The sequence below is a fragment of the Phnomibacter sp. genome, assembly GCF_036803085.1.
In the GTDB taxonomy this organism is placed as follows: Bacteria; Bacteroidota; Bacteroidia; order Chitinophagales; family Chitinophagaceae; genus Phnomibacter.
This window is the reverse complement of sequence record NZ_DAIRUZ010000003.1, coordinates 230,686-559,393: the sequence shown is the minus strand read 5'-3', so window position 1 is coordinate 559,393 and position 328,708 is coordinate 230,686. Positions and strand designations below refer to the sequence as shown.

The 328,708-nt window shown below is 46.1% G+C and carries 273 protein-coding genes, 3 tRNA genes and 1 pseudogene (1 of these 277 cut by a window edge); 140 read left to right on the top strand and 137 right to left on the bottom strand.

The features are described 5' to 3' along the window. Nucleotides 1–3 precede the first annotated feature (3 nt). Nucleotides 4–77, top strand: a tRNA-Asn gene (locus V7Q13_RS09365). A 477-nt stretch (nt 78–554) separates the two neighbouring features. Here V7Q13_RS09365 and V7Q13_RS09360 read toward each other — a convergent pair. The 4 genes from V7Q13_RS09360 to V7Q13_RS09345 form a co-directional block, all read right to left on the bottom strand. Next, nucleotides 555–1,544: a DUF3871 family protein gene (locus tag V7Q13_RS09360; protein ID WP_333800418.1), complete on the bottom strand. Its 990-nt coding sequence runs from the start codon at nt 1,542–1,544 to the stop codon at nt 555–557. Further along, nucleotides 1,537–2,409 carry an ATP-binding protein gene (locus V7Q13_RS09355; protein WP_333800417.1) on the bottom strand — a complete coding sequence of 291 codons (873 nt, stop codon included), beginning with the start codon at nt 2,407–2,409 and terminating at the stop codon, nt 1,537–1,539. The genes V7Q13_RS09360 and V7Q13_RS09355 overlap by 8 nt, the downstream gene beginning before the upstream one ends. A gap of 83 nt (nt 2,410–2,492) precedes the next feature. Continuing rightward, complete coding sequence (locus V7Q13_RS09350) at nt 2,493–3,041, bottom strand: hypothetical protein (protein ID WP_333800416.1); 549 nt, start codon at nt 3,039–3,041, stop codon at nt 2,493–2,495. Nucleotides 3,042–3,173: 132 nt separating this feature from the next. Beyond that, nucleotides 3,174–3,521 carry a hypothetical protein gene (locus V7Q13_RS09345; protein ID WP_333800415.1) on the bottom strand — a complete coding sequence of 116 codons (348 nt, stop codon included), beginning with the start codon at nt 3,519–3,521 and terminating at the stop codon, nt 3,174–3,176. Between the two features lie 318 nt (nt 3,522–3,839). On the opposite strand from V7Q13_RS09345, the gene V7Q13_RS09340 reads away from it, so the two are divergent. Continuing rightward, the gene (locus V7Q13_RS09340) at nt 3,840–4,301 is read left to right on the top strand and encodes a hypothetical protein (RefSeq protein ID WP_333800414.1); all 462 of its coding nucleotides are present in this window, start codon (nt 3,840–3,842) and stop codon (nt 4,299–4,301) included. 45 nt (nt 4,302–4,346) lie between these two features. Here V7Q13_RS09340 and V7Q13_RS09335 read toward each other — a convergent pair whose 3' ends face one another. The 10 genes from V7Q13_RS09335 to V7Q13_RS09295 form a co-directional block, all read right to left on the bottom strand. Next, the gene (locus tag V7Q13_RS09335; RefSeq protein WP_333800413.1) at nt 4,347–7,394 is read right to left on the bottom strand and encodes a type I restriction endonuclease subunit R; all 3,048 of its coding nucleotides are present in this window, start codon (nt 7,392–7,394) and stop codon (nt 4,347–4,349) included. A gap of 122 nt (nt 7,395–7,516) precedes the next feature. After that, nucleotides 7,517–9,187, bottom strand: a complete 1,671-nt coding sequence (locus V7Q13_RS09330) for an ATP-binding protein (RefSeq protein WP_333800412.1) — start codon at nt 9,185–9,187, stop codon at nt 7,517–7,519. 37 nt (nt 9,188–9,224) lie between these two features. Continuing rightward, nucleotides 9,225–10,625, bottom strand: coding sequence for a DUF2971 domain-containing protein (locus V7Q13_RS09325; RefSeq protein WP_333800411.1), 1,401 nt, complete (start codon nt 10,623–10,625; stop codon nt 9,225–9,227). Nucleotides 10,626–10,628: 3 nt separating this feature from the next. Further along, a complete protein-coding gene (locus tag V7Q13_RS09320) occupies nt 10,629–11,957 on the bottom strand; it encodes a restriction endonuclease subunit S (protein WP_333800410.1) in 1,329 nt (442 codons plus the stop codon). Beyond that, a complete protein-coding gene (locus tag V7Q13_RS09315) occupies nt 11,954–14,200 on the bottom strand; it encodes a type I restriction-modification system subunit M (RefSeq protein ID WP_333800409.1) in 2,247 nt (748 codons plus the stop codon). The genes V7Q13_RS09320 and V7Q13_RS09315 overlap by 4 nt, the downstream gene beginning before the upstream one ends. Before the next feature lie 563 nt (nt 14,201–14,763). Then, nucleotides 14,764–16,026 (bottom strand): hypothetical protein, encoded by a 1,263-nt coding sequence (locus V7Q13_RS09310; protein ID WP_333800408.1) that lies wholly within the window; start codon nt 16,024–16,026, stop codon nt 14,764–14,766. A 261-nt stretch (nt 16,027–16,287) separates the two neighbouring features. Further along, nucleotides 16,288–16,608 (bottom strand): phage antirepressor KilAC domain-containing protein, encoded by a 321-nt coding sequence (locus tag V7Q13_RS17425; protein WP_442958253.1) that lies wholly within the window; start codon nt 16,606–16,608, stop codon nt 16,288–16,290. Then, the gene (locus V7Q13_RS09305; RefSeq protein WP_333800407.1) at nt 16,605–16,937 is read right to left on the bottom strand and encodes a helix-turn-helix domain-containing protein; all 333 of its coding nucleotides are present in this window, start codon (nt 16,935–16,937) and stop codon (nt 16,605–16,607) included. Before V7Q13_RS09305 ends, V7Q13_RS17425 begins: the two co-directional genes overlap by 4 nt. 393 nt (nt 16,938–17,330) lie before the next feature. Beyond that, nucleotides 17,331–18,566, bottom strand: a complete 1,236-nt coding sequence (locus V7Q13_RS09300; RefSeq protein WP_333800406.1) for a site-specific integrase — start codon at nt 18,564–18,566, stop codon at nt 17,331–17,333. Nucleotides 18,567–18,925: 359 nt separating this feature from the next. Beyond that, nucleotides 18,926–19,114: a hypothetical protein gene (locus tag V7Q13_RS09295; protein ID WP_333800405.1), complete on the bottom strand. Its 189-nt coding sequence runs from the start codon at nt 19,112–19,114 to the stop codon at nt 18,926–18,928. Between the two features lie 204 nt (nt 19,115–19,318). On the opposite strand from V7Q13_RS09295, the gene V7Q13_RS09290 reads away from it, so the two are divergent. Next, nucleotides 19,319–20,074 (top strand): hypothetical protein, encoded by a 756-nt coding sequence (locus V7Q13_RS09290; protein ID WP_333800404.1) that lies wholly within the window; start codon nt 19,319–19,321, stop codon nt 20,072–20,074. 91 nt (nt 20,075–20,165) lie between these two features. On the opposite strand, the gene V7Q13_RS09285 is transcribed toward V7Q13_RS09290, so the two are convergent. Next, nucleotides 20,166–20,516, bottom strand: a complete 351-nt coding sequence (locus V7Q13_RS09285; RefSeq protein ID WP_333800403.1) for a DUF6876 family protein — start codon at nt 20,514–20,516, stop codon at nt 20,166–20,168. A gap of 1,194 nt (nt 20,517–21,710) precedes the next feature. Continuing rightward, on the bottom strand, nt 21,711–24,479 hold the full coding sequence (locus V7Q13_RS09280; RefSeq protein ID WP_333800402.1) for a substrate-binding domain-containing protein: 2,769 nt from the start codon (nt 24,477–24,479) through the stop codon (nt 21,711–21,713). A gap of 506 nt (nt 24,480–24,985) precedes the next feature. On the opposite strand from V7Q13_RS09280, the gene V7Q13_RS09275 reads away from it, so the two are divergent. Genes V7Q13_RS09275 through V7Q13_RS09245 form a run of 7 tightly spaced genes read left to right on the top strand, consistent with a single transcriptional unit; the run spans nt 24,986 to nt 35,698 of the window. Beyond that, complete coding sequence (locus V7Q13_RS09275; RefSeq protein WP_333800401.1) at nt 24,986–25,909, top strand: carbohydrate kinase family protein; 924 nt, start codon at nt 24,986–24,988, stop codon at nt 25,907–25,909. 12 nt (nt 25,910–25,921) lie between these two features. Then, complete coding sequence (locus V7Q13_RS09270; protein WP_333800400.1) at nt 25,922–29,041, top strand: SusC/RagA family TonB-linked outer membrane protein; 3,120 nt, start codon at nt 25,922–25,924, stop codon at nt 29,039–29,041. A gap of 29 nt (nt 29,042–29,070) precedes the next feature. Next, entirely contained in the window at nt 29,071–30,750 is a 1,680-nt protein-coding gene (locus tag V7Q13_RS09265; protein ID WP_333800399.1) for a RagB/SusD family nutrient uptake outer membrane protein, read from the top strand. 19 nt (nt 30,751–30,769) lie between these two features. Next, nucleotides 30,770–32,176: a DUF4960 domain-containing protein gene (locus V7Q13_RS09260; RefSeq protein WP_333800398.1), complete on the top strand. Its 1,407-nt coding sequence runs from the start codon at nt 30,770–30,772 to the stop codon at nt 32,174–32,176. Between the two features lie 52 nt (nt 32,177–32,228). Further along, a complete protein-coding gene (locus V7Q13_RS09255; RefSeq protein WP_333800397.1) occupies nt 32,229–33,794 on the top strand; it encodes a glycoside hydrolase family 32 protein in 1,566 nt (521 codons plus the stop codon). Between the two features lie 9 nt (nt 33,795–33,803). Then, on the top strand, nt 33,804–34,295 hold the full coding sequence (locus V7Q13_RS09250; protein ID WP_333800396.1) for a hypothetical protein: 492 nt from the start codon (nt 33,804–33,806) through the stop codon (nt 34,293–34,295). Then, nucleotides 34,292–35,698 (top strand): sugar porter family MFS transporter, encoded by a 1,407-nt coding sequence (locus tag V7Q13_RS09245; protein ID WP_333800395.1) that lies wholly within the window; start codon nt 34,292–34,294, stop codon nt 35,696–35,698. The genes V7Q13_RS09250 and V7Q13_RS09245 overlap by 4 nt, the downstream gene beginning before the upstream one ends. A gap of 248 nt (nt 35,699–35,946) precedes the next feature. Here the strand turns inward: V7Q13_RS09245 and V7Q13_RS09240 are convergent, their stop codons facing one another. The 14 genes from V7Q13_RS09240 to V7Q13_RS09175 form a co-directional block, all read right to left on the bottom strand. Continuing rightward, a complete protein-coding gene (locus tag V7Q13_RS09240) occupies nt 35,947–36,723 on the bottom strand; it encodes a hypothetical protein (RefSeq protein WP_333800394.1) in 777 nt (258 codons plus the stop codon). A 3-nt stretch (nt 36,724–36,726) separates the two neighbouring features. After that, complete coding sequence (locus V7Q13_RS09235; RefSeq protein ID WP_333800393.1) at nt 36,727–37,158, bottom strand: DUF2911 domain-containing protein; 432 nt, start codon at nt 37,156–37,158, stop codon at nt 36,727–36,729. A 182-nt stretch (nt 37,159–37,340) separates the two neighbouring features. Then, nucleotides 37,341–38,537 carry an efflux RND transporter periplasmic adaptor subunit gene (locus V7Q13_RS09230; protein WP_333800392.1) on the bottom strand — a complete coding sequence of 399 codons (1,197 nt, stop codon included), beginning with the start codon at nt 38,535–38,537 and terminating at the stop codon, nt 37,341–37,343. A 2-nt stretch (nt 38,538–38,539) separates the two neighbouring features. Further along, nucleotides 38,540–40,024 carry an efflux RND transporter periplasmic adaptor subunit gene (locus V7Q13_RS09225; RefSeq protein WP_333800391.1) on the bottom strand — a complete coding sequence of 495 codons (1,485 nt, stop codon included), beginning with the start codon at nt 40,022–40,024 and terminating at the stop codon, nt 38,540–38,542. Between the two features lie 10 nt (nt 40,025–40,034). Beyond that, nucleotides 40,035–41,537, bottom strand: a complete 1,503-nt coding sequence (locus V7Q13_RS09220; protein WP_333800390.1) for a multicopper oxidase family protein — start codon at nt 41,535–41,537, stop codon at nt 40,035–40,037. 10 nt (nt 41,538–41,547) lie between these two features. Beyond that, a complete protein-coding gene (locus V7Q13_RS09215; protein WP_333800389.1) occupies nt 41,548–42,801 on the bottom strand; it encodes a TolC family protein in 1,254 nt (417 codons plus the stop codon). Then, complete coding sequence (locus V7Q13_RS09210; RefSeq protein WP_333800388.1) at nt 42,788–44,713, bottom strand: efflux RND transporter permease subunit; 1,926 nt, start codon at nt 44,711–44,713, stop codon at nt 42,788–42,790. The genes V7Q13_RS09215 and V7Q13_RS09210 overlap by 14 nt, the downstream gene beginning before the upstream one ends. 2 nt (nt 44,714–44,715) lie before the next feature. Continuing rightward, complete coding sequence (locus tag V7Q13_RS09205) at nt 44,716–46,005, bottom strand: efflux RND transporter permease subunit (protein WP_333800387.1); 1,290 nt, start codon at nt 46,003–46,005, stop codon at nt 44,716–44,718. Nucleotides 46,006–46,021: 16 nt separating this feature from the next. Beyond that, nucleotides 46,022–46,552 carry a DUF3347 domain-containing protein gene (locus V7Q13_RS09200; RefSeq protein ID WP_333800386.1) on the bottom strand — a complete coding sequence of 177 codons (531 nt, stop codon included), beginning with the start codon at nt 46,550–46,552 and terminating at the stop codon, nt 46,022–46,024. 117 nt (nt 46,553–46,669) lie between these two features. Beyond that, on the bottom strand, nt 46,670–47,128 hold the full coding sequence (locus V7Q13_RS09195) for a heavy metal-binding domain-containing protein (RefSeq protein ID WP_333800385.1): 459 nt from the start codon (nt 47,126–47,128) through the stop codon (nt 46,670–46,672). A gap of 96 nt (nt 47,129–47,224) precedes the next feature. After that, nucleotides 47,225–47,626 carry an HYC_CC_PP family protein gene (locus V7Q13_RS09190; protein WP_333800384.1) on the bottom strand — a complete coding sequence of 134 codons (402 nt, stop codon included), beginning with the start codon at nt 47,624–47,626 and terminating at the stop codon, nt 47,225–47,227. A 431-nt stretch (nt 47,627–48,057) separates the two neighbouring features. Continuing rightward, entirely contained in the window at nt 48,058–50,112 is a 2,055-nt protein-coding gene (locus V7Q13_RS09185; protein ID WP_333800383.1) for a Piwi domain-containing protein, read from the bottom strand. Nucleotides 50,113–50,255: 143 nt separating this feature from the next. Continuing rightward, the gene (locus tag V7Q13_RS09180) at nt 50,256–50,849 is read right to left on the bottom strand and encodes a mobile mystery protein B (protein WP_333800382.1); all 594 of its coding nucleotides are present in this window, start codon (nt 50,847–50,849) and stop codon (nt 50,256–50,258) included. Then, the gene (locus tag V7Q13_RS09175; RefSeq protein WP_333800381.1) at nt 50,840–51,298 is read right to left on the bottom strand and encodes a mobile mystery protein A; all 459 of its coding nucleotides are present in this window, start codon (nt 51,296–51,298) and stop codon (nt 50,840–50,842) included. Before V7Q13_RS09175 ends, V7Q13_RS09180 begins: the two co-directional genes overlap by 10 nt. Before the next feature lie 270 nt (nt 51,299–51,568). On the opposite strand from V7Q13_RS09175, the gene V7Q13_RS09170 reads away from it, so the two are divergent. From V7Q13_RS09170 to V7Q13_RS09160, 3 genes are read left to right on the top strand one after another with little or no spacing between them, the layout of a single operon-like run. After that, nucleotides 51,569–52,018, top strand: a complete 450-nt coding sequence (locus tag V7Q13_RS09170) for a Panacea domain-containing protein (RefSeq protein WP_333800380.1) — start codon at nt 51,569–51,571, stop codon at nt 52,016–52,018. Beyond that, complete coding sequence (locus V7Q13_RS09165) at nt 52,011–52,406, top strand: hypothetical protein (RefSeq protein WP_333800379.1); 396 nt, start codon at nt 52,011–52,013, stop codon at nt 52,404–52,406. Before V7Q13_RS09170 ends, V7Q13_RS09165 begins: the two co-directional genes overlap by 8 nt. Before the next feature lie 23 nt (nt 52,407–52,429). Continuing rightward, nucleotides 52,430–52,654, top strand: a complete 225-nt coding sequence (locus V7Q13_RS09160) for a hypothetical protein (protein ID WP_333800378.1) — start codon at nt 52,430–52,432, stop codon at nt 52,652–52,654. On the opposite strand, the gene V7Q13_RS09155 is transcribed toward V7Q13_RS09160, so the two are convergent. The 11 genes from V7Q13_RS09155 to V7Q13_RS09110 form a co-directional block, all read right to left on the bottom strand. Continuing rightward, a complete protein-coding gene (locus tag V7Q13_RS09155; RefSeq protein WP_333800377.1) occupies nt 52,655–53,008 on the bottom strand; it encodes a DUF3987 domain-containing protein in 354 nt (117 codons plus the stop codon). Continuing rightward, nucleotides 52,998–55,034 (bottom strand): heavy metal translocating P-type ATPase, encoded by a 2,037-nt coding sequence (locus tag V7Q13_RS09150; RefSeq protein ID WP_333800376.1) that lies wholly within the window; start codon nt 55,032–55,034, stop codon nt 52,998–53,000. Before V7Q13_RS09150 ends, V7Q13_RS09155 begins: the two co-directional genes overlap by 11 nt. Continuing rightward, complete coding sequence (locus V7Q13_RS09145) at nt 55,031–55,255, bottom strand: hypothetical protein (RefSeq protein WP_333800375.1); 225 nt, start codon at nt 55,253–55,255, stop codon at nt 55,031–55,033. Before V7Q13_RS09145 ends, V7Q13_RS09150 begins: the two co-directional genes overlap by 4 nt. Before the next feature lie 90 nt (nt 55,256–55,345). Then, nucleotides 55,346–56,587, bottom strand: a complete 1,242-nt coding sequence (locus V7Q13_RS09140) for an efflux RND transporter periplasmic adaptor subunit (RefSeq protein ID WP_333800374.1) — start codon at nt 56,585–56,587, stop codon at nt 55,346–55,348. A 1-nt stretch (nt 56,588) separates the two neighbouring features. Then, complete coding sequence (locus V7Q13_RS09135) at nt 56,589–60,986, bottom strand: CusA/CzcA family heavy metal efflux RND transporter (RefSeq protein ID WP_333800373.1); 4,398 nt, start codon at nt 60,984–60,986, stop codon at nt 56,589–56,591. 237 nt (nt 60,987–61,223) lie between these two features. After that, nucleotides 61,224–61,541, bottom strand: a complete 318-nt coding sequence (locus V7Q13_RS17420) for a DUF6660 family protein (RefSeq protein ID WP_416440049.1) — start codon at nt 61,539–61,541, stop codon at nt 61,224–61,226. Between the two features lie 45 nt (nt 61,542–61,586). Next, nucleotides 61,587–63,848: a DUF3987 domain-containing protein gene (locus V7Q13_RS09130; protein ID WP_333800372.1), complete on the bottom strand. Its 2,262-nt coding sequence runs from the start codon at nt 63,846–63,848 to the stop codon at nt 61,587–61,589. 29 nt (nt 63,849–63,877) lie between these two features. After that, the gene (locus V7Q13_RS09125; protein WP_333800371.1) at nt 63,878–64,177 is read right to left on the bottom strand and encodes a helix-turn-helix domain-containing protein; all 300 of its coding nucleotides are present in this window, start codon (nt 64,175–64,177) and stop codon (nt 63,878–63,880) included. A gap of 87 nt (nt 64,178–64,264) precedes the next feature. Next, nucleotides 64,265–65,743 (bottom strand): hypothetical protein, encoded by a 1,479-nt coding sequence (locus tag V7Q13_RS09120; RefSeq protein WP_333800370.1) that lies wholly within the window; start codon nt 65,741–65,743, stop codon nt 64,265–64,267. After that, the gene (locus tag V7Q13_RS09115) at nt 65,740–66,963 is read right to left on the bottom strand and encodes a site-specific integrase (RefSeq protein WP_333800369.1); all 1,224 of its coding nucleotides are present in this window, start codon (nt 66,961–66,963) and stop codon (nt 65,740–65,742) included. The genes V7Q13_RS09120 and V7Q13_RS09115 overlap by 4 nt, the downstream gene beginning before the upstream one ends. A gap of 265 nt (nt 66,964–67,228) precedes the next feature. Further along, nucleotides 67,229–67,921 (bottom strand): GNAT family N-acetyltransferase, encoded by a 693-nt coding sequence (locus V7Q13_RS09110; protein WP_333800368.1) that lies wholly within the window; start codon nt 67,919–67,921, stop codon nt 67,229–67,231. Between the two features lie 465 nt (nt 67,922–68,386). Between V7Q13_RS09110 and V7Q13_RS09105 the strand changes: the two genes are divergently transcribed. Together V7Q13_RS09105 and V7Q13_RS09100 are read left to right on the top strand one after the other, a co-directional pair. After that, a complete protein-coding gene (locus V7Q13_RS09105; RefSeq protein ID WP_333800367.1) occupies nt 68,387–69,919 on the top strand; it encodes a carboxypeptidase-like regulatory domain-containing protein in 1,533 nt (510 codons plus the stop codon). A gap of 126 nt (nt 69,920–70,045) precedes the next feature. After that, entirely contained in the window at nt 70,046–70,447 is a 402-nt protein-coding gene (locus V7Q13_RS09100) for a PPC domain-containing DNA-binding protein (RefSeq protein ID WP_333800366.1), read from the top strand. Nucleotides 70,448–70,453: 6 nt separating this feature from the next. Here the strand turns inward: V7Q13_RS09100 and V7Q13_RS09095 are convergent, their stop codons facing one another. The 3 genes from V7Q13_RS09095 to V7Q13_RS09085 are packed head-to-tail and all read right to left on the bottom strand — an operon-like array spanning nt 70,454 to nt 73,023. Beyond that, on the bottom strand, nt 70,454–71,119 hold the full coding sequence (locus V7Q13_RS09095; RefSeq protein WP_333800365.1) for an SGNH/GDSL hydrolase family protein: 666 nt from the start codon (nt 71,117–71,119) through the stop codon (nt 70,454–70,456). Nucleotides 71,120–71,161: 42 nt separating this feature from the next. After that, entirely contained in the window at nt 71,162–71,605 is a 444-nt protein-coding gene (locus V7Q13_RS09090) for a hypothetical protein (protein WP_333800364.1), read from the bottom strand. A gap of 50 nt (nt 71,606–71,655) precedes the next feature. Beyond that, entirely contained in the window at nt 71,656–73,023 is a 1,368-nt protein-coding gene (locus V7Q13_RS09085; RefSeq protein WP_333800363.1) for a phage tail sheath family protein, read from the bottom strand. A 193-nt stretch (nt 73,024–73,216) separates the two neighbouring features. Between V7Q13_RS09085 and V7Q13_RS09080 the strand changes: the two genes are divergently transcribed. Continuing rightward, complete coding sequence (locus V7Q13_RS09080; protein ID WP_333800362.1) at nt 73,217–73,660, top strand: SRPBCC family protein; 444 nt, start codon at nt 73,217–73,219, stop codon at nt 73,658–73,660. 52 nt (nt 73,661–73,712) lie between these two features. Next, nucleotides 73,713–74,735 (top strand): NYN domain-containing protein, encoded by a 1,023-nt coding sequence (locus V7Q13_RS09075; protein WP_333800361.1) that lies wholly within the window; start codon nt 73,713–73,715, stop codon nt 74,733–74,735. Between the two features lie 71 nt (nt 74,736–74,806). On the opposite strand, the gene V7Q13_RS09070 is transcribed toward V7Q13_RS09075, so the two are convergent. Then, nucleotides 74,807–76,342, bottom strand: coding sequence for a lipopolysaccharide biosynthesis protein (locus tag V7Q13_RS09070; protein WP_333800360.1), 1,536 nt, complete (start codon nt 76,340–76,342; stop codon nt 74,807–74,809). A 118-nt stretch (nt 76,343–76,460) separates the two neighbouring features. Here V7Q13_RS09070 and V7Q13_RS09065 point away from each other — a divergent pair, with 118 nt between their 5' ends. Further along, nucleotides 76,461–77,168, top strand: a complete 708-nt coding sequence (locus V7Q13_RS09065; RefSeq protein WP_333800359.1) for a hypothetical protein — start codon at nt 76,461–76,463, stop codon at nt 77,166–77,168. A gap of 4 nt (nt 77,169–77,172) precedes the next feature. Here the strand turns inward: V7Q13_RS09065 and V7Q13_RS09060 are convergent, their stop codons facing one another. The 3 genes and pseudogenes from V7Q13_RS09060 to arfB all read right to left on the bottom strand — a co-directional run. Next, on the bottom strand, nt 77,173–78,201 hold the full coding sequence (locus V7Q13_RS09060) for a cytochrome-c peroxidase (RefSeq protein WP_333800358.1): 1,029 nt from the start codon (nt 78,199–78,201) through the stop codon (nt 77,173–77,175). 4 nt (nt 78,202–78,205) lie between these two features. Continuing rightward, entirely contained in the window at nt 78,206–78,952 is a 747-nt protein-coding gene (locus V7Q13_RS09055) for an MbnP family protein (RefSeq protein WP_333800357.1), read from the bottom strand. Between the two features lie 12 nt (nt 78,953–78,964). Beyond that, nucleotides 78,965–79,369: pseudogene (gene arfB, locus V7Q13_RS09050) on the bottom strand (alternative ribosome rescue aminoacyl-tRNA hydrolase ArfB); the annotation flags it as partial. A gap of 291 nt (nt 79,370–79,660) precedes the next feature. Here arfB and V7Q13_RS09045 point away from each other — a divergent pair. Both V7Q13_RS09045 and dcm (V7Q13_RS09040) read left to right on the top strand, forming a co-directional pair. After that, a complete protein-coding gene (locus V7Q13_RS09045; RefSeq protein WP_333800356.1) occupies nt 79,661–79,996 on the top strand; it encodes a helix-turn-helix domain-containing protein in 336 nt (111 codons plus the stop codon). Continuing rightward, the gene (gene dcm, locus V7Q13_RS09040; protein WP_333800355.1) at nt 79,980–81,299 is read left to right on the top strand and encodes a DNA (cytosine-5-)-methyltransferase; all 1,320 of its coding nucleotides are present in this window, start codon (nt 79,980–79,982) and stop codon (nt 81,297–81,299) included. The genes V7Q13_RS09045 and dcm (V7Q13_RS09040) overlap by 17 nt, the downstream gene beginning before the upstream one ends. 17 nt (nt 81,300–81,316) lie before the next feature. Here dcm (V7Q13_RS09040) and V7Q13_RS09035 read toward each other — a convergent pair whose 3' ends face one another. Genes V7Q13_RS09035 through V7Q13_RS09025 form a run of 3 tightly spaced genes read right to left on the bottom strand, consistent with a single transcriptional unit; the run spans nt 81,317 to nt 84,261 of the window. Beyond that, nucleotides 81,317–81,931 carry a BglII/BstYI family type II restriction endonuclease gene (locus V7Q13_RS09035; protein WP_333800354.1) on the bottom strand — a complete coding sequence of 205 codons (615 nt, stop codon included), beginning with the start codon at nt 81,929–81,931 and terminating at the stop codon, nt 81,317–81,319. A 38-nt stretch (nt 81,932–81,969) separates the two neighbouring features. Next, entirely contained in the window at nt 81,970–83,010 is a 1,041-nt protein-coding gene (lpxD, locus tag V7Q13_RS09030) for a UDP-3-O-(3-hydroxymyristoyl)glucosamine N-acyltransferase (protein ID WP_157475860.1), read from the bottom strand. A gap of 48 nt (nt 83,011–83,058) precedes the next feature. After that, nucleotides 83,059–84,261, bottom strand: coding sequence for an HD domain-containing protein (locus V7Q13_RS09025; protein WP_333800353.1), 1,203 nt, complete (start codon nt 84,259–84,261; stop codon nt 83,059–83,061). 309 nt (nt 84,262–84,570) lie between these two features. Between V7Q13_RS09025 and V7Q13_RS09020 the strand changes: the two genes are divergently transcribed. From V7Q13_RS09020 to hypE, 7 genes are all read left to right on the top strand, one after another. Further along, nucleotides 84,571–85,029 carry a nucleoside deaminase gene (locus V7Q13_RS09020; protein WP_333800352.1) on the top strand — a complete coding sequence of 153 codons (459 nt, stop codon included), beginning with the start codon at nt 84,571–84,573 and terminating at the stop codon, nt 85,027–85,029. Continuing rightward, nucleotides 85,026–86,240, top strand: coding sequence for a hypothetical protein (locus V7Q13_RS09015; RefSeq protein WP_333800351.1), 1,215 nt, complete (start codon nt 85,026–85,028; stop codon nt 86,238–86,240). The genes V7Q13_RS09020 and V7Q13_RS09015 overlap by 4 nt, the downstream gene beginning before the upstream one ends. Nucleotides 86,241–86,340: 100 nt before the next feature. Continuing rightward, nucleotides 86,341–86,952, top strand: coding sequence for a superoxide dismutase (locus V7Q13_RS09010; protein WP_333800350.1), 612 nt, complete (start codon nt 86,341–86,343; stop codon nt 86,950–86,952). Between the two features lie 168 nt (nt 86,953–87,120). Continuing rightward, nucleotides 87,121–88,110: an alpha/beta fold hydrolase gene (locus V7Q13_RS09005; RefSeq protein WP_333800349.1), complete on the top strand. Its 990-nt coding sequence runs from the start codon at nt 87,121–87,123 to the stop codon at nt 88,108–88,110. A 105-nt stretch (nt 88,111–88,215) separates the two neighbouring features. After that, entirely contained in the window at nt 88,216–90,507 is a 2,292-nt protein-coding gene (hypF, locus tag V7Q13_RS09000; protein WP_333800348.1) for a carbamoyltransferase HypF, read from the top strand. A 73-nt stretch (nt 90,508–90,580) separates the two neighbouring features. After that, entirely contained in the window at nt 90,581–91,675 is a 1,095-nt protein-coding gene (hypD, locus tag V7Q13_RS08995; RefSeq protein WP_333800347.1) for a hydrogenase formation protein HypD, read from the top strand. 20 nt (nt 91,676–91,695) lie between these two features. After that, nucleotides 91,696–92,742, top strand: coding sequence for a hydrogenase expression/formation protein HypE (gene hypE / locus V7Q13_RS08990; RefSeq protein ID WP_333800346.1), 1,047 nt, complete (start codon nt 91,696–91,698; stop codon nt 92,740–92,742). Here the strand turns inward: hypE and V7Q13_RS08985 are convergent. The 4 genes from V7Q13_RS08985 to V7Q13_RS08970 form a co-directional block, all read right to left on the bottom strand. Beyond that, entirely contained in the window at nt 92,739–93,266 is a 528-nt protein-coding gene (locus tag V7Q13_RS08985; RefSeq protein ID WP_333800345.1) for a hypothetical protein, read from the bottom strand. The genes hypE and V7Q13_RS08985 overlap by 4 nt on opposite strands. 200 nt (nt 93,267–93,466) lie before the next feature. After that, nucleotides 93,467–94,051, bottom strand: a complete 585-nt coding sequence (locus tag V7Q13_RS08980; protein WP_333800344.1) for a glutathione peroxidase — start codon at nt 94,049–94,051, stop codon at nt 93,467–93,469. Between the two features lie 188 nt (nt 94,052–94,239). Next, on the bottom strand, nt 94,240–97,212 hold the full coding sequence (locus V7Q13_RS08975; protein ID WP_333800343.1) for an FAD-binding and (Fe-S)-binding domain-containing protein: 2,973 nt from the start codon (nt 97,210–97,212) through the stop codon (nt 94,240–94,242). Between the two features lie 4 nt (nt 97,213–97,216). Next, nucleotides 97,217–97,462 carry a hypothetical protein gene (locus V7Q13_RS08970; protein WP_333800342.1) on the bottom strand — a complete coding sequence of 82 codons (246 nt, stop codon included), beginning with the start codon at nt 97,460–97,462 and terminating at the stop codon, nt 97,217–97,219. A 172-nt stretch (nt 97,463–97,634) separates the two neighbouring features. Here V7Q13_RS08970 and V7Q13_RS08965 point away from each other — a divergent pair, with 172 nt between their 5' ends. Further along, complete coding sequence (locus tag V7Q13_RS08965; protein WP_333800341.1) at nt 97,635–98,543, top strand: OmpA family protein; 909 nt, start codon at nt 97,635–97,637, stop codon at nt 98,541–98,543. Between the two features lie 411 nt (nt 98,544–98,954). On the opposite strand, the gene V7Q13_RS08960 is transcribed toward V7Q13_RS08965, so the two are convergent. Then, on the bottom strand, nt 98,955–99,809 hold the full coding sequence (locus tag V7Q13_RS08960; protein WP_333800340.1) for a dienelactone hydrolase family protein: 855 nt from the start codon (nt 99,807–99,809) through the stop codon (nt 98,955–98,957). A 235-nt stretch (nt 99,810–100,044) separates the two neighbouring features. Here V7Q13_RS08960 and V7Q13_RS08955 point away from each other — a divergent pair, with 235 nt between their 5' ends. The 3 genes from V7Q13_RS08955 (at nt 100,045) to V7Q13_RS08945 (ending at nt 106,014) form a co-directional block, all read left to right on the top strand. Next, nucleotides 100,045–101,079, top strand: coding sequence for a hypothetical protein (locus V7Q13_RS08955; RefSeq protein WP_333800339.1), 1,035 nt, complete (start codon nt 100,045–100,047; stop codon nt 101,077–101,079). A gap of 29 nt (nt 101,080–101,108) precedes the next feature. Further along, nucleotides 101,109–102,656 carry a hypothetical protein gene (locus V7Q13_RS08950; protein ID WP_333800338.1) on the top strand — a complete coding sequence of 516 codons (1,548 nt, stop codon included), beginning with the start codon at nt 101,109–101,111 and terminating at the stop codon, nt 102,654–102,656. A 139-nt stretch (nt 102,657–102,795) separates the two neighbouring features. Next, nucleotides 102,796–106,014 carry a S41 family peptidase gene (locus tag V7Q13_RS08945; protein ID WP_333800337.1) on the top strand — a complete coding sequence of 1,073 codons (3,219 nt, stop codon included), beginning with the start codon at nt 102,796–102,798 and terminating at the stop codon, nt 106,012–106,014. 272 nt (nt 106,015–106,286) lie between these two features. On the opposite strand, the gene V7Q13_RS08940 is transcribed toward V7Q13_RS08945, so the two are convergent. The 7 genes from V7Q13_RS08940 to V7Q13_RS08910 form a co-directional block, all read right to left on the bottom strand. Continuing rightward, nucleotides 106,287–106,811, bottom strand: a complete 525-nt coding sequence (locus tag V7Q13_RS08940; RefSeq protein ID WP_333800336.1) for a hypothetical protein — start codon at nt 106,809–106,811, stop codon at nt 106,287–106,289. 60 nt (nt 106,812–106,871) lie between these two features. Then, complete coding sequence (locus tag V7Q13_RS08935; protein WP_333800335.1) at nt 106,872–107,528, bottom strand: hypothetical protein; 657 nt, start codon at nt 107,526–107,528, stop codon at nt 106,872–106,874. Between the two features lie 57 nt (nt 107,529–107,585). Continuing rightward, nucleotides 107,586–107,987: an HNH endonuclease gene (locus tag V7Q13_RS08930; protein WP_333800334.1), complete on the bottom strand. Its 402-nt coding sequence runs from the start codon at nt 107,985–107,987 to the stop codon at nt 107,586–107,588. Between the two features lie 90 nt (nt 107,988–108,077). Further along, complete coding sequence (locus V7Q13_RS08925) at nt 108,078–108,974, bottom strand: GYF domain-containing protein (RefSeq protein ID WP_333800333.1); 897 nt, start codon at nt 108,972–108,974, stop codon at nt 108,078–108,080. A gap of 54 nt (nt 108,975–109,028) precedes the next feature. Next, nucleotides 109,029–111,449, bottom strand: a complete 2,421-nt coding sequence (locus tag V7Q13_RS08920) for a zinc metalloprotease (RefSeq protein ID WP_333800332.1) — start codon at nt 111,447–111,449, stop codon at nt 109,029–109,031. A gap of 37 nt (nt 111,450–111,486) precedes the next feature. Further along, complete coding sequence (locus V7Q13_RS08915; protein WP_333800331.1) at nt 111,487–114,483, bottom strand: type ISP restriction/modification enzyme; 2,997 nt, start codon at nt 114,481–114,483, stop codon at nt 111,487–111,489. 212 nt (nt 114,484–114,695) lie between these two features. Beyond that, nucleotides 114,696–115,715, bottom strand: coding sequence for an alpha/beta hydrolase (locus tag V7Q13_RS08910; protein ID WP_333800330.1), 1,020 nt, complete (start codon nt 115,713–115,715; stop codon nt 114,696–114,698). A gap of 328 nt (nt 115,716–116,043) precedes the next feature. On the opposite strand from V7Q13_RS08910, the gene V7Q13_RS08905 reads away from it, so the two are divergent. The 14 genes from V7Q13_RS08905 to V7Q13_RS08840 all read left to right on the top strand — a co-directional run bounded on the left by V7Q13_RS08905 (nt 116,044) and on the right by V7Q13_RS08840 (nt 133,018). Then, on the top strand, nt 116,044–116,799 hold the full coding sequence (locus tag V7Q13_RS08905; RefSeq protein WP_333800329.1) for a LytR/AlgR family response regulator transcription factor: 756 nt from the start codon (nt 116,044–116,046) through the stop codon (nt 116,797–116,799). A 9-nt stretch (nt 116,800–116,808) separates the two neighbouring features. Continuing rightward, nucleotides 116,809–118,701 carry a tetratricopeptide repeat-containing sensor histidine kinase gene (locus tag V7Q13_RS08900; protein WP_333800328.1) on the top strand — a complete coding sequence of 631 codons (1,893 nt, stop codon included), beginning with the start codon at nt 116,809–116,811 and terminating at the stop codon, nt 118,699–118,701. A gap of 165 nt (nt 118,702–118,866) precedes the next feature. Next, a complete protein-coding gene (locus V7Q13_RS08895; RefSeq protein WP_157475885.1) occupies nt 118,867–119,316 on the top strand; it encodes a cold-shock protein in 450 nt (149 codons plus the stop codon). 222 nt (nt 119,317–119,538) lie between these two features. Then, the gene (gene typA, locus V7Q13_RS08890) at nt 119,539–121,347 is read left to right on the top strand and encodes a translational GTPase TypA (RefSeq protein WP_333800327.1); all 1,809 of its coding nucleotides are present in this window, start codon (nt 119,539–119,541) and stop codon (nt 121,345–121,347) included. Nucleotides 121,348–121,529: 182 nt separating this feature from the next. After that, on the top strand, nt 121,530–121,907 hold the full coding sequence (locus V7Q13_RS08885) for a hypothetical protein (protein WP_333800326.1): 378 nt from the start codon (nt 121,530–121,532) through the stop codon (nt 121,905–121,907). A gap of 14 nt (nt 121,908–121,921) precedes the next feature. Beyond that, nucleotides 121,922–122,422, top strand: a complete 501-nt coding sequence (locus tag V7Q13_RS08880) for a hypothetical protein (RefSeq protein ID WP_333800325.1) — start codon at nt 121,922–121,924, stop codon at nt 122,420–122,422. Beyond that, nucleotides 122,398–122,550: a hypothetical protein gene (locus V7Q13_RS08875; RefSeq protein WP_333800324.1), complete on the top strand. Its 153-nt coding sequence runs from the start codon at nt 122,398–122,400 to the stop codon at nt 122,548–122,550. Before V7Q13_RS08880 ends, V7Q13_RS08875 begins: the two co-directional genes overlap by 25 nt. Nucleotides 122,551–122,636: 86 nt before the next feature. Then, nucleotides 122,637–123,218, top strand: a complete 582-nt coding sequence (locus tag V7Q13_RS08870; RefSeq protein WP_333800323.1) for an RNA polymerase sigma-70 factor — start codon at nt 122,637–122,639, stop codon at nt 123,216–123,218. Nucleotides 123,219–123,271: 53 nt separating this feature from the next. Continuing rightward, the gene (locus tag V7Q13_RS08865) at nt 123,272–124,408 is read left to right on the top strand and encodes a FecR family protein (RefSeq protein WP_333800322.1); all 1,137 of its coding nucleotides are present in this window, start codon (nt 123,272–123,274) and stop codon (nt 124,406–124,408) included. Nucleotides 124,409–124,630: 222 nt separating this feature from the next. Then, nucleotides 124,631–127,873 carry a TonB-dependent receptor gene (locus V7Q13_RS08860; RefSeq protein ID WP_333800321.1) on the top strand — a complete coding sequence of 1,081 codons (3,243 nt, stop codon included), beginning with the start codon at nt 124,631–124,633 and terminating at the stop codon, nt 127,871–127,873. Nucleotides 127,874–127,897: 24 nt separating this feature from the next. After that, nucleotides 127,898–129,424, top strand: coding sequence for a RagB/SusD family nutrient uptake outer membrane protein (locus tag V7Q13_RS08855; protein ID WP_333800320.1), 1,527 nt, complete (start codon nt 127,898–127,900; stop codon nt 129,422–129,424). Nucleotides 129,425–129,487: 63 nt separating this feature from the next. Beyond that, nucleotides 129,488–131,539 (top strand): glycoside hydrolase family 65 protein, encoded by a 2,052-nt coding sequence (locus V7Q13_RS08850; RefSeq protein WP_333800319.1) that lies wholly within the window; start codon nt 129,488–129,490, stop codon nt 131,537–131,539. Then, a complete protein-coding gene (locus tag V7Q13_RS08845) occupies nt 131,536–132,432 on the top strand; it encodes a hypothetical protein (RefSeq protein ID WP_157475894.1) in 897 nt (298 codons plus the stop codon). The genes V7Q13_RS08850 and V7Q13_RS08845 overlap by 4 nt, the downstream gene beginning before the upstream one ends. Before the next feature lie 88 nt (nt 132,433–132,520). Next, a complete protein-coding gene (locus V7Q13_RS08840) occupies nt 132,521–133,018 on the top strand; it encodes a DinB family protein (RefSeq protein WP_333800318.1) in 498 nt (165 codons plus the stop codon). 51 nt (nt 133,019–133,069) lie between these two features. Here V7Q13_RS08840 and V7Q13_RS08835 read toward each other — a convergent pair whose 3' ends face one another. Next, nucleotides 133,070–133,366 carry a hypothetical protein gene (locus V7Q13_RS08835; protein WP_157475895.1) on the bottom strand — a complete coding sequence of 99 codons (297 nt, stop codon included), beginning with the start codon at nt 133,364–133,366 and terminating at the stop codon, nt 133,070–133,072. 5 nt (nt 133,367–133,371) lie between these two features. Between V7Q13_RS08835 and V7Q13_RS08830 the strand changes: the two genes are divergently transcribed. The 4 genes from V7Q13_RS08830 (at nt 133,372) to V7Q13_RS08815 (ending at nt 138,275) form a co-directional block, all read left to right on the top strand. After that, nucleotides 133,372–133,545, top strand: coding sequence for a hypothetical protein (locus V7Q13_RS08830; protein WP_157475896.1), 174 nt, complete (start codon nt 133,372–133,374; stop codon nt 133,543–133,545). A 135-nt stretch (nt 133,546–133,680) separates the two neighbouring features. Further along, entirely contained in the window at nt 133,681–135,570 is a 1,890-nt protein-coding gene (locus V7Q13_RS08825; protein WP_333800317.1) for a hypothetical protein, read from the top strand. Nucleotides 135,571–135,696: 126 nt separating this feature from the next. Then, nucleotides 135,697–137,262, top strand: a complete 1,566-nt coding sequence (locus V7Q13_RS08820) for a SulP family inorganic anion transporter (RefSeq protein WP_333800316.1) — start codon at nt 135,697–135,699, stop codon at nt 137,260–137,262. 65 nt (nt 137,263–137,327) lie between these two features. Next, complete coding sequence (locus tag V7Q13_RS08815; protein ID WP_333800315.1) at nt 137,328–138,275, top strand: polyphosphate kinase 2 family protein; 948 nt, start codon at nt 137,328–137,330, stop codon at nt 138,273–138,275. Here V7Q13_RS08815 and V7Q13_RS08810 read toward each other — a convergent pair whose 3' ends face one another. Beyond that, the gene (locus tag V7Q13_RS08810) at nt 138,276–139,085 is read right to left on the bottom strand and encodes a DUF2490 domain-containing protein (protein WP_333800314.1); all 810 of its coding nucleotides are present in this window, start codon (nt 139,083–139,085) and stop codon (nt 138,276–138,278) included. 355 nt (nt 139,086–139,440) lie between these two features. Here V7Q13_RS08810 and V7Q13_RS08805 point away from each other — a divergent pair, with 355 nt between their 5' ends. Then, a complete protein-coding gene (locus V7Q13_RS08805) occupies nt 139,441–141,006 on the top strand; it encodes a hypothetical protein (RefSeq protein WP_333800313.1) in 1,566 nt (521 codons plus the stop codon). Here V7Q13_RS08805 and V7Q13_RS08800 read toward each other — a convergent pair. The 5 genes from V7Q13_RS08800 to V7Q13_RS08780 form a co-directional block, all read right to left on the bottom strand. Continuing rightward, nucleotides 140,990–141,961 carry an alpha/beta hydrolase family protein gene (locus V7Q13_RS08800; protein WP_333800312.1) on the bottom strand — a complete coding sequence of 324 codons (972 nt, stop codon included), beginning with the start codon at nt 141,959–141,961 and terminating at the stop codon, nt 140,990–140,992. The two genes, V7Q13_RS08805 and V7Q13_RS08800, sit on opposite strands and share 17 nt — an antisense overlap. Before the next feature lie 30 nt (nt 141,962–141,991). After that, nucleotides 141,992–142,543 (bottom strand): 1-acyl-sn-glycerol-3-phosphate acyltransferase, encoded by a 552-nt coding sequence (locus V7Q13_RS08795; protein ID WP_333800311.1) that lies wholly within the window; start codon nt 142,541–142,543, stop codon nt 141,992–141,994. A gap of 98 nt (nt 142,544–142,641) precedes the next feature. Next, nucleotides 142,642–142,723 (bottom strand) — tRNA-Leu (locus V7Q13_RS08790). A gap of 50 nt (nt 142,724–142,773) precedes the next feature. Then, nucleotides 142,774–143,115 carry a gliding motility protein GldC gene (gldC, locus tag V7Q13_RS08785; protein ID WP_333800310.1) on the bottom strand — a complete coding sequence of 114 codons (342 nt, stop codon included), beginning with the start codon at nt 143,113–143,115 and terminating at the stop codon, nt 142,774–142,776. Between the two features lie 72 nt (nt 143,116–143,187). Beyond that, nucleotides 143,188–144,225, bottom strand: coding sequence for a hypothetical protein (locus V7Q13_RS08780; protein ID WP_333800309.1), 1,038 nt, complete (start codon nt 144,223–144,225; stop codon nt 143,188–143,190). Nucleotides 144,226–144,398: 173 nt separating this feature from the next. Here V7Q13_RS08780 and V7Q13_RS08775 point away from each other — a divergent pair, with 173 nt between their 5' ends. Further along, the gene (locus V7Q13_RS08775) at nt 144,399–145,124 is read left to right on the top strand and encodes a DUF4290 domain-containing protein (protein ID WP_333800308.1); all 726 of its coding nucleotides are present in this window, start codon (nt 144,399–144,401) and stop codon (nt 145,122–145,124) included. Between the two features lie 188 nt (nt 145,125–145,312). On the opposite strand, the gene V7Q13_RS08770 is transcribed toward V7Q13_RS08775, so the two are convergent. The 4 genes from V7Q13_RS08770 to V7Q13_RS08755 all read right to left on the bottom strand — a co-directional run bounded on the left by V7Q13_RS08770 (nt 145,313) and on the right by V7Q13_RS08755 (nt 149,746). Beyond that, nucleotides 145,313–145,666 (bottom strand): hypothetical protein, encoded by a 354-nt coding sequence (locus tag V7Q13_RS08770; protein ID WP_333800307.1) that lies wholly within the window; start codon nt 145,664–145,666, stop codon nt 145,313–145,315. Between the two features lie 424 nt (nt 145,667–146,090). Beyond that, a complete protein-coding gene (locus V7Q13_RS08765) occupies nt 146,091–147,455 on the bottom strand; it encodes a Gfo/Idh/MocA family protein (RefSeq protein ID WP_333800306.1) in 1,365 nt (454 codons plus the stop codon). Nucleotides 147,456–147,516: 61 nt separating this feature from the next. Continuing rightward, complete coding sequence (locus V7Q13_RS08760) at nt 147,517–148,077, bottom strand: REP-associated tyrosine transposase (RefSeq protein ID WP_333800305.1); 561 nt, start codon at nt 148,075–148,077, stop codon at nt 147,517–147,519. Between the two features lie 316 nt (nt 148,078–148,393). Beyond that, on the bottom strand, nt 148,394–149,746 hold the full coding sequence (locus V7Q13_RS08755; RefSeq protein ID WP_333800304.1) for a 3-keto-disaccharide hydrolase: 1,353 nt from the start codon (nt 149,744–149,746) through the stop codon (nt 148,394–148,396). A gap of 775 nt (nt 149,747–150,521) precedes the next feature. Here V7Q13_RS08755 and V7Q13_RS08750 point away from each other — a divergent pair. From V7Q13_RS08750 to V7Q13_RS08730, 5 genes are all read left to right on the top strand, one after another. After that, the gene (locus V7Q13_RS08750) at nt 150,522–152,864 is read left to right on the top strand and encodes a glycoside hydrolase family 3 C-terminal domain-containing protein (RefSeq protein ID WP_333800303.1); all 2,343 of its coding nucleotides are present in this window, start codon (nt 150,522–150,524) and stop codon (nt 152,862–152,864) included. Between the two features lie 14 nt (nt 152,865–152,878). After that, entirely contained in the window at nt 152,879–153,364 is a 486-nt protein-coding gene (locus V7Q13_RS08745) for a very short patch repair endonuclease (protein ID WP_333800302.1), read from the top strand. Between the two features lie 72 nt (nt 153,365–153,436). Next, nucleotides 153,437–153,679 carry a helix-turn-helix domain-containing protein gene (locus V7Q13_RS08740; RefSeq protein WP_333800301.1) on the top strand — a complete coding sequence of 81 codons (243 nt, stop codon included), beginning with the start codon at nt 153,437–153,439 and terminating at the stop codon, nt 153,677–153,679. Then, the gene (gene dcm / locus V7Q13_RS08735; protein WP_333800300.1) at nt 153,676–154,971 is read left to right on the top strand and encodes a DNA (cytosine-5-)-methyltransferase; all 1,296 of its coding nucleotides are present in this window, start codon (nt 153,676–153,678) and stop codon (nt 154,969–154,971) included. Before V7Q13_RS08740 ends, dcm (V7Q13_RS08735) begins: the two co-directional genes overlap by 4 nt. Then, complete coding sequence (locus V7Q13_RS08730; protein WP_333800299.1) at nt 154,943–156,154, top strand: type II restriction endonuclease; 1,212 nt, start codon at nt 154,943–154,945, stop codon at nt 156,152–156,154. Before dcm (V7Q13_RS08735) ends, V7Q13_RS08730 begins: the two co-directional genes overlap by 29 nt. A gap of 29 nt (nt 156,155–156,183) precedes the next feature. On the opposite strand, the gene V7Q13_RS08725 is transcribed toward V7Q13_RS08730, so the two are convergent. Next, nucleotides 156,184–157,497: a Gfo/Idh/MocA family protein gene (locus tag V7Q13_RS08725; RefSeq protein ID WP_333800298.1), complete on the bottom strand. Its 1,314-nt coding sequence runs from the start codon at nt 157,495–157,497 to the stop codon at nt 156,184–156,186. 419 nt (nt 157,498–157,916) lie between these two features. Here V7Q13_RS08725 and V7Q13_RS08720 point away from each other — a divergent pair, with 419 nt between their 5' ends. The 6 genes from V7Q13_RS08720 to V7Q13_RS08695 all read left to right on the top strand — a co-directional run bounded on the left by V7Q13_RS08720 (nt 157,917) and on the right by V7Q13_RS08695 (nt 161,476). Then, nucleotides 157,917–158,873 carry a CPBP family intramembrane glutamic endopeptidase gene (locus tag V7Q13_RS08720; RefSeq protein WP_333800297.1) on the top strand — a complete coding sequence of 319 codons (957 nt, stop codon included), beginning with the start codon at nt 157,917–157,919 and terminating at the stop codon, nt 158,871–158,873. Between the two features lie 2 nt (nt 158,874–158,875). After that, a complete protein-coding gene (locus V7Q13_RS08715; protein ID WP_333800296.1) occupies nt 158,876–159,085 on the top strand; it encodes a putative signal transducing protein in 210 nt (69 codons plus the stop codon). A gap of 33 nt (nt 159,086–159,118) precedes the next feature. Beyond that, complete coding sequence (locus V7Q13_RS08710; protein ID WP_333800295.1) at nt 159,119–159,979, top strand: phosphatidate cytidylyltransferase; 861 nt, start codon at nt 159,119–159,121, stop codon at nt 159,977–159,979. An 18-nt stretch (nt 159,980–159,997) separates the two neighbouring features. Continuing rightward, nucleotides 159,998–160,222: a DUF433 domain-containing protein gene (locus V7Q13_RS08705; RefSeq protein WP_157475928.1), complete on the top strand. Its 225-nt coding sequence runs from the start codon at nt 159,998–160,000 to the stop codon at nt 160,220–160,222. Further along, the gene (locus V7Q13_RS08700) at nt 160,222–160,587 is read left to right on the top strand and encodes a DUF5615 family PIN-like protein (RefSeq protein ID WP_333800294.1); all 366 of its coding nucleotides are present in this window, start codon (nt 160,222–160,224) and stop codon (nt 160,585–160,587) included. The genes V7Q13_RS08705 and V7Q13_RS08700 overlap by 1 nt, the downstream gene beginning before the upstream one ends. Before the next feature lie 232 nt (nt 160,588–160,819). Further along, nucleotides 160,820–161,476 carry a phosphatidylserine decarboxylase family protein gene (locus V7Q13_RS08695; RefSeq protein WP_157475926.1) on the top strand — a complete coding sequence of 219 codons (657 nt, stop codon included), beginning with the start codon at nt 160,820–160,822 and terminating at the stop codon, nt 161,474–161,476. A gap of 102 nt (nt 161,477–161,578) precedes the next feature. On the opposite strand, the gene V7Q13_RS08690 is transcribed toward V7Q13_RS08695, so the two are convergent. The 3 genes from V7Q13_RS08690 to V7Q13_RS08680 all read right to left on the bottom strand — a co-directional run bounded on the left by V7Q13_RS08690 (nt 161,579) and on the right by V7Q13_RS08680 (nt 165,486). After that, nucleotides 161,579–163,135: a DEAD/DEAH box helicase gene (locus V7Q13_RS08690; RefSeq protein WP_333800293.1), complete on the bottom strand. Its 1,557-nt coding sequence runs from the start codon at nt 163,133–163,135 to the stop codon at nt 161,579–161,581. Nucleotides 163,136–163,890: 755 nt separating this feature from the next. Continuing rightward, entirely contained in the window at nt 163,891–164,586 is a 696-nt protein-coding gene (locus tag V7Q13_RS08685) for a YjjG family noncanonical pyrimidine nucleotidase (RefSeq protein WP_333800292.1), read from the bottom strand. Between the two features lie 156 nt (nt 164,587–164,742). Next, nucleotides 164,743–165,486 carry a hypothetical protein gene (locus V7Q13_RS08680; protein ID WP_333800291.1) on the bottom strand — a complete coding sequence of 248 codons (744 nt, stop codon included), beginning with the start codon at nt 165,484–165,486 and terminating at the stop codon, nt 164,743–164,745. 93 nt (nt 165,487–165,579) lie between these two features. Here V7Q13_RS08680 and V7Q13_RS08675 point away from each other — a divergent pair, with 93 nt between their 5' ends. From V7Q13_RS08675 to V7Q13_RS08660, 4 genes are all read left to right on the top strand, one after another. Then, on the top strand, nt 165,580–166,287 hold the full coding sequence (locus V7Q13_RS08675; protein ID WP_333800290.1) for an SDR family oxidoreductase: 708 nt from the start codon (nt 165,580–165,582) through the stop codon (nt 166,285–166,287). A 90-nt stretch (nt 166,288–166,377) separates the two neighbouring features. Then, nucleotides 166,378–167,544 (top strand): Pycsar system effector family protein, encoded by a 1,167-nt coding sequence (locus V7Q13_RS08670; protein ID WP_333800289.1) that lies wholly within the window; start codon nt 166,378–166,380, stop codon nt 167,542–167,544. Between the two features lie 127 nt (nt 167,545–167,671). Next, the gene (locus tag V7Q13_RS08665) at nt 167,672–168,841 is read left to right on the top strand and encodes an amidohydrolase family protein (protein ID WP_333800288.1); all 1,170 of its coding nucleotides are present in this window, start codon (nt 167,672–167,674) and stop codon (nt 168,839–168,841) included. A 54-nt stretch (nt 168,842–168,895) separates the two neighbouring features. Next, on the top strand, nt 168,896–169,777 hold the full coding sequence (locus V7Q13_RS08660) for a flavin reductase family protein (RefSeq protein ID WP_333800287.1): 882 nt from the start codon (nt 168,896–168,898) through the stop codon (nt 169,775–169,777). 78 nt (nt 169,778–169,855) lie between these two features. Here V7Q13_RS08660 and V7Q13_RS08655 read toward each other — a convergent pair whose 3' ends face one another. Together V7Q13_RS08655 and V7Q13_RS08650 are read right to left on the bottom strand one after the other, a co-directional pair. After that, nucleotides 169,856–170,869 carry a glycosyltransferase family protein gene (locus V7Q13_RS08655; RefSeq protein ID WP_333800286.1) on the bottom strand — a complete coding sequence of 338 codons (1,014 nt, stop codon included), beginning with the start codon at nt 170,867–170,869 and terminating at the stop codon, nt 169,856–169,858. Between the two features lie 5 nt (nt 170,870–170,874). Continuing rightward, a complete protein-coding gene (locus V7Q13_RS08650) occupies nt 170,875–171,726 on the bottom strand; it encodes a UDP-2,3-diacylglucosamine diphosphatase (RefSeq protein ID WP_333800285.1) in 852 nt (283 codons plus the stop codon). Between the two features lie 215 nt (nt 171,727–171,941). On the opposite strand from V7Q13_RS08650, the gene lysS reads away from it, so the two are divergent. Next, entirely contained in the window at nt 171,942–173,465 is a 1,524-nt protein-coding gene (gene lysS, locus V7Q13_RS08645) for a lysine--tRNA ligase (RefSeq protein WP_333800284.1), read from the top strand. 87 nt (nt 173,466–173,552) lie between these two features. On the opposite strand, the gene V7Q13_RS08640 is transcribed toward lysS, so the two are convergent. Next, nucleotides 173,553–176,972: a hypothetical protein gene (locus tag V7Q13_RS08640; RefSeq protein ID WP_333800283.1), complete on the bottom strand. Its 3,420-nt coding sequence runs from the start codon at nt 176,970–176,972 to the stop codon at nt 173,553–173,555. A 130-nt stretch (nt 176,973–177,102) separates the two neighbouring features. Between V7Q13_RS08640 and V7Q13_RS08635 the strand changes: the two genes are divergently transcribed. After that, nucleotides 177,103–177,741, top strand: coding sequence for an MBL fold metallo-hydrolase (locus V7Q13_RS08635; RefSeq protein ID WP_333800282.1), 639 nt, complete (start codon nt 177,103–177,105; stop codon nt 177,739–177,741). Between the two features lie 6 nt (nt 177,742–177,747). Here the strand turns inward: V7Q13_RS08635 and V7Q13_RS08630 are convergent, their stop codons facing one another. After that, nucleotides 177,748–178,794 (bottom strand): right-handed parallel beta-helix repeat-containing protein, encoded by a 1,047-nt coding sequence (locus tag V7Q13_RS08630; protein ID WP_333800281.1) that lies wholly within the window; start codon nt 178,792–178,794, stop codon nt 177,748–177,750. A 102-nt stretch (nt 178,795–178,896) separates the two neighbouring features. Between V7Q13_RS08630 and V7Q13_RS08625 the strand changes: the two genes are divergently transcribed. After that, nucleotides 178,897–179,682 (top strand): amidohydrolase, encoded by a 786-nt coding sequence (locus V7Q13_RS08625; RefSeq protein ID WP_333800280.1) that lies wholly within the window; start codon nt 178,897–178,899, stop codon nt 179,680–179,682. 366 nt (nt 179,683–180,048) lie between these two features. Then, a complete protein-coding gene (locus V7Q13_RS08620; RefSeq protein WP_333800279.1) occupies nt 180,049–180,720 on the top strand; it encodes a hypothetical protein in 672 nt (223 codons plus the stop codon). Nucleotides 180,721–180,987: 267 nt separating this feature from the next. Here V7Q13_RS08620 and V7Q13_RS08615 read toward each other — a convergent pair whose 3' ends face one another. After that, on the bottom strand, nt 180,988–181,506 hold the full coding sequence (locus V7Q13_RS08615; RefSeq protein ID WP_333800278.1) for a GNAT family N-acetyltransferase: 519 nt from the start codon (nt 181,504–181,506) through the stop codon (nt 180,988–180,990). Nucleotides 181,507–181,572: 66 nt separating this feature from the next. Here V7Q13_RS08615 and V7Q13_RS08610 point away from each other — a divergent pair, with 66 nt between their 5' ends. Then, complete coding sequence (locus tag V7Q13_RS08610; RefSeq protein WP_333800277.1) at nt 181,573–182,148, top strand: Crp/Fnr family transcriptional regulator; 576 nt, start codon at nt 181,573–181,575, stop codon at nt 182,146–182,148. Between the two features lie 135 nt (nt 182,149–182,283). Continuing rightward, complete coding sequence (gene dusB, locus V7Q13_RS08605) at nt 182,284–183,321, top strand: tRNA dihydrouridine synthase DusB (RefSeq protein WP_333800276.1); 1,038 nt, start codon at nt 182,284–182,286, stop codon at nt 183,319–183,321. Between the two features lie 16 nt (nt 183,322–183,337). Here dusB and V7Q13_RS08600 read toward each other — a convergent pair whose 3' ends face one another. Beyond that, on the bottom strand, nt 183,338–183,979 hold the full coding sequence (locus V7Q13_RS08600; RefSeq protein WP_333800275.1) for a hypothetical protein: 642 nt from the start codon (nt 183,977–183,979) through the stop codon (nt 183,338–183,340). Nucleotides 183,980–184,163: 184 nt separating this feature from the next. On the opposite strand from V7Q13_RS08600, the gene V7Q13_RS08595 reads away from it, so the two are divergent. Together V7Q13_RS08595 and V7Q13_RS08590 are read left to right on the top strand one after the other, a co-directional pair. Further along, nucleotides 184,164–184,619, top strand: a complete 456-nt coding sequence (locus tag V7Q13_RS08595; protein ID WP_333800274.1) for a DUF1801 domain-containing protein — start codon at nt 184,164–184,166, stop codon at nt 184,617–184,619. Between the two features lie 54 nt (nt 184,620–184,673). Next, entirely contained in the window at nt 184,674–186,680 is a 2,007-nt protein-coding gene (locus tag V7Q13_RS08590) for a gliding motility-associated C-terminal domain-containing protein (RefSeq protein WP_333800273.1), read from the top strand. 250 nt (nt 186,681–186,930) lie between these two features. Here the strand turns inward: V7Q13_RS08590 and uvrB are convergent, their stop codons facing one another. Continuing rightward, complete coding sequence (gene uvrB, locus V7Q13_RS08585) at nt 186,931–188,976, bottom strand: excinuclease ABC subunit UvrB (RefSeq protein WP_333800272.1); 2,046 nt, start codon at nt 188,974–188,976, stop codon at nt 186,931–186,933. A 566-nt stretch (nt 188,977–189,542) separates the two neighbouring features. Here uvrB and V7Q13_RS08580 point away from each other — a divergent pair. Beyond that, the gene (locus V7Q13_RS08580) at nt 189,543–189,968 is read left to right on the top strand and encodes a hypothetical protein (RefSeq protein WP_333800271.1); all 426 of its coding nucleotides are present in this window, start codon (nt 189,543–189,545) and stop codon (nt 189,966–189,968) included. A gap of 154 nt (nt 189,969–190,122) precedes the next feature. Here V7Q13_RS08580 and V7Q13_RS08575 read toward each other — a convergent pair whose 3' ends face one another. Beyond that, nucleotides 190,123–191,841 (bottom strand): M3 family oligoendopeptidase, encoded by a 1,719-nt coding sequence (locus V7Q13_RS08575; RefSeq protein ID WP_333800270.1) that lies wholly within the window; start codon nt 191,839–191,841, stop codon nt 190,123–190,125. A gap of 650 nt (nt 191,842–192,491) precedes the next feature. Here V7Q13_RS08575 and V7Q13_RS08570 point away from each other — a divergent pair. The 8 genes from V7Q13_RS08570 to trpA all read left to right on the top strand — a co-directional run bounded on the left by V7Q13_RS08570 (nt 192,492) and on the right by trpA (nt 200,550). Next, on the top strand, nt 192,492–193,142 hold the full coding sequence (locus tag V7Q13_RS08570) for an AAA family ATPase (protein WP_333800269.1): 651 nt from the start codon (nt 192,492–192,494) through the stop codon (nt 193,140–193,142). Nucleotides 193,143–193,774: 632 nt separating this feature from the next. Further along, entirely contained in the window at nt 193,775–195,187 is a 1,413-nt protein-coding gene (locus V7Q13_RS08565; protein WP_333800268.1) for an anthranilate synthase component I family protein, read from the top strand. A gap of 14 nt (nt 195,188–195,201) precedes the next feature. Continuing rightward, complete coding sequence (locus V7Q13_RS08560; RefSeq protein ID WP_333800267.1) at nt 195,202–195,798, top strand: anthranilate synthase component II; 597 nt, start codon at nt 195,202–195,204, stop codon at nt 195,796–195,798. Nucleotides 195,799–195,896: 98 nt separating this feature from the next. Further along, on the top strand, nt 195,897–196,889 hold the full coding sequence (trpD, locus tag V7Q13_RS08555; protein ID WP_333800266.1) for an anthranilate phosphoribosyltransferase: 993 nt from the start codon (nt 195,897–195,899) through the stop codon (nt 196,887–196,889). After that, a complete protein-coding gene (gene trpC / locus V7Q13_RS08550; protein ID WP_333800265.1) occupies nt 196,890–197,693 on the top strand; it encodes an indole-3-glycerol phosphate synthase TrpC in 804 nt (267 codons plus the stop codon). Beyond that, nucleotides 197,690–198,343, top strand: coding sequence for a phosphoribosylanthranilate isomerase (locus V7Q13_RS08545; RefSeq protein ID WP_333800264.1), 654 nt, complete (start codon nt 197,690–197,692; stop codon nt 198,341–198,343). Before trpC ends, V7Q13_RS08545 begins: the two co-directional genes overlap by 4 nt. 157 nt (nt 198,344–198,500) lie before the next feature. Further along, nucleotides 198,501–199,685 (top strand): tryptophan synthase subunit beta, encoded by a 1,185-nt coding sequence (trpB, locus tag V7Q13_RS08540; protein ID WP_333800263.1) that lies wholly within the window; start codon nt 198,501–198,503, stop codon nt 199,683–199,685. A 94-nt stretch (nt 199,686–199,779) separates the two neighbouring features. Next, nucleotides 199,780–200,550, top strand: coding sequence for a tryptophan synthase subunit alpha (gene trpA / locus V7Q13_RS08535; protein WP_333800262.1), 771 nt, complete (start codon nt 199,780–199,782; stop codon nt 200,548–200,550). Here the strand turns inward: trpA and V7Q13_RS08530 are convergent, their stop codons facing one another. The 4 genes from V7Q13_RS08530 to V7Q13_RS08515 form a co-directional block, all read right to left on the bottom strand. Continuing rightward, entirely contained in the window at nt 200,551–200,961 is a 411-nt protein-coding gene (locus tag V7Q13_RS08530) for a hypothetical protein (protein WP_333800261.1), read from the bottom strand. Between the two features lie 30 nt (nt 200,962–200,991). Further along, the gene (thiL, locus tag V7Q13_RS08525) at nt 200,992–202,014 is read right to left on the bottom strand and encodes a thiamine-phosphate kinase (RefSeq protein WP_333800260.1); all 1,023 of its coding nucleotides are present in this window, start codon (nt 202,012–202,014) and stop codon (nt 200,992–200,994) included. 87 nt (nt 202,015–202,101) lie between these two features. Continuing rightward, nucleotides 202,102–202,467, bottom strand: a complete 366-nt coding sequence (locus V7Q13_RS08520) for a four helix bundle protein (protein WP_333800259.1) — start codon at nt 202,465–202,467, stop codon at nt 202,102–202,104. A gap of 93 nt (nt 202,468–202,560) precedes the next feature. After that, the gene (locus V7Q13_RS08515; protein ID WP_333800258.1) at nt 202,561–203,346 is read right to left on the bottom strand and encodes an inositol monophosphatase family protein; all 786 of its coding nucleotides are present in this window, start codon (nt 203,344–203,346) and stop codon (nt 202,561–202,563) included. A 91-nt stretch (nt 203,347–203,437) separates the two neighbouring features. Between V7Q13_RS08515 and V7Q13_RS08510 the strand changes: the two genes are divergently transcribed. Next, nucleotides 203,438–204,619 (top strand): glycosyltransferase family 2 protein, encoded by a 1,182-nt coding sequence (locus tag V7Q13_RS08510; protein ID WP_333800257.1) that lies wholly within the window; start codon nt 203,438–203,440, stop codon nt 204,617–204,619. Here V7Q13_RS08510 and hflX read toward each other — a convergent pair. From hflX to V7Q13_RS08490, 4 genes are all read right to left on the bottom strand, one after another. Beyond that, nucleotides 204,616–205,800 (bottom strand): GTPase HflX, encoded by a 1,185-nt coding sequence (hflX, locus tag V7Q13_RS08505; protein ID WP_333800256.1) that lies wholly within the window; start codon nt 205,798–205,800, stop codon nt 204,616–204,618. The two genes, V7Q13_RS08510 and hflX, sit on opposite strands and share 4 nt — an antisense overlap. Nucleotides 205,801–205,884: 84 nt before the next feature. Beyond that, the gene (locus V7Q13_RS08500) at nt 205,885–206,625 is read right to left on the bottom strand and encodes an outer membrane beta-barrel protein (RefSeq protein ID WP_333800255.1); all 741 of its coding nucleotides are present in this window, start codon (nt 206,623–206,625) and stop codon (nt 205,885–205,887) included. A 250-nt stretch (nt 206,626–206,875) separates the two neighbouring features. After that, a tRNA-Ile gene (locus V7Q13_RS08495) sits at nt 206,876–206,952 on the bottom strand. Nucleotides 206,953–206,989: 37 nt separating this feature from the next. After that, a complete protein-coding gene (locus tag V7Q13_RS08490) occupies nt 206,990–207,277 on the bottom strand; it encodes a GIY-YIG nuclease family protein (protein ID WP_333800254.1) in 288 nt (95 codons plus the stop codon). Between the two features lie 495 nt (nt 207,278–207,772). On the opposite strand from V7Q13_RS08490, the gene V7Q13_RS08485 reads away from it, so the two are divergent. The 18 genes from V7Q13_RS08485 to V7Q13_RS08400 all read left to right on the top strand — a co-directional run bounded on the left by V7Q13_RS08485 (nt 207,773) and on the right by V7Q13_RS08400 (nt 235,434). Continuing rightward, complete coding sequence (locus tag V7Q13_RS08485) at nt 207,773–208,360, top strand: RNA polymerase sigma-70 factor (RefSeq protein ID WP_333800253.1); 588 nt, start codon at nt 207,773–207,775, stop codon at nt 208,358–208,360. A 110-nt stretch (nt 208,361–208,470) separates the two neighbouring features. Then, complete coding sequence (locus V7Q13_RS08480) at nt 208,471–209,610, top strand: FecR family protein (protein ID WP_333800252.1); 1,140 nt, start codon at nt 208,471–208,473, stop codon at nt 209,608–209,610. A 244-nt stretch (nt 209,611–209,854) separates the two neighbouring features. Then, nucleotides 209,855–213,127 (top strand): TonB-dependent receptor, encoded by a 3,273-nt coding sequence (locus V7Q13_RS08475; protein ID WP_333800251.1) that lies wholly within the window; start codon nt 209,855–209,857, stop codon nt 213,125–213,127. Nucleotides 213,128–213,149: 22 nt separating this feature from the next. Beyond that, nucleotides 213,150–214,667, top strand: coding sequence for a RagB/SusD family nutrient uptake outer membrane protein (locus V7Q13_RS08470; RefSeq protein ID WP_333800250.1), 1,518 nt, complete (start codon nt 213,150–213,152; stop codon nt 214,665–214,667). A gap of 86 nt (nt 214,668–214,753) precedes the next feature. Then, nucleotides 214,754–215,623, top strand: coding sequence for a LamG domain-containing protein (locus tag V7Q13_RS08465; RefSeq protein ID WP_333800249.1), 870 nt, complete (start codon nt 214,754–214,756; stop codon nt 215,621–215,623). A gap of 193 nt (nt 215,624–215,816) precedes the next feature. Continuing rightward, on the top strand, nt 215,817–219,029 hold the full coding sequence (locus V7Q13_RS08460; protein ID WP_333800248.1) for a VCBS repeat-containing protein: 3,213 nt from the start codon (nt 215,817–215,819) through the stop codon (nt 219,027–219,029). 47 nt (nt 219,030–219,076) lie between these two features. Beyond that, nucleotides 219,077–220,543, top strand: coding sequence for a glycoside hydrolase family 30 protein (locus V7Q13_RS08455; protein ID WP_333800247.1), 1,467 nt, complete (start codon nt 219,077–219,079; stop codon nt 220,541–220,543). A 56-nt stretch (nt 220,544–220,599) separates the two neighbouring features. Next, the gene (locus V7Q13_RS08450) at nt 220,600–222,057 is read left to right on the top strand and encodes a glycoside hydrolase family 30 protein (RefSeq protein WP_333800246.1); all 1,458 of its coding nucleotides are present in this window, start codon (nt 220,600–220,602) and stop codon (nt 222,055–222,057) included. A gap of 9 nt (nt 222,058–222,066) precedes the next feature. After that, nucleotides 222,067–223,737: a glucoamylase family protein gene (locus V7Q13_RS08445; RefSeq protein ID WP_333800245.1), complete on the top strand. Its 1,671-nt coding sequence runs from the start codon at nt 222,067–222,069 to the stop codon at nt 223,735–223,737. Between the two features lie 39 nt (nt 223,738–223,776). Further along, on the top strand, nt 223,777–225,501 hold the full coding sequence (locus tag V7Q13_RS08440; protein ID WP_333800244.1) for a GMC family oxidoreductase: 1,725 nt from the start codon (nt 223,777–223,779) through the stop codon (nt 225,499–225,501). A gap of 133 nt (nt 225,502–225,634) precedes the next feature. Continuing rightward, nucleotides 225,635–226,030, top strand: coding sequence for a GxxExxY protein (locus V7Q13_RS08435; protein ID WP_333800243.1), 396 nt, complete (start codon nt 225,635–225,637; stop codon nt 226,028–226,030). 12 nt (nt 226,031–226,042) lie between these two features. Then, complete coding sequence (locus V7Q13_RS08430) at nt 226,043–227,842, top strand: family 43 glycosylhydrolase (protein ID WP_333800242.1); 1,800 nt, start codon at nt 226,043–226,045, stop codon at nt 227,840–227,842. A gap of 68 nt (nt 227,843–227,910) precedes the next feature. Continuing rightward, on the top strand, nt 227,911–228,618 hold the full coding sequence (locus tag V7Q13_RS08425) for a GDSL-type esterase/lipase family protein (protein ID WP_333800241.1): 708 nt from the start codon (nt 227,911–227,913) through the stop codon (nt 228,616–228,618). Nucleotides 228,619–228,630: 12 nt separating this feature from the next. Continuing rightward, complete coding sequence (bglX, locus tag V7Q13_RS08420) at nt 228,631–230,934, top strand: beta-glucosidase BglX (RefSeq protein ID WP_333800240.1); 2,304 nt, start codon at nt 228,631–228,633, stop codon at nt 230,932–230,934. A gap of 10 nt (nt 230,935–230,944) precedes the next feature. After that, entirely contained in the window at nt 230,945–231,742 is a 798-nt protein-coding gene (locus tag V7Q13_RS08415; RefSeq protein ID WP_333800239.1) for a glycerophosphodiester phosphodiesterase, read from the top strand. A 23-nt stretch (nt 231,743–231,765) separates the two neighbouring features. Then, a complete protein-coding gene (locus tag V7Q13_RS08410) occupies nt 231,766–234,000 on the top strand; it encodes a glycoside hydrolase family 3 N-terminal domain-containing protein (RefSeq protein ID WP_333800238.1) in 2,235 nt (744 codons plus the stop codon). 20 nt (nt 234,001–234,020) lie between these two features. Next, the gene (locus V7Q13_RS08405; protein ID WP_333800237.1) at nt 234,021–234,815 is read left to right on the top strand and encodes an alpha/beta hydrolase-fold protein; all 795 of its coding nucleotides are present in this window, start codon (nt 234,021–234,023) and stop codon (nt 234,813–234,815) included. A gap of 1 nt (nt 234,816) precedes the next feature. Next, nucleotides 234,817–235,434, top strand: coding sequence for an HAD family hydrolase (locus V7Q13_RS08400; protein ID WP_333800236.1), 618 nt, complete (start codon nt 234,817–234,819; stop codon nt 235,432–235,434). A gap of 111 nt (nt 235,435–235,545) precedes the next feature. On the opposite strand, the gene V7Q13_RS08395 is transcribed toward V7Q13_RS08400, so the two are convergent. After that, nucleotides 235,546–235,800, bottom strand: a complete 255-nt coding sequence (locus tag V7Q13_RS08395; RefSeq protein WP_333800235.1) for a DUF4834 family protein — start codon at nt 235,798–235,800, stop codon at nt 235,546–235,548. A 190-nt stretch (nt 235,801–235,990) separates the two neighbouring features. Here V7Q13_RS08395 and rimP point away from each other — a divergent pair, with 190 nt between their 5' ends. The 7 genes from rimP to rpiB all read left to right on the top strand — a co-directional run bounded on the left by rimP (nt 235,991) and on the right by rpiB (nt 244,267). Continuing rightward, the gene (gene rimP / locus V7Q13_RS08390) at nt 235,991–236,461 is read left to right on the top strand and encodes a ribosome assembly cofactor RimP (RefSeq protein WP_333800234.1); all 471 of its coding nucleotides are present in this window, start codon (nt 235,991–235,993) and stop codon (nt 236,459–236,461) included. Nucleotides 236,462–236,505: 44 nt separating this feature from the next. Further along, a complete protein-coding gene (gene nusA / locus V7Q13_RS08385; RefSeq protein ID WP_333800233.1) occupies nt 236,506–237,753 on the top strand; it encodes a transcription termination factor NusA in 1,248 nt (415 codons plus the stop codon). Nucleotides 237,754–237,864: 111 nt separating this feature from the next. Then, complete coding sequence (gene infB, locus V7Q13_RS08380) at nt 237,865–240,894, top strand: translation initiation factor IF-2 (RefSeq protein WP_333800232.1); 3,030 nt, start codon at nt 237,865–237,867, stop codon at nt 240,892–240,894. 124 nt (nt 240,895–241,018) lie between these two features. Further along, nucleotides 241,019–242,272: a hemolysin family protein gene (locus V7Q13_RS08375; RefSeq protein ID WP_333800231.1), complete on the top strand. Its 1,254-nt coding sequence runs from the start codon at nt 241,019–241,021 to the stop codon at nt 242,270–242,272. Nucleotides 242,273–242,281: 9 nt separating this feature from the next. Then, nucleotides 242,282–242,836 carry a DNA-3-methyladenine glycosylase I gene (locus V7Q13_RS08370; RefSeq protein ID WP_333800230.1) on the top strand — a complete coding sequence of 185 codons (555 nt, stop codon included), beginning with the start codon at nt 242,282–242,284 and terminating at the stop codon, nt 242,834–242,836. A 60-nt stretch (nt 242,837–242,896) separates the two neighbouring features. Further along, complete coding sequence (gene tatC, locus V7Q13_RS08365) at nt 242,897–243,763, top strand: twin-arginine translocase subunit TatC (protein ID WP_246186102.1); 867 nt, start codon at nt 242,897–242,899, stop codon at nt 243,761–243,763. 54 nt (nt 243,764–243,817) lie between these two features. After that, entirely contained in the window at nt 243,818–244,267 is a 450-nt protein-coding gene (rpiB, locus tag V7Q13_RS08360) for a ribose 5-phosphate isomerase B (protein ID WP_333800229.1), read from the top strand. A gap of 259 nt (nt 244,268–244,526) precedes the next feature. Here rpiB and V7Q13_RS08355 read toward each other — a convergent pair whose 3' ends face one another. Together V7Q13_RS08355 and V7Q13_RS08350 are read right to left on the bottom strand one after the other, a co-directional pair. Continuing rightward, complete coding sequence (locus V7Q13_RS08355; protein WP_333800228.1) at nt 244,527–245,051, bottom strand: tetratricopeptide repeat protein; 525 nt, start codon at nt 245,049–245,051, stop codon at nt 244,527–244,529. A 157-nt stretch (nt 245,052–245,208) separates the two neighbouring features. Beyond that, on the bottom strand, nt 245,209–246,492 hold the full coding sequence (locus tag V7Q13_RS08350) for an acetyl-CoA hydrolase/transferase family protein (RefSeq protein WP_333800227.1): 1,284 nt from the start codon (nt 246,490–246,492) through the stop codon (nt 245,209–245,211). A 68-nt stretch (nt 246,493–246,560) separates the two neighbouring features. Between V7Q13_RS08350 and V7Q13_RS08345 the strand changes: the two genes are divergently transcribed. Next, nucleotides 246,561–247,124: a DUF2911 domain-containing protein gene (locus V7Q13_RS08345; protein ID WP_333800226.1), complete on the top strand. Its 564-nt coding sequence runs from the start codon at nt 246,561–246,563 to the stop codon at nt 247,122–247,124. 10 nt (nt 247,125–247,134) lie between these two features. Here V7Q13_RS08345 and V7Q13_RS08340 read toward each other — a convergent pair whose 3' ends face one another. Continuing rightward, on the bottom strand, nt 247,135–247,794 hold the full coding sequence (locus V7Q13_RS08340) for a carbonic anhydrase (protein ID WP_333800225.1): 660 nt from the start codon (nt 247,792–247,794) through the stop codon (nt 247,135–247,137). A 106-nt stretch (nt 247,795–247,900) separates the two neighbouring features. On the opposite strand from V7Q13_RS08340, the gene V7Q13_RS08335 reads away from it, so the two are divergent. The 7 genes from V7Q13_RS08335 (at nt 247,901) to V7Q13_RS08305 (ending at nt 253,593) form a co-directional block, all read left to right on the top strand. Next, complete coding sequence (locus V7Q13_RS08335; RefSeq protein ID WP_333800224.1) at nt 247,901–249,109, top strand: cystathionine gamma-synthase; 1,209 nt, start codon at nt 247,901–247,903, stop codon at nt 249,107–249,109. 73 nt (nt 249,110–249,182) lie between these two features. Next, nucleotides 249,183–249,452 carry a CBU_0592 family membrane protein gene (locus V7Q13_RS08330; protein ID WP_333800223.1) on the top strand — a complete coding sequence of 90 codons (270 nt, stop codon included), beginning with the start codon at nt 249,183–249,185 and terminating at the stop codon, nt 249,450–249,452. A gap of 289 nt (nt 249,453–249,741) precedes the next feature. Further along, nucleotides 249,742–250,317, top strand: coding sequence for a YceI family protein (locus tag V7Q13_RS08325; RefSeq protein WP_333800222.1), 576 nt, complete (start codon nt 249,742–249,744; stop codon nt 250,315–250,317). Between the two features lie 70 nt (nt 250,318–250,387). Continuing rightward, complete coding sequence (locus tag V7Q13_RS08320) at nt 250,388–251,770, top strand: hypothetical protein (protein ID WP_333800221.1); 1,383 nt, start codon at nt 250,388–250,390, stop codon at nt 251,768–251,770. An 82-nt stretch (nt 251,771–251,852) separates the two neighbouring features. Further along, a complete protein-coding gene (locus V7Q13_RS08315; RefSeq protein WP_333800220.1) occupies nt 251,853–252,470 on the top strand; it encodes a hypothetical protein in 618 nt (205 codons plus the stop codon). 23 nt (nt 252,471–252,493) lie between these two features. Then, complete coding sequence (locus tag V7Q13_RS08310; RefSeq protein ID WP_333800219.1) at nt 252,494–253,267, top strand: TIGR02757 family protein; 774 nt, start codon at nt 252,494–252,496, stop codon at nt 253,265–253,267. Between the two features lie 2 nt (nt 253,268–253,269). Next, nucleotides 253,270–253,593: a hypothetical protein gene (locus V7Q13_RS08305; protein WP_333800218.1), complete on the top strand. Its 324-nt coding sequence runs from the start codon at nt 253,270–253,272 to the stop codon at nt 253,591–253,593. 32 nt (nt 253,594–253,625) lie between these two features. Here the strand turns inward: V7Q13_RS08305 and V7Q13_RS08300 are convergent, their stop codons facing one another. Then, a complete protein-coding gene (locus V7Q13_RS08300; RefSeq protein ID WP_333800217.1) occupies nt 253,626–254,288 on the bottom strand; it encodes a sterol desaturase family protein in 663 nt (220 codons plus the stop codon). A 63-nt stretch (nt 254,289–254,351) separates the two neighbouring features. After that, nucleotides 254,352–256,943, bottom strand: a complete 2,592-nt coding sequence (locus V7Q13_RS08295; RefSeq protein ID WP_333800216.1) for a glycoside hydrolase family 9 protein — start codon at nt 256,941–256,943, stop codon at nt 254,352–254,354. A 118-nt stretch (nt 256,944–257,061) separates the two neighbouring features. Here V7Q13_RS08295 and V7Q13_RS08290 point away from each other — a divergent pair, with 118 nt between their 5' ends. Next, on the top strand, nt 257,062–258,069 hold the full coding sequence (locus tag V7Q13_RS08290) for a fumarylacetoacetate hydrolase family protein (protein ID WP_333800215.1): 1,008 nt from the start codon (nt 257,062–257,064) through the stop codon (nt 258,067–258,069). Between the two features lie 144 nt (nt 258,070–258,213). Here the strand turns inward: V7Q13_RS08290 and recO are convergent, their stop codons facing one another. Next, nucleotides 258,214–258,951, bottom strand: a complete 738-nt coding sequence (gene recO / locus V7Q13_RS08285) for a DNA repair protein RecO (RefSeq protein ID WP_333800214.1) — start codon at nt 258,949–258,951, stop codon at nt 258,214–258,216. A 159-nt stretch (nt 258,952–259,110) separates the two neighbouring features. Here recO and V7Q13_RS08280 point away from each other — a divergent pair, with 159 nt between their 5' ends. The 5 genes from V7Q13_RS08280 to V7Q13_RS08260 all read left to right on the top strand — a co-directional run bounded on the left by V7Q13_RS08280 (nt 259,111) and on the right by V7Q13_RS08260 (nt 271,285). After that, entirely contained in the window at nt 259,111–261,540 is a 2,430-nt protein-coding gene (locus V7Q13_RS08280; protein ID WP_333800213.1) for an efflux RND transporter permease subunit, read from the top strand. Nucleotides 261,541–261,801: 261 nt separating this feature from the next. Further along, nucleotides 261,802–264,771 carry a SusC/RagA family TonB-linked outer membrane protein gene (locus tag V7Q13_RS08275; protein ID WP_333800212.1) on the top strand — a complete coding sequence of 990 codons (2,970 nt, stop codon included), beginning with the start codon at nt 261,802–261,804 and terminating at the stop codon, nt 264,769–264,771. 42 nt (nt 264,772–264,813) lie between these two features. Continuing rightward, entirely contained in the window at nt 264,814–266,325 is a 1,512-nt protein-coding gene (locus tag V7Q13_RS08270) for a RagB/SusD family nutrient uptake outer membrane protein (protein WP_333800211.1), read from the top strand. 350 nt (nt 266,326–266,675) lie between these two features. Then, on the top strand, nt 266,676–269,804 hold the full coding sequence (locus V7Q13_RS08265) for a SusC/RagA family TonB-linked outer membrane protein (protein WP_333800210.1): 3,129 nt from the start codon (nt 266,676–266,678) through the stop codon (nt 269,802–269,804). A 23-nt stretch (nt 269,805–269,827) separates the two neighbouring features. After that, complete coding sequence (locus V7Q13_RS08260; RefSeq protein ID WP_333800209.1) at nt 269,828–271,285, top strand: RagB/SusD family nutrient uptake outer membrane protein; 1,458 nt, start codon at nt 269,828–269,830, stop codon at nt 271,283–271,285. Between the two features lie 80 nt (nt 271,286–271,365). Here V7Q13_RS08260 and V7Q13_RS08255 read toward each other — a convergent pair whose 3' ends face one another. From V7Q13_RS08255 to lptB, 5 genes are all read right to left on the bottom strand, one after another. Beyond that, nucleotides 271,366–272,505: a TlpA disulfide reductase family protein gene (locus V7Q13_RS08255; RefSeq protein ID WP_333800208.1), complete on the bottom strand. Its 1,140-nt coding sequence runs from the start codon at nt 272,503–272,505 to the stop codon at nt 271,366–271,368. A gap of 22 nt (nt 272,506–272,527) precedes the next feature. Then, on the bottom strand, nt 272,528–273,958 hold the full coding sequence (gene gatB / locus V7Q13_RS08250; RefSeq protein ID WP_333800207.1) for an Asp-tRNA(Asn)/Glu-tRNA(Gln) amidotransferase subunit GatB: 1,431 nt from the start codon (nt 273,956–273,958) through the stop codon (nt 272,528–272,530). A gap of 89 nt (nt 273,959–274,047) precedes the next feature. Then, nucleotides 274,048–275,034, bottom strand: coding sequence for a PDZ domain-containing protein (locus V7Q13_RS08245; RefSeq protein WP_333800206.1), 987 nt, complete (start codon nt 275,032–275,034; stop codon nt 274,048–274,050). A gap of 293 nt (nt 275,035–275,327) precedes the next feature. Then, nucleotides 275,328–275,897 (bottom strand): Crp/Fnr family transcriptional regulator, encoded by a 570-nt coding sequence (locus V7Q13_RS08240; protein WP_333800205.1) that lies wholly within the window; start codon nt 275,895–275,897, stop codon nt 275,328–275,330. A gap of 118 nt (nt 275,898–276,015) precedes the next feature. After that, entirely contained in the window at nt 276,016–276,858 is an 843-nt protein-coding gene (gene lptB, locus V7Q13_RS08235; RefSeq protein ID WP_333800204.1) for an LPS export ABC transporter ATP-binding protein, read from the bottom strand. 129 nt (nt 276,859–276,987) lie between these two features. On the opposite strand from lptB, the gene V7Q13_RS08230 reads away from it, so the two are divergent. Beyond that, the gene (locus V7Q13_RS08230) at nt 276,988–277,944 is read left to right on the top strand and encodes a methylenetetrahydrofolate reductase (protein ID WP_333800203.1); all 957 of its coding nucleotides are present in this window, start codon (nt 276,988–276,990) and stop codon (nt 277,942–277,944) included. Between the two features lie 12 nt (nt 277,945–277,956). Here V7Q13_RS08230 and V7Q13_RS08225 read toward each other — a convergent pair whose 3' ends face one another. After that, the gene (locus V7Q13_RS08225) at nt 277,957–278,208 is read right to left on the bottom strand and encodes a hypothetical protein (RefSeq protein ID WP_333800202.1); all 252 of its coding nucleotides are present in this window, start codon (nt 278,206–278,208) and stop codon (nt 277,957–277,959) included. Between V7Q13_RS08225 and V7Q13_RS08220 the strand changes: the two genes are divergently transcribed. The 3 genes from V7Q13_RS08220 to V7Q13_RS08210 all read left to right on the top strand — a co-directional run bounded on the left by V7Q13_RS08220 (nt 278,207) and on the right by V7Q13_RS08210 (nt 280,645). After that, nucleotides 278,207–278,362 carry a hypothetical protein gene (locus V7Q13_RS08220; protein WP_333800201.1) on the top strand — a complete coding sequence of 52 codons (156 nt, stop codon included), beginning with the start codon at nt 278,207–278,209 and terminating at the stop codon, nt 278,360–278,362. The two genes, V7Q13_RS08225 and V7Q13_RS08220, sit on opposite strands and share 2 nt — an antisense overlap. Nucleotides 278,363–278,493: 131 nt before the next feature. After that, nucleotides 278,494–279,600 (top strand): glycosyltransferase, encoded by a 1,107-nt coding sequence (locus V7Q13_RS08215; protein WP_333800200.1) that lies wholly within the window; start codon nt 278,494–278,496, stop codon nt 279,598–279,600. A 166-nt stretch (nt 279,601–279,766) separates the two neighbouring features. After that, the gene (locus V7Q13_RS08210) at nt 279,767–280,645 is read left to right on the top strand and encodes a DMT family transporter (protein ID WP_333800199.1); all 879 of its coding nucleotides are present in this window, start codon (nt 279,767–279,769) and stop codon (nt 280,643–280,645) included. Between the two features lie 150 nt (nt 280,646–280,795). On the opposite strand, the gene V7Q13_RS08205 is transcribed toward V7Q13_RS08210, so the two are convergent. From V7Q13_RS08205 to V7Q13_RS08190, 4 genes are all read right to left on the bottom strand, one after another. Further along, a complete protein-coding gene (locus tag V7Q13_RS08205; protein WP_333800198.1) occupies nt 280,796–281,287 on the bottom strand; it encodes a SixA phosphatase family protein in 492 nt (163 codons plus the stop codon). 298 nt (nt 281,288–281,585) lie between these two features. Next, the gene (locus V7Q13_RS08200; RefSeq protein ID WP_246186098.1) at nt 281,586–283,343 is read right to left on the bottom strand and encodes an amidophosphoribosyltransferase; all 1,758 of its coding nucleotides are present in this window, start codon (nt 283,341–283,343) and stop codon (nt 281,586–281,588) included. A gap of 256 nt (nt 283,344–283,599) precedes the next feature. Beyond that, on the bottom strand, nt 283,600–283,905 hold the full coding sequence (locus V7Q13_RS08195) for a hypothetical protein (protein WP_333800197.1): 306 nt from the start codon (nt 283,903–283,905) through the stop codon (nt 283,600–283,602). Nucleotides 283,906–283,922: 17 nt separating this feature from the next. Continuing rightward, entirely contained in the window at nt 283,923–284,582 is a 660-nt protein-coding gene (locus V7Q13_RS08190) for a hypothetical protein (protein ID WP_333800196.1), read from the bottom strand. Between the two features lie 445 nt (nt 284,583–285,027). Here V7Q13_RS08190 and V7Q13_RS08185 point away from each other — a divergent pair, with 445 nt between their 5' ends. Beyond that, a complete protein-coding gene (locus V7Q13_RS08185) occupies nt 285,028–285,255 on the top strand; it encodes a helix-turn-helix domain-containing protein (protein ID WP_333800195.1) in 228 nt (75 codons plus the stop codon). A 114-nt stretch (nt 285,256–285,369) separates the two neighbouring features. Here the strand turns inward: V7Q13_RS08185 and V7Q13_RS08180 are convergent, their stop codons facing one another. The 10 genes from V7Q13_RS08180 to V7Q13_RS08135 form a co-directional block, all read right to left on the bottom strand. Beyond that, entirely contained in the window at nt 285,370–285,927 is a 558-nt protein-coding gene (locus V7Q13_RS08180; protein ID WP_333800194.1) for an NADPH-dependent FMN reductase, read from the bottom strand. Nucleotides 285,928–285,936: 9 nt separating this feature from the next. Beyond that, the gene (locus tag V7Q13_RS08175; protein WP_333800193.1) at nt 285,937–286,335 is read right to left on the bottom strand and encodes an OsmC family protein; all 399 of its coding nucleotides are present in this window, start codon (nt 286,333–286,335) and stop codon (nt 285,937–285,939) included. Nucleotides 286,336–286,338: 3 nt separating this feature from the next. Further along, nucleotides 286,339–287,049, bottom strand: a complete 711-nt coding sequence (locus tag V7Q13_RS08170; RefSeq protein ID WP_333800192.1) for a pirin family protein — start codon at nt 287,047–287,049, stop codon at nt 286,339–286,341. Nucleotides 287,050–287,108: 59 nt separating this feature from the next. After that, nucleotides 287,109–287,633: a YceI family protein gene (locus V7Q13_RS08165; protein WP_333800191.1), complete on the bottom strand. Its 525-nt coding sequence runs from the start codon at nt 287,631–287,633 to the stop codon at nt 287,109–287,111. A 173-nt stretch (nt 287,634–287,806) separates the two neighbouring features. Next, complete coding sequence (locus tag V7Q13_RS08160) at nt 287,807–288,676, bottom strand: pirin family protein (protein WP_333800190.1); 870 nt, start codon at nt 288,674–288,676, stop codon at nt 287,807–287,809. A gap of 125 nt (nt 288,677–288,801) precedes the next feature. Beyond that, nucleotides 288,802–289,533 (bottom strand): pirin family protein, encoded by a 732-nt coding sequence (locus V7Q13_RS08155; RefSeq protein ID WP_333800189.1) that lies wholly within the window; start codon nt 289,531–289,533, stop codon nt 288,802–288,804. A 116-nt stretch (nt 289,534–289,649) separates the two neighbouring features. Continuing rightward, nucleotides 289,650–290,102, bottom strand: a complete 453-nt coding sequence (locus V7Q13_RS08150) for a MarR family winged helix-turn-helix transcriptional regulator (RefSeq protein WP_333800188.1) — start codon at nt 290,100–290,102, stop codon at nt 289,650–289,652. Nucleotides 290,103–290,190: 88 nt separating this feature from the next. Beyond that, on the bottom strand, nt 290,191–291,567 hold the full coding sequence (locus tag V7Q13_RS08145; RefSeq protein WP_333800187.1) for a peptidylprolyl isomerase: 1,377 nt from the start codon (nt 291,565–291,567) through the stop codon (nt 290,191–290,193). 161 nt (nt 291,568–291,728) lie between these two features. Beyond that, the gene (gene purH / locus V7Q13_RS08140) at nt 291,729–293,234 is read right to left on the bottom strand and encodes a bifunctional phosphoribosylaminoimidazolecarboxamide formyltransferase/IMP cyclohydrolase (RefSeq protein WP_333800186.1); all 1,506 of its coding nucleotides are present in this window, start codon (nt 293,232–293,234) and stop codon (nt 291,729–291,731) included. A 48-nt stretch (nt 293,235–293,282) separates the two neighbouring features. After that, nucleotides 293,283–295,382: a ComEC/Rec2 family competence protein gene (locus V7Q13_RS08135; RefSeq protein ID WP_333800185.1), complete on the bottom strand. Its 2,100-nt coding sequence runs from the start codon at nt 295,380–295,382 to the stop codon at nt 293,283–293,285. A 114-nt stretch (nt 295,383–295,496) separates the two neighbouring features. Here V7Q13_RS08135 and V7Q13_RS08130 point away from each other — a divergent pair, with 114 nt between their 5' ends. Beyond that, entirely contained in the window at nt 295,497–296,000 is a 504-nt protein-coding gene (locus tag V7Q13_RS08130) for a SixA phosphatase family protein (protein WP_333800184.1), read from the top strand. Between the two features lie 14 nt (nt 296,001–296,014). On the opposite strand, the gene V7Q13_RS08125 is transcribed toward V7Q13_RS08130, so the two are convergent. Next, nucleotides 296,015–297,289 (bottom strand): hypothetical protein, encoded by a 1,275-nt coding sequence (locus tag V7Q13_RS08125; protein ID WP_333800183.1) that lies wholly within the window; start codon nt 297,287–297,289, stop codon nt 296,015–296,017. Nucleotides 297,290–297,381: 92 nt separating this feature from the next. Further along, the gene (locus tag V7Q13_RS08120; protein ID WP_333800182.1) at nt 297,382–298,590 is read right to left on the bottom strand and encodes a carbamoyl phosphate synthase preATP-grasp domain-containing protein; all 1,209 of its coding nucleotides are present in this window, start codon (nt 298,588–298,590) and stop codon (nt 297,382–297,384) included. 124 nt (nt 298,591–298,714) lie between these two features. Between V7Q13_RS08120 and V7Q13_RS08115 the strand changes: the two genes are divergently transcribed. Both V7Q13_RS08115 and V7Q13_RS08110 read left to right on the top strand, forming a co-directional pair. Continuing rightward, complete coding sequence (locus tag V7Q13_RS08115; protein WP_333800181.1) at nt 298,715–298,894, top strand: hypothetical protein; 180 nt, start codon at nt 298,715–298,717, stop codon at nt 298,892–298,894. 400 nt (nt 298,895–299,294) lie between these two features. Further along, a complete protein-coding gene (locus tag V7Q13_RS08110; RefSeq protein ID WP_333800180.1) occupies nt 299,295–299,888 on the top strand; it encodes a porin family protein in 594 nt (197 codons plus the stop codon). A gap of 36 nt (nt 299,889–299,924) precedes the next feature. Here the strand turns inward: V7Q13_RS08110 and V7Q13_RS08105 are convergent, their stop codons facing one another. From V7Q13_RS08105 to V7Q13_RS08080, 6 genes are all read right to left on the bottom strand, one after another. Beyond that, complete coding sequence (locus V7Q13_RS08105; RefSeq protein WP_333800179.1) at nt 299,925–300,668, bottom strand: MBL fold metallo-hydrolase; 744 nt, start codon at nt 300,666–300,668, stop codon at nt 299,925–299,927. Nucleotides 300,669–300,743: 75 nt separating this feature from the next. Further along, a complete protein-coding gene (gene rodA / locus V7Q13_RS08100; protein WP_333800178.1) occupies nt 300,744–302,105 on the bottom strand; it encodes a rod shape-determining protein RodA in 1,362 nt (453 codons plus the stop codon). Nucleotides 302,106–302,116: 11 nt separating this feature from the next. Further along, nucleotides 302,117–304,219, bottom strand: coding sequence for a penicillin-binding protein 2 (gene mrdA / locus V7Q13_RS08095; protein ID WP_333800177.1), 2,103 nt, complete (start codon nt 304,217–304,219; stop codon nt 302,117–302,119). 90 nt (nt 304,220–304,309) lie between these two features. After that, nucleotides 304,310–304,843 (bottom strand): rod shape-determining protein MreD, encoded by a 534-nt coding sequence (locus tag V7Q13_RS08090; RefSeq protein ID WP_333800176.1) that lies wholly within the window; start codon nt 304,841–304,843, stop codon nt 304,310–304,312. Nucleotides 304,844–304,863: 20 nt separating this feature from the next. Continuing rightward, a complete protein-coding gene (gene mreC, locus V7Q13_RS08085) occupies nt 304,864–305,721 on the bottom strand; it encodes a rod shape-determining protein MreC (protein ID WP_333800175.1) in 858 nt (285 codons plus the stop codon). Between the two features lie 93 nt (nt 305,722–305,814). After that, nucleotides 305,815–306,840: a rod shape-determining protein gene (locus tag V7Q13_RS08080; RefSeq protein ID WP_333800174.1), complete on the bottom strand. Its 1,026-nt coding sequence runs from the start codon at nt 306,838–306,840 to the stop codon at nt 305,815–305,817. 372 nt (nt 306,841–307,212) lie between these two features. Here V7Q13_RS08080 and V7Q13_RS08075 point away from each other — a divergent pair, with 372 nt between their 5' ends. From V7Q13_RS08075 to V7Q13_RS08045, 7 genes are all read left to right on the top strand, one after another. Beyond that, nucleotides 307,213–308,454 (top strand): ROK family protein, encoded by a 1,242-nt coding sequence (locus V7Q13_RS08075; RefSeq protein ID WP_333800173.1) that lies wholly within the window; start codon nt 307,213–307,215, stop codon nt 308,452–308,454. Nucleotides 308,455–308,491: 37 nt separating this feature from the next. Further along, complete coding sequence (locus V7Q13_RS08070) at nt 308,492–311,623, top strand: SusC/RagA family TonB-linked outer membrane protein (protein WP_333800172.1); 3,132 nt, start codon at nt 308,492–308,494, stop codon at nt 311,621–311,623. A gap of 22 nt (nt 311,624–311,645) precedes the next feature. Next, on the top strand, nt 311,646–313,553 hold the full coding sequence (locus tag V7Q13_RS08065) for a SusD/RagB family nutrient-binding outer membrane lipoprotein (protein WP_333800171.1): 1,908 nt from the start codon (nt 311,646–311,648) through the stop codon (nt 313,551–313,553). Nucleotides 313,554–313,661: 108 nt separating this feature from the next. Then, complete coding sequence (locus tag V7Q13_RS08060; RefSeq protein WP_333800170.1) at nt 313,662–316,592, top strand: GH92 family glycosyl hydrolase; 2,931 nt, start codon at nt 313,662–313,664, stop codon at nt 316,590–316,592. 133 nt (nt 316,593–316,725) lie between these two features. Continuing rightward, nucleotides 316,726–317,577: an endonuclease/exonuclease/phosphatase family protein gene (locus V7Q13_RS08055; protein WP_333800169.1), complete on the top strand. Its 852-nt coding sequence runs from the start codon at nt 316,726–316,728 to the stop codon at nt 317,575–317,577. Between the two features lie 30 nt (nt 317,578–317,607). Then, complete coding sequence (locus V7Q13_RS08050) at nt 317,608–318,318, top strand: peptidoglycan DD-metalloendopeptidase family protein (RefSeq protein WP_333800168.1); 711 nt, start codon at nt 317,608–317,610, stop codon at nt 318,316–318,318. A 57-nt stretch (nt 318,319–318,375) separates the two neighbouring features. Then, nucleotides 318,376–318,690, top strand: coding sequence for a hypothetical protein (locus V7Q13_RS08045; protein WP_333800167.1), 315 nt, complete (start codon nt 318,376–318,378; stop codon nt 318,688–318,690). Between the two features lie 157 nt (nt 318,691–318,847). On the opposite strand, the gene V7Q13_RS08040 is transcribed toward V7Q13_RS08045, so the two are convergent. Both V7Q13_RS08040 and V7Q13_RS08035 read right to left on the bottom strand, forming a co-directional pair. Then, entirely contained in the window at nt 318,848–319,867 is a 1,020-nt protein-coding gene (locus tag V7Q13_RS08040; protein WP_333800166.1) for an aldo/keto reductase, read from the bottom strand. Between the two features lie 98 nt (nt 319,868–319,965). Then, on the bottom strand, nt 319,966–320,394 hold the full coding sequence (locus tag V7Q13_RS08035) for a MarR family winged helix-turn-helix transcriptional regulator (protein ID WP_333800165.1): 429 nt from the start codon (nt 320,392–320,394) through the stop codon (nt 319,966–319,968). A 114-nt stretch (nt 320,395–320,508) separates the two neighbouring features. Between V7Q13_RS08035 and ruvB the strand changes: the two genes are divergently transcribed. Then, a complete protein-coding gene (gene ruvB, locus V7Q13_RS08030; protein WP_157479894.1) occupies nt 320,509–321,543 on the top strand; it encodes a Holliday junction branch migration DNA helicase RuvB in 1,035 nt (344 codons plus the stop codon). 3 nt (nt 321,544–321,546) lie between these two features. Here the strand turns inward: ruvB and V7Q13_RS08025 are convergent, their stop codons facing one another. The 6 genes from V7Q13_RS08025 to V7Q13_RS08000 all read right to left on the bottom strand — a co-directional run bounded on the left by V7Q13_RS08025 (nt 321,547) and on the right by V7Q13_RS08000 (nt 328,447). Further along, nucleotides 321,547–321,894 carry a cupin domain-containing protein gene (locus V7Q13_RS08025; protein ID WP_333800164.1) on the bottom strand — a complete coding sequence of 116 codons (348 nt, stop codon included), beginning with the start codon at nt 321,892–321,894 and terminating at the stop codon, nt 321,547–321,549. Between the two features lie 57 nt (nt 321,895–321,951). Then, on the bottom strand, nt 321,952–322,572 hold the full coding sequence (locus V7Q13_RS08020) for an ABC transporter ATP-binding protein (protein ID WP_333800163.1): 621 nt from the start codon (nt 322,570–322,572) through the stop codon (nt 321,952–321,954). A 42-nt stretch (nt 322,573–322,614) separates the two neighbouring features. Next, nucleotides 322,615–323,409, bottom strand: a complete 795-nt coding sequence (gene lpxA, locus V7Q13_RS08015; protein WP_333800162.1) for an acyl-ACP--UDP-N-acetylglucosamine O-acyltransferase — start codon at nt 323,407–323,409, stop codon at nt 322,615–322,617. Nucleotides 323,410–323,536: 127 nt separating this feature from the next. Next, entirely contained in the window at nt 323,537–324,940 is a 1,404-nt protein-coding gene (locus V7Q13_RS08010) for a bifunctional UDP-3-O-[3-hydroxymyristoyl] N-acetylglucosamine deacetylase/3-hydroxyacyl-ACP dehydratase (protein WP_333800161.1), read from the bottom strand. A gap of 116 nt (nt 324,941–325,056) precedes the next feature. Then, nucleotides 325,057–327,597, bottom strand: a complete 2,541-nt coding sequence (locus tag V7Q13_RS08005; protein ID WP_333800160.1) for a helix-turn-helix domain-containing protein — start codon at nt 327,595–327,597, stop codon at nt 325,057–325,059. A gap of 22 nt (nt 327,598–327,619) precedes the next feature. After that, the gene (locus V7Q13_RS08000; RefSeq protein WP_333800159.1) at nt 327,620–328,447 is read right to left on the bottom strand and encodes an SDR family oxidoreductase; all 828 of its coding nucleotides are present in this window, start codon (nt 328,445–328,447) and stop codon (nt 327,620–327,622) included. 100 nt (nt 328,448–328,547) lie between these two features. On the opposite strand from V7Q13_RS08000, the gene parS reads away from it, so the two are divergent. Beyond that, a protein-coding gene (gene parS / locus V7Q13_RS07995; protein ID WP_333800158.1) for a type II RES/Xre toxin-antitoxin system antitoxin crosses the window boundary here: on the top strand, nt 328,548–328,708 show its beginning. It continues 274 nt past the right edge of the window; the window shows 161 of its 435 coding nt (coding positions 1–161); its start codon is at nt 328,548–328,550; its stop codon lies off the right edge, out of view.

Genomic DNA, 328,708 nt, shown 5'->3' with positions numbered 1-328,708 from the left:
CATTCCTCCTTAGCTCAGTTGGTTAGAGCATCTGACTGTTAATCAGAGGGTCGCTGGTTCAAGTCCAGCAGGGGGAGCTTGATAATCAAGCGGTTACAAACGAAAGTTAGTAGCCGCTTTTTTATTTGCAGTAAGATTTGCAGTAAAACTCTCACGGAATTCAAAGCATATTATGGTCGTATGGAAGTCAAACTGGTTTACCATACTTACTCTGCATTTGTTACAGTTCACAAGGTAGCTACTATTTCATTGGCCCGAATTCTATTAGCTCGAATACGCTGTAAGGTATCCAGAGATGAAATACCCTAAACAGTATTCTTTCCTTTACATCCGGTTTTACTGCCTCTACAAATACAGAACATCCTTTTTGTACGTGAAGGATATCCGAATCAATTACGATTACTCGGAATGGAACAAACAATTGTCTTAGTTCCCCGCTAGAATTAATTACCAGTAAAGAATTACTGCTTTGGTATTCAAGTTTTTGCATTTCAAGGGATTAACACCCCTACTACCGATTACTGGTAGCAGGGGGTATAAGTGAATCAATACGGTTAATTCAGGTACCAACTGGATGAACTGGTTTCTAAGTGGGATGTGATTTCATCCACAAACTCAAAGCTGTTTACCGACCTGTCTAGAAACTGGTCGATGTAACTGCTTTTGTTGGCCTCGGTAAACAGGTTGTAAAGCTTCCACATGTTGATGTTTCCTTGGGCATCACGGCAGAAGCTTTTGTCTCTGTAGTAATCCCGAACCACCATGTTCATTTGTGTGTCTGTCAGCAACAGGTTTGGTATTTCTTTCCTGAGATTGGCAGGCAGGTTGGGATACATTCTGCATCGCCCAATGAGCTGAGCAAACTGCTGCTCGGTTAGGCTATACTGACTCAGTTTGTTCAGGTTTTCTAAGTGCCATTTGTGGTTGTAGTTTTCAATCATACCGTAAATACTGGCCTTCAATTGGGATAGACTACCCACTTTCAGGTCGCTTACAAATCCATCAGACCATACACAGAGGTTGGTACATACCTTGTTTTGAAAGCCAATGAACATTTTGAAATGCTCATCAGCTCCTTTTCTGCTGTACAGGTTGTCCAGGCTATAAGATTTTACTCCACCAATGGTGAGTGACAGCGAATTGCCCATTATATCAGACTGAATGGAAGGCACTTCAATGACGAATGCCATCCGTTCGTAGTAAATGGTCTTCTCGTGCTCATACAGCTCATTCGCAGACTTGTCTTTGGCAGAAGGTATTCTGCCTTTGATTGGGTGTGATAACCTGATAGCGGGCTTCATGATGATTTCACCATGGAAGAGGTCGGATGCTACATCGAAAGCTGTATCAATGAACTCTACATGACTGATGAGCGTCTGGTTATCTTTCACGAACACCGGTATGATATGGTTCTTTCTGATATCAGCCAGTGATGCTTGTATCGTATTTGCCTCTATGAAGGGTCGGCTCGTGCTTTGGTGCTCATCTTCAAATGCTGTTGAGTATTGGCGGCTATCCAATACGGGCAAGTGGTTGTTATTCATGTTTTCCATTGTTGCTGATTTGTTGGGTTGCTAATTGTGCGGTTACTTCTTTGCCAATGAGAATTTGGCGTTTACGGTTTTCGAATTCTGGCTGTAATGCAGCGTTGAATTGAGGGTAGTGCTTGTACAGCTCTAACAGTTCTCCAATACTTTGGGAATCGTTTATCCGAGCTGTGATATCATCGGCAGTTATTTCCTGACCGCTTTCACACCACTTGCGAATGGTTATACCAGTTTCGGGAGATATTTTCTGTTCTGGCTTAGCAAAGAACAAACCGGTTCGGTCCTTTGAAGCCGATGCGTAATTCTTGATATCCAAATCGAATACCAATGTGAACTCGTAATCAAGGCCATCACGCTGGACGGCTTTCAGCCCAACCTTTTCCGGTACCATCTTGCCATTCTTCTCATTGAGTACATAATCCTGTTTGGTACGCAGGGTAGCAATGATGTGGCATGGAGACTGCAGGATGCGTTGTACAAACTCATTGTGCCTTGGCGTAATCTTTCCCCAGTTGGTAAATGAGTTGCCAGGCAGAGAGGAATGGTAGTCGAGCAGGTTGTCCCATTCATGCGAAATGGAGTCAATGATTATTACTTCCATTCCAGCCTTTTCACAGGTAGCCAATGCTTCCATATAACGCTCAGGGTTATACGGAGCTTTCAGGGTGAGTACATTATAATCACCAAGATGAGCGTAGAGGTCGGCTGAGTGGTTCTCTGTATCAATTACAGCGACCTTGTTGTAATTACCACAAAGGCCAAAAGCTAGCAGCAGAGAGGAATAGGTTTTACCTGAGCCAGATGGGCCTTGAAGTGCCATGCGGATTTTTGCACGTTTGCGTTGTGCTTTTTGCAGTTGCATAAACGGAGATTTGATTGTTGAAAATGAAAAAGGGCCGGTAGTGTGTACTACCGACCCTTTGCTAATTCGATGACTTGACCTAACTATCGTTTGATGGGGATATTTGAAAATTGACCAACTAAGTTGACAGAGCGATTTGCATAATCAGGATTATTCTTCCATTCTGAAATGGTCATGCTGAAAGTGCCGGTAGCCTTTCCGTTTTCAATCTTAGTAATGATGAATTCATTGGTATTTCCAGTGCTTGATTGATAATAAACACCATTAAGCGTCAGTTCGCCAACCCAACCTCCACTTGAGCTACAGGGTGTAGGGTCGCCGTGTCTGAATCTGTAAGTACCTACAATTAAGCTACCTCCTACTTGAGAGAAGTAAAGATGTGAGTAGATAGAAAGCGGGCCATTAGTTTTACGAACTGTGAGCACTTGCCCGCAAAATACACTAGTGCTGGAGCCAAATTGAGGACTGAATTCTAGTTCCCTATCTCCTTCATTAAACTCGAATGTTGTGCCGTTTGCCACCACCTTGAGATATGCTTTTGTATTTGTTGGCTGCGAGTTATTACTTGTATCCTTATTACAAGCGAATAGCGTAATCAAACAAAGAAGAACGATCGAATGTGTGATTTTCATGATTCTACGATTTTGGGATTGAACAATGTGATGTATAAAGATATGATTTTGCGAACTTTGTAAGTGGGCTATTAATTGTATAAACGAATAAAAACGCATCCCAATAAAGGGATGCGTCTGGTTTGATGACATTTAGGTCAGTTGTAATTCTTGAACCTGAGTCTGCCCAATCAATTCTACAGAACCTTTTGGCCGGTATGCATAGCTGTGTGCTAATACCATAACCTCACCAGTACGTTTGTTTACGTACTCGTAAGGCTCTACCTGTACCCGTACAATGTCGCCTTCAATTTGCTGGCCAACCATCATTTGGGCTAAAGATTCATCGAAAGTGCTTGGGATACTACACTTACGTACGGTAGCATAAAAGTTGCCGGTTGTTTGGGATTGAACCAATTCAAGACCACCTGTCAATTCGAGCGTAGTGAAGCTGGTGCCATCCTTTCTTTGGCGGACAGCAAAGTTTGTAACCTGTACCATGATTTTAATTTTTTGAATGAAAAATGAAATGACCTACAGCCGTAATCCTGGTAGTGCACATACCAACATTTGCTATAGGGGGGGCTTTCGACCCTGAAGTGTGGAGGGGTAGGTTTTTTCGGGTTGGTACTAGGGGGATACACTTGTGGTTTGAAATACGCACAGCTCTTAAAAATGTATATATTGTGTACAGGATTAGGAAGGCAAAGCCTTTAGATGTTCCCCTTTAACCCATATACATGAGAGCTATACTCTCATATGGAGATATTCGAACCCAGTAAACAAGGGATAAGTATAACCTCAATAATCCAGTTCACTATGAAACAGGTGTCCATTTTAACCATGATTCTGCTAATGTTCGCTTGTAATGTTATAGGTAGCAAAGACGATGCTGATAGCGGCAGCAAAGAAGATACCAGTAAGCTTGAAATGCTTCAAGGTAAGTGGAAGGGCACCTATAAGTATATGATGCGTAGTGGCGATGGATATGGAAATTTGATAATGGTTGCTGCCAAAGAGGGCACTGCGGAGTTTGAGTTTTATAATAAAACGTATAGAATGAAAAAGGTGCAGTTGATTGGTGGTAAGGATGACTTCGATTTCACTAATGACTTTGAATTCATACGGAATGACTCCATCATAACAATGGAACGGTCATCAACAGGACCTTGGGCCTCTGTCCATTTCAGAATAGAATTTTTGACTCCTAACAGCCTGGTGCTTATTAATGGAGAGAAAAATGATTTTCACACCATTTATGATTTGGAAAGAATAAAGTAGCATTCAGTTGTTCACTGCTAAACCGATATCCAAGCAAAACTTGTGTTATTTGAAGGTTCTATTTACAAAATTAGCATGCATCAATTTGAACATTGAACCAACAAGAAGTGTCCTGAATTCTGGGTTTTCGTTATATTCTTTGAATACTTCAAAGTTGCTGTCGATGTGATTAATCATTTTTTCTTTCAAAGTTTCTGCGAACGTTATATGTGCATTTTGAATGTCATTCTTGTCAAGTGAAGCAGAGATGTTATCCATTGCAGCCTTATCATCTTGTACGTCTTGTAAAAGGTCTGCAGCCATTTTGCGGACTTTGTCTTCATTAGTAAACTGTGTCCCAAAACGGTCATTAAATGCTTTTACAATATTTGATAGTAGCTCCAATTCAGGTTCTGCGACTCCGCTGCCCATTTCTGATGCTGGCATTAGTTCATCACCTTGCTGTAGGGTGATGGTGAATTCTCCTTGTTTCAGCAATCGGTAACTATCAAGGTCGATGGTGTTTGTAACGCCACTTGCCAAATCTTCATCCTGCTCTTTTTGAATTTTGTTTTGCAAGTGATTCAGAAAAACGTACAGCCGTTCTAAATAGGGATTGGTAAACGGCAAAATTTGTACAAGGAACACATATAGCCGAATGTACGATTTGCATTTTGCTCGAAAATCTTCTTGTGATATTTCATCAAGCGTTGTTCTGAACACATCGGCTGCTGCATCTAAAATAATATGCAGTTGGTCAACAGAAACATTCTGAACAATTTTATCCGAGAAGTCATGGACTTGTCTATTGGTGTAAACTTGATATGCATCTAATGCATTTTGTAGGTCAAACAACTTATTGGGGTCAGTGGCTTCACCCAGAATAGTTGTTTCGTAATATGGTTCAAATGCATCTTTTATTTCATCAGTAGAGTTAGCAAAGTCCAATACAAAAGTGTCTGTTTTGCCAGCTGTGGTTCTGTTCAATCGAGAAAGAGTTTGTACAGCATTTACACCTCCCAGTTTCTTGTCTACATACATAGTATGTAGCAGGGGCTGGTCAAAACCCGTTTGATATTTATTTGCCACAATCAAAAATCTGTTGTTGGCTTTCTTGAACTCATCTGGAATTGCCTCACTTGCGAAACCGTTTAATGAAGATTCGGTTTGCCCATCTATCTCACCAGAAAATGCGACAATAGCATTGTAAGGTATATTGTTGTCTTTCAGGTAAGTATCAAATGCCCGCTTGTATTTGACCGCATTTCTTCGGCTACTGGTTACAACCATTGCTTTAGCAAGCCCTTTGATTTTCATTTTACCAGCGACCTCGTTGGTAAAATGTTCTATCATTACTGCCGTTTTGCGGGCAATATTCAGTTCATGACTTTCTACATAAACCCTCAGTTTCTTCTGCGCTTTCTTTTTGTCAAATAAAGGGTCGTCTACAATTTTTTTGAGTAGTGCAAAATGGCTGTTGTATGTGATGCAGTTCCGTAGCACATCTACAATAAAGTGCTCCTGGATGGCTTGTTTCATCGAATACAAGTGAAATGCACGGAATTTGTCTTTGTTTTCTTCTGTGAATTTGACACCAAACAATTCAAGCGTTTTTGGTTTTGGTGTAGCGGTGAAGGCGAAGTAGCTGGCATTGGTTAGCATTTTCTTGCTTTCAACCAAATATGCGATGATATCTTCTCCTGTTAATTCTTCACCGGTTTTTCTGTTGATGTATACAATTTCTCCGCCACCTAAATCTTTTATTTCAAAGTCCTTATTTAGTGTGGCATTCAATTTGCCTGCGGTGTTTCCACTTTGGCCACTGTGTGCTTCGTCTATAATGAGGGCAAATTTGTTTCCTGGTAGTTCGCCAATGTCATTGACGATATATGGGAACTTCTGAATAGTGGTAATAATGATTTTCTTGCCTTCTTCCAACGCTTCTTTCAGGTGTTTTGAACCCTTGTCAATATGTTCCACTAAGCCCGAAACTTGCTCAAATTGCTTGATGTTTCGTTGAATTTGTGAATCCAACACCACACGATCGGTTACTACAATGACAGAATCGAAAACGGCTGAAGTATTGGTTTTGTCAAACAACCCTACCAACTGATGTGCCAGCCAACTGATAGAATTACTTTTACCCGAACCAGCCGAATGTTGTATCAAATATTTTTTCCCAGCTCCGTTTTCTTTAGCATCTGCTAATAGACCACGCACTGCATCTAATTGGTGATAGCGTGGAAATATGAGCTTTTTGGTTTTTTCTTTTTTGATTTTGCCATCGGGCAAAATCTTCTCCGATTCCTCTTCTATCAGTTGAACATAGTTTTGAATAATGTTCGTGATGCTGTCTTTGGTTAAAATTTCTTTCCAGAGGTAATCCGTTTTGATGCCTGACGGATTGGGTGGGTTTCCTGCACCGTTGTTATTGCCTTTGTTGAATGGAAGGAAAAATGAGCTCTCGCCTTTGAGCTGAGTGCACATCCACACTTGTTCTGTATCTACTGCAAAATGAACCAAACAGCGGGCAAGACGAAACAACTCTTCTTTCGGGTCACGGGTGGTTTTGTATTGCTTGATAGCATCTTTCACATCTTGCTTGGTAAGTTCGTTTTTGAGCTCAAACGTTATAACAGGCAAACCATTGATGAATACCACCAAATCCAGTGACTTTTCATTTTGTGTGCTGAAATGCACCTGACGGGTCACAGAAAAAATGTTCTTCTCGTAGAGTTCAGCGTTTTTGGGGTTTAAACTGGAAACTGGTTTATCGTAAAACAGCTTGAGCTTGATACCTGTGTTGCCGTCTGTAATGTCGGTGCGAAGCAGGTTGATGATACCACCCAAGCATTTTTCATTGACTACTTTATCGTCTTTTATTTTGCGGTTTACCAAGTATAAAATCCGTTGTCTGAAATTACTGCCGTGGCTTTGCTTTAGTTTGGCTACTTCTTGGGGTTGGGTATCATCCAAGAACTTAAACAGCAGTTCCTCATCTACACATTCAGTGCGATTGTAGTGGTTGAAATGGCGCTCTTCAAAGCCATTCACTAAACACAAATACTGTGTGATGTGTGCTTCTAATCCTTTTTCTGATGTATCTACAGCCATAAGTCTAAGTTTCATCTATTTCTTTCAATATTCTTCTACTTTTCAGAAAAAAATTGATTGATTATCAATGAGTTGTGTTGATTATTTGTCTAAAGTTCATCTAATTTTTCATCTAAGTTCATCTAATTTTTTATCCATTTAGGATAGCGGGAAGTGCCAGAGTTTTTAATCGTTTTATCTCGTTTCGACATGGCGTAGACCAGATTGCGCACCTTGTTGGCACGCTGTTCTTCGTTTAAAACCTTTGGCAGTAAATCGAGCACAAGTTTATTAATGTCCTCTTTGGATGCAGTACCATACTTTTCAATGAACTCCAGAATCATGGCCTTGTAGTGGTCATCTTTAAAACCACGAGTTTTGATATAGTCTGCCTTCTGTTCTGTTTTTTCAGCAACGGAAACTGAAATATGAAAATTTGGTTTTCGCCCTTCAATAAAGTGTTTGGCCTTTAACACCCTCACCTCCGCATCATTGAGTTCCTTTTTCTTTTGCACCTTATCCAATAAGATGATTTCGTCCAAGCTAAGTTCAGGGTTGCGGGCAAGCACCCGGGCATATTCCATATCCAGAACTTTACCAATCAGAGTCACTTTTACTTTATTGCCCGTAAAGTCGTAATCCGGCATAGGGAAAAATCTATCACGCTGAACCCTGAACATTCGTTTGATACCGCTACCAATGGAGTCAATCATATTGAAAGATTCCATTGTTTTAGCCAATAGTGTATTGCGATAAAACGAAGGAGGGTCCTCACTTTTTAATACATCTTCTACACTACCTGGTAAAAACGTGCCGGGATTGGTAAAAGAGATATATCCATCTTCATTTTCAGCAACAGTAATACGGCCGCCAAGCGTAAAATCCATGTGGGCGATGCAATTGCTTAATGCTTCTTTGATATTCTTGGCATCGTATTGTTCTATTTCTTCTGGAAATAGAGTACCATCTTTCAGGTAGCGATATTTCAGGTTACGTATTTTGGCATAAACATCATCTACCGCAAGAATATAAGGAGGCTCGAAGTGCTGATAATCCCTCTCTACTTTGTCTTTGGTGTATAAAACCCAACTAATTTGAGGCTGTAAGGGATTAAGATGCACAACAGCCTCGGGCTTGCCCAATAATAAAATGGCTGTGCGGGTAACATGACCGTTGACCAATAATTTGGTTTTTGTAAGAAAAGTAACACTATCCCACTGCTCTATTTCAACGGCCAATCGTGGGTTTTTAACCTTAAAGTTTAGACGGGCTATCGCTATTGCCGTTTCATCTAGTTCCTGCACTGTGGCGTCTGGACAAACCGCAGCACTCCAATCATCTATGGTATGCAAGGGCTCAATCAAAATGTTTTCCTTACGGCTGGCGGTAAGTTCAATCAGACTATCGCCACTGCGTTGCCAGGCTTTCTTGTGGGCAATTACCGGCTGCCGGGCCGCATGCTTAGGAATGTGCAAAACCCAAATGGTTTTGTGGCTATCGCTTGTGGTAAAGGATTCCACTTTTAACCCCTCGCTTGGTAAGTGGGTACAATTACCCAAAATACGATAAGGAAAATTTTCCGGAGTATAATCGTGCAACTGCTGAATACCTAAGATGGACAAGGTTTTATCTTCTACGCCCATTACTAAATGCCCGCCTTCCATATTGGCAATGGCCGACACATAAGAAATTACATCATCACCTGCACGACCCGATACGTCAGACCGCAGATTGCGGAATGCCTTCCATTCGCAATGCTCATTTTCTTTGGGAAAATGCGATTTGAGGTATTGATGTAATTCTGCTTCTGTCATTTAATATCCATTTGCTTTATTGGGTGTCTGTTAGCTACTACCTATAATGGTTAATCTTTGATAACTCAACTTTCAAATTTCTTAAGTTTGAGTCGTAGCCTTTGACTTTTATTTCTTTTCTTTTCCTACGAATCATCTCATCAATCTGAACAAAATTTGTTTCCTGCTCAGGGCATTTCGGCCCTAATAAAATGCACTTCAATTGAATGGGAAACAACTTGCTGTTTAGTCTGAAATCAATGACTGGGTTTATAATTGAATGGGTGTATGTCATTACCCAGTCTGTTTTTAGCTTAACCAGACTATCATTATCAATGATTAAAAGCCTTACTTCTTCTTCGATAGCATAATCGTTGGCTTTGAAGAAATGCTTCCAATAACCCAATTTCCGAAATTCAAACTTGAATCCTGTTAGCCGTTCAACTTCAACTTTAATTTGTTTCAAAAAGTCTAACTCTTTGTGGTTGCCGTTTTCGTCTGCATACTTTACTTTTTGTAAAAGAACGTGCTTGTTCAAATTACTTTTCTTTACATCAAAGACAAGGCAAACGCCTTTGGCATCATCTGAATACAAACGCCATAGCGTTAAATCATCTTTGCGTTCAATTTTGGAGCAAGATGTAATGTATCGGTTATTGATAGCGATAATGGTGTTGTGATGTTCCTTGATGAGTGGCTTTTCAATGCTGATGGTTCCATTATCCCGATTCAAATAGTTTTCCACATAATTCACTTCCGATTTGTCATTCATTCCTACTAAACCACTCATTCGGAATGACAAGTAACTCAGCATATCGAAAATGGTTTTCAGTCCAGTGTATCGGCAAATTTGCGTGTCTTTAAACTCACCAAACATTTTATTGAAGAACTGATTTTCAAATGAAGTGATTCCACCATCATCATCAGAAAAAAAGTAAGTGTTTGAATTTTGGTCAAACTGGATTCTGCTTAAAAATGATTTACTTTTAATGAAAGTGAGAAATTCAGTATTATCCTGTAAGTGTTGGTTTGCTGCTTGTATAATGATATTTAAAACATCTTCTCTGTCCTTCTTTTGTATCTTGACTTTTTCAGGATTTGAAAGCCGTTTGATGATGTCATCAAATGAAAGCTGAAAAAAATCAAGCTCTTTTTCGTTTCTATCGTAGAAATAAAATGTTTCGTTATCGGTAGCAATACCAAATCTTGCATTGGTAATTGATAGGGCGGAACGTAAAGTATCAGTGGCACGAGCAAAAAAATCTTTATTTTGAAGAGTTGTTTTTACTTCGATTACAGCAAGCGGATGAACATTTTTATAAATAACAATATCGAATCGCCTTTTAAGAGTTGGGGTTTCCCACCTATCCTGAAGACGAACTTCCAAACCACTTTGTTGAAGTGCGGCTGTAAAGCGGTTAAAAACCAACATTTCTAATTCATTACCCTTCGTTTCCATTTTTTACAATTTTATTCGTCCCGTTACCGCCTCAGCTATCATGGCTTCCCGGTATTCTTTGATGAGTTCGATTTCTCTTTCGGCTTTGCTGATGGCAATATCAAGGGTTTTGGTTTCAGATTTTATGTGTTCTAAAATCCTTTTTTGTTCTTCTACAGGGGGCAATGTCACTAATAAATTAGCGTATTTGTCTGCTGATATATTTTCAATTGTTGCCTTAATGAAAATTGAATTTTTCCAGTTTTCATAGTTGCTTGAAAGTGTGTAATTGTATAAGAAATCAGATAAAATGATTTCTTCATTTGGCGATGCTTTAATTAAATAACCTGCGTAGCTGCATCTTTCGTCTCTATCAACCAAACGGAATTGAAAAGATTTACCAACTGTTGCACCACTTCTTGCGAGCAATATGTCTCCATCTTTCAGTTCGTAATCTTTGCCGTTTTCGGGCGATAATGATAGTTTGTTGTTTTCGTCTAAGGTTCCATCAGCAGTAAAGTCGGTTATTCTTATGTAACGATACCAACTTGGATTATAGTAATCACCCGAAGCATTTGCACCATATTTTAATCTTTCATTCAAGCAAAACTTCAACCTTCTCACTTCCCAGTGTTCAGGAATTTCGCCCAACACCGTTTCCTTGATCTTCACCCCATCATCAATGCCTTTGGTAACGGCATTGGTAATAATACTTTGCCGCTGCTCTTTCAGCAATTCAATAAAGCGTTGCTTGGTTTGGATGAAACGGGTGATTTTGGCTGATTCTTTTTCCAAAATCCTAGCTATCGCTTTTTGTTCTTCAAGTGATTCTGGAAATGGGATAAAGACACTTGATATATCATCATAGCTTAGCCCGCACCTTGTTACGCCCTTTGCAGCAATCGTAAAATGATGGTTAACAACTCTTGACTGCAAAACTCGATAAAGAAAATTACTATCAATAATGTGTTCGTTTACTCTTACTTGTGCAAGGTGGTAACCACAGACAAGATTCTCAATATCATCGACAACAAATGCAGGTACTGCTATATCATTAAAGGTTTCCGAATCTTTTGTAAGTAGTATGTCGCCCTTCTTAACTGAAAACCTCTTTATCTCATCATCAGTTGCCGAAGCCTCCATAAACTCCAAATCATTAGTGATGTATTCGTTTTTATAAACATCAACATAATTACAAAGCCTAACTTTCATCTCCTCTTTGTGCGAATGCTTGTCTACTGTGCTAAATTTTACATCAGAAATGAATTTCAAACGTATCAATTTCCAATGTGTTGGGACTTCCGGCATCCATGCTATTCCTGTTTTTTTATATTTCACATTTGTTGCTATCATGCCACAATCTCTTTTAACAGGTTTTCAGTTTCGTGTTCAATGGCAAAGAGGTCGGCTGCAATGGCTTCTTTGCTGCGGGGCGGGGTGTATTGGTAGAAATACTTGTTGAAGTTGATTTCGTAGCCCACTTTGGTTTCGTCTTCGTTCCACCAGGCATCATCGGCAAAGGGTATTACTTCCCGTTCAAAGAAGGATTGTATGTTTTCTTTCAGTGGTATGTTTTCGTAATCTTTCAAGGCAGGGTCGCTTACATATTCTATGCTGCCGTCTTTATGCTTTTTCTTTATTACGGCTGCTGCTTTCGGATCTGTCCAACCTACGGCACTCAACAAATCTTTTTTGTCTTTGGCTGCCAGTTTGATGCTTTGCTTTTTCAACGCCTTATCCAGCAATTCTTCAAACACATTGAAGTCGTCAAACAATTTGTCGCCAATGGTTTCTGCCAATGTTTTGGCGTGGTTCATCAGGCCAAGGTCACGTTGCCACACAGCCGTATCCAGCAATTGTTTTACAATTTTCTGTTTCTTCTTAGGCAATGAAGCAATGGTAAGTTCGCTTGCTTCCTCTTCGGTTTCTTCTTCGTCACTGTCCTGCATAAAGTAATTGAGCAGCCATTGTTCTAATTTGGCAGTGGCTTTTTTGTCATACACTTCGTTGCCAAATTCTTTAAACAGTTCTTCACGCAAGGCAGCATTATTGCTCACAAAGCGAAGCGCTGCAATGCGTTTGGCAGTAAACTGCACCATCAGTCGCAACGGGCGGTGCACAATAATTTGGCTGTAGCCAAACTCGTTGTTGTCAAACAATTTACTGTGTTCGGTTTCTTTAAATTCCAGATAGAGTTTGGTAATGTCGTTGATGTTTTTAGGTACCAACTCATTGCGTTTGCTACCCAATGATTTTTTCATTTTGCCAAAGAAGTTTTCTCCATTGGCATTGATGAGTTGTACTTGACCTTGCCGGTGCTTTGGTTTTCGATTAGTAATGATGAATATGTAAGTCGGAATGCCCGTGTTGTAAAAAATATCGTTGGGCAAAGCAATGATGGCTTCCAGCATATCGCTTTCAATGATGTGCTTGCGGATTTCGCTTTCACCTTGTCCTGCATCGCCTGTAAACAAGGCAGAACCATTGTGAACTGTAGCAATGCGGCTGCCTTGCTCTGTTTCTTTCATCTTACTGAGCATATGCAGTACAAACATCAACTGCCCGTCATTCACTCGGGTAATAGCCGGTTCAGCAAATTGTGCATAGCGTTGTTTGATTTGAAAGCGAGAGTCAATGATTTTGCCTTTGTCGCCAATGCTCAATGCTTTTTTATCGTCAGCCCAGCTCGTGCCATAAGGAGGGTTGGTCAGCATAAAATCAAAGCGAAGGTCTTTTGGGAATCCGTATTGGCTTAGGGTGCTGCCATACACAATCTTTTCAGGGTCTTCGCCTTTCAGTAGCATATCTGATTTCGATATGGCGTAAATGGTTGGCGTATTTTCCTGTCCGTAAACATGAACCGTAGCTTTCGATTTTATTTCGCCATCTTCATCGGTAATGTATTTCTTACTCTCGGTAAGCATCGCCCCCGATCCGGCACAAGGGTCGTAAATCAAAAATGTTCCGTTTTGGATTTGCTCTTTTACGGGCAGAAACAAAACGTGTGTCATCAGCTCAATGATTTCACGAGGCGTAAAGTGTCGACCTGCTTCGGCATTAGTGGCTTCATTAAACCTGCGGAGCAAATCTTCAAACACATAACCCATTGCCAAAGGAGGTAAACTCTCTGGCCGTAAGTCGATTTTTGGCGAAACAAACTTTTCAATGGTTGAAAAAAGTTTGCCTGCTTCGTCCAGGGTTTCAATCTCGTTACGAAACTTAAACTTACTGATGATGTCCTGAACATTATTTGAAAAGCCGTTCAGGTAATTTTCAAAATTGCTGCGCAGGTTTTTGGGGTCTTCCAATAGCTTTTTCAGCGTGTATGGCGAAGTATTGTAAAAAGCCTGTCCGCTACCGTTTTGCTTGCTGGAGAGCAAAGCAGTCATGTCGTTCAGTTTGTCTTTATATTTTTCGTGAGTTTCCAACACCTTGTCTTTGGTTGGCTCCAACACAGCATCCAATCGCCTGATAACGGTCATTGGCAGGATTACATCTTTGTATTTACTCGGCTCGTAAGTATTAATCAATATCTGGTCAGCAACCGAGTATATGAAGTTGATAAGTGGCTGAAGCGACTGTGTATTTATGCTCATGGTTTTTGTATTCTCCGTTGGTTTCTTTGGTTCAGAAAAGCAGAATAACCATGATAGTTGATGCAAACTGATCTATTTCAGTATGCAAGAAGCATCATGGCTATTCTCATCACTTTTACAGGGGCCAATGGCGCCCTTTCTGTTGACTAAATTAAGTGATTGCCCAGATGTAATGCTTGCTAATTTCTGTTTATTAGAGAGCAAGGAATCAGTACCTATTCAAGTAGGATACTCTTTCATGTATTTTGCACACTCCAAAAAATTATTTCTGCGTGTAACCTTTGAGTTGTTATGTACTTGATGATGTTGTTTTATGGGGCTCGAAGGCAAAGAATTTGGCCTGAAATGAGTTAAAAGTAGACATGAATTGTAAAGAATATGTGGATAAAGTAGAAAAGGAATAATATAAGGAGAGTTCATTAAGTCAGAAGTATGGTGTCAAACCCTTTGCTGTATTGAGTTTCGAGCAATCCGTTTTACGATACCCTATAAGGTTGGCAGCACTTGACGATGAACGCTGCCAAACCTTACAGGTGTCGTTTTTCAGCAAAACCATTAACAAATTAGGCTGCCAATTTCATTGATTGCATTTCTGGTGTCCAGATTTCGATGCTTGTTGCAGGAAGGAAGCCGGTAGCTTGCAAGCACTCTTCCAACAGCACGTTGTTCACATAGTCCTGATTTCCTAATGTAGTGACAATGCTGTCATGTATGGTAAACAGGGGAAGGTTAGGCCTTTCCCAGGCAATACGTGTAGCTACCCTGTGTAGGATGATATTTGACTCCATGCTCTGTAACAGGCAGGCCAGATAATTTTTGTACATCATTTTAGACATCTCTATCACCTGGAATATCGAAGGAAACATCTTGCTCATTATCGCTTTGCCAGACTCAAGATTGTTGACGCCCCATCTTGGTGAGCTAAACAGGGTTTTCAGGAAGAATAGTTTAGCCTGAGGTTTTTCGATTATCAATCCTGTCTCCATGGTGTATCGCTGAATAAACATCTCGTAAAGAGTGCCGCCTAATGCAGCCGATTTGTAATCCATCATTTCCTGCTCTGGTATGGAAGCTACTGATTGCTGGATGTTTTCATACAGCTTCTTTGCCTGTTGTTGAGCCTGCTTCATCGACCTCAATTTATCGGGGGTATTTTTGCATTTGCCCTTTTTCTTTTTAGTGGCGATAGCCTTTCGCTGTTTGGTTTCCAGCATTGCTATATCTGCTATGCTAGCATACAATAAACCACTCTTAATGAGCTGCCTAGCAGCCTTATCAAAAAAGTTTGGCTGCAGTATTCTGGTTAATAAGTATGGTTGGCTGTTCTTTATATCCACGCATACCAATGGCTGTTTGTCATAAGTGACATAGGGCCTGAATATTTTGGGCAGATTGCTCAGGTTGCTGTGGATTCGTCCGGCAAACTCATCCTGCTGGAAATAAAAACTTTGGTTGCTGAATTCAGTGAGCTTGTACTTATTATGCTCGTACTTGCTTAATAATTTCGGTTCATGTATGTCCCAGTTTTCATGATAAAACTGCTCGTTACGCTCAACTGCCTTGGTGTAATTCAACCTCAGTTTATAATTGAACCAACGAGCAAGCTCCGGATGTGCTTTTCTTCCACTGAAGTATTCAGCATCCAATTTTTTGCAAATAGCTGGTTTGGTAATTTTTATCTGTTGAAGGTCGGAGTTACGGTACTGTGCCGTAAAGCGATAACCCTTGCTTTTCTGCTCAGGTATGTATTGGTTGTCGCACTCTAAGATGCCCTTTTGTACAAGGTATTTCAGATAAGCCGCATACTCATGATTAAAGGATTGCATGATATTAGAGTGCATACAGGTAAATCCAGCCTTGGTCAAACTCTCCTTGCTGTGAGCTGGGATGCTATTAACCAAATGAAGCAGATGGTAAAATTTGTAAATGTCACGATAGTTATACCTAAATGATGGTGGATTTTGGCTGATGACTTTTGGGAGGTCAAGGTTGACCGGTATGTAAAAGCTGTAATTATACATATAGTAAAATTTGGTGCAGCACCAGGCAGCACCCCGAGTTGGGATGCCGCATTGGTCTGCTGATGATTAAATGGATTTGTTATTTGCTAGTGCCTGTCTGTGGCGTTTTAAAATCGCTCGCCTGAGATAGTTCAACCCTTCAATCCTAACAAGGGTGACAGGTACAGAAAGTCTGATGTTGTTGCAGGTTATTCCCTTCAGTTTGTGAACCATGTAGCCTTTATTCAGCATGGGTTGCGAAGGCGTATTATTCTTCAACAGCCAACCCTGATTGCGTAGGATTCGCATGAAATGGTGGTGTCCAATACCGAACAGTAGCTTACCTGTTTGATTTAGGTCAAATAAGGGTGCACCCGTTGCATCCCGATATACTTTTATTGAATTCATGCTGCCCCCTTTTGATTGTGTACGTGAAGAAAACGGGTGACAGCACTGGTGGCTACAGAAGCCGCAGTAGGAACCAAACCGGCGTACTGATAATCAATGAGTACACTTTTCGGAATGGTGATTTTGCCCTTTGCTTTGGGCTGGCAGAAGGAAATCTCCCTTTGGGCAATCATCTTCTGCAGTTTGGAAATCGAGATTCTTAAAAAAGCAGCGGCCTCTGGTATAGTCAGGAACTCAACGTCTGCTTGATTTTGTTTTACTGTGGGGGCGGGAACTCCGTTGCCACCAGCCACTAAATAAGTAGGATTTTTACATTTTTGTGTTATCATTTTTTTGGTATTTACTCTGCAGCGTTAAGAAATAATTGCTGGGCACCCTAGCTGCGCTGCAGTTATCGCAGATAGAATTTTTGCCCAAGTGAACTGTCTTCATAATTGTCATACTTTAAAAATTGCCTTATTTTCTATTGATGTTATTACCACCTTTTGCCCAGGTAGCTAGGGCCATAATGTATGGGTGAGCAGCCCGTGTGTTAGCTCTTGCTTTCATTGTGCAGTATTTTCAAGCAAAGGTAATGCCATGCGTACGCTTTGCTGAAATCGTCAGTTTTTCTAAGAGATTATTGAGTATCTGCATGCTAAATGAACGTTTAAAATGGTTAATTGAAAGAGCGGCAATTTTGACCTGTTTTTCTGGCAGCTGAAATGACAGACTGCCTGATTTCAAAATTTCAATAGTGCCTCCGTAAATACTTTCGCCTGCTCATCACCGAAATCGGATAGGTAGTTTTCGGTGGTTATGATGCTGGTGTGGCCAAGACTTTCTTTGATGAACTGTGTGGGTGCACCGCTACGCATGAGCCTGGTAGAGAATGAGTGTCGTGCTGCATAGGTAGTGGGTGGTATTTCCAGCTCCAGTGTGTTTGCTATCGCCTTAAGCCCCTCATTTACCTTTTTAATAAATCGTTGGCATCGCTGCTTTTTTGTTTTGGGGCTATCAGTACCTTCTAATAACGGAAACAAGAATACCGATCCCGGATTAGGCGAACGATACTTGTTGATGATTTCGATGGCTTCGGGTGACAGATAAACTTTGATGGGCCGTAAGTCTTTCTTCTTGGTTCGTTTTGTTTTCTGCCTAAAGAACTGCAGTTGGGTACCACTGATGTCGGTGTGCTTCAGGTTTAGTATATCGGTCATGTTCATGCCGTTACACAGATAAGACAGCTTCCAGAAATCAAGTGCCTTTGCAATTGCATTGTCCGTGGGTGTATAGGCAAGTAGTTTCTTAAGGTCGCTGTCTGTCAGGGCCTTTTTTACGTTTCTGGCCGCAGGCACAGTGAAACCTTTGAACGGGTATTGGTCTCGTGACATAACATTGGCGTTGATGGCCTGATTGATAACAGCCCGTAGCTGACGCAGGTAGATACCCTGTGTTGAAGGTGACTTACCGGCTGCTGCCATCCATTTCTCATAATCAATAAGGAACTGCGTGGTGATGTCTTGCAACCTAATCGACTCGTCCTTATTAAATTCAAGAATGGAGTTGAGCGTGGTTTGATATGATGCCCGGGTGCCTTCTCTGCCTTCTTGCTCCAACTGTTTGATGTATTTGTCGAACCATTGTTTCAGGGTGAGCGTGGCTACCGCTGGCGCTTCATCTTTTTGTTTGAACATGAGCCGTTCGAACTCCGGAAAAGAGAAAGCGTCCATCTCTTGCAGGATGCTTTCAGCTGCCTGAACTATTGCGAGCTTTTTTAATCTGAGTTCTTTTATGCGTTCATCTTTAATCCGGTCTCCCTTACTGCGATTCCACTCTTCATTGGTCGCATCAATACCTGTTGCGTAGGCCATGGACTTGCCATTGAAGTATACCTGAAGCTTCACCGGATACTTACCGGATTGCTTCGCCCTCCTTGTGTCGAGGAAAACAGTTGCTGTGGGTTTGAGGGTATTCATTTGCAGTAAATTTGCAGTAAAAGGAATGTGTAAAGGTAAAAGAGAAGGATGCAGAATGCAAAACGGAAAACACACAATACATTGTTAATCAATGAATTATGATATAAAATGCAAAAGAATGCTACAGAATGAAATGAATAAAAACCGTGACTGTTAATCAGAGGGTCGCTGGTTCAAGTCCAGCAGGGGGAGCCTGAAAATCAAAGCGTTACGAATAAAATCGTGACGCTTTTTTCATTATGTGACCTCAAATGTGACCTGAGACTCGGGTAACATCAATAACCACATCACAAAGAAGAGAAAACAACTTGAAGTGTTATGGCAATGCGCAGCCATTGCCATCATTTAGTATTGAATGGCTACCGGATGATTTGGTTCACCGTATTCGGACAAAGGCCCAGATATTGGCAAAACTCTTCGATGGTTACCACCTGATGCGGCTGCTTCTGGAAGTGCTCCTTGATCTTTTTAATCAAGTCTCTGCCATAGCGTTCACTTTTGCCTGTTACTAACTGGATGTCCTTAGGATATATGCAAATTCTTTGCATGGTTCAATACTCTATCTATACTTTATCTATACTGTAATTACCTGTTTGGTATTGTAAAAATACTAAATAGTTTACCATGATAAATAGGTTTAATATGGAAAAATCGGCAAGGATGCCGAAAGCTGGAAGTGCTTAATTGGTAAGGCTTTGAACGTGTGGTAAATTCGGATTGCAATTCGCATCAATCACTAAAATCGTTATCAAATGGCACGTCAAAAAGGTATTATCAAACTCGATGGCACTATTGGTGGCATCACATTCTACAAATCGCAGGACGGGTACCTGGCCCGTGAAAAGGGCGGGGTTGAAGGCGACCGCATTGCCAACGATCCATCGTTTGCCCGTACACGGGAAAATGGGGCAGAATTTGGCCGGGCCGGTAAGGCGGGCAAATTGCTTCGCACTGCATTCCGGGCACTGCTCCAAAACACTGCAGACCCTCGTATGGTAAGCCGTATGACGGCTGACTTTGTGAAGGTGATTCAGGCCGATGAAACCAACGACCGTGGTCAGCGCAACGTGATTGACGGGGAAGCCGAACTGTTGGAGGGCTTTGATTTCAATATCAGGGGCAAGCTGGGCACTACGCTGTATGCACCATTTACCGCCAGCATCAACCGCACCAGCGGTGCGTTGGAAGTGGTTATCCCGCCTTTTGTTCCCATCAACATGATTGCGGCGCCAGGTGGCAGCACTCACTTCAAACTGATTTCAGCAGGTGCTGAGGTTGACTTTGAGTCAGAGAGCTATGTATCTGACTCGACCGAGAGTGCTGTGCTGGCCCTTGATTCAACCACAACCACTGCACTCACCCTGTCGAACACAGTAACAGCCGCCAGCACCAAACCACTGTTCCTCGTGTTGGGTATTGAGTTTTATCAGGAAGTAAACGGCAGTATGTACTCGTTGAAGAATGGTACATACAACGCACTGGCACTGGTGAAAGTGAGCGGTTCTTAATAGCAGCTGAGTTCTTGAGTACAATAGGCCCTGCCGGTTCCGGCGGGGCTTTTTTGTTGTAGGGCCCTTGCAATAGCAAGGGCCCTACGTTTTAGTATTCGGATGGCAGCAGCAGTACGCCATCAACGAGGTACAGGGTACACTGGTCGGCTGCGAAATCGCTGAACGGAATTTCTTGCCGGGCAATCTCTTTGCCATTGCCATCATCAGCCACGGCTACAAAGCGATGGCCGGTAAGCCGCTGCAGCAGCCATTGTTGAAAGCCTTCCTTGCGGACGCTGGCCGTGAGCTGGTGGCTAAATACCAGGTCTATTAACCAATAAGCCTGAAAGGTTTCTGCCATAGCACATACGCCATCGGTGTAGAGCAACCGGCTGAGCGGATGGCGGTAATAATTTTCGGTGCAGGTGTAGGCTCTCAGTTCGTCGTTTGCGTTTTTCATAAAAATTGCTTTTAAAAGAAAAAGAGAAAAAAGAAAGCCCTTGGGGTGCTGCGGGCATTCGTATTTCCAAACCGTAATGATGGCTTTGTGCGTTGGCCTTGCGTTCGGTTTGGAAATACGAGGATGGCTTTGTGCGGTGGGGGCCGCAGCTAACTTTGCTGGCCTTTTTTCTCTTCTTTTAAAAGGAATCGGCAAACGATGCTGAATAGGATATGCCGAAAAATTCCATTGCCCAAATGCAAGCCCGTTGCGTGGATGCTGATTATTGATTCAGTATTTGAGGGATGTCAGAAAAACGGATTAATGAATAGAAACGAAATCGTCAATCAGCGACGGTATCACACCCAAAACCGTAGTACTGCAGCTACAAAGGCTTCAAATGGCTGGGATATGTACTGCAGTTCAGCGCCGCCAGCGCCGAGCCACCCGAAGGCTGGGGCCGGGAGCCGCAACGGCGGAGCGGAATGAGGAACGAATGCAGCGACAAAGTGAGGCGAAGGCACCAGTCCGTATACGCAAGGGCCTGGCACGGTTTTTTGCTTTTCACTGCTTCTTTTTATTACGACTGTATCAATACAAATAGCAGTTGAACAGCGCAACGATGCAAAAACCGTGACCGCAGGCTGTAGGGCAGGTAAAGCGGAGCTGTGTCAGCGGAGCGACTGCCCGGAAGCCGGAGGGTACAGGCCCGCAGCTGAGGGTGGCCAGCCGGCGGCGCACAAGAAAGTGGTGGAGGCCCGATGGCTGTAGCCGTGCCTATCCTGCAGTGCAGCGACCGCTGACTGTAGCTGTAGTGAGTGGAGCCAATGAAGCCTGGCCAATGAATGGGTATTGTGCGGTGGGCTTGGCAGGCGCAGTGCAGCGAAACGGAACGGAAGCGAAAGGAAGTAAGGGAGCCAACCAAGGTAGGCTGGGCTGCAGCCAGTAAAGGGCCGGACGGCGGCGACCTGAGGGCGGCCGAAAACCATGACAGCCTGCGGAGCTTGCGGAGCACCCGCAGGGCGGTATGGCTCTGCTGCACAAAGCTGCGTGTGTTGGCCTGCAGCAGTGCCATGCCGGGCTGGCGAGGTTTTTGTTGGCCGACCGATGGAAGACCGCCGACCTTTTGTTAGGTCACACTCATGCCCACACAAACCGGAGTTGACAGATGGAATTATTTAGATCATTAATAACTTAAGGAACAGGCATAGTTTTCTATTGCTCCTTAAATGCTGTTGGTGTTAATCCAAATTTCGATTTGAATACTGTAGAAAAATAAGCAGGCGAGGAGAAGCCAACACTATAGGAAACTTCACTAATAGTTAGTTCTTCATGCTGTAGTAAAAACTTTGCTTTTTGCAAACGTACATTCATGATATAGTCATTTACGTTTATGTTCATTAAGGCCTTAACTTTTCTGTACAACTGCATTCGAGAAATCCCTAAGGCCTTTGCTATATCTTCTGCATTTAAAGATTCATTTCCAATGTTGCTTTCAACAATCGAAGAAAATTCGCTGATAAATTTTCGATCAATTTTTCCAACTGATTGATTTTTGAGAGAGGATGGTATTTCGGAGGTATAATGGTCCTTCAGTTTAACTCTGTTTGCAATGAGACTCTTAACTGTTTGTTCTAAGAACTGAACATTAAATGGTTTAGTGATGTATACATCTGCCATATTTTTCATCCCTTCAATCTTCTGCTGCAAATTAGTTTGCCCGCTGAGAAGAATAATGGGTATATGTGAAGTACGAATATCGTTCTTCAAAATATTTACTAAGCTCATCCCGTCTTTGCTTGGCATTACAATATCACAAATTATCAAATCTGGAACTATGTCAAATGCTTGTTGTATACCAACCTGACCATTATCAGCTTGGTGCATTTCGTATTCATCTTCAAATGTTGAACAAATAAAATCCCTCAAGTCTTTGTTATCGTCAATAACGAGTATTGAATTATTCTTTGGTTTTTGAATACGCTCGGGTTCATCATTCTGTTTTGCCACAGTTTGTGTTGTATAAACTTTCTCATCTTCATAAAACATAAATGGAACAGTTGGCTCATCGGTCATTTCAATTTGACGTAGATGTGCATTGCCTATTGGAAGGGATATTTCAAAAGTGCTTCCTTTCCACTTCTCGCTTTTTAAAGATATAGTACCGTGATGCAACTCAATTAATTGCTTTGAAAGCGCCAGCCCTAAACCTGTGCCATTTTCTGGTTTGTAATCACCTTGATAGAACAAGTCAAATGCTTTTTTTACAGCCTCTTCACTCATACCTACACCATTGTCTTCAATACTAATCAGCGCATTCTTTTGCGACTCATCTAATTTAAGATAGACATAGATGTAGCCATTGTCCGATGTAAATTTAAAAGCATTGGAAAGCACATTAAATACTACTTTGTCAAGCATGTTCACATCGAACCATACCTGCAGTTGCCTTTCGTTTGTAATTAGTCTTAAGTCAATTTTTCTTTTTGAGGCTATACTTTGAAAGGATTCAATTATATCCTGCAAAAACTCAACGATATCATTATCTGATGCTTTAATATGCATCTTATCTACTTCAATTTTTCGGAAGTCCATTAGCTGGTTAATCAATCTCAGCAGACGAAGGACGTTTTTATGGATCAGGGTTAAGTTTCGAGATTGCACATAGTTACTTTTAGCAGATGCAGCTAAGGCCTCGAGAGGTGCAAGTATTAAAGTGAGAGGAGTTCTGAATTCGTGGCTGATGCTAGTAAAAAAATTTACTTTAGCATCATAAGCTGCCTGAGCTTTCGCAGATAAAACTTCCAACTGATCTTTTTGTTCTTTTATCTCATGATTTTGGTGTTCCAAAATTTTATTTATCCTTCTTTTTTCACGAAAAGCATAGAAGGCCATACTAGCAAGAACTATACACACGATGAGCGAAGCGACAAGGATATATGTAAATATTCTAAGGTTACTGTAGACGGTTTTTAAACTGGTGAGGTTTGATTGTTGCTTTTCAATTGCTTGCTGCAAACTATTCGTTTTGGCAGCCTGCATTTGCATATAATGAACATTTGTTGAGTCAATTACAGTGGTCTGTAGCTTCGTTTCCCTACTAAACTGTTGTTTATTTAAAATTTTAAGACCTGTACGAATAGCTTCTTCACCGCCAGTAGGGTAAAGTAATGTTGCCGTAATTTCTCCATTTGAAACTAATTCTAGACCTTCTGATTTACCGGGCAACCCGTCTACACCAATAATGTGTGGTTTTTGTAAATGATTCCTTTTATAGTATTCGGATAGTTTAAGAGCAAGAAAGTCGTTTTGTGCGAAAATGACGTCAGCATCTAAGTTTGATTGTATAATACTATCTAAATGATTGTTTGCGGAATCTTTGAGCCATTCCCCATTTACTACTGCAGAAAGTGATAGAGATGGAAATCTGCTTATAGCATCTTTAAAACCTTTTGAACGTTCAAAAGCGGGGGACGAACCGGGTAAGACAATAAATTCAAGCACCTTACCTTTTTGTTTCAAAAGACTGGCAATGTATTCGCCTGCGGCAAAACCTACCTGATAATTATCACCGCCAACGTAGGCTGAATAATAAGTGGAAGATATTTTTCTATCAATAACGATTACGGGTATGCCTTTGGAATATGCAGCTTCAACAACGGGCCGCAATGGTTCTGCTTCATTTGGCGAAATGATGAGTAGGTCGATATTTTCTTTTAGCAATTTTTGGACCTGCTGAATTTGCTTTTGCGTAGCACCGTCTGCTTGTTCATATAATAAGGTGACGTCGGGATGAAAGGAAATCTCTCGTTTCATCTCATCTAACATGTTGTTACGCCAATTGCCTCCGGTGCACTGCGAAAAGCCTATTGTCCATTTTGGCTGCTTGTTATTGAAGCCACAACTTGTTATACCTATAATAAATAGCAGGTATAAACAACTCAGTGATAATAAACGAACGGATTCCGGAAAGTCTTTTTTCATGAGCCAGCGTTAAAATGTTACACGGTCTCCCAAAAGCAATTTACACATACTTAAGCATCAGCACGGTTGACAAAAATGGGAGTTGTTTTTAGTTGTACAAATGAAAATAAGCAGCGCATTTTTATTATTGTAACGAGCCGTTTTGAAAACCTCAGCAATATGTTACAATAACAGAAAAGGTAGTTACAAAATCCAAATTCCTTGTCTGAGCAAATTCGTAACTATCTGATTATGAATATCTAATTGAGTTCCCCCTTTTTTTATAAAGTTATTAAAGAAAGATACAAAAACGAAATGCTGGCCGAAGAGTAGTTATGGAACTTGCTTCCAAATTGCGAGCCACATGAAATTTTTTGGATTCATTTCGGGATCTATTTTATTACTGCTTTACAAGCATTTCAGCTTGACCGATTTTTTGCCAATAACTACCGGGAGCCAGGTAAACAATTACAGTAAAAGCTCCAATTACGGTATCTGGCTGGCTAATCACAAAATCTTTTTATAGGATGAATAAACATGAAGTAGTGTGCTTTGGCGAAGCGCTATGGGATATACTGCCTGATGCGGCAATGCCCGGGGGAGCACCGATGAATGTGGCGTATCATTTGAAAAAACTTGGGTTAAACCCCGCAGTGATAACGAGGATTGGGATAGACAAGTATGGAGAAGGGCTGGTTAATATCTTGGCCAAGCATGGTGTATGTACCGACTTTTTCCATGCTGATAATGTTCATCCCACGGGGCTTGTATATGCTAAAATAAATGAACAGCGTGACGTGGTTTACGATATCGTTTACCCTTCGGCTTGGGATTTTATTGAATGGAAAAACGAGTTTGCCGGATTGGTCCAATCTTCAAAATTTTTCGTATTCGGCAGCCTAGCTAGTCGCAATAAAGTAAGTCGTGACACACTGTATAAATGTCTGGAAGTGGGAAGTACAAATGTAATGGATGTCAATCTGCGTCCACCACACTTCAATCGAAACAGCATGGAACACCTGCTTCGGAAGGCAGACATTCTAAAAATGAATCTTGATGAGTTAGAGCTTGTGACTGGCTGGTTTAGCCATTTTAAGCACAAGGAAGACCGCATGAAGTTGATACAAGAGCGATTCAATATTGAAAAGCTATTGGTAACAATGGGTGCAGACGGATCTGTCTTAAGTGACGGAGGTGATTTTTATTATCAACATGCTTACCGTGTACAGGTACAAGATACAATAGGGAGTGGTGATTCTTTTTTTGCAGCATTTATACAAAGTATTTATAAAGGATTAGCCCCTCAGGAATCTCTTGCGTTTGCTTCCGCAGTGGGGGCTTTTGTTGCAAGTAAAGCTGGCGCTTGCCCCGAATATGAAGTGTCTGAGTTAAAGACACTATTTCAAAGCGATGTAGATGAAAAACTTAAAGAACCATTACTAAAACAATAAAAACAACAGTTTATGCGAAAGCTTGTCTATGTCTTGGTATGCCTCGTAATGGCATTACCAAGTTGGTCGCAGCAAAAAGCGGTAAGTGGGGTGGTTACAGATACCGCCAACGTCGCCGTTATTGGTGCGTCTGTTTCTATTAAAGGCAAAAACATAGGTACAAATACCGATGCAAAAGGCCGATTTTCTATAACTGTACCTGATGGCAGCAATGTGCTTGTTATCAGTCATATAGGTATGATTTCACAGGAAGTTAATGTTGCTGGACGTACTGAAATTGAAGTAAGTCTCAGGCCAATTTCGAGTCTTCTAAGCGATGTCGTTGTTACTGGCTATCAAACTCAACGAAAAGCTGACCTTACTGGAGCTGTTTCAGTAGTAGATGTAAAAGAGTTGAAGAAACTGCCCAATAACAATCCGATTCAAGCATTACAGGGACGTGTACCAGGTATGATTATTTATACAGACGGACAGCCTAGTGGATCCAACGTAAACATCTTAATCAGAGGTTTAAGTTCCATCAACGGAAACTCTCCTTTGTATGTAATTGATGGAGTTGCAACAACAGCCGGAATGCATGAATTAAATCCGAATGATATTGAAACGATTCAGGTTCTAAAAGATGCATCAGCGGCTTCTATATATGGTTCGAGAGCAGCCAGTGGTGTTATTATTATTACTACCAAGAAAGCTAAAAAAGGAGAGTTCTCCATCACTGCTAATGCTCGTACTTCTGCTTCTTTTTATCAAAACAGGATGAAAGTCTTGAATGCTGAGCAATATGGCTTAGCCAATTGGCAGGCAAGTGCAAATGATGCTCAATTGTTTGGCGGCGATCCGATTAATAGTAAGTATGGCTACAGCTTCGACTGGACCAAAAATGGCAATGGAGGCTACACGCTTAATGGTATTACACTTCCAGAATACATCGATGCACCCAATAATACGATGAAGACTGCCAATACTGATTGGTTTAAAGAAATTAGCCAGACAGCTATTATGCAGAACTACGATATATCTGTAGCACGAGGTACAGAGAAGGGAAGCACCATGTTTTCTTTAGATTACACAAATAATGACGGTATAGTTAAAACGACAAATTTCAGACGCATTACTACCCGACTGAATAGTGATTATCGAATGCTCAATGACCGTCTTGTTATTGGTGAAAACTTTACTGTAAGCACCACAAAGGAAGTACAAGGCAATGTTTTGAATGCTGCTTTGCAAGCACTACCTATTATTCCTGTGCGTACAGCGGATGGAAACGGTTGGGGCGGACCATGGGGTGGAATGAATGACAGACAAAACCCCGTTCGTTTGTTAGAAGATAACAAACAGAATCATTACAATTATCTACGGATGTTTGGTAATGCCTATGCAACGCTTGAAGTAATTAAGCACCTTTATTTGAGAACAAGTATTGGTTTAGATTATGGTAATTTCTCTAAACGAGATATGCAATTGGCATACAGGTCTGGTTACTTAAACAATCCTTTGAATAAGGTAACCATGAGCAATTGGTATACAACAAAGCTCACCTGGACGAATACACTTAATTATAAGCGCATAATTGGAGACCACAATATTGATGCTATTGCAGGTATGGAAACATACAAAGAGCAAGGTGTGAGTACATGGGCCAGCAGGCAAAGTTTTGCCAGTGAGGATATTAATTATATGTATTTAGATGCAGGTACTGGCCTTAAGGATAATGGAGGTGGTGCGGGAGAATATAGACTCCTGTCATATTTCGGGAAATTGAACTATGCTTTCAAAGACAAATATCTTGCTTCAGCCACCTTGCGTTATGATGGTTCTTCAAAGTTTGGCAAGAACAATCAGTTCGGTTTATTTCCGGCATTTAGTTTCGGCTGGCGCTTGAATAATGAAAACTTCATTAAAGACAATTTTCAATTTATCAGTGACTTGAAAATTCGTTATGGCTGGGGTAAAAATGGTAACCAAGACTACATCAGTAATACTGCCAACGTTACGTTGTATCAAACCAATTACACTGGTGGCGATCCTACCTGGCGTTCACCTGATGCAACTTCTTACGACCTGAATGGAACCGGAAGCGGGACTCTTCCTTCGGGGTATCAGCTTACGCAACGGGCCAATGATGATGTAAGATGGGAAACAACTACTCAATCCAACTTTGGCCTTGACTTCGGATTATTCAATCAAAAGATTTATGGTTCTGTAGATTATTTCGTGAAGAAGACGAAAGACATGCTAATCAGACCAGCGTATATAGCTGTGATTGGTGAGGGTGGTGATCGTTGGGTAAATGGCGCAAGTCTTCAAAATAAGGGTATCGAATTTTTGGTTGGATATAAAGGTAAAATCGGTCGTAAACTGAATTTCGATATTACAGGCAATATTGCTACTTACCGCAACAAAGTGACGTCATTACCAGAAGAAGTAGTGAACACCTACGGTGGCAATGGAACAACAGATAACATACTAAATCAGCCTTGGGGAAGTGGCTATGGTTATGTCGCTGATGGTATTTTCAAAACCACAGACGAAGTATTGAAGTCTGCTGAACAATTGGGCAAAGGACTTGGACGTATTCGCTACAAAGATCTAAATGGTGATGGTATGATTAATGAGAAAGACAGGACCTGGATTTTCAATCCTACACCTGACTTTACTTATGGTATCAACTTCAATTTTGAATACAAAGGTTTTGATCTTACCATTTTCTTTCAAGGAGTTGGACACCAGCAAATTAATGTGTATGATGTAAAATCAGCGTCAGATTTCTGGAGCATTAGTGAAACTGGTTCAAATAAGGGTACAAGATTGTTGGATGCTTGGTCAACTACTAACCAATCATCAAACATCCCTGCTTTAACATTAACGGACAGGAATAATGAAAGCCGGTTTAGCACTTATTTTATTGAAAATGGCGGATATGCCAAATTGAGAAATTTGCAGTTGGGGTATACCTTGCCTAAGGCGTTATCACAGCGTTTTCATATTAACAGTTTGAACTTGTATGTGAGTGGACAAAATTTGTTCATCATCAAATCAAAGTCTTTTACCGGAATCGACCCTGAAATGCCCAATTACGGCTATCCGATTCCTACTATGCTTACAGCTGGTGTTCGTATCGGCCTATAACGTGTTACTTCTTTCAAAAGCAATTTATCATGAAAAAGATATTTTCAATTCTACTAATAGCCGCTCTTTCGGCATGCTCCAAATCTTACTTAGATGTAGCACCTAAAGCGACGCTCAGCCAAATACAAGTATCCGGTGACTATGAAGGTTTGGTTACTGCAGCATACGCCTCGTTGGGCAATGACCATTACAACACACCTTGGAGTCTTTGGCCATATGGAGATGTAAGAGCAGGCGATGCATATAAGGGCGGACGGGATGAAGCTGACATTCAGAATTTTTATTTTCTTGAAATCTTCAAGCAGGTTCGTAGTGATATCGGCGAATTTGATGGACTTTGGTTTCAGTACTATGTAGCAATATCTCGGGTAAATGCTGCGCTGACCAGTCTCAACGCATTGGGTGATACAGCAGCCAAGAAAAAAGTACGTCAGGCTGAAATGCGGTTTCTTCGGGGGCACTGGTATTTTCAATTGAAAGTGCTGTTCAAGAACATTCCATTTATCGACGAAACTGTACCAACCAATGAGTATGCAAATGTTTTAAATACTGCACTTACCAATGATGCCTTGTGGCAAAGGATAGCAGATGATTTTAAATTTGCTGCAGACAATCTGCCAACTACACAGCCTCAAATAGGACGTGCAAATAAATATGCGGCTCTTGCTTATTTAGCCAAAACAAAACTGTATCAGGCCTATGAGCAAGATGAAAAACACAATGTCACTAAAATCAATACTACAAGACTAAACGAAGTAGTTGCTTTATGTGATCAGGTAATAGCCGGACCATATGCCCTTGAGAGTGACTTTGCCAACAACTTCATGCTTGGAACTGAAAATGGGCCAGAGGCTATCTTCTCTGTTCAGTATTCTAAAGATGACGGAACCATGTTTGGCCGGCTAAACTTTGGCGATGTACTGGGAACGCCGCAGGGTATTGGTTGCTGTGATTTTCGTAAGCCCTCTCAAAATTTGGTTAACTCTTTCAAGACAAGTGCTGATGGACTACCAGAATTCAACTCCTTCAACAATAGTGATTACGTAGCAGCAAACACTGTGGATCCAAGATTGAACCACACTGTTGCTATGCCAGGCCATCCATGGAAATATGATGCAGGTCTTTTGTATCAAGAAAGTTGGAATAGAACGCCCGATGTGTATGGTGTATATGCATCACTAAAAGAAAACGTAAAGAAAAGTCAGTATGTACAAGTAGGCCCATTTTATGCAAGTGCAAAAAACAGGATACTCCTTCGTTTTGCAGATGTAATGCTTTGGAAGGCTGAAGCATTGATTGAACTTGGCAGACAGAATGAAGCATTGCCCCTAATCAATGCATTGAGAAATCGTTCAAAAAATAGTACAAACCTGCTTAAGCTTGCCAATGGTGATTATGAATCGAAGTTTGCAATTGATGTATACAAACCAGGTGTAAACTGTGATTGGACAAAAGACTTTGCAAGACAAGCAATGCGCTTCGAAAGAAGGCTTGAGTTTGCCATGGAAGGCATGCATTTCTTTGACCTTGTACGTTGGGGCATTGCAGAATCTTACATGAATGCCTATTTCGCAAAGGAAAAGGACAAGCGGAAGTACTTAAAAGACGCTTCTTTCCAGAAGAATCGTGATGAGTATTTGCCCATACCACTGAATCAGATTCGTTTTAGCCGTAACCAATATGTTCAAAATCCTGGCTATCTCCAGTAACTCATTAAAAACAGAAAACATGAAATCAAAATATCTGGTAATTATGGGGCTGGCAATGAGTGTTTTTGCCTGCCAGAAAAGAGACTTAGTAATACAATCGGCACAGATTCCTCCAATTAGTGATTTGAGTTATACGCTGAATGGCGATACCGTATTGCTTAGCTGGAAGATGCCTGCAGGCTTGGATGGACTAATTCCAATTGTTAGCGAAGGCGCTTCTTCAAAAGAGCTTGCTTCTAACAGCACAACTTACAAGTACGGAATTATTGAAACCAATAAAGAATACACCTATTTAGTAAAGTTAAAAGATGGTAAAGGAAATCTTTCATTAGGAGAATTGGTAAAATTCAGAAGAGAGGGCGCAGCTCCAATAAAAGATGCTTTCGGCGAACAAAATGATAATGGCGTTTTGTTGAAATGGACTTTACCTGCTTCTCCCGTAGCAAAAATTATTATTAAGATTGGTGGTCAAACTATAGAATTGGCTGGTACCGCAACCTCTTATCAAGTTAATAATGTACCTATTGGAACATACAACATCAGCTTTGTAACGTACAATAGTGCTGGCCAAAGTTCTAATACTGTTTACCTGCCATTTAAAGTTGGCGCAACTGCTGTTGGTTACATTGGTAAATACGCCGACTCATTATCACTATTATCAACCGGTGATGATGACGAAGTCGCTGCAGCAAAATGGCTTTTTGCTAATTATAGCAAGTCGCGTTACATCTCATTTGATAACGTGAAAAACGGGGTAGTCGACTTATCTCAATTTCGGGTGATATGGTGGAACTATGACCTTGAATCCACTAAAGATCTTCCTTCAGTAGCAACAGATGCCACTGTTGTGAGCAGGCTCAAAGCATATTATCAGAATGGTGGTGGATTGTTGTTGAACCAGTTTGCTGTTCAATACTTCTGGACACTTGGACGTATGACAGAACCCTATTTTATGGGCTTTGATCAAGGTACGGGTTTTAATAATCCTGACACGTGGGGTATCGGAGTTAAGATTAATCGTAAGCATGATTTCAGCACACACCCGCTATATAAAGGCATTGCCATGACAACGCAAGGTGATGGCCGCGTAACATTCCCCATCATTGGGCCTGGCTGGAAAGAAAATCACAATGCCGTCATTCTTCGTATACCTGAATACCTGAAACTAGAGCCCAATGATAATGAGGCTGCATACAATAAATTTATCTCTGATAATAATATTGAATGGCTTGGACAATGGGATGGTATAGGAGATTACTGGATGGCTGGAGTAATGGAACTTAAACCAAAGGGCAGCTATCAAGGATCGGCTATTTACATTGGCATCGGCGGTATTGAATGGAAGCAGAATTTTACCACTAATGTTTACCAATCTAACATTGAGAAGATGTATAAGAATGCAATTGACTATCTGAAAACAAAATAGTAATTCATAATCGGTCCCGGTAGGGTATACCGGGACCATTCAAATGTATGTTATGACATTTTATAAGATTGGACTGGTTGTGTGTATGTTTTTGACAGCAGCCTGTTCTTGTTCTAAAAAAAATGACGGAGGAGGAATACTTACAGTGATAACAGACTCTTCTGCATCATTAGTGCCAATGAAAGAAAGTGATTATCGACCAGTATATCATTTTACACCTCCTTCCAACTGGATGAATGATCCCAATGGACTGGTTTATTACAATGGCACTTATCATTTATTCTACCAGTATAATCCTTCGGCTAGCGTTTGGGGGCCTATGCATTGGGGACATGCAACAAGCAAAGATTTGTTTAGCTGGAAAGACAAACCCGTTGCCATTGCACCGGATGCATCAGGAACGATTTTTTCTGGCAGTACAGTTGTAGACGTCGATAATACATCAGGCTTTAAGTCGGGCTCAAATGATCCACTTGTAGCTGTTTATACTCTTGCGGGGTCTCAACAACATCAGGCAATTGCTTACAGCGTTGATGGTGGAGACTCTTGGACAAAGTATAGCGCCAATCCAGTGTTACCTAATCCGGGTATACCTGATTTTAGGGATCCTAAAGTAAGTTGGAATGCAGAATTGCGGAAATGGCTGATGGTGCTTGCGGTTGGACAAAAGGTGAATTTTTATACCTCTACAGACCTTAAAAAGTGGACCTATGAAAGTAGCTTTGGTGAAGGGGTTGGAGCTCACGGAGGTGTGTGGGAATGTCCTGACTTGTTTGAGTTGCCAGTGGCAGGAACCACGCAAAAAAAATGGGTGTTGCTGGTAAGCATAAATCCTGGTGCTCCTAATGGTGGTTCGGGCACGCAATATTTTGTGGGCAATTTTTCTGGCGGAAAATTTACTTCCGAATCAACAGAAATTCATTGGCTTGACTATGGCACGGATAATTATGCAGGCGTAACCTATAATAATGTACCTGTTAGTGATGGGAGAAGAATTTTTATTGGTTGGATGAGTAACTGGCAATATGCAGAAAAGGTTCCTACAAATACCTGGAGAAGTACCAATACTGTACCCCGCGAACTATCACTCGTGAACAATGGTGCTGCTTATATCTTGAAATCAGTGCCAGTGAAGGAATTAGACAACTACAAAGCCGGCGGACCAGATACATCTGTAATAGGAAGTCATAAATCTATTGAGATTGTCAATAACAGTACTATCAAAACAGGAAGTTATGAGCTGAGTTTTACAGCTGATTTTAGCAATTCCGGAAACATGATATTGAATGTTGGCAACTCTAAAGAGAAAATTTTAATCACCGTTGATAAGGGAAGTAAATTAATGACGATTGATCGATCTGCATCTGGTAATACGGACTTCAATAACAGTTTCAAAAACAAAATTGTATGCCCTTTTGTACCCAAAGCAGGCGACAACCATTTTCGGATTTTAATTGATAAAACATCTGCTGAGGTTTTTGTAAATGATGGTGAAAGCGTAATTACCTTTTTATACTTCCCTACATATCAATACAATGGATTAAAGCTATCAGGAGATGGCAGTACGGCAATGTTTAAAAATCTGTCACTAACTGCTATTAAAAAGAGTTTGCGATAATAGTTGCTTATGCTTTTTAATATTTATAGTAAAGGCTTTTTAGTATTGCTCTTTTTTGCTAAGCATGGTACAACCCTTTCGCAAAGCAATAAATTACCGCCTTTTAAAATGGTTACTGAGAACGGGAAATTTTTTACAGCTTCGCAACTGCCGTATAACAAACCAATTTTACTCATCTATTTTGATCCCAGTTGTGATCATTGCCAAGACCTTACAAACAAGCTGATTGTACATGAAGGAAGTTTGAAAACAACATCTATTGCGATGATTACCTATGTAAGTGTAGCAGAAGTAAAAAAGTTTGTTGTTCAATCTAAACTGCAGCAATACAAAAATTACTTTGTAGGTACAGAGGGTAATACGTTCTTTTTACGTGATTATTTCAGGTTGGTAAAGATGCCTTTTGTGGCACTGTACGATAAAGATGGAAACTTCATTCGTTCATGGTATCATCCGGTAGAAGTTAACCATATCGTTTCCACATTGAAACAACAGCATTGATTATTTCATTATTCAAAACATTCCATGTGATTGCAGAAGCATCAACAACGTTACATAAGGGACAGGATAAAATGCCTGTGAAAGCAGCATTGTATGCTGTAAGAATTTCGCTAATTGCAGCAATAGGAGGTTTCCTGTTTGGATTTGAAACTGCGGTTATTTCCGGGGCGGAAAATACAATCCAGGAACTGTGGCAATTATCATCGGGCTGGCTAGGCTTCACAGTTGCATCAAGTCTTATTGGTACAGTAATAGGCTCGATAATAGTGGGCTATCCTGCTCAACGATATGGCAGAAAAAAAATGCTTGTAGGGGTTGCTATCTTGTATTTGTTTTCAGCAATCGGATGTGCTTTAACTCCAATGTGGAGCATGTTCATTTTCTTCAGGTTTATTGGGGGCTTAGCAGTTGGGGCTTCCTCAGTTGTAGGGCCTATGTATATTTCTGAAGTAGCACCTTCTCAAATGCGTGGAAGGTTGGCCGGTTCATTTCAGTTGATGATTGTAACGGGCATTTTTGTTGCTTACATCACAAACTTCCTTTTTGCAGGTTTTGGTGATTCTAGTTGGAGATGGATGTTTGGTATTATGATAGTACCATCAGTACTTTTTACCCTCCTGCTTGCTATGATACCAGAAAGCCCCCGCTGGCTTGTATTGCAAGGCAGAGATGATGAGGCAAAAAAGATCTTTGATAAGACAGGTGTGCATGGTGCGGTTGACCTGATAAAGCAAGAGCATGCATTATCGCAAGGAGGTAAACAGGAAAAGTTGTTTCAGGCTAAATTTCGAAAGCCGATTTTTTATGCGGTTTTACTTGCCATGTTTAATCAGCTTTCTGGTATAAATGCCATCTTGTATTATGCACCAAGGATTTTTGAAATGGCAGGATTTGATAAGGCCGAAGCCTATCTGCAACCTGTTTACATTGGTGGAGCCAATCTTTTATTTACCCTGATTGCGATGACATTGATTGACAAGTTTGGCAGAAAAACGTTACTACTGGTGGGCAGTGTTGGTTTGATTGTTTTTCTTTCCTTAACCGCTTATGCATTTAATAGTGAAGGAATGTTGGGCAGTCAAGTTCTATTTTACCTGCTAGGTTATATTGCCTTTTTTGCCTTTTCGCAAGGTGCAACACTTTGGGTGTTTATATCAGAAATCTTCCCAAATTCAGTTCGGTCGCAAGGTGGATCATTGGGCAGCTTTACCCACTGGATTATGGCCGCAGTAATTTCATGGACTTTTCCTATGATAGTGGAAGGAAGTGAAAATGGTGCTGTGTACTCATTTTCATTTTATGCTGTAATGATGTTATTGGCATTCATTTTCACTTGGAAATGGCTGCCTGAAACTAAAGGCCGCAGTCTTGAACAAATACAAGAAGATCTGGGAATCAGGTAACAATAGTATCATAAGCAAGAACAATTGATAGAACAATCAATTAAGGGTGCGTGTCTACGCACCCTTTTTGCTTAAATGGTAAAACAGATAATGGTAACAAGTAATTTGACTTACAATGTGATGGATTTGCGACAGGACCCCATTGAACATTTCCAATCAAAAGGAAGGAAACTAATAATTACATTTTGTTAGGTCACACTCTTGCCCACACTATTCATTTACAAATGAAAGCTCGATACAATGTAATGCTAGTTGATGAAGCGAACCCACTTTTTAAATGAGCGGGAGCTATACATGAATAATAAAAAGCCACTTAGTATTGTGACAAGACCTAGCATTGAAAAGCCACGCAGCAACCAATTGCCAAAATTATCTCGGCTTTCATAATCCATTGTATGAAGCATCCAAAGAAAGTCGAATGTACGCCATCGGTTGTTACGGAATTTTTGTACCGTACCAAGTTCTGTTGACACGTACACTGTTGTATGTGTGGGATGTTTAAATGAAACTGCATAGGCAGGTAATGGGCTCTCCCGATATTCGTGATGATTATCCGTACTTGTGAGATAGGTAACTGATGTCACTATTGGAGAACCATTAAACACTCTTTTCGATACTTGTATAGCTTCTGCTTTTGTAAGTTGACCACGCAACTGACCAGTTGATGCATTGGCCAGGAATGTTAGCACTTGAGGTTTGTGTTGATGACCAGCCTGAATATTGTGTGTATTTGTACCTCGAATTTGATAATAAGTAATGCCTAACACATCCACCAACTGAATAGATATCAATGAATCAAACTGATGTGATTGTTTTATTGCATTTAACACGAATGAGGGACTAATCAAGGGAATAGTTGATGGTATAAGTGGTGTCTGTTTTTTCATAGGATCACCATGAACTTCATCGATATTACTCCAGCTAAAATACAACCCCCCAATTGTCCAAAATAGAAATTGTATACCTAATAGTAAGCCGAGCCAACGATGGCTTTTGCGTATGTAATAGTGTTTACTTTTCGCCATGTATTATTTTAGTTGAAAGGGTAATTGAATTTTAATTCTTTCCCATGCAACTGTTATGGTTCCGGCATTGTTGTTATTGACATCGATGTAGTACTGTAAGCGTTCCGTATGCTGTGTGTAGATTGGTTTGACTGTTAGCCGCACAATATCCTCTTTTTGGTCGTATTCTGTGGCCAAATGCTGGTTCCAGTTTTTGTTGATAATGATGGTCCATTGTTTCTCTCCAGGTATGGTAAAAAAGGCAAACTTACCGGCTGGAATTTCTTTTCCATTTACTACAAAAGCCTGTGGCATTTCTAATGTTGTGGCATCGTGGGCTCCAGTAACCCAAACTTCATCCAATGGAACCAGTCCTCCCCAAATAATTCTTTTGCGTACGCCGGGAGAATGGTAATTAATTTTAATACTATCACCTTTCACAATGGCAAAAGCCATTGACTTGATGCTTTTTTTGGTAGTATCCTTCACCAGATTCGGATTGTAGCAGACTTCTGATGAAGGTTGTGCTATGACCGATTGAGTAAAGGAAAATATAAGGAAGGAGATTGCAGCGAATACAGTGGGCTTTATCATATAACTTAGATTTGTTTTTATGTATTGACAAGGTGAAGGAATGTTTAGTGATTATGTCCAGCCATTGGGTCGGCTCCTTTTTTAAATACATACTCGCTATGTAACAGGTATGCACCACTGAGTACGACAACATCGCCTTCTTTCAAACCTGATTTTATTTCAATTCTATCTCCGCTTTCGAGACCGGGTTGCACCATTACACTTTTGAATGTATTTTTTCCTGACTGAATCCATACTGTTGCGCCTTTACCATCTCTGATGACAGCATCAATTGGCAGTGAAAGTGAAGTCCGTTGAGGGCTTTTTACTATTACATATGCAGGCATGCCGGGTTTCAACTGATTGCCTGGATTGGGTATTGATACCCTGATAAGATTAATTCTTGTATCGGGATTGATTTCGGGGTTTACAAATTCAATGCGTCCTTGGATTTCCAAGTTATCAAACTCTGGAATCTGGACTATTGTCATACTATTATTATCTATAGCTGACAGCTGCGATGTAAATACCTGTGCTTCTGCCCACAGTGTGCTAAGGTTGGCCAGTTTTACAATTGTGCCGCCCTCCATAACATAATCACCTTCGCGAATATCGAGCTGTGTAATAAAGCCGGTTGCTGTGCTGTAAAATGTGGTAGTGGGGGCTGCTTTTCTTGATTTTGCCAGTTCTGCTATCTGTGCTTCACTTAAACCCCAAAGTGACAGTTTGGTTTTGGCACTTTGAATTAGTTGGTCGAAGTCAATTACAGTTTCAGCAACAAATGTTTTTTTCTTTTCAAGTGCTAGAATATACTCTTGTTTTGCATTGTTTAGATCCTCGCTGTATATCTCATATAGAGGAGTGCCTTGCTTGACGTAATCGCCAACATTCTTATAAAACAACCTTTCAACCCTACCCATGACTCTTGAACTTACCGAGGTTGATTTCAGCTGATTGAAGTTTAAGGTAGCAGTTAGCACTAATTGGTCGCCGATAGTCCCATTGCGTATTGTATCTGTGTAAATATTGCCCATTTGAATTTGCTGTTCGCTCAATTGCAATTCGTCTTTATTTTCTCCTTTTTTTTTCTTTACCGGTGTTAAATCCATTTTACATATAGGGCATTTGCCCGGTTTGTACTCCACCACCTGCGGGTCCATAGAACAGGTGTAATAGGTGTCGGGGTCTGTTGCCAATTGTTCATTGTTACTGCAAGATGTTATGACAAGCAGCAGGAATGCAATGAATGTGATATACCGCATAATCAATTTTTTATTTTAATGAAACTTTCGCTGTCCATCAGGAACTGCGCATTTGATGCTATTGAGTCCTGTGATGTTAAACCGCTTAAGACCTGAACATGATTGCGATGTGTCATGCCTGTAGTGATTTTCTTTGCCACGAAGCCTCCTTCTGATTTTTGAAAAACCACTTTATCTAAACCCAATGATAGAATTGACTCTTTGGGGAGCCACCATGCTTTTTTGGAGTTCGCAAAAATGGTTGCCTTAACCTGACTTCCGATTGGAATTTTGAAGACACGGTTATCGAAATACACTCTCGCTGTAAGTGTTTTGCTTACCTTACGGTAGAAGGGTTCGATAAAATCTATGCTGGCACGGAAGTCTTTATCAGGAGCGGTTTCGGGCACTACCCTTACGGTATTTCCTTTTTCTATCATCGACTGGTTTTCGCCATACAGGTTAAGTATAGCCCAGGCCTTATCAGGATTGAAAACTGAGAAAACAGATTGTCCTTTTTGAAGATACATTCCTTCTTTCAATGAAAGTTCTTCTGTGATTTGTGAAATGTCTTTCATTTTGCCGGGGTCTGGATTCATAGACCCGTCGTTTGAAGACTCGTGGATATGGCCACTGTAATTACTGTAAACAGTAGTTGTGAATGATGGCTGGCCGCTTTTCATGACCTGCTTTAACTGTTCATTGCTCATGCCCAATAACAGTAGCTTTTCTTTAGCTGCCTCAATGAATGCGGTATTTTCTGAATCATTCTTTACAAGGAACAGCAGATTCTGTTGGGCAGTAAGGAGTTCAGGGCTGTAGATATCTAGTATTCGTTGCCCTTTGGTTATTTTTTGGTAGCGATAGCGGACATACAATTTTTCAATTCTGCCTGATACTCTTGCAGAGATACTACCAACTTGTCTTGTATCGTAAGCAATATAGCCCAAGGCGTCCATTTCAATTTGTTCTGATCGCAAATCGATTGAAGTAACCGGGATGGACGATACGACGAATTCGTTTGTTGGTTTTAGCAATGTTGCCATTTCAATATCGTTGGACTTTTCGTTGTTTGCATTTACTTTCACCAATGTCATTCCGCATTTTGGACAAGTGCCTGGCTTATCGCTAAAGACAGAATCTTCTGGCATAGGGCATGTATACTGAGCATTGTTCTGTGGATGATTATGCTTTTCCATCTTTACCAATGTCATCCCGCATTTTGGACAAGTACCCGGCTTATCGCTAAAGACAGAATCTTCTGGCATGGGACATGTATACTGAGCGTTGTTCTGTGCATGATTATGCGCTTCCATTTTTACCAATGTCATCCCGCATTTTGGACAAGTGCCCGGCTTATCGCTAAAAACTGAATCCTCTGGCATGGGACAGGTGTACATTTCTTTTACAACAGCCGCCTGATGGCCTGCATGAGGATTCTTATCATTTTTGCATGCAATAAGTGCTATAGCTATAGCAAGGATGCATCCTAAGTATGTTCTTTTCATAGTGTTCCAATTAACTCAATTGATATTGCAGCATCATGCCATCGTCTTCATGTTCCAGGTTATGGCAGTGGAATACAAATTTGCCTTTGTTGTTTTCAAAGGGTACCAGCACTCTTACGGTTTCGCCCGGCATTACCAGCACTGTATCTTTCCAGCCACTTTCGGAAGCAATTTTGTCTCCCCTGCCACCGGTTCTGTCGAGCACCTGAAAGAATACTCCATGCAGGTGCATCGGGTGTGGTTCATCACCTTTGCTGTTGTCAAATACCCATATTTCGGTTGTATTGGCAGAAACATTTTCGTCAATACGGCTGCTGTCAAATAATTTTCCATTGATTCGGTGCCGCATTTGCATTCCATTATTCATTGGCACACCGTGATGCTCCATTGCATTGGAAATATCAAATAATCTGGTCTTTACGGCTGAGGAGGCGGGAATTGAATTGATGACCGAAAGACTTGCAGGAACTGTAAAGGAATCTGTAAGTGCGACGGCCACTTTGAATTTAAGTATGTTGAAAGATTGTTTGCCTTGTGCAGTACCTCCATGAGCAAATTCTTTACTGACAAGAAAGAGTTCTGTGCCGACTGGTACTCCGCTAAAGTTTACCAATACGTCCAATCTTTCTCCAGGTGCAATTAAAATATCTTTTACGGTAACCGGATTTTTCAATAAACCTCCATCATTTCCAATAATAATCATGTCGGTATTGTTGCTGAACGCAAGGTTGTACAGCCGGGCATTTGAACCGTTGAGCATGCGTAGTCGATAATAACGAGTGGCTACTTCAGCAAAAGGGGAATGAATACCGTTGACTACAATTGATTCTCCCATATAGCCTGCCATTACTTCCTCCATAGAAGGATTGTAGGCGATGCCAGTGGTAGTGATTCGTTTGTCTTGTATGACTAATGGTATTTCGTATTGACCTGACGGCAGATTGAGTGCGGCTTCTTCAGCATCGTTAATGATGAATAAGCCAGCTAAACCCTGAAAAACCTGCTTGCCTGTATTTTCGTGCGGGTGGGGATGATACCAACTTAGCCCTGCCCTTTGGTTTATGGTGAATTGGTAGCGAAATGTACCCCCAGCCATAGCGAGCTGGTCAGGATGGCCGTCCATGAGAGCTGGTATTTTCAAACCGTGCCAATGAATATTGGTGTGTTCGGATAGATTGTTTTGCAAAAAGATATTTACAGCGCTGCCATTGTTCACTCTGAAAGTTGGGCCAAGCAAACTGTTTGGTTGATATCCTAATACCGGAATAGTGGAGCCATTCAGGTTGGCTGCCGTGGCCTGGGCTGTAAGGGTTTGGTTGATACCTGCCTGTGCAGGAAAGGAAAGCGGTTTGGAAAAATTACCTTCTGTAACTGTTACCGGACTTGTCATCAACCCTATGTGGTGTTCTTTTTTGCAACTGGTGGTGCTGACCAATAAGCCAGCAATGGAAGAGCCTGAAACTGCTGCACCAACACTTAATCCTGACAGTTTTAAAAAGTTTCGTCTTTGCATATGAGGCGAATTAGTTTTTTTCTATAATTCTTTCAATCGTTACCTGAAGTTTTAGTGCCTGGTTGAGTAATTCGACATATTCGAGCTGCTTCATGTTCAATGATTCCCAGGCATCGTATAACATGAATAGTTCTTCAGTGTTTTGCTCATACCCCAGCTGCATTGTTCTATAATTATTCCGCAAAGCAGGAATAATAGTTTCTTCATAGAGTTTTAATTGCTTCTTTTTTAACTCTAGTTCATTCCGCATTCCATAGGCCATTCCGCTGAGTTCATTTACCATCATTTCCTTTTGCGACTGAATGGCATAGTTTTTCCATTTCAGGCTTTCAATATTTGCTTTGTTCATTTTAGAGGACCATTTGGCCATAGGAATGCGGACCATGCCCATGATGGTGTATTGCAAAGGCTGACCTCCGAAGCCAATCATATTGTCATAACGAATACCGAATTGAGGTTTTAGTGCAGCCCTTTCTGTCTCTTGCTTCAGTAGAGTGAGATTAATTTCTTTGTCCAATGATTTCAGGTCGCTGCGGTTAGTGTAGAATAATGTGCTGTCGAAAACAAGGCCTGAATAATCGTTTAAAGCATAGGCTGTGTCAATGTCAAAATAAATCATGGCATTTCTGCCCATCAGTGAATTAATACGGATACGTTTTTCTTTTATATCGTTTTCAAACATGAGCTGCATATTCTTTACATCACCCAAAGCAGCTTTGGCTTTGAAATAGGCGCTGATTTTCTCTAACCCGTTCTTATATCGTATCTCAGCATTCTTTATCATGAAATCCAGAATCTTTTCATTCTCTTCAATGATCACGAGCTTCTTTTCCAGAATTATCCATTCATAATAAAATTGCTTTGCATCATTTATTAATTCATTCAGTGTTGCGTTTTTTCTTTCCTTCTCCACTGATGACATGGCTTTCATGTAGCTTTCATCTGCATCAAGCTTTTTTTTGTTCGGAAACATTTGTTCACCTGATACCATGACAGAGCCCATTCCCGGAATATCACCTTCCTTGTGCCAGAGCCGAACATCATACGGCGTCATAAACTGGCCAATGCCGACTTGCGGAGGCATCCAGCTTCTTGCACCTTTTGCGGCTTCATCCATGGAGCGGATTTCATTGTCATACATTTTCACTACAGGATGTGAGGCTTTGATACTGTCAATAACAGCATCAAGATGTAATGTTTGCGAACTGCTGCTTAAAGCAACCGTTACTGCAAATAATGCCAGGAGTAGTTTATTCTTTAACATCTATCAATTCAATTTTGCCGTTGCGTTTAAGTTCTCTCTCCTTCACGATTTCAAAAATGACCGGAGTAATTAGGAGTACATAAATGGTGGATGAAATAGTGCCGCCAATTAAAGGGATGGTGATAGGACGCATAATATCGCTGCCTACACCTGTGGCCCATAATATAGGAATGAGGCCAAATAAGCCTACGGATACAGTCATTAGTTTGGGTCTCAGCCGCTTTGCAGAGCCTTCAACCACAAATTCACGAATAATGGCAGGGGTTAGTGTTGCTTTTGAGTTGCCATGTTTAGCCACCATATTATTCATGGCCTCATTTAGGTAAATGGTCATGAGCATGGCTGTTTCGATTGCCATTCCGAATAGGGCGATAAAGCCCACTGCAACCGCAACCGATAAATTGATGCCATAGAAGTATACCATGAAAACGCCGCCAATTAATGCAAAGGGAACTGTTATCATGGTAATAGCTGCTTCTTTAAAGGAATGATAGGTGAAATACAATACCATGAAAATGATGACGATTACGATTGGAAGAATCATTTGTAAGGTTTGATTTGCCCTTATTTGATTTTCCCATTGGCCACTCCATTCGAGAAAATATCCTTTAGGGAGTTTTGTGATCATTTTATTTAACCTTTCTTGTGCTTCTTTTACGGTGCTGCCCAAATCTCTCTCACGAACATTGAACAATACAGTACCCCTCAACATAGCATTCTCTGAATTAATCATTGGAGGTCCATCGCTGAGTTTAATGGTTGCTACAGCTTCCAGTGGAATGGGACCAAAGTCCATGGTTTGTACTTGCAAGCGTTTCAATGCTTCAAGGTTATTTCGGAAATCCTGACCATACCTTGCATTCACTGAGAAGCGTTGGCGGCCTTCTATAGTAGTGGTTAGTTTCATGCCGCCCAAAGCACTTTCGATAACTGTATTTACATCATCGACACTTAGTCCATAGCGGCCAATTTCTTCCCGCTTGATGACAATGTCTACATACTTTCCACCGGTGATGGGTTCTACATACAAATCTTTGATACCGTCGATACCTACGAGTTGTTTTTTGATGGTTTGGGCAAATGCATAAATGCTGTCGAGATTTTGCCCGTATACTTTCAACCCTACATCGGTACGAATACCGGTAGACAGCATATTGATTCGATTAATGATTGGCTGAGTCCACCCGTTGGTGACACCTGGTATTTGCATTTTGGCATTAAGTTCATTGATAATACCATCTTTGGTCATTCCTTCTCTCCACTCATTTTTGGGTTTAAGAAGTATGATAGTTTCAATCATACTGATAGGCGAATTATCGGTAGCAGTGTTTGCTCTTCCGGCTTTGCCTAAGACGTGTGCAACTTCAGGAACAGACCGGATAAGTTTGTCTTGTACCTGAAGGAGGCGTTTTGCTTCGGCATTGGAAACATCGGGTAGTGTAACCGGCATAAACAATAAAGAACCTTCATCTAAAGGAGGCATAAATTCCGATCCGAGCTTTGTCAGCATAATGACACCGGATGCTAATGCAATAATGTTTAATGCGATGGTAGTTTTGCGCCACTTCAAACACCACTTGAGAATTGGTGTATAAATCTTCTCCAATGTTTTTGTAATTGGATTAGCAGATTCGGGCTTCAATCTTCCTTTCAGAAAAAAAGAAATTAATACCGGGGTTAGCGTAATTGCGAGAAAAGCATCGATTAGTAGGATAAAGGTTTTGGTCCATGCCAATGGATGAAAGAGTTTTCCCTCCATGCCTGTGAGAAGGAAAACAGGAAGAAAGGACGCCACTACTATGATGGTAGAATAGAATACACCCGGGCCAACCTGTTTGGATGATAATTCGATGATGCTGTCTCTTTCTGCAGCCGTCAGCGGGTCTATATTTCGTTTGAACCACTTTGCCATATTTACGCTTTGTCGGATGAGTTAATTTTTGCTATTTGTGCTTCACTAATGTGCCGGTAGGCATTTTCAACCATTACAATGCCATCATCAACTACTACACCAATAGCTAATGCAATACCGGTTAAGGACATGATGTTAGACGAAATGCCAAACATTTCCAGAAAAATGAAGCCTGCAGCCACAGATATGGGCAACTGAATAAGAATGATAACGGCGCTGCGCCAATGGAACAGGAAAATGAGTACAATAACTGAAACGGCTATCATTTCTTCAATCAATGTTCCCTTTACAGAGTCAATAGCTTCCTGAATCAGAGTGCTGCGGTCGTAGGAGGTTTTGAAAGTGACTCCTTCGGGCAATCCCTTCTCAACTTCTTTTATTTTTGCTTTTACTGCTTCAATGACTTTGTTGGCATTTTCATTGTAACGCATCACTACGATGCCACCTACTACCTCACCTTTTCCATCCATATCAAAAATGCCTAAGCGCAAATCGCCACCCATTTGTACTGATCCGATGTCTTTTACCCTTACAGGAATGCCGTTGTAATTGGCCAGAGCAATGTTTTCGACATCTTCTTTGTTTTTAATGTAGCCAAGGCCACGAATGATATAGGCCATATCTGCCATTTCAAATTTTCGGCCCCCTACGTCGTTGTTGTTCGCCTTGACCTTGTTCATTACATCCATCAGTGAGATGTTGTAATACTGCAGTTTCACAGGGTCTACTACTAATTGGTATTGTTTTTCAAAACCTCCAAAGGATGCTACTTCGGCCACACCGGTTACTGTTTGCAAGGCAAACTTGATGTACCAGTCCTGTAAGGCTCTTTGTTCGCCTAAGTCCATTTTGGGTGCATCAAGGTGATACCAGAAGACGTGACCTACACCTGTGCCATCTGGGCCTAAGGTTGGAGTAACGCCCTGGGGCAGTAATCGTTGAGCAAAATTTAATCGTTCCAACACCCGTGTTCTTGCCCAATAGATGTCGACGTTCTCTTCAAAAATCACATACACAAAACTCATCCCGAACATGGATGATCCCCGGATGTTTTTTATTTTAGGAATACCCTGCAGGTTGCTTACCAAGGGATAGGTTACCTGATCTTCTATTACCTGCGGACTTCGTCCCATCCACTCCGTAAATACAATGACTTGATTTTCACTCAGGTCAGGAATAGCGTCGATAGGGTTTTGCTTTACGGAGTAAAGGCCGTACGCAAACAGGCCGCCTGCAAAGAGCAAGACAATCAGCCTGTTGCGTAACGCCAGTTCAATTAATTTTTGAACCATGATTTTTGATTAATCATTAATGAATGATTTCTTCTACCGTGCCGCATTTGAGCATTTGGGCACCGAAATAGGGGTTATTGATTTCTTTGGTTTCACTCAACCACATAGCACCCTGGTTGTCCCTTGCCATTGGACAATGGTCGTGGTAGAGCGGCCTGCCTGCACCGAAATTTTTTACCAGCAGGTAAATTACTTCGCTCAATTGAATAAAGTGGAAGCGTTGGTGCTTTATGTTGTCGGCATTTTTGGCAATATGCTCAGCGTGTTCGCTTAGTTCTGCTTCGTTGGCATCGTAGGCGGTTTTTTGCTCGGCAGTCAATAATGATTTATCGAGCTTACCAATTGCATTTTCCAATGCTTTTGCTGCGGTGGCGGCGTCGGCTGCATTGTCATTGGCCAATGCGTTTTTGATGTGGAGATAGTGGTTTACCATTTCTTTGATGCTTGCTGCTGCTTGTGCATCTATGTTGGTAAAAGCTGCTGTAACTGTTTTAACATCAGCGGTATCGGTTGATGAAACATGCTGAGTAGTAGTATCATTATTCATGCTATGGCCTTCATGCTCGTTTTTGGGTGCGCTGCCATTACATGCTGAAAAGAGGATCGCTGAAAAAACTACTATCGAAAAGAATATTGCTTTCATTGTTTCTAAGTTTTCTGGTGATTAATGATTGTGATTTGAATGATCTTCCTTTTTTTCCTTTAAACCCATTCCGCATTTGGGACATTTGCCGGGGTTATCGTAGGTTTTGTCAGCTTCGCATTTCATGGGGCAGGTATAGGCTTTAACTGCTTCCATTTTCATTTTTTCTTTGGGGGACAAGGTTAGGTCTGCCCCACATTTGTTGCATTTACCCGCCTTATTGCTTTGTACTGTAAGGTGAGTGGGGCATGTATATTGCCTGGTAATCTCCGCTTTCATTTGTTCTTTAGTTGAAGTTTGCAACTTCATTCCACAAACGGGACAATTGCCTGGTTTTTTCATTGCTACGGTATCGTGCATCGTGCATGAATAAAACGTGGAATGAGTATTGGTATCTTTTTTGCCGGCTTTTTCCTGTGCAATGGCAGATATAGAAATGATGGTTAAAGCTGCCATCATCAGCATTTTAAATGATTTCATTGTTTTGTTTTTTGAAGTGTACAAAAGGAAGGTTGGGCATACAGAAATGCCGATAGCCCGGCATATTCATGCCCGGCAGAAAGAAAATAGCCAGTCTTAAATCAGGAAAGTACGGTTGAGGATGTAAACGGCAATGCTATTACTTCGGGGAGGAGCATTGCTTACAGGGTGGATTTCACAAATTGAAACTACCGCTACATTGTGGAGCGGTGGGAAACTAACGGGGAGGTCGATTGCCTGTGCAGAAAGATTGCTTATAAATGATTCAACGGCTTTTTGGTCGTTGTCATTTTTGATGAATTTGTGTTCGTCTTTGCAGCAACCGTTATCATTTTTTGCTGACTTTTCCATGCCGCAGTTGCTGCATGTATCCTCGTCATTGTGCATCAACACGCCCCAATTGGCCAACTCGCCCATGCAATAGTGCATGTGCACTGTAGCACCCGAAGCGGTGCTCAGGTACAGCAAGGCTAAAATGGCTGTTATGAACTTTTTCATGTGTAGATGCACAAACAAAAGTATATGCATTTGTTCGATAGAAATATATAAAAAAACTGGAGCACTGCTTATCTGTTGATTATCAATGTGTTGTAATTGGCATGCGGATGGTCTTGTCATTTGAGGATTTGACTGCTTTAAAGCGAACAGATGTTTTACAACCTGATAAGCATGGAGGCTCTCATACCAATCATGAGTGCATCTTCAATTGCCTTACGCTAATAAGCATCGATTGCAAACTATATTTTTAAAATGTTGTGCTGGTATCCACCGAAAGTCATGCATGGTGCAGCTTTCGATAAGCTCAGACCGGTAGCTTCCTTTTATGTTTGGCATGGCGAAACATTTATTGGAAAAGAGGTTCCGAGTGAATCTGTTTTTTAATAGCACAGCATCTTTTATTCTTATAGTGAAGGTTTATCGCTAATTGTTTAGAGGAACCATAATGATTCTTTGCCAAAATCGGTAAGGACGGGATTCTTGAAGTAAGGAAAAATTTCTGCTACCATTTCGGGGTACATAATGGTAACAGGCATGTTTTGCTGGCTGATGCTTTTCCAATACATGCGACTAAATTGGTACACCTGATCGAGGAGCAATTTTATCAGCTCAGGGTCGTTCAGTAACTCCAATTGGGTACTGGTGATTTTGATTTTCACCGGAAACTTATAGTCCTTTTTACCAGGTACGGAATCTTCTTTGTAACGGGCGTTGTTGAAGAGTAAATATTGCCGTTCGGCAATTTGTACATAGGTGCCGCTATAGGGCATTAAGTTTTTAGAAGGGTCGGAGATATCGAAAGCCAATATGTTTTTACTGGCGGTACGGTTGATGGTTAATACAATGACTGGTATAGAAACATCGAGTGCATACAATGTATCGAGGATGGGTTTTAGCTCTGCTTTGCTTATGACTTTGTAGAAATGAATAATGAGCCGGGTAGCATTTGGATTTCGATTGGTAAAGTTGACGACGGCATCGTGAATAGAGCCTGCAAGGGATTTGGTATTGTCTGCCGGGAAGGCATTGAAGTGTTGGAACTTGCCTTCGTTATCGAAGCAGAATGCAGAGCCAAGCATTCTTGATTTGGCATGTTTTACATAGGCTGCTCCAATGCCTACAATGAGCTCATTGGCAGGGGTACGATTGAGCCGCCAGGGTACGCCACCTAATTTTGCCAGCATGGCTACCATAATGTTTGGCAGGAAATATTGGAAGTTAGATTTTACGATGTTGTTTTTGAAAATGACCTGCGACTGGTATTCGTAAAACAGGAACATATCCTTCAGCCTGTAATAGGTACGCAGGTGCTCGGGATTGTGTTTTTCCATTTTTCCGATAGGGCTTATATAGATAATCAGGTATTTCACCCCCAGCTCTTTTTGTCTATTTTTTAATGCATCTAAGCATGTTTTTACTGCATCGGAAACATGTGTGAAGCTGATGTTCCATTCGTCTTTGTAGGTATACACTACCTTGATGTATTCCTTAATGCCTTTGGCAGCGCCAATTCCATTATCGAAGGCATCTTTCAGGCGTTGTACATAGGGTTCGTCGCCCTTTTGATAGATGAAAAACAGTTTTACATTCTGTGGCTTTGGTATGGTGGCATAAGGGCCATAAGATTTCAGGTCATACTTGGGCTCCAACCCAAGGTTTTTTTCACCGTATTCTAACATGCCTGCTTCGCCGGAAATTATTTCATGTTCTTGTCTTGTTTTGATGATGAAACCTTTTGGGGAAAGCGGAATGATGTTAAGAAAATCGGGCTGATTGAGGTATTTGGCATAAAAGCCCTGGATGAGCTTGTAGTAAAGCGGATAGCGGTTGATTGTTTCTCGAGCAGGAAAAACTATTTCGAGTTCTGTACCCAGTTGGTTGCTGAGCAGTGGATACACTTCCTCTAAGTGAAGCATAGCCTCATCGGGTAATGATGTACCCCACTTATAGAGGAAGCCTTTGTAGAGCATCCAAGGATTGAGCAGTGTATCAATATTACAATCCTGCATTGATTTTTTCAGGATTCTTGAACGACCATCATAGGCAATGGTGAGCATAGGTAAGCCCTCTGTGTTGTGCTGTACTATCAGTGTGAACAGGTAATATTGATCATACTCCGGGTGATGGGAAGTGGTATCGAGAAGCCATACTTCTACATCTTTTGTGAAACTGCGCCGCATAACAGGGGCAACGGAACGGAAATAGGTGCTGATGAGATAGCGGTAGTAATGCTCTGCAAACTGGATGTGCTCTGTAAGGTTGATGCTGGCAAGAATGGCGCCTTCTCTGGGTTGCTGAAAGTCTGTATACAGCCAACGAGACTCTGGGATAGAGGGGTCGGGCCTGTAGCCGTTTAAAAGAGGAATGAGCTCATCTGAAATGTAGATGGAGGAAAAGCCCTCTTGGCGATTGGTGTAGAATGAGCAAGTAAGTGAGGTTGTGGGTGTGGAAAATGGAATGCTGTTGAGCATGAGTGTTTGTTCCATGCGTGGGTGTTTGGTTTTGAGTGAATGTGAAATAATGTAATACCCTAACGGTTATTACGTTCTCTAAATTAGGGGAAAAACATATTCATAATAATTGGGTTAAACTGGTCGTTGAGTTGTCTTTGGCTATATTCTTTTGTTTTTCAGGCTCTGGCAAAGATTAGTAAAGGTTGAATATCGTGTAAATCGGCTGATTTCATGGCTTGGAGGTATGCAGTACGGGCAGCGGTGGTGGCGGGATAGCTACGGCCCCATGTGAATACCGGGAGCCCGGCCACTTTTTCGATGAGTACATCGGCCATGAGGCGGCTGTGGCGGCCATTGCCATTGCTAAAGCAGTGGATGCTTACGAGCCTGTGCTTGAAGCGTATTGCCCACTCATCGGGCGGGTAGGTGTTGTTTTGAATCCAATACCCGGCATCGTCGAGCAGGTTTTTGAGTTCGGTGGCGATTAGCCATTTGTCTACGCCAATGTTTTTGTTGCTGTGGCGAAACTCGCCTGCCCAGGCCCATACTTCGCCAAACATGCGTTTGTGCATGGCTTTTATGAAGTCTTCGGACAAGATGGTGTCCACCCGTAGGCGCCTGCCAAAGGTCCACTGGATGGCATGTTCGATGTTTTGCTGTTCAAATTCATCGAGTTCGGCCCGGGTGGCAATGGTCGGAATGAGCAAGCCTTCTTTTTCGTCTTCATCGAGGGGTGTTTGCCCATCTTCATAGTCGAGTATTAATCCCATAGTGCTTTCGGCATTTCGGCAATGAGTAATGCAGTACGTTCTTCGATGGCTTGCTGAATGCGCAGGTTGCTGTTTTCCTGGTCTTCGAGGCGCATGGATTGAGAGGTGCGGGCAACGATTTGGGAGGCCAGTTCACGGGCTCTGCGTTCGATGAGGGCATCGAGGGAGCCATCTTTGGGTACCAGACCGTATACCAGCTGCATATCGAGGGCAGCGGCAGCTTCTCTGAGGGCTTTGAGGGTGATAGCACCTTCTTTCTCCCGGTTTTCAACCTCCTGCATGCTTTGTTTGGTAATGCCCATTTTGGAGGCCAGCTGCTGGAGGGACATGCCAAGGGCCAGCCGGGTGGCTTTGAGCCATCCGGTGGGTGGTGGTACTACTTGTGCAGCCGTTGAAAACTGGCTGAGCTTATAGTTGAGCTGTTGTAACTGGAGCTTTTGTTTGTCCATACTGTAAGGTTAAAGCCTGACTTTGTACGGGCAAAAGTAAGGTTAAAGCCTGACAATAGTTGTTTATTCGTCAGGTTTTAGTATGACAAAAGTGTAAGGAAAGTAAGGGTATAGGCTGACGGGGGGAGAAGGCAGGCCCATTGCAGGGCTATATAATTGCAAGGATTGCAAAGTTTGCAAAGAGTGCAAAGGGGTTAACAAGATTTGAATCTTCTGCTATGTACTATAAATTTAGTACAAGTTTGTTACCTTCGCTAGCTGCTACCGTTAATGAGTATACCTGCCATCAATATTGCCCAAAAAATTGTTGCCACTTTAAGTGACCCTGAAAAGGGGGAAATAGTTACTAACTTAAAGGTTCAAAAGTTGCTGTACTATGTACAAGGGTATCATTTGGCCTTTTTTGATCAGCCACTTTTTGAAGAAACAATTGAGGCATGGATGTACGGCCCAGTAGTTCCTGAGGTTTACCATCAATATAAAGACTTTGGTAGCGGTCCAATAACATTTGAAAGTACTGATGCCTCTATTATCCAACTAGATAATGCAACAGAGGACATGTTTAATCAGGTAATGCATGAATATGGTAAGTTCAGTGCGATTAGGCTCATGGAAATGACTCATGCAGAGCGTCCTTGGACTGAAGCGTTCAACACTGCACACAAGGTGATCGATTTGAGTTTGATGCGAGATTATTTCAAAGGCTTGGTTGATGAGTAAAAAGATTAAAAAAGTTGAGGATAAGCCCAATATGAAACAACCGGAGCATCGCTATCCGGTTTTTTGTTTTAAGTACCTACAGCCTTGTTCTTATCTTAAATGTAACGATGCCTCTTTTTTTATCGAGTTTTTGGAAAGGATGCAAAAACTAGGTGAACTTGGATGGAAGGAAATCGATAAGTCAGGGAGACATTCCTTTGGCACAGAAAAGATTCCTGTAAAGCAGATAAAGCCGCAACTTAAGCCCAGTATTTTGACTCCAGATGTCACCGAGCTCACTGTGTTTAGAGCCACAGGGAATAATCTACCTTTCTTAGGCATACGGTTGAATGATACATTTCAGGTGATTTACATTGAAACGCAGTTTGGTGATATATACAATCACTAGGAAAATAGCTTTACTTTCCTGTAGTGTCCAGCTTTCAGTTTTTCTACTCCATTCCCCAATACATTTTTAAGTATGTCGTCGACAGTGCGGGGAGCCAATTTGAATTGGGTGCCCAGCTCGGTGGCTTGTTGTCGGGTAAATTCGGCCGGCAAGGCTTCAAAGAACCGGCGCTTATTGTCGCCACCCTTGAAGTGAATGGTTTCGGCCTGTTTGGGCAGGTTGTTGAACATGAGCAGGCTGTGGTGTAGTTAGATTTCTGCCAACCGCAGGGCGGTAATAAAATCTTCATCGGTGCAAACAAGCCGAGTGGCTGCTTCATCGTACTCGAACTTGCGGAGGGAAGTAAAAATCATGAACATGCGATACAGAGTCAAGCCCAGGCGTTTACCAATACTGGCGGCTTCCTCGACTGTGAACATGGTCACTTGGTTCAGCCGTACCTCACAATGTTGGTTCAATTGCTGCCATTGTTCGGTAGTTAACTCTATAACGGTTTCCTTTCGTTGCTGGAACTTGACCATGTTAAACATCTTTCCTGAAAGGACTTTGAAAAGTTCCGTAAGGTTGAAGTTGTTGGCATTGGAGGAAGTATTATAAAACAAATTTCATTCTTTGTATTCTTACTGCATTTAGTATTGCCATCAAGGCTACACCTACATCAGCAAACACAGCTTCCCACATGGTGGCTATACCACCTGCGCCCAAAGCCAATACAATAATTTTTACGGCAAATGCCAGAACGATATTCTGAATAACAATGCTGCGGGTGGCTTTGCCAATTTTAATGGCGGTGGCTATTTTTGAAGGCTGATCGGTTTGTATTACCACATCAGCTGTTTCAATGGCTGCATCGCTGCCCATTGCCCCCATTGCAATACCAAGATCGCTTAATGCCAATACGGGAGCATCGTTGATACCATCACCCACAAAGGCAATAATTTTTGTTGTGTCCTGCTTTAATTCCTCTACTTTCTGCACTTTGTTTTCGGGTAATAAATCGCCAAAGGCTGTATCAATACCAATGTGCTTTGCCACTTTTTGAGTGATTGCATTTTTGTCGCCACTGAGCATTACAATCTGAGTAATGCCGTTCAAATGCATTTGCTTAATGGCTTCCTGTGCATCTTCTTTTACTTCATCGGCAATGAGCACATAACCTGTATATTCATTATTTATGGCGACTACCACTATGCTTTCTACAATTTCATCCAATTTCGTATCGTACCAAATACCGAATTTATTTAACAGCCTGGTATTGCCCGCCAACACTTCTTTGCCATTTACTTTTCCTTTTAAACCATGCCCGGAAATTTCTACTACATCCTCTGCCTGATAAATCTGTGTTTCGTTCTTTTCATATTCGGCTATGGCTTTGGCAATAGGGTGTGTGGATTTGCTTTCTAATGCAGCCAACGTTTTTATGAACGCTGTTTTATCCATACCATTGGTAACAATTTCCTGCACTTTAAATACACCTGCTGTGAGTGTGCCTGTTTTATCCAGTACAACGGTATTTACTTTTGTCATTAGCTCCAGATAATTTGAGCCTTTAAATAAAATACCGTTTTTGGAAGCTGCACCAATGCCGCCAAAATAGCCCAACGGAATTGAGATAACCAATGCACATGGGCAACTGATAACCAAGAAAATTAAAGCCCTGTATAGCCATTGGGTAAATACATAATCGCTTACAACGAAGTAGGGAATTATGACCAACGCTACCGCTAAAAAGAAAACAATGGGTGTATAAATTTTTGCAAACTTCCTTATCAGCAGTTCTGTTTTTGCTTTTCGGGCTGTTGCATTTTGTACCATTTCTAAAATTCGTGCAAGAGAACTGTCGGCAAATTTTTTGGTTACTTTCAGTTCAACAACTTTATCAAGGTTTAGCATACCTGCCAATACCTGTTCGCCTTTATAAATGGATTTTGGTTTGCTTTCTCCTGTAAGTGCTGCTGTATTAAAGCTGCTTCCATCACTCAACATTTCGCCATCCAATGGTACTTTTTCACCAGCTTTAATTTGTATGGTTTCGTTTATTTGAACTTCTTCGGGCTTTGTTTCTTCATACTTACTATTTCGTAAAACACTGGCAGAAGATGGTCTTACATCCAGTAGGGCTTTGATGTTGCTCTTTGCTCTATTTACTGCTGCACTTTGAAACAATTCACCAATGGCATAGAATAACATTACCGCCACGCCTTCGGGATATTGTCCGATGGCGAAAGCACCAACAGTTGCCAATACCATGAGTGTGAACTCTGTAAAGAACTCCTTTTTAAGAATAGCTTCCCAACCTTCTTTTATTACAGGAAAGCCAACTGGCAGGTAGGCCATTGCATACCAAACAAGGCGAACATAGCCCGTAAAGAATGCAGGTTTGAAATAATTATCTGCGGCAATGCCAATAAGCAGCATACTAAAACTGATGATAGCCGGAAGATATTGTTTGAGTATACTACTTTCAGCTATTTCTGTTTTTTGAACAGGCTTACTGTCATCTGGATTTACTCCATGTAACAAATTATCTGCACCGGCTTTACCGTACACTCTATCTTCTAAAGTACAGCAAGTAATCTTTCCTTCTGCATTGTAGGTATGAACATGATTTGGATCTGTATTTATCATTTTATCCCATTTATTTTATTATGCGAGGAAATGTAATCCTTAAGTTGTTCCTTAAGGGTTTTAAGGTATTCTTCTAAATCTGAAATACAGATTTCATTTTTATTGGTTTCACAAATCTTGAAGGGAGTTTCATCCAAATATTTGTATAGTTCAGGATAATCTGATTCAATCGTTGAAGAGATTGAGATTATTTCTTGCATAAGTTGATTTACATTTTTCATTGATTTTTATTTTTTTATGTTTAAAACTTCATTTTTCGGTATTCTTTGAACAACGGAGAATTGTGTTGTGTTTGTCATAATATACTTTTATTATTCTTCTTCGCCCCCTGCTGCTTTTGATAGAACATAGAAAGCACCTTTGGTAACTATCATCGCATCTTTAGGCATTTCTTCAAGCGGTGTTATTTCTACATAGCCTAATTCTGTTACGCCTGTAATTACTTCAACCTTTTTAAACCGGATACTTTTTTCAGGATTGGCACCGATAGCTTTTTCACTCTTTTCATTAGGCCCTTTTTCTTCTGTGTTTTCTTCCTCCCCACTTACTATAAAGATGAAGGTTTTACCTTCTGCATTTACCACTGCATCAACAGGAACAGCCTGTACTGTTTGATTACCTACATTAATCAATGCAGATACATACATGCCGGGCAATAATTTGATGCTGCCTGCATTGCTAATTTTGGCGTGTACAATTACGGATTTATTTTCGTTTTCAAATGATTGGTTGATGCCGTATATAGTACCTGTGATTTGCTTGTTGTTTTGATTGGTAAGAATAAATTCAACTTTTTGTCCATCCTTTACTTTAAACAAATCTTTCTCGTACACCTGCAAATCGCAATGCACCTGCGAATTATCTACAATATCCATCAGGGAGGTTTGCATATCTACATAGCTGCCGGTCTTAATTCGTATATGACCTATGACACCACTGATGGGTGCATTAATTGGAATTTGGCTTACAAATTTACCATTTACTACGGATGCAGGGCTGATGTTCAATTGCTGTAATTGTGTTTCCATTCCTTGCAGTCTTGCTTTATCTGTTTCATATTTTGATGCCGCCTGTTGAAATACCTTACCAGTACCAGCACTTTCGGTATTGAGATCTTTTTGACGTTGATACTCCTGCTGTGTATAAACAAATTCTTTTTTGAGTGTAAGATAATCTTGTTGCATCCTCACTATATCTGTGTTTTCCAATACTGCCAATGTTTGCCCCTGGCGAACATAGCTACCTTCCAGCACCATTATTTTTTTAATGATACCCGGCACCAAAGAGTTTACATCAGCTTTGTTTTGTGGCGGTACTTCTAATTGACCGCTTGATTTTACCACACTGTTCAGGTTTTTCATTTCTATTGTACCTAACTCAATGCCTACGGCTTTCATTTGCTCCTCCGAAATCTCTATTGCCGCTTTGTGTTCTTCTTCTGTCTTAGCCGCTTCCTTTGTTTCCGTTTTATTCCCCTGCTTGCAGGAAGAAAAACTGATTGCACTTACAAATACTGCAAATGCTATGATTGATTTTATATTACTTGACTTCATTTTATTGGTTTCCTTTTAAGTAGTTTAACAATATGATGGACTGATTGAACTGGTTTATGGCATCTGTGTATTGCAGTTTTGTATTGATAGCGGTCTGTAGATTTTGGATATACTCCATGTAACCTATTTCACCTTTGTTATATGCCGTATTTGAAATACGGATAATATCATCTGCCTGTTTCAAACCTGTGGTTTCGTAGTATTGCAGTCCCTCTTTTGCTTTGAGATATTCATTGTACTGCATAAGATAATTGCTTTGCAGGTATAGCAGCGTTTGCTGTTTCTCTGTTTCAATAGCTGTAGTGTTTATTTGTGCTGCTTTTATTTTTGCCTTTTGAGCACCAAAAAATAAAGGCACGCCAATGCCTACCTGAAAACCTGCTATCCGTGTACCATTGAAATAATCACGGTTGATTTTTGCAGGGTCAAAACTTTTGATTAGCATTTGATGAAAATAACCCACATTCAAATCGGGTAATAGTTTGCTTTTTTCAACTTTAACCTGTGCTGTATTTACATTCAGTTTTTGATTGTAATACTGTATTAAAGGATTTGATTGTAAAGCAGCCGTATCAGCCATAAAAACATCAGGCAGTTTTGCCAACTCATTTTCTTTGGGGATAATTTGTTCCGTAGTGTTCACCCATTTTTGCAATGCCAGTTGATAACTGTTTACGGAAGTGTTTGCCTGTTTTAACTGCAACTGGTTTTCTTTATACCTGCTTTCAGCCTGCATCTTTTCCAACTGGTTTGTTTCACCGGTATTGAAACGCAGTGTAGCCCTTTTTAAGAAATTGCTGTATATGCTATCCTGCTGCTGTAACAGTTTTACTTTTTGCAAGCCATACACAAGATTGTAGTATGCTTCGGTTACTTCTTTTATTATTTCATTCTGTGATAGCGTCTTTGATTTTTGTGCTAATAAAGTTTCCTGTTTCAGTAATTTGTTTTGATTGGCATATACTGTAGGAAATGCTATGGTTTGAGTAATGCCGATGCTGTTGTCAATGTTGCCTCCACTGGTGGGGTCTTGTGTGAGTTGCAGGTTTGTTTTATCAGGATTGAAGCCTGTTTTTTGCAGTGCTTGCGATTGCAGAATATTTAGGTCTGCCACTTTCATTTGCAGGTTATTCTTTAATGCTACATCAATGCACTCCTGCAATGTTTTTTGATTGCCTTGTGCATAAGATTTTTCTGCAAACAAACTGATGAATATAAACAGCAACAGTACAGCCGTTGTATTGCCGGGTAGTTTTACCTTCTTCATTTTATTTAATTTGAAATTGATTTTAGTATTGAATAGGATGTATAGTGCCGGCAATACCAATAAGGTTAAAAATGTGGCTGTTATTAAACCGCCAATAACTACGGTTGCTAATGGCTTTTGCACTTCGCCACCTGCACCTGTAGAAAGTGCCATAGGCAGAAAGCCTAATGAAGCAACTGCTGCCGTCATTATTACCGGACGCAACCTTACTGCTGTTCCTTTTCTTACTCTTTCGTATATGTCGGTAATGCCTTCCTCTTTTAACTGGTTGAAATAACCTATCAGTACAATACCATTTAACACTGCAACACCAAATAAGGCAATGAAACCAACACCTGCAGAAATACTGAATGGCATTCCCCTTAACCACAATGCGATGATGCCACCAATGGCAGATAATGGTACGGCTGTAAATATGAGGAAGGATTGTTTTACACTTTTGAATGTGATGTAGAGCAATACTAAAATGAGCAATAAGGCTACAGGAACTGCAATGCCTAATCTTGCTTTTGCTTCATTCAGATTTTGAAACTGACCGCCATAAGAGTAATAATAACCAGCAGGAAGTTTAAGATTTGCATCTAAAATAGGTTGTATTTCTTCTACTGTACTTTCAACATCACGACCATGCACATTGAAGCCTACAAAAATTCTGCGTTGCCCATCTTCATGACTTATTTGTGCCGGAGCCGTTTTAAATGAAATATCTGCTACCTGGTTAATAGGCACTTTATTTCCAGATGGCAATGGCACATAGAGATTTTCAATGTTACTGAAATCTTTACGCAAATCTTTTTGTAACCGCACCACCATATCAAATCGTTTATCCCCTTCAAACACCACACCTGCAACATTTCCTGCAAAAGCAGTTTTCAGCACCATGTTTACATCGCTGATGGTTAACCCGTATTGGGCAATTTTATCACGATTGTATTCCACCTGTATTTGAGGCAGTCCACTTACTTTTTCTACGAAGGGCTCACTTACTCCTTTTACATTTTTGATAAGCCCTGCCACTTTATTTGCCTGTGCACTCAGGATTTCCAAATCGGAACCATAAATTTTTATTGCCACATCCTGTTTGATGCCTGTAATGAGTTCATTAAAACGCATCTGCATAGGCTGTGTTATTTCAACATTAACCCCCGGCAAAATACTTAGGGCTTCTTCCATTTTTTCCATCATTGCCTCACGGGTATTTGCCGATGTCCATTCTTCTTTCGGCTTCATGGAAAGCATCATATCGCCTCTTTCGATGGGCATAGGGTCGGTAGGTATTTCTGCACTTCCTATCCTTGTTACCGCCTGTCTTATTTCGGGGAATTTATCCTTTAATATTTTTTCTGCCTTGCTGAATGTTTCTACCACCTGTGTTAATGATGTACCTTGTTCCATCCTTATTTCAACAGTGAGGTCGCCTTCTTCCAATGTGGGTATAAACTCACCACCTAAGCTGTTAAAGAGTATTAAGCTCCCTGTAAACAGTACAACCATTACAAGCACTATAGTTTTCTTCCACCGTAAAGCCCAATTAAGCATTGGTGCATAAAGTTTTTGACAGAAGGCAATTATTCTGTCAGAAATATTTTTTTTATGTGCAGTCTTTTTACTTAGAAATAAGGCACTCATCATGGGTACATACGTTAATGAAAGTATGAATGCTCCTAAAATTGCAAAAGCAACTGTTTGAGCCATTGGCTTAAACATTTTACCTTCGATACCTACTAATGCAAACAGTGGCAGGTAAACGATTAAAATGATAATTTCCCCAAATGCAGCACTACTTCTAATTTTTGATGCTGCTTCAAACACTTCATCATCCATTTGTGATTGAGAAAGTTTAGGTACACCGATATGGTGATGCTTGCTCATATAAATTCTGTGAACGATTGCTTCTACTATGATTACTGCACCATCTACAATTAACCCAAAGTCAATAGCTCCTAAACTCATCAAGTTGCCACTTATACCAAAAAGATTCATAAGTATAACAGCAAAAAGCATGGCTAAAGGAATTACAGAAGCTACAATAAGACCCGCCCTTAAATTACCTAAGAGCAATACCAGTATAAATATTACAATCAATCCTCCTTCAATCAGGTTCTTTTCTACCGTACCCATTGCCCTGTTTACTAATTCTGTACGGTCAATAAATGGTTCTATTACTACACCTTCAGGTAATGATTTTTGTATTTGTACCATTCGCTGTTTTACGTTGGCAATTACCTGTGCAAAGTTTTCGCCTTTGAGCATGAGTGTAATACCTGCCACTACCTCGCCCTCACCGTTTCTTGTAACTGCTCCGTAACGGGTGGCAGTACCAAACTGTACTGTTGCTACATCACGGATTAAAACGGGTATTCCGTTTACATTCTTCACCACAATTTTCTCAATATCACTCAACGATTTTACCAATCCCAAACCACGAATGAAGTAGGCATTGCTTCGTTGCTCTATGTAGCTGCCTCCGGTGTTTTCGTTGTTGCTCTCTAATGCTTTATAAATTTCAGGAATGGTAATATTCATTGCATTGAGCTTTTCGTTATCCAAAGCAATTTCATACTGCTTTACATAGCCACCCCAGCCGCTCACTTCTGCTAAACCCTCTGTACCAGCTAACTGCCTGCGGACAATCCAATCCTGAATAGTACGCAAATCAGTAGCGGTGTATTTGTTTTCATATCCTTTTTTTGCATGAATGATGTAGTGGTATATTTCGCCTAATCCAGTAGTGATAGGTGCTAACGAGGGTTCACCCAATCCTTTCGGAATTTGTGCTTCTGCTTCTTTAAGCCGTTCATTTATCTGCTGTCTTGCCCAGTAGATGTCGGCATTGTCTTTAAACACAATAGTGATTACCGAAATACCACTACGACTAATGCTCCGCTTTTCAATTACATTGGGAATGTTGGCCATTGCCAACTCAACCGGAGTGGTAATGAATTGTTCTACTTCCTGAGCACCCAATGTTGGGGCTTGTGTAATTACCTGTACCTGGTTGTTTGTGATGTCGGGCACTGCATCAATAGGCAACTGTATAGCGGATATAACGCCCCAAATAATGAGAGCCAATGTAAAAGCTCCCACTACTAATTTGTTTTTTATGGAGAACTGAATTACTTTTTGAAACATTGATTTTTTCTATTTGGTTATATACCTGAAATAATGAACAATCCTCTCCGCAATGGCTGCTAAAAGAATGACACAACACAGGACTATAACAATGAACTTAATTACTCTTATTGCCAATGGCTGCTTAGCCTTTTTGGACTTTTTTACTTATGCCATTATGGAATGGGAAAAGGATAAATTAAAAATGCAGCACAGGCCTATTCAACGGCAATGCAGAAAATTCAATAAAAGATGTAATTAGGCTATTTTAGGCGGTTGCCAAATAGAAAAAGAAACCTCTGTAGAAAAGGAAGAATTATAAATAGGATATTTCAGGGATTGAAATACCGCTGTGGCTATATTGTTATGAGCAACAGGCTGGTAAAAAGCGGATGGCGGACAATGGGAGCAACTGCAAAAAGGAGTACACGCTTCGTCTGTATCTTGTGGATGTTGATGCTGTGAAGTAACAGAAAATTTTTGCTCAGCCTTTATATTACACTCCTGTCTATCAATGCACGGAAGGCATGACAGCACCAAAAGGTAAATGCTCATTATAAAGGCAAAAAATTTCATTGCGGCGAAAGTAAGCAAAGAAATGAAAGGTTGTTGCCCTTACTTTCAAAATTGCAAACTACACTTTTGATATGAACCAGCCTTTAGTTTATACAAGGTTTTACCAGTGGCATTGTGCAGGATTTCATCCACTGTACGGGCAGAAAGCTGAAAGAGTTTGGCAGTTTCAACGGCTTGCTGACGGCTAAAGCCCTGGGGCAAAGCCTCAAAAAATTTGCGTTTACTATCGCCTTTTTTGAACTGGGTGGCTTCGCTTTTTTTGGGCAGGTTGTTGAACATGAGGAGGCTGTGCTGCAGGTAGGTTTGTACTATGGCCAACGCATTCTGAAAGTCTTGGTCGGCGCAGTACATTGTCGGCGTTATTTCGGCGTTTTCCGCTTTGCGCATGGCCGTGAAAATCATGCACAGCCTGAAAAGTACCAGGCCCAACCTGAACACCACGCCTGCTGCATCTTCACCTGTGAAAGTGGCGACATCGGCCAGAATACCTGCGAAAGCAGTATTGAGCTGCTGCCACTGCTGGGGAGAAAGCTGCACTTCGGTGGGCGATAGTTCGAGGAACCCAATCATGGCCAACACGTCATCGGCCAGTTGGTCGAAGTGATCATTATATACAATGGTTTGGTTGTTGGGCGAAGGGTCCTGCCAAACCAGTTCATTTTTGAACGCATAGAATAAAAAGCGGCTAAAGAGACCGTCTTCGGCCGAAGCGATGAGCCGGGGTGCCTGGGCTGGTGTGCCTGATAGGGCCACAGCCAGTCGAGGGTCGTTTATTTCAATGTATTCGTTGTTGGTTTTGCGAGTGAGGGTGATTTTCTCGTGATGAAATGCTGACCTAAGGGCGGGGGAATAGTCGCCCCAATCCTGTTTTTTGGCTCCACTCATGGTGTCGGCCTCGGTTTCGCAAATGATACCCTGCCCGCCATTGTTTTGGAGGTGTTCAATCATGCGGGCATGTGAACTGTCGGCCGGAATGAAAACAATGCGAAATGGCGGTGTGACAGGTTTTTCTGGTGGCGGATCGCCTTTGCGTCGCTTATTGAGCTGGAGCTTGTAATCGGCCATCTCGGCTTCATGGCGGGATTGTTTCTCCCGGCTTGCCGCCAGTACCTGCTGGTGGTATTTGTCGGCCAGGCGTTTGGCATTTTTCAGCACGCCTTTACCACTGGCAGCCGGTGCTATGATGAAGGTAAAAAGGTGCGGGTGTACTCTCTCCTGATGGTAGATGCCGGTGACTTTGGGCAAACAACCGCTGAGGATGGCGATAGCACCCGTAAAGAATACATCACGTTTGCGCCGATCGCAGAATGCAGCTGCGCCCGCCGCCAGAATGCCAGGTAGTGTGTCGAAGATTTCATCCGGCAATGTTGGGGTTGATTTCAGGTAGTCCTCATTGACATCATTCTCTGGAACATGTGTATTAGTTTGCTGAGTTTGCAGCTTTGCAGTGTTTGCATAACGGGCAAATTCGGCACTATGGTGCGCATAGGCGCTTTTTACGGCTTTCTGAATTTCCTGATCAGGTAGATCAAAATGTTCAGCAATAAGATCAGCAGCATCCAGCTGAGGTATGCCTGCACGGTTACAGTTGGAAGCAAGTAGATAGACATAATTATTACGGTTGCCATCCTGGTAAGTGGCTTTTTGATTGGTGAATAGAATTTGTTGTTGGAAAATGAGCAGGTATTGATCAGATGAACATGGAGTGTTTGGCTTCATAGCTGGAGGCTCGAAATGCTTTTCAGGCAAGGCTTTACTTTCAGACAATCGAAATTTCTGGTTGTAGATATTGTGGTACAAGCCAGGGTCCCAGCTTACAAAGCAGAGGCGGGTGATGTCTTTGCATTTTTCGTCGGCTTTGAGGCCTGTTAATTTTTCATAGTAATGCAGGACATACTGGTAGGTGGTCTCATGTTGTTCGGGGCCGGTATCCACTTCGGCAAACACTTTGAGGCCATTGCCACTGGGGCTGATAAAAGACAGATAGGTATGAGGGTCTGCTATCAGGACCTCAAAGGCTTTGGAAAGGGTGTCGGGGGATAGTTTGTCGAAGTCGAGATGGATGTACCCCGAATACATGTCGAGCTGTGTGCTCAGTCTTTTTTCGTTGAAAACACCGGAGGGCGTGAAGGCGGGCAGTTTTTGCTTGAGGCGTTGCGCTTCTTCTTTTTTGCCCTCTGCTATGCGCATACGGATTTGTGATACCTCTTGTTTGTAGGTATCTGCGGAGAGGCGTTTTGCCAGCATGATAAGCGATACTTTCTCGACGGGTTCGCTGAAGTTTTTCCAGACGGTACAAGTAGCCATGTTGAAGATTTGAGTGAGTGAACAATGGATTACTTGCGGCCACGGATAACGAGGTCGGAGGCGTCTGATTCGGGATCGTCGGGAGTAGCCTGGCGATTGCGCTGGAGCCAGTTGTCGAGCTCCATGCGTTTGAAGTACAGCTTTTTGCCCTGCGGGCAGAAGTGAGGCACCTGCTTGGTAGAGGTTAGCTTATAGAGATGAGAAGGGCTAACGTCGAGGTACTTACAAGCCTCATTGAAGTTGAGGACTGTTTTCTGGAGGAGGTTCTGCTCGTCGAGCTTGGAAGCGATTTCGGTGAGCTTTTCGAGGATTTGAGCATTGTCTGTCATTGCTATCAATTTTTTGCGGTGAAGAATTGATAGCAAAAAGAGCAAACAAGAAGAGGGTGAAATAGAGGTGACGTCACCTCACCAAAATCACCATTTCATTTTGGAGATATCATCATCGTAATTGGGCGGTTTTTTAGAGAATTTCTTTTTGGTTGTACTTGTACTTGCATCCTTGAATTGAGTAAATAATAAGTGAAGGCATTGTATCCAAGAATCATGAATGGGACGTGTGCCTAATAAATTTGAATGAAGCAAGTAAAATGTGTATCTGATAAACTCAGCCGAGATATTGGTATAAGGAATTGGATTGATTTCACTTGGTAAAAAATCCTTCTCTACAAGGAAAAAAACGACGTCAATCATGTACTGGAATTGTACATCACTCATTATTTTATCGCCTTTGCGATTTACACCTTTAAGTATGCGTAGGTGCTCATATGCGATTTGCTTTTTCTGTTCGATTGTCTTTTGCGGTTTTTCTTTTTTGGGACCTGTTACGGCACTGTCGGTTGCAAACAACTGACTAGCATTTAACAAATAGACCTTCTGTTGATTTTTTAGCCAGGACTTAATCTGTGCCGGAATAGATTGTATGTGTGTATCTTCTTCCAAAATATATTCGAGGTTAGACAGAGCCATATTGATAACCTCTAGTTTTTCAAATCCATAAGCATGGGCGTTGATGCTCTTTGAAAGTTCACTTTTCTTTTTTTCAATGGCAGCAGCAATTAAATCCTGATTGTTGATGGTCTCATTGATGATCGTAGAAGATTCGGTTTCGTTTAAGAAAATCGCATTGTGAATTTTCGAGAGTACCTCAATCACTTTTTTGGGAGCTGTATGGTATTCTTTTAGCAGCGATAAGTAATCATCTTTTGTTGCTGTACCGCAATTGATCAATATCGAAAGTTTGTGCTCAAAGTATTGGGCTGCCGGAATGAGCAAGTTTTGATTGTATTCTTCCCGCAGGATGTTCTGAAAAAAGAACTTGGGGTTTATTCTATCCGTCAGCTCATGTCGAAATACATTTTGCAACTCAAAGAACAAGACTACCATTAAGTACTTGGCCACATATAAGGCATAATGCATTGGATTCTCAGAGGCGTTTGGAATGCCATGCATGCCTTGCTCTTTCAGCTCTTCAGATAACCTAATTGTGTTCGATTTAATGCTATCGAGTAACAACTGAACTTTATACTCCCGATGAACAGGATTTAAGGGCATGAATTTGATAATCGCCACATTAAATATCCTAAGTGTTTCCTGCAAGTACAGCAGGTAATAAAAATGCGAATAGGTGTTTTTATGGTTGGGTAAATCTATCTGATAAAAATGGGGGATAAGCGGATTTGCAGTTGAGAGCTTTTCTTCATTGAGATACTTTAACAACTCAGGAAAATGACGTAAAAGTGTTGTGAGCTGTTGGTAAAGCTCAAGGGTATTTTTTGGGGTATACTGCGTTGCTTTCTGTAATGCATGGACCGTTAAATCATCGAAACCTTCATTTGTATTGAATGCGGGTCTAAGATTTCCATTCAATATGCTGGTGAGTATGGTAATTTTCATGTGAGGTCTGTGAGTAGGTTGGCGTATTGAAGTTTCACATCGTCAGTAAAGCTATCAAGATAACTCTCAGTTGTTACTAATGAACTGTGCCCCAGCGATTCTTTGATGAACTCAGTAGAAACGCCTTTGCGTTTGAGGACCGTGGAGAATGAGTGACGAGCTGCATAGGTGCCGATTTTCTGGTCTATTTCGAGTTCTATGCGGATGAGGTCCATGTGCTTGTTTACCCACTTGATGAAACGCTGGCACCGGTGTTTGATGGTTACTGGTGATAAGCCTTCTTCCAGTACCGGGAACAGGTAAGGGTTTGCCGGGTTTTCATTGCGTTGGCGCTGGATGATCTCCACTGCTTTTGGATTGAGGCCAACCCGAATGGGGCGGAGGTCTTTCTTCTTGGTGCGTTTTGTTTTGGCTCGTATGAAGTGCAGGTAATCGCCTGAAATGTTTTCTGGTTTGAGCTCAATAATGTCGGCAAAGTTCATGCCGTTGCAGAGGTATGAAAAGAGCCAAAAATCGATGGCTTTCTGCTTATCGGGTGAAGTGGCCTGATAGGTCAGCAGCTTGTTGAGGTCTTTTTCTGACAGGGCTTTCTTGACATTTCGGCCGGCAGGTACCTGGTACTTTTTGAAGGGGTAGCGTTCGGCAGGAAATACATTGGCATCAATAGCCTGGTTAATGATTGCCCTCAGCTGCCGCATGTAAATGCCCACCGTGCTGATGGACTTGCCATCTTTGAGCAAATAGCTTTCATAATCGTGCAGAAAGGCTGGCGTTACATCGTGCAGGCTGAGGTGTTTGCGGTAGCCCTCGATAGAATTGAGCGTGGTTTTGTAAGAAACTGCAGTGCCGATTTGCCCTTTGGCTTTGAGTAGGTCGATGTAGTTGTCAAACCATGCTTTTAAAGCGGTGGAATGTCGGCCTGCAGTTTTGTCGAAGAAAGCCTCCTCGAATGCCACGAATGAGAATGGCTCCAGGCGGGCAATGACTTTTTCTGCTTTGGCTAAGATGTCGGCCAGCCCTTTCTTAACCTTCTTGAGTTCTTCATCCCGCAGGTTTGGGCTGTTGATTTTCTCCCACTCCGCTTTGGTGGCATGGAAGCGGGTAGCATAGCGCTTCTTATTGGGTTTGTGGTAAAGGTTGAGTTTGATGAGGCATTTGCCGTCATCGTTGGGTCGGGAGGCGTCGAGGAAGAAGCTGACGGAGGTGTTGAGTGTAGGCATAGCTGAGGTCACATTTGGGTAATGTGACCTCAAATGTGACCTGAAAGATACGAAATAATGCTAAATAATGTAGTAATAAAGGAAAGAAAGGGGAAGATAAATATTGATAATCAATATGTTAGAAAATAACAGAAAACAAGAGAAGGGATAATGCTGTGACTGTTAATCAGAGGGTCGCTGGTTCAAGTCCAGCAGGGGGAGCGAAAAGAAAAAAGGTCGTACAAGCTTGTACGACCTTTTTTGTTGCCCGTTTCAGAGGGCAATTTTAGCCGGACTGTTTTTCTACAATCGCAAAAAAGATATGTCTGTTGAGGCGGTAGCCCAGTTGCTGATACACTTTGAGTGCTGGTACGTTGGTAGTAAGGCTGTGCAAAAAAGGCACTTCGCCACGATGAATAATTTGCTGACTTACCTGCGATAAAATATACCTGGCCAAGTGCCTGCCGCGATAATCGGGATGGGTGCAAATGGCACTCACTTCTGTATAGCCCGGTACTTTCAGGCGTTCGCCGCCCATGGCAATGAGCTGGTCGCCATCAAACACGCCTACATAACCACCAAACTGTATGGTTTGTGCCAAAAAAGGACCCGGCTTGGTGAGAGCTGTTAGTGCCAGCATTTGTGGTATATGCTCTTCGGTAAGTGGTATCAATGTATGTTCTTGAAAGGTGGGTTGAAAATCCACACAAATCATTTGGTACAAGGGCACAGTTAAATGAACCTGCAAAGTAGCAGGAATGATGACTGGGGTTTCTTGCATGAGGTACATGCGCCGCTGTGCAGGAATGTTTGCTTCAAAATGATGCAGCGCCGCTGCATCCCAGTTTTCCATGCCTGCAAATGGGGCTACATCCGGCGCAAAAAAACGAAGCTGTTGGCTACCTGCATTCAAATGCTGCTGCACGGTGCCAAGAGCATGCCATACGGGGTTGGCCAAACTATTGCCGAGTGGATGCATGTAGAGGTATTGAAGAATTCAGATGATTGGATGCTTGCACAAAGCGTCCTTTTTTTGTTGCCATTGGCATGCAATCTTCGTTTGCAAGCTACTGGAATTGCCTGTTTATTTGGTAACGGTTTCTATATTACTTTATTCGCTTTTACTAAATGCTGCTTGTGTTGCTTTGCGCTGTAGCATGTACTATTTACAACAAAATAAAGTGCAATTTTTTGATGGTGTGCTTGCAAAAGCACAACCCTGAATACTTCTCTTTTTTTACAAGGGAATACAGTGCCGTTTACAATGAATTTTTCGCTTTGTAGTACATGTACTACAAGCCCGTAAACATGAGCTTTGCCAGCTTATACCTGCAAAAGTTTTAATATATTTATACAGTCTTACAACAGACTTGATTACCTCCTTATCTGCATCAGTTCTTAAGGGATATTCAGGTTTATTTCCTGGTGAAATAAAACGACTGAAATGAGAACGACAATGGTTAAGCCCGGCACATTTTTGCTGGCAGTATTGCAACTTTTTTTCTTCCTTTTTTGGGCAAAGCCAAACAGTTATGCAAGCATTACCATAACCGTAAACGGACTGGCCAATGGTGCTTCAATGGCACAAGGAGCTCCGTTTACCTGGAATATTGGTGGCCTGCAAAACGGCGCCGTTGTGTACAATGAATTGTGGGTAGATGTAAACAGCAACGGTGTAATAGATGCCGGCACCGACTTTTTGTTTGTGGGCTTTCCACAGCGGGATGGCGATCCGGGATCAGATGGACCCGGCGATGATGATGCTATTGCCAACGGCATCATTACTACAACCATTGCTGGTATGTACTTTCCCGTGTCTTACTATGTGTTTAAAGTAAAATCAGGAACCGATTCGGCAACCTCTTCTTATCAGGAAACAGCTATGTCGGCGCCAACGTATAGCGTAAGCGGAAGGGTAACGCAAGGAGGTGTAGGCAAAGCCAACGTAGCAGTAGCTGTACAAACAGACAACAACGGCGAATTTTATGCATTCACTACGGCTACCGGTTATTATACTGTCAATACGAATCTTGTAGCGGGTACCAATGTAAACGTTCGTATTCCTGTTGATGCTTTTAATAGCCAGCTAATGGGCCTAATTGTTACACCCGGAGAAGTGCAATTCAACCTGTCGGGCAATTTATTCAACGTCAATTTTACAGTGCGAACCGGAACGGTTGTAACAGGTAGAGTTGTAGATGCACAAAGCAATCCCATAGCAGACATGCAAGTACAGATTTATCCTGACGGTGGCGGAAATGGATACGATGGAAGAACAGATGGCAATGGACGCTATTACATTAGCGTAGACGTTGGTAATTATGTAGTGCAGTTTGGGAGTAATGAGGATCCGAAAGGATACATCAAAACTTATTACAACCAAAAGCATGTAGGTTGGATGACCGATTTAGTGCAGGTAGCATCTGGTGTGGATACCGTTAGAAACATTAATGCAACGTTGCACAGAGGTGGAGTTATCATGGGTACGTTTATAAAAGACGGTGTACCAGTAAGAGGAAACATTACCGTATTCGATTACAATAATCCTGGCAACGCTCTATACGAAACCTGGCACGACAATACCAATCCCTATTATTATCTCATAGTGCCACCCGGTACTTACAGTGTGCAGTTTAATTTGGAGAACGGGCAATCGCAGTGTTACTACAATCAAACATGGTTTTCACCCGGCAACTCCGTAACCGTAACCTCTATATCAGATACGGCTAAAAATATTGATGTCAACTTTTCTACCCTGCCAAAAGTGTATCAATTTTTAGGCTGGGGCGATTGGAACAATCCTGGCAATTGGCAAAACAATCAGCTGCCACCGGCTACATTGCCTAAGGGCGATTACATCATCATCAATGGTGGTCAGTGTACACTTAACGGATCACAAACAATTTCTATCGGCGCTTACCTGGTAGTAAGGCCAGGTGCAACATTGCAAGTCAACGGAAATTTGATACGACAATAAACTATCATGTTTGTACAAAGCGGTCGCCACTCAAAAAGGCGACCGTTCTTTTTGATAGCTGCTGCTGTAGTCTGCGTTTTCAGCAGTAGCTTGCTGCAGCATTTTTTCTACCAATACTTATGGCGTATGTTACAAATACATCCTTTTCGATTGAAACCCGGCGAAGATTTAAAGGCAGGTATTGAGGCCTATGTGCAACAGCATCAGCTCAAAGCTGCATTTGTGATCACCTGTGTAGGCAGCCTTACGCAGTACCATCTCCGCATGGCCGATCAGCCAAAAGGAGAAAAGAAAAACGGCCATTTTGAAATTGTAAGTCTTGTAGGCACCTGCAGCATAAATGGATCGCATGTACACCTCAGTATCAGCAACGAAACAGGTACTACCATTGGTGGCCACTTGCTACATGAATGCTTTGTATACACCACTGCAGAAATAGTATTGGGCGAAAGCACCGAACACGTATTTGTGCGGGAAAATGATGGCACTACCGCATGGGAAGAACTGCAAGTGAAAACAAGGCAATAGCAGCGTTTACAAACCCAGTGCTTTCATCATGGCTTCGGCTACCAGTTGGTTGCCGGTATCATTCAGGTGCACCCGGTCGTAGCTGAGCTGGCCTTTCTCCTGATTGTTGGGGTTGTTGGCTTCATTGTACGATTGCCAAAATGCACGAAGATCCACAAGCTTCAATTGGTGCGCAGCAGCCAGTTGACGAATAGCATCTGAATACTTGTTCAAATCAGCATCCTGCGGATTGGCATTGCCCTTGAGCTCACCAATACCCGCTGGTGTTACCAGTATCACTTCAATGTTTTTTGCTTTCAGCTTGTTGATGATGGCAGTATAAAATTTGCCAAACTTATCATAGTCGGTACCTGTTTGGCTGGTGGCTTTGTGCCACACATCGTTTACACCTATGTAAATGAAAACGATATCCGGATTTTTGTCGAGCACATCTTTTTCCATACGCAGGTACAGATCGTATACCTTGTTGCCGCCAATGCCGGCGCCAATCAATTCATATTGGTTGCTCAGTTTTTTTTGCTCCAGCATTTGCTGCATGCGCCAAATGTAGCCGCCATTGTTTACGCCCATTTGGGTGATGGAATCACCAAAAAAAACAACCTTCTTTTTGGTTGCGGGCAGCCAGCTAATCATCATACACAACAAGGCAAATAAGGCAACAATGCGTTTCATAGTACTAGTAAATTAGAATGGAGCAAGCTACCGAAAAATGCATCAACCTTTGCTGTCTTTTAGCACCAGTAGTTTGTAAAAACGCAGCAGCTCATCCAGCTCTTGTTTGCTGAGTGGTGTATGCGTTTCATATTTTGCTTTGAACAACAACACAGGTTTGTGTGTCGGATATTTTTCGAGTATGCTGGCAATCACAATGCGTACCGGCAGGCTTTCTTCATGAATGGGTGCCGAAGTGGGTGCTTCCGATTTTTGGCGCACCGGCATTTTTTGAATGATGGCTTGCAAAGTGGCCAATTTGCCTTCGGGCATGTTGTGCACTTTCGAGGCTTTGTGCATCAGGCCTTCCAGCTGCTTGCGGGTAAGAAAGCCCCGCTCCTGATACTGCTGCAGCAGGCTGGCCGCAAATGGCGAATGCGGAAATGTACGCACCGTGATGCGTAAAATATCCAGTATAACATCCACTCCTTGTTTCTGCTTGTCCATGTGTATGCGGCAAATAACATATAAACTGGTGCAATCTGTTTGATATTTTATTACACAGCCATTTTTTGCTGAAACGACAGCACTAAAAACTCAGCAGGCCTTACTACAGATATCATAATTTGTACACGAAGCATTCCTTCCAACAAATCTGTATTAGTCATGGTTTTACCCAAACCAATTTGCACTGCAAAAGCATGTTCCGGTTTAGCGCCTTGCAATGCTCCTTGCTTCCACAGTTCCGTCAAATAGTTTTCTATCAACGCTTGAATGTTTATCCAGGTGTTGGCATCGTTTGGTTCAAATATAAATTGCTGCAACGCAGCGGCAACGGCAGTTTCAATCATGATGCAGGTTCTTCTGACTGGTATGTAACGCCAGTCTGTGGAGTTACCATCTAAGGAGCGGGCACCCCAAACCAGTACACCTTTTCCTGTAAATGAACGAATGGCATTAATGCTTTTACCATCAATCGGAGCGTTCAATTCAGCCTGTTCGTTATTGTTGATTTGTATCACCGGTGATATCACGTTATTGATACTTACATTGGCTGGTGCATTCCATACACCACGAGTGTTGTCTACCAAACAATACAAACCGGCTACGGCACAGGAGGGGGGCAAAGTAACTCGTAATGAACGCAGGGCTAAAGACATGTCAATCGTCGTTTTTGCTGGTTCATCAGCCATGGTAAGCCCATGCAGTGAACCATTATTGCTGCTATCAGCTTTGCCAGCTTCTTTAATCAAGGTGTTATGATTAATGCTCACCTTTTCGGGTGCATAGCAGGCTGCAATTCCCGTTTGCAAATAAGGATAGTAGGCAGCGCCATACCGCAATCCCTCTGCTTTACCACCCGTTATCATCTTTCTGAAAAACGAAACATCATTGCCTTCCGGCACAGGTTGGTTGCTTACATCACAGAGCACAAAACGGTCTTGTGTGCTGGCAGCTTGTTGCATGGCGGTATTGTATAAGGCATACAACTCAGCAGGATTTTGCATGGCGCCCCCTTCGGGAAAAACAAGTAATGTAATTCCCTTTTGCTGCTGCGCTGCCTGCAAACCACGCAGCAAGTCATGGGCATAAAGGTTTCCTGTCGTTCTTCCAACAGAAATGATGTAACACGGCCCACCTCCATTGGCAAAATATATTTGTAGCTGATACCAAAAAATGTGCGGTGAAAAGCTACTGATAACAGCATCCACTTTTCGTTGTATCAGCTTTTCTGTTGCCCCGGTTTTTTCTATTACATCATCAATCGTCAATGTAATTATTTCAGCAGGCATGCTGCCAAAATATTGTTCAAACTCATGTAGACCATTGATGCGGAACGGCGTAAAATCCAAATCATCAGCTGTTGTTTTTTTCGCCATTTGCGTGTACCCGATAAATGCAGGCACAGCCGTGGAAATATCCATCGGTAAGGAGTTTGGAAAAGCAGAAACCTCCTGAATATAAACGCCGGGTGTTTTGTATGAAGTAGCCATACTTGCTGAATACGGTTGATGTGAGTAGATATGTTGCGCTGCAGGCACAACAAGGTAGCTGTACTGCTACGCAATGCCAACAGTTGATGCATTATTTTTACAACTGTTTCATTCAACTCCACTTATGCTGGTTACTGCACAAATTATTATTCATCGGCCTTCTTTAGAAGTGCTGCAATCTTTTTTGCATACCCAACATACACAGGCATGGTGGCAGGGTTGTCACACATTTGCCGATGTGGCTGCTGGCTACATCAGCTGGCAATGGCGAGATGCAGGCGGGCGTTTTCAGTACATCAGCAGTGGCGAAATACAGCAGTACGAACCGGGTTTATTTTTGCAACTGCGCAATATGTGGCAATACGATTTTGAGAAAGCCAACCCATTAGGCCCTATTGATTTGCTGATAGAATGTACGCCACAATCGGGGCAAACTTTGCTACATATACAGCATGGGCCATTTGCCACACACAGTGCCGAATGGCAGGCGTATGCGGCGGCGGTAGAAAGCGGCTGGCAACAAGTATTGCCACAGCTAAAACAATATTTGGAAAGGGCTACGATATAGCAACATCACAACGCCCCATTTTGCAGAGTGTATTCTTGTGTACTTTTACTGTATGAAAATGGAATCGCCCAATCATGCAGCAGTATTTATCGATTACGAAAATATTTTGTATCACCTGAAGGCTGAGTATGCACAACCACCTCAGCTTACAGATGTCATCACCGGCATTCTTCGTAATCTCAGAAGCTACCTGAGTAACGAATTAAAACTCGATGTGATTATTACCAAAGCCTATGCCGATTTTGAACGTCAGGCAAGTGCGCTGGGGTCATTATACCTCATGGGTATAGATACACACAATGTGCTGGGCACTGAACATAAAAATGCTGCTGATATGCGGTTGTGTATAGATTTAATGGAAGTGCTGTACACCCGGCAAGATGTGCAACATTTCGTACTCGTAGCCGGCGACAGAGATTATATACCCATTGTACAACAATTGCGCCGCCAGGGGCGTAGTGTAAAAGCGGTTGCCTTCAGGGCAAACCTTTCCGGCGATTTATTGCAGATTTTGGGTGAACAAAATTTGATTGAAGCTGATCAGTTTATTGTGAATGCTGATAAGAAAGAACTGCTGATTCACAAAAACGCTCAGGTGGGTAGTATCGGTCTAAAAATTGTAGATAAAATTGACCTCAGCGAAATTGAAGCCAGAACAAAAAAGAAACCAACCAGCCTCCTTGCCGATCAGCAAAATACTGCAAGTACTACTACGGCAAAAGAGCTTCCCAAAAAATCTACCGCTCTCCAGTATGCTTCGGCCTACGACACGGCTGAAGTACAAAACATGTTTGAAACCACCAGAAGCATTACTCATGCTAACACCAAAGAGTGTCTGGAAATTTTAGTGCAGTTTGCAGTAGACAGAAACTTGCGGGAAGTATGGCTGGCTCCTTTTTTGCGCCACATAACCGATGTAATGCCCATGCTGGCTGATTATGAACGGAAAGAACTCATTACCAACATGCGTATTTATGGTGCAATTGCCATTGAAAAACGCCCCGGCGAGGTAAATGATTTTTCTGTTATTCTCATCAACTACAATCACCCCAACGTAAAAGCCTGCATACCGTAAAGGGTGATGATTGGTAAAGGAACATTATTCAATGAAAATTGAGCTGCAAGTAGTGCGGCTAATAAGGTTGTTTACAAACGAGCCACCAAGCGGCCAACCAGTGGAAGTTTCACCAGCTCTCTTTTTTCCATTTTTGCAATAAAGAGAGCATAGCCTGCAAACAATGCCGCTGCAATTAAACCCTTGCCCCATAGCGATGAAATAAATGGATTGATGCCCCAATTGTGGAAAGCATACAAACCAACGGCTATCAACAAATAGGCAAGGTATTTTTTCCAGGCATAGGGTACCGGATAATAGCGCTGCCCCATGCGGTAGCTCACCAGCATCATGGCAGCATAACAAATAAACGTGGCCCATGCACTGCCAGTATAACCAAACAGTGGAATCCACCACACGTTCAGCAATACGGTTACCAATGCGCCACCCAATGTAATCCACGCACCGGCCCAGGTTTGGTTGGTGAGTTTGTACCAAATGCTGAGGTTGTAATAAATACCGAGAAACACACTGGCCATGGCCAATATGGGAATAATAGCAGAGCCTTCGTTGTAGGCTGCAAAATTTTCGCCATAAGCCAAACGCGTAATCAGCGGCAGGCCCAGCGCAATACCCAGCCACATGAGGCTGCAGGCAATTACAAAAAACTTCATTACACGGGCATAAGTACGTGGTGCGTTATCGCCGGTGCTTTGTTTGAAAAAGAAGGGCTCGGCGGCCATTTTAAACACCTGAATAAACATGGTAATGAGTACCGCCACTTTGTAGCTGGCACCAAAAATGCCCAGTTGTCGTTTCTCTTCTTCTAATGGCAAATCGAGCACATGGCTGTACACCAGGCGGCTCAGCATTTCATTAATCATGCCGCCAAAGCCAACAATGATTAACGGATATGCATACTGCATTACCTGCTTCCACAGTTTGGCATCAAACTCAATGCGCAGTGCTTTCCACTCTTCCCACAGCAGCAAGAGTGATATGGCACTGGCTATTGCATTGGCCACTATGTAATAGCCAATACCAAAGGAGGGATTGTAAAACAGGAGCAAAGAATCGTTGGGGTCTTGCGCATAGCGCAGCGGACAAAAACGAAGGAAGTAAAAGCTGAGCAACACTGTAAGGCCAATGTTCATCACTTTTACAAAAGCATACTTGCGGGGCCGCTCCTGGTGCCGCAGCCGGGCAAAAGGAATAGTGGAAAGAGTATCAAAAAACAGGATGTACACCATCCACCTGAAGTACTCGGGCTTTGCTTCCAATGAAGTGAAGCGGGCTAATGGCTCGGTAAACAACAACAACAAAACGGAAAACACAATGCTGCTGCTGATGATGGAAACACTGAGTGTGTTGAATAGTTTCTTTTCTTCGGTATGTTGTACAAAGCGGAAGTAAGCTGTTTCTAACCCGTATGTAAACAAGATGTTCAGAAACGGTATGAGGGCATACACCTGTGTAATATCCGCAGTAACCGTAGGGCCATACCACCTGAACAAAAAGATGGATAAAAGATAGCCCAAAAATCGGGTAGCAATGGTGGGTACTCCGTACCACAAGGTTTGTCCGGCTAACTTTTTTACACTACCCAATTGGTCTGTTTTATGCTGCAATTTATTGAACTGTATAGCAATGCAGGTGCCAAAAATGTGGCCTACCGTTATTTATGTTTATTTTTAACGGAGTAGCCCGATGCATGCATCTACAGGCCACCTGCAAAAAACAACAACTATGAAAAAGCAACTCTCTTTTGTAATGGCCATTTTGCTGGCCTGCACCGTATTTGCACAAAATCCGGCTGCTGTAGCCATCACGCCAGCTCACCCAACCCATATTGGTCAGGTTACATTTAATGGCATCGATTATCCCTGTACCATTACCGATTACGATGCAGCAACAGCTGTAGTGGAAGATGCCATCAAAACGTACATGCAATCGCTTGGGTACAAGCCCGACAGCCGCAAAGGTTTTATGGTGTACCGAAATGTACGATTAACCAATGTGAACAATGGCCAACCGGCAGACTTATTCATTTTGGTTGAAAGCAAAAGCCGTCAGGAAAAAGATAAATCCACCGTGTACAGCATTACCAGCGAGCCGGGTAAAATACCCGATAAGAAAGCAGACAAGGGTAGCATCAATCCGTCAGCCGTGGCAATAGCTACCGGTGCAGGTATGCTGTTAGCAGATCTCAACCAGCATGTGGTGGCTAAGGAATTTACACGCCAGCTGGGGGTGCAGCAAGAGCTGGTAGCCAAAACTGAACGCAAACTGAAAGACCTGCAGTCAGATTACTCCACTATGCAAAAGAAAGTAGAACAATTGCAAAAAGACATGTCGCAAAACCAAAAAGATCAGGAAGCAACCAGCAAACTCATTGAAGAAGAAAGGAAGAAACTGGCTGAGCTGGAAGCGAGAAAACCCGGCACCGGCAATTGATATTTTAGGGCTGTGCCAGTTTTTTGTTTTTCAGAAATGCAGAGTCCGTTAGTGCTGTAAAAAAAGCCACCAACTGCCCCTTTTCAAAATTGGAAAGGGGTATTTTATTTTTCACCAGCGGGTCGGTGGTGGGCCCGTTGATAACGCCGCTGTTGTAGTGCTCCAGCACTTGGTACACATCAAAAAAGCGGCCATCGTGCCCGTAGTAACTGCTCACCATAATGTTGCGCAACGAAGGCACCCGAAACTTGAGGCTATCGGCCGGGTTTTGGGTAATGCGCATCCGGCCTTTGTCTTGCAGCACTGCATCCATCGGTATGCCGGTGTTGCGGTAGCTGAGGTCGGTAAACAAAGGCTCTTTGTGGCAGCTGGCACATTTCTGTTTAAAAATGTCGTAGCCCAAACTTTCGGGGAGATTGAACGTCGATTCACCCCGCATTACTTTATCGTATTTGCTATCGGCACTTACCATGGTAAGCATAAACTGGCTGAGGGCCTGCGTCATGCGTTTGGTGTTGATCTCTTCACTACCGAAGGCTGCTGTAAACATCATTCTATACGTAGCATCGGCCCGCAGTTTGTTCAGCACATTGTCGATGGTTTCAGCCATTTCTACCGGGTTGGTTATGGGTGCCAGCGGTTGCAAATCGAGGTGGGTAATGCCACCATCATGATGAAACTCGCTGTACCAGGCTAGGTTTTGCAAGGGTGGTGCATTGCGTAGCGTATGGCTATTGTTGAAGCCGTGGCTGAGGTCGTGGGCAAAAGTGCCAAAAGCTGCATCTTGCTGATGGCAACTGGCGCAGGGAAATTGTCCGTCTTTGCTGAGGCGGCCATCGTAAAACAATTTTTTACCCAGCGCAATGCCTTCTTCTGTCAATGGATTCTCCGCAAAATTGTACACGGCATTGGGCCAGCCAGCCGGTTGCGTAAAGCTGACAGGCGTTACAGGCTTCACCGTTGTCGAATCATTTTTATTGCAACTCAACAGCAGCAGTACACCAAGGCTTAATATGGAAAGAAAACCTCGCATCGAATCAATACTGTACTTCTTTGAGTGAAAACATGTTGGCGTAGTTGTTGGCTATTTTCAACGCCAACGCACCCGGCTCCATGGTAGTACTTTCTGTAGCAATAGAAATATTTGCGGCATCGGTAAACCATTTTAGTGCATCGGCCTGCAAAATAATATTGAAGCGACTGCCAGCAGTAATGGGTAATGAAGTGCTGAAAGGAATGCTCACCTGCCGCAATGCATTTTGCCCGGTACGGAAACCACCAATGTGGTAAGTAACCGCTTGCAGCGGCGCCGTGCTCACAAACGAACGGCCTTCGAGCTTGGCAAAAATGTAGCCGCTGTTCCAGGTCCAAAACATACCATTGGCAGGATCGAGGGCACCGGTTTGTACGCCGCTTACATTGCGGGCACTGTCTACACCAATCCAAAAGCGTAGGGTTTTTACCTGACCGGCTTTTAAGGGTATGCTGAATGACTTGGATGTAGCATTGGCTTCATCTACCAAAAAATAACTGTCCGGTATTTTTTGCTCTTCATTATTATCGTACACCACCGAAAAGTTGGAGAGATAATATTTGAACACATTGATGGTAACCGGATCGCCAGAGGCAATGGTCACCTGTGTGCCCAATTGCAATGGTGCTGCACCGGCTGCATGTTGTATGCTGATGGTTACCGGAACATCAGTAGCCGCAGTGTCCGATTTTTTTCGGCAACCCAGGGCTACAACTATTATTATCAAAAAGAGTGAAGCAAGTTGTTTCATACGTCAGGTGTGTTAATCGGTGATGTTCACTTTACCACGACTCTTTTTAATATCGCTGCGCTGCTTTTTGCTGGCAATGCGTTTTTCTTTGGCGGCCTTGCTGGGCTTGGAGGCTATCCTTGCTTTTTTCGGCGTCAATGCTTTCGCCACCAACTCCTGCATTTTGCGCAGCACTTCGGCTTTGTTGGATAGCTGGGTGCGGTGCGTTTGTGCTTTTACATGTAGCACTTGCTCAGCCGTGAGCCGGTGTGCCAGTTTTTGCAGCAGCAGCTTCCGCTGGGCATCGCTGAGCACAGCAGAGTTGGCCAGCGACCAAAAGCCGGTTACTGCCGTTTCTACCTTGTTGACGTTTTGACCACCTTTGCCACCACTGCGGCTAAACTGGTATTGTATTTCGTGTGCAAAATCGGGCTGCATAAGAGGCTAAAGATAACACGCATGGCCCGTAACTGATGGTGCTGTACAGTTTTAGGAGAAAATTGGAGCGGCGATGGGAGGTAACCACAAAGGCGCAAAGGAGGCACAAGGAGCACGAAGTTTTTACCACAGAGGCGAAGGAGGGAACACAGTGGGTATGGAGATTTTTTGATTCAGCAAACACTACATGCTTCAGGTTCATTATACTTTCTAACAGGTATAGAAAAAAGGTTTAAAGGACACTTGTTGTATTGCAAATTTCATTTTATGTTTGGACAAATATTGTCCCAAATGGCATATTCAAAGAAAAAAATAGCAACCGTTGGTGAACAACTCAGGTCTGAAAGAGAGGTAGCGAAACTTTCACTAAGAGAAGTTGGAATGCATACGGGAATAGACACATCACTTCTAGGTAAAATCGAGAGAAATGAAAGACACCCAACGAAGGAACAGATTAAGCAGTTAGCTGCATTTTTTAAAATAAATGAGAAAGAATTGATAAAAGAGCTGATTAGTGACCAACTAGCTTTTAAAATTTTATCAGAGGATATTGATATTGATACTTTCAGAGTAGCAGAGGATAAAGTTGAATATTTAAAATCTAATTACGATGGGAAAAAAAATTAGAGTTGTTGAGCTTTTTGCGGGAGTTGGTGGATTTAGATTAGGTCTAGAAGGTTGGAGAAATAAATCAGCTTGCTCTGGATATACAAAAAATTTAAAGCAAACCTATGAAGTCATTTGGAGCAATCAATGGGAGCCATCTACAAAAGCCCAACATGCATCTTATGTTTATGAACATCGATTTGGAAAAGAGGGACATTGTAATAAGGATATATCGACTGTTGATGTAAGTGAGATTCCAGATCATGACTTACTTGTTGGTGGCTTTCCATGTCAAGATTATTCTGTTGCAACTACTCTCAAAAACTCAAAAGGTTTGATCGGAAAAAAAGGAGTTCTTTGGTGGTCAATACATAAAATTCTGAGTGAGAAACTTAATAAGCCAAAATATGTATTCCTTGAAAATGTTGATAGACTCATTAATTCACCATCAAATCAACGTGGCAGAGATTTCGCAATAATATTAAAGAGCTTAGGTGACTTGGGGTATGCAGTTGAGTGGAGGATAATAAACGCAGCGGATTATGGAATGCCACAAAGAAGAAGAAGGATTTTCATTTTAGCGTATTTGAAGTCAACTTCAATTTACAATTCCATTAAAAAACAACGCCCACTGGATTGGATACTATATGATGGTACGCTTGCTACAGCATTTCCTATTACTTCGGTTCAAACGTTATTCCCAAAAGAATTTGAACTAAAAGTAGATATTGTGGACATATCGTCTAAATTCAATATTGATGGTGGGGAATCAATTTTTGAAAACTCTGGACTTTTTATAAATGGAGTTGTAACGACATTAAAATCTTCTCCTGTATTTAATGGCAATTCAACGGTTCTAGGAGATATAATTCTTAATGGTGAAGTAACTGACGAGTTTTATATTGACGAATGTGATTTGCAAAAATGGCGTATTCTTAAAGGACCTAAAAATCAGGTACGTATTAATGCTGACGGTCATGAATATAAGTATAGTGAAGGAGGAATGGTTTTTCCTGATCCGTTAGACAGACCTTCAAGAACTATAATAACGGGCGAAGGTGGAGCATCTCCCTCTAGATTCAAACACGTTATTAAAACTATTAAAGGGTTTAGAAGACTTTCACCTATTGAGCTAGAAAGACTAAATATGTTTCCTGATAATCATACTAAATTGGATGGCATATCAAATTCAAAAAGAGCATTCTTTATGGGTAATGCTTTAGTTGTTGGTGTTATTGAAAAAATTGGAATTGCTCTTAACGAAAAAGTTCAAGAAGTAGCAAACGTTCGATTAAAGAATCAAATTGAATCTTTAATCGATTAAAATAGATTTGAGTTACACTATTGAATTCGTTTGACAACACCCGAATGTCTTTTAGTAATTGGGTCTTTTATCTTCTCAATGATAAAGCCTTCAGGTGGAAGCAGTCCAATCAATACCATTGGAGTTGTAAGCTGATTTTGCATTGGTAGAAGGTAATCAAGATATTTTTCAAATTCGCCAACGGCACTATCGAATGCTCCTGCTTGCTTTAGCTCACTTGTTGCAGTAATTACTACAGCAAGTTCAGTTTGAATTGCTTTACTAATATGGTTTAGCTCACTTGCCATTACAGGCTTAAGCAAATTCCATGAAATTGCTTCACCATGATTAAATCCTACTTCAATTGATACTGGTGCTTTTGCAAAGTCAAGTCTCCATTTATCACCTTGATAATTATCATTTTGGAAAATTGGAGACTCTGGAATCCAGCCTTCAGAAATAAACCGTTCTTTTAGTAAGTGATTTATAGCATGAGACAAACTCATTTTGCCAACATATTTGTTATGCTGTATTATTAAATCTTCATCTGTTATGCTGGTTATTACATCATGTATATTGTCCCAAATGTCTTTATAGCTTGGGTCTTGAAAAATTATTTGCCCATTTCTGTGTGAATGAGTGATGTATTTCATTTTGCTTTAATTTCTTGATGTAAAAGAAAGAGTAAAAACTATCCGCCTGCTTTCAATGCAGCAATAGCGGCTTCCAGTTCTTTCACTTTCTTTTCCAGTTCGGGCAGGCGACGGCTCACAGCCTGGCTGCGCAGGGCAGAAGTATAATCGTAAGCAGGCGAGCCGGTCACAGCCTTACCATTGTCCAGCGATTTGCTGACCCCGCTTTGTGCATTGATTTTGGCACCATCACCAATTTTGATGTGGCCCACAATGCCTACCTGTCCGCCAATCATTACGCCCTTGCCCACTTTGGTACTACCGCTAATGCCGGTTTGCGCCGCTATCACGGTATGGCTGCCAATTTCTACGTTGTGAGCTATCTGTACGAGGTTGTCAATTTTAGCACCGGCATGCACCATGGTGCTGCCAATGGTAGCCCGGTCGATGGTGCTGTTGCTGCCCACTTCCACATCATCTTCCAACACCACATTACCCATTTGGGGCACTTTTTTAAACGTGCCATCGGCCTGTGGCGCAAAGCCAAAACCATCACTGCCAATGACGGTGCCGGCATGCACAATTACGTTTTTACCCAGCACACAGCGGTGATACACTTTTACGCCGGGGTTCAGCACGGTGTTGTCGCCAATGGTTACATCATCGCCAATAAATACCTGCGGGTAAATTTTTACGTTGTTGCCAATGCGAACATTCTTGCCGATGTAGGCAAATGCACCAATGTACACGTCGTTACCCATCGTGGCGGTATCATGTACAAAAGAAGGTTCTTCGCGGCCACTCAGCATTTGGCGTTGCATGGCTTCGTACTGGCTCAGCAGCGCAGCAAAAGCACTGTACGCATCGGGCACCCGTATGAGGGTAGCCTGCACAGCCTGCTTCAGCTCCAGCGATTCATTCACGATGACAACAGATGCCTGCGTGGTATAGAGGTATTCTTCGTATTTCGGGTTGGCTAAAAAAGCTAACTGTCCGGCCTGGGCTTCTTCAATTTTGCCAAAGCCACTTACGGCTGCCTGTGCGTTGCCTTCAACACGGCCACCGGCCAGCTGGGCAATTGTTGCTGCTGAAAACGTCATAAATCTAAAGTAGTGTTGTAGCGATGAAGGATGGACGATTCCACGGCCTTACACGCTGAGGTAGCAAATATACTGTTTGCCCACCGTGGCGGCGAGGCTCTGCTGTATCAAGGCATTGTCGACCTGCGAAATATCCCGCACATGGCCATCCTTAAACAGGATGTTGATGCGTTCATCATCGGTTTTGTAGGTGGTGTTGCGGGCTTCGCCGGTAAACACCAGGTAGCCAAGTTCCTCCTCCGTTACATCGGGATGCGCCTGTCGGATAGCAGCTTTTTTCTGCTCGATAACTTGTGGCGCAATGGGCTCCGATTGCAGTTTGATTTTAAACAGGTTGCGGTTGAGCAGGCAGGTACACATGGTAGCCAGCACCCGGTCGGGGTGTTGCTGCCACTCTTTAATGGCCATCATCACATCCACATCGTCGAGCATGGTAAAGCGGCGCAGCAGTTCAGCAGCGTCTTCGGTATCGGGGCGGTTGTGCAGCACATAGTGCAGGTTGGGGTGGCAGCCGGCGCCAATTTCACGGGCACGGCGAACAATACGTACCAACATTTGCTCGGCCGCCAGTACGGTTTTGTGCAGGTACACCTGCCAGTACATGAGGCGGCGGGCCACCAAAAATTTTTCGATGCTGTACACGGCTTTCTCTTCCACCATCAATTGGCCGTTGTGCACGGTCAGCATTTTGATGATGCGGTCGTAGCCAATTACCCCTTCGCTTACGCCGGTAAAAAAGCTGTCGCGGTTGAGGTAGTCCATGCGGTCAACATCCAGCTGCCCGCTTACCAGTTGGTGCAAAAAAGGTTTGTGGTAAGTATTGTTGAAAATGGCCAACGCAATTTCCAGCGCACCATTCAGCTCGGCATTGAGGTGCTCCATGATGAGGCGGCTCATGGTTTCGTGGTGTACGCCCTGTACCAGTGTGCCTTCGAGGGCATGGCTAAACGGCCCGTGGCCAACATCGTGCAGCAATATGGCTACTTTGGCGGCGGTGGCTTCTTCGGGGGTAATGTCAATGCCCTTGCGTTGCAGTTCGCCCAGCGCCTGACACATGAGGTGGTAGGCACCCAGGCTGTGGGCCATGCGGGTGTGCACGGCACCGGGGTACACCAGGTGGGCAAAAGCCATTTGGTAAATACGCCGCAGCCGCTGGTAATAAGGATGACTGACTACCCGAAACACCACCGGATCGTCGATGCTGATGAAACCGTAAATCGGATCGTTGATGATTTTGCCTTTGAAACTCATGTGGGGCAAAAGTCGGTCATTAGGGGGAAATGAAAGAGGCTTGAGAATTTTTGAACCACAGAGGTAAGGGAGGTAGGCACAGAGGAACATGGAGATTTTTTAACCACAAAGGCACAAGAGTGTCACAAAGGAGCACTAAGTTTTCAGGAAGCATTACTGGAAAATAATCCGTGAAACTGTGGCCAATACAAAACTTGGTGGTTGATAGATGATGGTTGGTGGTAAAATCCGTGCACATCCAAACTCATCCTGCACATCCGCGTCCCATTATCCGTGTCCCATTCTTCAAAGGCTTCGTATTTTGTGCTGGTGGAACCACTTTTCGACGACGAATATTTTATGCGCAGGGCGCTGCAAGAGGCACAGATTGCTTTCGACAAGGATGAAATTCCGGTGGGGGCGTTAGTGGTGCAAGACAATAAAATCATTGGCCGCGGCCACAACCAAACCGAGCTGCTGCACGATGTAACGGCTCATGCCGAAATCATTGCGCTTACAGCAGCCTTCAATCATTTGGGTGCCAAGTACCTGCCCGATGCAACCTTGTATGTAACACTGGAACCCTGCCACATGTGTGCAGGCGCTTTGTACTGGAGCAAAATTGGCCGCATAGTATATGGTGCTTCCGATGAGAAGCATGGCTACCGGAAATTTTATGGACATCAGTCGCCCTTTCACCCCAAAACGGTGGTGGAAAGTGGCCTGCTGGCCACCGCCGGTGCCGAACTCATGAAAACATTTTTTCAGCGAAAAAGAACCGCCAAATGAAACAACTGAAAATATGTATGCTATTGGTTTTGCTGGCAAGTGCAGGAAATAGGGCATTAGCACAGCAATCAGCTTTTAGAGTCATCATCAACAGTGATTATCTGGAAGCTGGCGATACTCTCGAAATTAATGCTGAGTATGCTGTGGGCGACCGGCAACTACCTCCCGCTACTTTGGCCGTAACGCTGATGAAAGAAGGTGAGCCCGAAAAGTTTTGGCAAATGCGCTGGCCGTTGGTGAAAGGCAAGGCTACCGCAGCTGTAGTGCTGCCAGATAGTATGCCTGTTGGCCTGTACAATATGGCCTTTGCTGTTCAGCCCAGGTTTTTAAAGTTCTATTGCGATTATATCTATCCGCAAAAGCCTACCCATTTACAGGCTGTTTTTTCGCACCTGGGAGGCATTCAGCGCCTTCCGTTTAAAGCTACACCCAATCGGCGTTTTGTAATGGAGGATATATTAATTACCGGAGATGTAACACTTAGTTTTCAGCAGCCAAACGATGGAGATGGAACCCCTGTGATGATGCGGGTGGATGCCTGGCTCGATTCCAGTTTTACGCCAGCGGCCTACGGGGTAAAACAATTAGCAGTGAACACACGCAACGATTCTTCCTACAAGCCGCAGCGGTTGTACAAGGAAACTTTTTTCAAAAGCGATTTCAGTTGCTTTCAGGGCAATTACGGGGCTAAGCTGAAAGCTGAAAAAGTAGCAGGTTTGCCACTTGCTAAACAGTTCGACAGCTTGTACATTCCGGCCGCTTTAAAAGAAGGGGCCAGCCATGTGTACGATTGTTTGGAAGACAGTGTTGCTACTGCGGCGAGTACTGTGTACGACTTGCTGCAGCAACGCCTGAAGGGTTTCGACATCAATTATTGGGGTTCAGTAGAAAATGTGCGGATATATAATCAATCATCATCCGACCTTCAGCTTTTGCAAAATGAATTGATGCTGGTTTGGAAAGATCAGTTGTACCGCTTGTATTTCGATGGGGTGTATGGAGATGCCAGTATAATGATATTACCACCCAATGCCTTTGGCAGCATCCGCATTTTCGATCCGCCTTTTTACACAGAGCCTTCTACAAAAAAGCAATTTGGCACCATTGCCGTTTTTAGTAAGCGGTATCCGTTTCCGCAGCCGTTTCCGTACCGCAGCCATTTTCAAATTCGGGGCTACACGCCGGTGGTGTTCGATTTGCCCTTGCAATAGCTGTTATCATTTCCTGAAATCGCATCCTTGGCCAACAATGCTTGTTTACCTTTGTTAGCTCTTCAGTTATTTATTTTCAAACAATTAAAAACTCAATAGCATGGCTTTTACATTAGATCCGCTGCCTTACGCCAGCAATGCGCTGGAACCTTACTTCGATCAGCAAACCATGGAAATACATCATGGCAAACACCATCAGGCCTATGTAACCAACCTGAACAATGCCATTGCCGGTACCCCCAACGAAGGCAAGAGCCTCGAGGAACTGGTAGCCAACGCTGGCGCTATCGGTGGTCCCGTTCGCAACAACGGTGGTGGCCACTGGAACCACGCTTTCTTTTGGGCACAACTGAAAGTAAACAACGGCGCAGCACCCACTGGTAAGCTGGCTGCCGCCATAGAAGCCGACCTGGGTGGCTACGACAAACTGAAAGAAGAATTTAAAAAAGCTGGTATCGGTCGCTTTGGTAGTGGCTGGGCCTGGTTGATTGTGAAAGACGGCAAACTGGTCATCAGCAGCACGCCTAACCAAGACAACCCGCTGATGGATGTAGCCGAAGTAAAAGGTACGCCTATCCTCGGCCTCGATGTGTGGGAGCATGCTTACTACCTGAAGTATCAAAACCGTCGCCCCGACTTTATTGATGCTTTCTGGAATGTGGTAAACTGGGATGTAGTAGCAGAACGCTACGAAAAAGCCCTCGGTGCTTAATACCAAATACAAGCATAAACAATAAAGCCGGTCATGTACCGGCTTTATTGTTTTGTGAAATGATGTGTGGAGGAGATTTGAACTACAGCGGTTCTTAAAATCTTATGGCATTTTTACAACCGTTTGTTCAACCACTTCGTAACTAGAGATGTTTGGTTCCCACTTTCTATGCAACATTTTCGCCCACAATTACAACGCACACTCCGCCGGCTCGGCCGCACCCTGCTGGCATTGTATCTGTTGGCCATTATCGGTGGCCTCATTGCCGATCAGTACGTGCAGTTCAGGCAAAGCGATGCGGAAACGCAACAGTTTTTTGCCAACCGCCAACAGCCCATTTACATCGGCTATTACAACACCCAGCAAAGACAGATGCGGTACATCTATACCGAAGATGATGCCAGCAAACCTGTGATATTATTCATACATGGTGCCCCGAGTAGCAGCAGTTATTTCCGCGATTATCTGAGCGATACCAACCTGCGCAAAGCTGCCAACCTGTTTGCCGTAGACCGCCCGGGTTATGGCTACTCTGGCTTTGGTGAGCCCGAGCCTTCCATTGCCAAACAGGCAGCCATGATTGCCCCCATTTTGTATCAACTGCACAAGCAATCGAGGCCGGTGCTGTTGGTGGCCGCTTCGTATGGCACAAGCATTGCAGCCCGCATGGCCATGGATTATCCGCAACTGGTAGATGGCCTTGTACTCTTGGCCCCCTCACTGGCCCCGGGGCAGGAAAAAACCTACGACGTGAGTTATGTACTCGAATCAACTTTCTTTTCGTGGGCACAACCCCGCATGATCCATTCAGCCAATGTAGAAAAGCTAACGCACCGCCAACAGCTGGAAGCCATGCTGCCCTATTGGAAAAACATCACCGTGCCAGTCACTTATTTTCAGGGGGCGGATGATGAACTCATTTACACCAGCAACGCAGCCTTTGCCAAACAACAACTCATCAATGCCAGCGAATTGAATGTGCACATGCTGCCGGGACTGGGCCACCTCATTGCCTTTAAAGCAAGACCAATCATTGTGCCTGCCATTGTAAACATGCTGCCCAAAGCAGCGCAGTATTTTGCGCAGCGAAAGCAAGATGTAGTGCAACCGCAACTTACAGCTGTGCTGCCTGCTGCAACATCAACCAATCGCCAGTAGTTACTATTTTTCATCAGTTTTTTTACCCGCATTAGCCATTAACTTGTTGGCCTAAACAAGCTATTGGCATCGTCTACACAAATACAAGCAGTTGACACCTGGCACATGCACCTCAGTGGGTTGGTGCAGGGCGTGGGCTTTCGGCCACTGGTATACCAGCTGGCTAATGCTGCAAGTATGCAAGGTGCTGTGTGCAACGATGCAGATGGATTACACATTTGGGTAAATGCATCAGCACAGGCAGCAGCTCATTTTTTACAAGCAATATTGGAGGCTGCACCGCCCCGTTCGGTGGTTACCAATAGTACGTTGGTAAAAGCCGAACCACAAACGTTCAACGGATTTACGATTGTGCTGGCTGATACCCCGAAAGCACCCCGCTTATGGATACCACCCGACTTTGCATTGTGTGAAGATTGTAAACGGGAGTTGCATGAAGCCGGTAACCGAAGGGAGCATTATCCATTCATTACCTGCACTACCTGCGGGCCGCGGTATTCCATCATACAGCAATTGCCTTTTGAAAGAGCTTTCACTACGATGGAGCCTTTCACCTTGTGCGACAGCTGCGCCGCAGAATACAACGATGTAAACGACCGCCGCTTTTTTGCACAAACTACTTCCTGCCACAGCTGTGGTGTGCAAATGACTTTGGCCATGCCGGATGGCAGCGTCATCACCGATACGGCCGCCGTATTGGAGCAACTGCTCACCACTTTACAGGCAGGAAAAATACTGGCCATTAAAGGTATTGGCGGCTTTTTATTGCTTACCGATGCGGGCAATGCCACGGCCATCGACAGGCTCCGTAACCGTAAAAAACGACCAGCCAAACCACTGGCAGTCATGTATCCATCTTTGCAGATGTTGGAGCAGCAAACCAGCTTAACAGAACTGCAAAGAACCTGGCTTACATCGCCCGTTGCACCCATTGTATTGCTGCCGATAACTGCACAAATGCAATATGAGTTAGCTACAGAACAATTGGCTCCGGGCTTGCAGAAGCTGGGCATAATGCTGCCCTATGCGCCGCTGTTTGAATGGCTGTTGACAGCCTACAAAAAACCAGTGGTGGCTACCAGTGCCAACCTGAGTGGTTCGCCTATCATTTACCAAAATGAACAAGCACAGCAGCACCTGCTGCAGGTGGCTGATGTGTTGCTATATCACAACCGGAATATCGTGATGCCGCAGGATGATAGTGTGCTCAGCATTGCTGCACAAAGCCAAACACCGGTATGGCTGCGCCGGAGCCGTGGCCTGGCGCCGGCATGCTCATTTTATACCCCACAACGCCAAGAGCCCATGCTGGCTACCGGGGCGTTGATGAAAAGCAGTTTTGCCATTGCACAAGATGGGATGACTTACATCAGCCAGTACATGGGCAGCACCGAAAGCTACGATGCACAACTCATGTACAGAGAGGGTTTGGTGCATGTGCAACAACTCTTGCAGCACCGGCCTTCGGTGATGATTACTGATAAACATCCTGCGTATTTCAGCCATGAGCTGGCTCTGGAGTTGGCTGCTGAACACAAGTGTCCCTTGTTGCTGATACAGCACCACAAAGCCCATGCTGCGGCGGTATTGGCCGAAAATTATTTACTGCATCAATCTGAACCCGTGCTGGCAGTGGTGATGGATGGCACAGGACTGGGCGATGATGGTAACAGTTGGGGCGGTGAGTTTTTCATGTACCACAACCACTGCATGGAAAGAGTAGCGCATTGGCAACCCTTCCCGTATTTGCTGGGCGATAAAATGGCCCGTGAACCACGGCTGTCGTTGCTGAGTGCATTGCCAGCCGGCATGCGGCATGTGTGCAAGCAATGGTTTACCGAAACGGAATGGACGCTCTACCAAAAAATGCTGCAATCGTACAAAGGCATAAATACCACAGCGGTTGGACGGTTGTTTGATGCGGCGGCCTGTTGGCTGTTGCAAATGCCGGGGCAGCAGTACGAAGGCCATGCTGCGATGCGGTTGGAAGCAATGGCAAATGAGTACGTGGAAACACATGGCATACCCGCTGCGTTTGACCTGAGTATTGAGGACAATACATTACCCGGTAGTCGCTTGTTGGCCATGCTCATACATGCAGAATCTGTGGGGGCCACTGCTCCCGAACTGGCGGCTCGTTTTCATGCCAGCATCAGCCAGGCTGTTTGTCAAATGGCCCGCCATTTGCAAGTGCAACAGGTGGCTTGCAGCGGCGGCGTTTTTCAAAACAGTTTGCTCATTGATATGCTGCACCTGCATGCCGGCAATGGCCTGCAATTGTATTTCCATCAGCAGCTATCGCCTAATGATGAAAATGTTTCGTTTGGCCAACTGGTATATGCCGATTGCAACATCGACGATGTGTGGGCTTCCGCTTTACATCAGGTGGCCGATTGATTTTTATCATACTTGCTCCGCAGGCTTTGTGTCATATTGCAGAGAACAGCCATCTGTATATACGCCTGCCATCATGAAGTATTTATCGGAGTACCGCGACCCGGAGCTGGTCGATCATTTACTGAAAGAAATACATGCCATTGTTACCCGCGACTGGACCATTATGGAAGTATGTGGCGGGCAAACGCATAGCCTGGTGAAAAACGGCATTTTGAACATGTTGCCCGATAAAGTGCACATGGTGCACGGGCCGGGCTGCCCGGTGTGCGTTACGCCGCAAAGCCTCATTGATAAAGCTGTGTATCTGGCCGATGAAGCAGGCGTGATATTGTGCTCTTATGGCGATATGCTGCGGGTGCCCGGCACTAAAAAAAGTTTGCTGGAAGCAAAAGCCGGCGGTGCCGATGTACGTATTTTGTACTCGCCACTGGAAGCGGTAAACATTGCCAAAGACAATCCGGATAAGGAAGTGGTGTTTTTTGCAGTAGGCTTTGAAACCACGGCACCGGCCAATGCGTTGAGTGTGATTCATGCACAAAAGGCAGGCATTAAGAATTACAGCATCTTAACGTCACATGTATTGGTGCCACCGGCTATCGAAGCCATTGTAAATGATCCGGGTAATGTAGTACAGGGCTTTTTGGCCGCAGGCCATGTGTGCACTATTATGGGTATGCAAGAGTATGTGCCCATTGTAGAAAAATACAAACTGCCGATAGTGGTAACGGGCTTTGAACCGGTGGATTTGTTGCAGGGCATTTACATGTTGCTGTTGCAATTGGAAAACGGCGAATACAAACTCGAAAATCAATACAGCCGGGTGGTGAGTGAAGAAGGAAATCCGGCGGCGCAGCAAACCATTGCCGAAGTGTTTGAAGTAAGCGACCGCGAATGGCGGGGCATTGCTACCATTCCGAAAAGTGGGTATGAATTGAAAGCCGACTACAGCCGGTTTGATGCCAATGTAAAATTTCAAATTCCGGATTTGCAATCCATGAAAGACAATGGTTGTATTGCCGGCGAAATATTGCGGGGTAAAAAGAAACCTTTTGAGTGCCCGCAGTTTAGCAAGCAATGCACACCGCTCAATCCATTGGGTGCACCCATGGTGAGTAGCGAAGGTGCCTGTGCTGCTTATTATCATTTCAGCAATATTGCTGTAGTGTAACACACAAATACCTGTTCGTGATGAGTGATACTTTTCAACTCCAATGCCCCATGCCAACATTCGATTTTGATGCCATCAACCTCGGGCATGGCAGTGGTGGTATTCTATCGCAGCGGTTGCTGAACAGTGGCGTGTTTGATGTACTCAAAAACGACAAGCTGAATGAACGCCATGATGGAGCAGTGTTTGAGCTGCCCGGCAAACTGGCTTTTAGTACCGACAGCTATGTGGTGTCGCCCATCATTTTTCCCGGTGGCAATATTGGCGATTTGGCGGTGAATGGCACCGTGAATGATTTGGCCATGTGTGGCGCCAAAGCAAAGTATTTATCGCTGTCGTTCATTTTGGAAGAAGGCCTGCCCATGACCACTTTCTGGCAAATACTCAGCAGTATTAAAACGGCCTGCGATGCAGCAGGCGTACAGGTGGTAACCGGCGATACCAAAGTGGTAGAGCGGGGTAAAGGCGATCAAATTTTTATCAATACATCAGGCATAGGACAGGTGCATGCAAAAGCGGCGCTTGGTTGGTCATCCATTCAGCCCGGAGATGTGGTGCTCATCAATGCACCCATAGCGGCGCATGGCATTGCCATCATGAGTTTGCGTAGAGGTCTCGAGTTTGAAACGAGCATCACCAGCGATACCTGTGCTCTGCATCACACCGTGCTGCAACTGCTGGATGAGTACGGCGATGCCCTTCATTTTTTGCGGGACGCTACCCGTGGCGGTTTGGCCAGTGTGCTCAACGAAATAGCCAAAGACGGCTCGCATGGCATTGAGCTGTTGCAAAAAAATATTCCGGTGGATGAGCAGGTATCGGGTGCCTGCGAAATGCTCGGACTAGACCCATTGTATGTAGCCAACGAAGGCGTATTTGTGCTATTGGCAAAAGCTGATGCGGCAGCAAACATTTTGCGCAGCATGCAATCAAACGGCTGGCCGCAGGCAGCTATTGTAGGCAAGGTAGTAGCCGAACACGCAGGTCAGGTAATTATGCAAAGCAGCATTGGTGGCCGCAGAGTGGTGAACATGCTGCCGGGTGAGCAGCTGCCCCGCATTTGCTAGGGCATGCGTTTGGTTTGTTGTACAAAATCTTTCAATCCATTCAGGTAGATGGCACCTCTTTTTTCTGCTGTATAATCTGCTGCTAGTGAAATAGCTGCTTGAACCGCCAAGCCTAATGCTATGCCATAGAGCATCAATTTATCGGGTTGGTTTTTGAGTAAAAAAATACCAACCAATGCTACCACCAGCAATACAATTTCCGTCCAGCGATAGACCACAAAATTGCGCATCACTTTTTCCATGCGGGGAATTTCCTGTGTGGCAATGGCATCGGGATTAAGATCCATTTTGTATACGATGTCTTTGCGTTGCGCATCGCTGCGGGAGTATACGGTGTAGCCAACCGTCAATTGCAATAAGCCAACAACGATAAGAGGTACGGCTGCGCCTTTATGCAACGGCGTTTTCAGCCAAAACCAAAAGACTACAGCCACTACTATAGCAGTGATGCCGAGCAACACAAAAACAAGGCTTTCTATTTTTTCACCAGTGAAATACGCTTCGGCATCGGCTTTGGTAAACATGCTATTACAATAAAGGGTGATACAATCTGTATGCCTTAAGAGACTGTTTAAAATCCATCCACTGCTATCCCCATGGGTCTTTTTGGCTGCAACTGCGTTGGATTTTTCGCCGTAGGCCTCCAGCTACGACTGCAAAATCCGCCTTGTTTCGCTCAAAAATTACCCGATGGGTATTTCCAGTAATGAAAATTAAACAGTCTCTAAGATAAATGTTTTGTAATGGCAGCATCTAATGGATCTACACCAGCCGGAAAAAATTGAATGAGTTGCCCTTCGGGGCTCACCAGGTATTTGCAAAAATTCCAGGTAGGTATTTGTTTGTTCCAGCCATTTTGTTCGGGTTGTGTGAGCCACTTGTACACGGGTTGCATGCTGCCACCTGTTACGGGTGCTTTTTGCATCAGCGGAAAGCTCACCCCAAAATTCACCTGACAAAATTGAGCAATCTGTGCATCATCGGCTGGCTCTTGACCGCCAAAATCATTAGCCGGAAAACCCAACACCACCAGCTTTTCCGGGTATTGCTGTTGCAATGCTTCCAGCCCGTTGTACTGTGCGGTGTAGCCACATTCGGAAGCAGTGTTCACCAGCAATACATGCTTGCCTTGCAATGTTTGAAATGGCAATGGTTCCAGATTGTTTCGGATGGCTTGCAATGAGTAAAACGATACGGCAGCCGTTTGTTTTTGAGCAGGCGCTGCAGCCGCTGCTTTATTGCCGGTAAGCTTGTGCATGAACATGAGTACAGGGTACAAGCTTTTGAGTAAACGTTGTTTAACGGTCATAGGGGTTCTATTACAATTTATCGTAATAATAATTGAAGATAAGGGTTAGGCAAATTTCTGTTTGTTGGAATAGCAAAGGACTTTGTTCAACCAATGGTATAGCATGATACAAATAGCCCACGGTTGAAACCGTGGGCTATGCATATTGTCTAAATCACTGAACATGGATTCATCCATTTGTCTAACAATTATTGGAAGGCTTCCCACAGCACTTCTATGGGATGCAGGGCTTTGCGGCCCGTGCCATCTTTTACCTGATGGCGGCAGCTGGTGCCGGGTGCGGCTATAATCACTTCTTCCGCGGCCGACCGCACCGCAGGAAACAAGACGAGTTCACCAATCTTCATGCTCAGTTCGTAGTGTTCTTTTTCGTAGCCAAAACTACCCGCCATGCCACAGCAACCGCTGGGTATGGTTTGCACGGTATAGTTGGCCGGCAGCGACAAAACTTTTACGGTAGGTGCTACCGAAGCCACGGCTTTTTGCTGGCAATGGCCATGCAGTTTGATGCTGCGGGGTGCTTGTGTAAACTGCGCTGCTGTGATATTTCCTTTGTCGATTTCTTGTGCTAAAAATTCATCTATCAGCAAGGCATGTTTGGCCAGCTCTTTTGAAGCTGCCAGGTTTTCATCAGTCGCCAAATCGGGATACTCATCGCGGAAGGCAAGGATGGCTGATGGCTCAATGCCAATGAGAGGCGTGTCGGCAGTAACCAGCGGCGACAACATTTCGATGTTCGTATTGGCAATCACTTTGGCTTGTCGCAGCAAACCCTTACTCAGCCAGGTTCTGCCGCTTTCTATGTGTTGCGGAATGATGACTTCATAACCCAGCTTTTCCAACAGCTCAATGGCTTTGATGCCAATGTGCGTGTCGTTGTAGTTGGTGAATTCATCGCAAAACAAATAAACAGTTGGCAGTTGGCGGTTGGCAGTTTGCAGGGCTTCAATCTTCTCCCGACTCCCGACTCCCGACTCCCGTCTTTCCGTCTTCCTGTCTTTCCGTCTTTCATACCATGCTCTCAATGTCTGCTGCTGCAAAGTGGGCATGCTTCTTTCTGTAGCAAAGCCACTAAATTTTTTCACCAGTGTACTAATGCCCGGAGCGGTCATCACAACATTGTAAGCACTGGGCCAAATGGCACCCAGCTTAGCCATGCGGGTAAAGTTGGCAATCATACGACTGCGCAGTGGCACACCGTTGGCATCGTAGTAGTGCTGTAAAAATTCAGCTTTCAACTTGGCTACGTCTACGTTGCTGGGGCATTCGCCTTTGCAACCCTTACAGCTCAGGCACAGGTCCATCACTTCTTTTATTTCCTTGTGGTCGAAGCGGTTGACCTTGTTGCTGTGCGTCAAAAATTCCCGCAGAATATTGGCTCTTGCACGGGTCGTATCTTTTTCATTTCTCGTAGCCATAAACGAGGGACACATGGTGCCGCCGCTCAGGTGTGTTTTGCGGCAATCGCCACTGCCATTGCACTGCTCGGCATGCTGCAGTACATCCTGATTGTGGTAACGGAAAATGGTATTGAACGTTGGCGTTTGCTGCCCCGGCTCATAACGCAGCATGCTGTTCATGCTGGGGGTATCTACAATTTTGTTGGGGTTGAAAATGTTGTGCGGATCCCAGGTGTATTTGAGCTGGCGCAGCAGTGCATAGTTTTTGGCACCAATCATTTGTGGTATGAATTCGCCCCGCAGTCGGCCATCGCCATGCTCGCCACTCAATGAGCCCTTGTATTGTTTTACCAGCGTAGCTATTTCTTCGGCTATGATGCGGAAGAGTTTGTTGCCCTCAGCGGTTTTGAGATTGATGATGGGGCGCAGGTGAATTTCGCCACTACCGGCATGGGCATAGTGCACACTGTACAAGCCGTGCTTTTTCAAAATCACGTTGAAGTCGCGGATGAATTCGGGCAGGTCGTTTACATCCACACTTGTGTCTTCAATTACGGCCACGGCTTTTTCATCGCCGGGCAGGTTGCCCAGCAAACCAAGACCGGCTTTGCGCAGGGCCCATATTTTTTTGCAATCATCGCCATACAACACGGGGAAATGATAGCCCAGTCCTGCAGCCCGCATTTCCGCTTCCATGGCGGCAAAAACGGGGGCAATGTCTTCGCGGTTATTGCGCAATATTTCTACTACCAATATGGCGCCGGGGTCGCCCTGTACAAAAAAGCGGTTTTTGCGCTGCTCAATATTGTCTTTGGTGCATTCGAGTATGTAGTGGTCAATCAGTTCGCTGGCGCTGGGCTGGTATTTCAGCGCAATCAGGTTGGCCCGCAGGCTTTCGTCTACCGAGTTGAAATGAATGCACATCAGTCCGCCTTCTTTGGGTGGCAGGTCGTTTACATGCAGTACAATTTCGGTAATGAAACACAGCGTACCCTCGCTGCCCGCAATGAGGCTGCAGAAATTAAAATCGGGTCCGCCGGCGGTAAAAGGCGCCATGTCTACCAGCAGATCGATGGCATAGCCGGTGTTGCGGCGTTCCACCGTTTTTTTCGGAAACTGGCTGCGTATTTCTTCCTGATGTGCTTCCACACTCAGCATGCTGCGTACCTGTTGGTACACTTTGCCTTCGAGGGTAGGCAGTTCACATTTGGCATGAAAATCATCGAGGCTCAGGGCTTTAAAAACCACTTCGCTGCCATCGCTTAAAAAGCCTTTTACTTCCAGCAAATGCTCCCGGGTGCTTTTGTACACCACGCTGTTGCTACCGCAGCTGTTGTTGCCCACCATGCCACCAATCATGGCCCGGTTGGCGGTGCTGGTTTCGGGGCCAAAAAAAAGGCCGTGGGGTTTTAAAAACATATTGAGCTCATCGCGGATGACGCCAGGCTGCACCCGTACCCAATGTTCGTCTTTGTTCAGTTCCAGTATTTGGGTAAAATGCTTGCTCACATCTACCACAATGCCATTGCCCACCACCTGACCCGCCAGGCTGGTGCCGGCCGTGCGGGGGATGAGCGACGTTTTGTGCTCGTTGGCAAAACGAATGAGTGTTTGCAGGTCTTGGTTGTGTTTGGGGATGGCGACGGCCAGAGGCATTTCGCGGTAGGCCGATGCATCGGTGGCATACAGCACCCGCATGGCCTGATCGGTATATAATTCGCCTTGCAGTTGGGTGGCCAACTGGCGCAATGGTTCAGTCATGGTTCTAGTTTCCTTGTAAAAGAAAATCAGGCAGCACTGCGAATGTAAGACCTGCCGCCGGCATTGCATCCGGTACTGTGGAAGAGCTGCATGCTGTAGGGTTGTTTTTCAAAAACAATCCGTGGATGACAGGTGAAAATAAATAGCCTGAAGGAGCATTGTTCTTTCTTATTTCAAATGAATAAGTCCAAACAGGCCAATCCGTTTTGCCTCTATTTTCCGCAGCATCATTTTTAAAAATTCTTTGCAACTACCGCTTGTTTTGTATGACCAAATACAGCTGCCACATAGCAGGTAATTTTTACATTTGACAGCATGAATATTAACAGGAATTTGCCCGCCGTCAGTGGATTATAGCATTCCTTTACCACTCCACATTTCGTTGCTCACACACCAACTTTTTATAACCGTAAAAAATTGATATGAAGAAATTGATGATGCCGGTAGCAGGCCTCGTGGTATTGCTCAGCAGCTGTGTCAGCAGTAAAAAATTTAAGCAGGCACAAGATGATTACACCGTACTGAATAATAAGTACACACAACTGCAGGAAGACCTGAAGAGTTGCGAAAAAGACCTGGTAAAAGCCAGCAATTTTTTGCAAACATCTGAGAACAACAATGCCAATTTGAAAGAACAACTCAAAACGTATAAGGACCAGGCTTCTAACCTGCAAAGTACAAATACGCAGGTACTGGGCCGCCTCGAAGACCTGAGTGTGCTGAGCAGTAAGCAGGCCGAAAGTGTACAGCAAAGCCTGGCCAAACTGGCCGAGCGGGATATTTACATCAAAGACCTGCAAGGTGCCATGGCCCGAAAGGATAGCCTGAACATGGCGCTGGTGATGAACCTGAAAGGATCACTCGGCCCCATTGCTGACGACGACATCAATATTGAAGTGGACAAGGGTGTAGTGTACATCAACATCAGCGACAAGCTGTTGTTTACCACCGGTAGCTACGATGTAAACCCCAAGGCCATGAATGTGTTGGAGAAAGTAGCCACTGTGCTCAAGAACCAACCCAACATTGAGTTTATGGTAGAAGGCCATACCGATAATGTGCCCATTAAAGGTGGTGCCCTCCGCGATAACTGGGACCTGAGTGTGCTGCGGGCTACTTCAGTGGTACGCACTTTGCAAACCAAATTCGGCATCGACCCCAAGCGGATGACCGCCGGTGGCCGTGCAGAATATGTACCGGTAATGAGCAACAGCAGCGCCAGTGGAAAAGCCGCCAACCGCCGTACCCGCATTGTGGTACTGCCCGAACTCGATCAGTTTTTCCAACTGCTGAACCCCGGCACTACGGCCGAAAAACCAGCAGGCAAATAAGCCTTACGAAAGTGTAGTAATGAAAAGGGCACCGAAATAATTCGGTGCCCTTTTTTGTTGATTTTGAGAAGCTATTCTAGATAAAAAGTTGTCCTTGAATGCTAAACATGAAGTGAGCAAAACGGTATAATAACAAATCACACAGGGGGAGGCGCAGGCCAGGCAATCCCGATTGCTATCGGGAGGCCGGAGGCATCGGGTTTGCCTTGATCCCGATAGCTATCGGGATTCTTTGTACGCAAGCTCCCATTCCGCTTGCCTTTCTTTTTTTCAAGAAAAAGAAAGTAACAATGCTGAACCAACACGCTTTTCAAATGATGAAAGGATTCCTTGCAAAAAATAGATTGGCAGGTAGCTTCCGACATTCAATTCTAGATAGCTAACGGCAGCCGATTTGTGGCAATCGAATTCCTACTTCAAATACTTTTCCCAAAACGCCAACGTACGGCTCCACGAAAGTTTGGCCGCGGCTTCGTTGTAGCGGGCTGCAGAAGTATCGTTGTGAAAAGCATGATTCACGCCTTCGTACATGTATTGTTCATACACTTTGTTGTTGGCTTTCAGGGCATCTTCGTAAGCTTTGGCACCAGCGTTGATGCGTTCGTCCAGCGCCGCATAGTGCAGCTGCACGGCGGCTTGTATGTTGGGCACTTCGCTCAGCTCGGGCTGGCGGCCATAGTATGCTACAGCTGCTTTAAGGGCTGGCACACTCACCGCCAAACTATTGGCCATGGCACCACCCCAGCAAAAGCCTCCGCAACCAATCTTGCCCGTACAATCTTTGCGGCTTTGCAGGTACGGTACGGCACCGGCAAAGTTGAGCACGTTTTGTTTGGCATCCAGTTTGGCAAACAAGCCACGGGCTTCATCTTCATTGGCCGGTGTACCACCCAGCAGCGATAAGCCATCTACCGCTATGGCTACATAACCCGCCTTGGCAGCTCTGCGGGCCACATCTTCGATATGGGCATTGAGGCCGCGGTTTTCATGAATGATAATTACTCCCGGATACTTTCCCTTTTTGTTGGGCTTGGCCAGATAGCCTTTCATGGTGCCGGCGGTTACGGTGTAGGTTACCTGCTCTGTGGCAATGTCTTCGTCGAGCTCTACGGTTTGCGCCATGGCATAGTTGCCTTCCAGCTGTGGCAGTATGGCCAGTGCAGCAGCGGTGCTGCCGGTAAGCATGGCCAGGCGTTTTAAAAATACCGTGCGGCTAAGTGGCTTGTGCGTGTACTCGTCGTACAGGTTGATGATTTGTTGATCCATGGGATTCTTAATTATAGTAATCAGACTCTAAAAATGCGCAATTCTTTTTATGAATCTTGTATTCGTTCGCATACCCGCTACAATGAATAGACGATTGTCAAGACGAAACGCCTGATTATCTGACAAACGCTATTAGAAAATGAAAAGCTGCGTTCAAAAAATCTAATCACTTTTTAAAACAGGTTATGCGGTTGGAGAAAAAATCTGAACTATATTGAAGAAAAATACCTCACTTATGAAATCAATCCTACCCTTAATGATGGCCATCCTTATTGTGTCTACAGCCGAAGCTCGTGTACTTCGCTATGGCTTTGCTGGAAGCAGTTACTATGCCGGAACAGCGGTTACCAATTTTGATTACACTACAGCCAGTGCCTTATTAGCCGCCGCAAACAATGGTGATACTGTTCAAGTGTATCCCGGTGCTCCGCAAGTTACACTTACCAAACGTTTAGTTTTTATTGGAAGTGGCTACTATACCAGTGGAAGTTCAAGTAATACTAACTTACAGGTAGTGCCGCAGGCATCACTCAACGTAATATTGCAAGCTGGCGGCAATGGCTCTGTTTTTATTGCTCTCTTAATAACTACTTCTACACCCACCAGTGCTACAGTTGAAAACATTGTATTTAGAAATTGCAGGTTTAGCACAAGCGGTCTTAGCCTTGGTACCAGCAGTATAGCCCGCAATTGGCAGATACTCCGCTGCGCAGAAGTAGATTTCGGCGGCAGTACAGGTAGCCGTTTCGAAAACCTGATTATTGAAAATTCTTTAATAGAAAACTCCAGCTTCATCAATAATACAAGTACGGGCACTATCACCAACTGTGTATTTAATGGTACCATCAATTTTGCCAATGCAGCAGTAGTAGTAAGAAATAGTGTTTTTACTGTTGCTTCCACAACAACACCTGCAAATTATATTGCTTGCAGTTTTACCAATTGTCTTTTTGAACGTACCGCAGCAAGTTTGCCCGGTCTTACAGGTACAGCTAACCAGTTTTCTATCAATCCTAATGATGTGTTTGTCGCATTTTCAAGCAATCCTAATAATTTGGCATTAGATAATCGCTTTGTACTTAAGCAAAATTCTCCTGCAATAGGTGCTGGTATTGGTGGGGTAGACTGCGGTATTTTTGGCGGACCTAATCCATATAAGTTATCCGGATTGTCTACTGCACCTACCATTTATAAGCTAACATCTTCAAGCCCTCAGGCCTCAGGTTCTACTTATACCATTACATTTTCTGCCCGTAGCAACGGCCAATAAAACACACTTTTTTCCTTCAATTTTTAGCCATGATAAGATATTTATTATTGGCTTGTGTTTGGCTTATGCCCATACGGCAGCTGTCTGCACAATCCAACTTGGTTCAAGCCGAATATTTTATAAACAATGATCCGGGCACAGGTCTTGGCACACCAGTGAGTATAGTACCTGGGAATCATTTGCAAGATGTAAACTTTCAGGTCAATACCGCTTCACTGCCCACGGGCATTCATTATTTATACCTGAGAGTAAAAGACGCTAACGGAGTTTGGAGTCATGCCGGACAATGGATTTTTGCAAGACCCTTTGCAGGTGCACCCGTGCTTCCTGCCTTGCCAGCTGCGGAAAATATTGTACAGGCAGAATATTTTATCAATAACGATCCGGGCATAGGTTTGGCAACGCAAATACCTGTGGTAAGCGCCTTAAACCTACAGGATATAAACGTTACTGTAAATACTGAACCGCTACCAACCGGCATCCATTATTTGTACCTGAGAGTTCGCACAGCCAATGGATTGTGGAGCCATGCAGGGCAGTGGATTTTTGCAAGGCCCTTTGCTGGGGCGCCCATTCTACCTGCACAGCCTGTAGCTACTTCTGTTAGCAAGGCGGAATACTATATAGACAATGATCCTGGTTTGGGCTTGGGTAAACCTGTGGTGTTACCCCCATCTCAAGTACAATTGGCAGATTGGTTGATAGATGTAAATGTGACAGGGCTTAGCACCGGAGGCCATTTTTTATACTTGCGTACACAAGATGCCAATGGCGTTTGGAGCCATTTAGGTAAATGGGATTTTGGGGTAACTGCTGCTGCCGCGGCGCCTGCAATCAATATCAATAGCTTATTGAATACGCCTCAATTTTGTGCAGCAGATAGTTTATACCTGAGTTTTGATGCTTCGGGTCAGTATAACGCTGGCAACATCTTTCAGGTACAATTAAGCGATGCCAACGGAAGCTTTGCAAATCCTGTCCAAATGTTTGCTGTTTCTGGTACTACAAGTAGCATTTTAGGTATGCGATTACCCAGCCAGGTGCCTGACGGTACAGGGTATAAAGTGAGGGTACTAAGTACGAATCCATCAGTGACAGGACAAGCAAGTAGTCAAACTTTATTGATAAGAAACAGACCCTACCTCGGACCAGATACACTTGCAGCAATTGTTTGTTTAGGTGAAATCGTAAACCTCAATCCTTTATACAATACCACCGGCCTTACAGCCCAATGGAATACATCCAATACAGTGACGGCCCCACAAGGCATATATCAGTTGATAGCCACAAATTCATTTGGATGTAAAGACACGGCAGTGGCAACCGTAGGCCAGGAAATAAACCTGTGGAGCGGAGCATCTGATAACAATTGGCACAATCCTGCCAATTGGAGCCGTAATAGAGTGCCGGGAGAAAAAACCCATGTAATTGTGAACACCGCAACAAATTCACCGGTAATATCACAGGCTGATGCCCAGGCTGCAAGTATACAAATTCGAAACAATAGAAACATTCAATTGAGCAACAACCGAAAACTTACCATCACTGCCAAGTGCACAACACTGCCTACACAATAATAATAATGATATTTAGAGGTTTCCTCTTTTGGGCGTAGGAATGATTTCCTACGCCTTCTTATTGATAAAAAAGGCATACCAATAATCTCAGCGTCTAATAAATAGCTTCCGTATTTTCAACGCCCCATTTCTTAAAATTATGATTCGCAAAAAATTCATTGCATCCGCTTTATTCTTGACTGCAGGTATGGCAGCATTTGCTCAGCAAGCAGTTCCTTCATGGCTTCGCTATCCTTCCATCAGCCCCGATGGCAGCAGCATCGTTTTTACCTACAAAGGCGATTTGTACAAAGTACCTGCCAGCGGTGGTACCGCTTCGCTGCTCACCATGCACGAAGCCCACGACTACAATGCCATCTGGAGCCCCGATGGCAAATACATTGCTTTTGCCAGCGACCGCTATGGCAACTTTGATGTGTTTGTAATGCCCGCCACCGGTGGCGAAGCCAAGCGCCTCACCTTCCACAGTGCCGGCGAAGTGCCATTTTCTTTTACGCCCGATGGCAAAAACATTTTGTTTGGTGCCGCCCGTATGGATGCTGCCGGCAACCGACAGTTTCCTACCGGTAGCATGCCCGAGTTGTACAGCGTGTCGGTCAATGGTGGCCGGGTGCAACAGGTACTCACTACACCGGCAGAAGATGTGAAATACAGTGCGGATGGCAAACGCATTTTTTACCACGATAAAAAGGGCGGCGAAAACACCTGGCGCAAACACCATACCAGTGCCATTGCCCGTGATATCTGGATGTACGACGTAACCACGGGCACACACAAACGCCTCACCGGTTTTGCCGGCGAAGACCGTAGCCCCGTGCTGGCCGATGGCGATAAAACCGTGTATTACCTCAGCGAAGCCAGCGGTAGTTTCAACGTGTACAAGATGAATGCGGATGGCAGCAATGCAACAGCTGTTACCAATTTTAAAACGCACCCTGTCCGCTTTTTAAGTGCGGCTAATAATGGTACGCTTTGCTTTGGGTACGATGGACAGCTGTACACGCATGCCAATGGTAAGACCAACAAACTCAACATCAGCATTGTGGCCGATGCCCGCAGCACCAATGAAAAGACTGTGGCAGTAGGTGGCGGTGTAGGCGGTATGAAAGTATCGCCCAATGGTAAAGAAGTAGCATACCTCTTTCGGGGCGATGTGTTTGTAAGCAATGCCGATGGCAGTGGCACCAAGCAGGTAACCAAAACAGCAGAAGCCGAAGAAGACATCAGCTGGCACAGCGATGGCCGCATGCTGGTGTACAGCAGCGAACGCAATGGCAAGTGGAGCATTTACAAAAGTGAAATCGTTCGTAAGGAAGAGCCCTATTTCTATGCCAGCACGCTGGTAAAAGAAACGGTGCTGCTAACGGGCGATAAAAGTGTACTCAACCCCGACATGAGCCCCAACGGCAAAGAGCTGGCCTACGTAGAAAACTACAACACCCTCAAAGTGCTGAACCTCGCCAGCAATCAGAGCCGCACTTTGGTAACCCAAAAAGAATGGCTGAGCTGGGGCGATGGTGGCCATGGTGTAAGCTGGAGCCCCGATAGCAAATGGTTGCTGGTGAGCTTTTCGGAGCAAACCATTGGCAATGGCGAGATTGGCATTTTGAGTGCTGATGGCAAGCAAAAAATCAAGAACATTACCCAAAGCGGTTTTGGCGATAGCGGCCCCAAGTGGATGATGAATGGTAAGATGATGCTGTGGTTTAGCGACCGCGATGGCTTGGCTGCTAAGGCCAACAGTGGCGGTGCCCAGCGGGATGCTTACGGCTTGTTTTTTACACAAGATGCCTGGGACAATTTTAAGCTGAGCAAAGACGAAGCCGCATTGGCCAAAGAGCTGAAAGAGAAAGCCGAAAAAGCCGATACTACTAAAAAAGCAAAGCCCGCCAAAGACAGCGTCATGATTGATTGGGCTGGCTTGGACATGCGCAAAGCCCGCCTTACCATTCACAGCAGTAGCATGAGCGATGCCTTGGTAGACAATGCTGGTGAAAACCTGTATTACCTCACCCGTTTTGAGCGGGGTGTAAACCTGTGGAGCACCAACCTGCGTACCCGCGAAACCAAAATACTGGCGCCACTGGGTGCCAACGGTGCGGGCAATATGCAGTGGGATAAAGAAGGCAAAAAAATATACCTGCAAACCGATGGTGGCATTGCCAAAATAGACCCTGCCAGCGGCAAGGTTGACCGCATTGGCATTGGTGGCGAAATGCTGCTGGATGTGGCGGCAGAACGCCAGATTATGTTTGAGCATGTAGTGCGTCGTACGGCAGATATTTTTTACAAGCAAGGCTTTCATGGTATTGATTGGAACAGCATGAGTGCAGCCTACCGCAAGCAACTGCCACACGTGGGCAATGGTTACGAGTTTAGCGAACTGCTGAGCGAACTGCTGGGCGAACTCAACGTGAGCCATTGTGGTAGCAGTTACTCTTCCATGGCGGCCATGGCAGATGCCACCGCTTCATTGGGTGTGTTTTACGATTATCAGCACAAAGGCAATGGCGTTAAAATTGAAGAAGTGATTGCCGGTGGTCCGTTGGATAAGGCGGGTTTCAATATTGCAGCGGGTACCATCATCGAAAGCATTGATGGCGAAACCATCACTGCCGATAAAGACCTGGCGCAATACCTCAACCGCAAAGCGGGTAAAAATGTGCTGTTGGTATTGAACGAAAATGGTAAAAGCCGTGAGCTGGTGGTAAAGCCCATTAGCACGGGCGAAGAAAACGGCCTGTTGTACAAGCGTTGGGTAAAACGCAATGCCGATGAAGTAGACCGCCTCAGCAACGGGCAGTTGGGCTACATTCATGTACCCGGCATGAACGATGGTGCCTACCGTACCGCTATTGAAGAAGCCATGGGTAAATATGCCGGCCGCAAAGCCCTGGTGGTAGATACCCGCAACAATGGCGGTGGCGATTTGGTGGCCGACCTTACTATGTGGTTGAGCGGCAAACGGTTTATGGAATACAGCAACGACAAAGAAGTGTCTAACTACGAACCTACTTTCCGTTGGAACAAACCCAGCATCAGCCTGGCCAATGAGGCCAACTACAGCGATGGTCATTGCTATGCATTTGCTTACAAATACCTACAGCTGGGCAAGCTGGTGGGCATGCCGGTACCAGGTACTTGCTCCTTTGCCGGTTGGGAAATGCTGCAAGACGGACAAACCCGCTGGGGTACCGTACCCATGGGCGTTCGCATGATGGATGGCAGTGGTAAATATTTGGAGAACTTCCAAACCGAACCCGACATCAAACTGATGAACGAATACACGCAGGTAAACAAAGGCAAAGACCAGCAGCTGGAAGCAGCGGTTGCAGAGTTGATGAAGGAAGTGAAATAAATATTTGCCTATGCAATAAAAAAATGCCACCTGTTGAGGTGGCATTTTTTTTATGAGCAGCAGCCTGAAACACAAGCCACAAAAAAAGAGCCTATCAAATAAAGCACCGATAACCAACTCGGGATTAATGAAAGGCTCAGGTACAAAAGTAAGCAAGGTAATGAATACGCAGGGCGACTTTTTTCAACGCAAAGGCGCAAAGCCGCGAAGGCGTTTTTACCGCAGGGAAAGGAGGAGCGGAGAATTGAGTTGTGTCCATTCAAATACATTCGTTATTCAAAACTCAAATCAGCTTCAAAGCGTTGCATGTTGGGGGTGCAATATGCTTTGCAGCGAAGTACATCCTCTACAAACTCCGAAAGTGGCCCGGACATGTAGCCAACGTACATGCCTTCGGCTTGCTGCTGGTTGCTAAAAAAAGCGTGATAATATCTGGCATCCACGCTGGGGTAGCCGGTGGTTGCATCATCTTCCGATTCGGCAACAATATATATGTGCTGCTGCTCGAAACTTACATACCACCACCTGTTGTAAATGCCCGGCGGTATTTCGGCACCATTCCAAACATCTTCGTGGTAAAGGCGCAATTCAATTTGCCAATTACAATTTGGCGCTACGGCCGGCGGCGTAGCATTGGCCAACCATTGTTGTAGGGCTGCTGCTGCATGTTTCAGCTTGGTATCATACGGATGCATGTCAACAATCAACGATACAAAAGCACTCAGCGGCTGCAGCCATGCATGTAGCTGCGGGTAGGTAAAAAGTTGGGGTTGTGTTTCGTTGTTAAGTTTGCTCATTGCAGAATGATTGCTGATGGATTAGCATATTAGCGACAGCTATACAAAATCATATTCTTCTTACTGTGAATGAGACAATAAACGTACATCTTCTATCATCATGAATTGGTGAAAAGCATAATCATATTCCGAAAGATTGTCGGGAACAGTGCCCGAGATGGTGGTTCTTGTGGCTATATCCCATATGACTAAGTTTTCAGCTTTTCCTCTTTCAACCAGGGTTTCCACGGTATCCTTATAATCCCAATCAAAAATTTGGTTCATGAGCTTATCGCCCATGTACAGTACATTGTTATGGCCGAGCAATTTAGCCGCTGCCAGTGTTGCGTTTCTGTATGTACCAAAAAAATCCTTTTCACCAGTATCAAATACAACATCTGTAGCAAAAGATGTCCATTCGTAAGACTGTTCGAGATACAGTTGTACCAGCTTGGGGAAAATGGTAATGGTAAGATCAGATTCTTGTTCGCTCTGGTAGTATCGCAAATCAAAAGATTGATTGTGCAACCATGTAATGTCAGGATCATCTACCCAATCTCCACTGTTGTCCGACAACAGACTCACACACCATTGTTTGGTTGGAAAAAACTCCTTATGCTCCCTTTTCCGCTGAAAAATATTGATGGATAAACGGTCTGCCACCTGTGCAAGAATGGAAGCACCACCTTGCTCAACATCAATTGTATGATTGGATAATGCGCAAATATTGGTACCCATGTGTTGGTGCTTTTTTTTCTTATCGATTGGTATCCTTACCTACCAAAACGGTAGCGATTATTTTTTGCGCTGCTCCTGTTTCATAAAGCTTTCAGCAAGTGCAATGCCAACCATTGTTTCTTTTTCAATTTGTGTTTTGGCATAAACACCTAGCTTCATTACCCACTGTATTTCTTCGGGTAAATAGTGCCAGCGATAATTGTTGCAGGTTGCACAAGCAGGCAAGTAATTGTCAACCGAATGTTTGCCACCGGCTACATGTGGTACTACGTGGTCTGCATGAAAATTATCTGCCGTAAGCTTGCCGCCACATACATGACAACGCTTGCTGGTTTTTTGCAGCACCGCCAATCGTTGCGCTGGTGTTAGCCTGCCTGTTCTGGCATGTTGCTGCTTTCCTGCTTTTCTTTTTTGGTGTAAGTAGGCCAGTCTTCGGCTGAGTTGCTTGGCGGATTGCATGAGGCGGATTTTACCAATAGAAATGGTTGAACAACCATTATGTGTGTGGGGCGGAAGGATTCCTTTGACCAACATGCGAACAAAAATTGCTTATTGACATTTCCATGGATCAAATACAACATCACCTGTACCACCAACAACTGAATCTACCACTCCATAGGGAGAGGATGAAACATCGTAGCAAAAACTGAATTTTCGGGCAGTGATTTTTACAATGTCAATCGTAAGTCTAACCCCTCTTGTACTGTTTGGCGCCGATACAATATCACTCGATTTAGGGGCTATATCTGCAACGGTTATTGCTTCTGTTTTGTAAAGACCTCCCCCTTCTTTCCAGTAGGAAACCTCTAGTACTAATAAATCGATTGGATACTCAGATTTATTACTCACTTTAAGTAATATATTTTCAAAACCACCAAATGAAACCGGTGTGTAGGACTCGATTTCTGCTTGCAAAAAACTTGTCCAATTATTCCGTAAGTACATTTGACGTTCCGAAATTTCTCGAATCCTTTTCTGTTGATCTGCTTGCTTTTTTGCTAATGTGCTATCATTTATTTGCATCTGTTGTTGAGTGGACTGAAGTGAATTTGCTAAGGATTCATTTTCTTTTTGAACCTTTTCTTTTTCTTGTCGAAGTTGAAGAGTAAACACAACAAGAGCAATTATAGCTACAACTGAAATGGCAATTAATAAAGGTTTTTTATATGGTCCTTTTCTTTTTGCAATTACAGCCGACTCTTTATCGGTTTGGAAAAATGGGGGCGGAGCAATCGGTAACGGCTGATTTGAATTTGATTGATACGAAAAGGGAGGTGGTTGTAATTGAACAACAATTGATGCAAGCTCAGGCAAATGTTTTGCCTGCATCCATTCTTGTAAACCCTCCCGCCAAATCATGGTTTCTGAATTTATTTTGCCGGAAAGTTGGTCAATATTGAATGGTCCTTCTTGGCGACTGCCATCATGGATAAAATATTGATGCATAAAAGGTTTTTATTGTTTTAGGAAAAAGAGGATTAAAGAAAATAAGCAATCAACTTATTGGCTGGTAACGTTCAAACGGCCACCTGTTGCAACATTTACTGAAGCCCCGGTTTCCGCTTTAATACTTCTACATATGCCTGTTACTCCATTTGCTATAATGGGTGAAAAGGGCGTTCCTGCCTTTATAATGATATCATCGGTATTGGTGGGTAATCTACCAGCCGACCAGTTGTTTACATTATTCCAGTCACTATTAAATTCACCAGTCCACAAAAATTGATATGGTGTTCTTGTTATTTGTACATCAAGTAAGTATGTGCCAGTCATGCCTTCGAAAAACCCACCGACCTTAAAGTAGAGCGTACTGCCACCACTCACCACCAAGTTTTTGGGCATGGTATCATCGTAATTGCCAAACCAGTTAGTGCCAGCATTCTTTGAATAACTAAATAATACATCTGCTGAATATACATTGCCATTTGAGGCGTTGTATGAATCGTGAGCCCTTGCCCGAATGCTGTAATTGTAGCCTGCCGGCAAATTAATTTTATAAAAATCAGAATCCGTAGCTACATGTAGATTGGCACCTGTGGTGAGTACAGCTGCATTGTTGCTACTAAAAGCAAGTGGCAAACTATAGGCTTGTGCTACACCATTATTAGCTTCATATATGTCTGGGTTCGGCCCTTGTATAGTCACCTTTATGGGATTGGGATAATAGCTTGCCCCTGCAATTATCCAACTACCATTAGTTTTTTTTGTTTGAACTACCAACAAATAGGAGCCAGGCTTAGACACGATTGCATTCGTAGTAAAATTTAGGTAGGGTGAACTATAATGATAACCAGACCCGAGGCCTGTAGATTCTGAAATGGTTCCGATTGTTTCGGCAAACAAGCCATCTAATTGGTACAAATTCACCTGATACTGACCAACAAAAGTTGTGGCACCTGTATTAGCAATGTCAAGATTAACGGTTGCGGTTTGTCCTTGTTTTAATACTCCTCCGTTGGTGATGGTTATGGGTGAATACAACTCCATGTCTGCTTCATTTACCACCGAAAGCGGCACCAGGTTTTTAAAGTTTACATTATCACTTACGAGTGTCCAGGTGCCTCCTGGGGGCCTAGAAAAAATGCCTATGAAGTAATTGCCCGGCACCATTTCTAAAATACCAGGGTTGGTAAATTGAAGATTGCTACTGTAGGCATAGCCCGCAGCCAAGGCGTTGTTCGATTTTATTTCTACAAAATCTACAAACTGATATGTATTATCAAATACGGCAGCGCAATAGTCGCCGCTAAATGCCCCTGTGCCAAAGTTTGCAATATTGGTAGAAACAGAAAAAGCACTGCCGTAGTTGATAGAAGTAGCCGATGGCGTTACATAGTCGTACAGTTTTAAATTAAATGCCGGGGTACTGTTTGCTGCATCACAGGCATTGGAGAATGGCAGGGTAGAACGATAAGTACCATTTTGCATGGCCGTTTGCATTCGGGTCATTTGATCCCGGGTGAACATATTTTTACAATCATCGCTTGTGTAATCCATGTAATTCATGAACATTTCTCCAGTAGTATTGCCCTGACAAAAACCAAGATTATGAGGATGAGTGGGGCAACCAAAATTCTTATCATAAGCTGGAGGTGTATCACCACAATAATCGGTTTTGCAGGTGCCGTCACCCCAAATGTGCCGTAGCCCAAGCCAATGTCCAACTTCATGAGTTGCAACTCTACCTTTATTATAAGGGGGAATTGCAGTTCCAATGTTGCCAAATGCATTTTGATTCATTACTACTCCAGAGGTTGTAGCTGTTTCGCCAGTAAACATTCCAGATAGATTACTTCCAGCTGGAAAAGTTGCGTAGCCCAGCAAGCCTTCTGCATCCATGTCTACAACCCATATATTCATATATTTTTTGGGGTCCCAAATTGTATTTGGTTTTACTGTATTCTCCATGAATGATTTAAAACTGGCTATTGTATAAAATGAATTCGGATTCTGCCAGCCCCTTGCCTGCCAGTTTATTCTATCCACCCCAACTTCACTTAATGTGGCTCCACTCGGATTTACCTTGGCCAAACAAAATGAAATGCCCGTGTTGCCTGCTTTTGCTGCTGCAAACACAGCTGGCACATTACCTATGTCTGCATTCGTACCCGAAAAATCTGCATTCAGAATATTGATTTGTGATTGTACCTGCGCCAACGAAATGTTTTCATTGCTACCAACCGCATCTCCGTTATGGAGTATATGCACTACTAAAGGAATATTGTAGTTGGCCATTTGGGTGATACCACTTGCTTTATTCTTTGTGTATTCCACCACTTTTTGGCTAAACCAATCTTCCCACGCAGCTTCTGGCACTTCGGTAGCACAGATCCTTTTGGGTGTTGTGCCCTGACCATGAACTTGCATTGAACAAAAAAGCAGTGTGATAATGTAAACAAAGAGTTGTAGTGTTTTTTTCATAAGTGTGTTTCTAAAAATGTTTGAATTTTTAATCCCCTCACTCCTCCGGCATCTCACCCACCACCTTCATCGTTTCCACACTTACCCGGCACACCCGGTCGAGTAGGTCTATCACTTGTGTTTTGTAATCGGCAAACTTGTAGGTGTTGAAATGTTCGGCAATGGTGGGGTCGCTGGGTTTCTTTTCTTTGTATTGGTCGAGTATCCATTCGAGGGCACTGCGGTTGCCGAGTTTGTAGGCCCAGGCGCTGGGTGGTATGCCGTGTAGCTCGGTGTTGTCGTCCAGCAGAATGATGCCCCTGTCTTTATCGGCTTTCAACTTGGCTTTGGGCTCAGCCTTCGCCTCCATCTCTTTTCTGATTAGGCCCCAAGGTGCTACGGTTTCATAATGCAAATGCAACTCCATGAGCTGCTGGCCCCAGGCGGCCCATTGAAAAAAGTTGTTGTACAACGGTATGCGGGGAAACTCCCGTTTCAAATTCAGCGCATACTTGCTGCGGTACGCCGGATGGTGCAACACCGCATAGACGTAATGAAAAATGTCCTCCTTCTGAATGGCTGATGTACGATGTACGATGTCTGATTGGTAATGCGTGGTAAATAAATCGAGGGCCCAATCGGTGATGTTGTCGAGTCTTTTGTTTTGGGGGAAATGAAATAATGGGACGACTTTAGTGTCTCCAGTGAAATGCCAATCGGAAAAGGTTTCTGATGCAAGAAATCTTAAATCCAACCCATTGACATTAAAACAAATCGACTTGTTTTCAGCTGAGAAATAATCTTTATTGCCGCTAATTACATCTTGAAGAATTGGATGAATTGCAGCATGAACTTTCACAAATGGGCGATAATTAACTTGACTAAAAGTGATATCGGAAAAATCAATTTGCATTCTTCTCTTTGCTTTTAGCTTCAGATCACGACTCCATTTTATTGATTGATCCAGTTTTTGTGCGTCAGTTTCGCCACATGACAAATTGAATCTCTCTGCGAAAAGTTTCACTTTATCCTTCAATTGCAATTCATCAAAGTCATATACCCATTCATCACGTGCCGTATTTATTCCATTTGAAAATTCAACGCAAATACAATTTGTTTCCTTCTTATCAATGAAAGGAATCAATTCTTCCCAATCATTGTCAGTTTGTCCTAACCAATTATTATTCTTGTCCGGCACCACATGTGCAAACTCAATTTTCTCTATCGGGTGTTCGGCTATCCATTGCAGTTTTTCTTCTTTGCGCATCTCATCTTCCAGGGCAGCGTATTCTATGCGGCAGTCGTGGGGCTTTAGCTTGCCGGCACTGGTTTTTACCAAAAACAAAATAGCTACACCAGCTTGTATGCCAAATACATTGTGCGTGGTGCCAGCTATTTTGGGGTTGGCCCGTACATCGCTTTTGGTATCGAGTATGTAGGCGTAGTCAAATTCGGTTTGCACTATTTTCCGAAAGCCATCAAAAGTGCGGCTGTCTATAAAGCTGCGGTTGGTAATAAACGCAATCACGCCATTGTCGTTCAGCCGGTCCATGGCCCAGCGGTAAAAGCGGCTGTACATATCGTACAGTTTTGTTTTTTGCGCCGTGCTTTGTTTGATGAATGTGTCTTTTATGCGTTTGTCTATTTCGGTATAGTTGCGGTTTTTGTTGTTGTCGTTTTCGTTTTGCTGGTTGGCATTGTACGGTGGGTTGCCAATGATGACGCTGATTTTGCGTTGGTTTTGTTTTTTAATACGGGCGGCGTTTTCGGCACTTACGCCAAAGAGGTCGCCCTGTTTGCCTATCCAGTTAAAGCCGGTATTGTCTAGCGTATCTACCAGGCAAAGGTTTTCGTACTCGGCGTATTCGCCCGTTTTTTGCTTGTAGGTGTATTCAATGTTGAGGTTGGCTATGTAGTAGGGCAGTATGGCCAGTTCGTTGGCGTGTATTTCGTGCAGGTATTTATGCTGCAGTTTGTTTTTGGGCAGGTAGTCTATAATGTCGCAAATAAAAGTGCCGGTGCCGGTGGCGGGGTCCAGTATGTCTACGTTTTTATCGGCCAGTGTTTTGCCAAAGTGTTTGTGCAGCAGCCAGTCGGTGCTTTTAATCATAAACTGCACTATCTCGTTGGGTGTGTACACTATGCCCAGTCGGTCGGCCGCTTTGGGGTTGTAGGCTTTGTAAAAGTTTTCGTACACCACTTTCAAAAACTTTTGTTTCTCGTGGTGGTCGGCTATGCCAGCGGCGGCAGCATTGATGGTTTGGTAGTAGTGCTGAATGCCGCTGAGTGTATTGCGGCGGGTGGCACCGGTAAAAAAAGTTTCTACCACCTGGTTGAGCTGGCGGGCTATGTTGTTGTCCTGATGAAAATGTGGTTCATCAAAAATGGTATTGAAGATATCGGCACTGAGGATGTGCTGAATCATCATTTCCCGGATGTCTTCGGTACTAATGTCGGGGTTGATGCTGCTTTGGCAGCTTTCGTGAAAGAGTTTGAATTCGCGGTGGTAGGCTTCGTTGCTGCCAGCATCTTGTTCGGCTATCAGCTGGCGCAGGGTGTCGGTTACCTTGGGTATGTCTTGTTTAAACAGGTCGATGGCCTTGCGGAAGTCGCTGATTTCTTTGCGTTGGTAGGCAATAAAGCGGTCGAGTATTTTATCGAGCTTGTCTTCGTCTTGCATGGGCACCCGCATTACTTCGTGTCCATCTTGTATGAGCACGGCCGTTTGCGAGTCTTCAAATAAAATGTTGTCGTTGGGATAGCCCTTGTCAAATTTCTTGCGGATTTCTTCGTCTATGTTATCGGCTTCGTCTTTGCTTTCCCAATAGCCATGGTCGAGGCGCAGGGCATCTTTCATGGTGCCATCGGGCGTTACATTTTTGCCATTGCGGTTTTTAATGGTGAGTTCGGGCACCAGTACGAGGTTGACTGTGCTGGCGTATTGGTTCAGCAGGTTGTAAAAAGCATTGCGGATGGCGGTTTCTTTTTTGCTGCCGCCGTAGGTAATGATTTTCTCTAGTTCGCGGTGGTAATTGCGGATGGCGTAAATAGACATGCGTGGTGATGTATAAGATGGGGCAAATTAAGGAATGCCCGCCGTACATAGCCACGGAGTTTGTTGTTGCAGCTGTTATCACCCGCAACTAATTATTTCAACGCAAAGGCGCCAAGCCGCGAAGGATTTTTTACCGCTGGGAAAGGAGCAGCGGAGAAGAAAGCACTGTTTTGCCTTGTGAATAAGTATCCCTATCCACCAAACAATTCGTGTCATTCGTGACCATTCGCATCAATCTGTGCTAGTGTTATCCCCATCACTTCCTGCAAAAAGCGTTTCACTTCGCGTTGTACAGCAGCTACATCTTTGCTTTTGATGGGAGAGCCCTGCACATGGTCTCCTGTTGTAGCTAATTCAACCAATTGTTTTTTATCAGCAGCAGTGCCCAGCGAAGTATGCATCTCCCGCATGGCACTCACTTTTACCACGGGGTCTTGTTCTTGTTCGTTTTTGTAATAGGCGAGAGTGAGTACGGGTTGCTTCACTTTCGCAAATGTTTCGGGCACCATGGCAGTTTCTAAATATTCCTGCAAGGCCACCAAACTTTCTATGCGGTACTCGTAGTTCCAGTACTGCTTGTAAATAGGCCGGTTGTCTGTCACGGTACGTGTATTGCTGCCAATGACCAGCTCGGCTATTTGCTGGCCCCAGTGGTTGTTGAGCAGCCATGCATTGGCATCGTTAATGCGGATATTGGGCGATATCAAAATAAGCCCTGCAATTTCCGGATACGTGGCAGCCAGTTGCAATGCCACCGAGCCGCCGGTGCTGGTACCCATTAGAATAACTTTTTTACCCAACTGCTTGCCAATGGCATACGCCATTTGTGCCGATTGCCACAGGCCTTCGGGGCTGTAGTGCAGTAGCGGTGCGGCGGTATCTACTCCATGCTGGTCGAGGCGGGCCAGGTACAGGTTGGCTCCCAGTGCTTTGGCGATGTCGCGGTGCGTAGGGTTGCCTTCTTCCTGGCTGGCACTAAACCCGTGCAGGTACACCAGTGCATACTCGGTTGGTTGCTGCAGGCTATCGTTGTACCAAACAATGCGGGCTTCATTGTTGGGTTTTAGTTTGTGTTGTGCTTCTGTTTGCTGCACAAATGCAGGCAGTGCAGCAGCAGTGGGTACATTGGGCAAAGCAGTGTTGTACACCGGTTGTTTGGGCGAAGGCCCGGCTACATACAATACCATTACTACAGACAGCACAACCAGGGTGCGGGTAATCCAGCTACGCATAGCACAGATAATTTTTTACGAATGATGAAACAAACAGGTTGAGGCGGGAAGATAATATGCAAAGCCTACACCAGCCGGCACAAAAAAGCTGCTACAAGAATGCAGCAGCCTTAAAATAGCCCATGGGGCCAGAGTGGGGGGAAGATCGTTTAAGGGTTTTTCAGATGCTTCAGCGTGTTGGTGAGTGGAAACAGTTGATGGGTGATGTTTGGACTTCGAAAATAGCCGCCAGCATGTATTTTTGGAAGCGCCATTCTATTAAACCAGTAAATGGATATGTAAATGACGGTGTATAATATGCCGACATTGTTCATTAAAACCGTGAAGCATGAGCCAGAAGCCAATGACCATAGTGATAGCCGACGACGATCCTGTATTTCGGGAGTATTTGCGGTTGATACTTTCGCCCATGACGGATGTGCATATTGCCGCCGTGTTTGAAGATGCTTTTGAAACCCTGAAATATTTGCAAACAAATGCGGTAGACCTGGCACTGCTCGATGTAGAAATGCCGGGCCTTACCGGGCTTGAGCTGGCCCGCAGCCTGCAGGTAAAACCCATGTTCATGTTCATTACATCGCACCCCGGTTATGCACTTGAAGGGTTTGATGTAGAAGCCATTGATTACATTTTAAAACCCATTCAAAAAGAACGGGTGTACAAGGCCATTCAAAAAGCACAACAGCTCATGCAACTGAAGCAGGCCGCCGCCGCACCCCTGCCCGCACCTGCCGGTACCGACGATGGAGCTTTCATTTTTGTAAAAGAAAAAAATGATTACATCAAACTGGAGCTGGCCCATATTGTGTATGTAGAAGCCCTCAGCGATTTTGTACAAATACATCTACAAAACGGCCATAAGCATTTGGTATTAGTTAATTTGAAAAACCTCGAACCACAACTGAAAGCTGATTATTTTTTGCGCATCTCCCGTACGCACCTCATCAACATTAAAAAAGTAACAGCCCTGCGCAATCATCAGGTAGAACTGGAGGGCATGAGTTTGTCCATCGGTAAGTCGTATCTCGATGCGGTGGAAGCCAGCTTGCTGAAGGACAGAACGATTAGGCGGTTTGCTGATTAACTTCACCGCATGAAATCAATCATTGGCAGCTTATTCCTGTGTATGCTACTGTGCTGGCAGCAACCGTTGGCGGCACAGGCCATTCAAACCATCGATAGCCTGGCGGCCGTGTTGGAAAAGCATCCCGATGCCGACAGTATTCGCCAGCAAGCCCTGCAAGATTTGGGGGCAGTGTATCAGGATGTAGACAATAAACGAGCGGCGCAGTATTACCTGCAAGCTGCAGAGCTGGCGCAGCAATTAGGCTTGGCCCTGCCCGAATGGCGGGCTTGGTATAACCTGGGCTACAGCCACTTTTCATCGGGTAATTACAAAGAGGCTATTGAGTATTACCTTAAAGCCATTCGCATAGCCGAAAAAGAACAATACAAAAGCCGGCTGGCCAACTCATACATGTCGCTGGGCAATGTGTTTATGGAAATGGGCGACTTCAAAAAGGCCAAATCCTACCACGACCAATCCGCAGCAGTTTACATCCGCAACAACGACACACTGGGCCTTGCCAGTTATTACAACGAAATAGGCCTCGGCTTTAGCCGTACCAAACAGTTCGACTCTGCCGCTTTTTATTTCAACAAAGGCCTGTTGCTGGCCCGCCAAATAAATGATGGGTTGATGCAGGCCGACCTGCTGAGCAATCTGGGCCTCAATTACAAAAAACAACAACGCTACCCCGAAGCGCTGGCCCTGCTGAAAGAAGCCTGGTGGCTGGGCCCGCAGCACTACAACACGCCGGATTACAAAGCCGCCCTGCTCAACAATTTGGGTGCCGGCTATATGGTCAACCGCATGTACGATTCGGCCAAAGCCGCCTACTTTGCCAGCATAGCTTACAGCAAGGAGTCGGGTAGTAAAGCTTCGGAAATGGAGAACTACCGCAACCTCGGCGAACTCTTTAGCATGATGAACCAGCCCGATAGCCAGCTGGCCTACATGCAACAATATTATGCCCTCAAAGACAGCCTGCTCAATGCCGACATCAAAACGGCCATTACTCAAAAAGAAGCCGACTATCGGATAGATAAAAAGCAAGCCGAAATAGATACCGAGAAACGCAACCGAAACTGGTTGCTGGCCCTGGTAGCCCTGAGCCTGCTGGCTGGTGGTGCTGTATATGTGGCCTGGCGGCAAACAAACCGTAGCAACAAGCAACTGCTCGAACTCAACGAACGCATTTCGGCACAAAAAAACCAACTCGAAAAACTAAATGCCCTCAAAGACCGGTTGATGAGCATCATCAGCCACGACCTGCGCAATCCGCTGGCCACCATTCAAACCTTTTTCGACATGAGCACCAGCGGCGACCTGAGTGCCGAGCAGCTAAAGCCTTTGCAACAGCACACCAGCAATGTGGTACAAAACACCAGCCACATGCTCGACAACCTGCTGCTGTGGGCCAACCTGCAGGTGCGGCAGGAGCAGCCGGTGCTCAAGCCCATTGCCATCAACCACCTGCCGGCCGAAGTAGCCGCTCAGGTGCAGCCCCAGGCCGATAAAAAAGACATTCAGATTGAAGTACACGTGCCTGCCCAAACCATACAGGTATTGGCACAGGAAGAAATGCTGCGCATTGTGCTGCGCAACCTACTCACCAATGCAGTCAAATTTTCCCGCCCCAATTCTGCCATACAGCTGCTGCTGAAAGAAGAAAATGGAGCCGCAGTGCTGTCGGTAAAAGACAATGGCGTAGGCATGACGCCCGACCAATTGAATGCCCTGATTCAGCAGACCAACAATAGCACCACGGCAGGTACCGGCAACGAAAAGGGGAGCGGCCTCGGCGTATTTCTGGTGCACGAACTGCTCAAGCCCATGCAGGGTCGCCTCGAAATAGAAAGTGCTCAACATGAAGGGTCTGTTTTCAGCGTACGCATACCGCTGTTGCAAACGGCTGAAGGGTAAGCTGCAGCAGGCCTGTTTGTAGAAGCCCGGCCGGCTAAAAACACGGCAGTCTGAACATTAACAGGCACCTCCGCCCGAAAACAACTACCTTCAACGCATTCTGAAGAACCATCACCGGATAAAGAAACCGGTAGTAAATTCTTACAAAACACAGAATGACCGTACATGAGCAGATCACAAGATTCCTGGAACAAAAGAGAAAGAGAGAAAAAGAAGCAGAAAGAAAAGCAAGACAAAGCGGAAAAGAAAGCTGAACGCAAACAGCAGGGTACCCGTGGTATTGATGAAATGATGGCCTACATTGATGAAAATGGCAACATCGTAGACACACCACCCGATCCTACCCGCAAAGTAGAAGTGAAGCTGGAAGACATCGTAATCGGTGTGCCCAAAAAGTCGGAGCTGGATGAGGCAGAAGCCGTTCGTACTGGTATCGTTTCTTTCTTTAATGAAGCCAAGGGTTTTGGATTTATCCGCGATTTACAGTCTGGCGAAAGCATTTTCGTACACATCAATGCCTGCCAGGATCGCATTGGCGAAGGCAATAAAGTACAATTTGACGTAGAAAAAGGTCCCCGTGGTTTGCAGGCCGCACAGGTAAAACTGGCACCCTAAACCATTCATTCATACATCATTGGCAGCAGCCGGAGCTTCTTGCTTCCGGCTGTTTGCTTGATACCAACGGGCAAGGCAACACAATCTTCACAAGCCATTTCGGCCAAATGGCTGTACCTTCGCCGCCATTTTACACCGGGCCCTTCATCGAAGGACAAATCCGGGTCATTTTTTGAACCATAACCAAGCATCCCTGTCAGGGGGACGAGAAAGGTTACTTTTATGCAAATCCGCAACATCGCCATTATTGCCCACGTAGACCATGGCAAAACAACACTGGTAGACAACATCATCCGCAGCTCCAAGGTTTTCCGCGACAATCAGGAAGCCGGTGAACTCATCATGGACAGCAACGATCTTGAAAAAGAACGGGGCATTACCATTTTTTCGAAAAACATGAGTGTAGTGTACAAAGACGTGAAAATCAACGTGATTGACACGCCTGGTCACGCCGACTTTGGTGGCGAAGTAGAGCGGGTACTCAAAATGGCCGACGGTGTTATCCTGCTGGTGGATGCCTTTGAAGGCCCCATGCCACAAACACGTTTTGTACTGCAAAAGGCCCTGCAGCTCAACCTGCACCCCATTGTAGTTATCAATAAAGTAGACAAGCCCAACTGCCGCCCCGACGAAGTACATGATGCGGTGTTTGAACTCTTCTTCAACCTCGACGCTACCGAAGAGCAGCTCAACTTCCCTACCTTCTATGGTAGTGGTAAAAACGGCTGGTTCAACGATAGTCTGACCCCAACCGACAACATATTGCCGCTGATGGATGGCATTCTGAAGCACGTGCCCGAACCAAAAATTCAGGAAGGCACTTTGCAAATGCAGATTACCAGCCTCGATTACAGCAGCTTCCTCGGTCGTATTGCCATTGGCAAAGTAGCCCGTGGTATCATTAAAGAAAACCAACCCTTCAGCCTGGTGCAGGCCGATGGCAGCATTAAAAAACAACGTATTCGTGAGCTCTATGTGTTTGAAGGCATGGGCAAGCGAAAAGTGACCGAAGTATATCCCGGCGACCTTTGCGCTGTGGTAGGTGTAGAAGGTTTCAACATTGGCGATACCATTGCCGATTTTGAAAACCCCGAAGCCCTGCCCATCATTAGCGTGGATGAGCCTACCATGAGCATGCTGTTCAGCATCAACAACTCACCCTTCTTTGGTAAAGACGGCAAGTTTGTAACCAGCCGCCACCTGCGTGACCGCCTGATGAAGGAAACCGAAAAGAACCTGGCCCTGCGGGTAAAAGATACCGATAGTGCCGACTCTTTCCTGGTATACGGTCGTGGTATTCTGCATCTGGGTGTACTCATCGAAACCATGCGCCGCGAAGGCTACGAACTCACCGTAGGCCAGCCGCAGGTATTGGTAAAAGAAATTGATGGCCACAAAAATGAACCTTACGAATCGCTGGTAGTGGATGTGCCCGAAGAGTTTGCTTCTAAAGTAATTGACCTGGTTACCCGTCGCAAAGGCGAACTGCATGTGATGGAAACCAAGGGCGAAATGCAGCACCTCGAATTTGAAATTCCCAGCCGCGGTTTGATAGGCCTGCGTACCAACATGCTGACCGCTACTGCCGGCGAAGCTGTAATGGCGCACCGCTTTCTCGATTACAAGCCTTGGAAAGGACCCATCCCCGGTCGTAACAACGGTGTGATGCTGGCCAAAGAAGCTGGTTCTACCACTGCCTACTCGCTGGATAAACTGCAGGATCGTGGTTTCTTCTTTGTAGACCCCGGTGAAGATGTATACGCCGGTATGATTATTGGCGAAAACAACAAGCCTGGCGATTTGATTGTAAACCCCAATGAAGGCAAAAAGCTCACCAACCACCGTGCCAGCGGTAGCGATGCCGCTACCAGCATTGCCCCCAAAACGCTGCTCACTTTGGAAGAGTGTATGGAATACATTCAGCAGGATGAGTGCATTGAAGTAACACCCAACTTCATAAGGATGCGCAAAGTGATTTTGGATGAACACGAACGCAACCGCATTGCCAAGCAAATGAAGAGCGAAGCATAAGCCCTCATGGCCTTTCTGAATAAAGGCCGTGAGATTGAGAATATACCATACAGTCCCGGTAGTGCAAACTGCCGGGATTTTTTTATTGGCATATACCGTTACCTGCAACAGCCAACCCTCTCTTCAGCTGGTTGTAGTCACCTGCCTATATTTGTTTCAGGCTTTTGACAGCCCGCAATTGCATGGTACACCTTCAAATTGAAATACCCACCTGGACAGAGTTTGAAAACCAGCTTTTATACAGTGCCCGGCACTTAGCTGAATCCGGCACCATCAAATTCACCTACCGATTCAACACCAGCCTCAGGCCAGCCACCTCTTTGTTGCACATCAACGGCAAAACCTGTTTTATGGATTGCGCCGACCAGGTTCAATTCATGGAGGACCCCAACCGTTACCATTGCTATTTCAAACGATCGCTGTTGCCGGAAGATTTCAGGGGAAATGTGCACCCCTTGAATCTCATGGTCAATTTTTCTTACAAGCCTTTTAAGATGCTGGCCAAAATTGGGCCGGAAGGCAGCCTGCACCTCATCAGGAAAAACAAGTGTCGGAAATAGTGCGGATACTGGATGTGACAGCCAAAAAAACCAACCAGTCGCACCACGCTATGGACATTCGCCACTTCCCTACCAGTGTGGCGGACAACGGTGGCAAAATTTTATACCTCGCCCGCCTGTGGGACCCTGCCCGCCACACCAATCCGGAAGAGAAGGAAAGAAGAAGGATTCAATCAGAAACCCGTATTGCCATATGCCGCACCATTCGCCGTCATTTTCCAGGCAGCATAGTAGGCCTCGCCAACGAACCCTACACCCAGGCAATGGCGCCCGACCTGGTACTGGACAATTCTTTCACTTCGAAGCTGGCATTTATGAAGGCCTTGCGCAGTACCGACATTTGTTTGGCCGACGATGGCCTGGGTGATACACCGGGTTGGAAAATTGGGGAATACCTGAAGCATGGCAAAGCCATCATTACCACACCCATCCGCACGGTAGTGCAGGATTTCAACAAGGAAGGAATTACCTGGAACTGGAGAAAAACAGGGTGGAAAATGACCTGCTCGACCTGATCAACCAACTGCTGATCAACAAACGCTATACAGCAATGGGCAACGAAAACCTGGCCTGGAGCCAACGCTATTTATACACCGACAATTACCTCAAAAACCTCTTGCACCTTGCCGGTGAAATGCCATAGACTTATGATACCCAAAAGCAGCCGGTTTCACAATTTGTAGTTTGTATATATTTGGCCTTCGGGAACATTACCAAACCATTTGTTACATGCCCATACCGGAGGATGACAATGACAAAAGCCTTCTGCTGAAGGTTGCAGCTGATGATACTGCAGCCTTTGACCAGCTCTATAAGGCACATTGGCAGCCGATGTACAAACTGGCTTTGTATTTTTTGAAAGATGAGGCCGCCGCCATGGACATCGTACAGGATGTATTTGTATGGATTTGGCAGCAGCGGCAACAAATTAAAGTACACACCTCCGTTCAGGCCTACCTGAAAACCGCAGTCAAGTACAAATTGGCCAATTATATTCGGTCGGGAAAAGTACGGCAAGACCTGCTGGACAACTGGGTGATGGAAACCACCTATACCCACACCGGGCAGGATAGCGCCGAACTGCGGGAATTGAAAGCCATCATACAACAAACTATTGAGGGCCTTCCAGAAAAATGCCGCGAAGTATTTACACTGAGCCGGAACCATGGTCTTACCAACCAGCAAATAGCTGAGAAGTTGGGCATTTCTGTGAAAACAGTGGAAAACCAAATGACCATTGCCCTGCGCCGGCTGAGGGCACATACCAGGGAATACATGGTGCTGTTACTGGTAGCTATTCTCTCCCGATAATTTTTTTTGAATGGCTTAGGGGTTAGGGGGCACTTGAGTGCCTTATATGCGTAATGAGTGAAAACAGCACACCAAGCAGGCTGGAAGAAATAGCCGCCAGGATAGCGGATGGCAGCGCCTCCGATGAGCAGATGCAACGCTATCTCCACTGGATGGAGGCAGCAGAGACCAGTGCCAGCCAGACCGACATTCCCGATCCTTACGAAATTGAATTCCTGCTCCAACAACGTATTTGGCAGGCTGCCGGCATTACCCCGGTTCGCCAGGTTCGTCGACCGGTATTGCACTGGCTGGCCGCAGCTGCCATTTTGCTGGTGATTGTAACTGGCACCTGGTGGTACCTGCAGCCCGGCAAGCCATCCGGAGACCAGTTGACCAATCAATCGCAACCAAAGCATGACCGCATGCCCGGTGGCAACAAAGCCATGCTGCGGCTGGCAGACGGCACCTTGGTGCCGCTCGACAGCAGTGCCAACCTAAGCTTTTTACAGCAAGCCGATGCACGGCTCGATGCCGGCGAGGGTCAGCTATCCTATTCCGGCCATGATGCCACTATTGAAAACCATGAACTGATAACTCCGGCGGGTGGTCAGTTCCAGCTTACCCTACCCGATGGGAGTAATGTATGGCTCAATGCCGCCTCTTCCATCAGCTTTCCCACAGCTTTTGGTGGCCAGGAACGCAGGGTGCGCATAAGCGGAGAAGCTTACTTCGAAGTAGCCCATGATGCCGCCAAACCATTTAAAGTAGATATAGAAGGTAAAGCCACAGTCACCGTATTAGGCACACATTTCAACATCAATGCCTATGCCGACGATAATGCCATTCGCACCACTTTGCTGGAAGGGAAAGTGCAGGTGGAAACCGGAAGCAGCCAGCGACAACTGCTGCCCGGCGACCAGGGCATAGTACGCGGGGCCGAGCCTGTGCAAGTACGCCAGGTGAATACGGAAGGAGTAATGGCATGGATGAACCAGCAGTTCTATTTTGACAATGCCGATATACACCTGCTCATGAAAGAATTGTCGCGGTGGTATGGTGTGCAGGTGGAATACAGGAACCAGAAAACCCTGAATCATTTTAGCGGGTACCTGCCACGCCAGGCCAGGCTGAGTGAGATAATTAAGATATTAAAGCTCAGTGGTATACAACTTGAGCTGGATGAGAAAACACTTATCGTAAATGACTAAAAAAGCCACATTGCCTATGCTGAAAAACAAATGCTGAAAAGCTATGAGGCCAAAAAAAACCGGAAATGCTGCAACACTTCCGGCGATAAAAATGGCCACCGCAAAGACTGTCTGATCCAACCTTTTTTGATGAAACCAAAATCAACCAAAACTATGCAAAACGAAGTTTTTTGCAGTAGGAGAAATGCTATTCCAACCTCTCTGATCAAAAAATTACTGGTAATGAAATTATTCGCTGTATTCATGCTCGCTTTTTGCCTCCAGGCCGGAGCCTTCGGCTATGGGCAAAAAGTAACGCTTACAGCTAAGAATGCCTCCCTGAAAAGTGTATTGACGGAGCTCAAAAAACAAACCGGTTACCTTTTCTTTTATAACGATGCCTGGCTCACTAAGGCAAAGCTGGTATCCATTCAAGCCAAAGACCTTCCGCTTACCGCTGTATTGGAACAGTGTTTCAGCGATCAGCCTTTCAACTATGCTATAGTAGAAAAAACGATCGTCATCTCCGAAAAGCCAGAACAGCCAAAGCAGGAAGAAGTGGCGGACTCTACCATCACCATTACCGGTACGGTATTGTCGGCCACCACGGGTCAGCCGTTGAATGGGGCTACAGTGACCTCCAAAAACGGAGGAAACAGCACTACTACCAATGCAGATGGTCATTTCAAAATCCAGGTGACTGAGGGCGACCAATTGCTGATTTCCTTTGTAGGTCACGAAAATTTCAGCGTAGCCATTGGCAAGAACCACCAGTTGAGTATCAGCCTGCAGGAAAAACCGAATGAGCTGAACGCTACAGTGGTGGTAGGCTACCGCACCGTGAAAAAAGGCGACCTCACGGGAGCCATTACTGCCATTGGCACAAAAGACTTTAACGTGGGCGTAGTTACCTCTCCCACAGAATTGATGCAAGGCCGCCTGGCCGGTGTTTCTACCATGGCAAATGGAGGCGAACCCGGTGCAGGCATTGCAGTAAGGGTGCGTGGCTCCAACTCTGTACGTTCGGGCCAGGATCCACTGTATGTGGTAGACGGTGTGCCACTCGACATTACCGACCTGCAGCCTGAAGGTGGTAGCGTAGGCGGCGTGGGTGGTTCAGCCCGCAAAAACCCGCTCAACTTTCTGAACCCCGATGATATTGAAAGTATCGCCATCCTGAAAGATGCCAGTGCTGCCGCCATTTATGGTTCTCGTGGTTCAAACGGGGTCATCATGATCACCACCAAAAAAGGTAAAAAAGGAAAAGGACAACTGGCCTATTCCGGCTATGTAGGATTCTCCGAACTGCCCAAGCAACTACCCATGCTGAGTGCTGAAGAGTTCCGCACCTTCCGCAAAGCCAATGGTGCCACCACCGGCGATATGGGTGCTAACACCAACTGGCAGGATGAAATTTTCCGTACCGCAGTTTCTCAAAACCATAGCCTGTCTTTTGGCGGCGGCTCAGACAATACAAGCTACCGTGCATCGCTCAGCTATATGAACCAGGAAGGTATCATTCGCAAAACTGGTTTGGATAAAGTAACGGCAAGGGTGAACGTAGCTCATGCAGCATTCAACAACAAACTGAAACTTGAAGCCAACCTCACTACAGCCCGCACCAACGACCAACGAGTACCCATTGGCGAAACGGGTGGCTATGAGGGCGACGTGTTGCTTAGTGCCCTCAAGGTGAACCCTACCTTCCCGGTATACAACACCGACGGTTCTTTCTACCAGTATAGCAAAGATGTGCGCAACCCGGTAGCCATGATTGAGCTTACCAACGATAAAACGCAAACCGACCGCATACTTGGGAATATCAGCGCTACATTAAATCTCTTCAAAGGCTTCAGCTATAAAGTAAATGTGGGTGTAAGCAATTCGAAAGCCACCCGTAAGGTTACTCAAAACAAACAGCTGATTTACCTCACCAACTATGGCACCGCCAATGTGAATGACGTTACCATGAACAGCAGCCTCATTGAAAACTTCATCACCTATGATTTCAATGCAGGTAAGTCCAGCAAATTAAATGTGCTGGCTGGTCACAGTTACCAAAAGTTCAACAATTACGTGCATACGCTGAGTGTAGACGGTTTTACAGTGGAAGGCATTGACTACCTCAATGAACTTTCGTTTGGAAACTACACCCGCGCCATTGTTTCATCAGACATCTCTGAAAACGCACTGCAGTCATTTTTCGGCCGTGTGAACTATGACCTGGCTGATAAATATTTGTTTACTGCTACCCTGCGTGCTGATGGTTCTACCAAGTTTGGTGAAAACAATAAGTATGGTTTCTTTCCCTCTGCTTCATTTGCGTGGAAACTGAGTAAGGAAAAATTCATGGAAAACTTCACGGCCCTCAGCGACCTGAAAGTGCGCCTGAGCTGGGGTATCACCGGTAACCAGGAAATCCCCAACAAGATCTCCCAAGTATTGCTGGGTACAACCGGCGGCGCCATCCTGGATGGTTCTACAGGCAATGTAGTAGCAGGGATTACGCTCAACCGTACACCCAACCCTGATATCCGTTGGGAAAAAACGGAGCAGCTGAACCTGGGTGTGGACTTCAGCTTCCTGCGCAACCGCTTTACCGGTTCTATCGATGTGTTCAACAAAAAAACCACCGACGTGCTCTTGCAGGTGTATAGCATAGCACCCGCTCCTACCACTTCAGTATGGACCAATGTGGACAATATGAGCATCATCAACAAAGGCCTTGAAATGGTGCTGAATGGAACACTTATCAACAACAGGAACTTTACCTGGGATGCCGGTGTAAACTTCACTACCATTCGCAATGAAGTGAAGAACCTGCCTATGAGCCGCATTACCACCGGTAGCCCCAGCGGCCCAGGCATCACTGGTTATTCTTCACAAGTGATCATGAGCGGTGAACCCATCGGCACTTTCTGGGGACGTAAGTTTTTGGGCTTTGATGCCAGCGGCAACAGCCTTTTCGAGAAGGACAAGGATGGCAAAGAATTCGACCAGGTTTTGGGCAATGCCATGCCGAAATTCAACTATGGCTTCAACACGTCACTGCGCTACAAGCAGCTCGACCTGGCTATGTTCTTCAACGGCGTGTATGGCAACAAGGTATACAACAACACCGGCAACATCCTGGACCAGCGCACCCTCATCATGAAGGAATGGAATGCAACCAAGGATGCCATTACGCTTCCTGAAAACCTGAATGGAACGCTCACCTACAGTAGCCGCTTTATTGAGCCTGGTTCATTCTTCCGACTGGGAAGCGCCTCCCTGGGATACCGCTTCAATACAGCTGGCATCAGCTGGATGAAGAGCCTGAAAGCTTATGTATCTGCCAACAACCTGTTTGTAATAACGAAGTACAAAGGATACGACCCCGAAGTAAATGCGGACCATGCTTCAAACGGAGTGCCCAGTATTGGTATCGACTGGACCACTTATCCGAAGGCTCGCACCATTACGGCCGGAGTAAACGTAGAATTCTAATCCTCATAACAACGCAAGTTCACCATGAAGAAAATAGCTTTTTATATAGTTTTCGCTGCCGGCCTTTTGGGCATGGCAGGATGTTCGGTAAAAGAAAAAATTCTTGACGAACAGGATGGAACCCAGGCAGTGCTGGATCCGAAGAACATGGAATCGCTGGTGTCGCCGGCGTATGCTTACCTCCGCGACCTGCAAAACCGCAGTGGTGTATGGGGCACGCTGGAAGGCACCACCGATGAACTGGCATGGCCTGCCCGCGGCAGCGACTGGGTGAGTCCCGATTTGCAGACACTGTATACCCATGAGTATACGCCAACCAATTCTTACATCCGCAACACCTTCAACAGCTTCATGCTGGGCATCACCCGTTGCAATGTGGCACTCATGTACCTCACCAAATTTCCAAGTGATGACAAAGTGAATACCTACATCGCAGAAGTGAAATTCATTCGTGCATTGTGTATGTATCGCCTGGCAGACAACTTCGGTCATTTCCCTTTCCGCGAGGCTGAAGAATATGATTATTCATCGTACCCACAGATCCTCGATCGCCAGCAGGCTGTTACCCGAATCATTGCGGAGCTGAATGAGATCATTCCCCAGTTGAAAACAAAATCACAGCTGCCTTACGGTCGTGTGTCGAAGGCCGCTGCGCAAATGTTGCTGGCCAATGTATACCTCAACCACCAGGTGCTTACCGGCACCGCCAAGTGGACTGAAGCTGTCGCACAATGCGATGCCATCATCAGCAGCGGCGATTACAAACTGGCCGATGATTACTGGGCTATGTTCCAGTACAACAATGGCGCATACCTGCATTCCACAGAATCGATCTTGTCGGTTATTTACGATGAAACCATTGCATTGACGGGTGCCGATTGGGTACGCATCACGCTGCACTACAACCAAAAGTTTGGCAATTTCGCCAGCCTCTTCAATGGCTGTTGTACTTCGCCCGAATTTGTAGACACCTGGGACACTACTGATGTGCGTTTCAAAGACACCCGTAACAAAGCTGCTCTTGGCTTCAACCAGGGATTGCTTATTGGTCAGCAGTATTCACCAGCTGGTGTAGCACTCAAAACAAGAACCGGCGAAGACCTCATCTTCACTAAAGATTTTAGCATCAGCAACTCAAAAGAACAGCAGGGTGTTCGTGTATTGAAGTTTGCGCCAAACCCCCGCACCACCAACACCGGTGCTGCCGGCAACGACTTTCCTTACTATCGTTTGGCCGACACTTACCTCATGAGGGCTGAAGCGAAATTGCGCAATGGCGATAACGCCGGCGCATTGTCCGACATCAATACGCTGCGTACCAAGCGTAATCGCCCTGCACTGGCAGCAGTAGCGCTTTCAGATATTTTGAAAGAGCGTGGCTACGAATTTTACTGGGAAGGCAATCGTCGTACCGATATGATCCGCTTCGGCACCTATACTGCAGCACGCAGCCAAAAAGCGTCGGTAACGCCTGATTACAAAATCCTGTTGCCGATCCCGATCAGCGCCATGGAGGCCAACCCCAATCTCAAACAAAATCCAGGATATTAGCAGTCGTTTTAACTACAGGGATTCGGGCTTAGGCCCGGATCCTTTTTTTATTCCCTTCAATCTATGTGTAGCAGAAAAATGCTCATCGCCCTGCTGATGAGTGGCGTGAGTGTATTAGCAACAGCGCAGGATGCCTGGCGCATTGCAGCAGATTCAATCGGTACCGGGTACTACGGCATTACTTCAGGTAACGGTATGATCGGTATCATTTCATCATCCGAACCGTTCAAGGTAAACAACGTGGTATTGGCCGGTGCTTACGACAGCTATGGCCGTGGCAGGGTCAGCAATTTCATCAACAGCTTCAACCTGTTGCAGGCAGACCTGCGTATTGATGGAAGGTCACCCAACCCAAAGGAAATCATCAACTATCGGCAACAGCTAAATGCCAGGAATGGCGGTTTTGAGGTAAGTTTTCAATACCCCGGCAAAGCGGAAGTGAAGTATACCTATTATGCGCTACGCCACTTGCCGTATTGTGTGCTGATGGATGTGGAAGTAAAAGCCCTCAGAAATATTTCGCTGGGTGCATCCAGCATTTTGCAGGCACCGGCAGAGCTGCGAAATACGCAACAATACTTCCAGGAAATTGATCGCAGTCATGTCGGGTTCCCTTTGCAAACCAGTTTGGCGCAAAGCCCAACCGGTGCGTTGCAATTATGTGCTACCACCAGCTTTTTATTTGAAGGAAGCAAAGCATCACAACCCGATATCATTCACCAGACACCCGATGATGGCCGCCATTTCATGCGGTTTCAAACAACGGTGGATTCAGGCAAAACTTACCGTTTTGGTATTGTTGGTGCTTCCATTACTTCGGCCCATCATCCCGATCCACGCAATGAAGCAGAACGCCTCACCATTTATGCCCGCCTCGAAGGTTTCAACCGTTTGCTGAACGGGCACAACAAAGCCTGGGATGAAATCTGGAAAAGTGACATTACCATCGAAGGCGATCCACAAAGCCAGCAGGATATCCGAAACATGCTGTACCACCTGTATGCCAGCATTCGGCCCGGTACTGGTTATTCTCTTTCTCCAATGGGGCTTAGTGGGCAAGGCTACAACGGCCATGTGTTTTGGGATGCGGATGTGTGGATGTTCCCCGTGCTTGCGCTGCTGCAGCCTTCCATGGCCGGGTCGATGATCGAGTATCGTTTTCAGCGATTGCCACAGGCTAAGCAAAATGCTTTATCCCATGGCTACAAAGGAGCTATGTACCCTTGGGAAAGTGCAGTGTCGGGATATGAAGAAACGCCTGTGTGGGCCTTATCTGGCCCATTCGAGCACCATATAACCGCCTGTGTGGCGCTAGCCGCCTGGCAATATTATTGTGTGACACAAGACAAAGACTGGCTGCATGAAAAAGGGTGGCCAATTATTGAAGCTACCGCAGCATTCTGGTGCAGCAGGGTGGAAAGGAACGGGCCCGGCAAGTACGACATCAACAATGTGGTGGCTGCCGATGAATGGGCCGAGAATGTAGACAATGATGCCTTCACAAATGCAGCCGCCAAAGCCAACCTGCAGATTGCAACGGAAGCCGCCTCGCTGCTTGGAAAGTCGGCTGACCCCGATTGGGCATTGGTGGCAAAAAACATCCCGGTGCTGCAGTTTGAAAATGGGGTAACCAAAGAACATTCCACCTACAATGGCGGTGGTATCAAGCAGGGCGATGTAAACCTGCTGGCATTCCCGCTGAAAGAAATAACACAGCCTGCACAGATTCGAAAAGACCTCGAGTATTATGAAACCCGTGTGCCGGTTTCAGGCACTCCTGCCATGACGCAGGCCATCTTTTCGCTGCTCTACAGCAGGCTGGGCGATAGTGCAAAGGCATGGCATTTCTTCCAGGATGCTTATCGTCCCAATCTCAACCCGCCCTTCAGGGTGATGGCAGAATTCAAAGGCGGCACCAACCCCTATTTTCTAACCGGAGCAGGCGGCGTATTACAAGCCGTGCTGTTCGGTTTTGGAGGTCTCGACATTACTGGTAAAGGCGTTACGCAAATGCCTTCCACCCTGCCTGCCCACTGGAAAAAGCTAACCATATCAGGTGTCGGCAAAAACAAACAAACCATAATAGCAGAACAAGCAAAAAGTATAAGAAAATGAAGCGAATCATCATCATGGCAATGCTCATCGCCTTCTCCATGAGTGCCAATGCCATTTCATACGATACCAGCTATAGGTCTGGCAGAAATTATGACAAAGCCATGTTTCGAATGTGGCATGCTGATACAGCCAGGCAGCTGAAAGCATGGCTGGTACTGATGCCCGGAAGTAACAGCGACGGACGACCAGAAGTGGATGACCCGCAATGGCAGGCCTTTGCCGCCAAAAATCAACTCGCATTGGTTGGTTGTTATTTTACCGATAAGCCACACGAATTCATGATGGCTGAAGAGTACATGTATGTGCCTGCAGGCAGTGGCGACACTTTACTGAAAGCACTCAGGCAATTGGCTGTAAAAAGCGGCCATCCTGCATTGGCAAATGCGCCCATGCTGCTTTGGGGCATGAGTGCCGGTGGGCAGTTTAACTATGAAATGGCCTGCTGGAAACCCAACCGCATCATTGGGTTTGTAGTAAACAAAGGCGGGTTTTACTACACCGCCATGTCGCCGGTGGCTACCCGCAATGTGCCAGCGCTGTTCTTTACCGGTGAGAAGGACATGGAATACCGCTCCACCGTAGTAAAAGGCGTGTATGCGCTCAACAGGCGTATTGGCGCCTGCTGGGCATGGGCGCAGGAAACAGGGATTGGCCATGACGTAGGCCGATCGAAAGAAATGGCCCTTCAATGGTTCGATGCTATACTAAGAACTCGCTTTGCCAATGGTCAGCTACAACCCATCAACCAGCAGCAGGGTTATATAGGCCTCCAGCCTTCATTGAACATTGAGCCTGCGGAGAGCTGGAAAAAAACCGATCAATTCATCAGCAGCTGGCTCCCCAATAAAGCGCTGGCTGACCTGTGGCAATCGGTACAGCAGCCTTCCAAATAAACTTACTACAACCATTCATCATTTTGGCGTTGAAAGGGTTTCAGGTGACTCCTGTGTTTTGTATTTTACTGCACTAAACCCTTTTACTATGTCAATGAAAGAAGCCTTTCTTGCCGAGCTCAAATACGAAGCTGGCAACACCCGCAAATTACTGGAAGCGATGACCGATGAATCGCTGGGATACAAACCTGATCATAAGAACTGGAGCATGGCGCAATTAGCCAGTCATATTGCCGAAACCTACAACTGGTACACCGACACATTTTCTACCAACAATTTTGACATGGGCACTTACAAATACGATAAAGGAGACATAAGCAAAGCCTCCAATATTGTAGCCAAATTTGAAGAAAACCTTCCCAAGGCAATTGCTGCGTTGGAAAGTGTACCCGATGATAGCGTTTTCATGGAAACCTGGGCCATGAGTATGGGTGGCCAGGTTTTGATGCAAATGCCCCGGGTGCAGGCCATCAGAACCTTCCTGATGAATCACTTGTACCACCACCGCGGACAGTTTACGGTATACCTGAGGGCAGCAGGCTGTAAAGTACCGGGCACTTACGGTCCATCGCAGGATGAAATGTAACCACCAAATGAAGTATAAGTCGATAGCCGTAGTAATTGCTTGCTGCGGCTATTATTTTTTAGAGAAATACAGGTACAGGTTGATGACTGATAAGAGGAATCCAACCAGCGAAATAACCAGGGTAATCCAAAATCCAACCAAGCGGTAATGAGTGAGTTTAAGCCGGGCTTCCAGGAGCTCTACCTTTTGCTGGTCTTTTTCATTAGCAGGAGGCTTCTCTTTTAAAACATGCTGATCGCTGAGAAATGAAGTATACCCTCCTCGAAGTATCCAAAATTTTCCATAGTTGGTGATGTTCAACACGGTATGTTCAGGATCGCAGTAACTCGCCAGTTTGTCGCGTACCAACTGATGTGCCCAAAGCCTGCATTGCCCCCAAAACGCTGCTCACTTTGGAAGAGTGTATGGAATACATTCAGCAGGATGAGTGCATTGAAGTAACACCCAACTTCATAAGGATGCGCAAAGTGATTTTGGATGAACACGAACGCAACCGCATTGCTAAGTCGATGAAGAGTGAAGCGTAAGCTGTTGAGTAAATAAGTGAATCCCGGTAGTGAAAGCTGCCGGGATTTTTTTGTGCATGATGGAATAGGGCAGTAGCATTCATAGAACTCCCTTTCTTTGCGCCACCTTATTTCAGAAAGTTCAACTCATTTTGCATGAAGCAATTTTTTACACTCTGCTGCGGGCTGCTGGCCATGCAGGCATCCGCACAGTGGAACAACGATCCATCCCTCAACAATCCCATTTCAGTTCAAACCAATTTGCAGTACGCTGCATCCATTACTACCGATGGCGCAGGTGGTGCCATCATTGTATGGAGTGATTGGCGCAGTGGCGAAGGCGATGTGTATGCACAACGGATCAATGCAGCCGGCCAAGTACTGTGGGATGCTGATGGCAAAGCCGTTTGTACCGCTACAGGCAACCAAAATTTTCCAACAATATACAGTGATGCTGCCGGTGGTGCTTTTATTGTATGGCAAGACAATCGTGGCGCTAATCAGGATATTTACATGCAACGTATGGATGCCAATGGCAATGCACTGTGGACAGCCAATGGCATTGCTGTTTGCAATGCTGCAGGTACGCAATACAACCCCAATGTACTCAACCTTGGTGGTGGTGCCTGCATGGTAGCCTGGCACGATGACCGAACCAGTGCAAATAGCGATGTGTACATGCAAAAAATAAACAATGATGGTACTGCAGCATGGGCTGCCAATGGCGTACTCATCAGCAATGCATCGGGGTATCAGCTATATCCAAAAATGACAACAGATGCAGCAGGTGGTGCCATAGTGGTGTGGCAAGACAGCCGCAGTGGTGGCAGCAACTACGACATTTACGCACAACGGATTGATGCAACCGGCGCTGTGCAATGGACAGCCAATGGCGTGGCGGTGTGCACAGCTTCGGGTATGCAGGGCGATGCTGAACTGCTGGCCGATGGTGCAGGCGGCGCATTGATTGTATGGGAAGATTATCGCCCCGGCACCAGCAGCGATGTGTACATGCAGCGCATCAACAACAATGGCGTAGCTCAATGGAACAGCAATGGCAACGCCATTTGCACAGCGGCCAATTATCAGAATGACCCTAAACTGGTAAGCGACGGTAATGGCGGTGCCATCATCACCTGGTTCGACTATCGCAGTGATGGCGGCTCATTTACAAACTTTGATATTTACGCCCAGCGGGTAAACAGTGCCGGTGCATTTGAGTGGACGAGCTACACAACGGGCTTGCCTGTATGTACTTCGGCAGGTCGCCAGCAACTGCCACAAATTGTAACCGATGGTACAGGTGGTGCCATCATTGCATGGCAAGACAACCGCAACGGCAACAACGATGTGTATGCTGCAAGAGTAAGTGCAGATGGCAGCACACCCTGGACAACCAACGGTGTGGTGGTAGCCAATGCGGCTAACGGACAAGACAATCCGGTGTTGGTAAGCGATGGTAGCAATGGTGCTATTGTAGCTTGGGCCGACAACCGCAATAGCAATTATGATTTGTATGCCAGCCGCATATTTGCCGGTGGTACATTACCTGTTGTACTCAATAGCTTCACCGGGAAAAAAGCGGGGGCCACTAACGAACTCAATTGGGTACTTGATGCTACAGCTGCTCACTACCAGGTAGTGTTGCAAGTGAGTACAGATGGTATTCGGTTTAATGATTTGTACAAGCATAGCGTGGCGGTTGCATCTTCCCGTAAGCAATACCAGCACTCAAACGTTGCAGGCACTTTGTACTATCGATTAAAAATGATACAGCCCAATGCTGCTGTTTCTTTCAGCCATGTATTGGTGTTGGGCGCACCTGTATCAGGCACATTTAAATTGTACCCGACTGTAGCACAAAACCAACTGACTGTGCAAGCACCCACCGCTGGCGAACTGCGCATAGTACAAGCCAACGGACAAGTAGTTTACCGCATGATGGTAGCTGCCAATAGCCAGGTGCAAATTCCGGTAACGCAATTAACACCCGGAACCTACTACTGTGTGCTGGGCAATGCACAACAAGCATTCATCAAGCAGTAAAATATTATACAACCGCTGTACAATCCCGGTAGCAACAGCTATCGGGATTTTTTTGTGTATGAAAGATATCATATCACAACAGGTAGAGAGTATATACCTTGCTGCATCCATCAATCCTATTGGCACATGTCCGTTTTTTCTATCAGCCGCCGCAATAAGTTTTTGTTGCATTCTGTGCTGCGTCACGATGTAAAAGCCAGCGTCACTGTTTTTTTTGTAGCACTGCCTTTGTGTATGGGCGTTGCATTGGCGTCGGGTACGCCGGTGTATGCGGGCATTGCAGCGGGCATCATTGGTGGTATCGTGGTGTCTTTGTTTAGTAAGTCGGAGCTCAGTGTGAGTGGCCCTGCTGCCGGTCTTACGGCCATTTGTGCTTCGGCCATTACCGATTTGGGTGCTCCTGAAATCTTTTTTTTATCTGTAGCGGTAGCAGGTGTATTACAATTTTTACTGGGCGTACTCAAGTTGGGTGGCTTCACCCATTTTATTCCTTCTGCCGTTATCAAAGGTATGCTCAGCGCCATTGGCGTGTTGCTCATAGCCAAGCAGGTGCCCTTGCTTATAGGGTATGATAAACCCGATTTCTGGACCAACGAATTGTTTAACCTGCTCACATTTACGCATGGCTTTTCCAAGGTCAAATCTTTTTACGAAGCATTGACTCCCGGTGCCATGGTAATTGCTGCCGGTTCGTTTTTCATGATGTGGGCCTGGCAAAAATGGGCGGCTAAGAAAGTATCGTTTCTGCCATCTTCATTTGTGGTGGTGGTACTGGGCAGTTTGCTGGCGTTGTTGCTCAACAACAGCATTCCATACCTGCAGTTGCAGCCTGCGCAATACGTGCAGTTGCCTGCCAGCATTACCGATGAAATTCGTTTTCCCAACTTCAGTGCCTTGCTTTCCGATGCCAAAATTTGGCGCTATGCAGTGGTTATTTGTTTTGTGGCTTCGCTGGAAACATTGCTGAGCATTGAAGCCATTGATAAGCTGGACCCTTACAACCGGCTGACGCCACAAAACAGGGAGCTGATGGCACAAGGCACAGGCAATATGCTCAGCGGGCTGGTAGGTGGCTTGCCCATTACAGCTGTAATAGTACGCAGCTCGGCCAATGCCGAAGCCGGGGCCCGCAGCCGCATGTCGGCTATTTTGCATGGAGTGTGGTTGCTACTGGCAGTATTGTTGTTGGTGCCACTCATCAACAATATTCCGTATACCGTTCTGGCTGTCATACTCATTCGCACCGGTTACAACCTGGCCAAACCATCTATGATAAAAGCGGTGTACAAGCAGGGCCGCGAACAGTTTTTGCCCTTCATCTTTACCATTGTCGCCATCCTCTTTACCGACCTCTTGATTGGTGTACTGATTGGCATGGTGTATGCGGTGTACTTCATCATCAAGCATACTTACAGGGCAGGTTTTACCATGCAGCATTTACATCACAACGGCCTGCATGAAATACACATTGAATTGGCTTCGAATGTGAGTTTTCTCAACAAGAAAAAGCTACTCGAAACACTCGATGGTATTCCTGAATACGCAGAGCTTACTATCAACGGCGGCGGCAGTGTATATATCGATCAGGATGTGTTGGAGATCATTCAATCTTTCAAACCCAAGGCGCACAAAAAACACATTGCCTTGCACCTTATTAATATACCGGAAGTAGCCACTATCGAACTGCATTAGTGCAGAGTGTGCAGCATTTGCTGTAGTTTTAAAAGGCATTAAGCGATGCATCTTAAAACTACCCTATGAAAAAACGTACAGACAAGCGTCAGTGGTTTGAGCAATACCTGCAAACCCTTCGGGTAAAGCCCGGTAAAAAAGTAAATCTCCGCAAAGACTTTGCTACAGATTACGACCACAAAGCACTCACCAAAGAAGAAGGCGAAATACTGCTGAAAGAAGGGCTGGAGCATGTGTCACAAATGCAGGATAAGTTGTATGCGCAGGATAAGTACAGTGTGCTCATTGTACTGCAAGCCATGGATGCAGCCGGTAAAGACGGCGCTGTAAAACATGTGCTGAGCGGCCTAAACCCCAGCGGTGTAAAAGTGACCAGCTTTAAAACGCCATCGAAGGAAGAGCTCGACCACGACTACCTGTGGCGGCACTACAAAGCCTTGCCTGCCCGTGGCGAAATCGGCATTTTCAACCGCAGCCATTATGAAAATGTATTGGTGACGAGGGTGCATCCGGAGTACATTCTCAACGAGCATATTCCCGGCATTAATTCGGTAAAAGACATTAAGTCATCTTTTTGGGAAGAACGCTACAAGCAAATCAACCGCTTCGAAAAAAATTTGATTGATAACGGCACCATTATCCTGAAAATCTTTTTGCATGTATCGAAAGATGAACAGCGCAAACGCTTTATTGAACGCATCGACAACCCCGAAAAAAACTGGAAGTTTTCTGTAGCCGATGCACAAGAGCGGCAGCATTGGGATGCGTACATGCAAGCCTACGAAGAAATGCTGGCGGCCACATCTACCAAAGAAGCGCCATGGTTTGTACTGCCTGCCGATGACAAATGGTTTACCCGCTTGTGTTTGGGTGCAGTGCTCACTTTTGAATTTGAAAAATTACACCTCGCTTATCCTGCTGTAAGCGATGCTACCCGCAAGCAATTGCAGGAAATAAAAACCGCTTTGTTGGCAGAAGAGCAACCCGCTAAAAAGAAAAGCAAGCAATCCTGATTACTCGTCGGATAAATTGGGTACATGCATGGCAACCGATTTAGATTTTCTGAAATCGGGCGTGTAGTAAAAAAACAACCGGAACGTATGATTCATATCGTACTGGTAGCCGCTGTATTTCTGTTGGTATACATTCATGTAGCCGGCATCGTAGCTCCACGCATGGCCAAGGTTTTGGCGAATGCCAATGAAAATGCGGTTTTGATCGAGTGAGTTGTACACCACTTCTTTGCCTTGGTGCATCATGATTTCATCGGCCAGCACCAGCGACAAACGATGCGGTTTATTGTTGAGCGGAATATTGAAATTGATAAGGTACCGAAGGCGATTGGTAAACCGCCATTTGCCGGTGGGTTGATCGTTGGCTATTTTTTCTACCCAGCGTTGTTCATTGCGAATGCGTTGTAGCATACCAACTTTTCCCAGAGCTCCTGCATACTGTGCTTGCTGATGGATGCGATGCTCATCGCCAAATGTTTTCCAGCCTGCTGTGCTCGGAGCCAGCCAAAGATGGCCATATGCCAATGAAAAAGTGATCTTCTCATTCAGCCAATAGTTGGCACCAATTCGGGCAAAGTAAAAGCTGGCATCTTTCACGCCATTGTTTCTGCGAACATGTACATCGGCCATCATACCCCAGCGGTTGGTAAACCGCATGGTACTATTGATGCTTGTCCATGTATGAAAATTATGCTTTACCTGACGTGCAGGTATTTGTGCAAATGAAGTTGTAGCAAATATCAGTACCGCAAGGCCAGCAAAAAATAGCCGGATGTGATGAAAGGAAGAACGCTTTTTAGAGAAATGCATACTGCAAAGCAACAACATTGCGGGTACTGCTGACGATGATATTCATCAGCTGTAAAAGGAATTTAGGAGCAGGACGGGCAGGATGGTTGACATGGCTGAAAAAAGAAGGTCTCCTGTAGAAACAGGAGACCTCAACGATTGCTTGCCATATGAAAAAAAAGTTCGAAATCTACTTTGTAGGTGTCTGTGCTCTTTCGATTTTCACTCCGGTGTTACCCGTTGTTCACATTCACAATGCAATATTACTACCCCGAAATGCCTGCTACAAGCTAATTTTGGCTGCATTTGATGATGTCAAACCAACACGAAACGGCTGAAAAACCTTGCAGCACAAGGGTTTCGGCCTAAATAGCACATGATGCCCAACCGCCAAACCGACATATTATTTCAATTGATACAAGCTATGGAAAAGGCGGAAAAACGTCATTTCAAGCTGTATATCAAAAAAAACTCCAGCCGCGAAGACCTTAAAATCGTCCGGCTGTTTGATGCGCTGGATAAAATGACCGAGTACGATGAGCGGCAATTATTGAAGAAACTGGCAGGGGTAGAAAAGCCACAACTGGCCAACCTGAAAACGCATTTGTATAAGCAAATCATGGCCAGCCTGCGAGATCTCAAAAGCAAGGATAGTGTAGAACTTCAGCTGAACGAAATGCTGGATTATGGCCGCATTTTGTACAATAAAGGCCTCTTTGCCCAAAGCCTTAAGTTTTTAGATAAAGCCAAAGAGATTGGCTTTACACATGGCAAGTATAATTTTCTGAGCCAGGTTATATCGCTGGAAAAAAAGATAGAGGGTTTGTACATTACCCGCAGTATGCACGAAAGGGCAGAGCAATTATCAAAGGAAGCGATAGAAGTAAGTGCCCATATTTATCAGGTATTTCAGCTCAGTAACCTTGCAGTACGGTTGTATAGTTTTTACATTCAACACGGGCATGCACTCAACCTGGAAGAAGAAGAAAAAATAAAGCAGTTTTTTGAAGAAAATCTGCCTGCCAATGCCCACAGCCTCGATGGTTTTTATGAGCGGTTGTATTTGTACCAGAGCTATTGCTGGTACTCTTTTATACGGCAAGATTTTTTGATGTATTACCGCTACGCCAAAAAATGGGTAAGCCTTTTCGATCAGGATCCGGTGAGGAGAAAAGTAGAAACAGGCCACTACATCAAAGGCTTGCACAACCTGCTGAATGCACATTTCGATTTGCGTAATTTCAAAGCATTCGAAACATCACTCAAAGAGTTTGAAGACTTTTATAAATCGCCGCTTTGTCAGCAGCACGACAACTTTCGCATTCATACTTTCATATACCTTACCAGTGCCCGCCTCAACTGGCACCTGATGTGTGGTACATTTAAAGAAGGCTTGCAACAAGTACCTATTATTGAAGAAAACATCCGCAAGTTTGAGCTGCACCTCGATAAGCACCGGGTGCTGGTGTTCAATTACAAAATTGCATCGCTGCACTTTGGCTATGGCAACTTCAAAGCGGCCATCGATTACCTGCAAAACATCATACACGAACCATTAGACCTGCGTTACGACCTGCACAGTTATGCAAGGCTTATGCACCTCATGGCGCATTATGAGTTGGGTAATGATATGATTATTGAATCGCTGGCAAAATCGGTGTATCGCTTCATGGCCAAAATGAAAAACCTGACAGCGGTAGAAGAAGCCATTTTTACTTTCCTCCGTAAGAATATTCACCTCTCTCCAAGGCAATTAAAACCCGAGTTGGAAAAGTTGCTGGCGCAAATCAAGCAGTTTGAAAAAGACCGGCATCAAACCCGGGCTTTTGCATACCTCGATATCATCAGCTGGCTGGAGGGCAAGGTATCTGGCAAGCCAATGGGGGTGATACTGCAAGAAAAATTCAAGAAGAGCAAACACCGCACTATTGTGCCGCAGTAGTTGCTTTATATGTAAAAACATCTCCCTTTTGTAAGCTGTTGCTATACTGCTGTTGCAACCATTGTAGTTGCTGTTTATCATTTTTTAAATAGGCATCGAAAAACGCAATAGCACCGGTAGTAATGGCCGATAGATGCCGCGTATTGGCAGCACCAAACCTGGGCCTGCTACCACCGCCAAACGTAGCATGAGTGGCTCCGTTGAGCACCAGTAAATACTGAGGACTGCTGCTGATATGTTGATACGGCAACTGCCGTTGTGCCGGATCAAAATTGCCGGTTCTGTCCAGCGGATAATCGTCTTTGGTGCCCGTCATGTGAAAGAGCGGAATGCGAATGTTGGCATAATAATCTTTCAAATTGCCATTCACTTTTTCTGGCGTGTTGGGGCTTAGCACAAGCCCTGCTTTTATTTGTGGCACAGTATATTGATCAATGCGGCCACCCAACAATTCGCCGGCAGCAATCATGGTACTGCGGGCACCGTAAGAGTGACCAGCCATACCAATACTTTCCAAATCCAGATGGCCTTTCAATAGGGCATTTTGCTGTTGCAGTTGTTGCAATGCTTGCACAATAAATGGAATATCTGCAGCACGGTTGGTGAAGTTGGCAGGCTCTTTCAAAGAGTTTTTCAACGCTGCCCCTGCCTGTGTAAGTGGTTTTCCTTTCCACACGGTTTCATCGCTGCCATGGTGTTGTATAAAAAAACATACATACCCATGCGTGGCCAATGCTTCGCCGAGGTAGCCGGCAGCTTCTCTTGAGCCACCCAAACCATGCGAAAAAATGATGACCGGATGAAGCCCGGTAAGCGTAGCTGGCCGGTATAGTTTTACCGGAATGCTGCGCTGGCGGCTATTGTCAGTAAGGGTAAATGTATCTGTAACAAAAGACTGTGCCAGCACCTGCAAAGAAAAGAAGGCACAGCAAAGTGAGGTGAGCAGTGATTTCATGCGGGTGAGACGAGTAAGACTGCTGCAGGTTTAAAAATGCATCAATCCCTGCTCCGGAATTTTGCCTTCAATGGGCCTGTAGAAGTTGGTGATTCTTTCGAAGTCAGCAGCTTCGTTTTCGGTGGTCATAAAGGGTTCATCAAAAATGACTTTGTGATTTTTGAAATCGAAACCCACTATCATAATAGGCACGCCTGCCTGCCGGGCTATGTGGTAAAAACCGGTACGCAGTTTCTCTACTTTTTTGCGGGTGCCTTCGGGGGATAATGCAATCACCAGACTTTCACTGTCATTAAACTTTTGCACCACGGCATCTACCAGATTATTGTTATTGCGACGGTCTACCGGGGTGCCGCCAAGCCAGCGGAAAATGAAACCAAATGGGGGCTTAAATAACTCTTGCTTCCCCAGAAACTTTACATATGTAAAACGATAAGCACTGCGGACAGCTACACCTAAAATAAAATCTTTCCAATGTGTATGCGGTGCCACAATAATCACCATTTTTTTGAGGTGATACGGAAAGTTGCCTTCCACTTTCCAGCCTTCGCTCCAGAGATACCATTTCCAAAACCAGCGCATGCAATCGTATTTATGTCAAATAAATTTGAACGCCTAAATGTAAGGGCCACGCCAATGCGTAAATTAAAAAAGCACCAACTACTGTTGATGCTTTTTTGTCCGGGCGGAGGGACTCGAACCCCCATGCCTCGCGGCGTCAGATCCTAAGTCTGATATGTCTACCAATTTCACCACGCCCGGATTTGGGCTGGCAAAAATAGGGGAACCAGCCTAAAAACGGTGAGTAGCCTTTATCCTTGCTGCCGCAGGTTCTCCTGAAACTTCTTGAAAAAGTCTTGTGCAAAGTGTTTCATTTCATGCGCCAGTGCATGCTGGCCCGTGCTACGGTCGAAGGTATCGGCCATACCCATCATGCTTTGGTAAAAGAAATCGCCCATTTCATCTACCATCATGTCTTTGGTCCAGAGGTCTATGCGCAGGGCTGCTTTGTCGGCGCCATCCCAAAAACTCACCATCATGGCTTTGGCCGGCTGGCTATCGGTGGCGGTGCTGTCGGTGGCGTTCCACAAAATATTTTCAGGTACTTTCTGCTCATCGAGTTGTACGCCTATCGTAATGGTTGATTGTTTCATGTATGTAGTTGATTAAAATGTTGCAGGTATTTTTTGCGGCAGCAAATATCCGTTGGTAGCGGCAAACGCTGTCTAGTTTTCGCAGGTCGTTTGGAAAGCTTGCATTAGCCTGTCTGCCATCAGCGGCAGCGGGTGCCTTGCCAGCCAGTGTTGCGCATTGGCCAGCAGGGTGTTGCGGTAGGTTTCGTCTTTGTATAGCAGCATCAGTGCCTGTGCCAGTTGGGCCTCTTCCCAGCCGGGCAGCAGGTAGGCAGCGGGGCCACAGGCGGCTTCACTCACAGCGCTGCGGGGGGTAAGCAGGGCAGTGCCCGTTTTCAGTACACTCAGCATGTACCAGGCAGGCACAGCCGGATTGAGGAGCACCGCATAGGCAGCAGCACTCAGGCTCCACAGTTGTTGGCTGGTACATTGGGGCAGCACCTGCACATCGCTGCGGTATTTGTAGGTAGATAGTTTGTCGGCAAAATCAGCCGGCGCATTTTCCGGCAGTGCTATCAGCAGGGGCATGCTGCTTTGCTGGCGTTTTCTAAATTGAGAATACGCTTTCAGCAAGGCCAGCAGTTCATCACCCGAGGCTTTGCCATAGCTCAAAAAATACTCCAGCCCGCCGGCATTTGTTTGCTTCAACTGCTCCCGTTGTGCCCAGGCCAGGGCCTGCGCCGCAGGGTGTGCTGCCAGCCCAATGTAATGGGCTTTTACCCCTGCAGGCAATACCCGCTGGCCCAGCTGAAACGCAGCACTCAGCGCCACAGTGCAGGGTGTAGGCCATTTGGCAGGCAGGCCGTTTACAGCACTATAACCGGGCTGTAACCATAGTTGCGGGCAGCTAAGTCCGGGTATCCAGTCATCGCATTGCAACACGATGTTTACCTGCTGTTGCTGAATGATGTGCTGCAGTTGGCGTTTGTATTGAACCGCCCCCAACAGCGGCAACCTCGATTGCTTCAGCGGCAGCCATTGTACCTCAGCGGCCAGCGCCTGTGGCAGGGCTGTAGTACCTGCCAGCAACCATGTGGTTTGCTCAAACTGAGTGCTGAGTTGCAGCAGCAATGCCTCCAGCATGGGCTGCTGTTGTAGTGCTATACTTCCGGTATGAATGAGGATGCGCATGGGGCAGCAAAGGTAAGGGCCACATTTGCAGTCATTTTTAGTACTGCATGCTCAAATGCCCTATTTTTGACCCACGGCCGCAAACATAACGGGCCGTTTTACATCTGACAGGCCAGCGGGCACTTGCCCTCACACACATTAGCGCCTTCAGCAATTACACAGCAATACTTAGTATGGAATACAATACCGGCAGAGGATCTCTGCAAATGAAGGAGTATGGTCGCCATGTGAAAAAGATGGTGGAGTATGTACTTACCGTAGAAGACAAAGAGCAACGCCAACGCAATGCCGAAGCCATCGTAGAACTCATGGGTTTTCTAAACCCACAAATGAAACAGGTAGAAGACTACAAACACAAACTGTGGGATCACCTGTTTGTGATCAGCGATTTTAAACTGGATGTGGAAAGCCCCTACGGCAAGCCTACCCCCGAAGAATACCATGCCAAGCCCGACCCGCTGCCTTACCCCAAGTCGCGGCTCAAATACAACCACCTTGGCAAAAACCTCGAACGCCTTATTGACAAGGCCATGGTAGAAACCGACCCCGAAAAAAAGAGCGGCTTTGCCCATACCATTGCTCACTACATGAAGCTGGCTTACAGCACCTGGCACAAAGAGCTGGTGCACGACGATGGTATTCGCCAGGAGCTCGATGCCATTACCAAAGGCGAACTTACTTTTACCAATACGCCATTTGTACGGCACCGTCCCGCCCCTTTCCGCGACGAAGATTCTTACGCCCCCATCAAACGCAACAACAACAAGTACAAGAAAAACCGACCCGGTGGCGGCGGTGGCGGTGGCAACAACCGCAACAATGGTGGCGGTGGCGGCAACCGCAACAACAATGGCGGCGGCGGCAATCGCGGCAAATTCGTACCCAAAAAACGCTACTAAGTCAAACCGCTTTACATCAATACAAAGCCCGATAGCAATTACTATCGGGCTTTATTATTGGGGGCAATCAGCAGTGGTACATAAATGAGCTACCGTTGGGGCTATCACTTGTAGTGGCCTTCGTGCCTCAGGCCAGCTACCCGTTCTATCCCCCTGCCTTTGTGCAGCAGTGCAGGTAGCAGCATAGACTATTTTACTACTTCAATACTTCTGTATTTGAAAACAGTAGCCGCTTCGGGATTACCTTTTGCTGGAGCAAAACCTGTTGGATAACCTGCATTGGAAACCACTTGCCCTTTTACTTTTATCGTTAGTGGTAAATGTACTCCATCAAACAAATCATCTGCAACTGTCAAGCGATTGTTGGCCGGCTCCAAATAGTAGTATTCTTTTTCTTTCTTAATGCCTGTAGCGTTTACCGCAGACCATTGTGCACAGGTGCAACTAATGGCATTGAAAGTAAAAGTCATCACGGTATCTTCAGCTGGAAGAAAAGGAATTTCATCTTTTTCGGCAATTCGGACACTGGTAAAACGAAACACTTTTGCTCTGTCAAGTTTCTCTTCTCCTTGAATGGTTCCTTTTGGGTAATCCGGCTTTTCATAAAACTGACCTACCACCGTGGCTTTATGTCGTGAAGCATCAAAAAAAATTCAATAACCGCGACAGTGAATCATTAGCAGGCTCCAAAAAGATACAATGTGATGCCAAGTCACTGTTCTCGTATTTACGATAGTCTGCAGCTGTAATCCATTGGGCACATGCACAACCCCATGCTATGTATCGCAAGTCTAAAGTTGTAACCTGTGGCAATAATGTATTGGAAGGATCAGAAATGTCTTTTTCTACAATCTGATCCATCGTCATTTTGGCCTGCTCATAAGCCTGCTTTGACTTACAAGCAAAGCCAATACAACACATCATCAACATCACCACTTGCCTCATTGGTAAAGAGTTGAATGCACGTTACAATTCAAACACTTTTCCACCCACCATCACTTCCTGCCGCTGGCTGTCGAAGCTGGCTTTTTGGCCGGTACGCACCGCTGCATTGGTCATGATGCTGGCAATGGAGTGGTAGTAACCTGCTTCTACAGGGGCGTTGGGTTGCTGCCGGCTGCGAACGCATTCCATCCAGTTGAGCATGTGCATGCTGGTAAGCGGGTCGGCACCCATATTGGCTGCTGTAGCTACGGATACGGCTGCAGCCTGTGCATTCAAATCGCTTTCTGGCAGCAGGTTGGGCGCCATACCCATGGCCGCTGCTTCTGCTTTTTGCAACCCACCCTTCGGCGATACTTTATTGGTGAGCATGTTGAGTTCGCCACCGTTGCTGTAATAAATTTCGCTCATGCCACCTGTACTGTTGTGCATGCGGCTGGTAAACACCACCTGAAAACCATTGCGCATGTCATCCGCCGGACCGTAGTCAAAAACGGCCGTCATGGTATCCCAGTTTTGGCGGCCATCTTTCCAGGCATAAATGCCGCCGTTGGCCACCACACTCCTTGGGTGTTGCAAATCAGTAAACCAATGCACGGTGTCTATCTGGTGGCACATCCACTGGCCGGGCATACCCGATGAGTAGGGCCAAAACAAACGGTACTCGAGGTACTTGCGGGGGTCCCATTTTTCAAAAGGACGATTCATGAGGTAGCGTTTCCAATCGGTATCTCTTTCCTGGCATTGGGCTACCAGCGATGGGCGGCGCCAGCGGCCGGGCTGGTTTACATTCCACACCAGCTCTACCGTGGTAATGGGCCCAAACTGGCCGCTGCGGATAAACCGGTTGGCCGCATGATAGTTGGGCCCGCTGCGCCGCTGCGAACCCACCTGTACAATTTGCTGGCTGGCCTTAATGGCTTTGAGTGCTGCCCGGTTATCGGCCATGGTTTCGGCAAATGGTTTTTCTACATACGCATCGCAGCCGGCCTGTACGGCTTCTATGGCATGCAGGGCATGCTGAAAGTCGGCGGTGCTTACAATCACTGCATCCACACTCTTGCTGCTGTACAAGGCTTCGTTGTTGGCAAATGCTTGGATTGTGGCGTCGTTGTTGTTGGCTTTCAGCCAGGCCACGCCTTGCTCCCGGCGCAGCTTCCACAAATCGCTGACGGCTACGAGTTCAAAGTTTTGTGCCTGCTGGTGTTGCATAAAGCAGGGGCCCAGCGTGTCTTTGAATCGGTCAGAAAAGCCCACTACGCCCACCCGCACCCGATCGTTGGCACCGATGATGCGGCGATAGCTGCGGGCACTAAAACCGGCGGCACCCAGCATCAGCGAGGCACTGGCCATAGAAGAAGCTTTGATAAATTGGCGACGAGATGACATGTGGTAGAGGTTTTTCTGTCGCAGGCCTCCCGGCCTGTGACAAGCTGGTTACTAATCGTTTTTATTCATTCAAAAATGAAATGGATAAAGGTCCTTGTTGGCGTGACCGACAATAATCGGCTGCACTGCTATACAGCCACTCTTGTGGTTCCGCCACAAACCCTGCTTTCACAGGATTTGAATGTACATAGTTTAGTCGTGATACATACATGGCTGCATTCTCCAATTGAATGGGGTGATTTTCATGTTGCCAAAACTGAAATCGATGTGTACTCCTGTTTTGCTCTCCATATTTCTCGAACTCATTCAACATCCAATGCTTTCGGCTTTCCTGCGGATGATTGACAATTGCATCGATGATTTTCATGGCTGTATAGCTTTTTATTTCTTTCAGCACAGCAGCAGGCTTATGCGGCTCAGTACATGAAAAAATTAAATGCAGGTGGTTGGTCATGAGTACCCAGCCATGAATTTGCATGCCTTTGTTTTGCTGGCTGAACCGAATGCTGTCCAGCAGTATGTTTCTATAGATATCTCTGGTAAAAACATCTATCCAGCCAACTACAGTACTAGTGCTGAAATAAATGGCATTTGCATTCCGGAATTTGTATTGCTGACTCATGTGTTGGTGTGTTATGTGTTATGGGTGAAAATGGTACGTTTCTATCGCAGGCCTCCCGGCCTGTGATAGCCTGTTACTAGAGCTATATTTTGTTGCGGTTGCATAACTGTGAAGGGGTTGAATGAGTAAGCTGAGTAACGTGTTGTCACTGGCCGGGAGGCCAGCGACAGTTATTGCAATTCTGGTTCTATCGCAGGCCTCCGTGCCTGTGATGGCCTGTTACTAGAGCTATATTTTGATGCGGTTGCATAACTGTAAAGGGGTTGAATGAGTAAGCTGAGTAACGTGTTGTCACTGGCCGGGAGGCCAGCGACAGTTATTGCAATTCCTGCACTTTCAAACTGCGGTAACTCACTTTGTTGCCGTGGTCTTGCAGCAGCAGGCGGCCATAGGCTGCCATGCCAAACTGGGGCCAAGCGGCATACTTGCTGCGGGCTACCAAGGCGTAGTAGTAAGGCGTGCCTCGTTGGTACTCCAGCAGCTTCCAGCCATTGAGCCAGTGTTCTACGCGGTTGTCGGGGTGTACCACAATCATGCCGCGGTTCCACTCACCAATGTTGCGGCGGGCACGGGTCTCCCGCAACGATGGAATCAGATCGTACAAAGAAGCCAACGTGCGGTTGCCAATGCTGCCCATTTTGGCATCGGGATGTTTGTCATCATCCAAAATCTGATACTCCAAACCAATGGCCGAGCCACTGTTGTTTTCTCTTTCGGTCACAAAATATTTTACGCCACTATTGGCACCTTCACTCAGTTTAAAATCAAACTGGAAAATGAATGCTTTGAACGTATCGATGCTGACAATGTCGCCACCGTTGGTGCTTTCGCCACCATCAGAGGGCAGCACAGTGAGTTCGCCGTTGGCTATTTGCCAGCCCTTTTCAGGAAAAGCATTTTTGTAGGCGCCCCGCCAGCCATTGTTGGTTTGCCCATCCCACAGCAGGCGAACCCCATTCTTTTTTTCGGCTGCACTCAATTGGTTGGGCAGCAGGTTTACCACAAACACATTTCCAAGTGGGGTAGGTTGCAGGTTTTTTTCGCGGATGCGAATGTTGCGCCACATGATTTTTTTACCAGCATCGGCAGGCTTGTTGATGCTGTGCACCTGAAGCGCAATAAAGCCCCGCAACGTTACATCGTCTACAATGCTGGCCGCTTCTTTGCCGTTCACAAATGTGCGGATGTTGGTACCAATACATTCGATGCGGCACTTGTTCCAGCTGCCATGTTTGTACTGCGGTTTGGCGGCAGGATTGAGGTCGAGTGGATAGAGCCAGTCGCGGCGGGCTTCATCATAAATACCGCCGGTCCATGCCCGTGGCGATGGATCAATTTCAAACTGGTAACCATGCACCCTTCCATTCATGTAGTCGGGTTTGCTTTCGCTGCGAAACTGTACCCCCGAGTTCATTTGACTGTCGAGTTTGAATTCGAATTCGAGGATAAAATCGCTATAGGTTTTGCCGGTGATTAAAAAAGAGTTGGGTTCGCCATACACGGTTTCGCCCACAATCACTCCATTGTGCACCGTGTATTTTGCCTTGCCATTGAGTTGTTGCCAGCCTTGTAAATTGTTGCCATTGAAGAGGGGCGTCCAGCCATCTTGCTGCGCCAAACTACTCAGCATAAAAGAGGTGCTGAGCAGCAGTAAAAAAAGTTGTTTCATACGGGTTGCTTGTGCGGAGGAAAAGTACCGAACAAATTTGAGAATGAGCTCATGAAGGGGGGATGTCAGAAGAGGGGAGTTATTTGCCTTTGGCAAATGAGGTAATAAGTTTCGCACAACTTGTCCCGCAGCAGGCGGGAGAGGACACAGAACTCTCGGAGATATATTAATACATCAGCGAAAATCCTGTGTATTCATCTGTGCAAATCCGCGTACAATAGACAACATTTTTTAAGCCACAAATGCACAGATTACAATGACAGTTTTTTCTCATGAATCTGTGTATATGCGGCGAGTAATCAAATACAATAAAGTAACGGGTACTCACAGGCCGGGAGGCCTGCGAGAGAAGTGATATTTTAATACATCAGCGAAAACCCTGTGTATTTATCAGTGCAAATCCGCGTACAATAGACAACATTTTTTAAGCCACAAATGCACAGATTACAATGACAGTTTTTTCTCATGAATCTGTGTATATGCGGCGAGTAATCAAATACAATAAAGTAACGGGTACTCACAGGCCGGGAGGCCTGCGAGAGAAGTGATATTTTAATACATCAGCGAAACTCCTTTATTCATCTGTGCAAATCCGCGTCCCATAAAATGGTTGGTGGTAGATGGTTGGTAGTTGATAGAAATACATCCGTGAAAATCCGTTTTCATCCTTTCAATCTGTGTCCTGTCGACTTTGCGTTGTAAGACATTTATTGACATACATCAATCCAACCCACCGGCTTTGCCTGCTAATTTGTGCAGCTAAACAACACAACACATGCGATTGATTGCAATGGCCGGCTGCCTGCTGCTGTCGGCACTGGTGGCACAGGCACAGCCCGCTGTTTCGGCCAAAGCCGCTGCACTGGTAGCCCAAATGAGCCTCGAAGAAAAAGCCCGCCTGGTAGTAGGCATGGGCATGAACATTCCCGGCTTACCCAACATGAGCAACGGCCCTACTGTAGGCCAAACCATGGACAAAGTGCCCGGTGCTGCCGGTACTACTTTTGCCATTCCCCGCCTCGGTTTGCGCACCACCGTGGTAGCCGATGGACCTGCCGGTGTACGCATTGCCCCTATACGTGAGGGTGATAAAAACAAAACCTACTACTGCACGGCTTTTCCTATCGCTACGCTGATTGCCAGCAGTTGGGATACCACACTGGCAGCCAATATTGGCAAGGCCATGGGCAATGAACTCAAAAGCTATGGCATGGATGTGTTGCTGGCGCCAGCCCTCAACATACACCGCAACCCACTCGGTGGCCGCAACTTTGAATACTACAGCGAAGACCCTATCGTCAGCGGATTTATGACGTCGGCAATGGTGAATGGTATTGAAAGCAATGGCGTAGGTACCAGCATCAAACATTATGCCGCCAACAATCAGGAAACCAACCGCAACCAGGTAAATACCATTGTGAGTGAACGGGCCCTGCGGGAAATATACCTGCGGGGTTTTGAAATAGCCGTGAAGCAAGCACAACCCTGGACGGTGATGAGCAGCTACAACCGTATCAATGGTGTGTCGGCGTCGCACAGCTACGAACTGCTCACCAGTATTTTGCGCAAAGAGTGGGGCTTTAAAGGCATGGTAATGACCGACTGGTTTGGCGGCTACGATGCGGTAGCACAAATGCAAGCAGGTAACGATCTGCTGATGCCCGGCACACCCAATCAGGTAAAAGACATAATAACCGCTGTTGAAAACGGCAAACTCTCTATGGCTGTGCTCAATGAAAATGCCGGCCGTATCACCGATTATATTTTGCGGACGCCATCGCAGCAAGGCTTTGCTTTCAACAATGCGCCTGATTTAACAACCCACGCAGCTATTGCCCGACAGGCTGCTGCCGAAGGCATGGTGCTCTTGCAAAACAAAGCACAAGCTTTGCCCCTGCCTGCAAGCGTGAAAAGCATTGCAGCCTTTGGCAATACCTCATACGATTTTATAGCCGGTGGTACCGGTAGCGGCGATGTAAACGAAGCCTACACCGTAAGCCTGGCCGAAGGATTGCGCAATGCAGGCTATACTTTGGATGCCACGCTGCAACAGCAATACACACAATACATTGCCGATGCCAAAGCCAAACAACCCGCCAAGAAATTCTTTTTTGAACTGCCGCCACCCATTGCCGAAATGCCCATCGACCATGCCCTGCTGGAAGCAAAAGCCAACAGCTGCGATGTAGCATTTGTAACCATCGGCCGCAATGCCGGTGAGTTTCAAGACCGGCAGCAGCCCAACGATTTTGACCTCACCACTGCAGAGCAAAACCTACTGCAGCAGGTAGCCACAGCCTTTCATGCCAAGGGTAAAAAAATGATTGTGATACTCAACATTGGTGGGGTGATTGAAACGGCCAGCTGGCGCCAACATGCCGATGCCATTTTGCTGGCCTGGCAGGGCGGGCAAGAAGGCGGCAATGCCGTAGCCGATATTCTCAAAGGCAAAGTGAATCCATCGGGCAAGCTCACCACTTCGTTTCCGTTGCAATATGCCGATGTGCCTTCGGCCAAGAACTTTCCTGGCATAGAGCTGAGTCAGGAAGAAGTGAAAAGTTCCTTTGGCATGAGCATGGGCAAGCCTTCGGAAGTAACCTACGAAGAAGGTATTTATGTAGGCTACCGCTACTATCAAACCTTTGGCAAGCCGGTAGCTTTTCCCTTTGGTTTTGGACTGTCGTACAGCCAGTTTCACATCAGCAAGCTGGTGCTGAGCCAATCACAATTTAAAGGCAGCATTACCGCTACTGTAACGGTTACCAACACGGGCAAAGTATCGGGCAAAGAAGTGGTGCAGCTGTACCTGAGTGCTCCGGCCCGTGCCATGCACAAGCCCGGTATGGAGCTGAAAACATTTGCCAAAACCAAACTGCTGCAACCCGGCGAAACGCAAACGCTGCGGTTTACCCTGCAGCCCAAAGACCTGGCTAGTTTTGATACGCAGCAAACCGCCTGGGTGGCCGAGCAAGGCACGTACATTGTGCATGCGGGCAATGCGGTGAACAGCATACACCAGCGGGTAAGTTTTACCTTGCCCACCAGCTTGCTGGTAGAGCAATGCCAAAAAGTATTGGTACCTCAGCGGGCCATCAACGAATTGCAACCGCCCCGGTAAACCTAATTGCAGGTGTGTATTTTCTACAACGGCTGTTGCGCAGGCAATGGCCGTTTTTTGTTGGTGTGGTGGTTAACTTTGGTGGTATGGCAGATGTGCATGATGCACTTACCCGCAGTAAAAACATGCGGGCAATCAAAAACAAAAACACAAAGCCGGAAATACTAGTCCGCAAATTTTTGCATGCACATGGCTATCGGTTTCGCCTGCATGTAACCAACCTGCCGGGGAAACCGGATATAGTGCTGCCTAAATACAAAACAGCCATTTTCATCCAAGGATGTTTCTGGCACAGGCATCAGCCTTGTAAGTATTACAGCCTGCCGAAAACCCGCACCGATTGGTGGGCGAAAAAAATAGGCCGCAACCAAACCAACGACAGCCAAAAGCAAGCCGCTTTATCAGCACTGGGCTGGAAAGTACTCGTTGTGTGGGAATGTGAACTCAAGCCGGTGCATCTCACCAACACATTCGCCAAACTTCTTTGGACGCTTTCCTGATGTCGGAAAGCAATTTCTGCAACGTGACTTAAAAGCCAACGGACTTTAAGTCACATATTCCAATTTGCCTGGATGGAAATTCAGGAAAAAATCGGAGCCCGGATTAAGGAGTTGCGGACAGAAAAAAATCTGACGCAAGAGGCTGTAGCATGGCGTTCTGAACTCGACAGAACATTCATGAACCATGTAGAAAACGGGCGTCGCAATGTTTCAATTCAAAGTTTAGAGAAGATTATAGTGAATGGACTGGATAGTTCATTTAAGGACTTTTTTTCCGCTGATGCTTTTTCAAAAAAAGGGAGGGCAAAAGCATGAAAAAACGTAATGGTGCAATTTTAGAAGAGAGTAAAATAATTGCAGTAGCTGAAAGGCTTTGGAAAGTTGCAGTGTTTGGGCCTGATAATTACAAGACGGCATTAATCAGTCATTATTTACGAACTAAGAATAGAAAGCAAAAGAAGGAAGCAATAGAGTTTGCTATTGATTTGCTGGAAGGATATTTTGAAGGCCCTATCTCTAATGAACTGGCTGAACAAGCATTACAGCAAATAATCAAGTTTGATGATGATGTCCTTTTCCCAAAACCAGCAAATCCAAAATTCACTTTCATTGATTTGTTTGCTGGCATCGGCGGATTCAGAATAGCTATGCAACGCTTGCAAGGAGAGTGTGTGTTTTCTTCTGAGTGGGACAAAATGGCACAACGAACCTACTACGCAAACTTTGGTGAGATACCGTTTGGAGATATCACGAAGGATAAAACGAAAGAATACATTCCCGATAGCTTCGATATTATTTGTGGTGGATTTCCATGTCAACCATTTTCAATTGCTGGGGTGAGTAAGAAAAACAGCCTTGGGCGTAAACATGGTTTTGACGATGAAAAGCAAGGAAACTTATTCTTCCATATTGCGGAGATAATTGAGAAACACAGACCGAAAGCTTTTTTTCTTGAGAACGTAAAGAATCTTGTTTCTCATGATAAAGGCAACACTTTTAAAGTGATAAAGGAAACGCTTGAAAGTCTGGACTATTCATTTCATTCAAAGGTGATGAATGGAAAGCATTTTGTGCCTCAACACCGAGAGAGAACCTTCATGGTTGGATTTGATAAAAGACGATTTAACGGCAACGAAGATTTTAGATTTCCTGAATTACCAGAGCCGACAAAGAAGGTGAAAGATATACTTGAAAAGAGAGTAGATAAGAAGTATACTTTGACCGATAAGCTGTGGCAATATCTTCAAGACTACGCCATCAAGCATAAAGAGAAAGGGAATGGTTTTGGATTTGGTCTTGTTGATCTCAATGGCATCAGTAGAACCATTAGTGCCAGATATTATAAAGACGGCTCTGAAATTTTGATTCCTCAAAAAGATAAAAATCCACGGCGACTGTCTGTAAGAGAAGCAGCGAGGCTGCAAGGATATCCTGATCATTTTATTGTTGAAGCCGTTTCGATGAATCAGGCCTATAAGCAATTTGGAAATTCTGTTGTAGTTCCATTGATAGAAGCTATCGGCGAAAACATTGTTGATCAGCTTTATCGCATAAAAACAAACATTCACACGTACACATATGAATCAGTCAATAAGGAAGTATTTTAAGGGTATTGCAGCTAAAAGGCTAAGTGAAGTTGAAATAAGACCAAGTAGATCTAATCAACATGAATTCAACGGCACTTCAATGATGAGGGAGCTATTAGGTTCTGAGCGTAGAGTATTAGAAACGACATTTCTTTTTATTAGTGACGATGAAAACTCAAAAGCTAGCGAAGATAGTACTACAACCTGGTATGATGCTAGAGAGAAACACTCAACACGAATAGAATATCGACTATACTATAAGGATGTCGCTGTTTTATCAAAAGTGAACAAAGATGACCTTTTAGTATTTTGCTTACTAGAATCAGGTAAAGCACTAGTGATATTAGCACCGAAGGATTCAACTATTGAGAAACAAGTATTATGGCTGTTTGGCTTACTTGAGGTAGATAGAAAGTTTATAGTTAAGAACTTTGATACAGAAAATCTCGAAATTTCATTTGCTCGAAATTATATATTGGAATCGATAGGATTCGAAGTCCAAGTAGAAGAAAGCAATTTTATAGATTTGATATTGGCAAAATTTGGAGGGACATTTCCGAGTACCGAAGTGTTCTCTACTTTCTCAAGGAGTACACTAACTGGAGTGTCAGCCATAGATGATCCAGATCTTGCATTAATACTTTGGATGCAACAGGAAGAAAAACTTTTTAAGGTTTTAGAAAAGTATTTAGTCGAAGAAAAACTGAAAAAGGGTTTTGGGAATGATGGTGTTGATGTCGATGATTTTATTAACTATTCACTATCGATTCATCAGAGAAGAAAATCAAGAGCCGGTTGGGCTTTTGATCATCATGTTGCAGAAGTATTAAGACAAAACGGGGTGTTGTTTTCACGACAAAGCTCTACAGAAGGGAAAAATAAACCTGACTACATATTTCCAAGTATTCAGCATTATAAAGACCCAGCTTATTTAGATGGCTTATTAACTATGCTTGCTTTAAAAACTACAGCAAAGGATAGATGGCGGCAAATACTTCCTGAAGCAAATAGAATTAAAGTAAAGAACTTACTAACATTAGAGCCTTCAATTTCTATTGATCAAACAAACGAAATGAAGAATGCTTCAGTAAAATTAGTAGTGCCTAAAGAAGTGAAACTTTCATACACTCAAGATCAACAAGATGAAATTTTAGACATGAGGATGTTTATTTCTGAAGTGTTATTAAAACAGAACTCGGTTTGAATTATTCTGTGTATTGTAATCTAAACCCCTCACCCCAACTTCCACCCATTCGCATACTTCGGTAGCAGCAGTTTGTTCGCGGCTTTTTCGGCAAAGCGTTGTTGGGTGGCGTTCCAGTGCAGGCTTTGGTGGGTGCGGAGGGCGGCATTGCCCATGTGGCACACCTGTGCTACCAGTGCACCCGCTTCTATGGGGCAGTTGAGGCTGGCGGCATCGCGGCTTTTCACCGCCGCTACAAAATTGGCCGTGTGTAAGTCCAGCCCGTTGTCTACTCTTTTTTGCCAGGCAATGGCTTCCATTTTCGGTTGCTTCTTGTCCATTTCGGGGCGTACTTCCCAGCCATCGCGGTTGAGCAGCAGGGTGCCTTTGTCGCCGGTAAAGGCAATGCCGTGATTGAGGCCATACAAGCCGTATTGCCGGCCCATGGTGTGCTCCCATGTCAATTGGAAATGCGCAAACTCATACAAGGCCGTTTGTGTATCGGGGGTTTCCCGTGCATCGGTGGGGTAAGCCAGGTGGCCACCAAAACTGCTGATGCGTTCGGGCATTTGTGCTTTCATGCCCAGCAGCACCATATCTATGAGGTGCACGCCCCAATCGGTCATGAGGCCGCCGGCATAATCCCAGTACCAGCGAAAGTTGTAATGAAAGCGGTTGGGGTTGAAAGTACGGTTGGGAGCGGGGCCCAGCCACATATTGTAATCTACCCCCGCAGGCACCGGCGCATCGGCGGCAGGCGGCAGTATGCCGTGGCCATTGTACATCCAGGCTTTGGTTTGGGCAATGGTGCCCAACTTACCACTGTGCACAAAAGCTATGGCATCTTTAAAATGCTGCTGGCTGCGTTGCCATTGGTTTACCTGCACCATGCGCTGGTGTTGGTTGGCCGCGGCTACCATCAGGGTGGCTTCGCCAATGCTGTTGCTGGCAGGTTTTTCTACATACACATCTTTGCCGGCGGCACAAGCATCGGCCAGCATGAGGCAGTGCCAGTGATCGGGTGTGGCAATGATGACGATGTCCACGTCTTTATTGGCCAGCATTTGCCGGTAGTCTTTGTACAAGGCAGGCTGCTGCTGTAGTTTTTCGAGTTCGCTTTTGCGGCGCTGCAATACGGCGTCGTCTACATCGCACAAAGCCACGCAGGTTACTTCGGGCAGCTTGAGCATGCTGGTAAGGTTGGCCCAGCCCATGCCGTTGGCACCAATGAGGGCCACGCCAATTGTATCGTTGGCACTTACCCGCTTGCGGTAAGCAGCCAGCAAATCCATGGGTATACCTGCCAGCAGGGCCATGCCGGCGCCAAGGGTGGCACCTTGTTGCAAAAACGAACGACGTTTCATACAGCGGAAAATTTTAGAGAGCTAAATATAAGGAAGGGAAGAGCCAATGAGCCAATGATTTCGCACAGAGCACCCGGAGGGTTATTTGCCTTCGGCAAATGAGGATTATTTCGCACAGAGGTTAGGAGGGCCCGGAGAAATGAAAATAGCATCCGTGAAAATCTGTTGGCATCAGTTTTATCTGCGTCCCATGTTTTCGCACAGCTTGTGCCGCAGCAGGTGGGAGCGGTTAGGGGGCGGAGAAATGAGAACAGTATCCGTGAAAATCCGTTTTTCATCCTGCCAATCCGCGTCCCTTGTTTTCTCCGTTACCTCCGTTTCTCTGCGGTAAAATAATCTTAGCGGCTTCGTGTCTTCGCGTTGAAACACTTTTGTGTCGCTTAGTGCCTTCGGGTTGAAACGCTTTTCTTTGCAGCTGTATGAATAATCCAATACTCAACAAGGGGTACAGCCATCTGGGTCAGCTGGGCATTTTGCTCGGCCTTATTGGTATCGGGCTGGTGGCCGGCAGTTTTGTATCTATGGGCGTGTGGACCGGCATGACCGGCCAGGGTATGGCCACCATGCTCACTGATATGCAGCAGCCCCGCTTTGCCAACGCTGCCAAAGTGGTGCAACTCATGGGCACATTGTTTGGTTTCTTTTTACCTGCTGTTGGCTATGCTTTCATTTGCTTTCGCAATGGATGGGATGCATTGGGCTTTGCCAACAACTGGAACTGGAAACTGATGGGCCTGAGCCTGCTGCTCATATTGTGCAGCGGCCCACTGATTGATGCTCTTACCAGCATCAACAAAGCCATTCCTATTTCAAAAGCCATGCGTACCTATTTCGATAACATGGAGCAGAACTATGAAAAGCAGGTGAAAGCTATTGCCGATATCCGCAACGGCGGCCAGCTGCTCATGAGCCTGCTGATGCTGGCCCTGCTGCCTGCCGTGTTTGAAGAAGTATTGTTTCGGGGTGGCTTGCAAAGCCTGCTGCTGCGCTGGTGGAAACAACCTTGGGTGGCCATTGTGGTGGCGAGTATTGTATTTAGTGCCATACATGGCAGCTGGTATGGCTTTTTGCCCCGCATTGTACTGGGCATGTTGCTCGGCGGTATTTTTTATTACACCCGCAATATTTGGTACGCCATATTGGTTCATTTTGTAAACAATGCTATGGTAACCCTGTACATGTATTACCTGCATGCACAGCAAAAACCAGTAACACTGGCCAATGAAAGCAGCCTGCCTTTGTGGGCGGGAGGTATTTCGCTGGTGATTGTGGTGGCTGTTTTTTTCGCCATGAAAAAAACACAGGAAGGCATCGTGCCACGGGAAGTATTTTACGACCGATTCAACCCTTTTGACGAAAGAAATAACGTAGCATAAATATGAACTGGGTACTACTGCACAAAACCGCCATTTATACCGAAGCGGCCATATTAAAAGGCAAGCTGGAAGACAACAATATTCCGGTACAAATACTCAATAAGCAAGACAGCATGTATATGCTTGCACTGCCGGGCTTGCACGAAATATATGTGCCGGGACAACTGAAAGAGTTGGCGCTGTCTGTTTTGCAGGAGGCACTCAGCAATTAAACGACCGATCCTTTCATTACAACCCATTTTAGTATGGCACTCAATGCAGCAGTTTTCAGAACCCGGGCACTTAGTGCCATTGTGTTTGTCATCATTATGCTCGGTGGTTTGCTTTGGAACCACTGGAGTTTTCTCTTGCTCTTCAGCATCATTCATGTAGGGTGCTGGTGGGAGTATTTCAATCTGCAGGAAAAAATTCAGCAGACTACTTATAGTTTTTTAAGCCGTGTGGGTATGATATTGGTGGGCTACAGTGTAGTACTGTTGCAATGTGGTGATGCGTTTCAAATCAACGGGTACCATCTTTCGGGTAGCAGCATTGGTGTCACCATCATAGCAGGGCAAGTACTGTTTCTGTATGGATTGTTTACCGATCGAAAGAACAAATCTACCGGCACCATTGTATCCGCTTTTTTGGGTGTTTTTTACATCAGCCTCAGCATTGGTTTTATGTTGTCATTGCGGCAGCAAAACATGAACAGTTTTCTGGGCGATTTTGGCTGGCTCTACCCTATGCTACTCATTGCTTCCATCTGGATTAATGATACCATGGCCTACATTGTTGGATCGATGATTGGCAAAACACCACTCAGTAAAATTTCGCCGAAGAAAACCTGGGAAGGCACTATTGGCGGGGCGCTGCTGGCGGTGGTAGTGGTTACAGGTGTAGCTGTGTGGTGGCTGAAAGCCGATTGGAAAATAACAGCCGCCATTGCTGCTACGGCTGCAGTAATGGGCACGTTGGGCGATTTATTTGAAAGCTACCTGAAACGCCGTGCAGGTGTAAAAGACAGCGGTAATATGATGCCCGGTCATGGTGGCTTTCTCGACCGCTTCGACAGCCTGCTGATAGCTACACCGTTTGTGTGGTTGGTGGTGAAAATATTTGAGTAATTTTAAAAAAAGAATGCCATGGACTGGAACACATACATTGAACATAATCCGGAAATCATGTTTGGTAAACCAGTGATTAAAGGAACCCGGATTCCTGTTGCCCTCATCTTGGAAAAACTAGGTCATGGCATTTCAGAAGAAGAACTATTGAAAGCCTACCCAAGGCTTTCCGTTGAAGCTATAAGAGCTGCACTACTGTATGCAGCAGACAATGCTACGCATGAAAAAGTAATGGTTTTTTGATGACTAACAGCATTGCCATTGTTACCGATGAATGCGTGGATTACGCCATTACCACAACGCTCAGAAACGCTGGTTTTGAGGTATATGCCATCAGCGAACAAAACCCCGCTATCAAAGACAAAGATGTTTTAGCCATTGCATTTGCACAGCAAGCTTTGCTCATAACCGAGGATAAGGATTTTGGAGAATTGGTGATTCGTTTGCAGCTTCCAAACAATGGCATTTTATTGGTGAAAATGATGGAAGCACACTCACAAATAAAAGCAGCGTTGGTGCACCAAATTCTTCAACAATACAATACAACCTTGCTGAAAGCCTTTTCTGTATTGGATGCAAACAAGTTCAGAACAAGAAGCACCACGTAGCTGTTCGATGTGTAATTCGGTTTTTTGTTTCGGGTTTGTCGTTTTTGGTTTGATGTTTTAGGCAGCGTATGATTTTGCTACAACAAAGTCTGTAAAACCGTTCACACGTGTACAGGCCGCCGGACAAATGAACAATAAACACCAAACCAACAACCAAAAACAGCATTCGCAATCATTCAGGTTCAACGGTGCAAACCATTACTTTTGCCGTTCACAATAACCAGTACTTTTCATGACCATTCATAAAGAAGGATTTGCCAGCATTGGCATTGCCACCCTCATTTTAGGCGCCATCAACGGTTTATCGGTGTGGTTTCTCAGCCAGCAATACCCCGTGTTGTCGCTCCTCATTTTCATTGTTACGTTTGGCTTGTGGCTCTTCATCATTTCTTTTTTCCGCCTGCCCAGCCGCCAGCTCACCATCGACGATAAAAAAATCATTTGCCCCGCCGATGGCAAAGTAGTGGTGATAGAAGAAACCGTGGATGAAGAATACTTCAAAGGCAAACGCTTGCAGGTAAGCATCTTCATGAGCCCGTTGAATGTGCATGTAAACCGCAATGCCGTAACCGGCGAAGTGGTGTACAGCAAATACCACAAAGGCAAATACCTGGCTGCCTGGCATCCCAAATCGAGCACCGAAAACGAACGCCACAGTGTGGTGTATCAGGTGGGCCACAACGAAATTTTGGTGAAACAAATAGCCGGTGCCCTGGCCCGCCGCATTGTCAATTACCTGAGCGAAGGCATGCAGGTAAAGCAAGGCGACGAAATGGGCTTCATCAAATTTGGCAGCCGTGTAGACTTACTGCTGCCATTGAATGCACGGGTAAAAGTGAAGATGGGTGAAATGGTAAAAGGCGGTGTAACCGTGCTGGCCGAATGGTAACGCTCTTGTATTGCAGTTTATCATTTTTACGAATAAAAAAACCTCACAGCATGCTGTGAGGTTTTTTGTTTTCAGTGATGTGGGTACAACACTGCGGTGTATTTACCAACGATCATCGTCGTTAAACAGTGGCGTTACAGGTGCCACATGCTTGCTGTTGAAATCGTCTTTCACTACTTCCTTTTTGGGCGGCATGGTGAGAGCACCAGTTGGCTTTTTAAACTTACGTGCCGGTGGCTGCGCATTGCTTTGCTGTACCTGTCCGTTGCCTGCCATTGGCTGCTGTGCCGGGCGTGGCTGCGGCCGCTGGTGCTGCTGCTTCGGCTTTTGCACGGGTGCTTGCTGAGCAGCTACAGGTTTTTCCTTCTGGGCTGCAGCAGGTTGCTGTTGCTGCGGTCTTGGCGGACGTTGCTGTTGTTGCCTTTGACCTTGTTGCTGGTTACGTGCTGGCTGTTGTTGGCGGCGCTGTTGATGCTGCTGACGTGGCTGTTCTGCTTTTACATGCACCGCATTGGCGTTGCCCACAAACGGATGATCTTGCACCACCGGTATTTGCTTGCCAATGAGTTTCTGAATGTCTTTCAGGTAAGCTCTTTCTTCTGCTTCGCAAAAAGAAAATGCCACACCACTGGCACCTGCACGACCGGTACGGCCAATGCGATGGACATAGCTTTCGGGAATGTTTGGTAATTCAAAGTTGATGACATGACCGAGATCGTCGATGTCGATACCACGGGCAGCAATATCTGTAGCTACCAACACCCGTATCACGCCTTTCTTAAAATTTTGCAAGGCCAGCTGACGGGCATTCTGGCTTTTGTTGCCATGAATGGCGGCAGCTGTTTCACCAACCCGCATCAGGTCTTTTACCACCCGGTCGGCGCCATGCTTGGTGCGGGTAAATACCAGCACACTTTTTATTTCAGCATGTTGCTTCAGCAAGTGTTGCAGCAATGCAGGCTTGTCTTTTTTACTCACGTTGTAAATGAACTGCTCAATGGTATCGGCCGTTGAGCTGGCAGGCGTTACTTCCACTTTTACCGGGTTGGTCAAAATGGTATTGGCCAGTGCCTGAATATCGGGCGGCATGGTAGCGCTGAAAAACAAACTCTGTCTTTTTTCAGGTAGTTTGGTAATCACTCTTTTTACGTCGTGAATAAAACCCATGTCGAGCATGCGGTCGGCTTCGTCCAGCACAAATACTTCCAGTTGGTGCAGGCTCACGAAACCCTGCTGCATCAAATCGAGCAGACGGCCCGGTGTAGCTACGAGAATATCTACACCACGCTGCAATGCATTTACCTGTGGTTGCTGGCCCACACCACCAAATATAACGAGGTGCTGCAGGGGCAGGTTTCGGCCATAGGCCTGCAGGCTTTCTTCAATTTGAATGGCCAGCTCACGGGTAGGTGTTAATATGAGGGCACGAATTTTTTTTTTGTGCGACGCCTTTGCCGGCTGTTGATGCAGGTATTGCAAAATGGGCAGCGAAAAAGCGGCTGTTTTTCCGGTACCTGTTTGGGCACAACCGAGCAGGTCGCGGCCTTCGAGCAAGTGCGGAATGGCTTGTGCCTGAATGGGTGTGGGCGTTGTGTAGCCTTCGTGTTGCAAGGCTTTCAATAGTGGGTCTATCAAACCCATTTGGTCAAATGTTTTCATAACCAGGTAGGCAGGTGGAGCATGCACAAAGCATGTTTCACTTGTCGTTTCTTGTTTAAATAATGTGAGATAATCGGCGTTGCCAATGATGAAATGGGAGCTGTTTGGATGGCACATCCACTGGAGAAGTGGTGAATGAAAATTTGCCAAAAACGCTGCCAGGCTACACCTTAACAACAGGAGTTAGCTTTTGCTAATCCGCGGCGAAGATGCAGCTTTTAATGTTAATGCGCTGAGAAAGAAAGATTGATACCGATTTTCAGTCATCAATGCCATCTTATTGCCCAAGGTGGGCTTGCTGTATCTATATCGATTTGATATACTTGCCTATTGCACAAACCCGAAGTAGTGAAAATGTTTAAACCATTGGTCGTAGTCATTGCCATTTCATAGCCCACGGTTTAAACCGTGGGCTAGCAGCAAACCATCAACAGCTTAAACCGTTTTAACGGTTTACAATAGATGAAATAGCTATATCGATTGGTATTGGGAGGTAATCTGTCACCCCTTCGGGGTTCAACCAATCGTTACATGTAACTGCGCTATAATAATGCCATCCCTTCGGGATTGGGTGTTCTGCATTGTTTATGTCTTCTGGTTATCAAAACAATTAAGGGGTGAAGCTTGTAAGAATTAAAAATCAAAAGCACAAAACCCCGAAGGGGTGAAATGATTATAGCAGCATCCAAAACCAACTGCATTGCTAACTCCGGAGGGGTGGCATAAAATTGTACATAAAGCAGCTGTTGCACCGCTTATAAAATATCCTCCAACTCTTTCAAATGATGAATGATATAGGTGGGTTGCAGGTCGGTTTTTTCATGAATGTGGTTGACAAAAATGGTATCCAATCCGGCATCCATGGCGCCTTTGATATCGGCATCGAGATTGTCACCAATCATAATGCTGTTGTGCGTGGCAGCACCGGTTTGCTGCATGGCATAGTCAAAAATTTCTTTGTGCGGTTTTAGCGACATGGCTCTTTCGCTGGTAATCACTTCGCCAAAAAAATGCTCGATTTGACTATTGCGCAATTTGCCCAACTGCACTTCTTCAAATCCGTTGGTGATGAGGTGCAGCTGATAGCCTTTCCCTTTCAGGTACTCAATAATTTCAATCGTGTACGGAAAGAGTTTGGTTTTGGTAGGCAGTATTTCCAGGTACTGCTGGCTCATGAGTTTGGAGAGTTTTTCATCGCCCAGTTTAAACTCCAACAAGGCATGCCACATGCGTTTCCAGCGCAGTTCTTCTTGCTTAATGAAGCCATGATGATAGCGATCCCACAAGCGTTTGTTGTGGTAGGAGTAGCGTTCAAAAAAAGCATTGAAATCGGGGGTGAGTGTTTCGTGCAGGCGGTTGTGGTGATACACTTCGTGCAGCGTGTCGTGGCTGTTGGCTTCAAAATCCCACAGGGTATGATCGAGGTCGAAAAACAGGTGCTGGTATTTCATAGATGGAAGAGGTGCTTATGGTTTTCGGCTTTGGTATGTGGCTGATTTTTAGGACAAATACTCAATAGAATTACAACTCTTGAGCCTTGCACAAATGTGCATAGAAGAACTTCAACCGCCATATTATCAAGTCGATATTACCTGCTATGGTGGTCTTTATCGCATCCATCCTTCTATTTTATAATTCTTGCTAAATAACTTTCTTTCTTGTCCGCCATTGCCGGGCTTAAACCAAATTTCAAATCTAGCGGCATATGGCTGTCCCCAATCTCCTTCGTAAATAGTAAAATGCGAAGTTGTTCCAAATTTTTTAATGCTATCTGTTGGGTTATAAACTTTAACCAAACTTGTCATTGGAAGCCTGTCAGTTGATAAAGCATACTCTTGTGTGATTTCAAACGCCTTCAAATAAATTGTTCCACTTTCTATTTTGTTAGTCCAAAAGTCAAATTCATACAAACCTGGTTGAAATGAATTGTATAACTGAAAGTCTGTTTGCTTTACGGCTCTATTTGTAATGCTGTCTGGTTTATTTTTTCCGAAATCAAGATCAACGGGTTCGTTAAGCTGGATGTTTGTGGGAATTTGTAGATTATTTGCCCATTCGTCAGGTCGTCCTTGTTCAATAAAAAACATTGCTATTGCATAAAAAATAAAAGCAGCAATTGTCCCACCGAAAATTGCTAAACTCAATAAACCTGTCCACCACTTTTTTCTTGTAAAAAGATAAATCGCAGAAATGAAAACAGTGAGTAATCCAAGGCCAAATAATGGGAAAGCTATGCTTCCCAATATCCTTTTTCTAAAAATTTCAGAAAGTCCAAATGTCAAACAACACGCAAACCAAAATAATATTGGTCGCCACCATTTGTCAAAACAGAACCTTAGAAATTTTCTCATTTGCTTTAAGTTAGTGGTATGTCGTCCGACCATAGCAGGTATCACCGATATTTGCGCAAGCTACATTGCTTCCATCAAACTGTTTCATTTCGCATGATTATCCTCATCACCGGTGCCAGCCGCGGCATTGGTTTCGCCATCGCCGAACAATTTGCTGCCGCCAGCGAACCGAACCTGCTGGTGCTTGTATCCAAACAAGCAGAGCCCTTGGCCAATGCGGCTGATACCTTGCGCAACCGCTATCCTGCACAAACCATTGTACACTATGCCTGCAATCTGGCCGATGCACAAGCGGTGCAAGCCTTGGGCGATTGGTTGCCGGCACATGTAGGCATACCCGATGTGTTGGTGAACAATGCGGGTTATTTTTTGCCCGGCAGTATTCACAACGAACCTGCCGGCACACTCGAAGAAATGTTGCAGGTAAATCTGCTATCAGCTTATCATCTTACCCGTGCTCTTTTGCCCGGTATGATGGAGCGAAAAAGCGGCCACATTTTCAACATGTGTTCCATTGCCTCATTGCAGGCATACAGCAATGGTGGCAGCTACAGCATCAGCAAGTTTGCCCTGCTGGGTTTTGGTCAAAACCTGCGGGAAGAAATGAAGTCCTTCGGCATTAAAGTAACCAACATTATGCCCGGTGCCGTATGGACGGATAGCTGGGCGGGCAGCGGTGTGTCGCCCGACCGCATTATGGAAGCCAACGATATTGCCAAGCTGGTGGTAACAGCGTCGCAACTGAGTCCGCAGGCTTGCATAGAAGACCTGGTAATACGACCGCAGCTCGGCGATTTGTAAAGAAATCTTTATCAAACTTCAGAACCTGACGAATGGCATAGTTGCCCGTTCGCATTCAACTTAATTTCGGGGCCAATCAATCATTTGTGTATGGAGTTGGAAGCCCTGAGGCAGGCTACTGCGGCTCACATTCAGCAGTTGTATCAGCAGCAACAAACTGCAGATTTATGCTACCACCACCACGGGTACCTTACCCAAACGGTGGAGCGTATCCGCCTCATTGCGGCAGCCAATCATACAGCGTATGAAACAATGTTGATAGCAGAGCTGGCGGCCTGGTTTCATGCCCTCGGTTTTTTGCAACGGCAAACAGAACACCCCGAATCGTTTGGGGCCATGCTGGCCAAAGAATGGTTGCACCAACAGCAAGTACCCGAAGCCACTACCCAACAAATAACGCAATGCATTCTGGCCGCTTACGATTTGCCCGTACAGCCAACTGAAGCTCAACTGTTGCTGCACGATGCTATTCACTTCGACTATGGCAGCGCCGATTGGGATATCAAAAGCAAACTGCTGCAGCAAGAAATGGAATGGTTGCAACACCGCAGCATCAGCAGCCGTGAGTGGAAAATGCTGCAGCTGGGCATGCTGGAAAAACATCAGTACCATACGCCTTTTGCACAGCAAACACTGGAGCCGGTCAAACGCTTTCACCTGGAGCAGTTGCACAAATCGCTGGGCAAAAAAAGCCTGAAAAAAGAAGAAGAGCAACAACAACTGCCCTATGCCAATGTAAGCCGTGGGGTAGAAACCATGTTTCGCTTGCTCATTCGTACCAACTTCGATTTAACCGGCCGCGCCGATACCAAGGCCAACATTCTTATCTCCATCAACACCATCATTGTGTCGGTGCTGTTTACCACGGTAGCGGCCCGTATTGATGAATTTCCGTATCTGCGCATTCCGGTGATAGTAATGACGGTGTGCAACCTCAGCACCATTGTGCTGGCATTGCTGGCTACCATTCCGCGGCGTGGCCGCAAACCGTATTGGGACATGCACAACGAACCCAAAACCGACCTCTTGTATTTTGGCAACTACACCCGCATGACCCGTGAAGAATACCACGCTGAAATGTTCAAGATGATTGCCAACCCCGAAGCAGTGTACACCTACATGATGGACATGAACCACGACATGGGCCATGCCCTCAACAAAACTTACCGCTACCTCAATGCAGCGTATTATGTATTCCTGTTTGGCTTTGTGGTATCGGTGATTCTGTTTGGTGTAGCATTGTTGTATTTTAAGTAGGGTTGAAGTTGATGAGTAAAATGGTTGACAGGTTCCAATCATCAACAACCATCTGCAGAACTATCTGTTGCCCATACCTTCGGCTGTCGTTTTTTTGTGCCTCATTCATTTGCCCAAAACCAGCTGCATGCAATACCAGCGTTTTACTGCCGATGTCGTTTTTACCGGTGAAGCCGTGCTTACCCAACACGCCGTTATTGCCAATGCACAAGGCACCATTATTGACGTAGTGCCACTGAAGCAGGCCGGCAGCGAGGTGCAACACTTCAAGGGTTGGCTTTGCCCCGGTTTTGTAAATGCGCATTGCCACCTCGAACTCAGCCACATGTTGGGGCGCATACCCGAGCATACAGGCATGGTCGATTTTTTGCTGCAGGTCATGTTTAACCGGCAAGCCGATGCAGAGCTCATACAATACGCTATGCACAATGCGGTCGAGCAAATGCTGGGGCATGGCATCGTGGCCGTGGGCGACATTTGTAATACCGCCAACAGTGCCGCCATCAAACAACACAGTTCTCTTTATTGGCATAGCCTCGTAGAAATATCAGGCTTTGTACCAGCAGCTGCGTTGCAACGTTTTGAGCAAGGCATCGCCGTCATGCAGGCATTGCAGCAACACCAGCCCGCTGCGCAACTGAGTGTGGTGCCCCATGCTCCCTATTCAGTATCGGGCAAGTTGTACGAGTTGATTGCACAACAAACACAAACGGTGGTGAGCATGCACAATCAGGAAAGTGTGGCGGAAGAAATGTTGCTCACCCAAGGCAATGGAGATCTCTTGCGTTTGTATGAAGCCATTGGCGTCAACATCGATTTTTTTACACCAAAAGGCAACAGCAGTTTGCAGCATGTAGCCGATTGGTTGCCGCAGCAGGGCAACCTGTTGCTGGTACATAATTGCCACAGCACCGCCGATGATATTGCACTCATGCAACAACGGCAACAAGCTGTGTATTGGTGCTTTTGCCCAAGGGCCAATCAATACATTGGCAACCCGCTGCCCAATGTGCCGTTGTTTATAGAAAAAGATGCCCGCATTTGCCTCGGCACCGATAGCCTGGCCAGCAACCACAGCCTGAGCATACTGGCCGAAATGCAAACGCTGCAAGCGGCGTTTCCGCAGCTCCAACTGGCGCAACTGTTGCAATGGGCAACGTACAATGGTGCTGCTGCGCTGGGCATTCAGCAGCAGTACGGCCAGCTGAAACCCGGCATGAAACCCGGCTTGCTGTTGTTGGAAAATGTGGCTGCCAATGGCGACATCAGTCACAGCAGCATACAGCGTTTGTGCTGATATTTGCGCCGTTCTTTTGCTATCGCAACAATGTTATCTTTTTAAATCGCTGCTATGAAAATTATACCCGGTGAAGTTCCAGTAATGCAATTGCATCAATACATGGTGGGTGCTGTATCGCCACGCCCTATTTGTTTTGCCAGCACGGTAGACAAGGACGGTAACGTGAACCTTAGCCCGTATAGTTTCTTCAACATGTTTGGCAGCAATCCGGCTACGTTAATTTTTGGTGCTACCCGCAGACTGCGCAACAATACCAATAAAAACACCTTGGAAAATGTGCTTGAAACAAACGAGGTAGTGATTAATGTGGTGAACTACAACATGGTGCAGCAAATGAGCCTGAGCAGTTGCGAGTATCCTAAGGGTGTAGATGAATTTGTGAAAGCAGGTTTTACAAAACTGCCCTCGGAAAAAGTGAAACCACCACGGGTAGCAGAAAGCCCGGTACAAATGGAATGCCGGGTAAAGCAAGTGATTGAAACTGGCAGCGAAGGTGGCGCCGGCAACCTCATCATTTGCGAAATACTGGTGATGCACATCAACGATGCCGTGCTGAATGTACAACAACAAATAGACCCCCACAAAATAGATTTGGTAGCCCGCATGGGTGGCGATTACTACTGCCGTGCCAGTGGCGATGCCGTGTTTGCCGTACCCAAGCCCAACACCGCTTTGGGTATTGGCATCGATCAACTACCCGAAAGCATCCGCAGCAGCAACATACTTACCGGCAATCATTTGGGCATGCTGGCCAATGTGCAGCAACTACCCGAAGCCGATCCGGCTTTTACTGATGATACCTGCAAAAACATTGTGCAGTATTATGCCAACAATCCGGAAGAGATGGAAAAAGAATGCCATCGCTACGCGGCTCAATTGCTGCATCAAGGGCATGTAAATAATGCCTGGCAGGTATTGCTACTAACGATGTAATTTTTTACTGCAAACTGCGCATTGCAAACTGCAAACTTTTTAAAGGTTCTGTAAACGCTTAGCGAACAATTTATATTGCTACGCAACCATCATGGGTTGCTGCTGTAGTGCCAATGCAAGCACATGCTCCACTGTCTGTGCTACGTTATTGGCTTGCTGCGCAATAGCAGGCTGTGGTTGTTGCAACCAGTTGGCTATGTCCTGATGAAAATGTGGCGTGTCCGCATCGTCCAACACTTGTACACCCATTTGCTGCAGTGCTGCTGCATTGCAGCGTTGCTCATACTGCCCACGAATGGGAATGCTGAGCAACCGTTTGCCGAGATACAACGCTTCGGCTGGTGTTTCAAAACCACCGCCGGTGATGAGCCCGTGGCAGTGAATCAAACTCTTGTTGAACAATTCCTGATCCACCGGGAAATAGGTAATATTTTCTACCCGTTCAATTGCTTCAACGTCCTTCAAAAACCAATGAAAGTGTACATGTTTCATTTGCTTAAAATGGCGAAGCAGGCAGTGCTGTTCGTAGGCAGGTAAGTACACAGTTACGTGTCCGTTATCCAACGGATCGGCGTTCAAAAAAGATTCTTTAATGACTGGCGGAAGGATAAAAGAATCGTACTGCTGAAAGTGAAGGCCCACATAATGCGTGGCAGGTGCGTACTGTTTTAAAATGAGTTCGCCCATGAGGCTGCGCTGCGCAGGGCGTGGTGTTTGTGCACTCATAAAACTGGCCTGATGTCCAAATTGCACCGAAGGCAACCCTTTCATTTTGCAAGCTTTGGCAGTGATAAAATCAAAGTCGTTCAGGATGACATCGTACTGTTCCAGTGGTAGGTCTCTGGCTTCGCGGGTAGCCCTGAACAAACTGTTTTCACGCCACATTTTTTTATAATCCAAACCACCACAGGCGCTGTAAAACAAACTCATGCCTTTGCTGCTGTATCGTACAGGCAGTTGTGCAGGAAGCGTTGCATTGGCGCCACTCAAAAACACATCTACCTTACCATGCTGTTGCAGGTAAGGCAGCAATTGCGTAGCCCTGCTAATGTGCCCGTTGCCCGTGGCTTGTACGGCATAAAATATTTTCATGTATATCAGGTTGTATAGTCCAGCACCAGTGAGTGGATGTACAGCATCACTTCCTCACTCATTACATTAAGGCGGGGTTTTTCTTTGCTGATGAATGTGGGGGCAAGTGGCGTTCTTTCATCGTATTGATAGAGGTGCCAATCGTTGTTGTAGTATTCCAGCGCTGTCAGGTTTTCTACCCAATCGCCGCTGTTGAGGTATTGCACCGATCCTTTGCCCGTAGTAATGGTGCGTTGTTGTGGCTGGTGTATGTGACCACAAATCACATAGTCATATTTCTTTTCGATGGCAAGTTCTGCAGCGGTTTGTTCAAAGTTGTCTATCCATGCTACCGCCTTCTTAACACTGGCTTTAATTTTTTTGCTGAAGCTCATTTTTTCTTTGCCAAAAAGTTTGAGCGTCCAGTTGATAAAACTGTTGATGAGGATGAGCAGGTCGTAGCCTTTGCCGCCCAGTTTGGCCAATATTTTAGCACTACCCTTGGTGCTGGCATCAAACACATCGCCATGAAAAATCCAGCACATCTGGCCGTTTATTTCCATCACCAGCTTGTCGGTGATTTGAAAATTGCCGAGGCTTAGATCGCTGTATTTGCGCAGCAGTTCATCGTGATTGCCGGTGATGTACACCACACGGGTACCACTGCTGGCCAGCCGGCATATTTCACTTATCACTTCGAGGTGTGCAGCAGGAAAATAACGTTTGCTGAAATTCCAGATGTCAATAATATCACCGTTGAGAATGAGCAGCCGTGGCTGAATGCTGCGGAGATAATGCAGCAATTCCGCTGCGTGACATCCGTAAGTGCCTAAATGTACATCGCTGATGACGGCCACATCTACCGGACGTTTTTGCATGGCGGCTTGTGTTTCTCAAATGTTGCCTTTACATGTTACCCTGCCGTTACCGCCGTGTTACGAAATATTGACGTTGGCATTAAGAAAACATGAACAGTAACGTTGCTCTGGTTGCTGTTTCGAACGGGCTTTTACAAAACCATGGCTTGTTACATGCGGCTTCAATGGGCGAAAGCTTACCTTTGCCGCCCTCCAAACCAGCAAAGGTTTTTATTATGAGTCAACAACTGAGTGAACAGGAAATCATCCGTCGGGAAAAACTGGACGCCCTCAAGGCTGCCGGCATTGAGCCTTATCCCGCCGCCCTTTATCCGGTCAATAGCTATTCTACCGATATCAAAGATGGCTTTTCCGAAGAACAGAAAGATGCGTATGCCAACGTATGTGTGGCCGGTCGCATCATGAGCATCAACGATAAGGGCAAGGTGTTTTTCATTAAAATACAAGACAGCAAAGGCATCATTCAACTCTACGTTCGCCGCGATGACCTCTACCCCGGCGAAGACAAAAACGAGTGGGAAGTGCTGGTAAAGCGGGGCCTCGACTTGGGCGATTATATTGGTGTAACCGGCTTTGTGTTTGTGACCAAAACCGGCGAAACCAGCATTCATGCCCAAAGCCTGACCCTGCTGGCCAAAAGCCTGAAGCCCCTGCCCGTAGTAAAGCGGGATGAAGAAGGCAATGTGTTTGACGAAGTAACCGACCCCGAATTCAAATACCGCCAGCGCTATGCCGACCTGGTGGTAAACCCCGACGTAAAAGAGGTGTTCTTAAAACGCACCAAACTGGTAAATACCATCCGTGAGTTCCTGAATGAAAAAGGCGCTATTGAAGTAGATACGCCGGTGTTGCAAGCCATTCCCGGTGGTGCTGCAGCCCGCCCGTTCATTACACATCACAATGCGTTGGATGTGCCCATGTACATGCGTATTGCCAATGAGCTGTACCTGAAACGCCTCATTGTGGGCGGTTTCGATTGGGTGTATGAGTTCAGCCGCAACTTCCGCAACGAGGGCATGGACCGCACCCACAACCCTGAGTTTACAGTGCTGGAATGGTACACGGCCTACAAAGATTATTTCTGGATGATGGAAGTAACCGAGCAGTTGTTCGAAAAAATTGCGCTGGCATTGCATGGCACTACCGAAGTGGTACTGGGCGATAAAATCATCAACTACAAAGCACCGTTTAAGCGCATCAGCATTTTTGATGCCATTAAAGAAAATACCGGCATCGACATCAGCGGCATGGATGAAAACCAACTGCGGGATGTGTGTAAACAACTGCACATTGATGTAGCACCCAGCATGGGCAAGGGCAAGTTAATTGATGAAATTTTCGGCAGTACCAGTGAGCACACGTTTATTCAGCCTACGTTCATCATCGACTATCCGGTGGAAATGAGCCCGCTGACCAAGAAGCACCGCAGCAAGCCCGGATTGGTGGAGCGTTTTGAGCTCATGGTGAATGGTAAAGAACTGGCCAATGCTTACACTGAGCTGAACGACCCCATTGATCAGCGTCAGCGTTTTGAAGATCAGGTAAAACTGATGCAGCGTGGCGATGATGAAGCCATGTTTATCGACTACGATTTTCTCCGTGCCCTGGAATATGGCATGCCGCCAACCTCTGGCATCGGCATTGGCATCGACCGCCTCTGCATGTTCATGATGAATCAGGTGAGCATTCAGGATGTACTGTTTTTCCCCATGATGCGTCCGGAAAAGTTTGACGAATAATACAAGTACATTTTTTCTTCGGGGAAAAGAAAAAGGCACGGCGGTCAAATGATCGTCGTGCCTTTTTATTGGGAGAAATGTTATGTATTAAAAATCGAAGCCGAGGGCAAAATACCATGCTGGCTTGCCTTTGAAGAAGCCACCCATGGGCCAGCCGGCATCCACCTTCAGGAAGTAGCCGAGCAAGGTACTGCGGGCACCAAAACCATAGCCACCAATGAAGGGGCCAACGCCACCGGCTTTGATGTTGATGCGAACCGGATTGTTGGGGTCGCCGGCGCCATACACCACATTGGGGCGGGAGATGCCTTTGAACGTTCCTTCCCAAGCACTACCTAAATCAAAAAACTGAATCAACTGAAAGTTGCGGAGGAAGGCATTGTTGATGGGCTTATTGAAGAAAGTGCTGAACACGGGCAGCCTGAATTCGCTGTTGATGACAACGGCGTTGTTGCCATTAGCCACATTTTGCTGGTAGCCACGCAGGTTTACGGCCAAGGTTTGATAGAGGTAGTTTACCCCTTGTGTTGGGCGGTTAGCGTTGTTGAACTTGGGCGATATCCAACCATCGGCACCACCCAGGTAGTAAATGAGTTTTTGGTTACCCCAGCTAATGTCGGCAGCACCACGCACTGCCCAAATAAAGTTGCGGTAAATGGGTACGTAGTAGCGGAAGTCGGCCCCCATGTTGTAGGTAAACTGGTTGGTGGCTTTTTGGCCGGCCAGCAGGGCAGATTTTTGCAAGCCCATGATGGTTTCCATGTACACTTTCCAGCGGAGACCATTCCAGATATTGGTGGTTTTCAGCAGTGAGTTATCGTGCACATATTCGGCCCGAAGGTTGGCGTATTCCAGGTTTTCGTCTTCTTGCTTCAGCGATAACGGATCCACGGCACTCACAATTACCCGGTCGAAACGAACACCACCAATCAGGCGTACACTCCGCACTTTATCCAGCGGATAGGTAACATTGCCCTGATACAGGTTGGTGATGATTTTGCCGGGATAAATAAAGGATGCATTGGGGAAAGTAACGCCCACATTGCTGTTTTTGGAGCGGTAGTACATGGCACCCCAGTCAATGCGTTTGCGGCGGTTTTGGAAATCGATAAAAAACTCATTGTCGGCAAGATTTGCACCCGGCTTCATACCACCGCTGATGCGGTAGTCTTCCATTACATCGCTCAGGCTGGCCATGAGCAACCAGCTCAGGTTGTTGCCATTGTTGAGCTGTACGGGGCCACTGCCACCCTGGTAGGGCTGGTAGCGGGTGAGTACCATAGTATTGGTTACACCAACCGATGCCAAATCGTTGCTGAAACGGAGTTTGTATTTATACAGTTTGGCCGATTCCAGCAGGCGTTTTCTTTCCAGTGTTTTATCTACTTCTACCGGGCCGGTTATTTTGGTGATGCTGTCATTCTTCTTTACAAACTCCCCAAGGAAAGACATATCGCCGGTGCTGTCTTCTTTGGCGGTTTGGGTTTGGTATAGGGTGCCTGTTCCTTTCTCCCGCCGTAGTTCGGTTTGTACTTCTTTTACGTAGTCGGTGGGTCGGGCACTTACGTTGCGTTTCCGCAGGGTTACACTATCTACCCTCAGGCGGTACAGCATTTTCAGGCCGCTTTGCTGGGTTACTTCGGTTACCTGTCCTTTATCGCCGGCTATGCGGCTTTCGAGCAGGCTGCTTTGGTAGTTGGTGAGGGGGAAGGTGTAGGTAGAATCTTTGGTGAGAGCAATGAGGCCAATAGAATCGGGCTCGGAGCGGTCCCATGCTTTCAGCGTACTGTCTACTTCTTTGAGTGAAGGGTTGCGTAGTATTTCATCGCCAATAATCACCAGTGTATCGAGGCCTTCGGCTTTGGTGGTAAAAAAGCCGGCGTAGCGGTTAGCCACCCCACTTTCGTCACTCACAAATGTGAAGTGGTTCATGTTGTACTGCGTGGGGTAGCGGGCATTGCCAAACTGCAGGTTGGAGAGTTGCGTAATCTGGCGGAAGCCACCTTTGTCATCTACATCGGCCAAAAACACATTGTATCGGTAATCGCTGGGCAATGATGTATCGGCACCCACAGTGGTTGCAGTAGGGCGGTTGCTGCTGAAAATGATGCCATATTTATTGGGGAATGAAACAAAAGAAGCGTCTACATCATCCCACACATCGTTGGTAATCTGCTCTACTTTGGCCGTTTCTATGTTGTACACAAAAATGTCCGTATGGCCATTTTTCACGGCACTCAAAATCAGGCGTTTGTGGTCGAGGAAATACTGGGCATCCTGTACCTGGTCAAAAGGCAGGTCTACTTTTTTGGTTACGCTGGCATTCACCAGATCGTAAATCATCAGTTTCACTTTATCCTTTTCCCAGTAAATAACGGCGAGCCGGCTGCCCTTGCCATCCCAACTCATTACGGGGTACACAGGGTTGCGTTCGTGCTTGTACGTACGAATGCCGCTTTTGATGAGCACTTTGCGGTTTACAAAATTTTCGTACAGCGATACATTGTAAAAGCCTTTTTTGTACTCAGCTACGGCGTACGTGTACGACCGTGCATTGGGGTTGGCAGCAAAGTGGTAAAAATCCTGATCCTTGTTGATGTCTTCTGTAACGGCAATGCTACCCTTGGGGTAGTTGCGGCGGCCACGGATATCGGCATAGTACTTTTCCGTTTCCTGCTCCATCATATCTTTCAGTACATCTTTCAGCTTTTTGCGGCAAATGCGTAGCGAAGCATTGTTGGTGTTTTTGTACAAAATGGAGAGGTACAAAAAGTAGGTGACGTTTTCTTTTTTGTAATTATTGGCCAGGTAATGAAAAAACGCCTGCCCTGCCAATTGAGGCCTGTCGAAAGCCAAGGCATAAAAGTTTTTGTACTCATTGGCCAGCAAGGCATTTTTCAGTTCATCATCTCTTTCAATGCTCCAGTTTTCGGCAGCGTAGGCCACGTAGCCATCGGTGAGCCATTTGGGCAAATCAAGCAGGGCGGCGTTGCTGGCTACTTCGCCCAGGTTTTCGCCAAACAGGCGGTTGTCTACCAATATGCGGGCAATGCCCTGCCGAATCTGGCGACGCAGGTCGGCGTGGTTGCCGTTGAAGTAGAGAATCATTTTATTGTTCACCAGCCGTGTCATACCACCGGGGTCGGCTTCGGCATTTTCCAATCCAATGTTGGTGGCTTCGGCATCGTCGTAGCTGTTGTACAATACCACATTGGCCCGGCGTTGCAGGGCTATTTCTGTAAAAGCTTCCAGCTGCGGCAGTTCTTCTTCGGCCACTTGCAGCACATATTTGGCCAGCTCCAAACCACCTTCGGTAAAATGAATATTGAAATTGTCGGTTTGATAAAAACGCCAGTTGTACTTGCGGTACTGAATACGGTTTTTGCCAAACTGTACCGCCGATACCTGTGCCATGCCTTCGGCAACAGATACCAGTGTGAGCAACAGCAGGGCAAAACGCAGGAACAGCGAATGATATTTGGGCATACGATTGTTGGATATAAGCATGATAATGAACGAATTTTAAAGGTAGCAGAATATTGCTATTGGCATGGGCTACCGTTTAAGGGTTAGTTGTTTTAACAGTACGCTGACAGCCAAAAGAGTGCATTTTTGCCGGCAGTAAAACGTATCAACCATGCTGCACATTGCGAAGTTTACTTTCAGCCCCATTCAAGAAAACACTTACGTGCTCTACACCCCCGATGGTTTGGCTGCCATCATCGATCCGGGCTGCTACTTCGACCATGAAAAAACAGCATTGGACAACTTCATTGCAGAAAAGACACTCAATGTGCAGTTTTTGTTGCAAACACACTGCCACCTCGACCATGTATTTGGCCTGCAATGGGCTGCCGAAACCTATCAGCTGCAGCCACACATGCACCCCATAGAAGAGCAGGTGTTGCAGTTTGCACCCATATCTGGTCAGCGCTGGAACCTGCCTTTTACCAACTACAGCGGCCCCATTCATTACCTCAACGATAACGATACCCTGCAACTGGGCAACAATACCCTGCAAGCCATTTTTGCCCCCGGCCATTCGCCCGGCCACTTGTGCTACTACTGCGCCGAGCAAGATTTCATCGTGGCCGGCGATGTGCTGTTTGAACGCAGCATTGGCCGTACCGACCTGCCCGGCGGCGACCACGACACGTTGCTGAACAGCATTCGCACCCGCCTGTTTACCCTGCCTGAGAGCACCGTGGTGCACCCCGGCCACGGCGATGCCACCAAGATTGGGTTGGAAAAAAGACACAATCCTTTTTTGCAATAACTGGCATCACTTGGCTGCCACTACCACCGGCCCAAATGTTTTGGCCTTCCCTGCTTTGCTAATCTGCACCCGAATGAGGCGTACTGATTTGGCCAGCACATTATGAACGCCATACCGGTTAGCCCCGTTTATCTGCACATCGGTCAGGGTAATATTCGCCACACCGGTTTTCGATTGCTTTTGATCAATATATACCGCATCCTGATCGGCGGCGGTGGCCGTTTGCATAAACACACATTGCGATACCTTTTGCACACCCGCACTAAAAATACTCAGTGCCGGTCCGGTACCTGTGCTGATGCTGCTATGCTGCAACTGCAAGGCCACATGTGGCCCCACCACAATGCCGCCATTTTGAAAAGGCAATCCGGCTTTGCCAAATGAATCAATACGCACATCTTCTATCAATGTGTTGCGTGTACCTACTACCTGTATGCCTACCCCATCAATACCCGATAACGCACAATGGGCGATATGCACCGAGCGGTAACCTACGGTATCGGCCATTGCCACATTGGTGGCACCAATATGCATGGCCTGACTTTTGCCTGCTGTACGGGCTCCTTTTATTTGCGTTATGCTGCAGTTGGTGATGCGTACATCGCCATGCGTGGAACTATCGGCCGGCAGGGCAAAAATGCCCACCTGACCATTGCGGAGCGAAACACTATCAATGCTGAAAAAACGGCTGTTGCCCACATTGAACAATACGTTTAATGTGTAATCGGGATTGTACACAGTGGTATGCCCGGCACCTAAAAATTTCCAATGACGGCCCTGTATCATGATGCCATAGTTGCTGGCACCAGCACCTATCGTTACAGGATGCCAAGCATAAATCACAATGGGTTTTTCTGCTGTGCCGTTTACCTCATTCAGGTTTATGATTTTGTATTTGCCCGACAGTAAAATGGTATCGCCGGGCTTTACTGTGGCCGATACATTGGGTATGTACAACTCGCCATTGGAGCGGGGCGGCATGCGATGACTGCGCTGCGCCAACAGCAATGTTGCAGTAGCCAGCAACAGAAGGATGCACAAAAAATATTTCATTGTTCAGGTTTTTGGAGGCAGCCATTGTACAATGGGTAAAGCTACAGTACACAAAAAGGCTACACAAGTTTTAGCCGTTTGGATGCCCGTACATTTGTAAGCATGAGTCAATTGCATCTGTCGCTGATACAAACCCAGTTGCATTGGGAAGACAAAGCTGCCAACCTGCACATGCTGCAGCAAAAAATTGACAGCATCGGTTTTACCGAAGTAGTGGTGCTGCCCGAAATGTTTAGCACGGGTTTTAGCATGCGGCCACAGCAACTGGCTGAAACCATGCAGGGCCCCACCGTGCAATGGATGCAAGCAACAGCAGCCCGCAAAAAAATCATTCTTACCGGCAGCCTCATGATTGAAGAAGAGGGCCGCTACTACAACCGCCTGATATGGATGCTGCCCAACGGGCAATATGGCTATTACGATAAACGGCACCTGTTTGCTTTTGCCGGCGAAGACCAGCATTATGCTGCAGGCAACAAAAGACTTATTGCTTCGGTCAAAGGGTTTCGCATTAACCTGATGGTGTGCTATGATTTGCGTTTTCCTGTTTGGGCCCGCCAGCAAGGCGATAGCAGCAGTACAGAGTACGATATACTGATGTATGTAGCCAACTGGCCCGAACGCCGCAGCCATGCCTGGCGTACCTTACTGCAAGCCCGTGCCATCGAAAACCAATGCTATGTAGTGGGTGTAAACAGGGTAGGCCACGATGGCAACAATATATACCACAGTGGCAACAGCATGCTGGTAGATGCCATGGGTGAAGTTCAATTTGAACAGGCACACGATGAGTGCATACATACCTGTGTGTTATCAAAAAATACCTTGGATGACGTACGCAGCAAACTGCCTTTTTTGAAAGACAGAGACAGCTTTAGCATAGTATAGTTTTTTCAACGCGAAGGCGCTAAGACGCAAAGCATATTTTACCGCAGAAAAACAGTTGTAACGGAGAATGCCATGGCTGGTGAGGCCACACCATTCACGAAACGAAAAAAACAGGACGCGGATAAAACGGATTTGTACAGATGTTCTAAGAATTTCTCCGAGCTCTCTGTGACCTCTCCCGCCTGCTGCGGGACAAGTTGTGCGAAAAAAATACCTCATTTGCCGAAGGCAAATAGCTCTCCATATCTTTCAACAAACTGTTAATTACTCAGCAATTGTCTGTCGTTAACATTGCAGCAACAGCAATCCGTTTTCTTGCAGTATAGATTGCAGCATCAATCACTGACTATCACCAAAAATAACTGCATGAAAAACAGCTTTACACTCGCTTTGCTGCTACTGTGTGGCGGCACTTTACACGCTCAACTGAATAAGGGCACACAACTACTTACGGGAAGCTTCAACATTGGCGCCGGTAATCAGGAGAGCAGCAACAACAATGAAACACTTAAGAACAACAACTTTGGTGCTGGCATTGGCGTTGGCCGCCAATGGGTGCACAAAGAAAACCGCATCCGTGGCTTTCAGATTGGCTACAATTACAACAGCAACACACAGAATTACCAAAGCGTAGCCGGTGAAACCAAACGCACTTCCAATACATTCAATGTGGGGTATGTATCGCAATACTTGCTGCCTTTCGGCAAAAAGTTTTATGGTACTGCTACCATTCTGTCGCAGTTTGCTTTCAGTAAGCAAAAAGAGCAATATGAAAACAATAACAACTTTGCTACCAATGGCGAAAATTATGGCCTGAGTGTGGGTATACAACCCGGGCTTGCGTATCAGCTCAACAAACGTTGGATAGCCGATGTAACCTTAGGTAATTTGGTGGGTGCCAACCTCAATCATAGTCGCTATCGCTCCACATCTACAACTACCAACTTTAAAGACCGCTCCACCAGCTTCAATCTCAATTCGATGTTTTCCGGCAACAGTACCTATCTCGGTATTGGTTTCCGTTATATTCTTCGATAGTCGAAAAGAACTACATCCACACACCCAATCGTTTTTACCAAATTACCCGCACCATCTGTCGGCCGCAGCTTGTCTGTAGCTGACAGATTTTTTTATGCAAAAATGATAGGATGCGGATAAAATGGATTTTCACGGATTGTATCATTTCTCCGAGTCCTTTGTGCCCTCTCCCGCCTGCTGCGGGACAAGTTGTGGGAAAAATAAACCCTCATTTGCCGAAGGCAAATAAAGATCTGCGTCCTCTGTTCCCTATGTGCGAAACAACCCTCATGACCCGATCTCCTTCTCCAATATCATAAACTCCAGCGGCTGCAGTGGTGTACCAAACACCGGGTTGTCGGGGAAAGGTTTACGTTCGCCGGTATCGTTGTAGCCGCGGCGATTATACCATGCAATGAGTTCGGTACGTGCTGTAATCACACTCATAAAAATGCGGTGTACTTGTTGGCTGCGGGCAAAGTCTTCCGCTGCCTGCATCAATCTTTTGCCCGTACCCTGTGCCTGCTGCTGTGGCCACACACTCAGCATACCCAGATACATGCCCTGCGGTTGCTGCTGCAGGTACACGCAACCCTCCAAAGTACCTTCGGTATTGCGTAGCAGCAATACAGTCTCGTTATTACTTTCGAGCATAGCCTGTAATGATGCCACATCTATGCGTTGGGTACCGGCAATAAGGTTGGCTTCGGTGGTCCAACCGGCACGGCTGGCATCACCGCGGTAAGCAGCATTTACCAGGGCTTGCACTTCGGCTATGTCGGCGGCGGTCATACAGGTAACAGGCATGGCGCAAAAGTAAATGGCAACGCTGTTGGTTGGGTATAGAAAACATGGCTATTTTCAATGCAACGAATGCAACCCTCCACAAACATTTTACAACAACACATTCAGCGGCTTCATCCACTCAGCGAAGCGCCGCTACAGGTGATGCTGCAAGCATGGCAGCACTGGCAATATCCACGTGAGTATCCATTACTCCGCGAAGGCAGCGTATCAGATTATCTCTATTTTGTAGAGCAGGGTGCGGTACGCATCTTTTACCACAAGCATGGCAAAGACATCACTGAATGGCTGGCGCTGGATGAACAATTCTTTTTTTCCATCACCAGTTTTTTTAACCGTCAACCCAGCAAGCTTATCATCCATACATTGGAGCCATCGTTGGTATGGGGGCTTCACCAACGCCAATTGATGCAGCTGGCCGACGAATATCATGAAATAGAAAAATGGTTGCGCAAAGCAGTAACGGGTTCCCTCATTTTATCGCAGCAGCGGATGGAGTCTATCCAGTTTGAATCGGCGCAGGAACGCTACCAAAAATTGCTGCAGCAATTTCCCGACATCATTACCCGTGTGCCGGGCATTTACATTGCTTCCTTTCTGGGCATCACCAAAGAAACGCTGAGCCGAATCAGATCGCAACGCTGAGTAAGGTTTATTGTAACCCAACTGGAGCGTATCACTCATCTGGAAATTCAAATAGTTGTACTCTGAAATCCGTGTGTTGTGCCAGGCTACACACATTTTCACACATGCCAATTGCAGCTGTTATCTTTGCGCCCTGTGCCAACCATCGGAAACATACAACTACCCCACTTCCCGCTACTGCTGGCGCCTATGGAAGATGTAAGCGACCCGCCTTTCAGGGCCGTGTGCAAACTCAATGGTGCCGACCTGATGTATACAGAATTCATCAGCAGTGAGGGCCTCATTCGGGATGCCATCCGCAGCCGCAAGAAGCTCGACATTTTTGAAGCCGAACGCCCTGTAGGCATTCAGATTTTTGGCGGCGATGAAGAAGCCATGGCCATGAGTGCCCGCATTGTAGATACAGTGAACCCTGATCTGCTCGACATCAACTTTGGCTGCCCTGTAAAAAAAGTGGTGAGCAAAGGCGCCGGTGCCGGTGTGCTCAAAAACATTGACCTGATGGTGCGGCTTACCGAAGCCTGTGTAAAAAGCACCCGCCTGCCGGTAACTGTGAAAACCCGCCTCGGCTGGGATGATAACAGCAAGAACATTGTAGAAGTAGCCGAACGCCTGCAGGATGTAGGCATTAAAGCGCTTAGCATACATGGCCGTACAAGAGCACAACTCTACAAGGGCCAGGCCGACTGGTCGTTGATAGCGGAGGTGAAAAACAATCCCCGCATACAGATTCCCATTTTTGGTAATGGCGATATTGATAGTCCTGAAAAAGCGGTGGAGTATAAAAAACGCTACGGGGTAGATGGCATTATGATTGGCCGTGCCGCCATTGGCTATCCGTGGATTTTTAATGAGATTAAACATTACATCCAAACAGGTGAACACCTGCCGCCGCCGACCATTGAGCAACGGGTGGATGTGATACGCCAGCACCTGCATGGCAGTGTACAATGGAAGGGTGAAGTGCTGGGCATTTTGGAAATGCGCCGCCATTACACCAACTACCTCAAGGGCTTGCCGAATATTCGTGACTACCGCCTCAAGCTGGTTACCCTCAAATCATTGGAAGAAATAGAACCCGTGCTGCAGGAAATTGTAGAGGTGTATCATGGCTTCCAGTTTGAACGCCGCAAGGTAGATATGGATGCCATGGCGTATAGTTGTGATGGGTGATGAGAGACTTCCTGAATTATTTTTTTGGAGCAGGCTTTAATGAAAATCTCAATCCGGCGAAAAGACCAAACTGAAGAGGAATTACTTTTTCAACGTCTCCGTATTGCGTATCACTAATGGGAAAGCCGATTTGTGCTTCTGAAAAGATTTGAAACTTGTTGTAGGTATAGGCAATACCGGGACCAAAATTGGCCAGCCATCCAGATTCATTGGTTTTGGGGGTCATGTTAATGGGTGTAAAACCACTGGGTGGTGTTTGTTTCAGCCGTTCTTCAAATTCAACCATTTGATAGGTAATACCTACCGGCAAGTAAAATTGAAAATGTTTGTCAGTAGGTTTTTGAAGATAGAAATTAGCATTGAGATGAATGGAGCTGAATTTGTATGTCATAGTAGATGGGGCTAATCCAATAGGACTAAGCAATGTGTTGGTTTCAAATTTCATAGGATTGCTGAAACTGTAACCTACACCGATTTTTACCTTTTCAGCTACCGGAACCAATATTTTAAATCTGCCTCCGTAAGCATTTTGCTGTAATTGACTTTTGTAAAAGGTGTAGTTAACTGCTGTTTCAAGTTGCGATTGGCTAAATGAAACCTGAGCGTTGATCTTTAAAGTGCAAAAAGCGAGAAAACAAAAAGTGTAAATGATTTTCATAAGCTGATGAATTGGTTACCACAAAATAGATAGCAATTGTAACAATAAGTATTTGAGTGTTTATTACGAGCAGGTATTAACATAAAAAATAGCAAAGTCATTCTTGGAAATATTTACGATAAGTAACATCAGCCCTTTTTGATTTTAAGTCATTTTCCGATACTTTGTAAAACATAGATAAAACATGACCAGCACCGCTACCACCCCCGAAGCCTACCTGGCTGAACTGCCCGACGATCGCCGCGAAGCTGTAACGCAATTGCATGCTACCATTGTGCAGCACTTGCCCAAAGGTTTTGAAACCATTATGAACTATGGCATGATTGGCTATGTGGTGCCACACAGCCTTTACCCCGATGGCTATCATTGCGATAAAAAACTGCCTTTACCATTTGCGGGTCTGGCTTCGCAAAAAGCGTCCATCAACTTTTATCACATGGGTATTTATGCAAAACCAGCTTTGCTGGATTGGTTTGTGCAAGTGTATCCCAAGCATACCACAGCCAAACTGGATATGGGCAAGAGTTGTATCCGCTTTAAAAAGCCGGAGCACATTCCATATACCCTTATTGCTGAGCTCATGCAAAAAATGACCGTGCAGCAATGGATTGATACGTATGAGTCCAACTACAAACGTTGAGCAAGCCGTTCTCTAAAAGCATTGTATTTTTACGCAACTCCCAACCGGCTTGATATGAGAAAATGGCTGAGCTTACTGCTGCTGACGTTGTTCGCCTCCACCATGCTGTGGGCGCAACCCGTATGCAATACACCCGGCCAAAATCCTTCCACCGCATTCCCCGTGTGTGGTACATCTGTGTTCAATCAGGCATCGGTAAATCTTTGCGGTGGAAGAACGGTACCCAATCCCAAATGCAGTACTGTGCCGCTGAGTGATGTTAATCCGTACTGGTATAAGTTCACCTGCTTCAAGTCGGGCAAACTGTCGTTTTTAATTTCACCCAACAGCGCCACCAGCGATTACGACTGGCAATTGTATGATGTAACCAACCGCAATGCTGCTGACGTATACACCGATGCTTCAATGGTGGTGGGTGCAAACTGGAGTGGCTATTATGGACCAACGGGTACTTCGGCCACAGCCATTAATCTGCTGGAATGCGATGGAAATGTGCCGCAGTTTAGCAAAGAGCCCGACCTCATTGAGGGCCACAACTACCTGTTGCTGGTGAGTCATTTTTCCAATTCGCAGGCTGGTTACAAATTAGAATTCAGCGGCGGCACTGCTGTAATTACAGATACCGCCAACCTGAGTATGAAAGAATTGAAAGTTGGTTGCGGCGGAACGCAATTTTACCTCAAGCTGAGCAAAAAAATCCGTTGCAGCAGCATTGCCGCCAATGGTTCCGATTGGGAATTTGTAACCGGCAACGTACCCATTATTGGGGCTACAGGTGTGGGTTGTGCCAATGGGTTTGATACCGATTCCATTATCATTACCACTACCGGCCCGGTACCGGCAGGCAATTTTGCCTTGCGTTCCAAAAAAGGCAGCGACGGCAACACGGTGTTGGATGTATGCAACAACGCATTGCCCGATAGCCAAACACTGGTGGTAAATGTACTGCCAGCAGTACCAACTGTTATTGATAGCATTTCGCCAGTGGCGTGTATGCCTGCTGAAATTGAAGTGGTGCTGAAAGATCCGGTGTTGTGTAGCAGCATTGCTCCCAATGGCAGCGATTTTACCATTACAGGTCCTGCAGCAGTGAGCATAACCGGTGCACAGGTTACCTGTACCAACAATGTCAGCAAAGTTATCCGGTTGCAATTGGCTGCCCCAATACGCTTGGGTGGTGTGTACACGGTGGCAGTAAAACAAGGCACTGATGGCAACACGCTCACCACAGAATGCAGCCAACAAACGCTGGTGGGCAATAGCCAAACATTTACAGCTTACGATACGGTTGCTGCCATTATCAATGTCAGCATCAATAGCAGTTGCGTTACTGATACCATCCGGTACAGCAATCCTGGCAACAATGGCATCAACAGCTGGCAGTGGAGTGTAAAAGATGATCCAACCACCGGCTCTCTTCCCAACTTTACCATGTTGTATACCACTTCGGGTGTAAAAGAAGTAACACTAAAAGTATCCAACGGGGTGTGCAGCATGACGGGCGTAGCCGTTACCGATTTGGCACAAATTCGATTGAAAGCCGGGTTTGAATATCCCAACTTTGCCTGCCCCGGCGATAGCATTGTTTTTACTGATAAAAGTACCGGCCCCATCTCTACCTGGCAGTGGGATTTTGGTAACGGTCAACGGAGTGCTGCACAAGCACCGCCGGCACAATTGTTTAATAGTTCCACTGCGCTCAGCAGCGTACCTGTGCGGTTGATTGTGGGCCATATCAATGGTTGTAAAGACACGGTGGTGCATCGCATACAGGTGCCTAACAATTGCTATATCGCCGTACCCACCGGCTTTACACCCAATGGGGATGGGCTCAACGATTATCTCTATCCGCTGAATGCGTGGAAAGCTACCGAATTACACTTTAGGGTGTACAACCGCTTAGGCGAACTCGTGTTTGAAACCCGCGACTGGACCCGCAAATGGGATGGCCGCTTCAATGGTCAGCCTGTGCCCACCGGCACCTACGTATGGATGCTACAATACACCGACGACAAAGGCAAAAAGGTATTTACAAAAGGCACCACAGTCGTCATTCGATAGCACATTTTTTTTTCAAAGCAAAGACACGAAGGCGCAAAGGACAATTTGCAGTTTGCAGTGAGCTCCCGAAAACTTTCGGGATTGCAGGGAGTTTGAACCACAAAGACGAAAAGAAATTTTACCGCAGAGAAAACATGGGACGCGGATTGGAAGGATGAATGAGGATTTTCACGGATCCAATGCCCATTTCTCTGCGCCCTCCTATCCTCTGTGCGAAACATTCCTCATGTGCCGCAGGCAAATACTCACATCAACTCTTCATTTCCTCCAACTCCTTCTGCAATCTGAACATCTCATCCCTTAATCGGGCCGCTTCAATAAAGTCCATATCACGGGCTGCTTTCTCCATTTGCTTTTTCACCTTGGCTACATCTTTCTCCATTTGCGGAATGGTGCGGTACACTTCACCATCATCGGCCGCAACATTGCCCGGCACAATGCTGGCTTCGTTGGGTATGGCATAAGGCTTGGTTTCATCAAAGCCTTTGATGTCGAGCACACTGGTTTGCTTCATCACATCTTCAATGCTCTTCTTTACCGTTGTAGGCGTAATGCCATGCAAAGTGTTGTAGGCAATTTGTTTTTCCCGGCGGCGCAAGGTTTCGTCCATGGTTTTTTGCATGCTGTCGGTTATCGTGTCGGCATAAAAAATCACCAGGCCTTCTGCATTGCGGGCAGCACGGCCAGCCGTTTGTGTCAACGATTTTTCGTTGCGCAAAAAGCCTTCTTTATCAGCATCCAAAATGGCCACGAGAGAAACTTCCGGCAGGTCAAGCCCTTCCCGCAGCAGGTTTACACCCACCAGTACATCTATTTCGCCCAGCCGCAACTGCCGTAGTATTTCTACACGATCCAGCGTGTGCACTTCGCTGTGTATGTACTTGCTTTTAATGTTGATGCGGTGCAGGTACTTGTCCATTTCTTCGGCCATGCGTTTGGTCAGCGTGGTTACCAATACACGGTCGCCTTTGTGTACCCGCTTGTCTATTTCATCCAACAGGTCGTCTATCTGGTTGATGCTGGGCCGCACTTCAATGGGCGGGTCGAGCAATCCGGTAGGCCGCACCACCTGCTCCACCACCACGCCACCGGTTTGCTCCAGTTCGTAATCGCCGGGGGTAGCACTCACATACACTACCTGGTTCAGCATGCTTTCAAACTCATGAAAGTTGAGTGGCCGGTTGTCGAGGGCTGAGGGCAGGCGAAAGCCATAATCCACGAGGTTCATTTTGCGGCTGCGGTCGCCGCCGTACATGCCCGCCACCTGCGGAATGGTTTGGTGGCTTTCATCAATTATCATCAAGAAGTCCTTCGGAAAATAATCGAGCAAACAGAACGGTCTTGTACCCGGCTGCCGACGATCGAAAAACCTCGAATAGTTTTCTACACCATTGCAGTAGCCCAGTTCCCGAATCATTTCCAAATCGTATTCGGTACGTTCTTTCAGTCGCTGTGCTTCTATAAACTTGCCCTGGCTTTGAAAGTACTCCACCTGCCGGGTCATTTCATCTTGTATTTCGTGCAGTATCTGCACCATTTGGTCTTTTGGGGCAATGTATAAATTGGCCGGAAAGATGGCCGCATTTTCCACCCGGCCAATGCGTTTACCCGTGGTCACATCCAGCGTTTCAATGGTTTCAATTTCATCGCCAAAAAAACTGATGCGGTAACCCCAGTCTACGTACGGCAGGTTAATGTCCACCGTGTCGCCCTTCACCCGAAAATTACCGCGGTTAAAATCGCCCTGACTGCGGCTGTACAGGCTATTAACGAGGCTATGCAAAAAGCCTTGCCGGCTGATGGTTTGGCCCTGTGCAATGCGGACAATCCCGTTTTCAAATTCGGTGGGGTTACCCATACCATAAATGCAACTCACCGATGCCACCACCACAATATCGCGGCGGCCGCTCAGCAATTCGCTGGTGGCCTGCAGGCGCAGCTTGTCCAGCTCCTCGTTGATGTTGAGGTCTTTTTCGATGTACGTATCACTCACAGGGATGTACGCTTCCGGCTGATAGTAATCGTAGTAGCTCACAAAGTAGCCCACAGCGTTGTTGGGAAAAAACTGTTTGAACTCGCCGTAGAGTTGTGCCACCAAGGTTTTGTTGTGGGTGAGCACAAGTGTTGGCTTTTGCACGTTCTGAATCACATTGGCCATGGTAAAGGTTTTACCACTACCCGTTACGCCCAACAGCACCTGCTGCGGTTCCCCGTTCAATATTCCCTCGGTGAGTTGGGCAATGGCGTTGGGCTGATCGCCGGCCGGCTGGTAATGTGATTGCAATTCGAAAGGCATGCCGCAAAAATAGCCCGTATGCGCATGCCGCATGGAGTAAAGAAAGCCTAAGAAAGTTGGGGGCGGTCAGCAGCAGTGCATGGCCCGGCTACAGCAACGGGCTGCGTCGGGCTTCGCTATCGCTGCGGCCCTTGCCTGCGGCGGCGGGCTGTCCCTGCGGGCCACCCTGTGCATCCCTGCGCCCTTGGGCTGCACTGCAACAATTGAACAGTCAACAACTATAGCGATGGATTGCTACCCTGCAAACTGCCAATTCAAAAACATCTCACTTGTATTTGTGCAACCACTTACAATGAAACCTTGCTGATGCCTGCCCTACTGCCGCTGGGCTGCCTGACCAACGATACTACCCCACAGCCCCAAAGGGGCGAGGAGTAGTGAGGCGGGCAGGAACTACAGCTGATAGCAGCACTTGGTACATAGCCCCAGCTTCATTCATAGGTATTGGCTACGCAAATAGACCAACAACATACAAGTATGGTATTGATTGCTGCACAAAAGCTGGGATATTGCCTGTTGATTTGTACATTCATCCAAACCAACAACACATTACTCAATCTTTAACCATGAAAAAAATCGTTCTCTTTTTTGCATTGATGGCAGGTACAGCAACTATAACTACTGCACAAATTAAATTGCCCGCCGGTGCCGGCGATGTGGTGAAGAATTTTATTGCACCACCTGCCATTGGCGATGTAGGTAAAACAGCCAGCGGCATTGCCAATTTACTGGCCAGCAAGCTCAGCCTCGGTGCTACCGAAAAGAAAAGTACACTGGATGCTGTCACCAGTTTTTTAGGCCAGAAAAAAGACATTCTTGGTTTGGCTAAAACCAACCCTGCTGATTACCTGAAAAAATTTAACCCGCTGCAACAAGGCTTTATGGGTAAAATGAAAACCATTTTGGGTGCTGCCAAATACGCCAAACTGCTGGGCCTGAAACCCAGTGGCAGCAATGTGGCAGGCAATTTGTTGAGTAATTTGTTTTTCTAAGCGAAAAGCCTAAGGCTTAAAGCTGAAGGCATGTGGCTGAAATTAAGAAGGCCCAAAGGACGCAAGGATTTATCCTGCTGCCTTTGGGCCTTTATTTTTTCGATGCTGATTACGTTGGCTGTATTTCCATCAACCACCAACTACCAACCATCAACTACAACTTGTCCATTTCTGCTTTCACAAATTCCATCAGCGTTTTGATGTGTGCTGGTGAAAAATCGAATTTCAAACCGGCGGCAGCATAGAGTTCGGGAAGGGTTTTGGTGCCGCCCAGGCTCAGTGCATTCATGTAGTTCTGCAGGGCTTGCTCCGGCTGCTGCTTGTACTGCATCCACAGGCCAATGGCGCCCAGTTGTGCAATGCCGTATTCGATGTAGTAAAACGGTACTTCAAACAAATGCAACTGCCGCTGCCAGCTGTAGCGACGGAAAGATTCCAGTCCGCTGGTATCCAGCACACCGGTGCTGAACTCCTGCAAAATACGCATCCACGCATCGCCACGTTCTTCGGCACTATGCTGCGGATGTAAGTACACCCAATGTTGAAATTTATCAATCGTCGCAATCCATGGGAAAATGGTGATGGCTCTTTCCAGCTGGTGCAGTTTGGCCCGCTTCAGTTCTTCAGCATTGTCGAAGAAAGGCTCCCAATGATCCATCGTAAACAACTCCATGGCCATGCTGGCCACTTCGGCTATTTCCATCGGATATTCTTTGAAAGCTGTTAGCGATAATGGGTGTGCCAAAAAGCTATGCACGGCATGGCCACCTTCGTGCACCATGGTGGTTACATCATCCATTTGGCCGGCGGCATTCATAAAAATGAACGGCGCACCACTCTCTGCCAGCGGACAGTTGTAGCCGCCTGGCGCTTTGCCCTTGCGGCTCTCCAAATCAAAATGACCCATGCGCTGCATGGTGCGGAAGCAATCAGCAAAAAACGGATTGAGTTTTTCCAACACTGCAATGCTCTTTTGCAACAGGTCTTCGCCATTGCTAAAAGGACGCAACGGTTCCACGCCTTCGGGTTCTGCATCCAAATCCCAAGGACGCAATGTATCGAGCTGCAATTGCTGCTGTTTATGTTTGTAAATATCATTCACCAAGGGCAGCACGTGTTGCTTCACGCCTTCCTGAAATTGTTCGCAATCGGCAGGGGTATAATCAAATCGGCCGAGTTCTTTAAACTTATAATCGCGGAAATTGCTGAAGCCGGCGTTTACTGCTACTTGCTGGCGCTTTTCAATCAGCTGGCTGTACAAATCGTTCAGCGCTTCTTTGTCTTGCAGGCGACGTTCCTGAATACTGCGGTACACCGTTTCCCGTTCGCTGCGGTCTTTGCTCTGTAAAAACTTAGCGGCTTGCTGCATGGTATATTCCTGACCCTTGTGCTGAATGGTCATGCGGCCGGTGATTTGGCCAAACTGCTGTTGCAGAACGCCCAGCTCTGCCTGCAGCGGAATGTTTTCTTCCCGAAACAATTCAATGCTCTTGCGTACGCTGCGCAGATACGTGTGGTACAGCGATTGGTCGAGCTCGGCCAGGTGCGGATTGTTCACCAGTTTTTTATTCAACGCATCGGCATAGGGTTGAATCTTGGGTTGAATTTCCATCACGAAAAACGTGAAAGCATCTTCCAGCGTTTTGTTTTCTGTGTCGCAGGTCATTTTAATCTGGCGCCAGCAGGCATCTTCGCTAATGGCCGCTTCCACTTCGCTGCTGTCTTGCAGCCATTTTTCCAGTTCGGCCTTGCTGTTGATGGGGCGTTCGAGCAGTTCTTTAAAAAAAGGTTCGAGTGCTTCCCATGTGCTCAGGGTAAAATCTTGTGGCAAATAATGCCGGGGCAATTTTTGTATATCGGCAGAGTATGTCATAGTAAAAATTGAATGCTGCGAATGTAAACCCCAAACTTGCTTGATAGGACATGGATGTTGCGGATGAAACAGATGTTCACAGATTTTTTGTTATCAACTATTTTATGGTACGCGGAAAAAATACAATGGGACACTGATTTTGCGGATGGAACGGATTTTCACTGATGTCTGAGTACTACTATCCAAAAACTATATCAAAGCCCCAGCGGGGCGAAATATGCATAGCCATGGGTGAAGCTCATGGAATGAAGCGACCACAAACGTATAGCAAGCCCCAGCGGGGCGAAATGATACAATGGCCACAAATGCATAGATTTTTTGGCCTAGTATTGAATACAAATCATGCATTGCTGTTGTTTTAATCTGTGCATTTGTGGCAAAAAAATAGCCACAGATGCACAGATTATTAATCCAGTAGTTCCTCTCCCAGCGGGGAGGGGTTAGGAGAGGGGTAAATGGTTGAATTGGTGATATTATAATTCGTGAACCAGCTAAGTATCCCTGTGGCAGCATCGTTGTCTCGCTTCTTGCAGTGGAAGAAGTGCCCACTTGTACTGCATCGCCTTCATCAGCTTTTCCTACACCTGCTGCAACCTCTCGGTAAAATGTAGCAATTTCGTGTTTCGGCCTCGGCCCAACCATCAGAAGATATGTTTAGGAAAATTGTGATTATAGGACCGGAGAGCACCGGCAAAAGCACTTTGTGCGAAATGCTGGCGCAGCATTATGCCACCGAATGGTGCCCCGAATTTGCCCGGGAATGGTTGCTCACCAACGGCCGCGATTATCAGTACGACGACCTGCTGACGATTGCCAAAGGGCAGATAGCGCTGGAGGAGGAATACAGTGAGAAAGTCCGTAAGACGGGAAGACGGGAAGACCGAAAGATGGGAAGTGAGGAAGGATGTTTTTCAATAACAGCCACTACAAATACCAACGATGAAACTCCGGACTTCCGGACTTCCGGACTTCCGGACTTAACTCAGCCACTCCTCTTTCTCGATACCGACATGCAGGTGATGAAAGTGTGGTGCGAATATGTGTTTGGCGATTGCCACACGTGGATCCTCAATCGCATTGCAGAGCGGCCCTACGATTTGTACCTGCTGTGCAAGCCCGACCTGCCTTGGGTGCAGGATGAACTGCGGGAATACCCCGATGAAAAACCCCGGCAGGAACTCTACCATATTTACCGCGACATGCTGATACAACAACACACCTCTTGGGTAGAAATCAGCGGCGGCTATGAAGAACGGTTGCAGAAGGCGGTGCAGGCGGTGGATGGACTTTTGGGTTGGTAGGTTGGCAAGTGCTGCTGTTTGATTGTTTGGTGTTTGTGGTTTGTTGTTCAGTATTCGCTTTGCCCGTGTACATTTACGTTACATTTTTTTGTTGTGCTGCTTTGAGATTTAGATTCTGATTTTTCTAGGACGCGGATTGAACGGATAAAACGGATGTACGCCGAATGAACAATGTTTTGTTGTTGTGCTGATGTTGTGCATCTCAATAGCCACGGGCTTTAGCCCGTGGATGAGGATGGTTGATATTGGTGAAGGGGTTTTAACCCCTTTTCTCTTGCAGGCGATTGTTGCCATCTATTCATCTGCTGAAGGGCTGCCCCCTGTCTGACGGCAGACAGGGATAGGAGCGGTAGCCCGCAGCCAGCCACGCCAGCGGCGTGGCGCAGCGAGGACTACAAGCGGATAGCGGGAACAACAGCCAATACCAGCACTGCCGCTCACAGCCCCAAAATATTTTTTGGCAGATTGAAATGGTTTCCCAATTTTGTGCCTGATGAATTTTACTCAACACAATATTTGGTGGTGGCAACTGATACGATAAGTGTCGGGTAGCCCCTGTTGTGTACAACTATAAACTAATTGCAAGAGGCCTCGACACTGTCGGGGCCTCTGTTTTTTTTAATGCTGATACCATGGCCACATTTAACATTGACACCACTTGCAAAAAGAAACTGGCAGATATGCTGACGCCGGTGGGTATCTACCTGCGCCTCCGCGACCGCTTCAGGGATACTATCCTGCTGGAAAGTGCCGATTTTCATGCCGCTGAAAACAGCTGGAGCTTTATTGGCGTACAAGCCATTGCCGGCTTTGAAGCCATTGACCTGCACACGGTGGAGTTTAAATTTCCGGGCCACGAACCAGAACGGAAAAAGCTGGCCAAGCCGCAGGATTTGGTGCCGGCGCTGAACGAATACCTCGCTGCTTTTACGGCCAGCGGCGACTGCAGTGTAAAAGCGGCGCAAGGATTTTTTGGCTACACCAGCTACGATGCCGTACAGTTTTTCGACAGCATTCAATTTGATGCGGCCAAAGAAAGCACTACCGCCAGCAATTTGCTTCGGTACCGGTTGTATCAATACGTGATTGCCATCAATCATTTCAAAGATGAAATGTACATCTGCGAAAACAAAGTGAAGGGTTTGGAAAGCGAACTGGCATCGCTGGAATCGTTTATCTACAGCAAGGATTTGCCGACCTATCCTTTTGCCAAAGCCGGCGCCGAAACCAGCAACCTGACGAATGAGCAATACATCAGCAATGTAGAAAAAGGCATTGCGGCCTGCTACCGGGGCGATGTGTTTCAGATTGTATTGAGTCGCCGTTTTGCGCAGCCTTTCCGAGGCGATGAATTCAATGTGTACCGGGCTTTGCGCAGCATCAATCCGTCGCCGTATTTGTTCTTTTTTGACTATGGCGATTACCGGTTGTTCGGTTCCTCACCAGAAAGTCAACTCATCATTAGTGAGCAAGGCAAAGCGGTGGTGCATCCAATTGCGGGCACGTTTAAACGTACCGGCGATGCTACAGTTGATGCCGCCGAAGCAGAACGATTGACCAAAGACGACAAAGAAAATGCCGAGCATGTGATGCTGGTAGATTTGGCCCGCAACGACCTGAGCCGCCATGCTGATCATGTGCATGTAAGCGACTATAAAAAAGTGCATTACTACAGCCATGTCATTCACTTGGTGAGTGAAGTAACGGGCACCGTAAAGCCTGCGGCAAAAGCATTTGATATCATGGCCGATACTTTTCCTGCCGGCACCTTGAGCGGCGCCCCCAAATACAAAGCCATGCAACTGATAGATGCGCTGGAACCTACGCAGCGTGGTTACTATGGCGGTGCCATTGGCATCATTGGTTTGGATGGTTCGTTTAACCATGCCATCATGATTCGCACTTTCATGAGCCGCAACAACACTCTTTACTGCCAGGCCGGTGCCGGTGTGGTGGCTAAGAGTGTGCCTGAAAACGAACTGCAGGAAGTGAACAACAAACTGAACGCTTTGAAAATGGCCATTGAGTTGGCTGAAACGCTGTAAAATAAACCCCAACCATGCGCATTTTAGTTTTCGATAATTACGATTCTTTCACCTACAACCTGGTGCATCTGGTGGAGTACATCACCGGCGAAAAAGTAGAGGTACACCGCAACGATCAGTTGCCGTTGGAAAAGGTGCAGGACTACGATAAAATCATTTTATCGCCGGGTCCGGGCATACCCGAAGAAGCCGGTTTGTTGTTGCCCCTCATCAAAACCTACGCTGCCAGCAAAAGCATACTGGGCGTGTGTTTGGGGCATCAGGCCATTGCACAGGCATTGGGCGGCAGCCTCATCAACCTGAGTGAAGTGTACCACGGTGTAGCCATGCCTTGTCATGTAACTACTACAAACGCCAAACTCTTCAACGGCATGCCGGAGAGTTTTGATGTAGGCCGCTATCATAGTTGGGTGGTCGATAAAAAAACACTGCCAGCCGAACTAGAGATTACTGCAGAAGACGACCACGGTTTCATCATGGCCATGCAACACAAATCCTACGATGTGCAGAGTGTGCAATTTCACCCTGAAAGTGTGCTAACACCTTTGGGGGAGCAGATTATGCGGAATTGGTTGAACCCCCTAGCCCCCGGTGGGGGAATGCCGGATTAAGTGAATCGACGATCGGAACAAACCTTTATGAATCATTCAACAAGCATATCATTCAACCAGTATAAAGTCCTCCCTTTAGGGATGATTTAGGAGGGTCTATGAAAAAAACACTTTTACATCTTTTCGAACATAAAACCCTGAGCCGCCAGCAAGCCTATGAAGTGCTGCTGGGTGTGGGCAAGGGCTTGTACAACGAGCATGAAGTAACGGCTTTCATGACCGTGTACCTCATGCGTAGCATTACCATCGATGAACTGCAGGGCTTTCAGGATGCCTTGCTCGAATTGTGTGTGCCCGTTGATTTGGGCGATCACAAAACGATAGACATTGTTGGTACCGGCGGCGATGGCAAAAACACGTTCAACATTTCTACACTGGCTTGCTTTATTGTTGCCGGTGCCGGACAAAAAGTGGCCAAACACGGCAACTACGGCGCCAGCAGCATTAGCGGTGCCAGCAACGTGATGGAGCAACTCGGGTACAAGTTTAGCAACGACAATGCCAAGCTGAAACGGGAAGTAGAAGAAGCGAATATCTGCTTCATGCATGCACCCATGTTTCATCCGGCGTTGAAAATGGTAGGACCCATTCGTAAAAATTTGGGTGTTCGTACTTTTTACAACATGCTCGGACCCATGGTCAATCCTGCTCGCCCTGCGTACCAGTTGGTGGGTGTGTACAACCTCGAAATGGCCCGCATTTACAACTACTTTTTACAACTTGGCGGCAAACCGTTTACCATCATCCACAGCCTCGATGGCTACGATGAAATATCGCTGACCAACGACACCAAAGTACTCACTAACCAAGGCGAATTTATGATGACGCCACAGCAGTTGGGCAAGCGGTTGGTCATGCAGCAAGACATACATGGTGGCGACACCGTGGAAGCGGCGGCCCGCATTTTCCGCAACATCATTTCGGGCAAAGGCACCTGGGCTCAAAACGCCGTGGTACTCGCCAATGCCGCCATGGCCTTGCATTGCACCGGCCAGTACAGCAGCTACGATGAAGCCTATCTCGCTGCTGTCGACAGCCTCGAAAGCGGCAAGGCAAAACAATGTTTGGGTACCCTCATCAACCTGCAGTAAATGAAAAATATTTTAGACCGCATTGTTGAACGCAAGCACGAAGAAGTGGCACTGACCAGGCAGCAGGCACCGCTGTCGCAGTTGCAAAGCATGCCTGCTTATCAGCAGCCATGTGTGTCTGCGGCGCAGCGCATTCGCAGTGGTGCACAGCCAGCGGTGATTACTGAGTTCAAGCGTAAGTCGCCCAGCAAAGGCTGGATAAAAGAAGGCGCTGCTGTAGCACAAATTGTTCCTGGTTATTGCAGCCAACAAGCAGCTGCCATCAGCGTACTCACCGACACTGATTTTTTTGGCGGCAGCCTGCAAGATATAGCCACTGCAGCATCTTTGGTAGATTGCCCATTGCTGCGCAAAGACTTTACAATTGACGCTTACCAGTTGCACGAAGCCAAAGCCTACGGCGCCGATTTGATTTTATTGATTGCCGCCATCCTCACACCCACACAGGTGCAGGAGCTGGCCGAAGAAGCCAAAAGCATTGGCCTGGAAGTGTTGTTGGAACTGCATGCCGAAGACGAACTGGCACATGTATGCGAAGCGGTGGATATGGTGGGCATCAACAACCGCAACCTTAAAAATTTTGAAGTCAATCTTGACCATAGCATCAGGATGGCCAATGCATTGCCTGCCCATAAATTGCGCATTGCCGAAAGCGGCATTCACAGTGCCGAGGCTGCTGTATATTTGAAGCAGCACGGCTTCGATGGGTTTTTGATTGGAGAGTATTTTATGAAGCAAGCCGATCCTGCGATTGCCTTTGCCGAATTCGTAAACCAATTCAATCAACTACACGAATCGGTATGAGATTAAAAGTATGTGGCATGACAGAACCTGCGCAAATGGATGCGCTGGAAAAAATGGACGTCACTTTTGGCGGCCTCATTTTCTATCCCAAAAGCCCCCGCTATGCGTTGCGCCACATGACTACGCTTCAAATCAAAAGTTTTAAAACCATCAACAAGGTTGGTGTGTTTGTCAATGCCAGCATAGACGAAATAAAACACATGGTGGATGAATGCCGACTGCAACTGGTGCAGCTGCATGGCGATGAAACACCTAAGTTCTGCGAAAAAATTGCCGACTACATTTCTGTTGTCAAAGCCTTTCGCATTGCTGAAAACGACAACGTAGCGTACAAGATTCGTGACTACATGGACATGTGCGATATGTTTTTGTTCGACACAAAACCACTCACACAAGGTGCTGAAAATCCGTACGGCGGCACCGGCAAAAAATTCAACTGGGATTTGCTGAAAAACGTAAACGTAGGCAAGCCCTATTTTTTAAGCGGTGGCATTGGCCCTGATGACGTAGCAGACGTACATGCATTTATGCAGGAGCCTGCTGCCAAAGCACTGTTTGCCCTCGATGTCAACAGCAAATTCGAAACCAGCCCCGGCGTAAAAGACATGAGCAAAGTGAGCCAGTTTTATAACGACATAAAAGCATTTTGATACCAGCAGTGGTGCAGGTGGCATCTTCGTTGTGTCACTCACTTCAACTGCAGTGCATAATTGAGAAAATAACCACAGAGGAGTTGGAGTACACACAGAGAACACTGCGGTACTCTGTGAATACCTCCGCTTCCTCCGTGGTAAAAATAAAATAACGATGACAACTTCATACAAACAACCCAATGCGCAGGGGTACTACGGCAAGTTTGGTGGTGCATACATTCCCGAAATGCTGCACCGCAATGTGGAAGAGCTGCGTACCCGCTACCTCGATATTATGTACGAGGTAGCATTTCAAAAAGAATTTCAGCAACTGCTTCGTGATTATGTGGGCCGTCCTACGCCTTTGTTTTTGGCCGAACGCCTGAGCAAAGAATTTGGCGCAACTATCTACCTCAAGCGGGAAGATTTGTGCCACACCGGGGCACATAAAATCAACAATACCGTGGGCCAGATTTTGCTGGCACAGCGGCTGGGCAAAAAGCGCATCATTGCCGAAACCGGCGCCGGTCAGCATGGCGTAGCCACCGCCACTGTGTGTGCCCTCAAAGGGTTGGAATGCATTGTGTACATGGGCGAAAAAGACATCGAACGTCAGGCACCCAACGTGGCCCGCATGAAAATGCTCGGTGCTAAAGTAGTACCCGCTACATCTGGCAGCAAAACGCTGAAAGATGCCACCAACGAAGCCATCCGCGACTGGATCAACAATCCCAACGATACGCATTACATCATTGGCAGTGTGGTAGGACCACATCCTTACCCCGATATGGTAGCTCGTTTTCAAAGCGTCATCAGCGAAGAAATACGCCAGCAACTGAAAGCCAAAACTGGTAGCGAACTGCCTACGCATGTAATGGCCTGTGTAGGTGGTGGTAGCAATGCTGCAGGCGCCTTCTATCATTTTGTTGATGAACCAGCTGTAAAAATTGTAGCAGTAGAAGCTGCGGGTCATGGTGTAAACTCAGGCATGAGTGCTGCCACTACTGCACTCGGTACAACCGGTATTTTGCATGGCAGCAAAAGCCTGTTGATGCAAACCGCCGATGGGCAAGTGGTAGAACCACACAGCATTTCAGCCGGCCTCGATTATCCCGGCATCGGCCCCATGCATGCCAACCTTTTCGATACCAATCGCGGCATCTTCCTGAGTGCTACCGATAAGCAAGCTTTGGCAGCGGCGTTTCATGTGGCTAAAACAGAAGGCATTATCCCCGCACTGGAAACCGCTCATGCGTTTGCGGTGATTGATCAACTGCAATTGTCGGCCACAGACGTGTTGGTGATTTGCCTGAGTGGCCGCGGCGATAAAGATTTGGCAACGTATATGAACCACATGTAATTGATACAAACCACAGAGGAATCGGAGGTGTTCACAGAGGAACACAGTGCTACTCCGTGAGAACTCTATTTCCTCTGTGGTAAAAAATGAAATCATGAGCAGAATAGATTCTCTCTTCCAACGCAAGCAACACAACGTACTCAACGTATACGTAACCGCTGGTTATCCCAATCTGAATGATACCCTTACCATCATGCAGGCTTTGGAAGCCAATGGTGCCGACCTCATTGAGCTCGGCATGCCCTACAGCGATCCATTGGCCGATGGCCCGGTGATACAGCACAGCAGCAGCATTGCCATTGCCAACGGTATGACCATTGAAACACTTTTTGCCCAGCTGAAGGACCTGCGTAGCTCCGTGTCCGTTCCAGTCATTTTGATGGGCTACATGAATCCGGTATTGCAGTATGGCTTCGAAAAGTTTTGTGCGGATGCCGCAGCAGTGGGTGTAGATGGATTGATTTTGCCTGATTTGCCGGAGTACGAATTTGAAACGGAATATGGTGCCATCATCAAACAATATGGCCTCGATTTTATTTTCCTGGTAACACCCGAAACATCGGAAGAACGCATCAAAAAACTGGATAGCCTGAGCAGTGGCTTTTTGTATGCCGTTTCTTCCTCTTCCACCACCGGCGGCGATAAAGCCTTTTCGCCGGTGCAGGAATATTTGCAGCGTTTGCAATCGTATCAGTTGCGCAATCCCGTGCTGGTAGGTTTTGGCGTAAAAGACAAGGCCAGCTTTGAAGCAGCTGCAGCATACAGCAATGGTGCCATCATTGGTAGTGCTTTCATCAAATCACTGGATGGAGCGGCAGATGTAACCGCTGCTACCAAGGCATTTCTATCGTCGGTACTGCATTAATTATTGACGAATCAACGCAACAGAATCGTACAGAAACACCCGCAGCCGGGGTGGCTTGGGCTGCACATACATATACTGTGCAGGTATGCCTTTGCCGTGATAGTATTGGCCAAACACTTGCAATACATAACCACTGTCTTTCAGTACATGATACCTGGGAGGAATGGTTACGTCAATGTCTTTGGCCATTAAATACAACCGGTCTTCTTCGGCTGCAGTTTTCGTTAGTGCATATATCTCCATCGATGTGCCATCAACGGGATACACAATGCATGAGCTGCGTTCTTCTTCCAGTTGTTTAGGAAAGTCGTAAATGCTGACTTCATCCTGCCCGTCAATGAGCAAGGTTTTGGTCCAGTAGATACTGGCCACCACTGTGAATGCGATGATAATCCAACGATAGGAACGCATGTAGATGTATACAATAAAAGTGAACCTGAATTATTGATGCTGCCAACCCTGCGCAATCAAATCGTAGGTGTTGCCGCCCTTAGTAATGATGGTTGGTTTTTTCTCCGGCTCGGTGATGTAACCAATTACACTCACTTCTTCGTTCAGCACCATTTTTTCATAATCACTTTGGTCAATGGTGAAGAGTAATTCGTAGTCTTCGCCACCGCTTAGTGCACAAGCGGTTGGGTCAAGTTCCAGTTTGTATGCAAACTGACGGGCATCGTTGTGTACCGGTATTTTTTCTTCGTACAGTACTGCACCGCATTGGCTTTGTTTGCAAATGTGCAATACTTCACTGCTCAGGCCATCGCTTACATCCATCATGCTGGTAGGCTTAATGTTGTTTTCGGCCAGCCATTCTATCACATCTTTTCTTGCTTCAGGCTTCAGGAGCTTACCAACGATGTAGGCTTCGTTTTCAAGGTCGGGTTGCACACCGGGGCTTTCCAGAAAAATCTTCTTCTCCCGCTCCAATAGGGTAAGGCCAAGGTATGCACCACCGAGGCAGCCGCTTACGCAAATGAGGTCGCCTTTTTTAGCACCACTTCTCGTCACAAATTCGTTGGGCGTTACTTCGCCTACAGCGGTTACACTTATCACCAAACCTTTGGGTGACGTGGAAGTATCGCCGCCAATGAGGTCTACATTGTATTTTTCGCAGGCAGCATACATGCCTTCGTACAATTCATCGAGTGCTTCTACACTAAAGCGATTGCTGAAGGCAATGCTTACGGTAACATGTGTAGGCGTGGCATTCATAGCATAAATATCACTCAGATTAACCACGATGCTTTTGTAGCCGAGGTGTTTGAGCGGTGTGTACATCAAATCAAAATGCACACCCTCAACCAACAGGTCGGTACTGATGACCGTTTGCTTGCCAAAGTGATCAATCACGGCGGCATCATCGCCCACACTCAGCAGTGTTGAAGCTTGCTTGGTTTCGTTGTTGCGGGTGAGGTGGTCAATCAAACCAAATTCACCGAGTGTATTTACTTCTGTTCGTTCCATATTACTATAGGTTAGAATGACGAGGTACGAAGTACGAAGTGGTTACACTTGATTACTTGTCTTCATCATTTGAAATTTTATGTGGGATTATTTTTGATTGGATATTTTTTTTCTCATGCTGTTGATAGAAGCTACTATAATGCGTAGCAGTTCGTCACCTTCTTGAATCAATTCGTTGATGCGGGTTACCATTGTTGGATTGAATGATTTCAACAAAGTCAAAAAGCCGATTGTTTCATCGCATTCTTCTTCTACTATTTTTAGTTTATGTATAAAATCTGCTGATGACTTCGCCCTTTGAGCAGCCCTGTAATTTGCATACACTGACGAAGAACACCTTATGATTTGAGCATTATATACTTTATTGATTGCTGTGTAGGGGAGTGCTTGGGTAAGTTGTGCAACATCAACGGCATATTGAAACATCCTTTGAATGAGGTTTGTAGCTGGCATAGTGTGTGTTTTGAATACTGAAATGTCACCAAGTTACAAATGGTATCCCACTTCGTATCTCCTACCTCCTACTTCGTACTTCTCACTTCGTCCTTACGCAGGTACATTGCCTTTCAACCATTGCAGCAATTCATCGTGAATAATGCCATTTGTGGCTACAATGCGGGGCTTATAGGGATTGTATGTTTCTCCTTCCATATTGGTGACTTTACCACCGGCTTCTTCAACTATCAGCCAGCCTGCTGCACTGTCCCAGGCATTGAGTTTGTGTTCGTAAAAACCATCGAACCGGCCAGCTGCCACCCAGCACAAATCAATAGCCGCACTACCGAGGCGGCGCACCGGTATACCTCTGCGAATAAAACGTTCAAAACATTCAAGCGGTCCGTTGGCATCGTTGATATACGTGTAAGGAAAACCTGTAACCAAACAGGCATGCAGTACGTCCTTTCTGCTGCTCACATGAATGGGGCTATCGTTCAGCGTGGCGCCTTTTCCTTTTTCTGCAAAAAAGAATTCATTCAGGATGGGTGCATATACTGCACCCATCATCATTTCACCATTTTTTTCGAGACCAATGCTCACACAGCAAAGCGGAATGCCCTGCGCAAAATTGATGGTGCCATCAATTGGGTCAATGATCCATTTGTATTCGCTGTCGGTAGCTACATTGCCCGTTTCTTCACTCAAAATAAAATGGTCGGGGTAATAAGACCGAATCACTTCAATAATCGCTTTGTCTGCAGCATGATCGGCTTCGGTTACCAGATCGTTTACGCCACCTTCTTTATACGCTGTCTTCAGTTCCGGATTGTTGAAGTAATATGTTAATTGTGCTGCTCCGGCAGTCACAGCTTCTTTCAGTACTTGTGCTAACATGGGGGCAAAAGTAAACGTATTGCCGCAGGTATCCTTGCCACAGCAGGGGGCAATTGCGTATAATTAACTAACCTTGCTGCCTACATTTCGTATGCAACTGAGTATCATCATCGTCAACTACAAAGTGCGGTTGTTTGCAGAGCAATGCCTGGCTTCGCTACGGCTGGCTACCAAACACCTGCAAGCCGAAATTTTTGTGGTAGACAACAACAGCGATGATGGCAGTGTAGCTTACCTGCAGCCGCTTTTTCCGGAAGTAACGTTTATTGCCAAAGCACACAACATTGGTTTTGCCTGTGCCAATAACGATGCTTTGTGGCGCTGCAAAGGTGAGTATGTACTCTTTCTCAATCCCGATACCATTGTGGCAGAAGATGCGCTGTCAACATCTGTTGCGTATATGCAGGTACATCCACGCTGTGGCGGGCTGGGCATTCAAATGCTGGATGGTGCCGGTCGTTTTTTGCCAGAGTCAAAACGAGGCTTTCCATCGCCGGCTACCAGCTTGTACAAGCAGCTGGGTTTGTACAAACTCTTTCCAACATCGCCACGCTTTGCCCGCTACTACATGGGGCATTTGCCACAGCACACAACTGCCGAAGTAGATGTGTTGGCCGGCGCTTATATGCTGGTGCGTAAATCTGTGCTCGATGCGATAGGCGGGTTCGATGAAAAATTCTTCATGTATGGCGAAGACATTGACCTGAGCTACCGCATCAAACAAGCCGGTTTTTACAATGCTTACTTTGCCGATGCCGCTATCATTCATTTCAAAGGAGAAAGTACCGCCAAAGGAAGCATGAACTATGTGCGGGTGTTTTATCAGGCTATGCAGTTGTTTGTGCAAAAGCATTTTCAGGGCAGTGGCGCTTTCTTGTATCGGAGTTTGTTGTATTTGGGCATCAGCACACGTGCTGGCATCAGTGCGGTGGGAAGAATATTGGGTAAAAAATTGACTCAGCAAGAAGTGCCTGCCACGGTGGTGTGGCATGCCATTGGCTGGCCACCTATGGTAGCAAAGCCATTGTTTTTACGTATCAACGAACAGTTGATACCCATTCATTGGAAAGATGATGCCAGTGATAACGACACTGCATTGCTGCTGGTGGCTGGCTACGATGTTACGATTGCTCAAATGATGCAACTGCTACAGCAACATGCTGCGCAAAAAACATGCTGGCTGCACCTGGTACAAACCAATAGTGTGCTCATGAGCAACGATAAAAATAAAACCGGATTATCAGCCTTGTTTGCTGAAGCAAATACAGCTTAGTAAAAGTTGGTTTTGTACGGATAACGGACAGCGTAGTGATGCCGTACTTTATCGAGAATAGATTTACGCAACCCTTCAACGTTTCTTTTTTCCAAGGCAGCTATAAATACTGCGTTGTAATGCGTTTCACGTTGCCAGCGGGCTTCGAGATCTTTCAGCAGCTGTTGCTTTATTTCATCATCCAGCCACTCGTCAAAGGTATTTTTCTCGTAGAGGTCCAGCTTGTTGAAAACTGTGATGACTGGCTTGTCGTGGGCATTCAAATCCTGCAGGGTTTTGTTTACCACATTGTATTGGTCTTCATATTGCGGATGACCCACATCTACCACATGCAGCAGCACATCGGCTTCCCGCACTTCATCGAGGGTGCTCTTAAAACTTTCTACCAGGTGGTGCGGCAGTTTGCGAATGAAACCAACGGTATCGCTGAGTAGAAACGGCGTGTTTTCAAACACTACTTTTCGGGTAGTGGTATCGAGAGTAGCAAAGAGTTTGTTTTCAGCAAATACTTCGCTTTTACTCAGCAGGTTCATAATGGTGCTTTTGCCCACGTTGGTATAGCCTACCAATGCTACGCGTATAAATTCACCCCGTTCTTTGCGTTGGGTAAATGCCTGCTTATCGTATTCTTTCAGTTTGTTTTTGAGCAGCGAAATTTTGTCCCGCACAATACGACGGTCCGTTTCAATTTCTGTTTCACCGGGTCCACGTGTTCCAATGCCACCCCCTTGCCTTTCGAGGTGTTTCCACATACCACGCAGTCGGGGCAGCAGATATTGGTATTGGGCCAGTTCTACCTGAGCACGGGCTTGGGCGGTTTTGGCCCTGCGGGCAAAAATGTCGAGGATCAAATCGCTGCGGTCAATGGTTTTTACACCGGTTGCTTTTTCAATATTGCTGATTTGTGAGCCGCTTAGTTCATCGTCAAAAATGAGGAGGTCGGCGCCTTTGAGTTTGGCGTACGTGCCTATTTCTTCCAGCTTGCCCTTGCCTACAAATGTGGCCTTATCGGGGTGGGGCAGCTTTTGCCAAAAACGCTTAATGGCTTTTGCCCCGGCTGTTTCGGCCAAAAAAGCCAACTCATCCAGGTACTCTTTGGTTTGCGTTTCTGTTTGGTGCTGATGAATGAGGCCCACCAAAATGGCGGTTTCAGCTTCCTGTATTTGTTTCTTTTCTATCAAAATACGATGGTATAAGATGGCAAAAATAAAACCTTACCGTGAGGCAAGGTTTTATTTCCGAATAAGATATTGGAGGGAAAGAAATTACAAGCCTGCAATGCAAATGCCCACACTGTATGGATATACTTCGGGGCCGGCACCTTCTTTAAACAAACCGGTAACCTGAAAAGCACCATACAAGCTGAGAGCACCGTAACCCACCCGAAGGGTTCCTGCCAGGCGGGTGCTGTTGAAAAAAGCACGTTCTTTCAGTTTCATGCTGTATTTATTGCCATACACAGAGTTGCCCGAGGCTGACTGCAGATTTTTACCCTTGGTGTAACCGCTAATCATGGTACCTACTTTAGCACCAATGGCTATTTTCAAACTCTTGTTTGGGTTGGCCGGGTTTTTTACCCAGCGCAATTCTACCGGTGCTTCGGCCCACACATTGGTGAGTTTGTACTTTTTAAAGTGGTTGGTATCTGCCACGTTTCTGAAGGCCGCCGTTTTAGATGTAGCAGTGCTGGTAAGGCGGATATCTGTTTTTTCGAAAAACATATTGCTGCTACCAATACCTGCGCCAATGCCAACGCTCCACTGCGGGTTTGTTTTAAAAGGCATATCCATCATTACATACACATTCAGGTGGCGGCTAAAGCCGGAGGTTTGAATGCTGTCGGGCTTGCCGGCCCAGCCATCGTAACCGGCCTGAAACATAAAATGGTCGTTGGCCCGGTTTTTTAAATTGAGTTTGTTGTAGTCAAACTTTTTTTTGGCAGCAGCTTTTGCTTTGGCTGCAGAATCAGCTGGCGAGGTTTGTGCCGTAGCTGCTTGTGTACACAAAAGGGCTAAAAGAACGGTCAGAATCCGCATAACTATTATTAAAGGTGGCTAAGGTAGCAGGGGGGGCCAAAACTATTCGTTAAAAGAACGGGCTACCCTGTTGCAAAATGCAGTGCAAATATCCCGGGTAGCGGGCAAACTTTCAACAATAAAACTCCGGCGGCCTGCGCCTGTTGTTGGTTATTATTTCTTACTTATAATAAAAAAGCAGTTGCCCCGCTGTGCTGGTAGCCAACTGCTTTCGTATTGGTGGTGGACTCTGAGGGACTTGAACCCCCGACCCGCTGATTATGAGTCAGCCGCTCTAACCACCTGAGCTAAGAGTCCTGGCAGTGATGATTCTGCGGCGGCAAATGTAGGAGATTTACGGAAAGCGGCGCAGCAGATTCTGTATCATTTCAGGGTAAGCTGCCAGGTGGCGGATGTATCGGCTGCTTTTTTGGTTTTTGATGTGTTTTTCGATACGCCTTGCCTGCGAAACGGAGTTGCATTGGATGGCGAGAAACGTTTCCCAATCGGTAGTTTGGCTGGTAAATGCACCAGGAAATATTTTTTTGAGATGCTCCTGAAGCCGCACCTCGTTGGGATATTCGGAACTGCCGGTATAAAATTTTTGTATGGAAGGGCTGAAGAGAATGTAGACAACAGCCATAAAGAAAATGAGTGGGTAATTTGAGAAGGGTGAGTCAGCCGCTCTAACCTCCCGATAGCTATCGGGATGAGCTAAGAGTCCTGGCAGTGATGATTCTGCGGCGGCAAATGTAGGAGATTTACGGAAAGCGGAGTAGCAGATTCTGTATCATTTCGGGGTAAGCAGCGAGGTGGCGGATGTATCGGCTGCTTTTTTGGTTTTTGATGTGCTTTTCAATACGCCTTGCCTGCGAAAGGGAGCTGCATTGGATGGTAAGAAACGGTTCCCAATCGGTAGTTTGGCTGGTAAATGCACGAGGAAAAAGCTTATTGACCTGCAAGCAGTTAGCCTGTTAAAAAAAGATTTTAAAAAAATGTTGCAATTGCAAACTGCTCAATAACAGTTAGTTATAAAGCAAGAAACAAAGCAATGCACCAGCTGTGAGCAAAACCTGATATAAATCAAGTGTACGAATGTGCAGAATGCAGCTATTTTTACGGCAACGATTGCGAACGAATGTACGAGCACCTTCATCTTTCTGAACTGCAGCATAAAATTGCAGCCTTTGAAGACCAACAGGCCTACAAAGAACTGTTTTTGCGCCTACAGCCGAAGCTGGTACAGTTTGCCAAAACCATTTGCCTGCAAAAAGAAGCTGCAGAAGAAGTTGTATCCGATGTTTTTGTAAGAGTGTGGCAAAAGCGTAAAACCCTCGATCACATCCAGAACCTGAAACTCTACCTCTACATAGCCACCCGCAATGTGAGCCTCAACTACCTTCGTGTAGATAGAAAGCATCAAACCTTGCAAATGGATGACTTGCAGGTAGAAATAGCCGCTTTTAATGCCAGCCCCGCCCAGCTTATGATGACGGCGGAGCTGCAACAACAAATAGCCTGGGCGGTAGAAGAGCTGCCCACCCAATGCAAAATCATTTTTAAGCTGGTAAAAGAAGACGGGCTTAAGCAAAAAGAAGTAGCCGAGTTATTGCACCTACAGCCCAAGACAGTGGAGAATCAGCTGGCTATTGCCGTAAGAAAAATTGGTGTGGCACTCCGCCAGTTTGCACCTGCCCGTACCAAAACAGTGAAAAAGCCTGCATGAGCAGGAGTAGTGGGCCGCACATTTGAAGCAACCTGTTTTTTTTCAAAAAAATTTTGCCGTCTTTGGGGGATTGAGCCGAAAGTCTTGTCTATACCCACATTGCCTGACCTATGGAAAACCGAATCTGGTTCCTTTATGCCAAAAAACTAACGGGAGAAGCAACTGATGTTGAAACCCGTGAGCTCAACGAGCTGCTCAGCAGCAAGCCTGAGCTGTACGATGAATTGGCGGCACTCGAAACAGTCTGGGTAACCCCTTCAGAAATTTCTACCCCAACAGATAGCGACTTTAGCCAACTGGCAGCAAAAATTCAATCGCAAGGATATGACTTTGAATGGCCGGTACAAGAAGCCGAAGAACCCGTTGCTACCGCTGCGGCCCCGGTTCGTTGGTTGCGCAGGCCTGCTACCTGGATAGCCGCCACTGCCGCCGCCGCCGCAATCATCGCCGCGGTTTGGTTTAGTAATTCGCCTGCTGGTCATGTGTTGGAAGAACCCGCCATGGCCAAGGCCAATCAGGTATCTACCCGGCCGGGCTCCCGCAGCAAAGTGGTACTGCCCGATGGTACTCAGGTTTGGCTCAATGCCGATAGCAAGCTTACCTATGGCAACGACTTTGGCGTAAGCAGCCGCGATGTAACCCTCAGCGGTGAGGCCTATTTTGATGTAAAGCCCAACAAAGAGGTTCCATTTTACATCCATACTTCCAAAATCAAGATTAAAGTAACCGGTACGGTATTCAATGTAAGGGCTTACCCCAACGAAACCCGTTCGGAAACCAGCCTGCTGCACGGCAAAGTAGAAGTAACGCTGAACAGCAGCCCCGATAAAACTTATTTTCTTAAGCCAAGCGATAAGCTGGTAGTGACCGACGATGGGGGCATCAACCAAACCAACGCCGCCACAGTTGCCAATGCCATGCAAAAGCAAAACCGCGTAGCACCTGCCGTGCAAATACCGGTGATGAAACAACTGGTGGTAAAGCCAGATGAAACTTTTCCTGTAGAAACAGCCTGGGTAAACAATACTTTGGCTTTTGCCGATGAATCTTTTAGAGAAGTAGCCGATAAAATGGAACGCTGGTATGGCATCGAAATCGTGTTTGCCCATCAGCAATTAGAAAAAATGCGCTTTACCGGCCGCTTTGAAAATGAAACCGTGGCACAGGCACTGGAAGCCATGCAACTGGCTTCTCCTTTTAAGTATACCATCAACGGCAACTCCGTTGTTATTTTCAAAACCACCAAATAGCTTGCTTATGAAAACCACCGCACAATTCGATACCGGCTAACCGGAACAACAAAAAAACGGGGAGCAATGCGCCAACATTACCCCCCGGCAGTAAAAACAGAAAGCTTTTGCAGAACACTGTAGACCCGCCAGGTAATGCGATGCTCTGCTATTGATAAACCTCCATTTTAATTACGACATGAAAGTACACCAACAACTGCAAACAAAGGGCAGGCGATCCCTTTTGGTTAAAACGCTGCTTGCTATGAAAATGATTGTTGCTTTGATGCTGTTTGCCTCTCTGCATGCTTATGCCGACGGATTTGCGCAAAAGCGTATCTCCATTAAGTTGGAATCGGCCGAAATGAAGCAGGCGCTGCAGCAAATTGAAAAGAAAAGCCAGTACCGGTTTTTATACAACCAAACCGTACTGAAAAACACAGGAAAAATTACCCTGAATGCCAACAACGAACTGTTGGTAACCGTGCTCAACCAAATTTTTGCCGGCACAGGCATTAGCTACAAAATGCTCGATGGCGAACTGATTGTGCTCTCCAGCGAAGAATTTGAAGCACCAGCCCCGCAAACGGTTCGCGGTAAAATTACCGACGCCGATGGCAAACCCGTGCCCGGCGCATCTGTATTAATTAAAGGTACCAAAAGCGGTACCGCTGCCGATGCAGAAGGTAACTTCTCCATTTCTGTTGATGAAAAAGATGTATTGGTGATTTCAGCCGTAGGGTTTGCTACACAAGAAATTTCAGTAAATGGTCGTACCAATTTTGCGGTAAGCCTGGTGGTAGCTGCCAGCGGCCTCAACGAAGTAGTGGTAATTGGTTATGGTACCGCCAGCAAAAGAGACCTCACCGGTTCTATCGTGAAAATTGCCGGTAAAGACGTAGCCGACAAACCCAACGTAAACCCTGTTGCTTCGCTGCAAGGTAAAGTAGCCGGTTTGAGTGTGGTAAACTCTGGTACGCCCGGTCAGGAACCCGATATCCGTATTCGTGGTACCGTAAGTATTGGTGGTATTAAGCCGCTGTATGTAGTAGATGGTATCTGGAACGATAACATCAACTTCCTCAACCCCAACGATATTGAGTCTATCGAAGTGTTGAAAGATCCTTCTTCACTCGCCATCTTCGGTGCCCGTGGTGCTACTGGTGTTATCGCCATCACTACCAAAAAAGCCAAGGCTGGTCAAATCAATGTGAACTTCAATACTACCTACGGCTTCAAAAAGCTGGTTGATAAAATTGACATGGTGGATGCCGAAGGTTTTAAAATGCTGTTTGATGAAGAGCAAGCCAACATTGGTGTTCCTGCCAACCAGCGCTTCAACTATGGCCCATGGACGGGTAACACAGACTGGATTGATGTAATGACCCGCACTGCACAGTTTAGCACCAGCAACCTGAGCGTAAGTGCCAGCACCGACAAGAACAAGTTTTACATGGGCATTGGTTTTACCATGGATCAAGGTATTGTAAAACATGAGCAGCTGTCGAAGATTATGTTCAACATCAACGATGAATTTCGGGTAACCAAAAACCTGAAATTGGGCTTTACTTTAAACGGTATCCGTCAGCGTAACCCTTACAGCTCTGCTAATGGTTTGCTGTACGATGCCCGCCGTGTATTGCCTATCACCACTCCATACAACGATGCACTGGGTGTGTACAGCGAACTGGCCATTCAGAATGCCCAAATCAGCAACCCACTCATGAACCTCGAAAACAAGTGGGATAAAGAATTGCGCTACGAAAACCGTATGGTGGCCAGTGTATTTTTCGATTGGAACTTCCTGAAAAATTTCAATTGGAGAACTACATTGTATGGCGACATGAGCGACCTGAGCAGCCGTGGTTACAATCCCATCATTTATACATACAACCCTGAGTTGGGCAACACCACTTTTGTGGATCGCAATAACCGCCTCACTTCTGTTTATCAGAACAGTGAAAACTGGAAGAAATTCCAGCAGGATCACATCCTCACTTTCAAGAAAAACTTTGGTGACCATGGCCTGACTGCTATGGGTGGCTTTACTACTTATTACAATGAGTACCGAGGCTTGAATGCCAATGCCAGCCAGGCTGCCAGCGGCGACCCCATTCCTAACGATAAGCGTTTCTGGTACATCAATAACGGTTTTGTAGACCTAGCTTCTCGTCGTAGCTCTTCTGGCCAAACAGAACGTGCTACTGTATCTGGTCTTATCCGTTTGTTGTACAACTACCAGGGCAAATACATGCTGAATGCTTCTTTCCGTAAAGATGGTAGCTCTGCATGGCGCCCCGAAAACCAGCAGTGGCAAGATTTTTACAGCGTAGGTGCTGCCTGGGATATCAGTAAAGAGAAGTTTTTTGAACAACAGAACATCTTCGACTTCATGAAGTTGAAAGCCAGTTGGGGTGTATTGGGTGTGCAGAACACTTATGGGTTTGACTACCCCGCTTACCCTGCACTGCAAACCGGCAACACCGCTGTGTTTGGCGATTTGATTGCTCCTGCCTACTCTTTGGCTTACAACGTAGATCCTAACCTGCGTTGGGAAAGTGTAGATGCAAAAGAAGTTGGCCTTGAATTCAACATGCTGAAAAACCGCCTGCATGTAGAAGCCGCTTACTACAGCAAAACCACCAACGACCTGCTGAGCCTGGTACCAGATGGTAACAACCGTCAGCGCCTGAGCAACATTGGTACACTGAGCAACAAGGGTTTTGAATTTGTAGCCAGCTACAACCATACATTCGGCAAAGACTTCACGCTGAATGTGAGTGGTAACCTCACCACCTTCAGCAACAAAATGGGTGACATTGCCTTCAAACTGGCCGCCAGCGAAGAACGCCCCAACCAAACCGAAGTAGGTTTCCCCATTGGTTACTTCTATGGTTATGTAGTAGAAGGTTTGTACCAGAGCTATGCCGACAAACTGGCTTCGCCCACAGTGGTAGGTTATGAGTATGGCCCCGGCGACTTTAAATACAAAGACGTAAATGGCGATGGCAAAATTGATGCTACCGACCGTACCATGATTGGTAACCCCACACCTGACTTTATGTATGGTGCATCTATCAATCTGAATTACAAAGGCTTCGATTTTAATGTAGACCTGAATGGTGTATATGGCAACGAAATTTACCGCTATTGGGGTAGCTCAGAACTGCCATTTACTACCTTCAACTATCCTGCATTTAAGCTGAACCGCTGGCATGGCGAAGGCACCAGCAATTGGGATCCTGCACTGGGTGCCAACCGTGCCATCAACCGCCTGCCAAGCACGTATGGTATTGAAGATGGTAGCTACCTGCGTTTGCGCAACATCCAGATTGGTTACAACTTTAGCCCAGCTTTGCTGGCCAAAGCCAAAATCAAATCGTTCCGTGTATTTGTGAATGCGCAGAACTTGAAAACCTGGAAGCGCAATTCTGGTTATACACCTGAATACGGTGGTTCACCCACATCATTTGGTATAGACAACGGTAACAGCCCAATGCCAATGGTAGTAACCGGTGGTATCAACGTAAACTTTTAAATAAGTCAATAAAACACAGCATATGAAACAAAGAATTCAAAAGGGGAGCTACCTGGTTGTAGTGCTTGCTATGGGTTTATTGCTGGGTGCTTGCAACAAGTTCCTGGACCGCAAGCCTCTCTCGGCCACACTAGAAGACCTCAATCAAGGTGGCCTCGAAGGCCAGATTTATGGCCTCTACGGAGCCATCCGCAATGGTGATATTGCCGGGCAAGGTTTTGGCGGCATTCCCTGGCTGGGCATACAAAACTTCCGTAGCGATGACAGCGAGAAAGGAAGTAGCGCATCAGATGGTGCCGACTGGGGCGTGATTTACGATCAGTTTCAGTACGTAAAAGACCATTGGAGTAATACTGTTTATTGGGATCATCACTATACGCTGATTGGTGCTGCCAACACGGCATTGCAAATTGCCGACTCTTTGCAGCTCAATGATCCTGCATCGCAAATTAACCGTGCCGAAGCCCGTTTCTTCCGTGCATTCGCCTATTTCGATCTGGTTCGCACATTTGGCGAAGTGCCTAAAATCGACTTCCGTGTGTATAGTGCTATCGACGCACAACGTCCGAAAGCTTCTGTAGCAGAAATCTATGCGTTGATTGATGCCGACCTGCAATTTGCCGCAGCCAATTTGCCACTCAACTGGAAGAATGCCGCAGGTTCAAGCCGCTTTCCTGGCCGCCTTACAAAAGGTGCTGCACAGGCACTGCATGCCAAAACCTATTTGGCCCGCAGCAGCTGGGCACAGGGTTTAACATTGGCTCAGGCAGTTATCAACTCTGGAGAGTATGCACTTACTAACAGCTTTGCCGGCATTTGGACTACCGCCGGTGAAAACAACAGCGAATCAATCTTCGAAATTCAGGCCAGCATTGGTGCCAACAACGCCGACAACTATTCTGCGCCAAATGCTGTACACCAAGGTGTACGTGGTAGCGGCGACTGGGATTTAGGTTGGGGTTGGAATACACCAACACAAGAACTGGTGGATGCCTTCGAAACAGGCGATCCCCGCAAAAATGCAACCATCCTCTTCAGCGGTCAGCCAGATGGCTTGTATGGAAAAGTATTGCCCGATTTCCCCACCATTCCTCGTAAGTACTGGAACAAGAAAGTATATCCGGAACCAAGCCAGCAAACATTTACCGGCAACCGTCAGGGTGGTTGGATTAACCAGCGTGTATTGCGTCTGGCCGATGTATTGCTGATGGCTGCAGAAGCTGCCAACGAAACCGGCAACGGCGCTTTGGCTGAAACCTATCTGGAAAGAGTACGTTCACGGGCCCGTGCCGGCGACAACGCTATTCTGCCAAAAGTGGTATTCCAAAGTCAGGCTCAAATGCGCAATGCTATCCGTCAGGAACGCCGCGTAGAGCTGGCGCTGGAAGGCGACCGCTTCTTCGACCTGGTTCGTTGGGGCATTGCTACCAACGTGTTGGGCTCAGCTGGTTATACCAACAAGCACCGCTTCTATCCAATTCCTCAGCAAGCAATTGACAACAGCGGCGGCAAACTCGTCCAGAATCCTGAATGGCAATAAGCAACTGATAGAACAAGTAGCGGTTGCTGCAAGCTGCATCCGTTACTTGTTTCACTTTTCTTGAATGCTCACAAAAAAATGAACCAATGAAAATGAATAAACTCACAGCCGGATTGCTTACCGCTTCTGTATCGTTGCTGGTATTGGCCGGTTGTCAAAAAATGGATCGTCCTGCGTTGGGCGATTATCCAAAGGATAGCAATACACCCGGCGGACCACTGAAGTTCTATGCCGCTTTTGATGGTACCACCAGCAATTCTTTAATGAATGCTGTAGATAGCATCAAAGCAAGTTTTGCTTCTGAAAATCCACTCAATTCCACTGATGGTGTAAGTGGTAAGGCTTTACAGGGAGCTAACCGAAAGTTTGTAAAATATGCTAAGCCAAATGATTGGGCTACCACAGCGCAGAGCTTTACCATTTCTATTTGGTTTAAAAAAGATGGCCAAACCCAAAACAATAAGGGTACCAACGGACCTGAGTATTTAATGAGCCTTAAGCAAACCAATGTCAATAATGCAAACCACTGGAGTGGTGCCACATTGTTGTTCTTCTTAGAGGGTAATAATACTGCCTGTGCAGTTAAAACTATGTTTGTAGATAAAAGCAACGGGGATTCTTGGAGCACTTGGGAAGGAGGAAATAGCATTCCAGGTTTGTGCGATAATAAATGGCATCATCTGGCATTGGTGTATAATCATACCAACAGCCAGGCTGTTTTGTATGTTGACGGCGTAGCCAATCCGAATATCCGTGGTTGGTCGGGTCATGGCCCTATTAACTTCGACAATAACCGTATTGCTGAAATGCGTATTGGTGCTGGCCCAGGTGCTGCTACTGAAGAAAATGATGACTGGTTGTCATCAACTTTCAAAGGTGGTATAGACCAGTTCCGCTTGTATGGTACTGCACTTACTGCTGCCGAAGTATCAGCACTTTATACCGGCAAAAAATAACTACTCCATCTTCTTTTTTATAAGCAGTTAGTTTTGGTTAAAGGGCTGATACAGCAATGTACAGCCCTTTTTTTCTCTCTTTCCTTCAGGCTTTTATTCCTTTTGCATGTTAGTTCAACCTTCTTTCCGGCTGTATGGTTTCGCTTCTTGTATAATGCTCATGGCATTAGCCGGCTGCAAACAACAAAAAGGCATGTTCGAATCAGTGTCAGCCACTGATACGCATATCGAATTTGTGAATGAACCTGTATCCAAAAATTTACTCAGTATTCTATACTACCTCTATTATTACAATGGTGGTGGCGTTTCTGCAGGAGACATCAACAATGATGGATTAACCGATGTGTATTTTACCGCCAATACTTTGAGTGGCAATAAGCTCTACCTCAACAAAGGCAATTTTCAATTTGAAGACATTACTGAAAAGGCCGGAGTGGCTGGTACTAATGAATGGAGCAGCGGCACTACCATGGCCGATGTAAATGGTGATGGGCAGCTCGATATTTATGTTTGCGCCGTAAGCCAGCATTATGGTTTGAATGGCGCCAATGAATTGTACATCAACAATGGCAACCTTACGTTTACGCCTTCGGCTGCCAAGTATGGATTGAATTTTGCTGGCCTCAGTACACAGGCCGCTTTTTTTGATTACGATCAGGATGGCGACCTCGATTGCTATCTGCTCAACCACTCCAAAAAGCCACATGCCAATGTGGTAGATACCATCAACCGCCGCAAAGTAGATTCAACTGCCGGCGATAGATTGTATCGTAACGACCTTGTAAACGGGCAAATGCATTTTACCGATGTGTCGGCACAGGCGGGCATTTACCAAAGCAGTCTTGGTTATGGTTTGGGATTGGCTGTTGCCGATTTCAACAACGATGGCTGGGACGATATTTACGTGGGCAACGACTTCCACGAAAACGATTACTACTACATTAACAATGCCAATGGCACTTTCAGCGAAAGTGGTGCTGCGCATTTCAAACATTATAGCCGCTTTAGCATGGGCAACGATGCGGCAGACATCAACAATGACGGACAAACGGATTTGATAACGCTGGACATGCTGCCGCCCGATGAGAAAACCATGAAGACCTATGGTAGCGACGAAAACCCCAACGTGTACAAATCCAAGCTTGGTATGAATGGCTACCAGCACCAGTTTTCGAGAAACGTGCTGCACATGAACAATGGCGATGCGGTAAGCTTCAGCGATCAGGCATTGCTACGCGGTGTATCGGCCACCGACTGGAGTTGGTGTCCGCTGTTTGCAGACTTTGACAATGACGGGCAAAAAGATTTATTTATCAGCAGCGGTATTGTAAAGCGGCCGGTAGACCTCGACTATGTGCAGTTTGTGAGTGCCATGCAAGCACAAAAAAACCTCGACATCACCGATAAGTTTGACGAAGAAACCATAGCCAAAATGCCGGATGGCAGTTCGCATCCTTTCTTTTTTAAAGGCGATGCGGCCAATGGATTTACCAACATGAGCAAAGAATGGGGCACTGCAAGCCTCAAAGGATATTTTAATGGTGCCGCCTACGCCGATCTTGATAATGATGGTGACCTCGACATGCTGGTGAATGTGCTGAAAGGCAAAGCTTTGGTACTGAAAAACAATGCGCCTAAAAAGAACAGTTTGAGTATTTCATTGAAAGGGAATGCTGCCAATACAAAAGGCATTGGCGCCAAAGTATATGTGTATGCTGCAGGCCAAATGCAAATGCAACACCTGATGCCCACCCGTGGCTTCCAGTCGTCAAGCGATATGGTATTGCACTTTGGTTTGAACGATGCAACAGTAGCAGATAGTGTGTTGGTTGTATGGCCGGGCAATAGTTACGAAGTGCAGTACAAAGTGCCCGCCAACAAGCCTCGGCAATTGCTGCAAGCCAATTCCAAAGCGGGTTTTAACAGGCAAGCTTATTTTACTGTAGCAACACCTGTGTGGGAAGATGCAACTGCAGCCAGTGGCATAAACTGGCGCCATACAGAAAATGATTTTGTAGACTTCAACAGGCAATACCTTATTCCGCATGCACAGTCAACCAGAGGACCACGACTGGCGGTAGCGGATGTAAACAACGATGGACTCGAAGACTTTTTTGCCTGTGGTGCACATACTCAGCCGGGTGTACTCATGCTGCAGCAACGTAACGGCAGTTTTGCTGCTGCTAACGTACCTGCATTGGTGAGCAACGCTGTAAGCGAAGATGTAGATGCTTTGTTTGTAGATGTAAACAAAGACGGCTTTAAAGATTTGTACGTAGTAAGTGGCGGCAATGAACTGGATAGCGGCACTACTGCACTGGCCGATCATTTGTACATCAACGATGGTAAAGGAGGATTTACTGAATCAACACATCCTTTGCCGTTGCCCCGCACCAATAAATCATGTGTAGCCGCCAGCGATGTAGATGCCGATGGCGATGTGGATTTATTTGTAGGTGGTCTCGCTAATTCGGTGCGGTATGGTTATCCGCAAGATGCTTATCTGTTGCTGAATGATGGAACCGGAAAATTCACTAACGCTACTGCACAGCAAATCAATCTCAGCCAGTTGGGCATTACAACCAGCGCAGCATTTGCCGATGTAAATGGCGATGGCACGGAAGACCTGATTGTTGCAGGAGAGTGGATGCCGGTGGTGGTATTCATCAATCAGAAAGGAACATTTACCAAGCAAGCAATAGCAGGCAGCACAGGCCTTTGGCAAAACATACAGGTGGCTGATGTAAACGGTGATGGCAAAATGGACTTGCTGGGTGGCAACTGGGGGCTCAATAGCAAGTTGGCATCTGGCAAAAACGGGCCAGTGAAATTGTATGTAAAAGACTTTGATAAAAACGGCAGTGTAGAGCAAGTGATGGCCTACACAGTAGATGGCAAGGAATACAGTTTTCTGGCAAAAGATGAATTAGAAAGACCATTGCCCGTGTTGAAAAAGGCTTATCTCACTTATGGCGAAGTGGCCGGCGAAACGGTGCAATACATGTTCTACGATTTGTTTAAAGACTATTACGAAACAAAAGCAGAAACACTGGCCTCAAGTGTATTCATCAACAATGGAAAAGGAAGTTTTAGCATACAACCATTGCCCAAAGCTGTACAGCAGTCGCCGCTCTTTGCATTTGTGAAAATGCCCGATGGAAAAGCGGTATGGACGGGCGGCAATTTCTATGGAACTGTTCCTTACGAAGGCCGGTATGATGGGCAGCTGTTTACAGGGTTGCAGTTGGGCAGCAACATTACCACTACTGCAACCTTGCCCTGGCTGAGCGGCGAAATGCGGGATGCCAAATGGATATTGGTGAATGGCCAATTGAAATTGTTGATAGCCCGTAATAACGCACCCCTATTGCTGCTGCAAATGCCCGGCAATGATCAACGCAAATAACCATAACCTATACCGATGGTAAGCATCGGAAAAAATTTACCTATACTATGAAATTCTTAAGTAACACACTGCACAAAAAATGGGTTCGACAATCCTTTTTGCTCACAGGTATTGCTGCTGTGGCAGTTATTGCCATTGCCTGCAATAAGAAAAGTAATCCTTCGCCAACACCAGAGCCAACGCCTACCGGCGAAGTAGAACAATGGATCACCCGTGCCGATCAAACATTGCTGTTGAACAAAGCCGACAAGTTGCTGCCTTTTGTAACCACCAGTAATACCAATGCCAACATTGAGATTACAGAATCGACCACTTACCAAACGGTTGATGGCTTTGGCTATACACTCACAGGTGGTAGCGCCTACCTCATCAACTCGATGAGCACAACAGAAAAAAACAATCTGCTGAACGAACTCTTTGGCAATAGTGCTACATCAATAGGTGTGAGTTACTTGCGCATTAGTTTGGGTGCCAGCGACCTGAGCCCGTTTGTATTTAGCTACAACGATTTGCCAGCCGGCCAAACCGATGAAACACTCAGCAAGTTTAGCCTGGCTGCAGACACGACCGATTTGATTCCGGTACTCAAGCAAATTCTTACCATCAATCCCAATATTAAAATCATGGCTTCGCCTTGGAGCCCGCCTACATGGATGAAAACAAACGGCAACAGCGTTGGTGGTTCATTGCAAGAAAAATATTATGCTGTGTATGCCCAATATTTTGTGAAGTACATCCAGGCCATGAAAGGCCGCGGCATAACCATTGATGCGGTAACCATTCAGAATGAGCCTGAACATGGCGGCAACAATCCCAGTATGCTCATGACTGAAGCGCAGCAGACGGCTTTTATCAAAAACAATTTAGGCCCTGCTTTCAAAGATGCCGGCATCACTACTAAAATCATTATTTGGGATCACAACTGCGACAGACCAAACTATCCTATCACCGTGATGAATGATCCGGATGCAAAAAAATACATCGATGGTTCAGCGTTCCATTTGTATGCTGGCGATATTTCTGCACTGAGCACCGTACGCAATGCACACCCTGATAAGGCGCTGTATTTTACCGAGCAATGGACAGGTAAAAACGGCAGTTTCGATGGTGATTTGAAATGGCATATCCGCAATGTGATTATTGGCTCTATGCGCAACTGGAGCAGGGTTGCATTGGAGTGGAACCTGGCCAACAATCCGCAGTTTGGCCCGCATACACCCGGCGGTTGTACAGAGTGCCGTGGTGCTCTCATGATTAACGGCGATCAGGTAACACGTAACGTGAGCTATTACATTGTGGCGCATGCCTCCAAGTTTGTGCCGGCTGGTTCTACCCGCATTGAAAGCATTGGCCCCGGCAACCTGGCACATGTAGCTTTTAAAACACCTGCCGGTAAAAAAGTATTGCTGGTGCTCAACGACAATGGCTATGCAGTCAACTTCAATATTAAAATCAATGGCAAATGGGCAGTGGCACAATTGCCTGCCAATGCAGTGGGTACATACGTGTGGTAAGCAATAGCAATACAAGTCCGTTATATTTTATACAACCAACCATAAAGCAATAGAACATGAAAAGATTGATTGCAGGTGTAGCAGCCACCATGTTGCTGGCATGCCAAACTTCACCCAGTGAGAAAGGAACAGCTGCCACATTTTCAACAGAAGGCAAGCAGGTAATTGCTGTAACCACTGCGGATAGCACCGACCTGCGCCTGACCGTAAATGATACACTCAGCTTTACCGACATGGCACAGCCTGTAGAGTCGCAGGTGCTGGTGTTTGTAGATCCGGGCAAAGAGTTTCAGCACTACGAAGGCATTGGCGCAGCACTCACTGATGCGTCGGCAGAAACCTTTTACAAATTGCCCAAAGCGGCACAGGATGAATTTTTGAAAGCACATTTCGATAAGCAAAATGGTATTGGTTACAATTTTGCCCGCACCAATATCAACAGCTGCGATTTTAGTAGCGACATGTACACGTATGTACAAGATGGCGATAAGGAGTTGAAAACATTCGACATTGCCCACGATAAAAAATTCAAGCTGCCCTTTATTAAAGCATCTATTGCTGCAGCAGGTGGCAAGCTCAATTTGTTTGCCAGCCCTTGGAGCCCGCCGGCGTTTATGAAAGACAACAACGACATGTTGAAAGGTGGCAAACTGAAGCCGGAGTTTTACAACTCATGGGCCATGTATTACACCAAGTTTATCAAAGCATACGAAGCGGAAGGTGTACCGGTGTGGGGCATAAGCATTCAAAACGAGCCCATGGCTACACAGCGGTGGGAGAGCTGCATTTACACGGCTGAAGAAGAACGTGACTTCCTGAAAAACCATCTTGGACCCACCATGGAAAAAGAAGGCCTGAAGGATAAAAAAATCATTGTGTGGGACCACAACCGGGACCTCATTTATCAGCGGGCACAAACCTATTTCAGCGACGCAGCTGCATCGAAATACATTTGGGGCATTGGCTTTCACTGGTACGAAGACTGGAGCGGCGGCCTGCCCATGTACGACAATATTCGCCGTGTACATGAGTCATTCCCCGACAAGCATATTTTCTTTACCGAAGGTTGTGCCGAAAGCTTTGACAGCACCCGCTACAAGGCCTGGGTATTGGGCGAAGAATATGGCCGTAGCATGATTAATGATTTCAACAACGGTATGGTTGGTTTCACCGATTGGAACATTTTGCTCGATGAAACCGGCGGTCCTAACCACGTGCAAAATTTTTGCTTTGCACCCGTGCATGCTGATACGCGTACAGGCCAGTTGATTTACACCAATGCATATTACTACATCGGTCATTTTTCAAAATTCATTCAGCCTGGTGCCAAGCGGGTAGCAGCTGCAGCAAGCCGTAGTCAGTTACTTACTACTGCATTCCGCAATCCTGATGGAAAATTGGTTGTCATCGTGATGAACCAAAGCGATAAAAAAACACCTTACCATCTTTGGATCAATGGAAAAGCTGCTGAAACAGTTGCACTGCCGCACTCTATTACCACACTGTTGTTATAAAAACATAACATGAAATTTTTGCTGAAGCCATACATTCTTGTGGGTGTGATGTTTGTGGGTTTTGCTGCTTGTAAAAAGGGCGGCGAAACCCCGATACCTCCACCAGCACCAGCCAAACTCCGGCTTATCAATGCCACGCTCGACAACAGTGTAGGCAACACTTTTACCAATACTTCGCTAACGCCTGTATTGCGTTTCAACTTTTCAGAAAAAGTAGATAAAGCGTCTGCGGCAAGTGCCACGGCATTAGCCAATGCAGTTGGTGTAGCCGTGCCATTTACATTGGCATGGGAGCGTGGCGATAGTACAATGGTCATGCAGCCAAACGCTGCACTTACAGGATTGAATCGCTACACAGCACTTGTATCAAATGCCTTGAAATCTGCAGCCGGCGTTGCTTTAGCAGAAGCTGGCAGCATCAACCTCATTACCCGCATCGATTCTACGCCTAAGTTTCCGACCATTAGTGATGAGGCGTTGCTCACCCTGGTGCAGCAGCAAACGTTCAAATACTTCTGGGACTTTGGTCATCCTGTAAGCGGACTGGCTCGTGAACGCAACAGCAGTGGTGATTTGGTAACCAGTGGCGGTAGTGGCTTTGGTATTATGAGTATGGTAACGGGCGTACACAGGGGATTTGTAACCCGTGCACAAGCCTTGCAGCGTATTCAAACCATGGTTACTTTTTTGAAAGACAAAGCGCAGAAGTTTAAAGGGGCGTTTCCGCATTGGCTCAATGGCAATACCGGTGTGGTGATTCCGTTTAGTGCCAATGATAACGGTGCCGATCTCGTAGAAACATCGTTACTCTCAATGGGCCTGATTACAGCAAGACAATATTTTGATGATGCCGATGCTGCAGAAACACAACTGCGCAACGACATCAACAGCATTTTGGATGGCATTGAATGGAACTGGTTTCGCAAAAACAATGAGCAGGTATTGTACTGGCACTGGAGCCCCGATAAAGGCTGGGCCATGAACCTGAAAATTCAGGGCTGGAACGAGTGTTTGATTAACTACGTGATGGCGGCCAGTTCTAAAAATTACAGCATCCCCGATACGGTATATCAAAAAGGGTTTGCCAGAGATGGAGCCATGAAAAATGGTAAAACATTTTACAACAATAAACTGCCACTGGGTAGCGATTTGGGCGGCCCGCTTTTCTTATCGCACTATACTTTTCTCGGCATCAATCCAAATGGGTTGTCTGATCAGTATGCCAATTATTGGGAGCAAAATGTAGCCCACAGCAAAATCAACTACGAGTATTGCAAAGCCAATCCGCTGGGCCGCTGGGGCTACAGCGATAAAAGCTGGGGCCTTACTGCCAGCGATATTCCGGGTGGATACACTGCCAGCAGTCCTACCAACGATGTGGGTGTGATTGCACCAACGGCTGCGATTAGTGCTATGCCTTACACACCTGCAGAAAGCATGGCAGCCTTGAAATTTTTCTATTACACTATGGGCGATAAAATCTGGAAGGAATACGGCTTTGTAGATGCCTTCAAACTGCCCGATTTGTGGTTTGCTTCTTCCTTCCTTGCTATCGATCAGGGCCCGCAAATCATCATGATTGAAAACTATCGGAGTGGTTTGTTGTGGAACCTGTTTAGCAGTGCACCGGAAGTAAAAGCAGCTTTGAAAAAACTTGGATTTACTGCGCCGTATTTGTAAGCATGTTCGGCAATACGTACCATTGAAAATGCCAGCAACTTGTCTGACACCACTCATATACACATCAAAAGCGGCGGGAAGGACTCGCATACCTACGATGCCATTGTGATTGGCAGCGGCATCAGCGGTGGCTGGGCAGCTAAAGAGCTGTGTGAGCAAGGCCTCCGTACACTGGTGCTGGAAAGGGGCCGCAATGTGGAGCACATCAAAGATTATCCTACTCACAACCTCGATCCATGGCAGTTTCCACATCGTGGCCGCATGCCCAAAGAAGCCCTGGATAAAAACCCGCTGATTAGTAAAGCAGCAGGCTATGCAGAAGACACGGCTCATTTTTTTATTCAGGATACCGATCATCCTTACATACAAGAAAAACCTTTTGACTGGATACGGGGCTATCAGGTAGGCGGCAAATCACTTACCTGGGGGCGAAGCTGCCAACGCTGGAGCGATTGGGATTTTACTGCCCCTGTCCGCTATGGTTATGGTATTGAATGGCCCATAGGTTACAATGATATAGCACCATGGTACAGCTATGCCGAACGTTTTATCGGTGTGTGTGGTACGGCAGAAAATATTGAGTCGATGCCCGATGGCGAATTTTTACCCGGCTATGAACTCAACTGCATTGAACAACAGTTGCGCAGCACCCTGAGCAAGCAATTCAAACGGCATTACATTACCGGCAGGTGGGCACAGCTTACCGAGCCTACGGCACTGCACTTGCAGCAAGGCCGCAGCCAGTGTCAAAATAGAAACCTCTGCATGCGGGGCTGTCCCTTTGGCGGCTATTTCAGCAGCGTTACCTGCACCTTGCCATGGGCACAAAAAACCAATAACCTGACGATTCGGCCGCACAGTGTGGTGCATTCTCTTATTTACGATGAGCAGTTGCAAAAAGCCACCGGTGTAAGGGTAGTGGATGCACAAACAAAAGCAGTGACTGAATATTTTGCCCGCATCATTTTTGTAAATGCATCGGCACTCAACAGCAATCTGATTTTACTGAACTCCACATCCAATCGTTTTCCCAATGGTTTGGGCAACGATAACGGACTGATGGGCAAATACATTTGCTTTCACAATTACCGGGGAAGCATGGGCGCCACTTTTGAAGGTTATAAGAATCAGTATTTCTATGGCAAAAAGCCGGCAGAATGTGTGATTCCCAATTTCAGAAACCTGAAAGAAAGAGATGCGGATTTTGTAGGGGGTTATGTCATTTTCAGCGGCGGCTACCGGTCGCGGTTGGATTACGACATGCCGGATGGTATTGGCGCAGCTTACAAAGATGCGCTGAGTGAGCCCGGCCCATGGGGCGCTTACATGTACATGCAGGGCGAAACCATTCCCAAAGCCAGCAATCATGTACGCCTGAGCAATGAGCATAAAGATGCGTACGATATGCCGCTGCTCATTACATCGGTTGGCTATGATGAGAATGATGACAGGATGGTGCAGGACTTTCTTCGGGAAGGCAAGGCCATGTTGGAAGCTGCCGGTGCTGTGGAAGTGCACACGCATGACAGCAAACAACCACCGGGCCTCGACATACATGAAATGGGTGGTGTACGGATGGGCAAAGACCCCAACACTTCATTGCTGAATGCTTTTAACCAATTGCATCAATGCAAGAACGTATTTGTAACCGATGGTGCCTGTATGACCAGCACAGGCAATCAGAGTCCGAGTATTTTATACATGGCGCTTACCGCAAGAGCAGCGCAGTATGCCGCCGCCGAAATGAAAAAAGGAAAATTGTAATGAAAAGAAATTGATAATAATTCATGGCCGCAAATTCACAGATTACATTTCGATTTGGTAAGCCTTAATGTATAATCTGTGCATCTGTAGCTAATTGATTTTCTTAACCAGGCACACCTCTAAAACACACACTATGGATGAATTTCAGGAGCCAATTGTATTTCTCAAAGAAGAATCCTATAAAATTATTGGCATTGCTATGGAAGTGCATCGCCAATTAGGAGGAGGATTTGCAGAGATTGTATATAAGGATGCGCTGGTAGAGGAACTAGAAATGCAAGGAGTGCCCTATACTAGAGAACAAGAGTTTTCAGTAAACTATAAGGGCAGAAAATTGCCGCATAAATTTTATGCCGATTTTGTAGTGTATGATAAAATAATTGTAGAAGTGAAAGCGAAGAAGGGAGTTGTTGATGAGCATTATAGTCAGGTAATTAATTATCTCGCGGTATCAAAATTGCCGTTGGGATTATTGCTAAACTTTCACGGAAAATCTCTTGAATACAAACGCATCATTCTCACCAAATAGACAGTGAAACAAATGAGTACAAGAACCATGTTATTGGAGGTGAAAAAAATAATCTGTGCATCTGCGGCTATACTTCTAATTACTTCCTTCAGCGGCTACGCACAGCAGAAAACCTATTGCAATCCCATCAACATCGATTATGGCTACACGCCCATCCCCAACTTTAGTGAGTGGGGCCGCCACCGGGCTACCGCCGATCCGGTGATAGTGAACTACAAAGGCGATTACTATTTATTCAGCACCAATCAGTGGGGCTACTGGCATAGCCCTGATATGCTCAACTGGACCTTTCACAACCGCTTGTTTTTGCGCCCCTGGAACAAAGCTTACGATGAACTTTGTGCCCCTGCAGTTGGTATTGTGGGCGATACCATGATAGTGTTTGGCAGCACCTATACCAACAACTTTACCATCTGGATGAGCACCAACCCCAAAGCCAACGAGTGGAAACCATTGGTGGATTCATTTGATATTGGTGGTTGGGATCCTTCCTTTTTTACTGATGATGATGGCCGCTTGTACATGTACAATGGCAGCAGCAACCGCTATCCGTTTTATGGTGTAGAGTTAGACAGGAAAACATTTAAACCAAAAGGCACCCGCAAAGAAATATATGTGCTGGAAGCGTGGCGTTATGGCTGGCAGCGCTTTGGCGAATACATGGACGATACTTTTTTGGATGGCTTCATCGAAGGCAGCCACATGACCAAGTACAAAGGCAAATACTACTTGCAGTATGGTGCTCCCGGAACCGAAATGAGTGGCTATGCCGATGGCTTGCTCATGAGCCGGCATCCGCTCGAAGGCTTTGCTGCTGTGAGTGATCCGCTGAGTTTCAAGCCCGGTGGCTATGCCCGTGGTGCCGGTCATGGTGCTACCTTTCAAGACCATTGGAACAACTACTGGCATGTGAGCACCATGGTGGTGAACGTGAAAAATAATTTTGAGAGAAGACTCGGCATTTGGCCCACCGGTTTTGATAAGGATGATGTGATGTGGTGCAACGCCGCCTATGGGGATTATCCCACTTTTTTGCCTGCCGTGCAAGGCCCGCAGCGCAATGGGGATGCACTCGATTACAACGCCGCCTTTCAGCCCGGGTGGATGCTGCTCAACTACAAAAAACCGGTGCAGGTGTCATCCACACTCGGCGGCTTTAGTGCTAACCATGCAGTGGACGAAAACATCAAAACCTACTGGAGTGCAGCTTCTGCCAATGCAGGTGAATATATCATCAGCGATTTGGGCGCTGTAAGTACCGTGCATGCCGTGCAAATCAACTACGCCGATCAGGATGCAGACAGCAACCGCCTGGGCAAATACAATGCGCAATACCATCAGTATGTGTTGTATGCCAGCGTGGATGGCAAAAAGTGGACGGTGATAGCCGACAAACGCAAGAACCAAACCGATGTGCCGCATGATTATGTAGAACTGGCTCAACCTGTGAAGGCCCGCTACATCAAACACGAAAACATACACATGCCCACAGGCAAGTATGCATTGAGTGGGTTGCGTGTCTTTGGATTTGGTGCAGGCAACAAACCGGCGCCGGTAAAACAGTTCATGGTATTGCGGGGCGAGAAAGACAAACGTGGTGCATGGATTCGCTGGAGCCCGTCGAGTGATGCGTATGCCTATGTGATTTACTATGGCACACAGCCCGACAAGCTCTACAACAGTGTAATGGTGCACGACGCCAACGAGTATTGGTTCAAAGCCATGGACAAAGAAAAAACCTACTACTTCAGCATTGAAGCAGTCAATGAAAACGGCATCAGTGAAAGGCTAAAAACCATTCAGGTAAATTAGTAGCTGTTAAAACTGATTTGGTCATAGGGGAGAAGGCTTACTAAATGGACTACTACGAAACGAATGCAATGACACAACGAATAAAGAAAGCAATGCTTGCCGGTAAACTAAAAAGGATGCAGTGGCGGACTATTGCAGCAATGATGCTGCTCACTTGCATCAGTGCTATTACCCATGCTCAGCCTTTTGCAAAAGAAGTCGCCGCCTTTCAAAAGCAGGACAGCCTTGCTTTTCCTGCAAAGAACCAGATTTTACTCATTGGCAGTTCTTCTTTTACCCTATGGAAAGATGTGCAACAATATTTTCCGGAGTATCCCATTCTCAACCGGGCATTTGGCGGCTCTACCCTGGCCGATGTATGGCGCTATCGTGAGCAAATCATTGCACCGTATCAGCCCCGCCAAATCATTGTGTATTGTGGCGAAAATGATTTTGCCTCCAGCGATACCATCACCGTAAATACGGTGGTTAATCGCTTCACTCAATTATTTACGTACATCCGCAGTGTATACCCCAAAGTGCCAGTGGCGTATGTGTCGATGAAACCGAGCCCCAGCAGGCGGCATTTGCTGGCCAAGTACCAGGCTGCCAACAAAGCCATTCAGCAATGGCTGGCTACGCAAAAACGAACGGCATTTATTGATGTTTATCAACCCATGATTCAATCAAATGGTGAACCTTTACCCCACATTTTTTTAAAAGATAGTTTGCACATGAATGCGCAGGGCTATGCCATTTGGCAACAATACATGAAACCTGTTTTACGCAAGAAATAAACTCCGACAACCATGAGTACAACGAAACACAGCTTGCTGATTGTGCTGCTTTTTGCAGGCATCGCTGCGTGGGCACAGCCAAAGCCCGCTGCCAATGCTGAGGCAGCCAAAATGAAAACCTTCATCGACAACCTGATGAAGAAAATGACCCTCGACGAAAAACTGGGTCAGCTCAACTTGCCTGGTGCCGGTGATATTGTTACCGGCCAGGCCGGCAATACAGATATTGCCAAAAAAATCCGCGAAGGAAAAGTAGGTGGTCTCTTCAACATCAAAGGCGTAGAAAAAATCCGCGAAGTACAAAAGCTGGCAGTAGAACAAAGCCGCTTGAAAATCCCGCTGATTTTTGGCATGGATGTGATTCACGGTTATCAAACAGTGTTTCCCATTCCTCTTGGTTTGAGTGCTACCTGGGATATGAAAGCCATTGAACGCAGTGCACAAATTGCTGCTGCTGAAGCCAGTGCCGATGGCATCAGCTGGACCTTCAGCCCCATGGTAGATATTGCCCGTGACCCCCGCTGGGGCCGCATGGCAGAAGGCAGCGGTGAAGATCCGTTTTTGGGTGGTGCTATTGCCAAAGCCATGGTACGTGGCTATCAGGGCAACGACCTGAAAGCCAACAACACCATCATGAGTTGCGTAAAGCACTATGCGTTATATGGCGCTGCTGAAGCAGGCCGTGATTATGGCACTACCGACATGAGTCGTCACCGTATGTACAATGAATATTTTTATCCCTACAAAGCTGCGGTAGAAGCTGGTGTAGGTAGTGTAATGGCTTCATTCAACGAAGTAGATGGTGTGCCTGCCACCGCCAACAAGTGGCTGATGACCGATGTGCTGCGCAAACAATGGGGCTTTGGTGGTTTTGTGGTAACGGATTATACCGGCATCAACGAAATGATTGACCACGGCATTGGCGATTTGCAAACCGTAACAGCCCGTGCACTCGATGCAGGCATTGATATGGATATGGTAGGCGAAGGCATGGTAAGCACCCTCACCAAATCTTTGAAAGAAGGAAAAATTTCACAAGCACAGATTGATGCAGCTTGCCGCCGCATTCTCGAAGCAAAATACAAACTCGGCTTGTTTGAAGATCCCTATCGCTATTGCGATGTAACTCGTCCGGCCAAAGAAGTGTACACTGCTGCCAACCGCAAAGAAGCCCGCAGCATTGCCGCTCAAAGTTTTGTGCTGCTGAAAAACGAAGGCAATGTATTGCCGCTGAAGCGTGGTGGTAAAATTGCATTGGTAGGCCCACTGGCCGACAACCGTGAAAACATGCCCGGTACCTGGAGCGTAGCCGCCGATTTTTCCAAAGCCATTTCTGTATTGGAAGGCCTGAAAGCCGTAGCCGGACCAAACACAGAAATCTTGTTTGCCAAAGGCAGCAACCTCGATTACGATGCCAAGTTTGAAGAAAACGCCGGTATGTTTGGCAAAAGCCTGCGCCGCGACAATCGTCCTTCTGCACAGCAAATTGCTGAAGCACTGGAAGTAGCCAGCAAGGCCGATGTAATTGTAGCCGCCGTCGGCGAAAGCGCCGAAATGAGTGGTGAAGCCAGCAGTCGCTCCAACATCGCTATTCCACAGGCACAAAAAGATTTGCTGAAAGCACTGAAAGCAACCGGTAAGCCGGTGGTTGTGGTATTGTTTACCGGCCGTAGCATGGCCATTACCGAAGAAGCTGCTGCGTATCCTGCTATTTTGAATGTATGGTTCCCCGGTAGCGAAGCTGGCTACGCCATTGGCGATGTATTGTTTGGCGATGTAAACCCCAGTGGTAAACTTTCTGCCACATGGCCACAAAATGTAGGCCAGGTGCCCCTGTTTTACAATCACAAAAACACGGGTCGTCCTTTGCCTGCAGGACAGTGGTTCCAAAAATTCCGCAGCAATTATCTTGATGTGAGCAACGATCCATTGTATCCTTTCGGATTTGGATTGAGCTACACCACTTTTACCTATGGCAACCTGAAACTGAGCAGCCAATCACTCAAAGGCAATCAAACCTTAACCGCCAGCATCGACATTACCAATAACGGAAAGATAACGGGTAAGGAAGTGGTGCAACTGTACATTCGCGACATCGTTGGTTCAACCACAAGACCTGTGGCCGAACTGAAAGGATTTGAAAAAATTGAATTGCAACCCGGCGAAACAAAAACCGTTTCGTTTAGCATTACTCCTGAGCTGTTGAAGTTTTACAATTACGATTTGAAGTACGATTGGGAAGCCGGCGACTTCGATATCATGATTGGCAGCAACAGCAAAGACGTACAAAAGCAACGGGTAAACTGGCAGAAATAAAACAACAAGCATGAAGCAGTGGATGGTTTTGGGTATGGCAGCCTTGATGGTCATGCCTGTAATGGCACAAACAAAAAAGAAGCCCATGAAATTTGCCAATAACAATGTAGTGGCACATCGTGGTGCTTTTAAGGCCAACGGCTTTCCCGAAAACTCCATTGCTTCATTGCAAGAAGCCATCAGGCTGGGCTGCACCGGCAGCGAGTTTGATGTACGCATGACGGCCGATGATTCACTCATCATCAACCACGATGAGCACTACAATAAGCTGCTGATAGAAGAAACAACGTATGCTGCATTGCAGCAGTTTCCGTTGTCGAATGGAGAGAAGCTGCCCACACTGCGGGAGTATTTGCTGGCCGGTATGAAGGCTAATACGCATACTCGCCTGGTGTTGGAAATAAAGCCTTCGGGCATGGGTAAAGAAAGAGCAGTAAAAATTGTAGATGCTGCTGTGGCTTTGGTGAAATCATTACAGGCTGAGCAGTATGTAGTGTACATCAGTTTTGATTACAACATGATGCTGCGCCTAAAGCAGTTGGTTCCGTACGCACCTATGCAATACCTCGAAGGCGATAAATCGCCTGCACAACTGAAAGCTGATGGCATCATGGGATTGGATTATCATTTTTCAGTGTTTGAAAAACATCCGGATTGGGTAACAGAAGCGAAGCAACTCGGATTGGTGCTGAATGCATGGACTGTGAATGACGCTGCTAAAATGGATGAATTGTTACAATTGGGTTTTGATTTCATTACTACTAACGAGCCTGAATTGCTGCTGACCAAATTCAAAAAGCGGAAGTAGCAAAGCGAGGTCTGCCCTTGCCTATGAAAAACTTGCCATATTTATTGCTGGCGTTTTGTGTACTGCCAGCTGCTGTAACCTTAGCACAACCCAAAACGGCGTTGCAAAAAGCCGACTCCGTATTGCGGCTGATGACACTCGATGAAAAGATTGGTCAGCTGCACCAGCTCAGCAGCGATTTTGCAACAGGGCCCATTACGCCTGATGGCGATAAACAAAGCCAGGTGCGCCGAGGCGAAATGGGCAGCATGCTCAACCTGATGGGCGCCGCCCGTACCCGCCAGTTGCAGGAAATAGCCATGCAGTCGCGGCTCAAAATACCACTGCTGTTTGGGCAAGATGTAATTCATGGATACCGCACTACTTTTCCCATACCACTCGCCGAAGCCGCTAGTTGGGACATACCTGCTATTGAACAATCAGCCCGCATTGCCGCCATCGAAGCCTCGGCGGCTGGCATTCACTGGACCTTTGCGCCCATGGTCGACATTAGCCGCGACCCCCGCTGGGGCCGTGTAATGGAAGGCGCTGGCGAAGACACTTACCTCGGCAGCGTGATTGCTGCAGCGAGAGTAAAAGGTTTTCAAGGAAATGCTATCGGCAGCATCAATTCAGTGCTGGCCTGCGCCAAACATTTTGCAGCCTATGGTGCTGCTGTGGGCGGCCGCGATTACAACAGCGTAGACATGAGTGAACGCATGTTGTGGGAAACCTACCTGCCACCGTTTAAAGCCGCCATTGATGCAGGTGCGGCCACCTTTATGAACAGCTTCAACGATTTGAATGGTGTGCCTGCTACTGGCAACCCATTGCTGCAAAAAGATATTCTGAAAGGCAAGTGGCAGTTCAAAGGTTTTGTGGTGAGTGATTGGGGCAGCATTGGCGAAATGATCAATCACGGCTACAGCAAAGATTTGAAGCAAGCAGCCGAACAAGCCATATTGGCGGGCAATGATATGGACATGGAAAGCCGTGCCTATAAAAATCACCTGAAGCAATTGCTGCAAGAAGGTAAAGTGCCCATTGCCCGTGTGAATGATGCCGTACGACGCATCCTCATTAAAAAGTTTGAACTGGGTTTGTTTGACAATCCGTATCTCTTTAGCGATGAAGCCAGAGAAAAAGCACAATACGACAACCCGGCACACAAAGCTTTTGCCCGAACCATGGCTGCAAAAAGCATTGTGCTACTAAAAAATGATACCATTGCCGGCAAACCTTTGCTGCCACTGCATAAGCAACAGACCATTGCACTGATTGGTCCACTGGTGCAATCACAAAAAGACAATCTTGGTTTCTGGTCTTTCGACTTTGAAGATGATAGTTTGCGGATTGTATCGTTGTACAAAGGCGTACAAAACAAACTGGGCAGTAATGGCAAATTGCTGTACGCCAAAGGCTGCAACTTGAATGATACGGATACGTCGGGTTTTGCGGCAGCCGTAGCCACAGCCATGCAAGCCGATGTAGTGGTGATGCAGGTAGGCGAAGGCCGCGACTGGAGCGGCGAAGCCAAGAGCAAGAGCAATATTCAATTGCCAGCTGTGCAGGAAGCCTTAATCAAGGCCATACACCGTACGGGCAAGCCCATAGTGGTATTGATGAGTGCCGGCCGGCCGCTGATCTTCAACTGGACAGCAGACAATGTGCCTGCTGTATTGTACACCTGGTGGCTGGGCACAGAAGCCGGCAATGCCATGGCCGATGTGTTGTTTGGCGACTACAATCCATCGGGTAAGCTGCCCATGAGCTTTCCCCGCACCGAAGGACAAATTCCTATTTACTACAACTATTACAATACCGGCCGTCCTGCACAAAACGATGAACACCGCTTTTATGTGTCTGCGTACACCGATTTGCCCAACAGTCCGAAGTTTCCGTTTGGCTATGGCTTGTCGTATGCCCGGTTTACTTATGGCGACATGCAGTTGTCGAAAACAAACCTGAAGGGAAATGAAGTATTACAAGTAACAGTAATGGTAACAAACAAGAGCAATGCAGCAGGTGAAGAAGTAGCACAGCTCTACATACGTGACTTGGTAGGTTCTGTGGTACGACCAGTGAAAGAACTGAAGCATTTTCAAAAAGTTATGCTGCAGCCCGGCGAAACCAAAGAACTTACATTTGTAGTGTCTACGAATGATTTGTCATTTTACAACAGTCAGTTGCAACATACCTGGGAAGCCGGCGAATTCGATATCATGATTGGCGGCAACTCTAGAGACGTTCAAACCAAACGTATTAACTGGAATAAATAATTCCGATAAAAAACATAAATATGAGAAATATTCTCGCTTTTGTATTGCTGATGATGCTGGCTCCCATGGCGGGCCAGTCACAAGACATGAACCTGTACCAACGCAAGCAGCTGCTGATGGGTAGCGATACTTTACCTTATCGGTTGTTGCTGCCCGAAAATTATGATCCTACAAAAGCTTACCCATTGGTGATGTTTTTGCATGGCGCCGGTGAAAGAGGGAACAACAATGAAGCACAGCTCACTCATGGCGGCAAGTTGTTTTTGCGTAGCGATATCCGCCAGCAGTTTCCGGCCATTGTGGTATTTCCGCAGTGCCCTGCCAATTCATTTTGGAGCAATGTGCAGTGGGTGTACGATAGTGTAACTAAGAAGCGGGATTTTATTTTTCCTGAAGAAGCTGAACCTACTTATGCCATGCTGATGGTACAGCAACTGGTGCGGGAAATGAACAAACAATTTAAGATTCAGCAAGACCAGCATTATGTGATGGGATTGAGCATGGGTGGTATGGGTACGTTTGAATTGGTGAAACGCATGCCCAACACATTTGCTGCGGCCATTCCTATTTGTGGCGGAGCCAATCCGGCCAATGCCAAGTACATGAAGAAGACAGCATTCTGGTTGCACCACGGCGATGTGGATGCTGTAGTGCCAGTGCAGTTGAGCAAAGACATGGCGACAGCTTTGCAGCAGTATTACAGCACCGCCGATATGCAATTGAGCATTTACCCCGGTGTAAACCACAACAGTTGGGATAATGCTTTTGCAGAGCCTCAATTGTTGCCGTGGTTATTTTCGCACAAAAGAAAATAACATGGCGGTTCGCAACATCATCTTCGACTTGGGTGGCGTGTTCATAGATATTCATTACCACAAAACCCGGGATGCTTTTATGGTATTGGGTGTAGCCGATTTTGATGCATTGTTTCAGCAATCGTATTCCAACCCGCTGTTTGCACTGCTCGAACAAGGCGAACTATCGCCGGAAGATTTTTATGATGCGTTCAGAGCAGAAACCGGACTGAACGTAAGCAATGCACAAATACGAGATGCGTGGAATGCGATGCTTGGAGACTTTAGACCGCAAAGCGTAGCTGTTTTGCCAGCGTTAAAACAATCGCATGCTATTTTTTTGCTGAGCAATACCAATCAAATTCACCACGAAGCATTTACCAGCCAGTATCAGCAAAGCTTCGGCCACGATTTTGACGAACATTTTCATGTAGCGCATTACTCCCACATATTGGGTTTGCGTAAGCCACATGTTACCTGCTACGAAGCGGTGTTGCAGCAGCATGGCTTGCATGCAGCAGCAACTTTGTTTATTGATGACACACCCAAAAACATTGCCGGCGCTGAGGCTGCAGGATTGCAAACATTATTACTATCGCCGGGCCTGCTGCTCGAAGAGGAACTACCGAAGTATTTATAGTTGATAGTTTATGGGATTAGATGTTGGATGATAGCATACATCCGTAAACATCCGTTTTTATCCGAATTATCTGCGTCCCATTGCATTTCCCCCACCGGGGGCGGGGGGCTTTTACTTCACATCCTCAAACGGAATGTATTCCCCTTCAATATCGTACTTGCCCTTAGTACCGGGTGCATTGGTTTGTTGTGTAGCCTGAGCTCCTTGAGCTTGTTGCTGATATTGTTGTTGTGCCTGCTCCATTTGCTGGCGCATAGCATTAAACTGTTTCTTCACTTGCGAAGTAGTGCGTACCACAGGAATTAGAAAGCCTGTTACAAACCGGTAAAGAATAAAGGCTACAATGGCCCACAAAATAAACGTCATAGCAGGGCCAAAGATAACCGCAAGCTGTGGGCAAAAGCCGTTAAAATTATGGAGCATCAGCCTGCCTATACAAAAGGTTTTGCAGGCATAATTTGGAAGATATCCACCTGCTTCCCTACATTTGCACCGGACATGAAGTAGTAGAAAGGGAACGGACTCCGTTCCCTTTTGCTTTCTACCAACCAGAGATATGGAAAAAAGTGAACAAATCGTACGCATCGAAAACATGGTAAACGCCATACTGGCGGATAAGCCCTCGTTTTTTTTGGTACAGGTAAAAATTAAACCCACCAACAACATCAAAGTGTTTTTGGATGGCGACAATGGTATCACCATTGAAGATTGCATCAAAGTAAACCGCAAGTTGTACGCCGAAATCGAAGAGCTGGCCATGTATCCTGATGGCGATTTTTCGTTGGAAGTGAGCAGCCCCGGTGTAGGCGAACCGCTGCTGTTGCAGCGCCAGTATGTAAAAAATGTGAGTCGTCTGCTGGAAGTAAAACAGCTCGACGGTAAAATCCTCATAGGTACATTGCTTGCCGCCGGCGATGACAGCATTACGCTGGAAGTAACCAGTGGCAAGGGCAAGAAAGCGGAAACCAACCAACTCGAGATCCCATTTTCTCAAATAAAAGAAGCAAGCGTTCAAATTAAATTTTAACCATCCCCGGTGTTTCATTCACCGGCAGAAAATCGAACAGTACAATGGCAAGTATTAACCTGATTGAGGCGTTTCAGGAGTTCAAGGACGCAGAAAATATTGACCGTCCGACCCTGATGAAGGTAGTGGAAGACGTTTTTAAAACACTCCTTCGCAAAAAGTATGGTAGCGATGACAACTTCGACGTCATTGTAAACGCCGAAAAGGGCGACCTCGAAATTCTGAGGCACCGCATGATTGTAGAAGATGGCGAAGTACAGGATCCGCTGGCTGAAATAGCTTATACCGATGCAGTAAAGATTGAACCCGACTTTGAAGTAGGCGAAGAACTCTTCGAGGAAATTGACCTGTACGATTTCGGTCGCCGGGCCATTTTGGCCGCCAAGCAAACGTTGGCTAGCCGTATTAGCGACCTCAAGAAAAACCTGCTGGTAAAAAAATACGAAGACCGCATAGGCGAACTCATCAGCGCCGAAGTTTACCAGGCCTGGAAAAAAGAAGCCCTCCTGATGGACGAAGAAGGAAACGAACTCGTACTGCCCCGCAGCGAGCAAATTCCGCAAGACTTTATGAAGAAAGGCGAACCCGTTCGTGCCGTTGTTAAAAAGGTAGAGCTCAAAAACAACTCACCTGTCATCATCCTCAGCCGTACGCATCCTTCCTTTTTGGCGCAGCTGCTCGAAATTGAAGTGCCAGAAATTGCGGATGGCCTTATCAACATCAAGAAAATTGTACGTGAACCCGGCGAACGTGCCAAGGTTGCCGTTGAAAGCCTCGACGACCGCATTGACCCCGTTGGTGCCTGCGTAGGTATGAAGGGTAGCCGTATTCATGGCATTGTTCGGGAGTTGAAAAACGAAAACATCGACGTAATCAACTGGACCAATAATATTAACCTGCTGGTGCAGCGGTCTCTGACCCCTGCCAAAATCAGTAGCATGAAAATTGATCTCGACAGAAAGCATGCCGATGTTTTTCTGCCCGCCGACCAGGTGAGCCTCGCCATTGGTAAGCGTGGTGTTAATATCAAGCTGGCCTGTGAACTTACCGGATTAGACATAGACGTATTCCGCGACAATGAAGGCGAAGAAGTAGAATTCGATATCGACCTCGAAGAATTCTCCGACGAAATTGATATGTGGGTAATCGATGAGTTTAAGCGCATTGGTTGCGACACAGCCCGCTCTGTATTGAAGCTGAGTGCCGAAGAACTCGAACGCCGTACCGATCTGGAAAAGGAAACGATTACAGACGTGTTGCGTATTTTGAAAGAAGAATTTGAACGGGAATAGTCAATCCGGGTTACCCAACGTACTTTTGACCATTAATAGCTGATACCCTGCTTGTACCCGAAGCAGCTACAGCACCAAAAAAGCCGCCGGCAGGCAGCAATAAGAAACAGAATGTCAGAACAGAAATTACCGAGATTACTAGCAGCAGCCAAGGAATTCAACATTGGGCAAGATACCCTGGTGGAATTTTTGGCAGGTAAAGGCTTCAGCAAAGACGACCTGAAGCCCACCGCCAAACTCAGCCCGGAAATGTATCTGTCGCTTCAAAAAGAATTTCAGAGCGATAAAGTGGCCAAGGCAAAAAGCGATATGATCGACTTGCCCAAGGGTGCTACTGCAGAAGCCCGGAAAAAGAAAGAAGACGAAGAAATCCATTTTAGAAAGGACGAAAAGAAGCCTGCTGAAAAAGAAAAAGAAGTGGTAAGCCCAGTGCCAGAAGCACCGGCTCCGGCGCCTGCTGCCGCAGTGCGAGAACCAGTACAACCTGCACCCGCTCCGCCAGTAGTGGAAGTACCTGCACCTGCCCCTGTGGTAGAAGTGCCTGTTGCCCCGGCTCCAGCCCCGGCACCTGAAGTAGTAGCTGCACCAGAGCCTACTCCGGCTCCGGAACCAGCACCTTTAACTACTACGCCTGCTATAGAAATGCCCAAAGTGTTGGGAGTGATTGATCTCGACGCTATTGATAGCAGTACCCGTCCTAAAAAGACGGCTAAAAAGCCTGCCGCTCCTGCTCCTGAGCCAGTTGCTGAAGCTCCGAAGCCTGCTCCTGCACCTGCTGCAGAAACAACCGCTCCGGCCCCGGCAGCTCCTGCTCCCGTAGCGCCTGCTCCTGCGGCTGAAGAAGCACCGAAGGAAGAAGAAAAAGTAATTGAAAACATACAGGCAGAACGCCTGAGTGGCCCGAAGATTATCGGCAAAATTGAATTGCCCGTTCGCTCAGATACACGCCCCGGCAGGCCCGGTGGCAATGCTGGCGCTGCAGGTAGTGACGATGCCAAACGCAAACGCAAACGCATTCCCATCACTCCTCCGGGAGCTGCAGGTAATGCAGGTGGCGGCGGTGGTCAGCATCGCCCCGGCGATAACAACCGTGGCCCCAATCAGGGTGGTGGACATCAGGGTCAACGCCCCGGTGGTGGTGGCCAAAATCGCCCCGGCGACCGTAGAGGTGGCCCGGGAGCCGGACCGGGCCGCAACCTGCTCGGCAAGCGGGAAGACCGTGTCATCGACGAAAAAGAAATTCAACAAAAACTGGCCGAAACCCAAGCCCGCCTCAGCGGCGGTGGTGGCAACAGGGCTGGTAAAAACAGGGCTAAACTTCGCCGCGAAAAACGTCGTGAACAGGCCGAAATGCACGAAGGCGACACCGAAACCAACGTAATTGAAGTAACTGAATTCATCAGCGCCAGCGAAATGGCCAGCCTGATGGATGTGAGCCCAACAGAAGTAGTGGCCAAGTGCTTCAGCCTCGGCTTGATGGTGTCTATCAACCAGCGCCTCGATGCGGAAGTAATTGAATTGGTAGCCAGCGAATTTGGCTTCGATGTAAAATTTGTTGGCCTCGAAGATCAGCTGGACGAAGAGGAAGAAGTAGTCGACGATCCTGAAGATCTCCGGCCCCGTGCCCCCATCGTTACCATCATGGGTCACGTTGACCACGGTAAAACATCTTTGCTCGACTATATCCGTAACGCCAACGTAGTAAGTGGCGAAGCAGGTGGTATCACCCAGCACATTGGTGCCTATGAGGTAACCACTGCCAGCGGCAAAAAAGTCACCTTCCTCGATACGCCGGGTCACGAAGCCTTTACGGCCATGCGTGCCCGTGGTGCCAAGGTTACCGATATTGCGGTGATTGTAGTTGCCGCCGACGACGCAGTGATGCCTCAAACAAGGGAAGCCATCAGCCACGCACAAGCGGCCGGCGTACCCATGATTTTTGCAATCAACAAGATTGATAAAGACGGCGCCAACTCACAAAAAATATACGAGCAGCTCAGCCAAATGAATATTTTGGTGGAAGAGTGGGGAGGTAAATTCCAAAGCCAGGAAATAAGTGCCAAGAAAGGCCTGAACATTGACCTGCTGTTGGAAAAGATTTTGCTGGAAGCCGAAATTCTCGACCTGAAAGCGAATCCCGACCGCGAAGCCAGCGGTACCATTGTCGAAGCTACCTTGGATAAAGGCCGTGGTTATGTAGCCACATTGTTGGTACTCAATGGTACTTTGAAGCAAGGGGATATTGTGGTGAGTGGCCAGTATTTTGGTCGTGTAAAAGCAATGTTCAACGAACGCAACCAGAAAATTGAGCAGGCTGGTCCGGCTTCTCCGGCACTGTTGCTCGGTTTGAACGGTGCACCACAAGCGGGTGAGAAGTTCAAAGTATACGAAGACGAAAGCGAAGCCAAGCAGGCAGCATATAAGCGTGGTCAGATTATGCGTGAACAAGGCATGCGGGCCCGTAAGCACATTACGCTGGATGAAATCGGTCGTCGTTTGGCATTGGGTAACTTTAAAGAACTTAATGTTATCATCAAAGGTGACGTGGATGGTTCGGTAGAAGCCTTGAGCGATAGCTTGGAAAAACTGAGCACCGAAGAAATTGTGGTGCGGGTGATTTTGAAAGGTGTGGGTGCCGTAAGCGAAAACGACGTTACACTCGCCAGTGCTTCCGACGCCATCATCATCGGCTTTAACGTTCGACCCAACCAACAGGCGGGCCGACTGGCAGAAAACGAAGGCATCGAAATCAAGCAATATTCTGTTATCTACAACGCCATCAACGATGTGAAGGCAGCCATGGAAGGCCTGCTGGAACCGAAGGTGGAAGAGAAAGAAGTGGCTTCGGTTGAAATCCGCGAAGTGTTCAAGTTTGATAAAGCTACAGTGGCAGGTTGCTTTGTTACTACGGGCAAAATCAAACGTGACGCTAAGGTTCGGTTGTACCGCGATGGAGTACTCATTTACCCACGTACCGAAGGCGGCTTTGCAGAACTGGGTAGCCTGAAGCGCTACAAAGACGATGTGAAGGATGTGCTCAACGGCATGGAGTGCGGTTTAACCATCAAAAACTTTGCCGACATACAAGTAGGAGATACCGTGGTAGCTATCGAAGAAGAAGAAGTAAAACGGACACTCTAAGCAACGCTCATTTACACAAAAGAATATATACCGGCAGGCATACAAAGCCTGCCGGTTTTTTATCAGCATTCAAGAGCAGTTGCTATTGTTTACTTTTGAATCAATTCATTAAGTATTTTACGGTATGTACATCGCTATACTGATCATCGCATTATTGCTCACCGGTTTTTTTGCCGGCATGGAAATTGCCTTTATCAGCGCCAACAAGCTTAGCATCGAACTCAAAAAAAAACGGGGCAACCGGAGTGGGATGATTATTTCCCGCTTTCTCGAAAACCCATCCCGCTTTATTGGGGTGTGCCTCATGGGGTTCAATATTTTTCTGGTGCTGTATGGGCTGGTAGCCAGCGATGTGCTCAGTCAGGTTTGGCAGCTGTTGGGCATACATCAGCTGGACCAGTCGGGCACATTGTCGGTGGTTATTAATGTTGTCATTGCAGCTACATTGGTGTTGTTGTTTGAGTTTATTTTCAAAGCCATTTTCAGGGCTAAAAGCGAAGCACTCATTCATTTTTTCGCTCCCGTTATTCTTTTCTTTTACCGCATATTCGACCCCATCAGTATTTTGTTTGTCAATATTTCCACCTGGATTTTGAAATACATTTTTAATGTGCAGGTAGAAGACCCCAAGCGACCATTTAGCCGCATTGATCTGGAACATTATTTTCAGCAAACAAAAGAATCGGAAGAAGATCAGCCAGAACTGAATCAGGAATTATTTGAAAATGCACTGAGCCTGCCGGGAGTAAAAATTCGTAATTGTCTGGTGCCCCGCAAAGAGATTATTGGTATAGACATTCGCACCAATATACATACCGTTACGCAAAAAATGGTAGATACCAAGCTGAGCAAACTGGTGGTGTACGATGGCAATATTGATAACATACTCGGCTATGTACACCAACTGGATTTGTTTAAAAACCCCACAGATGTATCGGCTATTCTCATCAGCATTCCTGCTGTGCCAGAAAGCATGAGTGTATCGGACCTCATTAATAAACTAACCCGTGAACGCAAAAGCATGGCTTGGGTGGTAGATGAGTTTGGCGGTACTGCAGGTGTAGTTACTATGGAAGATTTGCTGGAAGAAATATTCGGAGAAATACATGATGAGTATGATACTGATGAGTTTGTAGAAAAGCAACTGGCCGAAGGCGAGTTCATGTTTAGCGGCCGCTTGGAGCTGGACTATCTCAACGAAAAATACCAGCTGGATTTTGAACGGGCCGAATCATCGGAAACGCTCAGCGGATTTGTAATCAACCATCATGATGTGCTGCCCCGCCAGGGCGATCGGATTATTATTGGCAACTATCAGTTTGAAATACTGAACATGAGTGATACCCGCATAGAATTGCTCAAGTTGAAACTGCTCTAATTTTTGTACATGAGCTATTGCACTTACGTAAACACACTGCCGCACAACGAGCAGCCGGAGCATCGTCATTACCACAATCATCAATACGGTTTTCCTATCGATAGCGATGACGAATTGTTTGGCCGATTGATTCTTGAAATCAATCAGGCTGGCTTAAGCTGGACGACCATTCTAAAAAAGGAAGACAACTTTAGGCAGGCATACAGTGGCTACAGAATTGCAGCCATTGCTGCTTATGGCGAAGATGACCGCCAGCGATTACTCAACGATGCAGGCATTATTCGCAACCGGCTGAAAGTGGATGCGGCCATCTACAATGCCGGCATGGTGTTGCAATTGCAGCAATCACATGGCAGCTTCAAGCAATGGATTGAAGCGCATCATCCGCTGCGCAAAGAAGAATGGGTGAAGTTGTTTAAAAAGCATTTTCGCTTTACCGGCGGAGAAATTGTGAACGAGTTTTTGATGAGCACCGGCTATTTGCCCGGAGCCCACGACGAAGATTGTCCGGTTTTTAAAAAGGCTGTAAAAGCAGGAGCTGCCTGGTGTACAGCCCGCCACTGATTGGCAAAAAACGCATGGCCTCAATCCTTACCTTTGGCCACCTAAAAAAACATTGGCACAGTGGCGCTAAAATTACTGGAGCGTAGAAAAGACGGGTTAGAAGAAGGCGCAGAAATGAGCTTCATCGACCACCTCGAAGAATTGAGGTGGCACATCATGCGGTCGGTGATAGCCGTACTGGTGGGCGCCATTACCGTGTTTGTGTATATCGATGAGGTGATGGATGTAATTATTTTTGGCCCCATCGAAAAAGGATTTGTAACCTACAGCTGGCTCTGCGAAATGGGTCAAAAAATGGGCATCGGCGATTCGCTTTGCCTGCCTACGCCCAACATACAAATGCAAACCACCACGTTTGGCGGGCAGTTTGTGAGCAGCATTACCATTGCCTTTGTATGCGGTATTATAGTGGCCTTTCCCTACATTTTTTGGGAGGTGTGGCGCTTTATAAAACCAGCCCTAAAGCCAGCTGAACTAAAAGCTACCCGTGGTGCTATCTTTTGGGTCACCTTGTTTTTTATGCTGGGTGTAGCGTTTGGTTATTTTCTGCTGGCACCGTTCACGTTCAGCTTTTTGGCCAACTATACCATTGGTACCAAAAACATTATTGAAACCCGCCCGGCGCTGAATGATTACATCGACAACCTGGTAGATATTACCGTGGGTGCTGGCCTGGCATTTGAACTGCCAGTGGTGAGTTTTGTGCTCACCCGCATTGGCCTTATTACGCCCCGCTTTTTGCGGGAGTATCGCAAGTATGCATACGTGGGCTTGCTGGTAATTGCTGCGGTAATTACACCCAGCCCCGATTTGAGCAGCCAGCTGCTGGTGGTATTTCCGCTCATTTTGCTGTACGAATTTAGTGTGATCGTATCGGCACGTATTTCTAAAAAGATTATTGCCGAAGAAGAAAAAGAATGGAGCTAACCCATAGGGTACCAGTACCTTTTCGGCAGCTTTTTTTAACACAAAACTTTTGTTATGACTTTCGATTTATCCTTACCGATTGCAATAGGCAACGACCATGCCGGTGTTGAATACAAAATGGCGGTGAAGCAATGGTTGCAGCAAAAAGGCTATGTGGTAAATGATTATGGTGCCATGACTACCGACTCAGTTGATTACCCCGATTTTGCGCATCCCACTGCGGCATCGGTAGAAAATGGCGTGTGTGCTTTTGGTATTCTTTTTTGTGGTAGTGCCAACGGCGTAGCCATCACCGCCAATAAACATCAGGGTATAAGAGCCGGCCTTTGCTGGGACAATGAAGTGGCTAAGCTCATACGCCTGCACAACGATGCCAATGTGATTTGTATTCCGGCTCGTTTTGTAGCACTGCCTTACGCTTTACAAATGATTGAAACCTTTATGAACACAGCGTTTGAAGGTGGAAGGCATGCCAACAGAGTGGGCAAAATTGCCTGCATGTAATATTGCTGTGAGTAAGAGATAAGCAGCAAAAAGGAGTTAGCTCACTATAGCTGCCACACCGTAAATAGTAACCAGCAGCAGTAAAAAAATGATAGCCAACGTAGTAACAGGCCTTGCAGAAAATTTCATAAAAAAAATATTTTCAAATCTATATCAGGCACCTATGCAAAATAGGTGCCGTTTTTTTCACGTAGTGTGTACAACTGCATAAACACACGACGTTTACAGAGCGTGTACTGCCAGTTGAAAAATAAATGCATTATTTTCTGCGGAAGCTCAGCCACGGCTTGTTTTGCCTGCCGATGTTCATTTTTGTTTGGCAACGTTCAATGTCGGTTTGGTAATCCCGCACCTTATCGTTGTTCATGGTTTGCAGCAATGCTTTGCGGTACCAATCCATGGCTTCGCTAAACTGGCCACGCAGTTCGGCTACCATGCCATACCTAAAGTACACCCAGCTTTTATCGAGGGTGCGAATGCCGAGGCAACGATCGAGAAACTCCCGCAGTTCTTCAAACCGCTCCAGCTCTACTAGTATGCTGGCCATGTGAAAATAAGGATGCGGATACAGCGGATCTGAAGCTATGGCCGCTTTGAAATGCACCTCTGCTTTCTGAAAATTTTCGAATTGTGTTTTATAAATCCAGCCGAGAGAATTGTGGGCGGGGGCATAATCTGGCTCTTCGTACAAAATTTCTTCGTACTTGCGAAAAGCCTCATGAAAGTTGCTGCTTCTGATATCGGCTTCAGCCTCCAGGTATAATTCTTCTGTTCTTGTGTTCATGTTGTTGGGGCCGCAGCATTGCTTGGCAAATGGCGGTTGGCAAAGGTGCAGCATTTATAGCGAGAGTGCATACAAATAGCAGCATGAAACCAACAAAATGCCCGCATCATAAATAGATACAACGGGCTATGTTAGTTGTTGAGGGAAAATTTATGTATTAAAACTTGTGAAACCTTTCGAAGCAGGCCCGCTCCAGCATTTCGCGGTCGTCGGGGTGCGAAATACTGATGAGCTCATGTGCCCGTTGCCGCAGGTTTTTGCCCCGCAAGTAAGCAATGCCGTACTCCGTAACTACGTAATGAATATGGCCACGGGTGGTAACCACACCTGCCCCTGGTTTTAAAAATGGTACAATGCGGGCAATGCCTTTGGCCGAACGGCTGGTAACGGCTATGATTGGTTTACCACCTTCGCTCAGGGCTGCACCACGCATAAAATCCATTTGGCCACCAATGCCGCTAAACTGACGGGTACCAATGCTATCGGCACACACCTGCCCGGTGATGTCTATTTCAATTGCACTGTTAATGGCCACCACTTTGGGATTGCGCCGGATAACATGCGGGTCATTTACATAATCAATATCGAGAAAGGCAAAGCTGGGATTGTCGTTTACATAATCGTACAAGAGGTTGGTGCCTACAGCAAAACCGGTAACCGATTTGTTGGGGTGAATGCGTTTGCAACGATTGTTGATGATGTCTTTTTGCACCAGCGGTACAATGCCATCGCTAAACATTTCGGTGTGTACGCCGAGGTTTTTATGATTGCCAAGGCATTTCAGCACAGCATCGGGTATGGTGCCAATACCCATTTGCAAAGTGCTGCCATCTTCAATCATCCCCGCTATGAGTTCGCCAATGCGCAGTTCATCAGCACCGGTTTTAGCACTGTAATCAATTTGTGGCAGCTCGGCTTCGTGCCACACCATGTGAGTAAAGCGGCTGTAGTGTACCATACCATCGCCATGGGTGCGGGGCACACGTGGATTGATTTGTGCAATAATGCAACCAGCAGTATTTACGGCACTGCGGGCAATGTCTACCGAAGCACCAAGGCTGCAATAGCCATGCTCATCGGGTGGCGAAACCTGTACCAGTGCTACATCTACAGGCATCACACTATTAAACAAGTCGGGTATATCGCTCAGGAATACGGGAATAAAATCGGCACGGCCTTCATTTACTGCCATGCGTACCGACTCACTCACAAACATGCAATTGATGTTGAAATGACCTTCATACTCAGGTTTGTCAACTACTATATCGCCCTGCACAGTTATGAAAACGAGCTCAACATTGTGCAGCCTGTCTTTGTGCTTGGCCAGTTCTGATAGCAAATGCAGCGGTGTTTGAGCACTACCATGAATGTATACTCTATGGCCGCTTTGTATAGCCTGCAATGCAGCCGAAGCTGTTACATAGTTGAGATTGGGTAACATGATTTTTACATTTTTGGTGGCATTTACAAAGTTGCAAGCCATTACTTTTGAAGTAAATGAGATATATCATGAAGGGAATAGGCAGTATGTTGTTGGCCATTGTTGTTGCATTGTCGGCTTCGGCACAGTTACAAATTACCGAACCCGATAAGTCACCTTTGGATGTTTCGTATCATCCGCATGGCTATCCTATTCTGAAGTTTCAAACCAAAACGGCACCGGCTACTCCTCATGCAAGGGTAATATACAGCAGGCCGCAAAAAAATGGCCGTACCATTTTTGGTGATGTAGTAAAGTACAATGAGCTCTGGCGGTTGGGTGCCAACGAGTGTACCGAAATTGAATTTTATAAAGAAGTAACCATTGGTAAAGCCAAACTGCCCAAAGGGAAGTATGCCCTTTTTTGCATTCCTCAAGCAGGCCAGTGGACCATTATTTTTAATAAAGGAGTAGATGCCTGGGGGGCTTTCAGCTACGATAAAACAAAAGACGTACTACGTACCAGCATCAACGTAGCCAATGCAGAAACAGTGGTAGAATTTTTTACCATGGTGTTCGACAACAGCGGCAATCTGGTAATACTCTGGGACAATCAAAAAGCATTGTTGCCCATTAAGTACGCTGCTAAATAAAGGATGAATTTTATTGTTCTGTAATGATACGCACCTTGCGGTCGTCTAAGTCGTAGTGAGCTCCTACTACTTGCAGCTTACCGTTGTGCAGTGCTTCCTGAATTACTGTTGATTGTGTCAACAGTTCTTTTACACCATGCCGTACATTGGCTTCTACACAATGGGCCAAGCGTTGTTGATCATTCACTGGTATGGCTTTTATTTCTGATTCATTGCGCAGGCTATCAATAATGCTTTTGATGTGATTATGAGGCAATGCACCACTTAGCATGGCTTCTACTGCGCCACAGCGTTCGTGCCCCATTACTATCACCAGTGGCACGTGTAAGTGTTCTACTGCATATTCTACACTGCCCAGTTCTACTTCGCTGATGATATTGCCTGCTGTTCTGATAACAAACAAATCGCCAAGCCCTTCATCGAAAATAAGTTCGGGTGCTACGCGGCTGTCTGAGCATGCAATCACCACTGCAAACGGATGCTGCCCTTCGGCAATTTCATGGGTGCGGTTGGCACTCTCATCTGGGTGAATAGGATGAACTGCGGCAAAACGGGCGTTACCATCCATTACTTTTTTGAGTGGTGTACTTGTTGCAACGGTTGCAGGTGCCGGTTGCTTGCAGGCTACAGCAAACAATATTGACGCAATAGCAATAAAAAAATGTTTCATAGCTCGATGGAGTTTAAACAGGCAAGCCATCGGTATGCTGGCATATGCTTGTACAAAGTAGCAGCAGTTGCCTGTGCAAATCTGTAACCTTCGTCACACTTAAAATATGATAGTCATCAGCCGGTGGCGGGCACGTGGCCAAATGCAGCATATTTGCAGTTCCAAATCATACACCATGAAGCTTGCCACCAAAATGATACATGCCGGTGCCGAACCGGATCCTTCTACCGGCGCCATTATGACGCCCATTTATCAAACATCTACCTATGTGCAGGCCGCACCCGGCGACCACAAAGGCTACGAATATGCCCGCAGCCAAAACCCCACCCGCTTTGCGCTGGAGGCCGCTTATGCCGAAATTGAAAACGGAAATTTCGGCCTTGCCTTTAGCAGTGGCGTAGCAGCTACCGATGCGGTGATGAAATTGCTGCAGCCCGGCGACGAAGTCATTTGCGCCAATGATATGTATGGCGGTACCTATCGCCTGTTTACCAAAGTGTATGAAAAGTTTGGTATTCGCTTTCATTATGTAAACATGCAGCAGGCCGATAACATCAAGGCGCATATCAATGCCAATACCAAACTCATTTGGACAGAAACGCCCACCAATCCGCTGATGAACATTACGGATATTGCTGCGGTAAGTACTATTGCAAAAGCTAGCGGTGTGCTGCTTTGTGTAGACAATACCTTTGCATCGCCCTACTTGCAAAATCCACTCGACCTTGGTGCGGATATAGTGATGCACAGTGCTACCAAATATTTGGGCGGCCACAGCGATGTAATACAAGGGTGCCTGGTAATGAACGATGCGGCACTCAAAGACCAATTGTATTTCATACAAAAAAGCTGCGGTGCTGTGCCCGGGCCCATGGATTGTTTTTTGGTATTGCGGGGTATTAAAACATTACACATACGCATGCAGCGCCATTGCGAGAATGGCGAGAAAGTAGCGCATTGGTTGCGGCAGCATCCTAAAGTAGGGCAGGTGTATTGGCCCGGTTTTGATGATCATCCAAACCATGCTATTGCCAAAAAGCAAATGCGTGGCTATGGCGGCATGATTAGTTTTGAATTGAAGGATGATAGTATGGATGAAGCCCGCCGGGTTTTGAGCAGCACAAAGCTGTTTTCATTAGCCGAAAGCCTGGGTGGTGTTGAGAGTTTGATTAACCATCCCGCCAGCATGACCCATGCTTCAATTCCCCGTGAAGAGCGGCTGAAAAACGGCCTCAGCGATACACTCATTCGCCTGAGTGTGGGTATAGAAGATGCAGATGATTTGATTGATGATTTGGCACAGGCGATTGGCTAAACCAGTAAAATATGAATTGTACCATGCCTGGCTGTATTGCCGGGCATTTTTTACCTCTTGTATAAATTGAAAAATGATGATGGAGCTGTCGATTGAAATATTGGGTTGGATTGCATCGGTACTGATTGTTGGTGCTTACTTTTTAAACATTCGCGGCAAGTTGTCTGCACAATCACCTTTGTATATATGGAGTAATCTCGTTGGCGGTTTATTTTTTATTATCAATACCATCTATCATGGTGCTTATCCATCGGCATTGGTAAATGTAGTGTGGGTTATCATAGCCGTAGTGTCTTTAATAACTTTAGCCAAAACCCGGAAAGAAGTAAAGAATTCGCAATAAGGACAGCGTCATAACTACAGTTTATGCAATAAAATTGCTTGTTTGGTATTGATTGATGAAAGACAAATGGCAATATCAATTTGCGCTGAAAGCCTTTACCCGAAAGGCTTTCAGCGCATTTCTATGTAAAGAGAGTGGGTGCTGGTGCAGGAATGTAGAATTCCCAGAATACGAATACATGATAATTGTCATGCGTGTACTTGACAACAATCACGGCACCTGCTGACAGCGAACATAAATGAGGCTTGTGTGGCGGACTACTTTTACATTGTCATTAAAGCTCACAATTATGGAACGCTTCAAAACGGGCATGCTAAATCTGGTACTGCTTCTCTTGCTTCAGCCAGCACTTGCACAAGTGACCTTAAAAACAAACGCAGTTAGTGTAGTAGTTGCCGGAACATCTACGTTGCACGACTGGGAAATGAAAGCAACGAATGGATCAATCGCCGCCAATTTCGAATTGGACGCTGCAGGAAAACCCACCGATCTCTTATCTCTCAATTTTGTTGTTGGTCCTACTGCACTCAAAAGTGGTAAAGAAGCCATGGACAACAATGCTTACAAGGCCATGGATACCAAAGCCTACAATGTCATCAAGTTTGCGGCAACCAGTGGTACTGTAACAGCACAAGGCAATAGCTACATTGTAAAATGTGTAGGCATGCTGCAAATAGCTGGCAAAGCAGTGAATACGGAGATTGTAGCTACCTGTACTGTAGGTGCCGATGGCAGCATCAGTTTCAACGGTAAAAAGGCTATCAAGATGACCACCTTTGGTGTAAAGCCTCCCACATTCATGATGGGCTCTATTAAAACAGGCGACGACATTACCATCAGCTTTAGCGGTGTAATGCGCAAATAACGTACGCATATTAGTGTTGATTAGAACGATAATCAGAAACCCCAACGATTTTCTAACCAAAATCTGTATCATGAAAAAGATTTCTCTGTATCTGGCCGCATTTACAATTGCCGCATTAGGCCTGATGCCTGCCAGCAGTTTTGCACAAGACGAAAAAGCTGAGAAAAAAGCAAAACGTGCTGAGAAAAAAGAACAAAAAGACAACTATTGGACCAACTTCCGCCAATACGACAAATCTGGTGTAAACGTATTTGAACCAGCCAAACAAGCTCCAGCTCCATTTGATGGTGTAAAGGTTCGCTTTGGTACCGGTTTTACACAGCAGTGGCAAAAGCTGGAGCATGAAAATGCCCGCAGCCTCGGTACCAGCGCCACTACTCCCGAATTGTATCCTCGTTTGGCTTCAGGCTTTGGCATTGCACAAGCCAACCTTTACATGGATGCGATGCTGGCAGAAGGTATTCAACTGAACGTGACTACTTACCTGTCTTCTCACCACCACAACGAAACTTGGGTAAAAGGTGGCTACCTGCAAATGGATAAGCTTCCTTTCAAAGGCGAATTCTTTGACAAAATCATGGAGAATGTACGTATCAAAGCTGGTCACTTCGAAATCAACTACGGCGACCAACACTACCGTCGTAGCGATGGCGGACACGCACTGTACAACCCCTTCATCGAAAACTACATCATGGATGCATTTGCCACTGAAGTAGCAGCTGAAGTGTACTATTTGAAAGGCGGAGCCATAGCCATGCTGGGTGTAAGCAACGGTTTGATCAACGGTGGTTATCAAAGACCAATCTCTGGTACAACAGTGTACAAGCGTGGCCCATCTCTCTATGGTAAAATTGGCTATGACGGTAAAGTAGGCGACGATGTACGTTTGCGTGTTACTGGTTCTTTGTATCACAACAACAATGATGGTCGCAGTACATTGTATGCCGGCGACCGTACCGGTAGCAACTACTCTTTTGTAATGGAGCCTCCAACCGCAACTGTAAAAGACAACTATACATCTGGTCGCTTGGGTGGTTTGAACTTCTCTCAGCAAATTACTGCCATGCAGTTGAACGCTTTCCTGAAAGCAGGTGGCTTTGAACTCTTCGGTACCATCGAAAATGCTAAGGGTCGCACCATTGCTGAAAAGATTGCCAACTTCAACAAGCGTTCAGTAAATCAGTTTGCTATCGACGGTATCTACCGCGTAGGTGCTAAGGAAAACTTCTTCCTGGGCGTACGTTACAACACCGTAAGTGGTCAAATGATTGCCAGCAACAGCAACGATCAAAAAATTAGCCGCCTGGCACTGGGTGCTGGTTGGTTCATCACCGAAAATATTTTGATGAAGGGTGAAATCGTAAATCAGAAGTACGAAGACTTCCCAACATCAGACATCCGCTCTAGTGGTAAATTCAACGGAGTGGTATTGCAAGCTATTGTGGGCTTCTGATGGATTGATTCCGTTTAACCGGGCCGACTTTTCCAAGTCGGCCCCTTTTTTTTATACCAATCCCCGTTATCTTTTCGGCCTCATGCGTATTTCGATTTTGATTGGCTGTTGGTGTATATGCTTCATGGCAATGGGGCAGCATGCTGTACCTGTTCCATCCTTTGCCAAAAAAGCAACCGCATGGCGTATAGAACGTAACAGCCGCATGCAAATAAAGGGGCAGTCAAACATTGGTAGCATCACTTGCGACAACCCATCGTACAAACGGGTAGATACCGTATGGCTGCTGCATAATGCTACAGGCGATAGTGTGGAAATACGGGGTAAAATACAGGTAGCGATGGTCGATTTTTCCTGCCACAATTATTTCTTTACTACCATGCTGCGCAAAACCCTGAAAGTAGACGAGCATCCCATGATGACCGTACGTTTTGCCCGCCTCGATAAACTTCCCATTCAACGGGTGGGCGCTGTTTCAAAAGTATACGGAACAGTAGAAATTTCGCTGGCAGGTGTTACCCGCTTATTCAGCCTGCCTATTGAAGTGTCAGAAATAGCACAGGGTGTTATAAAGTTGCAAGGCTGGCGCATATGCCGCCTCGAAGACTTTAACCTGAAATCGCCGGGCAGGGTGGCATTTATCAAAGTAAAAAATGAATGCCGCGTAGAGTTTGAATTACAACTCACCCGCTTGCATTAACAGCGGCTGCCTATTTTTGACAGGTGCAACAGCCCGCTTCGCTTATCCAATTTTTCAACGATAAAGTACAACAGTACAATCAGCCTGCTTTTATTGCAGCCGATCCGGTATGCATTCCGCATGCTTTTACCCAACAACAAGACATTGAAATTGCCGGATTTTTTGCGGCCATATTTGCATGGGGCAATCGCACCACCATTATTGCCAAAAGCAAAGAGCTGATGCAACTGATGGACAATGCGCCTCATCAGTTTGTAACACAACATCAGCCTACTGATTTGAAACGACTGCTGCATTTTAAACACCGCACATTTCAGGCAGATGACCTGCTGCATTGCATGCAGTTTTTTCAACAACATTATGCTACACACAAAAGTTTGGAAACGGCTTTCAGCCAATGGTTGCAACCAGCAGAAGAGACCATTGAAAAAGCATTAATTGGTTTTCGGCAGTACTTTTTTGCACAAGAACATTTGAAGCGTACAGAAAAACACATCAGCACACCAGCAGCTGGCAGCGCCTGCAAAAGGCTCAATATGTTTTTGCGCTGGATGGTGCGGAAAGATAAGGCTGGCGTTGACTTTGGTATATGGGAACGCATATCTCCGGCACAGCTCATTTGCCCGCTGGATGTACATGTGGCCCGTGTGGCCAGAAGGTTTAACTTGCTGCAACGTACACCCACCGACTGGCAAGCGGCACTGCAACTTACTTCGTATTTACGCAAGTTGGATCCGCAAGATCCGGTGAAGTACGACTTTGCTTTGTTTGGGTTGGGTGTGATCGAAAAATTTTAGGTATGCCACAGGCTGAAAAAATAGCTGACATAGAACTACTGCTGCAAGAAAAAAATGAATTGGTGCTGCAAGAGCCAGCCTGGTATCAGCAGCTGAAGGCGGCGGTGAACGAACTCATCAATCATCACTTTGATGACTTGCTGCAATTGCTGTATCGGGTAGATGTGTCGGAAGCAAAACTGCGGCAATTGCTGCACGATTTTCCGGCGGCCGATGCGGCTGGCATCATTGCCAACCTGCTGCTGGAGCGGCAGTTACAAAAAATAAAATCCCGCCGCGAACATGCACAGCGGGATGAAACTATTCCTGATGATGAACGTTGGTAAAAGGCTGTAAGATTGTATTTAACCTTCCAACGCTACTTCTTAAACATCAACTCCTGCACTTTATCCTTATCCTCTTTTTCTTTTTTCAAATCGAACATGGTGCCAAACACACGATCCCAAAAAGTAGAGCTCACACCAAAGCCCATGTGCTCATCTTTGTAATGATGCAGGTGATGATTGCGCCATAGCGGCTTCATGAATTTAAAGGGCGGATTCCACGCATGAATGGCGTAGTGCATACTGCCGTACAACAAATAGCCGAGCATAAACCCCGGGAAAAACATGAATGCATAATTGCCCATGAGCAGGTATTGCAGGCTGAAAATAATGCCTGCCAAAATGAGGCTGGGTACCGGCGGCATAAACAGCCGCTGCTTATCACGGGGGTAATGGTGGTGATTGCCGTGCAGCACATACGCAATGCGTTTGCCGGTGTCGCTATCGGGCATCATGTGAAACAGAAAGCGGTGGGCAATGTACTCAAACAGCGTCCAGCTGAAAAGCCCGATGAGCCAAACCGAAAAAATACGGGCTGTAGAAAAATCGTTGGCGGTAGCTGCATGGTAAACCATCCAGCCTAAAATGGGTAGGTACATGCCCCAAATAACCAGCGGGTGTGTTTTGGTGAGTGCTTCCAGGATGGGGTTTTCGAATAAACGTGCCTGCCCCTTGTTGTGAATTTTTTCGAATTGCATAACAAAGCTGTTTACTGAATGGTGGGTAAAAGCGATACAAAGCTAAACAAACCACAAACTTATTTAATGGTTCAAAATCGGGGGCAGATTTTGGAACCGATAACCCAACTCTTTCAACTTTTTAACAAGTGCAGTCAGTTCTTGATGGAAAGGATCACTGCGATTAGAGCCGGCGCCGGCATGCATCAACAAAAGATAACCGTTCAACCCATTGGGCTGCTGCGCTTTGTGTATAATCGATTGGAAAATCTCTTTGCTGCTTCTGTAATTCTTGTCGGTATTGAGGGTGTAGTCTGCGGCACTCAGGGTGCCGGGTGTATGGCAAATGAGTTGTAGCCCTAGTTCGCTGGTCCAATCGGCTATTTGTTGGTTGTACCATTCGTACGGCGGTAAAAAATATGGTGCCTCTTGGCTGCTGATACCCACGGCTTGCAACGTCTTGTAATTCGCCATCAGGTCTTGCTGAAACAGCGTTTTACTCAGCAATGTGCTGTCCCGATTTTTCCAATCGGCATACAGCAAATGTTTGTTGCTATGTGGGCCCACGTAGTGCCCTGCTTGCACGGCTTGCTTTACCAACGCCGGATATTGCCGCACAAAATCGCCGGTGAAAAAGAAGGCCGCTTTGATATTTTCCTGCTGCAGAGTTTGCAAAATTGCCGGCATCCCTTCGGCATATTCATGACCCGTAAACACCAGCGTCAGTTCTTTACTTGTACTATCAGCCCGAATAATTGCACCCTGTTGCGTGGTAAAATTCTTGACATCACTTTGAGGACCATCAGGCTTCAAAGTCCTCCTTTCAGGGAGCCTGCCTGCCGGCATGGCAGGGGTTTGGGATGGTTTGTTTTCCAATGCCGACAACAAATAAATCAAACTCGCAGTACCATCCATGGTAGGTTCGTTGGTGCTGTAATCGCCGTAATCGTCGTGGTACACGGCGAGGTCGCTTTGCCATTCGGCGTATTCATCGGGTTGGTAAAGGGAAAGACCAATCAGCCCTTTAAAAATGGATGTGTACACGGGCCCATCAATGAGGCCGCCATCAATGGGAAAGTTTTTGAGATGGCTAAATGCCGAATGCGGATCGGCAGGGGTATCGCCCCAGGCAGGCAAACCATACACCATGCTGGTGCCCCAGGGGTTGGTGCCAAACAACCAATCAATATTGGCCTGCTCCAGTTCTTCATACTGTTTGCTGCCGCTCAGCTGCCGGTACCACAGGCATTGCGTAGCAAAACTGGTGGTGAGGTTATTGCTGCACCAAATGAAAGGCACACCGCGGTAAAAGGCATTTTGTTTGGCCTTGGCCCATACTTTTTCAATGCCCTGCCGGTAAAAGTCAACAAGTGAGTCTTTGATGTTTTTATCTGCAACCACATTGGCCAATTCCCGATGGCCCACATTGATGAAGGGGTACCATTGGTAATGCGTAGCAGTATCGGCACCCAGCCATGGGGTGATAGGTTCACTTTTGGCATTCGCAAAAGCATTAGCCAACATTCCATTGAATGATTGTAGGAGTGTCGGGTCAGCACCAGATAATTTTTTAATTCCTTCATAAAGGCTTGTAAAAGCCAACTCACTGTCATCATGCCAATTTGATTCTGCATAATAGTAAGGAGCTCTGTTGGGTGCTGTATTTGTAAATCCAATCTTTTTATAGGCATAATCCGATGCGGTCATGGCTTTGCCTAAGAGTAGGTTTGCGAAAGAGCTATCACGCTTTTGCCAAGACATAAATCCAAGACTAAAAGCACTACTAAATTTCGCTGCAATCGAAGTTGTTCCCTCTGTTTTGTTTTGATACTTGCCCAGTCCTTGTGGCTCGCCGGTAAGAAAATACAAGGGCCGTTGAAAGCCACGGCCATACTGCGAATCTTGCGCCGGCATCCGCATGCTGATGTGGTCGCGGTCGTCGGCCAGTTGGGCAAACATCACATCAGGTTTCGGATGCATTTTCAGCAGCCAGTCGAGGCCCCAGCGGGCTTCATCCAACACATCGGGGGTGCCGTTTTTTCCTTCCTGTCCGTTGGCCTGTTTGGTATCGGTAAATGCATGCGGGTTGTCGCGGTAGGCCATCAGCAAATGATAAATGGCATTGGCTGTAGTGGTAGTGTATTGCAGGTAGTCGCTGGCATCGTGCCAGCCACCGGTGGCATCGAAATACGTACCGTCGGGTATGCCGGCTTTTTCGCCATAAATGCTGTAACCATCGTGGGTATGGCAGCTGTCTTGCAGAAAAGGATTGAAGCCACAACGCTGCTGCCGCATGTACCGCAGGCAAAAGTCGGCGCTGCCTTTGTACACGTCATCGCCAATGCGAATGATGCCGCTGCGAATGCTGTCGTTGACCAACAATTGATACACTCCGGGCTGTACCACGCTTGTCAGATTGATACGGTAGCTATGCTTGAACGGACCGTAGGCGCCAAAGTCTTTTGCCGTGGGCTTGCTCGCCTGCAGCACGGCTTTGCCTGTATGCAATGCAATGAGCTTGTACTGCTGCAATTTGAAGAGGGGATCCTTACTGCCCAGTACCACTACTTTGCTGCTGCGGGTAGTATAGCCCAGCTGATTATACCGGATAACGGTTTGCGCAGTTGTGTTGCTAATGAGTAGCCATGCCAAACAAACAATAATCATTTGCTTCATACCTAAAAGTAAAACAGAATGACGGATGCCTTACAGGAAAAGATGCCGGCGATGTATTGATGAACACTGCATTTACCACAACTGTCGGTATGTTTGCCGCCGTAAAAAATGCTTGCCCATGAAACTGGTTTCTCATATCTACCGCGAACACGAACAACTGGCCATTTACCACGATGGATTATTGTACAATATGGATCAACTGCATCCAGAGTTGCCCAATACCATGGGTATGTTTTTGAATTATTGGGATGATGTAATTGGCATTGCCCAACGGGCCAATAGTGCCATTATCAACGGAGAAATCAATCCCGGAAAAGCAGTGGCGTATGAAGGAGCATCGCTGCTGGCACCGGTGCCATTTCCTACCAGCTGTCGTGATGGCTATGCGTTTCGGCAACATGTGGCCTCGGCCCGCCGCAACCGTGGCGTGGAGATGATTCCGGAGTTTGATCAGTTCCCCATTTTTTACTTTACCAATCATAACAGCATACAAGGGCCAGGGCCGGTGCATTGCATGCCCGATCATTTTGAAGAACTCGATTTTGAATTGGAATGCGCCATCGTCATCAACCGCTATGGCCGCAACATACCTGCGGCTGAAGCCGACTCTTTTATTGGTGGATTGATGATTATGAATGACCTGAGTGCCCGCCGCTTACAGATGGAAGAAATGAAGCTGAGTCTTGGCCCTGCCAAAGGAAAAGATTTTAGTACCGTGCTTGGCCCGTGGTTGGTAACGACAGATGAATTGATGCCCTACGAAATACCGGCAAAACCCAACCATGTAGGAATGAGCTGGAACTTGCCAATGACGTGCTCCGTAAATGGTGTGCAACTCAGCCAGGGCAACCTCGGCGATATGGATTGGACGTTTGCAGAAATCATTGAGCGTTGCAGTTATGGCGTTACGTTGCACCCCGGCGATGTGATTGGTAGCGGTACAGTAGGTACAGGTTGCTTGTTGGAACTGAATGGCACTGGTAAATTCAATAACCCCAATTTTATACCACAGTGGCTGCAACCTAATGACGTGGTGAACATGACCATTGATGGATTGGGCACGCTGAACAATACCATTGTGGCTGAAGAAACCGACTGGAGTTTGCTGAAAATGAAGAAACACTGATTAGGCGAAAATGAAATCACGAATGAATCGAATGGCCACGAATGACACGAATTATAGGGTTGACTAAAAATAAAATATTTAAGAAAAGTCCGTGAAAATCTAAATTCATCCGTGCTAATCCGTGTCCCAGCTTATCTCACAAAATCACCCCAACACTTCCTGCAACACCTGCACCGTTTTTAACCGGCCAAAGTCGGCTACATGATATTGAAAAAAGTGAATGAAGCCCTGCAACAAATCCCGCCGCTGCTGTTGGTTGAGTTTGATGCGGTAGAGGGTAATGGCATTGTCTTGTTGCATCAATTCATACGCTACCTTACTCAGGGCTGCATCAAGGTACATACCGTGAATGGGAGGTTCTCTATCAAAACTGCCGGCTTGTAAATCGAGGTAGCAGGTACCGTCGGGTTTATCATCATCCATTCGAAAGCCTAGCAGGGCCGCCAGCTTCAGCGAAAAAAATAAAGGCAGGTTGGCCACAACCGCAGCATCGCATTGATCGAGCAGGCAAAGGCTGTCTTCAATAAACGCATACAACTCCTCGTTGGTTTCCGGTTGGCGCAGTGTTTTGGTGAGTAGTTCAATCATGTACAGGGCTACAGCATTGCGGTGTATGCTGTGCATCACCTGCTGGTACACCACTGCCCATTTCAATTCTTTTACCAGTTGCAATTGTTTCAGCTCATTATGGTACACCACCAGTTCTACAATGGCGGCAGGTTGCAACATGGTACTCATACTGCTCCCTTTCTTACTGCTTTTGCGGGCACCTTTTACCATGTATTGCTGCAGGCCATACCGCTCGGTGTAGGCCGAAACAATCAAACTTGTATCGCCATAAGCCGTAGTACGCAATATAACAGCCTTAGTAGTTTGCAGCATAATTCACAATCCCTCACCACTGCGAAAATACAGGCCTTATAGCCCGCAGACGGATTATGCCAATCATTTAGTTTCTTTGCGGGCTCTAACAATGGCGGTTATAGCCCATTCTTGCAATGGCCCTTTCTGCTGAATGTTTACTTTTTTTGATTCATCACCATGTGGTATCGCTTAGGAAAATTTGTACTGCAGTACAGGCTTGTGCTGTTGATTGTGTTGTTAGTAGCTTCGGGTTTTATGACCTGGCATGCATTGCAGGTAAAACTCAGTTACGAATTTTCAAAGGCCATTCCTACCGACAATGAAAAATACTTGGAGTATCAGGCTTTCAAAAACAAGTTTGGCGAAGACGGCAGTGTACTGGTGATGGGTGTAGAAGACCCGCAGTTTTTCAGCAAGCCACATTTTGATGCCTACCGGCAAATGCTTGCCGATATAAAACAAGTACGTGGGGTAGAAGGGCTGCTGTCTGTTCCGGCGGCCATCTACCTGCAAAAAAATGATAGCACCGAAAAGCTGCAAACAACCATCCTGTTTGATAGCACGGTGCAAACACAAGAACAGATTGATAGTGCGGCTGCTTTATTCAATGGTATGTTTTTTTACCGCGGCTTGCTGCATAACCCCGATACCAAAGCATATCTGGCGGGTGCCACCATCAACAAGCAAATACTGGCCAGTAAAGACCGTACCCGTGTGGTAAATGAAATTCTGGAAGTAACAAATCGTTTTCACAAGAGCACAGGGGTACAGGTACACATGAGTGGCTTGCCCTTTATCCGTACGCAAATAGCCGATCGCATCAAAAACGAAATGAACTATTTTCTCATTGGTTCATTGGCATTGGCGGTACTCACCTTGGTATTGTTTTTCCGTTCGGCCAGCGCTACTATTATTTCAATGCTGGTGGTCATTCTCGGCGTAGCCTGGGCCCTTGGCACCATGCATTTGTTTGGTTTCCAAATCACCTTGCTCAATGCCCTCATTCCACCATTGATGATTGTGATAGGCATACCCAACTGTATTTATTTCCTCAACAAGTATCATATGAGTTGGGAGGAAATAAATGTCAAAGAAAAAGCCCTGCCAACGGGTGCCTCCGTTGAAGCTTTGAAGCGGGAAGCCATTTTGAATATGGTAAGCAAAATGGGTATCGTCACCCTGTTTTGCAATATTGCAGCGGCAGTGGGGTTTGCGGTGTTTGCCCTTACCGAAAGTGCCTTGCTCAAAGAGTTTGGTATTGTGGCCGGCATCAACATCATGGTCATTTTTGTCATTTCCTTCATTCTCATTCCATCGGCACTAAGCTACCTGGCACCGCCACAAGAAAAGCATACCCGCTACCTGCGCAACCGCTTTTTAGAAAACCTGCTGGTAAAAGTGGAGTACTGGGTGTTGCAACGCCGCAAAATGGTGTACGCCATTACTGCCGTTTGTCTGGTGGTAGCCGTGTTGGGCATTTTGCGCCTGAAAAGTGTGGGCTACATTGTAGACGACTTGCCGAAAAACGACGTGATTTATACCGACCTCAAATGGTTTGAAAAACAGTTTGGCGGTGTAATGCCATTGGAAATAGTGGTGGATGCCGGAAAAAAAGGCGCCATCACCCGCAACCTCAAAACCATTACCAAAATGGATGAGTTGGCGGAATATATCAATGGCTATGCTGAATGTGGCCGTCCGCTGAGTTTGGTAGAAGGGCTCAAGTTTGCTAAGCAGGCTTACTACGATGGAGACAGCCTGAGCTATATGGTGCCCAACGAGTTTGATATGGCCTTCATCGGGCCATACCTCAAAGGCGGCAACAATGCCAATGCCGATACCAGCAGCCAGTTGGCCAAACTTACCAAAACCTTTATGGATGCCGATAAGCAGCGGGCACGTATCAGCATCAATATGGCCGATGTGGGTACGGTGCGTTTGGCAGCTTTGCTCGATTCGTTCAAACTCAAAGCCGATACTATTTTCAACATGGCATCGCTGGAGCCGAAGAATCCGGAACAGCCCGACGGGCCGATGGTAGCCACATTTGATAGCACTTACAATGTGCAGTTTACCGGTAGTTCGGTTACATATCTGGAGGGTTCTAAGTTTATCATCGATGGCTTGAAGGAGAGTGTATTCTGGGCCTTTTTACTGATTGCCCTCACTATGTTGTACCTGTTTAAATCGGTTCGGATATTGGTGTGCTCACTCATTCCGAATATCATTCCCTTGGTGGTTACGGCCGGCATTATGGGCTGGGCTGGAGTGGCCATCAAGCCGTCCACCGTGTTGGTGTTCAGCGTGGCCTTGGGTATTGCCATTGATGTTACTATCCGGTTTTTGGTGAACTACAAACAAGAGCTGCCGACGCATCACTACAATATTTTAGCAACCACTACATCTACTATCCGCCACACAGGTATCAGCATCATTTATACCTCGCTGGTGCTGGTGGCAGGTTTTGTCATTTTCATGTTCAGCAGTTTTGGCGGCACGTTTGCGTTGGGCTGGCTCACCTCGTTGACGTTGTTGGTGGCTACCGCTACCAATCTGGTGTTTTTGCCGGTAATCATGCTGGCAGTATTGCGGGAGAAGAAAAAATAAACAGAAAAAGAATTGTCATTTTTTTGTCATGAAATGACAGGTTGTTGAATGCCTGCGTGACTAACACTCCATTATGTTGTTGAAAATTATAACCAATGGTTATGGCTTTGTTTTCAAGTTGATGCAGCATTTAACAGTAAAACAACATCATATTACCAACAAGCATAAATTTGGCGTCCTTTCGGCCGGTTTATGGCTGCACTGGTTTTAGTAGTAAACGGCATCAAACTTTTTTTGAGAAATAAACCAATTATTAATGTTATGAGAAAAACAGCTCTAATGGTGCTGTGTTTTTTAGTTGCAACACTGCAGCTATTGGCACAAACCAAAACCCTGAGTGGTAAAGTGACAGACGACAAAGGTGCTCCTGTAGCAAATGCTTCCGTTTTAGTAAAAGGAACAAAGCAGGGAACCGTAACAAAAGAAGATGGTACTTTTTCCATCACAGTAAACAGCACTGCCAAAGTGCTTGTGATTTCAGCCATTGGTAAGGCACCGCAAGAAATTACCATTGGAAGCAGCAGCCAGATTGGTGTAGTATTAACCAACACAAATAATGAACTGGATGAAGTGGTTGTGGTAGGTTATGGTACTGGTAAAAAGAAGGCTAATGTGGCTGGTTCTTTAACCAAACTGGATGGTGCCGTAGTAGAAAACAAGCCTGCAGCCAACATGTTGGATGCCCTTCAAGGTAAAGTTGGTGGTTTGCAAGTATATTCTTCATCTGGTGAGCCTTCTGCTACACCGTCTGTAAGATTGCACGGTGTGGGTTCACTTGGTGCCAGCAACACGCCATTGTATGTGTTGGATGGTATTCCAGTAGGTGCTGGTAGCATCGTTTCTCTCAACCCTAACGATATCGAATCTATTACGGTATTGAAAGATCCATCAACCACAGCCATCTATGGTTCTCGTGCTGCCAGCGGTGTTATTTTGTACACCACTAAAAAAGGCCGTGCAAGTGCTCCTCAGTTGAATGTAACAACACAATATGGTGTTTCTAACCTTGTGGAAACAACTGAAGACATGTTCAACAGCTTCATGAATACCAAGCAACTCACAGATTTCTGGGTTGCAACCGGCTACAGAACACAAGCACAGATAAACACGCTGTTGACTCAGTATCCTTATGACACTAAGTGGTATAAGACGTACTATAAGAATAACGTACCCACTTTCCAGTTGGATGCCAACATGAGTGGCGGCGGCGGTAAGACTACTTACTATGTTTCTGGTAGCTACTTCAAGCAAGATGGTTTGGCCTATCGTTCAATGTTTGAGCGTTATACATTCCGTTCAAACGTTCAGTCTCAGGTAAACAGCTGGTTTAAGTTTGGCTTAAACCTGTCTGGTGGTTTGGATAAGCGCCAAACAAACCCTGATGGTTCAAACAGCACCAACCGTGGTTTGGCATTGTTGGCAGCTCCTTTCTATTCTCCTGTTGATGCCAATGGTGTTGAGTATCCTGATTTGATTCCTGGATGGAACCGTTACAATCCTAAATACCGTGCTGATAAGTTGCGTTCTGATGGCCGTAACGTACAGTTCAACCCAACTGCTTACGCAGAAATTTCACCCATCAAGAATTTGGTGATTCGTTCTCAGGCAGGTATGGATGCATATGATTACACTACTACCAGTATTCAAATGCCTTCATTCATCGGTTCTTTAAATAATGGTAGCACCAGCGAATCTTTTGAAAGAGGTTCTCAGAGCACTGTTACCAATACCATGGAATACAAGTTTGAGGTTGCCAACAATCATGACTTTACCTTATTGGCTGGTCAGGAATACATCAAAGGTGTGACTTCTGGTTTCTCTGGTTCTTCAAATGGTCAAACTGATGACCGTCTGCTTTTGATTGGTGCAGGTCCAAACAACAGGAATGCTTCTTCATATAAATCAGAGTATTCTTACCAATCTTTCTTTGGTCGTTTGAACTACAGCTTTAAGTCTAAATACTTCGTAGACCTCTCTGTTCGTCAAGACCAGTCTTCACGGTTTGGTAGAGACAAACGTACAGCCAATTTCTGGTCTGCCGGTGTACTTTGGAAAGCTAAGCAAGAAAACTTTTTGGCAAATGCAACCTGGTTGACAGACCTGAACGTACGTGCAAGCTTTGGTACAAGTGGTAACTCTGCTATTGGCAACTACGACAACCTGGCTACTGTAGGTACTGGCATTTACGAAAATCAAAGCACATTTGGTATAAGCACAGCGGGTAACCCTCAGCTGGGCTGGGAAAGTCAAGAGCAAACAACTGTTGGAGTAGATATGGTGTTGTTCAAGCGTTTGAACATCAAAGCTGACTATTATATCCGCGAAACAGGCGCTCAGTATTTCCTGGTACCATTCCCCTACACTTCTGGTTTCGATGAAGCTAGGTACAACGTTGGTTCAATTCAAAACAAAGGAATTGACCTTGAAATAAGTGCGGACATTTTGAAGTCAAAAGATGCCTTCATTACTCCATTTGTAGCATTGAACTACAACAAAAACAAAATCACTGAACTGTTTCAAGGAAGAAACTACTGGGTAGTTCCAAACACTGGCGTTAGCTATGTAATTGGCCAGCCAGTAACATTCCTTTACCCAATTTGGGCTGGTGTAAACCCCACAAATGGTAACCCACAGTGGTATTTGCCAGATGCAACAACTCCGGATGGCTTCGTGCAGAATTCAGTAACTGACCCAACCCGTGTTACCAGCACGTTCAATTCATCGGCACTCCAGCAAACCACAGGTATTCAGCGTTACGCGCCATTCAACGGTGGTTTTGGTTTGGATGCAGGTTACAAAGGCTTCTTCCTGAATGCTAACTTTAGCTTCTCAGAAGGTAAGTACCTCATCAACAACGATGCTTACTTCTTCGAGAATCCTAACCAGTTCCCTAGCTTTAACCAGTCTGTAAACGTGCTCGATTACTGGCAGAAGCCTGGCGACAACACACGTTTCCCTCGTTATGGTGTTCAGTTTACCCAGTTTGACTCACGTTTGATTCAGGATGCATCTTTCATGCGTTTGAAAGGCCTCACTGTTGGATACAACATTCCTAAGGCTATATTGGACAAGAGCAAATTCCTGAGAACTGCCCAGTTCACCATCACTGGTAGAAACCTCTGGACGCTGACTAACTATGGTGGTCCTGACCCCGAAGTAGACTCTAACCTCTCATTGGGTGCTAACCCCAACACTAAGCAAATAGTAGTTGGCCTGAGTCTTGGTTTCTAATAATTGTGGTAAAAGACCTTTACAGTATTAAATACAGAGAATATGAAAAGAAGAATATATTATAACCTGATTGTTTCAACTGGCCTGGCGCTTTCGCTGGTGGGTTGTTCCAAAAAGCTGGACCTGTTTCCATATGATCGCATTGAACTATCACAGTCATTCAAAAACATGAATGATGCAAAAGCCTACGACAACAACCTGTATGGTGGTCTTCGTGGTCTCCAGTACGGATTGTACACCATTTCTCAGGATGTACAGGCAGACCAGCTGAACGCATCATTGGACTATGGTAACAGAAACGGTAACCTCCACCGTTGGGGTAGCAGCTTTTTGGCCGATGATTATACCATCCGCGACACATGGCGTGGCTATTATTTTACGTTGAAAAATGTGAATGCTGCCATTGAAGGATATCCTAATGTTACAGCTGCGAATGCTGCAGATCAGGCACTGTTGAATCGTTACAAGGGCAATGCACATGCCATCAGAGCATTTATCTATCATGAGCTGATGCTGCGTTTTTCTAAGGCCTACAATCCGGCTACTGCATCTACAGACCTAGGTGTGCCCCTGGTGCTCCGGTACAACCCTGCCGACCAGCCAGCCCGTGCTACAGCTAAGCAGGTGTACGATCAAATCCTGAGCGATCTTACCCAGGCTGCTACATTGTTGGCCGGTGTAAATGGTGCTCAAGGTGCCAACCGCTTCACCATCCATGCTGTAAAAGCATTGGAAGCAAGAGTGAAGCTTTGGATGCAAGACTGGCCAGGTGCAAGAACTGCAGCTGAATCAGTAATTAGCTCAGGTACTTATCCTTTGTACACCACATCTGCGGGTTTGTTGTCATACTGGAGAGATGATGCTACACAGGAAACCATTTTGCAATCTTTTGTGAGCCGTCCACTTGAATTGGCTAACACCAACGCTATCTATTTGGGCTTGGTACCTGCCAATGGCAAATTTGTTCCAGACTTCATCCCCAGCCAGTGGGTTGTAGATAGCTATGATAATGCCGATACTCGCAAAAACGTATATTTCGAAAGAAAACTTTGCGTTTTCCAAGGTGCTGATGTACCCAATGTTTGGCTGGTAAATAAGTATCAGGGCAATCCGCTCCTGTTTACTGGTGCCACTACCAACTATCAGCAAGCACCCAAGATTTTCAGAGTAGCTGAACTGTACCTTATAGCTGCTGAAGCTGCTGCAAGAATGGGCAGCGCCAATGAGTCGGCTGCTTTGACCCATTTAAACAATCTTCGTACTGCAAGAGGCCTGACTGCTTTAAGCGGCATCAGCGGAACAACACTGCTCAATGAAATCAAGGCTGAACGTTTCCGTGAACTCGCATTCGAAGGTCACCGCCTTTGGGATCTGAAGCGTTGGAACGAAGGTTTTACCCGCAGAGGCGAGCAAAATGCCAACATCATTCAGGTAGGGGCCAATTTCAATACACTTAACATCGCCGCAAACGATCCTAAGTTTACATGGGCTATTCCTACAAACGATATGACTACTAATCCTAACCTTGCCGGACAGCAAAATCCTGGTTGGTAAGAAACATAGTCATTTCATTGTGAAATGAATTTTCAAAAAGGGCTACTCACATTAGTGAGTAGCCCTTTTGATGTTGCAAACCCGTTCACCTCAGTTTCAATCTCAATTTGAAAAAAAATTATAAACAACAGTTATGTTTACAATCAACAGGAATAAAACTGGCCTGTAAGAAGATATAGTGCTTGAATTGTAAAGCATCATTTCCCTTATTTTAGCTGTCTTAAATTTTCATTATTATTTATTGAATCATCTTGTGATTGCTGAAGTGCTCAGCATTGGTAGAGAAGTGTTTCGCAACGCAAAATGATGAAGTAAGTGATAAGTTGATTCACTAAACTAAAACATGTATTATGAGAAAAATTGCATTGGCATGCATGTGCCTGTGTTGGAGCATTATGGCTTTGGCACAAGGCAAAACAGTAACCGGCAAGGTTACTGACAGCAAAGACGGTACTGGCCTCGCAGGTGTAACTGTAGCGGTTAGCGGCGGAGCTGGTACTAAAACTGAAAATGGCGGCGCTTACAGTGTTACTGTACCTGCAAATGCCAAATCACTCACTTTCTCTTTCGTTGGTTACGAAACTGTAACCTTACCCATTCCTGCAAACGGGGTATTAAACGTAGCACTCGCAGTAGCCGAAAACAAACTTGACGAGGTTGTGGTAGTAGGTTATGGTACCCAAAAAAGAAAGGACATCACAGGCAATATTGCCTCTGTAGCTGGCCAGGAAGTGGCCAACCGCCCTGTACAAAGCTTCGAACAATCATTGGGTGGCCGTGCTGCCGGTGTTCAAATTTCTATTCCTAACGGTGTATTGAACAACCCACCCGTAATTCGGGTACGGGGTACCAACTCAATTTCTTTGAGTTCTCAGCCACTCATTGTAATTGATGGTGTGCCTGTATTTTCTGGCGATGCCAGTGGTACAGATGCTGCTGGTAACGCATTGGCCAGTATTAACCCCAACGATATCGAAAGCATAGATATCAGTAAAGACGCTGCGGCTTCAGCCATTTATGGTAGCCGTGCTGCCAACGGTGTAATCTTCGTTACTACCAAGCGAGGAAAAACTGGTAAGGCTAAAGTAAGTCTCGATAGCTGGGTTGGTTTTTCTAAAGTGTTTGGTTTGCCAAACATCTTGAATGCACAGCAGTATACCGATTACAAAAACGAGGCACTACAAAACCAAGGCACTTTCAATGCTAACACGAATGCATTCTATCTTACCAATGGCCCAGATGGCAAACCCATTAATACCAACTGGTACGACTATGTTTACCGCACTGGTATTCAGCATAGCCACACCGTAAATGTGAGCGGCGCCAATGATGCTACACGTTACTATTTTTCTGCAGGTGTAACTGATCAGTCTGGTATCATTAAGCGCAACGATTTTCGTCGTATTTCTATGCTGGGCAACTTCGATACCAAGGTGGGCAAAATGCTGACTATTGGTGGTAAAATCCAGTATTCAAATGAATTGAACGAAGCTGCTGCCAGCTCTGGTTCTATACCTGGTGCTGCATTTGCTACAGCTGGTTTAGGTCGTGTGCCTTTGATTACTGCACCAAACGTAGCACCATTCAATAATGATGGTACCTACAACGTAAACGGTACGTTTATTGGTGTAATGAATAACAGAGTAGGTCAGGTTGGTTTTAATAACCCCGCTATTGCTCTCGATTTAAACAGAAGTAACTCTGAAAACAACCGTTTTCTCGGAAACCTGTTTGCTGAATTGCGCCCCCTGAGCGGTTTGGCTATTCGTACACAATACAGTGTTGACTATTTGAACACTGAAAACGAAATTTATTTGAGCCCCCTATCTGGCGAAGGTTTTGGTAATAACGGTTCTGCCACCAGTAGTTTTGCCAACCGCAAAAACTGGGTATGGACAACCACTGCACAATATGATTTCAAAGTGAGTAGTGCACACAATTTCTCTGTACTGGGTGGTGTGGAACAGCAGCGTGTTACTGCCAAGAGTTTTGGTTTGAACCGTATTCAGGTAAACGATCCAAACTTTACGAACATTCAGGGTGGTTGGGCTACGCCAAACACTGCCGGTTTGGGCATTGGCGAAAGGTATCTGGTTTCTGAGTTCGGTCGTTTGAATTATAACTACGACAAGAAGTATTTCATCAGCGCCAATATTCGTCGTGATGGCGCCTCTCAACTGGGTAGCGACAGAAAGTATGGTACTTTCTGGGGTGTATCTGCAGGATGGGAAATTGCCAACGAAAATTTCTGGGCAACTTCTAAACTGTCTTCTATTTTCAGCAGCATGAAACTGCGTGGTAGCTATGGCCGTGTAGGTAATATTGCCGGCCTGGGCGACTTTGCTTCGCTCAGCACATTCGGTTCTGGCTTGTATGGCCAAACCGGCACCCTGGTGTTCAACCAGGTGGGCAACAACCTTCTTGGCTGGGAAACCAGTAACAAACTGGATATCGGTCTGAACTTCGGCTTCATGAATGACCGCATTACTGCCGAACTTTCATACTACAACAACGATGTGGATGGTTTGATCCTGAACGTGCCTGCCCCACCAAGTGCCGGTATGCCAAGCTCAGTGCCTACTAACGTTGGTACCATGTACAACAGGGGTATTGAAATGGCCGTAAACGCTCAGGTAATTCGTAAGAAAAACTTTAGCTGGTCTTCTTCATTCAACTTCAACTTCAACGAAAACGAAGTAACCTCACTGGCACCTGGTTTGAACCGCGTATTATCAGCCACCAGTGGTTTGGAAACAGTAAACATTACAGTTCCTGGCAGCCCTGTAGGCAGCTTGTTTGTTACCCGTACAGCCGGTGTTGATCCAGCAACTGGTCGTCGTATTTTCATCAACTCACAAGGCCGTCAGGTGTTTTACCAGTTCCGTGCTGCCAGCGGCTTCAACTTTGAATATGCCGATGGTACACGTGCTCCAAACGTAAGCTCTGCCGATGCGGTTGTATACAAAAACACCAACCCACGTTTTGTAGGTGGTTGGGATAATACTTTCAACTTCGGCAACTTCTCATTGAACACCTTGTTTACTTACCAGGCTGGCTTCTACGTGTACTGGGGTACTTATGCTGGTCTTCGTGATCAGCGCTTCTGGAACAACTCAACCGACGTGCTGCGTCGTTGGCAGAAGCCTGGTGACCAAACCGATATGCCTAAGCCTTACTTCGGCGACAACGTATCAAACGGTTCTTCGTTCCCATTGGATGTAAACGTGTTTAAGGGCGACTTCATCAAACTGCGTACCGCTCAATTGTCTTACAATTTGCCTCAGTCTTTACTGAGCAAAGCAAAAATCAGCAGTGCCCGTTTCTATGTATCTGGCAATAACCTGTTGATTTTGACCAAATATCCTGGTCCAGATCCTGAAGTATCATCAAACGGTACTGGTAGCACCAACCAGGGTGTAGACCGTAACTCCGTAGGTAATGCTCGTACAATCACCCTCGGTGTAAACATTGGGTTCTAATTTTTAATTACAAAATGATGAAGATGAAAAGGATATTATTCAACATAGCAGCAGCCACTGTTCTGTTCCAGTTGGCTTCTTGCAAAAAAGACGAGTTCCTGAACCCGGTGCCTACCAATCAGATTTCTGATCTCTCGGCATTCGACAGCGATCTCCGCATTGAAGGACAGGTTAAAGCACTCTATGCTACCATTAAAAACGCTGGTTTGTATGGCGGCCGACTCCAGGTGTTCAACGACATCCGTGGTGTTGATTTTGTAAACGAAAGAACCAACGTGGTTACCGGCTTCGACGTGTACAACTACGGCCCTGCCAACAGTTCTGGCAACAGCGTAGAAGCTGTATGGAGCCGTGCTTACTACGCTATTAACCTGGCCAACGTATTTCTGGCCGGTATGGATTCAAAAGGAGAATCTGTAGTAGGTGCCACCAAAGCGAATGCTTACCGTGCCGAAGCTCGTTTGGTTCGTGCCATGTGCTACCATGCCATGTTAAACCTGTATGCCCGCCCATTTTGGGATGGCAACGGTTCTAAACCCGGTTTGCCTTTGCGCTTAACACCAAACACTGGTAGCTCCAACTTCGATATGGCCCGGAATACAGTAGCAGAAGTGTACACGCAAATTTTGAATGACCTGAACTTTGCTGAAACCAACCTGCCATTGACCAATGCCAATGCTACTCAAAATGTGATTCGTGCACACAAAAACACAGCAATCGCTTTGAAAGTAAGAGTATTGCTGGGCATGCGTCGTTATGCTGATGTAATAACAGAAGCCAACAAGCTGGTACCTGCTACCGCTCCGTTTGTAGCGCCAACTGGTGTACGTCATGCGTTGAACGCTTCATTTAATACCACATTTACCAACTACACTACAGTAGAAAGTATTCTGTCAATGCCTTTCTATAGCAACGAAGCGCCCGGCACCCAAAACCAGTTGGGTTTCTATTATCGTCACGACAGCCAGGCTGGTGGTGGTGCAGAATATTCTGTAAACCCTGCAGGTGTGTTTGCTAATGCTGGTTGGAAAGCCGGTGATGCCCGTCGTGCTCAAATCCTGACTGCTGCCAGCAAGCCTTGGTTGAACAAGTACACCACTGCTGCACCATACACCGATTGGGCACCAGTGTTGCGCTATCCTGAAGTGTTGCTGAGCCTTGCAGAAGCCATCACCCGCTCTACCAATACTGTTGATGCAAGAGCCATTGCTTTGCTGAACGCAGTTCGTGGTCGTTCTGATGCTTCTACCGTATTTGCTGCAGGCGACTTCGCTAATGCAGATGCACTTGCCGATGCAATTATGATTGAGCGTCGCATTGAGTTCCTCGGCGAAGGTTTAGCTGGTTTCGACAACACCCGCCTTGGTATGCCACTGCCTGCTAAGCCTGGCGTTACAGCCGTTCCTTCTACTGGTCAAAACTACATCTGGCCTATTCCTGCATCTGAATTGCAGCTGAATGCCCTGATGACAGACAACTAATCGAGAGAAGACGTTGTGATACCTAAAAAGCCACCGGGTAAAACCGGTGGCTTTTTCTATGGGGTAAACCCATCGTGTAATTACCGCACAAATGAACTCACAGTGTTTACGAAAACCGAATCAGCAATGTTCACCGCTTTTACAACTCCCGTTGGATCAATGAGCATTGTAAAAGGAACTTTTTCAATATCTAATTGGCGCAGCACTTTACTGTCCCAGTATTGCAAATCGCTGAGCTGAATGGCAGGTACAGAATCTTGTCGAATGGCTTCTATCCAGGAACTTCTTTCTTTATCGATGGATAAGCCTAAAAAAACGAGGTTCTTTTTGTACAATGCCGATTGTGTTTTGCGCAGTACAATGGCTTGTTTTCTGCTGCTACTATCCCACCCGGCCCATACATACGCCAACACCCATTTGCCCCGCAGGCTACTCAGTGCAACTTGTTTGCCGCTGCTGTCGGGCAGTTGAATTTCTGGCGCAGGTTTGTTGAGCAAATGAGTGCCTGGTGCATTGGCTGTTACCAATCGCTGCTCCAATAATTGCAGGCCGGGGTGCTGCGGATGCTTGTCCTGTGCTGTTTTCAGCAATTGCTGCCATTGGCTGCCGGGCAAAAAACGATGCGCCATGCCCAGCGCAAAATACTGTGCAGTTGCATTGGGTTCTTTGCCAATATAGCTGCTGAACAATTGTTGCAATGCAGTATAACGTTTATCACGTTGCTGCAGTGTTGCTGTACGCAAACTATCGTTTTGCTTGCCCGGTTTATCGGCCGCTATGGCTGCTGCTTCTGCGGTTTTCCATTCGGTATATGCTTTTTCAAAACTGTTGTATAATGCTTGTATGCTACTGCTGGCAGGCGAGCCACTAACGCTGAATTGTTCAGGCTTTTTTGCATCTGCTACAATTTCAATATCCGGTGCATCATTGATAAACAATAAGCCCGGCCCGTTGGAAATAAACAACTGGTACACCGATTCCTGACTCATGGGTGTGTGCAATCGAAAACGACCGAGGCTGTCTATCAGATAGGCAGAATCAACCACAATTCTTTGTGCAGCGGCGTAGGGCAATTCGGCTAATAATATTTTACCACCGGTGGCATTGCTGAATGTGCCCTTTACCACCAAATCGGTATTGGTACTTTGCTGACAGCTGTACATACCCAGTGCCAGCAATACAGCAGCAGCGCTTTGTTTGTATGAAAATTTGAATGGCATCAATTGGTATGAGTTAAATGAATCAGGCATTGAGTTTTTCTTCCAGCAGTTTGGTTACCAACTGTGGATTGGCCTTGCCTTTGGAGCGTTTTTTTACTTCGCCTACAAACAAGCCAATCAATCCTTTCTTGCCCTTCTGGTATTCTTTCACTTTATCCGGCATGGCAGCCAATGCTTCATTTACCCATGCTTCAGTGGCATCACTATCATCAGCTTGTACTATGCCAAGCTGTTGTGCCAATGCAGCCACATCTTCACCGGGTGCAGCTATCAATGCTGGTAGCAATTTGGTGGCGGCCATGCTAAAATTTACCTTTCCTTCCTGCACCAACGCAATCAAAGATTGCAAGGCGACAGCAGATAACGGAAAGGCATCTATGCTCATTTGTTGCTCGTTCAACCAACTCTTAATGGGGCCAATGAGCCAGTTGGCTGCAGGCTTGGCAGCAGTGCCAATAGCCAGCAATGCTTCAAAGTAATCCGCCAGTGCTTTTTCTTCACTCAGCACCTGTGCATCCTGCACCGATAGCTGATGCGTGGTCATCCATTGCTGCTGCAAATGTTGTGGCAATGCTGGCATAGCCTTTCGGATGTTGTCTATTTGTTCTTGAGTAGTAGTAAACGGTGGCAAATCGGGGCAGGGGAAATAGCGGTAATCATTGGCTTCTTCTTTTTCCCGCTGCGGAAGGGTGGTATTGTTATCGGCATTGTAGCCGCGGGTTTCCTGCACTATTGTGCCGCCGTTTTGCAACAGCTGTATCTGTCGTTGCGCTTCGGCATCAATGGCCCGCTTTACATTGCGGATGCTGTTGAGGTTTTTCACTTCTACTTTGGTGCCAAGTTTTGGTTCACCTTTCAACCGCACTGAAATGTTGGCATCGCAGCGCAGGCTGCCTTCTTCCATGTTGCCATCGCATACGCCCAACCAACGTACCAATTTGCGCAGCTCGGTCAAAAAAGCAAAGGCTTCATCGCTGCTGCGGATGGCCGGATCTGTAACGAGCTCCAACAGGGGCATACCAGCCCGGTTCAAATCGATGCAACTGTACAATGGATCTGCATCATGTATACTCTTGCCGGCGTCCTCTTCCAAATGAATGTGGTGAATGGGCACATCACTCAATTCGGTACGTACAAAACCACCTACTAAAATGGGTTCTGTGAGTTGGGTGGTTTGGTAAGCCTTCGGCAAATCGGGGTAGAAATAATGCTTGCGGTCGAAATGGCTGACAGCAGCAATCTGGCAGTTCAAAGCCAGTCCTAGTTTGATGGCCTGCTCAACGGCTTGTTTGTTGAGCACCGGCAAAGTGCCGGGGTGTGCCAGGCTAATGGGCGACACCTGACTATTGGGCGACAAACCAAAGCTGGTGGTATCGGCGCAAAACAATTTTGTTTGGGTCAGTAGCTGAATGTGTACCTCCAGACCAACGACGATTTCGTAGGATGACGACATGCTGCAAATGTAAAGCCCTGCTGCCAGCCCTATCAATAAAAAGGCCTCTGCCACAGGGGCAAAGGCCTTTTGAACCGCCAATGAAAAAATTATAGCTCGGCGGTTTTAATTTTCTTAGGCACTTTCAGCGTTAGCGTTTCTGCTTTGCCATTGCGTTGCAGTTTGATGGAAATGCTTGATTTTTCTCGGCTTTCGGCCAATGCTTCACGTAGGTCATCAACCGTTTTGATAGTTTTCTCTTCTACAGCGGTGATGATATCATCCTTTTGCAGGCCGGCTTTTTGCGCATTGCTTTCCGCTTCTACACTGCTCACCTTGGCGCCATCTCCATCAGGATTGTCTTCTACATTCAAGCCATATTTGGGCCGATCATTGGGGCCAAACCAGCCAAAGCCTTCCGGCGCACCGCGGAACTCGAACCGCTGCCCGTTGCGGGGCATGGTCATCGCTACGGGTGGTTCCATATTAAAATTGAACCCACGGAATTCATCTCCAAAATCGAAGTCACCTTCCATTGTAAACATGTCTTCGTTTTTGCCTAGGGTCACTTTTGTTTTCTTTTCCTTGCCTTCTCTTTCATACACAAGGTCTACCACGCTTTCGGGCTTGTGCTTGCGTACCGCAGCAGACAAGCTTTCGGGTGAGTTGATTTTTTCTTCATTCACCTGCAGAATCACATCGCCCACTTGGAGACCCGCTTTGGCAGCGGCACTTTCTTCTACCACTTCAATTACCTTGGCACCTTTATCGCCGGGCTCGGTACCCACGCCCAAAAAAGCTTTGGGCTCACCTTTGCGTACCATGGTTTTGGTTTTTGCATTCGGCGCCATGCTCATAGTGTTGCCGTTGATCACGATGCGTTTGTTGCCTTTGAACTCCGCGGCAGGTTTTCCATTGATGGTCACTTTGCCATCTTCTATCACTATCACGGTTTTCTCTTTGTCGTCGGGGGAGGTCACAAACACTTTTTCCTCAATCACTTTTTTCTGAGGGGCTTTGGGCGAAGCGGGTTTTGTTTGGGCCATTGCTGCGCTTACACTAAGCAGTGCCACAGCCAGGCCAAGTATTTTTTTCATATCTAAGAAGATTTTCGTAGATCAAATATAGAGAAGAAATTATTTCTACGAAACATTTCGCAGATTTTAGAAATCTTTATGAAAACGGAGGGGCAGACAGTACATAACATCTTGAAAACGTGGAATGTGTAAACAGCGTGGATGAAAAGTGTTGGTCATTCACAAAATATTAATATTATTGCTGCTACGAATGGCCGGGAGTTGATTGCCCCGGTTTATTTGGGAACTTAGTTTTGTGATTGCTTGTGATAACGATGGCTGTCGCTTTATAGCGGCAGCCTTTTTTGTGCCGCTTAATTTATGGCTCTCAGGCGGCTGAGGGTTTCGCGGCTGATGCCTAAAAAGCTGGACAAAAGCTTGACCGGAAAACGCTGTACATATTCGGGATGCGACTGGCTCAGCCACTCGTACCGGGCATGTGCATCCATGGTCAAAAAGGTTTCGAGGCGGAAAATATTGTATTGCAATGCCCGCTCCAACAGGGTAATGTAAAGTTGCTGCCATGCCGGAATTTTACGGGCCAGTTCGTGAAAACGGGTATAGGAAATCCGTTGAATTTCTGATTTTTCAATCGCCTGAATGGCTTCAAAAGAAGGCTGATGGTTCATAAACGATACCAGTGCCGTACCCATTTGACCCTCTGTATTAATGTACCTGGTGGATTCTTCGCCGCTTTCCCGGACAGTGTACATACGGATGGCACCGGATTCTACAAAGTAGAAATAATTGCAAACATGTTCCTGATGCAACAGCAGTTCTCCCTTAGCTACAGTAATGGGTACAAAGGCACCCAAAATGTAGTCGAACTCATCATCGCTGATGGAAACAATGGATTCAATATAATCACGTAATGATGCAGACATGTATGTGGTGTTTTTGACGAGTGCTGTGTAGTATTAAAGTACATACAAAACAGCAAGATGGATGGTGAAAAAAGATGTGTGTGGAGTGAGTAGCTGCAATCGGAATAAATATTGTTGGTTAATCGGAGGCGTCGTTGGTTGTGGCTTCTTGCTTTTTCTGTGCCTGATCTCGTTCCATTTCTATAATCCAGTCTTTTCGGCGAAGCTCAAAGTTGGTGCCGAGGTAGAGGCGCCGAACCTGTTCATCATCGGCCAGTTGTGGCGCTGTGCCATGGCGGAAAATTTTACCCTCAATGAGCAAGTAAGCACGGTCGCAAATGCTGAGGGTTTCGTTTACGTTATGGTCGGTAATGAGGATGCCGATGTTGCGGTACTTGAGGCGGGCCACCACGGTTTGAATGTCTTCCACCGCAATGGGGTCAACACCTGCAAATGGTTCGTCCAGCAAAATGAATTTGGGATCCACCGCCAATGCACGGGCTATTTCTGTACGACGGCGTTCGCCACCACTCAGGCTGTCGCCATTGTTATTTCGTACATGGCCCAGGTTAAACTCTTCCAGCAACTGCTCCATTTTGTGTTGGCGTTCGGCCTTGGTAAGCTTCGTCATTTCCAACACAGCCATGATGTTGTCTTGCACACTCAACTTTCGAAACACGCTGGCTTCCTGTGGCAGATACCCAATACCCATTTGTGCCCGCTTGTACATGGGCAGTTTGGTAATGTTGATGTCGTTGAGAAAAACTTCGCCTTCGTCGGGCCGGATGAGGCCTACCACCATGTAAAAGTTGGTGGTTTTGCCGGCACCATTGGGCCCGAGCAAGCCCACAATTTCGCCCTGCGTTACATGCACCGATACATGATCCACCACGGTTCGGCCGCTGTAGGTTTTTACCAGATTATTGGTTTGAATGGTGAGTTGCAAGGCTGAAATAATTTGCAGCAAATGTAAGGGGCGCATGGCGGATGGCATGCAGTAAAGCGTTAAATGCAGCGTGGAGCACTACGCCGACGTTTGCACAGAATCGCTCCACTTTGCAGCATCCGTTTATTGCAATCGGCTACATTTGCAATCCATTCACCAGCAATCATGAAAGTAACGGAACACATACAAAAGGCCGCCGGCAATACATTGGTATCGTTTGAAGTGCTGCCTCCACTCAAGGGTAAAACCATTCAAACGTTGTACGATCACCTCGATCCATTGATGGAGTTTCAGCCACCATGGATCAATGTGACTTACCACCGTGCAGAAACCATGTTTAAGAAAAAAGCCGATGGCAGTTTTGATAAAGTGGAAGTGCGGAAACGCCCCGGTACTGTAGGCATTTGCGCAGCACTGCGCAACCACTACAATGTAGATGCAGTGCCGCACCTTATTTGCGGTGGCTTTAGCAAACAGGAAACAGAAAACGCCCTCATCGATTTGCATTTTCTTGGCATCGACAATGTGCTGGTGCTTCGCGGTGATGCCGAAAAAAATGAACCTTCATTTGTACCGCATCCCGATGGTCACCATCATGCCACCGACCTGCTGAAGCAGGTAGTAGACCTGAACCACGGCTTGTATTTGGAAGACGATATTCAGAATGGCGGCAAAACCAATTTTTGCATTGGCGTAGCGGGCTATCCCGAAAAACATTTTGAAGCCCCCAACCTGGAAATTGATTTGCAATACCTGAAAGAGAAAGTGGATGGTGGGGCAGATTACATCATGACACAAATGTTTTTCGACAACCAGAAGTTTTTTGAGTTTGAAAAAGCCTGTCGTGCTGCTGGTATCAATGTGCCCATTATTCCGGGTTTGAAACCGCTGACCACCAAAAAACAACTCACGGTATTGCCCCGTATTTTTCATGTAGACTTACCTACAGAACTGAGCCTGGAAGTGATGAAATGCAAAAGCGATGCGGAAGTAGAACAGGTAGGAACAGAGTGGCTCATTCAGCAATCAAAAGAGCTGAAAGCGAACGGTGTACCTGTATTACACTATTATACATTGGGTAAGCCCAAAGTAATTTGGAATGTGGTAAAAGCGATTGTGTAAGATTGAAAAACCTCAGCATTTGTGCAGCACAAATACAAATGGTTTATCCGAAGATAACGCTTGCAAAGCCTGCCTCACTTTGGCAGGCTTTTGTATTAACCGAAACTTTTTGAGATCAGCCACTTCCACTACTTCGGCCCACTTGGCTGTTTGCTGAATGTGCCCCAACATTTGCTCAATGCAGTGCAGTTCTGCGGCTTTGGCACTTTCCGAATAAAACTCCTTGGCCAGTATTACATTGGCCACCAAAGGCTTCCGAATCATGGGCTTTTACAAAATTCTTGATGATGCAGTTGGGCGTGCTACTGCTTACTACTCAATAGCCAACCATACCACTTTTTTGGGGGCAGCCACAGCCTTTACTACCTCTGCTACCGGCGCAGGATACAAGGCAGACCGCCAATACCAAAACCAGTAGCCAATTCATTTTGTTTTGCATAGTGAAGTTTTTTTGTGAGCTGCTTTGCAATGATACGGTGCACCCTGCATTGGCTCATCAACTGTGTAGAACGTTTAAAAACCTAATTTCATTTTCCATTGTACAAAAAAATGCAGCAACCGTCACACATTCTGGTAGCACCACTCGATTGGGGCCTTGGTCATGCTACCCGCTGCATACCCATCATTCATGCATTGCTGCAAGCTGGTTGCCGGGTATCGCTGGCGGCCGATGGGCCACCCGCCCGGTTATTGCAGGAAGCATTTCCACAACTAACCATGCACCGCTTACCGGGCTATGGCATTCATTTTGGCAAAGGCCATGTGCTACGCAGTTTACTACAGCAGGTACCGGCTATTGTAAAAGCCATTCGTGCTGAACATGCATGGTTGCAGCAACTGCAGGCTACACAACATTTTGATGCGGTCATTTCAGACAATCGGTATGGATTGTACCATGCTGCATGCCCCAGTATTTTGATAACGCATCAATTGCAACCAGCCATGCCCAAAGGCTGGGGTTGGTTGCAAGCTTTGGCAAGAAAATTCTTTTACCAGCGCATCGAAAAATTTACCGCCTGCTGGGTACCCGATGAAGCAAATACAACCGCTGCTCTCAGTGGTATCTTGGGTCATCCATGGGTAATGCCTCGCATTCCCGTGCACTATGTGGGTTGGCTCAGCCGCATGCAGGCACAGCCTGAACAAGCAAAAGCATACGAAGTGATGATGTTGCTATCGGGGCCCGAGCCGCAGCGGAGCATGTTGGAAAACCGCTTGCTGCAACAGCTGCAGCATTTTCATGGAAAGGCCATATTGGTGCGTGGCTTGCCCAATGCGGATGACGCGACGCATTACAACCTGCCGCATGTAACGGTGCACAATCATCTGCCCACAGCAGCATTGCAAACGGCCATGTTGCAATCGGGCTACATCGTTTGCCGTGGCGGCTATAGTACGTTGATGGATGCTTATACACTACGTAAAAAATGTTTGCTCATTCCTACACCCGGCCAAACAGAACAGGAGTATCTGGCGCAAACCTTAGCATCGAAACATCAAGCAATTTGTTTTGCGCAAGAGGATTTCGATTTGATTGATGCCTTGCAACAAGCCGAAACTTTCAACTGGCAAGTATTGCCACAACCGCAAGCATCAGAGCGTTTGCAGGCATTTGTATCGAATTGGGTGAAGGAAACATTTTCAACCGGTCATTGAATAGGTATGCTGATGGCACGGATGTAACGGATTATCGCTGCTGCTTTTTAATCAGTGCATCTGTGGCGAAAAAAATATAGCAGCAGCTGCACAGGTTTTTTGTTTTTCGAAATGGGTAAAGTATGTGCTGGCACAAGCTTGTGCGAACTACTTTTGCCGGCAGCATATGCAACGTACTACCAAAGCACACCTGGCGGTGATGGGCGCCAACCTCTTGTTTGGGGTAAACTACAGTATGGTAAAAATGCTGACGCCAACGCTCATGGGCTCCTTTGCCCTCAATGTGGTGCGGATTGTAGGCAGTGTACTGTTGTTTTGGGTATTGTTTTTATTCAAGCCCGTAAGAGCAGGCATTGACAAAAAAGACCTGCCCCGGTTTTTGCTCTGCGCCATTTGTGGTGTCGTTATCAATCAGATTTTATTCATCAAAGGGCTGTCGCTTACTTCCAGTATTCATGGCTCATTGCTATCACTGGGCTCCCCCATTTTTATTACTGTGGCGGCAGCGTGGTTGCTACACGAACCTTTTACCCGCAACAAGGGCATTGGTTTAACCCTTGGCATTTCTGGTGCCTGCTTGCTGGTACTGAGTCGGACAGGGCAAAAAGAGGGCAGCCAAATGTTGTTGGGCGATATCATGATTGTCATCAACAGCATCAGCTATGCACTCTATTTTGTATGGGTGCGGCCGCTGATGGAAAAGTATCATCCCATTCAAGTAATTCGTTGGGTGTTTACACTCGGCATGTTGTTTTTGGTACCCATTGGTTTCAGCGATTTTATGCAAACCAAATTTGCAGCTATGCCCGCCACTGGATGGATGGCGATGTTTTTTGTAATTATCGGCGGAACGTTTTTACCCTATCTCTTCAATGTGTTTGGTATCAAGCATTTGGGCCCCGGCATTACGGGCAGCTACATTTATACGCAGCCATTTTTTGCCGCCATTATTGGGGTGTTGTTTTTAAACGAACACATAGGCTGGCAGCAATTGCTGGCAGGTGCCATGATTGCCAGCGGTGTATTGATTGTAAACCGGAAATAGAAGTGTATGCTGTTCAAATACCAGAGTCGTAACCACTAAGACACAAAGCAGGCAAAAAGAGTACTAAAGAAAGGAACCATACTTTGTGACCTTTGAGAAACCATCGTGCCTTGGTGGTTTGTAGCTCCAAAGCACCGTTTTAGCAACAAATCAAAAATTCTTAGGATAATCAAACAACCAAAAACGCACTTCACTGCTCAGTGCATCTTTCCAATGGTCGCATAAAAAATGAACGCCAAACACGCTGCAGGTGGGCATATTATCAATGCGGGCCACTCCCAGTTGGTTGGCAAATTCGGTAATGCCGGGGTTGTGGCTGAAGATGGCTGTTGTTTTCCAATCATCGTTGAGCTGTGCAATCACCTGTTCAAATATCAAGGGTGGCGCATGGTACAGCGCCTGATAAGTGCTGATGTGTTGTGCATCTACTTTGTATGCCGCAGCAAAGAGTTTGGCAGTAGTAAAAGCTCTTTTGGCGGTGCTGCTTACCCAGCCATCAATGTGTACTTTTTTGCTCAGCAATCGCTCCGCCATCATGGGTGCATCTTTCAAACCGCGGTCGTTCAATGGCCGGTCAAAGTCTTGCAGCGTGGGGCTGTCCCAGCTGCTTTTGGCATGACGAATGAGGAGGAGGGATTTCATGATTAATGTGCTAATTGGCTAATATGCCAATGTGCTAATGGCAAATTAACCAATAAACAGTTCAAACACAATGATGTACATTGGTAAATCCTGTCAACAAAAAAGCAGGTCTGCGCCTTGCAGCTCAAGTCTCTTGGTTCAGTAGCTGATGAAGAGATTGTCATCAGCACATCAGCTAATTAGCTAATTGTCTCATTCTTTACCACCAGCCAAAAAGAGAAGGTCTGCACCAATTTTGTACAGACCTTCTCGCACATTCATCATTAGCTAATTTTCTAATTAGCACATTGGCTCATTGTTAGTATCCTCTCACATTCTTGCCTTCCATATAGTTCATGAAAGCTTTGTTGCACACTTTGTTGCCACCGGGTGTGGGGTAGTTGCCTGTAAAGTACCAGTCGCCAGTGTTGGTGGGGCAGCTTTCGTGCAGGTCTTCAATGGTTTGATATATGACTTGCACCGGTATATTGAGTCCTTGCGGTGTAATCATCTGCGCAATTTTATCGCTGATTTCCTGCGGGGTAAATGGCGCATACACACCACGGACCACGTTTTTGCTATGCAGTTGATTAGTGCGTTGCAACTCTTTACATTCTTTGTACAGCTCGGTGAGCATGGCCCGCTGGTCCCGTTCTTTCAGTAGTTCAATAGCTGCCTGAAACGCAATGAAGTCGCCCATTTTGCTCATATCAATACCGTAGCAATCTGGATAACGGATTTGCGGTGCTGATGACACCACAATGATCTTTTTCGGCTTCAAACGGCCCAGCATGCGAATGATGCTTTCCCGCAACGTAGTGCCCCGCACAATGCTGTCATCTATCACTACCAGTGTATCCAGGTTGGGGCGCAAAGTGCCGTAGGTAATGTCGTACACGTGTTGCACCATGTCTTGCCGGCTCACATCTTCGGTAATGAAGGTGCGCATCTTCACGTCTTTGATGGTGAGCTTTTCCTGACGGATTTTGCGGGTAATCATTTCTGTGAGCTTCTCCTCATCAAAGTCTTTGTCCCAGCTCATGATGCGCTGCACTTTGATTTGGTTCAGGTATTCTTCCATGCCCTTTACCATACCAAAGTAGGCTACTTCTGCGGTGTTGGGGATGTAGGAAACGATGGTGTTTTTCAGGTCGTACTCAATGGCTTCGAGCACGGGCTTGCTCAGCTTGTGGCCAAGTGCAATGCGTTCCCGGTAAATCTTTTCATCATTGCCCCGGCTGAAGTAAATGCGTTCAAAGCTGCAGGCCCGACGTTCTTTCGGTTCCAGTATTTGCTCTATGCTGTAGTTGCCGTGATCGTCGATGATGATGGCGTTGCCAGGCATCAGTTCAAGTACTTCATTTTCGCCCACATTGAAAGTGGTGCGGATGGCGGCCCGTTCGCTGGCGGCTACAATAAAGTCTTCGTGAATGTAATAGTAGCTGGGGCGAATGCCATTGGCATCACGCATCACAAAGCTGTGTCCGTTGCCAATAATGCCGCCAATATGATAACCACCATCAAACAGTGAAGCAGACTTTTGCAACACGGCTTTGATGTCAGGTTTTTCGTTTTCTTTTTCGTCTTCTTTCACTAAAAAATGATGGATGACTTCCATCATAGCGGCGAGGTCGCTTTGCTTCTGAAATTCACCCGGATCAATGTTCACCAAATCGAAGAGTTCTTCGGTGTTGACCAGGTTGAAGTTGCCGGCCAGTGCCAGGTTGCGGGAAGGACGAATGTCTTTTTTGATAAAAGGATGGCAAAATGCCACATCATTTTTACCCTGCGTACCATAGCGCAGGTGGCCCAGCAGCAACTCGCCCAAAAACGGCAGGTGGCCCTTAGCCAAACCGGGATGTTTCAGCATGTCGGGCTGGTACTTTTCCAGCTCGGCTACTTCGGCCCCCACTTTGGCAAAAATGTCGGCAATGGGCTGGTTGGCAATGCTGCGCATCCGGTGCATAAAGGGGTAGCCCGGTTCGGCATTGAGTTTTACGGATGCAAAACCGGCGCCATCTTGCCCACGGTTGTGTTGTTTTTCCATCAGCAGGTACAGCTTGTTGATGCCGTACATAACCGTTCCGTATTTCTGTAAGAAATGGGAAAATGGCTTCCGTAAACGAATAAAGGCCAGGCCACATTCGTGTTTGATAGCGTCGCTCATGAGTAAAAAGAAAGAGGCGCAAAGGTAACAACCGCCACCCGCAATTCCTCTTTAAATATTGTCAGCCTGGGAGGCTGTTGCTACTTGCAGCGGGTATTGTAGCTAAGCCATTCACACTCATTTAAATCAGCAACATCAATACCTTGCAAAAGGGAAGGGCTTTTAGCTACATGCCTGCAATGTAAGAGCCGCAGAGCAACGCCAGACCAATGTTTATTATGGTTTGTAGTACCATCCAGCGCAGCTCTTTTTTGGGCATGGTTTTGTGCATTTTGTATACACCAATGCCTGTTTCTATAATGATGGCAATGCTGGCAATACTAATAACCAATGGAATAAAAAACAGTTTTGTATCTCCTTCGAGCCGACGGATGGCCGAGTACAATATATAGGAGATCACCGTAACAACACTTACAGTACTACGAATGAGCTGCGTTTTTTGAGTGGTATTGAGTTGTTGAGTATTATTCATATTAAATAACTTGACCTTTAAAAACCTGCACTGGTAACACAATCAGTAAAATCCCAAATCATCCAAGCGATACCGACCCAACTTAAATATCTTTTTCCTACAATTTTTAAAATTTGTATTGCTTGCTTTGCTGTCAATAGAGCTTTGGTCTGAATAATGATGTCTTTGATTCCTGAAATTCCTAGTGCGAAACCTATACAGCTTTGAACTACATCAGCAATATTTATACCATTTCCACTTGAAGCACTACTTGTGGGAATAACATCAGGTGAAAAGATCATTGATAGTTGAGTCTTCTGACCATCATCAAAATTAAGAATCATTTGTTTGTCATCATAGCTTAATTCATTCCAATCATTTGTATTCACAAGTTGGCTCAACATTTGTGAATAGATTTCGTTGCCATTTAATTGTAAAGGAAGTACAACTTCTTGAATGATCGAGTCAATCACTTCTTGGGAAGGCTGATTTGTCAAGTTATTCAAACGCAAATCACCATTTTTAGAAGATTCGAAATTAATACTTTGATTAAGACTTTGTTTTATTGACTTGATTTTCTTGAAATCAAGGCCAAGAGTTTCAATTTTTAATTCTTGCTCATTTATGACAGTTTTATTACAAGACGAAAGTGATACAAAAGTGATAGCAAATAGCAGTATGAGGGTTGTGCTTTTCATAAAGATTTCTTTTGACTTAGGTTAAATTAGATTCATTCTGTCCTGCATTTAAAGCAGGTGTTTCAAAAAGTCTGCTTTAAATCCCTTAGCAAACAAAGGGGTTTCCATTGTAGAAAATACGGGCCAAGTATTTTCAGGGCTGTATGTGTACTAACCACCCTCAACATGTAAGCATGCCACAGCACAAATATGAAGAGGTGCTTTGTAAAATTTGTAGGTTGCAGCCAACTTGTCTGGAGGATGTCTCCTGTTTAGGGTACTTTGTCAGGAGGATATCTCCTGAAATTCAACGGAAATAGGTGGATGGCTGTTTGGAATTTGACAAATGTCAAAAAATGTGATTGTCTGCGCTATTTTGTTGGTGGTAATAGTACCCCCCCCCCCTATTTTTACAGTAGGGCATTTAATGCTATGTATTATTTGATGTACCCACACACCTTGAACCATGTACAATAAGAAAGAAGTAGAGAAAGCCATTGGCCATACCATGAAGCGCATTCGCTTGGAACATCAATTGAAACGGGATTTTGTGGCTACGCAAATGGGTATTTCCATGGCACTATATGCCAAGCTCGAACAAGGTGATGTATCCATCAAATATTCACACGTAATCCTTTTTTGCCATACAGTTGGCGTCGATTGTCAATATTTTCAACATCGTTTGGTTACCTGAAAAAAAGCAGTTGACTGTTTCAATATTTACTTCACCGGCAGTTTGATATTAACGCACAAACGCCATAGTACAATCTCTTGTACAACGGCGTTTGAATGATTATCGGGGCTGCATTTATGCCAGCTCATGCTCTGGCTTTACCGATTCGGCGAGCCACAACAGTTCCTTGGCAAATACATCTACGGATTTGCTAAATGCCTCGTCGAGCAGGTTGCCTTCGGCGTCAAATTTCTTGTCTACACCGGGTACCACCAGCATGTAAGGACTGAGCACACCAAACAATGCCGCCACCAGCAGTTGCATGCCTTGTGTGGCACGCATGCCACCCATACCACCGGGCGATGCGGTAACAATGCCAAAAGTTTTGCGGCTCTGCTTCGGAAAATGATCGAGCAGGTTTTTCATGGCCGGCGTATAGCTGCCGTTGTATTCGGGGCTTACCAATAAAAAAGCATCGGCGGCAAACATGCGTTCGGCCAATGGTTTGTAGGTGTCAGGCGTGGCCTCAACCGAGGTAAACACATTGTCGAGCAGAGGAAGGTTCCACTCCCGAACATCAATAATATTCACCGTATGGCTGGAGTGCTGCTCCAAATATTTTTTCAGAAACAATGCCACCCGGTAAGTTACACTTTGCTGGCGGGGGCTGCCTGCGATAATCTCTATGTTCATGGTTGTTGTTTACTTGCTTGTTGTAATAACGGATGAAATACTGATTGGGTTCAGTAGCGTTTTGTGCACGGGGCATTTATCGCCAATCATTTTCAGCCGTTCTCTTTGTTCTTCGGTTAGATCACCGGTCAGCTGCATTTCCTTGTGCAGAGTGGTACCTGTTTCAGTACGTTCTACCGTTACTGTTACATCAATGGTTTCCACCGGCCATTGTTTTCTGTCGGCATACATACGCATGGTAATGCTGGCGCAGGTAGCCAATGCGCTGGCCAGCAATTCATCGGGCGTGGGGCCGGTATTGCTGCCACCCAAATCTTCGGGTTCATCTGCCTGCCAGGTAATGCCGCGGTGATTGTGCAGCTTTGTTTGATAGTGAGCGGTGGCAATATGTGCGGTGGCTTTGTTCATGCATTAATGATTGATGGGCACTTCAATAATCAAAAAACGACACTCTTCGGTGCAGTGGATGTCAATAGTATCGGTGTCCCAAATACCGATGCCATCTCTGTGCTGCAAGGCTACACCGTTTACAGTTAATGCATTGTCGATATTGAAAACAAAAACAGCTTTGTTGGTGGGATTGAAATGGTAATCCAGTTTTTTTCCTGATTCGAAATAGCCGAGGCTCAGTTTTGCATTCTGGTTGATCCAGCAATGCTCGGTGCCTTCTTCGTTGCTGACGATTACCTGCAATTTGTTTTTCCTTTTTTCTTCCGGAAAATACCGGCGCTGATACCGCGGATTGATGTTTTGCAATTTGGGCTCAATCCAGATTTGTAAAAAGTTCACTTCGTCTTCGCCTACGTTGTATTCTTCGTGGCGGAGGCCGCTGCCGGCACTCATAATTTGTACCCAGTCTTTGTGCACCACTTCGTTATAACCCAGCGTGTCTTTGTGGTTCATGCTGCCCGCCAGCATTACAGAAATGATTTCCATGTTTTGGTGCGGATGCAACCCAAAACCTTTGCCGGCTTCCACAAAGTCGTCATTAAATACTTTCAGCAATCCAAAACCGTTACGGTTGGGGTTGGCATAGCTGCTAAAGCTAAACGTGAAATTGCTGACGAGCCAGCCAATGTTTTTAACGCCTCTTTCGCCGGCTTTGAAGTGAATGTGTTGCATACAAAAAGTAAAGAAGCAACACCGCTACAAGTGCAGCGGTGTTGCGATGGAAAAATCAATTACTGCTTGGTAAACTGTACAGCCAGCAACAACTTCACATCGTTGCTTACTACTACGCCACCGGCTTCGGTTACCGCATCCCAGCTCAGGTTGAAGTCTTTGCGCTGAATGGTACCGCTTACATCAAAACCTACTTTGGTTTGACCATAGAAGTCTACCATGGTGCCGCCTATTTCTGCTTTCAGTGTTACAGGCTTGGTTACATCACGAATGGTGAGGTTGCCATGTACCAGCAATTCGTCGTCGCCGGTTTTTTCTACGCTGGTAGATACAAATGTCATTTTTGGAAACTGCTCAGCGTTGAAGAAGTCATCACTCTTCAGGTGACCATCACGCTGTTCGTTGTTGGTGCTGATGCTGTTGATGTCTGCTTCAAAGCTGATGCTGGCATCGCTGAAGTCGGCTGCTTCTGCAGTTACAGTAGCATCAAAGGTTTTGAATTCACCTGTTACATTGCTGATCATCAGGTGCTTTACACGAAACTTGATTTCGCTGTGCATGGGGTCAATTTTGTACGTGGCCATGGTTTGATTTTTTTAAAGTTTGATTTGAAAAGTTTATTGTTTTTGGTTTGCTGTTTTTTGTTTGTCGTTTGTAGCTCTTGTATTTACTATCAACTATCAACTACCAACTACCAACCATCATCTATCAACTCTTTTTCTGTATTTACTATCATCTAACATCTGTCATCTATCATCTAATTCAACACGCCAAACTTCCCGCTGTTGAACTCTGCAATGGCATCCATAATTTCTTGCTTGGTATTCATCACAAAAGGACCATAAGCACTGATGGGTTCACGAATGGGTTCGCCACTCAATACCAGCAGGTGTGCGTCGTTGTTGCTTTCAATGTGCACATCGGTATTGTGGTTGCTAAACACAATCATATCACCGGTGCGGGCCTGTTGCTCATCATTTACCAGCAGGTTGCCTTTCATTACTACAATGCCTAGTGTATCACCATCGGGCAATGAAAAATGCCAATCAGCACCAGCTTGCAGTTGTGCATCGTACATGTTGATGCGGGTAAATGTTTTGGCAGGGCCTTTCACGCCGTTTAACTCACCGGCGATGATGCGGATGGAGCCTTTGCCATCGGGTAGTTCGTAGCGGCCCATTTGTGCATCCAGCAAATCCTGATACGCAGGCGGAGTGAGCTTGTGTGCAGCAGGCAGGTTTACCCACAACTGCGCCATGTGAAACTCGCCACCTTTTTCGCTGAATTCCTGTGCATGAAATTCTTTGTGCAGAATGCCGCTGCCGGCAGTCATCCACTGTACATCGCCGGGGCCAATGGTACCCTTGCCGCCACTGCTGTCTTCGTGGCTTACCATGCCACTCCATGCAATGGAAACGGTTTCAAATCCTTTGTGTGGATGCACATCTACACCACGGGGATGTTGGGTAGGCAATACCTGCCAAGGCTCGTTGTAATCAAGCATTAAAAATGGGCTGAGGTCTTGCCACAGCGATTGACCGATAAAATTGCGCACCTTAAAACCATCGCCCACCATGTGTGCTGGTGCCGCTTGTGTTATTTGTTTGATGCGTTTATAGTTGTTCATTGTGAATCCTTTTTTAGGCTGAAGGCCAAAGACAAAAAGCTTAAGACTATCAGCGGTTTCAAATCAGATATCGTACATCAGACATCATTCTTCGTACCTCGTACTTCCCAGTTCGTACCTCGTCATTACCTCATCGGTACTTCCATCAGCAATAGCTGTGCGTTACTGTCGGCGGTAATGCTGAGAGTGTCGGTTCCTTCGATGCCCAAACCATCGCGGTGGTTGAGTGCTTGTCCGTTGATGGTTACATCGCCTTCAATCACAAAAGCATACACACCGTTACCGCTCTTTTTGAGAATATAGTTGGTGCTGAATCCGGCATCGAGTAAGCCCATGTGAAACCATGCATCCTGATGAATCCATACGCCTTCGTCATCAGCGTTGGGGCTCAGTACCTGCAACAGGTTGTTCTGCATTTTAGTTACGTCCATGTGTTGCTGGTCGTAGCGGGGTTGCACATTGCGTTGTTTGGGAAACACCCATATCTGAAAGAACCGTACATCTTTGTCGCGGTTGGCGTTCATTTCGCTGTGGCTGATGCCCGTGCCGGCACTCATCACTTGTATGTCGCCTTGTTGTATCACGGTTTCGTTGCCCATGCTGTCGCGGTGTTTCAAATCGCCAAACGTGGGTATGGAAATGATTTCCATGTTGTCGTGAGGGTGGGTGCCAAAGCCCATGCCGGCTGCCACCGTATCATCGTTGAGTACCCGCAGGGCACCAAAATGAATGCGGCTGGGGTCGTGATAACCCGCAAAGCTGAACGTATGAAAGCTATTGAGCCAGCCATGGTTGGCGTGGCCACGGGTACCTGCCTTGTGCAGGGTGAGGCGTTGGGTGCTGGATGTGGTATTCATAAAAACTCCTTTTTTACACTGTTGTACAAACTACAAATACTTACCGGGGAAGTTGATTATTCGTAGCTGTTATAATTACATGTACATACATATAATGTTCCAAAAAAAATGACCTGTCAGTCTTGCAGCATTTGTGCCAGCAACTGGTTCAGTTGGGCGGCTTCATCTTCTGTCAGGTTGGCAATGTGCTGGTGCTCAGCTTCCATGGCCTGGGTGGCGGCATCCAGTAAATTGATTCCGGCAGGCGTAATCTGAATCAGCGTTTCGCGGCGGTCTTCCGGTGAGGGAAAACGCTTTACCAGTTTCTTTATCTCCAGCCGGTCGGCTATGCGGGGCACGTTGGAATTGCGTTCTATCAACCGTACTGCAATATCTTTTACACACAATGGTGTAGGATGGCTACCTTTCAAAATACGCAGCACATTGTATTGTTCGCCGGTGAGGGCATAGTTCTTCAGCAGCTGATTGATGTTGGTTTTCACCTGGTACGCTGCATACATAATATGTATCAAAGCCTTGTGGCGCTGGTCTTTAAATTTAGATGACTTTATCGCTTCTTCCAGTGTCATAGCGCAAATGTATGTATATACATGCAATATTCAAAATCAAAAAAATAACCAACGATTAAGTTGGCTATTTTTTCACGGTTTTACCTCGTTATTTATTTCTGGATGCACTGGCGTCTAACCATGGTTTCAGGGTTTCGCAGTTGCCAAACTTCGGATCTACGTATATGTAGTACGTGCTGATTTTGTTGGCAAACCATTCGCTCAGGATGTTTTGCTTTTTTTCTTCGAGGGCACGGGCTGCTATTTTGTTGTAGTCTTCTTTCAGGTTTTCGCGGTGGGGCTCGGTTCGGGTACGCAGGTAAATGAAGCGAACGCCTTTTTTGCCCTGCTCGGTGGTAAATACTTCGGGCTGACTGTATTGGCCGGGTTTCATGTTTTTGAGCAGCGGAATCATGGTTTTATCGAGCTGGTCAATGGTCACCATGGAGGTTTGTTCGCGGCTCATTTCCCATCCGCCGCTAAACTTATTGTCTTCGTCGTTGCTGTATTTATTTACGGCTTCGCCGAAGCTAAGTGTACCGGCAATGAGCATGCTGCGGGCACTATCGAGGCGGCTTTTGGCTTCATCCAGTTCGTCTTGGGTTACTGGCGGAATCATAAGGATGTGGCGTACCACAGCGTCGTCGCCATTGCGGCTAACGCATTGAATAATGTGCAAACCAAACTTCGACTTCACTACGTTTGATATTTGGCCTTCTTTCAACTTAAAAGCAGTAGACAAAAACACGGGATCCCACATGCCTTTGTCGGCACGGCTGAGGGCGTACTGTCCGCCATTGTCTTTGCTGCCGGGGTCTTCGCTGTAGAGCTTGGCCATTTGATCGAAGCGGCGGCTGCCGCTTTCAATTTGCTTTTTAATATCGTTGAGCTGCTTGGCGGTGTAGCTTTCAATGTCGCGGCTGGCCTTGGGGTAAATCACAATTTTGCCTACTTCCAGTTCGCTTTCGTAAAAGGGCAGGCTGTCTTTGGGAATGCTTTCGAAATAGTCTTTTACTTCAACGGGAGTAATGCGAACGGTTTCCAGAATTTTGCCCCGCCTTTTATTGGCCAGTTCCTTTTCTTTAAAAGGCTTGCGAAAGTCTTCTTTGATTTGGTAAATGGTGCGGCCGGCAATTTCTTCCAGTGCTTCGCGGCCACCGTAAGCCTGCATAAAACCACGGATTTGGTTTTCAATCAGCGATTCTACTTCGGCATCATCTACGGTTACGGAGTCTTTTTCTGCCTGCAATACCAGTGCTTTTTTTACCAGTTCAGCTTCCAGCAACAAGCAGTCGGGGTTGGGGGGTACTTCGCCACCTTGCCGCCTGATGTCTTCAACAGCGTTGGCAATATCGCTTTGCAAAATGATGCGGTCGCCCACCTTGCCAATGATGCGATCGGCCACTACTTTTTTGGTTTGGGCCAGTGCCTGCTGCGCTGTGCCTGCTGCCAATATGGCCAATACAAACAGAAATCCTTTTTTCATATTCTAAAAACGTAATGCTGTAAAAATAGGTGAAGGCAGTGGTGGTGGGTGGTGTGGCCGCTTTTTTAACAAGATGCCAAAGTGTTGGTTGTATGAAAAAAGTTGACGAGCGTTGATACAATCTGTTAACCAGTCAACTCGTCAACCTTCCAACTCATTGTTTAATGCCTGAAATGACGCATGCCTGTCATTACCATGGCAAGGCCGTTTTGCTGGCAGTATTCAATACTGTCTTTATCGCGGATGCTGCCGCCGGGCTGTATAAAAGCTTCAATGCCTTCGGCGTGGGCAATTTTCACACAATCATCGAAGGGGAAGAAAGCATCGCTGGCCAGCACGGCACCTTTCAGGTCGAAGTTGAACTGACGGGCTTTTTCGATGCTGTGGCGCAGCGCATCGATGCGGCTGGTTTGGCCACAACCTTTGCCTACCAACTGGCGATCTTTAATGAGGGCAATGGCATTGCTCTTGAGGTGCTTGCACACCAGGTTGGCAAAAGCCAGCTCGGCTTTTTCGGCTTCGGTGCAGGTGCGGCCGCCTACTTCGTTCCACTCGGTGTAGTTGCCAATGTCGTTGTTTTGGCTGAGTACCCCATTCAGCAGGCTGCGGTATTGGGTAGTGCCGGCTGGCTGGGCTTTCAGCTCAAGTAATATGCGGTTCTTTTTGCTTTTCAATACGGCCAGTGCGTCTTCGTTGTACGCTGGTGCTATGAGCACTTCAAAGAAAATTTCGTTGATGGCATTGGCGGTGTCGAGGTCTACGGTGCCATTGGTAACGAGCACACCACCAAAAGCACTTTCAGGGTCGCCGGCGAGGGCTGCATCCCAGGCGGCTTTTACCGTGGGGCGCTGGCTTACGCCGCATACATTGGTATGCTTGATGATGGCAAAAGTAGTATCGCTACCGGCCTCAAATTCACTAATGAGCTGCATGGCAGCATCTACATCTACCAGGTTGTTGTAGCTCAGTTCCTTGCCATTTACCTGCTCAAATAACTCTGCCAGGTTGCCCTCGAAAGTGGCAGACTGGTGCGGATTTTCGCCGTAGCGCAATGTTTTTTTGCTGCCCACTTCCGGCGTGGTGCTCAGGAAATAATCGGCAATGGCGATGTCGTAGCGTTTTACCACTTCAAAAGCTTTGGCGGCAAACATCCGACGCTGCTCCAGCGTAGTGGTACCGTTTTGTGCCAACAGTATGTCATCCAAAACAGCGTAGTCATCTTTGCTGCTCAGCACCACCAGGTCGCTGAAGTTTTTGGCTGCAGCACGAATCATGCTGGGGCCGCCAATATCGATCTTTTCGATGATGGCCGACTCTTCGCTGGTATTGGCCACGGTTTCTTCAAAAGGATAGAGGTCAACGATGACGAGATCAATTTCGGGGATGTTGTACTGCGCCATTTCCTGCACATGCACGGCATCGGCCCGCTTGCCGAGGATGCCGCCAAATACCACGGGGTGCAAGGTTTTTACACGGCCACCGAGTATGCTGGGGTAGCTGGTGAGGTTTTCTACCGGCACCACGGGTATGCCCAGTTTTTCGATAAAGCTTTGGGTGCCGCCGGTACTGTAGAGGGTAATGCCCTGCTGGTGAAGGGTGGGCACAAGGGTTTCCAGTCCGTCTTTGTAAAAAACGGAGATCAAAGCACTTTTAATTGGCTTGTTCATGATTGGCTGATTGTTATGCGATTGCGCTGTGATAATTTGATGCAGGTGCTACAAGCGGGCCTGCTCCACAACAAAAGCCCCATTGATGGCCACGCTATGGAGGCGCAAATGTAGGCTATCGGCTGCGCTTTTCCACCGGGCAATGCGGTAGGTACTGTTGCTGCCATCGAGCACAATTTGCCGGCAGCGGATAAGGGGCAAAATTTTGGCCGGATTGCCGGGTACATTGCCACTCACAATCAGCAAGTCTGTTTCATGAATGGCCGATTGCTTGTAATTGAGCTGCTGCCGCAATATGCTGATGCGCAGGCCATTGGCCACAAACGACATATTGCTGCTATCGGTCAGCAGGCGGTATTGCCACGGTTGAAACTGGTAGCGAATGCGGGTGGGCAAGAGGTGAAAGTTTTGCAGAAAACCCGGTTGGGTGAGGGCAGTGTCGCCAACGAAAATGGAGCGGTTGCCTTGCACAATATCGATGCCGCTGTACTGCGGTATGTTGTAAATGATGAGTTGCTGTTGGGTGGCGGTTTGCCATTTTTGTGCAGCTAGTAAAAGCATGTACAACGCCAGCGAAGTGGCAGCTGCCAGCAAACCCTTACTGCTTTTGAGCAGCCACCAGGTACCAATGCCCGCAATAATGCAGCAAAGCAACACCGCCATGGGTATGGATATTTGCACTTGCTGAATGGTGGTAAAAGGCAATTGGCTCACCCAAATGATGCAGGCATTTAATCCAGCAATACCCCAGCCGGCCAGTTGACCTACAAAGCCAGCAGCCAAAGGCCACCAACTTAGCGCCAACAGTACGAGCAGTGCATACAACACCGCACCACTCAACGGCACGGCCACCAAATTGGCGAGTAAGAAGTAGACCGGAAATTGATGGAAATGATAAATGCCGAGTGGCAGGGTAAGGATTTGCGCCGCGATGGTTACGGCCATCATTTGCCAAATGTGCAGGAGTATTTTGTTGCCGGGGTTGTACCATGCCAAAATGGGCTTGTAAAAAATGGCGATGCTCAGCACAGCGGCAAAACTGAGTTGAAAACCCACATTCCACAGGGCGAAGGGGTCATAGAGAAGGAGGGCGATAGCAGCGGCACTCAGCATATTGATAGCGTTAGAACCCCGCTGCCAAAAGTCGCCGAGGGCCACCATGCTAAACATAACCGCGGCCCTGGTAATGGATGGTGCGGCACCGGTAAGTAAAGTAAACAACCACATGCTGCCAAGGGTAAGCAACAGGCGAAGGAATCGCATTCGTTGTGTTTGCCCGAGAGGCTTGAGCAAAAACAACAGCAGTGTATAAATCATGCCGAGGTGCATGCCACTGATGGCAATGATGTGTACCACACCTGTGTTGGCATATTGCTCCACCAGGGTTTTGTCGAGGTCGCCGCGGTAGCCAATGAGCAAGGCTTGCGCCACACCATTTTCAATGGGATTAGGAATGTAACGGACTATGGATTGCAGCACCCATTGCCGCATGGAAAAAAGTGATGATTGGAAAGCGTTGCCTTTGTTGCCCGGTAAAATGGTGTATTGATCGGCCTTTAGAAAAACCTGATAAAAAACGCCTTGCCGGGCAGCATAGGTTTGATAGTTGAACCCACCGGGATTGCCTGCATTTTTAATGGGCTGCAATGGCCGGTTGAAAACAATTTGCTGGCCATATTGCAGCTGCGAAGCAATACTGTCTTTGGCGAGGTACAGCAGCACTTCTCCTTTCACTAGCTGCAATTTTCCATTGGGTAGCAACAATGAAATGCTGGCATTGGCTTTCACCGATTTTTCTTTGGGTACGGCAGGCTCTACGAGTGTGGCTACTACCGTTTGGCCTGTGGTATAATGATTGCCGGCAAAGGCGGGTTGTTTCCAGATGGCATGCAACTGCACACACAATGCACCCGTAGCCATCACGCCCAATAGCAAACCAATGGAAGAAGGAAGCGGACGCTTGTGCAGTAAGATATTCCACAGTAAACAGAAGACTATACAACCAGTCAAACTGTACTGCCAGTAATAATTTGTTTCGAGCAAAGTATTGCCCAAAATAATACCGGCAATGAGTGGCAGGCAAATGCGCAGCAGTGGTGCCGACCGCCAAACGGGAATGAAGTATTTTCTGAATGCAACTACAGCCATGGGGAAAACAGGTATAGCTATTTTAGTAACGATTCAGGAGTTATGCAAGCGTAGAAATACGCAAATTGATAGAATGCAGCAGAATGTTTATTTTCATTTCTCAATCCATTGCATATGCAGAAGTTCATTTCCTTGTTGGGTATTTTTGGTGTTGTGTTGTTGCTGGCTGCTTGCGGCAGTACCAGCCATATTTACATTGTACGGCATGGAGAAAAAGTGTCACCTAGTGGGGATGTGGCCCTGAGTGGTGCCGGTTTGGAACGGGCAGAAGCCTTGAAGGACAGCCTGAAGAATAAGAAGATTGCACAGGTGTACAGCACCAACTACAGGCGTACACAACAAACCGCAGCGCCTACTGCCATGCAGTTTGGTAAAGACATTGTTACTTACAATAACGGAGATAGCTTGCTGCAAGCGATAGTAAAACAACCCAAGGGCAATGTGCTCATCACCGGTCATAGCAACACCGTGCCGCAAATGATTCGTACTGTAGGACTCACACTTTCGTTTGAAGGAAATATACCGGACAATCAGTATGACAACCTGTTCATCATTACCGTAAAAAAAGGAAAGCAACCAACGCTGCAAGCCATGAAGTATGGACTACGGAGTGAGTGACAATTTGTTGCGTTTTACTGAGGACCAACAGCCACGACATTAAATATAAAATTGGGCGTATTGGCAGAAAGTCGTGGATTGAAGATGTATAATGTACACCCTGCAGATGTAACGTTGGCAATGCTTAACACCAGTTCTGCCCAACCTCCACCACTTGTAAAGTTGGCGATGTAAGCAGCAACAGGGGGAGCTGAAAAACTTTCGCTCCAGGATACATTTTGACTATATTTACTGTTGCCCGAAATGGTACTCGGATTTACAGTTACGCTACTTACCACATGTTTCAATTGAGTACCTGTATTGTTACGGATGATGCCCTTGCCATTTTGTACAGTTAGGTTGCCAAATATGTCTACCTTATTATCGAAGAGTGCAGGTGCATAGGCACCAACAATAAACTTGTATGTAGTAGCTTCCTGCGCGTACCCTGTTCCATCGCCACCAGCGCCAACAACAACTGCAGCTTCTGCCAATGGGTTGAGCAGTAATCTGGGTACCGGACCAAGTGTAGCATTTTTTCTCACCCGTATGTATGCATATTCTCTGAGACTGTTGATGCCAATATTCAAAGAAAGTCTGGGCTCACCCAATGAGAAATAAGATGAATCGAATATGGTTATTGCGTGGCCGTCATCAATATCCAGGGGTATGTCCAGTTCGCCGGGGTGGTAAATGGTAACCCTACTTTTAGGAAGCCGGTTATTGATACCAATGTTACCGTTTTGCCCAATAGTCATGCGTTGCACACTATTCGTATAAAAGTCGAGTCCATACTGGCCACTGCCGGTATTTCTTTTACTGCCAATTCCTTCGCCACTCAAGTTGCCAAAACGAAGGGCGTTTTCTATGGTACCTGTATTGTTGTTGCCTTGGTCGATGGCTATCCCATTTTGTACACTCAGCATTTGCTGTGGGCTACCTGTACCAATTCCCACATTGCCATTTTGATTGATGACCATGGCGGTACTTTGGTTGCCGCCATCGGGGCGTACCCGAAATTCGAACTGATTGTTCACCCGGTGCATAAGCATGTAAAACGATGATCCGGCATTGGGGTACACCCAGGTGCTGCCATTCCAATAGGCATTGGCAGCAAAGGTGACGGTGCCATTATTGTCTGCACCAATGTAGCCTCGTGGTTGTCCTGCATCATTTTCCAAAATGGCTTTTATCCAACCGGTGCTGCGGATATGCAGCCGGGCTTCGGGGGTAGTGGTACCAAGGCCAACATTTTGGGCAGACAACCAGGTGCTGAAAAGGAAAAAAACGCAAAGTAGGAGTAGTTTCATGCTGTAGGGATAAGGTAACAGGAAGATACTCTTTTCGCAGAAAAAAAGCGTCATCGGGATGGATGACGCTTTTGGTTATATGCCGTAAATATTTACTTACTCAAATTCATGCTCCGCTCTTTGTACAGCTTGCGGAAATAAGGATCCCGCAGGTCTTTTACAAATCGGATGGCTTCGCCCGTGCTCTTCATTTCGGGGCCGAGCTCTTTGTTCACTCCGGGAAATTTGTTGAAGCTGAACACAGGTTCTTTGATGGCAAAACCATCGAGCTTTTTCTCGAATGTGAAGTCGGTGAGTTTCTTTTCGCCCAGCATTACTTTGGTGGCAATGTTGAGGTACGGAATGCCATAGGCTTTGGCAATGAACGGCGTGGTACGGCTGGCACGGGGGTTGGCTTCAATTACATACACAGTACCGTCTTTAATAGCAAACTGAATGTTGATGAGGCCGCGGATGTCCAGTGCACGGGCAATTTTTTCAGAGTAGTATTCCAGCGTGGTTACTTCCAGTGGTGTCAGGTTGAAGGCGGGCAACACAGCATTGCTATCGCCGCTGTGAATACCGGCTGGTTCAATGTGCTCCATGACGCCCATTACGTGGAAGTTTTCGCCATCGAAAATGGCATCTACTTCTGCTTCCTGACAGCGGTCGAGGAAATGGTCGATGAGGATTTTGTTGCCGGGAATATGTTTCAGCAGGCTGATGACTGCTTTTTCTACTTCGTCGTCGTTGATCACAATGCGCATCCGTTGGCCACCCAACACGTAGCTGGGGCGCACCAATACGGGGTAGCCTACCCGGTTGGCCACTTCAATGGCTTCGTCTACATCGTAAGCGGTGCCATACTGTGGGTAAGGAATGTCGAGGTCGCGGAGCAGATCGCTGAAGCGGCCACGGTCTTCGGCAATGTCCATGCTGTCGAAGCTGGTGCCAATGATTTTTACGCCTTTTTCTACCAGCTTTTTGGCCAGTTTGAGGGCGGTTTGGCCACCCAGCTGTACAATCACGCCTTCGGGTTGCTCCAGTTCAATAATTTCCCAGAGGTGCTCCCAAAACACGGGCTCGAAGTACAGTTTATCGGCAATATCGAAATCGGTAGAAACGGTTTCGGGGTTACAGTTCACCATAATGGCTTCATAACCACACTCTTTAATGGCCATGAGGCCATGTACGCAACAGTAATCGAACTCAATGCCCTGACCAATGCGGTTGGGGCCGCTGCCTAATACAATTATCTTTTTTCTGTTGCTCGGGATGCTCTCGTTGTGCAAGAGACCTGTGTTGCCTGTAACTGTGCTCATTGTTGAAGAATTGCGCAAAAGTAAGGTTGCCTGCCAAAACAGGCGGTGAAGATTTTCCGAACCTGCGCCATGTCATCGTTTGCGGGGGCTGGTACTGGTAATTTTGCTGCAAATACACGGCACTATGCGCCTCGAAGATGTGAAAGAAAGACTGGTACACCTGAAGCAACTCAGCTGCGACGACGACACACAAAAAGCCCTCAAAGCCATGCTTGATGCCCTGGAGCTGGAAAGCGACTGGACAGAAGCTGAGCTACAGGAAGTGGCAGCTCAACTGGATGAGCTGGCCGGTGAAATGGCCTGATCTGAATGGTATGGATAATACAAGCAGCTGCCTGAAAGTGCATGGAGCAAGTACTATGCCAGCTGCTAACCCGAACGTGGTATTGGCTTGCTGCCAGCGCTTACTCATTTTCCCTGATTAAATTTTACTAATTGCTTACCCGCAGCATAGCTGGGTTAATTTTTTTTTGCAGTGGAGCATACGCTAAATGCCTCATCTGCATACGTATTTCTACGTATTTTTCTGGAAATCACCATTTTGTAACCACGATAAGTATGTGGTAACAGTATTTTACCCCTACATTAGCAAACAGCTGATAGTAACTGATGCCTGTAGGGCAGATGTACACAAGGCTTGTATAGCTGATGCATACCAACAATAGCATGAGCTATCGCTTACCTTTTTTATAATAAAACGCAATATGATGAAACAAGTAGTACTTGCCATTTGCCTGCTTATAGGTGTACAAGTATTTGCACAGGTACAATTTGGTGTAAAAGCCGGGGGCAATATTGCTACCACAAAGGATCTGATTGCTTTTCCGAAAAATCGGGTGGGTTGGTATGGTGGTTTGACAATGGAATTACCAATTAATCGGTATTTCTTTTTTCAATCAGAAATGCTTTTTTCATCGAAAGGGTATAAAGTAGACCAGCAACTTGGAGCCGATAAAACTAGTATTCGGTTTAATTATATCAATATTCCTTTATTAATTGGGTATCGTTTCGAGAAGAACAGCTCAATACTGTTGGGTACAGAACTGGGTTATTTAGCAGGTGCTCGATTGCTTATGGGTAAAGAAAATAATCTGGATGTAGGAAAGCATTATCCTGCCAAGTTTGATATTGCTGCAAGTATAGGATTGCAACATCAGTTCTTAAAAAACTTATATGTGGAAGTTAGGTACAATTATGGTTTCAATATGCTGTATTCTGTTGATGCTATCGGGCAACGACATTCAGATTCAAGAGGTGCAAACAGGGTTTTTCAAGTAGGGTTGAACTATTTGTTATAGGTTAAGACAATCTCAGGGTTGGGATACTTCAAAAGATTAAGCCTTTAAATACGGATGGCTGATATCATGATAAAATAAAAACGTCCATCCGTCTGCGCTGCCTTTATCCCACCATTGCTGGCGCAGCTCCATGCATTTTTTGCCATCGTGGTCGTATTTGGCTACAAAGCGGCTCAGCATTTGCTTGTGCTGCGGCGCATCATCGCCCCCAAAAAAGATGAGGCCTTCGGCGGTTTCTATCCAAAACACCTGGTGGTAGGGACTGTGAGCACCCGTTACCTGATAGTGAATGTAATTGTCGATGCTGCCTTCATCGTCGTGCAGCCAAAACACCCGAGGGTGCCGGTCAAACACTTCAAATTCATCAGTAATAAAAGAAGGATAACCGGTGGCTTCGGCAAAATCGTATTCGCGGCGCTGTACAAAATACGTGGCGTTGGGAAAAGCCAGATGCGCATTGCCTAAGCGGTCTTTATAGCTTACGCCACCTGCATGGTCTTTGTGTAAATGGCTCATCAATACCTTGGTTACATCGGCCGGTTGTATGCCGTTGGCTTTGAGGTTGCGGTGTATCTGCAACTCACCCTGCTGGCTAAAACCAAGACCGGTATCAATCAGCAGCACATCTCTTTCCGTTACAATGCAAAAGGGTTGTACCTCTACCAGTAAGCTGCCTGTAGCCCGTTGTTGCAGGTCATCTTCGGCGTGGTTGAAAGGATGAAAAATCTTGTCCTTTCCAATGGTGAATGAGCCTTCTGATAATGGAATAATTGTAGCCATAGTTGATGGTTGCTGGTTGGTCGTTGATGGAAAATCCTACTTCGTACTTCTACCCTCGTACTTCTTACTTCGCTCTTACCGCAGCACTACCTGCCGGTCGGCATCGAGGCGAACGAAGATGAAAATGAGAATGGTAAAGGTCATGAGCGAAGAGCCGCCATGGCTGATGAGGGGCAGTGGAATGCCAATCACCGGAGCCAGCCCAATGGTCATGCAAATGTTGACCACCACATGAAAAAATAATATCGCTGCAACGCAGTAGCCATACACCCGGCTAAACGTGCTGCGCTGTCGTTCGGCCATGTTGATGATAATCATGAGCAAACTGAAATACAATAAGGCCACGAGGCTGGAGCCCCAAAAGCCAAAGCTTTCGCCCAAGGCGGTAAAAATAAAATCGGTGTGTTGTTCTGGCACAAATTCGCCTTGCGTTACGGCCCCTTTTAAAAATCCTTTCCCGGCCAGGCCACCGCTGCCAATGGCAATTTTGCTCTGTTTTACGTTGTAGTTTTCTTCTTTCTTACCGTCTTTATTAATCTTTCCCTGCTTGGCTTTTTCCTTCATCAGTGCTTCCAGCTTGGCAGGGTCTTTGGGCACATAATCTTTACCAAACATGCTCATAATGCGTTCTACCTGATAAGGCTGCATGATGTTTTCGAACAAGAAAGGCACCGCAAATTTTTGAATGCCCACACTCAGCAAATACACACCGGCTATGATGAGCAGCAACGATTTATTACGGCGAATGCGACGACGCAAAAGCCATAAGGTAACCACTACCAAACCGGTCAGAATGTAAAACAGGGTGTTGGGTTCAATCAAAATAGAAGCCACTACCAACACCGCTGCAGAAACACCTACCACCAGATAAGCGGCAGGCAAGCCTTCGCGGTAAAGTGGAATGAAAAATGCGAAGTACACCAATGCAAGGCCCGTTTCATTTTGTAAAATGGAAAAAATGGCCGGTGTAAGTGCCAGTGCAATGGCAATGGCATGACTTTGCCAGCGGCGAAAGTCGGTTTCCATGCGGCTGAGATACTTTGCTAATGCAAGGCTCACAAATATTTTACAGGTTTCTGCAGGTTGCAGGTTCATGAAGCCCAAGGGTATCCAGCTGTGTGAGCCATTTACTTCTTTGCCCACCACAAAAGTGGCCAGTAGTAGCAGTATACCCAATGCATACGAGAGGTTGGCGGTGGCCGTAAAAAACTTACTATCCGTAAGTAAAATAAGGATGCCCAATACCAAACAAATCACCAGAAACAAAAGCTGGCGGCTGTAGTTGGTTTTCAATCCGGTGATGGCTTGCAGAATGTTTACATCGGGGCGGTACTCCACCGAAAAAATGGCGGTGAGGCCAATGAATACCAGCAGCAGGTACATCACGGGCAATAACCAGTTGATGCCTTTAGAAATGATGCGGGTTGGTTGCGACATGCTGGAAAATATTAGGCCTGCTGTGAAAATGATTTGCGTTTGCGGTGTTCATCGGTAGGAGCCAACAGGCCAACGGTTTTGCCGTTTGTATTAGCAGGTTGCTTGGGTTTGGCCGGTGGTGTATCGGGGGTAGCAGTTTCCTGTTCGCTATCAATGCCGGTTTCTTCTTTTATGCTGTTGAGCAATTGGCGGCGGGCCCGTTCTTCGTCCTTGGCCAGCTTTATGCTGTCCCGTTTGCGAATTTCATCGGCAATACGGGCAGGCGTAATCTTCATGCTGCTGTAGCGCTGTATCCATTCTTTGCGTTTGTCGCTGATGGTATCGTGCAGGTATTTTTCCAGCATCAGGCTTACTACCGGTGCAGCAATGGTGGCACCAAAGCCGCCATTTTCTACAATACAGGCAATGGCAATCTGTGGATTTTCCCGTGGGGCAAAGGCGGCAAAAAACGAGTGGTCTTTTTGTTTTTTACCCTTGTAATAGTTTTCTACTGTACCGGTTTTGCCACAAATATTAATGCCGGGTACTGCCAGCCGCCAGCCGGTACCGCCGGGTTTCATTACGGCTTCCATGCCGGCATGCACTGCTTCAAACATGCTGTCGGGTATGTGTACGGGTTCTATTTTTTTCTGATAGGCTTCTAGCAAGCCAAACTGATCGCCGCCTTCAATGCTGTCTATCATGTGCGGGGTATAGTACCAGCCTTTGTTGGCAATCATGGCAATGGCGTTGGTAAGTTGCAGCACGGTACTGTTTACTTCGCCCTGGCCAATGGAGTTAGAAACGGTGTTGCAGCTGTGCCAGTTGTTGCCAAATATTTTGCGGTAGTATTTCGACGTAGGAATATTGCCGCCTCTTTCTGAAGGAAGATCTACACCCAGCTTGTGGCCGAGGCCAAACTTGTACATGTACTGATCCCACACAGCAATGCCGCTATCCACGCCGCCATATCGGGGTTGGTCGAGTATTTTGCGGTACACGTCGGCAAAATAACTGTTGCAACTGGTGGCAATGGCATGCTCCAGGTCGGGGGCATGGCCGGCACCGTGGCATTTGGGCTTACCCGTACCACATTCATAATAACCGCCGCGGCAGGGGTAGCCGCTGCGTTGCGTAATCACACCTTCCTGCATGCCCACAATGGCTTGCAGGGTTTTAAAAGTAGACCCCGGTGAATATTCACCCGTAATGGCCCGGTTGTACAACGGCAGCCGGGGGTCGGTGTAGAGCTCAGAAAAATGCTTGCGGCGCTGGTTGCCCGTGAGCAATGTGGGGCTGTAAGATGGGGCACTCACCATGGCCAGAATACCGCCAGTTCTGGGGTCAATGGCTACTACGCTGCCTATCTTTCCCTGCATCAGTTTTTCGCCCAGCTCTTGCAGTTCTATATCCAGCGAAGAGTACAGCGTACTACCGGCAACGGCCGCTGTATCGTATTTACCACCTTCATACGGTTGGGTGGGGCGGTTCTTGTTGTCTTTGTTCCAGTATTGAATACCCCGCTGGCCCATCAGTACTTTTTCGTAGGTGCGTTCCAGCCCGGTCATGCCGGCGTAGTCGCCCTGGCGGTAGCCTTCGCTGCCATAGCGTTCCAAAAACTTGGGGTCTACTTCGGCCAGGTAGCCAAATACGTGAGCCGCTGCATCGTAAGGATATTTACGCACCGGGCGTTCTACCAGGTCAAATGCCGGCTGAAACAGGGCCAGTTTTTCTGCTATCTGGGCATGCGTTTTTTCATCGAGCAGGCCTTCGAACACGCTGGGTTGGTAGCGGCCGTTTTTTACTATGCTGTTGATGACCCGCTTCTTAAACTCTTCTTCCGAAATATTGAGGATGTTGCAGAGTGCCGCCGTATCGCAGCCCTGTTTGAGTTGGGCAGGTATCAGCACCAAATCAAACAGCGTAGTGTTATCGAGAATCACATGCTTTTTCCGGTCGATGATGAGGCCCCGGCTGGGGTATACCACCTTGCGGTAAATGGCCTGATTATCGGCCATAAGTTTATAGTCCTCGTTGAGGATTTGCAGGTTGAACAACTGCAGAATAATCACAAGGAAAGTGGCGGCGAAAATGATCTGGATGATGCGGCTCCTGATCGAATGGAAATCATTCATGTATACGTACTCCTGACAACTTTCGACGAAGGTAACAGCACATTACACCGCCACGTACCAACAGGCTGTAAAAATTTTCCGCATAACCAATCAGCTGTTACTTCTCCGCTTTTTAATGGGGCGAAACAGCAGCTCGGCAATGAGGATGAGCAATAAACTAGCCAGTGTGGTAAAGAATACTTTTCCGATGAAATACAGGAAGCTGCCAAAACTCATCCACTCCAGCAGTACCAGCCAGCTGTGGTGAAAGAGGGTTAGCATCACTACAAATAAAATGTAAGTGGTAAGGCCCATGCTGCGTACACTGGGGCTGCTGCCGGTTTTGAGTTCTTTGGTTTCGCCGGGCAGCAATAGTTTAAGCAAAGGCGTACGCAAGTAGGCCAGCCACAAGCAGGCCGAGGCATGCAAGCCGGGAGTTTTGGTAAATAAATCGAGGGCAAAGCCGGTGATAAAACCGATAATCAGCATGCCAGAGCGGCTCACATTGAAGGGTAGCCAAATGAGGTACAAAAAGTACAGGTAAGGGGTTACAAACCGGTGAAGTGCGGGCATGTGGTTTAGCACCAGTGCCTGCACCAGTATAAAAAATGTAAAGCGGATGATTTGTTTAACCGGTTCGCTCATGTTGCGGGCCTTGTGGCGGGTTATTGTTGCTGTTGTTTGTTGATGCGTTGTTCAATGTCTCGCTGCTCTTTCAGAAAAAGATTTTCAATCACATCTACATAATCAACGCTATAAAAATTATTGCCGGGTTTTACCTGCAGTTTGTAGTTGTTGCCATCGGTTTCCTTTTCCACTTTGGCTATCGTGCCTACCATAAGGCCGGCAGGGTAGTTGAGCGAAATATTGCTGGTGAGTACAGTATCGCCCACTTTCAGGGCCGTACTTTTTGGTATGCCTTTCAGTTGCAACAGGCCAGGGTTTTTGCCATCCCATTCCAGCAGGCCTGTGTTGCGTCCGTTTTTCAGCATTACGCTGGTGATGCTTTTGCGGTGCAGCAGGCTGCGTACAATGGCCATGTTGTCGCTTACGTCGGTTACCACGCCCACAATACCGCCGGCACTTACCACGGCCATTTCTGGTGCTATGCCTTGCAGGCGGCCCCTTTCAATGGTAATGAAGTTGTTTTGACTGGCCACCGAGTTGTTGATGACAGCGGCGGTACGCCACAGATATTTTCTGATTACCCGGCTCGAGTCAACCATGGCGGTATCCAACCGCAGGGTGGCACTCGTATCAATACTGGTAAAGTTTTCGGCCAGCAAATTGCGCAGCCGGTTGTTTTCTTCTGCCAGGCGTTTGTTATTGTCGGCCAGGCTAAAGTAGGCCGCAATATTGCTGTAGCGTTTGTTGATGCTGCCGGTGGCATCATAAGCCCACTCCATGTATTTGGCCTGGTGGCTTTTGTTGTAGCTCACCAGCAAGGCAATACTGATAACCTGCAACAACAGGAACAGCAAGAATACCTGCAAGCGGCGGAGAAGAAGAAAAAAGTTACGCATGGAGTGTTATGCCAAAATAAAAAATTCCAAATTCCCAAACGGCGGTTGTGCAAGGCTGTTCACTGGAATTTGGAATTTTTGCTATGCTGCTTTTTATCGCATAATAAAAGGATACTTATCGTAGTGCTTAAGGGCAAGGCCGGTACCGCGTACCACACTCTTCAGCGGGTCTTCGGCAACATGTACGGGCAGTTTTATTTTGTTGCTCAGGCGCTTGTCGAGGCCACGCAGCATGGCACCACCACCGGTAAGGTAGAGGCCACGGCGATAGATGTCGGCAGCCAACTCAGGCGGGGTGGTTTCAAGGGCTTTCAAAATGGCTTCTTCAATTTTGAAGATGCTCTTATCCAGCGCCTCGGCTATTTCGGTATAGCTTACCATAATCTGCTTGGGAATGCCCGTTACCAGGTCACGACCATTTACAGGAATATCATCGGGCGGGCTGTCGAGGTCTTTCATGGCAGCACCAATCTGAATTTTAATTTGCTCGGCTGTACGCTCACCAATCAGCAGGCTGTGGTAGCGGCGCAGGGCTTCCATAATGTCGTACGTAAATTCATCGCCGGCAATACGAATGCTTTGGTCGCATACAATACCTGCGAGGGCTATTACGGTGATGCCGGTAGTACCGCCACCAATGTCGATAATCATGTTGCCCACGGGCTCTTCCACATCAATACCAATACCTAAGGCAGCGGCCATGGGTTCGTGAATGAGGTACACTTCTTTGGCACCGGCTTGCTCGGCGCTGTCACGAACGGCACGTTTTTCTACTTCGGTAATGCTGCTGGGAATGCAAATCATCATGCGCCAGCTGGGCGGAAACAACGGTTTTTTGGGATAGATTTTCTTGATCATTTCCCGAATCATGAGTTCAGCAGCGTTGAAGTCGGCAATTACACCATCTTTCAGCGGACGTACGGTACGGATGCTTTCATGCGTCTTTTCGTGCATGAGCAACGCTTTTTTGCCTACGGCCAGTACTTCTTTCGGATTGTTTCTATTAAGGGCAACGATGCTGGGTTCATTCACCACTACCTCATCGTTGTGGATGATGAGGGTGTTGGCGGTGCCCAGATCCATTGCAATTTCTTGCGTAAAAAAGTTGAAAATTCCCATGATGCTCCTCTGGAATCGAAATATTTAGAATGTTGGCAAAATTGCAGGAATAATGCGGATTAAACAAAGTAGACTATTGCCTGCCCCGGGCTGGTGTGGACAATATCCATGCCGAAGTACAGCAGCGGTATTTTGAGGCCCTTTCTTTTTTCTTTTTAACGCTTGTATCGCCCCCGGCCCTTGCAACCATGTTTTTCACTGCCATAGTGCTGGTTTTTCATGCCAGCCTTCCGCAACTGTCCGGCACCATCCGGCGCTTTATATTGAATTTCAGAAGCTTCGCTTTCTTAATAAAATTTATTTAACACTTCTTGTAAAAAATTAAAAAGTGCTGCTATCTTTATTTTCTCATTGCGAGATTACCTGCCTGCCATGCTTGAAAAGAAAGAGATATACAAACGCTCTATTGAGAAGTTTTTATACTTCAACAAAGAGATGTCCTGCGCTGACATGTGTGTGCAGCTCGACAAAAGCTTGCCGTTGGTAACCAAACTTGTAAATGAACTGATAGAAGAAGGCTTGGTAGTGGAAGCCGGTTTTGCGCAAAGCACCGGTGGCCGCCGTGCTCAAATGTTTCGCCTGCGTACCGATTTGATTTATGTAGTAGCGGTGGCCATGGACCAGCACGTAACCCGCATGGCTATTTTGGATGCCTCCAACCAGCTGATAGTACCCGAGGTAAAAGTGGAAATTCATTTGGCAGAAAATGCCAATGCACTGCAGGAGCTGACGCATCACTTACAGGCATTTGTGCAATCGTCAAATTTGCCGTTGGAAAAAATTGCCGGTATTGGTATTGGTATGCCGGGCTTTGTAGATGTGCACGAAGGTCGCAACCATTCTTTTTTGCCAGCTGGCAAGCAAAGTATTGTAGCTACCCTGCAGGCAGCCATTGGTTTGCCGGTAGTAATAGATAACGACTCCAGCCTGATTGCTCTTGCAGAGCAACGTTTCGGCGAAGCAAAAGATCAGCAGAATGCCATGGTGATAAACGTGAGCTGGGGTGTAGGATTGGGCTTGATTTTGAATGGTAAACTGTTTCGGGGCGATAACGGATTTGCAGGAGAGTTTAGCCATATACCCATGTTCACCAACAACAAGTTGTGCAGCTGTGGCAAAATGGGCTGTTTAGAAACAGAAGCTTCGATGGAAGTGATTGTAAACAAAGCATTGCAGGGCATTGCTAATGGTAGCCTTACCAGCATTAAAAACTTGAGCAAAGACCATTTGGAAGAAGCCTGTAATGCAGTGCTGCAGGCTGCTGGCAAAGGCGATCGTTTTGCGGTTGCTCTGGTAAGCGAAGTAGCGTATAATATTGGCCGTGGTGTGGCTATTCTCATACACCTGCTCAACCCTGGGCTGGTGGTACTAAGTGGCCGTGGAAGTATAGCTGGTAAGCTTTGGCTGGCACCCATACAACAAGCCATTAATGAAAACAGTATTCCCAAGCTGGCCGAAAACACAGTTATCAAAGTATCGGCACTGGGAAAAGAAGCACCCTTAATTGGCCCTGCCGCTTTGGTAATGGATCATTATGAAGAGCTGCAAAAAATAACTGCGAAAAAAACAGTAAAAATTGCCAAGACAGTATCAAAAAAAGTAGAGACAATTTAAATAACCCCGATTTGCTGAACAACCAAAATGAAAAATTATGAGAATGAAACCTCAGGCGTTATTATTTAGCCTGCTATTAGTGATGTGCTCCGCCATAGGGCTGGCGCAGCAAAAGCGAACCGTAAGCGGTTCGGTAAAAGATACAGATGGCCATGCAGTTGCACAGGCTTCTTATCTCATTAAAGGAACCAACGTGGGCGGTGTAACCGATGCCAACGGCCGGTTTTCTATTGCAGTGGATGGCAGCAATGCCGTACTGGTTTTTAGTTTTGTAGGTTTTACTACCGAAGAAGTAGCGGTGGGTACACAAACTACATTGACAGTGACGTTACAGCGCATTGATGCATCACTTAGCGATGTAGTGGTAACGGCCCTTGGTGTAAAACGCCAGAAAAAATCTTTGGGCTACGCTGTGCAGCAGGTGAAAGGTTCTACGCTGCTGGATGCCCGTGAACCCAACCTTACCAACGCTTTGAGTGGTGTGGTAGCTGGTTTGCAGGTTATCCGTTCCAGCAATGGCCCTGCCGGTTCTTCTAAAATTATTTTGCGTGGCAACAACTCGTTGACGGGTAGCAACCAACCACTGATTGTAGTGGATGGGGTACCTGTAGACAACTTTACCGGCGCCAGCAACAATGACTACTGGAACCCTTCATTGGACATGGGTAACGGTTTGGCCGACCTTAACGCTGATGATATCGAGAGCATTTCTGTGCTGAAAGGGCCATCAGCTGCGGCTTTGTATGGTACCCGTGCCGGTAATGGCGTTATTCTTATTTCTACCAAAACCGGTAAAAAGCAAGCTGGTTTGGGTATTACGCTTTCCTCTACATTGGGCTTCGAAAGCATTTTTACCAACCCCAAATTGCAGAAGGAATTTGGCCAAGGTTCGAATGGCATTTATGACCCGATTGGCGGTGCTAACTGGGGTCCCAAAATTGCTGGTCAGCAAGTAACCAACTGGGCCGGCGAAAAAGAAAACCTCCGCTCTTTTGATAACCTCAGCAATTTCTATCAGCAGGGTATTACACAAAACCACAACCTGTCTTTTCAGCAGCAGTACAAGTCTACTTCGGTGTATACTTCTTTCAACCGTTTTGAAGACCGCAGCATGATACCCGGTGCTAAGCTGACCCGTACTAACATTACTGGCAGAAGCGTTAGCAAGTTTGGTAAAGATGATAAATGGACTATTGATACCAAAGTACAATATTCACAAGCAGATGCCCGCAACCGCCCTATGGGTGGCAACAACTGGAACAACGCCTCTTCCATGTTGTACTCTTTCCCCAACACGGTTGACATTACCCGCTTTAAGGCTGGTAGCGATCAGTTTGGCAACATGATTTGGTATAACACTACCGGCAATCAGCTCAACCCTTACTGGGCAAAAAGCAACAACCTGAATAGCGACATCCGTGATCGTTTCATTATGACGGCTTCTTTGAAGTACAACATTACTGATTGGATGGATGTAGAACTGAAAGGTGGCTCTGATATGTACACCAACAACGGCGAAGCGAAAACTTACTCTGGTAGCCCTTTAACAACTACTGGTCGCTACAGTCTTGGTAAGTCTACCTTCAACGAAACCAACTATAGTGCTATGCTCAGTGCCCGCAAAAACAATTTGTTTGGCAAGTTGGGTGGTAATGCCAGCGTAGGTGGCAACCTGATGAAGCAAAAAGCTTCTGGCCTCAGCAGTAATGCCGGCGAATTGGAAGTGCCCAATTTGTTTAGCATCAACAACAGCAGAGGAACACCCGGTTTCTCTCAAAGCTTTAGCGAACGTCGCATCAATTCAGTTTACGGTACTGTTGGTGTAAACTGGGATAGTTATGTATTTCTGGATGCCACTTTCAGAAACGACTGGTCTTCTACTTTAAGCAAAGCCAACCGTTCTTTCTTCTATCCTTCAGTTAGCTTGTCGTATGTGTTTACCGACATGTTTGATAAGATGGGTGTTGATTTGCCCAAATGGCTTTCTTATGGTAAGCTGCGTGGTTCTTATGCTGCTGTGGGTAATGACTTGTCGCCTTATCAACTGTACAACGTGTACAGCATTGGCCGCGACCCCAATGGCAACACCACTGCCAGCCGCAATTCAATTTTGTTTGATGCCAACGTGAAAAACGAACTGATCAAATCTGTTGAAGCAGGTGCAGAACTTCGTTTCTTCGGCGGAAGATTTGGTGTCGATTTCAGCTACTATAAATCAAATGCTACCAACCAGTTGATTAACCTGCCTATGGACCCAACCAGTGGTTACAGTGCTCGTAAAATCAACGCTGGTGATATTCAGAACAAGGGTTTTGAAATTATGGTGGATGGTCAATTGTTGCAAAACAAAAACGGTTTCAACTGGAACATCAGTGCCAACTTTAGCCGCAACCGCAACCTTGTGAAGGACATTTACAGTGCAGGCAACGTAACCCAGTACCGCTTAGGTGGTTTTGACGACGTAGGTATCCTCGCTGTTCAAAATGCTTTGTATGGCGAAATCTACGGTAGCAAATTCTTGCGTGTAGAAGACAAAGGAAGCGCCAATTACGGTCAGCTCATTTTGAGCAGCACTGGTTTGCCTCAGCGTGGTGCACAAAACGTTCGTTTGGGCAACCAGCAAGCTACCGGCCTCATGGGTATTACCAACACATTTGGCTACAAAGGTTTGACTTTTGCCTTCCTGGTGGATGCCCGTTTTGGTGGTCAGATTTTCTCTGCCACACATGTATACCTGCAAGGCAATGGCTCTAGCAGTGTAACTGTGAAAGACGGCGACCGCAAAGACTTTGTAGTAGCTGGTGTAGTGCCTGATGGCAGCGGCGGTTACAAAGCCAATACCGTTTCAACAACGCCTCAGCTCTACTGGCAAGCCATTTCACAAACCGGCAATCTCGGTATTTCTGAAGCCAACTTGTACGATGCTACCAACATTCGTTTGCGTAACGTTCAGCTGAGTTATGATATTCCAAAATCATTCCTGGGCAAAAACTTTATTCAAAGAGCTAAAGTGGGTGTGTCTTGCAACAACGTGTGGATGATTAAGAGCCACATGAATGGCCTCGATCCTGAATCTGTGTTTGCAACGGGTACCAATGCTACTGGTTTCGAAAACGCCAGTCCTCCCACCAACCGCACTTTCTTAATCAACCTCAGCCTCAGTTTCTAACCGCTATCAAAACAGAAAACACATGAAAAGACCATTATATAAAGCAGGATTATTGGCGGCTACCATTGCGGTGTTTGCCTCCTGTAAAAAGTTTGATGACATCAACATCGACCCGCAAGCAGCCAATGCCGATCAGGTGCAGGTGGAATACTTCATCAACAACTCCATGATTGGTGCACAAATGGATCCGCATATTGCCGAACGTGTATTTGTGCTGTACTGGAAAACAGCCGGTCACCAGCAGGCATCTGGCGGTATCTCCTCCGGTGCTGCCAACGATGGCTGGAGCAGTGATTACTACAGCTACATATCTGGCTGGCTCAACTCTATCAACACCGGTATTCAGGTGGCGCAAGAAAAAATAGCAGCCGGTAATGTAAAACCATATACCAACAATCTGTTGCAGGTTGCCCGTATTTGGCGTGCCTATCTCATGAGTGAGCTTAGCGACAACTTCGGTCCTATTCCTATCAACGGTTTCCAAGGTGTAAACCCAGAGTTTGCTGATGTAAAAACAGTGTACTACTATTTGCTGAGCGAACTGTCTGATGCCAGTACCAAGTTGGATGTGAACATTTCTAATCCATCTAATTTGGCAAAGCAAGACCCAGCGTATGGATACAACTACAATTTGTGGAAGCGCTATGCCAACTCCATGCGGTTGCGTTTGGCCATGCGCCTGAGCGAAGTAGATGCTGCTAAAGCAAAGGCTGAATTTGAAGCTGCTGCAACTGGTATTTTGATTACCGATGCTGCTCAAATGTTTCAGGTGCAGGAAAAACCAGGTTGGGATGCCCTTACTGGTGTGATGAGCCGCGAATGGAATGCCCAAATGCTGCCTGTTGCTCTCGATAACATCATGTTTGGTTTGGGTGGTGTAAAATCTGCCGATCAGGTTGGTGCTGCCATGCAGGCTTCTATCAAGCCAGCTGGTTATGTAGGTAAAAAATTCGATCAACACTTATCGCAAAAAACCAACAACCCACGTGCCGGTTTCTGGTACGATGGATTGCCCAACAGCATCGATCCACGTGCCTACAAGGCTTTTGTGATTCCCGGAGATTTCAACAACCCTGCTTTTTGTGCCTATCCTTCATGGGATAATTCATCTAAAACAACTGTACGGAAATTGTTGGCTTCGCCATCAAACGCTGCAGATATTGATGTAGATGCAACGTATACCTGGAACTCTTACAATGCCGGCGACTGGGGTACTATTGGTGCCCGCAACCAGGTAAGAGGTTGGGCAGGTTCATATCCTCGTTTGGCATTGCAGTTCCGCAACAGCACCAGCAAGCGTGTATTCTTCGCACCATGGGAAACCTACTTCCTGCTGGCCGAAGCTGCTGAGCGTGGCTGGACAGTACCTATGAGTGCTAAAGTGGCCTACGAAGCAGGTATCGCTTCAAGCTTTGCTTACTGGGGTGTGAGCAACCATCTGGCTGCTTACCTCGCCTCTAACGATTACAATGCATTGGGTACTTCTGTAAACTATGATCACATTACTGAGCCAGGCGCATCACGTACCATGAGTTATGTAGATGGTTATACCAATACAGCTGGTACTGCAACCATTGCTTATCCCAGCAATACATTGTACAAAAATGGTGCTGTAAGAAACGATCGCCTTACGAAGATCATTACCCAGAAGTTTATTGCGCAAACACCATGGTTGCCATTGGAAGCATGGAACGACCACCGTCGTTTGGGCTTGCCTTTCATTGAAAACCCATGTATTGAGAACCCGCTGGTAACCATGCCTGCACTCAATAGCGGCAACTACATGACAAGCAACGTGAAGTTCTTCCCGCAGCGCCTCATCTATCCTTCTGGATTGAAGAACAGCAATGCCAATGGTTACACTCAGGCACTGCAGTTCCTGGGCGGCGCCGACGATGTGTTTACTTCATTGTGGTGGGCTAAGAAATAACACTGTTCAGCGTTAGTGATATTGACAAAATAAGCCTGCCATTTGGCGGGCTTATTTTTTGACTAAGACATAAAGATTTTTTTGCACTCATTTTTAGATTACAAAGCCATGAAGAGATTGAATTTAACCATGCTGGTTTGGATGTGTTGTTGGGCAATGGCATGGGCACAGCCGGTGAATTATGCCAAAATGGTAAACCCGTTTATTGGAACCGGTGGCCACGGCCATACTTATCCCGGTGCCAGCGTACCGTTTGGTATGATGCAGCTCAGCCCCGATACCCGATTGGAAGGATGGGATGGTTGTGGTGGTTATCATTACAGCGATTCGTTGATGTACGGTTTTTCGCATACACACCTCAGCGGTACCGGTGTGGCCGATTATTGCGATCTGTTGCTCATGCCTTTTACTGGTGCTGTGCAGTGGAAAAACAAAGACTACGCTTCTCCATTCCGGCATGCTACAGAAAAAGCCAATGCCGGTTATTACGAAGTGCAGTTAGACAAGCATAATATTCATGCAGCGGTTACTACCAGCGTTCGTTCGGGCATGCATCAATACCGTTTTCCGGCAGGTACTGCCACAGGCAAAGTGCTGATTGATTTGCAACACCGCGACGAAGTGTTGGAGTCTTCATTAGAAATCGTAAATGCGTATGAGTTACGGGGCATGCGCCGCAGCAAATCATGGGCTGCCGACCAGCATGTGTATTTCTACATCCGGTTCGAAAAACCAATTGCTTCGTATGGCATTGCCAACGATGATGTAGAACAAGCTGGTAAAAAAACAATGACAGGCAAAAACGTGAAAGCATGGTTATCGTTTGCATTGAATGGTGCCGAAACATTACGCCTGAAAGTGGGTATTTCTGGTGTAAGCATGGCCAATGCCAAACTCAACCTCGATACAGAAATCAAAGACTGGAATTTCAACGCCCTGCGGGCAAAAGCCGAAGCTGCCTGGAATAAAGAGTTGGGAAAAATTGCCGTGAAAGGTGGTACGAAAGATCAGCAAACCATTTTCTATACTGCCTTGTACCACACCATGCTGGCGCCGAATGTTTACACCGATGTAAACGGAGACTACAGGGGCACCGATTTGAAAGTGCATAAAGCCACGAACTTTACGAATTACTCCGTTTTCTCTTTGTGGGATACGCACCGGGCTTTGCATCCCTTACTCAGCATCATCGACCGCAAACGCACATTGGATTTTGTACAAACATTTTTGAAACAACACCAACATGGCGGCATGCTGCCAGTGTGGGAGCTGAGTGGCAACGAAACCTTTTGCATGATTGGCTACCACTCTGTACCGGTGATTGTAGATGCGTACAACAAAGGCATTAAAGGTTTTGATACACAACTGGCCTTACAAGCAATGACTGCTTATGCCGGTAGCAATCGCTTTGGTTTGGATGCCTACCGCAAGCATGGTTTTATTGGTAATGAAAAAGATCATGAGAGTGCTTCTAAAACGGTAGAATATGCTTACGATGATTGGTGCATTGCCGAATTTGCCAAAAGCATTGGCAACAAAGAAGTGTACAACGAATACTACCAACGGGCCCACTACTACCGCAATCTTTTTGACCCGACTTCCAAGCACATTCGGGGTAAAATGCAGGGCCTGTGGTACAATCCGTTTAAGCCCGGCGAAGTCAACAATTTCTTTACCGAAGGCAACTCCTGGCATTATTCTTTTTCTGCGCAGCAAGACATTAGCGGCCTTATTAAACTGCATGGCGGTGATGCCGAATTCTTGAAGCAACTCAACCTGATGTTTACCACCACCGAACCCATGAGTGGTCGTGATCAGGCCGATGTAACGGGTCTCATTGGCCAGTATGCACATGGCAACGAACCGAGCCATCACATTGCGTATTTGTTCAACTATGCAGGACAGGCCTGGCGTACACAAGAATTGATTCATCGCATTTGTACAGAATTCTACACCAACCAACCCGATGGATTGATTGGCAACGAAGACTGCGGTCAAATGAGTGCATGGTTTGTAATGAGTGCTATGGGTTTCTATCAGGTTACACCGGGTAGCAATCAGTATGCATTGGGTACGCCATTGTTCGATGAAGTAAAAGTGTCGTTGGAAAACGGAAAGCAATTTGTGATAAAAGCGAATGGCAGAACTACCAATAACTTTTATGTACAATCAGCAAAGTTGAATGGCAAGTCATACAGTCCCACATTCATTCGTCACAGCGATATTGCCAATGGTGGGGTGTTGGAAATGCAAATGAGCAGCCAGCCCAACCTGCAGCGTGGTGTGGCCATGCAAGATCGCCCGGCTACGCAGCTGAACGATGATGCGTTTGTAACTGTGCCTTCATTGGCTAACAACAGCAACAAATTTGCCGGCAGTACGCAGGTAGAATTTCAACCCGTAGCCAATGACGTTACTATTTACTACCGCATACGAAAAGCGGGTGAGCAAGGCGGCACCTATCAGCTTTACAAACAACCGTTTACCCTTACCGAAACCGTGGATGTTGATTTTTATGCGCAAAAGAATCAGGTAAAAAGCCGTGAAGTATCACAGCAGTTTTACCGCATTCCTGCCGATAAGGACATTACTGTTTTGAGCAAGGTAAATACCATGTATTCTGGTGGTGGTAATGGTATGCTCATTGATGGCATACTCGGTACAGAGCATTGGCGTGGCGGCGAGTGGCAGAGTTACTTCGACAGCAACTTTGAAGCCATTGTTGATTTACGTCAATCCAAGAACGTGAGTTTTGTGGGCGTACATGTGTTGCAAGATGTAAGCCCGTGGATTGTGTATCCTAAAGAAGTGCAGTTTGCCTACAGCAACGATGGCCAAAATTGGCAACCACTCACTACTGTAGCCAATAAAATTGATGCGACTGTAAAAGGCCCTGAAGTACAAACGCTGGGTGCCAATGTAACAGCTAATGCACGTTATGTAAAAGTAACTGTAGTAAACGGCGGCCTGCTGCCTGCCTGGCACGAAAGCGCCGGTAAACCTTCGCACCTGTTTATTGATGAAGTGATTGTGAAATAATGTGCTGCCTGAGCGAAAGGCCTGTTGACATTGTCAGCGGGCCTTTTTTGATGTTAAAAGCTTTTGCTGAAATCAGGCAACCATTACATTGCAACTTCTGGTAATAGATTTACGAATGCTGAAATTAGATTTCATGAAAAAACTGTGGGTGCTTTATGTAGGTATGATGATGACGGTTGCAGGAATGGCCCAGCAATTGTCGGTTGCTACTTTTAATATCCGTTTGGATGTAGCCAGCGACAGCCCGAACCACTGGAAAAACAGAAAAGAAAAAGTGGTGTCGCAGGTGTTGTTTCACCAGTGGGATGTGTTGGGAGTGCAGGAAGCGTTGCCCAATCAGGTAGCCGATTTAAAAGCCTTGCTGCCAACGTATGGCTTTACCGGTGTAGGCCGCGAAGACGGCGATAACAAAGGAGAATTTTCCGGCATCTTTTACAAAAAAGAAAAACTGGAACTATTGGCTTCCGAAACATTTTGGTTGAGCCTGACACCCACCGTGCCCGGTAGCAAAAGCTGGGATGCTGCCATTACCCGCATCGTTACCTGGGCTAAATTCAAGCACAAAAAGTCGGGTAAAATTTTCTATCATTTCAATACGCATTTCGATCACATAGGGCAGGAAGCCCGCCGGCAGAGTGCACACATGCTGTTGCAAAAAGTAAACAGCATTGCTGGCAATACAGCAGCCATCATCACCGGCGATTTTAATGCACAACCGAAAGATGAACCCATTCGCATCATCGTGGATGAAACCAATCCGTTGCACCTTACCGATGCGAAAGCCCTCAGCAAAAATGGCCATTACGGACCAGTGGGCACCTTCAATGGTTTTGGGCCAAAAGAAAAAGATGAGGCACCTATCGACTACATATTTATGAAAGGCAAATGGCAGGTATTGCAACACGCCACCATTTCACAAACATGGGGTGGCCGTTTTGCTTCCGATCATTTTGCGGTAATGGCTGTTGTAATGTTGGGTAAGTAACAGCGGAGATTTTCGAACAACAAATAACAAATGACAAATCAGGATTTTACATTGGAAGAATGGCTCCGCAAACACCAGGCGCAGTTTTATCCGTTGGTACCATTTGATGCAGCCGCCGACCGCTTGCTGGCTATGGATTTTACCGAAGCCAATGCTGCCCTTACTGCTGATGTGCTCAACAATACCTCAGCGTTTAGTGCCTATGTAACCGCACAGTTGCAAGCCGCAGGTGCCCGCTATGGCTATGGTGGCTATAATGAGCACCGAACCGTCTACAGCCGGTCGCCACACTTTAGCGATGCTGCTGGTGGTGAGCCACGCCGCCTGCACCTGGGCATGGATATTTGGGGGCCAGCCGGTACACCTGTGTATGCGCCGGTGAGTGGCATGGTGCACAGCTATGCGTACAACAACAATCCCAGCGATTATGGTGCCACAATCATCCTAAGTCACCAGCTGGATGGACGACAGTTTTATACGTTGTACGGCCACCTGAGCCTGGCCGATTTAACCCTTGCTAAAGAAGGGAATTACATAGTGGCCGGCCAATTGCTGGCGCATTTTGGCGAACCCCATGAAAATGGCAACTGGCCACCGCACCTGCATTTTCAGGTGATAGAAGATATTGGTTTGAATGAAGGTGATTACCCCGGCGTTTGCCGCTACAGCGAAAAAGAATTTTACCTGCGTAACTGCCCCAACCCCGATGCCATTATACAATGGCAACAATGGCTGGGCTAAAATTGGAGGCAATTGCCCAAAACATTAGGTTTGCACAAATTTTAAAGCATTCGCATTATGGCACACGAAGGACATACTTCTACTGGCTTTGGCAAAAACACCAACGGATTGGGTCTTTTCATTGTAGCTGCAGTACTGGTTTCATTTGTACTGGTAGCCTGGGGTTTATGGAACAAAGGCGCCGCAGAAGACAATTGGTACCGTTTTGAGCACAAAGAAGCTGCTGCCCATGGCGAACATGGCGCTGCCGCCGAAGGTCATGGTGCCGCTCCTGAAGCTGCGCATACCGCCGCGGCTACCGATAGCACAGCACATACCGATGCCACAGACAGCACTACACATGCTGCTGATACTACGCATGCTGCACATTAATTGAACCTCTTTGGTTGATAAAAACAGCGTCTGCTTCTTATTGGAGCAGACGCTGTTGCTTTTGTAGACATGCCCACGGAATAGTATTGATGCAAAAAAAGACTGTGCATCTGTGGCTAATCTTTTTCGCCACGAATGCACAGATTTAAATAAGTGATTATCGCTTTTCTACCTTGTTGTAAAAGCCACCGAAGTTGGCCAGCTTCACGCCATCTTCCTGGTAAAATTCACCGGGAAATCCGAGTTCAATTTTGCTGATGGCGTCCAAACGTTGCAGGTGTTCTTTGCTCAGCTGTAAGCCTATCACACCAAGGTTATCCTGCATTTGGCTCAGCTTGGTAGCACCCACAATGGGTATGGAAGAAAAACCTTGCTGCATGGTCCATGCCAGTGCTACCTGACCCGGAGTGGTGCCTGTTTCTTCAGCTATTGCCATCACTTCTTTGGTTATGGTAACGGCTTGTTCGTTTAGGCGTTTGCTGCTTTCTTTAATACGGCCAGGGTCGTTGCGTAAATACTTGCCCGTTAAGGCACCGCCGGCCAGTGGCGCCCAAGGTGTTACGGTAAGGCCAAAGTGCTTGGCCATGGGTATCAGGTCACGTTCGGGGGTGCGTTGCAGCAGGCTGTATTCTACCTGCAGGGCCACAAACTGACTCCAGCCCATCAGCTCTGCCATGGTTTGGCCTTTGGCCACCATCCATGCCGGTGTATCGCTGATGGCGATGTAGTTCACTTTTCCCTGACGCACTAAATCATCGAGGCCACGCAGCACTTCATCCATGGGGGTGAGGGCATCCCAAATGTGGAGGTACAGTACATCAATAAAATCGGTGTTGAGGCGCTTGAGGCTTTGCTCTACACTGCGCATCATGTTCTTGCGGTTGTTGCCACTGGCATTGGGGTTGGTCTGGTTGTCGTACAGGCTGTACTTGGTGGCCACTACCCAATAGTCGCGGTCACGTTGGTTGATAAACGCTCCCACAATTTCTTCACTCATACCATCCTGATAACGGTTGGCCGTATCCAAAAAATTGCCACCGGCATTGCCAAATGCTTCCATAATGCCGAAGCTGGCTTTTTGATCTACACCCCAGGGTGTGGCGGTGCCAAAACCCATGGTGCCGAGGCAGAGTTCACTTACTTTGAGGCCACTGCGGCCAAGGAGTTTGTATTGCATTGTCTTGTTTTAAACGAGTTCTTTTATACAGGCTGCTATCCGGATGTAACTGTTAATCAGTAGCCTATTTGTACATACAAATGGTAGCGTAAAAAAGATCACACCTTTAGTTTGTCGGTCATTTGGCAAATGCTGCTCACCAAAGCAGTGCTTTCACGGTCGCCCAATTGTGCAGCATAGCGTTCATGAAAATCTTGTCCGCAGGCCTTCAATGCCGGCAGCATGTCCTTGCCTTTGGGCGTAGGATATACATTGGTGATTTTGCCTTCTGTAGTACGTACCACCAGCTTTTTTTCTTCCAGCTTTTCTATCAGGCGGGTAATGGTGCTGGGGGTGAGCTGCAATTGCTCTACCAAAAAACTGGGTTGCACACCCGGCTCTTCTATCGCAATCATCAGCAGGTAGCCATGGCTGGGGCTGAGGCCAACAGGTGCCCAGCATTCGGTGGCCAGTTTTTCCACTTTGCGGCTGAGGGCACTGCTGGCAAAATACAGGCACTGGCTATATCGGCTATCGCATGCTTTCATGTAAAAAATTTGCTGCTTTGCAAAGGTAAAGCCTATTCATTTGTACATACAAACATTGGGATAAATATTTAGCACACCCTATTTGCCGAATGCTCACATTTGTAATTCCAAGTCATGAGCAATCCGAATTTGAATACCGATAGCAACAACCAGAATGCCGCAGAACGGGAGTTTGAAAACGCCATCCGGCCGGCAGCCATTGCGGAGTTTAGCGGCCAGCCACAGCTGATTGAAAACCTGGTGATTTTCATTAAAGCAGCTAAAATCCGCGGCGAGGCATTGGACCATGTGCTGTTTCATGGACCTCCCGGATTGGGTAAAACCACCCTCAGCCGCATTGTGGCCAATGAGTTGGGTGTAAGCATTAAAGAAACCAGCGGCCCGGTAATTGAAAAGCCCGGCGATTTGGCGGGTTTGCTCACCAGTCTGGAGCCCAACGATGTGTTGTTCATCGACGAAATTCATCGGCTGAGTACCGTGGTGGAGGAGTATCTCTACGCGGCCATGGAAGACTTTCGCATCGACATCATGATTGACAGCGGCCCCAGTGCCCGCAGCATCCAAATCAACCTCAATCCTTTTACGCTGATTGGGGCTACCACCCGCAGTGGTTTGCTAACGGCGCCATTGCTCAGCCGCTTTGGTATCAAAAGCCGGTTGGAGTATTACAACCACGATACGCTGCGCAAAATCATTTTACGGGCAGCGGGCATTTTACAAGTAGAAATCAGCGAAGATGCAGCTGGCGAAATCAGCCGCCGCAGCCGCGGTACACCCCGCATTGCCAATGGATTGCTGCGCCGGGTGCGAGATTTTGCACAGGTGCTCAACGATGGGCAAATAGACATCGGCATTACCCAGCATGCTCTCAAGGCACTGAATGTTGATGAGCATGGCCTCGATGAAATGGACAACCGCATTTTGCTCACCATCATCGATAAGTTTAAGGGCGGTCCCGTGGGCATCAACACCATTGCTACAGCGGTGGGTGAAGAAAGCGGCACCCTAGAAGAAGTGTACGAACCCTTTTTGATACAGGAAGGCTTTTTGCAACGTACCCCCCGCGGCCGCGAAGTAACGGCCAAGGCTTACAGCCACTTGGGCAGAAAACGACCCGGCAGTGCCGCCAGTGGATTTTTGTTTGAGTAACGCTTACAGGTTTATGCCGCCCAACTGTCGGTAATCTTCCCGTACCGGGGTGAAAATATCTACCAACACACAGTCGGTGATGGCTTCACCGCCATGCTCGGTGCCACCGGGGATATGGCAAAATTGCGTGGCATCCAGCACCTGTGTTTCTCCGGCAATGGTCATGACAAACTGCCCGCTGATAACGAACGACATTTGTGCATGCGGGTGCTGGTGCAGGGGCACTTTGTTGCCCGCCTCCACCGTAATCCAGTTGATGGTTTGCCCTTCGGTATGAATGAGCTTGCTGAAAAATCCGGGGGCTATTTCTTTGGTGTCGATGTTGCTGAAAGCATGGAAATGTTGGGGCATGATTCGCAAGTTTAATAGTTCACGAGTTTACGAGTTCACAAGTTGTATCGGCAACACTTACTTAAAATCCGCCATGCTGATGCGTTGCTGGCAAAAGGAAATTTCCTGTTCGTCGTTGCTGGCAATGAGTACCAGTTTATCGTGGGTGTATTGCTGCATCCATTGGTGGTACATCTCAATGCCCTTGGTGTCGAGGTTGCTGGTGGGCTCATCGAGCAGCAATACGGGGGCGGCACTCAATATGCTTTGCGCCAGTTTTACCCGCTGTTTCATACCGCTGCTGAAGGCCCGTATTTGTTTTTGCGTAGCAGCTTCCAGCCCCATGAGGGCAATGATGCTCTTGGCATCGAGGCCGGGCAGCCAGGGTTTGAAGCTGCCATGAAACTGCAGCATTTCCAGCAGGGTGAGTTCTTCAATAAGTTCGAGGTAAGGGGTGCAAAAACTCAGCAGCGGATATTGTTTTTCATCCGGCACAGGCTGGCCATTGTGTTGCCAGCTAATGCTGCCTTCGCTTTTTTCTACAGCGCCGCCTATTACCTGTAGCAATGTGCTTTTTCCCGAGCCATTGGCGCCTGTAATGGCTACGGGTGCATTACTCTGCAGCACGGCATTCACCTTCCTGAAAATCCAGTGGTGGTTGAAGCGTTTGCCCACTTGTTGAAGCGTAATCTGCATCATGGTTGTTGCAAAAAAATCCTCCGCGAAGGAGGATTCAAAAAGTTATTCGTCGAGGGCACCCTTGGTAAACCGCTTAATGATACCGCGGCCACTTTCGCGGATGAAGGTGACGATTTCGTCCCGTTCATCGTTGATGGGCAGTTCTTCTTCAATGTACTCGAGGGCCTGCGTGGTGTTCATGCCCTTGTTGTAAATGCAACGGTACACGTCGAGAATCTGGTTGATTTGCTGGTTGCTGAAACCGCGGCGTTTGAGGCCTACGGAATTTACCCCGGCATAGCTGAGCGGTGTACGACCGGCTTTGATATACGGCGGCACATCTTTACCCACCAACGAACCACCAGACACAAATGCATGCTGGCCAATTTTTACAAACTGGTGAATGGCGCTCACCCCACCTACTACGGCCCAATCGCCCATGGTTACGTGGCCGGCCATTTGGGTGTTGTTGCTCATAATGCAATTGTTGCCAATAATGCAATCGTGGGCAATATGGCTGTAGGCCATAATGAGGCAGTTGTTGCCCACCTGTGTTTTGCCCCGGTCGCTGGTACCACGGTTGATGGTGACAAACTCACGGATGGTGCAATTGTCGCCCACTTCTACGGTGGTTTTTTCACCCATAAACTTCAGGTCTTGTGGAGTAGCGGCAATAACCGCACCGGGAAAAATGCGACAATTTTTGCCAATGTGGGCACCTTCCATTATGGTGACGTTGCTACCAATCCAGGTGCCTTCTCCAATGCTGACGTTGCCGTGGATTACGGTAAATGGGTCCACTTTTACGTTGTCGGCCAGGCGGGCATCGGGGTGGATGTATGCGAGAGGGTGAATCATATTGATGAGTTGGCTACGGTAGTTTTGGCACCGTTGGCCGTTTAAAAACAGGCAAAAATAGGGCGGTTGGCCGTTTTGCAAGGGTTTAACTGCTCAAGGTCACCGTTTTAGCGTTTTCTACACAAGCTTACCGCTTCACCAGTTGGGCTACCATGTCGGCCTCGGTACACACTTTATTGCCCACAATTACTGTTCCTCTCATTACACAAATGCCGCGGCGGATGGGCTCTATCAACTCCAGTTTCATGAGCATGGTATCGCCGGGCTTTACCATGGCTTTGAACTTACAGTTATCTATTTTCAAAAAATAGGTATTGTATTCGCCGGGAGGCATAGCGTTAATACATAAGATGCCACCGGTTTGTGCCAGTGCTTCAATTTGCAATACACCTGGCATTACCGGGTTGTTGGGAAAATGACCCTGGAAAAACCACTCGTTGTAAGTCACGTTTTTCACCCCGACGATTTCGGTGCTGGTCAGCTCAATGACTTTATCAATCAGGAGGAACGGGAAACGATGTGGCAGTGTTTTTTCGATGGCAGCCAAATCGTACACCGGCGGCAACGTAGGGTCGTAGCTCGGCATGTCTTTGGCATGCTTGTTCTTTTTGATGTATTGTTTTACCAGCTTGGCAAATTCCACATTGGCGGCATGGCCGGGGCGATGCGCAATGATGTGCGTTTTTACGGGATAGCCAATCAGGGCCAGGTCGCCCACCACGTCCAGCAGTTTGTGCCGGGCCGGTTCGTTGGGAAAACGCAGCTTCAGGTTGTTGAGGTAGCCTTCGCCTTGTATTTCAATATTGTCTTTTTTGAAGGCAGCTTTCAGTTTCACTTTCGCTTCTTCGGTTATTGGCTTATCTACCACCACAATGGCGTTGTTGATGTCGCCGCCTTTTACCAGGTTGTGGTCGAGCAGCATTTCCAACTCATGCAAAAACACAAATGTGCGGCAAGGCGCAATGGTGTTTTTGAAATCGCTGAGGTGCTTGAGCTGGGCATGTTGCGTGCCCAATACGGGGCTATTAAAATCGATAAGTGTAGTCACTTTGTATTCTGCAGAAGGCAGGGCGGTAATTTCTACGCGGCGGGCTTCATCGCAATACTGAATGTTTTCGCTGATGGTGTACCACTGTTTGGCGGCTTCTTGTTCTTCTACGCCTACTTCTTCAATGGCTTCAATAAAAGGCATGCTGCTGCCATCCATGATGGGAATTTCAGGACCGTTGATTTCGATGTGGCAGTTGTCTACACCAAGGCCAACCAATGCTGCCAGCACATGCTCCACAGTACTTACCCGGGCACCGTTTTCTTCGAGGGTGGTGCCGCGGCTGGTGTCAACTACCAGGTCGCAGTCGGCTTTAATGGTGGGTTGGCTGGGCAGGTCGATGCGCTGAAAAACGAAGCCATAGCCGGGTTTGGCCGGTTTCAGGTTCATGTTTACATAGGCACCGGTGTGCAGGCCGGTACCTTCTACGCTTACCACGCCACTCAAAGTATGTTGCTTATCCGGGTTGAACGTGCTACTCATGTACAGGTTAATGTTGGTCAGAAATTGCGGCAAATATAACCATTGCGGCCGGAGCAGCCATTGGTGGCTGTATGCTGGCTGCAAAAGCAATTGGCTAATGACTATTTCGGAAAATGCTACGCAGGATTATTAGCGTCTGCTGAAGAGGCCGTGTTTTCGTTGAGTGTTCCATTTTTGCGCAGCCAATCTATCACCAACCGGGCCTGATTGTAGCTCACATTATTGCCGAGAATTTGTCGTACCTCGGCTGCTTGCGTGGTGCCGGTTTCCTGTTGCACTTCGGCAATTTGCTGAAACAATGCTTCGGTTATGAGTACAGCTTTATCGATACTGCCATCCAATACATACGGTATCAAATGCCCTTCGATGGTGCCTGGCTGCAAACCACGGGCAGCGGCTATTTCGGCCACACTCATGCCTTGCTGCAACAGTTGCAGGCTTTGTGCCTGCGTAGGAATTTTTGGTGCTGCGGTGTCCGTTTTTTCTTTGCGCTGGCGCTTGGGCGTTTTGTCGGAGATGTGGCTGGTCAGGTCATGGGCTTCGCAATAGGCTACAATGAGTGCCAGAAAATCGGCTCCGTATTGTTCCACTTTTTGCTTGCCAAAACCAGAGATGAGCAAAAGCTCTTTTTCGTTTTGGGGTAAATAAGTCACCAGTTCGATCAGCGTACTCATGTTGGCTACCATGTAGGCAGGTTTGCCTTCATCGGCACAAATCTGGTCACGTAGTTGTTTTACCTGTTGAAACAGCTGCGGATGCGGCACATCAGCATAAGCATGTTGTCGCTTGGTGACGGTGTACGCCTGCCCAATCACTTCTTTAATGTTGATGGTAGACTTGGCCCTTAGCAACGCATGTGTATCGTAGCCTTTGTGGCAGGCCTGCATGTACAGCTGCCATTGGGTAGCGGCCTTCAGTGCTTCGGCCAAGGCGGCTTCAAATTCTTCTGCCAGCTCTTTGCTGTCTGTTACAGCAGGTTGCTCCCGTATGCCTTTGATAATGCCTTCGAGCTGTGCCCCAAACCAATCAGCTGCTTTTTGAATGCGGTCTTGCAGGGGTACATGTGTTTCAAAACTTTCTGCATAACCCTGTGTGAGTTGTGCCAGTTGTTGTTGAAACTTATTCGATGTTTCTGCCAGCTGTTGTATTTGTGCCTGCCAGTTTTTTATCCAGCTGTCCGCTGCTTCGCCATAAGCACCTGCATGGTTGTTGATGACCGAAGCCAAAGCTGCAGCTGCTTTTTGCAAGGGCATTGCATCGATGGCCCGTTGCAACAGTTGCAATTGAAAACGGTTTCGGCTGGCTGCAAATGCTTGTTGCAATTGTAGCGCAGTTCCTGCTGTGGAAGCGTATTGCTGCACCCGTCCATCCACTTTTACGGCTTGTGGCGGTACAGGTGTACGCAGCACCATGCCTTCCAACGTTTTGCAGCGACTGAGGGCTACATATACCTGCCCGGCCGAAAATGATTTGGCTGCATCAATAATGGCATGCTCAAACGTAAGACCCTGACTTTTGTGAATGGTGACAGCCCAGGCCAATCGCAGGGGATATTGGGTAAAAGAGCCAATCTCTTTTTCCTCTACTTGCTGCAAAGTTTTGTTGAGGCTATACTGTACATTGCGCCACACTTCCCGTTGTACGCTAATGGGTTTGTCGTCGCCTTTGCAATGCACTTCTATGCGTTCATTATCCAATGTAGTTACAATGCCAATCTTGCCATTGAAATAGCGTTTATTCACGGTGTCATTTTTCAGAAACATAACCTGTGCTCCTTTTTTGAGCTGTAAGGTTTGCTCCGCCGGAAAATTCTTTTCCGAAAATTCACCGTCTACATTGGCCTCGTAGTTATGCAATGAACCTGGCAATGCTTCCAGCGCTTGATTGTTGATGCTGTCGGCTGTGGCGTTATGCGTAGTCAGTGTGATGTAATCTTTATCGACGGGTATGCGGAAATGCGGTTCGTAGCGGCTGTTGAGGAGCTGCAAACCGTCTTCTGTCAATTGATTATTCCGCACTTCATTGAGCAGCTGAATAAAATGCGCATCGCTTTGGCGGTAAATATGCTGCAGTTCTATGTACACCGGCATGTGCTGGCGTATCACTTCGCTGTTGAAGAAGAAAGGGCCGTCATAAAAGTCTTGCAGTATTTGCCAGTCTTGATCGGGCACTACAGGTGGCAGCTGAAACATGTCGCCAATGAACAGCATTTGTACCCCACCAAACGGTTGCTCATTGTGGCGGATGTGCCGCAAAATGGTATCTATGGCATCGAGTGTATCGGCCCGCACCATGCTTATTTCATCAATAATGAGCAGGTCGATACTGCGCATCAACTCCCGTTTGTCGCGGCCATATCGCAGCCTTGCCAACAGACTGTGTTTGTTGTTGGATTCGTCGCTGTTGTTTTTGTTGCCTGCTGGTATAAACGGACCAAACGGCAATTGAAAAAAAGAGTGAATGGTGGTGCCGCCGGCATTGATGGCGGCTACACCAGTGGGTGCCAGCACGGCATGCTGCTTAGGGCAATCTTGCCGCAGTGTTCGCAAAAATGTGGTTTTGCCCGTACCTGCTTTACCCGTTAGAAAAACGGATTCGCTGGTATAGTACACATAATCTTTGGCCAGTTGTAAATGCGTGTTGGTGTGTTCTTGCATAAATATAAGTACGTGTTATTGGTTAGGCATCGATAAATAAATCGGGGTAGAAGTTGGTATTGCCCGGTACATGTGCATAGCCGCTCAAATCTGTAATGCCATGCGATTGCAATACTTCTTCATCTATAAAGAAATTGCCCGTGCATTTGTCGGAGGGCTGCTGCAAAATGTACCATGCAGCATCGGCCACAATTTGCGGGGTGCGGCTCATGTTCATCAGCATTTCACCACCCAGCAAATTATTGACAGCCGCTGTTGCAATAGTGGTTTTTGGCCACAAAGTATTGGCAGCAATGCGGTATTGCTTGAGCTCAGCACTCAGGCCAAAAGCAATCATGCTCATGTTGTATTTACTCATGGTGTACGACAGGTGCTTGGCAAACCATTTGGCATCCATATTAATTGGTGGACTCAAATTGAGGATATGTGCATTGGTGCTTTTCTTGAGAAAAGGAATGGCCGCCTGACACAAAAAGAAAGTGCCACGTACATTGATGTTATGCATCAAATCGTAACGTTTGGGTTCTGTTTTTTCGGTAGGCAGCAGGTTGATAGCACTGGCATTGTTAATGAGGATGTCAATACCGCCAAAATGCTCGGCCGCTATTGCAATGGCTTGCTGGCTGGCCGCTTCATCGCGGATGTCGAGTTGAATGGGCAGGGCTTTGCCACCGGCTTGTTCTATTTCTTCAGCAGCGCTGTAGATAGTGCCGCCCAGTCTGGGGTCCTCGGTTACGCTTTTAGAAGCCACCACAATATTGGCGCCATCCGCAGCCAGTTTGAGGGCAATGGCCTTACCAATGCCACGGCTGGCACCGGTGATAAACACAGTTTTATTTTGAAACAACATGGCAAACAAGTTTTAAAAGATGCTAAGGAAGGAATAAAAAAGGAAGTAAAGGAGATGAAAGTATGGAAAATTGTCGTAAATTAGTGCGACAAATGACAGGATGAAGAAAAAGCCCATTCAATACGGTCAAAAAAAGGCGCAGGCCATCAGCAACCTCATGCAAGAGCCCGAGGTGCTGTATCAGGTAAGTACCGATGTTTTTTCACCGGTTGCTTATGATAAGCTCCAGCATGTGTTGCAGTTTACGCAGGCAGAGTGGGC

Coding starts and splice junctions, on each gene's coding strand:
- V7Q13_RS09360 (WP_333800418.1), bottom strand. CDS start 1,544: ATGAATAACAACCACTTGCCCGTATTGGATAGCCGCCAATACTCAACA.
- V7Q13_RS09355 (WP_333800417.1), bottom strand. CDS start 2,409: ATGCAACTGCAAAAAGCACAACGCAAACGTGCAAAAATCCGCATGGCA.
- V7Q13_RS09350 (WP_333800416.1), bottom strand. CDS start 3,041: ATGAAAATCACACATTCGATCGTTCTTCTTTGTTTGATTACGCTATTC.
- V7Q13_RS09345 (WP_333800415.1), bottom strand. CDS start 3,521: ATGGTACAGGTTACAAACTTTGCTGTCCGCCAAAGAAAGGATGGCACC.
- V7Q13_RS09340 (WP_333800414.1), top strand. CDS start 3,840: ATGAAACAGGTGTCCATTTTAACCATGATTCTGCTAATGTTCGCTTGT.
- V7Q13_RS09335 (WP_333800413.1), bottom strand. CDS start 7,394: ATGGCTGTAGATACATCAGAAAAAGGATTAGAAGCACACATCACACAG.
- V7Q13_RS09330 (WP_333800412.1), bottom strand. CDS start 9,187: ATGACAGAAGCAGAATTACATCAATACCTCAAATCGCATTTTCCCAAA.
- V7Q13_RS09325 (WP_333800411.1), bottom strand. CDS start 10,625: ATGGAAACGAAGGGTAATGAATTAGAAATGTTGGTTTTTAACCGCTTT.
- V7Q13_RS09320 (WP_333800410.1), bottom strand. CDS start 11,957: ATGATAGCAACAAATGTGAAATATAAAAAAACAGGAATAGCATGGATG.
- V7Q13_RS09315 (WP_333800409.1), bottom strand. CDS start 14,200: ATGAGCATAAATACACAGTCGCTTCAGCCACTTATCAACTTCATATAC.
- V7Q13_RS09310 (WP_333800408.1), bottom strand. CDS start 16,026: ATGCAATCCTTTAATCATGAGTATGCGGCTTATCTGAAATACCTTGTA.
- V7Q13_RS17425 (WP_442958253.1), bottom strand. CDS start 16,608: ATGAATTCAATAAAAGTATATCGGGATGCAACGGGTGCACCCTTATTT.
- V7Q13_RS09305 (WP_333800407.1), bottom strand. CDS start 16,937: ATGATAACACAAAAATGTAAAAATCCTACTTATTTAGTGGCTGGTGGC.
- V7Q13_RS09300 (WP_333800406.1), bottom strand. CDS start 18,566: ATGAATACCCTCAAACCCACAGCAACTGTTTTCCTCGACACAAGGAGG.
- V7Q13_RS09295 (WP_333800405.1), bottom strand. CDS start 19,114: ATGCAAAGAATTTGCATATATCCTAAGGACATCCAGTTAGTAACAGGC.
- V7Q13_RS09290 (WP_333800404.1), top strand. CDS start 19,319: ATGGCACGTCAAAAAGGTATTATCAAACTCGATGGCACTATTGGTGGC.
- V7Q13_RS09285 (WP_333800403.1), bottom strand. CDS start 20,516: ATGAAAAACGCAAACGACGAACTGAGAGCCTACACCTGCACCGAAAAT.
- V7Q13_RS09280 (WP_333800402.1), bottom strand. CDS start 24,479: ATGAAAAAAGACTTTCCGGAATCCGTTCGTTTATTATCACTGAGTTGT.
- V7Q13_RS09275 (WP_333800401.1), top strand. CDS start 24,986: ATGAATAAACATGAAGTAGTGTGCTTTGGCGAAGCGCTATGGGATATA.
- V7Q13_RS09270 (WP_333800400.1), top strand. CDS start 25,922: ATGCGAAAGCTTGTCTATGTCTTGGTATGCCTCGTAATGGCATTACCA.
- V7Q13_RS09265 (WP_333800399.1), top strand. CDS start 29,071: ATGAAAAAGATATTTTCAATTCTACTAATAGCCGCTCTTTCGGCATGC.
- V7Q13_RS09260 (WP_333800398.1), top strand. CDS start 30,770: ATGAAATCAAAATATCTGGTAATTATGGGGCTGGCAATGAGTGTTTTT.
- V7Q13_RS09255 (WP_333800397.1), top strand. CDS start 32,229: ATGACATTTTATAAGATTGGACTGGTTGTGTGTATGTTTTTGACAGCA.
- V7Q13_RS09250 (WP_333800396.1), top strand. CDS start 33,804: ATGCTTTTTAATATTTATAGTAAAGGCTTTTTAGTATTGCTCTTTTTT.
- V7Q13_RS09240 (WP_333800394.1), bottom strand. CDS start 36,723: ATGGCGAAAAGTAAACACTATTACATACGCAAAAGCCATCGTTGGCTC.
- V7Q13_RS09235 (WP_333800393.1), bottom strand. CDS start 37,158: ATGGCTTTTGCCATTGTGAAAGGTGATAGTATTAAAATTAATTACCAT.
- V7Q13_RS09230 (WP_333800392.1), bottom strand. CDS start 38,537: ATGCGGTATATCACATTCATTGCATTCCTGCTGCTTGTCATAACATCT.
- V7Q13_RS09225 (WP_333800391.1), bottom strand. CDS start 40,024: ATGAAAAGAACATACTTAGGATGCATCCTTGCTATAGCTATAGCACTT.
- V7Q13_RS09220 (WP_333800390.1), bottom strand. CDS start 41,537: ATGCAAAGACGAAACTTTTTAAAACTGTCAGGATTAAGTGTTGGTGCA.
- V7Q13_RS09215 (WP_333800389.1), bottom strand. CDS start 42,801: ATGTTAAAGAATAAACTACTCCTGGCATTATTTGCAGTAACGGTTGCT.
- V7Q13_RS09210 (WP_333800388.1), bottom strand. CDS start 44,713: ATGGCAAAGTGGTTCAAACGAAATATAGACCCGCTGACGGCTGCAGAA.
- V7Q13_RS09205 (WP_333800387.1), bottom strand. CDS start 46,005: ATGGTTCAAAAATTAATTGAACTGGCGTTACGCAACAGGCTGATTGTC.
- V7Q13_RS09200 (WP_333800386.1), bottom strand. CDS start 46,552: ATGAATAATGATACTACTACTCAGCATGTTTCATCAACCGATACCGCT.
- V7Q13_RS09195 (WP_333800385.1), bottom strand. CDS start 47,128: ATGAAATCATTTAAAATGCTGATGATGGCAGCTTTAACCATCATTTCT.
- V7Q13_RS09190 (WP_333800384.1), bottom strand. CDS start 47,626: ATGAAAAAGTTCATAACAGCCATTTTAGCCTTGCTGTACCTGAGCACC.
- V7Q13_RS09185 (WP_333800383.1), bottom strand. CDS start 50,112: ATGGAACAAACACTCATGCTCAACAGCATTCCATTTTCCACACCCACA.
- V7Q13_RS09180 (WP_333800382.1), bottom strand. CDS start 50,849: ATGGGATTAATACTCGACTATGAAGATGGGCAAACACCCCTCGATGAA.
- V7Q13_RS09175 (WP_333800381.1), bottom strand. CDS start 51,298: ATGGACAAACAAAAGCTCCAGTTACAACAGCTCAACTATAAGCTCAGC.
- V7Q13_RS09170 (WP_333800380.1), top strand. CDS start 51,569: ATGAGTATACCTGCCATCAATATTGCCCAAAAAATTGTTGCCACTTTA.
- V7Q13_RS09165 (WP_333800379.1), top strand. CDS start 52,011: ATGAGTAAAAAGATTAAAAAAGTTGAGGATAAGCCCAATATGAAACAA.
- V7Q13_RS09150 (WP_333800376.1), bottom strand. CDS start 55,034: ATGATAAATACAGATCCAAATCATGTTCATACCTACAATGCAGAAGGA.
- V7Q13_RS09145 (WP_333800375.1), bottom strand. CDS start 55,255: ATGAAAAATGTAAATCAACTTATGCAAGAAATAATCTCAATCTCTTCA.
- V7Q13_RS09140 (WP_333800374.1), bottom strand. CDS start 56,587: ATGAAGTCAAGTAATATAAAATCAATCATAGCATTTGCAGTATTTGTA.
- V7Q13_RS09135 (WP_333800373.1), bottom strand. CDS start 60,986: ATGTTTCAAAAAGTAATTCAGTTCTCCATAAAAAACAAATTAGTAGTG.
- V7Q13_RS17420 (WP_416440049.1), bottom strand. CDS start 61,541: ATGAAATTTTTTGCCTTTATAATGAGCATTTACCTTTTGGTGCTGTCA.
- V7Q13_RS09130 (WP_333800372.1), bottom strand. CDS start 63,848: ATGGCTACTTGTACCGTCTGGAAAAACTTCAGCGAACCCGTCGAGAAA.
- V7Q13_RS09125 (WP_333800371.1), bottom strand. CDS start 64,177: ATGACAGACAATGCTCAAATCCTCGAAAAGCTCACCGAAATCGCTTCC.
- V7Q13_RS09120 (WP_333800370.1), bottom strand. CDS start 65,743: ATGAAAATTACCATACTCACCAGCATATTGAATGGAAATCTTAGACCC.
- V7Q13_RS09115 (WP_333800369.1), bottom strand. CDS start 66,963: ATGCCTACACTCAACACCTCCGTCAGCTTCTTCCTCGACGCCTCCCGA.
- V7Q13_RS09110 (WP_333800368.1), bottom strand. CDS start 67,921: ATGCATCCACTCGGCAATAGTTTGGCCAACCCCGTATGGCATGCTCTT.
- V7Q13_RS09105 (WP_333800367.1), top strand. CDS start 68,387: ATGAGAACGACAATGGTTAAGCCCGGCACATTTTTGCTGGCAGTATTG.
- V7Q13_RS09100 (WP_333800366.1), top strand. CDS start 70,046: ATGTTACAAATACATCCTTTTCGATTGAAACCCGGCGAAGATTTAAAG.
- V7Q13_RS09095 (WP_333800365.1), bottom strand. CDS start 71,119: ATGAAACGCATTGTTGCCTTATTTGCCTTGTTGTGTATGATGATTAGC.
- V7Q13_RS09090 (WP_333800364.1), bottom strand. CDS start 71,605: ATGGACAAGCAGAAACAAGGAGTGGATGTTATACTGGATATTTTACGC.
- V7Q13_RS09085 (WP_333800363.1), bottom strand. CDS start 73,023: ATGGATATTTCCACGGCTGTGCCTGCATTTATCGGGTACACGCAAATG.
- V7Q13_RS09080 (WP_333800362.1), top strand. CDS start 73,217: ATGCTGGTTACTGCACAAATTATTATTCATCGGCCTTCTTTAGAAGTG.
- V7Q13_RS09075 (WP_333800361.1), top strand. CDS start 73,713: ATGAAAATGGAATCGCCCAATCATGCAGCAGTATTTATCGATTACGAA.
- V7Q13_RS09065 (WP_333800359.1), top strand. CDS start 76,461: ATGAAAAAGCAACTCTCTTTTGTAATGGCCATTTTGCTGGCCTGCACC.
- V7Q13_RS09060 (WP_333800358.1), bottom strand. CDS start 78,201: ATGCGAGGTTTTCTTTCCATATTAAGCCTTGGTGTACTGCTGCTGTTG.
- V7Q13_RS09055 (WP_333800357.1), bottom strand. CDS start 78,952: ATGAAACAACTTGCTTCACTCTTTTTGATAATAATAGTTGTAGCCCTG.
- V7Q13_RS09045 (WP_333800356.1), top strand. CDS start 79,661: ATGGCATATTCAAAGAAAAAAATAGCAACCGTTGGTGAACAACTCAGG.
- dcm (WP_333800355.1), top strand. CDS start 79,980: ATGGGAAAAAAAATTAGAGTTGTTGAGCTTTTTGCGGGAGTTGGTGGA.
- V7Q13_RS09035 (WP_333800354.1), bottom strand. CDS start 81,931: ATGAAATACATCACTCATTCACACAGAAATGGGCAAATAATTTTTCAA.
- lpxD (WP_157475860.1), bottom strand. CDS start 83,010: ATGACGTTTTCAGCAGCAACAATTGCCCAGCTGGCCGGTGGCCGTGTT.
- V7Q13_RS09025 (WP_333800353.1), bottom strand. CDS start 84,261: ATGAGTTTCAAAGGCAAAATCATCAACGATCCGATTTACGGTTTCATC.
- V7Q13_RS09015 (WP_333800351.1), top strand. CDS start 85,026: ATGAAACAACTGAAAATATGTATGCTATTGGTTTTGCTGGCAAGTGCA.
- V7Q13_RS09010 (WP_333800350.1), top strand. CDS start 86,341: ATGGCTTTTACATTAGATCCGCTGCCTTACGCCAGCAATGCGCTGGAA.
- V7Q13_RS09005 (WP_333800349.1), top strand. CDS start 87,121: ATGCAACATTTTCGCCCACAATTACAACGCACACTCCGCCGGCTCGGC.
- hypF (WP_333800348.1), top strand. CDS start 88,216: ATGCACCTCAGTGGGTTGGTGCAGGGCGTGGGCTTTCGGCCACTGGTA.
- hypD (WP_333800347.1), top strand. CDS start 90,581: ATGAAGTATTTATCGGAGTACCGCGACCCGGAGCTGGTCGATCATTTA.
- hypE (WP_333800346.1), top strand. CDS start 91,696: ATGAGTGATACTTTTCAACTCCAATGCCCCATGCCAACATTCGATTTT.
- V7Q13_RS08985 (WP_333800345.1), bottom strand. CDS start 93,266: ATGTTTACCAAAGCCGATGCCGAAGCGTATTTCACTGGTGAAAAAATA.
- V7Q13_RS08980 (WP_333800344.1), bottom strand. CDS start 94,051: ATGACCGTTAAACAACGTTTACTCAAAAGCTTGTACCCTGTACTCATG.
- V7Q13_RS08975 (WP_333800343.1), bottom strand. CDS start 97,212: ATGACTGAACCATTGCGCCAGTTGGCCACCCAACTGCAAGGCGAATTA.
- V7Q13_RS08965 (WP_333800341.1), top strand. CDS start 97,635: ATGAAGAAATTGATGATGCCGGTAGCAGGCCTCGTGGTATTGCTCAGC.
- V7Q13_RS08960 (WP_333800340.1), bottom strand. CDS start 99,809: ATGGATCAACAAATCATCAACCTGTACGACGAGTACACGCACAAGCCA.
- V7Q13_RS08955 (WP_333800339.1), top strand. CDS start 100,045: ATGAAATCAATCCTACCCTTAATGATGGCCATCCTTATTGTGTCTACA.
- V7Q13_RS08950 (WP_333800338.1), top strand. CDS start 101,109: ATGATAAGATATTTATTATTGGCTTGTGTTTGGCTTATGCCCATACGG.
- V7Q13_RS08945 (WP_333800337.1), top strand. CDS start 102,796: ATGATTCGCAAAAAATTCATTGCATCCGCTTTATTCTTGACTGCAGGT.
- V7Q13_RS08940 (WP_333800336.1), bottom strand. CDS start 106,811: ATGAGCAAACTTAACAACGAAACACAACCCCAACTTTTTACCTACCCG.
- V7Q13_RS08935 (WP_333800335.1), bottom strand. CDS start 107,528: ATGGGTACCAATATTTGCGCATTATCCAATCATACAATTGATGTTGAG.
- V7Q13_RS08930 (WP_333800334.1), bottom strand. CDS start 107,987: ATGCAATCCGCCAAGCAACTCAGCCGAAGACTGGCCTACTTACACCAA.
- V7Q13_RS08925 (WP_333800333.1), bottom strand. CDS start 108,974: ATGCATCAATATTTTATCCATGATGGCAGTCGCCAAGAAGGACCATTC.
- V7Q13_RS08920 (WP_333800332.1), bottom strand. CDS start 111,449: ATGAAAAAAACACTACAACTCTTTGTTTACATTATCACACTGCTTTTT.
- V7Q13_RS08915 (WP_333800331.1), bottom strand. CDS start 114,483: ATGTCTATTTACGCCATCCGCAATTACCACCGCGAACTAGAGAAAATC.
- V7Q13_RS08910 (WP_333800330.1), bottom strand. CDS start 115,715: ATGCGTAGCTGGATTACCCGCACCCTGGTTGTGCTGTCTGTAGTAATG.
- V7Q13_RS08905 (WP_333800329.1), top strand. CDS start 116,044: ATGAGCCAGAAGCCAATGACCATAGTGATAGCCGACGACGATCCTGTA.
- V7Q13_RS08900 (WP_333800328.1), top strand. CDS start 116,809: ATGAAATCAATCATTGGCAGCTTATTCCTGTGTATGCTACTGTGCTGG.
- V7Q13_RS08895 (WP_157475885.1), top strand. CDS start 118,867: ATGAGCAGATCACAAGATTCCTGGAACAAAAGAGAAAGAGAGAAAAAG.
- typA (WP_333800327.1), top strand. CDS start 119,539: ATGCAAATCCGCAACATCGCCATTATTGCCCACGTAGACCATGGCAAA.
- V7Q13_RS08885 (WP_333800326.1), top strand. CDS start 121,530: ATGGTACACCTTCAAATTGAAATACCCACCTGGACAGAGTTTGAAAAC.
- V7Q13_RS08870 (WP_333800323.1), top strand. CDS start 122,637: ATGCCCATACCGGAGGATGACAATGACAAAAGCCTTCTGCTGAAGGTT.
- V7Q13_RS08865 (WP_333800322.1), top strand. CDS start 123,272: ATGAGTGAAAACAGCACACCAAGCAGGCTGGAAGAAATAGCCGCCAGG.
- V7Q13_RS08860 (WP_333800321.1), top strand. CDS start 124,631: ATGAAATTATTCGCTGTATTCATGCTCGCTTTTTGCCTCCAGGCCGGA.
- V7Q13_RS08855 (WP_333800320.1), top strand. CDS start 127,898: ATGAAGAAAATAGCTTTTTATATAGTTTTCGCTGCCGGCCTTTTGGGC.
- V7Q13_RS08850 (WP_333800319.1), top strand. CDS start 129,488: ATGTGTAGCAGAAAAATGCTCATCGCCCTGCTGATGAGTGGCGTGAGT.
- V7Q13_RS08845 (WP_157475894.1), top strand. CDS start 131,536: ATGAAGCGAATCATCATCATGGCAATGCTCATCGCCTTCTCCATGAGT.
- V7Q13_RS08840 (WP_333800318.1), top strand. CDS start 132,521: ATGTCAATGAAAGAAGCCTTTCTTGCCGAGCTCAAATACGAAGCTGGC.
- V7Q13_RS08825 (WP_333800317.1), top strand. CDS start 133,681: ATGAAGCAATTTTTTACACTCTGCTGCGGGCTGCTGGCCATGCAGGCA.
- V7Q13_RS08820 (WP_333800316.1), top strand. CDS start 135,697: ATGTCCGTTTTTTCTATCAGCCGCCGCAATAAGTTTTTGTTGCATTCT.
- V7Q13_RS08815 (WP_333800315.1), top strand. CDS start 137,328: ATGAAAAAACGTACAGACAAGCGTCAGTGGTTTGAGCAATACCTGCAA.
- V7Q13_RS08810 (WP_333800314.1), bottom strand. CDS start 139,085: ATGCATTTCTCTAAAAAGCGTTCTTCCTTTCATCACATCCGGCTATTT.
- V7Q13_RS08805 (WP_333800313.1), top strand. CDS start 139,441: ATGATGCCCAACCGCCAAACCGACATATTATTTCAATTGATACAAGCT.
- V7Q13_RS08800 (WP_333800312.1), bottom strand. CDS start 141,961: ATGAAATCACTGCTCACCTCACTTTGCTGTGCCTTCTTTTCTTTGCAG.
- V7Q13_RS08795 (WP_333800311.1), bottom strand. CDS start 142,543: ATGCGCTGGTTTTGGAAATGGTATCTCTGGAGCGAAGGCTGGAAAGTG.
- gldC (WP_333800310.1), bottom strand. CDS start 143,115: ATGAAACAATCAACCATTACGATAGGCGTACAACTCGATGAGCAGAAA.
- V7Q13_RS08780 (WP_333800309.1), bottom strand. CDS start 144,225: ATGCGCATCCTCATTCATACCGGAAGTATAGCACTACAACAGCAGCCC.
- V7Q13_RS08775 (WP_333800308.1), top strand. CDS start 144,399: ATGGAATACAATACCGGCAGAGGATCTCTGCAAATGAAGGAGTATGGT.
- V7Q13_RS08765 (WP_333800306.1), bottom strand. CDS start 147,455: ATGTCATCTCGTCGCCAATTTATCAAAGCTTCTTCTATGGCCAGTGCC.
- V7Q13_RS08760 (WP_333800305.1), bottom strand. CDS start 148,077: ATGAGTCAGCAATACAAATTCCGGAATGCAAATGCCATTTATTTCAGC.
- V7Q13_RS08755 (WP_333800304.1), bottom strand. CDS start 149,746: ATGAAACAACTTTTTTTACTGCTGCTCAGCACCTCTTTTATGCTGAGT.
- V7Q13_RS08750 (WP_333800303.1), top strand. CDS start 150,522: ATGCGATTGATTGCAATGGCCGGCTGCCTGCTGCTGTCGGCACTGGTG.
- V7Q13_RS08740 (WP_333800301.1), top strand. CDS start 153,437: ATGGAAATTCAGGAAAAAATCGGAGCCCGGATTAAGGAGTTGCGGACA.
- dcm (WP_333800300.1), top strand. CDS start 153,676: ATGAAAAAACGTAATGGTGCAATTTTAGAAGAGAGTAAAATAATTGCA.
- V7Q13_RS08730 (WP_333800299.1), top strand. CDS start 154,943: ATGAATCAGTCAATAAGGAAGTATTTTAAGGGTATTGCAGCTAAAAGG.
- V7Q13_RS08725 (WP_333800298.1), bottom strand. CDS start 157,497: ATGAAACGTCGTTCGTTTTTGCAACAAGGTGCCACCCTTGGCGCCGGC.
- V7Q13_RS08720 (WP_333800297.1), top strand. CDS start 157,917: ATGAATAATCCAATACTCAACAAGGGGTACAGCCATCTGGGTCAGCTG.
- V7Q13_RS08715 (WP_333800296.1), top strand. CDS start 158,876: ATGAACTGGGTACTACTGCACAAAACCGCCATTTATACCGAAGCGGCC.
- V7Q13_RS08710 (WP_333800295.1), top strand. CDS start 159,119: ATGGCACTCAATGCAGCAGTTTTCAGAACCCGGGCACTTAGTGCCATT.
- V7Q13_RS08705 (WP_157475928.1), top strand. CDS start 159,998: ATGGACTGGAACACATACATTGAACATAATCCGGAAATCATGTTTGGT.
- V7Q13_RS08700 (WP_333800294.1), top strand. CDS start 160,222: ATGACTAACAGCATTGCCATTGTTACCGATGAATGCGTGGATTACGCC.
- V7Q13_RS08695 (WP_157475926.1), top strand. CDS start 160,820: ATGACCATTCATAAAGAAGGATTTGCCAGCATTGGCATTGCCACCCTC.
- V7Q13_RS08690 (WP_333800293.1), bottom strand. CDS start 163,135: ATGAAAACATTTGACCAAATGGGTTTGATAGACCCACTATTGAAAGCC.
- V7Q13_RS08685 (WP_333800292.1), bottom strand. CDS start 164,586: ATGAAATACCAGCACCTGTTTTTCGACCTCGATCATACCCTGTGGGAT.
- V7Q13_RS08680 (WP_333800291.1), bottom strand. CDS start 165,486: ATGAGAAAATTTCTAAGGTTCTGTTTTGACAAATGGTGGCGACCAATA.
- V7Q13_RS08675 (WP_333800290.1), top strand. CDS start 165,580: ATGATTATCCTCATCACCGGTGCCAGCCGCGGCATTGGTTTCGCCATC.
- V7Q13_RS08670 (WP_333800289.1), top strand. CDS start 166,378: ATGGAGTTGGAAGCCCTGAGGCAGGCTACTGCGGCTCACATTCAGCAG.
- V7Q13_RS08665 (WP_333800288.1), top strand. CDS start 167,672: ATGCAATACCAGCGTTTTACTGCCGATGTCGTTTTTACCGGTGAAGCC.
- V7Q13_RS08660 (WP_333800287.1), top strand. CDS start 168,896: ATGAAAATTATACCCGGTGAAGTTCCAGTAATGCAATTGCATCAATAC.
- V7Q13_RS08655 (WP_333800286.1), bottom strand. CDS start 170,869: ATGAAAATATTTTATGCCGTACAAGCCACGGGCAACGGGCACATTAGC.
- V7Q13_RS08650 (WP_333800285.1), bottom strand. CDS start 171,726: ATGCAAAAACGTCCGGTAGATGTGGCCGTCATCAGCGATGTACATTTA.
- lysS (WP_333800284.1), top strand. CDS start 171,942: ATGAGTCAACAACTGAGTGAACAGGAAATCATCCGTCGGGAAAAACTG.
- V7Q13_RS08640 (WP_333800283.1), bottom strand. CDS start 176,972: ATGCTTATATCCAACAATCGTATGCCCAAATATCATTCGCTGTTCCTG.
- V7Q13_RS08635 (WP_333800282.1), top strand. CDS start 177,103: ATGCTGCACATTGCGAAGTTTACTTTCAGCCCCATTCAAGAAAACACT.
- V7Q13_RS08630 (WP_333800281.1), bottom strand. CDS start 178,794: ATGAAATATTTTTTGTGCATCCTTCTGTTGCTGGCTACTGCAACATTG.
- V7Q13_RS08625 (WP_333800280.1), top strand. CDS start 178,897: ATGAGTCAATTGCATCTGTCGCTGATACAAACCCAGTTGCATTGGGAA.
- V7Q13_RS08620 (WP_333800279.1), top strand. CDS start 180,049: ATGAAAAACAGCTTTACACTCGCTTTGCTGCTACTGTGTGGCGGCACT.
- V7Q13_RS08615 (WP_333800278.1), bottom strand. CDS start 181,506: ATGCCTGTTACCTGTATGACCGCCGCCGACATAGCCGAAGTGCAAGCC.
- V7Q13_RS08610 (WP_333800277.1), top strand. CDS start 181,573: ATGCAACCCTCCACAAACATTTTACAACAACACATTCAGCGGCTTCAT.
- V7Q13_RS08600 (WP_333800275.1), bottom strand. CDS start 183,979: ATGAAAATCATTTACACTTTTTGTTTTCTCGCTTTTTGCACTTTAAAG.
- V7Q13_RS08595 (WP_333800274.1), top strand. CDS start 184,164: ATGACCAGCACCGCTACCACCCCCGAAGCCTACCTGGCTGAACTGCCC.
- V7Q13_RS08590 (WP_333800273.1), top strand. CDS start 184,674: ATGAGAAAATGGCTGAGCTTACTGCTGCTGACGTTGTTCGCCTCCACC.
- uvrB (WP_333800272.1), bottom strand. CDS start 188,976: ATGCCTTTCGAATTGCAATCACATTACCAGCCGGCCGGCGATCAGCCC.
- V7Q13_RS08580 (WP_333800271.1), top strand. CDS start 189,543: ATGAAAAAAATCGTTCTCTTTTTTGCATTGATGGCAGGTACAGCAACT.
- V7Q13_RS08575 (WP_333800270.1), bottom strand. CDS start 191,841: ATGACATACTCTGCCGATATACAAAAATTGCCCCGGCATTATTTGCCA.
- V7Q13_RS08570 (WP_333800269.1), top strand. CDS start 192,492: ATGTTTAGGAAAATTGTGATTATAGGACCGGAGAGCACCGGCAAAAGC.
- V7Q13_RS08565 (WP_333800268.1), top strand. CDS start 193,775: ATGGCCACATTTAACATTGACACCACTTGCAAAAAGAAACTGGCAGAT.
- V7Q13_RS08560 (WP_333800267.1), top strand. CDS start 195,202: ATGCGCATTTTAGTTTTCGATAATTACGATTCTTTCACCTACAACCTG.
- trpD (WP_333800266.1), top strand. CDS start 195,897: ATGAAAAAAACACTTTTACATCTTTTCGAACATAAAACCCTGAGCCGC.
- trpC (WP_333800265.1), top strand. CDS start 196,890: ATGAAAAATATTTTAGACCGCATTGTTGAACGCAAGCACGAAGAAGTG.
- V7Q13_RS08545 (WP_333800264.1), top strand. CDS start 197,690: ATGAGATTAAAAGTATGTGGCATGACAGAACCTGCGCAAATGGATGCG.
- trpB (WP_333800263.1), top strand. CDS start 198,501: ATGACAACTTCATACAAACAACCCAATGCGCAGGGGTACTACGGCAAG.
- trpA (WP_333800262.1), top strand. CDS start 199,780: ATGAGCAGAATAGATTCTCTCTTCCAACGCAAGCAACACAACGTACTC.
- V7Q13_RS08530 (WP_333800261.1), bottom strand. CDS start 200,961: ATGCGTTCCTATCGTTGGATTATCATCGCATTCACAGTGGTGGCCAGT.
- thiL (WP_333800260.1), bottom strand. CDS start 202,014: ATGGAACGAACAGAAGTAAATACACTCGGTGAATTTGGTTTGATTGAC.
- V7Q13_RS08520 (WP_333800259.1), bottom strand. CDS start 202,467: ATGCCAGCTACAAACCTCATTCAAAGGATGTTTCAATATGCCGTTGAT.
- V7Q13_RS08515 (WP_333800258.1), bottom strand. CDS start 203,346: ATGTTAGCACAAGTACTGAAAGAAGCTGTGACTGCCGGAGCAGCACAA.
- V7Q13_RS08510 (WP_333800257.1), top strand. CDS start 203,438: ATGCAACTGAGTATCATCATCGTCAACTACAAAGTGCGGTTGTTTGCA.
- V7Q13_RS08490 (WP_333800254.1), bottom strand. CDS start 207,277: ATGGCTGTTGTCTACATTCTCTTCAGCCCTTCCATACAAAAATTTTAT.
- V7Q13_RS08485 (WP_333800253.1), top strand. CDS start 207,773: ATGTACGAGCACCTTCATCTTTCTGAACTGCAGCATAAAATTGCAGCC.
- V7Q13_RS08480 (WP_333800252.1), top strand. CDS start 208,471: ATGGAAAACCGAATCTGGTTCCTTTATGCCAAAAAACTAACGGGAGAA.
- V7Q13_RS08475 (WP_333800251.1), top strand. CDS start 209,855: ATGAAAATGATTGTTGCTTTGATGCTGTTTGCCTCTCTGCATGCTTAT.
- V7Q13_RS08470 (WP_333800250.1), top strand. CDS start 213,150: ATGAAACAAAGAATTCAAAAGGGGAGCTACCTGGTTGTAGTGCTTGCT.
- V7Q13_RS08465 (WP_333800249.1), top strand. CDS start 214,754: ATGAAAATGAATAAACTCACAGCCGGATTGCTTACCGCTTCTGTATCG.
- V7Q13_RS08460 (WP_333800248.1), top strand. CDS start 215,817: ATGTTCGAATCAGTGTCAGCCACTGATACGCATATCGAATTTGTGAAT.
- V7Q13_RS08455 (WP_333800247.1), top strand. CDS start 219,077: ATGAAATTCTTAAGTAACACACTGCACAAAAAATGGGTTCGACAATCC.
- V7Q13_RS08450 (WP_333800246.1), top strand. CDS start 220,600: ATGAAAAGATTGATTGCAGGTGTAGCAGCCACCATGTTGCTGGCATGC.
- V7Q13_RS08445 (WP_333800245.1), top strand. CDS start 222,067: ATGAAATTTTTGCTGAAGCCATACATTCTTGTGGGTGTGATGTTTGTG.
- V7Q13_RS08435 (WP_333800243.1), top strand. CDS start 225,635: ATGGATGAATTTCAGGAGCCAATTGTATTTCTCAAAGAAGAATCCTAT.
- V7Q13_RS08430 (WP_333800242.1), top strand. CDS start 226,043: ATGAGTACAAGAACCATGTTATTGGAGGTGAAAAAAATAATCTGTGCA.
- V7Q13_RS08425 (WP_333800241.1), top strand. CDS start 227,911: ATGACACAACGAATAAAGAAAGCAATGCTTGCCGGTAAACTAAAAAGG.
- bglX (WP_333800240.1), top strand. CDS start 228,631: ATGAGTACAACGAAACACAGCTTGCTGATTGTGCTGCTTTTTGCAGGC.
- V7Q13_RS08415 (WP_333800239.1), top strand. CDS start 230,945: ATGAAGCAGTGGATGGTTTTGGGTATGGCAGCCTTGATGGTCATGCCT.
- V7Q13_RS08410 (WP_333800238.1), top strand. CDS start 231,766: ATGAAAAACTTGCCATATTTATTGCTGGCGTTTTGTGTACTGCCAGCT.
- V7Q13_RS08405 (WP_333800237.1), top strand. CDS start 234,021: ATGAGAAATATTCTCGCTTTTGTATTGCTGATGATGCTGGCTCCCATG.
- V7Q13_RS08400 (WP_333800236.1), top strand. CDS start 234,817: ATGGCGGTTCGCAACATCATCTTCGACTTGGGTGGCGTGTTCATAGAT.
- V7Q13_RS08395 (WP_333800235.1), bottom strand. CDS start 235,800: ATGACGTTTATTTTGTGGGCCATTGTAGCCTTTATTCTTTACCGGTTT.
- rimP (WP_333800234.1), top strand. CDS start 235,991: ATGGAAAAAAGTGAACAAATCGTACGCATCGAAAACATGGTAAACGCC.
- nusA (WP_333800233.1), top strand. CDS start 236,506: ATGGCAAGTATTAACCTGATTGAGGCGTTTCAGGAGTTCAAGGACGCA.
- infB (WP_333800232.1), top strand. CDS start 237,865: ATGTCAGAACAGAAATTACCGAGATTACTAGCAGCAGCCAAGGAATTC.
- V7Q13_RS08375 (WP_333800231.1), top strand. CDS start 241,019: ATGTACATCGCTATACTGATCATCGCATTATTGCTCACCGGTTTTTTT.
- V7Q13_RS08370 (WP_333800230.1), top strand. CDS start 242,282: ATGAGCTATTGCACTTACGTAAACACACTGCCGCACAACGAGCAGCCG.
- rpiB (WP_333800229.1), top strand. CDS start 243,818: ATGACTTTCGATTTATCCTTACCGATTGCAATAGGCAACGACCATGCC.
- V7Q13_RS08355 (WP_333800228.1), bottom strand. CDS start 245,051: ATGAACACAAGAACAGAAGAATTATACCTGGAGGCTGAAGCCGATATC.
- V7Q13_RS08350 (WP_333800227.1), bottom strand. CDS start 246,492: ATGTTACCCAATCTCAACTATGTAACAGCTTCGGCTGCATTGCAGGCT.
- V7Q13_RS08345 (WP_333800226.1), top strand. CDS start 246,561: ATGAAGGGAATAGGCAGTATGTTGTTGGCCATTGTTGTTGCATTGTCG.
- V7Q13_RS08340 (WP_333800225.1), bottom strand. CDS start 247,794: ATGAAACATTTTTTTATTGCTATTGCGTCAATATTGTTTGCTGTAGCC.
- V7Q13_RS08335 (WP_333800224.1), top strand. CDS start 247,901: ATGATAGTCATCAGCCGGTGGCGGGCACGTGGCCAAATGCAGCATATT.
- V7Q13_RS08330 (WP_333800223.1), top strand. CDS start 249,183: ATGATGATGGAGCTGTCGATTGAAATATTGGGTTGGATTGCATCGGTA.
- V7Q13_RS08325 (WP_333800222.1), top strand. CDS start 249,742: ATGGAACGCTTCAAAACGGGCATGCTAAATCTGGTACTGCTTCTCTTG.
- V7Q13_RS08320 (WP_333800221.1), top strand. CDS start 250,388: ATGAAAAAGATTTCTCTGTATCTGGCCGCATTTACAATTGCCGCATTA.
- V7Q13_RS08315 (WP_333800220.1), top strand. CDS start 251,853: ATGCGTATTTCGATTTTGATTGGCTGTTGGTGTATATGCTTCATGGCA.
- V7Q13_RS08305 (WP_333800218.1), top strand. CDS start 253,270: ATGCCACAGGCTGAAAAAATAGCTGACATAGAACTACTGCTGCAAGAA.
- V7Q13_RS08300 (WP_333800217.1), bottom strand. CDS start 254,288: ATGCAATTCGAAAAAATTCACAACAAGGGGCAGGCACGTTTATTCGAA.
- V7Q13_RS08295 (WP_333800216.1), bottom strand. CDS start 256,943: ATGAAGCAAATGATTATTGTTTGTTTGGCATGGCTACTCATTAGCAAC.
- V7Q13_RS08290 (WP_333800215.1), top strand. CDS start 257,062: ATGAAACTGGTTTCTCATATCTACCGCGAACACGAACAACTGGCCATT.
- recO (WP_333800214.1), bottom strand. CDS start 258,951: ATGCTGCAAACTACTAAGGCTGTTATATTGCGTACTACGGCTTATGGC.
- V7Q13_RS08280 (WP_333800213.1), top strand. CDS start 259,111: ATGTGGTATCGCTTAGGAAAATTTGTACTGCAGTACAGGCTTGTGCTG.
- V7Q13_RS08275 (WP_333800212.1), top strand. CDS start 261,802: ATGAGAAAAACAGCTCTAATGGTGCTGTGTTTTTTAGTTGCAACACTG.
- V7Q13_RS08270 (WP_333800211.1), top strand. CDS start 264,814: ATGAAAAGAAGAATATATTATAACCTGATTGTTTCAACTGGCCTGGCG.
- V7Q13_RS08265 (WP_333800210.1), top strand. CDS start 266,676: ATGAGAAAAATTGCATTGGCATGCATGTGCCTGTGTTGGAGCATTATG.
- V7Q13_RS08260 (WP_333800209.1), top strand. CDS start 269,828: ATGAAAAGGATATTATTCAACATAGCAGCAGCCACTGTTCTGTTCCAG.
- V7Q13_RS08255 (WP_333800208.1), bottom strand. CDS start 272,505: ATGCCATTCAAATTTTCATACAAACAAAGCGCTGCTGCTGTATTGCTG.
- gatB (WP_333800207.1), bottom strand. CDS start 273,958: ATGTCGTCATCCTACGAAATCGTCGTTGGTCTGGAGGTACACATTCAG.
- V7Q13_RS08245 (WP_333800206.1), bottom strand. CDS start 275,034: ATGAAAAAAATACTTGGCCTGGCTGTGGCACTGCTTAGTGTAAGCGCA.
- V7Q13_RS08240 (WP_333800205.1), bottom strand. CDS start 275,897: ATGTCTGCATCATTACGTGATTATATTGAATCCATTGTTTCCATCAGC.
- lptB (WP_333800204.1), bottom strand. CDS start 276,858: ATGCGCCCCTTACATTTGCTGCAAATTATTTCAGCCTTGCAACTCACC.
- V7Q13_RS08230 (WP_333800203.1), top strand. CDS start 276,988: ATGAAAGTAACGGAACACATACAAAAGGCCGCCGGCAATACATTGGTA.
- V7Q13_RS08220 (WP_333800201.1), top strand. CDS start 278,207: ATGGGCTTTTACAAAATTCTTGATGATGCAGTTGGGCGTGCTACTGCT.
- V7Q13_RS08225 (WP_333800202.1), bottom strand. CDS start 278,208: ATGATTCGGAAGCCTTTGGTGGCCAATGTAATACTGGCCAAGGAGTTT.
- V7Q13_RS08215 (WP_333800200.1), top strand. CDS start 278,494: ATGCAGCAACCGTCACACATTCTGGTAGCACCACTCGATTGGGGCCTT.
- V7Q13_RS08210 (WP_333800199.1), top strand. CDS start 279,767: ATGCAACGTACTACCAAAGCACACCTGGCGGTGATGGGCGCCAACCTC.
- V7Q13_RS08205 (WP_333800198.1), bottom strand. CDS start 281,287: ATGAAATCCCTCCTCCTCATTCGTCATGCCAAAAGCAGCTGGGACAGC.
- V7Q13_RS08200 (WP_246186098.1), bottom strand. CDS start 283,343: ATGTACGGCATCAACAAGCTGTACCTGCTGATGGAAAAACAACACAAC.
- V7Q13_RS08195 (WP_333800197.1), bottom strand. CDS start 283,905: ATGAATAATACTCAACAACTCAATACCACTCAAAAAACGCAGCTCATT.
- V7Q13_RS08190 (WP_333800196.1), bottom strand. CDS start 284,582: ATGAAAAGCACAACCCTCATACTGCTATTTGCTATCACTTTTGTATCA.
- V7Q13_RS08185 (WP_333800195.1), top strand. CDS start 285,028: ATGTACAATAAGAAAGAAGTAGAGAAAGCCATTGGCCATACCATGAAG.
- V7Q13_RS08180 (WP_333800194.1), bottom strand. CDS start 285,927: ATGAACATAGAGATTATCGCAGGCAGCCCCCGCCAGCAAAGTGTAACT.
- V7Q13_RS08175 (WP_333800193.1), bottom strand. CDS start 286,335: ATGAACAAAGCCACCGCACATATTGCCACCGCTCACTATCAAACAAAG.
- V7Q13_RS08170 (WP_333800192.1), bottom strand. CDS start 287,049: ATGCAACACATTCACTTCAAAGCCGGCGAAAGAGGCGTTAAAAACATT.
- V7Q13_RS08165 (WP_333800191.1), bottom strand. CDS start 287,633: ATGGCCACGTACAAAATTGACCCCATGCACAGCGAAATCAAGTTTCGT.
- V7Q13_RS08160 (WP_333800190.1), bottom strand. CDS start 288,676: ATGAACAACTATAAACGCATCAAACAAATAACACAAGCGGCACCAGCA.
- V7Q13_RS08155 (WP_333800189.1), bottom strand. CDS start 289,533: ATGAATACCACATCCAGCACCCAACGCCTCACCCTGCACAAGGCAGGT.
- V7Q13_RS08150 (WP_333800188.1), bottom strand. CDS start 290,102: ATGACACTGGAAGAAGCGATAAAGTCATCTAAATTTAAAGACCAGCGC.
- V7Q13_RS08145 (WP_333800187.1), bottom strand. CDS start 291,567: ATGAAAAAAGGATTTCTGTTTGTATTGGCCATATTGGCAGCAGGCACA.
- purH (WP_333800186.1), bottom strand. CDS start 293,234: ATGAACAAGCCAATTAAAAGTGCTTTGATCTCCGTTTTTTACAAAGAC.
- V7Q13_RS08135 (WP_333800185.1), bottom strand. CDS start 295,382: ATGGCTGTAGTTGCATTCAGAAAATACTTCATTCCCGTTTGGCGGTCG.
- V7Q13_RS08130 (WP_333800184.1), top strand. CDS start 295,497: ATGCAGAAGTTCATTTCCTTGTTGGGTATTTTTGGTGTTGTGTTGTTG.
- V7Q13_RS08125 (WP_333800183.1), bottom strand. CDS start 297,289: ATGAAACTACTCCTACTTTGCGTTTTTTTCCTTTTCAGCACCTGGTTG.
- V7Q13_RS08120 (WP_333800182.1), bottom strand. CDS start 298,590: ATGAGCACAGTTACAGGCAACACAGGTCTCTTGCACAACGAGAGCATC.
- V7Q13_RS08115 (WP_333800181.1), top strand. CDS start 298,715: ATGCGCCTCGAAGATGTGAAAGAAAGACTGGTACACCTGAAGCAACTC.
- V7Q13_RS08110 (WP_333800180.1), top strand. CDS start 299,295: ATGATGAAACAAGTAGTACTTGCCATTTGCCTGCTTATAGGTGTACAA.
- V7Q13_RS08105 (WP_333800179.1), bottom strand. CDS start 300,668: ATGGCTACAATTATTCCATTATCAGAAGGCTCATTCACCATTGGAAAG.
- rodA (WP_333800178.1), bottom strand. CDS start 302,105: ATGTCGCAACCAACCCGCATCATTTCTAAAGGCATCAACTGGTTATTG.
- mrdA (WP_333800177.1), bottom strand. CDS start 304,219: ATGAATGATTTCCATTCGATCAGGAGCCGCATCATCCAGATCATTTTC.
- V7Q13_RS08090 (WP_333800176.1), bottom strand. CDS start 304,843: ATGAGCGAACCGGTTAAACAAATCATCCGCTTTACATTTTTTATACTG.
- mreC (WP_333800175.1), bottom strand. CDS start 305,721: ATGCGTAACTTTTTTCTTCTTCTCCGCCGCTTGCAGGTATTCTTGCTG.
- V7Q13_RS08080 (WP_333800174.1), bottom strand. CDS start 306,840: ATGGGAATTTTCAACTTTTTTACGCAAGAAATTGCAATGGATCTGGGC.
- V7Q13_RS08075 (WP_333800173.1), top strand. CDS start 307,213: ATGCTTGAAAAGAAAGAGATATACAAACGCTCTATTGAGAAGTTTTTA.
- V7Q13_RS08070 (WP_333800172.1), top strand. CDS start 308,492: ATGAGAATGAAACCTCAGGCGTTATTATTTAGCCTGCTATTAGTGATG.
- V7Q13_RS08065 (WP_333800171.1), top strand. CDS start 311,646: ATGAAAAGACCATTATATAAAGCAGGATTATTGGCGGCTACCATTGCG.
- V7Q13_RS08060 (WP_333800170.1), top strand. CDS start 313,662: ATGAAGAGATTGAATTTAACCATGCTGGTTTGGATGTGTTGTTGGGCA.
- V7Q13_RS08055 (WP_333800169.1), top strand. CDS start 316,726: ATGAAAAAACTGTGGGTGCTTTATGTAGGTATGATGATGACGGTTGCA.
- V7Q13_RS08050 (WP_333800168.1), top strand. CDS start 317,608: ATGACAAATCAGGATTTTACATTGGAAGAATGGCTCCGCAAACACCAG.
- V7Q13_RS08045 (WP_333800167.1), top strand. CDS start 318,376: ATGGCACACGAAGGACATACTTCTACTGGCTTTGGCAAAAACACCAAC.
- V7Q13_RS08040 (WP_333800166.1), bottom strand. CDS start 319,867: ATGCAATACAAACTCCTTGGCCGCAGTGGCCTCAAAGTAAGTGAACTC.
- V7Q13_RS08035 (WP_333800165.1), bottom strand. CDS start 320,394: ATGAAAGCATGCGATAGCCGATATAGCCAGTGCCTGTATTTTGCCAGC.
- ruvB (WP_157479894.1), top strand. CDS start 320,509: ATGAGCAATCCGAATTTGAATACCGATAGCAACAACCAGAATGCCGCA.
- V7Q13_RS08025 (WP_333800164.1), bottom strand. CDS start 321,894: ATGCCCCAACATTTCCATGCTTTCAGCAACATCGACACCAAAGAAATA.
- V7Q13_RS08020 (WP_333800163.1), bottom strand. CDS start 322,572: ATGATGCAGATTACGCTTCAACAAGTGGGCAAACGCTTCAACCACCAC.
- lpxA (WP_333800162.1), bottom strand. CDS start 323,409: ATGATTCACCCTCTCGCATACATCCACCCCGATGCCCGCCTGGCCGAC.
- V7Q13_RS08010 (WP_333800161.1), bottom strand. CDS start 324,940: ATGAGTAGCACGTTCAACCCGGATAAGCAACATACTTTGAGTGGCGTG.
- V7Q13_RS08005 (WP_333800160.1), bottom strand. CDS start 327,597: ATGCAAGAACACACCAACACGCATTTACAACTGGCCAAAGATTATGTG.
- V7Q13_RS08000 (WP_333800159.1), bottom strand. CDS start 328,447: ATGTTGTTTCAAAATAAAACTGTGTTTATCACCGGTGCCAGCCGTGGC.